Source organism: Actinomyces israelii, from assembly GCF_030253495.1.
In the GTDB taxonomy this organism is placed as follows: Bacteria; Actinomycetota; Actinomycetes; order Actinomycetales; family Actinomycetaceae; genus Actinomyces; species Actinomyces israelii.
Genome location: NZ_CP124548.1, coordinates 2,691,587 through 3,145,179 on the forward strand (window position 1 = coordinate 2,691,587; position 453,593 = coordinate 3,145,179).

At 71.3% G+C, this 453,593-nt stretch carries 403 protein-coding genes, 1 tRNA gene and 7 pseudogenes (2 of these 411 running past the window's edge); 141 read left to right on the plus strand and 270 right to left on the minus strand.

Features of this window, described 5'->3' with window-relative positions:
* Window positions 1-633, minus strand: the 5' portion of a protein-coding gene (locus tag AIF0345_RS11165) for a hypothetical protein (protein ID WP_285296193.1). The gene continues 294 nt to the left of window position 1, outside the view; 633 of the gene's 927 nt are visible here — the first part of the coding sequence; the start codon lies at window positions 631-633; its stop codon lies beyond the left edge, outside the window.
* Entirely contained in the window at window positions 630-989 is a 360-nt protein-coding gene (locus AIF0345_RS11170; RefSeq protein ID WP_285296194.1) for a PadR family transcriptional regulator, read from the minus strand. The genes AIF0345_RS11165 and AIF0345_RS11170 overlap by 4 nt, the downstream gene beginning before the upstream one ends.
* Before the next feature lie 368 nt (window positions 990-1,357).
* Between AIF0345_RS11170 and pepN the strand changes: the two genes are divergently transcribed.
* Entirely contained in the window at window positions 1,358-3,955 is a 2,598-nt protein-coding gene (pepN, locus tag AIF0345_RS11175) for an aminopeptidase N (protein ID WP_285296195.1), read from the plus strand.
* 64 nt (window positions 3,956-4,019) lie between these two features.
* Here the strand turns inward: pepN and AIF0345_RS11180 are convergent, their stop codons facing one another.
* The gene (locus tag AIF0345_RS11180; RefSeq protein WP_268918320.1) at window positions 4,020-5,522 is read right to left on the minus strand and encodes a PTS transporter subunit EIIC; all 1,503 of its coding nucleotides are present in this window, start codon (window positions 5,520-5,522) and stop codon (window positions 4,020-4,022) included.
* Window positions 5,523-5,887: 365 nt separating this feature from the next.
* Between AIF0345_RS11180 and AIF0345_RS11185 the strand changes: the two genes are divergently transcribed.
* From AIF0345_RS11185 to AIF0345_RS11195, 3 genes are read left to right on the plus strand one after another with little or no spacing between them, the layout of a single operon-like run.
* Window positions 5,888-6,655 carry a GntR family transcriptional regulator gene (locus tag AIF0345_RS11185; protein ID WP_268918321.1) on the plus strand — a complete coding sequence of 256 codons (768 nt, stop codon included), beginning with the start codon at window positions 5,888-5,890 and terminating at the stop codon, window positions 6,653-6,655.
* Window positions 6,592-7,032, plus strand: coding sequence for a PTS glucose/sucrose transporter subunit IIB (locus AIF0345_RS11190; RefSeq protein WP_267489923.1), 441 nt, complete (start codon window positions 6,592-6,594; stop codon window positions 7,030-7,032). Before AIF0345_RS11185 ends, AIF0345_RS11190 begins: the two co-directional genes overlap by 64 nt.
* Window positions 7,029-7,490, plus strand: a complete 462-nt coding sequence (locus AIF0345_RS11195; RefSeq protein WP_043562210.1) for a PTS sugar transporter subunit IIA — start codon at window positions 7,029-7,031, stop codon at window positions 7,488-7,490. Before AIF0345_RS11190 ends, AIF0345_RS11195 begins: the two co-directional genes overlap by 4 nt.
* 24 nt (window positions 7,491-7,514) lie before the next feature.
* Here AIF0345_RS11195 and malQ read toward each other — a convergent pair whose 3' ends face one another.
* The gene (gene malQ, locus AIF0345_RS11200) at window positions 7,515-9,671 is read right to left on the minus strand and encodes a 4-alpha-glucanotransferase (protein WP_268918323.1); all 2,157 of its coding nucleotides are present in this window, start codon (window positions 9,669-9,671) and stop codon (window positions 7,515-7,517) included.
* Window positions 9,672-9,908: 237 nt separating this feature from the next.
* Complete coding sequence (locus tag AIF0345_RS11205) at window positions 9,909-10,187, minus strand: PTS glucose/sucrose transporter subunit IIB (protein WP_267489924.1); 279 nt, start codon at window positions 10,185-10,187, stop codon at window positions 9,909-9,911.
* Between the two features lie 221 nt (window positions 10,188-10,408).
* Between AIF0345_RS11205 and ptsP the strand changes: the two genes are divergently transcribed.
* The 5 genes from ptsP (at window position 10,409) to AIF0345_RS11230 (ending at window position 13,994) form a co-directional block, all read left to right on the plus strand.
* Complete coding sequence (gene ptsP, locus AIF0345_RS11210; RefSeq protein ID WP_285296196.1) at window positions 10,409-12,106, plus strand: phosphoenolpyruvate--protein phosphotransferase; 1,698 nt, start codon at window positions 10,409-10,411, stop codon at window positions 12,104-12,106.
* A complete protein-coding gene (locus tag AIF0345_RS11215) occupies window positions 12,103-13,095 on the plus strand; it encodes an acyl-CoA thioesterase (protein ID WP_043562214.1) in 993 nt (330 codons plus the stop codon). The genes ptsP and AIF0345_RS11215 overlap by 4 nt, the downstream gene beginning before the upstream one ends.
* 131 nt (window positions 13,096-13,226) lie before the next feature.
* Window positions 13,227-13,379: a hypothetical protein gene (locus AIF0345_RS11220; RefSeq protein ID WP_229118442.1), complete on the plus strand. Its 153-nt coding sequence runs from the start codon at window positions 13,227-13,229 to the stop codon at window positions 13,377-13,379.
* A gap of 16 nt (window positions 13,380-13,395) precedes the next feature.
* Window positions 13,396-13,890 (plus strand): response regulator transcription factor, encoded by a 495-nt coding sequence (locus AIF0345_RS11225; protein WP_268918324.1) that lies wholly within the window; start codon window positions 13,396-13,398, stop codon window positions 13,888-13,890.
* A gap of 8 nt (window positions 13,891-13,898) precedes the next feature.
* Entirely contained in the window at window positions 13,899-13,994 is a 96-nt protein-coding gene (locus tag AIF0345_RS11230) for a helix-turn-helix domain-containing protein (protein ID WP_268918325.1), read from the plus strand.
* 152 nt (window positions 13,995-14,146) lie between these two features.
* On the opposite strand, the gene AIF0345_RS11235 is transcribed toward AIF0345_RS11230, so the two are convergent.
* Window positions 14,147-14,503, minus strand: coding sequence for a hypothetical protein (locus tag AIF0345_RS11235; RefSeq protein WP_285296197.1), 357 nt, complete (start codon window positions 14,501-14,503; stop codon window positions 14,147-14,149).
* Window positions 14,504-14,585: 82 nt separating this feature from the next.
* On the opposite strand from AIF0345_RS11235, the pseudogene AIF0345_RS11240 reads away from it, so the two are divergent.
* Window positions 14,586-14,923 (plus strand): annotated as a pseudogene (locus tag AIF0345_RS11240) (ATP-binding cassette domain-containing protein); the annotation flags it as partial.
* A 250-nt stretch (window positions 14,924-15,173) separates the two neighbouring features.
* The gene (locus tag AIF0345_RS11245) at window positions 15,174-15,443 is read left to right on the plus strand and encodes a hypothetical protein (protein ID WP_229118448.1); all 270 of its coding nucleotides are present in this window, start codon (window positions 15,174-15,176) and stop codon (window positions 15,441-15,443) included.
* Between the two features lie 40 nt (window positions 15,444-15,483).
* Here the strand turns inward: AIF0345_RS11245 and AIF0345_RS11250 are convergent, their stop codons facing one another.
* The 6 genes from AIF0345_RS11250 to AIF0345_RS11270 form a co-directional block, all read right to left on the minus strand.
* Window positions 15,484-15,864, minus strand: coding sequence for a type II toxin-antitoxin system VapC family toxin (locus tag AIF0345_RS11250; protein WP_285296198.1), 381 nt, complete (start codon window positions 15,862-15,864; stop codon window positions 15,484-15,486).
* An 11-nt stretch (window positions 15,865-15,875) separates the two neighbouring features.
* Window positions 15,876-16,682 (minus strand): type II toxin-antitoxin system Phd/YefM family antitoxin, encoded by an 807-nt coding sequence (locus AIF0345_RS16545; protein WP_311136114.1) that lies wholly within the window; start codon window positions 16,680-16,682, stop codon window positions 15,876-15,878.
* Window positions 16,683-16,813: 131 nt separating this feature from the next.
* On the minus strand, window positions 16,814-18,496 hold the full coding sequence (ettA, locus tag AIF0345_RS11255) for an energy-dependent translational throttle protein EttA (RefSeq protein WP_268918327.1): 1,683 nt from the start codon (window positions 18,494-18,496) through the stop codon (window positions 16,814-16,816).
* 231 nt (window positions 18,497-18,727) lie between these two features.
* The gene (locus AIF0345_RS11260; RefSeq protein WP_285296199.1) at window positions 18,728-20,338 is read right to left on the minus strand and encodes a hypothetical protein; all 1,611 of its coding nucleotides are present in this window, start codon (window positions 20,336-20,338) and stop codon (window positions 18,728-18,730) included.
* Between the two features lie 581 nt (window positions 20,339-20,919).
* Entirely contained in the window at window positions 20,920-22,041 is a 1,122-nt protein-coding gene (prfB, locus tag AIF0345_RS11265) for a peptide chain release factor 2 (protein WP_285296200.1), read from the minus strand.
* Window positions 22,042-22,165: 124 nt separating this feature from the next.
* Complete coding sequence (locus tag AIF0345_RS11270) at window positions 22,166-23,077, minus strand: LysR family transcriptional regulator (protein ID WP_273167736.1); 912 nt, start codon at window positions 23,075-23,077, stop codon at window positions 22,166-22,168.
* A gap of 51 nt (window positions 23,078-23,128) precedes the next feature.
* On the opposite strand from AIF0345_RS11270, the gene AIF0345_RS11275 reads away from it, so the two are divergent.
* Window positions 23,129-23,518: a CBU_0592 family membrane protein gene (locus tag AIF0345_RS11275; RefSeq protein WP_412768288.1), complete on the plus strand. Its 390-nt coding sequence runs from the start codon at window positions 23,129-23,131 to the stop codon at window positions 23,516-23,518.
* Window positions 23,519-23,578: 60 nt separating this feature from the next.
* Here AIF0345_RS11275 and AIF0345_RS11280 read toward each other — a convergent pair whose 3' ends face one another.
* From AIF0345_RS11280 to AIF0345_RS11310, 7 genes are all read right to left on the minus strand, one after another.
* The gene (locus tag AIF0345_RS11280; protein ID WP_285297936.1) at window positions 23,579-24,073 is read right to left on the minus strand and encodes a glycosyltransferase; all 495 of its coding nucleotides are present in this window, start codon (window positions 24,071-24,073) and stop codon (window positions 23,579-23,581) included.
* A 23-nt stretch (window positions 24,074-24,096) separates the two neighbouring features.
* Entirely contained in the window at window positions 24,097-24,585 is a 489-nt protein-coding gene (locus tag AIF0345_RS11285) for a peptidase T4 (RefSeq protein ID WP_285296201.1), read from the minus strand.
* Window positions 24,582-24,956, minus strand: a complete 375-nt coding sequence (locus AIF0345_RS11290; protein ID WP_268918331.1) for a TadE/TadG family type IV pilus assembly protein — start codon at window positions 24,954-24,956, stop codon at window positions 24,582-24,584. Before AIF0345_RS11290 ends, AIF0345_RS11285 begins: the two co-directional genes overlap by 4 nt.
* A 106-nt stretch (window positions 24,957-25,062) precedes the next feature.
* Window positions 25,063-25,248 carry a hypothetical protein gene (locus AIF0345_RS11295; RefSeq protein ID WP_268918338.1) on the minus strand — a complete coding sequence of 62 codons (186 nt, stop codon included), beginning with the start codon at window positions 25,246-25,248 and terminating at the stop codon, window positions 25,063-25,065.
* Between the two features lie 129 nt (window positions 25,249-25,377).
* A complete protein-coding gene (locus AIF0345_RS11300) occupies window positions 25,378-26,307 on the minus strand; it encodes a type II secretion system F family protein (RefSeq protein WP_268918332.1) in 930 nt (309 codons plus the stop codon).
* On the minus strand, window positions 26,304-27,155 hold the full coding sequence (locus AIF0345_RS11305) for a type II secretion system F family protein (RefSeq protein WP_043563569.1): 852 nt from the start codon (window positions 27,153-27,155) through the stop codon (window positions 26,304-26,306). The genes AIF0345_RS11300 and AIF0345_RS11305 overlap by 4 nt, the downstream gene beginning before the upstream one ends.
* A complete protein-coding gene (locus tag AIF0345_RS11310; protein WP_285296202.1) occupies window positions 27,155-28,429 on the minus strand; it encodes a CpaF family protein in 1,275 nt (424 codons plus the stop codon). The genes AIF0345_RS11305 and AIF0345_RS11310 overlap by 1 nt, the downstream gene beginning before the upstream one ends.
* Before the next feature lie 279 nt (window positions 28,430-28,708).
* Here AIF0345_RS11310 and AIF0345_RS11315 point away from each other — a divergent pair, with 279 nt between their 5' ends.
* Window positions 28,709-29,959, plus strand: coding sequence for a phosphotransferase (locus tag AIF0345_RS11315; RefSeq protein WP_043563573.1), 1,251 nt, complete (start codon window positions 28,709-28,711; stop codon window positions 29,957-29,959).
* A gap of 61 nt (window positions 29,960-30,020) precedes the next feature.
* On the opposite strand, the gene AIF0345_RS11320 is transcribed toward AIF0345_RS11315, so the two are convergent.
* The 3 genes from AIF0345_RS11320 to AIF0345_RS11330 form a co-directional block, all read right to left on the minus strand.
* On the minus strand, window positions 30,021-31,052 hold the full coding sequence (locus AIF0345_RS11320; RefSeq protein ID WP_285296203.1) for a MerR family transcriptional regulator: 1,032 nt from the start codon (window positions 31,050-31,052) through the stop codon (window positions 30,021-30,023).
* A 63-nt stretch (window positions 31,053-31,115) separates the two neighbouring features.
* Window positions 31,116-34,472, minus strand: coding sequence for an ATP-dependent DNA helicase (locus tag AIF0345_RS11325; protein ID WP_285296204.1), 3,357 nt, complete (start codon window positions 34,470-34,472; stop codon window positions 31,116-31,118).
* Window positions 34,469-37,852, minus strand: coding sequence for a PD-(D/E)XK nuclease family protein (locus AIF0345_RS11330; protein WP_285296205.1), 3,384 nt, complete (start codon window positions 37,850-37,852; stop codon window positions 34,469-34,471). The genes AIF0345_RS11325 and AIF0345_RS11330 overlap by 4 nt, the downstream gene beginning before the upstream one ends.
* 210 nt (window positions 37,853-38,062) lie before the next feature.
* On the opposite strand from AIF0345_RS11330, the gene AIF0345_RS11335 reads away from it, so the two are divergent.
* A complete protein-coding gene (locus tag AIF0345_RS11335) occupies window positions 38,063-38,278 on the plus strand; it encodes a DUF3107 domain-containing protein (protein WP_043563579.1) in 216 nt (71 codons plus the stop codon).
* A 19-nt stretch (window positions 38,279-38,297) separates the two neighbouring features.
* On the opposite strand, the gene AIF0345_RS11340 is transcribed toward AIF0345_RS11335, so the two are convergent.
* Window positions 38,298-40,580, minus strand: coding sequence for an RNA ligase (locus AIF0345_RS11340; RefSeq protein WP_285296206.1), 2,283 nt, complete (start codon window positions 40,578-40,580; stop codon window positions 38,298-38,300).
* Window positions 40,581-40,683: 103 nt separating this feature from the next.
* Window positions 40,684-41,331: a ferritin-like fold-containing protein gene (locus tag AIF0345_RS11345; protein WP_043563582.1), complete on the minus strand. Its 648-nt coding sequence runs from the start codon at window positions 41,329-41,331 to the stop codon at window positions 40,684-40,686.
* Between the two features lie 366 nt (window positions 41,332-41,697).
* On the opposite strand from AIF0345_RS11345, the gene AIF0345_RS11350 reads away from it, so the two are divergent.
* Window positions 41,698-43,386 (plus strand): DEAD/DEAH box helicase, encoded by a 1,689-nt coding sequence (locus AIF0345_RS11350; protein ID WP_404975928.1) that lies wholly within the window; start codon window positions 41,698-41,700, stop codon window positions 43,384-43,386.
* 818 nt (window positions 43,387-44,204) lie between these two features.
* Here AIF0345_RS11350 and AIF0345_RS11355 read toward each other — a convergent pair.
* Both AIF0345_RS11355 and AIF0345_RS11360 read right to left on the minus strand, forming a co-directional pair.
* Window positions 44,205-44,843, minus strand: a complete 639-nt coding sequence (locus AIF0345_RS11355) for a MarC family protein (protein ID WP_043561035.1) — start codon at window positions 44,841-44,843, stop codon at window positions 44,205-44,207.
* Between the two features lie 42 nt (window positions 44,844-44,885).
* Window positions 44,886-45,731 carry a PHP domain-containing protein gene (locus AIF0345_RS11360; RefSeq protein WP_268918361.1) on the minus strand — a complete coding sequence of 282 codons (846 nt, stop codon included), beginning with the start codon at window positions 45,729-45,731 and terminating at the stop codon, window positions 44,886-44,888.
* 63 nt (window positions 45,732-45,794) lie between these two features.
* On the opposite strand from AIF0345_RS11360, the gene AIF0345_RS11365 reads away from it, so the two are divergent.
* The 4 genes from AIF0345_RS11365 to AIF0345_RS11380 all read left to right on the plus strand — a co-directional run bounded on the left by AIF0345_RS11365 (window position 45,795) and on the right by AIF0345_RS11380 (window position 49,967).
* Complete coding sequence (locus tag AIF0345_RS11365; protein WP_285296207.1) at window positions 45,795-46,907, plus strand: Gfo/Idh/MocA family protein; 1,113 nt, start codon at window positions 45,795-45,797, stop codon at window positions 46,905-46,907.
* 63 nt (window positions 46,908-46,970) lie between these two features.
* Window positions 46,971-48,578 (plus strand): aminopeptidase P family protein, encoded by a 1,608-nt coding sequence (locus tag AIF0345_RS11370; protein ID WP_285296208.1) that lies wholly within the window; start codon window positions 46,971-46,973, stop codon window positions 48,576-48,578.
* A 73-nt stretch (window positions 48,579-48,651) separates the two neighbouring features.
* Complete coding sequence (locus AIF0345_RS11375; RefSeq protein ID WP_043561044.1) at window positions 48,652-49,041, plus strand: ArsR/SmtB family transcription factor; 390 nt, start codon at window positions 48,652-48,654, stop codon at window positions 49,039-49,041.
* A complete protein-coding gene (locus AIF0345_RS11380) occupies window positions 49,038-49,967 on the plus strand; it encodes a cation diffusion facilitator family transporter (RefSeq protein WP_285296209.1) in 930 nt (309 codons plus the stop codon). Before AIF0345_RS11375 ends, AIF0345_RS11380 begins: the two co-directional genes overlap by 4 nt.
* A 14-nt stretch (window positions 49,968-49,981) precedes the next feature.
* Here the strand turns inward: AIF0345_RS11380 and AIF0345_RS11385 are convergent, their stop codons facing one another.
* Window positions 49,982-50,839, minus strand: coding sequence for a sugar phosphate isomerase/epimerase family protein (locus tag AIF0345_RS11385; RefSeq protein ID WP_043561057.1), 858 nt, complete (start codon window positions 50,837-50,839; stop codon window positions 49,982-49,984).
* Window positions 50,836-51,612 carry a general stress protein gene (locus AIF0345_RS11390; protein WP_052374739.1) on the minus strand — a complete coding sequence of 259 codons (777 nt, stop codon included), beginning with the start codon at window positions 51,610-51,612 and terminating at the stop codon, window positions 50,836-50,838. Before AIF0345_RS11390 ends, AIF0345_RS11385 begins: the two co-directional genes overlap by 4 nt.
* 78 nt (window positions 51,613-51,690) lie before the next feature.
* Here AIF0345_RS11390 and AIF0345_RS11395 point away from each other — a divergent pair, with 78 nt between their 5' ends.
* Window positions 51,691-52,983, plus strand: a complete 1,293-nt coding sequence (locus tag AIF0345_RS11395; protein WP_285296210.1) for a magnesium transporter MgtE N-terminal domain-containing protein — start codon at window positions 51,691-51,693, stop codon at window positions 52,981-52,983.
* Window positions 52,976-53,560: a DUF1003 domain-containing protein gene (locus AIF0345_RS11400; protein WP_285296211.1), complete on the plus strand. Its 585-nt coding sequence runs from the start codon at window positions 52,976-52,978 to the stop codon at window positions 53,558-53,560. Before AIF0345_RS11395 ends, AIF0345_RS11400 begins: the two co-directional genes overlap by 8 nt.
* On the opposite strand, the gene AIF0345_RS11405 is transcribed toward AIF0345_RS11400, so the two are convergent.
* On the minus strand, window positions 53,548-55,440 hold the full coding sequence (locus tag AIF0345_RS11405; protein ID WP_285296212.1) for an acyltransferase family protein: 1,893 nt from the start codon (window positions 55,438-55,440) through the stop codon (window positions 53,548-53,550). The two genes, AIF0345_RS11400 and AIF0345_RS11405, sit on opposite strands and share 13 nt — an antisense overlap.
* A 164-nt stretch (window positions 55,441-55,604) precedes the next feature.
* On the opposite strand from AIF0345_RS11405, the gene AIF0345_RS11410 reads away from it, so the two are divergent.
* Entirely contained in the window at window positions 55,605-56,750 is a 1,146-nt protein-coding gene (locus AIF0345_RS11410) for an Mrp/NBP35 family ATP-binding protein (RefSeq protein ID WP_285296213.1), read from the plus strand.
* A 17-nt stretch (window positions 56,751-56,767) separates the two neighbouring features.
* On the opposite strand, the gene AIF0345_RS11415 is transcribed toward AIF0345_RS11410, so the two are convergent.
* Window positions 56,768-57,553 carry a twin-arginine translocase TatA/TatE family subunit gene (locus AIF0345_RS11415; RefSeq protein ID WP_285296214.1) on the minus strand — a complete coding sequence of 262 codons (786 nt, stop codon included), beginning with the start codon at window positions 57,551-57,553 and terminating at the stop codon, window positions 56,768-56,770.
* 231 nt (window positions 57,554-57,784) lie between these two features.
* Between AIF0345_RS11415 and AIF0345_RS11420 the strand changes: the two genes are divergently transcribed.
* Window positions 57,785-58,420 carry an O-methyltransferase gene (locus AIF0345_RS11420; protein ID WP_043561069.1) on the plus strand — a complete coding sequence of 212 codons (636 nt, stop codon included), beginning with the start codon at window positions 57,785-57,787 and terminating at the stop codon, window positions 58,418-58,420.
* A 131-nt stretch (window positions 58,421-58,551) separates the two neighbouring features.
* Here AIF0345_RS11420 and AIF0345_RS11425 read toward each other — a convergent pair whose 3' ends face one another.
* The 4 genes from AIF0345_RS11425 to dapE form a co-directional block, all read right to left on the minus strand.
* Window positions 58,552-58,719 (minus strand): DUF3117 domain-containing protein, encoded by a 168-nt coding sequence (locus AIF0345_RS11425; protein WP_084682413.1) that lies wholly within the window; start codon window positions 58,717-58,719, stop codon window positions 58,552-58,554.
* Window positions 58,720-58,861: 142 nt separating this feature from the next.
* A complete protein-coding gene (locus AIF0345_RS11430) occupies window positions 58,862-59,632 on the minus strand; it encodes an LOG family protein (RefSeq protein ID WP_043561072.1) in 771 nt (256 codons plus the stop codon).
* 52 nt (window positions 59,633-59,684) lie between these two features.
* Window positions 59,685-60,704 carry a hypothetical protein gene (locus AIF0345_RS11435; protein WP_285296215.1) on the minus strand — a complete coding sequence of 340 codons (1,020 nt, stop codon included), beginning with the start codon at window positions 60,702-60,704 and terminating at the stop codon, window positions 59,685-59,687.
* Entirely contained in the window at window positions 60,701-61,933 is a 1,233-nt protein-coding gene (dapE, locus tag AIF0345_RS11440) for a succinyl-diaminopimelate desuccinylase (RefSeq protein ID WP_285296216.1), read from the minus strand. The genes AIF0345_RS11435 and dapE overlap by 4 nt, the downstream gene beginning before the upstream one ends.
* Before the next feature lie 307 nt (window positions 61,934-62,240).
* On the opposite strand from dapE, the gene AIF0345_RS11445 reads away from it, so the two are divergent.
* Window positions 62,241-63,962, plus strand: coding sequence for a phospho-sugar mutase (locus tag AIF0345_RS11445; RefSeq protein WP_285296217.1), 1,722 nt, complete (start codon window positions 62,241-62,243; stop codon window positions 63,960-63,962).
* On the opposite strand, the gene AIF0345_RS11450 is transcribed toward AIF0345_RS11445, so the two are convergent.
* The 10 genes and pseudogenes from AIF0345_RS11450 to AIF0345_RS11495 all read right to left on the minus strand — a co-directional run bounded on the left by AIF0345_RS11450 (window position 63,928) and on the right by AIF0345_RS11495 (window position 72,494).
* Complete coding sequence (locus AIF0345_RS11450; protein ID WP_268918347.1) at window positions 63,928-64,809, minus strand: metal ABC transporter permease; 882 nt, start codon at window positions 64,807-64,809, stop codon at window positions 63,928-63,930. The genes AIF0345_RS11445 and AIF0345_RS11450 overlap by 35 nt on opposite strands.
* Window positions 64,806-65,801: a metal ABC transporter permease gene (locus AIF0345_RS11455; RefSeq protein ID WP_285296218.1), complete on the minus strand. Its 996-nt coding sequence runs from the start codon at window positions 65,799-65,801 to the stop codon at window positions 64,806-64,808. Before AIF0345_RS11455 ends, AIF0345_RS11450 begins: the two co-directional genes overlap by 4 nt.
* Complete coding sequence (locus AIF0345_RS11460; RefSeq protein WP_285296219.1) at window positions 65,798-66,646, minus strand: metal ABC transporter ATP-binding protein; 849 nt, start codon at window positions 66,644-66,646, stop codon at window positions 65,798-65,800. Before AIF0345_RS11460 ends, AIF0345_RS11455 begins: the two co-directional genes overlap by 4 nt.
* Complete coding sequence (locus AIF0345_RS11465; RefSeq protein WP_285296220.1) at window positions 66,643-67,848, minus strand: metal ABC transporter substrate-binding protein; 1,206 nt, start codon at window positions 67,846-67,848, stop codon at window positions 66,643-66,645. The genes AIF0345_RS11460 and AIF0345_RS11465 overlap by 4 nt, the downstream gene beginning before the upstream one ends.
* A 75-nt stretch (window positions 67,849-67,923) precedes the next feature.
* Window positions 67,924-68,577 (minus strand): deoxyribose-phosphate aldolase, encoded by a 654-nt coding sequence (gene deoC / locus AIF0345_RS11470; protein WP_285296221.1) that lies wholly within the window; start codon window positions 68,575-68,577, stop codon window positions 67,924-67,926.
* The gene (locus AIF0345_RS11475; protein ID WP_268918342.1) at window positions 68,574-69,434 is read right to left on the minus strand and encodes a hypothetical protein; all 861 of its coding nucleotides are present in this window, start codon (window positions 69,432-69,434) and stop codon (window positions 68,574-68,576) included. Before AIF0345_RS11475 ends, deoC begins: the two co-directional genes overlap by 4 nt.
* A gap of 146 nt (window positions 69,435-69,580) precedes the next feature.
* Window positions 69,581-69,901, minus strand: a pseudogene (locus AIF0345_RS11480) (thymidine phosphorylase); the annotation flags it as partial.
* Window positions 69,814-70,271 (minus strand): annotated as a pseudogene (locus tag AIF0345_RS11485) (cytidine deaminase). The pseudogenes AIF0345_RS11480 and AIF0345_RS11485, both read right to left, overlap by 88 nt.
* Before the next feature lie 116 nt (window positions 70,272-70,387).
* Complete coding sequence (locus AIF0345_RS11490; RefSeq protein WP_285296222.1) at window positions 70,388-71,566, minus strand: mannose-1-phosphate guanylyltransferase; 1,179 nt, start codon at window positions 71,564-71,566, stop codon at window positions 70,388-70,390.
* 316 nt (window positions 71,567-71,882) lie between these two features.
* Window positions 71,883-72,494 (minus strand): 2'-5' RNA ligase family protein, encoded by a 612-nt coding sequence (locus AIF0345_RS11495; protein WP_268918340.1) that lies wholly within the window; start codon window positions 72,492-72,494, stop codon window positions 71,883-71,885.
* Window positions 72,495-72,690: 196 nt separating this feature from the next.
* Between AIF0345_RS11495 and galK the strand changes: the two genes are divergently transcribed.
* From galK to AIF0345_RS11520, 5 genes are all read left to right on the plus strand, one after another.
* Entirely contained in the window at window positions 72,691-73,992 is a 1,302-nt protein-coding gene (gene galK, locus AIF0345_RS11500; RefSeq protein ID WP_285296223.1) for a galactokinase, read from the plus strand.
* A gap of 210 nt (window positions 73,993-74,202) precedes the next feature.
* A complete protein-coding gene (locus AIF0345_RS11505; RefSeq protein WP_268916990.1) occupies window positions 74,203-75,258 on the plus strand; it encodes an efflux RND transporter periplasmic adaptor subunit in 1,056 nt (351 codons plus the stop codon).
* The gene (locus AIF0345_RS11510) at window positions 75,255-76,061 is read left to right on the plus strand and encodes an ABC transporter ATP-binding protein (protein WP_285296224.1); all 807 of its coding nucleotides are present in this window, start codon (window positions 75,255-75,257) and stop codon (window positions 76,059-76,061) included. Before AIF0345_RS11505 ends, AIF0345_RS11510 begins: the two co-directional genes overlap by 4 nt.
* Complete coding sequence (locus tag AIF0345_RS11515; protein ID WP_285296225.1) at window positions 76,058-77,518, plus strand: ABC transporter permease; 1,461 nt, start codon at window positions 76,058-76,060, stop codon at window positions 77,516-77,518. Before AIF0345_RS11510 ends, AIF0345_RS11515 begins: the two co-directional genes overlap by 4 nt.
* Before the next feature lie 93 nt (window positions 77,519-77,611).
* A complete protein-coding gene (locus AIF0345_RS11520; protein ID WP_268916987.1) occupies window positions 77,612-78,460 on the plus strand; it encodes an exodeoxyribonuclease III in 849 nt (282 codons plus the stop codon).
* A 767-nt stretch (window positions 78,461-79,227) separates the two neighbouring features.
* Here AIF0345_RS11520 and AIF0345_RS11525 read toward each other — a convergent pair.
* The 6 genes from AIF0345_RS11525 to AIF0345_RS11550 all read right to left on the minus strand — a co-directional run bounded on the left by AIF0345_RS11525 (window position 79,228) and on the right by AIF0345_RS11550 (window position 86,469).
* Window positions 79,228-80,385: a hypothetical protein gene (locus AIF0345_RS11525; RefSeq protein ID WP_285296226.1), complete on the minus strand. Its 1,158-nt coding sequence runs from the start codon at window positions 80,383-80,385 to the stop codon at window positions 79,228-79,230.
* Window positions 80,386-80,501: 116 nt separating this feature from the next.
* Window positions 80,502-81,659 carry a hypothetical protein gene (locus AIF0345_RS11530; RefSeq protein ID WP_268916985.1) on the minus strand — a complete coding sequence of 386 codons (1,158 nt, stop codon included), beginning with the start codon at window positions 81,657-81,659 and terminating at the stop codon, window positions 80,502-80,504.
* A 104-nt stretch (window positions 81,660-81,763) separates the two neighbouring features.
* Complete coding sequence (locus AIF0345_RS11535; protein ID WP_285296227.1) at window positions 81,764-82,987, minus strand: hypothetical protein; 1,224 nt, start codon at window positions 82,985-82,987, stop codon at window positions 81,764-81,766.
* 16 nt (window positions 82,988-83,003) lie between these two features.
* Window positions 83,004-83,903: a bifunctional methylenetetrahydrofolate dehydrogenase/methenyltetrahydrofolate cyclohydrolase gene (locus AIF0345_RS11540; protein WP_285296228.1), complete on the minus strand. Its 900-nt coding sequence runs from the start codon at window positions 83,901-83,903 to the stop codon at window positions 83,004-83,006.
* Window positions 83,900-85,216, minus strand: coding sequence for a serine hydroxymethyltransferase (glyA, locus tag AIF0345_RS11545; protein WP_285296229.1), 1,317 nt, complete (start codon window positions 85,214-85,216; stop codon window positions 83,900-83,902). The genes AIF0345_RS11540 and glyA overlap by 4 nt, the downstream gene beginning before the upstream one ends.
* A gap of 137 nt (window positions 85,217-85,353) precedes the next feature.
* Window positions 85,354-86,469 (minus strand): GTP-binding protein, encoded by a 1,116-nt coding sequence (locus AIF0345_RS11550; RefSeq protein ID WP_285296230.1) that lies wholly within the window; start codon window positions 86,467-86,469, stop codon window positions 85,354-85,356.
* A gap of 49 nt (window positions 86,470-86,518) precedes the next feature.
* Between AIF0345_RS11550 and rpmB the strand changes: the two genes are divergently transcribed.
* From rpmB to AIF0345_RS11580, 6 genes are all read left to right on the plus strand, one after another.
* Window positions 86,519-86,755 carry a 50S ribosomal protein L28 gene (gene rpmB, locus AIF0345_RS11555; protein ID WP_043561118.1) on the plus strand — a complete coding sequence of 79 codons (237 nt, stop codon included), beginning with the start codon at window positions 86,519-86,521 and terminating at the stop codon, window positions 86,753-86,755.
* Entirely contained in the window at window positions 86,755-86,925 is a 171-nt protein-coding gene (rpmG, locus tag AIF0345_RS11560) for a 50S ribosomal protein L33 (protein WP_043561122.1), read from the plus strand. The genes rpmB and rpmG overlap by 1 nt, the downstream gene beginning before the upstream one ends.
* Entirely contained in the window at window positions 86,925-87,230 is a 306-nt protein-coding gene (gene rpsN, locus AIF0345_RS11565) for a 30S ribosomal protein S14 (protein WP_268916980.1), read from the plus strand. The genes rpmG and rpsN overlap by 1 nt, the downstream gene beginning before the upstream one ends.
* A gap of 16 nt (window positions 87,231-87,246) precedes the next feature.
* Window positions 87,247-87,498, plus strand: coding sequence for a type B 50S ribosomal protein L31 (locus AIF0345_RS11570; protein ID WP_268916979.1), 252 nt, complete (start codon window positions 87,247-87,249; stop codon window positions 87,496-87,498).
* Between the two features lie 74 nt (window positions 87,499-87,572).
* Window positions 87,573-87,695, plus strand: a complete 123-nt coding sequence (gene ykgO / locus AIF0345_RS11575) for a type B 50S ribosomal protein L36 (RefSeq protein ID WP_043561131.1) — start codon at window positions 87,573-87,575, stop codon at window positions 87,693-87,695.
* Window positions 87,696-87,757: 62 nt separating this feature from the next.
* Window positions 87,758-88,870 carry a hypothetical protein gene (locus tag AIF0345_RS11580; RefSeq protein ID WP_285296231.1) on the plus strand — a complete coding sequence of 371 codons (1,113 nt, stop codon included), beginning with the start codon at window positions 87,758-87,760 and terminating at the stop codon, window positions 88,868-88,870.
* A 33-nt stretch (window positions 88,871-88,903) separates the two neighbouring features.
* Here AIF0345_RS11580 and AIF0345_RS11585 read toward each other — a convergent pair whose 3' ends face one another.
* Window positions 88,904-89,293: an acylphosphatase gene (locus tag AIF0345_RS11585; protein WP_084682416.1), complete on the minus strand. Its 390-nt coding sequence runs from the start codon at window positions 89,291-89,293 to the stop codon at window positions 88,904-88,906.
* Between the two features lie 209 nt (window positions 89,294-89,502).
* Here AIF0345_RS11585 and AIF0345_RS11590 point away from each other — a divergent pair, with 209 nt between their 5' ends.
* From AIF0345_RS11590 to purU, 4 genes are all read left to right on the plus strand, one after another.
* A complete protein-coding gene (locus AIF0345_RS11590) occupies window positions 89,503-89,934 on the plus strand; it encodes a hypothetical protein (RefSeq protein ID WP_268916977.1) in 432 nt (143 codons plus the stop codon).
* 17 nt (window positions 89,935-89,951) lie between these two features.
* Entirely contained in the window at window positions 89,952-91,187 is a 1,236-nt protein-coding gene (locus tag AIF0345_RS11595; RefSeq protein WP_268916976.1) for a glutathionylspermidine synthase family protein, read from the plus strand.
* Window positions 91,188-91,292: 105 nt separating this feature from the next.
* A complete protein-coding gene (locus tag AIF0345_RS11600) occupies window positions 91,293-92,546 on the plus strand; it encodes an APC family permease (protein ID WP_268916975.1) in 1,254 nt (417 codons plus the stop codon).
* Window positions 92,547-92,556: 10 nt separating this feature from the next.
* Window positions 92,557-93,456, plus strand: coding sequence for a formyltetrahydrofolate deformylase (gene purU, locus AIF0345_RS11605; RefSeq protein WP_268916974.1), 900 nt, complete (start codon window positions 92,557-92,559; stop codon window positions 93,454-93,456).
* Window positions 93,457-93,632: 176 nt separating this feature from the next.
* On the opposite strand, the gene AIF0345_RS11610 is transcribed toward purU, so the two are convergent.
* Window positions 93,633-93,983, minus strand: coding sequence for a phosphotransferase (locus AIF0345_RS11610; protein ID WP_268916973.1), 351 nt, complete (start codon window positions 93,981-93,983; stop codon window positions 93,633-93,635).
* A 1,941-nt stretch (window positions 93,984-95,924) separates the two neighbouring features.
* On the opposite strand from AIF0345_RS11610, the gene AIF0345_RS11615 reads away from it, so the two are divergent.
* From AIF0345_RS11615 to AIF0345_RS11635, 5 genes are all read left to right on the plus strand, one after another.
* On the plus strand, window positions 95,925-96,314 hold the full coding sequence (locus AIF0345_RS11615) for an Imm1 family immunity protein (RefSeq protein WP_285296232.1): 390 nt from the start codon (window positions 95,925-95,927) through the stop codon (window positions 96,312-96,314).
* Window positions 96,315-96,825: 511 nt separating this feature from the next.
* Window positions 96,826-97,716, plus strand: coding sequence for a hypothetical protein (locus tag AIF0345_RS11620; RefSeq protein WP_285296233.1), 891 nt, complete (start codon window positions 96,826-96,828; stop codon window positions 97,714-97,716).
* Between the two features lie 1,619 nt (window positions 97,717-99,335).
* On the plus strand, window positions 99,336-99,575 hold the full coding sequence (locus tag AIF0345_RS11625) for a hypothetical protein (RefSeq protein WP_285296234.1): 240 nt from the start codon (window positions 99,336-99,338) through the stop codon (window positions 99,573-99,575).
* Window positions 99,576-99,584: 9 nt separating this feature from the next.
* Window positions 99,585-100,652, plus strand: coding sequence for an IS630 family transposase (locus AIF0345_RS11630; protein WP_285296235.1), 1,068 nt, complete (start codon window positions 99,585-99,587; stop codon window positions 100,650-100,652).
* Window positions 100,653-101,522: 870 nt separating this feature from the next.
* The gene (locus tag AIF0345_RS11635; RefSeq protein ID WP_285296236.1) at window positions 101,523-102,080 is read left to right on the plus strand and encodes a mycothiol transferase; all 558 of its coding nucleotides are present in this window, start codon (window positions 101,523-101,525) and stop codon (window positions 102,078-102,080) included.
* A gap of 609 nt (window positions 102,081-102,689) precedes the next feature.
* Here AIF0345_RS11635 and AIF0345_RS11640 read toward each other — a convergent pair.
* The 8 genes from AIF0345_RS11640 to nucS all read right to left on the minus strand — a co-directional run bounded on the left by AIF0345_RS11640 (window position 102,690) and on the right by nucS (window position 111,479).
* A complete protein-coding gene (locus AIF0345_RS11640) occupies window positions 102,690-103,931 on the minus strand; it encodes an N-acetylglucosamine-6-phosphate deacetylase (RefSeq protein WP_285296237.1) in 1,242 nt (413 codons plus the stop codon).
* Window positions 103,928-104,890 carry a hypothetical protein gene (locus AIF0345_RS11645; protein ID WP_285296238.1) on the minus strand — a complete coding sequence of 321 codons (963 nt, stop codon included), beginning with the start codon at window positions 104,888-104,890 and terminating at the stop codon, window positions 103,928-103,930. Before AIF0345_RS11645 ends, AIF0345_RS11640 begins: the two co-directional genes overlap by 4 nt.
* An 8-nt stretch (window positions 104,891-104,898) precedes the next feature.
* Window positions 104,899-105,945, minus strand: a complete 1,047-nt coding sequence (locus AIF0345_RS11650; protein WP_285297938.1) for an ABC transporter ATP-binding protein — start codon at window positions 105,943-105,945, stop codon at window positions 104,899-104,901.
* A 329-nt stretch (window positions 105,946-106,274) separates the two neighbouring features.
* Window positions 106,275-107,519 (minus strand): DNA glycosylase AlkZ-like family protein, encoded by a 1,245-nt coding sequence (locus AIF0345_RS11655; protein WP_285296239.1) that lies wholly within the window; start codon window positions 107,517-107,519, stop codon window positions 106,275-106,277.
* 61 nt (window positions 107,520-107,580) lie between these two features.
* Window positions 107,581-108,402 (minus strand): ABC transporter ATP-binding protein, encoded by an 822-nt coding sequence (locus AIF0345_RS11660; RefSeq protein ID WP_268916963.1) that lies wholly within the window; start codon window positions 108,400-108,402, stop codon window positions 107,581-107,583.
* The gene (locus AIF0345_RS11665; protein ID WP_285296240.1) at window positions 108,399-109,502 is read right to left on the minus strand and encodes a FecCD family ABC transporter permease; all 1,104 of its coding nucleotides are present in this window, start codon (window positions 109,500-109,502) and stop codon (window positions 108,399-108,401) included. Before AIF0345_RS11665 ends, AIF0345_RS11660 begins: the two co-directional genes overlap by 4 nt.
* Window positions 109,486-110,619 (minus strand): ABC transporter substrate-binding protein, encoded by a 1,134-nt coding sequence (locus AIF0345_RS11670; protein ID WP_285296241.1) that lies wholly within the window; start codon window positions 110,617-110,619, stop codon window positions 109,486-109,488. Before AIF0345_RS11670 ends, AIF0345_RS11665 begins: the two co-directional genes overlap by 17 nt.
* A gap of 164 nt (window positions 110,620-110,783) precedes the next feature.
* Window positions 110,784-111,479 carry an endonuclease NucS gene (gene nucS, locus AIF0345_RS11675; RefSeq protein ID WP_043560382.1) on the minus strand — a complete coding sequence of 232 codons (696 nt, stop codon included), beginning with the start codon at window positions 111,477-111,479 and terminating at the stop codon, window positions 110,784-110,786.
* A gap of 84 nt (window positions 111,480-111,563) precedes the next feature.
* Here nucS and AIF0345_RS11680 point away from each other — a divergent pair, with 84 nt between their 5' ends.
* A complete protein-coding gene (locus AIF0345_RS11680) occupies window positions 111,564-112,331 on the plus strand; it encodes a class I SAM-dependent methyltransferase (protein ID WP_285296242.1) in 768 nt (255 codons plus the stop codon).
* 166 nt (window positions 112,332-112,497) lie between these two features.
* Window positions 112,498-113,826: a heparan-alpha-glucosaminide N-acetyltransferase domain-containing protein gene (locus AIF0345_RS11685; RefSeq protein ID WP_285297939.1), complete on the plus strand. Its 1,329-nt coding sequence runs from the start codon at window positions 112,498-112,500 to the stop codon at window positions 113,824-113,826.
* Window positions 113,827-113,930: 104 nt separating this feature from the next.
* Here AIF0345_RS11685 and AIF0345_RS11690 read toward each other — a convergent pair whose 3' ends face one another.
* From AIF0345_RS11690 to AIF0345_RS11755, 14 genes are all read right to left on the minus strand, one after another.
* Window positions 113,931-114,338 carry a DUF2550 family protein gene (locus tag AIF0345_RS11690; RefSeq protein WP_043560385.1) on the minus strand — a complete coding sequence of 136 codons (408 nt, stop codon included), beginning with the start codon at window positions 114,336-114,338 and terminating at the stop codon, window positions 113,931-113,933.
* An 11-nt stretch (window positions 114,339-114,349) separates the two neighbouring features.
* Window positions 114,350-114,688, minus strand: a complete 339-nt coding sequence (locus AIF0345_RS11695) for a F0F1 ATP synthase subunit epsilon (RefSeq protein WP_043560386.1) — start codon at window positions 114,686-114,688, stop codon at window positions 114,350-114,352.
* Window position 114,689: 1 nt separating this feature from the next.
* The gene (gene atpD, locus AIF0345_RS11700; protein ID WP_043560390.1) at window positions 114,690-116,129 is read right to left on the minus strand and encodes a F0F1 ATP synthase subunit beta; all 1,440 of its coding nucleotides are present in this window, start codon (window positions 116,127-116,129) and stop codon (window positions 114,690-114,692) included.
* Window positions 116,130-116,179: 50 nt separating this feature from the next.
* On the minus strand, window positions 116,180-117,124 hold the full coding sequence (locus tag AIF0345_RS11705) for a F0F1 ATP synthase subunit gamma (protein ID WP_268916957.1): 945 nt from the start codon (window positions 117,122-117,124) through the stop codon (window positions 116,180-116,182).
* 1 nt (window position 117,125) lies between these two features.
* Window positions 117,126-118,757, minus strand: a complete 1,632-nt coding sequence (gene atpA / locus AIF0345_RS11710; RefSeq protein ID WP_043560394.1) for a F0F1 ATP synthase subunit alpha — start codon at window positions 118,755-118,757, stop codon at window positions 117,126-117,128.
* Between the two features lie 31 nt (window positions 118,758-118,788).
* On the minus strand, window positions 118,789-119,634 hold the full coding sequence (locus AIF0345_RS11715) for a F0F1 ATP synthase subunit delta (protein ID WP_043560395.1): 846 nt from the start codon (window positions 119,632-119,634) through the stop codon (window positions 118,789-118,791).
* Window positions 119,631-120,239 carry a F0F1 ATP synthase subunit B gene (locus tag AIF0345_RS11720; RefSeq protein ID WP_268916956.1) on the minus strand — a complete coding sequence of 203 codons (609 nt, stop codon included), beginning with the start codon at window positions 120,237-120,239 and terminating at the stop codon, window positions 119,631-119,633. The genes AIF0345_RS11715 and AIF0345_RS11720 overlap by 4 nt, the downstream gene beginning before the upstream one ends.
* A 16-nt stretch (window positions 120,240-120,255) precedes the next feature.
* Window positions 120,256-120,468 carry an ATP synthase F0 subunit C gene (atpE, locus tag AIF0345_RS11725; protein WP_043560398.1) on the minus strand — a complete coding sequence of 71 codons (213 nt, stop codon included), beginning with the start codon at window positions 120,466-120,468 and terminating at the stop codon, window positions 120,256-120,258.
* 60 nt (window positions 120,469-120,528) lie between these two features.
* Window positions 120,529-121,347, minus strand: a complete 819-nt coding sequence (gene atpB, locus AIF0345_RS11730) for a F0F1 ATP synthase subunit A (protein ID WP_043560401.1) — start codon at window positions 121,345-121,347, stop codon at window positions 120,529-120,531.
* 86 nt (window positions 121,348-121,433) lie between these two features.
* Window positions 121,434-121,868 carry a hypothetical protein gene (locus tag AIF0345_RS11735; protein ID WP_268916955.1) on the minus strand — a complete coding sequence of 145 codons (435 nt, stop codon included), beginning with the start codon at window positions 121,866-121,868 and terminating at the stop codon, window positions 121,434-121,436.
* Window positions 121,865-123,001, minus strand: coding sequence for an MraY family glycosyltransferase (locus tag AIF0345_RS11740; protein WP_043560402.1), 1,137 nt, complete (start codon window positions 122,999-123,001; stop codon window positions 121,865-121,867). Before AIF0345_RS11740 ends, AIF0345_RS11735 begins: the two co-directional genes overlap by 4 nt.
* Window positions 122,998-123,732 (minus strand): L-threonylcarbamoyladenylate synthase, encoded by a 735-nt coding sequence (locus AIF0345_RS11745; RefSeq protein ID WP_404975930.1) that lies wholly within the window; start codon window positions 123,730-123,732, stop codon window positions 122,998-123,000. Before AIF0345_RS11745 ends, AIF0345_RS11740 begins: the two co-directional genes overlap by 4 nt.
* A 109-nt stretch (window positions 123,733-123,841) precedes the next feature.
* Window positions 123,842-124,540, minus strand: a complete 699-nt coding sequence (locus AIF0345_RS11750) for a response regulator (protein WP_285296243.1) — start codon at window positions 124,538-124,540, stop codon at window positions 123,842-123,844.
* Window positions 124,533-125,714, minus strand: coding sequence for a sensor histidine kinase (locus AIF0345_RS11755; RefSeq protein WP_404975931.1), 1,182 nt, complete (start codon window positions 125,712-125,714; stop codon window positions 124,533-124,535). The genes AIF0345_RS11750 and AIF0345_RS11755 overlap by 8 nt, the downstream gene beginning before the upstream one ends.
* Window positions 125,715-126,096: 382 nt before the next feature.
* On the opposite strand from AIF0345_RS11755, the gene AIF0345_RS11760 reads away from it, so the two are divergent.
* Window positions 126,097-128,226 (plus strand): PspC domain-containing protein, encoded by a 2,130-nt coding sequence (locus AIF0345_RS11760; RefSeq protein WP_285296245.1) that lies wholly within the window; start codon window positions 126,097-126,099, stop codon window positions 128,224-128,226.
* 23 nt (window positions 128,227-128,249) lie between these two features.
* The gene (locus AIF0345_RS11765) at window positions 128,250-128,624 is read left to right on the plus strand and encodes a hypothetical protein (RefSeq protein ID WP_285296246.1); all 375 of its coding nucleotides are present in this window, start codon (window positions 128,250-128,252) and stop codon (window positions 128,622-128,624) included.
* Window positions 128,625-128,710: 86 nt separating this feature from the next.
* Here the strand turns inward: AIF0345_RS11765 and AIF0345_RS11770 are convergent, their stop codons facing one another.
* The 5 genes from AIF0345_RS11770 to AIF0345_RS11790 form a co-directional block, all read right to left on the minus strand.
* Complete coding sequence (locus tag AIF0345_RS11770) at window positions 128,711-129,295, minus strand: DJ-1 family glyoxalase III (protein WP_273166084.1); 585 nt, start codon at window positions 129,293-129,295, stop codon at window positions 128,711-128,713.
* Window positions 129,296-129,451: 156 nt separating this feature from the next.
* A complete protein-coding gene (locus tag AIF0345_RS11775; RefSeq protein ID WP_285296247.1) occupies window positions 129,452-130,951 on the minus strand; it encodes an alpha-amylase in 1,500 nt (499 codons plus the stop codon).
* Between the two features lie 62 nt (window positions 130,952-131,013).
* The gene (locus AIF0345_RS11780; protein ID WP_285296248.1) at window positions 131,014-131,844 is read right to left on the minus strand and encodes an alpha/beta hydrolase family protein; all 831 of its coding nucleotides are present in this window, start codon (window positions 131,842-131,844) and stop codon (window positions 131,014-131,016) included.
* Between the two features lie 679 nt (window positions 131,845-132,523).
* On the minus strand, window positions 132,524-133,108 hold the full coding sequence (locus AIF0345_RS11785) for a methylated-DNA--[protein]-cysteine S-methyltransferase (protein ID WP_285296249.1): 585 nt from the start codon (window positions 133,106-133,108) through the stop codon (window positions 132,524-132,526).
* Between the two features lie 53 nt (window positions 133,109-133,161).
* Complete coding sequence (locus AIF0345_RS11790; RefSeq protein ID WP_285296250.1) at window positions 133,162-133,692, minus strand: hypothetical protein; 531 nt, start codon at window positions 133,690-133,692, stop codon at window positions 133,162-133,164.
* A gap of 146 nt (window positions 133,693-133,838) precedes the next feature.
* Here AIF0345_RS11790 and AIF0345_RS11795 point away from each other — a divergent pair, with 146 nt between their 5' ends.
* Complete coding sequence (locus AIF0345_RS11795; protein WP_285296251.1) at window positions 133,839-134,405, plus strand: NAD(P)H-dependent oxidoreductase; 567 nt, start codon at window positions 133,839-133,841, stop codon at window positions 134,403-134,405.
* A 57-nt stretch (window positions 134,406-134,462) separates the two neighbouring features.
* On the opposite strand, the gene AIF0345_RS11800 is transcribed toward AIF0345_RS11795, so the two are convergent.
* The 6 genes from AIF0345_RS11800 to AIF0345_RS11825 all read right to left on the minus strand — a co-directional run bounded on the left by AIF0345_RS11800 (window position 134,463) and on the right by AIF0345_RS11825 (window position 141,824).
* The gene (locus tag AIF0345_RS11800; RefSeq protein WP_285296252.1) at window positions 134,463-135,233 is read right to left on the minus strand and encodes a carboxymuconolactone decarboxylase family protein; all 771 of its coding nucleotides are present in this window, start codon (window positions 135,231-135,233) and stop codon (window positions 134,463-134,465) included.
* Window positions 135,234-135,405: 172 nt separating this feature from the next.
* Window positions 135,406-136,212, minus strand: a complete 807-nt coding sequence (locus tag AIF0345_RS11805) for an alpha/beta hydrolase family protein (protein ID WP_052374695.1) — start codon at window positions 136,210-136,212, stop codon at window positions 135,406-135,408.
* A gap of 76 nt (window positions 136,213-136,288) precedes the next feature.
* Complete coding sequence (locus AIF0345_RS11810) at window positions 136,289-137,065, minus strand: SDR family NAD(P)-dependent oxidoreductase (RefSeq protein ID WP_285296253.1); 777 nt, start codon at window positions 137,063-137,065, stop codon at window positions 136,289-136,291.
* 215 nt (window positions 137,066-137,280) lie between these two features.
* Window positions 137,281-139,674, minus strand: coding sequence for a glycoside hydrolase family 3 N-terminal domain-containing protein (locus tag AIF0345_RS11815; RefSeq protein ID WP_285297941.1), 2,394 nt, complete (start codon window positions 139,672-139,674; stop codon window positions 137,281-137,283).
* Between the two features lie 192 nt (window positions 139,675-139,866).
* Window positions 139,867-140,685 carry a nucleotidyltransferase domain-containing protein gene (locus AIF0345_RS11820; protein WP_268916946.1) on the minus strand — a complete coding sequence of 273 codons (819 nt, stop codon included), beginning with the start codon at window positions 140,683-140,685 and terminating at the stop codon, window positions 139,867-139,869.
* Window positions 140,682-141,824 (minus strand): LacI family DNA-binding transcriptional regulator, encoded by a 1,143-nt coding sequence (locus AIF0345_RS11825; protein WP_268916945.1) that lies wholly within the window; start codon window positions 141,822-141,824, stop codon window positions 140,682-140,684. The genes AIF0345_RS11820 and AIF0345_RS11825 overlap by 4 nt, the downstream gene beginning before the upstream one ends.
* Window positions 141,825-142,081: 257 nt before the next feature.
* Here AIF0345_RS11825 and AIF0345_RS11830 point away from each other — a divergent pair, with 257 nt between their 5' ends.
* The 4 genes from AIF0345_RS11830 to AIF0345_RS11845 all read left to right on the plus strand — a co-directional run bounded on the left by AIF0345_RS11830 (window position 142,082) and on the right by AIF0345_RS11845 (window position 146,773).
* Complete coding sequence (locus tag AIF0345_RS11830; RefSeq protein ID WP_268916944.1) at window positions 142,082-143,590, plus strand: sugar ABC transporter ATP-binding protein; 1,509 nt, start codon at window positions 142,082-142,084, stop codon at window positions 143,588-143,590.
* Complete coding sequence (locus AIF0345_RS11835; RefSeq protein WP_268916943.1) at window positions 143,587-144,579, plus strand: ABC transporter permease; 993 nt, start codon at window positions 143,587-143,589, stop codon at window positions 144,577-144,579. The genes AIF0345_RS11830 and AIF0345_RS11835 overlap by 4 nt, the downstream gene beginning before the upstream one ends.
* A gap of 69 nt (window positions 144,580-144,648) precedes the next feature.
* Entirely contained in the window at window positions 144,649-145,737 is a 1,089-nt protein-coding gene (locus tag AIF0345_RS11840) for a substrate-binding domain-containing protein (RefSeq protein WP_285296254.1), read from the plus strand.
* 193 nt (window positions 145,738-145,930) lie between these two features.
* Window positions 145,931-146,773 (plus strand): oxidoreductase, encoded by an 843-nt coding sequence (locus AIF0345_RS11845; RefSeq protein WP_285296255.1) that lies wholly within the window; start codon window positions 145,931-145,933, stop codon window positions 146,771-146,773.
* A gap of 42 nt (window positions 146,774-146,815) precedes the next feature.
* Here the strand turns inward: AIF0345_RS11845 and AIF0345_RS11850 are convergent, their stop codons facing one another.
* From AIF0345_RS11850 to AIF0345_RS11860, 3 genes are all read right to left on the minus strand, one after another.
* Window positions 146,816-147,643 (minus strand): GNAT family N-acetyltransferase, encoded by an 828-nt coding sequence (locus AIF0345_RS11850; RefSeq protein ID WP_285296256.1) that lies wholly within the window; start codon window positions 147,641-147,643, stop codon window positions 146,816-146,818.
* 614 nt (window positions 147,644-148,257) lie between these two features.
* Complete coding sequence (locus tag AIF0345_RS11855; protein ID WP_285296257.1) at window positions 148,258-149,685, minus strand: DHA2 family efflux MFS transporter permease subunit; 1,428 nt, start codon at window positions 149,683-149,685, stop codon at window positions 148,258-148,260.
* A 110-nt stretch (window positions 149,686-149,795) separates the two neighbouring features.
* Window positions 149,796-150,755 carry an NAD-dependent epimerase/dehydratase family protein gene (locus AIF0345_RS11860; protein ID WP_285296258.1) on the minus strand — a complete coding sequence of 320 codons (960 nt, stop codon included), beginning with the start codon at window positions 150,753-150,755 and terminating at the stop codon, window positions 149,796-149,798.
* A 345-nt stretch (window positions 150,756-151,100) separates the two neighbouring features.
* Here AIF0345_RS11860 and AIF0345_RS16715 point away from each other — a divergent pair.
* Window positions 151,101-151,493: pseudogene (locus AIF0345_RS16715) on the plus strand (aldo/keto reductase); the annotation flags it as partial.
* Window positions 151,494-151,519: 26 nt separating this feature from the next.
* Window positions 151,520-151,705 carry a hypothetical protein gene (locus tag AIF0345_RS11865; protein ID WP_229118360.1) on the plus strand — a complete coding sequence of 62 codons (186 nt, stop codon included), beginning with the start codon at window positions 151,520-151,522 and terminating at the stop codon, window positions 151,703-151,705.
* Between the two features lie 379 nt (window positions 151,706-152,084).
* Here the strand turns inward: AIF0345_RS11865 and AIF0345_RS11870 are convergent, their stop codons facing one another.
* From AIF0345_RS11870 to AIF0345_RS11885, 4 genes are all read right to left on the minus strand, one after another.
* Entirely contained in the window at window positions 152,085-152,360 is a 276-nt protein-coding gene (locus tag AIF0345_RS11870) for a type II toxin-antitoxin system RelE/ParE family toxin (protein ID WP_268916936.1), read from the minus strand.
* Window positions 152,360-152,635, minus strand: a complete 276-nt coding sequence (locus AIF0345_RS11875) for a type II toxin-antitoxin system RelB/DinJ family antitoxin (protein WP_043560438.1) — start codon at window positions 152,633-152,635, stop codon at window positions 152,360-152,362. Before AIF0345_RS11875 ends, AIF0345_RS11870 begins: the two co-directional genes overlap by 1 nt.
* Window positions 152,636-152,811: 176 nt before the next feature.
* Complete coding sequence (locus tag AIF0345_RS11880; RefSeq protein WP_285296259.1) at window positions 152,812-153,831, minus strand: aldo/keto reductase; 1,020 nt, start codon at window positions 153,829-153,831, stop codon at window positions 152,812-152,814.
* Window positions 153,832-154,036: 205 nt separating this feature from the next.
* Window positions 154,037-155,299 carry an ATP-binding protein gene (locus AIF0345_RS11885; RefSeq protein ID WP_268916934.1) on the minus strand — a complete coding sequence of 421 codons (1,263 nt, stop codon included), beginning with the start codon at window positions 155,297-155,299 and terminating at the stop codon, window positions 154,037-154,039.
* Window positions 155,300-155,549: 250 nt separating this feature from the next.
* Between AIF0345_RS11885 and AIF0345_RS11890 the strand changes: the two genes are divergently transcribed.
* Together AIF0345_RS11890 and AIF0345_RS11895 are read left to right on the plus strand one after the other, a co-directional pair.
* On the plus strand, window positions 155,550-155,789 hold the full coding sequence (locus tag AIF0345_RS11890) for an AbrB/MazE/SpoVT family DNA-binding domain-containing protein (RefSeq protein ID WP_043560442.1): 240 nt from the start codon (window positions 155,550-155,552) through the stop codon (window positions 155,787-155,789).
* Window positions 155,786-156,205, plus strand: coding sequence for a type II toxin-antitoxin system VapC family toxin (locus AIF0345_RS11895; RefSeq protein WP_268916933.1), 420 nt, complete (start codon window positions 155,786-155,788; stop codon window positions 156,203-156,205). Before AIF0345_RS11890 ends, AIF0345_RS11895 begins: the two co-directional genes overlap by 4 nt.
* Window positions 156,206-156,255: 50 nt before the next feature.
* Here AIF0345_RS11895 and AIF0345_RS11900 read toward each other — a convergent pair whose 3' ends face one another.
* On the minus strand, window positions 156,256-156,924 hold the full coding sequence (locus AIF0345_RS11900; RefSeq protein ID WP_268916932.1) for a response regulator transcription factor: 669 nt from the start codon (window positions 156,922-156,924) through the stop codon (window positions 156,256-156,258).
* On the minus strand, window positions 156,921-158,063 hold the full coding sequence (locus AIF0345_RS11905; RefSeq protein WP_285296260.1) for a sensor histidine kinase: 1,143 nt from the start codon (window positions 158,061-158,063) through the stop codon (window positions 156,921-156,923). Before AIF0345_RS11905 ends, AIF0345_RS11900 begins: the two co-directional genes overlap by 4 nt.
* A gap of 211 nt (window positions 158,064-158,274) precedes the next feature.
* On the opposite strand from AIF0345_RS11905, the gene AIF0345_RS11910 reads away from it, so the two are divergent.
* The 4 genes from AIF0345_RS11910 (at window position 158,275) to AIF0345_RS11925 (ending at window position 163,578) form a co-directional block, all read left to right on the plus strand.
* Complete coding sequence (locus AIF0345_RS11910; RefSeq protein ID WP_285296261.1) at window positions 158,275-159,237, plus strand: ABC transporter ATP-binding protein; 963 nt, start codon at window positions 158,275-158,277, stop codon at window positions 159,235-159,237.
* A 1-nt stretch (window position 159,238) separates the two neighbouring features.
* Window positions 159,239-160,381: an ABC transporter permease gene (locus AIF0345_RS11915; protein WP_285296262.1), complete on the plus strand. Its 1,143-nt coding sequence runs from the start codon at window positions 159,239-159,241 to the stop codon at window positions 160,379-160,381.
* Entirely contained in the window at window positions 160,368-161,537 is a 1,170-nt protein-coding gene (locus tag AIF0345_RS11920) for an ABC transporter permease (protein WP_285296263.1), read from the plus strand. The genes AIF0345_RS11915 and AIF0345_RS11920 overlap by 14 nt, the downstream gene beginning before the upstream one ends.
* A 1,036-nt stretch (window positions 161,538-162,573) precedes the next feature.
* A complete protein-coding gene (locus tag AIF0345_RS11925; protein ID WP_285296264.1) occupies window positions 162,574-163,578 on the plus strand; it encodes an alpha/beta hydrolase in 1,005 nt (334 codons plus the stop codon).
* Between the two features lie 96 nt (window positions 163,579-163,674).
* Here the strand turns inward: AIF0345_RS11925 and AIF0345_RS11930 are convergent, their stop codons facing one another.
* The 7 genes and pseudogenes from AIF0345_RS11930 to AIF0345_RS11955 form a co-directional block, all read right to left on the minus strand.
* Entirely contained in the window at window positions 163,675-164,151 is a 477-nt protein-coding gene (locus tag AIF0345_RS11930; RefSeq protein WP_285296265.1) for a pre-mRNA-splicing factor, read from the minus strand.
* Between the two features lie 437 nt (window positions 164,152-164,588).
* Window positions 164,589-164,735, minus strand: coding sequence for a hypothetical protein (locus tag AIF0345_RS11935; RefSeq protein ID WP_268916925.1), 147 nt, complete (start codon window positions 164,733-164,735; stop codon window positions 164,589-164,591).
* Between the two features lie 129 nt (window positions 164,736-164,864).
* Window positions 164,865-165,656 carry an SHOCT domain-containing protein gene (locus tag AIF0345_RS11940; protein WP_285296266.1) on the minus strand — a complete coding sequence of 264 codons (792 nt, stop codon included), beginning with the start codon at window positions 165,654-165,656 and terminating at the stop codon, window positions 164,865-164,867.
* A gap of 54 nt (window positions 165,657-165,710) precedes the next feature.
* Window positions 165,711-165,839: pseudogene (locus AIF0345_RS16720) on the minus strand (DUF2510 domain-containing protein); the annotation flags it as partial.
* 252 nt (window positions 165,840-166,091) lie between these two features.
* Window positions 166,092-167,249, minus strand: coding sequence for a DUF2974 domain-containing protein (locus AIF0345_RS11945; protein WP_285296268.1), 1,158 nt, complete (start codon window positions 167,247-167,249; stop codon window positions 166,092-166,094).
* Window positions 167,250-167,332: 83 nt separating this feature from the next.
* A complete protein-coding gene (gene guaA / locus AIF0345_RS11950) occupies window positions 167,333-168,940 on the minus strand; it encodes a glutamine-hydrolyzing GMP synthase (RefSeq protein ID WP_449701832.1) in 1,608 nt (535 codons plus the stop codon).
* A gap of 227 nt (window positions 168,941-169,167) precedes the next feature.
* The gene (locus AIF0345_RS11955; RefSeq protein ID WP_043560621.1) at window positions 169,168-169,620 is read right to left on the minus strand and encodes an HXXEE domain-containing protein; all 453 of its coding nucleotides are present in this window, start codon (window positions 169,618-169,620) and stop codon (window positions 169,168-169,170) included.
* Window positions 169,621-169,676: 56 nt separating this feature from the next.
* On the opposite strand from AIF0345_RS11955, the gene AIF0345_RS11960 reads away from it, so the two are divergent.
* A complete protein-coding gene (locus tag AIF0345_RS11960) occupies window positions 169,677-169,862 on the plus strand; it encodes a hypothetical protein (RefSeq protein ID WP_285296270.1) in 186 nt (61 codons plus the stop codon).
* A 2-nt stretch (window positions 169,863-169,864) separates the two neighbouring features.
* Here the strand turns inward: AIF0345_RS11960 and AIF0345_RS16725 are convergent.
* Window positions 169,865-170,185 (minus strand): annotated as a pseudogene (locus AIF0345_RS16725) (HXXEE domain-containing protein); the annotation flags it as partial.
* A gap of 332 nt (window positions 170,186-170,517) precedes the next feature.
* On the opposite strand from AIF0345_RS16725, the gene AIF0345_RS11965 reads away from it, so the two are divergent.
* A complete protein-coding gene (locus tag AIF0345_RS11965; RefSeq protein ID WP_268916921.1) occupies window positions 170,518-170,775 on the plus strand; it encodes a mandelate racemase in 258 nt (85 codons plus the stop codon).
* Between the two features lie 228 nt (window positions 170,776-171,003).
* On the opposite strand, the gene AIF0345_RS11970 is transcribed toward AIF0345_RS11965, so the two are convergent.
* Complete coding sequence (locus tag AIF0345_RS11970; RefSeq protein WP_285296271.1) at window positions 171,004-172,386, minus strand: MFS transporter; 1,383 nt, start codon at window positions 172,384-172,386, stop codon at window positions 171,004-171,006.
* A gap of 196 nt (window positions 172,387-172,582) precedes the next feature.
* On the opposite strand from AIF0345_RS11970, the gene AIF0345_RS11975 reads away from it, so the two are divergent.
* The 4 genes from AIF0345_RS11975 (at window position 172,583) to iolE (ending at window position 177,834) form a co-directional block, all read left to right on the plus strand.
* Window positions 172,583-173,611 carry a LacI family DNA-binding transcriptional regulator gene (locus AIF0345_RS11975; protein ID WP_043560459.1) on the plus strand — a complete coding sequence of 343 codons (1,029 nt, stop codon included), beginning with the start codon at window positions 172,583-172,585 and terminating at the stop codon, window positions 173,609-173,611.
* Window positions 173,612-173,877: 266 nt separating this feature from the next.
* The gene (locus AIF0345_RS11980; RefSeq protein ID WP_043560462.1) at window positions 173,878-175,074 is read left to right on the plus strand and encodes a Gfo/Idh/MocA family protein; all 1,197 of its coding nucleotides are present in this window, start codon (window positions 173,878-173,880) and stop codon (window positions 175,072-175,074) included.
* A gap of 52 nt (window positions 175,075-175,126) precedes the next feature.
* On the plus strand, window positions 175,127-176,791 hold the full coding sequence (locus AIF0345_RS11985) for an MFS transporter (RefSeq protein WP_268916917.1): 1,665 nt from the start codon (window positions 175,127-175,129) through the stop codon (window positions 176,789-176,791).
* Between the two features lie 116 nt (window positions 176,792-176,907).
* Window positions 176,908-177,834, plus strand: coding sequence for a myo-inosose-2 dehydratase (gene iolE, locus AIF0345_RS11990; protein ID WP_273168461.1), 927 nt, complete (start codon window positions 176,908-176,910; stop codon window positions 177,832-177,834).
* Between the two features lie 105 nt (window positions 177,835-177,939).
* Here iolE and AIF0345_RS11995 read toward each other — a convergent pair whose 3' ends face one another.
* On the minus strand, window positions 177,940-179,097 hold the full coding sequence (locus AIF0345_RS11995) for a zinc-binding dehydrogenase (protein ID WP_268916915.1): 1,158 nt from the start codon (window positions 179,095-179,097) through the stop codon (window positions 177,940-177,942).
* Window positions 179,098-179,472: 375 nt separating this feature from the next.
* Here AIF0345_RS11995 and AIF0345_RS12000 point away from each other — a divergent pair, with 375 nt between their 5' ends.
* Complete coding sequence (locus AIF0345_RS12000) at window positions 179,473-181,101, plus strand: MFS transporter (RefSeq protein WP_285296273.1); 1,629 nt, start codon at window positions 179,473-179,475, stop codon at window positions 181,099-181,101.
* 181 nt (window positions 181,102-181,282) lie between these two features.
* Window positions 181,283-182,314, plus strand: a complete 1,032-nt coding sequence (locus AIF0345_RS12005) for a LacI family DNA-binding transcriptional regulator (RefSeq protein ID WP_285296275.1) — start codon at window positions 181,283-181,285, stop codon at window positions 182,312-182,314.
* A gap of 133 nt (window positions 182,315-182,447) precedes the next feature.
* Here the strand turns inward: AIF0345_RS12005 and AIF0345_RS12010 are convergent, their stop codons facing one another.
* From AIF0345_RS12010 to iolC, 10 genes are all read right to left on the minus strand, one after another.
* On the minus strand, window positions 182,448-183,311 hold the full coding sequence (locus tag AIF0345_RS12010; protein ID WP_043560478.1) for a sugar phosphate isomerase/epimerase family protein: 864 nt from the start codon (window positions 183,309-183,311) through the stop codon (window positions 182,448-182,450).
* A gap of 76 nt (window positions 183,312-183,387) precedes the next feature.
* Window positions 183,388-184,398 carry a Gfo/Idh/MocA family oxidoreductase gene (locus AIF0345_RS12015; RefSeq protein ID WP_285296277.1) on the minus strand — a complete coding sequence of 337 codons (1,011 nt, stop codon included), beginning with the start codon at window positions 184,396-184,398 and terminating at the stop codon, window positions 183,388-183,390.
* A gap of 291 nt (window positions 184,399-184,689) precedes the next feature.
* Window positions 184,690-186,306, minus strand: a complete 1,617-nt coding sequence (locus AIF0345_RS12020; protein WP_268916910.1) for an MFS transporter — start codon at window positions 186,304-186,306, stop codon at window positions 184,690-184,692.
* 144 nt (window positions 186,307-186,450) lie between these two features.
* A complete protein-coding gene (locus tag AIF0345_RS12025; RefSeq protein WP_268916909.1) occupies window positions 186,451-187,323 on the minus strand; it encodes a sugar phosphate isomerase/epimerase family protein in 873 nt (290 codons plus the stop codon).
* Window positions 187,324-187,500: 177 nt separating this feature from the next.
* Window positions 187,501-188,508, minus strand: coding sequence for a Gfo/Idh/MocA family protein (locus AIF0345_RS12030; RefSeq protein WP_268916908.1), 1,008 nt, complete (start codon window positions 188,506-188,508; stop codon window positions 187,501-187,503).
* Window positions 188,509-188,557: 49 nt separating this feature from the next.
* On the minus strand, window positions 188,558-189,496 hold the full coding sequence (locus AIF0345_RS12035; protein WP_268916907.1) for a sugar phosphate isomerase/epimerase family protein: 939 nt from the start codon (window positions 189,494-189,496) through the stop codon (window positions 188,558-188,560).
* A 249-nt stretch (window positions 189,497-189,745) separates the two neighbouring features.
* Window positions 189,746-191,653: a 3D-(3,5/4)-trihydroxycyclohexane-1,2-dione acylhydrolase (decyclizing) gene (iolD, locus tag AIF0345_RS12040; RefSeq protein ID WP_285296279.1), complete on the minus strand. Its 1,908-nt coding sequence runs from the start codon at window positions 191,651-191,653 to the stop codon at window positions 189,746-189,748.
* A 53-nt stretch (window positions 191,654-191,706) separates the two neighbouring features.
* Complete coding sequence (gene iolB / locus AIF0345_RS12045; protein WP_285296280.1) at window positions 191,707-192,576, minus strand: 5-deoxy-glucuronate isomerase; 870 nt, start codon at window positions 192,574-192,576, stop codon at window positions 191,707-191,709.
* Window positions 192,573-193,451, minus strand: coding sequence for a Cgl0159 family (beta/alpha)8-fold protein (locus AIF0345_RS12050; RefSeq protein ID WP_268916904.1), 879 nt, complete (start codon window positions 193,449-193,451; stop codon window positions 192,573-192,575). The genes iolB and AIF0345_RS12050 overlap by 4 nt, the downstream gene beginning before the upstream one ends.
* Before the next feature lies 1 nt (window position 193,452).
* Window positions 193,453-194,445, minus strand: a complete 993-nt coding sequence (gene iolC, locus AIF0345_RS12055; protein WP_043560498.1) for a 5-dehydro-2-deoxygluconokinase — start codon at window positions 194,443-194,445, stop codon at window positions 193,453-193,455.
* A 239-nt stretch (window positions 194,446-194,684) separates the two neighbouring features.
* Here iolC and AIF0345_RS12060 point away from each other — a divergent pair, with 239 nt between their 5' ends.
* From AIF0345_RS12060 to iolG, 3 genes are all read left to right on the plus strand, one after another.
* Window positions 194,685-195,431: a GntR family transcriptional regulator gene (locus tag AIF0345_RS12060; RefSeq protein WP_043560500.1), complete on the plus strand. Its 747-nt coding sequence runs from the start codon at window positions 194,685-194,687 to the stop codon at window positions 195,429-195,431.
* A 245-nt stretch (window positions 195,432-195,676) separates the two neighbouring features.
* On the plus strand, window positions 195,677-196,753 hold the full coding sequence (locus AIF0345_RS12065) for a transaldolase family protein (RefSeq protein WP_285296283.1): 1,077 nt from the start codon (window positions 195,677-195,679) through the stop codon (window positions 196,751-196,753).
* A gap of 171 nt (window positions 196,754-196,924) precedes the next feature.
* Window positions 196,925-197,914 (plus strand): inositol 2-dehydrogenase, encoded by a 990-nt coding sequence (gene iolG / locus AIF0345_RS12070; RefSeq protein ID WP_285296284.1) that lies wholly within the window; start codon window positions 196,925-196,927, stop codon window positions 197,912-197,914.
* 168 nt (window positions 197,915-198,082) lie between these two features.
* Here the strand turns inward: iolG and AIF0345_RS12075 are convergent, their stop codons facing one another.
* The 3 genes from AIF0345_RS12075 to AIF0345_RS12085 form a co-directional block, all read right to left on the minus strand.
* Window positions 198,083-198,538 carry a hypothetical protein gene (locus AIF0345_RS12075; protein ID WP_285296286.1) on the minus strand — a complete coding sequence of 152 codons (456 nt, stop codon included), beginning with the start codon at window positions 198,536-198,538 and terminating at the stop codon, window positions 198,083-198,085.
* A 233-nt stretch (window positions 198,539-198,771) separates the two neighbouring features.
* On the minus strand, window positions 198,772-199,893 hold the full coding sequence (locus AIF0345_RS12080) for a LacI family DNA-binding transcriptional regulator (protein WP_285296288.1): 1,122 nt from the start codon (window positions 199,891-199,893) through the stop codon (window positions 198,772-198,774).
* A 282-nt stretch (window positions 199,894-200,175) separates the two neighbouring features.
* On the minus strand, window positions 200,176-200,664 hold the full coding sequence (locus AIF0345_RS12085) for a peptidase inhibitor family I36 protein (protein WP_268916899.1): 489 nt from the start codon (window positions 200,662-200,664) through the stop codon (window positions 200,176-200,178).
* An 833-nt stretch (window positions 200,665-201,497) separates the two neighbouring features.
* Between AIF0345_RS12085 and AIF0345_RS12090 the strand changes: the two genes are divergently transcribed.
* The 3 genes from AIF0345_RS12090 to AIF0345_RS12100 all read left to right on the plus strand — a co-directional run bounded on the left by AIF0345_RS12090 (window position 201,498) and on the right by AIF0345_RS12100 (window position 204,909).
* Window positions 201,498-202,703, plus strand: a complete 1,206-nt coding sequence (locus AIF0345_RS12090) for a Gfo/Idh/MocA family protein (protein WP_285296289.1) — start codon at window positions 201,498-201,500, stop codon at window positions 202,701-202,703.
* A 58-nt stretch (window positions 202,704-202,761) separates the two neighbouring features.
* Window positions 202,762-203,760 (plus strand): sugar phosphate isomerase/epimerase family protein, encoded by a 999-nt coding sequence (locus tag AIF0345_RS12095; protein WP_285296290.1) that lies wholly within the window; start codon window positions 202,762-202,764, stop codon window positions 203,758-203,760.
* Window positions 203,761-203,949: 189 nt separating this feature from the next.
* A complete protein-coding gene (locus AIF0345_RS12100; RefSeq protein WP_285296291.1) occupies window positions 203,950-204,909 on the plus strand; it encodes a sulfite exporter TauE/SafE family protein in 960 nt (319 codons plus the stop codon).
* 593 nt (window positions 204,910-205,502) lie between these two features.
* Here AIF0345_RS12100 and AIF0345_RS16730 read toward each other — a convergent pair.
* Window positions 205,503-205,751 (minus strand): annotated as a pseudogene (locus AIF0345_RS16730) (SPASM domain-containing protein); the annotation flags it as partial.
* 116 nt (window positions 205,752-205,867) lie between these two features.
* On the opposite strand from AIF0345_RS16730, the gene AIF0345_RS12105 reads away from it, so the two are divergent.
* Window positions 205,868-206,059 (plus strand): hypothetical protein, encoded by a 192-nt coding sequence (locus AIF0345_RS12105; protein WP_268916896.1) that lies wholly within the window; start codon window positions 205,868-205,870, stop codon window positions 206,057-206,059.
* On the opposite strand, the gene AIF0345_RS12110 is transcribed toward AIF0345_RS12105, so the two are convergent.
* Both AIF0345_RS12110 and AIF0345_RS16735 read right to left on the minus strand, forming a co-directional pair.
* Window positions 206,051-207,172 (minus strand): MFS transporter, encoded by a 1,122-nt coding sequence (locus AIF0345_RS12110; protein ID WP_285296292.1) that lies wholly within the window; start codon window positions 207,170-207,172, stop codon window positions 206,051-206,053. The two genes, AIF0345_RS12105 and AIF0345_RS12110, sit on opposite strands and share 9 nt — an antisense overlap.
* A gap of 133 nt (window positions 207,173-207,305) precedes the next feature.
* A complete protein-coding gene (locus AIF0345_RS16735; protein ID WP_353962070.1) occupies window positions 207,306-208,094 on the minus strand; it encodes a radical SAM protein in 789 nt (262 codons plus the stop codon).
* A gap of 893 nt (window positions 208,095-208,987) precedes the next feature.
* Here AIF0345_RS16735 and pta point away from each other — a divergent pair.
* The 3 genes from pta (at window position 208,988) to AIF0345_RS12125 (ending at window position 213,384) form a co-directional block, all read left to right on the plus strand.
* Window positions 208,988-211,048, plus strand: a complete 2,061-nt coding sequence (gene pta, locus AIF0345_RS12115; protein ID WP_268918441.1) for a phosphate acetyltransferase — start codon at window positions 208,988-208,990, stop codon at window positions 211,046-211,048.
* A 133-nt stretch (window positions 211,049-211,181) separates the two neighbouring features.
* Window positions 211,182-212,366, plus strand: coding sequence for an acetate/propionate family kinase (locus AIF0345_RS12120; protein WP_268918442.1), 1,185 nt, complete (start codon window positions 211,182-211,184; stop codon window positions 212,364-212,366).
* Window positions 212,367-212,490: 124 nt separating this feature from the next.
* Window positions 212,491-213,384 carry an aldo/keto reductase gene (locus AIF0345_RS12125; RefSeq protein WP_285296293.1) on the plus strand — a complete coding sequence of 298 codons (894 nt, stop codon included), beginning with the start codon at window positions 212,491-212,493 and terminating at the stop codon, window positions 213,382-213,384.
* 111 nt (window positions 213,385-213,495) lie between these two features.
* On the opposite strand, the gene AIF0345_RS12130 is transcribed toward AIF0345_RS12125, so the two are convergent.
* Both AIF0345_RS12130 and AIF0345_RS12135 read right to left on the minus strand, forming a co-directional pair.
* Complete coding sequence (locus AIF0345_RS12130) at window positions 213,496-214,020, minus strand: ribonuclease H family protein (RefSeq protein WP_285296294.1); 525 nt, start codon at window positions 214,018-214,020, stop codon at window positions 213,496-213,498.
* A gap of 48 nt (window positions 214,021-214,068) precedes the next feature.
* Window positions 214,069-214,713: a MarC family protein gene (locus AIF0345_RS12135; protein ID WP_285296295.1), complete on the minus strand. Its 645-nt coding sequence runs from the start codon at window positions 214,711-214,713 to the stop codon at window positions 214,069-214,071.
* A 162-nt stretch (window positions 214,714-214,875) separates the two neighbouring features.
* Between AIF0345_RS12135 and AIF0345_RS12140 the strand changes: the two genes are divergently transcribed.
* Entirely contained in the window at window positions 214,876-216,621 is a 1,746-nt protein-coding gene (locus AIF0345_RS12140) for a sodium:solute symporter family protein (RefSeq protein WP_043560533.1), read from the plus strand.
* Window positions 216,622-216,633: 12 nt separating this feature from the next.
* The gene (locus AIF0345_RS12145) at window positions 216,634-216,915 is read left to right on the plus strand and encodes a hypothetical protein (protein WP_043560535.1); all 282 of its coding nucleotides are present in this window, start codon (window positions 216,634-216,636) and stop codon (window positions 216,913-216,915) included.
* 117 nt (window positions 216,916-217,032) lie between these two features.
* On the opposite strand, the gene AIF0345_RS12150 is transcribed toward AIF0345_RS12145, so the two are convergent.
* The 3 genes from AIF0345_RS12150 to AIF0345_RS12160 form a co-directional block, all read right to left on the minus strand.
* Window positions 217,033-217,299, minus strand: coding sequence for an HPr family phosphocarrier protein (locus AIF0345_RS12150; RefSeq protein WP_043560536.1), 267 nt, complete (start codon window positions 217,297-217,299; stop codon window positions 217,033-217,035).
* A 149-nt stretch (window positions 217,300-217,448) separates the two neighbouring features.
* A complete protein-coding gene (locus AIF0345_RS12155) occupies window positions 217,449-217,646 on the minus strand; it encodes a hypothetical protein (protein WP_285296296.1) in 198 nt (65 codons plus the stop codon).
* 42 nt (window positions 217,647-217,688) lie between these two features.
* The gene (locus AIF0345_RS12160) at window positions 217,689-218,063 is read right to left on the minus strand and encodes an alpha/beta fold hydrolase (RefSeq protein ID WP_285296297.1); all 375 of its coding nucleotides are present in this window, start codon (window positions 218,061-218,063) and stop codon (window positions 217,689-217,691) included.
* 39 nt (window positions 218,064-218,102) lie between these two features.
* Between AIF0345_RS12160 and AIF0345_RS12165 the strand changes: the two genes are divergently transcribed.
* The 3 genes from AIF0345_RS12165 (at window position 218,103) to AIF0345_RS12175 (ending at window position 219,271) form a co-directional block, all read left to right on the plus strand.
* Entirely contained in the window at window positions 218,103-218,270 is a 168-nt protein-coding gene (locus AIF0345_RS12165) for a hypothetical protein (protein WP_285296298.1), read from the plus strand.
* A 495-nt stretch (window positions 218,271-218,765) separates the two neighbouring features.
* Entirely contained in the window at window positions 218,766-219,008 is a 243-nt protein-coding gene (locus AIF0345_RS12170) for a type II toxin-antitoxin system Phd/YefM family antitoxin (RefSeq protein WP_043560538.1), read from the plus strand.
* A complete protein-coding gene (locus AIF0345_RS12175; protein ID WP_043560541.1) occupies window positions 219,005-219,271 on the plus strand; it encodes a Txe/YoeB family addiction module toxin in 267 nt (88 codons plus the stop codon). Before AIF0345_RS12170 ends, AIF0345_RS12175 begins: the two co-directional genes overlap by 4 nt.
* Before the next feature lie 314 nt (window positions 219,272-219,585).
* On the opposite strand, the gene AIF0345_RS12180 is transcribed toward AIF0345_RS12175, so the two are convergent.
* The 5 genes from AIF0345_RS12180 to AIF0345_RS12200 all read right to left on the minus strand — a co-directional run bounded on the left by AIF0345_RS12180 (window position 219,586) and on the right by AIF0345_RS12200 (window position 226,619).
* A complete protein-coding gene (locus AIF0345_RS12180; protein WP_268918447.1) occupies window positions 219,586-221,022 on the minus strand; it encodes an ABC transporter substrate-binding protein in 1,437 nt (478 codons plus the stop codon).
* An 8-nt stretch (window positions 221,023-221,030) separates the two neighbouring features.
* A complete protein-coding gene (locus tag AIF0345_RS12185; protein WP_285296302.1) occupies window positions 221,031-221,981 on the minus strand; it encodes a carbohydrate ABC transporter permease in 951 nt (316 codons plus the stop codon).
* Window positions 221,982-221,998: 17 nt separating this feature from the next.
* Window positions 221,999-222,898 carry a carbohydrate ABC transporter permease gene (locus tag AIF0345_RS12190; protein WP_268918449.1) on the minus strand — a complete coding sequence of 300 codons (900 nt, stop codon included), beginning with the start codon at window positions 222,896-222,898 and terminating at the stop codon, window positions 221,999-222,001.
* 157 nt (window positions 222,899-223,055) lie between these two features.
* Entirely contained in the window at window positions 223,056-225,305 is a 2,250-nt protein-coding gene (locus AIF0345_RS12195) for an alpha-galactosidase (RefSeq protein WP_268918450.1), read from the minus strand.
* A gap of 189 nt (window positions 225,306-225,494) precedes the next feature.
* Complete coding sequence (locus AIF0345_RS12200) at window positions 225,495-226,619, minus strand: GuaB3 family IMP dehydrogenase-related protein (protein WP_268918451.1); 1,125 nt, start codon at window positions 226,617-226,619, stop codon at window positions 225,495-225,497.
* 65 nt (window positions 226,620-226,684) lie between these two features.
* On the opposite strand from AIF0345_RS12200, the gene AIF0345_RS12205 reads away from it, so the two are divergent.
* The gene (locus AIF0345_RS12205) at window positions 226,685-227,461 is read left to right on the plus strand and encodes an exonuclease domain-containing protein (RefSeq protein WP_268918452.1); all 777 of its coding nucleotides are present in this window, start codon (window positions 226,685-226,687) and stop codon (window positions 227,459-227,461) included.
* A gap of 59 nt (window positions 227,462-227,520) precedes the next feature.
* Here the strand turns inward: AIF0345_RS12205 and guaB are convergent, their stop codons facing one another.
* Complete coding sequence (gene guaB, locus AIF0345_RS12210) at window positions 227,521-229,056, minus strand: IMP dehydrogenase (protein ID WP_268918453.1); 1,536 nt, start codon at window positions 229,054-229,056, stop codon at window positions 227,521-227,523.
* 247 nt (window positions 229,057-229,303) lie between these two features.
* Here guaB and AIF0345_RS12215 point away from each other — a divergent pair, with 247 nt between their 5' ends.
* Window positions 229,304-229,603 carry a WhiB family transcriptional regulator gene (locus tag AIF0345_RS12215; RefSeq protein ID WP_268918454.1) on the plus strand — a complete coding sequence of 100 codons (300 nt, stop codon included), beginning with the start codon at window positions 229,304-229,306 and terminating at the stop codon, window positions 229,601-229,603.
* A 186-nt stretch (window positions 229,604-229,789) separates the two neighbouring features.
* On the opposite strand, the gene groES is transcribed toward AIF0345_RS12215, so the two are convergent.
* A complete protein-coding gene (gene groES, locus AIF0345_RS12220; RefSeq protein WP_043560555.1) occupies window positions 229,790-230,086 on the minus strand; it encodes a co-chaperone GroES in 297 nt (98 codons plus the stop codon).
* A 265-nt stretch (window positions 230,087-230,351) separates the two neighbouring features.
* A complete protein-coding gene (locus tag AIF0345_RS12225; protein ID WP_285296304.1) occupies window positions 230,352-231,074 on the minus strand; it encodes a SanA/YdcF family protein in 723 nt (240 codons plus the stop codon).
* Between the two features lie 229 nt (window positions 231,075-231,303).
* On the opposite strand from AIF0345_RS12225, the gene AIF0345_RS12230 reads away from it, so the two are divergent.
* The 3 genes from AIF0345_RS12230 (at window position 231,304) to AIF0345_RS12240 (ending at window position 234,760) form a co-directional block, all read left to right on the plus strand.
* Window positions 231,304-232,617 carry a class I SAM-dependent methyltransferase gene (locus AIF0345_RS12230; RefSeq protein WP_268918456.1) on the plus strand — a complete coding sequence of 438 codons (1,314 nt, stop codon included), beginning with the start codon at window positions 231,304-231,306 and terminating at the stop codon, window positions 232,615-232,617.
* A gap of 66 nt (window positions 232,618-232,683) precedes the next feature.
* Window positions 232,684-233,868 (plus strand): glutamate--cysteine ligase, encoded by a 1,185-nt coding sequence (locus AIF0345_RS12235; RefSeq protein WP_043560561.1) that lies wholly within the window; start codon window positions 232,684-232,686, stop codon window positions 233,866-233,868.
* A gap of 259 nt (window positions 233,869-234,127) precedes the next feature.
* Window positions 234,128-234,760, plus strand: a complete 633-nt coding sequence (locus AIF0345_RS12240; protein ID WP_285296306.1) for a hypothetical protein — start codon at window positions 234,128-234,130, stop codon at window positions 234,758-234,760.
* Window positions 234,761-234,910: 150 nt separating this feature from the next.
* On the opposite strand, the gene tsaD is transcribed toward AIF0345_RS12240, so the two are convergent.
* Window positions 234,911-235,957, minus strand: a complete 1,047-nt coding sequence (tsaD, locus tag AIF0345_RS12245; protein ID WP_285296307.1) for a tRNA (adenosine(37)-N6)-threonylcarbamoyltransferase complex transferase subunit TsaD — start codon at window positions 235,955-235,957, stop codon at window positions 234,911-234,913.
* A 905-nt stretch (window positions 235,958-236,862) separates the two neighbouring features.
* On the opposite strand from tsaD, the gene AIF0345_RS12250 reads away from it, so the two are divergent.
* On the plus strand, window positions 236,863-237,783 hold the full coding sequence (locus tag AIF0345_RS12250) for an ABC transporter ATP-binding protein (RefSeq protein ID WP_285296308.1): 921 nt from the start codon (window positions 236,863-236,865) through the stop codon (window positions 237,781-237,783).
* Window positions 237,784-238,181: 398 nt separating this feature from the next.
* On the opposite strand, the gene AIF0345_RS12255 is transcribed toward AIF0345_RS12250, so the two are convergent.
* From AIF0345_RS12255 to AIF0345_RS12265, 3 genes are read right to left on the minus strand one after another with little or no spacing between them, the layout of a single operon-like run.
* Window positions 238,182-239,357: a sensor histidine kinase gene (locus tag AIF0345_RS12255; RefSeq protein ID WP_285296309.1), complete on the minus strand. Its 1,176-nt coding sequence runs from the start codon at window positions 239,355-239,357 to the stop codon at window positions 238,182-238,184.
* Between the two features lie 38 nt (window positions 239,358-239,395).
* A complete protein-coding gene (locus AIF0345_RS12260; protein WP_052375279.1) occupies window positions 239,396-240,067 on the minus strand; it encodes a response regulator transcription factor in 672 nt (223 codons plus the stop codon).
* Window positions 240,064-241,038 (minus strand): sensor histidine kinase, encoded by a 975-nt coding sequence (locus tag AIF0345_RS12265; RefSeq protein WP_285296310.1) that lies wholly within the window; start codon window positions 241,036-241,038, stop codon window positions 240,064-240,066. Before AIF0345_RS12265 ends, AIF0345_RS12260 begins: the two co-directional genes overlap by 4 nt.
* 521 nt (window positions 241,039-241,559) lie before the next feature.
* Between AIF0345_RS12265 and AIF0345_RS12270 the strand changes: the two genes are divergently transcribed.
* Entirely contained in the window at window positions 241,560-242,303 is a 744-nt protein-coding gene (locus AIF0345_RS12270) for an ABC transporter permease (RefSeq protein ID WP_285296311.1), read from the plus strand.
* 72 nt (window positions 242,304-242,375) lie between these two features.
* Here AIF0345_RS12270 and AIF0345_RS12275 read toward each other — a convergent pair whose 3' ends face one another.
* On the minus strand, window positions 242,376-246,119 hold the full coding sequence (locus AIF0345_RS12275) for an ABC transporter ATP-binding protein (RefSeq protein ID WP_285296312.1): 3,744 nt from the start codon (window positions 246,117-246,119) through the stop codon (window positions 242,376-242,378).
* A 120-nt stretch (window positions 246,120-246,239) separates the two neighbouring features.
* On the opposite strand from AIF0345_RS12275, the gene AIF0345_RS12280 reads away from it, so the two are divergent.
* A complete protein-coding gene (locus tag AIF0345_RS12280) occupies window positions 246,240-247,016 on the plus strand; it encodes a TetR/AcrR family transcriptional regulator (protein WP_268918680.1) in 777 nt (258 codons plus the stop codon).
* Here the strand turns inward: AIF0345_RS12280 and AIF0345_RS12285 are convergent.
* The 10 genes from AIF0345_RS12285 to AIF0345_RS12330 form a co-directional block, all read right to left on the minus strand.
* Window positions 247,003-248,406: a L,D-transpeptidase family protein gene (locus tag AIF0345_RS12285; protein ID WP_043558594.1), complete on the minus strand. Its 1,404-nt coding sequence runs from the start codon at window positions 248,404-248,406 to the stop codon at window positions 247,003-247,005. The two genes, AIF0345_RS12280 and AIF0345_RS12285, sit on opposite strands and share 14 nt — an antisense overlap.
* Window positions 248,407-248,642: 236 nt before the next feature.
* Window positions 248,643-249,416, minus strand: coding sequence for a succinate dehydrogenase/fumarate reductase iron-sulfur subunit (locus tag AIF0345_RS12290; protein WP_268918679.1), 774 nt, complete (start codon window positions 249,414-249,416; stop codon window positions 248,643-248,645).
* Window positions 249,413-251,413: a fumarate reductase/succinate dehydrogenase flavoprotein subunit gene (locus tag AIF0345_RS12295; RefSeq protein ID WP_043558597.1), complete on the minus strand. Its 2,001-nt coding sequence runs from the start codon at window positions 251,411-251,413 to the stop codon at window positions 249,413-249,415. The genes AIF0345_RS12290 and AIF0345_RS12295 overlap by 4 nt, the downstream gene beginning before the upstream one ends.
* Before the next feature lie 12 nt (window positions 251,414-251,425).
* Entirely contained in the window at window positions 251,426-252,202 is a 777-nt protein-coding gene (locus AIF0345_RS12300; RefSeq protein WP_043558599.1) for a succinate dehydrogenase cytochrome b subunit, read from the minus strand.
* A 180-nt stretch (window positions 252,203-252,382) separates the two neighbouring features.
* Window positions 252,383-253,024, minus strand: coding sequence for a GNAT family N-acetyltransferase (locus AIF0345_RS12305; protein WP_285296314.1), 642 nt, complete (start codon window positions 253,022-253,024; stop codon window positions 252,383-252,385).
* Window positions 253,025-253,131: 107 nt separating this feature from the next.
* On the minus strand, window positions 253,132-253,836 hold the full coding sequence (gene tsaB, locus AIF0345_RS12310; RefSeq protein ID WP_285296316.1) for a tRNA (adenosine(37)-N6)-threonylcarbamoyltransferase complex dimerization subunit type 1 TsaB: 705 nt from the start codon (window positions 253,834-253,836) through the stop codon (window positions 253,132-253,134).
* Between the two features lie 77 nt (window positions 253,837-253,913).
* Window positions 253,914-254,855, minus strand: a complete 942-nt coding sequence (locus tag AIF0345_RS12315) for a hypothetical protein (RefSeq protein ID WP_285296318.1) — start codon at window positions 254,853-254,855, stop codon at window positions 253,914-253,916.
* Window positions 254,852-255,424: a tRNA (adenosine(37)-N6)-threonylcarbamoyltransferase complex ATPase subunit type 1 TsaE gene (gene tsaE, locus AIF0345_RS12320; RefSeq protein WP_285296320.1), complete on the minus strand. Its 573-nt coding sequence runs from the start codon at window positions 255,422-255,424 to the stop codon at window positions 254,852-254,854. The genes AIF0345_RS12315 and tsaE overlap by 4 nt, the downstream gene beginning before the upstream one ends.
* Window positions 255,421-256,833 (minus strand): alanine racemase, encoded by a 1,413-nt coding sequence (gene alr, locus AIF0345_RS12325; protein ID WP_285296321.1) that lies wholly within the window; start codon window positions 256,831-256,833, stop codon window positions 255,421-255,423. The genes tsaE and alr overlap by 4 nt, the downstream gene beginning before the upstream one ends.
* The gene (locus AIF0345_RS12330; RefSeq protein ID WP_285296322.1) at window positions 256,821-258,497 is read right to left on the minus strand and encodes a bifunctional ADP-dependent NAD(P)H-hydrate dehydratase/NAD(P)H-hydrate epimerase; all 1,677 of its coding nucleotides are present in this window, start codon (window positions 258,495-258,497) and stop codon (window positions 256,821-256,823) included. The genes alr and AIF0345_RS12330 overlap by 13 nt, the downstream gene beginning before the upstream one ends.
* 152 nt (window positions 258,498-258,649) lie before the next feature.
* Here AIF0345_RS12330 and AIF0345_RS12335 point away from each other — a divergent pair, with 152 nt between their 5' ends.
* Window positions 258,650-259,099: a holo-ACP synthase gene (locus AIF0345_RS12335; protein WP_285296323.1), complete on the plus strand. Its 450-nt coding sequence runs from the start codon at window positions 258,650-258,652 to the stop codon at window positions 259,097-259,099.
* Here the strand turns inward: AIF0345_RS12335 and glmS are convergent.
* Complete coding sequence (glmS, locus tag AIF0345_RS12340; RefSeq protein ID WP_268918747.1) at window positions 259,086-260,981, minus strand: glutamine--fructose-6-phosphate transaminase (isomerizing); 1,896 nt, start codon at window positions 260,979-260,981, stop codon at window positions 259,086-259,088. The genes AIF0345_RS12335 and glmS overlap by 14 nt on opposite strands.
* A gap of 114 nt (window positions 260,982-261,095) precedes the next feature.
* On the opposite strand from glmS, the gene coaA reads away from it, so the two are divergent.
* The 4 genes from coaA (at window position 261,096) to AIF0345_RS12360 (ending at window position 268,720) form a co-directional block, all read left to right on the plus strand.
* Window positions 261,096-262,091 carry a type I pantothenate kinase gene (gene coaA / locus AIF0345_RS12345; protein WP_229118281.1) on the plus strand — a complete coding sequence of 332 codons (996 nt, stop codon included), beginning with the start codon at window positions 261,096-261,098 and terminating at the stop codon, window positions 262,089-262,091.
* Window positions 262,092-262,302: 211 nt separating this feature from the next.
* Window positions 262,303-263,793 (plus strand): dihydrolipoyl dehydrogenase family protein, encoded by a 1,491-nt coding sequence (locus AIF0345_RS12350; RefSeq protein ID WP_285296325.1) that lies wholly within the window; start codon window positions 262,303-262,305, stop codon window positions 263,791-263,793.
* A 263-nt stretch (window positions 263,794-264,056) separates the two neighbouring features.
* Window positions 264,057-265,418 (plus strand): phosphoglucosamine mutase, encoded by a 1,362-nt coding sequence (glmM, locus tag AIF0345_RS12355; RefSeq protein WP_268918749.1) that lies wholly within the window; start codon window positions 264,057-264,059, stop codon window positions 265,416-265,418.
* A complete protein-coding gene (locus AIF0345_RS12360; protein WP_285296327.1) occupies window positions 265,415-268,720 on the plus strand; it encodes an ATP-binding protein in 3,306 nt (1,101 codons plus the stop codon). Before glmM ends, AIF0345_RS12360 begins: the two co-directional genes overlap by 4 nt.
* A gap of 22 nt (window positions 268,721-268,742) precedes the next feature.
* On the opposite strand, the gene AIF0345_RS12365 is transcribed toward AIF0345_RS12360, so the two are convergent.
* The 7 genes from AIF0345_RS12365 to AIF0345_RS12395 all read right to left on the minus strand — a co-directional run bounded on the left by AIF0345_RS12365 (window position 268,743) and on the right by AIF0345_RS12395 (window position 276,227).
* Complete coding sequence (locus AIF0345_RS12365) at window positions 268,743-269,576, minus strand: ABC transporter permease (protein WP_043558612.1); 834 nt, start codon at window positions 269,574-269,576, stop codon at window positions 268,743-268,745.
* Window positions 269,573-270,676 (minus strand): ATP-binding cassette domain-containing protein, encoded by a 1,104-nt coding sequence (locus AIF0345_RS12370; protein ID WP_285296328.1) that lies wholly within the window; start codon window positions 270,674-270,676, stop codon window positions 269,573-269,575. Before AIF0345_RS12370 ends, AIF0345_RS12365 begins: the two co-directional genes overlap by 4 nt.
* A gap of 68 nt (window positions 270,677-270,744) precedes the next feature.
* Window positions 270,745-272,196 carry an NAD(P)(+) transhydrogenase (Re/Si-specific) subunit beta gene (locus tag AIF0345_RS12375; RefSeq protein WP_404976013.1) on the minus strand — a complete coding sequence of 484 codons (1,452 nt, stop codon included), beginning with the start codon at window positions 272,194-272,196 and terminating at the stop codon, window positions 270,745-270,747.
* Window positions 272,197-272,230: 34 nt separating this feature from the next.
* On the minus strand, window positions 272,231-273,787 hold the full coding sequence (locus AIF0345_RS12380) for a Re/Si-specific NAD(P)(+) transhydrogenase subunit alpha (RefSeq protein ID WP_285296330.1): 1,557 nt from the start codon (window positions 273,785-273,787) through the stop codon (window positions 272,231-272,233).
* A gap of 229 nt (window positions 273,788-274,016) precedes the next feature.
* Entirely contained in the window at window positions 274,017-274,511 is a 495-nt protein-coding gene (gene rpsI, locus AIF0345_RS12385; RefSeq protein ID WP_043558616.1) for a 30S ribosomal protein S9, read from the minus strand.
* 43 nt (window positions 274,512-274,554) lie between these two features.
* Window positions 274,555-274,998, minus strand: coding sequence for a 50S ribosomal protein L13 (gene rplM, locus AIF0345_RS12390; protein WP_043558619.1), 444 nt, complete (start codon window positions 274,996-274,998; stop codon window positions 274,555-274,557).
* Window positions 274,999-275,270: 272 nt separating this feature from the next.
* A complete protein-coding gene (locus AIF0345_RS12395) occupies window positions 275,271-276,227 on the minus strand; it encodes a tRNA pseudouridine synthase A (RefSeq protein ID WP_052374470.1) in 957 nt (318 codons plus the stop codon).
* Window positions 276,228-276,451: 224 nt separating this feature from the next.
* Here AIF0345_RS12395 and AIF0345_RS12400 point away from each other — a divergent pair, with 224 nt between their 5' ends.
* Window positions 276,452-277,219 carry an ROK family protein gene (locus AIF0345_RS12400; protein ID WP_043558942.1) on the plus strand — a complete coding sequence of 256 codons (768 nt, stop codon included), beginning with the start codon at window positions 276,452-276,454 and terminating at the stop codon, window positions 277,217-277,219.
* Window positions 277,220-277,303: 84 nt separating this feature from the next.
* Here the strand turns inward: AIF0345_RS12400 and AIF0345_RS12405 are convergent, their stop codons facing one another.
* The 10 genes from AIF0345_RS12405 to secY all read right to left on the minus strand — a co-directional run bounded on the left by AIF0345_RS12405 (window position 277,304) and on the right by secY (window position 285,143).
* Window positions 277,304-278,662 (minus strand): hypothetical protein, encoded by a 1,359-nt coding sequence (locus AIF0345_RS12405; RefSeq protein WP_285296331.1) that lies wholly within the window; start codon window positions 278,660-278,662, stop codon window positions 277,304-277,306.
* A gap of 268 nt (window positions 278,663-278,930) precedes the next feature.
* The gene (rplQ, locus tag AIF0345_RS12410) at window positions 278,931-279,491 is read right to left on the minus strand and encodes a 50S ribosomal protein L17 (protein WP_285296332.1); all 561 of its coding nucleotides are present in this window, start codon (window positions 279,489-279,491) and stop codon (window positions 278,931-278,933) included.
* 30 nt (window positions 279,492-279,521) lie between these two features.
* Complete coding sequence (locus AIF0345_RS12415) at window positions 279,522-280,523, minus strand: DNA-directed RNA polymerase subunit alpha (RefSeq protein ID WP_043558628.1); 1,002 nt, start codon at window positions 280,521-280,523, stop codon at window positions 279,522-279,524.
* Between the two features lie 168 nt (window positions 280,524-280,691).
* Window positions 280,692-281,093 carry a 30S ribosomal protein S11 gene (rpsK, locus tag AIF0345_RS12420; RefSeq protein ID WP_043558631.1) on the minus strand — a complete coding sequence of 134 codons (402 nt, stop codon included), beginning with the start codon at window positions 281,091-281,093 and terminating at the stop codon, window positions 280,692-280,694.
* A gap of 69 nt (window positions 281,094-281,162) precedes the next feature.
* Window positions 281,163-281,537, minus strand: a complete 375-nt coding sequence (gene rpsM, locus AIF0345_RS12425; RefSeq protein WP_285296333.1) for a 30S ribosomal protein S13 — start codon at window positions 281,535-281,537, stop codon at window positions 281,163-281,165.
* A 179-nt stretch (window positions 281,538-281,716) separates the two neighbouring features.
* Complete coding sequence (gene rpmJ, locus AIF0345_RS12430; RefSeq protein WP_008729428.1) at window positions 281,717-281,830, minus strand: 50S ribosomal protein L36; 114 nt, start codon at window positions 281,828-281,830, stop codon at window positions 281,717-281,719.
* 35 nt (window positions 281,831-281,865) lie between these two features.
* The gene (gene infA, locus AIF0345_RS12435; protein WP_003781847.1) at window positions 281,866-282,087 is read right to left on the minus strand and encodes a translation initiation factor IF-1; all 222 of its coding nucleotides are present in this window, start codon (window positions 282,085-282,087) and stop codon (window positions 281,866-281,868) included.
* 250 nt (window positions 282,088-282,337) lie between these two features.
* Window positions 282,338-283,219, minus strand: a complete 882-nt coding sequence (map, locus tag AIF0345_RS12440) for a type I methionyl aminopeptidase (protein ID WP_285296334.1) — start codon at window positions 283,217-283,219, stop codon at window positions 282,338-282,340.
* Window positions 283,220-283,248: 29 nt separating this feature from the next.
* Window positions 283,249-283,818 carry an adenylate kinase gene (locus tag AIF0345_RS12445; protein WP_285297943.1) on the minus strand — a complete coding sequence of 190 codons (570 nt, stop codon included), beginning with the start codon at window positions 283,816-283,818 and terminating at the stop codon, window positions 283,249-283,251.
* 5 nt (window positions 283,819-283,823) lie between these two features.
* On the minus strand, window positions 283,824-285,143 hold the full coding sequence (gene secY, locus AIF0345_RS12450; RefSeq protein ID WP_268916385.1) for a preprotein translocase subunit SecY: 1,320 nt from the start codon (window positions 285,141-285,143) through the stop codon (window positions 283,824-283,826).
* Window positions 285,144-286,445: 1,302 nt separating this feature from the next.
* Between secY and AIF0345_RS12455 the strand changes: the two genes are divergently transcribed.
* On the plus strand, window positions 286,446-286,571 hold the full coding sequence (locus tag AIF0345_RS12455; RefSeq protein ID WP_268916386.1) for a hypothetical protein: 126 nt from the start codon (window positions 286,446-286,448) through the stop codon (window positions 286,569-286,571).
* A gap of 161 nt (window positions 286,572-286,732) precedes the next feature.
* Here the strand turns inward: AIF0345_RS12455 and rplO are convergent, their stop codons facing one another.
* From rplO to rplJ, 36 genes are all read right to left on the minus strand, one after another.
* Entirely contained in the window at window positions 286,733-287,215 is a 483-nt protein-coding gene (gene rplO, locus AIF0345_RS12460) for a 50S ribosomal protein L15 (protein WP_268916387.1), read from the minus strand.
* Window position 287,216: 1 nt separating this feature from the next.
* Complete coding sequence (rpmD, locus tag AIF0345_RS12465) at window positions 287,217-287,408, minus strand: 50S ribosomal protein L30 (protein WP_043558651.1); 192 nt, start codon at window positions 287,406-287,408, stop codon at window positions 287,217-287,219.
* Window positions 287,408-288,109 carry a 30S ribosomal protein S5 gene (gene rpsE, locus AIF0345_RS12470; protein ID WP_043558654.1) on the minus strand — a complete coding sequence of 234 codons (702 nt, stop codon included), beginning with the start codon at window positions 288,107-288,109 and terminating at the stop codon, window positions 287,408-287,410. Before rpsE ends, rpmD begins: the two co-directional genes overlap by 1 nt.
* Window positions 288,110-288,140: 31 nt before the next feature.
* Window positions 288,141-288,518: a 50S ribosomal protein L18 gene (gene rplR / locus AIF0345_RS12475; RefSeq protein ID WP_043558944.1), complete on the minus strand. Its 378-nt coding sequence runs from the start codon at window positions 288,516-288,518 to the stop codon at window positions 288,141-288,143.
* Between the two features lie 2 nt (window positions 288,519-288,520).
* A complete protein-coding gene (gene rplF, locus AIF0345_RS12480; protein WP_043558656.1) occupies window positions 288,521-289,060 on the minus strand; it encodes a 50S ribosomal protein L6 in 540 nt (179 codons plus the stop codon).
* Window positions 289,061-289,081: 21 nt separating this feature from the next.
* Window positions 289,082-289,480 carry a 30S ribosomal protein S8 gene (rpsH, locus tag AIF0345_RS12485; RefSeq protein WP_043558658.1) on the minus strand — a complete coding sequence of 133 codons (399 nt, stop codon included), beginning with the start codon at window positions 289,478-289,480 and terminating at the stop codon, window positions 289,082-289,084.
* Between the two features lie 58 nt (window positions 289,481-289,538).
* Window positions 289,539-289,724, minus strand: a complete 186-nt coding sequence (locus AIF0345_RS12490; protein WP_043558661.1) for a type Z 30S ribosomal protein S14 — start codon at window positions 289,722-289,724, stop codon at window positions 289,539-289,541.
* 1 nt (window position 289,725) lies between these two features.
* Window positions 289,726-290,292 carry a 50S ribosomal protein L5 gene (gene rplE / locus AIF0345_RS12495; protein ID WP_268916388.1) on the minus strand — a complete coding sequence of 189 codons (567 nt, stop codon included), beginning with the start codon at window positions 290,290-290,292 and terminating at the stop codon, window positions 289,726-289,728.
* A gap of 2 nt (window positions 290,293-290,294) precedes the next feature.
* A complete protein-coding gene (gene rplX / locus AIF0345_RS12500; RefSeq protein ID WP_043558667.1) occupies window positions 290,295-290,639 on the minus strand; it encodes a 50S ribosomal protein L24 in 345 nt (114 codons plus the stop codon).
* Window positions 290,640-290,641: 2 nt separating this feature from the next.
* Window positions 290,642-291,010, minus strand: a complete 369-nt coding sequence (rplN, locus tag AIF0345_RS12505) for a 50S ribosomal protein L14 (protein ID WP_043558669.1) — start codon at window positions 291,008-291,010, stop codon at window positions 290,642-290,644.
* Between the two features lie 451 nt (window positions 291,011-291,461).
* Window positions 291,462-291,761 (minus strand): 30S ribosomal protein S17, encoded by a 300-nt coding sequence (gene rpsQ, locus AIF0345_RS12510; protein WP_268916389.1) that lies wholly within the window; start codon window positions 291,759-291,761, stop codon window positions 291,462-291,464.
* A complete protein-coding gene (gene rpmC, locus AIF0345_RS12515; protein ID WP_026406680.1) occupies window positions 291,758-292,003 on the minus strand; it encodes a 50S ribosomal protein L29 in 246 nt (81 codons plus the stop codon). Before rpmC ends, rpsQ begins: the two co-directional genes overlap by 4 nt.
* Complete coding sequence (gene rplP / locus AIF0345_RS12520) at window positions 292,003-292,422, minus strand: 50S ribosomal protein L16 (protein ID WP_043558676.1); 420 nt, start codon at window positions 292,420-292,422, stop codon at window positions 292,003-292,005. Before rplP ends, rpmC begins: the two co-directional genes overlap by 1 nt.
* A 3-nt stretch (window positions 292,423-292,425) precedes the next feature.
* Window positions 292,426-293,238, minus strand: a complete 813-nt coding sequence (rpsC, locus tag AIF0345_RS12525) for a 30S ribosomal protein S3 (RefSeq protein WP_043558678.1) — start codon at window positions 293,236-293,238, stop codon at window positions 292,426-292,428.
* Window positions 293,238-293,615 (minus strand): 50S ribosomal protein L22, encoded by a 378-nt coding sequence (gene rplV, locus AIF0345_RS12530; RefSeq protein WP_043558681.1) that lies wholly within the window; start codon window positions 293,613-293,615, stop codon window positions 293,238-293,240. Before rplV ends, rpsC begins: the two co-directional genes overlap by 1 nt.
* Window positions 293,616-293,644: 29 nt before the next feature.
* A complete protein-coding gene (rpsS, locus tag AIF0345_RS12535) occupies window positions 293,645-293,923 on the minus strand; it encodes a 30S ribosomal protein S19 (protein WP_009748893.1) in 279 nt (92 codons plus the stop codon).
* Between the two features lie 12 nt (window positions 293,924-293,935).
* Entirely contained in the window at window positions 293,936-294,772 is an 837-nt protein-coding gene (gene rplB / locus AIF0345_RS12540; RefSeq protein ID WP_043558687.1) for a 50S ribosomal protein L2, read from the minus strand.
* Between the two features lie 21 nt (window positions 294,773-294,793).
* Window positions 294,794-295,099: a 50S ribosomal protein L23 gene (rplW, locus tag AIF0345_RS12545; RefSeq protein ID WP_043558689.1), complete on the minus strand. Its 306-nt coding sequence runs from the start codon at window positions 295,097-295,099 to the stop codon at window positions 294,794-294,796.
* Window positions 295,096-295,752, minus strand: a complete 657-nt coding sequence (gene rplD / locus AIF0345_RS12550) for a 50S ribosomal protein L4 (protein WP_043558691.1) — start codon at window positions 295,750-295,752, stop codon at window positions 295,096-295,098. Before rplD ends, rplW begins: the two co-directional genes overlap by 4 nt.
* Before the next feature lie 5 nt (window positions 295,753-295,757).
* A complete protein-coding gene (gene rplC, locus AIF0345_RS12555) occupies window positions 295,758-296,426 on the minus strand; it encodes a 50S ribosomal protein L3 (RefSeq protein ID WP_052374472.1) in 669 nt (222 codons plus the stop codon).
* Window positions 296,427-296,437: 11 nt separating this feature from the next.
* On the minus strand, window positions 296,438-296,746 hold the full coding sequence (gene rpsJ, locus AIF0345_RS12560; protein ID WP_003786051.1) for a 30S ribosomal protein S10: 309 nt from the start codon (window positions 296,744-296,746) through the stop codon (window positions 296,438-296,440).
* A gap of 205 nt (window positions 296,747-296,951) precedes the next feature.
* Window positions 296,952-297,977, minus strand: coding sequence for a class C sortase (locus AIF0345_RS12565; protein ID WP_268916390.1), 1,026 nt, complete (start codon window positions 297,975-297,977; stop codon window positions 296,952-296,954).
* A 152-nt stretch (window positions 297,978-298,129) separates the two neighbouring features.
* Entirely contained in the window at window positions 298,130-299,710 is a 1,581-nt protein-coding gene (locus tag AIF0345_RS12570; protein WP_268916391.1) for a SpaH/EbpB family LPXTG-anchored major pilin, read from the minus strand.
* A gap of 135 nt (window positions 299,711-299,845) precedes the next feature.
* On the minus strand, window positions 299,846-303,040 hold the full coding sequence (locus tag AIF0345_RS12575) for a CshA/CshB family fibrillar adhesin-related protein (protein WP_404975933.1): 3,195 nt from the start codon (window positions 303,038-303,040) through the stop codon (window positions 299,846-299,848).
* Window positions 303,041-303,789: 749 nt separating this feature from the next.
* Complete coding sequence (tuf, locus tag AIF0345_RS12580) at window positions 303,790-304,980, minus strand: elongation factor Tu (RefSeq protein WP_043558695.1); 1,191 nt, start codon at window positions 304,978-304,980, stop codon at window positions 303,790-303,792.
* Window positions 304,981-305,167: 187 nt separating this feature from the next.
* Window positions 305,168-307,300, minus strand: a complete 2,133-nt coding sequence (fusA, locus tag AIF0345_RS12585; protein WP_043558697.1) for an elongation factor G — start codon at window positions 307,298-307,300, stop codon at window positions 305,168-305,170.
* Window positions 307,301-307,385: 85 nt separating this feature from the next.
* Complete coding sequence (rpsG, locus tag AIF0345_RS12590; protein WP_008729401.1) at window positions 307,386-307,856, minus strand: 30S ribosomal protein S7; 471 nt, start codon at window positions 307,854-307,856, stop codon at window positions 307,386-307,388.
* Window positions 307,856-308,230 (minus strand): 30S ribosomal protein S12, encoded by a 375-nt coding sequence (gene rpsL, locus AIF0345_RS12595; RefSeq protein WP_043558700.1) that lies wholly within the window; start codon window positions 308,228-308,230, stop codon window positions 307,856-307,858. Before rpsL ends, rpsG begins: the two co-directional genes overlap by 1 nt.
* A 1,336-nt stretch (window positions 308,231-309,566) precedes the next feature.
* Entirely contained in the window at window positions 309,567-311,198 is a 1,632-nt protein-coding gene (locus AIF0345_RS12600; protein ID WP_268916392.1) for a hypothetical protein, read from the minus strand.
* Between the two features lie 119 nt (window positions 311,199-311,317).
* Window positions 311,318-311,515, minus strand: a complete 198-nt coding sequence (locus tag AIF0345_RS12605; protein WP_268916393.1) for a DUF6636 domain-containing protein — start codon at window positions 311,513-311,515, stop codon at window positions 311,318-311,320.
* Between the two features lie 236 nt (window positions 311,516-311,751).
* Window positions 311,752-312,120: a variant leucine-rich repeat-containing protein gene (locus AIF0345_RS16845; RefSeq protein WP_449701833.1), complete on the minus strand. Its 369-nt coding sequence runs from the start codon at window positions 312,118-312,120 to the stop codon at window positions 311,752-311,754.
* A 308-nt stretch (window positions 312,121-312,428) separates the two neighbouring features.
* Complete coding sequence (locus AIF0345_RS12610) at window positions 312,429-313,157, minus strand: hypothetical protein (protein WP_268916394.1); 729 nt, start codon at window positions 313,155-313,157, stop codon at window positions 312,429-312,431.
* A gap of 735 nt (window positions 313,158-313,892) precedes the next feature.
* Window positions 313,893-317,855: a DNA-directed RNA polymerase subunit beta' gene (locus AIF0345_RS12615; protein ID WP_268916395.1), complete on the minus strand. Its 3,963-nt coding sequence runs from the start codon at window positions 317,853-317,855 to the stop codon at window positions 313,893-313,895.
* Window positions 317,856-317,994: 139 nt separating this feature from the next.
* Window positions 317,995-321,516, minus strand: a complete 3,522-nt coding sequence (rpoB, locus tag AIF0345_RS12620) for a DNA-directed RNA polymerase subunit beta (RefSeq protein ID WP_285296335.1) — start codon at window positions 321,514-321,516, stop codon at window positions 317,995-317,997.
* A gap of 723 nt (window positions 321,517-322,239) precedes the next feature.
* Complete coding sequence (gene rplL / locus AIF0345_RS12625; RefSeq protein ID WP_043558715.1) at window positions 322,240-322,629, minus strand: 50S ribosomal protein L7/L12; 390 nt, start codon at window positions 322,627-322,629, stop codon at window positions 322,240-322,242.
* A 90-nt stretch (window positions 322,630-322,719) separates the two neighbouring features.
* Window positions 322,720-323,241 (minus strand): 50S ribosomal protein L10, encoded by a 522-nt coding sequence (rplJ, locus tag AIF0345_RS12630; protein ID WP_043558717.1) that lies wholly within the window; start codon window positions 323,239-323,241, stop codon window positions 322,720-322,722.
* 693 nt (window positions 323,242-323,934) lie between these two features.
* Here rplJ and AIF0345_RS12635 point away from each other — a divergent pair.
* From AIF0345_RS12635 to AIF0345_RS12730, 20 genes are all read left to right on the plus strand, one after another.
* Window positions 323,935-324,333 carry a DUF192 domain-containing protein gene (locus AIF0345_RS12635; RefSeq protein WP_268916397.1) on the plus strand — a complete coding sequence of 133 codons (399 nt, stop codon included), beginning with the start codon at window positions 323,935-323,937 and terminating at the stop codon, window positions 324,331-324,333.
* 9 nt (window positions 324,334-324,342) lie between these two features.
* Window positions 324,343-325,095, plus strand: coding sequence for a prepilin peptidase (locus AIF0345_RS12640; protein ID WP_268916398.1), 753 nt, complete (start codon window positions 324,343-324,345; stop codon window positions 325,093-325,095).
* Window positions 325,096-325,994: 899 nt separating this feature from the next.
* Complete coding sequence (locus tag AIF0345_RS12645) at window positions 325,995-326,807, plus strand: hypothetical protein (protein ID WP_285296336.1); 813 nt, start codon at window positions 325,995-325,997, stop codon at window positions 326,805-326,807.
* On the plus strand, window positions 326,804-327,520 hold the full coding sequence (gene cpaB, locus AIF0345_RS12650; protein ID WP_285296337.1) for a Flp pilus assembly protein CpaB: 717 nt from the start codon (window positions 326,804-326,806) through the stop codon (window positions 327,518-327,520). The genes AIF0345_RS12645 and cpaB overlap by 4 nt, the downstream gene beginning before the upstream one ends.
* On the plus strand, window positions 327,520-329,076 hold the full coding sequence (locus AIF0345_RS12655; RefSeq protein ID WP_285297944.1) for an AAA family ATPase: 1,557 nt from the start codon (window positions 327,520-327,522) through the stop codon (window positions 329,074-329,076). Before cpaB ends, AIF0345_RS12655 begins: the two co-directional genes overlap by 1 nt.
* Complete coding sequence (locus AIF0345_RS12660) at window positions 329,073-329,489, plus strand: TadE/TadG family type IV pilus assembly protein (RefSeq protein ID WP_268916402.1); 417 nt, start codon at window positions 329,073-329,075, stop codon at window positions 329,487-329,489. The genes AIF0345_RS12655 and AIF0345_RS12660 overlap by 4 nt, the downstream gene beginning before the upstream one ends.
* A gap of 1 nt (window position 329,490) precedes the next feature.
* The gene (locus AIF0345_RS12665) at window positions 329,491-330,801 is read left to right on the plus strand and encodes a CpaF family protein (RefSeq protein WP_285296338.1); all 1,311 of its coding nucleotides are present in this window, start codon (window positions 329,491-329,493) and stop codon (window positions 330,799-330,801) included.
* Window positions 330,798-331,724, plus strand: a complete 927-nt coding sequence (locus AIF0345_RS12670) for a type II secretion system F family protein (RefSeq protein WP_285296339.1) — start codon at window positions 330,798-330,800, stop codon at window positions 331,722-331,724. Before AIF0345_RS12665 ends, AIF0345_RS12670 begins: the two co-directional genes overlap by 4 nt.
* Before the next feature lie 2 nt (window positions 331,725-331,726).
* The gene (locus AIF0345_RS12675) at window positions 331,727-332,620 is read left to right on the plus strand and encodes a type II secretion system F family protein (RefSeq protein ID WP_285296340.1); all 894 of its coding nucleotides are present in this window, start codon (window positions 331,727-331,729) and stop codon (window positions 332,618-332,620) included.
* Between the two features lie 197 nt (window positions 332,621-332,817).
* Entirely contained in the window at window positions 332,818-333,873 is a 1,056-nt protein-coding gene (locus AIF0345_RS12680) for a sensor histidine kinase (RefSeq protein ID WP_285296341.1), read from the plus strand.
* 18 nt (window positions 333,874-333,891) lie between these two features.
* Window positions 333,892-334,503, plus strand: a complete 612-nt coding sequence (locus AIF0345_RS12685; protein ID WP_285296342.1) for a response regulator transcription factor — start codon at window positions 333,892-333,894, stop codon at window positions 334,501-334,503.
* 116 nt (window positions 334,504-334,619) lie between these two features.
* Window positions 334,620-334,850 (plus strand): Flp family type IVb pilin, encoded by a 231-nt coding sequence (locus tag AIF0345_RS12690; RefSeq protein WP_268916408.1) that lies wholly within the window; start codon window positions 334,620-334,622, stop codon window positions 334,848-334,850.
* Window positions 334,851-335,148: 298 nt separating this feature from the next.
* Window positions 335,149-336,765, plus strand: a complete 1,617-nt coding sequence (locus AIF0345_RS12695) for an OmpA family protein (protein WP_311136089.1) — start codon at window positions 335,149-335,151, stop codon at window positions 336,763-336,765.
* Between the two features lie 8 nt (window positions 336,766-336,773).
* Window positions 336,774-337,451: a hypothetical protein gene (locus AIF0345_RS12700; RefSeq protein ID WP_285296344.1), complete on the plus strand. Its 678-nt coding sequence runs from the start codon at window positions 336,774-336,776 to the stop codon at window positions 337,449-337,451.
* A 478-nt stretch (window positions 337,452-337,929) separates the two neighbouring features.
* The gene (locus AIF0345_RS12705; RefSeq protein ID WP_268916411.1) at window positions 337,930-338,436 is read left to right on the plus strand and encodes a hypothetical protein; all 507 of its coding nucleotides are present in this window, start codon (window positions 337,930-337,932) and stop codon (window positions 338,434-338,436) included.
* Window positions 338,437-338,602: 166 nt separating this feature from the next.
* Window positions 338,603-339,862: a hypothetical protein gene (locus AIF0345_RS12710; RefSeq protein WP_268916412.1), complete on the plus strand. Its 1,260-nt coding sequence runs from the start codon at window positions 338,603-338,605 to the stop codon at window positions 339,860-339,862.
* A 54-nt stretch (window positions 339,863-339,916) separates the two neighbouring features.
* Window positions 339,917-340,663 carry a hypothetical protein gene (locus tag AIF0345_RS12715; protein WP_268916413.1) on the plus strand — a complete coding sequence of 249 codons (747 nt, stop codon included), beginning with the start codon at window positions 339,917-339,919 and terminating at the stop codon, window positions 340,661-340,663.
* On the plus strand, window positions 340,660-341,265 hold the full coding sequence (locus AIF0345_RS12720) for a hypothetical protein (RefSeq protein ID WP_268916414.1): 606 nt from the start codon (window positions 340,660-340,662) through the stop codon (window positions 341,263-341,265). Before AIF0345_RS12715 ends, AIF0345_RS12720 begins: the two co-directional genes overlap by 4 nt.
* Window positions 341,262-341,783 (plus strand): hypothetical protein, encoded by a 522-nt coding sequence (locus tag AIF0345_RS12725; protein WP_268916415.1) that lies wholly within the window; start codon window positions 341,262-341,264, stop codon window positions 341,781-341,783. Before AIF0345_RS12720 ends, AIF0345_RS12725 begins: the two co-directional genes overlap by 4 nt.
* Before the next feature lie 84 nt (window positions 341,784-341,867).
* Window positions 341,868-342,023 carry a hypothetical protein gene (locus tag AIF0345_RS12730; protein WP_285296345.1) on the plus strand — a complete coding sequence of 52 codons (156 nt, stop codon included), beginning with the start codon at window positions 341,868-341,870 and terminating at the stop codon, window positions 342,021-342,023.
* 29 nt (window positions 342,024-342,052) lie between these two features.
* Here AIF0345_RS12730 and AIF0345_RS12735 read toward each other — a convergent pair whose 3' ends face one another.
* The 3 genes from AIF0345_RS12735 to AIF0345_RS12745 form a co-directional block, all read right to left on the minus strand.
* The gene (locus tag AIF0345_RS12735; protein ID WP_285296346.1) at window positions 342,053-343,639 is read right to left on the minus strand and encodes an OmpA family protein; all 1,587 of its coding nucleotides are present in this window, start codon (window positions 343,637-343,639) and stop codon (window positions 342,053-342,055) included.
* Window positions 343,640-343,761: 122 nt separating this feature from the next.
* Window positions 343,762-346,224 (minus strand): serine/threonine-protein kinase, encoded by a 2,463-nt coding sequence (locus AIF0345_RS12740; RefSeq protein WP_285296347.1) that lies wholly within the window; start codon window positions 346,222-346,224, stop codon window positions 343,762-343,764.
* An 817-nt stretch (window positions 346,225-347,041) separates the two neighbouring features.
* Complete coding sequence (locus tag AIF0345_RS12745) at window positions 347,042-347,659, minus strand: OmpA family protein (protein WP_285296348.1); 618 nt, start codon at window positions 347,657-347,659, stop codon at window positions 347,042-347,044.
* Between the two features lie 657 nt (window positions 347,660-348,316).
* Here AIF0345_RS12745 and AIF0345_RS12750 point away from each other — a divergent pair.
* Window positions 348,317-348,895 (plus strand): OmpA family protein, encoded by a 579-nt coding sequence (locus AIF0345_RS12750; protein WP_285296349.1) that lies wholly within the window; start codon window positions 348,317-348,319, stop codon window positions 348,893-348,895.
* Window positions 348,896-349,050: 155 nt separating this feature from the next.
* On the opposite strand, the gene rplA is transcribed toward AIF0345_RS12750, so the two are convergent.
* The 5 genes from rplA to AIF0345_RS12775 form a co-directional block, all read right to left on the minus strand.
* Window positions 349,051-349,749, minus strand: a complete 699-nt coding sequence (gene rplA / locus AIF0345_RS12755; RefSeq protein WP_043558750.1) for a 50S ribosomal protein L1 — start codon at window positions 349,747-349,749, stop codon at window positions 349,051-349,053.
* Window positions 349,750-349,833: 84 nt separating this feature from the next.
* Entirely contained in the window at window positions 349,834-350,265 is a 432-nt protein-coding gene (gene rplK, locus AIF0345_RS12760; protein ID WP_043558753.1) for a 50S ribosomal protein L11, read from the minus strand.
* Window positions 350,266-350,488: 223 nt separating this feature from the next.
* A complete protein-coding gene (nusG, locus tag AIF0345_RS12765) occupies window positions 350,489-351,349 on the minus strand; it encodes a transcription termination/antitermination protein NusG (protein WP_285296350.1) in 861 nt (286 codons plus the stop codon).
* A gap of 47 nt (window positions 351,350-351,396) precedes the next feature.
* The gene (secE, locus tag AIF0345_RS12770) at window positions 351,397-351,681 is read right to left on the minus strand and encodes a preprotein translocase subunit SecE (protein ID WP_043558760.1); all 285 of its coding nucleotides are present in this window, start codon (window positions 351,679-351,681) and stop codon (window positions 351,397-351,399) included.
* 92 nt (window positions 351,682-351,773) lie between these two features.
* A tRNA-Trp gene (locus AIF0345_RS12775) sits at window positions 351,774-351,846 on the minus strand.
* Window positions 351,847-352,022: 176 nt separating this feature from the next.
* On the opposite strand from AIF0345_RS12775, the gene AIF0345_RS12780 reads away from it, so the two are divergent.
* A complete protein-coding gene (locus AIF0345_RS12780) occupies window positions 352,023-353,237 on the plus strand; it encodes a pyridoxal phosphate-dependent aminotransferase (protein WP_285296351.1) in 1,215 nt (404 codons plus the stop codon).
* 132 nt (window positions 353,238-353,369) lie between these two features.
* Here AIF0345_RS12780 and AIF0345_RS12785 read toward each other — a convergent pair whose 3' ends face one another.
* Both AIF0345_RS12785 and AIF0345_RS12790 read right to left on the minus strand, forming a co-directional pair.
* Window positions 353,370-354,845: an alanine/glycine:cation symporter family protein gene (locus tag AIF0345_RS12785; RefSeq protein WP_285296352.1), complete on the minus strand. Its 1,476-nt coding sequence runs from the start codon at window positions 354,843-354,845 to the stop codon at window positions 353,370-353,372.
* 133 nt (window positions 354,846-354,978) lie between these two features.
* On the minus strand, window positions 354,979-356,226 hold the full coding sequence (locus tag AIF0345_RS12790; RefSeq protein WP_043558766.1) for a phosphotransferase: 1,248 nt from the start codon (window positions 356,224-356,226) through the stop codon (window positions 354,979-354,981).
* Window positions 356,227-356,450: 224 nt separating this feature from the next.
* Here AIF0345_RS12790 and AIF0345_RS12795 point away from each other — a divergent pair, with 224 nt between their 5' ends.
* Window positions 356,451-357,476, plus strand: a complete 1,026-nt coding sequence (locus AIF0345_RS12795) for an adenosine deaminase (RefSeq protein ID WP_268916423.1) — start codon at window positions 356,451-356,453, stop codon at window positions 357,474-357,476.
* Between the two features lie 51 nt (window positions 357,477-357,527).
* Here the strand turns inward: AIF0345_RS12795 and AIF0345_RS12800 are convergent, their stop codons facing one another.
* From AIF0345_RS12800 to AIF0345_RS12820, 5 genes are all read right to left on the minus strand, one after another.
* Entirely contained in the window at window positions 357,528-358,322 is a 795-nt protein-coding gene (locus AIF0345_RS12800; RefSeq protein ID WP_285296353.1) for a glycerophosphodiester phosphodiesterase family protein, read from the minus strand.
* 53 nt (window positions 358,323-358,375) lie between these two features.
* Entirely contained in the window at window positions 358,376-359,746 is a 1,371-nt protein-coding gene (locus AIF0345_RS12805; protein ID WP_285296354.1) for an MFS transporter, read from the minus strand.
* A gap of 205 nt (window positions 359,747-359,951) precedes the next feature.
* The gene (locus tag AIF0345_RS12810) at window positions 359,952-361,229 is read right to left on the minus strand and encodes a UDP-N-acetylmuramate dehydrogenase (RefSeq protein ID WP_268916426.1); all 1,278 of its coding nucleotides are present in this window, start codon (window positions 361,227-361,229) and stop codon (window positions 359,952-359,954) included.
* Window positions 361,230-361,336: 107 nt separating this feature from the next.
* On the minus strand, window positions 361,337-361,435 hold the full coding sequence (locus AIF0345_RS12815; protein WP_003792170.1) for a 30S ribosomal protein bS22: 99 nt from the start codon (window positions 361,433-361,435) through the stop codon (window positions 361,337-361,339).
* A 180-nt stretch (window positions 361,436-361,615) separates the two neighbouring features.
* The gene (locus tag AIF0345_RS12820; RefSeq protein ID WP_043558775.1) at window positions 361,616-361,858 is read right to left on the minus strand and encodes a helix-turn-helix domain-containing protein; all 243 of its coding nucleotides are present in this window, start codon (window positions 361,856-361,858) and stop codon (window positions 361,616-361,618) included.
* A gap of 242 nt (window positions 361,859-362,100) precedes the next feature.
* Between AIF0345_RS12820 and AIF0345_RS12825 the strand changes: the two genes are divergently transcribed.
* Both AIF0345_RS12825 and AIF0345_RS12830 read left to right on the plus strand, forming a co-directional pair.
* Window positions 362,101-363,675 (plus strand): TrkH family potassium uptake protein, encoded by a 1,575-nt coding sequence (locus AIF0345_RS12825; protein ID WP_268916427.1) that lies wholly within the window; start codon window positions 362,101-362,103, stop codon window positions 363,673-363,675.
* Window positions 363,676-363,682: 7 nt separating this feature from the next.
* Window positions 363,683-364,141: a hypothetical protein gene (locus tag AIF0345_RS12830; protein ID WP_285296355.1), complete on the plus strand. Its 459-nt coding sequence runs from the start codon at window positions 363,683-363,685 to the stop codon at window positions 364,139-364,141.
* A gap of 12 nt (window positions 364,142-364,153) precedes the next feature.
* On the opposite strand, the gene AIF0345_RS12835 is transcribed toward AIF0345_RS12830, so the two are convergent.
* The gene (locus tag AIF0345_RS12835; RefSeq protein ID WP_268916428.1) at window positions 364,154-364,837 is read right to left on the minus strand and encodes a TetR/AcrR family transcriptional regulator; all 684 of its coding nucleotides are present in this window, start codon (window positions 364,835-364,837) and stop codon (window positions 364,154-364,156) included.
* Between the two features lie 140 nt (window positions 364,838-364,977).
* On the opposite strand from AIF0345_RS12835, the gene AIF0345_RS12840 reads away from it, so the two are divergent.
* Together AIF0345_RS12840 and AIF0345_RS12845 are read left to right on the plus strand one after the other, a co-directional pair.
* Window positions 364,978-366,570, plus strand: coding sequence for an MFS transporter (locus AIF0345_RS12840; RefSeq protein WP_285296356.1), 1,593 nt, complete (start codon window positions 364,978-364,980; stop codon window positions 366,568-366,570).
* Window positions 366,571-367,175: 605 nt separating this feature from the next.
* The gene (locus AIF0345_RS12845; RefSeq protein ID WP_043558791.1) at window positions 367,176-367,844 is read left to right on the plus strand and encodes a potassium channel family protein; all 669 of its coding nucleotides are present in this window, start codon (window positions 367,176-367,178) and stop codon (window positions 367,842-367,844) included.
* Between the two features lie 18 nt (window positions 367,845-367,862).
* Here the strand turns inward: AIF0345_RS12845 and AIF0345_RS12850 are convergent, their stop codons facing one another.
* From AIF0345_RS12850 to arfA, 6 genes are all read right to left on the minus strand, one after another.
* Window positions 367,863-368,870, minus strand: a complete 1,008-nt coding sequence (locus tag AIF0345_RS12850) for a LacI family DNA-binding transcriptional regulator (protein ID WP_285296357.1) — start codon at window positions 368,868-368,870, stop codon at window positions 367,863-367,865.
* A 60-nt stretch (window positions 368,871-368,930) separates the two neighbouring features.
* A complete protein-coding gene (locus tag AIF0345_RS12855; protein WP_285296358.1) occupies window positions 368,931-369,911 on the minus strand; it encodes an aldose epimerase family protein in 981 nt (326 codons plus the stop codon).
* 349 nt (window positions 369,912-370,260) lie between these two features.
* Window positions 370,261-371,184 carry a carbohydrate ABC transporter permease gene (locus AIF0345_RS12860; RefSeq protein ID WP_052374491.1) on the minus strand — a complete coding sequence of 308 codons (924 nt, stop codon included), beginning with the start codon at window positions 371,182-371,184 and terminating at the stop codon, window positions 370,261-370,263.
* Window positions 371,174-372,106: a carbohydrate ABC transporter permease gene (locus AIF0345_RS12865; protein WP_084682296.1), complete on the minus strand. Its 933-nt coding sequence runs from the start codon at window positions 372,104-372,106 to the stop codon at window positions 371,174-371,176. Before AIF0345_RS12865 ends, AIF0345_RS12860 begins: the two co-directional genes overlap by 11 nt.
* A gap of 17 nt (window positions 372,107-372,123) precedes the next feature.
* Entirely contained in the window at window positions 372,124-373,479 is a 1,356-nt protein-coding gene (locus tag AIF0345_RS12870) for an extracellular solute-binding protein (protein WP_285296359.1), read from the minus strand.
* A gap of 59 nt (window positions 373,480-373,538) precedes the next feature.
* Window positions 373,539-375,074, minus strand: coding sequence for an arabinosylfuranosidase ArfA (arfA, locus tag AIF0345_RS12875; RefSeq protein WP_285296360.1), 1,536 nt, complete (start codon window positions 375,072-375,074; stop codon window positions 373,539-373,541).
* 187 nt (window positions 375,075-375,261) lie between these two features.
* On the opposite strand from arfA, the gene AIF0345_RS12880 reads away from it, so the two are divergent.
* From AIF0345_RS12880 to AIF0345_RS12890, 3 genes are read left to right on the plus strand one after another with little or no spacing between them, the layout of a single operon-like run.
* A complete protein-coding gene (locus AIF0345_RS12880; RefSeq protein ID WP_285296361.1) occupies window positions 375,262-376,287 on the plus strand; it encodes a LacI family DNA-binding transcriptional regulator in 1,026 nt (341 codons plus the stop codon).
* Window positions 376,272-377,294, plus strand: coding sequence for a LacI family DNA-binding transcriptional regulator (locus AIF0345_RS12885; RefSeq protein WP_052374492.1), 1,023 nt, complete (start codon window positions 376,272-376,274; stop codon window positions 377,292-377,294). Before AIF0345_RS12880 ends, AIF0345_RS12885 begins: the two co-directional genes overlap by 16 nt.
* A gap of 57 nt (window positions 377,295-377,351) precedes the next feature.
* Entirely contained in the window at window positions 377,352-379,364 is a 2,013-nt protein-coding gene (locus AIF0345_RS12890; protein ID WP_285296362.1) for a glycoside hydrolase family 2 protein, read from the plus strand.
* Window positions 379,365-379,409: 45 nt separating this feature from the next.
* On the opposite strand, the gene araA is transcribed toward AIF0345_RS12890, so the two are convergent.
* Window positions 379,410-380,927, minus strand: coding sequence for an L-arabinose isomerase (gene araA / locus AIF0345_RS12895; protein ID WP_285296363.1), 1,518 nt, complete (start codon window positions 380,925-380,927; stop codon window positions 379,410-379,412).
* A gap of 750 nt (window positions 380,928-381,677) precedes the next feature.
* On the opposite strand from araA, the gene AIF0345_RS12900 reads away from it, so the two are divergent.
* The 3 genes from AIF0345_RS12900 to AIF0345_RS12910 all read left to right on the plus strand — a co-directional run bounded on the left by AIF0345_RS12900 (window position 381,678) and on the right by AIF0345_RS12910 (window position 385,919).
* Window positions 381,678-383,117, plus strand: a complete 1,440-nt coding sequence (locus tag AIF0345_RS12900) for an MFS transporter (protein ID WP_285296364.1) — start codon at window positions 381,678-381,680, stop codon at window positions 383,115-383,117.
* 119 nt (window positions 383,118-383,236) lie between these two features.
* The gene (locus AIF0345_RS12905) at window positions 383,237-384,313 is read left to right on the plus strand and encodes a nucleoside hydrolase (protein WP_285296365.1); all 1,077 of its coding nucleotides are present in this window, start codon (window positions 383,237-383,239) and stop codon (window positions 384,311-384,313) included.
* 10 nt (window positions 384,314-384,323) lie between these two features.
* Entirely contained in the window at window positions 384,324-385,919 is a 1,596-nt protein-coding gene (locus tag AIF0345_RS12910; RefSeq protein ID WP_285296366.1) for a carboxylesterase/lipase family protein, read from the plus strand.
* A 149-nt stretch (window positions 385,920-386,068) separates the two neighbouring features.
* Here the strand turns inward: AIF0345_RS12910 and AIF0345_RS12915 are convergent, their stop codons facing one another.
* The 12 genes from AIF0345_RS12915 to xylA all read right to left on the minus strand — a co-directional run bounded on the left by AIF0345_RS12915 (window position 386,069) and on the right by xylA (window position 400,505).
* Window positions 386,069-387,064: a transketolase family protein gene (locus tag AIF0345_RS12915; RefSeq protein WP_285296367.1), complete on the minus strand. Its 996-nt coding sequence runs from the start codon at window positions 387,062-387,064 to the stop codon at window positions 386,069-386,071.
* On the minus strand, window positions 387,061-387,939 hold the full coding sequence (locus tag AIF0345_RS12920) for a transketolase (RefSeq protein ID WP_285296368.1): 879 nt from the start codon (window positions 387,937-387,939) through the stop codon (window positions 387,061-387,063). Before AIF0345_RS12920 ends, AIF0345_RS12915 begins: the two co-directional genes overlap by 4 nt.
* Window positions 387,940-387,964: 25 nt before the next feature.
* The gene (locus AIF0345_RS12925) at window positions 387,965-388,948 is read right to left on the minus strand and encodes a sugar phosphate isomerase/epimerase family protein (RefSeq protein ID WP_285296369.1); all 984 of its coding nucleotides are present in this window, start codon (window positions 388,946-388,948) and stop codon (window positions 387,965-387,967) included.
* 67 nt (window positions 388,949-389,015) lie between these two features.
* A complete protein-coding gene (locus AIF0345_RS12930; protein ID WP_285296370.1) occupies window positions 389,016-390,473 on the minus strand; it encodes an FGGY-family carbohydrate kinase in 1,458 nt (485 codons plus the stop codon).
* Window positions 390,470-390,700: a hypothetical protein gene (locus AIF0345_RS12935; RefSeq protein ID WP_285296371.1), complete on the minus strand. Its 231-nt coding sequence runs from the start codon at window positions 390,698-390,700 to the stop codon at window positions 390,470-390,472. Before AIF0345_RS12935 ends, AIF0345_RS12930 begins: the two co-directional genes overlap by 4 nt.
* 94 nt (window positions 390,701-390,794) lie before the next feature.
* Entirely contained in the window at window positions 390,795-391,688 is an 894-nt protein-coding gene (locus tag AIF0345_RS12940; RefSeq protein ID WP_285296372.1) for a carbohydrate ABC transporter permease, read from the minus strand.
* Between the two features lies 1 nt (window position 391,689).
* A complete protein-coding gene (locus AIF0345_RS12945) occupies window positions 391,690-392,610 on the minus strand; it encodes a carbohydrate ABC transporter permease (RefSeq protein WP_285296373.1) in 921 nt (306 codons plus the stop codon).
* 54 nt (window positions 392,611-392,664) lie between these two features.
* Window positions 392,665-393,927, minus strand: a complete 1,263-nt coding sequence (locus tag AIF0345_RS12950; protein ID WP_285296374.1) for an ABC transporter substrate-binding protein — start codon at window positions 393,925-393,927, stop codon at window positions 392,665-392,667.
* A gap of 409 nt (window positions 393,928-394,336) precedes the next feature.
* Window positions 394,337-395,347, minus strand: coding sequence for a LacI family DNA-binding transcriptional regulator (locus tag AIF0345_RS12955; protein ID WP_268916448.1), 1,011 nt, complete (start codon window positions 395,345-395,347; stop codon window positions 394,337-394,339).
* Between the two features lie 139 nt (window positions 395,348-395,486).
* Complete coding sequence (locus tag AIF0345_RS12960; RefSeq protein ID WP_285296375.1) at window positions 395,487-396,446, minus strand: sugar-binding transcriptional regulator; 960 nt, start codon at window positions 396,444-396,446, stop codon at window positions 395,487-395,489.
* Window positions 396,447-397,659: 1,213 nt separating this feature from the next.
* Window positions 397,660-399,123 (minus strand): xylulokinase, encoded by a 1,464-nt coding sequence (gene xylB, locus AIF0345_RS12965; protein ID WP_285296376.1) that lies wholly within the window; start codon window positions 399,121-399,123, stop codon window positions 397,660-397,662.
* A gap of 200 nt (window positions 399,124-399,323) precedes the next feature.
* Window positions 399,324-400,505: a xylose isomerase gene (xylA, locus tag AIF0345_RS12970; RefSeq protein WP_285296377.1), complete on the minus strand. Its 1,182-nt coding sequence runs from the start codon at window positions 400,503-400,505 to the stop codon at window positions 399,324-399,326.
* 154 nt (window positions 400,506-400,659) lie between these two features.
* On the opposite strand from xylA, the gene AIF0345_RS12975 reads away from it, so the two are divergent.
* Window positions 400,660-401,925, plus strand: coding sequence for an ROK family protein (locus AIF0345_RS12975; RefSeq protein WP_285296378.1), 1,266 nt, complete (start codon window positions 400,660-400,662; stop codon window positions 401,923-401,925).
* Between the two features lie 48 nt (window positions 401,926-401,973).
* Here AIF0345_RS12975 and AIF0345_RS12980 read toward each other — a convergent pair whose 3' ends face one another.
* The 9 genes from AIF0345_RS12980 to AIF0345_RS13020 form a co-directional block, all read right to left on the minus strand.
* Window positions 401,974-403,104: a sugar kinase gene (locus tag AIF0345_RS12980; protein WP_285296379.1), complete on the minus strand. Its 1,131-nt coding sequence runs from the start codon at window positions 403,102-403,104 to the stop codon at window positions 401,974-401,976.
* Window positions 403,101-403,781: a bifunctional 4-hydroxy-2-oxoglutarate aldolase/2-dehydro-3-deoxy-phosphogluconate aldolase gene (eda, locus tag AIF0345_RS12985; protein ID WP_285296380.1), complete on the minus strand. Its 681-nt coding sequence runs from the start codon at window positions 403,779-403,781 to the stop codon at window positions 403,101-403,103. The genes AIF0345_RS12980 and eda overlap by 4 nt, the downstream gene beginning before the upstream one ends.
* 25 nt (window positions 403,782-403,806) lie before the next feature.
* Window positions 403,807-404,886: a mannonate dehydratase gene (locus AIF0345_RS12990; protein WP_268916455.1), complete on the minus strand. Its 1,080-nt coding sequence runs from the start codon at window positions 404,884-404,886 to the stop codon at window positions 403,807-403,809.
* On the minus strand, window positions 404,883-406,484 hold the full coding sequence (locus AIF0345_RS12995) for a mannitol dehydrogenase family protein (protein WP_285296381.1): 1,602 nt from the start codon (window positions 406,482-406,484) through the stop codon (window positions 404,883-404,885). Before AIF0345_RS12995 ends, AIF0345_RS12990 begins: the two co-directional genes overlap by 4 nt.
* Window positions 406,485-406,694: 210 nt before the next feature.
* The gene (locus AIF0345_RS13000) at window positions 406,695-407,561 is read right to left on the minus strand and encodes a sugar phosphate isomerase/epimerase family protein (protein ID WP_268916457.1); all 867 of its coding nucleotides are present in this window, start codon (window positions 407,559-407,561) and stop codon (window positions 406,695-406,697) included.
* 1 nt (window position 407,562) lies between these two features.
* Window positions 407,563-408,726: a Gfo/Idh/MocA family protein gene (locus tag AIF0345_RS13005; RefSeq protein WP_285296382.1), complete on the minus strand. Its 1,164-nt coding sequence runs from the start codon at window positions 408,724-408,726 to the stop codon at window positions 407,563-407,565.
* Window positions 408,727-408,746: 20 nt separating this feature from the next.
* Window positions 408,747-409,775, minus strand: a complete 1,029-nt coding sequence (locus AIF0345_RS13010; protein WP_285296383.1) for a Gfo/Idh/MocA family protein — start codon at window positions 409,773-409,775, stop codon at window positions 408,747-408,749.
* Window positions 409,776-409,782: 7 nt separating this feature from the next.
* Window positions 409,783-410,652, minus strand: a complete 870-nt coding sequence (locus tag AIF0345_RS13015) for a sugar phosphate isomerase/epimerase family protein (protein WP_285296384.1) — start codon at window positions 410,650-410,652, stop codon at window positions 409,783-409,785.
* A 61-nt stretch (window positions 410,653-410,713) separates the two neighbouring features.
* The gene (locus AIF0345_RS13020) at window positions 410,714-412,177 is read right to left on the minus strand and encodes an MFS transporter (protein WP_268916460.1); all 1,464 of its coding nucleotides are present in this window, start codon (window positions 412,175-412,177) and stop codon (window positions 410,714-410,716) included.
* A gap of 321 nt (window positions 412,178-412,498) precedes the next feature.
* Here AIF0345_RS13020 and uidA point away from each other — a divergent pair, with 321 nt between their 5' ends.
* The 3 genes from uidA to uxaC are packed head-to-tail and all read left to right on the plus strand — an operon-like array spanning window position 412,499 to window position 416,861.
* On the plus strand, window positions 412,499-414,283 hold the full coding sequence (uidA, locus tag AIF0345_RS13025) for a beta-glucuronidase (protein WP_043558848.1): 1,785 nt from the start codon (window positions 412,499-412,501) through the stop codon (window positions 414,281-414,283).
* Window positions 414,284-414,339: 56 nt separating this feature from the next.
* Window positions 414,340-415,440 carry a LacI family DNA-binding transcriptional regulator gene (locus tag AIF0345_RS13030; protein ID WP_285296385.1) on the plus strand — a complete coding sequence of 367 codons (1,101 nt, stop codon included), beginning with the start codon at window positions 414,340-414,342 and terminating at the stop codon, window positions 415,438-415,440.
* On the plus strand, window positions 415,437-416,861 hold the full coding sequence (uxaC, locus tag AIF0345_RS13035; RefSeq protein ID WP_285296386.1) for a glucuronate isomerase: 1,425 nt from the start codon (window positions 415,437-415,439) through the stop codon (window positions 416,859-416,861). Before AIF0345_RS13030 ends, uxaC begins: the two co-directional genes overlap by 4 nt.
* Window positions 416,862-416,932: 71 nt before the next feature.
* On the opposite strand, the gene AIF0345_RS13040 is transcribed toward uxaC, so the two are convergent.
* The 4 genes from AIF0345_RS13040 to AIF0345_RS13055 form a co-directional block, all read right to left on the minus strand.
* On the minus strand, window positions 416,933-417,991 hold the full coding sequence (locus AIF0345_RS13040; protein WP_285296387.1) for a LacI family DNA-binding transcriptional regulator: 1,059 nt from the start codon (window positions 417,989-417,991) through the stop codon (window positions 416,933-416,935).
* A gap of 96 nt (window positions 417,992-418,087) precedes the next feature.
* Window positions 418,088-418,924 (minus strand): carbohydrate ABC transporter permease, encoded by an 837-nt coding sequence (locus AIF0345_RS13045; protein WP_285297945.1) that lies wholly within the window; start codon window positions 418,922-418,924, stop codon window positions 418,088-418,090.
* 5 nt (window positions 418,925-418,929) lie between these two features.
* Window positions 418,930-419,868, minus strand: a complete 939-nt coding sequence (locus AIF0345_RS13050; protein WP_285296388.1) for a carbohydrate ABC transporter permease — start codon at window positions 419,866-419,868, stop codon at window positions 418,930-418,932.
* A gap of 50 nt (window positions 419,869-419,918) precedes the next feature.
* Window positions 419,919-421,193, minus strand: coding sequence for an ABC transporter substrate-binding protein (locus tag AIF0345_RS13055; protein WP_285296389.1), 1,275 nt, complete (start codon window positions 421,191-421,193; stop codon window positions 419,919-419,921).
* A gap of 257 nt (window positions 421,194-421,450) precedes the next feature.
* On the opposite strand from AIF0345_RS13055, the gene AIF0345_RS13060 reads away from it, so the two are divergent.
* Window positions 421,451-423,553 (plus strand): glycoside hydrolase family 36 protein, encoded by a 2,103-nt coding sequence (locus AIF0345_RS13060; protein WP_285296390.1) that lies wholly within the window; start codon window positions 421,451-421,453, stop codon window positions 423,551-423,553.
* A gap of 259 nt (window positions 423,554-423,812) precedes the next feature.
* Here the strand turns inward: AIF0345_RS13060 and AIF0345_RS13065 are convergent, their stop codons facing one another.
* Genes AIF0345_RS13065 through AIF0345_RS13080 form a run of 4 tightly spaced genes read right to left on the minus strand, consistent with a single transcriptional unit; the run spans window position 423,813 to window position 428,898 of the window.
* Window positions 423,813-425,822, minus strand: a complete 2,010-nt coding sequence (locus tag AIF0345_RS13065; RefSeq protein WP_285296391.1) for a glycoside hydrolase family 31 protein — start codon at window positions 425,820-425,822, stop codon at window positions 423,813-423,815.
* Window positions 425,823-425,861: 39 nt separating this feature from the next.
* On the minus strand, window positions 425,862-426,692 hold the full coding sequence (locus AIF0345_RS13070; RefSeq protein WP_285296392.1) for a carbohydrate ABC transporter permease: 831 nt from the start codon (window positions 426,690-426,692) through the stop codon (window positions 425,862-425,864).
* Window positions 426,689-427,660, minus strand: a complete 972-nt coding sequence (locus AIF0345_RS13075) for a carbohydrate ABC transporter permease (RefSeq protein ID WP_043558867.1) — start codon at window positions 427,658-427,660, stop codon at window positions 426,689-426,691. Before AIF0345_RS13075 ends, AIF0345_RS13070 begins: the two co-directional genes overlap by 4 nt.
* A complete protein-coding gene (locus AIF0345_RS13080; protein WP_268916471.1) occupies window positions 427,657-428,898 on the minus strand; it encodes a sugar ABC transporter substrate-binding protein in 1,242 nt (413 codons plus the stop codon). The genes AIF0345_RS13075 and AIF0345_RS13080 overlap by 4 nt, the downstream gene beginning before the upstream one ends.
* A gap of 219 nt (window positions 428,899-429,117) precedes the next feature.
* Between AIF0345_RS13080 and AIF0345_RS13085 the strand changes: the two genes are divergently transcribed.
* On the plus strand, window positions 429,118-430,140 hold the full coding sequence (locus AIF0345_RS13085; RefSeq protein WP_285296393.1) for a LacI family DNA-binding transcriptional regulator: 1,023 nt from the start codon (window positions 429,118-429,120) through the stop codon (window positions 430,138-430,140).
* A 56-nt stretch (window positions 430,141-430,196) separates the two neighbouring features.
* Here AIF0345_RS13085 and yicI read toward each other — a convergent pair whose 3' ends face one another.
* The 5 genes from yicI to AIF0345_RS13110 form a co-directional block, all read right to left on the minus strand.
* Window positions 430,197-432,569, minus strand: coding sequence for an alpha-xylosidase (gene yicI / locus AIF0345_RS13090; protein ID WP_285296394.1), 2,373 nt, complete (start codon window positions 432,567-432,569; stop codon window positions 430,197-430,199).
* 47 nt (window positions 432,570-432,616) lie between these two features.
* On the minus strand, window positions 432,617-433,537 hold the full coding sequence (locus tag AIF0345_RS13095; protein WP_285296395.1) for a carbohydrate ABC transporter permease: 921 nt from the start codon (window positions 433,535-433,537) through the stop codon (window positions 432,617-432,619).
* A gap of 2 nt (window positions 433,538-433,539) precedes the next feature.
* Entirely contained in the window at window positions 433,540-434,490 is a 951-nt protein-coding gene (locus tag AIF0345_RS13100; protein WP_285296396.1) for a carbohydrate ABC transporter permease, read from the minus strand.
* A 97-nt stretch (window positions 434,491-434,587) separates the two neighbouring features.
* Complete coding sequence (locus tag AIF0345_RS13105) at window positions 434,588-435,892, minus strand: ABC transporter substrate-binding protein (protein WP_268916476.1); 1,305 nt, start codon at window positions 435,890-435,892, stop codon at window positions 434,588-434,590.
* Window positions 435,893-436,000: 108 nt separating this feature from the next.
* Entirely contained in the window at window positions 436,001-437,011 is a 1,011-nt protein-coding gene (locus AIF0345_RS13110) for a LacI family DNA-binding transcriptional regulator (protein ID WP_268916493.1), read from the minus strand.
* Window positions 437,012-437,424: 413 nt separating this feature from the next.
* On the opposite strand from AIF0345_RS13110, the gene tkt reads away from it, so the two are divergent.
* Window positions 437,425-439,545 carry a transketolase gene (tkt, locus tag AIF0345_RS13115; protein ID WP_285296397.1) on the plus strand — a complete coding sequence of 707 codons (2,121 nt, stop codon included), beginning with the start codon at window positions 437,425-437,427 and terminating at the stop codon, window positions 439,543-439,545.
* Between the two features lie 83 nt (window positions 439,546-439,628).
* On the opposite strand, the gene AIF0345_RS13120 is transcribed toward tkt, so the two are convergent.
* The 5 genes from AIF0345_RS13120 to AIF0345_RS13140 all read right to left on the minus strand — a co-directional run bounded on the left by AIF0345_RS13120 (window position 439,629) and on the right by AIF0345_RS13140 (window position 445,301).
* Window positions 439,629-440,381 carry an iron ABC transporter ATP-binding protein gene (locus tag AIF0345_RS13120; RefSeq protein WP_043558875.1) on the minus strand — a complete coding sequence of 251 codons (753 nt, stop codon included), beginning with the start codon at window positions 440,379-440,381 and terminating at the stop codon, window positions 439,629-439,631.
* The gene (locus AIF0345_RS13125) at window positions 440,378-441,394 is read right to left on the minus strand and encodes an iron chelate uptake ABC transporter family permease subunit (protein ID WP_043558878.1); all 1,017 of its coding nucleotides are present in this window, start codon (window positions 441,392-441,394) and stop codon (window positions 440,378-440,380) included. The genes AIF0345_RS13120 and AIF0345_RS13125 overlap by 4 nt, the downstream gene beginning before the upstream one ends.
* Window positions 441,391-442,395 (minus strand): ABC transporter permease, encoded by a 1,005-nt coding sequence (locus tag AIF0345_RS13130; RefSeq protein WP_268916478.1) that lies wholly within the window; start codon window positions 442,393-442,395, stop codon window positions 441,391-441,393. The genes AIF0345_RS13125 and AIF0345_RS13130 overlap by 4 nt, the downstream gene beginning before the upstream one ends.
* 62 nt (window positions 442,396-442,457) lie before the next feature.
* A complete protein-coding gene (locus AIF0345_RS13135; protein WP_285296398.1) occupies window positions 442,458-443,468 on the minus strand; it encodes a siderophore ABC transporter substrate-binding protein in 1,011 nt (336 codons plus the stop codon).
* 162 nt (window positions 443,469-443,630) lie between these two features.
* Window positions 443,631-445,301, minus strand: coding sequence for a xylulokinase (locus AIF0345_RS13140; protein ID WP_268916480.1), 1,671 nt, complete (start codon window positions 445,299-445,301; stop codon window positions 443,631-443,633).
* 297 nt (window positions 445,302-445,598) lie between these two features.
* Here AIF0345_RS13140 and AIF0345_RS13145 point away from each other — a divergent pair, with 297 nt between their 5' ends.
* Entirely contained in the window at window positions 445,599-446,381 is a 783-nt protein-coding gene (locus AIF0345_RS13145) for an L-ribulose-5-phosphate 4-epimerase (RefSeq protein WP_404975937.1), read from the plus strand.
* Between the two features lie 79 nt (window positions 446,382-446,460).
* Here the strand turns inward: AIF0345_RS13145 and AIF0345_RS13150 are convergent, their stop codons facing one another.
* The 6 genes from AIF0345_RS13150 to AIF0345_RS13175 form a co-directional block, all read right to left on the minus strand.
* Entirely contained in the window at window positions 446,461-447,423 is a 963-nt protein-coding gene (locus tag AIF0345_RS13150) for a variant leucine-rich repeat-containing protein (protein WP_285296400.1), read from the minus strand.
* Between the two features lie 694 nt (window positions 447,424-448,117).
* Window positions 448,118-449,509, minus strand: coding sequence for an MFS transporter (locus tag AIF0345_RS13155; protein WP_052374515.1), 1,392 nt, complete (start codon window positions 449,507-449,509; stop codon window positions 448,118-448,120).
* Window positions 449,510-449,556: 47 nt separating this feature from the next.
* Window positions 449,557-450,504 (minus strand): sugar kinase, encoded by a 948-nt coding sequence (locus AIF0345_RS13160; protein WP_043558893.1) that lies wholly within the window; start codon window positions 450,502-450,504, stop codon window positions 449,557-449,559.
* A 94-nt stretch (window positions 450,505-450,598) separates the two neighbouring features.
* Entirely contained in the window at window positions 450,599-451,513 is a 915-nt protein-coding gene (locus AIF0345_RS13165) for an L-ribulose-5-phosphate 3-epimerase (protein WP_285296401.1), read from the minus strand.
* Window positions 451,510-452,163, minus strand: a complete 654-nt coding sequence (locus tag AIF0345_RS13170) for a 3-dehydro-L-gulonate-6-phosphate decarboxylase (protein WP_043558895.1) — start codon at window positions 452,161-452,163, stop codon at window positions 451,510-451,512. Before AIF0345_RS13170 ends, AIF0345_RS13165 begins: the two co-directional genes overlap by 4 nt.
* 16 nt (window positions 452,164-452,179) lie before the next feature.
* Window positions 452,180-453,172 carry a phosphotriesterase family protein gene (locus tag AIF0345_RS13175; RefSeq protein WP_268916484.1) on the minus strand — a complete coding sequence of 331 codons (993 nt, stop codon included), beginning with the start codon at window positions 453,170-453,172 and terminating at the stop codon, window positions 452,180-452,182.
* A 221-nt stretch (window positions 453,173-453,393) separates the two neighbouring features.
* On the opposite strand from AIF0345_RS13175, the gene AIF0345_RS13180 reads away from it, so the two are divergent.
* Window positions 453,394-453,593 carry the beginning of a sugar-binding transcriptional regulator gene (locus AIF0345_RS13180; protein ID WP_052374519.1) on the plus strand. It continues 757 nt past the right edge of the window, so the window shows 200 of its 957 coding nt (coding positions 1-200); it begins with the start codon at window positions 453,394-453,396; its stop codon lies beyond the right edge, outside the window.

Here is a 453,593-nt window from a genome sequence, read left to right on the forward strand (position 1 = left end):
GGCGGCGGCCCGCCCCCTGCCGTTCGTCGGGCCCACCGCCGGGTCACCGCCGCTGCGCCCCGCCCGCGGTGCGCCCGCAGCGGCGACGCCCAGGGCGAGCAGGGCGGGAGCCGCGCTCAGGGCCGCGGTCTGGGCGGGGCCGAGGTTCAGGTCGTCGTCGAGGTCGTCGGGGTGGGCCAGGCCCGCCCGCACGGCCAGCGCCCCGAGGTTGAGGTCCCAGCCGATCCCGTAGGCGCGGGGCACCAGGACGGGGTCGGCGGGCGAGAAGCTCCGGGCGGCGCGCTCGGACAGCCCTCGCGGGCTGAGGGCGACGGGCACGCCGAGCACACGGCGCACCGGACGACACGGCCTCCCGGAGGGCTCGTCGGCCTGGTCGCCGGCGGCGCCGATGAGGGCGTCGGCGTAGTGGTCGGCGGGGCCGTGGGCGGCCAGAGCCGCCTCCTGCCCCTGAGCGGCCGCGGCCTCGTGCAGGGAGGCGGCGAGCTCGGCCAGGTCCTCCTCGAGGGCGGGCGCGGCATCCCCGAGGCGGGCGCGAACCCGAGCGACGTAGTCGGCCAGCGGGTCCGCCGCCTCGGCGCCAGGAGCGCCTGCACGGGATGCCCGCTGGTGCTGGTTGCGCAGTGCGGCAGTCATGACTGCACGTCCTTTCCGGCGGGGTCCTTCAGGACGTCCGCCATGTCCGAGACCAGGGCCCGCCAGGTGGCGCGCTGCTCGCTGAGGCGGCCGGCGCCGTCGGGCGTGAGGCGGTAGTAGCGGCGGGGAGGGCCGGCGGGCGACTCCCGCCAGGCCGTCTCGACGATCCCCTGCCGGCGCAGGCGGGACAGGAGCGGGTAGATGGTGCCCTGAGGCGCGGCGAGGGCGGGGCGGGCGGCGAGCCGACCGACGAGGGCGCCCCCGTAGACGCCGTCGGGCTCGGAGCGGGCGATGAGCGCCAGGACGGCGAGCTCCAGGGCTCCCTTGCGGAGCTGGGACTCCCGAGGACGCGCCATAGTCGATCTCCTTACCTTGCGACACCCGCTAGTGTGCATTACAAGCCATGCGGCGTCAACGCGTCGATGGTGGCCCCGTGAGGCGTGGGCGGGCCGCGGCGGGGCGGGCCGCGCGCCCCCAGCAGAGAACCGTGCGACCGCCGGCCCCGACGGACCGATCTCGAGCCGGAACCGGACCGATCTCGACGGAGGGGACGGGCACCGTGGGGCCCATCGGCCGGCGGGACCCCGTCCCGCCGCACCCACCGCGAGTCGCCGCCGCGCGAGATGAGAGGATGGCGCCCGATGTCCGCCGCGCCGTCATCATCAGCGCCACCGCGGACCGGCGGCCCCGCCGCCCGCCCGTTCCACCACATCAAGGAGCACTTATGCCCGGTCAGAACCTGACCCGCGAGGAGGCGAGCGCCCGCGCCGGCCTCGTCACCGCCACGAGCTACGACATCGCCCTGGATCTCAGCGGCGCCGCCGACCCGGCGCAGGAGACCTTCCGATCCACGACGACGGCGCGCTTCTCGGCCGCCTCGACCGGCCCCGGCGCAGTCACCTTCATCGACCTGATCGCCCCGCGGGTGCGCTCGATCGTCCTCAACGGCCGTGAGCTCGACCCGGCCGAGGCCTACGTCGACTCCCGCATCGTGCTGGCCGACCTGGCCGCCGACAACGAGCTCACCGTCGTCGCCGACTGCGCCTACATGCACACCGGGGAGGGACTGCACCGCTTCACCGACCCGGCGGACTGCGAGACCTACCTGTACACCCAGTTCGAGGTGCCCGACGCCCGCCGCGTCTTCGCCGTCTTCGAGCAGCCCGACATCAAGGCCTCCTTCGCCTTCACGGTGAGCGTGCCCGAGGGCTGGACCGTCCTGTCCAACTCCCCCACTCCCGAGCCGAGGGCCGTCGGCGGCGCGAGCGTCTTCGACTTCGCCCCCACCGAGCCGATCAGCTCCTACATCACGGCGATCGTCGCCGGCCCCTACCGGGGCGCCACCGACGAGTACCGGGCGGCCGACGGGCGCGTCGTCCCGCTGGGCGTCTACTGCCGCGCCTCGCTGGCCGCCCACATGGACGCGGGCGAGATCCTGGAGATGACCCGCAAGGGCTTCGCCTACTACGAGGAGCTCTTCGGCACCCCCTACGCCTTCGCCAAGTACGACCAGGTCTTCGTACCGGAGTTCAACGCGGGAGCCATGGAGAACGCCGGGTGCGTCACCCACCGCGACGACTACGTCTTCCGCTCCCGGCCCGTCGAGGCGCGCGTGGAACGCCGGGCCGTCACCATCCTCCACGAGCTCGCCCACATGTGGTTCGGAGACATGGTGACCATGAAGTGGTGGAACGACCTGTGGCTCAATGAGTCCTTCGCCGAGTACACCTCCACGCTCGCCGTGGCCGAGACCACGCGCTTCACCGACGCCTGGACCACCTTCCAGACCATTGAGAAGGGCTGGGCCTACAACCAGGACCAGCTCTCCTCCACCCACCCGGTGGCCGCCGAGATCAACGACCTGCACGACGTGGAGGTGAACTTCGACGGCATCACCTACGCCAAGGGCGCCTCCGTCCTGGCGGCCCTGGTGGGCTACGTGGGCCGGGAGAGCTTCTTCAAGGGCATTAAGAGCTACCTGGCCGCCCACGCCTACGCCAACGCCACCCTGGCCGACCTGCTGGCCGAGCTGGAGGCCACCAGCGGCCGCGACCTGGGCGCGTGGACGCGGGTGTGGCTCCAGGAGGCGGGCGTGACCACGCTGCGCATGGCCGTGGAGACCGACGCCGACGGCGTCATCACCTCCGCCGCCGTCCTCCAGGAGATCCCCGCCGGTTCGCTGGCCACCCTGCGCCCGCACCGCGTGGCCATCGGCTCCTACACGCTGACCGGCCGGGGCGAGCGGGCCCGCCTGGAGCGCACCGGCCGCGTCGAGCTCGACGTCGACGGGGCGAGCACGCCGGTGCCCGGGCTCGTCGGGACGCGCCGCGCCGACGTCCTCGTCCTCAACGACGACGACCTCACCTACGCCAAGGTGCGCCTGGACGAGGACTCGCTGGCCACGGGCCTGGAGAGGGTGGACGCCTTCGCCGAGTCGCTGCCCCGCTCGGTGCTGCTGGCCTCCGCGTGGGACCTGGTGCGCGACGGCGAGCTGCCGGCGTCCCGCTTCCTGGCTGCGGCGCTCGCCGCGCTGCGAGTGGAGACCCACTCCTCGGTCGTCCAGGGCCTGCTGAGCCGGGTCACCACCTGCCTGAGCCACTACCTGCCCCAGGCGGACCGCGCGCCGGCCGCCTCGGCGACGGCGGAGACGCTGCTCGCCCTCGCCCGCGCCGCCGAGGCCGGCGGCGACGCCCAGCTCCAGCTGGTGCGCGCCGTCGCCGAGCACGCCGTGACCGAGGAGCAGACCGCGGCGGTGGCCGCCTGGCTCGACGGCTCGGAGCCTCTCGAGGGGCTCGTCGTCGACCAGGACCTGCGCTGGGAGCTGCTCATCGGCCTGGTGGCCGCGGGCCGGGCGGGCGAGGCCGAGATCGCCGCCGAGGAGGGCCGGGACCGGACGACGACGGGCCGCGAGCGCGCCGCCCAGGCGCGGGCCTGCGTCCCGACGCCCGAGGCCAAGGCCGCCGCCTGGCGCAGGCTCGTGGAGGACTCCTCCATGCCCAACGAGACCCAGGTCAAGATGCTGCGCGGATTCCGCAGCGTCGAGCGCAACCCGGAGCTGCTCGCGCCCTTCGTCCAGGAGTACGTCCGCCAGGCGGACGCCATCTGGGACACGCGCACCTTCCACATGGCCGACAACCTGCTCACCGCGCTGTGGTCCCCGGCCACGGTCGGCCTGGAGGGAGCGGACCCGATCGGCGCCCTGGAGGGCTGGCTGGCCTCCCACCGGGAGGCGCCCGCGGCCCTCCGCCGGATCATCTCGGAGAACCTCGACAACACCCGCCGGGTGGCCGGTGCGCAGGCCTGCGAGACCGCCGCGCACTGAGGACCCGCACCCCCGCCCGCCGGGGCCCGGCGCTCCACGAGCGCCGGGCCCCGGCGCGTGCGCGCTACTTCTTCGCGGCCCCTGCGCTCCCGGCGCTCTTCTCACTCTCCGCGGCCTGGGCGCCCGGCGCCTCCTTGGCGCCGGCCCTGCCGGGCCTCCCGGCGACGGCGGCCTGGGCGTCCTTGAAGGCGTCGGCGTCGTCGTCCTCGCGGCCGGGCGTCCTGAAGCCGAACCGCGTAATGAGGAAGCGGAACAGGAAGTAGTAGATGACGGCGTATACCAGGCCGATCAGGACCAGCAGGACCGGGCCGGCGAGGGCGCCGCCGGACAGCTCGGCGGACTTGCCGAAGTTGATGAGGTAGTCGATGCCGCCGGCGGAGAAGGAGAAGCCGTCCTTGATGCCCAGGGCGTTGACCAGGGCCAGCGCGGTGCCCGTGAGCACCGCGTGGACCAGGTAGAGCGGGAAGGCGACGTAGGCGAAGGCGTACTCCAGGGGCTCGGTGATGCCGGTGAGGAAGGCCGTCAGCGCCACCGAGATCATGAGGGCGCCGGTGGCCCTGCGCCTGGAGGGCCTGGCCGTGCGCCACATGGCCAGGGCGGCCGCGGGCAGGGCGAACATCATGATCGGGAAGAAGCCCGTCATGAAGGTCCCGGTCCAGGTGTTGGTCCCCTCCACGCCGGAGAAGAAGCAGGTCAGGTCGCCGTGGGCGGTCTGACCGGTGGCGGTGGTGCAGTCGCCGAGCTGGAACCACGGGATGGAGTTGACCAGGTGGTGCAGGCCGAGGGGGATGAGCAGGCGGTTGACGGTGCCGAAGACGAAGGCGGCCAGGGCGGCGCCGGCGCCGCCCTGGGTGCCGGCGCGCATGAGCCAGCCGCCGACCTGCTCGTTGATGAGCCAGTTGAAGGCGGGGTAGAGGGCACCCATGACAATGGCGATGCCGACGGCGGCCACCGAGGTCACGATCGGCACGAAGCGGCGGCCGCCGAAGAAGGCCAGCCAGTCGGGCAGCTTGATCCGGTAGAACCGCTGCCACAGCAGCGCAGCGGTCAGGCCGATAATGATGCCGCCGAGCACGCCGTAGTTGATGGGGGTCTGGGTGGGCAGCTCGCAGACGCTCACGCCCTGGTTCCAGGGGCCGACCTGGGCGATGGCGTCCGACGCCGGGTCGAAGCCGTGGAGGCAGTCGAGCTGCTCCTGGGTGGGGGCGGGCGGCTTGCCCATGACCAGGGGCGCCATGACCCACAGGACGCCCTGGTACACCAGGTAGCCGAACAGTCCCGCCACTGCGGTGGACCCGTCGGACCTCCGGGCGAAGCCGACGGCCACGCCCACCGCGAAGATGAGGGCGAGGTTGCTGAAGACGGCGTTGCCGGCGGCCAGGAGCACGTCGGCGACCGGCTGCACCCAGCTCAGGTGCCCGGCGACGCCGTCCGCGCCGAGCATGTCGGCCTGCCCGAGGCGCAGCAGGAGGCCGGCGGCGGGCAGCGTCGCAATGGGCAGCATGAGGGAGCGCCCGAGCCGCTGGGCGGCTGCGAAGGCACCGCCCGACTTCTTCTTGTCAGACACGATGATCTCCAGTCTCGGGATGGCGGGGCGGCTGTGCCCCGCAGGGGGATCCGTCGCTCGCGGAAGCGACGCGGCCAGTCGCGCTCAGGCCGAACACGTCTGGACCAGTGGGTCCAGCAAAGTCCCGCGGGCGCCGGAAGTCAAGCGACGATCAAGCCAAAATTCGGGGAGCAGCTACGAGACCATCCACCACTGTGGAGCAGCACCGGTCCGCACCAGCTGCGGAGCCGTCCGCGAAACGGGCGGAAGGCGCCCCCGCGAAACACCACCGGGCCGCTGCCGAGAGGGCACAATGGCCCGTGTCCGGCGCCCACTGGCGGGCCGCCCGACTCCGCCCGGTTCCCGATCGACCTGTAAGTACCGCCATGCCCACCACGCCCAACGAGCCCGGCTCACCGACCCCCGCGAAGTACGTCGTCGTGCGCGACCATCTTCTCGAGCTCATCGCCCAGGGCCTCGCTCCGGGGGCCTCTGTGCCCTCCGAGCGCGAGCTGTGCGAGAGCTTCGGCGTGTCCCGCATGACCGTGCGCCAGGCGATCGACACCCTCGTCGTCGACGGCGTGCTGGAGCGCCAGCAGGGGCGCGGCACCTTCGTCGCGCCGCCCAAGCTCGACCTGCAGGTGCGGCTGACCTCCTTCTCCGAGGAGATGAGGCGGCGCGGCATGGAGCCGGGCGCCGTCTTCCTGACCGCCGAGACGGCCCCCGCCGACGCCGCCGTCGCCGAGGCGCTGGAGATCGGCGCCGGGGACGAGGTCCACCATCTGCATCGCCTGCTGACCGCGGACTCCGTCCCCATGGCGATCGAGGAGAGCTGGGTCCCGGCCGGCCTCCTGCCGGACCTGCTCGAGGGGCCCCTGCCCTTCTCCGTCTACGCCGAGCTGACCGAGCGGGGACTGGCCCCGCAGTGGGGCGAGGACGTGATCGAGGGACGGGCCGCCACCGCCGACGAGGCGGTCCTGCTCGGCGTGGCCGAGCGGGCCCCGTCCCTGGACATCACCCGGCGGACCTTCCACGACCATCTCGCCGTGGACTACTCGCGCACCCTGTACCGGGCCGACCGCTACACGCTGTGGGTGCCGGTCGCGGCGCCCGGTCCGCGCCGTCGTCGCCCCCGTCCCGCCCGGGACGCCTGAGACCGGGCCGGGATGGACATGCCGCCGAAGTCGAGTACGATAACCAGTGGTATGGACCACCGGCACGGGGTCCTGCCGGGCGACGGCGCCCGCCGGTCACCGCCCTCACCGCTGCCCGGCTGCGGCCGGCCGATCCAGGAGGACACATGTCCCAGGCCCAGAGCATCGTCGACGCCCTCGGGGGGCTCGACAACATTGTCGAGATCGAGCCCTGCATCACCCGTCTGCGGTGCGAGCTGGACGACGCCTCGATCGTCGACGAGGCCGGCCTCAGGGCCGCCGGCGCCCACGGCGTGCTCGCGCTCGGCAACAACGTCCAGGTCGTCGTCGGCCCCAACGCGGACGCCATCGCCGAGGACATCGAGGACCTGCGGTGATCCTGACCGTCCGGGCGCCCCTGTCCGGGACGGTCGTCGCCATCGAGGACGTTCCCGACCCGGTCTTCTCGGGCAGGCTCGTCGGGCCGGGCCTGGCCATCGACCCCGACCGCGAGGCGGGCGCCCCCGTCACCGCGGTCGCGCCGATCTCGGGCACCCTGTCCAAGATCCACCCGCACGCCTACGTCGTCGTCGCCCCCGGGGGGCGCGGCGTGCTCGTCCACCTCGGTCTGGACACGGTCCAGCTGGGCGGGAGGGGCTTCACGCTCCACGCCGCCGAGGGCGACCCGGTCGCCGTGGGCGACCCGGTCGTGACCTGGTCGCCCGCGGATGTCGAGGCCGGCGGACGCAGCCCGATCGTCCCGGTGGTCGCCCTCGACGCCGAGGAGGGGGCGCTCACGACGGCCCGCGCCGGCCAGACCCTGGCCAGCGGCGCCGTGGCCTGCACCTGGTCCTGACGGCGCCCCGGCCGGACCCGCGGGTCAGCGCCTCATCTCGTCGCGGACGGCCGCCAGCAGGCTGGCGAGCCGCATGTTGCCCGGCAGGTCCTCGAGCAGGACGGGGCTGCCCGAGCCGTCGGCGAGCGGGATCCTCCAGTTCGGGTACTCCTGGTCGGTGCCCGGCTGGTTCTGGGCGCGCCGCTCGCCGACGCCGTCGACGAGGGCCACGCCGACCAGCGCGGAGGGCGTGCGCACCACGTAGCGGTGCAGGGCCTCGACGATCTCGCGCTCGGAGGGGTCGTCGCCCAGCAGCCCGTGCTCGCGCAGCCGCGTGAGCATCCTCTCGCGCTCCAGGCGGGCCTCGGCGCGGACCTGCTCGGCGGGCTCGGTGAGCAGCCCCAGCCTCTCGCGCAGGGCCACGTGCTCATCAGCGAGGTAACCGGCGGTGGGGGGCAGGTCGTGGGTGTTGACGGTGGACAGGGCCAGGCGCCGGTAGGCGGCGGGCTGCAGCGGCCAGCCGTCGTGCTGCTTCTCGAACCACAGCACCGAGGTGCCGAGCACACCGCGGCTGGCGAGGTAGTCGCGCGCCCAGGGCTCGACGGTGCCCAGGTCCTCGCCGATGATGACGGCGCCGGCGCGGTGGGCCTCGAGCAGGGCGACGCCGACCATGGCCTCGTGGTCGTAGCGGACGTAGGCGCCCTGATCCGCCCCCATGCCCTGGGGGATCCACCACAGGCGGAACAGCCCGACGACGTGGTCCACGCGCAGCGCGCCGGCGTGGCGCAGCACCGTGCGCACCATGTCGCGCAGCGGCGCATAGGCGGTCTGCGCCAGGTGGGCGGGGCTCCACGGCGGCTGGGACCAGTTCTGGCCGAGCTGGTTGTACATGTCCGGCGGGGCGCCGACCTCGATGCCCGGGGCGAAGGAGTCCGGGTCGCTCCACACGTCGGCCCCGTAGGGGTGGACGCCGACGGCCAGGTCGTCCATGACCCCCAGGCTCATGCCCGAGGCCTTGGCCTCGGCCTGTGCACGGCCCAGCTGCTCGTCGACGATCCACTGCAGCCACGCGTAGAAGTCGATGCGCTCGGTCAGGGTGCGGGCCTCGTTGGCGACGAAGGCGCTCGAGGCGTCCCTGAGGGTCTCGGGCCAGTCCTTGAGCTCGCCGTACTTCTCGGTCAGGGCGCACCACAGGGCGAACCGCTCCAGGCCCCTGCCCCGCTCGGCGCGGAAGCGCTCGAAGTCGCGCTGGCGGGACCGGGAGCGGCCGGCGGCGAAGATGACCTCGAGGGCCTCGCGCTTGGCCTTCCAGACGGCGTCGCGATCAATGGGATCCGCGCTGAGGTTGGCCGGCGAGACCTCCTCGAAGGCCCACTGGACCAGGGAGCGGCGGGGCCCGGACAGGCGGGCGACCTCCCCGATCGCCTCGGGGCGGATGTAGATGGGGTTGACGAAGCGCCTGGTCACCGGCAGGTAGGGCGACGGCGTCATGCGGCCGGCGGGCTCCGCGGCGTGCAGCGGGTTGATCAGGAGGAAGTCGGCGCCCTCGTCCCCCAGGAAGCTCACCAGCTCGGTGAGGTCGTCGGCGTCGCCGATCCCCCATGAGCCCTGGGAGCGCACGGAGTACAGCTGCGCCATGGCGCCCCAGCCCCGCAGGCCCAGGGCCGCCGGCAGCTCCAGGCGGTCCGGGGTGACGGCCAGGGGCGCCCGGGCCGAGAACGCCTCGCGGGCCGGGCAGGCGTCGATGTCGGCGACAAGGGTGTGCCATCCCAGGGGGAGGTCGGCCGGCAGGGCGAAGCAGGCCCTGCCGGTCAGGGCGCCGTCGACGTCGTGCGGCAGCGTCCACTCGTCGGTCTGGGACAGCTGGCGCCTGCCGCCGCCCTCCAGCTCCACGCGCACCCGCACCGCGGCGCCGTCGGGCAGGTGGACGGGCACGGAGGTCGAGGCGCCGGACCGGGAGACGACGACCCGGGGCAGCGTGAGCCTCCAGGGGGTGAGCTCGACATCCTTCAGGGAGGCCTCGACGTCCTCGTCGGTGCCGGCCTTGACGCCCAGGGCCGCCAGGACGGCGACGAGCGTGGCGCGGGAGGGCGCGGCGAGATTGCCGCGATAGTCCCAGTACTCGGTGGAGACTCCGTGTGCTTCGGCGAGCTGCTTCAGGCGTTCGCCCGCGGGCTCGGATGCGGCGATGGACTCGGTCATGGCGTGGATTCAGCCTCGTTGGTCGGTCGCGTGGGTGCGAGGGTGGCCCCTGTCGGGATGGTGCGGCGGATGACGCCCCGCCCGACCGTTCCAGTGCGGCTGTGCGACAGAACGATCGGGCGGCGGCTATCCGTTGCAGCAAGCGTTTCACAGGTGCCCGCGCAATGCCAGTCCCGGTTGGTCCCGGCGTGCACGCGGCGCCCGCTGCCGCGCCGGGAGGCCGGAGGACGGCGCGGCTCAGCCCAGCGCGGCGATCTCGCCCGCGAGGTTGTCCGCCGTCGGCCCGACGACGACCTGGACGACGCGGCCGGAGCGGACGACGCCGAAGGCCCCCGCGGCGCGCAGGGCGTCCTCGTCCACCTTCTCCTGATCCACGACCTCGACGCGCAGCCGCGTGATGCAGGGCTCAAGATCCGAGATGTTCTCCCGACCCCCCAGGCCGGCGACAATCTTCTCAGCGGTACTCATGTGTGCTCCCTCGTGAGTCTCGGTGCGGCGGCGCCCGGGGCGCCGCACGACGGCTCGTCATCTCCGTGCTCGCAATCACCTTATCCTAGGCGGGCCTCCTCCCGCCCGTTCGGCGTCCCGGGGCGCGTCGAGCCGGTCCGCACCGGGACGTCGCCGGGGCGACAGCCTGTCAATCGATATTCATCCGACGGCAGAAACGAGACATCCGGCGCCTTCCCGGGGCACAATGGGCCGTGATATTCGCCTCCATCGCTGTTGAGGAGCACCGCATGGCCCCGTCCGACGCAACACCCACCTCCCTGACTGGCATTGGCGTGAGCCCCGGGCTCATCGCCGGCCCTGTCGCCCGCATGGCGCCGGGTATCACCGAGCCCGAGATCGCCACCCTCGATTCCAGCCGAGACCCCGAGAAGGAGTGCGACCGCATCGCAGAGGCCGCCCAGAAGGTCAAGAAGAGCCTCGAGCTCTCCGCCGCCGAGGCCAAGGGCGACGGACGCACCCTGCTGGAGACCACGGCCCAGATGGCCGCCGACCCGACCCTGACCACCTCCGCCCAGGCCAAGGTGCGCGAGCGCAAGCTCGTCCCCGAGCGCGCCGTGTGGGAGGCCGCCGGCACCCTGGCCGGCATGCTGGAGTCGCTCGGCGGCTACATGGCCGAGCGCACCCGGGATGTGGGGGACGTGCGCGACCGCATCGTCGCCGTCCTGACCGACTCCCCCATGCCGGGAATCCCGCGCATGCCCGAGCCCTTCGTCCTGGTCGCCGAGGACCTCGCCCCCGCCGACACGGCGCTGCTCGACCCCGAGAAGGTCGTCGCCTTCATCACCTCCGAGGGCGGCCCCACCTCCCACACCGCGATCCTGGCCCGCGCGCTGGGCATCCCGGCGATCGTCGGCACGGGCACGGAGGTCACCGACCAGCTCCACGACGGCGACATCGTCCTGGTGGACGGCACCAAGGGCGCCGTGACCCTCAACCCGACCGAGGAGGCCCTGCGCCGGGCACGCGAGCTGGCCAGCCGGGTGCGAGTCTTCAACGGCGACGGCGCCACGAAGGACGGCCACGAGGTCCAGCTGCTCGCCAACGTCGGCGACGCCGCCGGAGCGCGCAGCGCCGCGGAGGCGGGCGCCATGGGGGTGGGCCTGTTCCGCACCGAGTTCTGCTTCCTCGACCAGCCCGAGGAGCCCACCGTCGAGGCGCAGGTGGAGGCCTACCGCGGCGTGCTCGAGGCCTTCCCGGGCAAGAAGGTCGTCGTGCGCACCCTCGACGCCGGCGCCGACAAGCCGCTGCCCTTCCTCACCGACGCCACCGAGGCCAACCCGGCGCTCGGCGTGCGCGCCTACCGCACCGCGCGGCGCGACCCGGAGGTCCTGGAGCACCAGCTCGAGGCCCTCGCCAAGGCCGAGGCCGGCACCGAGGCGAAGGTGTGGGTCATGGCCCCCATGATCTCCACCGCCGACGAGGCCAAGGCGTTCACCGACAAGGCGCGCTCCTACGGGCTCACGATCGCCGGCATGATGATCGAGGTCCCCTCCGCCGCCATTATGGCGGACAAGCTCTTCGAGCACGCCGACTTCGCCTCCATCGGCACCAACGACCTCACCCAGTACGTCATGGCGGCCGACCGGCTCCTGTCCTCCCTGGCGGACCTGTCGACGGGCTGGCAGCCCGCCGTCCTGCGGCTGATCAAGTCCGCCTGCGACGGCGCCGCCCCCCACGGCCGCCCGGTGGGCGTGTGCGGCGAGGCCGCCGCCGACCCGGCCCTGGCCGTGGTCCTGGTGGGCCTGGGAGTCAAGAGCCTGTCGATGACGGCCCGCGCCCTGGCCGACGTCGACGCCGTGCTCAAGTCCGTCGACTTCGCCGACTGCCAGCGCCTGGCGGGCCTGGCGACCAGCGCGCGCAACGCCGACGACGCCCGCGCCGCCGTGCGCGCCGAGCTGCCGATCCTGGAGGAGCTCGGCCTGTGACGGCGCCGTACCCGGTCCCCGTCGCCACCGAGGAGCCGCTGGGCTCGGTGACCCGGGTCCTCGCCCTGGACGAGGCGACCGGCGACGGGGACGGGTACGGGGACGGTCGGCCGATCGTCGAGGACGTGTTCACGGGCACCTCCCTGCCCCAGCTCTCGGGGCGCATCTACGGCGGCCAGGTGGTGGCGCAGGGGATGCTCGCCGGAGCCGCCACCCTGATCGACGACGGCGGTAGCGGCAGCAGCGAGCGCCTGCCGCACTCGGTGCACGCGTACTTCATGCGCGGAGGCAGGCCCGACAAGCCGGTGAGCTTCGCCGTCGAGCGGCTCCACGACGGGCGCTCCTTCTCGCAGCGGCGCACCACGGCCTCCCAGGACGGGGTGCAGATCCTGACCATGATCTCCTCCTTCCAGGAGGTCCAGGACGGCGCCGACCTCCATATCGAGGCCCCGGAGGTGCCGCGCCCCGAGGAGCTGAGGAGCGCGCTGGAGATCTTCAGGACCGTCGACCACCCGGTGGCGAGGTTCCTGGGACGCACGGCGGCCTTCGACCTGCGTCACGTCGAGGGCAATGTCTACCTGGGGCCCGGCGAGGAGCCCAGCAGCGTCCAGCACCTGTGGGCGCGCTCGCGCGGGCGGCTGCCGGCCGAGGCCTCCCAGACGGTGCACCGGGCGCTGCTGACCTACATGTGCGACCAGGTGATGCTGGAGCCGGCCCTGCGCAGCCAGGGGCTGACCTGGCGCAGCCGGGGCATGAGCCTGGCGACCCTCGACCACACCCAGTGGTTCCACCGGGACGTGGACGTGTGCGACTGGATGCTCTTCGTCCAGGACTCCCCCAGCTCGCAGGGCGGGCGGTCGATGGTCCGCGCCGAGGTCTTCGACTCCTCCGGGCGGCTGGTCTCCTCCATCGCCCAAGAGGGCATGATCCGCACACCGACGCCGACGGCCCACGGAAGCGGCCGGTGGGAGGTCCGCCTCGAGGGCTGAAGGCCCGCAGGCGCCGCAGGCGGAGGGCGGGGCGCCTCACCACGTGCGCGGGGACCGAGCAGGCCGGGTGAAGGCCTGCGGGCGGCGGGCGGGGCCGCTCGCACCGGGTCCGGAGACGGAAGGCTGCGCCCATGAGTGCCGTCGATGTCCTGCTGGTCGAGAACGAGACAGACCTCGCCGCCACCCGGGGCTGCCTGTCCGCCTTCGGCCTGCGCGTGACGCACTGCCCGGACGCCGAGTCGGCGCTGCGCCCGCGCACGCGCGCCCGGCGTCGTCCTGCTTGACGTCAACCTGCCCGGCATGAGCGGCTCCGAGCTGTGCCGCCGGCTGCGCGGCGACTCGCGGGTGCCGGTCGTCGTCTCGGCTCGCAGCTCCGACGTCGACCAGGTGCGGGGCCTGTCGCTGGGCGCCGGCGACTTCATCACCAAGCCCTTCTCCCTGGCCGTCCTGCTGGCCAAGGTCCGCCGCGCCCTGGAGCGCGGCGCCGGCGACGCACCCGCTGCTGCGGGCGGTGGGGCCGGATCCCCGGGGCCTGGAGGGGAGGACGACTTCGACGACGGCCGCCTGCGGGTGGAGCCGCCCACCGGCCGCACCTACCTGAACGGCCGCGAGCTTCATCCGACTGCGGACCGGGTCCTGCGGCACCTGGTGGCCAACCGCGGCGCGGTGTGCACCAAGGAGGACGCTATCCGCGCGGTGCGGGGCGACGAGAGCCCGGCCCTGCTCAGCAGGCGCGGCCCCCGCACGCCATCCGCGCGGTGCGGGGCGACGAGCTCACCGGCTCCGGCACACTGACCGCGCACGTGCGCCGCCTGCGCGCCCGCATCGAGGACGCGCCCGGCTCCCCCGCCCACATCCGCACGGTGCAGGGGCGCGGCCACCTGTTCGAGGCGCCGTAATGCGCGGCCTGCGCGCTCCCCTGCGCGCTCCCCTGGTCCTGCTGACCATCGCCTTCGCAGGAGGCCTGGCCGTGCTGGCCCTGCTCGCTGTGCGCGAGCCGCCGGCCGCGGACGCCGCCGGGCCCAATGACGCCGTCCAGCGCCTGTCCGCCTCATGGCCCCGCCCCGAGAAGGCGGGTCCGGAAGACGTGGCCGACCGGCTGCGTGTGGTGGACGCCGCGGACGCCCCGGTACCGCTGGACGGTGAGGCCGGCGCAGGCGCCGCGGACGCGCCCGGGCCGGCCGGGCGGGCCGCGCAGACCGAGCCGCTGGCCGGGACGGCGGAGCGGACGGGCGGCCCGGCGGCCGGGCTCCGGGACATGCAGTGGACCGGCGAGCACCGTCCCCTGGCCGCGCCCGTCGTCGTAGGCGGGCGGGTCGTGGCGTGGGCCCTCCTCGACGACGGGCGCACCGCCGCCGTCCGAGGCCCGCCGCGCCACCGCCGTCGTCACCACCAACAGGCTCTCCAAGTCCTTCTCGGTGGGCGGAGCCCAGCAGCACGTGCTGCGCAACCTGGACCTGGAGATCGCCGCCGGCTCCTTCACCGTCATCATGGGCCCCTCGGGCGCCGGCAAGCCCACCCTCCTGTACGCCCTGTCCGGGCTGGACCGGCCCGCCCTGGGCACAATGAGGCTGGACGGCACGGACCTGACCGCTCTGGATGAGGACACCCTGGCCCGCTTCCGCCGCAGCCACTGCGGCTCCGTCTTCCAGCAGGCGCACCTGCTGGACTGCCTCACCGTCCTGGAGAACCACCTGGCCGTGGGCCTGCCGACCGGCCGGGACCGCGGCGCCGTCGTCGAGCACGCGCGCTCGCCGCTGGAGCGCGTCGACCTGCCCGAGCGGGACTGGGCAAGGCGCCCGCCACGCTGTCGGGCGGCGAGGCCCAGCGCGTGGCCATCGCCCGGGCCCCGGTGAACCGGCCCGCCGTCGTCTTCGCCGACGAGCCCGACGGCCGGCCGGGCCCCGAGCACTCCGCTGCCGTCCTGGACCTGCTCAGCGGCGTGCACGCGGACAGGCAGACCATTGTCATGGTGACCCACGACGTGCGCTCCGCCGCCCGCGGCAACCGCGTGCTCTACCTGCGCGACGGCCGCATCTGCGCCGAGTGCTCCCCAACCGGCGAGCCCCCTCCCGCCGTTGGCCCGCCGCACCCTCCGCAAGCACCCGGGCCTGGTGGGGGCCGTGACGGTCCTGCCCCTCATCGCCGGCCTGCTCATCAGCACCAGGCTGATCGTGATGACCCAGCACGGCGCCTACCTGGACCGCAAGGCCGCCGAGTGTGACTCGCCCGACGCCGTCGCCCTCATGCCGCAGGGCGAGCAGGCCGACGCCGTCGCGGACGCCCTGCGGTCCGGGTTCCTCTTCTACGACATCGACTCCGCACCCCGGCGACAGATGCCGCACTGATAACGAGCCCGCTGATCGGGAGCCCGACGGGAATCGACAATCAGGACGGGGCGATCACGTTCAGGCCGCAGCACTGAGCGGCTCGGCGCATCTCGCGGCCGTAGGTCAGAAGAATGTCCGCACTGACGGCCCTCGCGACCGCAAGATGGATGGCATCGGCGGCGCGCAGCCCCATCGATCCGGAGAAGGCGCTGAGAAGATGCTCCCTGGAGACGTCAATGAGCTCGACCCCGGAGAGCAGGACCGCCGCCGTCCTCTCATCAAGCTCGCGGCGACGGCGGGCAGCGCAGTGAAGCTCGGTATGGAGCAGGAAGGACGCGCACAGGACCATACCGCCTGCAACGGCGCTGTTGAGCCACTGCGACAGCGGCCTCGACTCTTTCTCCTTAATGAGCAGCTTGAGCGCAGCCGAGGTGCCCAAGTAGCAGATCCTCATCGCTCACCGCGAAGATCATCCAGCACATCACGCGACGCGATCCCGGTGGCGCGCCTCAGTGCAGCGAAGTCCACACGGACAGACCGGGTGACGGCTCCGCTCCGCCGGAGAAGAGCGAGAGGCTCCTCGGGCACGGGAGCGAGCAGGGCCACAGGTCTCCCATTGTTGGTGATCTCAAAAGTCTCCCCCGCTTGAACGCGGCGCAGAATCTCCGCACTGTTATTGCGCAGCTCGCGGTGCGGAATCGTGGGCACACGCATCACCTCGTAGCAAGTGTAGCACGGACGCTTGAGCCGCCCCGGAGCAGCATCCACCGCAGGAATCCGGGCACGGCCCTCCCGCCTCGCCGCCGCCTCTCTCCTGTACACGCCCACTGCGCGCACCCGGGCGCCGGCCAGTCGAGAGGGGGCACTGCGAGCCCGCATGAGAGCCCGCGTATCCAGCACCAGCAGGTAGCCGCTCATGCCCCCGCACAGCTCCTCCTCGGGCAGCTTCATCGAAAGAAGGAGCCGGGCAGCTGATGACCGCCGAATCCGAGCTCGTGCTCGCCGTCGTCGGCCGAGACCAGCCGCGCGATTGTCCGCCGCCCCGGGCGATGCCGACCGCGGCACCGCGCCCCGCCCCCGGCACTGCGAGTACAGGTCGCAAGGTGGCGGAATGCTGCGGCGGCTCATGGGCAGAGGCCGGAGCCGGGTGTCCGTCAGAATGACATTGGAGCCCTCGGACGCCGTTCCCCTCGAAGCCGCCCTTGCAATGACGCGGTTCCCCGACAGCACCTCAGCAGCCCGGACGGCCAATGTCATTCTGACGGACACCCGCGCACCTCGGCCAAGGCCGCAAGCGGCCTCGCCTCGGCTCAATCGCGTGTGTTCAGCCTGCGGCCCGCAACACGCTCAATCACCTCGGCCAAGGCCGCAAGCGGCCTCGCCTCGGCTCAATCGCGTGTGAGCTTGCGGTAGGTGACGCGGTGGGGGCGGGCGGCCTCGGCGCCCAGGCGCTTGACCTTGTTCTCCTCGTAGGAGGCGAAGTTGCCCTCGAACCAGTACCAGCTGGCCGGGTTGTCATCCGTGCCCTCCCAGGCGAGGATGTGGGTGGCCACGCGGTCCAGGAACCAGCGGTCGTGGGTAATGACGACGGCGCAGCCGGGGAACTGCAGCAGGGCGTTCTCCAGGGAGCCGAGGGTCTCGACGTCGAGGTCGTTGGTGGGCTCGTCCAGCAGGATGAGGTTGCCGCCCTGCTTGAGGGTCAGGGCCAGGTTGAGGCGGTTGCGCTCGCCGCCGGACAGGACCCCGGCGGGCTTCTGCTGGTCGGCGCCCTTGAAGCCGAAGGAGGCGACGTAGGCGCGCGAGGGCATCTCCACGTTGCCGACCTGGATGTAGTCCAGGCCGTCGGAGACGACCTCCCACAGGGTCTTCTTGGGGTCGATCCCGGCGCGGGACTGGTCCACATAGGACAGCTTGACGGTCTGGCCGACCTTGAGACTGCCGCCGTCGAGCTCCTCCAGGCCGACGATCGTCTTGAACAGGGTCGTCTTGCCGACGCCGTTGGGTCCGACGATACCGACAATGCCGTTGCGCGGCAGGGTGAAGGACAGTCCGTCGATGAGCGTGCGCCCGTCGAAGCCCTTGCTGAGGCTCGTGGCCTCCAGGACCTGGCTGCCGAGCCTGGGGCCCGGCGGGATCTGGATCTCCTCGAAGTCGAGCTTGCGGGTGCGCTCGGCCTCTGCGGCCATCTCCTCGTAGCGGGCCAGACGGGCCTTGGACTTGGCCTGGCGCCCCCGGGCCGAGGACCGCACCCACTCCAACTCATCCTTGAGGCGCTTGGCGAGCTTGGCGTCCTTCTTGCCCTGGACCTCCAGGCGCTTCTCCTTGGTCTCCAGGTAGGTGGAGTAGTTGCCCTCGTAGGGGTAGAGGTGACCGCGATCGACCTCGGCGATCCACTGGGCGACGTGGTCGAGGAAGTAGCGGTCGTGGGTGACGGCAATAACGGCACCCGCGTAGGTCGACAGGTGCTGCTCCAGCCACAGGACGGACTCGGCGTCGAGATGGTTGGTGGGCTCGTCCAGCAGGAGCAGGTCGGGAGCCTCCAGGAGCAGCTTGCACAGGGCCACCCGACGGCGCTCGCCGCCGGAGAGGTGCGCGACATCGGCGTCGGCCGGGGGACAGCGCAGGGCGTCCATGGCCTGCTCCAGCTGGGAGTCCAGGTCCCAGGCGTTCGCGGCGTCGATGTCGGTCTGGAGCGCGCCCATCTCCTCCATGAGGGCGTCGAAGTCGGCGTCCGGGTCGGCCATGGCGGCGGAGATCTCGTTGTAGCGGTCGAGCTTGCCCTTGATCTCGGCCACGCCCTCCTCGACGTTGCCGAGCACGGTCTTGTCCTCGTTGAGCGGGGGCTCCTGGAGGAGGATGCCGACGCTGTAGCCCGGGCTCAGGCGGGCCTCGCCGTTGGAGGGCTGGTCGATACCGGCCATGATCTTGAGGATGGAGGACTTGCCGGCGCCGTTGGGGCCGACCATGCCGATCTTGGCGCCCGGCAGGAACGCCATGGTGACGTCGTCGAGGATGACCTTGTCGCCGTGCGCCTTGCGCGCCTTGATCATCTGGTAGATGTACTCAGCCACTGCTTCGCCGTGCCTTTCGTCAGGGGGTGAGTGGTGGATGCCTGCGCAGCGGCACCGCCGATGCCGTATCCGGCTGCCCGGTCGGTTTCGCGCGCACTGCCGCCAAGCCTAAGGGAGCGGGCGGGCGATGGCGACGGGCGCGGGCGTGAGGCCGTGCACGCGGGGCGCCCCTCCGCAGCCGCCTCCCAGTGAGCGGCGACCGGGCTGCCGCATCGCCTCGATTCCCCGGCGCTACCTTCGGGTGTCGAGGGCCTCAAGCATGAGCGGGTCCGACATCCTCTCCTCATCGGGCAGGTGCATGGCGGTGGCGAGCAGGTCCGCGACCCGCCTCGCGCCCTCGCGGTCGCCACCGCTGAAGGTGACGGACAGGTCCTCCCGCCTGGAGATGACGTCGAGACCGGGAGCGCCCCTGCCCTCGGCCTTGAATCGGACGTAGCGTACATCGCCGAGCGGGAAGGCGCGCTCTATCGCGCCGTCGTTCAGCAAGCTCCTCCGGGAGGCGTGGAAGACCCGCGCCGACGTCACCCCCAGGACACCAGAGTCAGTGGTCGATGAGATGGCGATCAGGTTCTCGTCCCGCTCGAGAACCCACCGCAGGATCTTCAGCTCGTCGTCCACCTCTTCCTGGTCGCCGGTCCTGACCGGAGGGTCGGGCAGGGGTACGTCGTCGGCCTTTTCACCGGCGAGCCCGACGACGTACCCCGACAGGTCCTTGAGGCGTCCGACCTCGCTGTCGTCGCTCCACCCGGTCGCCGTCATGACGCGCCCGGCCAGGCCCGTCAGGATATTGCCTCCGTCGCCGCCCCCGCGAAGCCCCTCGGGACGGGACATCAGGCTCCGGTACGACAGCTCTGAGGTCAGGCCGACACGGCGCTCCAGGCGGTCAAGAAGGGTCGAGGCGAGCTCGGAGGCCTGATCATGCTCGCTGTGAGTGTTCTTCACCTTCGTCATGACCCTGCGCGCCCCTTCCGGAGTCCTGTCCTCGTTCTGGGCCACATACGAGCACCTGAGCGCATCGGCCATGTACCTCACGTCCCTGACCACCACGAGACCGCACGCGTCCTCGCGGACCCTGGCCTCATTCTCAAGCAGGTACGACTTGGCCGACTGCTGATCAGCCTCGATCTTTCCGAGGTGCGCCCCGACAGCGTCGACGCACAGCCCCCACTGCTCCCGAAGACCGACGGTCATGCGCTCGAGCTGGTCGAACATAATGCGGTCGACGGATCGACGGGACTGCACCTCCGCCACAATGTTGCGGACCTCGTGGCACATGCTGCGGAGGTTGCTCATGCGTCTTCTGCGCAGCTCCTCGGAGACCTCCTGGGTGACGGCGATGTTCTCATTGAGACGCTTCGAGATGGACATGAGCTGGTACTGAACCGCCATCAGCGCCACCGCAGGCCCGACTTGAGGCAATAGGCTGGCCGCCTGCGAGCCCGCCGCGGGCACCCACCGCACCTGCGAGACGATCTTCCCGCTGTTGTTGACAAGCGTCCCGGTGTTAACGCCGCCCGAGACCATCGGCCTCACAAGGCCGCTATTAAGCAGTTTGACCGTGTCCTGTGTGAACCGGACCAGCCCCCGAGCGTTGACAGCACTCTGCAAGCCCTGGGCCGCAATATTCGCCCCTCCCGACGCAAGGGCGATGGCGTCTGTCAGCCCGGACCAGCGCCTCATGTCCTTGCGCGTCAGTGGACAGATCCCGAGATCGGTCAGCTCCCCCACCGGATGGTCTCCGAGGAGGAGCGCTATACCGGGCTCGATCTCAACCAGGGTCGTCGCCCCCTCCGTATTCTCGGGCTCCGCCTCGACAGCACCCACATCCCGGCCCTCTGACATCGCGTGTCCTCCTTGAACGCACGCCCGCCGGAACCTGGATCGCCTCTTCGCGCCTCCCGTCGGCGAGCCAGGCAATACTACCGCCGTCCGCCGCCCCGGCACCGTCGCGTCGCAGCCCGCCGCCCCGCCCGACGCGCCGCCAGGTGGGGCGGGCCTGTCGCTCCGCGTCGGCCCTGCGGCCCGCGACGCGGGCGCAACCGAGGAGGGGCGGATGTGCCGAGCGGTCCCCGGAAGGAGGCCCGTGCCGGCCGCGGAGCCGCCCGATCGCCCTCCTCCGCACTCGACGTGCCGGCTCAAGCGGCGGCTCCCGAAAACAAGATCGGAAACAAGGTCTACCGCGGAAGCTCCGAGCTGATGGACGTCGGGTGCGGCATGACATACAACCTGATTGTCTCAGGGAGGCTCCGGGAAGAAGTGTGGGGCTTCGCCGACGTCGGCGCCGCCCCCCTTGTGCGAACGGCAGGATTTTCTGGGCCGGTTCGGGCTGTGGGCGGACCATCAGGACAAGGTGGACTATTTCAAAGACCACGTATACGAATGATCGTCCCGGCCCCGGTCTTTTCCGCCGTCGAGCCCGCCACTCAGCCCCGGGCGCTCTCCTGCTGCCTGCGCCAGCGGATGCCGGCGTCGATGAAGCCGTCGATATCGCCGTCGAACACGGCGTCGGGGTTGCCGACCTCGTAACTCGTGCGCAGGTCCTTGACCATCTGGTAGGGGTTGAGGACGTAGGAGCGCATCTGGTCGCCCCAGGAGGCCTTGACGTCCCCGGCCAGCTCCTTCTTCCTGGCGTCCTCCTCCTGCTGCTTGAGCAGCAGCAGGCGCGACTGGAGCACGCGCATGGCGGCGGCGCGGTTCTGGATCTGGGACTTCTCGTCCTGCATGGACACCACCAGGCCCGTGGGCAGGTGGGTGATGCGCACGGCGGAGTCGGTCGTGTTGACGCTCTGCCCGCCCGGGCCGGAGGAGCGGAAGACGTCGACGCGGATGTCGGTCTCGGGCACGTCGATGTGGTCGGTGGACTCGATGAGCGGGATGACCTCGACGGCGGCGAAGGAGGTCTGGCGGCGGCCCTGGTTGTCGAAGGGGCTGATGCGCACCAGGCGGTGGGTGCCGCCCTCCACCGAGAGCGTCCCGTAGGCGTAGGGGGCGTGAACCTCGAAGGTCACGGACTTCAGCCCCGCCTCCTCGGCGTAGGAGGTGTTGAGGACCTTGACGGCGTAGTCGTGACGCTCGGCCCAGCGGGTGTACATGCGCAGGAGCATCTCGGCGAAGTCGGCGGCGTCCACTCCACCGGCCCCGGAGCGGATGGTCACGACGGCGTCGCGCGGGTCGTACTCCCCGCTCAGCAGGGTGCGGATCTCCAGGTCGGACAGGTCCTTGGAGACGGCCGCGAGGTCGGACTCGGCCTCGGCGAGCAGCGCGTCGGCGTCCTCGCCACTCTCCTCGCCGGCCATCTCGACCATGGCCTCGAGGTCGTCGATGCGCGAGCCGAGCTCCTCCACGCGCCCCAGGTCGGCCTGGGCGTGGGACAGGGCCGAGGTGACCGCCTGGGCGGCCTCCGGGTCGTCCCACAGGTCCGGGGCGGCGGCCTTCTCGGACAGGGAGGCGATGCGCGCGCGCAGCGCCTCGGGATCCGTCACCGCCGCGATGGAGGCGTAGGTGTGTCGGAATCGTTCGATCTCTGCTGGGAAGTCGGTGGCCACGAGGCGAGTCTACGGCAGAGGTGCCGGGGCTCCCGGCGGAGGCGGCGGGTCGGGGCCCGACCGCGCCGGCGGCGGGTGGCCGGGCGGGTCTGCACGCCGAGCGGGTGGGCCCGCCGGCCGCCCATCAGCCCAGCTCGAGGGCCTGGGCGTGTGACAGCAGCGCCTCCAGGACCGCACGCGCGGCGCTGGTCGGTTCGGTGCGGGTCACGCGATGGCGCACGACGAGCTGGCGGGTGCCCAGGCCGGGCAGGCTGGAGACGACGACGCCGTCGGGGACGAAGCCGGAGTGCACTGCGAGCTCGGGCAGGAGGGCGTACCCCAGGCCCTGGCTGACCATGGCCAGGACGACGTCGTAGTCGTAGACCACGTGTCGGGTGGTCAGGGGTGTGCCGAGCTGGCGTGAGAGGCGGGCCAGCGCGAAGGCGCCGGCGGTCGAGGGGTCCAGGTCGATCCAGGTGGCGCGCACCAGGTCGGCCAGCGTGCTCGGGGTCGCCTGCCCGGGCGGGACGACCACCAGCCACGACTCGTCCAGCAGGGGGACGTCGTTCATGGCGCGCGGCGGCGCGGGCAGGGTGTGGGAGTCGCGCTCGAGCAGGGCGAGGTCGAGCGTGCCCTGCCGCAGCCGCGCCAGGGCCGCGCGCTCCTCGATCTCCTCGATCACCAACTCGATGCCGGGCAGCGAGTCCTCCAGCGTGAGCAGCAGCGGCAGGATGAGCGCGCGGATCGCCGTGGCGAAGGTGCCGATGCGCACGGTGCCGGTGGGCGTGTCGCCGTCGATGAGCGCGAGCTCGCGCCGGGCGGTGGTCAGCTCGGACTCGATGCGCTCGGCGGCCTCCGCCAGGACCCGGCCGGAGTCGGTCAGGACCGCCCCCGCGGGCGTGCGATCGAGCACACGCACACCCGCCTCCTTCTCAAGCAGGCGGATCTGCTGGCTGATGGCCGACGGGCTGAGGTGGAGCAGATCCGCAGCCGCCACAACGCCTCCTGCGCGGTGCACGGCGAGGAGGACGGCGATGCGGTGGGCGGAGATGTTCATGACCCCGACCATAGTTCAGAGCACCTACACGACCCATGCAGATTCATGTGATTGATCTTCAGCAACCGGGGGCTCACCATCTTCCTCGTGAACGACATGGCGAGCATCTTCATCACCGTCGGCGGCTGGATCGGCGCCGCCGAGCTCCTCTTGGCGTACGCCCTGATCTCCAAGGGCCGGATCGCGGGGGACTCCCTGCGCTACCAGGCACTCAACCTGACCGGCAGCGTGCTGCTGGTCATCAACTGCGGGTACACCGGCGCCTGGCCCAGCGTCATCGCGAACAGCTTCTACGTGCTGGTCGGGATCAACATCCTCATGACGGTCAAGCGCGCCTACATCGCCCAGCTCGCCCACAACCAGCGCGCGGTGCTCGGGTCGCGCCTGCGCCGCCGCCGGATCGCCGCCGCGGCCTCCGGCGTCGCCGCCGTGAAGGGCTGATGAGGCGCCACCCGCACCGGCATGCGGGCCCGACCGCGGGCACGCGGCTCGCGGCGGGCTTCACGGCGCCGTCGTCAGCCGCGCAGAGCCGGTGGCGGTAATGGTGAATCCCCGGGAGGGGATCGCGCCCCACGGCAGAAAGGGCGGGCGCGACCTGGCGGCGAGCGTGACGACGGCGGTGGCGCCGTCGGGACTGGAGGCCTGGACCACCTGCGCCGACTCCGGGCGCTCGGGCTGGGCCGCAAGGTCCTCCAGCGCCGCGGCGCGCACGCCCGCGTCCGTCAGCCGCCCCGGCGCCCCGCCGGCCTGGAGTCCCTCGAAGTAGCCGTCCTCATCCACGTGGTCGGCGGCGGCCGCGGCCGCCGAGTCGGCCAGGGAGGTCAGGGTCTTCAGGTCCAGGTAGACGGCGGTGGCGCTGGCCGCCACCAGGACGAGCGCGACCACCACCGCTATCGTCCCGACGCCCAGCAGCAGGATCTGCCCGTCCTCACCACGCCCCGGGCGACCCCCGAGGCGCCGCGGCCCGCGTGCCGCCCGGAGCGCGACGCGGCGCATCGCCCGGGCCATCGCTCGGAGCATCACTCGGCCCCCGCCAGGGTCACGGCGCGCTCGGCGTCGAGCACGACGACGTCGCGCCCCACGCCGGTCGCCGCCAGGACCGGCAGGTCGACCCCGGCCTCGACGCGCACGACGCCCGCGCCGCACCCGGCGTCCGCGCACCTCAGGCTCAGGGCGCTCGCGGGGTCGGAGTCGACGTGCTGGTCGGACAGGGCCAGCCCGGCCGCGACGCGCGCGTGCGCCAGAGCGCCCTCCCCCTTCTCCACCTCCAGGACGCGGCCGGCGGCGTCGGCGGCCGAGGCGACGGCGAAGGATGTCGCCTGCACCCGCGCCAGGGTCACCAGCAGGTAGAGGACCGGGACGACCAGGAGCAGGGTCCAGCCGATGAACTCAACGGACGCGTTGCCGGCCTCGCGGCGCACGAGCGCGCGCACCGCCGCCGTAGCGCCGGAGGCGCAGGGGAGCCCCTCGCGCCTGCCGCCCCGCGGCGCGCGCCGCCGGCCGCTCACGGCCCCTCCCGGGACCCGGCCACGAGCGCGGCCTCATCGACGGCGTGGCCGGTCACCCGCAGCCTGCCGGCGGGTCCGAGAAGCCCGAGGACCGGCAGGGGCGCCGTCACCTCGGCCCTCACCACCGGCGTGCCGCCGACCACGGTCCGCGACACGGTCACGTTCTCGACGTAGCCGTCCGCCAGGGCGGCGTCGGCCAGCATGTCCACGCGCGCGGCGGCCTCGGCCTCGGTGCCGCCGACCAGGGCGGCCCGGCGGGCGCCCTCTCCGGCGGCGTCGATCAGGACGTTGCGCACGTGCAGGCCCAGGGCGAGCTGGAGGAGCGCGGCGCACACGGCGATCACGAGGACGCTCACCAGCGCGAAGTCCACGACAGCAGAGCCGGCCTCCCCCGCGCGCGGGCCGGAGGCGGGCAGGACGGGGCCTCTCTGCGAAGCCGAGCCGGCCTCGCCCGACCGCGGGCCGGGACTCCCGCGCTCAGATGGCGCCGGTGACCCTGGCGATCGCATCGTTGAACACCTGGGTCAGCGCCGGCCCGGCCACGGCCCACAGGGTGACGACCAGGCCCGCGGTCATGAGGGTGACCAGCACCCAGCCGGGGACGTCTCCGCGCTCCTGGTGCAGGCGGGCCCGCAGGGAGGCCGGGCGAGGGCTCGAGCGCATGCGGCGAGCGACGGCGGGAACGGGGCGGATCATCTGTCTGTCCTTTCACTGGTGACGGGTCGGAACGGATCAAGGGGCCGGGCCGGCCGGGCCGGCGAGGCGGGGTCGGGATCTGCACGATCGGCGGCCTCACAGCCCCAGGCGCAGGACGAACAGGCCGGGGAACAGGGCGAAGACGACCGTGATCGGCAGGACGAGGAAGACCACCGGCACCATCTGCGCGATCTCGCGCCTGCCACCCTCCTCCATGAGGGCGCGCCGGGAGGCCTCGCGCACGTCGGCGGCCTGGGCGCGCATGACGTCGGCCAGCGGCGTGCCCCGTTCGAGGGCGACGGAGATGGCCTCCGACAGGCGCGTCACGTGCAGGGAGGCCACGCGGCTCTCCAGCCGGTTCAGGGCGGTGGTCAGCACCGTGCCGCTGCGCACGTCGGCCAGCGTCAGGGCGAGCTCGTCGATCAGCTCGCCCGAGCCGATCTCGACGACGCGCTCAATGGCGGCCACGGGCCCCTGCCCGGCGCTGACGACGAGGGCGAGCAGCTCCACGATGTCGGGCAGCTGGGCCTCGATGCGCCGGCGGCGGCGCTCGACCTCCTGACCGAGCCACCAGTCCCGGCAGGCCGCGCCGCCGACCAGGGCGATGAGCGCGGCAAGGACCAGCAGCGGCACGCTCACGCGGCGCACCATCGAGATGAGCAGGCCGGCCCCGATCGTGGCGGCGAATGCGGAGACGGCCCACAGGAGCTGCTGGAGCCGGAGCTCCTCGTAGGTCAGGGCGTTGCCCGCCCGGGACAGCCGGCGCCTCACGGACTCCGCCGACGAGCCCAGCCGCTCGAGCACGTAACCCGCCGAGGCGACGGCCGCCAGGAGCACCGAGGAGATCGTGCGCCCGTCGGCGTCCGGAGCCTGCGCGCCCAGCAGGCCCGAGGTCGTGGGGGCGGCGTGGACGTAGGGGGCGAGCCGGTCGAGCAGAGTGGGCCGACGGCGCCGCAGCGCCGAGACGACCAGAAGCAGGCCGCACGCCGCCATGAGTCCGGCGAAGGCCCCCAGGTGGACTCTCATCGCAGCACCCGCTTCTCCTCGGGCAGGCGCCCCAGCCGCAGCATGAGCCGGTAGGCCAGGATGCTGGCCACGGCCCCGATGGCCAGCACGAGCGCACCCGACGAGGTCGCGTAGGCCACGGCCGCCTGCGGGCGGGTCGCCAGGAGGGCCAGGACGAGCCAGGGCGCCGCCACGGCCACCCTGGCCCCGTTGACGGTCCAGGACTGTCGGGCCTCGAGCTCGCCGCGAGTGCGCAGGTCCTCGCGCAGCATGCACGACAGGGCGCGCAGCAGGGTCCCCAGCTCGGTGCCGCCGACCTCGTGAGCCAGGCGGAGGGCCTCCACGATCCGGTCGGCGACGGGGTCGGCGAAGCGCGCCTTGAGCCGGTCCAGGCACACCGAGAAGCGCGCCGTGGCCGCGTAGTCGACCGCGAAGGCGCGGAACTGCTCGCGCACGGCCTCCGGACCGCGCTCTCCGAGACTGGCCAGGGCCTCGGGCAGGCTCATGCCCGCGCGCACCCCGGACACCAGGGTGTCGACCGCCTCGGGCCACACCTCCCGCAGGCGGGTGCGCCGGGCGCGGGCCCGGCCGGAGACGACGGTGTAGGGCGCGCAGGCGGCTATGGCGCCGAAGGCCACGGCGATGGGCCAGGCGCGCGAGGCGCCGAGGAAGCCCAGTGCGGCGACGGCCCCCAGCACCACGCTGCCGGCGACGAACACGGCCGGGCTGGTGCGCCCGACGCCGGCCTGGACCAGGATGTCGGCGAGGCGCCGCTGGCGCTCGGAGCGCCAGCGAGGCGGCTCAGTCGTCAGGGCGAGCCACACGAGCACCATGCCGATCCCGCCCATGAGTCCTGCGATCGCGCCCATCAGGCCCGCTCCCTGATGCGGCGCCCGCCCGTCTCCGGGGCGAGCAGCCCGGCCAGGTCGTGGCCGGCGCGGGCGTACCGGTCCGGGGAGGGCGGGGCGCCGGGGCCGCGCACGAGCCTGCCCCCGGCGTCGCGGCGGAAGACATCAGACATCTCGATGGTGCCGTTGGCGCCGTGGGCACCGCTCTCGACCCGTCCCGACAGGGCCGCGATCTCGCGCACGTATCGGCGCCCCTTGGCATCCAGGTCGAGGTGGACGACGAGGTCCACGGCGCTGGCGACCGTGGGCACCACGAAGGCCGCCGACACGTTCTCCCCCGCCAGCAGCGGGAGCGTGCAGATCTTGATCACCGCCTCGCGCGCGGAGCTGGCGTGCAGGGTGCTCATGGCGGGCAGGCCGGAGTTCATGGCGATGAGCAGGTCGAGGGCCTCGGCCTCACGGACCTCGCCGATCAGGAGGCGGTCCGGCCGCATGCGCAGCGCCTCCTTGACCAGGCGGCGCAGGCTGATCTCGCCGATCCCCTCGAGGTTGGCGGCCCGGGTCTGCATGGCGACGCAGTCGCGGTTGCGCAGGGCGAGCTCGAAGACCTCCTCGCAGGTGATGACGCGCTGACCGGCGGGGATGGCTCCGGCCAGGGCGCGGACCATGGTGGTCTTGCCGGCCTGGGTGGCGCCCGAGACGAGGATATTGAGGCCGGCCTGCACGGAGGCGTCCAGGAACGCCGCGGCGCGCGGCGTCAGGGGGCCCAGGCGCACCAGGTCGGCTGTGCGGGAGGCGCGCGAGGAGTGCTTGCGGATGTTGACGGCCCAGTGGCGGGCCGTAATGGGCGGGATGACCACGTGCAGGCGCTCGCCGTGCGGCATCTGGGCGTCCACGAAGGGGCTGGACAGGTCCAGGCGGCGCCCCGAGACCCGCAGCATGCGCTCGACCAGCACCCGCAGGTCCTCCTCCTCCAGGATCGTCGTGGTCAGCTCGGGCCGCCCGGAGCGCGCCACGAAGACCCGGCCGGGGGCGTTGCACCAGACCTCCTCGATCGTGTCGTCGTCGAGATAGCGCTGAAGCGGGCCGAGCCCCGCCAGGGCGTCGACCACCCGGGCCTGGACCGCCTCGGGGTCGCGCAGGGGCGGGACGAGCCCGGCATCGGCGCGGGTGATGTAGTCGGCGGACGCCTCGGCGACGAGGGTCTCCAGCGCCGAGGCGTCCGCAAGCGGGTCAATGCCTCGACGGCGGACGAGCTCACGGATCTCGTCGTGGAGCAGCACCGCTGCATCCATGGTGGGCCTCGCTGTGGGTCGACAATGGGCGGGATGTGTTCGAAGAGACGACTGCTGCGCAATCGGGGTGGGCCGGTGGACAGGGCACCGCGCGACAGTGAGCGGCACCACGTCTTATGAGGTTAGATCACTTTCGCGCCTCAACGCCACCCTTTGGGAGACCTGTGGATAACTCCGGCTGCGCCCGTATCGCGCACGCGCGCCCTCATGGGAACCTCAACCCGTTCCAATAGGGCGCGGCAGTACCCCGACAACCCGCCACTCGCCTACGGTTGAGCCATGTCGCAGCCGCCCACCGGACCGTCCGACCACGCCGCACCGTCGAGCGCGGAGGATGCCCTCACCGCCGCTCCCGACGCTGCGCCACCGGCGCCGTCCGCCTCGGTCACCTCCCTGGCGTCCCGCCGCAGACGCTCTCCCCTGGCGCTGGCCGCCCTGGCCGGCGTCGCCGTGCCCGGGCTGGACCCGGCGCGACTGGCCCTGCCCCAGGAGGAGTCCGACTCCCTGCACGTCGTCGGCGTGATCGACACCAAAGGCCGCCACTGGGAGGTCCTGGAGGCCCACGACGACAACACGGGGGCGAACCTGGACGCCGAGGCCGAGGTGCTGCGGCGCATCGGCAGGATCGTCGATGACGGCCGCCTGACCTTCAACGTGCCGCGGGTGGCCGGGACCCTGCGCAGCGAGGAGGCGCACATCCAGGTCCGCACCCACCTGGAGGGCCGCCCCGTGGACATCTCCGCGCTGCACCCCGGCCCCGGCCTGTCGGCCGGCCTCGGCAGGGCCCTGGGCGAGCTGCACGAGCTGCCCACCTCCGTGATCTCCGAGGCGGGCATGCCGGTCTACGACTCCCAGGAGGTCCGCGACCGCTGGCTGAGCCTCATGGACGACGCCGCCGGGACCGGGAAGGTGCCCCCGGCGCTGCTGTCCCGGTGGGAGTCGGCCCTGGAGGACTCCACGCTGTGGAGGTTCCGCCCGGTGGTGGTCCACGGGGACCTCGACGCGGAGAACGTCCTGACGGCGGGCGGCGCGGTCGTCGCCATGCGCGGGCTCAGCCAGGCGCACGTCGGCGACCCGGCGGAGGACATGGCCTGGATCTACGCCACGGTCCCGGTGGACTGCCTGGACTCCATCGAGGGCGCCTACGACCTGGCGCGCAGCGAGGGGGTCGACAAGCACCTGCGGGACCGCGCCGAGCTGGTCAGCGAGCTGAGCCTGGCCCGGTGGCTCCTGCACGGCGTGCGCGCCGACCGGGACGGGATCGTCCGGGACGCGGTGAACATGCTCGCCGACCTGGCCGACCAGGTCGGCGACGAGCCGCTCGTCGAGCCGCGCGAGCCCCGCCTGGCCCCGGTGCCCGGCGAGCGGCGGGCCGCCGAGCCGGACGAGGTCACCCACGAGGTCACCATGGTCCCGGTCGACCCCGATGACGATAACGGCGGCTACGACGACTACGAGGAGCCGGACACCGCGCCGGTCAGGCCCCTGCGCCTGGCGCACAGCTCGGGCTCCTCCCCCGAGGGGGCCTGAGCCCGGCCGCGGGCCCCGTCACCCAGGTCACTGATTGCCCCAGAGGGGCCCGAGGCCCACGTCAGACCGGTGTCGGGCCGGAGGCGGCGTCCGGCCCAGTGGCCGGCCCAGCGTCCGGCCCAGCGTCCGGCCCAGTGGCCGGCTCCGGGGCCGGCCCGGCGTCAGACCCGGTCGAATCGATGGGGAAGCAGACCTGGGTGCGCCACGCGGCCGGATCCGATTCGTGGAAGGGGCCGACGAGGTAGCGCTCAAAAGCGGGCCCCGAGACCGTCATCCCACGCTCCCCGATCTCCCGCAGGAGCGTCGTGTAGGTCTGCGACAGCCCCTTGTAGGGGCCGACGTGCTCGGCGGCGATGACGCTCTGGTCCGCAACAGTGCGGCAGGTCAGCGGGGCGCTGACCTCCACGGGCGCGTCGACGACCTCCCAGACCTCGATGTCGACGTCGTGCTCGACGTGCCCCTCCTCGAAGAAGGTGGCCCCGCAGGGCTGCCCGGTCAGCCGGGCGCCGCCGGTGGCGAGCGCCTGGCTGACCTGGGGCTCGAACTCGTCGAACAGGGCGCCCTCGTGGTCGTAGGTGGGGATGATCTCCCGTCGGGCGATCACAGTGTGGGCGGGGATGGTCAGGGTCGTGATGCGGACGGGCTCAGGGTTCGCAGGGTTCGCAGGGTTCGCAGGGTTCGCAGGGTTCGCAGGGTTCGCAGGGTTCATGGCACTCATGGTCGGGTCCTCTCGGTGGTCGAGCAGTGCGAGCGTGCGCTCGCGCTGCAGCTCCAGCGCGGTCGCCTCATCCTCCAGACGGGCCAGGTGCTCGACGAGCACCCGGCGCCAGGTCTCCTCGTCGTCACCCAGGTGGGCGGGCAGCGCCCGGGAGATCTCCTCCAGACCCAGGCCCGCCTCGCGGAGACGACGCAGCATGACGGCCGGTTCGAGCTCAGCGCGGGAGTAGTACCGGTAGCCGTTGAAGGGATCAACGCCACCGGGGCGCAGAAGACCGAGCCGGTCATAGTGCCTCAGCATCCGGGCGCTCAGACGCGTCATGCGGGAGAACTGGCCGATGGTCCACCTGGGGCGGACGGGACTCGTGCGGGGCATGTCGTCACCCTCCCTGTTGCCACTATGTCAAGGTCAAAGTCGGTGCCAAGGTCACGATCGGAGTCACGCCCGCACCTGCAGGGCGGCCTCGATCTTCGCCAGGGGCAGCAGGTCCGCGGCGGCCAGCTCGTCGACGAGCCCGCCGTCACGATTGACGTAGACGTAGGCGGCGCGCACCGCGCCCGTCTCCACGCCCCGGGAGGCGGACAGGGCGTGGACGTAGACGCTGAGCTGGTCCACGGGCACCCGCCGGCTCCCGGTCTTCCAGTCGACGATGAGCCAGGTGCCGGCCGGGCCGCGGAAGACCGCGTCGAGACGGCAGCGCAGGGTGACGGGCTCCAGCGCCAGCTCGAGCTCGACCTCGGTGTCCTCCAGGACGTGGCCCTCCAGCAGGGGCAGGTCCTCGACGGTCTTGAGCCAGCGCTCGAGCTTCGTGCGGTCGCCCGGCGCCAGAGCGTCGGGGACCCCGGCCTGCTCCAGGGTCAGCAGCTGGCGCTGCCCGCCCAGCCGCAGGGCGACGGCGTCGTGGAAGACGGTGCCCAGCCGCCCCGCCGCCTCAGGCTTGGGCGGCAGGGGGCGGCGCAGCTCGAGGGCGAAGCGGTCCCGGTCGGCGCGCAGGGCGTCGATCCTCGTGGCCGCCAGGTGGTCGGGCAGCCGCACCGAGGGCGCCCGGTCGCGCCGGCGGTCCCGCTCGGCCAGCAGGAGCCGGGCCTCGGCCGTCCACCGGGCGACGGTCGCGTCCTTGCTCGTGTCCGGCGCCGCCCCGGTCCCGGCCGCCGCGGCGACCTCGCGGGCGGCGCGCCGTCGGGCCTCACGGTGCGCGCCGCGGACGCCAGCGGGCTCGGGGGGCGGCCAGGTGCCGGTCGCGCTGCGGTCGGCCAGGGGGTTGAGCTGATCCGCGTCGTAGGCCTGCCACCCCGGCCCGTAGGGGGCCACCAGGCCCCGTCGCACGAGCTCGTCGAGGTAGCGGGCCATGGGCCGCGGCTTGGCGGCCGCCTTGGCCAGGTGCGAGCCGGTCAGCAGCAGCTCGTGGCGGGCGCGGGTGAAGGCGACGTAGGCCAGGCGCCGCTCCTCGGCCAGCGCGTGGCGGCCCAGGGCGAGGGCGTACTCGCCCCAGGCCTCCTTGAGCGCCTGGGCGTCCCACCCGGCCATGTCCCACATGCCCAGGGTGAAGGGCGGGAGGGTGGCGGCGTCGGCCCGCATCGGGTGCGGGAGCTCCTCGGTGCGGGTCATCCACCCCTTGTCCGCCACGACGCGGTCCTCGCGCGGCTGCTGACGGTAGGAGGGGAAGACCTGCTCGACCAGGCCGGCCACGGCGACCGCGTCCCACTCCAGCCCCTTGGCGGCGTGGATGGTCAGCAGCTGGACGGCGCCCGGCTCGGGCTCGACGCGGGGGGCCTCCATGCCGTTCTCGCGGTCCTCGGCGGCCTCCAGCCAGTCGAGGAAGCCGACGAGGGTGGGCGAGTCCATCTCCGCGGTGAACTGCTCGGCCGCCTCGCGGAACCGGTCGATGGCGCGGCGCCCCAGGGGGTTGCCCACGCGGGCGGCCAGCTCGACGTCGAGCCCGAGCGCCTGCTCGGCCAGCACGACGAGGTCGGGCAGGGCGAGGGCCAGCCCGGCGCGTACGCGGCGAAGGCTGCGGGCCAGGCCGACCGCCGCGCGCCGCCCGGCCTGGCTGAGTCCGGCGGCGCCGCGCCCGCCGTCGTCGGGCCCGTCCCCCGACCCGGTGAGGGGGGCCCGGCCGGACTCCTCCCAGCGGGCCAGGGCCTCGATCGCCTCGGACAGCAGCGGCGCGTCCGCCTGCTCCCGGTCCGGATCGCTCGCGCTGTCCTCGTCGCCCCGGGCCGCCTCGCCGGCCCGCCGGCGCGGGGAGCGGGCCAACCCCCCGGCCAGGTCCCCGGCCAGCCCCGCCAGGGCGCGCAGGTCGGCGGCGCCGATGCCCGCACCGGTGAGCAGCCGCATCAGCCGGTCCCCGCGCTCGGGGTCGGCGGCCACGGTCAGGGCGGCGCGCACGTCGGCGACCTCCGGCACGCTCAGCATGCCGCCGACCCCGATGATCTCGTAGGGCACGCCGAGGTCCTCCAGGGCCTCGGCAATGGGCAGCAGCTGGGCGCGGGTGCGGCACAGGACCGCCATCTCGGCGCTCGGGGCCCACCGCTCCCTCATGAAGGCGGCCACGGTGCGCGCCTCGGCGAGCGGGTCCTGCACGAAGGCGCCGACGACGGCGCCCTCGGCCGGGTCCGCGGACTCGGGCCGCTCGTGGAGCTCCTCGACCGGGATGCGGGCGACCTCGGCGTCCCCCGGCTGCGGGGCGCGGTGGCGCAGCGGGGAGGACGTCGTGTTGGCGGCGCGCAGGATCGCCCGGTCGTTGCGCCAGGCGGTGGACAGGGGCAGGACGGGGGCCCGGCCCCTGCCTGCGCCATCCGCACCTCCCGCCCCGTCGGGGTTGAAGTGCTCGTGGAAGGTGTCCAGCGCGCCGGCGCTGGCGCCCCGCCAGCCGTAGATCGCCTGGTTCGGGTCCCCGACGGCGGTCACGCCGCTTCCGGCGAACAGCGCGGCCAGGAGGCGGATCTGGGCCACGGAGGTGTCCTGGAACTCGTCCAGGAGGACGGCCGGGTACTGGGCGCGCAGCGACTGGGCGACCTCGGGGACCTCCTCGGCGATGCGGCAGCCCAGGGCGATCTGGTCGCCGAAGTCGAGCAGGGCGTGCCGCCGCTTGTGGTCGCGGTAGGCGGCCACCGCCTCCAGCATGCCCAGGCGGGTGGTCAGGGCCTCGGGCACGCCCCTCACGAGGCTCTTGCAGCCGCGCACGGCCCCGATGCCCTCCATGAGGGCGGCGAGCTCGCCGAGCTGCTCGGCGGCCTCGTCCACGGCCAGCAGGTTCTCGCTCAGGGCCCCGTCCAGCGCCAGGAGGGCCGAGGCGGCGGCGCCGGGACGGTCCAGCGGGAGGGGCTCGGTGCGCTCCTCGACGATCCGGGTGGCGATCTGCCAGGCGCGCGCCTCGGTGATGAGGGTGGAGTCCGGGTCGACGCCGATGCGCAGGCCGTGGTCGCGCACCAGGGAGGCCGCGAAGGAGTTGTAGGTGGCGATCGTGGCCCCCGCGTCCTCCGCCCCCTCGTCGAGCTCGACCAGGCCGGAGCCGGCCAGCTGCGCCAGCCGCACCGCCACCCGCTGGTCCAGCTCGGCGGTGGCCTTGCGGGTGAAGGTCAGGCCCAGCACCTGGTCGGGGCGGACCTCGCCGCGGGCGACGAGGTGGACGACGCGCTGACTCATGGTGGCGGTCTTGCCGCTGCCCGCCCCGGCGACGACGAGCAGCGGGGCGAGCGGGTGGGCGATGACGCGGGCCTGCTCGGGCGTGGGACGCGGCACGCCGAGGATCTCGGCGAGGCGCTCGGGGCTGGGGGGCGGGGCCGGGCTCATGCGACGGCCCTGCGCCCCTCGGGCTGGATCGGGCAGGAGTCCCTGACGGGGCAGGTCTGGCACTGCTCCCCGCTGCGAGCGGTCAGGGTGGCGCCCGACGCCGCGAGCGCCGCCTCGCGCAGCAGGGCGCGGGCCCAGTCCTCCCCGGTATCCGGGTCGGGGCTGGGGTCCAGCGCCGCCCCTGGGGGCGCCAGGACCGGGACGCCCTGGTTCTTCCTGGGGGGCTCCTTGCCGAGCAGGACGAGCGCGGCGCCGTCCACCTCGTAGCCGCGGGCCTGGAGGGCCAGGCGGTAGGCGGCGAGCTGGGGGTGGCGGGCCGGGGCGGAGTAGGCGCGCCGGCCGGTCTTGATGTCGATGACGCGCACCCGCCCGCCGCCGGTCCCGCCATCCGGCGTGTCGAGTTGCTCCAGGCGGTCGATGCGCCCGGCCACGAGGACGGGCAGGGCCGGGCCCCGGCTGTCGGGGTCGGGGATGTCGAGCTCGGCGCGCACGCCCGCCTCGGCCCGGGCGCCGGCGGGCGCCTGGCTCAGGTAGGCGTCCAGGCGCTCGATCATGGCGCGGGTGCGCGCCGCGCGCACCGACCCGAACCAGGTGCCGGGGTAGGCGAGCTCGGGCAGGCGCTCCTCGAAGCGCGCCATGAGGTCCGGGCCCCTCAGGCCGCGCTCCTGCGCCTCCTGGGCCAGGGAGTGGACGAACTCGCCGAGCCGCTGGGCCTCCGACGGCGGCCTCCTGCCGCCGTGGCGGGTGAGGAACCAGCGCAGCGGGCACTGCGTGAGGGCCTCGACGTCGGAGGGGCTCACCCGCACCCGCCGCCCCGGCCAGCCCAGGGGCGTGCAGGAGGTGGGGCCGGCCAGCCCCTGCCAGGTGCGCGGGTCCGCGCCGGGGACGCCCCGGCGGGCCAGCTCGGCCAGGAGCCTGGCGGCCTGGCGGGCGCGCTCGCGTCCGACGTCGTCGGCGGCGGGCAGGTTCCCGGCCAGGGCCGCGCGTCGTAGCTCGCCGACCAGGCCCCGCAGGGTCAGGTCGCCGACGTCGGGGGCGATGAGGGGGGCTCCGTCGGCGTCGGTGACGGTCGCGCCCGCGGCGCGGGCGATCTCGGTGAAGAAGGAGGAGGGCGTGCTGTCCTCGTCCGCCACGGCGGTAACCAGGAGCCGGCGGGTGGCGCGGGTCAGCGCAGCCAGGAGCATGCGCCGCTCGTCCCCGCGCACCTGGGCGCGGGCGGCGGCGGGGTCGGCGCCCGCGCTCGGGCGCCCGTCGGCGCCGCGCGCCAGGCGCCCCATGACGGCCTCGACGAGCAGGCCCGAGCGCGTCATGGTGTCGCGCAGCCGCAGGTCCGGCCAGGCGTCGCGCCCCAGTCCCATGACGGCCACGACCTCCCACTGCCCCCCGGCGGCGGAGGCGGGGGTGAGCACGGCGACGCCGCCGGGGCGGGACCCGTGAGGGGCCACGGAGTCCGAGGGCAGGACCTCGGCGTCGAGCTCGGCCAGGAAGGCGCCGGCCCGGCCCCCCGGGTGGCGCTCGGCCCACACCTCGGCGCGCTTGAACAGGGCGGTGACCGTGTCCAGGTCCCGCTCGGCGGCCTCTGCCAGGAGCGGGTCCGCGCCGCCCGGCGGGCCCAGGGCGGTCGAGCGCCACTGCTCGGCGCACCCCGAGGCGTCCCAGATCCTCCACAGGAGCGTCTCGGCGTCGACGCGGTGCTCGTCCTCGCCGGCTGCGCAGGCCTCCCGCGCCGCCGAGGCGATGCGCGCCGCGGCCGCCAGGCGCGCGGCCTGGTCCGCCAGGGGCTCGCCGGCGAGCTCCTCCGCCAGCGCCGCGGCAGCCTCGGGGGAGGCCAGCGCTCCCAGCAGGTTCTCGTCGGGGCGGGCCTCGGTGGGCCGGTCCCGGCGCAGACGGCGGCGCAGGCGCCGCAGGTCCAGCACGCTCAGGCCGACCAGGGGGCTGGTGAGCAGGTCGAGGGCGCTGGAGCGCTCGGGGGGCGCCTGCGCACCGCCGAGGCGCCGCTCGAGGGCGGCCCGCGCGGTCGCCAGGATAGCCCCGGCGGCGGGCTCGGCGCGCAGCAGCACCGCCGGCGTCGTGGTCGCCAGGGGCACGCCGCGGCGGCGCAGCTCGCGGGCCACGGCCCGGGCGCGGCCGGCCGAGCGGACGACGACGGCCATCGCGTCCCAGGCGGTGGCGCGGCGGACATGCTCGCTGCGCAGCATCCGGGCGACGTGGGCGGCCTCCTGGGAGGCAGAGGAGGCCACGACGGCCTCCACACCGGCGGGCTGCGGGCCGTCGCCCGCCGGCCCCTGCTCCTCGGCTCGCCCGGCGTCCTGCGGCGTGGCCAGGAGCGCGCCGCGGTGGGAGGCGGTGCCGGTCACCGGGACCCGCCCGGCCTGGTCGCGCCACACGGCGAGCAGGGCGGGCCCGCCCCGGTGGACGGTGTCCAGGGTGAGGCGCTCGGCGGCCAGGGTCGAGCGGTCCTCGGCCTCCACGAGCAGGCTCGGGCAGCCGCCGCGGAAGGTCTCGACGGCGACGTCGGGGTCCCCCAGCACGACGATGCGGGCGCGGCGCCCGGCGGCGTCGGGGCGGGCCAGGGCGGCCAGGAGGCGGGCCGTGGCGGCGGTGCAGTCCTGGTAGTCGTCCACCACGACCAGGTCGGGCACCGGGGGCGCCTCGAGGACGTCCTGGGCGTCCCACGCCCCCAGGGCCTCCGCGGCGCGGTCCTGGATGCGGGCGGTGTCCAGCTTGCGGGTCTCGGCGCGCCGCTCGGCGGTGGGCCGGCCCTGGGCGTCCCAGCTGCGCAGGAGGGCGGAGGCCGGGCCCCACACCGGGACCCGCAGCTCGCGGCCCAGGGCGGCGAGGCGGTCGGCGTCGACCTTCAGCTCCCCGGCGCGCGCCAGGAGGCTGCGCAGCTCGGTGCGGAAGGCCCGGGAGGCGACGGCCTCGGGCGGCAGGCCGGGCCACTGCCCGGGGTCGATGAGGGCCGCGAGCGCCGCGTCCTCCTCGGCCCCGGCGAGCAGGACCGGGGCCGGCAGCGGGTCGCGGCGGCGCGTGAGGAAGGTGGCGAGCACCGTGAAGGCGTACCCGGCCGGCGTGCGCACCCTGACCGCGCCGCCGGCGCTGTGCTCGCGCGCCAGGTGGGCGGCGCGCCGGCGCAGGGCGTCGGCGCGGGCGCGGGTCGGGGCGAGCAGGAGGGCGTCGCGCCCCCGGGCGAGGGCGTCGGAGAGCAGGTGCAGCGCCAGGCCGGTCTTGCCGGTGCCGGGGGCGCCGAGGACCACGAGGTCCGCGCCCGCCGCGGCCCGCTCCAGCACCGCGCGCCCGGAGGCGTCCGGGGCGGGCAGGGGTGCGGGCGCGGGGGCGGGGAGGAGCCGGACCCTGGCCGGGGCGCCGTCGTCGTGCATGGGCCCAATGACACCACGCGGGTGCGACACGCGACGGCACCGGTGACCGGATTGCGCCCCGGCCCCGTCCGCGCGGCGCGAAACCCCGCGGCAGGACCGCCCCCGCCGCCCCGGGCCGAATCATCTAGGATCGCCCTGGGATCGCGGCCGGGACCGATCGGCCACGGATCAGCCAGATCAGCCACAGCCGGCAGGAACGAAGGAGCCACCATGCAGGTCACCATCGGCATCAAGCACGCCGCCCGCGAGCTCACCCTCGACACCACCGCCTCGCAGGAGGACGTGCTCGCCGCGGTCTCGGGCGCCGCCGGCGAGGACATCACCCTGAGTGACGACAAGGGCCGCAAGATCTTCGTCCCCGCCGGCTCGCTCGCCTACGTCGAGGTCGGGGAGGCCTCCCCGCGCCGCGTCGGCTTCGGCGTGTGAGCGCCGTCCGCGACCGCCGCTACCGCGCCCCTCCCCGCAGGGCGGCGACCAGCGCCGGGATGTCGACCACCGGTTCGACGAGGCCATCGACCATGAAGCCCTTGACGAAGCGGGGGCCCTCAGCGGCCTCACGGTCGAGACAGGCGCGCATGAGCCCGGCACCCGGCCCCGCCGCACGCACCGGCCTGCCCGCCAGGTGGCGGGCGAGCTGGGAGCGGAAGGCCTTGACCTCGCCGTAGGCCCGGGTCTTGTACTTGGTCATGGTGCCGCCCGCGTAGATGATGACGAAGCCCTCCTCCCCGCGCTCCTCGGCCGCGCGGGCCCGGGCGGCCAGGGCCGCCGGCGCGTCGTCGTCGGCCTCGCCGACGGCCTCGGACAGGACCTCGACGGCCGGGGAGACGAGGCCGAAGTCCTCGGCCACGCTGCGCCGCACCTCGTCGACCAGCTCCATGTCCTCCCGGTTGCGGATGGCGTCGAGCAGCACGACCTTGTCGTCGCCCTCGTCGACGATGTGGGGGTCGCGGCGGCTGATGACCTCGAAGGTCAGCGAGACGCCCGCGGCAGCGATGAGGGCGGCCAGCTCGTCGGCCCGGTCCCCCAGGTGGGCCGCCAGGAGGGACTCGGCGTGCTCGGAGTAGGCCGTGACGCCGGACTTGGAGAAGACCCGCAGCCGCCCGTCGACGACCGAGACGATGGCGAGGTAGCCGTTCCACTTGCGGCGCACGCTCAGGGGCCGCCCGGCGCCGGCGCGCACGACCTCCCCGAGGTCGGCCGGGCCCGGGGGCTGGCCGATGTTGAAGAACTTGTCGTAGCCGCGGGCGACGACCTCGGCGTCGGAGGCGCGCAGGAACAGGCCGCGGGCCTTGCAGCTGGTCTGGTCCCACAGGCCCTTGACGAAAGCCCTGCGGGAGAAGTTGCAGGCGATGATGCCCGGCATCCCCTCCACCTCGCGCACGCGGACCTCGGGGTGGGCGCTCATGCGCGCCACCAGGCTGGTCGGGTCGGCGGCCGCGCCGGTGAGGACCGGGGCGTCCTGCGTGAAGGCGTGGAGGGTGCGTGTGCCGTCGGCGTCGATCTGCAGGACGGCCAGGTGTCCGCCGTGCTCGACCCGGTGCTCCAGGGTGTAGACGTTGGGCGCGGCCAGTGCGGGCCCCGGCTCCTCGCGGCGGGCGCCGTTGCGGTGCCCGTGGACCTGGAGGATCCGCGGGTGGGACAGGCGGGCCTCGACGGCGCGCTCGTAGCCGGAACGCCCCTGGAAGGTGGTCGACCGCGCCGAGGACCCGAGCAGGAGCTGGAGCATGGGGACCTCGGTGAGGTCCCAGGTCAGCAGGCCGTCCTCGCCCTCGGCGGTGATCCGGTCGATGGTGGCCGGGTCCAGGCCCGCGTGGGTGACCAGGACGTGCTCGCCGGCGAAGCGCAGGCCGGCCAGGGGGACCATGCGGGCCAGGAGCGCCTCGATGTCGCCGTCGCGCCGCCCCGAGGCCAGGATCTGGCGGCGGGACTCGCGCGTGTCCGGCCAGCTGCCGCCGCGCACGTCGGAGCAGATCATGCGCAGGTGCTCGTCGTGGTTGCCCTCGACGAGGATGATGTTGTCCGGCACCCGGCCGTCCTCCACGATGAGGTCCATGACGCCCGCGGCGTCGGGGCCGCGGTCGAACAGGTCGCCGACGAGGACGAACAGGGTGGCGGGGTCCCAGCCGCCGAAGTGCTTCTTGGCCTTGGCCAGCGCCCCGGCACAGCTCTGCACGTCGCCGATGATGACGAGCCGCTCGTAGTGCTCGGCGGCGTCGGTCTCGGCGATGGTGTTGAGGCGGCGCACGTCCTCCAGGCCCACCACGGGCTCGACGACGGAGGCGGCCCCCGCCCGCACCCGGGCCGCGATGTCCGCCACGACCTGGGGCTCGACGTATCCGAGCGTGCCGCGGCGGGTCTCGTTGCGCTCGATCAGCTCGGCGTCGGTCAGGTCCCCCTGGACGTCGACGACGTAGACCCTGTAGCCGCAGCGCCGTGCCAGGGAGGCGAACTCGCGGTAGCTCTTGCGCGCCGGGTTGGTGCAGTCCAGCACGATGGTGCCGCCCAGCCGGACCCGGGAGGCGACAGCGGCCTTGAAGGCCGACACGACCTGCCTCTCCGCGCCGAAGGCCATGGACAGGGTGGGCTCGCCGTCCAGGTCCGTGAAGGGCGTGGAGTACAGGCGTCGAAAGTCGTCCAGGCCGATAGCGAGGTCGCTGAGCCGATGGCGACGGATCAGGGTCGACTTGCCCGCGCCGGGTGCCCCGCGCAGGATGAACATGGTACGCATGCGCGCACCTCCTCTCGCCTGTCAGTGAGCAGCACGCCGTACGGCGGCGGGGAGCAACGCTACCCCAGCCACGGCGGGAGCGCGTGAGGGAGCGCCGGCCGCCTCAGGCGCGCAGGCCCAGGCCGCGCATGCGGCTGGTCGCCCCCCGGGAGAGGACCTCGTGCAGGCCGGCCGCGTCGGCCCCGCCGCCCAGGAGCTCGGGGTGGACCGACAGCATCCGCTGAAGGGTGCCGATCTCCTCCCCCACGACCCGCCGCCCCCACAGGCCCAGCCGGGCGGCGAGCTGGGGGTCGTCGGCGACGTCGTCGAGAAGCTCGGCGGCTGCCGTGGCGCCGAAGCGGTCGGCCCGGAGCACGGCGCGCACCGATCCGCGCAGCGGCTCATCCAGGCCGTCGACCAGCGCCCCGCAGAAGTCCAGGAGCAGGCCGAAGGCGAGGTAGGTCTTGATCAGACGCTCGGCCCAGTCCGACGGCCGCAGGCGCTCGTCGAGGTCCCCCAGGGACCCGATGAAGCGCTCGGTGCCGGCACTGACGTCCGCCCCGGCCCGGCGGCCGAGCTCGCTCACGGTGTCGAAGGCGGCCACGCGCTCGGCGCTCATGTGCAGCAGCTCCGCCCGCGGCCCCATCGAGGGGGCCTTGTCGGCGTCCTTGGCGTAGCGCGTGCAGGCGCTGGCGCACACGAAGGCGACCATGCCCAGGACGGACTGCACGTGGGCGGGCGAGGACAGGGAGGGGGGACTCGGGGTGCTCATGGGGGCAAGCGTAAGCCGTGGGCGCGGAACCGCGCGGGCTGTGGGTGCGATGACCCCACGGCGGGCCTGAGCACGTGAGTTCGCCCACCACGCCGTCGGTCGGATCCCGATCGCGGCGGCGCCCGGCGCCCCGAGCGGCTAGCCTGACAGGGTCCACGGTTGCCCGGTCGTCCCGCAGCCCTGGTCCCGCAGGCCGTCCGGCCCCGAACGGGACATGATTCACGATCGGCTGCCACACTGCGACCGCGAAGCGCCGGCGCACCGGGCCGGCCCGCCGGGCGCCCGGCGCCCAGCCGCGCGTGCGCCCGGCGGGCTCAGCCGCACCGGTGCGCGCGGGCGGCACGCGGTCCGACCGGAAGGAACGTCGTGACCGACGACAACACCGACGCCCCGGGCGCGCCCGGGGAACCCGCTGCGCGGCAGGCCCGGAAGGGCGGCGCCCCCGAGGCCCCCGAGGCCTCCGGCATCCTGCGCACCGCCGGCGCCCACGCCCCCGCCCTGGACGAGGCCACCCCCGACATCACGGACGAGGGCGATGACGCCGATCTGACGAGGAGGACCTTCGCCGACCTCGGGGTGGAGCCCGAGCTCTGCCAGGCCCTGGCCGAGCACGGCATCACCCGCCCCTTCCCCATCCAGGCGCTGGCGCTGCCCGTGGCGCTGGAAGGCCAGGACATTATCGGCCAGGCCAAGACCGGCACCGGCAAGACGCTCGGCTTCGCCCTTCCCCTGCTCATGGACACCCTGGGCCCGGGCGAGGAGGGCTGGGAGGAGGACCCGGCGTCGGGATCCCCGCAGGCGCTCATCGTCCTGCCCACCCGGGAACTGGCCAAGCAGGTCGCCGAGGAGCTGTCCATGGCGGCGGCCAGGCGCACGGTGCGCATCGTGCAGGTCTACGGCGGACGCGCCTACGAGCCGCAGATCGAGGCTCTTCAGCGGGGCGCCGAGGTCGTCGTGGGCACGCCGGGCCGCCTCATCGACCTCATGGACCGCGGCGTGCTGGACCTGACCCACGTGACCACGGTCGTCCTGGACGAGGCCGACGAGATGCTCGACCTGGGCTTCCTGCCCGACGTGGAGAAGATCCTGGCCCGCACGCGCACCGACCGCCAGACCATGCTGTTCAGCGCCACCATGCCCGGCGCCGTCGTGGCCCTGGCGCGCCGCTACATGACCAAGCCGACCCACATCCGCGCCCAGGACCCCGGCGACGAGGGTATGACGGTCGCGACCGTCCAGCAGGTCGTCTACCGCACCCACGCCCTGAACAAGGTCGAGGTCGTCGCCCGGATCCTCCAGGCCACCGGGCGCGGGCGCACCATTATCTTCGCGCGCACCAAGCGCACCTGCGCGCGCGTCGCCGAGGACCTGGCCTCCCGCGGCTTCGCCACGGCGGCCCTGCACGGCGACCTGGGCCAGGGCGCCCGCGAGCAGGCCCTGCGCGCCTTCCGCAACGGCAAGGTCGATGTGCTGGTGGCCACCGACGTGGCGGCGCGCGGCATCGACGTGGACGACGTCACCCACGTCATCAACTACCAGTGCCCCGAGGACGAGAAGATCTACGTCCACCGCATCGGCCGCACCGGACGGGCCGGGCACTCGGGCACCGCGGTCACCTTCGTGGACTGGGACGACGCCCCTCGGTGGCGGATGATCGCCAGGGCCCTGGGCCTGCCCGTCCAGGAGCCGGTGGAGACCTACCACACCAGCGACCACCTCTACACCGACCTGCGCATCGCCCGCGACGTGACGGGCACCCTGCCGCGCTGCAGGCGCACCCTGGCGGGGCTGGACGCCGAGAAGATCGAGGACCTGGGCGAGACCGGCAGGCACGAGCGCGGCCGGGGCTCGCGGGGCGGCCGGGGCTTGCGCGGCGGGCACGGAGGGCGGGGCTCCCGCTCGGGCGGGCGCGACGGGCACCGGCACGGTGACCGGCACAGCGACCGGTCCTCCGAGGCGTCCCGCGATCGCCACGGCGAGGCGCCGCCGGACAGGCGCACCCGCACCCGCAAGCGGACTCGCGGCGGCAAGCCCATCCCCCCTGCCGAGGACTGACCGGCCCCGGAGGTCCTGAGGGTCCCGGAGGCCCGAGATGAGTGATTCCCAAGGGGGAGCGGCAAGACGATGCCCGGTCCGCCGGCCTGCCGCCCGGCTGCTCGGCGTCTCGCAGTCCCGACGCCGTCCCTGGGTCCCTGGCCGAGTTCGGCCCGCTCCGGCCCGAGGTCGGTCTGGTTGGCCGGCCCGGCGGCCCGCCGGGCGCTGCCGCGCCCCGCGAAGTGATCACCCCACGCGCTCTCAGCCCTCCGCGCCGCCCGGCCCGCACAGCAGAACCGCGGAACCACGCCGACCTCCACCACACCCGAGACCGGCGACCGACCTAAAAGTGCGTGGGACGACCACCTCCCCCGCCCCGACTTGTCCCGCACCGTCTTGGAGCCGGCCGGTCAGCCAGCCATCGGGACGACCGGCCCCGGACCAGCAGGCACCGCCACCAGGCACTGCGAGAGCCGGCCCCGCACCGGAACGTCAACGCACCCTCCCAGCATGACCCCCTCCCCCCAATCCTCCTGGGAGACAGAGCCCAGAAGGACGGGAGAAAAGCACGACCACACGACAAAGATACGTCCGTACGTCCACGTCGGGCCGCACGCCCCCTGTCGAGATAGACATTGTCGTACGAGATAGACGGTGACACCGCCGACCTCGTACGACAATGTCTATCTCGACGCCGGAGGCCACCGCCGCGCGCCCCGACCGACACGACCCAGCGCGCCACACGACCCAGCGGACGTCACCGGCAGACAGGACGAGCTCGACCGGCAAGCACGGCAGAGCCACAGGACACCACCCACCACCAGCCCCGAATCACTCACCTAGAGGGTCGAGAGGGCCGTGCGGACGTAGGCCAGGACGCCCTCGGCGATCATCTCCACGGCGATCGCCGCGAGCAGGAGGCCGAAGATCCGGGTCAGGACGCGGATCGCGGAGTCCCCCAGGAAGCGGTGCAGCGCCACAGAGAAGCGCAGGGTGAGCCAGATGACCACGTGCGTGGCGATCATGGCCGCGGTCACGGACGCCCACCCCACGACCGGGCTCGCAGCGGACTCGACCGACACCATGGCCGAGACGATGGCTCCGGGCCCGGCCAGCAGAGGCGTGCCCAGGGGCACCAGGGCCGCGTTGGTGCTCACGGCGTCCGGGTCGGGGCTCTCGTCGGCCTTGTCGGTGAGCAGCTCGAGGGCGACCAGCAGCAGGAGCAGCCCGCCGGAGGTCTGCAGCGCCGGCACGGAGATGCCGAGGAACTTCAGGATGTAGCGCCCGAAGATCGCGAAGACCAGGATCACCGACAGGGAGACGAGGGTCGCTTCGCGGGCGGAGCGCTTGCGCTCCTCGGTGTTCTGGCGGCTGGTCAGCGACAGGAAGATTGGGATGGCCCCGAGCGGGTCCTGGATGACGAGCACCGTCGTGAAGGACGTGGCGAACAGGTTGAGGCTGAAGATCGAGTCGAGCATGGGCGGGGGCGGGCTTGTCTGTCTGGCTGAGAACGAGGCGGGTCAGGCGGTGATGAGGGGCAGCGCGCCCTCGGCGACAATGCGGTCGAGCAGCTCGGGGGGCATGAGGTTCTCCCCCAGGCGGTTGGGCTTGCCGGCACCATGGTAGTCGGAGGCCCCGGATGCACCCAGGCCGAGGCGGCGGGCCAGGGCGCGGGCCGCCTCGCGGCCGGCGGCGTCGTGGTCGCGGTGGTCGACCTCGAGCGCGGCCAGGCCGGCGTCGGCCATGGCGGCGAAGGTCTCGTCGGGCACGAGGCGGCGCTGCCTCCGGGCGGCCCGCGGGTGGGCGGCGACGGGCACGCCCCCGGCGGCGCGCACGAGCTCGCAGGCCCGGACGGGCTCCAGCGCCCAGTGGTGGACGTAGTAGGGCGAGCCGGTGGCCAGCGGTCCGGCGAAGGCGGCCGAGCGGTCCGGGAAGCAGCCGGCGGCCACGAGCGCGTCGGCGATGTGCGGGCGCCCGATGGTGGCCGTCCGCGCGCTGTGCTCGACGACGTCCTGCCAGGTGATCGGGTAGTCGGCCGCGAGGCGCTCAACCATGCGCCGGGCCCGGCCGTCGCGCGAGCTGCGGGCGCGGGCGAAGGCCTCGCGCAGGGCGGCGTCCTCGGGGTCGAAGAGGTAGGCCAGCAGGTGGAGGGTGACGCCGTCGGCGGCGCAGGAGATCTCCGTGCCGCGCAGCAGGGCCACCCCGGTGGCGGGGACGGCGGCGGCGGCCTGGGCCCACCCGGCGGTCGTGTCGTGGTCGGTCAGCCCGACGACGTCGAGCCCGGCGCGCGCGGCGGCGGCCATGAGCTCGGCGGGGGTGTCGGTCCCGTCCGAGCAGGCCGAGTGGGTGTGGGGATCGATGCGCACGGGCGCCAGTGTAGGGACCCGGCGCCCCTGCCGCGCACGGGCGCACCGTGGGACAATGCCGTCATGAGCGCCGTCAGCCCCGCCTCCTCCGCCCGGCCCGCCTCCCCCGCCGAGCGCGACGACAAGACGCCGGCGATCCGCTTCGGGGTGGTGGGGGCCGGCTTCATCGCCCGCTGGTTCCTCCAGGCGGCCGCCGCCGTCCCGCAGGCCCGGGTCGTGGCCGTGGCCTCGGCCCACCCTGAGCGCGCGGCCGCCTTCGCCGCCGAGCACGGCATCGGCGCCTCCTACGCGACGGTGGAGGAGATGCTCGCGGCCGGCCGCCCCGGCGGCGCCGACCCCTTCGACGTCGTCTACATCGGCTCCCCGAACTCCCTGCACGCCCCCCAGGCCGTCGCCGCCCTGGAGGCGGGCTTCCACGTCCTGGTGGAGAAGCCCTTCGCGCTCGACGCCGACCAGGCCGAGGCGATGGTCGCGGCCGCCGGGCGTCACGACCGCTTCCTCATGGAGGGGTGGCTGACCGCCTTCGAGCCGGGTACGGCGGCGCTGCGCCGGGCGCTGCCCGCCCTGCTGGACGACGGGCCCGGCCCGCACCGCGCGGTGCTGGTCAAGGAGCAGTACTCCAGCCGCATGGACCGCCTGCGCGCGGGCGGGCTCCCGCCGGCCTTCGACCCGGCGCTGGGGGGAGGCAGCCTCATGGACCTGGGCATCTACCCGGTCTCGCTGGCGATCCACCTGTTCGGGCCCCCGAGCCGCGTCACCGCCGCGGGCAGGACCCTCGGCTCGGGGGCCGACTCCCACGGCGTCGTCGTGCTCGACTACGACCGGCTCGCCGGCGCCTGCGGCGGGACCGGGCGGCCCGCGGACCTGCAGGTCGTGTGCCTGCACTCCAAGACCTCGCCCGCCGGCGCCGGCGCCCGCACCAACCGCATCGCCTCCGACCGCCGGGTCCTCGCCTTCGACGACTGCCAGTGGCCCCGCGCCATCGAGCTGAGGGGGCCGGACGGGGAGAGGGACCTGTCGGTGCCCGACGACGGCGCCCCCGTGCTCGCCCGGGAGCTGGCGGAGGTCTGCCGCCTGGTGGCGGCCGGGGCGCGCGAGTCCGACCTCCACCCGCTGGCGGCCTCGGTCGCCGCGGCCGACGTGCTGGCGAGGGCCCGCCGCGGCTCGGGCTCCTGACGGCCCCGAGGCCCGGGCCGCTCCCGGTTCGGCCCGGGCGCCGCCCGGTGGGAGGATGCGGGCATGACCGACACGAGTGAGACCAACCGCCCCTCCCCCGCCGACGCCGCGCCCGGCGCCGAGGCCCCGCAGCCCTCCGACCAGCCCCTGTCCCAGCGGGTCAACAACCGCTCCCGCCAGCCGACCAACAAGGCCTTCCGGGACTTCATCGGCTCGGGCTGGGGGCCGCGCCCCGACGCCTTGCCTGCCCTGTCCGAGGCCGCGCCGTGGGCCGCCAGGCGGCAGGCGGCGCTGGGCGCCCGCTTCCCCGGCGAGCGCCTGGTCCTGCCCGCCGGGACCCTGGTGACGCGCAACAACGACTGCGACTACCGCTTCCGCCCCCACTCGGCCTTCGCCCACATGGCGGGCACGGGGACCGACTTCGAGCCCGACGCCGTCCTGGTCCTGGAGCCGCTGACCGTGCCGGGCCAGCGGCTCGCCGCCGGCGAGCCGACGCACGAGTCGGTGCTCTACTTCCGGCCGCGCGCCTCCCGCACGAGCGAGGAGTTCTACGCCAACGCGCGCTACGGCGAGCTGTGGGTGGGGGTGCGCCCCTCCATCGAGGAGGTCGAGGCCGCCACCGGGATCCGCTGCGCCCACATCGACACCCTCGGGGACGCCCTGGCCAAGGACGCGGGTGCGGACGGTGTCCGGCTGCGGGTGATCGCCGAGGCCGACACGGCGGTCACCGCGCTGGTGGACCAGGTGCGCCGCAGCGCCGGCCTGGCCGCCGGCCAGGAGGCCCAGGGCCTCGACGACGCGCTGGCGGAGGCGGCCAGCGAGCTGCGCCTGGTCAAGGACGACTGGGAGGTCGACCAGCTGCAGAAGGCGGTGAACGCCACCAAGGCCGGCTTCGACGACCTCATCCGCTCCATCCCCCGCGCGAAGGGCCACTGGCGCGGCGAGCGCGTGCTCGAGGGCGCCTTCGGGGCCAGGGCCCGCGAGGAGGGCAACGGCCTGGGCTACGACACGATCGCGGCCGCCGGGGACCACGCCAACACCCTGCACTGGATCAACAACGACGGGCCCGTCCAGCCCGGCCAGCTGGTGCTGGTGGACGCCGGCGTGGAGGTCGACTCCCTCTACACGGCCGACGTGACCCGCACGATCCCGGTGGACGGGCGATTCACCGCCCCGCAGCGCCGCGTCTACGAGGCGGTGCTCGAGGCCGCCGACGCCGCCTTCGCCCGCGCGGGCGAGCCCGGCTGCCGCTTCAAGGACCTGCACGCGGCCGCCATGGAGGTCCTCGCCCATCGCCTGGAGGAGTGGGGCCTGCTCCCCGACGGCGTCACGGCGGCCGACTCCCTGGGCCCGGACGGCCAGTACCACCGGCGCTGGATGGTGCACGGCACCAGCCACCACCTGGGCCTGGACGTGCACGACTGCGCCCAGGCGCGCCGCGAGATGGCCATGGACGCCGAGCTCGTCACGGGCATGGTCTTCACCATCGAGCCGGGCCTGTACTTCCGCTCCGACGACCTGCGGGTCCCCGCCGAGCTGCGCGGCATGGGAGTGCGCATCGAGGATGACGTCGTCATGCGCGGTCCCGGCCGCCCCGAGTACCTGACTGCCGCGATCCCGCGGCGCCCCGACGACGTCGAGGCCTGGGTGAGCGGCCTGATCGAGTCCTGAGCGGCCCGCCCCGCCGCCGCAGGGATCTGACACCTCTTGACAACATTTCGGCACCCACCGATACCATCGGTGGGTGCCGATCATTCATGAGCTTCTGCCCACCGACATCACCGACGACACCTCCGCCGTCCACGACGCCACCGCCCTGGCGGCGGTCCTGTCCGTCCTGGCGGACCCCACGCGGCTGGCCATCCTGTCCCACCTGCGCGGCGGCGAGCACCGCGTCGGCGAGCTCGCCGAGCACCTGGGCCTGGCGCAGTCCACGGTCTCCCAGCACCTGGCCATCCTGCGCGGCACCGGGCTCATCTCCACCCACGCCCACGGCCGCGCCCGCGTGAGCGTCCTGGAGCACGCCGACGAGCTCATCGCCGTCCTGGTCGCCGCCGGGGCCCTGGCCCGCTCGGCCGCCGCCGTCGCCGGAGCCGCCGCCGAGGAGCCCGAGAGAGCCGAGGAATCCGCATGAGCCCCGCCGACCGCGCGCACCCCTCCCACTCGCACGACCACACCGCCGGGGCCTCGCGTCGCCGCCTGGCCATCGTCCTCGCCATGGTCGCCGCGGTCCTGGTCGCCGAGGTCGTCACCGGCCTGCTCACCGGCTCCCTGGCCCTGCTCGCCGACGCCGGCCACATGCTCACCGACTCCATGGGCCTGGTCGTCGCGCTGGCGGCCGCCCACCTGGCCGTCCGCGCCCCCACGGACCGCTCGACCTGGGGCATGCGGCGCGCCGAGGTCATCGGCGCCGCCCTCCAGGCCGGCATGCTCGCCGTCGTCGGAGTCGTCGTCGGCGTGCGCGCGGTCCTCGACCTCCTCGCGCCGGGGGACATCGAGGCCGACGGCATGCTCGTCATGGGCGTGATCGGCCTGGTCGCCAACGTCGTCTCCATGCTCGTCCTGGCCGGCGGGCGCGGCTCCAGCCTCAACGCGCGCGCCGCCTTCCTGGAGGTCGCCAACGACGCGCTCGGCTCGGTGGGAGTCATCGTGGCCGCCGGCGTCGTGGCGCTCACCGGGTGGACCCGGGCCGACGCCGTCGCCTCGCTCGTCATCGTCGCCCTCATCTTCCCGCGGGCGGTCGCCCTGCTGCGCGCGGCCGGACGCGTCCTGATGGACTTCACGCCCGAGACCCTCGACCTGGCCGAGGTGCGCCGCCACATCCTGACCATCGACCACGTCGAGGACGTCCACGACCTGCACGCCTGGACGGTCGCCTCCGACCTGCCGGTGCTGACCGCCCACGTCGTCGTGCGCGACGAGTGCCTGCGCGACGGGCACACCGCCGCGATCCTGGACTCGCTCCAGACGTGCGTCGCCGGCCACTTCCCGGTGCCCATCCGGCACGCGACCTTCCAGCTCGAGCCCGCCGCGCACCGCGAGCACGAGCACACCTGCTGAGGACGGGCGGCGCCTCAGGTCGTGCGGTAGCGCCTGCGCTTGGGGGCGGGGACGTGGACGTTCTCGGTGCGCCCCTCCCCCTCGAGGTGCTCGCGGGCGAAGGCCAGGGCGCTGGCCAGGCCCTCGCGGCGCTCGGCGGCCGACATGGAGCCCGTCTTGACCTCGACGACGACCTGGCCGCCGCGCTCCTCGAAGCCGGTGGCCACCAGGTGGGCCAGGACCCCGGCGCAGTCCTGGTTGCCCTGCCCGGGCAGGAGGTGGTCGTCGCGGAAGCCCGGCACCCCGTCGGTCAGGTGGAGGTGGCGCAGGGTCGGGCCGAGCGCACGGGCCATGGCCAGGGCGTCCGAGCCCGAGGTCGCCGCGTGGGAGATGTCCAGGGTGACGGAGTGGTAGCCCTGGCCCACCGGGTCCCAGGTCGGGGAGTAGGCCTGGAACTCCCGCGTGGAGCGGGCGTCGCGGGGGCGCCAGGTGAACATGTTCTCCACGCACAGGTGCATGCCGGTGGTCGTCTCGCGCAGCGCCACCCCGGCCACGAAGCTGCGGGCGTAGCGGGTCTGCCAGAAGAAGGGCGGGTGAAGGACGACGTTGGGCGCCCCCAGGGCGAAGGCGAGCTCGATGGAGCGGTCGACCTTGTCCCAGGGGTCGGGCCCGAAGACCCCGCGGGTGAGCAGCAGCGTGGGGGCGTGCACGGCCAGGACCGGCTGCTCGTAGCGCTCGACCAGCGCCGACAGGAGCCGGAAGTCCTGGGTCGTGCGCTCGGACCACACCATGACCTCGACGCCGTCGTAGCCGAGCCCGGCCGCGAGCGCGAAGGTGTTCTCCACGCCCGCAGGCATGAGGCAGGCATTGGACAGGCCGACCGGGATGCTCATGCCTCGCCGTCTCCGGAGCGGTCCCCGGGCGCCTTGCGCAGGTAGGGGTCGATCTCCCCGCGCTCCCCCGGCGCGGCCCCGGCGTCGCGGCCGCCGTCGTCGGAGCCCTCGGAGCTCCCGGAGCCGCCGGAGTAGTCGGAGGGGTCGACGCCCTCGGGCACGCGCACGCCGTAGCGCGGGCGCTCGTCGGGCCGCGACCCGAAGGCCGTCGAGCCGCCGCGCGCCTGCGCCCGGGCCGCACGGCGCTCCTCGGCGCGGCGGGCCGCGTCGCCGCCCCGCGACAGGTTGCCGGGCACGCCGGCGAGGGCCTGGGCCGCCTCAGCGGCCCGGTCCGAGGCGATGATCGAGTAGCGCGAGGCCACGACCTGGCTGACCGAGGTGAAGTCGCGCCGGCCGCGGGTGAGCGCGTAGGAGCCCACCTGGAACACGATCCCCCACACCACGCCCAGGAGCACCGCCGTCACCATGCTCACGCCGCCGGCCGCCTCGGAGCCGACCAGAGCCATCATGGCGCCGAAGAACAGGCCGATCCACAGGCCAGACCCGGCTCCGGAGGCCACGGCGCGCCCCCAGCTCATGCGCCCGGTGATCCGTTCCACCTGCCGCAGGTCGGTGCCGATAATGGTGAGGAACTGGACTGGGAAGCCGTCGTCGGACAGGGAGTCGACGGCGTGCTGGGCCTCGGCGTAGCTGGCGAAGGAGGCGACCTCCTCGCCCCGGGGCATGCCGCCGCCCCGGGGCGAGAACGCGGGTCGCGAGGAGAACTGACTCATGGCCCCATCGTCCCACGCCGCGCCCGGCTCAGGACCCCGATACCGGCCCGTCATGCCCAGGGCGCATAGTCTGTGCCCGTGGAGAGCACCAGGACGCGCACCGTCTCACGGGTTTTTGTCGCCCGCCTCGTAGGAACGACCGTCTTCGACCCCCTCGGCGACCCGGTGGGCAAGGTCCACGACGTCGTCGTCCTCATCCAGATGCGCGGCGAGCCGCGGGCGGTGGGCCTGGTCATCGAGGTGCCCGGACGCCGCCGCGTGTTCCTGCCGCTGTCGCGGGTCACCGCCATCGAGCCGGGAGCGGTCATCACCACGGGGCTGGTCAACATCCGCCGTTTCGAGCAGCGCCACGTCGAGACGCTCGTCGTCGGCGAGCTGCTCGACCGCGTGGTCACCATGCGCGACGGCGCCGGGCCGGTCACCGTCCGCGACGTCGCCATCGAGCGCGACCGCGGCATGGACTGGAAGGTGACGCGGCTGTTCGTCCAGCGCGGCGCCTCCGGGCCGCTGGGCCTGCGCCGCGGCGAGACCTTCATGGTGCGCCCCGAGGAGGTCGCCGGCCTGGCCGGCAGCGCCGACCAGCAGGGGGCGACCGCGCTGCTGGCCACCATGGAGGACCTCAAGCCCGCCGACCTGGCCGACGTCCTGTCGGACCTGCCCCTGCCCCGCCAGATCGAGGTGGCCGCCGAGCTGTCCGACGAGCGCCTGGCCGACGCCGTCGAGGAGCTGTCCACCGACGACGCCGTCGCCCTGCTGTCGGGCCTGGAGGCGGCCCGCGCCGCCGACGTCCTGGACGCCATGCAGCCCGACGACGCCGCCGACCTGGTCTCCGAGCTGCCCCTGCCCAAGGCGGCCGAGCTGCTCGGGCTCATGCAGCCCGAGGAGGCCGAGGACGTGCGCCGCCTCATGCGCTACGACGAGTACACCGCCGGCGGCCTGATGACCACCGAGCCGATCATCCTGCCCCCGGAGGCCAATGTGGCCACCTTCCTGGCGCAGGCGCGCAAGGCCGAGGTCCCGCCGGCGCTCGCGGCGATCGCCTTCGTGTGCCGTCCCCCGCTGGAGTCCCCCACGGGCCGGTTCCTGGGGATGGTCCACTTCCAGCGGGCCCTGCGCGAGCGCCCGCAGCGCCTGCTCGGCTCGGTCCTGGACAAGGGCCTGGACCCCATCCACGCCGACGACTCGATCGGCACGGTGACCCGGCTGCTGGCCACCTACAACCTGACCGCCCTGCCGATCCTGGATGAGGCCGGGCGGCTGCTCGGCGCCGTGAGCGTCGACGACGTCCTGGACCATCTCATGCCCGACGACTGGCGGGAGGCCGACGACGCCGTCACCGACGAGATGATCGAGAGGAACGCCAATGCCTGACCAGCTCGACCAGCCGCTGACCCGGCCCCGCTCGCGGTGGATGCCCTGGCTCCGCCCGGCGCACGCCTCCCGCTCCGACGGCTTCGGGCGCTTCGCCGAGGCGACGGCCCGGTTCATGGGCTCGCCGAAGTTCGTCCTCTACATGACGGTGTTCGTGGTGGCGTGGATCGCGGCGAACATGCTCCTGGCGAAGATCAGCGAGGACGCCGCCTGGGACCCCTACCCCTTCATCCTGCTCAACCTGGCCTTCTCCACCCAGGCGTCCTACTCCGCCCCGCTGATCCTGCTGGCGCAGAACCGGCAGGACGACCGTGACCGGGTCACCGCCGAGCAGGACCGCCAGCGCGCCCAGCGCAACCTGGAGGACACCGAGTTCCTCACCCGGGAGATCGCCTCCCTGCGCCTGGCCATGAACGACGTCGCCACCCGCGACTTCGTGCGCTCCGAGCTGCGCGACATGCTCTCCGAGATCCTCGCCGAGGAGCGCCGCACCCGCGAGGAGATCGCCTGCGAGATGGAGCCGGCCGAGGAGCAGGACGCGCACAGGCCGCCGTCTCAGGCGCCTCAGGACGGCTGACGCCTCAGGGTCGCGATCGCGTTGGCGACCGTCTGCGCGTAGAGGTCGCCGCCCTCCGGCAGGGGGTGGATCTGGTCGTCGTAGAGCAGCTCTGGGTGGGCGGCCGCGGCGGCCTCCCAGTCCGCCACCGCCACCTGGTCGGGGTGGGCGGCGGCGAAGGAGCGGATGGTCTCGTCGGCCTCGGGGATCCAGGTCGTGCGCGCCGGGCCGTACCCGGTGACCAGGACGAGGCTGCGGCTGGGCCCCAGGTAGTCCAGGATCGAGTCCAGCTCGCCGGTGTCCACGGGGCCGTTGGTGGCCAGGGAGACGACGACGCAGGGCCTGGCACCGGCGGCGTCGGCCGTCTCGAGCACGGACTGGGCGGCGTAGATGGAGCGCGAGACCTCGGCGTCGACGACGACGCCCGGCAGGCTCGTCTCCAGGCTCGGGGCCGCCGCCACCGTCACGGAGTCGCCGACGACGGTGACCTCCGCCCCGGTGAAGGGGCTCGCGGTCGCCTCGGCGGTGGGGGTGGCCGTCTGCGTGCCCGAGTCGGACGGCGGTGGAGGGACCGCGGACGAGACGGTGAGGTACTCGCCGCCGGCCGCGATCGCCTGCTGCGCCGCGGTCTGGTTGGGCTGGGAGGCGAAGCCGAGGCTGATGAGCAGGGCGAGGGCGGTCAGCCCGCCTCCCACCGGCACGGCCTGGTGCGGGCGCAGCCGGACGAGCTGCCGCAGCCAGCCGACGAGGCCGTTGCGCCGCACGGGCGTCTCAATGTAGACGTAGGACAGCTCGGTGAGCCACAGCGTCAGCCCCAGGACCCCCAGGGCGGTCACCCAGGGGCTGACGGTCGCCGGAACGGCGTAGAAGGCCAGGACCCCCAGGGGCCAGTGCCACAGGTAGAGCCCGTAGGAGCGGGAGCCCACCCACCGCAGCGGCCGGGTGTCCAGCAGGCGCAGCAGCCACCGCGCCGGCCCGGCGGCGAGGGCGACCTCCCCGGTGAGGGCCTGGACGACGGCCAGGGTGCACGCGGAGGCGGCGATGAGGGCCGGCACTGGCCCGAGGTCGCCGGGCTGCCCCGTCGCCCCCTCGCTGGCGACGCGGGCCAGAACGAGCAGGCCGGCCAGGCCCACCCACCCCAGCGCTCCGCGCAGCCGGCGCAGCCGCGCAGGCTGGGGGCTCAGCGTCAGGCCCTCCGTCGCGCGCCCGTGCCACAGGGCCAGCGCGGCACCCATCATGAGGCCGAAGGCGTGGGTGTCGGTCCCCATGTAGACGCGCGTGGAGGACGCCCCGTCCCGCATGAGGCGCAGGGCCCAGGCGGCCGAGACCACCGCGAGCCCCAGGGCGAGGACGGCGCCGAGCCTGGTCCGCCTGCGCGACGCGCCCCGCGACAGGAAGGCGATGATGACCAGCGGCCACACCAGGTAGAACTGCTCCTCCACCGCCAGCGACCACACGTTGGTCAGCAGGAGGGGCTGGGTCTGGTCGAAGTAGGACGACCCGCCGGCGATCTCCACCCAGTTGTAGACCAGCAGGATGGAGCCGAGGACCTGGCGCCGCACGGCCAGCAGGACGTCGCCGCCCAGGCAGGCGGCCATGGCCACGACCGCGGCGACCGCGGCGACGAGGGCGGGCACGATCCGGCGCAGGCGCCTGGTCCAGAAGCGCCTGAGGTCAATGACTCCCGTGCGACGCCTCTCAACGACCAGGAGGCTGGTGATGAGGAACCCCGAGATGACGAAGAAGGCGTCGACTCCCACCATCCCGCCGGGCAGGACCCCGGGCACGAGGTGGTAGACGAGGACGAGGGCGACTGCGACGGCACGCAGCCCGTCGAGGCCGCCGATGCGGCCCCGGCGAGGGGTAGACGATGAATTGGCGGAGCGCTGAGTCGAGGTCATGCGCTTCTCTTTCCGGCTCGCAGGAGGAACGACGTCCGCGCGTGGTGGCGGCCCGTCCAGGTTACGACGCCTTTACCATCGCACATCCCTAAAACACGGGGAGGAGCGTCTCAACGTGCTGTGCACCACGACAGCCCGCGCGCGCTCCCACATAGGATGGCGCTATGTCCGCACCCACCGAAGACGCAGTTCGTGAGGCTCTGGGCCGAGTCATCGATCCCGAGCTCCGCCGTTCGATCACCGATCTCGGCATGGTCGAATCGATTGAGATCAGCGAGACGGGCGCCGTGACCGTCGGCGTCCTGCTCACCGTGGCCGGCTGCCCGCTCAAGGACACGATCACCGCGGACGCGCGTCGTGAGGTCGGCGGGGTCGAGGGCGTCACCGAGGTGCAGGTGCGCCTGGGCGTCATGAGCGACGAGCAGAGGGCCGGGCTGCGCACCCGGCTGCGCGGGGGCGCGGCCGAGCCGGTCATCCCCTTCACCCAGCCGGGCAGCCTCACGCGCGTGTACGCGGTGACCTCCGGCAAGGGCGGGGTCGGCAAGTCCTCGGTGACCGCCAACCTCGCGGCGGCCATCGCGACCCAGGGCCTGAACGTGGGGGTCGTCGACGCCGACATCTACGGCTTCTCCATCCCCCGCATGCTGGGCGTGGACCGGGTCCCCACCCAGCTGGACGGCATGATCGTCCCGCCGGTGGCCCACGGGGTGAAGGTCATCTCCATCGGGATGTTCGTGGAGTCCAAGCAGCCGGTCGTCTGGCGGGGCCCCATGCTGCACCGGGCGGTCCAGCAGTTCCTCTCCGACGTCTTCTGGGGCGACCTGGACGTCCTCCTGCTCGACCTGCCCCCCGGCACTGGGGACGTGACGATCTCGGTGGCCCAGCTGCTGCCCAACGCCGAGATCCTGGTGGTCACCACGCCGCAGACCGCGGCCGCCGAGGTCGCCGAGCGCACCGGGCTCATCGCCGCCCAGACCAAGCAGAAGGTCGTCGGCGTCATCGAGAACATGTCCTACATGCCGCAGCCCGACGGCTCGCGCCTGGAGATCTTCGGCTCCGGCGGGGGGAGGACGGTCAGCGACTCGCTGACCCGGACCCTGGGCTACGACGTGCCGCTCCTGGCCCAGCTCCCCCTGGACATCCGCCTGCGGGAGGGCTCGGACGGCGGCGTGCCCGCCGCCGTCGCCGAGGACGGCAGGCCCGCGGCCGACGCGCCCGCCGCCCTGGAGCTGGCGAGCGTGGCGCGCAGGCTCGCCCACCGCTCCCGCGGGCTGGCCGGCCGGAGGCTGAGCCTGAAGGTCGCCACCTGAGCGCTCGGCCCTGAGCCTCAGCCGTCGACGACGGCGGCCGCGGCCTCGGCCCGGGTGCGGGCGGCGGCGTTGGCCGCGCGCACGATCTCGCGCGGGGAGATGGGGCGCACCCGGGGCGCCGCCTCGCTCGTGCTCTCCTCGACCAGGCTCGAGGGCACCGGCTCCGGGGCGACGGGCTCAGCGGGCTCGGGCTCCTCGGGCGCAGCGTCCGGCCCGGCCTCGCCCGACAACGGCGCGTCCGGCTCCTCGTCGTCGGCAGTGGCGGCGTCGGCGTCGGGTGCGACGGCCTCCCGGGCTCCGTCCTCGGCGGGCGACGCGGCGGCCTCGGCCTCCGACCCGGCAGCGGCCTCGGCCGGGCCCTGCGCCTCGGTCTCAGCCGCGTCCTGCTCCGCACTCTCCTTGCGGGCCCGGCGCGTCTGCTCGGCCTTGTCGTCGATCATCCGGGTCAGGGACTTCGTCGAGCCGGTCCTGACAATGCCGTCCGCCGTCTCCTCGGCCGTCTTGGCCACCGACTGGAACGGAGTCGCCAGGTCCTTGCGGATGGCGTCGAGGTCCTCGCCCAGGGCGTCGCGCACGATCTTGCGCGGGTCATAGTTGCGGGGGTCCAGGTCGGACAGGTCGAGGTCCGTCAGCTCGGGACCGACCTCCTCGGCGATCTGCTCCTTGGCGTCGTCCAGGAACACCCTCAGACGGCGCACGGCCTGGGTCAGCTTGCGAGTGTACTCGGGCAGGCGCTGGGGACCCACGACGATGACCGCCACCAGGATGATGACGAGGAACTCGGGACCTGAGATGCCTAGCACGCCGATAGTATAGGGACCCACGACGGCAGCCAACGACAGGGACGCACGACGGACGATGCGGGCACCGGGCGCTGCGCGGGCGCAGCGCCCGGTGCCCGCATCGCCAGGGGCGATGTCGGCGATGGGCCCGCGACCTGGAACAATGAGAGCGCCCGCGCCCGTCCCGCCCCGGGCCCGCACGGGCAGACCCGGTCCTACGCGACCGCCAGTCGCAGCACGGAAGGTGGAACGGTGAGCGCCGACAAGACCTTGAGCTGGTCCTACACCGAGGAGTTCCCTCATGAGGACGAGCCAACCGCGGAGGCCAGGCTGCGCGGCATCGAGCTCGGCATCGCGCCCGTCTCCCCGGCGACGGGCGCCGCCCTGCGGATGCTCGCCGCAGCCGTGGGCGCCAAGTCCGTGGCCGAGATAGGCACCGGCACCGGCGTGTCGGGCCTGTGCCTGCTCGGCGGGATGGGGGTGGACGGCGTGCTGACGACCATCGACCTTGAGCCCGAGCTCCAGCGCGAGGCGCGCAGGACCTTCGAGGCCGCGGGGTACCCGGGGGCGCGCACGCGAATCATCCGGGGCAGGGCCTCCGACGTCATGCCCCGCATGGCGGCCCGCTCCTACGACATGGTCGTCCTCGACGTCGATCCGGAGGAGTCCGCCAAGCTGGCGGGGGCGGCGCTGCGCATGCTGCGCGTCGGCGGGGTCCTGGCCATCACTCGCGCCCTGTGGAACGACCACGTCGCCGACCCGGCCCGCCGCGACCCCACCACCGTCGCCGCGCGGGAGCTCGGGAAGACGCTGCGCAACCACGACAGCGTGCTCGTCTCGCTGCTGCCAGTGGGCGACGGGCTGCTCGTCGCCGTGCGCCAGGCCTGAGGCGGCTCATCGCAGAGGACTCGGGAAGGGCTCGGGGAGGGCTCGGGGAGGACACAGCACAAGGACCGGGCCTCGCGGACCCGGTCCTCGCCCTGGCTGCGGCCGCTGCCGCCTGCAGCGCGGGCCGAGAATCAGTACTTCACGGAGGCCAGCGCCTCCTGGAGCTCCTTGATCTCATCGGGTGTGATCTCGACGACCAGTCGGCCCCCGCCCTCCAGCGGTACGCGCATAATGATCGAGCGGCCTTCCTTGACGACCTCGAGAGGCCCGTCGCCGGTCCTGGGCTTCATGGCAGCCATGAGCTCCCCTTTCAGTGCTGTATCGCGGATCCATCACCGCACTGCCCAGGTCATTCTACGGCACGGCGGCGCCGCTACTGAGGGAAACGTGGTTAAGTCCACGAATGCTAAACTATGCTCGGTGCTTTTCGCGCAGGCGGGCTCATCCCAGGCCCCGCGGCCCCCTGGCGGCCTCCTCGGCCCGCAGCCGCCGCGCGCCGTCGACGACGTAGTCGATGGCCTCCTGCGCCGTATCGACCACGGGGAGCAGATCGACGTCGCCGGGCGAGATCGTGCCGGTCTCGACCAGGGTGCCGCGGATCCAGTCCACCAGCCCCCTCCAGTAGCCCGAGCCGACCAGCACGATCGGGAAGGTGGACACCTTGCCGGTCTGGACGAGGGTGACGGCCTCGAAGAGCTCGTCGAGCGTGCCCATGCCCCCGGGCATGACGACGAAGCCGTCGGAGTACTTCAGGAACATCGTCTTGCGGGCGAAGAAGTAGCGGAAGTTGATGCCCAGGTCGACGTAGTCGTTCATCTCCTGCTCCAGGGGCAGCTCGATGCCGAGCCCCACCGAGACGCCGCCGGCCTCGTGGGCGCCCTTGTTGGCGGCCTCCATCATCCCCGGACCCCCGCCGGTGATGACGCTGTAGCCGCTGTCCGCCAGCCCCGCCCCGATCCGCTCGGCCAGGGCGTAGGCCGGGTCGCCGGCCGCGGTGCGCGCCGAGCCGAAGACGCTGATCGCCGGCCCCAGCTCGGCCAGGGCGCCGAAGCCCTCGACGAACTCGGACTGGATGCGCAGGACGCGCCAGGGGTCGGAGTGCAGCCAGTCGGTGTCGCCGCGGCGGTCCAGCAGACGCGCATCGGTGGTCCGGGCGGGGATCTGGGTCCCGCGCAGCAGCACGGGCCCCTTGCGGTAGGTCTCGCGTGTCATGGGAGCATGATTCCCCACCGCCGGGCGCACGGTGTCAACATCGTGAGGACTGTCAGCATCCGCCGGCGCCGGCGAGCGCGCCCCTGACCCAGGCCGGGGCGTCCCAGCCCTCAAGGAGCCCGACGGCGAAGGGCCGGGTGATTCCGCCGGCCACCGGCAGCGCGACCAGGAGGGTCCAGCCTCCCGCGGCCGGTTCGCCGCAGGAGGCCAGGTGCCGGTGCAGAGGGCCCATGAGGCGCCGCTCGCACGGCTCGGTCAGGTGGGTGTCGACCAGGAGCGTCTGGCCGTCCTCGGCGCCATCGACCACCCGGGCCAGGCACCGCGCGGCGTCGGCGAGCGCCTGCGCCCCCTCGCGGGGCAGGGCCATGACCGTGACCTCCCGGGCGTCGTCGTTCTCGGCCGGCCAGACCAGGGCGGCGGCGGCCGCCCTGCCGCCCCGCATGCGCACGCGCGAGCGCGCGGGCTCATAGCACCCGGGGGCTCCCCAGGCCAGGTCCTCGGCGAAGAGCCCGGCGAGCTCCTCGGCGGGAGCCGCGGGGGCCCAGCGCGCGTGCTGGGCCGCATAGTGCCCGGCCCACAGGTGGACGACGGCGGCCGCGTCCCCGCGCTCCACGGCCCTGGGGCGCCGGGCGCCCCCGTAGCCGTCGTGCGCGTCCCACCGCGCGGCCCACGAGCGCAGGGCGGGGCCCACGCGCAGGCGCCACGGCGGCAGGACCTGCTCGACGACGCCGCCGGCGACGGCAGCGGCGCGGCGGAGCAGCCGGTCCTCCTCGGTGATCCTGAGCCGCAGGGGCCGGGAGGACACGGCCGCCTGGGCCGCCACGAGGGCATCCGCGACCCGGCGGGCCGCGGCATCGTCCAGCGCCGGGGCGACGCCCAGGACGAGTGTGCGCGAACCGGGGTGGAACGGGTTGTCGACACCGCGGCAGTGCCCCAGGACGCGCCCCCGGCCGCCTTCGTCCTCGGCCACCAGGGATGGGCGGCCGCCGCCGGCCGCCCAGCGGTCCGCCAGCAGGTCGGCTCCCGCCCACGCCCGCGCGGCGTCCCCGGGCGCGGCCGGCCGGACCCTCACGCGAGCCACGCGCGCAGGACGCCAGCGACGGCCTCGATCTGGGCGACGGGGCAGTGCTCGTCGTCGGTGTGGCACAGCATCGGGTCGCCCGGGCCGAGGTTGACGGCGGGGACGCCGGCCGCGGAGAAGCGGGCGACGTCCGTCCACCCGTACTTGGGGCCGATCCCTCCCCCACGCTCGCGCACCAGGGCGATGAGCTCGCGCGCCATCGGGGAGCCGAGCCCGGGCCGGGCGGCCGGGCACAGGTCGTCGACCTCGACGGCGACCGGCCCGGTGCCGGCGTCGATGACCGGGTCGGCCTCGCCGCCATCGGCGTCGAGCCCCGCCAGAATGCGCCTGGCGCGGGCCAGGGCCGCCTCGGCCGCCAGGTCGGGGGCGAAGCGGTAGTTGACCGTGACGCGGCAGCGGTCGGGGACCGTGTTGGCCGGGTTGGCCGGGTTGGCCGGGTTGGCCGGGTTGGCCGCCGCACCGCCCTCGATGCGGACGACGCTGAAGGACTCCCGGTAGGCCAGGCCCTCGACCTCGACGGTGCGCAGGGGCGCCGCCTTGACCCGCTCGACGAGAGCGGAGGCGGCGTGGATCGCGTTGGCGCCCCTCCAGGCGCGCCCCGAGTGCGCGGCCCGCCCGGGCACGTCCAGGATGAGGCGCAGGGTGCCGTTGCAGCCGCCCTCGATGCCCGCGCCGGTGGGCTCGCCGAGCACCGCCAGGTCCGCCTCGAACCAGTCGGGGTGGGCCGCGAGCGCCCGGCCGAGCCCGTTGCGCTCGGCGACGACCTCCTCGTTGTCGTAGAAGACCCAGGTGACGTCGCGGCGCGGCGCGGCCAGGGTCGCGGCCAGGTGCAGGCCGACGGCGACCCCGCCCTTCATGTCGACGCTGCCGCGGCCCCACACGACCGTCTGCCCGTCGCGCTCCTCCAGGCGGCCCGGGACGTTGCCGGTGCGCCGCGAGACCGGGACGGTGTCGAGGTGGCCGGCGACGACGACCCGCTCGGGGCGCCCCAGGCGGGTGCGGGCGACCACCGTGTCTCCGTGCCGCAGGACCTGCAGGTGCGGCCTCGCCGCCAGGGCGGCCTGGACGGCGCCGGCCAGCGGGGCCTCGGAGCCGGACGCGCTCGGCACGTCCACCAGGGCCAGGGCGAGGGCGCCGAGGTCGCCGGCCGGGTCGGGCAGCGCGACCGGCCCGACGGCGGGGCCGCCGGGCGGCCGGCCCGGGAGGGATGCGTCAGTCATGGGCCCAGGGTACGGTGAGGCGGTACGGCCCCCCTTCGACGCCGCCCGGATCCCGCGCGAGGACAACCCGGAGCGCGCCCGGCCGGTCGCCGCCGGCTGGCGGATCGTCCCGACGTCCCACCGGGCGCCCGGCTTCGAGCTCGAGCCCGAGCGGCACGCGCTCCCCCTCCCCGCCGCCCCCGTGCGGGCCCCGCGAATTCTTGAGCGCGCCGGAGGTCGACCGCCTCACATTCTTGTGTTAGGCACCACTGGTGAGGGCCGTCATTGTCCCGGTTCGAGGCAGGCGGCTCACGGTAGCGTCGCAACCATGACCCCTCCGGATCGCTCTCTCGACACCGTCGCCGTGACTGCCTGGATCAACGAGGACCCCGACTCCGCCACCCGTGAGGAGCTCACCGCCCTGCTGGCCGCTCACCAGGACGGTGACGCCGAGGCCACCGCCGCCCTCGCCGACGCGTTCTCGCACGCCCTGCGCTTCGGCACCGCCGGCCTGCGCGGACGGCTGGGGGCCGGCCCCAACCGGATGAACCGTGTGGTCGTCATCCGCGCCGCCGCCGGCCTGGCCGCCTACCTGCGCGAGGCCCTCGGGGAGCGCTTCACCGTCGTCATCGGCTACGACGCGCGCCACAACTCCGAGGTCTTCGCCCGAGACACGGCCTCCGTGGTCACCGGCGCCGGCGGCTGCGCCCTCCTGTTCGACTCCCCCTGCCCCACCCCCGTCCTCGCCTTCGCCCTGCGGCGCCTCGGGGCCGACGCCGCGGTCATGGTGACCGCCTCCCACAACCCGCCCCGGGACAACGGGTACAAGGTCTACCTGGGCGGGAGGGCCGTGACCGGCCCGGGCCAGGGCGCGCAGATCGCCCCGCCCTACGACGCCGAGATCGCCGAGCGGATCGCCGCGGTCGGCGCCCTGGCCGAGGTGCCGATGCCCGACTCCGGCTGGCGGACCCTGGGGTCCGAGATGGTCGAGGAGTACACCGGGCGCGCGGCGAAGTCGGCGCGCATGCGCGCCGTCGCGCCCCTGAGGGTCGTCCTGACCGCCCTGCACGGAGTGGGAGGACCGGTGTGCCGCGACGCCCTGAGCCGTGTGGGCCTGGACGTCGTCGTCGTGCCCGAGCAGTTCGAGGCGGACCCCGACTTCCCCACCGTCGCCCTCCCCAACCCCGAGGAGGACGGGACCCTCGAGATGGCCCTCGCGCTGGCCCGCCGGGTCGGCGCCGACCTCGTGATAGCCAACGACCCCGACGCCGACCGCTGCTGCGCGGCGATCCCGGACGAGCACACCACGGGCCGCTGGCGCCGGCTCACCGGCGACGAGGTCGGGGCGGTCCTGGGCGAGCAGGCCGCCGAGCTCGCCGCCTTCACGGGCACCGGCATCCTGGCCAACTCGATCGTCTCCTCCCGCATGCTGCGCAGGATCGCGCAGGCCCACGGGCTGGGGCACCGCAACGCCCTGACCGGCTTCAAGTGGATCTGCCGGGTGCCCGGGCTGGTCTTCGGCTACGAGGAGGCGCTGGGCTACTGCGTGGACCCCGCCGCGGTGCGCGACAAGGACGGCATCTCGGCGGCCGTGCGCCTGGCGGTGCTGGCCAGCGTGCTCAAGCAGCAGGGCCGATCGATCGCCGACCTGCTCGACCGGCTGGCGCGCGAGCACGGCCTGCACGCCACCAGCCCCCTGAGCGTGCGGGTGGAGGACCCGGACCTCATCTCCGCCGCCATGGAGCGCCTGCGCGCCGGCGGCGCGCCCGCCTCACTGGCCGGCTCCCCCGTGGTCGACGTCTTCGACCTGATGGACGGGGCCTCGGACGGCAACGGCGGGAGGCTCCCGCCGGCCGACGGCCTGATCTTCAAGACGGCGGCCGACGACCGCGTCGTCGTGCGCCCCTCGGGCACGGAGCCGAGGCTCAAGTGCTACTGCGAGGTCGTCGTGCCGGTCGCCGTCGAGGACCCGGTCGAGGTGGCCCGCCGCACCGCGGCCGACCGCCTGGAGTCGATCAAGGCCGACCTGCACGGGGTGCTCGGCCTGTGAGCGCCAGCCGGCGCGCGGCCGCGGCCAGCAGGTAGACCGCGCCCGCCGTCGCGGCGATGACGCCGCCCACCGACAGGCTCAGGGCCACCCCCAGCCACATCCCCGCCACGCAGGTGGCGGCTCCCAGCAGCGCCGACCCGACCACCAGCGAGCGCATGGAGGAGCACCAGGGGGCGATCGCGGCGGCCGGCGCCGCGACCAGGGCAATGGGCAGGATCGTGCCGACGGCGGGGACCAGCGCCGCAATGGTCAGGCAGATCAGGATCATCAGGACCGCCTCGACGGGCCCGGGCCGCAGCCCGGCGGCCCGGTAGCCGACCGGGTCGAAGCCGTAGAAGGCCAGGAAGCGCCCCGCCACCGCCAGGACCGCCAGCGCCCCGACCAGGACCGCGGCGGTCACGGCGACGTCGGCGGTGCCGATGTTGAGCACCGAGCCGGTCAGGAACCCGTCGACCTTCAGCGGCAGCGGGGCGAACCACTTGGCCAGGAAGTACCCCAGGGCGAAGCCGAAGGTCAGCACGATCCCGGCGGCCGACTGGGAGGTCAGTCCCGGGATGGTCGACAGCCAGCGCATGAGGGCGATCATGGGCAGGCACATGAGCACGGCGCCGACGAACAGGGCGGCGGTCAGCAGGTCGTAGTCGGCCCGCTGACCGGCCAGGGAGCGGCTCAGCGCCGCGGCCACGACCACGCCCGCGACCGCGCCGGGGAAGGTGGAGTGGGTCAGGGACTCGGTGAAGAAGATCCGGCGGTGCACCAGCGCCAGGGCCCCGACGATGCCGGCCAACGCCCCCATGAGGACGACCTCGACCAGGGGCAGGGCCACCACGCTCCAGCTCACGCTCATGCCGCCGCCTCCTCCTCGGCGTGCCGCTCACCGGGGCGCGCGCCGCCGCGCTCCGGGGCCGGGACCCGGCTCCGACCCGGGCGGCGGTGGCGGATGCGGCTGCGCAGCCAGGCGCGCGCCGCGGCCACCAGGAACAGGGCGGTCGTGGTCAGGGCCACCGCCGCCTGCGGCGAGACGGGGTGGGGCATCGGCGCGATCGCGATCGCCAGCCCGAGCCAGCCGCCGCCGATGCCGACTCCGAGGGCGACGGCCACCATGGTGGCGACCCGCCCGGCCAGCACGCGCCCGGTCGCACCGGGGATGACGAGGTAGCCGATGACCAGGAGCGTGCCCACGGCCGTGGACGCCGAGACGACGACCGCGGCGACCGCCATGTTGAGGACCAGGTCGAGCACGAGCAGGCGCATGCCGCCGGCCCGGGCCCCCACGGGGTCGAAGGCGTAGGCGACCTGCTCCTTCCAGGTGACGGCCACGGCCACCAGGGCGATCAGGCACATGAGGAGGGCCTGGGCCAGGCGCAGGTCGGTGACCTCCAGGAGGCGCCCGAACATGAGCGCCTCGAGCTGGCCCGAGAAGTCCCCCTTGGCCAGGGACAGGACGATGCCGATGGAGAAGAAGCTGGTGAGCACCACCGCCGTGCCCGCCTCGGAGGCGGAGCGGCGGGTCGCGCGGTTGGTCACCCAGGTCAGGACGGCGGCGGCGAGCACGGCCACCGCGCCGGCCGCCGGGACGATCCGGTCGATGCCGCCGTAGACGGCGCCCGCCACAATGCCGGGGAAGACGGCGTGGACCATCGCCTCGGCGGTGAACTCGGTGGTGCGCAGGTTGACCAGGGTGCCGACGACGGCGCACACGCCGCCGAGCAGCACGATCATGAGCAGCGGCCTGAACAGGTAGGGCGCGGAGGCGAACGGGGCCACGCCCGGTATGTGAGCGCCCAGGTGCCGCAGGTTCTCAACGAGGTCGGCGAAGGCCCTGACTGCCGCGCTCACCGCTCCTCGCCCCCTCTGTCCGCCGCGCCCCGCTTCTCCAGCGCCGCCGGGTCGAGCTCGACGAGGCGGTCCGAGCCCGATCCGCCGTAGGCCTGCTCGATGAGGGCGGGCACCAGGACCTCCTCGCGGGGCCCGAAGGCGATCTGCCGCCCGGCCAGCAGGGCGGCCTTCTCGCAGGTCTGCCGGGCCAGGACCAGGTCGTGGGTGGAGACGACCACGCCGATGCCGTGCTCCTTGAGTCGCGCAATGATGTCGAGCAGGGCGTTGCGGTTGGGCTGGTCGAGGCCGTTGAAGGGCTCGTCCAGGAGGATCAGGCGCGGCTCGGCCGCAATGCAGCGGGCCACGAGCACGCGCTGGCGCTGACCGCCCGACAGCGTGCCGAAGTGCCGGGAGGCCAGCTCGCTGAGCCCCACGCTGTCCAGGGCCTCCCGGCAGCGGCGGCGCTCGGCGCGGCCGGGGCGGCGCAGGAGTCCCAGCCGCGAGTAGGTGCCCATGAGGACGACGTCGAGGACGGTGACCGGGAAGCTCGGGTCGAGGTCGGCGACCTGGGGGACGTAGCCGATCGAGCCGCGCGGCGCGCGTCCGGGGGCGGCGCCGTTGACGCGCAGGCTGCCGGCGATGATGCGGACCATGCCGAGCAGGCCGCGCAGGAGCGTCGTCTTGCCCGACCCGTTGGGGCCGATGAGGGCGAGGGCCTCACCGGGCAGGACCGTGCCGGTGACCCCGGTCAGGACGGGGCTCGAGGTGTAGGCGAAGGCCGCGTCGTCGAGGACGACGACCGGCTCGGCCGGCGCCTCACGGGAGGTGCCGGCCGAGCCGCGCGACCGGGAGTCGGCTGAGGTCACTTGACCTCCGTCTGCGTGGGCGTCCAGTCCTTCAGCGAGTCCGGGATGTCCTTGACGGTGCCGTCCCAGGCCTTGGTGAGGTTGGTGACGTTGTGGAGGATCGAGCCGATGTAGGTCTCGCCGTCGGAGCCGGCGACGCCCAGCGAGTCCCCGTACAGGGCCTCCTCCCCGATAATGGCCTTGACGCCGGCCTCCGCGGCGACCTTCTCCACGGACTTGGGGTTGTTGGAGTTCTCGGCGAAGATCGCCACGGCCCCCGAGGCCTTGACGGCCTTGGCGGTCTCGGTGATCTTGTCGGCGGTGGCGTCCTGCTGCGCGTTGAAGTCGGACAGGGCGGCGCCCTTGAAGGTCACGCCGTACTCCGCCGAGAAGTAGCCGAAGGCGTCGTGGCTGGTGAACAGGACGCGCTTGCCGGAGGGGACGGTCTCCAGGCTGGCGCGGGCCCAGTCGTCGAGGTCGGTCAGGAGCTTGATGTAGCTGTCGGTGTGGGACCTCAGGAGGTCGGCGGACTCCGGGGAGGCCTTCTCCAGGGCGGCACCGATGTTCTTGACCTGGGTAATGGCGTTCTTGGGCGAGGTCCACACGTGGGGGTCGAAGCGGAACTCGGGCTCGCTCTCCCCGTCCTCGGGCGGGAAGGGCCACTTGGCGACCTCCACCTTGTCCGAGCCGCGGTCCACGGTGTAGGGCAGGTCCTTCTCCTTGGCGAGCTGGGCGTCGAGGTCATCGACATCGGCGGCGCCGTAGACCCCGGAGGTCACGACCATGGTGCCCTTGAAGCCGGTGGAGGTGACGGCGTCGTCCAGGAAGTGCTCCAGGTCGACCCCGGAGACGAAGAAGAGGTCGGCCTCGGACAGCGCCTTGGACTGCTCCGCGGTCATGTCGTGCTCGTGGGCGGAGGCGTTGGGGGCCAGCAGGCAGGTCAGGGTCAGGTGGGTCTTGGCGCTGGCGGTGTCGGCGCCGAAGTGCTCGGTGGTGCCGTCGGTGCCGGTGCGGTCGAAGGACAGGCCGTCGTCCTGGCCACCGGAGGCGAGCTGGGTGATGTAGTCGCAGATCTGGGTGGTGGAGGCGACCGCCTTGATGGCGGAGTCGTCACCGCCCGACGACGTGGACCCGCAGGCGGTCAGGGGAAGGACCGCCGTGGCAAGGGCGAGGGAGGCGAGGGTGGCTGCCGTGCGGCGTCCGCAAGTGAATATGGGTCTCATGAGACGGGAGATTATTTCGTAAATCCGAAACTTTCAAGATGAGGGTCGCCTAAACCTTGTGCGTCCGTGCGAGGCTCACTCGGGCAGGCCCTCGAGGATGGCGAGCGAGGCGGACACCCCCAGGCGGCTGGCACCGGCGGCGACCATGTCGAGCGCGTCGGCCGCCGTGCGGATGCCGCCGGAGGCCTTGACGCCGAGCCGGTCGCCGACGGTGGCGCGCATGAGCTCCACGGCGTGGACGGTGGCGCCCCCTGCCGGGTGGAAGCCGGTGGAGGTCTTGACGAAGTCGGCGCCGGCGGCGCCGGCGGCCCGGCAGCAGGCGACGATCTCGGCGTCGGTCAGGACGGCGGACTCGACAATGACCTTGAGCAGGGCGCCCTCGCAGGCCCGCCTCACGGCGCGGATGTCGGCCTCGACACCGTCGGCGTCCCCCTCCTTGACCAGCCCGAGGTTGACCACCATGTCGATCTCGTCCGCACCCTTGGCCACGGCGTCGGCCGCCTCGGCGGCCTTGACGGCGCTGGCGTGAGCGCCGGAGGGGAAGCCGCAGACGGTGGCGAGGGCCAGGCCCGCCGGGACCCGGACGGGCAGCCGGCTCGGGGAGACGCACACCGCGCAGACGCCCAGCCGATCGGCCTGGGCGATGAGGTCGGCGACCTGGGCGCCGGTGGCCTCGGGGGCCAGGAGGGTGTGGTCGATGATCGCGGCGATCTCGGCGCGGGTGGTCATGGTCGTCCTCTCGGTGCGGGTATCGGGGTGATGAGGGCCAGGATGCGCGGCCAGTACCCGAGCTCGCGGGGGCCCGGGGCGGCGGGGTCGCGCGGGGCGAGCAGGTCCAGGACGCGCACGGAGCCCGACGACGGCTCGTAGACGTGAACGCGCCCCGGACCGGGGTCGTCCTGGCCGGCGAGCCGCCACGGGAGGGCCAGCACGTAGTGGCGGGGCAGCACAGGATGCGCAGCAAGCGGGGGAAGCGCAGTCAGCCCTGCTGCGGCCCTGCGCAGCGCGCGCACCGGCCCTGCGCCGCCCGGGCGGGGGCGCACCAGGGGGCCGCCCACGAGCATGACCGCGGGCAGCCCGGCGTCCAGCGCCCGGCGTATGCGCTCGGCGTCGTCCGGCCAGCGGGGACCGCCCTCGCGGACCCAGCGGACCCGGTAGGCGGCCCCGACGGAGCCGGCGGGGACGGCGCGGCCGGGCTCCTCGCCCAGGGCGCGCGCCACGGCCCACGGCGTCGACCCCAGGCGGCGGGTCCACGGCAGCGGGCCGAGCGGCCCGCCCGAGCGGCGGTTCATGCGCGCCTGGAGGCGGCGCTGCTCGGCGTGCAGGGCCCGCGTCAGGCGCAGGCCGGGAAGCGACCCGGTCGGGCCGGAGAGGCCGGTCGGGCCGGAGGCGGAACCGTCCGCCGCGCCTGTCGTGCCGAGGAGCAGCCGGGCGGCCAGGACGACGGTGGCGCCGCAGGTGGTGGAGTCTCCCTGGGTGAGGGTGACGGCGTCGCCGGGCGTCGCGAAGGCGCCCACGCGCAGCCGCGAGCTCGACACGCGCGCTCTGAGCCCGCCCGCGGGCGGGCCGGCATGGCGGTCATTCACGACAGCAGGTTAGCGGCGCGCCGTGACCGTGCGGGGGCTGTGGCCGATCGGGCGGGTCGGGCGCTCCCCTACCAGCCCCGCGGCCCCCTTCGCCGAGATCGGTCGAGTTCCGCGTCGAGATCGGTCCGGTTCCGGCGAAGAAGCGGCGGCAGGGTGGTCTTGTCCCCCACCCCGCCGGTGGAGTGCTTGTCGGCGGTGGGGCGGCCCAGCCGGGAGAAGTCCATGCGCTCGCCGCTGCGGATCATGGCGCCGGTCCACCGGGCCGTCTCGGCGCGGTCCATCCCGCCCAGGTAGATCGCCATGGCCAGCGCGCTCACCTGCTCGTCGGCGACGACGCCGCGCGTGTAGGCGTCGATGACCCAGTCGATCTGGGGGCCGCTCAGGCGGGCCCCGTCGCGCTTGGCGGCGATGATCTCGACGGCGTCGAAGGGCTCGGGAGCCCGCGGGCGGCGCCCGGGCGGGGCCAGCCGGCCCGCGGGGAGACGACGGCGGCGATGTCGGCGTCGGTGAAGCGCCCGGGCAGGACCTCGTCAATGGTCATGATCCCGCCCGGCACGGCCAGCACCATGCCGGGCGCGGCGTGCTCGGCCAGCAGCTGGCGGCACCGCCCGCAGGGGGCGCAGGGCTCGCCGCGCCCGTCCACACACACGAGGGCCACCAGCCGCCCTCCCCCGGTGCGGACCAGCTCGCTCACCAGGCCGCACTCGGCGCACAGGGTCACGCCGTGGCTCGCGTTCTCCACATTTCCACATTGCATCCCGGCACAAGCCTGCCGTCCTCGACCAGCGCGGCCGCCCCCACCCGGAAGCGGGAGCAGGGGGCGTAGGCGCGCTCCATGGCCCGGGCGGCCAGGGCGCGCAGCCGCTGCCAGACAGCGTCGTCCGGCGCGGGGGCAGTCGGGGCGACGCCGGCAGCCGGTGCGGCAGAGCCTGCTGAACCCGCCGGGTGCGCGCTCACAGGAGCTCCTCGCGCCCCTCGGCCCGCAGCCGGTCCACGACGCCCTTGACCGCCTGGGCCCGTTCGGGTGTCGTGATGAGCAGGGCGTCGGGGGTGTCGACGACGACGGCGCCCGGCACGCCCAGCAGCACGGTCCTGCGGCCGGTGGTCGAGGCCACGAGCGCGCCGGGCGAGTCCGCGGCCTCGACGTCGGCCGCCGGGCCGCCGGCCGCGGAGTCGTCCAGCACGGCGACGCCGTCGGCCGGGCCCCAGGTGCGCGCGGGCACGATCGCGGACAGGGAGTCGAAGCCGCCGACGTCGTCCCAGCCCATGGCCGCGGGCACCATGGCCACTCCCCCGGCGGCGGCCACGGGCTCGGCGATGGCGTGGTCGATGGCGACGGCCTCCAGGCCCGGCCAGCGCGCGGCGAGGACCTCCTCGCGCGCGGGCGCGTCCCAGGCGGCGGCGATCGCCTCGATGCCCGCGGCGAGCCGGGGCCGCTGGGCGGCGAGGTGGTCCAGCAGGACGCCCGCGCGGGCCGCGAACATGCCGGCGTTCCACCGGTAGTCGCCCGTGGCCAGGTACTGCGCCGCGGTGTGGGCGTCGGGCTTCTCGGTGAAGCCGAGGACGCGGCGCCCGTCCGGGGCCCCGGGCACGCCGATGGCATCGCCGCAGTGGATGTAGCCGAAGGCAGTGGAGGGGCCGGTCGCCTCGATGCCGATGGTCGCCACCCATCCCGCGCGCGCAAGGGCGGCGGCCTGGCGGACGGCGCCGGTGAAGGAGGCCTCGTCGGCGATGGTGTGGTCGGCGGCGAAGGAGCCGACGACGGCGTCGCGGCCGTGGCGCGCGGCAATGACGGCGGCGGCCAGGCCGATGGCCGCCATGGAGTCCCGGGGCAGGGGCTCGGCCAGGATGTTGTCCCGCCCCACGCCGGGCAGCTGGTCGGCGACGGCGGCCACGTGCGCGACGCCGGTGACGATCGTCGTCGTGGCGGCCACGGGCGCCAGGCGCGCCACAGTGCCCTGGATGAGGGTGCGACCGGTGCCGGTCAGGTCGAGGAGGAACTTGGGGCGGCGGCGCCTGGACAGCGGCCACAGCCGGGTGCCGGCGCCGCCGGCGGGAATGATCGCGTGAATCGGCCTGTCGGCGCTCGCATACGAGCCCCCGGCCGGGTCCTGGGCGGCGTTGTCGGTCACGGCCCCAGGCTAGATGATTGACTCCCGAAGAGCGCAGGGCGGGTCGGGTGGCGGGGGTGTCCAGGCGTCCGGCTCCGCGCCCCCTATGGCGGCCCTCTCGCCGGGATCGGTTCAGCCCCGCACCGAGACCGGTCCGAAGCGCCTGCTCGGGCATCTGCCGGTACGCGGCCGCCTTTTTCTACCGCGCGGCACCGTTCGGCCCCGGGACCGGTCATCCAGGTTCCGGGGAGCCCGGGAGAAGCGGAACGCGAACGTACCTTCCCATCGTCAACGTACCTCTCACGCGACGAGCTTCCGTTGACGGCGCCATCTGCCGTCAACCGCCGTTGTCGCCTACCTGGGGCGCGGCCCGGCCGCCCGATCCCGCCCCGGCGTCTGCGGGCCCGCCGGCGAGCGCCGGCGCGATCAGCGTCTGCCAGGAGCCGTCCTCGGCCAGGCGGTGCAGGCTGATCCGCTCGACCACGAAGCGCGCGTCGATGTCGGCGCCCGCGCGGGCCGCCGCGTCCAGGGAGTCGTCGGAGACCTCATGGGCCAGGGTGATGTGCGGGTGGAAGGGGAAGCGCAGGGCCGTGGCCAGCGGCCCGCCCTGCCGGCGCAGCATCTGCTGGAGGACGTCGCACTGGGGCCCGCCGTCCTGGAGCGCGACGTAGACGACGGGACTGACCGGGCGGAAGGTGCCGACCCCGCGGGCGCGCAGCACGAACGGCGCCGTGCGCCCGGCCACCCGCTCGACGTGCGCCGCGATGGCGGGCACGTCGCCCCGCTCCACGACGGTGGGGGGCAGAAGCGTGACATGGGGCGCGATCACATGGGCCAGAGGGTCGCCCGCCCCGGCGCGCACGATGCGGACCTGTGCCGCCCAGGGCTCGGGCAGGGGGATGGTCAGCCCGACGACGCACTGGGAGGGGGCGGGCACGGGCAGGTCCATGTCACCTCCGTCAGGCCGGGGATGTGTCAGATCGTCTGAGGGGACACTACCGCACGCGACGGCGCCGCCCCAGGCCTCGCGGCGCCCGCTCGCTCTCGGCTTGGGGCGCACGGCTCGGCGCGCGCCGGTGGCGCCCTCTGGCAGAATTGTGAGCAGTATCCGCCCCTCCGTCGAGCCGCAGCCCCAGGAGCCTGTTATGAACGACACCCCGACCCCCGCCGTCGCTGGCGCCGCGCCCGTCTTCTCCCCGGCCCTGAGCCTGCGGGAGGGCGCCGCTGCCGCCGCCGCCCTGCTGCGCGAGGCCCTCGGCGGGGAGCCCGACGGCGTGTGGTACGCGCCGGGACGCGTCAACATCATTGGCGAGCACACGGACTACAACGGCGGGCTCGCCCTGCCCATCGCCCTGCCCCACCGCGCCTTCCTGGCGCTACGGCGCCGCGAGGACCGGACGGTGCGGCTCGTGTCCTCCCAGGCGCGTCAGAGCATCGACGTCCTGGACCTGGACACCGTCGGCTCCAAGGGCACGCCCGGCGAGGTGCACGGCTGGAGCGCCTACATCGCCGGCGTGGCCTGGGCTCTGGAGCGCGACGGGCTGGGCCCGCTGTCGGGCTTCGACGCCGCTCTGGTCTCCTGCGTGCCCCTGGGCGGGGGCCTGTCCTCCTCGGCGGCCCTGGAGTGCGCCGCGGCGGTGGCGCTGGACGCGGTCGACGGCCTCGCCCTGGCGGGCCCGGCGGATGTGCCCGACGACGCCGGCCGCGCGCGCCTGGTGACGGCCTGCGTGCGGGCGGAGAACGAGGTGGCGGGCGCCCCCACCGGCGGCATGGACCAGTCCGCGTCCCTGCGCTGCCGCGCCGGTCACGCCCTGCGGCTGGACTGCCGCACCGGCGGGGTCGAGCAGGTCCCCTTCGACCTGGCTGGCGCCGGGCTGGCGCTGCTGGTCATCGACACCAGGGCCAAGCACTCCCTGGTGGACGGGCAGTACGGCGCACGGCGGGCCGCCTGCGAGAGGGCCGCCCGCCTTCTCGGCGTCGAGCTGCTGGCCGACGTCCCGCCCGACGAGCTCGATGCGCACCTGGGCCGTCTGGCGGGCTGCGGCGAGGCGGACGCCGACGAGCTGGTCAGGCGCACCCGGCACGTCGTGACCGAGATCGACCGGACGCGCCGCCTCGTGGCGCTGCTCGAGGACGACCGCCCGCTTGCCGGCGCGAAGCTGGAGGAGGCCGGGGCCCTGATGAACGCCAGCCACGACTCGCTGCGCGACGACTACGAGTGCACCTGCCCCGAGCTGGACGCGGCCGTGGAGGCGGCCCGCGCGGCGGGCGCCCACGGGGCCCGGATGACCGGCGGGGGCTTCGGCGGCTCCGCGATCGCCCTGGTCGACGCCGGCTCCGCCGACGCCGTCGCCCGCGCCGTCGTCCGCACCTACGCCGAGGCGGGCTTCGCGGCCCCGGCCTTCCTGAACGCGCTCCCCTCCGCTCCGGCCGGCCGTCTGGCGTGAGGCCGACCCGGGCCCGTCGTCATCCCCCCGAAGGCTGATTCCCGCTCGGGCGTCCTCCTTTGGTCACAGGGGCGGTTCCTCCTTCAGGAGGAACCGCCCCTGCCCTCGAGGGCCATAGGCTTGCATTAATTCCCTTACACGGCACAGCAGTCGTCTGATTGCGCCGCGTTCCCAGGAGCCCGCCAGGCCGGGGCACAACCGGAGACTCACATGAAGAAATACGTCCTACCCACCGTCAAGGTTCTCATCGCCGTCGTCATCGCGATCGCGCTGGCGAAGATCGCCTTCTTCCCCGAGCAGAAGGGCCAGAACCGCGCGGACATCGCCTCCGGGCTCGAGCTGACGGCGCGGACGACGACCGCCACGGTCGGCGACATCGCCAGCACGGTGGAGGTCAAGGGCCAGATCGTCCAGGACAAGGCCGTCGAGGCGAAGGCCACCCTGAGCGGCGTCGTCGATTCTCTCGCCGTGGTCAAGGACGCCATGGTCACCCAGGGCGAGCCCCTGCTCTACCTGAAGAAGACCGAGCCGCAGGCGCCCACGACCGGCACCGATGCCGACGGCAACCCGACCAGCACGCCCACGGCCGACAAGGTCACCTGGGGAACCGTGTACGCCCCGGTGGGCGGCAAGGTGTCCTTCAACGTCATTGAGAACCAGGAGACGACCGTCGGCATGGTCGTGGCCACCATCACCCCGCAGACCTACTCCGCCACCGGCAATATCACGGCCTCCCAGCAGTACCGGCTCACCAACGCCCCGGCCGCGGCGACCATCTCGGTGGCGGAGGGCCCGGCGCCCTTCTCCTGCTCGGATCTGAGCATCGGCACGAAGGCGAGCACGTCCACCACCACCGGCCAGGACGGCAGCACCACGACGACCACCGGGGAGGGCACCAAGGTCGAGGTCCGCTGCTCCGTGCCGTCCGACCAGAAGGTTTTCGCGGGCCTCAAGGTCACCATCGGCATTGACGCGGGCTCGGCCACCGGGGCGGTCCTGGTCCCTGTGACCGCGGTGGAGGGGTCCGTGACGACGGGGAACGTCTGGGTCGTCACCGATCCCGACAACCCGAAGGGCGCCGAGAAGCGCGAGGTCTCCCTGGGCATCAACGACGGCACCAGCATCCAGGTCACCGACGGCCTGGCCGAGGGCGAGACGATCCTCCAGTACGTGCCCGGCAAGGACATCGTCCGCAACGGCCCGCCCAACACGTGCGAGGCCGACAACTCCGCCTGCTACGACGAGAACGGCCAGGAGATCCTGTGAGCCCCGACCCGCTGATCAGGCTGCGGGGCATCACGCGCACCTTCACGGTCCCCGACTCCCCGCCGCTGACGATCCTCACCGGCCTCGACCTGGACGTCCACCCCGGCGAGCACGTGGCCATTGTCGGCCGCTCCGGGACCGGCAAGTCGACCCTGCTCAACACCCTCGGGCTGATCGACACCCCGACATCCGGCACCTACCACCTCACGGGCATCGACACGGCCAGGCTCAGCGAGGGCCGCCGCGCCCACCTGCGCGGCGAGACCTTCGGATTCGTCTTCCAGTCCTTCAACCTCATCAGCGGGCTGACGACCACGGAGAACGTGGCGGCCCCGCTCCTGTACGACCACGGCACGGCCTTCTGGAGGCGCGTCTCCCGCGCGAAGGAGCTCCTGGACGCCGTCGGGCTGGCGAGCAAGACGGGCCTGGCCATCGGACGGCTGTCGGGGGGCGAGCAGCAGCGGGTCGCCATCGCCCGGGCGCTGGCCCGGCGCCCCCGCGTCATCCTGGCCGACGAGCCGACCGGCGCCCTCGACGTCGACACCGGGGCCACCGTCATGGACCTGCTGGAGAAGCAGTGCCACGACACCGGTGCGGCACTCATCCTCATCACTCACGACCTGGCCGTTGCCGGGCGGGCGCACACCCAGTACCGCCTCGAGCACGGGGTCCTGACCCCGATCTCGGTGACCCGCAGGCAGGTGGGCTCCCTGGAGGAGTTCGGCGAGATCCAGCTCGGCCCGCCCGACGGCGCCGGCCGGGGCGCCGACGTCAACGCAGCGGCAGTGGGAGGCGCCAGATGAAGCTCTTCGCGGGGGCCGGCGGCCTGGCGACGGGATTCGTCGGTGCCATCATTGAGGCGTGGGCGCAGCTGCGCATCGGCAAGCTCCGGGTGCTGCTCTCGCTGGTGGGGGTCGCGGTGGCCGTGGCCGCCATGGCCTTCGTCATCGCCGTGGGACAGATCTCGGTGTCCGCCATCAACTCTCAGATCGAGCAGTACGGAGGACGCTCCGGCACGGTCACCATCAACGTCTCCCCCACCGGGAAGGACGTGACGGCCTCGGGCCAGGGCGACTCAGCCGGCTCTGACGGTTCTGAGGACGCCGGCTCCGGGGAGTCCGGCTCCGGGGCCTCGGGCGCCGCGCAGGCCGGCTCCGGGCAGAGCTCCGGCGGCTCCGGGCAGACGGGCTCCGGGGCGGATGGCGCGGCGCCGTCGAAGACGACGTCGGCGGCGACCTCCGACAGGGTCAGCACCGCGCTGGCGTCCTTCGTCTCCCGGTACGAGGCGAGCTCGTGGGCGACCAGCTACACCACGAAGGTGCGCTTCGCCTTCCCCGACGGGCCTCGCCAGGTGGCCACCCAGGCGGTGAGCCTGGGGTACGGGACGCTGCACCACACGCCGGTGGCCCAGGGCCGCTGGTTCAGCGGCGACGACGCTGACGACCTCTCCCCGACGCTGGTCGTCTCCCAGGGCTTCCTCGAGGACCTCGGCGTCTCCGAGCTCACGGAGCCGATCACCATCACCTCCTACACCCCCGTGCGCACCACCTTCACCATTGTGGGGGTGCTCAAGCCCGACGAGAACGCGAGCTCGCCCTACTGCACCACCACCAACGCCGACGGCGATGACATCCCCTGCCCGCAGCCGCTGTCGGCATTCGTGCTGGCGGACTCCTACGAGCAGCAGCTGTCCGAGCAGACCGAGCGCCCCATACCGACGCTCGAGATCTGGGCCGGGAAGGACGAGGCCAAGCAGGTCAAGGAGCTCGCCAAGCGGAACCTGGACGCCCAGTTCGGGAAGGGGTCCACTCAGGTGAGCGACAACCTGGCGATCTCCAACGCGGGCGTGAGCGCGGACGCCTTCACCACGGTGGTGACCGGCGCGGGCGTCTTCATTATGATTCTGGGCGCCCTGAGCCTGGTGAACATCTCGCTGGTCACGGTCCGTCAGCGCATCCACGAGATCGGGGTGAGGCGCTCCTTCGGGGCGACGAGTCGACGGATCTTCTTCTCCATTATGCTGGAGTCGGTGGTGGCGACCGTGGTGGCCGGCGTCGTCGGCGTCGGCATGGCGATCGTGGCGCTCAGAATGGTGCCGCTCAGCTCCGTGCTGGGGATCCCGACGGCGTCCAATCCGCCCTTCCCCATGGTGGCGGCCATTATCGGGCTGCTGGCGGCAACCGGGGTCGGGGCCCTGTCCGGCATCATCCCGGCGATCGTGGCCGTGCGCATCCGCCCCATCGACGCCATCCGCTACTGAATCCGCTACTGAATCCGCTGCTGAGCCGCAGACGTCGGGGGAAAGCGAGTGTCCCGGCCAGGGTGCCATTGTGACTGGCCGTACCCTGGCCCCATGCGCATCGCCACTGTCAACGTCAACGGCATTCGGGCCGCGGCCCGCAAGGGTATTTCGGGGTGGCTGAAGGCCAGCGCGCCCGATATCCTCCTGCTCCAGGAGGTCCGCGCGGACGAGGGGACGGCGTCCGGCCTCCTGCCCGGATACCGCTGCGAGGTCTGGCCGTGTCGCATCCGGGGGCGAGCAGGGGTCGCCGTCGCCGTGCGCGAGGACAGCGGGGTCGTTGTGGGGCAGGTTCGGCGCGGCGTTGCGGCGCCGGACGCCGTCGAGCCCGACGTCGACTCGGGCCGGTGGCTGGAGGTGGACCTCGCCGTGGAGGGCGCCCCGTGCTCCGAGGGCGCGGGCCGACACACGTTCACCGTGGTGTCGGCCTACCTGCACTCGGGCCAGCTGGGCACCGAGAAGATGGACCAGAAGTACGCCCACCTGGAGCTCGTGGACGCGCGCATGGCCGAGCTGTTGGCCTCCAGCGAGTCCGGCGGCCCCCAGGTCGTCATGGCCGGGGACCTCAATGTGGTCCGCTCCGAGCAGGACATTAAGAACTGGAAGCCGAACCACAACAAGACCGCCGGGGTCATGGACGAGGAGATCGCCCATCTGGAGGGCTGGTTCGCCGCCGGCTGGATCGATGTGGCCCGCTGGCTGGCACCGCGCGAGCAGGGGCCCTACACGTGGTGGTCCCAGCGCGGCAAGGCCTTCGACAACAATGCGGGATGGCGCCTCGACTACCAGGTGACCACGCCGCGCCTGGCCGAGCGGGCCTCCTCCTTCACCGTGGACCGCGCCGACTCCTACGCCTCCAGATGGTCCGACCACGCCCCCCTGGTCATTGACTACGCCTTCTAAGGGACTCGCCAGTAGGGGCGCCCCCTCGCCGAGATCGGTAGTACTCCGGCTCGAGACCGGTCGAAACCCGCGCCGAGATCGGTCCGCCCCCGGCCGCGCGGACCCGCCGGGCCAGCAGGACGGGCTCAGCCCGACGTCAACGGAAGACCTTTCACGTTCCGGCCGGGCGGACGCCGCGGCACGTCCCTCTTACCCGCGTGGCAGCGGACGCGGGCCGGACCGGCCATGCGATGCGACAATGGGAGGGCCGGGCCGCATAGGTGTCCGTCAGAATGACATTGACCGTCCGCCCCTCCGGGACGCGAGCGGAGAACCGCGTGATTGCAGGCATCTCTTCAAGAGGTACAGCGCCTTGAGCCTCCAATGTCATTCTGACGGACACCCGCCTCCCGAGCCCCTGCCCCACGCACGGGTGCCGGGGCCGATCGGGCGGCCGTGCGGATGAGAACGTCGACCTCGGGGATGCGCGTTCCTGAGTGACTGACTCCGACGGTGCGCGGGCCGGGCGGGCGGCGCGCCCAACGTCAACGTCAGTCCGTCACGTGAACGTACCTTCCTCCCGTCCTTCTGGGAGTGGGGCTCAGCAGGATGGGAGAAACACGCCGGGAAGGTGCGTTCACGTTCCGGCGCGTCCCGAGCAGGCGCCTGAGGCGACCCCGCGCGCGCCTCCCGCCCGCTCCGCCGCCCACTTCACCGAGGCCGGTGGTATTCCGGCTCGGCAGAGGAGAGCCGCCGGCCCGGCAGGTGCACCCGTCAGAATCAGCCATCTAGCACGTGGGGTATGACGCCGAGTTGTAGATCTCAAAACCGCCATCCTCTTTGCCGTGAAGCGCGATCCAACGGTGAACGTAATCAGATGCCCCTAATTCACCCCTAGCCCCGCCGAGCGCACATATCATATCGCCGGTCTGGTAATCATTACTTTCGACGAATACGTAGGCGTGCCCCTGGGATCTGAGCTCGCTTTTACGGCCGTCGCTGAAGTACACAGTTCCTACGCCCTTGCCATCAGGGGAGTTCGAGGAGGACAGAAGCACACACTCCTGGACTGAGCTTCCCGCTTCGAAATAAGTTTGGCGCAGGGCCTCTTTTTCCTGGAGGGCACTCGTAAGACCCGGTGACATCCATTGCGAGGCAGCACTGTCATCATGATTGGCGATAGCATCATAGGCTGCCTGGACGTCCTCGACCCTGGGCATGCGGACCTTCTTGTCCCCGCCTACCGTGTAGACGACATCGGAGATCGTGTACCCGCGCGCCCCGCCCGCCCACGTGTAGAGGACCCTCGCGCTCCCGGAGTGGCGGGCGGCGTGGTAGCTCTCGTCGCCGTAGACGCCGATCTGGCTGATCGACAGCAGGAGGTCGCCGGTGGCCGCATTCGCGGACACCGCATCAATGGTGAGGTCATCGATATGGCCCTCAAGATCGCCCCGGAGCGCCCGCGGGTCAATGGACGCCACCAGGGAGAGGCTCGAGTCGTAGACGGCGATCGCGTCATCGGCGTAGGCGCCGCCGTAGGCGCAGCTAATGGTCGCAACGGCAACCGGCCGCCCATCGATGACGCTCGACGTCACCTCCTTGATCGTTGTTGCGGCCAGCGGCAGGTAGCTCCGATCGCCCGGTGGGGACTCAGCCTTGCCGCTGCTGAAGGTGACGGTCCCGATGGCGCCCTGGGTGGCGTCGCCGGGGTTCGTCCTGAGCGCGCAGATCTCGGGCACCTCAAGGGTCGCGTCGGACAGGTCCGCCTGGGTGGGGGCCGGCATGAACATGGCCGTGGGCGAGCCCGCCCGCGAGGAGCCTCCGTCAGCAGACGCCGCATAGCCGTAGGCGCTCACGCCCGGGCAGCCCGGCAGCAGGAAGACAGTGGCCGCAGCAGTCAGCAGAGCAGACAGCCGCAACCGGAAAGGAGCAGTGGGGAGTCTCACAGGCACAGTCTACGCCCCACGAGCCCGCCCCCGGCAGAGCTCGCCCCCCCCAGACGCACGGACCGATGTCGATGGGGGAGAGCCGCGGGCCCGGTCCGCAGCCCCGTCAGAACCAATTAGTAGTACGTGGGGATGTCGATCGAGTTGTGGACCTCGAAGCTGCCGTCCTCCTTGCCGCGGACATCGAGCCAGCGGTACACCGTGCCGGGATTGCCCTCCCCGTTTCCGGCCAGCGCACACATCATGTCACCGGCCTGGTAATCGTTGTCCCTGACGACGTGAAATCCGAATAGCCATGTACTGAACGCGGCCTTACGGCCGTCGCTGAAGTACACGGCGCCGCCGCCCTGGGCGTCCGGGGTGCTGGTAGAGGACAGGAGCACGCACTCTATGGAGGGGGCGGCGCCTCCGCCCGAGAAATGCGTCTGCCGCAGGCTGCTATCCCCCTGAAGGGCGCTCATGAACTCCGGCGTGGCCGACTTGGAGGCCGTATCGTCATCATGAGTGGCAACAGCGGTATAGAAGGCCTGGACGTCCTCGACCCTGGGCATGCGGACCTTCTTGTCGCCGATCGTGTAGACGACATCGGAGGGAGTGTACCCATGAGCACCGCTCGCCCACGTGTAGAAGATATTGGCGCTCCCGGAGTGGGCGGCGAAATGACTCGGCTGATCGCCGTACATGCCGATCTGGCTGATGGACAGCACGAGGTCGCCGGTCACTGCATTCGCGGACACCGCGTCAATGGTGAGGTCATCGATATGGCCCTCAAGATCGCCCCGGAGCGTCCGCGGGTCAATGGCCGCCACCAGGGAGAGGCTCGAGTCGTAGACGACGATCGCGTCATCAGCATAAGGGGTTCCGTAGGCGCAGGTGATGGTCGCAACGGCAACCGGCCGCCCGTCGATGACGCTCGAGGTCACCTCCTTGAGACTCGTCACGGCCGCCTCGATCGCCTCCGACCCCGGCGCCGGAGTCGCCTTGCCGCCGCTGAAGGTCACCATCCCGGTCGCGCCCTGGGCGGCGTCGCTCGCACTCTTCTTCGTCAGCGCGCAGATCTCGGGCACCTCAAGGGTCGCGTCGGACAGGTCCGCCTGGGTGGGGGCCGGCATGAACATGGCCGTGGGCGAGCCCGCCCGCGAGGAGCCTCCGTCAGCAGACGCCGCATAGCCGTAGGCGCTCACGCCCGGGCAGCCCGGCAGCAGGAAGACAGTGGCCGCAGCAGTCAGCAGAGCAGACAGCCGCAACCGGAAAGGAGCAGTGGGGAGTCTCACAGGCACAGTCTACGCCCCACGAGCCCGCCCCCGGCAGAGCCCGCCCCCCCCAGACGCACGGACTCACGGCCCATCAGGCCCGCCGGGCCCGGATGCACCGGTGGTCAGTCGCCTGCTGGCCCTGGGGTGTAGGCCTCGACGCTGCCGTCCTCCTTGCCGCGGAGCATGAGCCAGTGGGAGAACTCGTCGGACCGACTGCCCGCTCCGCCCAGTCCGCAGATTATGTCGCCGGCTTCGTACTGGTAAGAATTACCTTTGACGATCGTGGAGGGCGCACTGGGCTCGACGACGGCGCTGCCACCGCCGTCAAAGAACGCCTCGGGCTTGCGGCCGATCACGCTAATGGGCGGCAGAAGCCTGCACTCCCCGACAGTGGAGCCCTTCGGGAAATATGATTCTCGGACGGTGAGGCCGCTGTACGGCGCGTTATTATCGAGGGCGCTGATGAGCGCCGGTGCGGCCCACTGCGCGGCGGTGCCATCATCGTGAGCAATGACGGCATCGACGAAGGCCTGGACGTCCTCCGTCCTGGATATGCGGACCTTCTTGTCCCCGCCTACCGTGTAGACGGCGTCGGAGATCGTGTACCCGCGCGCCCTGCCCGCCCACATGTAGAGGACCTTCGCGCTCCCGGAGTGGGGAGAAGCGTGGGAGCCCTCGTCGCCGTAGACGCCGATCCGGCTCATGGACAGCACGAGGTCGCCGGTGGCGGCATTCGCGGACACCGCGTCAATGGTGACGTCATCGACTCGTCCCTCAATGTCCGCGTGGAACACCCTGGGCTCAATGGTGGCGACCAGGGAGAGGTCGGAGTCGTAGGCGACGATCGCGTCGTCGACATAAGCACCGCCGTAGTTGCAGGAGATGGTCGCAATGGCGACCGGACGCCCGTCGAGAACGCTCGACGTCACATTCTTGATCGTCGTCCTGGCCGACTGCCTGTGCTCCGGAAGACTCGGTGGAGGAGCGGCCTCGCCTCCGCTGAAGGTGACGGTCCCGGTCGCACCCTGGGTGGCCTCACTCGGGAGCTTCTCGAGCGCGCAGATCTCGGGCACCTCAAGGGTCGCGTCGGACAGGTCCGCCTGGGTGGGGGCCGGCATGAACATGGCCGTGGGCGAGCCCGCCCGCGAGGAGCCGCCGGCCGCCGCGCTCGGGGAGGCACTGCCCGGGGCGGCCGGGGACGCACTGCCCACCGCGCTCGGGGAGAGGGCCCGGCCTGGGGCCGCCGCATGGCCGTGGGTGCCCGCGCCCAGCACCAGGAGCACGGCGGCGAGAACGGCCGGCAGCGCGGGGAACCGCCGTCGGCAGGCAGCAGTGGGAGACCTCACAGGCACAGCCTATGCCTCAACCCGCCCGGCGCTCGGCCGCCTCCACCACGTTGGCCAGCAGCAGGGCGCGCGTCATGGGCCCCACTCCCCCGGGGTTCGGGGAGAGCCAGGCCGCGACCTCATCGACGCCGTCGGCGACGTCCCCGGCGATGCGGCCCTTGCCGGTGACCGGGTCCACCACCCGCGCGACCCCGACGTCCAGGACGACGGCGCCGGGCGCCACCATCTCGGGGCGCACGATCCCGGCCGATCCGGCCGCGGAGATGACAATGCCGGCGCGCCGCACGTGCGCGGCCAGGTCGCGGGTGCCGGTGTGGCAGACCTCGACGGTGGCGTTGACGTCCTTGCGCCCCAGCAGCAGGCCGATGGACCTGCCCACGGTGACGCCGCGCCCGATGACGCACACGTCGGCCCCCGCCAGGTCGATGCCGTGGCGGGTCATGAGCTCGATGCAGGCCCGGGGCGTGCACGGCAGCGGCGAGGCGATGGGCCCGGAGCTGCGCAGGACGAGGCGGCCCAGGTTGGTGGGGTGCAGGCCGTCGGCGTCCTTGTCGGGGTCGACGCGCTCCAGGACGGCGTTGGCGTCGATGCCGCTGGGCAGGGGCAGCTGGACGATGTAGCCGGTGCAGGCGTCATCGGCGTTGAGATGGTCGACAGCGGCCTCCACCTCGGCCTGTGCGGCGGTGGCGGGCAGGTCGATGCGGATGGAGTCGATGCCGACCTCTGCGCAGTCGGCGTGCTTGCCGGCGACGTACCTGAGCGACCCGGGGTCCTCGCCCACGAGCACCGTGCCGAGCCCCGGGGTGAGGCCGCGCTCGCGCAGGGCGGCCACGCGCCGCGCCAGCTCGGCCTTGATGGCGGCGGCGGTGGCCTTGCCGTCCAGGACCCGGGCCGGACCGTCCCAGGGCGCTCTCACTGGACCAGGCCCGGGTAGAGGGGGAAGGCGCCGGTGAGCGCGCGCACGCGGCCGCGCAGGCCGGCCAGGAGCTCGGCGTCGGCCCTGCCCGCGGCCCCGGCGACCAGGGCGGTGGCGATAATGTCGGCGACCTCGGTGAACTCCTCGGCGCCGAAGCCGCGGGTGGCCAGCGCCGGCGTGCCGATGCGCAGGCCGGAGGTGACGCGCGGCGGGCGCGGGTCGAAGGGGACGGCGTTGCGGTTGACGGTGATGCCGGCGTCGTGGAGGAGGTCCTCGGCCTGCTGGCCGTCCAGGGAGGACTCGCGCAGATCGACCAGGACCAGGTGGACGTCGGTTCCGCCGGTCACCAGCCGGATGCCGGCGGCGCGCGCGTCGTCGGCCCGCAGCCGTTCGGCGAGGATGGCGGCGCCCTCGATGGTGCGGACCTGGCGGTCCTTGAACTCCTGGGTGCCGGCGATCTTCATGGCCACGGCCTTGGCGGCGACCACGTGCATGAGGGGCCCGCCCTGCTGGCCGGGGAAGACGGCGGAGCTGAGCCTCCGCCCCCACTGCTCGGCGCGGTTGGACAGGAGCATGCCGGACCGGGGGCCTCCGAGGGTCTTGTGGACGGTGGTGGACACGACGTCGGAGGCGGGCAGGGGGCTGGGGTGCAGCCCGGCGGCGACGAGCCCGGCGAAGTGGGCCATGTCGGTCCACAGGGCGGCGCCGACCTCGTCGGCGATGGCGCGGAAGGCCTCGAAGTCGAGGTGGCGGGGGTAGGCGGACCAGCCGGCGATAATGACCCGGGGCCGCTCGCGCAGGGCGGCCTCGCGCACCCGGTCCATCTCGATGCGCATGGTGGTCTCGTCCACGCCGTAGGCGGTGGCGCGGTAGTTCTTGCCGGAGAAGTTGATCCTCATGCCGTGGGTGAGGTGGCCGCCGTGGGCGAGCGACAGGCCCAGGATGGTGTCCCCGGGGTCAGCCAGGGCGTGGAGGACGGCGGCGTTGGCCTGCGCGCCGGAGTGCGGCTGGACGTTGGCCCACTCGGCGCCGAAGACGGCCCTGGCGCGCTCGATGGCGAGGTTCTCGGCGATGTCCACGACCTCGCAGCCGCCGTAGTAGCGGCGGCCCGGGTAGCCCTCGGCGTACTTGTTGGTCAGGACCGAGCTCTGGGCCTGGAGGACGGCGCGGGGCACGAAGTTCTCCGAGGCGATCATCTCCAGGGTGTCGCGCTGACGGGCGAGCTCGCCGGCGAGGACCTCGGCGATGTCGGGATCGAGCTCGGCCAGGGGCAGGTCGTTCAGGGCTGCTGCGGGCTTGTGGGGCTCTGTCATGGTTCTCCTCGATCTGCGCGGGCGGAGGCCGGCCGACGCTCCCCGGTGATGGCCACCTTGTCGCCAGTCGCGCACGGCACGGTCAGTCTAGCGCCCCGCCGGGTCCGGCACGGGACCGCACTCGGGGCGCGGGCGGGTCAGCCCCGGCCGAACCAGTCCTCCAGGCCGTCGGGCGCGCCGGCCCAGGCGAGGGCCTCTGCGAGCTCGTCGGGGCGCAGGAGGATCGCGGCGAAGGCGGCGCGCACGCGCTCGCACTCCTGGTCGTCGGCGACGCCGGTGACCACGAGGTGGCACCGGGGCCCGCCCGACTCGTCCGACTCGTCCGGCCAGAGCCCGGCGTCCCCCACGCTGACCACTCCCCCGACGACCTCCCAGGTGCACACGCGCCCGGGGCGGCTCGGCAGCCAGAAGCAGCCGCGCGCCAGCAGGCCGCGCCCGGCCAGGTCCTCGACCAGCTCGCGCAGCCGCCCGGGGTGGAATGGCATCTTGCTGGACAGGTCCAGGGTGCGCACCCCGTGCTCGGCCGGACCGCCCCAGGCCCGGGTCGTGACGGGGTGGACGCGGGCGACGGCGGCGACGGCGTCGTGGCGCAGGGCGAGCAGCTCGCCCAGGAGCGGGGCGTCCAGGCCGGGCAGCAGGAGGGTGTCGTGGGGTCGCAGGTGCTCCACCAGGTCGCGGCCGACCGGGTCCCGCCCGAGCGCGACGACGACGTCGGCGTAGCCGAGGGCGACCATGTGCAGCTCGCCCGCGCACTGGCCCTCGACGGCGGCGACGGAGCCGGGCGGCGCCTGGTGCGTGAGCAGGTCGCGGGCGGCGGTGTCGACGTCGATGACGTGGGCCAGGCCCGCGAGCGCCGCGCCGGGGATCCGGGCGAGGTCGTCGGCCAGGCGCGGGGCGAGGTGGATGAGCTCGACGCCGGGCGGCAGCAGGACGACGGTGGCGCCGTCGGGCTCCAGGCGGGCCCTGTCCTCGACGACGGCGAGCAGCACCTCTCGCAGGGAGCAGGTCCAGCAGTCCGTGGTGCGCGCGACATCGAGGGCGGGCGCCGCCTCGGCGTCCCCGAACGGAACGTGCGCGGCGGTCAGGCGGATGAAGCCGTCCTCGAATCCGGGGACCTCCCGTCCGCCGGCGGCGGGGGCGCCGTCGTCGTGGAGCGAGGCGGTCAGGACGAGGGCGTCCTCGCCGTGGAGGGCGAGGGTGGTCAGGTCCACCAGCAGCGGGTCGACGGCGCTGACGAGTGCGAGGCAGTGCACGGCACCTCCCAATTGACTGTACTGAGAATCGTTTGCATATAGTGGACCCATGAGCCGCTATTGCCAAGTCACGGGAGCCCGGCCGATCACCGGCCACTCGATCTCCCACTCCCACCGCCGCACCAAGCGCCGGTGGCTGCCCAACCTCCAGCGCAAGCGCTACTGGGTGCCGTCCCTGGGCCGCACCGTGCGCCTGACCGTGAGCGCCAGGGGCATCAAGATCATTGACAGGAAGGGCATCGACGTCGTCGTGGCGCAGATGCGCGCGAGGGGGGAGAAGGTCTGATGGCCACCAGAGCAAAGGACCTGCGACCCATTATCAAGATGGTGTCCACCGCCGGCACCGGCTACACCTACGTGACCCGCAAGAGCCGCCGCAACACCCCGGACCGCCTGGTCCTGCGCAAGTTCGACCCGGTCGTGCGCCGGCACGTGGAGTTCAAGGAGTCCCGCTGATGGCCAAGAAGTCCAAGATCGCGGCCGAGAAGCGCCGTCGCCGGGTCGTGGCGCGCTACGCCGAGCGCCGCGCCGAGCTGAAGAGGGCCGGCGTGAACCCGGCGCTCACCGACGCCGAGCGCCAGGCCGCCATGACGGCCCTGCACGCCCTGCCCCGCGACGCCTCCCCCACCCGCCTGCGCAACCGCGACGGCGTCGACGGGCGCCCGCGCGGCTTCCTGCGCAAGGCAGGGGTCTCGCGCATCCGCTTCCGCGAGATGGCGCTGCGCGGCGAGCTGCCCGGCATCTCGAAGTCGTCCTGGTGAGGAGTGAGCCGGCACCATGCGCCCCGGAATCCACCCCGACTACCACCCGATCGTCTTCCGCGACAAGAGCGCGGACTTCGCCTTCCTGACCCGCTCCACCATGACCTCGACCCAGACCATCGAGTGGGAGGACGGCAACATCTACCCCGTCGTCGACGTCGACGTCTCCAGCGCCTCGCACCCCTTCTGGACCGGCAGGGGCCGGATCCTGGACACCGCCGGGCGCGTGGAGAAGTTCGAGCGCCGCTACGGCAGGCGCCGGCGCTGAGGCGCGGGCCCCGCCGCCCCTCCTACCCACCTGCACCTGCCCGCACCCGAGATCCGCACCCGAGAAAGGACGTCATGAAGGTCCGCGCCTCCATCCGCTCGCTGGCCAGGCAGCCCGGCAGCAAGGTCGTGCGCCGCCGCGGCCACACCTATGTCATCAACAAGAAGAACCCCCGCCTCAAGGCCCGCCAGGGCTGAGCGCCCGCCCTCCCCGCGCGGCCAGCCGCCGTGCGGGGAGGATCTGGACGTAGACTGCGCATGTGACTTCCCCCACCTCCTCCCGACGGCGGCCGGCCGCGCTGCTGACCGCCCTGGCCACCGCCCTCCTCCTGCCCGCCTGCCACCTGGGCGCCAGCGGATCCCCCCATGCGACGAGCACGCCCTCCCAGCCGCCGGCTCCGAGCCTCGACGACCTGTCGAACGCGACCCTCGAGGTCCCCGAGATCTGCGCGCTCAGCAAGAGCACGGACGAGGCCGTCCGGGGCGCGACCGGAACCGTGACCCTCACCGACGGCAGGGCCACTCCGCAGCCGGGCTCCAAGGCGATCGACGCCGCCGTGACGAGCCTCAAGGACGTGACGGCGGGCGCGATCGACGGGCGCCCGGTGGCCGTTACGACCATCACCTGCGCCTACGGCACCCCCTACGCCGACGACGTGATCGTCGTCTACGACTCCGACCTCTCCCTGGTCACCGCCATCGAGCCCCGGACGCTCCGCACGGACGTCCAGGGCCATATCGACGACATCACCATTGACGCCGTCTCCACGGACTCCGACGACGGGGACCTCGTGCTGTCCATCAGCCAGATCGGCGTCTACGGCGACGAGCCGTTCCACGCCGCCGTCCACTCCGGCAGCGCGTCGGCCACCTACACATGGGCGGGCGAGGCGCAGGGGTACGCGGTCTCCGACGTCCTCTACACCATTGGCGACAAGAAGGTCCGCATGCCCGAGAAGGACGATGTCCAGGCCTTCGTCGATGCCGTGACCGCCCACGATGACGACAGGGCCGCGCAGTGGGCCACGAGGGACTTCATAAGCGCCCTCGACAGGCACGCGCCGCTCACCACCACGAGCGTGCGCGACTCGTACATCCCGAGGGGCTCCGCCGTCGGGGAGTGCGCGCTCCTGCCCTCCGTCAGCAAGCCGGACGGGCACGGCATCAGCCATGTGTCCCTGAAGAACGGCGGCCAGACCTGGCTCCGCCCCGGCGCGGAGCCGCAGGTCGTCAAGGGCGCCTACTACCAGGCCGGCGACGTCCTGTGCACGGTGGACGGCCCGTCCGGCCCGTCCGGGAGCAGCTGGCTCATGCTCCGAGGCAAGGAGGACGGCGGCGTCGAGGTCTACACCGCGGGGCCCGAGGGCGACTGAGCCCGGCCCGGGCACGGCCCTCGCGCGCCGGGCTCAGTTGCCCGGCTGGAAGCTGCTCGCGGACAGGCTGCCCGGCGGCAGCTCGGTGAGGCGGACGTCGTCGACCCGCGCCCACCGGGGCCCGCGGTACAGCCAGGCGACCAGCTGCGAGACCGCGTCGGCCGGCCCCTGGACAAGGACCTTGACATCGCCGTCGGGCAGGTTGCTCACCCGCCCGACCAGGCCCAGGCTCTGCGCCTCCTCGGTGCAGTACCAGCGGAAGCCCACGCCCTGGACCTGCCCGGAGACGAGCGCGCGGACAGTGCGCACGCGGGCGCCGTCGTCGGGGCGGGCGGCGTCCGCGGCCGCCGATGCGTCCGGGCCGCCGGTGGCGGAGGGGGCGGGAGACGATCTGGAGCCGCGCAGGCGGGAGAAGAAGCTCATGCCCCGATTCTCGCAGGCCGCCGCCGTCGGCGTCGGGGAGTCGGGCGGCGAGGTCGCGCCCCGCCGAGCGGGGCCGGTCGGGGCGCTGGGGGGTCATGGGGAGCGCTGCCGTTGTCGACGGCGGTGGCGCCACCTAGGCTGGGAGCCGTGCTCACCGGCGTCGGGGCGCCCCGGCCGCGACGCGGCACGAGGCGCGGGAGGGAGAAGTGATGCACGCGAGGAACCGAGGCCAGCGGGTCGTGGTCTCCGCCGTGACCGCGGCGGCTGCGGCGCTGTGGCTGGGCGGACTGGCCGGCTGCTCCTCCACGAGCGGCAATACCGACGCCGACTACGTCAAGGTCTGCAAGGACCCCAGCACGGGAAAGCGCGTCGACGACGAGAGGTGCTCCGACGACACCGACTCGTCGGGCTCCTACCGCTCCTACCCGCACTGGGTCTACGTACCGACCTCGCGCGGCCGGTCGGTGAGCGCCCCGAGAGTCGGCGAGAAGGTGCCCTCCGGCTACAGCGACTCCAAGCCGCCGTCGAGCAGCAAGGTCACCACCTCGGGACGCTCGGGCGGCTCCTACTCGCGCGGCTCGGGCACCAGCCACGGGGGCTTCGGCTCCGGCTCGGGGTCCGGGCACGGATCGGGGTCCTGACGGTGCAGCGCATCCCCATGTCCCCGCGCCCGGGCTGGCGGGACACCGTCGCGCGCCAGGGCCTCGTCTTCTGCGACACCACCGATCCCCGCACGGGCATCACCACCAGCTACTGGAACGAGCAGGCCTGCTACGAGCTCACCATGACCGAGGTGGACCTCCTGGAGATGGCCAGCGAGAACCTCCACCTCATGGCGCGGGACGCGGCGGGGTTCCTCGCCGAGGAGTCCCTCAAGCCCGGCTCGCCCTTCAACCTGGGCATCCCGCCCGAGGCGATCGAGTACGCCAGGGCCTCCCTGGAGCGCGACGACCCCTCCTTCTACTCGCGCTTCGACCTCATCTACTCCGGCAATGACGGCCGCCCGCCGCGGATGCTGGAGTACAACGCCGACACCCCCACCGGCCTGCTCGAGGCCGCCCTCATCCAGTGGTACTGGCACGAGGATGTCCACCTCAAGGCGGGGCTGACGGGCTTCGACCAGTGGAACGGCATGCACGAGGAGCTCATCGCCCAGTGGAGGCGCATCGACGACCACCTGGGCCGCCGCCACGGCGTGCGCCCCCACATGTACCACTTCGCCTACACCGACGCCGACGACTCCGGCGAGGACCTCATGACCACGGGCTACATTATGGACACCGCCGTGCAGGCGGGCCTGACGACCACGCTGGTGGAGATGAGGCAGATCGGCTTCGACCGGGACAATGCGCGCTTCACCGACGGGGAGAACCTCCATCTGGAGGCGATCTTCAAGCTCTACCCGTGGGAGGAGATGATGTTCGAGGAGTTCGGCCCGATCATCTCCTCCCTCAAGCCGGACTACTGGTTCCAGCCCGCCTGGACGATGTTCCTGTCCACCAAGGCGCTGTCCGCGGCGCTGTGGCACCTCTACCCGAACCACGCCAACCTCATCCCCACCTACATGTACCCCGACGACGCGCGCGCCAGGCACGACACCATGGGCATGCCCGAGTACGTCATCAAGCCGCTGCACGCCCGCGAGGGCGCGAACATCGAGCTGCACGGCGAGGGCAGGCACATCGTCCAGCCCGGGGGCTGGGGCGTGGAGGGGTACGTCATCCAGGAGTTCTGCCGGCTGCCCGACTTCCCCGGCTCCGACCACCCGCACAACCGCCCGGTGCTGGGGACCTGGATGGTGGGCGAGGAGTGCTACGGCCTGGGCATCCGCGAGTCCGACGGGCCCATCACGGACTACTACTGCCGCTTCGTGCCCAACCGGGTCCGCACCTGAGGAGCCCCGCTGGACCCCGCGCCGTCGTCGCCCGCACCACCCCCTCTGAGCATCCCCCAGGGCACCGCCCTGGCCCTGTCCGCCACCGCGCCGTGGTACTCGATCATGGTCACCGCGCCGCTGATCGCCGCGCTGGTCGGCTCAGGCACAGCCGTCGTCTACGTCCTGGCGGCCGTGCCCGCGGCCCTCGTGGCCCGGGGCATGAGCGCCAACGACCGGCGCGACCCCGACAAGGGCAGCGTCTACACCTGGGTGCGGCGGCGCCTGCCCCGCACCGGGTGGTTCGCCGGGTTCTGCCTGGCCTCCACGGGTGTTATCGCCACCTCCGGCATGGCCTACGTGGCCGCCGACCTCCTGGCCCGGTCCGCCCCGACGCCGGTGAAGGCGGCCCTGGCGGCGGCGCTCACCGTCGTCGCCGCTCTCATCGACCTGTACGGGCTGCACGTCATGGCGGTGCTGCAGTACCTGGCGGTGATCGCCGGGACCGGCGCGACGGTCGTGTGCGTCGTGCTCGTGGCAGGGGGCGCGGTCCGCCTCGCGCCGGTGACCGGGTCGCCCCTGGACTGGTTCCGCGCGGTCCTGCTCGCCGTCTTCGCCTACTGGGGCTTCGACGCGATCTTCGCGCTGACCGAGCAGACCGAGGCGGGCGCGCCCCGGCAGGTGACGGCCCTGACCATGGCCGCCCTGGTGACCTTCTGCGTGGTCGGCGGGACGGCCTACAGCGCCGTCGACCCGGCTCCCGTGACCACCAACCCGGTCGTCAGGGCCGCCGTGGTCTCCTCGGCGGTCATGAGCCTGGGCTCCACGCTCATCCCCACGGCCCGCGGGATCGAGGCGATGGCCGACGCCGGCGAGGTCCCGGCCTGGGCGAGGACGCTGAGGAGCGCGTCCCGGTCGACGACGGCGGTCACAGTCGCATCAGTGGCCTGGACCGGCCTGCTGTTCGTCTCCAAGGGGCTCTTCGACGACACCATCGAGGCCCTCAGCGTGCTCGTGGGGCTCTACTTCACGACCAGCTCGCTCATCGCGGCGCTCCACGGGAGGTCCGGGCGCGAGCGGGCCGGCCAGGCGGTCTCTGTGGCCCTCATGGCCGTCATCACCGCCGCCGTGGCGATCCAGATGCTCGACCCGGCCTACGGGGAGACGGCCGTGGGAGGCGTCGGAGGTGTCGGGCTGATCGTCGTCGGCCTGTGCCTGACCGGCGGGGCGGGAGCGCTGCGCTACGCCCCGGGGCGGGGAGCCGGGCGGAGCGCTCGACGAAGCGCCCGGACGCCGGGGCCCGGGCCGGCGGATGGCCCCAGTCGCTCCTTCGTGGCCGGGCTCCGAACGATCCGCGTCCGGCCGGAGGACGGCGTCTAGGCTGCGTGCCATGAGCACACCCGCCACGCCGTCCGCCTCGTCAGCGGTCTCCCCCGCCGCCCCGGATCCCGCCCACCTCGTCCTGTCGCTGTCCTGCCCCGACCGGCCCGGCATCGTCCATGCCGTCTCCGGGGCGCTGGCGCGCCGCGGCGGGAACATCACCGAGTCGAAGCAGTTCGGCGACGAGGACTCCGGCCTGTTCTTCATGCGCGTCCAGGCCATGACCACGGTGCCCCGCGAGGAGCTGGAGAAGGACATCGCCGAGCTCGCCGAGACCTACACGATGACCTGGAGCCTCGACGAGGTCGGCCGGCCCCTGCGCACCCTGATCATGGTGAGCAGGGAGGGGCACTGCCTGACCGATCTCCTGTTCCGGGCCCGCAGCCAGGGCCTGCCGATCGATGTCGTCGGCGTGGTGGGCAACCACGAGGACCTGCAGCCCGTCGCGGAGTTCTACGGGGCGCCCTTCGCCTGTGTGCCCGTCACGCGGGACACGAAGGAGGCGGCCGAGGCCGAGCTGCTGCGGCTGGTCGGCGAGCTCGACGTCGAGCTGGTGGTCCTGGCCCGCTACATGCAGATCCTGTCCCCCGCCCTGTGCGAGAGGCTGCACGGGGCCGTCATCAACATCCACCACTCCTTCCTGCCGAGCTTCAAGGGCGCCAACCCCTACCGCCAGGCGCACCAGCGCGGCGTCAAGCTCATCGGCGCCACGGCCCACTACGTGACGGCGGACCTGGACGAGGGCCCCATCATCGAGCAGGACGTCGCCCGCGCCACCCATGAGGACACGGTCGCCTCCCTGCGCGCCAAGGGGCAGGACGTCGAGCGCCGCGTGCTCGCCCAGGCGGTGCGATGGCACGCCGAGCACCGTGTGCTGCTCAACGGCCAGCGCACCGTCGTCTTCGCCTGAGCGGCGGCAGCGCCCTGGTGAATGCCGCCGCGTTCGCGCGCAGGTAGCCGACGCCGCAGGTATGCCGGGTCGTGGCCACCGTCGAGGTGCCACTGGAAGGCCGTGTCGCCCTTCGCCGTCTCCGCCCGCATGTAGTCGATCGACCAGGTCGAGCAGCCGCCGGCACTGTGCCTTGATCACCCTGACCCGGTCCACCTCACCGCACTGGTCGCAGAACAGCCGGGCCCGCCGAGCCTGCTCGGCCGGCGAGACGACGCCGACCGTACCGTCCGGGGCGGTGAGCGGGGCGAACCGGTAGATCGCGTAGGCGACGTCGCGGATGCGGGGTCCGGGCGCACGGTGTCGAAGTCGATCAGGCCGACCAGGCGACCTCCATCGAAAATGCAGCTGTACGGCGCGAGTTCCCCGTGGCAGATGACCTCGTACGGCTCGACCGCCTCCAGCAGCCGGCCGTCGACCACCTCGGTCGGTCTGCCATCGGGGTCCTCGGGAATCTCGTTCGCATTCCCTCCCCGATCTTCCGACATCCTACGTGACCGGGCATCCTCGGGTTCACAGCCTCAACAGCGCCACCGAGTCAATTATCGTTGACGGCCTTGCTCCTTGCGGCGGTGCGCCATCGGCGTGCACCCTACTCGTTCCTTGAGGGTGGCGCCCACGGCTGGGCCGGGCACCCGCCCAGCGCACCTTGGTCCTCCCCACCCGGAGGGCGAGTGCCGTAGCTCTCCAGGTGGTCGGCGGGACTGGGCGGAGGCGTACCGGGGTGCCGCGGCTCGGGGGCGAGGAGGATCGTCCCCCCTCTGTCGTGTACGGGCACCCGTGGGCCGCCATATCGATGGCCTCGTGCTTCTCGCTCATCCCTGCACCCTCGCGAGGAACGCCACTGCTTTTCTCAGGCAGCTCGCCCCGCCACTCCGGGCGCTGCGGACTGCCAGGCGTGCAGCCTCACGGTCTCAGCCGACTCGCTGCGGAAACCCTCCTCACCCCTGGGCGGTGGAATGATCCCTGCACTACCTGCCCACCCGGCTCACCACTCCTCTGGGACGGCAGACTACTGACAAGCGGCGACCGACGCGATCGTCCGGTCCCTTCACCCGCGATCTCACGCACAACCTGCTCCCCGAGCTCATCCGAGTACCACGCTCTCGACACACTCCCACCCTGTCCCGCCACCAGAACACCGGGCCCCCACTGTCCGAGAAACACCACTCACTCCAATGTGCCGCTGTCTGAAAGTGTCTCGATCAGGCTGTTACGCCTGGCTGGGCCGGGAGCCATCAAGAACCGTGCGACGCAGGAAAGAGCTCAGCGCCTTGGTCGAGTGGGTCCTCAACGGCTCCTGCGCCACCCTGCGGGTACCGAAGGGTCCACGCCGCCGGGGTTCGCAGAGGCTGTTGAGGCGCCTCCCCAGGGGGCGGTGCGCTCCCGCCCGTGCGCTCGGGGCCCGTCAGGCCGCGGCCACGCCGAGAGGTCCCGGCGCCACCGCCCCCCCGGGCCGCTGGGCCCGGGCTCGCGTCCCGACCTGGTCCGGGCGCGGGCTCCCGCCGCCGGCCAGCCGGGGGAGCAGGTGGGTGGGCGGCATCCACCTGTACACCCGCACCCGGGGAGGTGCTCGATCTGCCTGGCGACCGCCCCCGGGCTGCTGCACGAGGAAAGCGGTCGGGTGCGCCACTGGGGCGACCGCGCGCGGCACCGGCCCCTGGTGTGCGAGGCGATCGATATGGCGGCCCGCAGGTGCCCGTACACAAGAAGAGAGACGATTTTCCACTCGGACCGGGGGTGCCAGTACGCCTCCGAGCAGCTCTCCCAGCGTCTGGGGAGATATGAGATCATCGCTTCCACGGGCATGACCGGGGCGCGCTGGGCGGGCGCCCGGGCGCGACCCTGAAGGAACGAGAGGGCCTACCAGATGGTGTATCCCGCAAGAAGCAAGGCCGTCCGGGATGCTGCCTCCCAGGTCGAGCCCGGTACACACGATCAGAGACAGCTCCACTCCGCCCCGGGGCACAGGACGCAGGGCGAGGCCGACCAGGACCACCGAGCATCAGGACAAGCAGCCCGAGACACCACTTTCAGAGCTGTCCGAGACACGCCCGGCAGCCCAGGACTAGCCGACCTAGCGATGCTCCGAAGTGAACCTGGGCTTGGTCCAGCTGGCCCAAATTCCCCGACTTTAGCGCGACTAGATGTGGATGGACATGATTCAGTCTATGGGATTAGCGGGCACGGCCAAGATGTTTCACTACGTGTGAATGCAATTTCAAGAACGCATGCAGAAACAGACGCACTCCAGCAAATTGTAAAATTGTAAATGAAGGAGGTGCCCAAGGTGCTGACGCGACGCCATACGTCGACTATCCCGACGGGCTTTGTCGACCATGTGGTAATTTTGGGGGAATGGCCTCAATGAAGAATCAGACGGGAATCAATAGGCTGAACACAGTCTGGCCAAACGGAGCGGAGCAGAAATGAATGTGTCACTTAGCGTTGTCGCCTGGGACACGAATGGAGAGCAGAAGACAGCATCCGACGAGACTGTCGAGTTCGCGGTAGACCGGATCCGGCGACTTGATGGAGCGGCACGCACCGTGGTCATGATTGAGGCGGAAAATATTCAGATTGGCGTTGGCGGAGGGAACGGTGGGCGCGTTATCGCCTACTACACGCGAGACAATTGGAACTTTTTCAATCTGGTCGGTGATCCGAACGAGAAGGGCGCGGCCTGGCTTGTCACAGGAGGTCAGCCCGGAGACTTTGATCGCAGAAATATTGTCGACATACCCGCTGCCGCATCCGCTGTGCACGAGTTGATCGATAACGGAAACCCGATGCATTACCTATGGGAGAAGCAAGACTGAGCAGCCAATCAGGGGTACTTGCTTCCTGATCCACCGTCAGCCTCGGTGTGGTGGTCCTGGTCGTCTACACCACCACCAACCAACCCGTCCTCGTCCACAACACCACTATAGGCGCCCCGGGCCCCAGCTCATGCGGCCCAAACAAAGCAAATTTTATCGCCGATAGTAACGGTACCGCGATTCCCACAAGCCGCACAAGATTAGAAGATGGCTTACAACAGGTTTGCCCCCCGCCAACACCGATCAGAAGTCCTGGCGCAAGATACACCCTTCCCGACGGAAGCAGGGCCTGAGTGATGGATACTGATGCCACCCACCCGGAACGCGTAATTTTCGAGAACAATAACGGACAGCCCGTCAATCCGTTTACGGGAAAACCTCCTGTGAAACCGCGCGGATTTAGTGGAGAAAGACAGGCGTGGAGGAGTGCGTCTCGGTCGCAAATTCACATTGAACTGAATCCCTAGAATTGCGGCCAGAAAAGTATCGCGCGAACGAAGTGAAGGGTGCCATGAGGAAGAACGATTACATTCAATGGCTGAGGTCCGTGCCTCCACTGAGGGTTGAGAACGTGGAGGGCGTGTCGGAGTATATTTTTTGGACAGGGGGCAACGAATGGCATTTCTTATCGGAGGCTCCGAGTCGGATCGTAGACGGTGAAGGCCGAATCGTTTTGGGGAGCGCCGACTTGTGGGATCATGACGCCTGTGCGAAAGTTTTTGAGCGCCTCATAGGCTTAGACGTCATCGAAATAGGCTGCTCAGACATTTCTCCCGAAGGCGACATGCGCCTTGAGTTCTCAAACAAAATGAGGTTAGAAAATTTTGACACCTATTTCGCTGATTCTTGGGCGTTGGTAGTGGACGGAAAAGAAGTTCCGGAGGCGTCTCCCGTCGGTCTCGACGTGCACGACCCGCGGCCGGACTGCGGAGTCTCACCGGTGAAGATGCCTACCGACATTTGGGCGCCCTTTGGCTCAGCGTCTCGGGATGTCGGGAGGGGTCCGTTCTCTCGGGTTGCCATCGAAGAGGTAAGAAATCGGCCTGCGAGGACGGCCTGTAATACGTACGGCACACCTTCAAGATTCGCGCACGACATCGAGGATCCTTATTTGCCGCATTACCTGGAGTGGGTCTCAGAGCCTTGGACACTTAGTTCGACAACGCCGTGGCGACTATTTGATGAGAGAGGTTTCCCTGTCGCGTCTTCTGATTGGCGCTCTGGCGAGGTCAAGGACAGAGTTGTTGGCCTCGCGCCGACGCAATTTAATACCTTGGACGATAGGATGCTAGATCTCGCCGTTTTGTTCCACAACGGATGGAAGCTGGAACTTTTTACCGACGGCTGCTCTTCGACTTGGAATCTGACGACACCAGTCTCGAAACTGTCGGGACTTCCCTGAGTGTATCACGAGAAGTGGACTCGCATGGGGGCAATCCTGGTCTTCTCCGGAAACTCGACTTATGCCAAGGAAAGAGATGTGACCGGAATTAAATAAAACGGCATTCTGGGGCAGCCGCTGCGGGACTCCTGGTTGGTGTTTGCGGGGTATCGCGTATATGCTCGTGCGAATCGATATGACGGGTGAGGGGCGGGACGTCCTCATCGGCGGAGGAGGCGTTCGGACGCCTGTAAGCCAGTGGCGACTGGGAGTGGGGGCGGCTGAGTGGGCTGCCGGGCGTGTCTCGGACAGCTCTGAAAGTGGTGTCTCGGGCTGCTTGTCCTGATGCTCGGTGGTCCTGGTCGGCCTCGCCCTGCGTCCTGTGCCCCGGGGCGGAGTGGAGCTGTCTCTGATCGTGTGTACCGGGCTCGACCTGGGAGGCAGCATCCCGGACGGCCTTGCTTCTTGCGGGATACACCATCTGGTAGGCCCTCTCGTTCCTTCAGGGTCGCGCCCGGGCGCCCGCCCAGCGCGCCCCGGTCATGCCCGTGGAAGCGATGATCTCATATCTCCCCAGACGCTGGGAGAGCTGCTCGGAGGCGTACTGGCACCCCCGGTCCGAGTGGAAAATCGTCTCTCTTCTTGTGTACGGGCACCTGCGGGCCGCCATATCGATCGCCTCGCACACCAGGGGCCGGTGCCGCGCGCGGTCGCCCCAGTGGCGCACCCGACCGCTTTCCTCGTGCAGCAGCCCGGGGGCGGTCGCCAGGCAGATCGAGCACCTCCCCGGGTGCGGGTGTACAGGTGGATGCCGCCCACCCACCTGCTCCCCCGGCTGGCCGGCGGCGGGAGCCCGCGCCCGGACCAGGTCGGGACGCGAGCCCGGGCCCAGCGGCCCGGGGGGGCGGTGGCGCCGGGACCTCTCGGCGTGGCCGCGGCCTGACGGGCCCCGAGCGCACGGGCGGGAGCGCACCGCCCCCTGGGGAGGCGCCTCAACAGCCTCTGCGAACCCCGGCGGCGTGGACCCTTCGGTACCCGCAGGGTGGCGCAGGAGCCGTTGAGGACCCACTCGACCAAGGCGCCAAGCCCCCTTACCCGCGTCGTGCGGACCCTGACGGCCGCCCCCCCGCTCGCCCAGGCGCAGCACCCCGACCCGGACCTGGATACTCTCAGACAAGCGGCACACCAATGACGACCAGCCAGCCGCCTGCCCACCGCAGTGGACACAGCGCCTACCCGGCGCCTACCGGGACCCTCCGGGCGAAGGAAGGAAACCACTTCCCCCCAGGACCCGCCCCCCATCCTGGCCCTTCCCAGCCAGGCGCGCAGCCACCTGCCCCCAGCCGACCGCCCCGCACCGACCTCGGAGCCCACGGACTCCGGGCGGACCCTTCCAACCATCCCCTGACCCAGCCCCCACCACCTCAAGGAACCAGCCCACAGGACCCCGCCACCCCCACGACAGTCCAGCCCCCTCACCCACGACACCAAGGACCACCCGCCCCCCGAGCCCACTACCGAGCCCCTGTGCCGACACAACCAGATCCCACCCCCATCTCTCAAAACAGCACTCTTCCCACCACTGCCCAAGAAACACCAGGCACCTCAATCGTCTGCTGGGTCGTTGCGGGGATGACTGCGTGATCCTTTGCCTCCGATGGCTGCCGGGGCGTCATCTCCTGCGGTGCGGCGCCGTCGCCTCCTGGGACCCCGCCACCGGGCAGACGGTGCCCGCCACCGTCGAGCAGGTCTTCGTCCACCACGACGTACCCACCCTGCGCCTCACCACCACCAGCGGTATGGCTGGAATTAAACAAAATGACATTCTGGGACAGCCGCTGCGAGATTCCTGGTTGGCGTCTGCGGAGCACCTCGTATAAGATAGTCTCATGCAGATCGACATGACGAACGAGGAACGGGACATCCTTATCAGGTGGAAGAAGCGCTCGGACACCTACAGGCTTGTGAGAATGAAGGCGGAGGCGATTCTGTACGCCTGGCGCGGCGTCGGCCTGGATATTATCGCGGAGATGGTCGAGCGGGCCGAGGGGACGGTACGTGAGTGGCTGTCGGAATGGCGGCAGACCAGGCTGGGCTCCGTGGTAACCGGTCACGCCGGCAACGAGAACGCGGCAAAGCTCAAGCGGGCGCAGAAGAAGGAGCTGGAGGAGATTCTCAGTAGACCGCCGTCGGAGGCAGGCGTCAAGGCCGGCTTCTGGGACGTCCCGGCCCTTAAGGACGTCGTGTCCATCAAGTTCGGCGTCGAGTACAGGTCCGAGTCCTCCTACCGGCTGCTCATGCGCTTTCTGGGCATGAGCTTCAAGCTCCCCGACCCGTTCGACAAGCGCCGCGACGAGAAGGCCATCACCAGGCGGATGGCCGAGATCCGGGACCAGGTCGCCGATCTGCTGAAAGAAGGCTGGGAGGTCTACACCGTCGACGAGGTCCGCGTCGAGCACGAGGCCGAGACCCGGCGCATGTGGCTTCCCAAGGGAAAGAGAACAAAGCTGTACGTGGACCGCAAGAAGGCGAGCCAGTCGTTCTTCGGGGCGCTGAGCCTGACGACCAAGAAAATGAGGATCTACCCGATTCAGGGAAACCAGAACGCCGAGCAGATCACCCTCATGATGGGTCGCCTGGCGCGCGAGACCGATGAGGGGAAGAAGATCGCGGTGGTCCTGGACAACGCCAGGTTCCACCACGCCAAGGCCTTGAACGATCTTTATGCACCTGGTCAGGCTCTGGAGCGCATCACGCCCATCTACATGCCCCCCTACGCCCCCGACCACAATCCCACAGAACACGTGTGGAACGCCGCCAAGAACAATATCGCCAACCTCCAGCGCGACACCCCGGAGAACACCTTCGCGGCCTTCACCGCCTACATCACCAACCGCACCTTCGACTACGACTTCGAGCACCTCCCAATCACACCGCCACGCACCGATCTTGTTTAATTCCAGCCAGAGTTCGCGTGTTGCACAAGGTCTCAATTCAGATGTCGCTCTAATAAGAGAGGCCTCGAATGCGGGGTGCAGGATATGCCTCAGGCAGAGCAGCCTTTAGCTGATGATCGCATGTAACTCTATTGACGTTGTCGGCTGCTCGCCTCACTGGCTTGAATAGTAGATCACGCACGACATACATTTTAAGGACCTGAAAATTTGGGAGAAGACACGATGTCCACCGTTCTGCCGCGCTTGAGTATCAGAGCCTTCGCCAAGACCCCCGCGGTTCTCGACTATCTGCTTTTCTCCGCGGGCGTGGGATTCATTCAAGTCGGCATCTCGCTCGACCGGGGTGACGACCATCATCTTTCCCGTATTTGCGCGAAGCAACTTGCAACGAGACGCATACAGCTCGACGTCGACGACATAGAACGGCTGGAGTGGCACGGACCACCAGAACCATTCGAACCACTACGTGTGAGACTGGACTCCTTGCGCGACGGAGGGCTCATCAGACTCGTCATGCATGGACAGCCTCTGTTCCTGAGTGTTGAAGCCCGCACATGCACCATCTCCAGATCGCTATACGATCAACGCCGAACAAAAGTGTAGTCATTTACAGAACTCACGAGATATGGCGGTGAGGGCCGCGAAGGTGTTCTTCGGGGCGAGCGCGCGGGGCTGCCGGGCGTCTGGTGTGTCGTCGGGACGGGGCAGGTGCTGGGCTACTCCTACGACACGGCCGAGCATCTGAGTCAGGTGGTGGCCGACGGGGACCTGGTGGCCCGCATCGAGCGGGACCTCGCGGCGCAGACGGTGCGCGCGCACGGCCCGGGCGGGACCCTACCCGCACCAGCACAAGCGGCATACGGTGAGGGCATGAGCGATAACACCGGCCGCCCCGCAGACTCCACCCCCTACGCGGACCTCCTGACCGCCTCTTTGGACCGCTCCCGCGAGCGCTTCGACCGCGCCCTGGACGGCGTCACCCTCGAGCAGGCCAACACGCGCCCCGCCCCGGAGACGGCGCCGCGCATCGACTCCCTGACCTGGCTCGCCTGGCACGCGGCCCGGGAGATCGACCTGCAGGTCTCGGCCCTTGCCGGCGTCGAGCCGCTGTGGACCTCGACCGGCTTCAAGGAGCGCTTCGCCCTGCCGCTGCCCGACAACACCGAGGACTGGCGCCACACGCCCGAGCAGGCCGCCCTGGTGCGCGTGAGCAGCCTTGCCGTCCTCACCGACTACCTCGACGCCGCCTACGCGCTCATCCGCGACTACCTGACCAGTCTGAAGCCGGCGGCCCTCGCCGAGATCATCGACCGCTCCTGGCAGCCGCCGGTCACCCGCGGCTCGCGCCTGGCCTCGATCATCGACGACGCCGCCCAGCACTCCGGCCAGGCCGTCTACTCCCGCCGCCTGCTCGGTCTGGAGGGCTGAGGCGCCCCGCGGCACCCGCACCGCCATCCCATCTGTGCCGCTATCCGCCCATACAGGGACGGCAGAGATGCGGAGGGGAGCGCACCGTCATGGACATATGGACATCACGACCCCTGCTCTCCCGTCCCGATCTACCAGCAGACCCGCAACGGCGTCGTCGAGGGCTTCCGCCCGACTCGAGCCGCGCCCCGGCGGCTGCCTCGTCTCCGTGCGCGCCCTCGCATCGGCCTTCGCCGTCACCCCGGCCACCATCCATCACCAGGACCTACGACCTTCTGCGCGCCGAGGGCCTGGTGGTCACCGGCGCCAAGTGACGGCAGCCCGACTGACGTGGCCTGCAATCCGCGCGGAAGGCGGGGGCGGCGGGGCCCGGGGGCGCCGTCTGATTCAAGGTTGCGCAGGATGATCGCTCTCCCAGCCAGCGGTGCGCCCGGTCGCGGACCGCTGCTTCGCCCTGTCGGACACGGCGGGCCACCCGGAGGCCGACTTCGAGGAGACTTCGAGGAGCTGATCGCCCGCCTGCGCGTCGTCACAGGGGGCTGAGGCGCAGCCGCCTCCTACGAGCCGGAACCGGACCGATCTCGACGCGGAATACGACCGATCTCGGCGTCAGAGGGAGGAGGCCACGGCCTCGCCGCGGCGCAGGACGCGCACGGGCGCGAGCTCGGCGTCGGCGACCACCAGGTCCGCCCACCTGCCGGGCTCCAGGGCCCCGATCGAGCGGTCGCCCAGGATCTCGGCGCCCTGGCAGGACGCGGCGTAGACGGCATCGACCAGGTCGACCCCGCCGCGCCAGGTGGTGCGCACGACGTCGATGAGGTGCGCGGTGCCCCCGGCGATCGCGCCGCCGTCCCTCAGGCGGGCCACCCCGTCGGCCACCGTGACCGCGGCGGGCCCGAGCACGTAGTCGCCGTCGGGCATGCCGGCGGCCGCCATGGCGTCGGTCACCAGGACCACGCTCTCCCGCCCGAGGGTCTCGAACACGTCGAGGACGATCGCCGGGGCCAGGTGGACGCCGTCGCCGATCATCTCCACGACGCACTCGCCCCGCCGGGCGGCGGCGAGGAGCTCGGGGACGGGCCCGGGGGCGCGATGGTGCATGGGCCGCATGCCGTTGAACAGGTGGGTGGCGGTAGGGCGGGCCGAGCGCACCGGCCTGCCGGCCCGCAGGCGCGCCGCGATGCGGGCCGAGGCGTCGGCCAGGCCGGCGCGCACGGGGGCCGCCTCGGAGTCGGTGTGCCCGAAGGAGGGCAGGGCGCCGCCGTCGACCAGCGCGGCCACGACGCCGCCGTCGCCGGTGATGCCGGGCTTCTCCGGGGCGATCGTCATGGTGACGACGTGCCCGCGGCCGAGCTCGATGAGCTCGCGGGTCAGCGCCGCGTCGGGGTCGATGATGTAGGTGGGGTCCTGGGCCCCGCAGCGCTCGACCGAGACGAAGGGGCCCTCGAAGTGGATGCCGGCGAGCTCGCCCGCGTCGCACAGGTCGGCCAGGACGCGCGTGCGGGCCCTCAGGACGTCGGCGGCCGCGGTCACGCAGGAGGCGACCAGGCTCGTGGTGCCGTGGCGGCGGTGCTCCAGGACGGAGACCATGGCCTGGTCAGCGCTCTCGGCGTTGGGGAAGGACTCCCCGCCGCCGCCGTGGCAGTGGACGTCGACGAGGCCGGGCAGCAGGTATCCGCCCTCGGGGGCGACGACGGCGCCGGCCAGCAGGTCGTCCCAGCCGGCCCGCCCGGCCTCGGCCGCGGCCCCCACCCACGCAATGTGCCTCTCGGCGACGACGACCAGGCCGTCCTCGATAATGGTGAAGGGGGTGACGACTCGCCCGCGCAGGGCCTCGGCAACACTGCTCATGCCCCGCAGTGTAGCCCCAGACATCTGACATCCGCCGAGGTCCCCGACCTCGACGGCCTCGGCTCACGGCCGCTTGGCTCGGCTTCTCGCGGCCCCCCCGGCGCGCACGACAGCCGGCCGGCGCCGGCCCGGGACGGCTGGGACGGCACGCTCATCAGCTCCTCCGCCTCCACAGCCGCAGGCCGCCCAGGGTGCAGATCCCGGTCACGGGCAGGGCCAGGAGCAGCCGCAGCCACTCGACGCGGCTCACCCCGGTGCCCGTGTAGACGCCGATCATGACGTCGAGCCACTGCTTGAGCGGGTTCCACTCCAGGATCTTCTAGAGGACCTCGGGCAGGGCGTCCAGGGGAGCGGCCCCGCCCGAGCCGAAGAACATGATGAAGGAAGACCGCGGCGGACAGGGCCTGGGTGGTGCGGGTGGAGACGCGCAGCGTCCCGATGAGGAAGCCCAGCGCCGACAGCCACAGGACCGAGCCGAGCAGGAGCAGGAGGTAGACGGGGCTCCACAGGCTCGCCCGCAGGCCGTCGTGCAGCCCGACCACCAGGATGATGATCGTCGAGGCGCCGGCCGCCAGGACCAGGGTGGAGGCCAGGACGGCCGCGGCGAACAGCCGGCTCGGCAGAGGCACGACGGCGTAGCGGCGGTCCACGCCGTGGCTGCGCAGCTCGGCGAGGTAGATCGGCAGGCCCATGAGCAGGAGGTTGGCCACCACGGTGAGGACAAGAGCGGAGAACATGGCGTCGATGAAGTGCACTCCGGGGCCGATCTCGGTGGAGCCGTGGGGGATGCCGATGAAGACGTACATGATCACCGGGAACGCCAGGGAGAAGAACACCGCGACGGGCTCGCGCAGGAGCAGGACGAGCTCCTGACGCGCCCACACGGGCAGGATCCGCCACCAGGGCGCGGGGCGGGCGCGATCGGATACCGCCGTCCGCGTCCGCTCGTTCCGGTTCATGGAGCGGCTCATCGTGCCGCCCTCCCCTCTGCACTGGTCGCGGCGGCCCCAGCGGTACCGACCGCACTGGCCGCGCCGACCGTCACCGCGTAGGTGAAGACGTCCTCCAGGCGGATCGGTCCGCGCAGCACGTCCTGGCACCCCAGCCCGCCGCGCTCGCGGGCCGCCTCGACCCGCTCGCCGACCCGCACGACCTTGTCCCTGGAGCCCACCAGGAGGCGGGTGTCCCCGGTTCCAATGAGTTCGACGTCGTGGCGCCGCGCCCAGGCGTCGACGTCGGGGGCGACCCCGATGAGGCGCAGTCTCCACCGGCCGCCGGCGAGTCCCAGCACATCCTCGACCGGTCCCTGGAGCACGAGCCGGCCCCGGTTGAGCACCAGCAGCCTGTCGGCGTAGGCCTCCGCCTCGCTCAGGTCGTGCGTCGAGGCCAGGACCGCGACGCCCTCATGGCGTCGGCGCCGGAGGAACTCCCACAGCTCGGCGCGCGCGACCGGGTCGATCCCGCTGGTCGGCTCATCGAGGACCAGGGCGCGGGGACGCCCGATGCAGGCCAGGACGACGTCCAGCCGCCTGGCCCATCCGCCCGACAGGGAGCCGACCGGAGAGTCCACGTAGGCATCCAGACCGAGCTGTGCGACGATCTCGGCCACCGGCCCGGGGTCGTCGTACAGGCACGCGGCGGCACTGATGGCCTCCTTGACCTTGAGCCGCTGGGGCAGGCCCGCCTCCTGGAGCTGGACGCCGATGACCATCCGCTGCTCCCCCGACGGCCGCACCCGCCGGCCGGCGACGCGGACCTCGCCCGCGGTGGGCGAGCGCAGGCCGGAGACCATCTCCATGGCGGTGGTCTTGCCCGAGCCGTTGGGGCCCACGAGGACGACGATCTCGCCGGGGGCCACCGAGAAGGACACGTCGTCCAGGGCGGGCGCCTCTGCGCCCGGGTACCGCTTGGACGCCCCCTCCCACTCCATCACACGCCGCGCGGCGGAGGCGACGTCACCGATTCTGCTGCCGCCCGTCGACGGCGCTCCCCGCTCTCGATCCCGCTTCAGCATGTCGTCCACAGCCTCACCCTTTCGCAGAAACAAACCAGTTTGTATAACAAACTGCCGGAGCAAGAGCACCTCTTCTGATTTGGGTTGCAAACTCATTCGCAGAAGAGACCGAGGCGGTCCGTACAGCCGAGGCGGTCCGCGCATCTGGGTCACTCCGGCCGCGCACGCGCGAGCACGACCCGAGCTCCCCGACGCCGTTGGTGACGGAACGTGGTCCGGTCTCGCAGGGGCTCGTGCCGGGCGCACCGGGGCAGCACGGAGTATCAGCAGACTATGGCGGGCGGGAGGCCTCGTGCCGGTCATGCCGGGGGTGCGCCCCTGCTGCGCTCCTACTGCGCCAGGCGCTTCTCGACGGTCCTCACCGCCCGGGCCACGTCGCGCTCGGCCCGGGCCGAGGGCGCGGTCCCGCCCAGCCACAGCAGGCCCTCCCCCACGGGCCGCACGCCCACCACGCGTCCCCGGTCGACCAGGAGAGGGCGGAACATGCCGTTGGAGGCCGGGCAGATGAGCCGCTCGCCGGAGGCGCCGGTCAGGCAGCTGCGGTCCTTGTAGCCCACGTGGAGCTCGTCGAAGGACGGGAGGAAGCGGGCTGCCAGGGCCTGTCTGCGGCCGGCGTCGAGCAGATCGGGCAGATCGGCGCGCATGTAGAGCGCGCTCGTGCGCGGCGCCGGCTCCCCCGCGCCCAGGACGCGCAGCCGTCCCCGCAGGCCGCCCTCGGTGACGGCGCGCACCAGGGGCACCCGGGCCGCCTCGGCATCGGCGTCGTAGCCCTCCCCGCCGGTCTCCTCCAGGGCGTCCTCCAGCGCCCGGGCGGCCTCCCGCTTGGGCAGGGTGGTCCAGCGGGCCAGGTTGTCGGCGCTGACGGGCCCGTGGCTGGTGGCGTAGCGGCGGGCGATCTCGGCCAGGGCCGCCGCGTGGCCCGGGCGGCCCCGCCCGACCCCGGGCCCGGCCGGCCCGCTGTCGGCGTCGGGCAGGGGGCCGGCGTCGACCACCAGGTGCTCGTTGCCGCGGTGCGGCCCCTGGACCAGGACCCCGTCGCGCTGCAGGCGCACAAGAAGATGGCGGCGCCGGTAGGCCGAGACGTTCTCGCCGCGGAAGGCCTCCATGAGCCCGGCCTCCTGCCAGGCAGCCAGCAGCTCGGCCCGCGGCAGCGGCCCGCGCCGCCCGATCACGCTCAGGGCGACCTCGGCGGCGCGCCCGCACAGGGCCTCGTCGACGCCGTGCTCGGCCTCACTGCGCCGCGTCCAGGCGTCCATGCGGTGCATGAGGGCCACGCGCAGCCAGTGGTGGTCCGCGGCGGCGGTGATGTGGACGGTGCCGCGCATGGGCCAGGAGCGCACCAGGTCGCCGCGCGCGAAGGCAGCCCCCACGTCACTGCCCACGGCGCCGCGGGCGCGCACGATCAGGGCGTGCGGCACCGCGGAGACCTGCTGGCCCTGGACGGCGAGCTGACGGCGCACGGCCTCCACGGGCGTCGGCGCGGCGGTGGCCCCGACCAGCCCGTGGGCGACGATCCGCAGCAGCGAGGCCTCCCGGGGCAGGGGGACACCGGACCTCGCGGGTCTCTGGCTCATGGACGGCTCCTTGCGGCGGGGACCGCCCCACCCTACAGGCCGACCCGAGGCCGGACGCCCTTCACAGCTCGTCGAGCACCGGACGGCACATGACGGACTCGCGACCGGCCTTGTCGACACTGCGCACCAGCTGGATCCTCATTCCGTAGACCTCGGAGAGGTTGGCCTCCGTGAGGACCTCATGACCGGCCCCGTAGGCGAGGAACCCCCCATCGCGCATAAGCGCCGCTTTCGACGGGAAGTAGAGAGCCTGATCAGGGCTGTGCGTGATCATAATGACCGCCTTGCCCTGCTGGACAGCGAGCCGGTGCGCCATCGTGATCACCATCGTGGAGTTCCTGTAGTCCAGGTGACTCGTCGGCTCATCCATCATGACCAGCTCGGTGCCCTGGGCCAGGGCCCGGGCGATAAGAACCATCTGCCGCTCACCCCCCGACAGGCGCGTGTAGGCCTCGGCCGCCAAGGGGGACAGGCCGACGGCATCAAGAGCCTCGGCGCAGATGGCCCGGTCCTCGCGACTCGGGTTCCCAAGGGGCCCGAGATGCGGAGTGCGCCCCATGGCGACCACGTCCTCGACGGTGAAGGGGAAGGGCGCGGAGTGGTCCTGAAAGACCATGGCGGCTCTGCGCGCAAGATCCCGCGGGCTCATCGCGGACACGTCCCGGCCGAGGAGCCGGATGCGGCCGGCGCCTGGTCTCGCCTGGCCGAGCAGGAGGCGCATCAGGGTGGACTTCCCGCAGCCGTTCGCGCCCAGCACCATGAGGACCTCGCCCGCGGCGAGCTCGAAGCTCACGTCTTTCAGGACGAGGCGCCCGGGCACGTACCCGAAGGCCACATGCTCGACGCTGACCACCGGGGCGCCGGCGGAGGAGGCGCTGCTCACTGGACCCATTCCGCTTTCGTGCGGCGCAGCAGGAGCGCGAAGAAGGGGGCGCCGATCAGCGCGATGGGGATCGACAGCGGCAGAGAGGTCTCGGAGGCCGAGCGGGTGAGATCGTCAATGAGCAAGAGGAAGGTGCTGCCGAGGACGGCCGCCGTCGGCAGGAGCTTCCGATGGTCCGGACCGACGAGCATCCGCGCCATATGGGGGATGACGAGCCCGATCCACCCGATCGCCCCGCACTGGGACACGGCGGTGGCGGTCATGGCCGTCGCGCAGACGATCGCGATGGTCTTGAGCCGCTGCGTGTTGACGCCCAGGGAGCGCGCCTCGTCGTCGCCCATGGTGAGCAGGTTGAGTCGCCACGCAGCGGCCATGAGCCCTGCCGCTCCAATGAGGATGACCGGCGCCGCGAAGGCCAGGTTCTCCCAGTGCATTCCGACCAGCGACCCCATGAGCCAGAATGTGATGGCGGGGAGGTCGTCATAGGGGTCCGCGAGGTACTTGGTGATGGAGACCCCCGCGTTGAACAGGGAGGCGACGACGACCCCCGCCAGGATCAGCATGACGTTGGGGATAGTACCGCGGACCCGGGCGAGCCAGTAGGCGATGGCGACTCCTCCCAGACCGAAGGAGAAGGCGAGAACCTGTACCAGTGGCGAGTGCGCGTCACGCGTCAGGATCCCCACGGCGGCGCCGAAGGAGGCGGCCGCGGAGACCCCCAGGATGTCCGGGGAGACCAGGGGGTTGCGGAAGACCCCCTGGTAGGCCGCGCCCGAGCAGGACAGCGCCGCTCCGACGAGCACCGCCATGAGGACTCTTGGCCAGCGGATCGTCCAGACGACCTTGGCGTCGAGCGCGCCCCAGGTCTGCTCGACCGGAAGGACCTTGGAGGCCAGGATGCGCACAGCCTCCCAGGGAGACATCGAGTAACGGCCGATCACGAAGGACGCGAGGATGGAGGCGAGCAGCACCGCGATGCAGGACGCCAGGACAACGCTGAAAGGAAGGGTGCGGCTCCGGCGCCCGGCCCGGCCCGGCGCCTGCCCGCGGCGACCGGCGCGGTCGACGCCGGCTCCCGCCCGATCAGCGCTTGAAGACATCCTCGACCGTCGCGCCATCGGCAAGGGTGAACAGGGTGCGCATGTCGTCGTCGGTCAGCTCGAAGCCGAAGTAGGTGGAGTAGAAGTTCCGGGCAGCCGTCTCCATGTCGATGTCGGCGAAGAGCTCGGGCTGGATCGCCTTGGCGAAGAACTGCATGGCGAGGTACTCCTCGGGGCCGTTGTAGGCCCAGGCCATGGCGCCGCGGGGGATGACGAAGATCTTGTTGCTCTTCACGGCCTGCAGGTCGGAGAAGACCTGGTCCTTCTGGATCATGGTGCGGATCTCCGGAGAGTCCACCAGAAGGATGCTCGGGTCCCACTCCAGGAGCTGCTCCGGCTCAATAGCGGTCTGCCCCGACGGGCCCTTCGACTCACCCGTGACACCTTCCGCGGCGTTAACGCCCCCGGCCATGGTGATGAGCTGCTGGCCAATGGCCGAGCCGTTGTTGGCCTGGAGGGTCTCCCCGTTACCGGAGAGCTGGACGACGGTTGGCTTCTTGTCCTCGGGCAGGTCCTTGGTCTTGGCCTCGATGCCGGCGCGGATGTCGTCGAACTCGGTTCCGTAGCTGGTCGCGCTCTCCATCTGGGCGCCGCCGATGGCCTCGCCGTAGTGGACCTGGTTGTCGCGTACGCGGTTGAGGAAGTCCTCGTCCTCGACGGCGACGCCGCCGATGCAGGCGATGCCGAGCTCCTCGAGCTGCTTGCGGGTGTCCTCGCCGTACCGGGAGGCGTAGGCGACCAGGTCGGGCTCGGCGTTGAGCAGCTCCTCGACATTCGTGGTGTTGTTCGAGAAGACGACGGGCAGGTCGGCGAGCTGCGGGTACTTGGACTGGATCCACGCGTTCTTCCCGGTCGAGTCCTCAATGGCGACGAGCTTGTCGACGCCGCCGAGCAGGAGCACCGCGGTGGTCTGAGCGGGAGCCGTTGTAGCGATGCGCTGGGCCTCCCACGGCACCGTGATAGTGCCGAGGGAGTCCTCGATCGTGCGGGTTGAGGGGTGGCTGGCAGTACTGTCGGCGCTCGCGACATCACCGGGGCTGCTCGTGCCGCAGCCGGAAAGAACAAGGGACCCGATGGCCAGGACGACGGCGGCCAAGCGCAGCGCGGGAGAACGCATGGTGATCCTCCTGGGAAGAACGGTTGAAGATCAAGCCAATGGTAACGGGAGAATCATCAGGAATGATGGCTTTTCACCCTTGCGATCCCACCGAGTTCTCGGCCCATTACGACGATCCCGCCGCCCGGGGCTGAATACTCGTCGGACAACCGGCCCAGCAGGGATCAGAAGAGGCGGGAGCCGGGGTCGTCCATGCCGCGCATGGCGTCGTAGTCCAGCACCACGCAGCGGATGCCGCGGTCCTCGGCCAGCACCCGGGCCTGCGGCTTGATGGTCTGGGCGGCGAACACCCCGCTCACCGGCGCCAGGACCGGGTCGCGGTTGAGCAGCTCGAGGTAGCGGCTCAGCTGCTCGACGCCGTCGATGCCGCCCACGCGCTTGAGCTCGACGGCCACCGAGCCGCCGTCGGCGTCCCTGGCCATTATGTCCACCGGGCCGATGGCGGTGGGGTACTCGCGTCGCACGAGCCGCCAGCCGGGCCCCAGGACCTCGATCTGCTCGGCGAGGAGCTCCTGGAGGTGGGCCTCGACGCCGTCCTTGGTCAGGCCCGGGTCCACGCCGAGGTCCGCGCTGGTGTCCGAGAGGACCTCGAAGACGCGGATGATGAGCCGGTCGTCGGTCTTGGCGGCGCGCACCTCCCAGCGGGAGACGACGCCGGCCTCGCGGTCCTCCTCATCGGGCTCCGCCTCGCTGAGCCGGGCGGGCGGGCTCATCCAGTTCAGCGGCTTGTAGGAGCCGCCGTCGGAGTGGACCAGGACCGACCCGTCCGCCTTGACCATAATGAGGCGGGTGGCCCGGGGCAGGTGGGCGTCCAGGCGCCCGGAGTAGTCGACGGAGCAGCTGGCAATGACGACACGCACGCGACCACCCTAGCCGGTAGTCTCGGAGCCCGACGACACGCCGGCCGCCGAGCTTCCCGCGGCGGCGGGCAGCAAGGAGCACCCATGAGCCGGACCGCCGACATCTACTCCGTCGCCGCCGACATCTACCCGACGGTGGCGGCTCCCCAGACCGAGGCCATGGGGGCCGCCCTCGCGGAGCTGCTCGCCGGACCGCGCCCCGGCCCGCTCGACGGCGCGCCCGGGGCCGCGGCAGACTCCCCCGTCCTCGACCTCGGCTCGGGAACCGGCGGCGCCCTGCCCTACCTGGCGCGGCTCGGGAGCGGACCGCTCTACGCCGTCGAGCCGAGCGCGGCCATGCGGGCGGGGCTCATGGCGACCGTCTGCGCCGTGCCCGGGCTGGCGGAGCGCACAACCGTCCTGGGCGGCGCCCTGGACGACGTCGAGCCCCTCCTGCCCGACCGCCTGGGCGCTGTGACCGCCCTCAACATGCTCGGGCACCTCGACGAGGCCGCCGAGGACCGCTTCTGGGGGCTCGTGCGCGAGCGCCTGGTGCCGGGCGGCGCCGTCGTCATCGCCCTTCAGGGGCCGCTGGAGCCCGTGCCCGTGCCCTGGACCGACTTCGGGACGACGGCGGTCGGCGATCTGCGCTACCGCACCGAGGGCCGGGCCGACCCGGAGGGCGGAGCGATGGCCTGGACCATGCGCTGGACGATCTCGACCGCCGACGGCGCCGTCCTGGAGACGCGCACCGCCCACCTGTCCTGGCGGGTCCTCACGCCGGACCACTTGCGCGAGCGGGCCGCCGGCGCGCTGTGCGAGCCGGGCCCCGCCAGGGACGACCTGCTCCTCCACTCCTTCCGGCGGCTGTGAGACGGGCCGCGTCCGACCTCCCGGGGCGGCCGGCGATGGCGCAAACCCCTCGGGCATGCTCATCATATCCCCCGTGACTTCTGCGACTTCCGATACCACCCCGCCGCCGTCGCACTCGGAGGCGGTGCGCTAAGGGTGGCCCCTGCCCCGGCGCCGCGGCGCCTACCTGACCGGGACCGCCGGGCCCGACCGCCTCGGCGGGCTCGACGCCGCCCGCGGGCTGGCGCTGCTCGGGATGATGGCGGCGCACGTGGGTTTCACGACCTGCGGGCTGACGTCCCTGTCCGGCGTGCTCAATCAGGCGCACGGCCGCTCCGCGGTCCTCTTCGCCGTCATCGCCGGGTTCTCGCTGGGCATCATGTCCGGGCGCACGCGCCCCCACACCGGCGAGGCCCTGGTGCGCACCCGCCTGCGGATCCTCGTGCGCTGCGCACTGCTGCTGGTGCTGGGCACGTGCCTGGCGGTGCTCGGCCCGCCGGTAGGAGTCATCCTGGGCTACTACGCCGCCTGGCTCGCCCTGGCCCTGCCCTTCCTCGCGTGGCGCCCCCGGAGCCTGTTCGTCCTGGCGGCCGTCACCGCGGCAGTCGGCCCTGTGATCAAGATCGGCCTTCCCGTCGTGCTGGACTCTCTGGGGATGACCGCCCAGCCGTTCCTGACGGACGGCAATATCGCCGTCATCTCCTTCCTCATCACCGGGCTGTACCCCGGCGCGCTGTGGATGGCCTACATCTTCCTGGGGCTGGGCCTGTCCCGCCTGGACTGGTCGCGCTCGCGCAACCTGTGGCGCCTGGCCGCGGTCGGCGTGCTGTGCGCCGTCGTCGGCTACGGCGGCGGCTGGGCCGCCAGCAGCGTTGCGGCCCCGGACGGCCCCGATCCCTATCACCTGGTCTCCCCCGCCGAACCCGCCCAGTGCTCCACCGGGCCGGGCCGCCTCGATCCGGCGGTCGGCCGCAGTGGGCGGGCCGGCTCGTCGGTCGGGCCCGACGCCGCCGGGTTCGGCGCGGGCACGACGCCGGAGCCGGCGGCGGGGCCGACGCCCTCCGCCGACCCGATCGAGACCGCGCCCGGGGACGGCGAAGGCATCGACGCCGGCGGCGGGAAGGGGGCCATCGGCGCGTCCGCATCCTTCTCCCTCGAGTCCCTGGCCACCGCGGGCCCGCACACGGACACGCCCTTCGAGGCGGCGGGCTCCGGCGGCACGGCCATGGTCGCCTTCGCTCTTCTTCAGCTTCTCTCCCGCCGTCTGCGCCGGCTGATCGCCCCGCTGGCGGCCGTGGGGTCGATGTCGCTGACCGTCTACTGCGGGCACGTGCTCGCCGCCTGGGCGCTCCTCATCTGGACCGATGCCCTGAGCTCGAAGAGCAACCTGGCCTGGGGCGCCATGTCGATCGGGTTCGTCGCCTTCGCCATGGCCTGGTTCGCCGTCTTCGCCCGCGGTCCGCTGGAGCACCTCGTCCACGTCATCTCCGTGCGCGCGACCCGCGCCCGGCCGTGACACGGACCGGCCGACCGCCGACCGCCCCGAAACCAGTCAGCTCCGCCCCGCTCTCAGCGGCCCGTAGTCGCACGGGCCGCCACACCGTCGGTGCCGAGGCGGGCTCAGAGGAACCTCGGCTGTGTCGGGGCGGCGGCCTCGAGCCAGGCCACCATCGCCGAGTGCGAGTCCTCGATCATGGCCAGATCGAAGTGCTCGCCGCGGTAGGTGCACTCGACATCGACGACGCGCCCGCCCGCTCCCCGGTGGCGGACCCTGCCGAGCTCGATGTCGGCGCGCTCGAAATGGTAGCGGGGCCGCACCGACAGCGAGATCAGTCGCGTCCAGTCCACCGAGTCCCCGCCGAAGGTGGCGATGCCGCTGGTCCAGCGGGTGCGCCCGGGCCGTCGCAGGGCGCACTCGAAGGAGCCCACGCGCCCGGCCAGGTAGCGCAGGCGGACAATGAAGACCCCGGTCAGGACGAGCACGACGAGCGCCGCCGCGCCCACCGCCGTCCAGACCGAATGTCCCATGGATGCTCTCCTCAGTCCTCGATATCCGGGATATCGGGAACACCTATGTCCTCGGCCGGCGCGTCGTCGGCCCCGGTGTCCCTCGCCTCCTCCCCGGCGACATCGGCCGCCACGGTGACGGTGTCGTGGTCCACCGAGCAGAAACCGCCGGCAACCGGGACCTCGACGGGCCCGTCGTCCAGGGAGGTGATTCGCACAGTACCACGACCCACGATCGCCAGGATCGGCTGACGCCCCGGCAGGACCCCGAGCTCGCCGTCCACCAGCGGAACCGTGACCTGCCTGGCCTGCCCGCTCCAGGCCTCCCCGCCGAAGCGGGAGACGACCTCCACACTCAGCGGCCCAGCCATGTCAGGCCGCCGTGCTCTCGGCCGCGCGACGCTCCAGGTCGTCGATGCCGCCGATATTGAAGAAGACCTGCTCGGGCAGGTGGTCGTAGTCGCCGTCCGCGATGCGCTTGAACGCCTCGACCGTCTCGGCCACGGGCACCGTCGAGCCGGGCACGCCGGTGAACTTCTCCGCCATGTACATGTTCTGGGAGAGGAACTGCTCGATGCGCCGCGCCCGGCCGACGGTGACCTTGTCCTCCTCGGAGAGCTCGTCGATGCCCAGGATCGCGATAATGTCCTGGAGCTCCTTGTTCTTCTGGAGGATCGACTTCACGCGGGTGGCGACCTCGTAGTGCTCCCGACCCACGTACTGCGGGGCCAGCAGGCGCGAGGTGGAGGCCAGCGGGTCCACGGCGGGGTAGATGCCGCGCGCGGCCACCTCGCGGGACAACTCGGTGGTGGCGTCCAGGTGGGCGAAGGTCGTGGCCGGGGCCGGGTCGGTGTAGTCGTCGGCGGGCACGTAGATGGCCTGCAGGGAGGTGATGGAGTGGCCGCCGGCCGAGGTGATGCGCTCCTGGAGCAGGCCCATCTCGTCGGCCAGGTTGGGCTGGTAGCCCACGGCCGAGGGCATGCGGCCCAGCAGCGTGGAGACCTCCGAGCCGGCCTGGGTGAAGCGGAAGATGTTGTCGATGAACAGCAGCACGTCCTGGTGCTGGACGTCGCGGAAGTACTCGGCCATGGTCAGGGCGGACAGGGCCACCCTCAGGCGCGTGCCCGGCGGCTCGTCCATCTGGCCGAACACCAGGGCGGTCTTGTCGAAGACGCCGGCCTCGCCCATCTCCACAATGAGGTCGTTGCCCTCGCGGGTACGCTCGCCCACGCCGGCGAAGACGGACACGCCGTCGTGGTCGAGGGCCACGCGCTGGATCATCTCCTGGATGAGGACCGTCTTGCCCACGCCGGCGCCCCCGAACAGGCCGATCTTGCCGCCCTGGACGTAGGGGGTGAGCAGGTCGATGACCTTGATGCCGGTCTCGAACATCTGCTCCTTGGACTCCAGCTGGTCGAAGGCCGGGGGCTGACGGTGGATGGGCCAGCGCTCGGAGATCTCCAGGTGCTCGCCGGGGCCGAGGTTGAGGATCTCGCCGGTGACGTTGAAGACGTGGCCCTTGGTGATGTCGCCGACGGGCACCGAGATGGGGGCGCCGGTGTCGCGCACCACCGAGCCGCGCACGAGGCCGTCGGTGGGCTTCAGGGAGATCGTGCGCACGACGTTGTCGCCCAGGTGCTGGGCGACCTCGAGGGTGATCTCGTGCGGCTCCTCGCCCTCGCCGGTCGCCTGGATGGTCACCTTGAGGGCGTTGTACATCGCCGGAATCGCGTCCGGCGGGAACTCGACGTCGACGACAGCGCCGATGATCCGGGTGACGCGCCCGGTACCGGGAGTGGTGGTGTCAGCCATGATGCGTTCTTCCGTGTCCGTTCTGCCAGAGCTGGGGTCTGTGGTCCCGCCTACTCGGCTCCCAGGGCGTCGGCACCCGAGACGATCTCCGTAATCTCCTGGGTGATGTCGCCCTGGCGCGCCGCGTTGGCCAGGCGGGTGTAGGTGTTGATGAGGTCCTCGGCGTTGTCCGTGGCGGTGTGCATGGCCTGCTGGCGGCTGGCGAGCTCGGAGGCGGCCGCCTGGAGCAGGGCGTTACGGATGCGCGAGCGGACGTAGCGGGTGAGCAGGCCGTCGAGGACCTCGGAGGTGGAGGGCTCGAAGTCGTACAGGGGCTCGGCCCCCGTCGCCTCGGGGTGGACCCGCGGCTGTGTGGCGGCGATGTCCTCCCGGTTGAGCTCGCCGGGCCCATCGACGTCGACGACGGTCAGCGGCAGCATGCGGCGCACCTCGGGGACCTGGGCGACCATGGAGACGTAGCGGGTGAAGACGATGTGCACCGAGGCCACCCCTCCGGCCGAGGCCGAGGTGAGGAAGTAGTCCAGGAGCACGGTCGCGACCTCGTCGATGGCGGCGTCGGAGGGGCGGTCGGACTCGCCGATCCAGGAGTACTCCACCGTCCGCTCGCGGAAGGTGAAGTAGGAGTGGGCGCGCCGCCCGAAGGTGAAGATCACCGGCTCCTTGCCGTTCTCAATGAGCTGGTCGATGAGCCGCTCGGACTCGCGCAGGATCGTCGCCGAGTAGGCGCCGGCCATGCCGCGGTCGGAGGTGACGACCAGGACGGCGACCCGGTTGGTGTCCCTGCGCTCCTGGACGACCGGGTGGTCCAGGTGCGTGTAGGTGCCCACGGCGGCCACGGCCTCGGACAGGGCGTGGTCGTAGGGACTCGCCTCCTGCGCGTTGCGGCGTGCGGCACCGATCCGGGAGGAGGCGATGAGCTCCATGGCCCGGAACACCTTCTGGAGGGTCTGGGTGGATCGGATGCGCTGCTTGTAGACGCGCTGGTTGCCTGCCACGTCAGCCCCTCTTGAGGACGATCTGCTCGGTCGTGTGCTCCGCGGGGACCTCCTCCTCCGCGGCGGCGACCTCGCCGGACAGCATCTTGCCCCCGGCCAGGTAGGTGCTGCGGAAGGACTCCACCGCGGCGCGCAGCGCCTTCTCGGTCTCCTCGTCGAGGACGCCGCTGTCCCGGATGGCGCCCAGGATCTCGGTGTTGCGGCGCAGGTGGTCCAGGAGGGCGGCCTCGAAGGGCAGGACGTCGGCGACGTCGAGGTCGTCGAGGTAGCCATTGGTCCCGGTCCACACGCTGGCGACCTGCTCCTCGACCGGATAGGGCGTGAACTGCGGCTGCTTGAGCAGCTCCATGAGGCGCGCGCCGCGGGTCAGCTGCTGGCGGGTGGCGGCGTCCAGGTCGGAGGCGAACATGGCGAAGGCCTGCATGGAGCGGTACTGCGCCAGGGTGATCTTGAGCGTGCCGGCGACCTTCTTCATGGCCTTGACCTGGGCGGCGCCGCCGACGCGGGACACCGAGATGCCGACATCGACGGCCGGCCGCTGGTCGGAGTTGAACAGGTCGGACTGGAGGAAGATCTGCCCGTCGGTGATGGAGATGACGTTGGTGGGGATGTAGGCGGAGACGTCGTTGGCCTTCGTCTCGATGATCGGCAGGCCGGTCATCGACCCGGCGCCCAGGTCGTCGGACACCTTGGCGCAGCGCTCCAGGAGGCGGGAGTGCAGGTAGAAGACGTCGCCCGGATAGGCCTCGCGGCCCGGCGGCCGGCGCAGGAGCAGGGAGACGGCGCGGTAGGCCTCGGCCTGCTTGGACAGGTCGTCGAAGATGATGAGCACGTGCTTGCCGGAGTACATCCAGTGCTGCCCGATGGCGCTGCCGGTGTACGGGGACAGGTACTTGAACCCGGCGGGGTCGGAGGCCGGGGAGGCGACGATCGTGGTGTACTCCAGGGCGCCGCGCTCCTCCAGGACGGAGCGCACCGAGGCGATGGTCGAGCCCTTCTGGCCGGTGGCCACGTAGATGCAGCGCACCTGCTGGGCGGGGTCGCCGGTCTCCCACACGGCCCTCTGGTTGAGGATCGTGTCCAGCGCGATGGCGGTCTTGCCGGTCTTGCGGTCACCGATAATGAGCTGGCGCTGGCCGCGGCCGATGGGGATCATGGAGTCGATGGCTTTCAGCCCGGTCTGCAGCGGCTCGTGGACCGACTTGCGGGACATGACGCCGGGCGCCTGGAGCTCCAGGGCGCGCCGCCCCTCGGTGCGGATCTCGCCCAGGCCGTCGATGGGGCGGCCCAGGGGGTCGACGACGCGGCCGAGGTAGCCGTCCCCGACGGGCACGGACAGGACCTCCCCGGTGCGCCGCACGGTCTGGCCCTCGTCGATGCCCGCGAAGTCTCCCAGGACGACGACGCCGATCTCGCGCTCGTCGAGGTTCATCGCCAGGCCGGCCGTGCCGTCCTCGAAGGCGAGGAGCTCGTTGGCCATGACACCGGGCAGCCCCTCGACGTGGGCGATGCCGTCGGCGGCGAAGACGACGTAACCGACCTCCTCCGCCGCGACCTGCGCGGGCTTGTAGGACGCGACGAACTCGTCCAGGGCCGAACGGACGTCCTCCGGCCTGATGGTCAGCTCTACCATCTGTCGTCTCCTTGCTGTGTGCTCAGTGTGCTCAGGAAGTCTGTGGATGGGCTCGGCCCGTGAGCCGGGTGCGCAGTGCGGCGACGTTGCTGCGGACGGTGGAGTCCATGACGAGGTCGCGCACGGAGACCCTGACCCCGCCGATGACCGAGGGGTCCACCGTCGTGTTGAGCTCGATGTCGGTGCCGATGCGGCCGGCGAGGATGGCGCGCAGGCGCGCCTCCTGGGCCCTCGTCATCGGAATGGCGGTGACGACGTCGGCAATGGTGCGGTTCTGCAGGTCGGCGGCCAGCTCGGTGACCCGGCGCAGGTTGTAGGGCACTCCGCCGACGGCGATCTCCGGCTGGTGCCGCACGCACCAGACGACCAGGCTCATCGCCGGCCCGGAGATGCGCGAGGCGAACAGGCGGCGGGCCAGGCGGACGCGCTCCTCCTTGCTGATGCGCCGCGAGGGCTCGAGGGCGACGCGGATCTCCCGGCTGTCGGCCAGGACCCGCCGGACGGCGAAGAGCTCCTGCTCGACGTCCTCAAGGGTGCCGCCGGCGCGCGCTCCGGCGAGGATGGCCTGGACGCCCAGGTCGTGCAGGGCGGTGATGAGGTCGACGGGCCGCGACCAGCGCCCGCGGACGAGGGCCTGGATGAGGGCGACGACGCGCTCGTCCATCCGTCCCGCGAACAGGCGGGCCGCCAGCACCGCCTTGTCGTCGGGCTCGCGACCGGGGTCGGTCAGCGGTCCGCGCAGCGGGTTGGCGGCGACCTCGTGCGCAAGGGTCAGGATCTCCTCGCCGAGCTCCTGACCCTGCACGCCCGCCGAGGCCAGGACGGGAGCCCAGGCCTCGGCAGCGGAGGCGCGGCTGGCGGCGGTCCCGGTTCTCACCGGACCGCCCCGTCCCCGGTGGTGGCGCGCCGCTCACCGGCGGGCGCCGCCTCGAGCTCGTCGAGGAAGCGGTCGATGACCCGCGCGGACAGCTCGGTGTCCTTCAGGTGCTCGCCGACGATCCTCTCGGCCAGGGAGGAGGCCAGGAGCCCGACGTCGGTGCGCAGGCTGATCTGGGCGGCCTGCTTGTCCGCCTGGATCTGGCGCTCGGCGGCGTCCATGGCCTTGCCGGCCTCGCCCTGGGCGGCCTCGCGTGCGGTGGCGATGATCTCCTTGGCCTCGGCCTGGGCGTCCTCGCGGATCTTGGCGGCCTCGCGGCGGGCGTCCTCGAGCAGGCGGGAGGCCCTGAGCTCGGCGTCGGCATGGTCCCCCTTGGCCTTCTCGGCGAACTCAAGGCCCTCCTGGATGCGGCGGGTGCGCTCGTCGAGGACCGTGGTGAAGCGGGGCAGGGCGTACCTGATGAGCACGATCGCGATAATGAGGAAGGCGACCGTGCCCCACAGCAGGTCGGGGGGCTCGGGCAGCAGCAGGTTGTGGCTGCCCTCGCCGCCCGCCGCGGGAGCGGCGACCAGCGCCGGATGCAGTGGAGTGAGTACGGGGGTCATACAGGACCGCCCGCGCTCAGGAGGTGAAGGCGAAGCCCGCGGCGAAGCCGAGCAGACCGAGGGCCTCGATAAGGGCGGCGCCGATGAACATGTTCGTGCGCAGGGCGCCGGCGACCTCGGGCTGGCGGGCGGTGCCCTCCTGGGTCTTGGCCACGACCAGGCCGATGCCGATGCCGGGGCCGAGGGTGGCCAGGCCGTAACCAATGGTCGCAATGCTTCCACTTACCATAGTTGGTTCTCTCCTTGGGGATCGGGTGTCCGGGCGGGCCCGGGGGCTTGTTCTCGGGGTCTAGTGCGTATTGATCGAGGACTCGATGTAGACGGCGGTGAGCAGGGCGAAGATGTAGGCCTGGAGGGAGGCGACGAAGACCTCGAACAGGACGAAGGCCAGGGCGACCCCGAAGGTCACCACGCCCAGGCCCTTGAGGGCGCCGGCGGCGGTGAAGAACAGGGCGCTCGTGGCGGCGTAGCACAGGGCGAGCAGGAAGTGCCCGGAGACCATGTTGGCCAGGAGCCGGATGGTCAGGGTCACCGGACGCATAATGAGGTTGGACAGGAACTCGATGGGGATGATGAGGATCCACAGGACCTTCGGCACCCCCGAGGGCAGCACGGCGCTGCGCAGGAACCCGCCGATGCCGTGGTTCTTGATGCCGGCGTAGAAGAAGGCGATGTAGGCCACCGCGGCGAAGATGATCGGCATGCCGATCACACTGGTGGCGGCGATGTTGAGGCCGGGGATGACGCCGGAGATATTGAGGAAGAGCACCCCCAGGAAGATCGTGGTGATAATGGGCACGTAGGGCTGGGCCCGACGCTTGCCGATAATCTCCTCGGCGATATTGACGCGGGCGAAGTCGAGGAGCATCTCGCACACGTTCTGGAAGCGGCCCGGCACGACCCTGGCGCGGGCGGCGCCCACGGCGAAGAAGAGCACGAGGACGCCAGTCATAATGAGCCGCACCATCATAATGCGGTTGACGGCGAACGGTGTCCCCGCGAGCAGGAAGGCCGTCGGGAAGAAGTCGTTCAGGGACGGCGGCTCGAAACCGCCCTCAGCGGGCAGGGCGACCGCCGCCAGTCCGGCGGCCAGAGTCGCGCTCGTCATTGCCAGGCCTCCTTCGGGACGAGTCGGGGCGTCGTAGGCAGCTCCGCCTGGAACGGGCACCGAACTGCGGGACGCCGAGCAACACCTTACTCGCCCTGCGTCTCAGATTCGACCGTTAGAGCCCGTCCATTGGCCAGAGAGACGATTTCAGTGGCGGTGACGCCCACCAGCACCGCCGCCAGCGTGACCAGGAACCACGCCGGAGACATGGCGGACCTGTGCGGCCCAGCCAGCACCACCACGCCAACCATGACCACGACCTTGCCGGCGAAGGACGCCATGACGCCACTGGAGGCGAGCAGCGGGAAACGGTCCCAGGGCACGGCCAGGGCGGCGGCCGTGATCGCGGTCAGGAGCGCGCCCGCGCCCGCGCCCCAGGCGGCACCGTTCCAGGCCCGCCCGCCCGCCAGGAGCCCGGCGAGCAGGCCGATGGCCGCCAGCGCCCCGCCGACCGCTCCCGTGCGAGCGGCGGCGCGCCGGAAGACCTCCTGGTGCGTGCGCGCAGTACTCACCGGACTCATCGACGAGGTCCTCTCCTGACGTGCCGGGCGCCCAGGCGCCGCGCCCAGGACTGGCGCAGGCCCGGCATCATGTCGGCGGTGATCACCAGCGCCACGACCACGCCGACGCCGGCGCCCGCCAGGACGGCGGGCAGCGGGAAGAAGGCCATGGCGGCGCAGGAGAAGGAGATGAGGGCCGCCCACACGTACATCACCAGCACGGCCCGACGGTGCGAGTGGCCGGCGGCCAGCAGCCGGTGGTGCATGTGCATGCGGTCGGGATGGAAGGGGCTGTGCCCGGCCCAGGTGCGCCGCGTGATCGCCATCACCATGTCGGTCAGGGGCAGCAGCAGCACCGCCAGGGGGATGAGCACCGGCAGGAACACGGGCACGGCCGTCGTGCCCTCGATGGACAGCGGATCGATCTGGCCGGTGACGATAATGGTCCCGGCCGCCGAGATCAGCCCCAGCTGCATGGAGCCGGAGTCGCCCATGAAGATGGTGGCCGGGTGGAAGTTGTGGGGCAGGAAGCCCACGCAGATCCCGATCAGGGCGGCGATCACGGTGGCGGCCAGGGACGTGTAGGAGGCGGGCTGGGTGGTGCGGGTGAGCACGTAGACGTAGAGGAAGAAGGCGCTGGCGCCGATGCCGATGATGCCGGCCGCCAGGCCGTCGAGCCCGTCGACGAAGTTGACCGCGTTGATGACCGCCAGCACCACCACGATGGTGGAGACCAGGCTCAGCCGCGAGGACCCCAGGGTGACCCCGCCCACCGGGAAGGTGATGAGCTGGACCCCCCGCCAGGCCATGACGCCGGCCGCCAGGATCTGCCCGGAGAGCTTGGCCCACCAGTCCAGCTCCCACAGGTCGTCGACGACCCCCAGCAGGCACACCATGCCCGCCCCCAGCACGACCGCCCACGCGGAGGAGTCGATGACTCCGGCCAGGTAGGGCACCTGGGAGGCCACCGTCACGGCGGAGGCGAAGCCCGCGAACATGGCCACGCCCCCGAGCCGGGGGATCGGGGTGGAGTGGACGTCGCGGGCGCGCACCGGGGTCAGGGCGTTGGACACCAGCGCGACGTGCCGCACGATCGGGACGGCCATGTAGGTGACCGCCGCCGCGACCAGGAGGACCAGCAGGTAGACCCTCATGCCCCGTCCTCCCCGTCCGCCGCACCGGCCGGCGCCGCCGCCCCCGCGGCGCGCAGCACGGCGGCCAGGGCGGCGCGCGAGAGGACCCCGTCGCGCAGCACCACCGGCGCCTCGGCGCGGTCGGCGGCCAGCGACACGATCGTGGAGGGCACGGGTCCGGGCGTGGGGCCGCCGTCGAGCACGACGATGTCCCCCGGGCCGTCGCCGCCGGAGGGGAAGGCGGCGCGGGCGGAGGCGGCGTCGGTGGCCGGGGGCCGGCCGGTGCGGTTGGCGCTGGTGACGGCCATGGGCCCGGTGGCCCGCAGCAGCGCCAGGGTCAGCGGGTGGTCGGGCATGCGCACCGCGATGGTGCCGCCGGTCTCGCCCAGGTCCCAGCTCAGGCGGGGGGCCGCGTCCAGCACCAGGGTGAGCGCTCCGGGCCAGCAGGCCTCGATCAGGGCGCGGGCGGCGGGCGGGGTGCCGGCGACGACGCCGTCGAGCTGGTCGGCGCCGGCGACCAGGACCGGCGGGGGCATCCGGCGCCCGCGCCCCTTGGCCGCCAGGAGCCGGGCGACGGCGCCGGCGTCGCGGGCCAGGGCGCCGATGCCGTAGACGGTGTCGGTGGGCAGGACGAGCAGGCCGCCGCTGCGCACGTGCGCGGTGGTGCGCTCCACCGCCGGGGGCGGCGCCGGGCGCCGGCGCGTCCGGGCCGCCTGCGTTGCGCGGGTATCGTGATCTGGCTGCTCCGTCACGGCGGCCATCCTCCCACGGATCTGCCGAGCGGGGCCCGGCGGGACGCGAGGACGGCGTTGCGCCCGCGTCTAGGTGGCGGGCGCAACGGCTGCCGCATTGCCGCCGGGGTCACACGAGGTGGCGGGCGGCGGCCCAGCGGGTGAGCTCGTTGCGGTTGGACAGCTGCAGCTTGCGCAGCACCGCCGAGACGTGGGTCTCCACCGTCTTGATGCTAATGAACAGCTCGGAGGCGCACTCCCGGTAGGTGTAGCCGCGGGCGATGAGCCGCATGACCTCCCGCTCCCGGGCCGACAGGCGGTCGAACTCGCAGTCCGCCACGGCCACCTCTCCGGCTCCCGCGCCGAAGGCGTCGAGCACGAAGCCGGCCAGGCGCGGGGAGAAGGCGGCGTCCCCGGCGGCCACGCGCCGCACCGCCTGGGCCAGGTCGGCCGCCGAGATCGCCTTGGTGACGTAGCCGCGCGCCCCGGCGCGGATGACGCCGACGACGTCGTCGGCCGCGTCGGACACGCTCAGGGCCAGGAAGCGCGTGGCCGGCACGTCCTGGCAGGAGACCACCACCTCGGCCCCTCCCCCGCCGTCGCCGCCCGGCAGGTGCACGTCGAGCAGGACGACGTCGGGGGCCAGCGCGTGCACGGCGGCGACGGCGCCCTCGACGTCGTCGGCCTCCCCGACGACGTCGAGGTCGGCGGCGTGGGCGGAGAGCTCGGAGCGCACCCCGGCGCGCACCAGGGCGTGGTCGTCGACGACCAGGACGCGCAGGGGCGCGGAGGGGGCGGTGGGATCGGCGGGCCTGGCGGGCTCAGTCATGATGCTCCTTGGGAGGGGTGGGAAGGGAGAGGCTGACCTCGGTGCCCTGGGCGAGGCGGCGCACGGCGCCGGTGCCGCCGTGGCGGTCCATGCGGGCGATAATGGACTCGCGCACGCCGTGGCGGTCGGGGGCCACGGCGTCGAGGTCGAAGCCGGGGCCGCGGTCGCGCACGAAGACCTCCATCCGCCTGTCGCTGAGCTCGGCGTAGACGGACACCGGCGGGGCGCCGTGGCGCACGGCGTTGGACAGGGCCTCGCGCGCGGCGGCGACGATGACCTCGGTGGCGCGGTCCGGGACGCGGTCGCCCACCACCACCAGCTCGACCTCCACGCCGTAGCGGTCCTCAACCTCCCCGACCAGGTCGCGCATGGCGTCGGCCACCGAGGTGCCCGCCTCGGGCCGGTCGGTGTAGAGCCAGGCGCGCAGCTCGCGCTCCTGGGAGCGGGCGAGGCGGGCGACGGCGGCGGGCTCGTCGGCGCGCTTGCGGATGAGAGTGAGGGTCTGGAGGACCGAGTCGTGCAGGTGGGCGGCGATGTCGGCGCGCTCAGCCTCGCGGACCTCGGCGGCGCGGGTATCGGCCAGGGCCCGGTTGGTGCGCAGCCACAGCGGGGCCAGGACGAGCCCGATGCCCACCACCAGGGCGGCGCCGGTCAGGGCGCCCGCGAGCAGGTCGGCCGGAGCGGTGCCGCGGCTCATCCACATGAGGATACCGACGGCCGCCAGGGCGACGCCCCCGGCCATGCGCAGGCGGGCGCCGATATCGCGTCCGGGCCCGGTGACGGCATCGACCTGGGACCATGCGAGCGCGGCCCCGGCCCCGGTGACGGCCAGCGGCCCGGCCCAGCTGATGGAGGACTCGACCCAGCCCACGGAGGAGAAGACCCCAGCGCGCCACAGGGCGAGCAGAGCGGCGGCGAGCAGGAGGGCCCCTCCGCCGAGGACGGAGCGCAGACGGCCGGAGACCGAGAAGAGCTCGGCCGGACGGTGGGCGAGCCGGGCGCGGCCGGCGGGCACGGCACCGGCCGCCTCGGCCCACGGGTCGCCGGTCGGGACGGTGAGCCACAGCAGCACGTACAGCAGGGGGCCGGCGCCTCCCGCCAGGGCCGTCACGACGGCGATGACCCGCACGACCGCCACGGGCGCGCCGAGGTGGATGGCGACACCGGCGCACACGCCCGCCAGGACGCGGGCGGGTCGCTGCCGCGAGGGCCCGCCCGCGGGGGGCGCCCCGAACCGGGCGGGGGCCGAGGAGGCCGGATGACGGGGAGGACGCCGCAGCGGCAGCGGCCGCGGAGCGGCGTCGCTGAAGCGCAGAGACGACAGGGACGACAGAAGGGTCGGGAGCCAAGGCGGCGGGGGGCCGGCAACGGGCTGCGCTGACGGCCGGCCTGCAGGCTGTTCCCGGGCTGTGGTCGTCATGGTCCTATCGTGGCACGCCAGGCGGGGCCCCGAGTCCGCCGCGGGGAGGAATCAGGGCGGAGGCGAGCGGAATCGGGGGACGTCTCAGGGTCTTTCCCGATCGTCAGGGGCCGGGTCCGACGGCGACCATGGAGCCATGAGCAACTCCGACATCCCCCCTGACGACCCTCATGACGACTCCGGGACGGCACCGCCCGACAACGATCCGTCCCAGTCGACTCCCGCGACTCCCGCCGCGCCCGGCACCGGCGGCCCGACTCCCCGGCCCGCACAAGACCCGACACCCGGCGGCACCCCCGAGGGCGGAGCGGGCCCTGCCGGGGCTCCTCCCGGCGGCTACGCCGCGGGCGCCGGCCAGTGGGCCTACCCGCCGCCGCGGCGCGGGGCGGCCTCCGGCTTCTTCGACTCCATCCGGCGCTCCGGCCTGGTGCGCACCGATCAGCGGTGGCTCGGCGGAGTCGCGGGCGGGGTGGCGCGGCGCCTCGGCGTGGACGTCACGCTCGTGCGCTGCATCTGGTTCGTCCTGTCGGTCTTCACCGGCCTCGGCCTGGTTCTCTACGGCCTGGCCTGGGCGCTCCTGCCGGAGGAGTCCGACGGGCGGGTCCACCTCCAGCAGGCCCTGGCGGGCGACATGAGCGCCGGCCTGGCCGGGTCAGTCGTCGTCTTCCTGGCCGGCCTGGCCTCCGTGGACCACGGCTCGGCCCTCTTCTGGTTCCCGGGCGGCTGGCACTACTTCTTCGGGCCCGCGCCGATCATCGGGGTCGTCCTCTGGCCGCTGTTCTGGACTGGCCTGTTCGTCGGGGCGATCATCTGGCTCGTCCGGTCGCTGCGCTCGCGGCCGACGTACGGCCCGCAGCCGCATCCCGGCCGGCTCGGCCGACCGGGCCCCGCGGCCGGACCCGGCCCGGCGCATCCGGGCCGGCAGCAGGCCGCGTGGGCGGAGGGGGCGCACGCTGCACGGGCAGCGCACACCACGCCTGCGGGAGCGCCCCCTGCGGGAATGGGGCCGGGGACGCCTCTCCGGCCCGGCTACGGCCCCCGGCCCGTGCCGTCTCCGCGCCCGCACGTCCCCGGCCCCGGCCGGACGGTGAGCCTCCTGGTGATCGGGCTGGCCCTCATCGGCCTGGCGCTCGCGGGCCTGGGACGCACGACCGGCACCATCAGCGCCTTCCAGGCGGTCTTCTTCACGAGCGGCGGCCTGATCGCGCTGCTGGGCGGCGGCGTCGTGGTCTCGGCGCTGCGGGGCCGGCGCGGCGGCTGGATGACCGGTATCGGCTGGCCGGCCCTCTTCGCGACCCTGCCCCTGGTCTTCCTCGGGTCCCTCATGCCCCCGCAGGCCATGAACGGCCCCACTCCCAAGCACCCCGTCACCATTGCGCTCACCGACGCCGATCTCAATCCCGGTACGACGGCCTACCCGGTCGCCTCCGACGGCACCATCGATCTGGGCGCCTACGCGGCCGGCTCGGTGACCCTCGACCTGCGTCAGGTCACGCGGGAGGCGAGCAGCGATGGGACCGCCGTCCACCTGACCGTCGGCGCCGGGCGCGTCCTGGTCAAGACCCGCGAGGGCCAGCCGGTCCACGTGGACGGACGGGCCGGTCTCGGAGTGCTCACGACCGATCTGGCCTCGATGTGGGACGCGGACGGCACCGCCGCGGACGCCGACCGCTGGAACGCCGGGCCCCGCCACTGGCGGCCCGGCCCCGACAGGGGCTACACGGTCACCGGGGAGGAGCTGTCCTCGTCCCGTTCGTGGTGGCGCCTGAGCGACGAGCGCGCCGGAGTCACCTCGCCGGCCGCCCAGGACGGCCGCGGGCGGATCGACGTCGACGCCGAGATCGGCACCGGCGCGATCCAGATCGAGGAGTCCTCCTCCCAGACGCGCTGGAGCGGCTCGACGGAGACCTCCACATGGGTCGTGGACTCCTGGACCGACGACAACGGCTACCACGACGAGCTGCCTGTGGCCGGCATGACTCACCCGGCCGTCAGCTCGGACACCGCCGACAGCTGCCTCGACCAGGTTCTTGACAATAACGACGATAACGACGATGACGACAATGACGGCGATGACGACCGCCCTTGGGCGAGCTGGCGAGACCTCTCGGAGCTGTCCGGCCGGCAGCGCTCCGCCTACGAGGGCTGCCTGACCACCGCGTGGGACCGGGAGGAGAGGGCCCGCGGCTCGGCGCCCACAGCGACGCCGTCCCCCACGACGTCGGCCCGGCCCACCGATGCGCCCTCACCCACCCCGACGCACTGACCCGCCATCTGAAGGAGAGAACCATGAGCACCGACAGCATCAACAGCACCGAGGGCGCGAGCAGCCTGAACAGCCCTGGCAGCCCTGACAGCCCTGACAGGGCCCCCGCGGGCCTCACCGACCGATCCCCCGAGGCGCCGTCCGACCCGGACGCGGTCTGGACGGCCGGCTCCCTGGGGCGCGGACCGCAGCCGCACGACAAGCGCAGGCCGATCCGCAGGAGCACGCTGACCTGGGGCCTGATCCTGACGGCGCTGGGCGGGCTGCTCATCGCCTTCGGAGTGGGTCTGCACATCGATCTGGTCACCACGGGGATCGTGCTGCTGGCCGGCACCGGCGTCCTCGTCCTGGTGGCGGCGCTGCTCCCCCACTCGCGAGGCCGCTCCACGCGCTCTTGAGCCCGGCGGGGGCGAGCAGGACAGGGGCCGGACCCGCTGGCGGGTCCGGCCCCTGACGCTGCGCCCAGCGCCGGTTCGGGCCGCGCTCAGCGCCGGTAGACGATACCCTTCCTGACCGCCTCGACGGCGGCGTCGTCGAGCAGGAGGCGGACGATCTTCAGGCCCAGGTCGATGGCGGTGCCCATGCCGCGGCTGGTGAGCAGGTTGTCGTCGATCACGACACTGTCCTCGCTGGTCTCGGCGCCGTTGTCCTCCAGGACGCGGAGGAAGGCCGGGTTGGCCGTGGCGCGGCGGCCGGCCAGCAGTCCCAGCTCGGCGGGGATGGAGGGGGCGGCGCAGATGGCGGCCAGGGGCAGGCCGGCCTCCAGGCGGCGGGTCACCTCGTCGGTCACGGCCCGGGTGCTCTTGAGGTTGGGGGTGCCGGGGACGCCGCCGGGCAGGAAGACGAGGGCGTAGTCGGTCAGGTCGACGTCGGCCAGGAGGGCGTCGCAGCGGAAGGTGACGCGGTGGGAGCTGGTGACCGACAGGTCGTCTCCCACGGCGAGCATGTCGACGGCGATCCCGGCGCGGTAGAGCACGTCGACGACGGCCAGGGCCTCGACCTCCTCCAGCCCGTTGGCGATGAGCACAGCGACCCTGGCGTCGGTGGCCAGCTTGTCCGGTGTGGGCACGGTTCCTCCTCAATTCAATGCGGATGACGGATGGCGATGAGTAGCGGTGGACGATCATGTGCACGGCGGGCGCGCCGCTCGTCCCCGACCATAGTCCCGGCCGGAGGCGATCGGGAAGGCCCGGCGCCGGTGTCCCCGGCCGCTCCGGGGCCGCCCTCAGCGCTGCCTCAGTAGGCGGTACTCGGCGTCGTCGAGAAGCGGCCGGGCCGACTCGGGGGCGTACACGCTCAGCCCGCCGTCGGACACGGCCAGCTCCACCGCCCCGTCCTCGCCGACGGTGACCGGCTCGTGGCCGCCCAGGACGCAGACCCACCGCCGTCCCGCATGGCGGGCGCCGACGTCGAGCCGCTTGGAGCCCGCCCGGCGGTCGGACAGCACCACCGCCAGGCCCGAGCCGGGGTGGGCGGCATCTCCCTCGCGCGCGAAGCCGACGACGTCCGGCTCGTCGAGGGCGTCGTGCTGGGGGCCGTGCGCGAGCGCGCGGCGCATGGTCATCAGCAGCGGCAGCTCGGTGACGGCCGGCAGGTCGCCTGTCTCGGGGGTGCCGAACAGGTCGCCCCAGAAGACGCAGGGGGTTCCCGCCTCGCGCAGGAGGATCAGTGCGTAGGCGGAGGGCTTGAACCACGGCAGGACGGTGGAGGCCAGCGACTGGCCGGGCTGGGTGTCGTGGTTCTCCACGAAGGTGACGGCGCGGGCGGGGTCGGCCCCCACCAGGGTGCCCTCGAAGAGGCGGGACAGGTCCATGTCGCCGTTGGAGGTCGAGGCCGCGTGGAGGCGGAAGTGGAGGGGCACGTCGAACAGGCTCGTGGAGGGGACGGCCTCCAGGTAGCGCTCCAGCTCGGCGACGTCACGCGACCAGTACTCGCCGACGGCGGGCAGGTCGCGCCCGGTGGCCCGGCGCAGCCCGGGCAGCCACCGGGCGAAGAAGTCCGCGCCCACGTGCTTGAGGGCGTCCAGGCGCAGCCCGTCCACGCCGGTGGCCTCCACGTACCACCGGCCCCACCGGTCCAGCTCGGCGGCGACCCGGGGGTCGGTGGCGTGGACGTCGGCGCCCATGAGGTAGTCGTAGTTGCCGAGCTCGTCGGTGACGTGGTCGTTCCACTGCTTGCCCTCGAAGAGCCACACCCCGGCCAGGTGGCGGGACTCGTCCCAGTCGGTGCCGTGGAAGCAGGTCCAGTCCCAGGTGAAGTCCGAGTGGGCCCCGGCGCGCCCGGGGAAGGTGAAGCGGGTCCAGGCGGTGATCTCCTCGGCCGGCCCGATGGGGCGGCGCCGGTCCGCGGGGTCCATGGGGGTGGCGCGCACGACCTCGGTGGAGTCGGCCCCCATGCGGTGGTTGAGGACGATGTCGGCCACGACCGCGATGCCGGCGGCGTGGAGAGCCCCGACGGCGGCGAGGTAGTCGTCCTTCGTGCCGTACTTGGTGGCCACGGAGCCCTTCTGGTCGAACTCGCCCAGGTCGTAGGTGTCGTAGACGCCGTAGCCGACGTCCTCGGCCCCGGCCCGGCCCTTGTAGGCGGGCGGGAGCCAGGCGGAGGTGACGCCGCAGTCGGCCAGCAGGGAGGCGTTGTCGGCCAGGAGCCTCCAGTGGGCGCAGTCGGCGGGCAGGTCCCAGGCGAAGGCCTGGAGCAGCAGGGGGTTGATCGGTTCGTCGCTCACGTGCAGCCACGGTGCCAGGCGAGCCCGGGAGCCGCCTGGGAGCCGGCGGGACCGCCGCGGGCTCAGGCGCCCTCCAGAATCTCGCACCAGGTCAGGAAGGACTCGGTGCGCGCGACGGCGTCGGCCAGCCGCTCGTCGCCGAAGCCGTGGGCGGCGCCGGGCACCCGCACGAGGCGGGCGTCCGGCAGCAGGCGCGCCGCGTCCTCGGAGACCGAGATGGGCACGTCGGCGTCCCGCTCGCCGTGGACCAGCAGCACCGGGATGCGCAGCCGCGCCAGCTCGGCGTCGACGTCCAGACCCCGGGCGTCGGCGGCGTAGCGGCTCCCGAGGGCGATGTCGCGCCCCTCGACGCGGTGGGTGAAGGTCCGCGGCGCGGCGGAGGCGGGGCCGAAGCGGGCGCGCATCGACTCCGGCAGGCGCAGCGCCGGGTACCACAGGACGAGGGCGCCGACCTGCGTCGGCCGTCGGGAGGCCGTCAGCGCCGCGACGAGCCCGCCCTGGCTGCGTCCGAACAGTGCCGTCCGGCCGGTGTCGACGAAGGGCCAGGCGCCCGCCGCGTCCAGCACCGCCTCCAGGTCGGCGATCTCGGTGAGCACCGACATGCCGGTCGTGGGCCCGGCGGTGGGCGCCCCGCCGCCGCGGAAGGAGGGGACGACGGCCACCGCCCCGGCGGCCGCGAACCGCTGGGCGATGCCGGCCACGCGCAGCCCGGACTCCCCCAGGCCGTGGCAGCACACCACCAGCGGCGCGCGCACCCTCCCGGCGGCGGCCGCGCGGGGCACGTAGACCAGTGAGTGAACCAGCGGGCCGGGCGAGTCCGCTGAGTCCATGCCGCCCGCATCGGTGCCGCCGGCCACCGGGGTGCTGAGCTCGCGCGTAAGGACGTCGCTCATCGTCGCGGCTCCGTCCCGCTCGGCGCCACCCGCGTCCCTGTACATGCGCTGCTCCCTTCTGCGCCCGACGACGGCAGCAGGCCGTCGACGGACCGCAACAGCCTACGGGAGGGCGCCGCGGCCCGCTCGGTACGTGCAGAACGCGCATACCGTCGGAGTCGGACCGGTGCGGGCCGGGATGACGGCCCTGTCCATCACGCAGGCGCGCCCAGTCGGGTGCCCAACGGCCCAGTCCCGGAGGGGCGCACATGGGAGCGGGGCGACCGGACGAGAAGGGCATCGGTTTTCGTTGAGATTCCGGGGTTCTGCCTGGATCGTCAAGACGAGTTGACGGATGGCGGAGAACCGCGGAATCATGCGGAAAACCGGCACCCATTCCGGCAGAGCCCTCCTCTCCCATGTGCAACCCCCTCCGCAGACCCGCGCGCCCCGGGGACCGAACATCCAGATGTCACTCGGGTCAATGACCATGGGATCAAGTCCCCGACGGCCCGCCGGACGCCTGCCGCCTCGTCGCGATCGTCAGTGCCGCCGAGGGGCCGGAAGCCGGTCGGGCGGGTCGGCGGGGCCGGTGCACCCGGAGCAGAAGTATCGGTCACAACCCGATCGCGCCAGGGCCGAGACCGCCGGAACCGCTGCGCGCCGCAGCCCGCTCGGCACGCGCACGCCGCGCGCGGGCTCACAGCCCGGGCAGGCCGTCCTGCGGGGCGCCGAGGTCGGGCAGGCGGGCGCCCTCCAGGCGCAGCATCCGCATCTTGCGGTCGGTGCCGCCCGCGTAGCCGGTCAGGGACCCGTCGGCGCCCACCACTCGGTGGCAGGGGACGATGACGCTGATCGGGTTGCGCCCCACGGCTCCCCCGACGGCGCGGGCCGAGCAGCGGTGGCCGATCTCGGCCTCGACGGCGTCGGCGATCTGCCCGTAGGTGCGGGTCTCCCCGCGCGGGATGGCGCGCAGGCGGACCCACACGCGCTGCTGGAAGCCGGTGCCCCGGGGGGCGAGCGCGGGCGGCTCCCCCGGGTCCTCCCCGGCGAAGTACAGGTCGAGCCAGGCCCGGGTCCGCCCGAGGACCGCCGGCTCGCCGCCTCCTGGATCGACGGCGGCACCGGCGCCGTCCAGCCCGGCCCGGTCGTGGCGCTGGCCGTCGAACCAGGCCCCGACGAGCGCCCCGTCGTCGGGCAGGCCCTCGCCGAGCTCGGCGGCCAGGGTCATGGGCCCCAGCGGCGAGTCGTAGGCGAGCATGGCGGTATGGCGGACATGACGCATGAGGGCAGTCTCTCAGAAAGGCTCTCTCAAGGGCCCTGCGCCGCGGCGGCCTCTTACCGGCGGCGCGTGGCGGGCGCGGCCCGCAGGACCAGGATGCGCTGGGAGAGGCGGCGCGCCGGCGCCAGCCCCAGCAGCGGCCTCAGCCAGGGGCGCATGCGCCCGATGACATCGGTGAGGAGGACGTCGTAGAGCAGCGCGGACCCGGGGGCGGCCGTCCGGCGGAGCTCCTCGGCGCCCGAGCACCCGTAGGTGAAGCGCGCGCCGGTGGCGACGACCGAGCGCTCCCGGCCGTATCTCTGGAACAGGCGCGGCATGACCTCGACCAGGACCGTCGCCCCGGGGAGGCTCCCGGCGATAATGCCCATGAGCCCGCGCACCTGGTCCTCGGTGAGGTACATGGTCAGGCCCTCGACGACCACCAGGACGTCACCGGCCGCCTCCACCTGCTCGGGCCAGTCCGGATCGAGGGCGGAGGCGGCGATCAGGTGCCGGCGCTCGCCCTCCCCCAGCAGCAGGGTCTGGCTGGCGCCGGCCAGGTCCACCCCCTCGCGCGCGCCCGCCGCCAATGCACTCACAGCAGTCATGGGGTCATGATGGTGCGCCCGCGGCGGGCCGCCAGGACCGTCAGCACGAGCCCGACCGAGCCTGGTTCTGCCAGGGCCTGTTCCGCGGGCGCCGGCGGCCCTTAGCCTCGGGGCTGTTCGCAGACCCGACGTGAAGGAGATCTCGCATGGCCCGCACCACCACCGTCTTCCTGTTCCACCCCCACCTGGACGCCTCCCGGGTCAATGCCCGCCTCGCGCAGGCGGCCCGCGGCGCCGGGACGCCCGAGCGCCCGGTCCAGGTGCGCGACCTGTACGCGCTCTACCCGGACTTCCGCATCGACGTCGCCGCCGAGCACTCCGCGATGGAGGGCTCCGACCGCATCGTCCTGCAGTTCCCCATGTACTGGTACTCCTCGCCGGCCCTGGTCAAGCAGTGGGAGGACGACGTCCTCACCTACGGCTGGGCCTACGGGCCGGCGGGCACCGCCCTGCACGGCAAGGAGCTGGCGCTGGCGGTCTCCCCCGGCGGGCCGGCCGCCGGCTACACGCACGCCGGCTCGGTCCACTACGAGCTGCACGAGCTGCTGCGCCCCTTCCAGGCGACGAGCGACCTGATCGGCACCCGCTTCGCCGTGCCCTTCCTCACCCCCGGCGCAATGAGCCTGACCGATGAGGAGCTCGCCGAGCGGGCGCGGGACTACGCCGCCTGGCTCGCCGCCCCCGACCACCCGCAGCTCGGCGCCTTCGAGTAAGCAGAGCGGCGGGCCCGGGCGGCGAGACCGAGGCCCGGGCGCGGTGCCTCGGCGGCCTCAGCGGTAGGCCTCCGAGGAGGCGCTCTCGTCGTAGCCCGCCACGAGGACCAGGCCCGACAGGGCGTAGGGGCCGCCGATGTAGGGCAGGACCTGCACCAGCGCCGCGGCGACCTTCTGCCTGGTGTTGCCGGCCCTGATGGCCCCCGCGACATGGGGCCGCAGCTGGGCGGCCGCCCCGAGGGCGGCGACGGCGACCAGGCTGACGAGCTCGCGCGTAGCGACGTCCAGGCCGTCGCGGGTCTCCATGTCGCCGAAGGCGCCCGAGGTCAGCAGGTGCGGGACGACCCTGTCGAAGGGCTCGGGCAGCGCCGAGAAGACCGCCTTGACCTCGTCGCCGTACAGCGGGGCCTGGATGGCGGCGCCCGCGGCCTCCCGCTGCTCGTGGGCGACGGTGGCGGCGTCGGGCAGGGGCAGGCCCACGCCCGCGGCCGTGAGGACCTCGTTGGCGGTGGCGGCGGCGTTGAGGGCCTTGGGGTAGCCGATGTAGGGCGCGCACTGGTAGATCGCCTCGCGCATCTCCAGCGGCGCGACGCCGACGTTCAGGGCCGCCCTCACGTGCGCGGCGAGCTGCGGGAGCGTCTGCATGGCGGCCAGCACGGTCACGGTGAGCAGCTCGCGCTCGCCGTCGGTGAGGACCCCGGTGGCGAAGACCTCGCCGAAGATCTGGTTCTGGAGGATCTCGTAGAGCTCGGGGTCAGTGGGGTGGGGCTCCGGCTCGGCGCCGAACAGTCGGGCGAAGGTCTGGCACGCCTCGGGGGTCAGGGCCATGGTGGATCTCTCCTCAGGTTCTGGGCTCACTGGACTCACGGGGAGCCGCGGAGCCTTCCGGCCGGCTCTCCCGAGCTGTCACAAAGCATGGCACCCGTGCCGCGCCCCCGACAGGCCCTGGGAGAGCCTGACTGGAGCGCCGGACTCACCGGGGCTCACGGGCCGCCGGGGCTCACAGCACGCCGACCCGGCGCAGGTGGTCGTCGGTGACCGCGAGCGCCGCCTCCAGCTCCTCCCGCTGGAAGCCGTGGCCGGCGCCGGGGATGGGCGCGAAGCGCGCGTGCGGGAGGACCTGCGCGGCGCGGCGCCCGTAGGAGACCGGGACGAGGCTGTCGGCGGTGCCGTGGACGATGAGGGCGGGACCCGTGTAGCCCGCGAGCTCGGCGTAGATGTCGAGGTCCCACACGTCGGCGGCATAGCGGCGCCCGAGCGTCTGCCCCATCCAGGAGAAGGTCTCGCCGACCTTGTCGAGGGAGCCGAGCCCGCGGTGCAGGTCGTCGACGATGCTCAGGGCCGGGTGCCAGGCGACGACGGCGGCGAACAGCCTGGGGCGCCGCGCCGCGGTGAGCAGGGCGACGGCGCCGCCCTGGGACTGGCCGAGCAGGACGAGGCGCTCGGCGTCGATGGCGGCCCATGGCCCCTGCCCCGAGGCCGCCCCGGCCCGGGCCGCGTCGACGACGGCGTCGAGATCGGCGACCTCGGTCAGGAGGGACACGCCGGTCATGTCCCCGCCCGGCCAGCGGCCGCGGAAGGTGAAGCGGAAGGTTGCCAGGCCCACCTGGTTGAGATGGTCGGCGACGTCGTTGGTGGCGGCCAGGGAGGCGGCGACGCCGTCGCAGCAGATGGCCAGGGGCACCCGCCCGTCTGCGTGGCCCGCGGGCGGGTCCGGGGGAGGGCCGGAGGGAAGGCCGAGGACTCCGTCCAGCGGCTCCCCCGCGTCCAGGACCTGGAGCCTGTGGCTGCGTGCGCGAGATGTCATGTGCTCAGTGTCGCCCACGCGCGACGGCAGGGCGCCGCCGGCGCACCGGCGTGGCGGCCCTGCTGCCGCGCGGGCCTCACACGAGGGTCGCTCCGCCGTCGACGAGGATGAGCTGTCCCTGGACGTAGCTGGAGGCGTCGGAGGAGAGGTAGAGGATCGTCCCGTTGAGCTCGCCCCGCCCGCCCGGGCGGCCGGCCGGGTTCAGGGCGTTGTAGGCGGCCAGGAACTCCTCGCTCTTGAACAGGGTGTCCGCGGTCATCTCGGACTCGAACAGGCCCGGGCCGATGGCGTTGACGGTGATGCCGTAGCGGGCGTAGGAGCAGGCCATGCCCCGGGTCAGTCCCAGGACCGCGGCCTTGGAGGCGTTGTAGGCGTGGCGGATGAACACGTCCTGCTTGTCGGCGATCACGGCGTTGACCGAGGCGATGTTGACGATCTTGCCGTAGCCGCGCTCGCGCATGCGGGGCACGACGTACTTGCTGACGTGGAAGACGCCCTTGACGTTGGTGTCGAAGGAGCGGTCCCACTCGGCGTCGGTGAGCGTGTCGACGCCGCCGCGCACGGCCACCCCCGCGTTGTTCAGGAGGATGTCGATGCGCCCGTAGGCGTCAATGGCCTCCTGGACGGCGGCCCGGCAGCTGTCCTCGTCGGTGACGTCGCAGCGCACGGCGACGGCGCGGCGCCCGGTGGCCTCGATCTCCTCCTTCAGGGCCTCCAGGCGCTCCTGGCGCCGGGCGAGCAGCGCGACGTCGGCGCCGTGCTCGGCGTAGGCGCGGGCGGCGTCGGCGCCGAGCCCCGAGCTCGCCCCGACGACGACGGCGACCTTTCCGCTGAGGTCAAAACTGCTGCTCATGACGGTGTCCTCTCTGAAGCCCTCTGGGAGCTCTTCACTTGCCCTTCGCACGTTCGCCGCGCGTCCTGCGCGGGGCCGCGCCGGCGTGCGCCGCCCCGCGCGGGCCCACGAGAACCATGCCGGGCCCGCCGGGGCTTCTCAAGGGACCAAGAACCTCCCCTCGCGGCGGGATCGCCCGCCCAGCGCCCGGCGGGGCATCGTCGTCCGGCCCCGGCTCAGCGCCCGGCGAGCGCCCAGACCATGCGCACCACGCGCGCGGCCTGCTCCTCCAGCTCGGAGCGGGTCAGTGAGACCCGCGCGTTCTCGCCGGCCAGGGCCGCCAGGACGTCCTGGCGGTCGGCCTCGCAGCCGGGCATGAACAGCTCGTTGCCGGCCTTGACGGTGGCGGCGGCCGTGGCGCGCGGGTGCTTCAGGTCCGTGCGGGCCATGCCGTCCACGACCCAGTCGGTCATGACCAGGCCCTCGAAGCCCCACTCCCGGCGCAGGACGGTCTCCAGCAGCTCGGCCGACTCGGAGGTGTGCACGCCGTTGAGGAGGTTGTAGGAGGTCATGACGGCGTGGGGCCGGGCCTGACGGACCACGATCTCGAAGCTGCGCAGGTACAGGTCGCGGGCGGCCCGCTTGGAGACGTGGCTGCACGAGTTCAGGCGGTTCGTCTCCTGGTTGTTGAGGGCGAAGTGCTTGACGGTCACCCCGCGCCCCGGGTGCCTCTGGACGCCGCGGGTGATGCCGGCGGCCACGCGCCCGGCCAGCAGCGGGTCCTCCGAGAGGTACTCGAAATTGCGCCCGCACAGGATGGAGCGCTGCAGGTTGAAGGCCGGGGCGAGCCACAGGTGCGCTCCGAAGCGGTCCATCTCCGCGCCCACGAGGTCGCCGAGGGCCTCGGCCAGGTCGGGGTTCCAGGACTGGGCGACGGCGGTGCCGATGGGGATGGCGGTGGCGTACTGCTCAATGGTGCGCTCGGGCGTGCGCGGCCGATCGGGAGTCCCCATCATGGCCCCGAGCATCTTCTGCGCCTCGTCGTCCATGAGCTCGGCGAAGTCCGCCGGCAGGGCGGAGTCCAGCGCGAAGGCGCCCTCGTCGTCGATGCCGACCCGCGGCGCGATGCGCAGGCCCGCCGGGCCGTCGGACATGACGAGGCTGGGCAGGCCCTCGAGGCGGGTGGTGGTCTGCCCGGCGGCGCCCACCAGGGTCTGGGCGGCCGCCCCGATAATGGACTGGGACTCGGCCCCGTCCCGGTAGTCGCCGAGCACCACGTAGGACAGCTCGTCGTCGGACAGCCCCTCGACGAAGCCCAGGGCCTCGGCCAGGTCGACCGGCTCGCAGCGGTCGGCCCGGCGCAGGGCGGCGGGCTCGACCGCCAGGCGCGGGACGCCGCCCGGCACCTCGACGGCGGCGGGGTCGGCCGGCCTCCAGTCGGTGAAGCCCGCCTCGCCCAGGACGTCGTGCAGCTCGCGCACGACGGTGGTGCGGGCCAGGCCGATGACGGCGGCGGGGGCGGTGTCGCGGCTGGAGACGCCCACGCGCACCACGTAGTCGCCGGCCTCCAGGACGGTGGCGGCGCGCGCCTCGTCGTAGGAGGCCAGGTCGGCCAGGTCGATGGAGACGACGACGTCCTGGTGCTCGCCGGGGGCGAGCTCGGCGGACTTGCTGAAGCCCGCGAGCGCCTGGTAGGGCTGGTCGAGGCCGCCGGGCGGGACGGAGACGTAGACCTGGACGACCTCTCTGCCCGCGCGCTCGCCGGTGTTGGTCACTCGGACCCGCACGCTCGCCCGGGAGCCGTCCAGGTCGACGGCCGGCTCGCCGAGCGCGAAGCCCGTGTAGCCCAGGCCGAAGCCGAAGGGGAACAGCGGGGCCGTCCCGGTGGAGTCGAAGTAGCGGTAGCCGACGTAGACGCCCTCCCGGTAGTGGGTGTCGTCGGGGTCGCCGAAGTCGCCGACCGCGGGGTAGTCCCCCCAGGCGGCCCAGGTGGTGGACAGCCGGCCGGAGGGGTAGGCCGCCCCAAGCAGGACGTCGGCGAAGGAGTCGCCGACGGCGGCGCCCAGCTGGGAGAGCAGGAGGATGTTCCTCACGTCCTTCACCGGTGTCAGGTCCACCACGCCGCCGACGTTGAGGACCAGGAGGAACCGCTCGTAGCGCTCGTCCAGGGCGAGGATGTCGCGGACCTCGGCGTCGGTCAGGAGCACGTCGCCGTGCTCGGGGCGCCGGTCGTTGCCCTCCCCGGAGACGCGGGCGAGCACGTAGACGGCGGCGGTCTCGCCCCCGACGCCCTCGGCGTCGAGCGGCAGGTCGTGCTCGGGCTCGGGCATGACGGCGCCCATGCCGTAGACGAGGGCGGGCACGCCGGCGGCACTGGCGCGGGCCTTGATGTCGGCGATGAAGCCGGCGTGGGCGCGCTCGCGGACGGCGTCGTAGGCGTCCAGCCACGCCTTGGTGGTCAGGGTGAAGCCGGCCTTCTCCAGGCCCTCCTCGATGGTGACGACGTGGCGGGAGTTGACGTCGCCGGACCCGGTGCCGCCCTTGACGGTGCGGCGGGCGCCGGAGCCGTAGAGGGCGAGCCGGCCCGCCCCGGGCAGGGGGAAGGAGCCGTCGGAGCGGAGCAGCACCATGGACTCGGGTGCGCTGGCGCGCACGGTGGCGAGGTGGTCGATCTCATACTGGTTGAGCGGCACGTGGAGCTCCTTTGCTGTGCTTGCTGCGGATTGTCGTGGGCAGCAGCGGGTTGTCGCGACCGCCTGGGCCGCGTGGATCTGCCGACGCCCCAAGCATCGCGTAATTTTTCCGTCCGGTCAATATCGCGATCATCCCCGCACGATAGCGAGAAAGACCTCGTTGAGGCGCCCCCAGGGCACCTTGGGCCCGGGCGCGAGGGCGCCGACGGCGTCCTCCAGCTCGGCGAGGGCGCCCGCGACCCAGGCGTCGAAGGCCGGGACGCGCGGGCGCTCGTCGCTCTCGCCCGAGGCGGTCTTGGCCGCCAGGAGCTCCTCGACGAGACCGCTCATGGAGTCCTCGAGCTCGGCGCCCACCAGGTCGCCGAAGAGCATGGGAGCGGGGGCGCGCTCGGCCACGACCCAGCGGGCGGCCAGGAGCGCGCGCATGGTGTACAGGTACTTCTTGAGGCGGATCGTGCCCGCGGTGCACGCGGCCATCTGCCCCCTGGCCATGCTCAGGTAGTGGCGGGCGGAGGCGACCGGCGAGAAGCAGTCGGCGGCCAGGTCCCTCACGGCGGTGAAGGCGGGGTCCTCGGCGTAGACGATCGGGGAGGCGAGCCACTCGAAGAACGACGGGTTGGCGCCGCGCGCCAGGCGCAGGGACTTGTCGAGGTCCCAGCCGCTGATGTCGAGGACCTCGTCGAGCCGCCACTCCAGGACGTCGCGCGCGCCCTCCAGACGCAGGTAGTGCTCGAGGGGGCGGACGTAGACGAAGCGGACGTCGAAGTCGGAGTCGGGCGACTCGAACCCCCAGGCCCGGCTGCCGGACTCCACGGCGAGCAGGACGCGCGCCCCCTCGGCCTCCTCGAGGCGGCGCAGCTCGTGGGAGACGGCACGGGCGACGACGGCGGCACCGGCGGCGCGCAGGTCGACGGGCCGCGGGTCGGTGGACGGCACGGGGCGGCTCATGGTTCTGACCGGGTCGGGTCCGGGCCGGCGGATGCGCGCGCCGTCGGCCCGCTCCCGCCCCGGGCCGGCTCCCGGGCCGGCCACCGGATTTCCCCGCTTCCGCGCACGATGAGCTCGGTCGGCACGACGAGGCGCTCGGGGGCGAGCGGGCCCTGGAGCCTGCGGAAGAGCCGCTCGGCGGCGAGCCGGCCCATCCGGCGCGGGTCCTGGCGCACGACCGTCAGGGCCGGGTCGAGGAGGTCGGCCAGGGGGATGTCGTCGAAGCCGACGTGGGCTACCGCGTGCTGGACCCCGGCCCGCCACAGCGCGTGCAGGGCCCCCTCGGTGACGAGGTTCTGGGCGCTGAAGACCGCCGTGGGAGGATCGGCGGAGCGGAGCATGAGGCTCAGGGCCTTCTCGGCGGCGGCCGCGCCGGTGAGCCCCGTCGCCGAGACGACGTCGTCCCGGGACAGCCCGCCCTCGCCCAGCGCGTCGAGGAACCCCCGGCGGCGCTCGGCCGCCGTGGGCACCGTGAGCGGCTCGGTGAGCAGGGCGAGGCGCCGGTGGCCGTGGGCGAGCATGTGCCGGGTCGCGCGCGCGGCCGCCTCCCGGGTGTCGCTCGTGACGCAGTCGGCCTCCACGCCCCGCGGCACGCGGTCCACGAAGACGACCGGCACGCCGAGGTCGAGGATCGAGCCGAGGGCGCTCCCGCCGGAGGACACCGTGTCCACAATGATCCCGTCCACGTGGCGTCTCATGGAGTCCTTGACCGCCCGGGCCTCCCGCTCGGGGTCCTCGTCGAGGCTGGAGGCGATCACCGCCACGTCGCGCTCCCGGGCCACGTCCTCGACGCCGCGGTGCACCTCGCCGGCGAAGGGGTTGGCGACGCTGCTGACCAGCAGCGCGATCGTGTGCGTCGCGCCTCCGGGGCGCCGCAGGCTGCCCGCCCGCAGGTCGACGTGGTAGTCCAGCTCGCGGACCGCCGCCCACACCCGCTGCGAGGTGCTCTCGGAGACCAGCGGCTCGCCGTTGACGACGCGCGAGACCGTCTTGGTGCCCACGCCCGCCAGCGCCGCGACCTCCTTCATCGTCGGACGGCGCCTCGGCTCATCGGCCCGCGGCGTCGGCGGCGTCAGTGGCGTCAGCGGCGTCGCTGCCATCTCGGCCCCCTCGGATCTCGTTCAGACCCTTGACTCTAGCAGCGATCGATTCTATCGTTTTCATCACCGCCAACGATGACATCGTTGTCACCCTTGTGATTCAGCGGTTCTTCAACGGAGAGGAGCGTGCCGCACCCCCGCCGTCGGGCCCGGCGCCGCAAGCCCGCCCGACGGCCCCATATCCCACCCGGACCCGCCCCCCGTGACGGGTCCGCGCAATTCCGGCAATTCCGGCAATTCCATGCAATGGAGCAGACATGACAGTTCAACCGCGCCTGCACATGGAGGACATCGCCAAGTCCTTCCCAGGCGTGCAGGCTCTCAAAGGAGTCTCCCTGGACCTCCGACCAGGGGAGGTCCACGCCCTCGTCGGCGAGAACGGCGCCGGGAAGTCGACGCTGGTCAAGATCATCACCGGCATCCACCCCACCTTCTCCGGCGTCTACGAGTACGAGGGCGCGCCCGCACGGTTCCGTTCCATCCGCGACGCCCAGGAGGCGGGCATCTCGATCGTCCATCAGGAGCTCAACATGATGGCCGATCTGACGGTCGCGCAGAACATCTTCATAGGCCGGGAGTCCCCCTCGCTGAGGATCTCCGACCGCGACCTGAACCGCCGCGCCCAGGCGCTCATCGACGACTACGAGATCGGCGTCGACCCGCGCACGCCCCTGCGGGACCTGACGGTCAGCAAGGCCCAGATCGTGGAGATCGCCCGGGCGCTGTCCTTCCGGGAGACCAAGGTGCTCATCCTCGACGAGCCGACCGCGGCCCTGTCGGAGGCCGAGAGCGCCGAGCTCCTCGAGCGCGTGCGCGGCCTGCGGCAGCGGGGCGTGTCCATCGTCTACGTCTCCCACCGCATGCACGAGATCATGGACGTCTCCGACCGGATCACCGTGCTGCGGGACGGAACCCACGTGGGCACGCTGGAGACGGCCTCGACCACCATGGACGAGATCATCGAGCTCATGGTCGGGCGGCAGGTCGTCAACGCCCCCAAGAGCGCCTCGGCCGTTCCCGCCGACGCCGCCGTCGTCCTGGAGGCCGACCGCCTGAGCTCGGCCGACGTCACCGACGTCTCCTTCGAGCTGCGCGCCGGGGAGATCCTCGGATTCGCAGGGCTCGTGGGCGCCGGGCGCACCGAGACCATGCGGATCCTCGCCGGCGCCGACCCGGCGACGGGCGGACGCATCACCGTCAAGGGCGAGCGGGTCGCCTTCCACCACCCGCGGGACGCCGTCAGGGCCGGCATCGCCTACCTGTCGGAGGACCGCAAGCGCTACGGGCTCGCCGTCGGCCTGTCGGTCGCCGACAACACGGCCCTGCCCTCCTACGACCGGCTCAGCTGGGGGCCGGTCGTCCTCGGCAGGCAGGTGGCCGAGGCCACCAGGCGCTACGTGGACAGGCTGCGCATCAAGACGCCCTCGATCCGCCAGCTCGTCCGCAACCTGTCCGGGGGCAACCAGCAGAAGGTCGTGCTCGCCAAGTGGCTGCTGCACGACGTCGACATCTTCATCTTCGACGAGCCCACGCGCGGGATCGACATCGGGGCGCGCTCGGAGATCTACGGGCTCATGCGCAGCCTGGTGGCCGAGGGCAAGTCGATCATCCTCGTGTCCTCCGACCTGGACGAGGTCCTCCACCTGTCCGACCGCGTCGTCGTCATGTGCGAAGGACGTAAGACCGGCGAGCTCGACATCTCGCAGGCCACACAGATCAAGATCATGGAGCTGGCGACAGCTCAGGAAGCACGTGAAGCAGCATGAAGACCAACCTCCTGAAGAATCCCCTCGGCAAGAAGCTCTCCCCCCAGGCCACCCAGCAGCTGATGGCCCTGGCCGCCCTGGTCATCCTCTACGTGTACTTCGCCATCTTCGGCACCCGCTTCCTGTCCCCCGGCACCTTCGTGTCGATCCTCGACTCCTCCTACTACATCGGCTACCTCGCCATCGGGATGACCTTCGTCATCATCACCTCCGGCATCGACCTGTCCGCCGGAACCGTCATGGTCGGCGCGGCGCTGGTCGGCGGCGTCGCCTACAACGTGTGGCACCTGCCGATCCTCGTCTGCCTGCTGGTCGTCGTGGGGACCGGCCTCCTGTTCGGGGTCGGCAACGGAGTCCTCGTCGGCTTCTTCCGGCTGCCCCCGTTCATCGCCACCCTGGGCATGCAGTTCATCTCCCTGGGCCTGTGCGCCGTCGCCGCGAAGGTCCAGACCCAGACCTACCCGAGCCTGACCTCCTCCGACGGGTGGTTCAAGACCGTCCTGTACAAGGCCGGCACCTTCCCCGTCGGGGCGCTCTGGCTCGCCGGGTTCTTCGCCATCGCCTGGTTCATCCTCAACCGCACCAAGCTCGGCCGGTACGCCTACGCCATGGGCTCCAACGAGGAGGCCGTCGAGCTGTCCGGGGTCATCGTCTCCCGCTGGAAGTTCTGGGTCTACGTCCTCAACGGGTTCTTCTGCGGGCTCGCCGGGGCCATCTACGCGGCGACCTTCTCCGCGATCACCCCGCAGACCGGCAACGGCCAGGAGATGTACGCGATCGCCGCCTGCGTCATCGGCGGGACGTCGCTGGCCGGAGGCGTCGGCTCCCTGTGGGGGACGATCATCGGCGTCTTCGTCATCAGCGTCCTGAAGACCGGCCTGCTCTCCATGGGCCTGCCGGTCCAGTGGCAGCAGTTCCTCATCGGGACCGTCGTCATCCTCGCGGTCCTGCTCGACGTCATCCGCAGCAGGCGGGCCCGCCGCTCATGACCGTCCGGACGGGGCCGGCCCGCGCCCCCCTCCCACCCCACCCGTGGATCTCGAAAGGATCTCCAGCCCATGGCCCCCATCACCCGCAGAACGGCGCTCGCCACCCTGGGCGCCGCATGCTCTGTGACGCTGCTGTCCGCGTGCGCGGGCGACGACGCCACGACCGTCATCATCATCTCCAAGAGCTATCAGAACCAGTTCTACCAGGCGGCCTTCAAGGGCGCCCGGGAGGCCGCGGAGTCCCTCGGCGTCAAGCTCGTGACCAACGGGCCCGACGCGGAGAGCAACGTGTCCCAGCAGGTCGAGCAGCTCGCCGCCGCCGTCAACCAGCGCCCCTCGGCCATCGCCCTGGCGGCCTGCCAGCCCGACGCCGTCCAGGACGCCCTCGTGGCCGCCAAGCGGCAGGGCACCCCCGTGATCGGCTTCGACTCCGGCATTCCCGACGACGCCTCGGGGGCCGTCCTGGCGACCGCGACCACCGACAACGCCCTGGCGGGAGGGAATGTGGCCAGCAACCTCGCGGCCAGCGAGGCCTTCCGCAGGGCCGTCGCCGCGGGCACCGCCGCCTCCCCCGCCGTCGTCGGCGTCCTGGCCCAGGACTCCACCTCGGGCTCGATCATCCAGCGGGTCGACGGCTTCATCGACACGCTGGTGAACGAGCTGGGCAAGCTCGACGGGCTCGCGGGCGCCATCGACGTCTCGGGTCAGCAGCACTGGACCCGGGCCTCGGACAAGCCCGCCAGGGTGAAGATCGTCGTCACGGTCCCGCCCACCACGAGCCAGGCCGACATCCAGTCGGCGGCGACCTCGATCCTCGGCACCCAGGGCCTGGTCGCCCTGTTCGCCGGCAACCAGGACACCGTCAACGGGGTCATCTCCGCCACCAGCGACGCGACCGCGCTGGACCGCGAGACCGGCGAGTACAAGGACCTCCTCGTCGTCGGCTTCGACGCCGGCAAGTCCCAGAAGGATGCGGTGCGCTCCGGCGCCTTCCTCGGGTCGGTCACCCAGGACCCCTACCAGATGGGCTACCAGGCGGTGCAGATCGCCGCGAGGGCGGCCGCCGGCGAGACGGTCGGGGACGTGGACACCGGCTCGCACTGGTACGACGCGAGCAACATCGACGACGCCGACCTGTCGATCCTGCTCTACGACTGAGCGGGGCGGCGTCGGGCGGCCGGGTGCGCCCGCGGCCGGGTGCGCCCGCGGCCGGCTTGCGGGGCGGCGTCGGGCGCACCCTATGCGCCCGGCGTGCCCGCGCCCCCGGCGCTGCTCCCGCCCGCGGCAGGGCGCAGCGGCTACCGTGCTGCTCGAACGAGCACACGAGCACGAGCAGGACACGGAGGATCCCATGGCTGGGAGAACGGGAAGGACGGGCAGGGTCGTCCTCATCACCGGCGCGAGCAGCGGCATCGGCTTCCAGGCGGCCGGGGCCCTGGCCAGGGCCGGGCACACGGTCTACGCCGGGGCGCGGCGCGTGGAGCGGATGCGGCCGCTGCGGGCCCTGGGCGTCACCCCCGTCGCGCTCGACGTCACCGACCAGGACGCCTGCACCGGTGTCGTCGAGACGATCATGGCCGAGCAGGGGCACATCGACGTCCTGGTCAACAACGCCGGCTACGGCTCCTTCGGGGCGGTCGAGGACGTGGACCTGACCGAGGCGCGCCGCCAGATCGAGGTCAACGTCCTGGGTCTGGCCGCCCTGACCAGGGCGGTCCTGCCGCACATGCGCGCCCGCCGCTCGGGCACGATCATCAACATGAGCTCCATGGGCGGCCGTCTCGTAACCTTCATGGGCGGCTGGTACCACGCCACGAAGTACGCCGTCGAGGCCCTGTCCGACGCCCTGCGCATGGAGGTCGCGGACTTCGGCATCGACGTGGTCCTCATCGAGCCCGGTGGCATCAGGACCGACTGGGGCACCATTGCCGCCGACCACCTGGAGAGCTCCGCCCGGGGCGGCGCCTATGAGAAGGCGGCCGGCAGGGTGGCCGCGAACATGCGCAGGCTGTACGCGAGCAGGCGGATGAGCGACCCGCAGGTGGTGGTGCGGGCCATCCGCGGGGCCGTCGAGGCCAGGCGCCCCCGGTCCCGCTACCTCGTCGGCCTGGGGGCCAAGCCGCTCGTGGCCGCCCACGCGCTGCTGCCCGCCCGCCTGTTCGACCGGATCATGCGGGGCGCGGCAGCGGGCTGAGGGGCCGCGTGGCTCCCGCCGCGGCTCACGGGCCTACCGGACCTACAGGATCAGCCGCATCTGGCGCCAGACGGCGCCGCCGTGGGTGGACTCCCGCGAGACGCCCTCGTCGCGGAAGCCGAGGTGGGCGTAGAAGCCGACGAGGGCGTCCTTGGCGGTGAGCACGACCCCGCGGCGGCCGCTGGAGCGGGCGTCCTCGACAGCGTGCCGCACAAGCGCGCCGGCCAGGCCCCGGCCCCGGCGGTCGGGAGCGGTTGCAACGCTGAAGATCATCTGCCAGGCGCCGTCGGGCTCGTGCAGCTCGGCGCAGGAGAACATCTCGTCGGCCAGGTCGGGCAGGTCGGTGCACATGCCGTTGACGCAGGCGACCAGCCGCTCGGGGCCGTCGGTGTCGGGGCTGTCCTCGACGGCGAGCCAGACGTGGTCGGGGTAGGCGGCCAGGCGCGCGGCGATCGTCTCGCGGTCGGCGGCCTCGGCGGGCGGGAAGCAGAGGGCCTCCAGCTCGGCGACGGCGTCGAGGTCGGCGGGCGAGGCCGTGCGGATTCTCGGGCGGATTCTCATGCGCCCATTGTGCGTATGGCGCCGGCCGCATCGCGCGTGTACCACATGCCGATACCTGCCAGGCAGACGGCCGTGGCCACCACGGCGAGCACGCCGGGCAGGGCGGTCGCCCAGCAGGCGACGACGGCGCCAGCCCCACGGCCAGCGGCGGCGCCCGGTCAGGAGCGCCAGGAAGCCCCAGGAGGCCACCAGGCAGATCATAATCCCGCCGGCCAGCAGGGCGGCGGCCGTCGCCGTGAGCGGCTCGCGGGGCTCATCGACAATGATCTCGGCGCTCACCGCCAAGGTGATGAGCCCAATGACCAGCACCTGCTGGCCGTTCGTGGCCGGCCTGCCCGTAGACGTCGTGGGCGAGGATCATGGCGCTGCGGCCCACCTGGACGAGCACCAGGGGAACCACGCCGGACAGGACCCGCAGCAGCAAGGGGCGGGTGAATCGCAGTCACGGCCCCAGGCAAGGTCGGGGGAAGGACGAGGCCGCCTCGATCTGCCGACTGCCGAGCTCGATCTCAACGGGCGCCCAGCTCATGACCAGTCTGCAACGCGGCCGATACCGGAGCGCACCCTCCCCATCGGCGTGGATGACCTAGTGGATGACTTAGATGAGTGATTCCCAGGCCTGACGCCCGGGGCCTGACGCCCGCCATGCGCTGCGGCCCTATCAAAAAGGTGGCTCCTACGCACTTTTAAGGTGTTCGGCAGCCTTGAGCGCGGCGGGGATCGGCGTGATTCTGCGGTTCTGCAGCGAAGGCGGGGCGAGCGCCGGTGTTAAAAGTGCGTAGGAGCCACCTTTTTCCCGTCGAGGTCGGCCTCCTGGGGCCCCGGAGAGCCCCGGAGGGCTGGTGGTGGCCCGGCGACGGGCGCTCGCATCTCGACGAAGAAGGCAGTGGGGCTGCGAGAACCGGGCGAGGAACCCGCCCCTGTCAGCCGCCCGCCCCGGCGCCGCCGCCCGCCGCCGGGCGACGGCCGACGAAGACGCTCACCGCGGCGGCGAGGGCGATGACGGACAGGGCGAGGAGCACGACAAAGCCCGTGCGCGTGCCGGCGCGGGTCGCGGCGACAAGGTCGTCGGGGCCCGCGCTCTGGGCGGCGTTGACGACGGTGGTGGCCACGGCCGTCCCGACGGCGCCGCCGAGCTGCTGAATGGTGTTGAAGGCGGCGTTGCCGTCGGCCTGGAGGCGGTCGGGCAGGCCGCGCAGGCCGTTGGTCATCGAGTTGGAGACCGACAGCCCCTGGCAGATCGGCATGATGACGTAGATGAGGGCGAGCCAGGCGGCGGGCACGGTCACGCCAACGGCGGCGAACAGGGCCATGGCGAGCACGCCGCAGGCGGCGCCGACCAGGATGGGGCGGGCCGGGCCCAGGAGGTCGAGGACGCGGCCGCCGAAGGGGGTCAGGCATGCGCCCAGGATGCAGCCGGGCAGCAGGAGGCAGCCGGCGGCGAATGAGCCCATGGAGGCGCTGACCTGCGCATAGTAGGGGATGAGGTAGCCCAGGGCGAGCACGATCGCCTGGATGAGGACGACGTAGGTGACGCTGAGGGCGTAGGTGCGGTCGGTGAAGATGCGGATGCGGACGAGAGGGCGCTCGGAGCGGGACGACAGGACGCAGAATGCCGCGATGAGGACGAGCGCGAGGGCGAGCAGCCCCAGGACCCGGGGGCTGGTCCACCCCGTCTCGCCGGCCGCGTTCGTGGCCAGGACGAGGGCGGTGAAGCCGGCGGCCATGACGAGGAACTGCAGGGGGCTGAAGGTGGCGTCGGCCTGCGGCCGGGTGGCCTGCCGGATGGCGAGGACGCCCAGGACGCCGGCGACGGCGAGGAAGGGCAGCAGGACGAGGAAGATCGGCCGCCAGCCGAAGGCGCCGATGAGGTAGCCGCCGAGTGAGGGCCCGACGGCGGGCGCGATGGCGGTGATGAGGGTGGCGACGCCCATCATGGTGCCCAGCCTCTCGAAGGGGACCTGTTCGAGGACCATGTTGAACATCAGGGGCAGGGCGATGCCGGTGCCGACGCCCTGGATGAGGCGGCCGAGGATGAGCACGGTGAAGTGTGGGGCGGCGGCGCACATGACCGTGCCGGCCAGGAAGGCCGCCATGGCGAGGGCGAAGAGGGCCCTGGTGCGGAAGCGCCGGTTGAGGAAGGAGGAGATCGGCATGATCGCCGCCAGGACCAGGAGGTAGCCGGTGGTGATCCACTGGACGGTGGAGGTGGAGACGGCGAACTCCTCCATGAGGGCCGGGAAGGCGATGTTCATGGCGGTCTCGACGACGACGCCGGCGAAGGACATGATGCCGACGGCGACAACGGCGAGGACGAGGCGGGCGTCGAGCCTGCGTTCGAAGGTGGGCACGAGACTGATTGTATGAGGCGATTAATTCTCCGGCGCGTGACGTCTCATGCAGGACCTGCACCGTCGCGGCGCCCCGTCAGCGGTCTCCCGCTGCGGATGCGCTCTCGGTCTCAGCGCCGCGGGAGGACGACGATCCCCCGCTCGACATAGCTGCGCACGGCCGCCTCGACGGTCTCGACGGTCGTGTAGCGGGGCCGGTGGCCCAGGAGCCGCCTGGCCTTCTCGTTGGAGAAGTGGCCGGAGCGGGCCAGGTGGAGGTAGGTGGACTTAACGGCGTCCTCGCCCAGGCCGCACTCGCCTGCCCACCGTTCCCAGCCGAGGAAGCCGATCCGGGGCTCGGCGCCGAGCACCCGGGCGACCGCCAGCGCGCAGCCGTAGGTGGTCAGCCCCTCGTCGGCGACGGCGTGGAAGCACTCCCCCAGGGCCGCCTCGCGATGGACGACGGCGTCCCGGAAGACCTGGGCGACGTCGTAGCCGTGGACGTGGTGGAGGATCTCCTGGCCGAAGTTCGGCAGGACGACCTCGCCGCCGTCGGCGATCGTCTGAAAGACGCGGTGGTCGGTGTTGCCCAGGGGGCTGATGATGTCCCAGCCGGGGCCAGAGATCTGGCCGGGCATGACGACGGTGGCGGGGAGGGTGTCGCGCTGCCAGGCCCGGCGGAGGAGCTCCTCGATGGCGGTCTTGTCGCGGCCGTACTGGTCGAGGGCGCGGCGGGGGTGGTCCTCGGTGACGGGGTTGATCTCTGTGCGGCCGTCCGCCCAGATGGAGGAGGCGACGAGGTAGTGCCGCAGCGGCCCGCCGGCGAGGGCGTCGATCATGGCGCGCACCTGCTCGGGGGTGAAGGCGACGAGGTCGATGACGACATCGGCGCCGACGTCGGCGATGGCGCGGGCGAAGCCGGCCTGGGAGCGGTCCAGGAAGAGGCGCTGCGCGGCGTCCCAGGCCGGGTGGTGCTCGTAGGGCCGGGAGGCGCCACGGGTGACGGCGGTGACCTCGTAGCCGGCCTCGGCGAGCTGGGGGACGAGGTAGGTGCCGATGTGCCCGGTGGCCCCGATGACGACTGCCTTCATGGCTATGGTCCCTTCTCGACGCGCCGGCTGCTCCCGCCCGGCGCCGCCCCGCCGCGCTGCGGAACTGTCTTCGAGGCTCATGCTAGCAATGGCGGCGCTCCGGGTAAGCCCCTGGGCCTGCGCCGTTCACCGAGCGCGCACCCACTCGAAGACGTCGGCTGCCTCCGGGCGGCCGTCGGCTCGGGCCAGCAGGTGGAAGGTCGCGTGGGCCATGGCGTCGCGGATGGGCACCACGGTGCGGTCGAGCGCCGGCGCCGCGTGGGAGGGCGCGTCGGTGACGAAGTAGGGCAGCGACGAGCTCGCCAGCTGCTCGAAGGACCGCGCGGTCCTCCTGGACGAGGAACTGTGAGCGCGGGAAGTGCCGGTCCCACAGCTCGCGCCAGAACCCGATGCCCTTCAGGAGAAGGAAGGTCTCGCCGTCGAGCTCGGCCGCGCTCCCGCTCGGCCGGCCCGCGAGCGCGTGCCCGGGAGGTCGCCGTCGGCCGGGTCGTCGCCGACAGCCAGGTCGCGCGCGAGGATCTCTTCATCACCTCCAAGCTCTTCCTGCAGAGCTCCCCCTACGCCCAGTACGGCAAGGACATCGACGCCACCCTGGAGTGCCTGGGCACGGACTACGTCGACCTGCTGCTCCTCCACCAGCCCTACGGCGAGTACGTCTCCGGCCGGAGGGCCATGGGGGAGGCGGTCGAGGCGGGCAGGGTCCGCTCGATCGGCCTGTCCAGCTTCTCCGCCACTCTGGTCCGCGAGATCCTCGACTGGGCCGCATGGGCCCGCCCCACGGCTACGGGCCGATCCTTTACGAGGAGCTCGCACGCCCCTGGACGAGTGATTCCAAGGGGCGCGGCAGCGATGCCCAGTCCGTCGGCGTGCCAGGCCACTCGGCGCCTCGCAGTCCCGACGCCGTCCCCGGGGCCCTGGGCGGTCCGGTCCGGCCCGAGACGCCGGCCTGACGGCCCGCCGGGCGCCGCCGCGCCCCGCAAAGTGATCACCCCACGCACCTTTAGCCCTCCACGCCGCCCGGCCCGCGCCGCAGAACCACGGAATCACGCCGATTCTCACCGTGTCCGGGGCTGTTGGCCGGCTTAAAAGTGCGTGGGATGATCACTTCTCCCACCCCGGAGCCAGTCATCGGGATAATCGGGTGCCGTTCCAGCAGGCCGCGGCTGCCGGGTCCTGCCGACCGGTGTCGAGCCGGAACGTCAACGTACCTTCCCAACACCAACGTACCTTTCTCCCATCCTTCTGAGCTTTACCCCCAGAAGGATGGGAGAAAGGTACGTTCACGTTGGGCCGCACGCCCCGCCCGGCGAGCTCCGCACCCCGGCGCGATCACAGGCCCAGGTCGGCGTGACTTCCAGTCTCCACCAGGACCAGGACCAGCTCCGTCTCCCTGATCTGGTAGATCAGCACCCAGTCGGGCCGGATGTGGCAGTCCCTCAGTCCAGCCCGGTCGGCCGTGAGCGCATGATCCCGATAACGGACAGGCAGCGTCTCGCGATGTCGAAGCATCTCAACCACCGCGAAGAAGGCATCCATGTCGAGGCCGCATCTTCTAGCCCGCTTGAGGTCCTTCCTGCATTTACTCGAGATGACGATGTCGAGCACTAAAGGTCCAGGTCATCGCGCAAGTCTGCGACGCTCCCGTAGCGTCTGGCGGTGCCCGCGGAGATCTCTGCGTCAATCTCGTCGTAGGCCTGCCGGGCCTCGGCACTCATGACATATGGACGGGACGTGTCGAAGGGGAAGCCCTTGAACTCATTGAACGCGCGCACGAACATGCGCACCGCATTTGACGGGGTCGTCCCCATCTGATGAGTGAGCTCAACAAATAAACGCTTGTCGTCGTCGTCGATCTTGACATTGAGGGTCTTAGTCGCCATCAGGTCTCCCGCCCCACACCTCACTGCATCAGCATGCTCATCGTATCATGGTGTAACACGATGTGGTACGGGCTCGTGGGGCCCGGCACCGCCCGGCCCGGGACGCCGCCTCACCAGGACGTCAGCGGCCCTGGACCAGGTCCTGGGGGGGGTGAAGCGGCGCCCCGCCGGCCCCCTCAGCGGGACGTCGTGCGCACCGTCGTCCCGGCGAGGGCCTTCTCCCCGGGGCGGGCGAGCGGGCCGACGAGCTCGTGGGGCACGTAGGGCTCCTCCAGGTAGGCGACGTCCTCGGCGGTGAGGGTCAGCTCCAGGGCGCGCACGGCGTCGTCGACGCGCCTCGGCCGCGAGCAGCCGACGATGGGGGCGGCCACGCCCCTGGCCCAGTGCCAGGCCAGCGCGACGTCGGCCATGGGCGCGCCGTGCCTGGCGGCGACCTCGGCGACGCGCTCGATGACGGGCATGTCGATCTCGCGGTCGCGGTCGTACTTGGCGCGCATGGTGCCGTCCGTCGTCGAGCGCACCGACGGCGAGTCCCAGGTGGGGCGGGTCAGGTGCCCGGAGGCGAGCGGGCTGTAGGGGGTCAGGGACATGCCGTACTGCTCGACCACGGGGATCATCTCCCGCTCGTCCTCGCGGTAGAGGAGGTTGTAGTGGTTCTGCATGCTGGCGAAGCGGGTCCAGCCGTGGGCGTCCGCCACCACCTGCAGGTTGTGCAGCTGGTAGGCGTACATGGCGGAGGCGCCCAGGGCCCGCACGCGGCCGTCGCGCACGAGGCGGTCCAGGGCCTCCATGGTCTCCTCCACGGGGGTGGAGTAGTCGAAGCGGTGGATAATGTACAGGTCGAGGTAGTCGGTACCCAGGCGCCGGAGCGTGCCCGCGATCTCCCGCTCAATGGCCTCGGCGCCCAGGTGGCCCTCGTTGAAGTAGACCTTGGAGGCCAGCACCACGTCCTGGCGCGCGACGCCGAGGTTCCTCAGGGACTGCCCGATGTACTCCTCGCTGGTGCCGTGGGCGTAGACGTTGGCGGTGTCGATGAAGGTGACGCCGAGCTCGAGCGCGCGGGCGATGACGGCCTGGGTGGAGGGCTGGTCGATGACCCACTGGTGGAAGTCCGGGAAGACCTGGCCGAAGCTCATGCCTCCGATGCACAGCCGCGGGATCGTAATGCCTGTGGTGCCGAGTGTCGTGTACTGCATGGCGCCAGTATGGGTGCCCGGCGCCGCCCCCGGGCAGGCCCTGCCAGAACCACCCTGGGGGCCGCCCAGCGTGCGGTCCGACGCCGGCGCCCAGCCTCAGCGGCTCCCTTTCGCCGCGAGGAGGCGCACCGCCCGGCCGGGCCCCCGCCCTGAGCCTCCGCCAGCCCGCGCCACGACCTGGGACCAGGCGGCCGTCTCGGCCCGCTCACGGCCCCAGCGCCTTGAGCGGGAAGGTGACGACGCCGTCAGGGAGCGTCATCACGGGTCCGTCGGCGGTAATGACGGCGGTGTACGCCGGAGGAGGGGTCCGTGCGGTGTCGATATCGGCCACGAAGGCAGCGAGCGAGGTCTGCGCCGCCGGGATCTGGCGCTGCCCCAGCTTGGCCTCGAAGGCGGCCCAGCGCCCGTCGTCCAGTTCCACGATGGCGTCCGCCTCCTTCCCCGCCTTGTCCCGGTAGTGGTAGAGGCGTCCGCCGCACATCTCGGAGAAGATCCGCAGGTGCTGCACCGCCTGGGACTTAAACCAGAGCCCGGCGGTCTCCAGGTCCTGTAGGAGGCGCTCCGAGGATGTCGCCGTCACCGCCGCGGCGAGCGCAGGGTCGACGAAGTGCAGCTTCGACGACGTGCGCACCGCGTAACGGGACCGCAGGTGCGGCGCCCAGGCCGGCTGCTCCTCGATGACGAAGAGGCGCCTGAGGGCGCCCACGTAGGCGATGGCGGTCTCCGCGCTCAGGGACTGCCCGGCCGCGTCCCTGGCGATGGCGCGGAAAGACGCCTCTGTCGCGACATGCCGGGCGAGAGAGCGCATGAGGGCGCGCAGGCGCACAGGATCCCGCCGCGGTTCACCGTCCAGGCGACCGACGTCGATACTGACAATGTCCTCGACGTAGTCGCGCAGGCGGCGCTGCGCCTGAGGGGTCGTCAGGTCGAGGCCCCCCGGCCACCCTCCGTGCACCAGGTCGTCCAGGGCCTCGCGTACACCGGTGCCGGAGTTAAGCACCGGCGCCGGCGCCTCGCCGTTGAACAAGCCCGCCAAGGAGACGCTGCCATCCCCGCGACCGCGCTCGAACAGGGTCATGGGCCGCATTCGGATCCGTGAGATCCGGTGTGCTCCGGAGTGCCGCGCGGCATCCTCGGCGGGGACGGATGATCCCGTGAGGATGAACTGTCCCGGGTGGCGACGGGAGTCGATCTCCCTGCGCACGAGGTTCCACAGTGAGGGCTCGATCTGCCACTCGTCAAGAAGACGCGGCACGTCGCCGGCCAGGAGGAGCGAGGGATCGACGTCCAGGGCGGCCCGCAGCTGCGGCAGCCCGGAGTCCAGCGCGATCTCGGAGGAGGCGTGTCGGCGTCCGGTCATGGTCTTGCCGCAGGCGCGGACGCCCTCGATGAGGACACCCCCCGAGTAACCGAGGATGTCGTCAACAAGCCGATCCACGACTCTCGGCAGATAGCCCTCCTGCTCCACGGTTCCCTCCCCGCACCCTTGCCGCGCAATGTCAATCCGGCATGTGGCGTCGCCCCAATCCGTCATGTGACGTCATTGTAGCCGGTCATGTGGCGTCGACCCAACCGGTCATGTGGCATCTCCTGGGCGCCGCACCCCCTTGCCAGGAGCGGGGCCCGCCGCATTGTCCACCGTCTCCGCTGCGGCCTCGGCGAGCCCGAGAGCAGGTGCGGGACGCAGTCGGATGGGAAATGGCTGGTACCCTGTTCCCATGCAGGTCACGATCGATTCCGGAGGGCGGATCCTTCTTCCGAAGAGCCTGCGGGACTCCCTGGGGCTTCTGCCCGGCACGAAGGCGGATATCTCGCTCTACGGCAACGGCGTGCAGGTGACCCCGGGGGGACGCACCGCTCGGCTGGAGGCGGACGAGGACGGGCATCTCGTAGCCAGGTCGCACACCGTCGTCACCGACGATATGGTGCTCGCGCTCATGGACACCGGGCGCCGATGACGGATCGGCCTCGGCTCGCGGTCGACACGAGCGTCGCAGTCCCTCTGCTCGTCGCCTCCCACCAGGCCCATGGGGCCGTGCACTCCTGGGCGAGAGGACGCGAGCTCAGTCTCAGCGGGCACGCGCTGGCGGAGACCTACGCGGTGCTGACCCGGCTGCCCGGCGACGCACGTGTGAGTCCCGCGGATGCGGCTCTGCTCATTGATGACTGGTTCCCTGAGACACTGAGACTCCCGACGGAGTCGGTCGCTGACGTGCATCGGCGTCTGGCACGTCTCGGCATCAGCGGTGGTGCCGTCTACGACGCCCTGGTCGCTCTGGCCGCACTCGACAACGGCGCGGTGCTCGCCACCAGGGACGCGCGCGCCAGGGCGACGTACGAGACGGTCGGCGTCGGCACCGAGATCCTCCGCTGACTCCTCCGACCGACCGAAGAATCCCGGCTCAGTCAGCCGGCCTGGGCGGCCTATGCGGAGCGGTAGTACAGCACCGCGACCTGGGTGCGGTTCCTCAGCCCCAGCTTGGCCAGGATCGAGCTGATGTGGTTGCGCACCGTCCCCACGCTCATGAAGAGCCGGTCCGCCACCTCCGCGTTGTCCAGCCCCTGGGCCACGGCCTCGACCACCTCGTACTCGCGGTCGGTCAGGGGCGGGAAGGCGGCGCTGCGCTGATAGAGGCCCGACGACGGCGCCCCCTGCCGCCCCTCCCGGGCGCCCCGCCCCTGGTGACCGGGCCCCATGGTCGCGCGCTCGAGCACCTCCCCCTCCAGCACGCACACGCCCGCCATGACGGACCGCAGGGCCGGCGCGATCTGGGCGACGTCCTGCTTGACGAGGTAGCCGCGGGACCCCATCCTCAGGGCCCGCACGATGTACTCGTCGTCGGAGAAGGTGGTCAGGAAGACGATGCGCGCCCGCCCGTCGCGCGCAAGGATCCGCTCGGCCGCACTGAGCCCGTCGCCGCCCGGCATCTGGATGTCCATGAGCAGGATGTCGGGGCGCAGCTCCCGGTACCTCTCCACCGCCTCGGGGCCCGATCCGCCCAGGCCCACGACGTCGACGTCCGGCTCCGTCGACAGGATGGTGGCGAGCGACTGGGCGACCAGGGCGTCGTCGTCAACAACAAGGAGCCTCATACTCCGTCCTCCCCGCCTTTCGGGATCATGGCGAAGACCGTGAACCTCGGCCTCGGGGTGACCCGCACCGTCCCGCCCAGCGCCTCGACCCGGTCCGTCATGGAGCGCAGCCCGAGGCCGCCGCCCGACGCCGGGTCGTCCCGTTGCGGGGCGGCTCCGTCATTGTCGATCCTGACCTGCCAGAACGCAGGGTAGTCGGCGACCACCACGCGCGCCGAACCGGCCCGGCCGTGCCGGGCGGCATTGGTGAGCGCCTCGCGCACCACCGCGGCGATGCAGCGCGAGACCGCGGCCGGCGGCTCGGCGTCCAGGGAGCAGTCGATCGACACCCGGCCGATCCCGCAGCGGGAGCCCAGCAGGCCGAGGGCGGTGGCGAGCTCCTCGCCCTCGTCGGACAGGGCGTGGACGCTGCGGCGCATGGAGTCGAGAGCCTCGTCCAGCCCCGAGTCGAGCGCCGCCAGCTCGGACACGACGCCGGGCTCGTCGCGGTAGCCGATCCGAAGGGCCTTGACCGCCAGGAGGAGGCGGGTGAGGAGGTGCCCGACGCCGTCGTGGATCTCCCGGGCGATCCTCGTGCGCTCGGCGAGGGCCGCGGCGCGCATCTCATGGTCCTGCGCCTGGAGGAGCCTGGCATTGGACTCCTGCAGGGCGAGGACCTTCTCGCGCAGGTCGTCCCGCACCGCATGGAGGCCCTGGCGCGCCGACTCGTCCTGCCAGGTGCGCAGCGCCAGCAGAGCCGCAAGGGCCCCGACCGCCACGGCGAGGACGAGAGCCGGTTCCTGCGATGCCCGCCGCATGACGGCGAGCAGCAGCGGGGTGCAGCACAGCAGGGAGATACCCCGATTCCGCCCGAGGCCGAGCGCGGCAATGCGCACGAGGTCGTAGACGACCAGCGGCGCGCTCGGAACCGACGCCGTCGTCGAACAGCCCAGGAGGAGATAGGCGCCGGGAATGACGATCAGCGCGCGCCGCCAGTCCGCCACCGCGCACAGCCCGCTCGTGATGACGGCCAGGAGCAGCCATATCACTGCGGCGGGTTCCGCCGCGTCAGCGGTACCAGCAGCCCGCGTCGCTCCGGAGAACAGCGCCAGCAGGCCGCAGGCGCCGAGGACCACACTCTTGTCGGCCAGTACCCTCACACCACGATTATCAGCGACCGATCGGCCGCGCATGTGCCCGGCGGGCCGGTATCCGCGCCGCCGCACAGTGCTCATGACAGAAGTCATGGCCCGGTGCCCGGGCCATGACAACAGGCGCTTCTCCGGCCGACCACCGCCACGAGAGCATCACGGCGACGGCCCGCGCGAGCGCCGGGCCTGCAAGAGACCGAGCAAGGAAGCAGGAGCCGATATGGGCGGTGAGACGGTACCCGAGCGCAGCGAGGCTGTACTGGTCGAGTCCCTGGTCAAGCGCTACGGGGAGCTGGTCGCGGTGGACGGCCTGTCGCTGCGGATCGGCCGGGGGGAGGTGCTCGGCCTGCTGGGCCCCAACGGCTCGGGCAAGACGACGACCATCAACTGCCTGCTGCAGCTGCTGACCTACGACCGGGGCGAGATCAGCGTCTTCGGGGAGCGCATGACGGCGACCTCCTACGACCTCAAGCGCCGGATCGGCGTCGTGCCGCAGGACGTTGCCGTCTTCGACGAGCTCACCGTGGCCCAGAACGTGGATGCCTTCTGCGCCCTGTACGTGCGCGACCGCGCCCGGCGGCGGCGCCTGGTGGAGGAGGCGATCGCCTTCGTCGAGCTGGAGAGGTTCACGGGCTTCAGGCCCGCCAAGCTCTCGGGCGGCCTGCTGCGCCGACTCAATATCGCCTGCGGCATCGTCCACGCCCCGGAGCTCATCATCCTCGACGAGCCCACGGTCGCCGTGGACCCCCAGAGCCGCAACGCGATCCTGGAGGGCATCAGGCGCCTCAACGAGCGGGGCGCCACGATCGTCTACACCAGCCACTACATGGAGGAGGTCGAGCAGCTGTGCCACCGGATCGTCATTATGGACGCCGGACGGCAGGTCGCCTCCGGCACGGCCGATGAGCTCAAGGCCATGATCGGCACCGGTGAGCGCATCCGGGCCGAGATCATCGCCCCCGTACCCCTGGGCGAGCGGGCCCTGGAGCACGTGCGCACCGCCTCCTACCAGGCCCCCGAGCTGGTGGTCGAGTGCTCCCCGGGGGCTCACAACCTCTCCGACGTGCTGGGGGCGCTGACCCGGGCCGGGGTCACCTGCGGGCGGATCACCTCCGAGCCCCCCACGCTCAACGATGTCTTCCTGGAGATCACCGGGCGGGCCCTGCGGGACGAGGCGGCCTGACATGCGCTCCGTCCTCACCTATCAGGTGCTCCGGCTCCTGCGCGACAGGATCCTGCTGGCGTGGGTCGTGGCCTTCCCCGTCATCCTGTCGTGCCTCTTCATGGCCATGTTCTCCAACCTGGACGAGACCTACCAGGCCACCCCCCTGAACCTGGGCGTGGTGCAGGACGACGCCTACCGCGCCGCCACCGGCCTGGACGCCACGATCAGGACGATCTCCCAGGAGGGCGAGCGCCACCTGCTCAACCCCACCCCCTACGCCACCGCGGACCAGACCCAGGAGGCCGCCCGGAAGGGGGACACCGTCGGCTACCTCGACGTGGAGGACGGCAACCCCGTCCTGCACGTAACCCAGGAGGCCAACAACGGCAGCAAGGGCAACACGGTCCTGGTGCTGCGCGCGGTCCTGGACTCCTACACCCAGACCCGGGCCGAGTACGAGGCCCTGGCCGCGGCCGGGGCGCAGGCCGGGCCGCCGGACACCGACAGCGTCCTCACCCAGCGGGCGCAGGTGACCCCGTCGACCGTCAAGCCGCAGACCCGCTACTACTTCTCACTGATGGCCTTCGCCTGCGGCATGGGCACCGCCGTGGCCATGACCGCGGTCCAGGGGGTCACGGCCACCTCCTCCCACCTGGGGACGCGCCTGACCCTGGCGGGCCTGCCCCGGTGGAAGGTCCTGGTCGGCACACTGGCCGCCGCGTGGGTCTGCGTCCTGGTCTGCCTGCTCGTCGCCTTCGCCTTCATACGGCTGGTGGTCGGCGTGGACTTCGGGCCCCACATGCTGCTGTGCCTGGTGGCCATCGGGGTCTCCAGCCTCCTGTCCTGCGCGGCCGGGGCGATGCTGGGGACCTCCCGCCGGATGAACACGGGCATCGTCTCCGGTATCTCCTGCCTGCTGTCCCTGTTCACCGGCCTGTACGGGTCCGGGACCCAGAAGCTGGCCGACGCCGTCGAGTACCACGTCCCCCTACTGGCGCAGGCCAACCCGCTGTGGCAGTCCGCCCACAGCTTCTACGGGCTGCTCTACTACGACAGCCTCGCCCCCTTCGCCCGCAGCTGTGCCGTGATGGTGGGCATGACCTGCCTGTTCCTGGGCCTGGCCCTGGTCCGTATGAGGAGGATGAGCCATGAGCACCTTTAGGACGTCACTGCGGATCGTGGCGGCGCACCGGGTCATTATCCTGGTGTACCTGCTGACGCTGTCCATGTTCGGCCTGCTCATGGGGCTGTCCGTCACGGACGCGGCCGACGTGCACGCCACCGTGGCGGTGGTCGACCGTGACGGCTCGGAGGTCTCCCGGGGCGTGACCCGCTACCTGGGGTCTGTCGGTGAGGCCCGGCCCCTGGAGGACTCCCGGCAGGCGATGCAGGACGCCACCGCCCAGAACCGCATCTCCTACATCCTCGTTATCCCCGCCGGCTATGGGCAGGCCCTCCAGGCCTCCGCCCGCCAGGGCGGCGAGCCGCCGGCGCTGGAGACCGTCGTCAACTACGAGTCAGCGGCCGGCTCGTTCATGGACGTGCGCACCACCTCCTACCTGGAGCAGGTGCGCACCTACATGGGGGCCGTCACCGACGACCCCGCCCGGGCCGTCGCCCTGGCCGACGCCGCCATGGAGCACACCGCGGCCGCCGAGCTGATACCCCAGGAGTCCACTCCCCTGCCGCACAGCCTCCTGGTGTACGCCCAGTTCTCCCTCTACCCGCTCACGGCCTTCGCTATTGTGTCCGTCTCCACGCTCATGGCGTCGCTGGGGCGCCGGGCCGTGCGCTCACGGCTGTCCGCCGCACCCGTCAGCGGCTGGGAGCGCGGCCGGGGGCTCATGGGGTCCTGCTTGGTGGTGGGCCTGGTGGGGTGGGCCTGGATCCTCTGCCTGGGGGTGGCGGTCTTCGGCCGGGGGCACCTGGTCTCCGCGGCCCCGCTGCTGGGGGCGGTCGGGGCCGCGCTGGGCGCCTACACGCTGGTGCCGGTCTCGCTGGGCTTCCTCCTGGGCCAGCTGGGGCTGGGAGAGAACGCGGCGAACGTCATCGCGAACATCGGGGGCCTGGCCCTGTCCTTCCTGGGTGGGGCGTGGATCTCGGCCGATATCATGCCCGCCGCCCTGGTCGCCGTCGCCAGGTTCACCCCCACGTACTGGGCCAACAGGGCAATGACCGGCGCCTCCGAGGTGACCTCCGTCTCCGCCGACACCGTGCTGCCGCTGCTGGCCGACTGCGGGGTGTGCGCCCTGTTCGCCGTGGCCATCTTCAGCGTGGGGCTGGCGGTGGGACGCACCCGGGCGCGCTCGTCGCTGTGAGCGGGGCTGCGGGGCCAGCCAGCGGCAGCCGGCCCCGCAGCCCCCTCGCCAAGATCGGTCCAGTTCCGCACCGAGGCCGATTCGAGGCACTGCCGTCCCGCGGGAAAGTGAGGCTCTCACGCGCTTTCAGCACCGCACTCCGTTCCACCGCACTCGGACCCCCCGGACCGATCTCGAGCCGGAACGTGATGCCTCAGTGCATCTGAGACACTTCGAGGGTCTTGGACGTGGTGATCCGGCGGGGATGGCCCCGGGACTGAGGGCCACGGGTGCCGGGGCGGTGGCTGCTGCACATTCGCGTGCGCTCCGCGCTGGCAGAAACCCCGGAATCATGCAGAAAAGAAGTTTCAACGGCGGCCACGATCCCGCTCCCATGTGCGCAGACCCCCCTCAGCGCACACGGGAGCCCGACGATCGAACACGACAACCAACGGGAAAGCGCACGATCCTGCGGGAAAACTGCCTCCGCCCCGCAGCGGCGCTCCTCTCCCATGTGCAACACCGGAGAAAACCACCCCTATCCCCCACGCTCACGCCTCGACACGGCCTCTGGGCGGGAACACCAGGGACCCTCTCAAGACCGGACGCCATACGAATCCGGCACGCAGTCCTGATGAGCCCGACCCCACCATCACAGCGCAGTCGGCGAACCGCAGCACCCGCCATTGCCTGCCGACCTCCAACACCCCACACCCCCGCAACCGACCCACCACGCACAGGGCGCCGCCTCAGACGTAGAGGACAAACGCTGCCTCACTGTCTCAGATGCACTGACACACCACAATCTCGAGCCGGAACCGCACTGATCTCGGCGAATCCCGCACGATGGCTGCATCCCGCGCAGGTCGGCCTATGACCTCACGAACCGGAAGAGGCGGGAAACCCCTGACCTGAGGCAGATGACGCGGAGCCGAGAAAGTGTCACACATCATATTGTGTCACCTACGGCATTATGGTCGTTTTGTCCATACAGTGCCTCCGGGCCGCCACTCTCAATGCATCCGGACGGCCCCGACGAAGCGGAGGAGGCATGATCATGACAACTCGGGGCAGGACCTTGAAGACTGTTGCCGGCGCAATGGCGGGCGCCGGTCTGGTAGCGGGAGCCTTCAGCGCCTTCTCCCGCCTGCGCTACCGGCGCTCGGCACTGGCGACCCTGTCGGAGTACGGCACCCGGACGATGAGGCTGATGAGTCCCCGCATCTCGTTCACCGACCGGATCGCGCGAATGGCGAGCCGCCCAGAGCCCCGTCGGGACATGGCCTTCCCCATCTGGTCGCGGCTCTTCTACGACGTCGAGCGGCGCGAGGGCGGCGGCATGCCCGTCTACTACGCCCGCCCGCACTCGCCGTCGGACACCGTGGTCATCTACATCCACGGCGGCGGCTACATCGCCACGGCGTCCCTGGGCCAGGCCCTGCTCATCGACGACCTCGCCCGCGCCACGGGCGCCGAGCTCGTCGTACCGCTCTACCCGCTGGCGCCGCACCACACGTGGGAGGAGGCGCACCGGCTCGTACTGGACCTGTACCTGCGCACCGTCGCGGAGAATCCCGGCAGGCGGATCGTTCTCATGGGCGACAGCGCGGGCGGGGGCCTGGCTCTGGTCATCGCCCTGTCGCTCGCGGAGCGGGGCGCCAACCAGCCCGATGAGCTGGTCCTGCTGTCCCCCTGGGTGGATGTCACCCACGCGAACCCCGACATCGCCGACTACGTCGACGTCGACCCGCTCATGGCCCCCGAGCCGCTCACGATCATGGGCAAGACGTGGGCAGGCGACACACCCACGACCGACTGGCACCTGTCCCCCATCAACGGGAACCTGTCAGCGCTGCACCGGGTCACCACCTTCGTGGGCAACCGGGAGCTCTTCCTCCCGGACAACGCGCTCCTCCACGACAGGCTCGTGAAGGCCGGCGTCACCTCCACGCTGCACGTCGGAGAGAACCTCAACCACGTCTACCCGATGTTCCCCTCCCCCGAGGGACGCCGGGCCCGGCGCGAGATCGCCCGGATCGTCTCCGGCCGGGCCTCTGCCTGAGCCCCTCCCCCTTCGCCGAGATCGGTCGTACTCCGCACCGAGACCGGTTCACCTCCGCGTCGGTCGCGGCTCCGGAGCCGGGCATGAGCATGAGGTTCAAGCGCTCAGCTCTTTACGGGGACCAGTATCCGGCCCCCAGGCCAGCACCGCGATACCCACGACCCCGAAAAGCGCAAGAAGCGCGCAGGGGACTGTCGCCTCAAGAGCGTAGTCCGCGGCGATATGCGAGGCACGAGCAATCAGCCACATGCCCCACAGGGCGCCCCCGCCCCCGGCCCCAGCCGCGAGCGAGAACGCGCTGACCGCGCATCTCAGGGCCCTGCGCAATGGAGCCCGCCTCACCACGACCTGCACGACGGGAAGAAGCAGCCACACCGTGAGCGAGACGGAGCAGAGGAGGATCACGTGCCGCACGGGGCTGTGCACAAGGTCGCGCAGCAGCGAACCGAACCCGAGGACGACGCAGACGAGCCACACCGCCCCGCAGTACAAAACCAAGCGCGTGTCGGACCACTCCCACCGGGTGTGTTCGCGGGACCAGCGCGACACGTCATCGAAGAACCCGTGGACCATGAGACCGCCTCAGCACTCGTGCCGGGTCTGCACCCACCTGGTGCAGCAGTACTGCGTCCCGACGCAGCAATACGCGGCGAGACACGTTCCAAGCGCCCAACTATTCCAGGAGAGGCCCGAACCGACCCCGTCGTAGAAAGCAGTGCGAGAACGATAGCGAGAGAGACAAAATCCTGCTGCGCGCCCCCTGAACAGGGTGGCACGCACGCCAGGGCAGCACGTGAACCATCTCCTCTATCGTAACAATGCTGCAAGGCGAGTGTAATATGCATCTCACACACGGGCAAGCGGGTCCAGGTCCACGCTGCTCAGGGAGATGCCGCGGTCGTGGAAAGGCCCGCGGAGCGCACGAGCCCCTCCCCCGGCTCTGTGCGGGTCCTCGGCACCGCATCAACGGCGAGGCGGTGCCGCTTCCTCACCCCCGGCAGGGGACACCATCACCCGGCACCGGCAACCAGGCGCGCGTCCCGGTCGACGAGGACTCCGCCCCCTACTCCGTCGAAGACTCCGGGGCCGACGACGGCGGCCTCGCCGGTCCCGCTAGTCTCACCGGGCCGCGCACCCGCCAGCCCGACGGCGTTCACGACCCGGCACACGGGCAGGTCAGGCGGCCAGCGAGACGGGCCTCGGTCCAGCCGCACCGCACCTTGCCACCCACCCCTGTCGCATCAACGCCGAACGCGTCAGTCTTACTGAGGCTCCTGGGCGAATCGTCAGAGACTTTCCAACAGCTTTGCCTTTGCGGCAGCGAACTCAGCATCATCCAGGATGCCTTCAGCATGCAGGCCGGCAAGCTCGCGCAGCCGATCGGAAATAGTTGGGGCAGAACCGGCGCTGGGGCCAGATGATCCCGTAGAACCGGTCGCTCCCGACGGAAGCGCCGGGACGGACTCTACGGACGCACCGGCCTCAATCACGCCGAGGACGGAGTTTCCGGCGCGCTCTAACTCGCGTCCTACACCCTCATGCTCCTTCTTGACGATACGGAGCGTCCCCACTTGATTAGTCAGCGTGTGGATCTCCCGGTCAGTCGTGATGGTAAGCGTGGATTTGCCGGCCATCGACTTGGCGACATGAGCGACTCCGGTGATAGCCAATCCGGGAGCAGACGCCTTCATAATACCGGCACCTCCCTTAGCAATAGCCGTGACCGCCTGAACCGCAGCTCCCTGCATCACAGTGCCGGCGACCCCCGCGCCCGCCGTCTCCGGCCCGGGGGGCACAAACGTGATGGAGAGGAGCTTCTCATACGGGGCCGCTTTCATCGCATACGTCGGGCTCGAAGAGTCACTCGGACCGACGACACGGACGTAACCGCCCTGGAAGATTTCCACCTTAGACATGCCGAAAGTGCCGCTCGTGACGAGCGCACCCGCCGCACGCTCCAGCTCAGCACGCCGGCGCTGTCGCTCTTCCTTTTCCGCCTTCCGATCCGCGACCGCCTTCATGACGGACGACCCGAGCCTGTCGAACACGCTCGGCTTCACCGGAGTCTGGGCGCTCATCACAGCCGTTTGATCCTGCATCTGCCCGACTGGCACCACATCCGCCTGCGGCTGACGGCTGCCCCACACTTCCTCTGTCCATGCCCGGCCATTCCACCAGCGCCGACAGCCGTTCCCATCGTTGTACCAGCCTGCGGGAGCAGACATGTTCAACACCTCCATGGCGTGCCTAATAAGTCTCATGTTACCCACGAATCAACGCGAAATATTGTGAGAAAGTAGGCAAAACCAGCTGATTCCAAACCGGAAAGACGGCGTCGGCGCAGCCGCAGGCCGAGTGCCCGTCAACAGGCGCACGCGCCCACAATCGCCTCTGCCAACCTGACGAGGACGAGCGCGACCGCTCGCGCGCAGGGGAAGCAGGCGCAGAGGCGCCGCGCGCCGGATCGCGTCATCTCTCCGGGCGGGCCCCCTTCTCGGGCCGCTCACGGAGCCTCAGGACCCCTCGACGGCCGCCGGGGTCTTCGGCCGCGCCTGCTGGAGGTCCTCGACGAGCAGTCCCGGGACGACTCGCACCCCGAGCGGCACCAGCGCCATGAGGGTCTGGGTGATGAAGGACCGCGTCTCGGCGTCGAGGCTCGCGAAGGCGCGGGCGCGCACCGGTATGCTGTGGCGCCAGTCGGCCCGCAGCTCGCGAGTCGTCGCCACGTCCCCGAGGTCGATCACCGAGTAGAGGGTGTCGATGAAGCGCCCGCGCTCCTCGGCCGTGAGGCCGCCGAGCCAGGCGCTGATGGTGCGGTTGAGGTAGCGGGCGTCCGGCGCCAGGCCGTCGAGGGACACCAGGTCGCAGTCCTCCACCACCCAGGAGAACGGGTCGTGCTGCCAGATCATGGCGCGGCTGCTGCGCACCACCCGGTAGCTCTCCTGCTGCTCCAGCAGCATCCCGACCACCGAGGACTGGGGGATCGTCTTGTCGACCCTGGGCTCCACCCTGCGGTAGTCCTCGGTGGCGAGGAAGTCCGCGAGGAACCCGGGCCCGTCGTGGGAGTAGATCCGCCCCACGCGGTCGCCCACGCCCCCCGGGGCCGTCGCCGCCGCGTAGACGGCGAGGTTGCCGCCCTTGGAGTGCCCGCCGACGAGCAGGTCGCCGTCGACCCGTGCGGCAACGGCGCCGAGGTAGCGCGCAGCCTCGGTCTGGGAGGGCACGGGGCATCGGTAGGCGAGGTTGAAGTCCTCCTTCCAGCCCACGAGGGAGGCGTCCGTGCCCCGGAAGGCGACGTAGGACAGGTCCTCGGCGAGCCGGAGCGTCATGGCCGCGAACTGCTTCTCGGCCCGGGGGTCGGTGACGTCCACATAGCCCATGACCCGCACGTCCCGGAAACGGGGGCTGGCGGCCATGGCGGCGAGCAGGTCCAGGCCGGCCTTCTCGCTCCACATGCCGGCGTAGTAGGCGTCGAAGTGCTCGGCGCGGTACAGGTCCGCCAGGCGCACCCCCTCCCAGCCGCGGGCCGGAGCGAGGTCCGGGTCGTCGGCCGGGAGGCGCGTATAGGCCGCCCAGGACAGGACGAGGCTGTCAACGGCGCAGAACCCGCGCTCGTCGAAGCGCTCCAGCTGGCGCCGGGCGTAGTCGAGCATGTTCCTCATGCGACTCATGTGCTCCTCCTCCGCTCAGGTCCCAGGCCCCTCGCGCCGCCGTCGGCTCGGGCCGACGGCGGCCGTCCCGGCCGCTCACCCCGCTACTCCCACTCGATGGTGCCCGGGGGCTTGGATGTGCAGTCCAGGACCACCCGGTTGACCTCGGGCACGGAGTTGGTGATGCGCGTGGAGATGCGGGCGAGGACGTCGTAGGGCAGGCGCGTCCAGTCCGCCGTCATGGCGTCCTCGCTGCTGACCGGCCGCAGCACGACCGGGTGGCCGTAGGTGCGTCCGTCCCCCTGGACGCCCACGCTCCGCACCCCGGCCAGCAGCACCACCGGGCACTGCCAGATCTCGCCGTCGAGCCCGGCGCCGGCGAGCTCCTCGCGCGCAATCGCGTCGGCCGCCCGCAGGACGCGCAGGTTCTCGGCCGTCACCTCCCCAATGACCCGGATGCCCAGGCCCGGCCCGGGGAAGGGCTGACGGGCCACGATCTTCTCGGGCACCCCCAGCTCGCGTCCGATGGCGCGCACCTCGTCCTTGAACAGGGTGCGCAACGGCTCGATGAGAGAGAAGTCCAGGTCCTCCGGCAGCCCGCCCACATTGTGGTGGCTCTTGATATTGGCGGCGCCCTCGCCGCCGCCGGACTCGACGACGTCGGGGTACAGGGTGCCCTGGACCAGGAAGCGGATCTGGCCGCCGGCCTCCCCCACCTCCTCGACGACGCGCCGCTGGGCGGCCTCGAAGGAGCGGATGAACTCCCGGCCGATGATCTTGCGCTTGGCCTCCGGATCGGTCACGCCCGCCAGCGCCGCAAGGAAGCGTTCGGACTCGTCGACAGTGATGACGCGGATGCCCATGCCCTCGGCGTAGTCGTGCTCGACCTGGGCCCGCTCGCCGGCGCGCAGCAGCCCGTGGTCCACGAAGATGCAGGTCAGCCGGTCGCCGACGGCCCGGTGGACCAGGGCCGCGGCCACGGAGGAGTCCACGCCCCCGCTCAGGCCGCAGATGACGTGGGCGTCCCCCACCCGCTCGCGGATGGCGGCCACCTGCTCGTCGATAATGCTGCCCGCCGTCCAGGTGGCCGGGATGCCGGCGCCCACCTGCAGGAAGTTCTCCAGGGAGCGCTGACCCTGCTCGGTGTGGAGGACCTCGGGGTGCCACTGCAGGCCGAACAGGCGACGCGAGCGGTCCTCAAAGGCAGCCACCGGCGTCTCGGCCGTCGAGGCGGTGACGGCGAAGCTCGGCGGGGCGGCCTGGACGGCGTCACCGTGGCTCATCCACACGATCTGCTCGGCCGGGGCGTTCGCGAACAGGCAGGAGTCGGGGCTGGCCTCGGCCCGGGTGCGCCCGTACTCCCGGGTGCCGGTGCGCCCCACGGCCCCACCCAGGGCTCGGGCCATGACCTGGAAGCCGTAGCAGATGCCCAGCACCGGCACGCCCGCCTCGAACAGGGCCGGATCGATGCCGGGCGCGCCCTCGGCGTAGACCGACGACGGCCCCCCGGACAGGATGATCGCGGACGGCCTTCTGGCGAGCATGTCCGCCACGGGCATGGTGTGCGGCACGATCTCGGAGTAGACGGAGGCCTCGCGCACGCGGCGGGCGATGAGCTGGGCGTACTGGGCGCCGAAATCGACGACGAGGACCGGGCCGGCGGGTCCGTCCTCGCGCGCCTCGGGGTCGGCGGCGCTGGGGGGGATGGTCACGCGCCCAGCATAATGCGCGGCGCACCGGCCCCCGGGACGCCAGCACCCGCGGCACCCGAGCGAGGAAGCGAGGCAGAACGTCAGCGCCACCCTTCCCCCGCCCTCTGCTCCCCTCGGATGAGGAGAGAAAGAAAAGAGACGTCCACGCCCCGAGGCATCATTCACGGCGTTACCACCGTTGACATCCGGAGCGCCGCTGGCCTGCCCGCCGCCTCAGAACCAGTCGCCTAAGCTCGAGCCCAGATGGCGCACAGGGTCAGGGCGGCCCCGGGCAGGCCGGGCACCAGGGAGGTGGCCAGCCCCGGCATGACCGAGCGGGTGCGCACCGAGACGGCGATGTGCATGGCGAATGCCGCGGCCCCTCCCAGGCACAGCCCGGTGGCGAGCACCCGGGTGGCCCGCCCGGAGCGGCGGGCGCAGGCCCACAGGGCGCCTGCGCCGAGCGTCTGAGCCCCGACGACGGCCAGGCGCCGGGAGGCGCGCGCGTCGGCCAGCGGGTTGCCCGTGCCCGAGGGGCCCCGGACGTGGGCGTCCAGGCGGGGCCACCCCGTCGAGCCGACGCGCTCGAGCCAGGCCTCGATCGGGTAGACGACCTCCTCGGTCTGGTGGACCGCCAGCAGCCCCAGGGTCAGCGCCCAGACCTGGTCGGGGCTCAGGGCGTGGCGCGCGGAGCCGCTCACCCGGACCACCCGGCCCGGGCTCTTCGGCCGGGGCGGAGGAGACGCCGGTCGGAGCGGTGCGGCTCTCGCGCGCCGCGGCGCAGGCGCCCAGGGCGTGGGAGAGCACCAGCCAGGAGCCGACGACGAGCACACCCCGGGGCAGGCTGGAGCGGTCGGGCACACCGGCGCGCCGCAGCCGCGAGCGCGCCCACCACCACACCGGCAGCACCACGGTCGGCGAGGTTGCCGCGCCCGAGGCGTAGCCGCGGGTGAGCAGGGCGGCCGCCATGTGCCCGTAGGCGTGCAGGCCGAAGAGCCGCTGGGCGTCCTGGTAGAACCAGCCCCGCCCGGCGGTGCGCACGCCGTCCAGGGCGGCGGCCCCGAAGAGCAGCCCCATGACGGGCACCGCCACCTGGACGTGCCTGCGCGAGACGGTCAGCGCTCCCAGGCGCGGGCCGGCCAGCCGCCGCAACGGGGCGGGCAGGCGGGCCAGGGTGCCGGCCATCGTCGCGGACATGGTCGCCAGCTCCTCGCCGTCGTTGGCGGCGAAGGACACCAGCAGCGAGGCGGGGACCAGGACCCGCATGGGGCCGCTCAGCGAGCCGCCCGGAGCAACATTCCCAGCACCACTCACAGCAGCAACCCTTCAAAGCCCTCGGGAGCAACATGGTGACGGTACTCTCCCCGCGGCACCGGCGACAAGCCCCGACAGGCGCTTTCGCCCGTCATCCCGCTCCGTCTCGGCAGGAACGCGGCGGGTGACGCGACTATCACCCTTTTGTCTGTACAAAAAGGCGGTCACGCTCCTACTCTCACTGCACCGGCCGAACCACGGCCGCACCGGCCCGCAGGGCCGGGCACACCGCCGTGCGGGGCCGTCCCGTCTCGGTTCCGCACAGGAACCGAAAGGACACAATCATGACCGCTCCCGTCATCGACACCGTCGCCGTCACCACCCCGGAGTCCACCGCCTCCTCGAGGACCGAGGCCAAGGCCGCCGACCTGCTGACCTTCAAGATCGGCATGGGCATCGTGGCCGCCGTCGTGTTCGTCATGGCCGTCGTCGGCGCCGTGGCCGGCTCCTCCGCGCTGCTGATCGCCTCGGGCCTCATCGGCGCCGCGAGCGCGCTGACCGGCGTCTACACCGGCGTGAACCTCATCGACCGAGCCGCCTGAGCAGCCGCTCGCAGACCCCGGAGGGACGCCGGCCCGTACCGGTCCTTCCCGAGCTGCGCGGGCGACGTGGACCGCGCAGCAGGTCGCCCAGGGCGACCCGCAACCTCATCACCACCTGAGAGCGCCACCCCGGCGGGGGCGGCGCTCGCGTCATGTCCGGGCCGCTCCCGCACCAAGCGCCCCGAACCGATCTCGACGCGGAATACGACGATCTGGACGCCGGCCCCGTCACCGCAGCGCGGCCAGCGCGCGCGGCAGCGCCAGCAGCGCCAGCAGCATGGCGGCAACCTGGCAGGTCAGCACCACCGCGACCGCGGCCCCGGCCGAGACGAGCAGCAGGGCCGTCGGGCCGAGCACAGAGACGATCTGGACCAGCGGGCGGATGGCCGCGCCGGCGCGGCGCTGGGAGCGCAGCAGCCACGGCGGCACCATCGGGTCGATGCTGCCGGTGCACGCGGGCACGACGGCGACGTACTGGCCGCCCACGAGCAGCACCGCGACGACGACCAGCACCGCCAGCGCCTCACCGCCGCGGAGTCCGCCCAGCAGCACCAGCAGCACGACGGCGCAGGCCGAGGCGCCTGTACCGCCGAGCACCCATGCGAGCGGGTACCGCTCGGAGCGTCTGCACGCCCCCGCCACCGCCAGGGCCGCCCACAGCAGGCCGACCACGACCGCCGGCCACACCGGCAGCGTCCGCCCGCCGGCCTCACCGAGCGCCCACGGCGTCAGGCACAGCGCCGCCAGTCCAAGCGGCAGGGCCTGCACCGCCTCGAGCACGAGCCCGGCGAGCACAGTGCGGCGCACCTGGGCGATGCGCAGGTCATCGACCGCCAGGGGGTGCTGCTCCCCCTGCATGCCGGCGTCCAGCCGCACCCAGTCGATGGCGACCGAGGCCTCCAGCGCCCCGTGCATCCGCCTGAGCGACGCGTAGGCGGCCTCCAGCCCGCCGCGGGCCGCGTACCAGTGCGGCGTCTCCGGCAGGGACATGGCGAGGACGCACCCGGCCAGCGCCAGCGCGGCCGCCACCATCCAGGCGCACGCCCGCGCCTGGCCGGGCATGGCCGCCCCGCCGCCCGCGCCCACGACCAGGGCCAGCCCAGCCCCGGCAGGCGCCAGCGCGCGCACGCGCGGCACGAGACGGCGGTGCCCGCGCACGGAGAGCTCGTGGGCGAGCTTGGGCACGACGATGGCGTACCCGCCGACCCCGAGCCCCGCGACCGCCCCCGCCGCCGCGCCCGTCCAGGCCCCGGGCAGGGCGCCGGCGATTGCGCCGAGAGCCACGAGGAAGCCGGAGGCGAGGACGGCGGGGCGGCGCCCCACGACGTGCGAGACCAGGTCGAGCACCGGGGCGCCCAGCAGGGAGCCGAGCGGGACGGAGGCGAGCAGCAGCATCAGGAGCGCGCTCTGGGCCGCCGCCCCGCCCGCCGGCGCGACCGTGCCGCCCGGCACGCCCCACCCGTGCGCCGCGCCCGACAGCGCGGCCCGCGCGGCGCCGTCGTCGGCCAGGCAGACCCCCAGCGCCCCCCAGACGGCCCCGGTGGCCGCTCCGACGCAGGCGAGGTGGGCGCCCAGAAGCCGCTGCATCGGGGAGCGGGTCGCGGTCGTCATCGGTCACCCTCCTGTGCTGGCCGTGCGCGGCGGCCCGCGCCGCAAGTCGCCGCGCCGTCCCTCCGGACCCGGCGGCCCACCCGGGACCTCAGGACCATAGGATGCCTTTGTGCGGACAATAATGTCCACTTCTGCGACCCCCGTCGCGGCCCCTATCCTGGCCCGCGACACGTCGGCTCACCCCCGAGGAGGAAGTGTGCCCGCAGCGCCCCCGCCGGCTCCAGGCCCGCGCACCGGCCCCGCCACCCAGCAGGACGTCGCGCTCGCGGCGGGGGTCTCGCGCGGCCTCGTCTCGCTGGCGCTCAAGGGCGAGGGGCGCATGTCCGACGAGACCCGGCGGCGCATCCTGCGCACGGCGCGCACCCTCGGGTACCGGACCAACACGGCCGCGGCCGAGCTGGCGGCCCGGCGCTCGTCGCGCCTGGCCGTCATCGTCCCCTACCTGGACAACCCCTTCTTCGACGTCCTCCTGCGCTGCCTGCGGCGCCACGCCGCCGACGCCGGTCACGTCCTGGTGGCCTTCGTCTCCGACCTGGAGGACTCCCTGGAGCACACGACGGTCGACGACGTGCTGTCCATGCGGCCGGCCGGGCTCCTCCTGCCCGGCACCTCCATGAGCGAGGACGAGCTCGCCGCCCTGGCCGGACAGGTCCCCCTGTGCGTCATCGACCGCGACCTGGAGACCGGGATCGTCCCCGTGGTTCGCCTGGACGAGGCCGACGCCGCCCGGCGCATCGCCGCGCACCTGGCCGCCCAGGGCCTGACGAACCTGGCCTTCTTCTCCCCGGCTCCCGGCCTGCAGGAGCTGCTGCTGGATGAGCGCCGCGGGGCCTGCCGCGCCGCCGCCGGGGCCGCGGGCCTGGCCTTCACCGAGGTCACGTGCGACGACGGCGCGAGCGCCGCGCTGGCCCGCGCCCGCGCCGAGCTCGGCGCCCCCCTGGGTGCGGTGGCCTACAACGACGTGCTCGGCATCGACGTGCTCGCGGCCACGCTCGCGGCGCACCTGGAGCCGGGGCGGGACGTCGCGCTCGTCTCCTACGACAACTCCCAGCTGGCCGCGCGCAGACAGTTCTCCCTGACCAGCATCGACCAGTCCCCGGACCGGCTGGCGCGCGCCGCCATCACCGCCCTGCTCTCACCGGCGCGCACCCCGGCCGCCCGCGTCACGGTGCAGGGATCGCTGGTGGCGCGCGCCTCGAGCCTGCACGGCCCCGCGCGGCCGTGAGCCGCGCCGGCGCCCCACTGCGTCGAGATAGACATTTTCGTATGAGGTAGACGGTGACACCGCCGATCTCGTACGAAAATGTCTATCTCGACGCCGGGGCACGGCGGGCGCCCACGGGCGCCGCACCTGCACGGCAACAGGTTCCGTGCACCACAGGGGTCTTGCGCACCCGGTCACGGCCCGCTATCTTTGTCCTTACATATTGCTGACGCGCGTTAGCAACCTTCCTCACATTGGCCGACGACGGCCGTCAGGAGAAAGAGTCAATGAGCACCAAGAAGCAGATCGGCATCGGCGTCATCTCCCTGGGATGGATGGGCCGGCTCCACGCCCGCAGCTACCGCTCCGTCTCGGAGCGCTTCCCGGAGCTCGGCGCCCGGGCCCGGCTGGTGGCCGCAGCCGACCCCGTCGAGGAGGCCCAGCGCGCCGCCGTCGAGGACCTCGGCTTCGAGCGCGCCTACGCCGACTACCGCGAGCTCCTCGCCGACCCGCAGGTGGAGGCCGTCTCCATCTGCTCCCCGAACTACCTGCACGAGGAGATCGCCCTGGCCGCCGTCGAGGCCGGCAAGCCCTTCTGGATCGAGAAGCCCATGGGAGTCTCGGCCGAGCAGGCCCGGCACGTGGCCCGCGCCGCCGCGGACGCGGGCCTGGTCACCGCCGTCGGCTTCAACTACCGGCACGCCCCGGCCATCGAGTACATGCGCCACCTGGTCCGCTCCGGCGAGCTCGGCCGGATCACCAATGTGCGCGTGTGGTTCATCGCCGACTACAACTCCTCCCCGCGCGGCCCCCTGACCTGGCGCGCCTCGCGCGAGAAGGCGGGCGCCGGCGTCGTGCCCGACCTCATGAGCCACGGCGCCGACCTGGCCCAGTACGTCGTCGGCCGCATCGCCTCGGTCACCGCCGTCACCGACACCTTCATCACCGAGCGCCCCATCCCCACCAAGATGGGCATCGGCCACTCCGGCTTCGAGATCGGCGACGAGGTCGGCCCGGTGGAGAACGAGGACTACGTCGGCATGCTCGTGCGCTTCGACGGCGGGGTCATCGGCACCATGGAGTCCTCGCGCGTCAGCGTGGGGCCGCGCGCCGAGTACGTCGTCGAGGTCTACGGCACCAGCGGCTCGGCGCGGTGGAACTTCGAGCGGCTCAACGAGCTTCAGGTGTGCACCACCGTCGACGGCGGTCCCACCCATGGCTACACCCGCGCCATGGCGGGTCCCGCCTGGGGCGACTGGAGCCGCTACCAGCCGGCCATCGGCACCTCGATGGGATTCGACGACCTGAAGTCCGTCGAGGCCGCCCAGTTCCTGCGCTCGTTCCTCACCGGGACCCAGGTGGCGCCGTCCGCCGCCGACGCCTGGTGCGCCGCCGAGGTCGACGAGGCCGTCGTCGCCTCGGCCGCCGACGCCCGCTGGCACGACGTGGCGCGCGTGGACCTGCCCACCACATTCGACGCCTGAGCCGGGCCGCCGTTCGAGACCCAAGACCCCCAGCCTCCAAGGAGACAACCGCATGAGCACAACTGCGCAGACGATCCCCCTGAAGGGGATCACCCCGGAGGCCATGACGAAGGCCGTCGCGGATACTCCACCATCGGGCAAGCACCGCGGGATCCTCGCCATCGCCGGCGTGGCCACCCTCGGCTCGCTGCTCTTCGGCTACGACACCGGCGTCATCTCCGGCGCCCTGCCCTACATGTACATGCCCTTCGGCGCCAAGGGGCTCCAGCTGACCAGCCTCGAGGAGGGCGCTATCGGCGGGACCCTGCTCATCGGCGCCGCGCTGGGCGCGCTCATCGGCGGGCGCCTGTCCGACCGCTACGGGCGCCGGCACAACATCACCATGCTGGCCATCCTCTTCCTCCTGGGAGCCCTGGGCACCACCTTCGCTCCCAGCGTGTGGGTGATGTACCCCTTCCGCGTCATCCTCGGCTTCGCCGTGGGCGGCGCCAGCGCGACCGTCCCCGTCTACCTGGCCGAGACGGCGCCCAAGCGCATCCGCGGCTCGATCGTCGCCATCGACCAGCTCATGATCGTCACCGGCCAGCTGCTCGCCTTCGCCATGAACGCGGCCATCAGCACCGCCCAGGGAGGCCCGAAGGTCACCATCTCCTCCCTGCCCGCGCAGAGCTACGGGCTGGAGACCGGGCTGCAGCCCTTCGACAACATCTCCAGGCTGCAGGCCTCCAAGGGCGGCCCGCTCAGCTCCGCCGCCTACCACCAGTTCCTCGACCAGATCGTCATCTCCGGCGGCAACGGCGAGACCTGGCGCTACATGCTCGTCCTGTGCTCCGTCCCCGCCGTCGCCCTGTGGATCGGTATCCGGCTCATGCCCGAGTCCTCGCGCTGGTACGTGGCCAAGGAGCGCCTCTACGACGCCATCGGCGCCCTCAAGCGCGTGCGCAACCCCCTCAAGGACGGCCCCCTGGAGGACGAGCTCATCGAGATGGCCGAGGCGCGCCAGCGCGAGCTCGCCGAGGAGGCCCGGCGCCGGGGCCTGGGGTACGTCTGGAGCACCCCGTGGCTGCGCAGGCTGCTGGGCGTGGGCATCTTCCTGGCCATCGTCAACCAGACCACGGGCGTCAACACCGTCATGTACTACGCGCCCAAGGTCCTGGAGTACGCCGGCATGTCCACCTCGTCGTCCATCACCGCGCAGGTCGCCAACGGCGTCATGAGCGTCATCGGGTCGGCCATCGGCATCTGGCTCATCATGCGCTTCCGGCGCCGTCAGATCCTCATCGCCGACGTCACCGGGGTGGGCGTGTGCCTGCTCGGCATCGCCGCGACCTTCCAGCTGGCCATCGCCCCGCACATGGAGGCGGGCACCGCCCCGCCGTCGTGGGCCGCCTTCCTCATCCTGGGCCTCATGGCAGTCTTCATGCTCATCGTCCAGTCCTCCAACGGCACCGTGGTGTGGACCATGATGGGCGAGATCTTCCCCGCCAACGTCCGCGGCGTTATGAACGGCACCGCCATCTTCTGCATGTGGGTGGCCAACGCCGCCATCACATGGACCTTCCCTCCCATGATGGAGAGGCTCGGCGGCGGGCTGACCTACACCATCTACGGAGCGCTCAACCTCGCCATCGCCGTCGTCCTCCTCAAGATCATGCCCGAGACCTCCGGACGCTCCCTGGAGCAGATCGAGCAGGATATGGAGGCCCGCTACTCCTGACACTGGACCCGCATTAGTCCTGACAATTACGATTGCACCCAACGGGCCCGGCGGCCCGCTCCCCCACCGGAGGGGCCGCCCGCCCCGCGGACCCGAGACTTCAAAGGAGAAAGCTCATGACATTCCGGCTCGACCCCGCCACCGCCATCACCGACCCGAACGGCATCACCTGGGGCATGCACCCCATCACCTGGCGCAACGACGACATCCCCGAGGTCGGCGCCTTCAACACCCTGGAGGACATGCTCCTGGACCTGGCCGACGTCGGCTTCCGCGGCACCGAGTGCGCCGGCTTCTTCCCGCCCAAGGAGGTCGTCAAGGAGCGCATCGACGCCCGCGGCATCAAGATCGTCGCCCAGTGGTTCTCCGCCTTCATCGTGCGCGACGGCGTGGAGGCGGTCGTTCCCGACTTCACCGCCACCTGCGAGTACCTGGAGTACCTGGGCGCCACCCGTATCGTCGTCTCGGAGCAGACCGGCAGTGTCCAGGGCGTGCGCGACGTGTGCATCTTCACCAACAAGCCGGTTCTGAGCGGCCAGGAGTGGCCCCTCCTGGCCGAGGGCCTGAACCGCCTGGGAGACATCGCCCACGACCACGGCCTCGAGCTCGTCTACCACCACCACCTGGGCACGGTTATCCAGACCAAGGAGGAGACGATCCGCCTCATGGAGCTGACCGACCCGGCCAGGGTCTCCCTCCTGTTCGACACCGGGCACGCCTTCGTCGGCGACGGCGACGTCATGGGGCTGCTGGAGGCGACGGTCGACCGCGTCAAGCACGTCCACTTCAAGGACGTGCGCCCGGACAAGATGAAGGAGTCCCGCGAGGCGGAGCGCTCCTTCCTCGACTCCTTCCTGGCCGGCATGTTCACCGTGCCGGGCGACGGCATGATCGACTTCACCGAGCCCTACAGGTTCCTGGTCGACCACGGCTACAAGGACTGGATCCTGGTGGAGGCCGAGCAGGACCCGGCCATCGCCAACCCGCACGAGTACGCCACCAAGGCCCGCGCCTACATCGAGGGCACCCTGTTCAAGGCCTGATGCCCGGCCCGGCTGCTCCGAGCCCCGGTCCCAGCGCGGCGGCGCCCCCTCCGGGTCTGGAGGGGGCGCCGCCGTCGTGCTCGGGTGCGGCAGGGAGGGGCGCGGTCACAGGCTCATGTCGACCACGGCGCGCCCCTGGATCTGGCGGTTGCGCAGCGCCTCGTAGCCCACGCCCGCCTCCTGGAGCGGGAAGCGGCGCGAGACGACGTCGGCGTAGTTGATGACGCCGCGCGCGGCCAGGTCGACGACGGCGGGCAGGTCCTGGCGGGTCCGGGCGCCGTAGGAGCCGAGGATCGACTGGCTGCGGCGCACCGTGCGGTTGATCTCCACCTCGGCGGTCTGGACGCCCGCGCCCAGGCCGATCGGCACCATGCGGCCGCCGTCGGCCAGCACGTTCAGGGCGGTGGTCCAGGTGGCCGGGATGCCCAGGGCCTCGAAGGCGACGTCCACGCCCTTGCCGCCGGTCAGCCCGAGGACCTCCTCTCGGGCGTCGTGGGTCACGGAGTTGACGACGGCGGTGGCGCCGTAGCCGGGCATGGGGGCGAGCTTGTCGTCATCGACGTCGATGGCGATGACCTGGCTCGCCCCGAAGGCGCGGGCGATCTGGACGATGTTGGTGCCCACGCCGCCGGTGGCGACGACGGCGACCGTCTCGCCGAAGCGCAGGTCGGCGCCGCGGCGCACGGCGCCGTAGCCGGTCATGGCCGCGCAGCCCAGGATGGCGGCGGGCACGAGGTCGATGGACTCGGGCGCGGGCGCCACGGAGGTGGAGGGGATGACGGCGTACTCGGCCAGGCCGCCCATGGAGTACATGTAGACCGGCTCGCCCTCGGGGGTGGCCAGGCGAGTGGTGCCGTCGTAGAGGACGCCCTTGAGCCGGTTGAGGTCGAAGAAGGGGCCGCACAGCTCGTCGTGGCCGGCGGCGCAGGCGTCGCACTGGCCGCAGGGCATGAGGAAGCCGCCGGCGACGTTCTGGCCGACCTCGAGGCCGGTGTGCTCGTTGCCGGGGCCCAGCTCGACAATGGTCCCGGTGACCTCGTGGCCGAGCACGGCGGGCAGGGGGAAGGCGATGGCGCCGCCGATGACGTGCAGGTCGGAGTGGCACAGGCCGCAGGCGGCGACCTTGATGAGCACCTCGCCGGCCTTGGGGCGGGGGGTGCGCAGGGTCTCCACCTCAAGACCCTTGTCGTGGTCGCGCAGCACGGCGGCGCGCATGGTCTCGGGGATCGTCGGACTGGTTCGGACTGCTTCGTTGCTGGTCATGTCGCTGTCACTCTCTGGCGGGGTTGGACGGCGGTGGACATCGACCGCCGACAGCGCAAGCCTAGCGCAGAATGGCTTATTTGTCCTTACAAATTGTCCTCATATTCGAGTGGCGGGGACCTTGGCGGCCCGCGCCCCCGCCGCCGCGGCCGCCGGGGAGCGAGGGCGGACCCGCGGTGCGGGGCGCGGACCGGGCGCCTCACGGCCGAGGACGGCGAGCCCAGGACCCCGAGCAGCGGCCACCACGTGAACGAGAATTTGTCACAACAAAGACTTGACTTCATCGTTCACGCGCGTGAACAATGGGGCGGCGCACACCTCCGTGCGACAGTCCGCCGATCAGAGTCGATCGGCGCAAGCAGAAGGATCCGTCCCATGACCCAGACCCCCACCGAGCTCACCAGGGCGGAGATCGACGCCCTAGTCGACAGGACTCCCCCATCGGGCAAGCGTCGCTCCGTCGGCTTCGTGGCGCTCGTCGCCACGCTCGGCTCGCTCCTCTTCGGCTACGACACCGGAGTCATCTCCGGCGCCCTGCCCTACATGCACATGCCCGTCGGCGCGGGCGGGCTCCACCTGGACGCCGTCCGCGAGGGCCTCGTCACCGCCACCCTGCTCCTGGGGTGCGCCTGCGGGGCCTTCTTCGGCGGGAGGCTCTCGGACCAGTACGGCCGCCGCCACAACATCCTCCTCCTCGCCTTCGTCTTCTTCCTGGGCGCCATGGGCTGCACCTTCTCCCCCAACATCTGGGCCCTCTACCCCGCGCGCTTCATCCTGGGGCTGGCCGTGGGCGGGGCCTCCGCGACGGTGCCCGTCTACCTGGCGGAGACCGCGCCCAAGTCCATCCGCGGCACCCTGGTGGGGATCGACCAGCTCATGATCGTCACCGGCCAGTTCCTGGCCTTCGCCATGAACGCCGGCATCGCCCGGATCACCGGCGGCCCCGAGGCCACCGTCACCGCCGCGGACCCGGGCACCACGATCACCGTGGGCGGCGTCGAGACCGCCGTGGAGGTCGGCCGGACCTACTCCTGGGACGCGCTCAAGGCCGTCTCCGACGCCATCACCGTGGACGGCGGGAACGGTCAGACCTGGCGCTACATGCTCGTGCTGTGCTCCATCCCCGCCGTCGCCCTGTGGATCGGCATGCGCATGATGCCGGAGTCCTCCCGCTGGCACGCCGCCAACTTCCGCTACGCCAAGGCCATCGCCGAGCTCAAGCGGGTGCGCAGGCCCGCCGACGACGTCGCCGGGGAGATCGACGAGATGATCGAGATCAACCGCCGCGAGGCCACTGCGGAGCACTGGAGCCTGGCCCGCTGCTTCGCCACCCGCTGGACCCGCAGGGTCCTGATCATCGGAGTCATGGTGGGCGTGTTCAACCAGACCACGGGCGTGAACACGATGATGTACTACGCCCCCAAGATCCTCCAGAACGCCGGCTTCGGCACCCAGGCGGCCATCACCCTGACCGTGCTCACCGGGATCGCCTCAGTCATCGGCTCCTCCCTGGGGCTGTGGCTCCTGCTCAGGCTCCCGCGCCGGAAGGTCCTCATCGGCGGGACCATCGGCCTGACCGTCATGCTGTGGGTCATGACCGCCGTCTTCCTGTTCGGCATCAACCCGCACCTGGACGCCGAGGGCAACGTGCTGGGCACCATGCCGGCGATGGTGCCCTACCTGGTGGTGGTGGTCATCATCATCTACCTGCTCTTCATGCAGGGCGGCAACGCCCCGGGCACCTGGGTCATCATGTCCGAGCTCTTCCCCGCCCGTATGCGCGGCGCCGCCATGGGCTTCGCCGTCCTGTGCCTGTGGATCGCCAACGCCATCATCACCTTCCTCTTCCCCGTCATGATGGACTACCTGGGGCCCGTGGCCACCTACCTCGTCTTCTCCATCGTCAACGTCATCGCGGTGATCTACATGATCCGCCGCGTCCCCGAGACCAAGTACTCCTCGCTGGAGGAGCTCGAGGAGACCTTCCAGGCCCAGTACGGCTGAGCCCACCGGCTCGACCGAGCCCCCTGATCCTCCCTCCCCCTTCGCCGAGATTGGTCGTATTCCGCGTCGAGATCGGTTCGCGGACCGATCTCGGCCAGCGGGGGCAGGCCCGGCCCGCGCCCCTCAGGACGCATCGGCTAGAGTCCGAGGGTCCGCACGCGAGAGCAGAAGAGGGGGCGCCATGCCGACCAACGGTCACGACGTCACGCAGTCCGACGTCGCCGAGGCCGCCGGGGTGTCGCGCAGCCTGGTCTCCCTCGCGCTGAGCGGCTCCCCGAAGGTCGCCGAGGAGACCCGCGTCCATATCGCCCGCATCGCGAGCGCCCTCGGCTACCGGGTCAATGCGGCGGCCTCCGCCCTGGCGCGCCGGCGCTCGACGACCATCGGCCTGGTCCTGCCCAACCTCCGCAACGCCTTCTTCGAGCAGGTCTCCCGGGCTCTCGACGACGCCGCCGCGGAGCAGGGCCTGACAGTCTTCGTCGCCGTGGGCGCGCAGGACCAGGAGCGGCTCCGGCGCGCCATCGACAGCCTGCTGGGCGTGCGGGTCCTCGGCCTGGTCCTCGTCTCCCCGTGGCTGACCGACGCGCAGATCGTCGCGATCGGCGAGGAGGCCCCGACCTGCGTCATCGGCCGCCGGCCGCCGGGCGGCCACGTCGACTCCGTCCACATCGACGAGGACCAGGCCGCCCGCCTCGTGGTCTCCCACCTCGCGTCCCGGGGCGCGACCACCATTGGCTACGCCGCCCCGAGGGTGGTCGACGACGCCTCCCGGTTCCAGCGGGAGAGGGCGCTGGTGCAGGCCGCCGCGGAGGCGGGCCTGCCCCTCGTCACCGAGGAGGGGGACGACAACGGGGCGGGTCGGGCCATCCGCCGGCTCCTGGCGGAGGCGCCCGGCGTGGGCCTGGTGGCCCACAACGACATGCTCGCCATTGACGCCGTCGCCGTCCTGCGCGACGGCGGCGAGGAGGGCTCGCGCCGCGCCCCCCTCGTGTCCTACGACAACACCTACCTCGCTCGGCGCGACGAGTTCGCCCTGACCAGCATCGAGCAGCCCGAGCGGTTCCTGGCGCGCCAGGCCCTGCGCCTGGTCGCCGAGCGCGTCGCCGCCCTGGTGGACGACCCCGGCGCCCCCCTGCCCGCCCGGGACGTTGAGGCAGAGGGGCGCCTGGTCGTGCGGGGATCGTCCGCGGCCACCACCGAACGCCTCAGGTGATCGACTCCGACGGGGCCGGTCCTGCCTGGTTCTCAGGGTCGGCCCGTGGCTCTCTTCGCCGAGATCGGTGAATAGAGAGCTGCGGGGCGGCGGGCGGGGAGCACTCCCACCCACCGCTCCGGCATCAATCATCTCAGGCGGTGAGGATCCTCATCTCGTTGAGCAGCGTCTGCGCGACGAGGTGGAAGTCGAGCTCGGCGGAGCGGTCGTGGAAGATCTCCGAGCAGTACCAGCCGTCGTAGCCGGTGGCCTTGACCGCATCGACCCACTCCTGCAGGGGGATGGAGCCGCCGCCGGTCCACACGTTGCGCGAGACGCCCTGGTCGGGGACCTCACCGGCGGGGACCGGCAGGCCGTCGCAGACGTGGACGGCGCTGATGAGGTCCTTGTCGAGCCTGGCGACCTCTTCCGGCGTGGAGCCGGTGACCCAGAAGTGCCAGAAGTCCACGACGATCCTCGCGTTGGGGCGGTTGATCATGTCGAGGATGCGGAGCGCCTGGTCCACGTGGTGGACGGGCGCCCAGCCCAGCGGTTCGAGGAAGAGGTCGAGCCCGTGGTCCGCGGCGATGTCCGCGGCCAGGGCGACGTTCTTGGCGGTGCCCTCCATGACCTCCTTGTCGCTGCGGCCGAGCAGACCGCGGAAGCGCGGGTCGTCGTCGGCAAGGCGCCCGGCCCTGAAGTCCTGGACGACAGTGACGTCGACGGGCCCGGTGCACATCTGCATGCAGGGCGCTCCGACGATCTGGCCGACGCGGGCCAGCTTCTCGGCCTCGGCGCGGAAGGCCTCCGGCTCATCCTCCTGGAGCGCGCCGATGCCTGAGACCTCGATGCCCTCCAGGTGCGGGAGCAGGGAGGCGGGGGTGTAGCCGGCGTCGAGGTAGCGCCACAGCTTGGGGCTCTGCAGCTCGATGCCCTCGAATCCGACGTCCTTGGCGACGGTGATGTCGTTGAGGGCGGTGCCGTGGAAGGTGGAGGTGACGTTCATGGACAGCTTCATCGGTGTTCTCCTTGGATCGTGTGCGTTCGAACTGGTGGTGCGGGTGTGCGGAGGGGATGGCGGGAGCGCGGCGCCGTCACAGGCCCTGCGGGACGGCGACGGGGGCGCCGGTGCGCAGGGACTGCGTCGCCGCCTCTGCGATGACCTGGGCGCGCAGGCCGTCGGAGATCGGGGCGGGGACGGGGGCGCCGCGCTCGAGGGCGTCGACGAAGGCGTCCAGGCTCTTGCGGTAGGTGCCGCGGATGCGCTCGAACCAGCCGGCGTCGAGCCCGTTGGTGCGTATCTCGCCCGGCCCGTAGTGGTTGACGAAGCCCGTGCGATGACGGGCGGCCTCCACCATGCGCTCGGAGCCGTTGACCTCGATGCGCTCGTCGTAGCCGTAGCCGATGCGGCGCTGGGAGTCGATCTGGACCAGGGCGCCGTTGGTCATCCTGAGCACGGCGATGGAGGTGTCGACGTCCCCGACCTGCGCGACGGCGGGGTCCACGAGCGCCGCCCCGGTCACGTGGACCTCGACGGGTTCCAGGCCGGTGATCCAGCGCAGCAGGTCGAAGAAGTGGACGGTCTGGTCGCGCATCTGCCCGCCCGAGACCTTCAGGTAGGAGACCGGCGGGAGCGAGGGGCCGCGGGTGGTCATGGAGACCAGCTCGACCTCCCCGACCTCCCCGGCGCGCACGGCGTCGTGGACGGCGGCGTAGGCCGGGTCCCAGCGGCGGTTGAAGTCCATCATGACGGGGATGCCGGCCGCCTCGACCGCGGCGGCGGCGTCCCGGGCGACGTCGAGGGACAGGTCGATCGGCTTCTCGCAGAAGACGGCCTTGCCGGCGGCGGCCGCGCGCTTGAGCAGGTCGGCGTGGGTGTTGGTCGAGGAGGCGACGACGACGGCGTCGATCGCCGGGTCGCCGAAGATCTCGTCGAGGTCGTCGCCGGCCTCGACGCCGTGGGCCTCGGCCAGCGCGACGGCTCGGGAGGCGTCGACGTCGAAGACGCGGGCGAAGTCGACACCGGGTTGGGCGGCGAGGTTCCCGGCATGGACGCGACCGATGAATCCGGCGCCCAGGAGGGCGAAGGTCTGCGTATTCGGCATAGGAGATCCTTTCGGACCCGCTCCGGGGCTCGTCGGCGGGGCGGGACAGCAATGGCGGGCCGTGCGGCAGCGCTGATGCACGGCTGGAATCATGCGGTTCACACGCGTGAATTCATGGCTCCATAATGCCTGTTCCGCGTCCTTTCGTCAAGGTTCTCGGCACTCTGATCCAAAACAGGCGCCGCCTCCGGCCATCGGTCGGGGCATGGCTGCGGGCCGGGGGCGACGACATCGGTGATGTCGTCGCCCCCGGCCCGCACGCCGTCCTTCAGCAGGACTCGCAGCGCGCGATCAGCTGTACTCCTTCTCGAACCGCTCCTCGAGCTCCTCCAGGGAGTGGTACTTCGTCTCGGGGACGAACTTCATGTAGAAGATGAGCGAGAGGACGTTGATGAGGCAGAAGATGAGGTAGGTCAACGCCCCTCCTAGGTTCTTCATCATGATGGGGAAGACGAAGGCCACAATCCCATTGGCAATCCACAGGGTGGCGACCGCCAGCCCCATGGCCGTGCCGCGGACCTTCGACGGGAAGATCTCGGCGACCAGCACCCAGGTGACGGTGCCGGACTGCTTGGCGAAGACGAAGACAGAGACAATAAGCAGCACCAGGTACGGAGCGAAGCTCGGGGCGCCCGAGATATTGCCGTCGGCGTCCTGATAGGGCTGGATGAGGAAGAAGAACACCGCGGACAGCAGTCCCAGCGAGATCACGATCGAGGACTCCTGGTAGATGCCCACGTGACGGCGCGCGAACCGGGTGACCAGCCACAGGCCCGTCGCGGACCCGATGAAGGAGATGCCGCCGGAGACCACATTGAGGGAGATCGCGTCGCTCATGGGCAGCCCCGCGGCGGAGAGAACCTTGGGGGTGTAGTACATGGCCGTGTTGATGCCGGTGAACTGGTCGGCCAGACCCAGGATAATGCCGATAATGAGCAGGTGCCTGGTCCACCTGACTCCGATGATCTGTCCCAGCCCCCACTTCTCCTGGTTGGCCTCCTTGCGCTGAACCTCGATCATCTCATCGAGCTCCTCGGCGATGGGACCGTCCTTGGCCTCGTCGCGCACGCGCTTGAGAGAGCCAATGGCCTCGGGAATCCTGAGGTTGGCGACGTACCAGCGGGAGGACTCGGGCATGAGGCGGATGCCGATCCACAGGGCGATGGCCGGGATCGAGGCGAGCACAAGCATGTAGCGCCATGTCGTCCCATTGCCGGACGCGACCATGACATTGGCGAGGTTCTGGACCGACTCCCAGGAGACCGTCTCACCGGCACGGGCGACGACCTGACCCGAGCTGTTGACGACATCATTGGAGACCGTCACCTCAGGCCCGCCGTGAATCTGAGTCAGGACCGCATTCATGGAGAAGGCGAGGAACTGGCCGAAGACGATCATCATCTGGTCCACGGCCACGAGTGTGCCGCGAATGCGCTTGGGGGCGGTCTCCCCCAGGAAGACCGGCACCGTGGCGCTGGCGCCGCCGACGGCGAAGCCCAGCACGACCCGGAAGAAGTAGAGGATCCAGATGTTCGGCGAGAAGGTGCACCCCAGGGCGCCGAAGAAGAAGACCGCCGCCAGGAGCGTGATGTTGTGCCGACGTCCGTACTTGTCGGACAGCTTGCCGCCGACGGACGCGCCGATCGCGGCACCCAGGCACAGGAAGGTCCCCACAAGGCCCTCTTCGACTGTGTTGATATTGAGGCCGTCGGCGCTGTGAGGCAGATACATGTAGGGCAGCGCCGCCGAGATGACGCCGGTGTCGTAGCCGAAGAGCAGCGAGCCGAGCGTCGCCACCAGGGCGATGAGCCCCAGTGAGCGCTTCTTGCCGGACGGAGGGGTCTTGTCGACCAGCTCCTGGATCTTGTCGCGGCTCAGGTCACTGGCCGCGAGGGGGGATGAGGACATGTGGTCTCCTTGGGGTGCCTGCCGCCCTTGGCAGGCTCGAGGGCTGCGCCGCACGGGTTTCCGGCCTCCGCGCAGCTGCGGACGGGACGGAGGAGTCGTGCGTCCCTCCCTCGCGGCGCGGGAGGGAGGGACGACGCGTGGCTGTCAGGCGCCGAGCTCGGCGGTGAGCCGCTCGAGAGCGGCCTTGTTGTACTCGTCAGCGTACTCGTGCCACCCGAAGATGCACACGGAGACGACGCCGTCGAAGTGAACCTCCCGCAGGGTCGAGAAGACCTCGTCCCAGGGGACCTCGCCCTGCCCGATGGCGTTGTGCTGGTGGACGGTGACGTCGGCGCCGGGCGGGTTGATGATGTAGCGGTTGCCGTCGTTGATCCGGTGGTTGAAGCCGTCGGAGACGTGCACCTCGCGGAGCTTGCCGACGGCGGCGGCGGTGCGGATCATGCGACCGGCGTCGCCGGCGCCGTCGGACAGGTGGAAGGTGTGCGGGCAGCAGTACTCGTACCCCAGCCAGTCCTTGTCCACGGAGCGCACGAGCTCCAGGGCGCGGTCGTGCAGCTCGACGAAGTCGTAGGGGTGGGCCTCCATATTGAGGCGGATGCCGTACTTCTCGAAGTCCGGGATCAGCTCCTCGATCGACCGGTACCACTGCTGCTCGGAGCGGCTTGCGCGGTTGCGGTCGCCGGAGAACTCCGAGACGATGTCGCGCACGTCGAGGGCGTCGGCCAGCTCGAGCAGGCGCCGCCAGTTGCGCACCTGGGCCTGGCGCTCGGCCTCGTCCGGGGAGGACCAGTTGAACACCGGGTTGAGGGTGCGCACCTCGACCCCGCTCTCCCTCTCGGCCCTCTTGAGGTCCTCGATGAAGGCGCGGTCGGCCTTGGGGTAGTGGTGCCACAGGTGGAACTCGTTGTTGGGCGAGAGCTCCACGTACCGGAAGCCGAGCTCGGCCGCCTTGTGCAGCGTGTCCGCCGTGGACATGGTCATGTAGTACATGTTGGGGTCGAGAGCGATGTCGACCATGGGGTCTCCTCTCAGGACGCCGACGGCGTCGGCGGGGTTGTGTCCGTGAGCAGGCCGGGGCTCACCGCCCCGGGTCCGGGCCCGGCGGCCCGGCACCCCCGCGCCGGCTGCTCGTCCGGCGCGAGGGCGGTGCCAGCGGCTGCCGGCGGGCGACAGGTGCCGCCCCGCAGTCGGCCCTCAGGCGTAGAAGGCGGGCTTGTCGATCATGGTCACGGCGACCTCGCGGCCGTCGCCGTCGAGGGACTCCAATCCGGCGTCGACCACGCAGGTGGCGGCATAGCCGTCCCAGGCGGTGGAGCCGGTGTGCTCGTCGCGCTCGACGGCCCGGATCCACTGCTGGAACTCCTGGTTGAAGGCCGCCTGGAAGCGGTCGATGTGCGACTGGCACATGGCGTTGCGGTCGCCCGACAGGTCGCGCACGTGCACCTTCTCCTGGTCGCCCAGGCGGACCGTGCCGGTCTCCATGACCAGCTCGCACTCGATGGAGTAGCCGAACTGGATGTTGACGTTGACCTCGTCGTCGATCAGGACGCCGGAGGACGTCCTGGCCACCAGGACGAGCGGGTCCCGGAGGTGGCCGAAGCGGTGGGAGGTGGAGCGCGGGGCGTCCACGCGCACGGAGACGATCTCCTCGCCCAGCAGGAACCGGCAGATGTCGATCTCGTGGATGGCGGTGTCGTCGATCATGTTGCGCGTCGTGTAGCTCTCCGGCACCGAGGGGTTGCGGTGACGGCAGTGGACGAGCGTGGCGTAGCCGTGGTCGCCGGAGTCGAGGACCGCCTTCATCTCGTTGTAGGAGGCGTCGAAGCGGCGCATGAAGCCGACGGTGACCAGCTTCTTGCCGGCCTTCTGCTCGGCCTCCATGATCTTGATGCAGTCCTCGGCCGTGGTGGCCAGCGGCTTCTCGCACAATACGTACTTGCCCGCCTCGATGACCCTGATGACGTCGGGGGCGTGGACCTTGCCGAAGGTCGCGATGACGACGGCGTCGACGTCGGGGTCGTTGATGAGCTCCTCGGAGGAGTCGTAGGCCCTGGCCCCGTAGGGCTCGGCGGCCGAGACGGCGGCGTCGTGGTTGATGTCGGCGACGGCGACGATCCGGCCGCCCGACAGGTCGTTGGTGATGCGGGCGAGGTGGGCGCGGCCCATGCCGCCGGCGCCGATGAGTCCAATGCGAACGGTCATGTGTGTATCTCTCTTCCGTGAGTGATCGCCGGAGTGGTCGCGGCGGCGGTCAGGCCAGCCCCAGGCCGCACTCGGCCAGGTAGGTGCGCATGTTGATGGCGTTCTGCTTGGGGAAGGACGGGTCGCAGGGGTAGCAGTCCTGCTCGCAGATCGCATAGAGGGGCTTGTCGAGCTCGGCCAGGGCGTCGACGAAGGCGTGCATCTCGGGCAGGCCGGCCGGCGGGCAGACCGAGGCGCCCTTGGTGACGGCCTCGCCGAAGGGCCAGTCCTTCTCGTGGGCCTCGCGGGTGATGTCCTCGTCGAAGGCCTTGATGTGGACGTAGGTGATGCGCTCGGGGTACTTCCTGCACAGCTCGATCGGGTCGCCGCCCCCGTAGACCACGTGCCCGGAGTCCAGGCAGAGGTTGACGTAGGCGGGGTCGGTGGCGTCGAAGATGCGGGCGATCTCCTCGGGCGTCTCGATGTGGGAGTCGCCGTGCGGGTGCAGGACCATCTTCAGGCCGTAGTCATCCAGGAGCATCTGCCCCAGGGCGTTGGCGTGCTCGACGTAGAGCTTCCAGGCGTCGTCGCTGAGCACGCGGTCGTCGGTCCACTCCCAGGTCTTGTCGTCGCGGTAGAGCGGGGGCAGGTGGACGATGTACTCGGCACCGACGGCGGCATGGGTCTCGGCGATGGCGCGGAAGGTCCTCAGCGTGGTCTCCCAGGCCTCCTGCTTGTGCAGGACGCCCCAGCCGGTGCCGGCGACGACGCGCATGCCGAACTCGTCGCACCACTTCTGGAGCTCCTTGGGGTCGGTCGGGAAGTACCCGAATGGCCCGGTCTCGATCACCTCGAAGCCGGCCTCGGCCATCTCCTGCCAGGCCTGGCGGGGGGCCATCTGCTTGGGGTCGTCCGGGAACCACACGCCCCACTGGTCGGGGCACACGCCGATGGTCAGCTTGGAGTACTTCGGGTTGGTCGTGTTGACAGCCTTTGATGGCTCAGACATCGTTGTCGCTCCTCATCGGGGTAACATCCGAATCGTTTCGGACATGACTCAGGATAACGAATTCGACCCCGACACGCTAGATCTTTGTACTGACAAATTTGTCCGGCTTTCGCCCCGGCCGTCTCCGCCCGGCCCGGGAGCCGCACGCCGCCGCGGGCCGCCCCCCCCCCACGGCCCCGACGGCGGGTCCCACGCGTGCGCGGGGCCCGCCGTCGTCGTCCCGCAGGGCCTCCACGAGGCCGCAGGGTCTCACAGGTAGTGGCGCTGGGGCCTGCGGTCCTGGAGGTACTGCTCGTAGGCCCTCTGCGTGGACTCCAGGCGGGAGACGCCCGAGACCGCCACGTCCCACCAGGAGGACCCCGGCGGGTTGGGGCCGTACAGGTCGGTCTCGATGTGGATCATTGCGGCCTCGTCGCCGGCGTGGGCCTCGGCGTAGGCCTTCTTGAAGTCCTCGATGCTGGAGACCCGGTAGACCTTCAGCCCCCAGGACTCGGCGTTGGCGGCGATGTCCACGCCCTTGACGTTCTCGGTGTCCTCCAGGTGGGAGCCGGCGCCGCGCTGACGGTACTTGGTGCCGAAGCGCTGCGAGCCGTGGGACTCCGAGAGCGCCCCGATGGAGCAGAAGCCGTAGTTCTGCAGGAGCACGTAGATGACCTTGATGTTCTCCTGGACGACCGTGGCCAGCTCCATGGGGAGCATCTGGTAGGTCCCGTCGCCCACGATGGAGACGACCTCGGACTCGGGGCGGGCGAGCTTGCAGCCCAGGCCCGCCGGGATCTCGTAGCCCATGCAGGAGAAGGCGTACTCCACGTGGTACTGCACGGGCGTCCTGGCCTGCCACAGGGCCTGCAGGTCGCCGGGCATGGAGCCCGCGGCGTTGATGACGATGTCCTCGTCCCCCATGAGCTCGTTGAGCGCGCCGAAGACCTCCGTCTGGGCGGGCAGCGGCCCGTGGCCCAGGTGGTAGCAGCGCTCGGTCCTGGCGAGCCAGGACTCGCGCTCGGCGGCGATCTCGCGGGAGTAGTCCTCGCTGACACGGTAGCCCTCCAGGGCCGCGGTCAGCGCGGTCAGGGCCTCGCGGGCGTCGGCCACGACCATCTCGGCGCTCTGCTTGGCGGCGTCGAAGGGCGTGACGTTGATGTTGACGAAGCGCACCCCCGGGTCCTTGAACTGGGTCTTGGAGGCGGTGGTGAAGTCCGAGTACCGGGTGCCGACGCCGATGACCAGGTCGGCCCTGTCGGCGATGTGGTTGCCCGAGTCCCCGCCGGTGGAGCCCACTCCCCCGATGGCGCAGGGGTGGTCGTAGCTGATGGCGCCCTTGCCGGCCTGGGTGTCGGCCACCGGGATGCCGGTGGCGGTGGCGAAGGCGCGCAGCTGCTCGGAGGCCTCGGAGTAGATGGTCCCGCCCCCGGAGATGACCATGGGGCGCCTGGCCGCCCTGATGAGGGCGACGGCGCGCTCCAGGGCGGCGGGCTCGGGCACGGGCCGGCGCACGTGCCACACGCGCTTGCGGAACAGCTCGACGGGCCAGTCGTGGGCCTCGGCCTGGACGTCCTGGGGCATGGCCAGGACGACGGCGCCGGTCTCGGCCGGGTCGGTGAGCACCCGCATGGCGTTCAGCAGCGAGGGGATGAGCTGCTCGGGGCGGTTGATCCGGTCGAAGAAGCGGGCCACGGGCCGGAAGCAGTCGTTGACCGTGACGTCGAGGCTGGTCGGGTCCTCGAGCTGCTGGAGGACCGGGTCGGGGACCCGGGTGGCGAACTGGTCGGAGGGGAGGATCAGCACCGGGACGCGGTTCGTGGTGGCCAGGGCCGCGCCGGTGATCATATTGAGCGAGCCGGGGCCGATGGAGGCGGTGATCATGTAGGTCGACATCCGGTTGCGGACCTTGGCGAAGGCCGAGGCGGCGTGGACGGCGCCCTGCTCGTTGCGGGGCATGATGTAGGGCATCTCGCCCTCGCCCTCGACGGGGGCGACCTCGTTCTGCAGCAGCGCCTGACCGATGCCGGCGACGTTGCCGTGCCCGAAGATGCCCAGGGCGCCCTCGATGAGGCGGTGCTCGACGCCGTCGCGCTCGGAGTACTGGTTGGTCAGGAAGCGGATGGTCGCCTGGGCGACCGTCAGGCGGATGGTGCCCTCGTAGGCTTCGTTGCTCACGATATGTGCTCTTCTCTGGTGGGGTTGGCGGTGAGTGGTTGGCGGACGGGTCGTCAGCGGGTCATCGGCAGGCGGGGGTCGACCTCCTGGCTCTCCCAGGTGCCGCGGACCCAGTGGTGGGCGGGGTCGTCGGGGGCGAGCCACACGAGGTCCTCGTCGGGGCCGGCCATGACGTTGAGGTAGTACATGTCGTAGCCGGGGGCGGCCACGCACGGGCCGTGGTAGCCGTGGGGCACGAGCGCCACGTCGCCGTCGTGGATCTCCACGCACAGGTCGATCGGCTTGTCGGGGCTGGAGGCGTAGGTGCGGTGGAGGCCGAAGCCGGGGTCCCCGGCGGGCGAGGGGGCGATCTCGAAGTAGTAGATCTCCTCGAGCTCGCGCTCGTCGGCGCCCTTGCGGTCGTGCTTGTGGGCCGGGTAGGAGGACCAGTTGCCGCCGGGGGTGAGCACCTCGCAGCACAGCAGGTGGGAGGTCTCGACGCCGTTGTTCAGGGCGTAGTTGTTGACCTGGCGCGAGCAGTCCCCGGCCCCGCGCAGGTCGGTGCGCACCTGGTCGCGCCCCAGGTGGCGCACCGGCAGGTCGCGCACGGCGATCGCTGCGGGCAGGGCGAAGCGCCCGCCCGCCGCCGAGGTGAGGGTGAAGGGGGTGCGGCGCGGCACGTAGAGGGAGTCGGTGATCTCCTCGAACACGCCGGAGCGCCCGGCGAGCTCGTAGGTCTCGCCGCCCGTCTCCACGGCGGCGGCGCCCGCCAGCGGCAGGACGAGGAGCTCGTAGTCGCCGGTCTCCAGGGCGAGGGTCTCCCCCGCCTCCAGGACCGCCACGCGCAGGCCGGAGTAGGTCCATCCGGCGTCGGCGGCGGAGATGTCGACGGTGAGGGAGTCGTGGCCGGTCGAGCCGGCGGGGACGTGGATGTCGAGTGTCATGAGAGCAGTCCTACGGTGTTGTCGACGGCGCCGGCGACGTCGTCGTCGGGCGGGAAGAGCAGGGAGCGGCCGATGACCAGTCCCTTGACGGTGGGCAGGGCCAGCGCCCTGGCCCAGGAGGCGCGGGCGGCCTCCGGGTCCTCGCTCACCGCGCCGCCCAGGATAAGGGCGGGCAGCGTGGAGGCCTCCGTGACGCGCTCCATGTCGGCCACGGCGGGCAGCTTGAGCCAGGTGCGGGCGCTGGTGCGCCCCAGGCCGGAGGCGATGGCCATGGAGGCGATGACGGCGTCCGGGCTGAGGTCGTTGACCACCCTGCCGTCGCTCCACCGCGAGATGAAGGGCTCGACCATGGCCATGACGCCCCGCTCGGCGAGGTCGTCGACGGCGCGGGCGCAGGCGGCGAGCGTGTCCGCGGTCCTGGGGTCCTCGTAGTTGACGCGCAGCAGCATCTTGCCGCCGTCGAGGCCGGCGTCTGCGACCCCGCGGGCGTCGTAGCCGGTGAAGCGGTCGTCCATCTCGAAGGCCGCGCCGGCCAGCCCGCCGCGGTTCATGGAGCCGTAGACGAGCTTGCCGTCCAGGGCGCCGAGCAGGGCGAGGTCCTCGATCATGTCCGCGGTGCCCAGGAAGCCGTTGACGCCGGGCCGGTCCAGGGCGGTCACGCAGCGGGCCAGCACGTCCTCGCGCGAGGCCATGGCCATGGGGGCGCCGCCGGCCGCGAGCGCGCCGCGGGCGGGGTGGTCGCAGGCGATGATCATGAGCTTGCCGTCGCCCTCGGGGAGGGTCCCGCGGGGGCGGTCGGCCAGCGTCCGGGCGATGCGCTCGGGAGCGTGGGCGCGGATGTCCACGATCCTGTCGGTCAGCGGGGTGGGGGGCATGTCACAGGTCCTTGAGGTTCGGGGCGCACTGGTCGCGGTGGGCGCGCATGACGTTGAGCAGCTCGGGCTCGGCGGGCATCGCGGTGGAGCACTCGATGCGCTCGCAGACGATGGCTCCGGCGGTCGAGGCCGCGAAGATCGTCTTCTCCAGCGACCAGCCCGACAGCAGCCCGTGGCAGACGGCACCGCCGAAGGCGTCGCCGGCGCCCAGGCCGTTCTTGGTGGTGGCCGGGGTCACGGGCATCTCGATGCGCTCGTCGCGGGTCTTGGCGAGGGTTCCGAGCGGGCCCTGCTTGACAATGGCCAGTTCGACGCCGGCGTCGAGCAGGGCGTCGGCGGCGCGCTCGGGCTCGGTCTCGCCGACGGCGACGCGGCACTCCTCGCGGTTGCCGATGGCCACGGTCGTCCTGGGCAGGACGGCGGAGACGGCCTCGTGGGCGGTGGCCTCATCGGGCCAGAACATGGCCCGGTAGTCCAGGTCGATAATGGTGTGCGTCTTGCGCCCGCGGGCCTCCAGGGCGGCGTTGTGGGCGGAGCGGGAGGGCTCCTTGCTCAGCCCGGTGGCGGAGACCCAGAAGATCCGCGCATCGCGCACCGCGCCCAGGGGGACGTCCTCCTCGGTCAGCTCCAGGTCGGGGGCGGAGGGCTCGCGGTAGAAGTAGAGGGGGAAGTCGTCGGGCGGGAAGATCTCGCAGAAGGTGACGGGCGTGTTGAACTCCGGCTTGGTGACGACGTAGTCGTCGTAGACGCCCAGGCGGCGCATCTCGGCGCACACGAACCGCCCGAAGGGGTCGTCGCCGACGCCGGTGACGACGGCCGAGCGGTGGCGGTAGCGGGAGGCGGCAACGGCGACGTTGGTCGGGCTGCCCCCCAGGAACTTGCCGAAGGACTCCACGTCCTCCAGTCCCACCCCGATCTGGAGCGGGTAGATGTCGACGCCGCAGCGTCCAATGGTGAGAACATCGAGTGGCGGGGCTTGAAGAGGGGCGGTCATAATGGTCCCTTCCACATCATCGGGGCGGGTGTGTCGCGGGGCTCGTGGCGAGCCGATGCCCACAGCCTGCCGCACCGACGCGTCCCCGTCAAGAGGTTTGTCCGAACAAATCCGGGTTGGATCTCGGCAGCCGGGCTCGACACCGGGCCGGCAGCCGGACACAACCGAACACGCCCGATGACGACGCGGCGGCTCACTGTCTGTATTATGAGTTGGCCCATTGACTTCAGGGAACTCCCATGCCCATCACACCGTTCCAGCCCAACATCGCCATCGATCGTACGAGCGATGTTCCGCTCTACAGCCAGATCGCAGAGGCGCTCGCCGCCCTCATCCTCGACGGCACCCTGGCACCCGGCACCCGCATCGAGGACGAGGTCTCCATGGCACGGCGCCTGGAGGTCTCGCGCCCCACCACCAGACAGGCGCTTCAGCGCCTCGTCGACCGCGGTCTCATCTCGCGACGGCGCGGAGCAGGGACGGTCGTGACCTCCCCGCACGTGCGCAGGCCGATGGAGCTGTCGAGTCTTCTGGCGGACCTGACCAAGAACGGGCACGCGGTATCCACATCCATCACCGAGTACTCCATGCACCCGGCCGACGAGGAGGAGGCGGAGCACCTCGGCATCGAGCCGGGCACGAACGTGACGAGGATCAAGCGTGTGCGCAGCGCCGACGGCGAGCCGATCGCCCTGATGGAGAACCTCCTGCCGGCGGCGATCGCCCCCTCCCACGAGGAGCTGGAGCAGGACGGGCTCTACAACCTGCTGCGCACCCAGGGCGTGGTGCCCTCCACCGCCACGCAGTCCATCGGCGCCCGCAACGCGACGCCCGCCGAGGCCGAGGCGCTCGACGAGAAGCGCCGCGCGGCCCTGCTGACGGTCACCCGCACGGCTTACGACTCCTCGGGCACCGTCATCGAGTACGGCACGCACGTCTACCGCGCCTCGCGCTACTCCTTCGAGACGACCCTCTTCAACGCCTAGCCGCGCGGGCCTGCACCTCCCGCCCCACTCCCTTGCCGAGATCGGTTCACTTCCGCACCGAGATCGGTTCGGCTCGCTGACGCCCGCAGCGAGCAGGCCGCCCGTCGCTCCGACCGAACCGCCAACCACCCCGATTTGTATGGACAAATTCTTGACATCTGCGCCGTGTGCCACTTGAATGGGGCGCAAGAGCCGCAACCGGCGACGACGCCTCCCGCGGCCGATCACCCCCATGGAGTATGCCGATGAGCAATGACTACACACCCGGCCCCCTTCTTGAGGCCTCTCGCACCACGCCGACCGCCCTGTGGAACGACTCCGCGGATCCCGATGAGCTCTGCCAGTCGATCTCCTTCGGCGGCGTCGGCGCGACCTGCAACCCGACCATCGCCTACACCTGCATCAACCTGAAGAAGGACCGCTGGCTGCCCCGCATCGCCGAGCTGGCCGAGGAGATGCCCGAGGCGACCGAGTCCGAGATCGGCTGGCAGGTCGTTCGCGAGCTGAGCATGGAGGCCGCCAAGCTGCTCGAGCCCGCCTTCGAGGAGCACAGGGGCCGCAACGGGCGCCTGTCCATGCAGACCGACCCGCGTCTGGCTCGCAGCGCCAAGGCCCTGGCGGACCAGGCCGAGGAGTTCTCCAAGCTGACGAAGAACATCATCGTCAAGATCCCGGCCACCTCCGTGGGCGTCAGGGCCATCGAGGACGCCACCTACCGGGGCGTGTCCGTCAACGTGACGGTCTCCTTCTCAGTGCCGCAGGCCGTCGCCACGGGCGAGGCCATCGAGCGCGGCCTCAAGCGCCGCGAGGCCGAGGGCAAGGACATCTCCACCATGGGCCCGGTGGTCACCCTCATGGTCGGCCGCCTGGACGACTGGATCAAGATCGTCGCCAAGCGCGACAACCTCTTCCTCGACCCGGGCCACCTGGAGTGGGCCGGCGTGGCCGCCTTCAAGCGCGCCTACCAGGAGTTCCAGTCCCGCGGCCTGCGCGCACGCCCGCTGTCGGCCGCCTTCCGCAACGTCATGCACTGGTCCGAGCTCGTCGGCGGGGACGTGGTCATCTCCCCGCCCTTCAAGTGGCAGAGGCTCATCAACGACTCCGGCTACAAGGTCGAGCCCCGCATGGACGTTCCGGTCGCGCCGGAGATCATGAAGACGCTCAAGTCCATCCCCGAGTTCGTGCGCGCCTACGAGCCCGACGGCATGACTCCCGAGGAGTTCGACACCTACGGGGCGACCGTGCGCACCCTGCGCGGCTTCCTCCAGGCCGACGCCGACCTGGACGCGCTGGTCCGCGACGTCATCATGCCCCAGCCGTGAGCCCGAGGCCATGATCTCCCGACGTCGGTCGGGGAGTCCCGGCCGCTGCGCCGTGCCCGCCCCGGCCGACGTCGGGATTTCCCGGGCCCAGTGCTGACGCGCGTCACCATCCGCATCCACCACCGCCAACCACTAGAACACCAGCACCGCTCACTACAAGGAAGTCCTGACATGCTGAACATCGCCGTCATCGGCGCCGGCCGCATCGGCCACGTCCACGCCAAGACCATCGCCGCCCACCCGGACGCCGCCCTCGCTCTCGTGTGCGACCCCATCGACGACGCCGCCCAGAAGCTCGCCGACCAGTACGGGGCCCGGGCGTGCAAGGAGGCCGAGGAGGTCTTCGCCGACCCGCAGGTCGACGCCGTCATCATCGGCTCCCCCACTCCCCTGCACATCCCCCACCTGCTGGCCGCCGCCAGGGCGGGCAAGGCCGTGCTGTGCGAGAAGCCGATCGCCCTGGACATGAAGGACGTCGAGGCCGTCAAGTCCGAGCTCGACGCCGTCGCCACCCCCGTCATGTTCGGCTTCAACCGCCGCTTCGACCCGTCCTTCGCGGCGGTGCACGCGGCCGTGAGGGACGGGCGCGTCGGCGACCTGGAGCAGCTGACGATCATCAGCCGCGACCCGGCCGCCCCGCCAGTGGAGTACATCAAGGTCTCCGGCGGCATCTTCCGCGACATGACGATCCACGACTTCGACACCGCCCGCTTCTTCCTGGGCGAGATCACCGAGGTCTACGCCGCCGGCCAGAACCTGGACCCGGCGATCAAGGAGACCGGGGACTTCGACGCCGCCGTCGTCACCCTCAAGGCGGCCTCCGGCGCGGTGGCGACCATTATCAACAACCGCCACTGCGCCTCGGGCTACGACCAGCGGCTGGAGGCCTCGGGCCGCGGCGGGGCGCTCTTCGCCGAGAACATCCGCGCCACCACGGTGCGCCTGTCCAACGCCGAGGTCACCGACGCCCAGGAGCCGTACCTCGACTTCTTCCTCGAGCGCTACGCCGACGCCTACCGCCTGGAGCTGTCCGCCTTCATCGAGGCCGTCGAGAAGGGCTCCCCGACGCCCACGACCATTGACGACGCCGTCAGGGCCCTCGCCCTGGCCGAGGCGGCCACCGAGTCGGCCCGCACCGGCAAGCCGGTGAGCGTCGCCTGACGGACCGGCCGGCCCGCCACACGCACGGCTCGGCCGCGAGGAGGCGCTGCGCCTTCTCGCGGCCGAGCCGTCTTGGGCTCGAGACGGGTGCGGCGTCATGCCGGCCCCCGGTGCGGCCGGCCGCCGGGTGCGGCGGGCGGCCACGGCGGGCAGGCCCTTCCGTCCCGGTCAGGGCGCGGTGGCTCGGCGCAGGCCGATCAACCAGGCCACCGCCGCCCATGCGGCGAGCACGGCCCATGAGGCCCCGGAGGCCGGGGTCGTCCTGTCGGCCGAGTTGACGGCGGGCAGGGCGGAGAAGGGCCAGGGCGCCGCGAGCGCCTGGGCTGGGCCGTGAAGCCGGCCTGCGAGGAGCCCGCCGACGTGTCCGGCCGCGAGGAGGGCGAAGACGGCGGTGAGCGCGGCCGGGGTCGAGCGCGCCGCCGCGCAGGCTCCCGCGCACACCAGGCCGAGGAGGGCGCAGGACACGGCGGCGGCCGCCAGCTCGGCGCGACTCGCCTGCGCCAGCACCCGGCCCCGGTCGATCACCACATAGCGGTCCGCCACCTGGGACAGCTCGGCCAGCAGGTGGGAGGAGACGAGCACGGCGCCGCCTCCCGACACCCGCTCGCGCAGAAGCGTGCGCACCCAGACCCGCCTCCTCCAGGCACTCACCGACCGCCTCCCGCGACAGGCCGCTCCCAACGGCGAGCACCATGAGGTTCTCCCACCCGCTCAGCCCCGGCAGCATCCCCACAGGCCCCAGCACCGCCCCCACCCGCCGGGCGGGATCACTCCAGGCGCCCAACGGCCGCCCATCAACCAGCGCACGCCCGCCATCCGGCCGGCACAGACCCAGCAGAGCTTCCGCACAACCGGCCTCAGGAGCTCGGCGCCGAGGAGCCCCGCACGAGCAGGTGGGGGCGCACGGAGTAGACGGCGCCGCCCCCGGGCAGCCGATCGACGACGACGCCCGCGGGCAGGCCGCCCGGCAGCCCCTGGTCGGGGTCCGCCTCGGGGCCCCCGCCGCCGCTCGGTCGGGAGACCGTGCCCGCCGGGTCCGCCGAGCCCGCCATACTCTCCATGCCCGCCACGGCCCGACGCACCGCGACGTCGGCGATCACGGGGGCGTCCTGGCGTACCGTCGTCAGGTCGAGGGCGGACAGGCCGGAGAAGGGGATGCCGTCGTAGCCGGTGACGGCTACGTCCTCGGGAACCCGCAGGCCCCGGCGCCGCAGCTCCAGGACGGCGCCGAGGGCGCAGCGGTCGTTGAAGCAGACCAGCGCCTGCGGCAGCACGCCCCGGGCGGCCAGAGCCGAGGCCGCGCGCGTGCCGGACTCCTCGTCGTCGCCGCCCGCCACAACGGACGCCGGTAGGCCTCGCTCGGCGAGGACCTCGGTGAAGACCCGGCGCCGCACCGGGGCCGCGGAGGCGCCCCCGCCGTCGACGTGGACGAGGCGGCGCCTGCCCGTGGACAGCAGGTGCTCCACGAGCGCGCGCACCCCGACGTCGTCCTGGGAGCGCACGACGTCGACGCCGGGGACCCCGGTGTCGTGGCACAGGAGGACCACGGGCATGACGGCGGCCGCCTCCCGCAGCAGCGCGTCCTCGACGGCGGAGTCGACCAGCACGAGCGACTCGCAGCGCTCCCGCAGGAGCCCGCGCACGCCCTCGGTCTCGTCCCGGCTGCCGGTGACGGCCGACAGGGCGATGTCGCGCCCGCGCCGCTCGCAGGCGGCGTAGAGGGCGTCGACGAGCTCGACCTGGAAGGCCTGGCCGGCCACGAAGGAGACGCCGATCAGGCCGGTGCTCGCCCGGCGCAGGAGGCGCGCCTTCGGGTCGGCCTCGTAGCCGAGCTGGTGGGCGATGTCGCGGATCTCCTGCCGGGTGGAGGACGCGACCCCGGGGGCGTTGTTGAGGGCGGCGGAGACGGTGGACACCGATCTGCCGGCGCGCCTAGCGACGGTGGAGATGGTGACCCGACGACGGCGCGGTGCGGGCATGCGGCCCCTTTCCCTGTCGTGAACCCGTCAGGGCCGTGCGACGGGCGCGGCCCGCTGCGCAGCGTACCCGGTGCCCGGGGCGCACCGCCCGCCGGGAACGCCGCTGGGCCGGTTGCGGCGGGGCGGGGCGCGCCCGCGGCGTTGAGCATGTCCTGATAGCACACTCCGAGATCGACCAGGAAGACGCCTGGGCGGCCGAGCCGCTGAGGCTCTTCTCACCGGGGGATCCTGCGGATTACGAAGAGGACGAGGACCGCGGGTTGAAGCTGTCCGCTGTCGGAGCTATCCGCCAATGAGGTGGGAGGCGTTGTCGTTCTTCAAGGTGTCGCCGAGGTTGGCGGAGGAGTGGGCGGGAATGACCTGGGCGGTCCCCCTGTAGCCGGAGTTGAAGTAGACCGTCACGGGCTGATCGGTGCGGTTGATGACCGAGGCCGCCTCATTCTTGATGCACTCGCCCTGGCCCTGACCTGGGCCCTTGAAGTCATAGCAGCCGGGCTGAGATGTCCCGTAGTCCTCAACGGAGAAGGGGAAGTCCGATACCGACCCCTCATAATTGCTGTTGTAGTAGAAGCAGACCTCGCCGTCCTCGCACACGCCGTTGCGCTCCGCAGGAGGATCCGGAGGAAGCGTCGGATCCGGAGCCGGCGTCGGCGTCGGATCCGGAGGCCAGTAGAAGGCCTGTGCGGCAGGAGCGTGAGCGGACAGAGCGCCGGCAGCGAGAGCGAGGACGGCTGCGGCGCCGGCGGCGTAAGGGGCGAGCTTGTTGACCATGATAAGAATCCTTTCTGCGAGCGTCCCGCCTGCGCGGGCACTGGTCTGCCTGCGGAGCGCCCCGGGCCCGGGGCGCTCCGCAGCATGTTCTTTCACGTCGACGTCGCTGTCGGGTACCCGACGGCAAAAGGCTAAGGGTGAGAGGAGCAGCCCACCAGAGGAAGACCTGTCCTTGACGCAATACCATTTTTCCGCTAAAGGCCGAGTCCAATCGACACGGGCTCCGCCGGAGACCAGTATCCGAAATCCTCGTCAACGACTGGGCGATCGGCCCCAGAAGGCCGTCCACCTCCGTCCGGCTCGCGCCCATAGGCCGGCTCTCCCGGCCATCGCCCCCTCGACCGCGGCACCTGGGCTGCGGCCCGCACGCGAACCAATGAGCCGGATACCGGATGTCCGCCGGAATGACATTAGGGAGATCCGGTATCGCGCACCCTGGAGGGATCCCTGCAAACACGCGGTTCTTCGCCAGCACCTCGGCGGCCCGAACGGCCAATGTCATTCTGACGGACAGCAGCCCCGCAGGCCGGGGGAGCCGAACGTCTTCTCGACATCAGTCGACCAGAACCCACCCCGCACCCGCCCCGTGTCGAGATTGGTCCGTCGGACCGATCTCGACACGGAATACGACCGGTCTCGACGAAGGAGGCGAGAGGGCCGAGGCGACGCGGGCCCGGGGAGGGAGAGTGGGGCGGTTTGTCCTGACGAATCGGCAAGATCGACACCGCAGACTGTTGACAACCCCCGCCCCCGCGCCCATACTGGTGCCACATGTTCACGCGCGTGAATCACTGCGAGGCGCGCGCTCACCAGTCAACGAGGACAGAACACCCATGAGCAGCAGCACCCCCCTGTCAGTCGCCGTCATCGGCGCCGGCATGGCCGGCACCACCCACGCCAACGCCTGGCGCCAGGTGGGCACCGTCTTCGACCTGGGCCTGCCCGAGGTCCGCCTGGCCGCCATCGCCGACGCCTACGAGCCCTTCGCCACGGACGCCGCCGAGCGCTACGGCTACGAGAGAGCCGTCACCGACTGGCGCGACGTGGCCGACGACCCCAGCATCGACATCGTCTCCATCGTGGTGGGCAACGCCCTGCACCGCGAGATCGCCGAGGCCATGATCCGCGCGGGCAAGCACGTCCTGTGCGAGAAGCCCCTGGCGGACACCCTGGAGAACGCCCGCGCCATGGCCGAGACCGAGAAGGAGGCCGGCGTCGTCACCGCCGTCGGCTTCACCTACCGCCGCAACGCCGCCGTCGCCAAGCTCGCCGAGCTGATCGCCTCCGGACACCTGGGCGAGATCAACCACTTCGACGGCCGCTACTGGTGCGACTACGGCGTGGACCCGACCGCCCCCATGGCCTGGCGCTACAAGGGCCCCATGGGCTCGGGCGCGCTCGGCGACGTCGGCAGCCACCTCATCGACACCGCCGAGACGATCCTCGGCCCCATCGTCTCGGTCTCCGGCGCCGCCATGATGACCTCCATCACCGAGCGCCCGGTCGCCACCGGGCACGTCACCCGCGGCACCGCCCTGGACACCGCCAACGCCATCTACGAGCCTGTGGAGAACGACGACGTCGCCACCTTCACCGCCCGTTTCGCCAGCGGCGCCGTCGGCACCTTCTCCTGCTCCCGCGTGGCCTGGGGCCTGCCGAACTCGCTCATGGTCGACGTCCTGGGCACCAGGGGCCGGGCCTCGTGGGACCTGGCGCGCTGCGGCGAGATCAAGATCGACGACGCGAGCTCCCCCGCCGACCTCGGCGGCGCCCGCCGCGTCCTGGTGAACCCCGGCTTCCCCTACTTCGCCCGGGGCTCCTCCATGGCCTTCGGCGGGGTGGGCCTGACACAGATCGAGCAGTTCACCTACCAGGCCCACGCCTTCCTCCAGCAGGTCGCCGGCGTGACCGGCGAGGCGGCCCTGCCGCCCTGCGCCACCTTCGCTGACGGCTACCGCGAGATGCTCATCGCCGACGCCGTGGCCCGCTCGGCAGCCGCCGGCGGGGCCGCCATCGACGTCTCCGGGCTCGGCAAGTGAGCCTCGACCGACCACGCACGAACACCTCTCACAGAATCTCACAGTAAGGAGCCCACTCATGGCACTCACCTACGGCGCCTACACCGCCTGCCTCCAGGACCGCTCCCTGCCCGAGGCCCTCGACGTCCTCAAGGACGCGGGGCTGACCGGCGCGGAGGTCAACGTCGGGGGATTCATCCCCTCCCCGCACTGCCCCGTCGACGCCCTGCTGGCCTCGGCCACCGCCCGCGAGGACTACCTGGGCATCTTCAAGGAGCGGGGCGTGGTCCTGTCGGGCCTCAACACCTCGGGCAACCCCACCTCGCCCCTGCCCAACGAGGGCCTCAAGCACGCCGAGGACATCCGCAGCGCCATCCGCCTGGCGGGCCTGCTGGGGGTGGGCGAGATCGTCACCATGTCCGGCACCCCGGGCACCGACCCCACGGCGAAGTACCCCACCTGGGTGGTCAACCCGTGGAACGGCATCGACATGGAGATCCTCGACTACCAGTGGAGCGTCGTCGTGCCCTTCTTCAAGGAGATCGACGCCCTGGCCCGCGACAACGACGTGCAGGTCTGCCTGGAGCTGCACCCGCGCAACCTGGTCTTCAACGTCCCCTCCTTTGAGCGGCTCGTCGAGGCCACCGGCGCCACCAACATCAAGGTCAACATGGACCCCTCCCACCTGTTCTGGCAGCAGATGGAGCCGATCGAGGCCACCAGGCGCCTCGGGGGCCTCGTGGGGCACGTCCACGCCAAGGACACCAAGATCCTCCCCGGCGCGGCCTACCGCGGCGTGCTGGACACCGACTTCGGGCACGTCCCGGCCGAGGCCGAGGGCAAGGTCCCGGTGGCCTACGGCTACTGGTGCAACTCGTGGCCGAAGGACCCGGCCTGGCGCTTCGTCGCCTTCGGCCTGGGGCACGACGCCGACTACTGGGCCGAGTTCCTGCGGGCCATCGCCCGGGTCAACCCGGAGATGAACGTCAACATCGAGCACGAGGACGCCGAGTACGGCAATGTCGAGGGGCTCCAGATCTCCGCCAAGAACCTGCTCGCGGCCGCCGCACTGGCGTGAGTCTCGCGTGAGGGGCGGCGGATCCGCCACCTGAGTGAGCCCTCCTCCACGAGGAGTGAGCACCCGAGTGGGCCGACGGCGCCGCGCGCGGCGCCGTCGGCCCACTCGCGCGGCACGGATCGCGCGGCACGAATCCGACCGCGGAAGAAATACCCACTTTTGTCCGAACAAAAGAATAGGATCTCAGGCATGACTCCCGCCGCGTCGACGACGACGCTCCTCCCGCTCGCCGCCCAGGGCCCCGGCCCCCTGGCCGCACTCGGCGCTGCCCCGGCCGAGGCCGTCCGCCTGGCCGGCGGGTTCACCGGCCTGGCCTCCCTGACCCTGGGCAGCTGGCTGCTCCTGATCGCCGCGGCCTGCCTGACCGGCCTGGCCAAGACCGTGCTGCCCGGGGCCGCCACGATCGCCGTCGCCCTGTTCGCCGCGGTCCTGCCGGCCAAGGAGTCCACGGGAGTCATGCTCGTCCTCCTGCTGGTCGGGGACGTGCTCGCGGTGTGGTCCTACCGGCGCGATGCCGACGTGACCATGCTGCGCAGGCTGATCCCCGCCGTCGCCGTGGGGGTCCTCGCCGGCGCCGTCTTCCTGCGCCTGGCCTCCGACACCGGGACACGGCGGGTTATCGGCGTCGTGCTCCTGCTCCTGATCGCCGCGACCCTGTGGGGGCGGCGCCGCAGCGCGCGCCCGGCGCCCGGCGCGGCCGCCGCCGCGGGCCCTGAGGGCCCTGCGGGCGGGCCCTCCCCCGCGCCCTCGCCCCGTCCGGCGGACGACGCCGTCGGCTCCCGCTCCGGAGCCGGCTCCAGCCCGCCGGCCCGGATCCTGTACGGGGCCCTCGCCGGGTTCACCACCATGGTGGCCAACGCCGGCGGCCCCGTCACGAGCATGTACTTCCTCGCCTGCCGCTACCCCGTCAAGGCCTTCCTGGGGACCACCGCCTGGTTCTTCTTCCTCGTCAACCTCGCCAAGCTCCCCTTCTCCCTGAGCCTGGGCATTATCCGCCCCGAGCACCTCGCCCTCGACGCTGTCCTGGCGCCCGTGGTCGTCGTCCTCGCCCTGGCGGGCCGGCGCCTGGCCGACCGCATGGACCAGAGGGTCTTCGAGCCCATTGTCATCGCGCTGACGATCCTGTCGGCCCTGCCCCTGCTGCAGTGAGGAAGAGCTGAACCACGACGCCGACCAACCACGCTGGGCGCGCCGCAGGTGCCCGCCCCGCAGCGCCCATTCACATCCACTGAAGTTCTCTCATCAGGGTGGTGCGAGGCGCCTGGTGTTTCTCAGACAGTGGTGGGAAGAATCCGTATTCGAGAAACACCGGGCACCTCACAGATGGCCCACCACCGCAAGAAGCAAGACCGCCCGGGATACCGCCCCCAGGCCGAGCCCGATACACGATCGCAAACGACCCCGCCCCGGGACACAGGACACGGGGCGAGGCCGACCAGGAGCACCGAACAACAAGACGAACAGCCCGAAACACACTCTCAAAACTGTCCAAGACGCGCCCGGCAGTCCAGCTCACCTCCTCCGGAGCAACCTCGCGCACCGCCCAGCACCGGCCAAGGATACCCTCCTGCCGGCACCGCCTCCTTCAACCCGTTTCCGGCACCACCGGTAGCGGACGGGGGCATACCGGGACGGGGCTAGAAGTCCACCCCGGGCACCGACGCGCCCCCGGCGCAGCGACATAAGGACCCGCCCCATTGGTGCGGGCCCCTGAGCCCGGCCAGCCAGGCCCTCACCCCTGGTCAAGTACCTGACACAGGATCCCCTAAAGCATCGCCAGCCAACGCCATAGCGCGACATCCCCCACAGGAGTTCAGCAATTCGCACCCTGCGCAGCTTCCAGTAATATTGCCGCGGTCCCGTATGCGTTTCATGACTACCGAATCGAGCCAAATATCCTCCAATGATTGCTCACGAAGACTCCCAGCCGCCATCGGAAGAGTCGCACAGGGAGCAACCATACCATCAACAGTAATCCTACAAAGGACGCGGCCAGCGCCACATCCAGTATATTTCGCCTTATCCTCAGGAGCCGAATACGGCTGGAACTAAATAAAATCGTTGCCTGGGGTGGCGCTCTCGGGTCGCCCGGCACTAGAATTATCTCATGCAGATCGACATGACGAACGAAGAACGGGATATCCCCACCAGGTGGAAGAAGCGTTCGGACACCTACAGGCTTGTGAGAATGAAGGCGGAGCGATTCTGTACAAGACGCTCCGCAAACGCCAACCAGAACTCCCGCAGCAGCTACCCCAGCATGCCGCTCTGTTTAATTCCAGCCAGAACTTCATTTTGATCCACTCTTCACGTTAAAAAAATGTGAGTACCCAGCAAACAGGGCACCAGACAGTCCCAGAATAAAGCAGGCCATCCAAAGTTGAGAATCTAGCTGACGGGCGATCGCTCCCCCTCCCAGCGCGGGGCCAATAACTGAGGCTAAGGAAAATGACGCAGCCATATATCCCATCCACCTGCCACGCTCACTGGGCGAAGTCAGCTGCGCAATCATCGCGGGAGCAGTTGTCGCAACCATAGCCTCGCCTGTTGACCAGACTGCTGTTTGAAGAACGAACCCGGTTACAGATGCGAGCAGTGGCGTAACCGCAAAACCGGCCCCAAGAACAAGACACCCAATAGCCAGAGAGTACTGCATACCCATATACTTGATGAGTTTTATGCTCACAGGCTGAAAAAGCAGCACTACGGCGCCGTTGGCTGCGGACACTATTCCCCAGTCGATTGAATTTAGACCTCGGGAAGTTATCGTCATCGGAAGCGCAGTCCATGCCTGAGTTTGAATAAACCACATGAAGAATAGCAAAATTATTAAATGAATTAAGGTCTCAGAACGACATTGAGGTTCTTCCGAGGCCCCTGTTGCGGAACTTGTTTTTATAGAAGTTTTTCTAAATCCTACAGACAAAACAGAAAAAGCTAAAAAACATGTTACCGAATCGATCGCAAACAGGAGCGAGAATGACCGAGACACAATGACTCCTCCGGCAAGCGAAGCAATGAGGAATCCTGCATTATTGGCCCAGTAGAGAAGGCCATAAGAAAGGGGTCCCGTTACACTGTCCGTCAAATCGCCCACAAGAGCATTTACTGCGGGTCGCGACATTCCTGCCGAAAAACCAATGATAAATAAAAGGATGAGGATCACGGGCAGAGCACGTGCGAGCGGTATGGCGGCAGTAAAGCAGCCGCTCGCTAAGAGATTTATGAGAATGACCGGCTTACGCCCCAACTTATCTGAAAGATGACCGCCTCCTACGCACGCTAAAAGTGCTCCAGCACCATAAGCCCCCACCGTCTGCCCTATTCTGTTCACAGGAATCTGCATTTGCTCCAGATATAGCGGTATAAATGGCAAAAAAGTGCCCAAAGAGTTCGCAAGCGTGGCGAACACCAGATAGTAGACTGGACGCGGGAGCCGCGCCAGGGAAGAAGTACTTTTAGGCGTCTTCATGATTGCGAGCAAGCATCCGGTGACCAGCAGCGACTATCAGAGGACATAAAACTATCCGTAAGTGCATATGCGGTTACACGACAGCCTCCGCACTTATCCCTGATTTTGCAGGAGCCGCATGCCCCAAAAGCCTGCTACGGTCTCGAAGGCGCATGAGTTCCGGTGAAGTATTCCACATCTCTCGAAGCGACTTCACCCGAATATTTCCTAACGCATGTGGAAGCACCACGCAGGGGAAAACTTCCCCTGTTGGACTGATAGCGCCCTGCGACTGGCCTGCTTGGCATCCACGGAACTGAGGCTTCAGAACTAAATTCGGCGCGACAAGTACAAGTTGTGCAAGGTGCTCCGTCATTCTAATCTCGAGGAATTTTAAGCGCATTTCATTCCACCACAACAGAACGTCTCGCCATTGTTCAGGGAGAAGATCCATTGATCGGTCGCCTCGGCCGGCCGGCACGAGCTGGGAAAGGTTAAACCCATCGACTCCTGCCGAACGACAGAACTCGAATACTTGACCCATCTCGTTTACGTTTCCTCGGCGATCGGCAAAACACGCCCTGGTCTTTATATTAACAGATCGGCTGTTCTCTATCGCTCTATGCGCGCGATTAAAAAGGCCCTCCCTTTTCCTAATTCTATCGTGTGCTTCCGCTAGGCCATCCAAGGAAACCTGAACTCGGGAGATCCCGGCGCTCGCCAAGTTACGTGCTCTACGAGCAGTCAAAGCCCATCCACCCGTTCCCACCCCAACAGTCAGCCCAACTGATGCCGCATGTTCTACAATGAACTCAAGGTCTCTTACCAAGAGCGGCTCCCCGCCGCTGAGCGCCAGATCCAGAAGCCCGTCGCGCGCGCTCAGCTATGCCCTTAAGAATTTCTTGCCTGGAGAGTTCACCGGGACTGCGACGAGCAGAAGAAGCACAGCAATGAATACACCGGGCATTGCAGGCGTTCGTAAGTGACCACACAAGATGGAGAGGCATCTTTTCGGACAAGCGACTCCTGCAACGACCCATTGCAATCTTGACTCCCATCGACGCCCGCCCGCGAACAGCATTTAAACTTCTAATCTGACAACGCCTTGAGTGTATCACACATCTACCCGCCCAACAAGGCCCGAGCAAGCCCGATCAAGCGACTAAGATCAGATTTAATTAATAAAATCGTTTAACTTCCACGGGTGATGAATTACAGCAGGCGTGTTCTACGCATCCCTGGTCACGAGGGCCCGCGCCACCGGCATCCATCTGCCAGCCGTTTTGGATCACGCCACCGGCGCAGTCATCGCACATCGGGCGGTGGATCCAGGAGCAACAAGCCCCCGTCCCGAGGCATCGCAGCGCTCGTGGAACGAGTATTCAGATCTGGGCGGCACGATGGTCACCGACGATGCCGCGCACACCCGGCGGGCCGCCGCCGAGACGATCAGAGCCGCAGGCGGCCACCGGGTCCGACTGTCAAGGCCAGTGCCACCCATCCCGTCCTGCCGGCCGCGCTCAAGGCCCTGCCGTGGAAGGACGTCCCATCTACCGCCGCAGTGGAGCCCCTCACGTGCAGCACAGGCGGCGCACGGTCAAACCGCCGTACGGAGCTCACGCGCGCCCCGGCCTGTGCGGGTTCCCACAGCCGCAGAACGAGATCGGCCGGGCCTTTGGTCACATGCACCCGCCACTTGGGGGCACAATCGGACTGAGCATCGCCGGAGGAGCCGGCAGCACCACTCGACGTCGAGACGCGAAAAGGACCTACACCGTGGCGCGCAGCATCTACATCGCCTCACCCAGTGCCGGCACCGGCAAATCGACCGTGGCCCTGGGCCTGGTCGCCACCCTGACCAAGGTCGTGGCCAGGGTCGGCGTCTTCCGCCCCTTTGTCGACTCGCGCGACCGCGGCGCCGACCCCTTCCTGGCCCTGCTCCTGGCGCGCTCCGGCTCGAGCGCCTCGGCCGCCGACTGCATCGGCGTGACCTGGGACGAGTACCACGCCGCGCCCGAGGAGTCCCTGTCCCGCATCGTCTCCTCCTACCGCGCGCTCGCCCGCGACCACGACGTCGTCATCATTGACGGCTCGGACTTCACCGACGTCGCGGGCACCCCCGAGCTCGCCCTCAACGCGCGCGTCGCCGCCAACCTCGGCGTCCCGGTCCTCCTGGTGGTCTCCGGGCAGGGCTCCCCCGAGGACGTGCGCGGCAGCGTCGAGGTCTCGATCGCCGAGATCGCCGAGAACCACGCCCGCACGGTCGCCGTCGTCGCCAACAAGTGCCCGGCCGCCACCCGCGGGACCGTCTCGGCCGCCATCACCGGCGTCGAGGGGGTCGCGACGACGACCCTGCCAGAGATCCCGCTGCTGACCGCGCCGAGCGTGCACGAGGTCCTCGAGGCCCTCGACGGCGAGCTCATCTCCGGCGACGCCGCGCTCCTGGAGCGCGAGGCCGAGTCCGTGCTCGTGGCCGCCATGGACGTCTCCCACGTCCTGGAGCGCCTGGTCGAGGGCCAGCTCGTCATCGTCCCCGCTGACCGCTCCGCCGCGCTGATCTCGCTGGCGGCCGCCCAGGCCTCCTCCTCGTTCCCCAGCATGTCGGGCCTCGTCCTCAACGGCGGCTTCCCGGTCGCCCCGCACGCGCTGCGGCTCATCCAGGGCCTGGACATGCCCCTGCCGGTCTTCACCTCCCCGCTCGACACCTTCGCGGCGGCCTCGACGGCGGGCTCCCTGACCGGCGAGCTGGCGCACGGCTCGGAGCGCAAGGTCGACGTGGCCGTGACGACCTTCGAGCAGGAGGCCGACGTCGAGGCCCTTCTGGCGGCCCTGGAGGTCGAGCCCAGCGACGTGGTCACGCCCATCATGTTCCAGGCCGAGCTGGTCGAGCGGGCCCGCTCCGACCGCAGGACGATCGTCCTGCCCGAGCCCGACGACGACCGCATCCTGCGCGCGGCCGACGCGATCCTGCGCCGCGGCATCTCCGAGGTCGTCCTGCTGGGCGACGAGACGGCCGTGCGCGCCCGCGCCGCCGAGCTGGGGCTGGACATCGCCGCGGCCCGCGTCGCCTCCACCTCCGACCCCGAGCTGAGCGAGAAGTACGCCGCCGAGTTCGCGCGCCTGCGCGCCAAGAAGGGCGTGACTCTGGAGCAGGCCCGCGAGACCATCCAGGACGTGTCCTACTTCGGCACCATGATGGTGCACATGGGCGACGCCGACGGCATGGTCTCCGGGGCGGCCCACACCACGGCCCACACGATCGTGCCCTCCTTCCAGATCATCAAGACCAAGCCGGGCACCTCGATCGTCTCCTCGGTCTTCCTCATGCTGCTGGAGGACCGGGTCCTGGTCTACGGCGACTGCGCCGTCAACCCCGACCCGACCGCCGAGCAGCTCGCCGACATCGCCATCTCCAGCGCCGCCACCGCCAGGCAGTTCGGCGTGGACCCGCGCGTGGCCATGCTGTCCTTCTCCACAGGCACCTCCGGCAAGGGCGCGGACGTGGACAAGGTCCGCGAGGCCACCGAGATGGTGCGCGCCAAGGCCCCCGGGCTCGCCGTGGAGGGCCCCATCCAGTACGACGCCGCCGTCGACCCCGTGGTCGCCGCCAAGAAGGCGCCGGGCTCGGCGGTGGCGGGGCGGGCCAACGTCCTGATCTTCCCCGACCTGTCGTCCGGCAACATCGGCTACAAGGCGGTTCAGCGCTCCAGTGGCGCCATCGCCATCGGCCCGGTGCTCCAGGGCCTGAACAAGCCGGTCAACGACCTGTCCCGCGGCGCCCTGGTGGAGGACATTATCAACACCGTCGCCATCACCGCCGTCCAGGCGCAGGGCTGACCCGGCCTCCCGATCCGCGGCGGGATAGCCTTTCCCGCAGATCCTTCCGGGGCCGTGCCCGCGCCGCCGCGCCCGCCCCCGCCCAGTCCGTGCCCGCCCAGCGGGCCCCGTCGAACAGCCAGAAAGGCCCACTGTGACCACCCGGACCGTCCTCGTCATCAACTCCGGCTCCTCCTCCATCAAGTACCAGCTGATCGATCCCGACTCCGGGGAGTCGCTCGCCTCCGGGATCGTCGAGCGCATCGGTGACACGACCGGCTCCATCACCCACAAGCGCGCCGGGGAGAGGACGGATATCACCGAGCCGGTCCCGGACCACGGCTTCGGCCTGTCCGAGGTCCTGCGCCTGTTCGAGGAGAAGGGGCCCAGCCTGGCGGAGGCCAATATCGTGGCCGTGGGCCACCGCGTCGTCCAGGGCGGCCACTACTTCTCCGGGCCCGCCCTCATCGACGACGACGTCGTGGCCAGGATCGAGGAGCTCGTGCCGCTCGGCCCGCTCCACAACCCGGCCCACCTCAAGGGCATCGAGGTGGGGCGCGAGCTCCTGGCGGACGTGCCCCACGTGGCCGTCTTCGACACCGCCTTCTTCCAGAACCTGCCCGAGGAGGCGGCCCGCTACGGCCTGAACCGCAAGGTGGCCGACACCTACTCCATCCGCCGCTACGGCGCCCACGGCACCAGCCACCACTTCGTCTCCGGCGAGATCTCCAAGCGCCTGGGGCGCGACGACCTCAAGCAGATCGTCCTGCACCTGGGCAATGGCGCATCGGTGTCCGCCGTCGTGAACGGCCGGGCCGTGGAGACCTCCATGGGCCTGACCCCTCTGGAGGGCCTGGTCATGGGCGGGCGCACCGGCGACATCGACCCGGCCGCCGTCTTCCACCTGGTGCGCGTGGCCGGCATGTCCATCGACGAGATCGACCACCTGTTCAACCGCGAGTCCGGGATGAAGGGCCTGACCGGTCAGCAGGACATGCGCGAGGTGTGGAGGCTCGTCGATGCCGGCGACCAGAACGCCCGGGACGCCATCGACGTCTACGTCCACCGCCTGCTGAAGTACGTGGGCGCCTACATCGCCGTCATGGGCGGGGTGGACGCCATCACCTTCACCGCCGGCATCGGGGAGAACGACTCGCGCGTGCGGGCCGAGCTGTGCCGGCGCCTGGACTACCTGGGGGTGCGCATCGACGCCGAGGCCAACGACGTGCGCGCCTCCGAGCCGGTGACGATCTCCACGCCCGAGTCCTCCGTGGTGATCACGGTCTTCCCCACCAACGAGGAGCTGGCCATCGCCCGCCAGGCGGTCACGCTCATCTGACCCCTCCACATCCTCATGTCCTTGACGGGCTCGGGCCACCGACCAGGCGAACAGCCTCTCCTGGAGCCCGACAGGGTCTGCCAGGACCTGTTCGGCGACTGCCGGCCTGCCTAGGCTGGCTCTCATGAGCGCACCACTGCTGACCCTCAACAACAACGTCGAGCTGCCGACTATTGGTCTCGGCGTCTTCCAGTCCCCCTCGGCGGAGACCGCCGGGGCGGTCGAGACCGCATTGCGCGTCGGCTACCGCCACGTCGACACGGCCGCCGCCTACGGCAATGAGCGCGAGGTCGGCGAGGGCATCCGCCGCTCCGGCGTACCCCGCGAGGACGTCTTCCTCGAGACGAAGATCTGGGCCTCCGACTACGGTCACGACGAGACGCTCCACGCCTTCGACAAGGCGACCGCCAAGCTCGGCTTCGACACCATTGACCTGCTCATTCTCCACCAGCCGATGCCCGCGTACTTCGACCGCACGGTCGCCGCCTACCGCGCTCTTGAGGAGCTGTACGGCGCCGGGCGGGTCCGGGCCATCGGCGTCTCCAACTTCACCGAGGACCTCCTCGACCGCCTCGCGGAGCGGACCAGCGTGGTCCCGGCCGTCAATCAGGTCGAGCTACACCCCTACTTCTCCCAGCCGGCGCTGCAGGCCCATCACCGCGCCCACGGAATCCTCACCCAGGCATGGAGCCCGATCGGCGGCATCACCTTCTACCCCGGCTGGGGCGGCGAGGGCCGCCGCTCCGTCATGGACGACCCGACCCTGCAGGCGATCGCCGCGGACACCGGCAAGTCAGCGGCTCAGGTGATGCTGCGCTGGCACCTTCAGCAGGGACGCTCAGCCATCCCCAAATCGACCAACCCGGAGCGCATCGCCCAGAATTTCGACGTCTTCGACTTCGCCCTCTCGCCGGAGCAGCTCACGGCTATCGATGGTTTGGACCGCGGCGTGCGCAACGGTCCGGACCCGACCGCGGCCAATGACGGATTTATGGCCCTCACGATTCCGGAGGCCTGAGCCCGATGAACCGGAAGAGGCGAGAAGAAGGGCAGCCGGAGCACACCCGAGTGCTCTGAGACCGCCGCCGACACGGATCCGCTTCCGCCGGCGGGACGCCGGGCCCTGGCATCAGAAGAGCGTGCCGCGCTCCGGTGCCGAGGCCTCCGATGCCCGCGCTCCGGCTCCTCCCTCCCGCGTCCACCCCGGCCCCGCGGGCACGGCGCGGCCCTGCTGGTGGGCGGTGGCCGCGGCGCGGGCGCGCGAGTCGGCGGCCTCGTTCAGGGGGTGGCCGACGTGGCCGCGCACCCACTCGAAGCGCACGGCGCGCCCGGCCAGGGCGGCGTCGAGCGCCTTCATGAGGTCGTCGTTGAGGACCGGCTTGCCGTCGGCCTTGCGCCAGCCGCGCCGCTTCCAGCCCTTCATCCACTTCGTCAGGGAGTTGATGACGTACTGGGAGTCGGCCTGGATCAGCAGGTCCTCGCCGGTGTGGGCGGTGGCGCGCAGGAGCTCGAGGACGGCCGTGAGCTCGCCGCGGTTGTTGGTCGACTCCGGCCAGCCGCCCGCGGCCCAGCAGCCGTCGTCCACGTACCAGGCCCAGCCGGCGGGTCCGGGGTTGCCGAGCGCGGAGCCGTCCGCGGCAGCGATGATCGTCATGGCGGCCACTCTACCGGGCGGCCGGACCGCGTTCGGGCGCCCGCGCGCTCAGCCCGCCAGGCCGGGCAGGAGGTTCTTCAGGCCGATGGTCAGCATGCCGACGGCGATCGCCGCCAGGATCATGCCCATGAGACGGGTCATAATGGTGCGCAGCGTGATGGACATGTAGTGGCCGATGGTGGCGGAGAAGTGGAGCACGAGGCCCAGGAGCGCCAGAACGGTGAACAGCGCGAGCGCCACCGTGAGCTTGCCGCTGACGTTCTGCCCCTGGGCGACCATGACGATAATGGTCGTGATCGTGCCGGGCCCGACGAGGATCGGGAAGGTCATGGGGTAGAAGGAGATGTCGTTGGCGGCCGCGTAGTCGGCGGCCTGGGCCTTCTCGGCCTTGCTGCCCTCGTGGGCGCTCGCGCCGCGCCCGCTCAGCATGCCCAGGGAGATGGTGAGCAGGACGAGTCCTCCGGCGATCCGGAAGTCGTCCACGGTGATGCCGAAGAAGTTCAGGAGAGTGGTTCCGGCCGCCGCCACGACCGCGCACATGACGGCGCTGAAGGCGACGGTGCGCCAGGCGGTCCGGCGCTGCTGAGCAGCCTCCTGGCCGGTCGTCAGGCCCAGGAACAGGGGCAGGTTGACGAAGGGATTCATAATGGCGAAGAAGGCGCCGAGGGCCTTCACAAGCAGGGCTGTGTCCATGACAGCATCATGCCTCGCCGACTCCGATCATGGTGGCGGAGCACGGCTCCTGTTCCGCGTCCGACACGCTCCCGCCGAAGCGGCGACGCGTCTCACGTCCGAGACGTAGAGTAGGCGGGGCCGGGCAATGTCGCCCGTCACGATCCGACCTCGAGGACCCCTATGACCTTCATCCCCGCCTTCCTCGCAAGCTCCTCCGGCTCCACGCTCATTGACGCGCGCTGGTACGACTACTTCCCGATCGTCGTCTACTTCGCCTTCGTCATCGGGGTGGGATTCATGGCCAGACGCAAGGCCGCCTCCTCCGACGAGTTCCTCACCTCCGGGCGCTCGCTGCCCGCCTGGGTCACCGGCATCGCCTTCGTGTCGGCCAACCTGGGCGCCGTGGAGATCATGGGCATGTCCGCCAACGGGGCCCAGTACGGCCTGCCGACCTTCCACTACTTCTGGATCGGCGCGATCCCGGCCATGATCTTCCTCGGCTTGGTCATGATGCCCTTCTACTACGGCTCGAAGGTCCGCTCCGTCCCGGAGTTCATGTTCCGCCGCTACGGGACCGCGGCGCACCTGATCAACGCACTGTCCTTCGCCCTGGCGCAGCTGCTCATCGCGGGCGTCAACCTCTACCTGCTGGGCTCGATCGTCCAGCGCCTGCTGGGATGGCCCCTGTGGGTGGCGCTCATCGTCGCCGCTATTATCGTCTTCTCCTACATCACCCTCGGCGGGCTGTCCGCAGCCATCTACAACGAGGTCCTCCAGTTCTTCGTCATCGTCGCCGCCCTGCTTCCCCTGACCCTCGTCGGCCTGCACCGGGTCGGGGGCTGGAGCGGCCTGACGGCGAAGATCGCCGACGACGCCGTCGCGCACGGCGCGGACGCCTACGCCAACCCCGACGCCCAGCTGCACTCCTGGCCCGGCGTGCTGCTGTCGGGGTTCGACTCCTCGGCGCTGTCCGTCGTCGGCATCGTCTTCGGCCTGGGCTTCGTGCTGTCCTTCGGCTACTGGACGACCAACTTCGTCGAGGTCCAGCGCGCCATGGCGGCCGACTCCATCTCCTCGGCGCGCTCGGCGCCCATTGTGGGAACCTTCGCCAAGATGTTCGTGCCCTTCCTCGTCATTATCCCCGGCATGGTGGCCGCGGTGCTCGTGAGCGAGATCCACGGCCTCAAGCTCGCCACACTGGCCGGGACCGCAGCGGAGACCGGAGACGTCAAGTACAACGACGCCGTCCTGCTGCTCATGCGCGACGTCCTGCCCAACGGCCTGCTGGGCCTGGCGATCACCGGCCTGCTGGCCTCCTTCATGGCCGGCATGGCGGCCAATATCTCGGCCTTCAACACGGTCTTCACGGTCGACCTCTACCAGCGCTACATCAACAAGGACGCCGACGACGCCCGCTACCTGCGCATGGGGCACATCGCCACCGGCGTGGCGACCGTCGTCGCGATCTTCACAGCGCTGATCGCCTCGACCTACTCCAACCTCATGGACTACCTCCAGCAGCTCTTCTCCATGTTCAACGCGCCCCTGTTCGCCACCTTCATTATCGGCATGTTCTGGAAGCGCGCGACGAACCACGGCGGCTGGGCGGGCCTGACGGCCGGGACGCTGGCGGCGCTGGCCGTCAACATCCTCAACTGGAACCACATCGTCACCTTCCCCGGGCAGGGGGCCGCCTTCCTCGCGGCGGGCATCGCCTTCGCCGTCGACATCGTGGTGACCATCGCGGTCTCCCTCGGCACGGCGCCGCGCCCGGACGACCAGCTCAAGGGCTTCGTCTACTCGCTGACGCCCGCGTCAGACCGGCGCGACCCCGCCGCCGCCGAGCTCGCCTGGTTCCGCCGCCCCGTGCCGCTGGCGATCCTGTCCGGCGGCCTCGTCGTCCTGCTCAACCTCATCTTCCACTGATCGGAGCCACTCATGAATGCACGCACTCGCTCCCTGGCGGACATCCGCATCGTCATCGGCGCCGTCCTGAGCATTATCGGCCTGTTCCTGCTGATCTGCTCGGCGTTCCTCAACGGCCCCGAGGAGATGGCCAAGACCGGGGACGTCAACGCCAACCTGTGGTCGGGGCTGGGCCTGGTCGTCATCGCCGTCCTCATGATCCTGTGGTGGGTGGCGGACCCGGGCGGGGAGTCCGGCGACGAGAACATCACCGGCATGCCGGAGGAGGAGATCGAGCAGAGCCGCTCGCGCTGATCTCGTCGCGGTCCGGGCTGCCGGGGTGCGGCGGGCCCGCTTCCCGGCGGACGACGCGGTCGGGGGCTCCCACCAGGTGGTGGGAGCCCCCGACCGCGTTTGATCGGTCGAGTCGACTCAGGCGTCGAGGTCCGTCTCGAGCAGGGCCTTGAGCTCACCGAGCGCGGCATCGGCGCCATCGGCGTCGGAGGCCAGGGTGACGACGTCGCCGAAACCGGCGCCGAGCGTCATAACTCCCAGGATGGAGGAGGCGTCAACGGGAGCACCACCCTCCTTGGCAATGGTGACGGGAACGCCCTTCTCGGCGACGGCCTTGACGAAGGTGGCGGCGGGACGAGCGTGAAGGCCGACCTTGGAGGCGATGGTGGCGGTGACCTGGGCCATGGAGTTGCTCCTTACGGGGATGGGGCCGACGGCGATGGGGCGGCATCTGCACCTGCGCGCCGATGCGAGGACCAGCCGACGGCTGATTGCGCCTTCACACTACCCGACTTCGGCGGCCGGTGGCGCCTTACGGACGCACAAAGGTTCATTCACGAGGACTCGGCGTCTGCCTGATCCGTCAAGGGGCTCGGTGTGGGCCGACTGGCGTCGAAGCTCTCCGCTCCCGCTGTGATCATGAGCTCCATGGGGTCTGTTCCCGACAGCCTCTCGCCGCCGATGCGCTCCAGCGCCCTGTTCCGCCAGCTCTTGGGAAGAGCCGGCGCCGAGGCCGTCACCGTCCAGGCCATGACTTCCGCAGGCGGGTAGGCGAAAGTCCGGTTCGAGCAGGATCAGGGAGCGCACGCGGTCGGGATGGAGCCAGCGTAGACGGCGGCGGTGGCGCCGCCGAAGGAGTGTCCGACCAGGTGAGGGCCCTCGGGGGCGAGGGCGGAGATCACCTCGTCGATCCAGGCGGCCTGGTCCTCCACGGACGTCAGGGGCGCGGGCTGGACGGACATGCCGGCGTCTCCGAGCGCGTCGAGGGCGATGACGCGTCGGGACCGGGCCAGCTTCGGAACGTTCGCCGCCCACATGGGCGCTCCCGAGGTCCTCCCGGGCAGAGGAACCACGGGAGGCGAGTCCTGCTCCCCGCCGCCCGCCCAGGTGTAGGCGCGCACCGTTCCGAAGCTGGTGGCGACGTCCTCCGTCTCGCTGGGAGCGGGCACGGTCTCCACTACTTCAGCTCCAAGCAGGAGCTGGTGCACGTGGGCTGCCGCGCCATCGTGGAGACAGCGGCAGACGCCCACCAGGAGCGCACCGGGTCTCTCGCTCCCGTGGAGGCCCTGGCCGAGCTGCTCACCGCGTCCATCGCCCGCAGCGAGGTCTCCTCGCTGCGGGCGGCGGAGGACCGCTCCGCGGCGGGCGCCTGCTGAAGCGCGCCGTACGGCTCAGGAATAGTCCGCGTCCACCGTCCGCACCGCGGCGGCGGCCGGCACTCCCCGTTCCTGGTGCCCGCAGCGTGCGGAGGATATCGTGCGGATCGGTGTGGTCTCCGGCCCGTCCGCGCTCAGGAGCGCGCCGTGCAGGCCGCAAGTGGTCGGGGGCGGTGGAGAGCGCAGCCGAGGAAGGGCTCGGGCAGATGCGCACGACCTCGGCCATGCCGCACCGGCCAGGGCTTTCTTCTCTTTTCTCTTTCTCGGTCACGACGACGACCGCGGTCCTCGTGTCCGAGGAGGACTGGGAGGCGATCCAGGAGACTCGACGTCGGCCTGCGCCCAGTACTGCTTGAGCACGGGGTTGAGCGGCCCGGGGCGCAGCGGCGCCCGGCGAGCGCCTCGAACCGATCTCGGCGCGGAACCCGACCGATCTCGACGAAGGAGCTTGCCGATACGTACGCATAGTCGTACGCTACGGGAGGGGGATGCGTCATGAGTACTATCAATGCCACAGCAGCCAGGTCCAATCTGTATCGACTCATCGATCAGGTCGCCGAGGAGTCCCGTCCTGTCAGAATCACCGGGCGGCGGTCGACCGCGGTCCTCGTGTCCGAGGAGGACTGGGAGGCGATCCAGGAGACTCTGCATCTCCAGGCGGTACCCGGGCTGGTTGACTCTGTTCGGCGGGCCCGTGAGGAGGGTGTCGAGGCCGCATCGGAAGAGCTCGACTGGTGAGTGCCTGGACTCTGCGCTACTCGCGTCAGGCGCAGAAGGATGCGCGTAGGCTCGCCGCCTCGAACCTCAGGAATCGTGCGCAGCGTCTTCTCGACATCGTCGCGGACGATCCCTTCGCCCGCCCGCCGGCCTACGAGCGTCTGGTGGGCGACCTGGCGGGCTGCTACTCCCGTCGGATCAACATCCAGCATCGACTCGTCTACGAGGTGTTCCCGGAGGAGCGGATAGTCCTGGTCCTGCGGATGTGGACGCACTATGAATGACACGGGTCGATGACGGAGACTTCTCGGGGGACGGCTCCTCATATGAGTGCGGCCTGTGCCCGTCTTGGGAGCTGCCCCCGAGGCGGGCGCAGGCCGCGGCGCGTGCTCTACCGGTCGTGGAGTGCACGGTCACGCACAGCCCGGTGCAGCCCCGTGCAGGACGGACGGCGGGCCGGGATCTCGGACCGATCTCGGCGCGGAACTGGACCGATCTCGACGCGGAACTGGACCGATCTCGGCGAAGGGGAACCGCGGGCCCGGCGCCCCTGCGGAGCTCCGTGCGAGACGGACGACGCTCCAGGGCGCCTCAGTCCTCAGCCCTTGTCGTGCGTCGTGGAGGTCTCGAACAGGAGGTTGATCTGCTCGTTGGCCCTGGTGAGCGTGGAGGCGGGCTTCCGCTCCGCCCACAGGGCGTCCGTGGCGGGCTTCATAATTGCCGCGACGTCAGCGCCGAAGTAGGTCAGCGGGAAGTAGAAGGTCGTCCCCCTGTCCACGTGGTCGGTGAAGGGCGCCGTCGGCAGCCCCGTCCTCTCGAACACCTCGACCGCCTTGCGCGTGGAGGAGGCGATGGCCGGGAAGACGACGCCGTAGGAGGCCACGATGTCCTGCGCCTCGGCCGTGCCCAGGAAGGCCACCCACTTGGAGGCGTTCTCAATGTTGCCCGACTGCTTGGCGATGGAGTCGCCCAGACCGTTGAACAGGGAGACGGACTTGCCGTTGGGGCCGACCGGGTTCGCGGCGATTCCGACATTGACCTCCAGGTTCGCGTAGGTGTTGAACATCCACGAGCCGTTGATGCACATGGCGATGGACCCCGAGCCCAGCTGGACATCGGTGCCCGAGGTGGTGGAGAAGGCGCCGCGAGGAGGCATGTAGCCCTTGTCCACCAGGCCGAAGTACCAGTCCATGGTCTTCTGGAAGACCGGATCGTCGTAGCGGTAGCGGTCTCCCCAGGTCTCCTTGTTCGTGTAGTACCAATCGCCCACCGAACCGGTGAAGGGGCTCCACTGGGTCTGTCCGTCAGCCGAGCCCGCGTCCTTGATGCTCAGGCCGTAAACGGCGATCCGGCTCTTGTCGAATCCGTCCTCGTCCCCGCGCACGCCGTTCTTGTCAACGGTCAGGCGGGCGAGGATCCTCTCGAAGGTGCCGCCGTCGTCGGGGTTCCAGGTCCAGGCAGCCAGGTCCTTCTCGCTCAGACCGGCGTCGGCGAGCATGTCCTTGTTGTAGAAGACCGCCTCGGTGTCCCAGTCCTTGGGGCAGCCGTACTGGCGGCCGTCCTCGCCCTTCCACAGGTCGATGAGCCCCTCCTGGAAGGCGGACTCGTCCACGCCCGACCAGGCGGCCTGCTCGTCCAGAGGAAGCAGGACGTCCAGGTCCACGAACTGGGCGAACTTGGAGATGTGGTCGGTGAAGACGTCCGGGCCGGTGCCGGCGATGAATCCCGCCGTCAGCTTGGTCCAGTAGTCGTCCCAGGCGATCTGGGTGATATTGACGTGGATGCCGGTGGCCTCCTCGAAGGCCGCCGCGCACGCCTCGTAGGCGGGGAGCTGGCTGGCGTCCCACAGCCAGTACTCCACGGCGCCGGAGGAGCCTGACTTCCGGGAGCCCCCGGAGCACGCCGCCAGGGCGAGGGCCGCGGCGCCCGAGGCCAGGCCGCCGAGGAATCCGCGACGGGACAGTGAGGGGCGGGCAGGGGCGAAATTCTTAGTGAGATTCTGAGTAAGATTCTGAGTGAGATTCGTAGCCGTCATCTGGTGCCTCACTTAATGCCGGTAAAGCCGATGGAGTTGACAATGCGCTTGGCGAAGGCCGCGAACAGCAGGAGCATTGGGAGGGCGGCCACGAGCGTGGCGGCCATGAGCCCGGACCAGTCGGGCCCGGTCTGCGGGGCCTGGGACTTGAAGACCGCCAGGGCCACCGTGAGCACCCGGGAGGAGTCGGTGTAGGAGACCAGGAGGGGCCAGAAGTAGTCGTTCCAGGCCGTGATGTAGGTCAGGATCGCCAGGGTGGAGATGGGCGCCCTGGCCATGGGCAGGATCAGCTGGAAGAACACGCGGACCTTCGAAGCGCCGTCGAGCAGGGCCGCCTCCTCCAGCTCGCGGGGGATGTTCATGAAGAACTGCTTGAGGAAGAACACGGCGAAGGGCGTCATGAGCATGGTCGGCAGGGCCACGCCCAGGAGGCTGTCGACGAGGTGGAGCTGCTTGACCAGGACGAAGTTGGGCAGGAGCGTGAAGATCGAGGGGACCATGAGGGCGGCCAGGAAGATCCCGAAGACCGTGTCGCGCCCCTTCCAGCGCAGGCGGGAGAAGGAGTAGGCCGCCATGGCGGAGAAGAAGACCTGCCCCGCCGTCACCAGGGTGGCCACGACGACCGAGTTGCGCAGGTAGAGCCAGAAGCTGATGGCGGCGCCAGAGCCGCCGTCGGCGAGGGCGGCCTCGGTGGACTGCGCGCCGAAGACGCGGGCGAAGCCGCGCAGGTTGGTATCCACGGGCAGGATGCTCGTGGGGTCGGCGGTGATGCCCGCGTTGGAGGACAGGGCGGTGCGCAGCACCCAGTAGAAGGGCAGCAGGGTGAAAAGCATAATGAGGACCATTGCGGCCCAGGCCAGGATCCGGCCCGTGGTGAGGCGGGTCCTGGGGGGGACGGTGGCGGAGGGGCCGGGGCCGACGTCGGTGCGCGAGCTCGCGGTTGCGGTTGCAGCAGTCATGGGTGGCTTCCTTAGTCTCAGTCCAGGTCCGTCTGGCCCGCACGGGTCATGCGGTACTGGAGGGCGGTGATGGCGGCGAGGATGATGAGCAGGCCCACCGCCATGGCCGAGGCGTAGCCGAACTGGAAGCGCCCGAAGGCCATGTCGTAGATGTAGTACTGCAGGACGCGCGTGGCGTTGACGGGGCCTCCCTGGGTGGTCACCGAGACGGTGTCGAAGACCTGGAAGGAGCCGATCATCGTCATAATGAGGACCAGTGCGAGGATGGGGCGCAGCAGGGGGACGGTGATCCTCCAGAACATGCGCCACTCGCTGGCGCCGTCCACCTTGCCGGCCTCGTAGACGGTGTTCGGGATGGACTGCAGGCCCGCGAAGATGAGCAGGGCCGTGTAGCCCGCGTGCCGCCACACGTTGATGACGGCGATGGTGGGAATGGCCAGGGCGGAGGAGAAGAAGTCCACGCGCGAGCCGGTGACGGCCTCAATGACCTGGTTGGTGATGCCCAGCGTGTTGTCCAGGATCCACAGCCACAGCATGGCGGCGACCACGTTGGACACCAGGTAGGGGGTCAGCACGATCGAGCGGACGAAGGTGGACTGGGTCAGGCGCTGCATGAGGACGGCGATGGCCAGGGCGAGGATCGTCTGCAGCCCGATATTGATGACGACGTACTCCAGGGTCACCCACACGGCGTTCCAGAAGGTGTCGTCGCGGACCATGCGCTTGTAGTTGTCCAGGCCCGCGAACCTCTCGGGGGTCAGGAGGTTGTACTCGGTGAAAGACAGCCAGATGCCCCGGATGAGGGGCCAGATGTAGAAGGCGATGAGGCCGACCGCCGCGGGCACGATGAAGGTCAGGCCGAGGACCCGGTCGTCCTTCGGCCGCCGGCGTAAGGCCGCCGGAGTGGTTGCGGACATGTATGGTTCTCCGTTCGTCGTTGATGGAGGTGATGGAGGCGGGGGAAGAGGCCGGGCGGATGGGATGAGCCGCCGAGGCGAGCCGGCTCCGCCCCGAGGGTGCGCGGGGGCGGACAGGCGCGCGGGCGCGACCGGGAGCGGGCTCGGCGTCGTCGACTCAGGTCTTGTCGACCGCGGTGGCGCGCACCAGCAGCATGTGGTCGGGATGGATGACGGGCAGGCTGAGTCCCGTGGCCGTCAGGTAGGAGCCGGGCAGGGTGACTCCCTCGGGCCGGAGCCAGGCGGCCCGGTGGTGGAGGCCCTCGTAGGCGGGGACCGCCAGCCGCACGTGGTAGGTGCGCCCGGGGTCCAGTCCGGGCAGCGGCCGGGGCGCCCCGGGCCAGGTGGTGGCCTGGGCGAGTCCGGCGAGCTGATAGAGCGCGTCGGTCCGGTCGGGGGCGACGACGCCCTGGATGCGCACGGCGTCGTCCTCATCGACGTCGGCGTGCACGACCTCGCCGCCGTGCAGCAGGGGGCGCAGCTTCTTGTGGAGGGCGATGACGTCGGCCAGGGCGCGCCGGTCCCCCTCGGTGGCGGACAGCAGGTCCCACTCGACCCCCATGTGCCCCCACAGCGCCTGGCCGGCGCGGAAGGACAGGTCGAGGCCGCGCAGGGTCGTGTGGTCCCTTCCGGCGCCGACGTGGGTGCCGACGAGCTCGGGCGGCAGCAGCAGCATGGTGGCGCGGTTGATGTCCGCCCGGTCGTGGGCGTCGTTGCAGTCCGAGGCCCACACGCGCTGGGCCCGCTCCATGATCCCCAGGTCGATGCGTCCGCCGCCGCCGCAGCACGACTCGATCTCCAGGGCCGGGAAGCGCTCGTGCAGGGCGTCCAGGAGCCGGTAGAGGGCCAGGGTCTGGTCGTGGACGGCCGGCGCCCCGCGGCGCGCGCCCGTCCGGGAGCCCGCCCCGGTGCCGGCCGCCATGTGGCCCGCGGCCAGGACGGTGGAGTTGTGGTCCCACTTGATGTAGGCCAGGTCCAGGCTCTCCACGAGGCCGCTGATCGCCTCGTACAGGTAGTCCCACGCCCCGGGGGCGGCCAGGTCCAGGACGCGCTGGCCGCGGTGCTCGACCGCCCCGCCGGCGCCGTCGGACAGGATCCAGTCCGGGTGGGCGCGGGCGAGGTCGGAGTCGCGGTTGACCATCTCCGGCTCGACCCACAGGCCCAGCTCCATGCCCAGGTCGCGCACGTGCGCGGCCAGGGGCTCCAGCCCGGCCGGCCAGACCTCGGGCGAGACCCGCCAGTCGCCCAGGCCCGAGGTGTCATCGCGCCGGGACCCGAACCACCCGTCGTCGACGACGAAGCGCTCGATGCCGATGGCGGCCGCCTCGTCCGCGAGCGCCGTCAGGGTCTCCGGGTCCTGGTCGAAGTAGACGGCCTCCCAGGTGTTGAGCAGGACCGGGCGCGGCCGCGAGGGGCGGGCCGGCAGGGCGCGCAGGTGGGCGTGGCAGCGGGATGCCAGGGCGTCCAGGCCCTCGCCCCAGGAGCCGACGAGCCAGGGCGTGGTGTAGGACTGGCCAGCGCTCAGGACGACCTCTCCGGGGTGGAGGAGCTCGCCCGCGCCCAGCAGCCGGTAGCCCTGGGGCGGGTGGGCGGCCAGGGCACGGGTGTTGCCGGACCAGGCCAGGTGCACGCCGTGGACGCGGCCGCGGCGCCAGCCGAAGCCGGGGGTCCCCGCGGCCAGCCAGGTGGCGGCGTCGTGCCCGGGGCGGCCCTCCCAGGCCTCGCGCAACCGGGTGCCCGGGGCGAAGGGCGTGCGCACGAGGCGGCGCTCGAAGCCGTGGTGGCCGGTCATGTCGACCAGCTCGGCGGCGTCGGAGGGCACCGGCAGCAGCGGGGTGACCTCGTCGACCTCCAGCGGGGAGGACCCCTCCTCCGCGACGTCGGTCACCCGTGCGCGCAGCCGCACCAGGCCGGAGGGCTCCAGGCGGATCTCGGTGACGACCTCGATGCCGTGGACGGCGTCGGTGCCGCGCGAGACGACGACGTCGGCCTCACCGCCCGGGGCGTCGTCGACGGCGACCGAGTGGGCGACGGCGTCGATGTGGGCGGAGAAGGCGGAGCCGTCCTGGCGGTGGACCAGGAGCGCCGGCCGGGCGGACCAGCCCAGGTGCGGCAGGGGCAGCACCGGCAGGTCGGGAGTGGTCCAGGTGCGGTTGGTGCCGGTGCTCATCGTCTGGGCGGCCCTCAGGTCGTCCAGGGCGGAGGCGCCGGTCTCGCCGAGGTCCCCGCCCCAGTGGCGCACCACGGGGAAGCGATCGTCCATGAGGTCGAGGACCAGGGAGGTGCCGCCCCGGCGCAGGTGGCGGGGCGAGGCCGGGGCGGCGGTGGGGACCATGGGGGCGATGGGGGCGATGCGCGGGTCGGTCATCACGCTCCTCCTTGAACGTCGGGCCCATCCGGTGCCGGACGGCCCGGATGAGTGCGGGGGCGCCGCAGTGGTGCGGCGGGTTCAGGAGGCAGGCTACCTCATTTTTTCGAGATAAAAAATACCTTGGCGCAGCCTTCCCGGGGCTCCCCGGCTCACTCTCCCACGGCGCCCGGCGCGCCCCGGCCTGGGTCAGCTCGGGTCGTAGGGGGCCAGGACGACCTCGACCCGCTGGAGCTCCTTGACGTCGGAGTACCCGGTGGTGGCCAGGGTGCGGCGCAGCGCCCCCATAATGTTGAGGGTGCCGTCGGCGCGGTCGGAGGGGCCGTTGAGGATCTCGTCCATGGTGCCGACGGTGCCCACGCGGCTGCGGTAGCCGCGCGGCAGGCGCTCGTGGCGGGCCTCGGCGCCCCAGTGGTAGCCGCCTCCGGGGGCCTCGGCCGCGCGGGCGAGGGCGGCGCCGAGCATGACGGCGTCGGCCCCGCAGGCGATGGCCTTGACGACGTCCCCGGAGTTGCCCACCGAGCCGTCGGCGACGACGTGGACGTAGCGGCCCCCGGACTCGTCCAGGTAGTCGCGCCGGGCGGCGGCGACGTCGGCCACGGCGGTGGCCATGGGCACGTGGAGGCCCAGGACCTGCCGCACGGAGGAGGAGGCGCCTCCGCCCTGGCCGACGAGCACCGCGGCGGCGCCGGTGCGCATGAGGTGGAGGGCGGCGGTGTAGGTGGTCACCCCGCCGACGACGACGGGCACGTCGAGCTCGTAGATGAACCGCCTGAGGTCGAGGGGCTCGGTATTGCCCGAGACGTGCTCGGCGGAGACCACCGAGCCGCGGATGACGAGCAGGTCCGCCCCGGCCTCCACCGCGGTGCGCCAGTGCCGCTGGGTCTGGGCGGGGCTCAGGCGCCCGGCGACGACGACGCCCGCCTCGCGGATCCGGGTGAGGCGCTCGGTGATGAGCTCGGGGCGCACGGGGGCGCGGTAGACCTCCTGGAGGACGCGGGTGGCCTCGGCGGGGGCGGCGGTGCGGATGCGGTCCAGGGCACCGGCGGGGTCCTCGTAGCGGGTCCACAGCCCCTCCAGGTCGAGCACGCCGATGCCGCCGAGGCGGCCCACCAGGATCGCCGTGTCGGGGCTCATCACCGAGTCCATGGGCGAGGCCATGACGGGCAGGTCCACGTGGTAGGCGTCGAGCTGCCAGCCCACGCGGACGTCGCGCACGTCCCGGGTGCGGCGAGCCGGGACCACCGCGATATCGTCGAAGGAGTAGGCCTGCCGGGCGCGCTTGGAGCGCCCAATCTCGATCTCACCGCTCACGGCGGCATCGTATCGGCCGGTGCGCGCCACGGTTCGTGTCACACCCCGGTGGCAGACTCCCCGCCATGGACCAACAGTACGGACACCCCCTCCCCTCCCCCGCCCCGGCCGGCACCGGCGACTCGTGGATCCGCGGCCCGCTGCTCGGCTTCGACACCGAGACCACGGGCGTGGACCCGCGCAGGAACCGGCTCGTGACGGCCGCCCTCGTCGCGCGCGGGCCGCTGACCGCCGGCACGCGCACGCAGCAGGTGCGCACCTGGATGGCCGACCCGGGCGTGGAGATCCCCGCCGCCGCCGCGGCGGTCCACGGCGTGACCACCGAGCGCGCCCGCGCCGAGGGGCGGGCCGCGCCCGAGGTGCTCGAGGAGGTGGCCGACGCGCTGGCCGCCGCCATGGACGCGGGCACGCCGGTCGTGGCCTTCAACGGCTCCTTCGACCTGACGCTCATGGAGTCCGAGCTGGCCCGGCACTCTCTGCCCACCGTGCGCGAGCGCCTGGGCGGGGACCTGGGCCCGGTGGTCGACCCGCTCGTGCTGGACCGCCGGGTCGACCGCTACCGCCGCGGCAAGCGGCGCCTGGGCGACCTGTGCGAGGTCTACGGCGTGAGCGTGGACGAGTCGCTGCACACGGCCGAGGTGGATGTCATCGCCACGCTCGACGTCCTGGAGGCCATGGTGCGCGCCTACCCCGAGCTGGCCCGCCTGAGCCTCGGCGAGCTCGTCCCCTTCCAGGCGTCCGCCCACCGGATGTGGGCCGAGTCCTTCAACGCGTGGCTGGCCCGCAAGAGCCCCGGCCGCCCGGGCGCCGACCCCGGCTGGCCCCTGCCCTCCGGGCTGTGAGGCCCGGGCGGGTCCCGAGCCGCGCCCCGGTGCGCCGGCCGGCGGGCCGCGGGCGCCGTTCAGGCGCTGTCGCGACCGGCGTAGTTGGGGGCCTCGACGGTCATCCTGACGTCGTGGGGGTGGGACTCCTTCAGGCCCGCGCTCGTAATGCGCACGAACCGTCCCCGCTCCTTGAGCTGGCCGACGGTGCGGGCGCCCACGTAGAACATCGACTGGCGCAGACCCCCCACCAGCTGGTAGACGACGGCGGCCAGCGACCCGGAGTAGGGCACCTGCCCCTCGATGCCCTCCGGGACGATCTTGTCCTCACCGGTGACGTCGGCCTGGAAGTAGCGGTCCTTGGAGTAGGAGGTGCGGCCGCGCGAGCTCATGGCGCCCAGCGACCCCATGCCGCGGTAGCGCTTCCACTGCTTGCCGTTGACGAAGACCAGGTCGCCGGGGGACTCGGTGCAGCCCGCCAGCAGGGAGCCGAGCATGACGGTGTCGGCCCCGGCGACCAGCGCCTTGGCGATGTCGCCGGAGTACTGCAGGCCGCCGTCGGCGATGAGCGGCACCCCGGCCGGCGTGCAGGCGCGGGCGGCCTCGTAGACGGCGGTGACCTGCGGGACGCCCACGCCCGCCACCACCCGGGTGGTGCAGATCGACCCCGGGCCCACCCCCACCTTGACGGCGTCGACGCCCGCGTCGATGAGGGCCTGGGCGCCCTCGCGGGTGGCGACGTTGCCGCCGATGATCTGCACGCCCGCGAAGGCGGGGTCCCGCTTGAGCCGGGCGATCATCTCCAGGGCGAGGGCGGCGCCGCCGTTGGCCGTGTCGACCACGATGACGTCCACGCCCGCCTCGGCGAGCGCCCCGGCCCGCTCCCAGGTGTCGCCCCAGTAGCCGACGGCCGCCCCGACGACGAGACGGCCCTCCTCGTCCTTGGTGGCCCGGGGGTACTGCTCGGTCTTGACGAAGTCCTTGACGGTGATCAGACCGGTCAGGCGCCCGGCGTCGTCGATGAGGGGGAGCTTCTCGATGCGGTGCTCGGCCAGCAGCGCCTTGGCGTCCTCGCGCGAGATCCCCATGGGTCCGGTGATGAGGCGCTCGCGCGGCGTCATGCACTCGCGCACGGTCAGCGCCCCCCACTTCTCGGGGGGCACGAAGCGCAGGTCGCGGTTGGTGATAATGCCCAGCAGGTTGCCGTCGGAGTCGACCACCGGCAGGCCCGAGACCTTGTAGTGGCCGCACAGATCGTCGAGCTGGGCGATGGTGGCGTCCGGGCCGACGGTGACCGGGTCGGAGACCATGCCCGACTCCGAGCGCTTGACCAGGCGCACCTGCTGGGCCTGGTCCTCAATGGACAGGTTGCGGTGGAGCACGCCCATGCCGCCCTGGCGGGCCATGGCGATCGCCATCTGGGACTCGGTGACGGTGTCCATCGCGGCGCTCAGCAGGGGTGTGGCCAGGGAGATCCCCGCGGTCAGCCGCGAGGCCGTATCAACATCGGAGGGGATGACGTCGGTCAGTCCGGGCAGCAGGAGAACGTCGTCGTAGGTCAGTCCGGTGGGGGCAAACAGGTCGGGGGCGGTGATCGAGTCGCTCACGACTCGCATGGTATGGCCGCGTGCGCGCGGGCGCACATCGCGGCGACGTTGCAGATGCGCGAAGACGCCCAACTGTGTCCAACGTGCGTCAGATTGGAGCCCGCCCCCCGCGTCCGCCCCGCTCACCGAGATCGTCCGAATCTCAGAAAAAACACCCTCCGCAAGTGCTTGATCTCGCCGCCGCGATGTACCTAATGTTGTACCGGGCACAACGTGTTCAAGTGCGATCCGTGCATCCGCGCGAGGAAGGGGCGTGATGGCAGGAAATGCACGTCTTCCCAGGCCCATCACAACGCTGTGGGAGTGGCAGTACCAGGGCGCCTGCATCGGCATGGACTCCATGCGGTTCTTCCACCCTGAGGGCGAGCGCGGCAGCTCGCGCCGCAAACGCGACAACGACGCCAAGGCGGTGTGCCGCACCTGCCCCGTGATCGTCGACTGCCGCAACCACGCCCTGGCCACCCATGAGCCCTACGGCGTATGGGGCGGCATGACCGAGGAGGAGCGCCGCGCCTGGATAGACCGGGAGGAGCGCGGGCGCGAGACACCGGCCTGAACCCGGGTCCCCCGCTCAGGACCCTGCGGCCCCGCGCCTCCCCCGGCGGCCCTCATCGGCCGCGCCCCGCCACGGCGATCACGATAACCACGACAACGGTGCAGGGCCGCCCCCTGGCGACGACGCGTCCCGGCCGGCCCATCGGGCCGGCCGGGACGCGTCAGCGAGCCTGCTCCGAGGCAGGGGTCACTTGGTGACGACGGCGAGGACGTCGCGCGCGGAGAGGATGAGGTAGTCCTCGCCCGCGTACTTGACCTCGGTGCCGCCGTACTTGGAGTAGATGACGAGGTCGCCCTCGGCGACGTCGACGGGGATGCGCTTGCCGGAGTCGTCGACGCGGCCGGGGCCCACGGCCACGACCTTGCCCTCCTGCGGCTTCTCCTTGGCGGTGTCCGGGATGACCAGGCCGGACGCGGTGGTCTGCTCGGCCTCGACCGTCTGCACGACGATCCGGTCCTCGAGCGGCTTGATGGAGATCGACATGTCGTCCTCCCCTTCTCGCTTCTTCAGTATGCGGATAGTGTCTGGGTCCGCGTCCCGACGGTGCCGGTCCGCCGTCGCGGGGGTCGGTCCGTCAGCGCCGAGGGCGCGCGCCGCGGGGCCGCACGGGCCCCGCGTCCGACACGGAATGTACGCGCGCGATTAGCACTCAGTCAACGCGAGTGCCAGAAAGGCGGGTCGGGTTCGCCCTGGGCGTGCAGGACGTCCCCCCTCACCCGGCCGGACCGCCGCAGGCCGGCGCCGGCGGTCACGTCCCGCGGTGGGCCCGCGTCCACGCCAGAGCCTCGTCCACGGTGGTCTCCCGCCTGCCCAGGATGGGGTCGCGTCTCGTGATCACGTCCCAGGCGGCCTTGATGGCGGCCGGGCGCTCACGCAGCCAGCTGCGCGCCCACGTGCCGCGGTCGACGGCGGCCTGGGTGTCGCCCACACCGCGGGCGTCGAGGCCCGCCGAGCGGCACACCGCCACCGCCCGGCTCACATGGAAGCTCTGTGAGACCAGGAGCGCCTGATCGACCCCGAAGATCCTGCGGGCGCGCACACAGGTGTCGTAGGTGTCGAACCCGGCGTAGTCCAGCGCGATCGCCTCGGAGGGGATGCCCAGGCCCACCAGGTAGTCGCGCATAGCGGTGGGCTCGTCGTAGTCGACCCGGCTGTTGTCCCCCGAGACCAGGATGGCGTCCACCCGCCCCGCCCGGTACAGGCCGGCGGCGGTCTCCAGCCGGTACTTCAGCCACGGCGAGGGCTCGCCGGGGGCCCAGACCGACGCGCCCAGGACAATGGCCACGGGCGCCTCCGCCGTGTCCCCGTCCTCGCCGTAGTCGCTCACCCGGCCTGCGCTCGCCGCCAGGATCCAGGCATTGGGCACCACGAGGACGACGACGGCCAGGGCCGCGGTGATCCACGCCGCCCGGACCGCCCAGGTCCGGCGCCTGCTCCGCGCACCCGTGCTCCTGCTCGTACCCGTACCCATGAGGGCCTCCCTTCTCACCGCCGCAGCGCACCCAGGCGGGCACCCGGCGGCGGTCGACTCATCACGGTAATCCTGCGGCGGGCGCACCACGAGGGGGAGACCTCTCCACCCGGAACCGGGGGGCTCGACCGGGACCGCACCGGCCCCGCCGCTCGGGCGCACCCGGATCGTTGCCATCGCCACGCGGCGGGTCACCCCACACCGGTCCAATGCGTGCCATGATCGCTCGATGGACGCCTCGCACCTCGCTCCTCTGCTCACGCCCGAGGGCTGGGCGCTGCTCGCAGACCTCCCGCCCTACGACGAGTCCACCGCGCTGTCGGTGGGGCAGGCCCTGCGCGACCAGGGGCACCCGCCGGCGCTCGTGTCGGCCGCGCTGACCCAGCAGCGGCTGCGCGGCCGCGCCGAGGCGAAGTTCGGCCCGTTCACCTCCAGGATGCTCTTCACGCCCGACGGGCTGGAGCAGGCCACCCGGCTGGCCGTCTCGGCCCACCACGCCGCCCGGTACGCCCGCGCCGGGCTCCGGCGCGTGGCCGACCTGGGCTGCGGCATCGGCGGGGACGCGATGGCGCTGGCGGGCCTGGGCCTGAAGGTGCTCGCCGTCGAACGCGACGAGGCGACGGCCGCGCTGGCGACGGTCAACCTCATGGCCTTCCCCGATGCCGAGGTGCTGTGCGCCGACGCGCTCGAGCTCGACCTGGCGGCGCACGGCGTCGACGCCGTCTTCGCCGACCCGGCGCGCCGGGCCGACGGGCGCCGCATCTCCGATCCCGAGCAGTGGTCGCCGGCGCTCGGCCGGGTCCTGGCTCTGCGCGAGGACGTCGAGGCGCTCGGCGTCAAGGCCGCCCCCGGCATCGACCACGCCGCGCTGCCCGCCGACGCCCACGTGCAGTGGGTCAGCGTGGGCGGCGACGTCGTGGAGGCCGGCATCTGGTGCGGCCCGCTCGCCGCCGAGGGCCCGGGCCGCTCGGCTCTCGTCCTGCCCGCTGACGGCGACCCGCAGGGCGTCCGGGACCTGCAGGGCGGCCCGGCCGCGCGGACCCTGCGCGACCCCGACTGCGACGACCCCTCCACGCCACCCGTCCAGCTCGCGCCGCTGGCCGAGATCGGAGACCTGAGAACCTACATCCACGAGCCCGACGGCGCCGCGATCCGCGCCGGGCTCGTGGCCCACCTGGCGCAGAGGCTCGACGCGGCGCCGATGGGCGAGCGCATCGCCTACCTCAGCGGCGACCGGCTCCCCGAGACCGCGCTGGCGCCGTTCGTGCGCTCGTGGCGGGTGCGCGAGGCGCTGCCCCTGAGCCTGAAGGTGCTCAGGGCCCGCGTCCGCGAGCGCGGCATCGGCAGCCTGGAGATCCACAAGCGCGGCCTGCCGGTCGCGCCCGAGGCCGTGCGCACCGCCGTCCGCCCCAGCGGCGAGGCCCACGAGACCTGGATCATGACCCGTCTGGGCCCCCGTGAGGACCGCACGCGCGGAGTGGTCGTCGTCGCCGAGCCCTGTCCGGCGACTCCGCCCGCCGAGGACCCCGCTCCCGCCTCCTGAGGCGCCCCGCCCCGGCAGGCGTCCGACCACCGCCCCGGCCCGCCCCGACACCGTTGAGGAGTCTCCATGGCCCCGCCCGCACGCCTTGTCCACCGCCAACCCCTGCCCTTCGCCCGCTCCGAGCGCTCCACGCTCGGCGTGGAGTGGGAGCTCCAGCTCATCGACCGCGACAGCCTCGACCTGCGCCAGTGCGCCGCCGAGATCCTCCAGGCGGCGGGGCCCGACGAGCACATCCACGGCGAGATGATGCTCAACACCGTCGAGCTGGTCTCAGGGGCCAGGCGCACCGTGGCCGAGTGCGTCGAGGACATCGCCCTGGCCTTCGACCGGCTCCTGCCGATCACCGAGCCCCTGCGCGTGGACCTGGCCAGCGCCGGCACGCACCCCTTCGCCGACCCCCTGGTGCAGAAGGTGACCGACGCCGAGCGCTACGCGCGGCTGGTGGACCGCACGCGCCTGTGGGGCCACCAGATGCTCATCTTCGGCACCCACGTGCACGTCGGCCTGGAGGACCGCGCCAAGGCGCTGCCGATCCTGCGGGCGCTGCTGACCCGCACGGCCCACCTGCAGTGCCTGAGCGCGTCCTCGCCGTTCTGGGCCGGCCTGGACACCGGCTACGCCGACAACCGGGCAATGATGTTCCAGCAGCTGCCCACGGCCGGGGCGCCCCACCAACTGGACACCTGGGACGAGCTCGAGGCCTACGCCGGGGACATGATCCACACCGGCGTCATCGAGGACTTCACCGAGGTCCGCTGGGACGTGAGGCCCTCGCCTCGCCTGGGCACGGTCGAGGTGCGGGCCTGCGACGCCGCCACCAACCTCACCGAGCTGGCGGGCATTGCGGCGCTCACCCAGTGCCTGGTGGAGAGCTTCTCGCGGGCCGTGGACCGCGGCGAGGAGCTGGACGTCATGCCGGCGTGGTACGTCGATGAGAACAAGTGGCGCTCGGCCCGCTACGGCATGGACGCCATCCTCATCACCGACTCGCTCGGCAACGAGGAGCTGGTGACCGACACGGTGGAGCGGATGCTGACCGAGCTGGCGCCCGTGGCCGCGGACCTGGGGTGCGAGGCCGAGCTGGACGGGGTGCGGGCCACCCTGGAGGCGGGCGCCTCCTACCAGCGCCAGCTGGCGGCCGTGCGCGCCGAAGGCGGCAACGAGGCGGCGGTGCGGCTCCTGCTGGCCGAGCTGCGGGCCGGGCGCCCGCTGCGGCCCGAGGAGGCTGCCTCGCCGGCCGCCCCGGCCTGAGGCCGAGGGCCCGGCCGAGCCGCCCCGAGCCGCCCCCCTTCGTCGAGATCGGTCGTATTCCGCGCCGAGATCGGTTCACGGAGTCCGGCGGGGCGCCCACCGCTGCCACCGACCCGGCCCGGCGGTCCCACCGCCGACGTCGGCTCCGCTCGCGCGCCCGGGTGCCCGACCGGCGTCGTCGCACCCGGGCAGGCGCCGCGATCCCGGGCGGGGAGGCCGGCCCATCGCCGCGGCGCCGCGATCCCGCTACCGTGTCTCCATGACGGCCTCCATAACGCCTCTCCCCGCTCCGCCCCCCGGGCCGCCCCCGGCTGGGAGCATTGTCCTGCGCTCGCAGTCCACCCGGCGCTCGAGCACCGCAATCGTCCTGATGCTCCTGCTGAGCCTGGGAACTATGGCGCTCGCCATGCTGCTGTTCTTCGGCCGCATGGGCATCGTCCTGGTCCTCATCGCGACTCCGCTGTTCGCCCTCCCCATCGGCATAGGCGCCTGGGCGATAGGCCGTCACCGTGGCACATGCACCATCGTCAGCGCTCACGGGCTCACCCTGCGGGCGCCGGGTGCGCAGGCTCGGACCATTGCCTGGCAGGAGGCCCACGGCCGCATCCTGGTCAAGGTCGTCACGCAGCACACGCCCGCCCTGGTCGGCTCGGCCTCCATGGGATTCGTGTGCGTCGCCTTCGACGGGGGCGAGACGCCCCTGCCCGGCACCATGATCCACGCCGGCAACGCCCACACCGCCTTCCAGCAGAGCCATCGGACCGCCCTGAGGATCCTGGCCTACGACCCCTGGCGCCAGGGCGAGCCCCTGACCGCGTCCGAGTCGACCTACGCCCCGTGGGGGCCCGGCCTCTACCGGCCCCACCCCTACACGTTCCAGCCCTTCCAGTGAGGTCCTGTCCAGGGCGGCCGCGCGGGGCGATGGCCCGGGCGCATTCGCCGCGCGCCCCCGTGAACCGATCTCGAGCCGGAAGTGAACCGATCTCGGTGCGGAACTGGACCAATCTCGGCGAGGAGGGCGGGCGGAGGCTCCCGGCGGCAGTCAGGAAGCGACGCTGATGTCCAGGGGCATTCCCGAGTCGGGGGCGAAGTCCATGGGGCTGGGCGCCACGCCCGCGCGCACCGCGGCGGCGCCCAGGGCGGCGATCTGGGCGCCGTTGTCGGTGCAGTAGCGCAGGGGCGGCAGGCGCAGGGCGATTCCGGCTGCCTCGCAGCGCTCGGCGGCCAGATCGCGCAGCCGGGAGTTGGCGGAGTAGCCGCCGCCGACCACGAGCGTGTCGCAGCCCGAGTCCAGGCAGGCCTGGACGGCCTTGGCGGTCAGGGAGTCGTTGACGGCCTCGGAGAAGGCGGCGCACACATCGGCGGCCGGAACCTCCCGGCCTGCGTCCTGGAGCGTCTCCACGTAGCGGGCCACCGCGGTCTTCAGGCCGGAGAAGGAGAAGTCGTAGCGGTGGCGCTCCTTGTCCTTGCCCGCCGCCAGGCCGCGGGGGAAGCGGATGGCCTCCCGGTTGCCCTCCTGGGAGAGGCGGTCGACGTGCGGGCCGCCGGGGTAGGGCAGGCCGAGCAGCCGTCCCACCTTGTCGAAGGCCTCGCCGGCGGCGTCGTCGAGGGTGCCGCCGAGCTCGACGACATCGGTGGCGACGTCCCCGATGCGCAGCAGGTTGGAGTGTCCGCCGGAGACGATGAGGCCGATGAACCGGTCGGGCAGGGGGCCGTCCACCAGCTCATCGACGGCCAGGTGCCCGATGACGTGGTTGACGCCGTAGACCGGCCTGCCCAGGGAGGCGGCCAGGGCCTTGGCGGCGCTGATGCCCACGGTGAGCGAGCCTATGAGGCCGGGGCCGGCGCTCACGGCGACGGCGTCGATCTCGCCCAGGTCAACTCCAGCAGCCTCCAGGGCGGCGTCGAGGGTGGGGATGAAGGCCTCCAGGTGGGCGCGCGAGGCGATCTCGGGAATGATGCCGCCGAAGCGGGCGTACTCGTCCATGGAGGTGGCGACGGCGTCGCCGAGGAGCTCGCGGCCGCGCACAAGGGCCACGCCGGTCTCATCGCAGGTGGACTCGATGCCCAGAATCAGAGGTTCGCTCACAAGCGCTCAGCCTAGCCTCGGGGTTTCGTCGGTTGGTGGCGGGACCGTGGTGAAAGCACTCGTCCCGCCTGGGATAATGCGGTTTGCCGAGGATCGCATGACCCGGGAGGGGAGCCCCTTCACGGTGAAGCCTACAGGCAGGGGCGCGAGGCCGTGCCCGGTGCCGGAAGCCGAGACGGGGCGGATTGCGGCGGTTTCGTTCGCTCACGGGCCACATACGATTTCGCGCACCTGCCTCGGTACGGGATCGGACCGATCTCGGCGAGGGCGCGGCGCATCGGGTGAACGCACTGCGAGCAGCGCCCGGCCACGAGCCTCGTCGTCTGACCGTCTGCGGCCCTTCCTCTGCAGAGACTCCCGGGCCGCCCGGGCCCAAGGGAGGGCCACGGATGCGCCGAAGGGAGGAAACAGGCGAACCTCGCGCAGGAAGCGGCAGCTCCTCCGCCTCAGAGACTCTTCTCCTGCCCGGCAACAAGGCGACGCTTGTGAATCCACTGCGCTCAGGACAGGAGAGACCGTGATCGAGACCGCACGACCGCGTTGTCGACTCCGGCGCGGCACCATTGCGCGCGCGGCTACAGGATTATCAATGCCGCGGTCGGCGCCGTGCACCAGACGTTCAGCCCGGAGGCCCCTGGCCCTCGACCGGGCTGAGCGGGCCGTCACCGGCCGGGCACGAGTTCTACGGCTGCACGAAAACACCTCAGAGCGCCTCGCCGCCGCTATCAGGCTCTCGACCGCCAGTGGCGCAGGGAACCGGCACAGATCCGCCGGGCAGCCGTCAACGGCCGGCTCGCGCGCCAGCACAGGGGCCTGACCGCAAATCCCGGGGACGCACACCTCGGCGATGCGCCCCTGAGCTCCGGCCGGGCCGGCACCAAGCATCTCTCTGACAGGGGAAGAAAATGAACGACGTCAAGGCGCCAGTGGTGGTGCGCAGCGTACGCCAATCCTACGGGGGCCGTGAGGTGCTCCACGGGATCGACCTGAGTGTCGAGCACAATTCCTTTCACTGCATCATCGGCCCCAACGGGGCGGGCAAGACCACCCTGATCGAGATCATCCACGGCGTACGCAGGCCCCGCACCGGCACCATCAGGCTCCTGGGCCGCCCCCCACTGCCACGAGACCCCGCCCTCCTGGCACGAATCGGCGTCCAGTCCCAGGCCGCCGCATTCTTCTCACACGCCACGGCCTGGGAGCACCTGAGCACCATCGCGTCCCTTTTCGGAGCCTCGCAAGCCCGCGCCGAACAACTTATGGAAATTATGGGCCTGGGTCGGGTACGAAGCTCGCGCGTCGAGCACCTCTCCGGCGGCGAACGCCAGAAACTCGCCATCGCCTCAGCCGTCATCCATCATCCTGAGGTCCTCTTCCTGGACGAACCCACCGCAGCACTGGACGCCACTGCCCGGCACGATCTGGCCGAGCTGCTCACAACCATGTGGGAAGAAGGCACCACCATCATCTGCACCACCTGTTGCCCCAGCGAGGCTGAACATCTGTGCGACACGGTCTCCATCCTCGAAGCAGGCCGTCTGCTCACCACTGCCTCGCCAACAACTCTCACCGCCGGCACAGTCCCGAGCGCAATCCTCCTCCCACCCGATGCCGCCGACTACCTCGACACCATCACCGCCCTGCCCGGGATACACCACGCTCGAACAGCGCCCAACGGCATACTCATCCAGGTCCACAACCGCGACCAGGCCCTCGCCGCTCTCAAGCAGGCCGGCATCTCCACCGCCAGGGCTCAGATCCACGTCCCCACCCTCGAAGACGCCTACATCAAGATCACCCGAGATGAGCGACCGGACCGCCAGTGATATTCGGGCCGCGATTTATTGTAAGGCGGGGCGGACAGGAGGACAAACAAATCACGCGCGGTCAGCGGCAGAGAATATGGAAAAGACAGCCGCCTCGACTATGAGTTATTGAGACGTCATCGAAATCGGGAGAACCAAGGCTCTCGCGAGAGACGCGGGGAGCGGCGCCCTGCCCGGCAGTCATAACGGCAGGCGCAGCAATACCGAGAAGCGAAACAACCAGGGCGGAACAGGCCAGAAAGCGCATGAGCGACTCCTTTGTCAGCGACGTGTCAGCGAGCAGATTGCTCAGGCACTGACATTTTGCTTCCGCAGCCCGAAGCGCTCATCCGCGCAAGGTCTCAGTCACGATCCTTCTTTCGTCGGACTCTTACGGCCCCGTGATCCGCCCAAAGCGGTCATGGTGTGTCTCCGGGGTTGAGGGGCAGGGTCAGGGCGAGGACCCACTGGTGGCCCGTATCAGTATGCGTCAGACGCCCGCCCAGCAAAGAGGCCCGCTCCTGCATGCCCAGCAGACCGTAACCGGAGGACACGACGGCATCGTCGGGCCGACGCCCATCAGCAACCGGATTGACCACGAGCAGACCGACCTCGCCGTCAGCGACCTCAATACGAATAGTGCACTGCGCATCGGCGGCGGCGTACTTGACCATATTGGCCACCGACTCCTCCAGACAACGAACAAGAGTCGTGGCGACCACCGACGGCAGATCGTCAAGATCACCATCGCACGTCACCGAGGCCCTCAGCCCGGCCCCCTCCAGCGCACGACGAGCACCAGCAAAAGCCTCAGCCGCGCTCAAGGAGGACAACGGCACAAGATCCGGCACCTCACGACCCTCCTGACGCAGCACACGCAGCATCGCACGCAGATCCCGCACGGACGAGCACCCCGCCGCAATGATCTCATCAAGAGCCTGCGCGACCCGCTCGTCGGGCGGCCCGAGGGCCCGAGCCTGCCGAGCCCATAGAACGATCTGGGTATTGGTACGGGCAAGGGTGTCGTGAAGCTCGCGAGCGATAAGAGCGCGCTGAGCGCGCAGAGCCTCAGCACCAGCCGCCTCAGCGCGCCTCACCCGCTCACGGGACCGCCGCAGCGCCAGCCCCCAGCTCACGAAGGCGCCGAGCAGGAGCATGGTGGCAAGGGCCTTGGCAATATCCGGATGGCCGGCGAGAGCCTCCAGGAGAAGCTCGAGAGGAAAGGAAAGCCCCAGGACCCAGGCCTGATGAGAACGGGCAGCGGAGACCAGCAGGGCCAGGGCCATGATCCCGGCCAGACTGATCACGGTGAACTTCCCCCAGGGGAACGCTGAGATAACTCCGACTGTCAATGCGGAGGTGACCGCCCAGGGAAAGCGGTCAATGAGCAGGATGAAGATCCCCGACAGCAGAGCGGCAGAAGCGACTCTGACGCTGGGACCGAATAGATACAATTCCAGCAGGGCGATCGCCTCGAGTGCGACGACTACCGCCCAGCGGAGCACACGCCTGCCTCTCAAGGTGCGCAAACTGAAGTACCGGGAACTGTGACGGAAGAACTGCGCGATCCGTGGAACAAAGATAGCCGGGAGCACTGGGAGGACTCTAATTCGGGAGACTACGGCAAGATGCATCAGCGCCCGGCCAGGCCGCGACGGTGGGCCTCGACGACGACCTCCAGGCGACTGGAAACCCCCATCTTGCGCATAATTGATGAGACATGAGACTTCACGGTCGTCTCTGCGACGCCGAGGCGGTGAGCGATCTGCTGATTGGAACGCGCCTGGCACAGGAAGGCGAGAACCTCCCGCTCGCGCCCGGACAGGTCCAAGTCGTTCGCGGCGTCTACGGTGGGGCTCTGTCCGTGCACATAGCGGTCCAAGATGCGACTGGTCGGCCCAGGCGACAGAACCTTGCCGCCGGAGTGAACGGTGCGGATCGCCGCGGCGATCTCGGTCGGCGGAGTCGTTTTGAGGAGGAATCCGGAGGCACCGGCAGCCAGGCCACCATCGAGAAAGGTGTCCTCGTCGAAGGTCGTCAGCAGTAGCACTCGTGAGGTCGGGCTCGCAGCCAAGACTCGGGAAGTCGCGGCGACACCGTCGAGGACAGGCATCTGGACATCCATGAGGACCACATCAACCGTCCGCTCATGGACCAGGTCCACCGCCTCGGCTCCGTTGGCCGCCGTCGCGAGGAGCTCAATGCCCGGCTCGGCGCTGATCACGCTGCTGAGGGAACTTCTCACAATGGGGTCGTCGTCAACGATGATAATACGAGTGTCACGGGCCATGGAGGTGGCGGTCATGGTGTGTCTCCGGGGTTGAGGGGCAGGGTCAGGGCGAGGACCCACTGGTGGCCCGTATCAGTATGCGTCAGACGCCCGCCCAGCAAAGAGGCCCGCTCCTGCATGCCCAGCAGACCGTAACCGGAGGACACGACGGCATCGTCGGGCCGACGCCCATCAGCAACCGGATTGACCACGAGCAGACCGACCTCGCCGTCAGCGACCTCAATACGAATAGTGCACTGCGCATCGGCGGCGGCGTACTTGACCATATTGGCCACCGACTCCTCCAGACAACGAACAAGAGTCGTGGCGACCACCGACGGCAGATCGTCAAGATCACCATCGCACGTCACCGAGGCCCTCAGCCCGGCCCCCTCCAGCGCACGACGAGCACCAGCAAAAGCCTCAGCCGCGCTCAAGGAGGACAACGGCACAAGATCCGGCACCTCACGACCCTCCTGACGCAGCACACGCAGCATCGCACGCAGATCCCGCACGGACGAGCACCCCGCCGCAATGATCTCATCAAGAGCCTGCGCGACCCGCTCGTCGGGCGGCCCGAGGGCCCGAGCCTGCCGAGCCCATAGAACGATCTGGGTATTGGTACGGGCAAGGGTGTCGTGAAGCTCGCGAGCGATAAGAGCGCGCTGAGCGCGCAGAGCCTCAGCACCAGCCGCCTCAGCGCGCCTCACCCGCTCACGGGACCGCCGCAGCGCCAGACCCGAGCTCAAGCCCGCCCCGAGCAGAATAAAACTGAAGGCCTGGGCGTCCTCGACGACGTGACCGCGCATGACCGCAATGAGCTCTCCGGCGGGGAAGCACATTGCGAGCAGCACCGACTGCTGGCTGCGCCCCTCGACGACGAGGAGCGGAAAAACGAGGAGAGCGGTAAGCAAAGTCGCAGTAATATAGCCGGCGGCCAAGAACTGCAGAACCCCCAGCGAGAGCAACCCGGTGACCGTCCAGGGGAAGCGGTCGACGAGCAGCACAGACACACACGACACCGCGGAGGCCGCGGTGGGAAGGTCTGCGCCGTTAACGGCCAGGTCAGCGCAGGCAGCGGCCAAGATCAGACCCGCCATCGCCCAGCGGAGCACCCGCTGGACCGCCGAGGCGTCTGGCGCGCAGAGGAGGACGCGCCACCAGTCGCGTCGGGTCCGCGCAGCACACGACACAGGGATCACCACTGGCATGAGGCAAGCCTATGCCCACGATCACTACAGGTCCATGGGCTCACCTGGGCTGGGGGACGGGCGAAGCGCACAATCACCGTCCTCTCCTACCAAAACAGGAGCAGCGACCGGCAAAAGGCAGGATCCGCCAACGCGATGCTCGAACAGATGCTTGCCGTATCAGCAGCGAGCCGCGGCTCGCCGAGCCGCCCCGGGCAGCGGTCCGCGGGATCGATCGAACCACGCCGCAGCCCGGCGCTCGGGTGCCGAGCCTCGATCAGGCCCCCGCGTCCACGGCCCCGTCCTCGACCACATCGAACTCGCTGGAAAGGAACACGATGAGCTCCTTCAAGGCGCTGACCGCGTCTCTGGCGCGCGTCTCCTTGCGCGATCCCGCCACACTGCTCTTCTTCCTCATCTTCCCCCCGACCCTTCTCGTCGTGCTGGCGAACGCGGCGAGCTGCTGTCCGGGAGCCGATGGACACGGGATCGTTAACTCCATCGGCCCCAACGTGATGGGCTTCGGTGTCGCCCTCATCGGCATGTTCGCCGGGATGACGAACATGGCGGGGTGGCGGGAGAAGGATGCGATCCGGATCCTGCGGTGCGCCCCGATGAGCGTGCCGGCCATCCGCGCCTCCGCGCTGACGGTTGCGCTCCTCTTCTCCGTCATTCTGTCGGTCATCATCATGATGGTGGGTGTCGTTCCCGCTGTGGGGATGAGTCTGACCCCGTGGGCGCCGCTCGTCATGGTACCCGTCTTCCTGGGGACCCTTGTCTTCTACTCCTTAGGAGTTCTAGTCGGAGCAGCCGCGCCGACTGCGCCGGCAGGTTTCCCGGTCATGGTGGGAGTCACCACGACCATGAGTATCGCCTCAGGGGCAGTGGTCCCCCTCGAGACGCTCCCGCAGTGGGTGCAGGCGCTGAGCGACTTTACTCCGATGACCTACCTGCTGGAGGGCCTGCGGTGGCCGCTAACCGGCGTCAACGGCCCCGATGAGGCACTGACCGGCTGGGCCGTGACGGCGGCGGTCGGTCCCGTCTTCTTCTGGGCCACTTCCGGGCTCATGCGCTGGAGGTGAGGAACGGCTCGTCTCTCGCACAAACCCGCTCGCGCAGACCGGCCCCTGCATGCACGCGCTCCCCAGGCCGTCTCACACGAGGACCCAGCCGCGGGCACGGGTCCGCTGCTCCCAGAAGTCCCGGTAGGGGCCCGGCGCGCCCACGAGCTCCTCGTGCCGGCCGCGCTGGACGACATGACCGCCGTCGTCGAGGACGATCACCTGGTCCGCCGCAGCGATCGTCTCCAGCTTGTGGGCGATGACGATGAGCGTCGAGGTGCGCCGCAGCTCCTCCATGGCGGCCACGATATTGGCCTCGTTCTCCGCGTCCAGGGCGCTGGTGGCCTCGTCGAGCAGGACGATCGGCGCGCGCTTGAGCAGGGCCCGGGCGATGGAGACGCGCTGGCGCTCCCCGCCGGACAGGGCGCGCCCGCCCTCCCCCACGCGGGTGTCCCACCCGTGCGGCAGGCGGTCGATGATCTCGGTGACGCCGGCGAGGTCAGCGGCCCGGCGCACCTGCTCGTCGGCGGCCCTCGGGTCCCCGACGCGGATATTGGCGGCCAGGGTGTCGTCGAAGAGGTAGACGTCCTGGAAGACCATGGACAGCTGCTCCATGAGCTGGGCGGTCGGCATGTCGCGCACGTCGGTGCCGCCCACGCGCACGCTCCCGGAGTCGGCGTCCCAGAAGCGGGCGACCAGCCGGGCGATCGTCGTCTTGCCGCTGCCGGAGGGGCCCACGATCGCGCACATGCCGTGCGCGGGCACGCTCAGCGACACGCCGTCCAGCACTCTCTCACCCGTCCGGTAGCCGAAGACGACGTCGTCGAGCTCGACGGCCCCGGGCTCGGCCGGCTCGGAGCGGGCCTCCGGCTCGGCCATGAGCTCGGCGTCCATGACGGCGTCGAGATGGTTCATCATCTGCCGGCGCTCCTCCATGGCCATGACGGAGGCGCCGACGTTGTCGAGCATGGTGGTGAAGCGCAGGCACATGCCGATGGTGGCGACCGCGGGGAGCGGCCCCATGGAGCCGCCGACGGCGAGCGCGGCCGTCAGGACGATCATGGCGATGACAACGGCCTGGGTGAGTGCGCCGTTGACGATATTGCCCCCGGTCTCCCACCACAGGGCGCGCCTGGAGGCGCGGGCCCCGTCGTCGAAGGCGGCTCTCAGGCGCGAGTAGCTCGCGGTGGCTCGGCAGGCGCGCAGGGCGCCCTGGCAGCGGGCGACCTCGACCACGCGGACGGCGAGCTCGCGCTCGGCGGGCTCGGAGATCGACTTGCCGTGGTTCAGTAGGCGGCGCGAGCCGCGGATGAGCCCGGCGAACAGCGGGGCGGCGAGCGTGAGCAGGAGGCCCAGGCGCCAGTCCCACGCCCATGAGCCGACGCCGATGACCGCGCAGGCCGCGATCGTGGAGGCGAGCGTGTACATGAAGTGGGCGGCGGACTCGCCCAGGGCCACCATCTCCTGGCTGACGGCCCGCGACAGGGTGCCGGCGGTCTCGGAGGTGAACCAGCGCAGGGGCAGGCGCACGATCCGGTCGCCGATCGCGTGGTGGACGTCGTGCATGAAGCCGAGCGCCCCGGACATGCCCCGGCGCTGCCCCTGGAACTCCGTGACGCCGGCACCGATGACGCAGACGGCCAGGGCCACGAGCCAGCCGCGGAAGGACAGACCCCAGCAGGGCTCGCCGGTGGCCAGGGCGACGCAGGCGGGCAGCAGCGCCAGCAGGGCGAGGCCCGACACTGCGCCGTTGACGACCGCCAGGATGATGCAGATCCTCGTCTGCCGCCACGAGGCCTCGGCCATGAGCCGGTGGAAGCGGGCCAGCAGGGAGCGCGGGGCCTCGCGGGGGGCCTGGGGCCCGGGTGCCGGACGGGGTGCCGGGGGCTCGCCGGTGTCGTTCTGCGCGGAGCCCGGGCCGCCGGCGGCCTCAGCTGTCTCAGCGGTCTCGGCGGTCTCGGCGGTCTCGGCGGCCCCAGCGGAGTCCGCGGCGCTGCGCGCCTTGGCGGCACCGGGCGCGCCACCGCTCGCGGCGGAGCCCGGGGCCTCCTCGGCCAGCTCGCCGGACTGGCGCAGCAGGGCGCGGTAGTGGGGCTCCTCCAGCAGGTCGGAGTGGGCGCCGACGGCGACCACGCGCCCGGCCTCCATGACGACGATGCGGTGGGCGCCGCGCACCGCGGCCGGGCGGTGGGCGATGACCAGGACCGTGCGGTCCCGCACCAGGGCGCTCAGCGCCTCCTGGATCTCGGCCTCGGACTCGGGGTCGGCCATGGCGGTGGCCTCGTCGAGGAGAAGGACGGGGGTGTCCAGCAGGACGGCGCGGGCGATGGCGATGCGCTGCTCCTGGCCGCCGGACAGGGCCGTGTCCCGGCCCAGGACGGTGTCGTAGCCAGCGGGCAGGGCCATGATCTCCTCGTCAATGCGGGCGACCCGGGCGGCGGCGCGCACCTGGTCCAGGTCGGCGTCGGGCCGTCCGAGCGCGATGTTCTCCCGGACCGTGGCGCCGAGGAGCTGGGCGTCCTGGAGGACGAAGGAGACGGTGGAGTAGAGGGTCTCCTCGTCCATGTCGCGCAGGTCCACCCCGCCGATGCGCACGGTGCCGGAGTCGGGGTCGGCGAAGCGGGCGATGAGGGTGGCCAGCGTCGACTTGCCCGAGCCGGAGGGGCCCAGGAGCGCCGTGACGGTGCCGGGCTCCAGGGTCAGGGAGACGTCGTCGACGGCGAGGGTGTCCCCGTAGGAGAAGGAGACGCGGTCGATCGCCACGCGCGCCCCCTCGGGGCGCCGGGGCTGGTCGGTGGCGGGCAGGACGGGGGTGTCGAGGACCTCGCACAGGCGCAGCGCGGCCGCGCCGGCCAGCTGGTAGGACCAGGAGATCGACGCGATGGTGATGAGCGCCCCGGGCAGGACCAGGGCGATGAGGGTCGTGGCCAGGACCTGGGGCAGGGTGACGACCCCCGCGCCCATCAGCAGCGCCCCGCCGCCGAGGTTGACCAGGAGCAGGACGGGGATCGAGACCCATGAGAAGGACAGGCAGGTGATGGTCACCAGGGGCATGGCCCAGGCTCGGTAGAAGGCGGAGAACTCGTCGGAGGCGTTCAGGTAGGCGGCGTGGGCGCGCCCGACGCGCCCGAAGGCCTTGACCACGCCGATCCCGGAGACGAACTCGACCATGGTGGAGGACACGGCGGCCAGCTTGCGGTCCATCTCGACGGTCTTCTCCTTCATGCCGCGCATGGACACGGAGTAGGTCAGCACGTACAGCACCACGGGCACCAGCGTCAGCAGGGCCAGGCGCCAGTCGATCCAGAAGGCGCAGGCGAGCAGTGCCAGCGGGGTGACGACGGCGTTGAGCTGCTCGACGGGCCCGTGGGCGATGACAGTGTGGACGGTGGTGGTGTCGTCCTGGACGGCCTTGCGGATGCGCCCGGAGGTGGACTCGGTGAACCAGGACAGCGGGGCGCGGGAGATGCGCGCAACGATGTCGCGGCGCAGCCGGTCCCGCAGGGCGAGGTCGGCCACATGGGTGATGAGCAGCGCCACGAAGTACAGGAACAGGCGCGTGGAGTAGGCGCTCACGAGCATGATGACGACACCGCGCACCCGCTGCCCGTCCGGGGCGGCGCCGGCGTTGTAGGCGTCCAGGAGGACACCGCCGAGCCGGACCAGCGCGACATAGGGCGCCACGGCCAGGACCGCCGAGACCAGGACGAGAACCTGCCCCGCCCGCAGCCGGGCGCGCACAGGGGCGCCGAGGCGCCTGATGGCGGCCTGCCCCTCGCGAGAGCGCCTCTCGCGGGCGTCCCTGGTGTCGGCCTCCGGCACCGCTTGCTTGCTCATCGAGTGCCTCGATCCAATGGTCAACCTAATACTGAAGTACTTTCAGACCTGACGAAGGGCGACCTTACTCCCAGCGCCGTCCCGCGGGCAACCGCCGTCACCACCCACTACGGTGACCCCATGACACGACTGGGGAAGCCCACCGGACCGAAGCCCGGATTCTCACGCGCGGACGTGGTCGAGGCTGCCCTCGCCCTCGGGGTGGCCGACTTCACCCTGACCGCGGTGGCCGGCCGCCTGGGGGTGGCGGTCTCCGGGCTGTACCGCACGATCGCCTCGCGTGAGGACCTTCTGGCGGCCTGCCTGGAGCAGATCGCGGCTCAGGCCGACTTCGCCCACCAGGGCACCACCTGGCAGGACGAGGTACGCGCCAGCGCCGAAAGCATGTGGGAGCTGCTCGAACAGCACCCGGGACTGGCCGGCGTCCTCATAGGCGTGCCCTGGGCCCACCAGCTCTTCGCCGGCCCCTTCGCCGAGGCCCACCAGACCCTGGTCGACCGCGGCCTGGACCCCGAGGACGCCGGCATCGTCCTCGACTTCGTGGGCGACACCGTCATCACCATGCACGCGCAGATCGAGGTCATGCGCTCCCCCGCCGACCAGACCGTATTCCCGTCTCCACCCGGGGCGGCGGACGGGGCGGACGGCAAGGCCTCCGAGACCCTGGAGGATCGGAAGACCCGCCCGACGGGACTGGAGGAGGCGAGCCGTTTCGCCGCCGCCTCCGGCCGCTCCCGCGCCATACCCGCAGTGCTGACCCCCAATGAGAGCTGGATCGAACGGGGCGGGCTGGACCGGAAGATCGAGATCATTATCCGCGGCGTTGAGGCCTCCGTCCCGGGCCTGGAGGAGCCGAGCAGCGCCCGCGGCAGCCGGCGAGTGCTCAGTAGTGGGTGACCACCGTGGTCCCGACGTCGATCCAGTCGTAGATCCAGTGCGCGTCCTCCACGGGGATGTTGACGCAGCCGTGCGAGGACTCGTCGGTGCCGATGCCGAACTCGCCGGCCCACGGCGCGCCGTGCAGGGCGTAGTCCTTGTGCCAGTATGCGATCCAGGGGACGTCCTTCTCGCAGTAGGGCCACTCGGGGGTGCAGCCCATGTCCTGCTTCTCGCGCTTGAGGTAGACGCGGTACGTGCCGGTGATGGTCTCGTGCCCGACGCCGCCGTGGTTAATGAGGATCGGCCCGTGGACCTGCGTGGTCCCCTCATAGGCCGTCAGGGTGGAGTCGGTCAGGTTCACATCGACCCACTTCTCGCCCGGGGCCGCCTGGTAGGCGAAGCGCTCGGGGCCGGCCGGCACCACCCGCTGCTCCGTGCTCGCGGGGTCCTCCTCGACCGTCAGCGAGCCGGAGTAGGCCGTCCCCGCCTCCAGCGCCTCCACAATGGCGCTGGTCGCGGCATCACGGTCGGTGACGATCCTTCCGGGCTTGGGAGGGCGGGCCGGCTCCAGAACGGTGCCGGCGTCGTCGACATTGTCAATGCCGTTGATCGGCGCCCGCTCGGCCGAGGCGGCGACCCCGTCGACCCACTCCGCGACCCTCTCCCGCGACAGGCCCGGCTCCAGCCGCCCGGCCGCCGCGGAGGACTTCACCCAGGAGGCGCGCACGGAGACCTCGGCGCTCGCCGTCGTCTTGTCGGCGCTCAGGGCGACCTGCGGAGCGATGAGTCTGTTCGCGGCCTCGGCGGCGGCCTCGGCGTCCGCCAGGGACACCGCGGGGTCCATGTCCTCGGCGGGCAGGTCGATCGCCTGGTCGCTCAGGCTGGTGGCGGCCGCCTCCAGGGCGCCGGTGAGCGCGCCGCGATCCACTCCGCGCCCCGGAGCACCGGCGACCGCCTCGAAGGCGGAGCCGTCCTCCGTCAGGCGCATGGAGGCGTCGACCGGGGCGCCGCCGGTCTGGGAGTCGATGCGGCGCCCCAGCTCTTCGACGGCGTCCCGGTCGACGGCGGTTCGCACCGGGACCGAGCGGCCTCTCACCAGCGACAGGGCACTGCCCCTCCAGGTCCCCGAGCCCGCCATGGCGGCGTCGGCGGTCGCGGCTGCGTCGATGACCCCTCCGGCCTCAGCCAGGGAGACGCTGGTCGTATGGCCCTCGCTGACAACGGTGAGCGTCACTGCGAGTGCCTTGTCGCTCAGAAGGTCGACGACCTGGTCTCGGCTCATCCCCCCGACCTCGTGCCCGGCCACGGTGACGCCGCCCAGCACCGTGTCGCGCTGGGCGTGGACCTGTGCGACCCACGCCCCCACGGCCGCCAGCGCAATGATCACCAGCCCGGACGCCAGAAGCACCGGCCGGCGCCATCTGCTCCGCGCCGCTCGCCTCTTGTGTCGGGCTCTGTGCCGGGGCCCGCGCCGGAACGGGCGGGCGGACCCGCCATCAGCGCCACGCGTACTCATCAGACCTCCGGCGCGTGATTGTATCGCAGCCCGCGTCCCCGGTCACGGCCGCCCGGGGCCCCTGGCGCGGGGCCGCCCCTCCCGGCGGCGGACCCCCCGCGCCGGTGGCGCGAGCCGGGGAGAATCGCTCAGGCGTGCGCCTTCTGCCCCTTCCACAGGGCGTGGCCCAGGTCGCGGTTGAGCCGGGTGATGACCTCCAGCGGCACCGACTTGGGGCACACCGCGGCGCACTCGCCGATGTTCGTGCAGCCGCCGAAGCCCTCGGCGTCGTGCTGTCCCAGCATGCTGACCACGCGGGCGAGGCGCTCTGGCTGACCCTGCGGCAGCAGGCCCAGGTGCGAGATCTTCGCGCCGGTGAACAGCATGGCCGAGGCGTTCGGGCAGGCCGCCACGCAGGCGCCGCAGCCGATGCAGGCGGCGGCCTCGAAGGCGGCGTCGGCCTTCTCCTTGCGCACGGGCACCGAGTGGGCCTCGGGGGCCGCCCCGGTGTTGACCGAGATGTAGCCGCCGGCCTGGACGATGCGGTCCAGGGCGGAGCGGTCGACGATGAGGTCCTTGAGGATCGGGAAGCCCGCCGAGCGCCAGGGCTCGATGGTGATGGTGTCGCCGTCCTTGAAGGAGGGGTCCTCGGCCAGGTGGCGCATGTGCAGCTGGCAGGTCGTCGAGCGGATCGGGCCGTGGGCCTGGCCGTTGATGACCACGCCGCACTGGCCGCAGATGCCCTCGCGGCAGTCCGAGTCGAAGGCGACCGGCTCCCTGCCCTCGGCGAAGAGCTGCTCGTTGAGCAGGTCCAGGACCTCCAGGAAGCTCATGTGCTCCTCGATGCCGGACATCGGGTACTCCTCGAAGTGCCCCTCGGAGCTCTGGTTCTGCTGCCGCCAGATCTTAAGCTTGATGTTCACTTGTAACTCCGCTGCTTGAGCTCGATGTCCTTGTAGATGAGGTCCTCCTTGTGGAGGATCGGCGGCCGGCCCTCGCCGCCCCACTCCCACGCGCCGACGTAGAGGAACTCGTCGTCGTGGCGCAGTGCCTCGCCCTCAGGAGTCTGGGACTCAGCCCGGAAGTGGCCGCCGCAGGACTCGCGGCGGTGCAGGGCGTCGATGCACATGAGCTCGGCCAGCTCGAAGAAGTCGAGCAGGCGGCCCGCCTTCTCCAGGGCCTGGTTGAGCTCGTCGGCCCTGCCCGTGATGCGGGCGTCGCGCCAGAACTCCTCCTTCAGGGCCCGGATCTGCCCGATGGCCTCGCGCAGGCCTGCGTCCCGGCGCTCCATGCCGCAGTACTCCCACATAATGCGCCCCAGCGCCATGTGGAAGTCGTCCACGCTGCGGGTGCCGCGCAGGGCCATGAGCCGGGCGATGCGCTCCTCGACGCTCCGCCTGGCCTCGGCGATCTCCGGGGCGTTCGGGTCCACCTTGCCCAGGCGCAGCATGTCCGCCAGGTAGTCGTTCATGGTGTCCGGCAGGACGAAGTAGCCGTCGGCCAGGCCCTGCATGAGGGCGGAGGCGCCCAGGCGGTTCGCCCCGTGGTCGGAGAAGTTGGCCTCGCCGCCCACGTACAGCCCGGGGATGTTGGACTCCAGGTCGTAGTCGACCCACAGCCCGCCCATCGTGTAGTGGACCGCCGGGTAGATGCGCATCGGCACCTCGTAGGGGTCGTCGCCGGTGATGCGCTGGTACATCTCGAACAGGTTCCCGTAGCGGGCCGAGACGGCGTCCCGGCCCAGGCGCCCGATGGCCTCGGAGAAGTCGAGGTAGACGCCGCGGCGCATCATGCGCTCGTTGCCGCTCGCGTCGCGCTCCTTGATGGCCGGGCCCACGCCGCGGCCCTCGTCGCACATGTTCTTCGCCTGGCGCGAGGCGATGTCGCGCGGGACCAGGTTGCCGAAGGCGGGGTAGATCCGCTCCAGGTAGTAGTCGCGGTCCTCCTCGGGGATCTCGCGCGGGTCCTTGTCGCAGTCCTCGGCCCGCTTGGGCACCCAGATGCGGCCGTCGTTGCGCAGCGACTCGCTCATGAGGGTGAGCTTGGACTGGAAGTCGCCGGACTGCGGGATGCAGGTGGGGTGGATCTGCGTGTAGCAGGGGTTGGCGAAGTAGGCGCCCTTGCGGTGCGCGCGCCAGATGGCTGTGGCGTTGCAGCCCATGGCATTGGTGGACAGGAAGAAGACGTTGCCGTAGCCGCCGGTGGCCAGCACGACGGCGTCGGCGGTGAAGGTCTCGATCTCGCCGGTGACCATGTCGCGGGTGACGATGCCGCGGGCCCGGCCGTCGATGACGATGAGCTCGACCATCTCGTGGCGGCGGTACTCCTTGACGGTGCCGGCGTGCACCTGGCGCTCCAGGGCCTGGTAGGCGCCGATGAGGAGCTGCTGGCCGGTCTGGCCGCGGGCGTAGAAGGTGCGCGAGACCTGGACGCCGCCGAAGGAGCGGTTGTCCAGCAGGCCGCCGTACTCGCGGGCGAAGGGCACGCCCTGGGCCACGCACTGGTCAATGATGTTGGCGCTCACCTCGGCCAGGCGGTAGACGTTGTCCTCGCGGGCGCGGTAGTCGCCGCCCTTGACCGTGTCGTAGAAGAGACGGTAGGTGGAGTCGCCGTCGTTGCGGTAGTTCTTGGCGGCGTTGATGCCGCCCTGGGCGGCGATGGAGTGCGCGCGGCGGGCGGAGTCCTGGTAGAAGAAGCACTTGACGTTGTAGCCCTGCTCCCCCAGGGAAGCGGCCGCGGCGCCGCCGGCCAGGCCGGAGCCGACGACGATAATGTCGAGCTTGCGGCGGTTGGCGGGGTTGACCAGCTGGGCCTCGAACTTGCGCTGCTCCCAGCGCTTGTCGATGGGGACGGAGTGGGGCGCCTTGGTGTCGGCGATCTTGTCGCCCTCGATGTACAGGCCCTCGATGAGTTCAGTCATGGTCGTTCGCTCTCAGTGGGAAAGGACGATGCCGGCCTCGGCGGCCTTGATCGTGTACTCGGCGGCGCTCATGGGCTCCGGCACCCAGCCGAAGAGGATCGCCGTGGGCACGCACATGAAGGCGACGAACAGGCCGAAGGCGACGACGAAGGCAATGAGGCGGACGAAGGGGACGGTGTTGCCGCGGGTGGCGCCCAGGGTCTGGAGGGCCGACCACACGCCGTGCCACACGTGCAGGCACAGGGCCGCGAGCGCGACGAGGTAGATGAGGTAGACCCACCACAGCTGGAAGCCGTACCACATGTTCATATAGGCGCGGCCGTGCTCGTAGCGGCCGCCGGGGGTGATCGTCAGGGTGGTGAACTGCAGGATGTGCCAGATGATGAACAGCAGCAGGATGACGCCGCCCCATCGCATGGTGCGCATGGCGTAGCGCGAGGCGAAGTACTCGGCGCCGGGCTTCTTGACCGCGTACCTGTCGGTGCCGCGCGCCCTCTTGTTGCGGGCCCACAGGTGGAAGGCGCTGCCGGCGTGGACCAGGAGGCAGGCCACGAGGGCGGCGCGCAGGATCCACAGGACGCCGGAGGGGGGCAGGATCGGCACGAGCAGCCGGCGCAGGAAGTAGGCGTAGTGGTCGTAGGCGATCTCGCCCTCGAAGTAGTGGGTGTTGCCGTAGGCGTGGAAGAGGACGAAGACGAGGAAGAACAGGCCCGACCAGGCCATCAGGCGTTTCATGAAGACCGTCGTCGTGTAGGCGGTCCTCTTGGAGGGAACAGACGTTTTGACCACGAGGACAGGTTAACGAAAGTCCGCGGGCGACGGACCCGCATCCTGCGGGCCTCCCGGACCCCTTGATGACGAAGCGCGCGATCGCGCCGAAAGAACCGGTTCTCCCGTGCTCGCCGAGAGGAAGCCGGGTCACGGTTCCGCAGCGCTGGAGGGCCGTGGACTGACCTATTTCGTGACGCGCTAGTCAGACAAATGAGGAGGGCGCCCGACGACGGCGCGGTCGGCTCGTCCGGCGGCCCCGGAGTCGGCCGCCGCCTCGGCCCCCACGGCCCCCACAGCGCCGGCGCGGCCCGCAGAGCTCGCGGAGTCTGCGCCCGCGCCGTGTCGCACACCGGTGTCCGCGCGCATGACGAGCGCGTCCTCGACCGGTGCGAGGTAGTAGCGCCGCCGTCTGCCGATGGGGGCGAAGCCCAGACGGCGGTAGAGCGCCTGGGCGCCCGCGTTCGAGGCGCGCACCTCCAGCAGGACGGCGGTGCAGCCCGCCCGTCGGGCGCGCCGCAGGAGGTGGGCGATCATGGCGGTGGCGACGCCCCGCCTGCGCGCGGCGGGGAGGGTCGCCACGGTCAGCAGGTCGGCGTCGCCGTCGCCGTCGCCGAACCAGAGCCCGGCATAGCCCAGGAGCTCCCCGCCGCCGGCACCGTCTGCACCGCCCGGTGCGGTGCGCGCACCCCCACCGACCCGCTCGACGACGACGTAGCACCGGTCGGCGGCCGGCCCGGAGGCGGCCGCCAGCTCGGCGTGCAGCAGCGCCGGGCTCCAGGCCTCCGCGCCGAACAGGAGGGCCTCTGCGCGGGCGACGGCCCCCAGGTCGTGCCGCCCCATGGGCCTCAGGAGCGCTCCGTCGGGCGGGGCACCCTCCCCCGCCCGGCCTGGCTCCCAAGAACTCCGCTGCGGCGGGCCCGGCGGGCTCTGCGCAGCCACCGGACCCGTCACCGGACCCGCTTGGGCGCGGTGGGCGGCTGCACGTCGGCGTGGCGCAGGTACAGCGGCTCGGCGGGGAGCACCGCTCCCGGTCCGGCGGCCGCGAGCCGGGCCAGGGCGATGCGGCACTGGGCGCGGGCGTCGCCGGAGACGGGCGCGAGAACGGGGCGCCCCGCCGCGATCTGCGGGTACAGCGCCGCGCCGGAGCCGGCCACGGCGTCGACGCCGTCCAGATCGGCGGCCGCGTCGGGGGCCAGCACTGCCGGCTCGTCCATGCGTTCGACGTCGTCGGCGCCCCGGGCGCGGTAGCGGGCGGCATAGACCTCGCGGCGGCGGGCGTCGGTGACCACGAGGACGGCGGCGCTCCCGTCCGCAAACCGGTCGAGAGCGGCCCGCGCGACCGCGTCCAGGCTGGGCACGCCGTGGACGGGGATGCCGCGGGCGCGCCCGAGCGCGCGGGCGGTCACCAGGCCGGCGCGCAGCCCGGTGAAGGGCGCCGGCCCGGTGGCGGCCACGACGGCGTCGAGCCCGCGGTCGGCGACCCCCGGATCTCTCAGAGCCTCGGCGAGCATGACCCCCAGGGACTCCGCGTGGCGCCGGGAGTCGGGCTGCTCGGCGCAGCTGAGCGTCTTCAGGGTCACCCGGCTTCCGAGGTCCGCGTCCGCGACGAGGAGCCGGCTGCCGAAGGAGGAGTCGATGGAGACAATGCGCACGGCCACAGCCTAAATGATTGACTCCGAGGCGGGCGGACCGGGCGACCCGGGCCCCAGTCCGCCGGCTCACGGGGCTCTCACGGGGCCCGGTCGGCGTCCTCGGCGGCCCTCGAGTCGGGGCTCTCGCGCAGGGGGGCCATGACGCGCCGCTCGTGCACGAAGGTGGTGGTGACGATGACCGCGCCGATGGCGAGGACGCCCACGCCCGTGTAGACGATGGCCAGGTCCAGCGTGTGCGAGCCCTTCCGGGTATCGGTCTTGTCTGTGTCGACGATGCCGTGCGCCCGGTCGTGGAGGACCTGGGCGTAGGCCGACAGGCCGACCGGCCCTGCCAGGCCGGTCGCGGCCTGCTCGTCCAGCGCGGTGACGACGTCGTCGGTCAGGGCGTACCAGGCGTCGCTCGCGGCGGGGTCCGCGATGTCCGCGTAGGTGTCAACACCGTCGTCGGCGCCGCCCCCGTCGGCGTCATCCTGCGCCGTGGCCGCCGGGTCCTCCGCGGAGTCCGTCGTCGTCCCCGGCGAGGGCCGCGGTGAGGGCGTGGGCGACGCCGCCGCGGCGGCGGAGGGAGGAGCCGGCTCCCGCAGGACGATGGCCCGCTCGGGCAGCGCCGTCAGGGCGGCCGCGAGCTCGGGGTCGCGCTGCACCATCGCGGACGGCTCGGAGCCGTCGGCCTCGACGACGAGCACGCCGACCGGGCCCTCTGCGGTGGAGATGACGGCGGCCCAGGTGTTCGTCGGATCGGTGGGGTCCTCCAGGTCGGTGGCGTCGAGCACGCCGTCCGACCAGGTCTCGACGTTGACGGGGCTGCCCGCGGAGGCGTCCCGGGCGACCTCCTGGTGGATCATGTCCTGACCCCGGCGGTTGATCCACTCCTGGACCTGGGGGGCCGTCATGCCCGGCGCAGCCGGCTCGGGGGACGGCGGGGAGGTCTGGGCGAGCGCCTGGGGGCCCGCCAGGAGCGCAGCCAGCAGCAGGAGAGCGCCCAGACCGGGAAGCGCGCGCACGAATGGCCCCCTCATGCCTTCAGACGGCTCAGATCGACGTCGGCCCACCGGGGGCCGGTCGCGGCGACGGTCACGGTGCGCCGGGAGTCGTCCGCCTCGGCCAGGTCGGCGACGGCGGTGGAGCCGGGGCGGGCCGCGGGGGCGCCGTCCCCGCTCAGGCCGCCGCGGGGCCGGTCAACGGTGATCTCCAGGCGGTTCTCAGACAGCGCCTCGACCTTGCCGCGCCCCCACTCGACCAGGGTCACGGACTCGTCCATGGAGGAGTCCAGGTCGAGGGCGTCGACCTCCTCCAGGGAGCCCAGGCGGTAGGCGTCCACGTGGATGAGGTCCGGGCCGCCCGCCGGCGCCGGGTGGACGCGGGCGATCGTGAAGGTCGGGGACGACACGCGCCCGCGCACCCCCATGGCGGCGCCCACGCCCTGGGCGAGGGTGGTCTTGCCCGCCCCCAGCGCCCCGGAGAGCACGACGAGGTCGCCGGCCCTCAGCAGGGCGGCCAGGCGAGCCCCCAGGTCCCTGGTGGCATCGGCGTCGGCGGTCTCGATGACCACCTCGCGGCCCCGTTCGTGCGGGGCCCGGCCGCTCATCGCCCCTCCTGGTGCTCGGCCCCGCCCTCGACCGCGGCGACTGGAGCCGACAGCGCGCCCCGGACGGGTCCGGCGTCCCCGGAGCCGTCCAGCCCGCCGCCGCGGGCCACGCGGGGCACGCGGGCGCCCAGGCGGGTGACGATCTCGTAGCCAATGGTGCCGCACGCCTGCGCCCAGTCCTGGGCGGTCGGGGTGGCGGGGTCGGCGCCGGCCGCCGTCGGATCGCCCCACAGCACGGCGAGGTCGCCCGCCGCGGCCGGCGCCCCGCCGCCGTCGTCGGGCCCCAGGTCGATGACGACCTGGTCCATGCACACCCTGCCGACCACGCTCGTGCGCACGCCGTTGACGGCGACGGGGCCGGCCGAGGAGGCGGTGCGCGGCAGGCCGTCGGCGTAGCCGAGCGGGACGAGGCCCAGCCACCGGTCGGTGGGCGCCGTCCACGTGCCGCCGTAGGAGACGGCCCGGCCCGCGGGCACGCGCTTGACCTGCGTCAGGGGCGCCTCCAGCCGCATGACGGGGCGCAGCCCCAGCTCGTCCACGGTGGCGACGCCCGGGTCGGGCGACAGCCCGTACAGGCCGATGCCCGCGCGCACCAGGTCCAGGCGGGCGGCGGGGTGCCACAGGAGCCCGCCGGTGGCCGCCAGGTGACGCACGCGCGGGCTCAGTCCGGCCTCGCGCACGACCTGCTCGGCGGCGCGGAAGCGGGACAGGTGCTCCTCGGTGGAGCCGGAGGCGGGCTCGTCGGCGCGCGAGAGGTGGGACCACAGGCCGACCACCTCGACGTCGCCCGCCTCCTGGGCCCCGCGCGCGGCGTCGGCCAGCGCTGGCAGCCCGGAGGCGACGGCGCCGGCCCGGGACATGCCGGTGTCGACCTTGAGATGGATGCGGGCGGGCGTCGCACCGGGGCGGGCGGCGCGGCCTGCGGCTCCGGCCGCGGCCACCGCCGCGAGCTGGCCGGTGGTGGACGCCGACAGGTCGAGGTCCGCCTCCAGGGCGGCGCGAAGCGGGGAGCCGGGGACGGCGGCCCGCTCGGGAGAGAGTACCGGGGCGAGCCAGCACAGCAGGCGCGGGTGCCCGGGGTCGGGGTCGCGTCCCGGGAGCGGGCGGGCGACGCCGGAGGCGTCGAGCAGGCCGCGCAGGTGGAGCGCCTCGGCGAGCTGGGCGACGCCGAGCCAGGTGGCGCCCGCCCGCAGGCAGGTCAGGGCCACCGGCCCCAGGCCGTGCCCGTAGGCGTCGGCCTTGACCACGGCCATCCAGGGCACGCCGGCGACGTCGGCCAGGACGCGGGCGTTGTGGGCCAGCGCGTCCAGGTCGATGACGGCCCGCGACGTAGCGGCGGGCCCGGCGGGTCCTGCGAGCTCTGCGGGGGCGGCGGGCGGGGCGGGTGCTGAGCGGGTCACGAGGCCCATCCTCCCACCGCGGCGCAGGCATGGGGCAGGTGGTCGGCCAGGTCGAGGGCGGCCAGCGGGCGGCCGGGCGGGGCGTCGCGCAGGCCCGAGGCGAGCTCGGCGGCCACGGCGTGGAGGCGCACGGCCAGCGCAGCGCACTGGGGGACGTCGACGGCGGGGCCGCCGCGCTCGGCGTCGCACTGCGCGGCCGCCAGCACGGTGCCGAGGACCCCCGCCAGCGCGTCGCCGCTGCCGGCGGTGGCCAGCCACCCGGGCCCGGCGTCCACGGACAGCAGGCGCGGGCGCGCGGAGCCGGCGGGCGCGGAGGGGGCGTCAGGCGCAGCGATGAGCGTCGGCGCACCCTTGAGCAGGACGGTGCCCCCGGTCAGCCGGGCCAGCTCGAGGGCGCACGCGGCCGGCGCCGCCTCGACCCGGGCGCGGCTGGTCGGCCCGCCCAGCGTCGTCAGGAGGGCGGCGGCCTCCCCCGCGTGCGGTGTCAGGACGTGCGCGGGGGCGCAGCGCATCCCGCCCCGCAGGCGCTCGGCGAGCAGCAGGAGGGCGCCGGCGTCGAAGACGGCGGGCAGGGGCCCGCGGGCCGGGTCCGCGGGCGCCGCCGGGTCCGGCCCGCCGTCGTCATCCAGCGCCCTGACCACCACGGCGTCGAGCTCGGCGCCGCGCACGACGTCGGCCGGGTCGGTGCCCGGCCCGATGACGAGGGCCTGGCAGCGGCCGGGCGCGGGGACGACCTCGGGGCGGCGGGCCAGGACGAGGTCCTCCACGCGGTGCGGCGCGCTCAGGCGGACCATCCCGGCCCCGCAGCGCGCGGCCGCCGAGGCGGTCAGGACCGCGGCCCCGGGGTAGGTCCGGCTGCCGGCCCACAGGCCGACCACGCCGCGGGTGTACTTGTGGTCGGCGTCGCCGGGGACGCGCAGGAGGCGCCCGAGGTCGGCGTCGGCGGGCCGCGAGGCGACGACGGCGCCGGGGTCCGCGGGGACGGGCAGGCCGAGGTCGGCCACCTCGACGCGCCCGCAGGCGCCGGCCGCGGGCGGCAGGATGTGGGCGCCCTTGAGGCAGGTGAAGGTGACCGACAGGTCCGCTGCCAGGACGGGGCCTGCCACGGTCCCGTCGTCCACGCCGGCGCCCGAGGGCAGGTCGACCGCCATGACCCGGAAGGGCCGCGCCCCCCGCCGCCCCGCCGCGGCCAGGGGCGCCACCAGGGCGGCCGCGCGGGCGCGCAGGGGGCCGGTCGCGCCGATGCCGGTCAGGCCGTCGATGACGAGGGCGGTCCCGCCGGCGGCGGCGCGCTCGCAGGCCGCCGCGGGCTCCGGGGCGGGGCGCACCCCGGCGCGCTCCGCCTCCCGCAGCGCGCCCGCGTGGGGGTGATCGGTGGCCAGCGCCGCGGTGACGGCGCAGCCGCGCCGGGCCAGCAGGGCACCCGCCAGCAGGGCGTCGCCGCCGTTGTGCCCGCCGCCGACCAGGAGGAGGACGTCGCGGCCGGTCGCGCGGCCCGCAGCGCCGCGCAGCTCGCGCGCGGCCGCGAGCGCGAGGGCGCGGGCGGCCAGGTGCATGTAGCGGTCCGTCGAGGCGGTCAGGCCGCGCTCGGCCCGGGCGACGGCCTCGGCGCGGTAGGCGGTGGCCGGCGAGAGGGTCGGGGAGGTGGGAGGCGCGGTGCTCACTGTGCTCACGGCCCCAATAGTGTCACCGGGCGGCGCCTGCGCGCGGCCTCACGCGCCCGGTCCGGCCGCGGGCCGGCGATCTCGTGGCCTGCGGCGCGGAGCCGGACCGGCCTCGGCGCGGGTTCCGACCGGTCTCGGCGCGGGAGGGCACACTGGCGGGTGTGATTCTGGGAATCGGCACGGACCTGGTCGCCGTCGGGAGGCTGGAGGCCCGCCTCGTATCCGTCCCGGCACTGGCCGGGCGCCTCTTCACCCCCCAAGAGCGCGCCGCCTGCGCCGGGCGCGCCACCTGCCTGGCGGGCCGGTTCGCGGCCAAGGAGGCGGTGGTCAAGGCGCTCGGCTCGGCCCTGGCGGAGGCGGGCCGGGGCGCGCCGAGCGGCTGGCGCTACACCGACGTCGAGGTCGTCTCCGCCCCCGGCGCCCCGCCGCGGCTGGCCCTGCACGGGGTCGCGCGGGCCACCGCGGCCGGGCTGGGGGTCGCCGGCTGGCGCCTGTCCCTGACGCACGACGACGGCCGGGCCCTCGCCTTCGTCATCGCCGAGGGCGGTGGCGAGGGCCCTGACGCCCCGGGGAGCCGCGCCGCGCCGGGCGCCCCCGTCACTCCACGGTGACGGACTTGGCCAGGTTGCGCGGCTGGTCGACGTCCAGGCCCTTGGCCTTGGCCAGGGCGGCCGCGAAGATCTGCAGCGGGACGACCGTGAGCAGCGGCCACATGAGCGTCGGCGTGGCCGGGACGCGGATGACGTGGTCGGCGAAGGGCGTGACCGCCTCGTCGCCCTCCTCGGCGATGACAATGGTGCGGGCGCCGCGGGCGCGGACCTCCTGGATGTTGGAGATGACCTTGTCGTGCAGGACGGGGCGGCGCGGCGTGGGCACGATGACGAAGACCGGCAGGCCGTCCTCCACCAGGGCGATGGGGCCGTGCTTGAGCTCGCCGGCGGCGAAGCCCTCGGCGTGGACGTAGGCGAGCTCCTTGAGCTTGAGCGCCCCCTCCAGGGCGACGGGGAAGCCGACGTGCCTCCCCAGGAAGAGGAAGGAGGCCCGGTCCGCCAGCATTGCGCCGAGCTCTTGGACGTCCTCCTCCTGCTCGTTCAGGAGCCGCTGGATCCTGGCGGGCATCCGCTCGAGCTGGGCCAGGTAGTCGGCGACCTCGTCGTGCCACTTGTTGCCGCGCAGCTGGGCCAGGTAGAGGCCCAGCAGGTAGCAGGCGGTGATCTGGGCGAGGAAGGCCTTGGTGGAGGCCACGGCGACCTCCGGCCCGGCGTGGGTGTACAGGACGGCGTCGGCCTCGCGGGCGATGGTCGAGCCGTAGGTGTTGACGATCGCCAGGACGCGCGAGCCCTGCTCGCGGGCGTGGCGCACCGCCTGGATGGTGTCCATGGTCTCCCCGGACTGGGAGATGGCCACGGTGAGGGTCTTCTCGCTCACGATGGGGTCGCGGTAGCGGAACTCGTGGGCGAGCTCGATCTCGACGGGAATGCGGCACCAGTGCTCGATGGCGTACTTGGCGACGTGCCCGGCGTAGGCGGCGGTGCCGCAGGCGACGACGATAATCTTGTCCACGCTGCGCAGCACGGAGGCCTCGATGCGCATCTCGTCCAGGATGAGGTCGCCCGCCTCGTTCACGCGTCCGCGCAGGGTGTCGGCCACGGCGGTGGGCTGGTCGTGGATCTCCTTGTCCATGAAGGTCTCGTAGCCGCCCTTGACGGCGGCCGAGGCGTCCCAGGAGACCTCCCAGGCGGCGGGCTCGACGGCGGTCCCGTCGGCGTCCCACACGCGGACCTCGTCGGCGGTCAGCAGCAGGACCTGGTCGTCGTCGACCTCGGCGGCGCGCCTGGTGAAGGCGACGAAGGCGGCCACGTCGCTGCCCAGGAAGTTCTCGCCCTCGCCCAGGCCGATGACCAGGGGGCTGGAGCGGCGGGCGGCGACGATGGCGCCGGGGGCCAGAGATGTGACGGCCAGGAGCGCGAAGGCGCCCTCCAGGCGGGAGGTGACCGCGCGCATGGACTCCACGAGCAGGGCGGCGACGCCGGCCTCCTCCAGGGCCTCGCCGGCGGCGTCGAGGCGGGCGGCCAGGTCGAGGTCGAGCAGGTGGGCGACGACCTCGGTGTCGGTGGCCGACAGCAGCTCGCGGCCGGCTGCCTCCACCTCGGCGCGCAGGGAGCGGAAGTTCTCAATGATGCCGTTGTGGACGACGGCGACGCTGCCGGCCCGGTGCGGGTGGGCGTTGACCGTCGTCGGGCCGCCGTGGGTCGCCCAGCGCGTGTGGCCGATGCCGCAGACCGCGGGGGGAGGCGGGGCGGCCGCCAGCGCCCCGCGCAGGTTGTCGAGCTTGCCCGCGGCCTTGACGACGTCGAGCCCGCCGGGGCCCACGAGGGCGACGCCGGCGGAGTCGTAGCCGCGGTACTCCAGGCGCCCCAGGCCGTCCATGAGGACGGCCAGGGAGCGCTCGGACGGGGTCGGGGGGCCGACATGGCCGACAATTCCACACATGGGGATGATGGAATCACGCCCGCCCCTACGAGACAACGGGTCATCCTCCGTATCACGTGAGACCTGCGGCATTCCGGGGCGCACGGTGCTCGCGCCTGAGCGGCGCCCGTGCGGATGCGTCAGACTTGGGCGGTGAGCTCCGCGCCGTCCCCCTACATCGAGTTCAGCCGCAACCAGTGGCGCGCACTCGCCTCGACCACTCCCCTGCCCCTGACCCAGGCCGACGTCGAGAAGCTGCGGGGCCTGGGGGACCCGATCGACCTGGCGGAGGTCGACGTCGTCTACCGGCCGTTGACGGCGCTGCTGGAGGACTACATCGCCACCTCCCGCGAGCGGGCCCGGCGCATCTCGGACTTCCTGGGGGTGGGCCCGCACCCGACGCCCTTCGTCATCGCCGTGGCCGGCTCGGTGGCGGTGGGCAAGTCGACGACGGCCCGCCTCATCGCCCACCTGCTGGCCCGCTTCCCCCAGACCCCGCAGGTCACGCTGGTGACCACCGACGGCTTCCTGCTGCCCAACGCGGTGCTGGAGGAGCGCGGGCTCAGCGCCCGCAAGGGCTTCCCGGAGTCCTACGACCGGCGGGCCCTGCTCGACTTCGTCGCGGCGGTCAAGTCGGGGGCCGAGCGGGTCGAGGCGCCGGTGTACTCGCACACCGTCTACGACATCGTGCCCGGGGGCTCCGTCGTGGTCGAGCGGCCCGACGTCCTGGTGCTGGAGGGGCTCAACGTCCTCCAGCCGGCGCCGCGCCCCCGCCGGGTCGACCGCGGATCCGGCCCGGCGGAGCGCGAGGCGGACGCCCCGGCGCTGGCCGTCAGCGATTTCATCGACTTCTCCATCTACGTGGACGCCGACCCCGAGGATATCCGCCGCTGGTACCTCGACCGGTTCCTCACGCTCAAGCGCACGGCCTTCAGAGAACCGGGCTCCTATTTCCAGCGCTATGCCACTATCCGCGACGACATCGCCGTGGCCGCGGCCAACGAGGTCTGGGAGAGCATCAACCTGGTCAATCTGCGCGAGAACATCGCTCCGACCCGGGGGCGGGCCACCCTGGTGCTGCACAAGGACTCCCAGCACCATATGCACCGGGTTCTGCTGCGTAAGATCTGAGTCCTGCCCGAATACTGTCTGGGTGCCGCCGGGTCGGCGCCGCCCCGGCGGCACCGCGCATTCCCCCGCCCCCCTCGGAACCACTGCCCATTTCCGCCCCACGGCCGAGTCCGCGCTCAAGAGCGCCCCATGTTGAAACCGACCAAGTTCCACGACATAACAACGGCACGGCTCAGCCTGAAAACCGCTTGCGTGTGACAGTATCGGCGCCATGAGCAGCACCGCCGATATCAGCAGCAATAACCCGGGTGATAACACGTCCTCCGGCCCCCGGCCGGCCGGCGCCCACGACGGCCGCAACGTTTACGACGTCGTGGTCATCGGCGCGGGCCCGGCCGGGGAGAACGTCGCCCAGTACGCCACCCAGGGAAGCGGACTGAGCGCCGTGCTCATTGAGGGCGGGCTGGTGGGCGGGGAGTGCTCGTACTACGCCTGCATGCCGAGCAAGGCCCTGCTCCGCCCCCTGGAGGTGGCCGCCGCCAGCGCCCACCTCACGGGCCTGGAGGCCGCCAGGATCTCGGTGCCCGGGCTGCTCGAGCGCCGTGACACGTGGGTGTCCCGCTACGACGACGCCGGGCAGGTGTTCTGGGCGGCCAGCGCGGGCATCGACGTGATACGCGGCTGGGCGCGCCTGGACGGGGAGCGCCGGGTGGTGGTGAGCACGCCCGAGGGCCTGCGCCTGCTGGAGGCCCGCCACGCCGTCGTCCTGGCCACCGGCTCGCACCCCGTCATCCCCCCCGAGCTGCAGGGCGTGCACGCGTGGGGGTCCCGCGACGTGACGGCCGTTCAGGAGGTGCCCAGCCGGTTCGTCATCGTCGGCGGCGGCGTGGTGGCCTGCGAGGCCGCGACCTGGATGTCCGCTCTGGGCAGCACGGTGACCATGCTGGTGCGGGGGCCGCGCCTGCTGAGCAGGGCCGAGCTCTTCGCCTCGAAGATCGTCACCGAGGCCCTGACCGAGCGCGGCATCAGGGTGGTCGCCGGGGCCCGGGTGTCCTCCTGCGAGCGGATCCAGGCCACCGACCGCGGCCTGGGCCGCCTCCACGGCGGCGCGGTTCGCGTGGCCTGCGGCCAGGAGGTCTTCGACGCCGACGAGGTCCTGGTCTCCACTGGGCGCAGGCCCGCCCTGAGCGGAGTCGGCCTGGACACGGTGGGGTTGAGCCCCGACGACGTCGTCGCCGGCATGCTCCCGGAGTGGCTCTACGCGGTGGGGGACGCCAGCGGCCAGGCGACGCTGACCCACATGGGCAAGTACCAGGCCCGGATCGTGGGCGAGCGGATCGGGGCGCGCGCCGCCGGGTGGGCGCCCGAGCCGGTGCCCACCGACGTCCCGATCCCCCAGGTGGTCTTCACCGACCCGCAGGTGGCCTCCAGCGGGCTGACGCAGGCGCAGGCGCGCGACGCGGGCATGAACATCGTCACCGCGCGCGTCGCCTACACCTCCGCCGCCGGCGCCGCCCTGCTGCGCGACGACGCCCAGGGGGAGGCGGGCCTCGTGGTGGACCGCGCCAGCCGCACCGTCGTGGGCGCCACCTTCGTGGGGCCGGAGGCCGGAGAGCTCGTCCACGCCGCCACCATCGCCATCACGGCCAAGGTCCCGATCCCGCTGCTGCGCCACGCCGTGCCGGCCTACCCCACCGCCAGCGAGATCTGGCTGCGCCTCATCGAGTCCCTGCCCGCCGACATTCTCCACCCCGGCCAGTAGCGCCGGCCGGAGCCCCGGGCGCGGGGCGGTCGGCCCGCGGGCGCGTGCGGCGCGCCGGTCGCCCGGCGGGCGCTCACACGCACCACTCGCACCGCTTCGGCCCCAGGGGCATCGTGCGTCTCCTGCAGTCGCCGCTTCCGCGTCTCAGTACCCATCTGCACCCATCTGCACCCATCTGCACCCATCAGTGTCCGTCGGCACCCGCGCGCACGTGGAAGGATGTGGGGTGTTCGCGACACCTATCGCACAGGAGGAATCCGCTCATGACACGACTCTTCGGCACTGACGGCGTGCGAGGCCTGGCCAACGACCTGCTCACCCCGGCCCTGGCCGTCCAGCTCGGAGAGGCCGCGGCCCGCGTCCTGACCCGGGACACCCCGGCCTCCAAGCGCTCCCGCTCCGGGCGTCCGCGCGCCATCGTCGGCCGCGACACGCGCGCCAGCGGCGAGTTCCTCGACCACGCCATCAGCGCGGGCCTGGCCTCCTCGGGGGTCGACGTCACCCGTGTCGGCGTCCTGCCCACCCCGGCCATCGCCCACCTGACCGCCACGCAGGACATCGACCTGGGCGTCATGATCTCCGCCTCCCACAACCCCTTCCAGGACAACGGCATCAAGTTCTTCGCCCGCGGCGGCTACAAGCTCGAGGACGCCGTCGAGGACGAGATCGAGTCCCTGCTGGGCAAGGTCGAGGACCTGCCGACCGGCGCCGGCGTGGGCCGCGTCGTCAAGGGCGAGACGGTCGCCGACCGGAACTACATCAACCACCTCGTGGACTCCGTGGCCACCGACCTGTCGGGGCTGCGCATCGTCGTGGACGCCTCCAACGGCGCCGCCAGCAATGTCGGTCCCGCCGCCCTGCGCGCCGCCGGGGCCGAGGTCATCGCCATCAACGCCTCCCCGGACGGCCTCAACATCAACGCCGACTGCGGCTCCACCCACCCCGAGCAGCTCCAGAGCTACGTGCGCTCCGTGGGCGCCGACATGGGCGTGGCCTACGACGGCGACGCCGACCGCTGCCTGGCCGTCGACACCGAGGGCAACCTCGTCGACGGCGACCAGATCATGGGCATGCTCGCCGTGGGCATGAAGGCCGACGGCACGCTCGGCTCCGACACGCTCGTGGTGACCGTCATGAGCAACCTCGGCCTCCTCCTGGCCATGCGAGAGCACGGCATCCGCATCATCCAGACTGGCGTGGGCGACCGCTACGTGCTGGAGAAGATGCTTCAGGGAGGCTTCACCCTGGGCGGCGAGCAGTCCGGCCACGTCATCGACACCATCCACGCCACCACCGGGGACGGGGTGCTCACCTCCCTGCGGGTCGCCGCCCGCCTCAAGCGCACCGGCAGGACCCTGGCCGAGCTGGCGAGCATTGTCACGCGCCTGCCCCAGACCCTCATCAACGTCAAGGGCGTCGACAAGGCCGCCGCGGGCACCAACCGGGCCGTCCAGGACGCCGTCGCTGACGCCGAGGCCGGGCTCGGCGAGACCGGGCGCGTCCTGCTGCGCCCCAGCGGCACCGAGCCGCTCGTGCGCGTCATGGTGGAGGCCGCCACCCAGGACGAGGCGGACTCCGTGGCCCGCTCCCTGGCCGAGGTCGTGAAGGCCAACCTCGCCCTGTGAGCCCCGCGCGCCCCGGGGCCGGCGGCGGCTCCGGGCCCCGGGAGCCCTCCGCCTACCCGCTGTCCCTGCTGGGGGCCGAGCCGGCCTGGCGCGGCAGGGCGCTCAGCGGCCGTCCCCTCGGTCTCCTCGCCGCCCTGGCGGACTGCGAGGAGGCCCGTATGGGCGACGGCGCGATCATTGAGGCCCTGTGGCCCGAGGACGCCCCGGCGCGCCCGCTGCGGGCCCTGCACGTCGTCGTCTCCCGCGTGCGCGCCCTGGTGGGGGACGGCGTGGTCGAGCGCGTCGACGGCGGCTACCGGCTGGCCCTCGCCGCCGCGGACGTCGATGCCCGCGACCTGGCTGCCCGGGCCGAGGCGGCCCGCGCCTGCGCCGCGGCGGGCCGGTGGTCCCGGGTCCTGGAGCTGACGGACGGCCTGCCCCGCCCGCCCGAGGGCGGGGCCGTAGCCGCCCCGGCCCAGGGCCCTCCCCGCCGGCCGACGACGCGAGCGGGCTCGCGGCGCGCCGGCGGCGCCCTCCCGCCGGGCCCCCTGGCCCGGCTCCGCGAGCGCGCCGCCGCCCACGCCGCGGCCGCAGGGCGCGCACGCGCCCTCGCCCTGGAGGCCACCGGCGAGCACTGGCGGGCGGCGCCCCTGCTGCGCGCCGCCGTCGAGGACGATCCCGGAGACGAGACCGTCCTGGCCGCGCTCATGCGCGCCGAGGCCTGGACGCGCTCGCCCGCGGCCGCCCTGGAGATCTACGAGGGCTACCGCCTGCGTCTGCGCGAGCGGGGGGCCGTGCCCGGTCCGGCGGTGCGCGCCGCCCACGAGGCGGCCCTGGCCGCGGAGAACCCGGTGCGCCGTGGGCTGGAGCCCGCGCCCGACCACTTCCTGGGCCGCGAGGACGACGTCGCGGCCGTCGGCAAGGCCCTGAGCACCCGCCGCCTGGTCACCATCACCGGGCCGGGCGGCGTCGGGAAGACCACGCTCGCCCAGGCCGTGGCGGCCCGCAGCCGCCGCCCCGCCGTGTACGTCGTCGCCCTGGCCGACGTCGCCCCTGGGGCCGACCTGGTGCGGGTCCTGCTCGACGCGCTGGGGAGCCCGCCGGTCGCCGACGCCGAGGCGCGCAGGTCGCTGACCGCCGCCCTGGCCGCCCCGGGGACGCTCCTCGTCCTGGACAACTGCGAGCACCTGGCGGAGGAGGTGACCGGCCTCATCGGCCCGCTCCTGGCGGCCTGCGCGGACCTGCGGGTGCTGGCCACCTCGCGCCGTCGGCTGGACCTGGGGGCCGAGCGCGTCCACCGCCTGGAGCCCCTGGATGCCGCCTCCAGCGCCGGTCTCTTCCGGGCCCGCGCCCTGGCCGCCCGGCCCGACCAGATGATCGACGAGGCGGACCTCGAGGGGCTCCTGGGCCGCCTGGAGGGTATCCCCCTGGCCATCGAGCTGGCGGCCGCCCGGACCCGTACCCTGTCCGTGGGCCAGATCGCGGCCCGGCTGCCCGGGCGCCCGGGGCTGCTGGCGGGTGCGCGCGACGCTCCGGCGCGCCAGCGCACCCTGAGAGCCGTCATCGCCTGGTCCTGGGACCTGCTCGACGATTCCGAGCGACGCGGCCTGGCGAGCCTGGCGCTGCTGCCCGACGGCTTCACCCTCGCCGCCGCCGAGGCCCTCGTCGGGCCCGGGGCCGCCGACATTCTCGACGCCCTGGCGGGCCACTGCCTGCTCAATGTGCGCGACCGCGGCATCCCCCGCTTTCACATGCTCGTCACCGTCAGGGACTTCGCCCTGGCCCGGCTGGCCGGCTCCGGCGGCGAGGCGGCCGCCCGGCGCCGCCTGCACGACTGGGTGGTCGCAGTGTGCTCCGAGGTCCGCCTGCCCTTGGGGGCACGCAGCTTCGGCGACATCGACAGCCCGCAGGCCGAGCGGCAGAACCGCGTCTTCCAGCAGCTGATCGACGACGAGGCCGTCGTGGTCCAGGAGCTCGAGCACGTGCTGCAGCAGGTGGCGGCCGGCGGACCCGGCCGGGACGACGACTCGGACGCCGCCTGCCTCATCGGCGCCGCCCTCATGCGGCTGTGGAGCGTCACCTGGAGCTATGACCGCCTGGCCGACTACGCGCCGCGCCTGGTCGAGCTGGCCGCGCTGCCGGCCCGGAGCCTGCGAGGCAACGAGGCCCGGCTCAGCCTCCTGGCCCTGCACGCCGGCCTCTCCGGGCTACTCGGCCCTCTGCCCGAGCAGGCCGGTGAGAGCCTGCCCCGCTCCTTCGACGGCGAGGGGCCGATGGCGCGGGTCCGGCGCTTCCTGCGCTCCCCGGCCCGGCAGTGGCCGGACCTGGTCCACGACGCCGATCCGTGGGTGGCCTGGATCGCCGGCCGCTGCCTGTCCGCCCAGCTGGAGAACGAGGGCAGGCCGCAGGCCGCCCTGGATGTCGTCGAGACGCTCCGCGGCCGGCTGCGGGGAGCGGACCTGGCCGGGATCTACCTGCTCGAGCTGAGCGCCAGCCGCCTCCAGGTGCTCATGACACTGGGCAGGTACGGGCAGGTGGCCGACGAGTGCACCCGGGCGCTGGCGCTGGTGGACCGCCTGCTGCCGGCCTGGGGCGCCTCCTACCGGGAGGCACTACAGCTGGAGAGGGCCTACTGCCAGGTCTGTGCCAGCCCTCATGCGGACCTGGCCGCCGGCCTCCTGGCCTCGACCGACCTCACCGGCCTGCCCGGCACCCTGCGCTTCGTGGCCCGGTCCGTCAGCGGCGAGCTGGAGCTGGTTCAGGGGCGCACCCGCGAGGCCGCCCTCATCCAGCGCGAGAGCATGCGCTACGCCGGGAGGTGGCGCACCATTATGGGCGCGGGGTCCCCGTGGGAGCTCTACATCCTGGGCATGTGCCTGGTCACCGACGTCGAGCTCGATCGGGACGACGCGGCGGAGCTCGACGCCTCCGGCATCCGCGCCCGGGCAGTGCCCCTCCTGCGCGACATGCTGGCCGATCCCGCCCCCCGGCAGCGCGACGTGCCCGCCGTCATGGCCTTCGCCGCGGCCGTGGGGCTGTCAGTCATGGCGGGCGCCGGGCAGGAGGAGGGCCCGGCGGGCTGGGACGGCAGCCGGGGTGCGGACCGGAGGGCCGCCGGCGCCGAGCTGGTGGCCACCGCCCTGGCCGTGGGCACCAACCAGACCTGCCGCCTGCTCTCCCACGGCTACCTGCGCACCCGCGCCCGGGCGCTGGACGACCGGGCAATGGCCGTGGCCGAGGAGCGGGCGCGGCACCTGGACCGCGCCCGGCTGCTCACCCGCGCGGCCGGCCTCGCCCGCCGTCTGGCGGACGAGGCCGGCTGAGCGGGCCCGCGAGGACCCCGGATCAGGCATTGCGCCGCTGGTAGCGGGCGATCGTCCACGGGGCCATGACCGCCAGGACCAGGAGCGAGCCGATGATGGCCGAGCGCACGTCGGCCGCCGATCCCGTCCCGTCCAGCAGGTAGCGGCAGCCGCCCACAATGTGCGAGACCGGGTTGTTGCGGGTGAAGGCCTTGAGCCAGCCCGGCAGCGTCGAGGTGGGCACCATGGCGTTGGACAGGAAGGTCAGGGGGAACAGGACGATCACCGCGAAGGAGGTGACCGCCTGCGACGAGGAGAAGAGCGTCCCCAGGAACAGGAACCCCCAGGCGATGGCCCAGGCGCAGCCGCCGGCCAGGACGACGGCGCCGGCGGCTCCCGACCAGCCGTTGACCGGGCGGTAGCCCATGACCGCGCCGGTGGCGATCGTCAGCGAGGTGCAGATGAGGTAGCGCAGCACGTCGGCCACCATGGGGCCCAGAACCGGGGCGATGCGCGACATCGGCATGGTGCGGAAGCGGTCGAAGACCCCCTTGTCCATGTCCTCGCGCAGGTCCACGCCCACGCTCTGGCTGGTGGTGAGCGCGTTGATGATCACCAGGCCGGAGACGATCGTGGGCAGGTAGGCCTTGACGTCCCCGGCGATGGCCCCGCCGAAGAGCTGACCGAACATGACGGTGAAGATCACCGGCTGGATGAGGATGTCGTAGGACTCCCCGGGGTTGCGCACCATGGTGATCAGGGAGCGCCAGGCCATGGCGGCGGTGTCCGGGACCAGTCGCGCCTCGCTGAAGCGGGAGGCGGCGGGGCGGTAGGCGGTTGTGGGGGCGGTTGCGGTCGTAGAGGCGGTGGAGGTCATGACTGCTCCCGGTTCTCGGAGGGGCGGGCGGATGAGGGGCGCGGCAGGGGGCGCGTGGCGGACGATGACGGCGCGGGGACCGAGGGCCCGGCCGGCGCCGGGGGCTTCTCCTCGGAGTGATCCCGGGGCCCGCCGGTCAGGGCCATGAAGACCGAGTCCATGCTGGGGCGGTCCACCGAGACGGTCCTGGGCGGCAGGCCGGCGTCGCGCAGGGCCACGAGCACCTCGGTGGCCACGGCCGCCTCGCTCAGGGGTGTCTGGAGGCGGGCTCCCTGGTCGATGATCGCGGGGGCGCGGCCGGTCACCCGCTCGATGATCGCGGCGGTGGCGGCCCGGTCGCCGGGCGCGGTCGGGGTCAGGACGAGGGCGCTGCTGCCCACCCGGTCCTTGAGCTCGTCGGCCGTGCCCTCGGCGATGAGCCGGCCGTCGTCGATAATGCCGATGCGGTGGGCCAGCCGGTCGGCCTCCTCCAGGTACTGGGTGGTCAGCAGGATGGTGGAGCCGCCGGCCACCAGGGAGCGGATGACGTCCCACATCTGCTCGCGGGTGCGCGGGTCCAACCCGGTGGTGGGCTCGTCGAGGAAGACCAGCGGGGGTGCGGCGATGAGCGAGACGGCCAGGTCGAGCCTGCGTCGCATGCCGCCGGAGTAGCCGCTGACCCGCTTGCCGCCGGCCCCGGTCAGGGCGAAGGAGGCCAGCAGCTCATCGGCCCGCTCGCGCGCCCGGCGCCGGCCCAGCCCCAACAGGCGGCCGAAGAGCCGGAGGTTCTCAACCCCGGTGAGTATCTCGTCGACGCTGGCGTACTGGCCGGTCACCCCGATGACGCTGCGCACGGCGTGGCGCTCGGCCACGACGTCGTGCCCCAGGACCCGGGCGCTGCCGCCGCTGGGCGCCAGCAGCGTGGTGATCATGCGCAGGGCCGTGGACTTGCCGGCGCCGTTGGGGCCGAGCAGGCCGTAGACGATGCCGGTGGGGATCGTCAGGTCCAGGGAGTCGACGGCTGTGAAGGAGCCGAAGGTGCGGGTCAGGCCGTCGGTCTCGACGGCCGGCGGCGAGGACGCCCGGGAAGGCGATGTCTGCGTTGCTGTCTGAGCTGTCATACCCACGAGGGTGGGCCCCCGCGGTTTCAGACCGCCTTCGCCCCGGCTTCACGGGTGCCCCCGCCCGCTCACTCCAGGGCCCGGATGATCGCCTCCACCGTCTCCTTGGCGTCGCCGAAGAGCATGGAGGTGTTCTCCTTGAGGAACAGCGGATTCTGCACGCCCGCGTAGCCGGTGGCCATGGAGCGCTTGAACACCACGACCTGTGCGGCCTCCCACACGCGCAGCACCGGCATGCCGGCGATCGGCGAGCCGGGCTCCTCGGCCGCGGGGTTGACGGTGTCGTTGGCGCCGATGACCAGGACGATGTCGACCCTGCCGAAGTCGTCATTGATCTCGTCCATCTCCAGGACGATGTCGTAGGGGACCTTCGCCTCGGCCAGGAGCACGTTCATGTGCCCGGGAAGGCGCCCGGCGACGGGGTGGATGCCGAAGGCGACCTCGATCCCCTCGCCCCGCAGCATCTCGGCGAGCGTGGCGACGGGGTACTGCGCCTGGGCCACCGCCATCCCGTACCCGGGGGTGACGACGACGCGCCGTGCCGCCTGCAGGTCGTGGGCCACGCGGGAGGGGTCGGTCCGGTGGACCGCGCCCTGCTGCCCGTCACCCCGGGCTGGGGCGCCGGAGTCGGTTCCGAAGCCGCCCAGCAGCACGGAGACGAAGGAGCGGTTCATGGCCCGGCACATGAGGTAGGACAGGTAGGCGCCCGAGGAGCCCACCAGCGCGCCGGTGATAATGAGCAGGTCATTGTTGACCATGAAGCCGGTGAAGGCCGAGGCCCATCCCGAGTAGGAGTTCATAATGGACACCACCACCGGCATGTCGCCGCCGCCGATGGCGACCACCAGGTGGATTCCCAGCAGGAGGGCGAGCGCCGTCATGACCGCCAGGCACGTCCAGGCGGCCCTCGAGCCCTGCGGCAGGACCACGAAGGCGACCATGAGCCCCAGGCACGCCACCAGCACGAGCAGGTTGAGCAGGTTGCGCCCCGGCAGCGTCAGCGGTCGCCCCGGGATGCGACCGGCGAGCTTGAGGGCGGCGAGCACCGAGCCGGTGAAGGTCACCGCCCCCACGAAGACGCCCAGGAACACCTCCCCCAGGTGGAAGGCGCCCAGCGACTCGGCCAGAGGGTCGGGCTGGACGTAGGAGCTGTACCCGACGAGCACGGCGGCCAGCCCCACCAGGCCGTTGAGGACGGCGATGAGCTGGGGCATGCCGGTCATGGCGACCCGTCCGGCGAGCGCCAGCCCGATGACCGCGCCCAGGCCCAGCGCCAGGGCGATGAGGAGGGCGGTGACGACGACGCCCTGCCCGGGCCCGGTGGCCAGGGTCAGTCCGGCCACGGCGGCGACGGCGACCGCCATGCCGAACGCGCCGGCGACGTTGCCGGCCACGGCCGTCTCGTGCCGGGACAGTCCGGCGGCCGCGAGGATGAACAGGATGGCGGCGGCCACGTAGGCCAGGGCGATCGGGGAGGCGAGGCCCGTGGCGGACACGGTCGGCTCAGCCGGCGCGGTCAGTGCGGCCGGCGCGGTCAGCGCAGTCAGCACGGTCTCAGCCCTTCCTGAACATGGCGAGCATGCGGTGCGTGACCGCGAAGCCGCCGAAGACGTTGATGGTGGCCAGCACGGTCGCCGCGAAGGCGACGGCGGCGATGCGCGGGTCCGCGTTGCCGATCTGCGAGATCGCGCCGAGCAGGATGATGCCCGAGATGGCGTTGGTCACCGACATCAGCGGCGTGTGCAGGGCGGGGGTGACGTTCGAGATGACGTGGAAGCCCAGGATGATCGACAGCGCGAGCACGATGTAGTGGCTGGTGGCCGCCGCCGGGGTGATGAGGACGAGGGCGGCGGCCAGGGCGACGACGAGTCCGAGCACGATCCGGCGTCGGCGGGAGCGGGGCCGGTCCTGCGCGACCGGCGCCTCCGCCGCGTCGGGTCCGCCGGGCTGCTCGGCCTCGGCGGGCCCGCCGGCGGCGCTCGGAGCGGCCGACACGCTCACGGGCGGCGGCGGCCACAGGATCTCGCCGTCATGGCAGACGGTGATGGTGCGGACCACCTCGTCGTCCAGGTCCAGCGCGAGCGCCCCGTCCCCGGCCGGGGTCATCAGGTCCAGCAGGTTGACGAGGTTCTGGCTGTAGAGCAGGGAGGACTGCAGCGGCAGGCGGGAGGCCAGGTCGGTGAGGCCGACGACGGCGACGCCGCCCCCGGTGGTGACCACCCGGCCGGGGACCGTCAGCTCGGTGTTGCCGCCCGTGCCCGCGGCCATGTCGATGACGACAGAGCCCGGCCGCATGCCCTCGACCGCCTCCCGGTCGAGCAGCAGCGGGGCCCGGCGCCCGGGGATGGCGGCCGTGGTGATGACCACGTCGGCCTGCGCGGCCTCGTCGGCGTACAGGGCGGCAGCGGCGGCGGCCTGGTCGGCGGCCATCTCGGTGGCGTACCCGTCCCGGGACTCCTCCTGCGCGGCGGGCAGGGGGACGAAGCTCGCGCCCATGGACTCCACCTGCTCGGCGACCTCGGGGCGCACGTCGGTGCCGCGCACGACGGCGCCCAGCGAACGGGCGGCGCCGATCCCGGCCAGCCCCGCCACGCCGGCGCCGATGACGTAGACGCGCGCGGGCTCGAACTTGCCCGCCGCCGTCACCTGCCCTCCCAGGGGGCGGCCCAGGTGCGCCGCGGCCTCGATGACGGCGCGGTAGCCGGCCAGGTTCGCCTGGGAGGAGAGCACGTCCATGGCCTGGGCCCGGGACAGGCGCGGCACGGCGTCCACCGCGAGCGCGGTGAGGTCGCGCGCCCTCAGGTTCTCCAGCAGCCCGGGGCGACGGGCCGGGTCCAGCCTGCTGATGAGTATCGCGCCGCGGCGCATGAGGCCCAGCTCCCGGCTCGACGGCGTGTGGGCGGCCAGGACCACCTCGCACCCCCACGCCGCCTCCGCATCGACCAGGTCCGCGCCCGCCTCCCGGTAGTCGTCGTCGGGGATGTGGGCGACGGTCCCGGCGCCGCGCTCGACACGGACCGTGTACCCCAGGGAGACCAGCTTCTCCACCGACTGCGGCGTGGCGGCGATGGGCGCCTGCTCCGGCTGCTCGTGAGGGACTCCTATGTCCATGACCTCTCCTCGTGGCCGCAGGTGGAAGGGGCCGCGGCAAGGGCGGCGGCCCCGCCACGGGTGGATGAGGAGAACTTTAAGGGGCGTGTCAATACATGCCGGTAATATCCGTGATAGGGACGTGATGACCCGGGCGGGGCCATGAGGGGACGACGGCGCCCCGCCCGCCCGTCGCGCTGACGGGAAGGCGGGGCGCCGCTGTCGCGCGGCCGGGCGTCTCCGGCGCGGATCAGCGCTTGGAGTACTGCGGGGCGCGGCGGGCCTTGTGCAGACCGGCCTTCTTGCGCTCGACGACGCGGGCGTCGCGGGTCAGGAAGCCCGCCTTCTTCAGGGTGGCGCGGTTGGCGTCGCGGTCGATCTCGTTCAGGGCGCGGGCGATGCCCAGGCGCAGGGCGCCGGCCTGCCCGGAGACGCCGCCGCCGTTGATGCGGGCGATGACGTCGAAACGGCCCTCGAGGTCGAGCACGGTGAAGGGGGCCCGCACGAGCTGCTGGTGCAGCTTGTTGGGGAAGTAGTCCTCCAGGCTGCGGCCGTTCAGGGTCCACTGGCCGGTGCCGGGGATGAGGCGGACGCGGGCGACGGCCTCCTTGCGGCGGCCCAGGCCGGCGCCGGGAGCGGTGATGGACTGGCCACGGCCCTCGGATGAGCCGGTGGTCTCGGTGGTGTAGCTGGAGGGGGCGTTCTCCTCGTCCAGCGCGTCGATGTCAACAGTGGTCTCAGCCACAATGTGTCCTTTGCTTGTCGCGGGGTGCCGGGCGCCGGGGCGCTTACTGGGCGACCTGGGTGATCTCGAAGGGCTGCGGGTTCTGCGAGGCGTGCGGGTGCTCCGCACCCGCGTAGACCCTGAGCTTCTTGAGCTGGGCACGGCCGAGCCTGGTGTGGGGCACCATGCCCTTGACGGCCTTCTCGACGGCGCGCTCCGGGCGGGTCGCCAGCAGGTCGCGGTAGGAGATCGCCTTGAGGCCGCCAGGATAGCCCGAGTGGCGGTAGGCGAGCTTCCGGTCGGCCTTGCCGTTGGTCAGGACGACCTTGTCGGCGTTGACAATGATGACGTAGTCGCCGCAGTCCTCATTGGGGGCGAACTGGGGCTTGTGCTTCCCACGGAGCAGGGTCGCGGCCTGAGCCGCGAGGCGGCCGAGGACGACGTCGGTGGCGTCAATGACGTACCAGTTCTTCTCGACGTCGCCAGGCTTCGGTGTGTACGTGCGCACGGGCGTTGCCTTCGTTTCTCTTTGGCGAGTGGACGCGCCGGAACCAGCGCTGAAGCATCACTGGACGACGAGACCACCATGGTCAGGTGAGTGGTCGGCGCACCGGCGACCCGGGCGAGTGGGACGACACCACGGATGCGATCGCGTGCTGCACGACGCCCTCATACGATACCGGCGGCGCCGGATGGGGGTCAAAGGAACCGCTCGTTACCGCACGTGAATCCCGCCACGCGCCCGCAACGGCCCGTCGGCAGCCCCGCGAGACGGCCTCCTCAGCAGCAGCGGCCCCTTCCCCCGCGTGCGGGACCGCGCAGGGTCCGCGCGCGCTCGGCCTGCGCCGCCAGCTCGTCGTCGGCGGGGTAGTCCACGGCCTCCAGGGTGAGCCCGTGGGCCGGGGCGAGCGGCGCGGCGTCCCGGCGCGAGCGCGCCGCCAGCAGCGCTGCGGGCCATGCCGGGGGCCTGCGGCCCCGCCCGACCGCGATGCCGGCCCCGACCAGGGATCGCACCATGGAGTGGCAGAAGGCGTCGGCCTCCACCGTCAGGGCGACCAGTCCGGCGTCACCGCCCGGGTCCCCGGTGGCCGCCCGCCGCCACTCCAGGCGGCGCAGGGTGCGGATGGTCGTGGCGCCGGCGCGCGGCCTGCAGTAGGACAGGAAGTCGTGCTCTCCCAGCAGCGGCGCGGCCGATGCCGCCATGGCGTCGACGTCGAGGCGCCCGGCCTCCCACAGGACCTGCCCGCGGCGGGCGGGATCGCGCGGCGAACCGGCGTCGGCGATCCGGTAGACGTAGCGGCGGCCGACGGCGGAGAACCGGGCGTCGAAGGCGGCGGGCACCACGCGGGCGCCGGTGACCGCGATGTCAGAGGCGCCGCGCGGCGTGCCGGGCAGGCCGCGGGCCTCGCGCGCCAGGACCCCGGCCAGGCGGGCGAGCAGGGCGGTCCCGGGGGGCCGGTCGGAGCGCCCCGGCAGCCCCGCCCAGGCCTCCCGGCTCACGTCCAGGTGCGCCACCTGGGCGGCGGCGTGCACGCCGGCGTCGGTGCGGCCCGCCACCGTCAGCCTGACGGGCGAGCGCAGGACCGTGCGCAGGGCGTCGGTCAGGACGCCCTCGACGGTGCGCAGGCCCGGTTGCGCGGCCCAGCCGCTGAAGGCGGCGCCGTCGTAGGCCAGGTCCAGGCGCAGGCGGAGGACTCGCGGGTCCCGCTCCCCCGCAGTGCGAAGGGTCTCGGTCATAGGGGCCATTCGATCACGTCCGGACGATTGAGTCCGGGGGTGGCGTGCGAAGAGGCGTCCTTCGCTCGGCTCCACAGCCCCCGCCCTCTTCTTCTTGTCGAGATCTACCGGTCTTGGCGAAGGGGGCCGCGGGCCCGCCCGACGCGCTCCGCGCTGTCGGAACCGGGCATCTGGCGCGCCCGCGGGCGGCGCGCGCGGGCGGTCGACGCGGTAGCGTCGTGCCCGTGACCACGATCTCCACGCTCTCCGTCGACTGCGGCGGCGGCGGCATCAAGGCCTCGGTGCTCGACGCCGCCGGCGCCATCGTCTCCCGCGCCGTGCGCACCCCCACCCCCTACCCGCTGCCCCCGGCCAAGCTGGTCGAGACGATCGCGGGCCTGGCCGAGCAGCTGCCCCAGGCCGACCGGGTGACGGTCGGCATGCCGGGCATGATCCGCCACGGCGTCGTCATCGCCACGCCCCACTACATCACCAGGGACGGCCCCCGGTCCCGGGTCCTGCCCGAGCTGGTCGAGCAGTGGGCCCGCTTCGACATGGGCGAGGCGATCGCCGCCCGCCTCGGGATCCCCTCCCTCATACTCAACGACGCCGAGGTGGCGGGGTGCGGGGTCGTCACGGGCCGCGGGCACGAGATGATCGTGACGCTGGGGACGGGGCTGGGCAACGCGGTCTTCGACAACGGGATCCTCGCCCCGCACGTCGAGGTCTCCCAGGGGCCGGTGCGCTGGGGCCTGACCTATGACGACTACATCGGCGAGCACGAGCGCCTGCGCCTGGGCGACGCGCACTGGTCGCGCCGGGTGCGGCGGGTGGTCGATGCGCTGCGGCCCATGTACCTGTGGGACCGCCTGTACCTCGGCGGTGGCAACTCCCGCCGCATCACCGCCTTCCAGCTCAGCAGGATCGGCGACGACGTCGTCGTGGTCCCCAACGAGGCCGGCATGACCGGTGGCGCCCGATGCTGGGAGATGGCTCGCGCGGCCCGCTCCTGAGGCCCGCACACACGCACCGGTCCCCCGGCTCAGCCGAGCCGGGGGACCGGTGGTTATTCAGATGCGCTGCGGGGCGCCTCGCCCTCAGGCGCGGCGGCGCGACAGCTTCAGGCCGAGACCACCGGCGGCCAGGGCCGCGACGGCGGCCAGGCCGGTCGCGCCGGCGGCGGCACCGGTGTGGGCCAGCGCGGGCTTCTTGGGCTCGGTAGCCGGAGCGGCGACCGCGTCGGTCGTGGCGGCAACGGGCTCACCGGCGGCCGGCGCAGCGGGCTGCTCCGGGGCTGCGGGCTTCTCCGCGCCACCCTGGCCCTGGCCGTTGTCACCGGGCTTCTCCGCGCCGTCGTCGGGCTCGATCGGAACCTCGGGCAGGACGGGGTTGGCGGGGATCTCCACGTCTCCACCGCCCTTCCTCTCGTTACCGCCGGCGTCGTTGGAGCCGCCGTGGTTGGAGGGGTTGGTGGGCGTCACGGACGGGGTCGCAGTCGGCTCGGCGGTCGGAGCGGGCTCCGTGGGGACGACCGAGGGAGTCGGGGTCGGCTCGTCGTTGGTTCCGTCGCCGTCGCCCTGGCCGACGGTGCGGGCCTTCGCCGTGGCGGTCAGGTTCTCGCCGTTGACCGTGGCCGTGTTGTCCTTGGTGTCGGAGTCCGTGCTGGAGGTCGAGGTGTAGAAGACTCGGCAGACGGTCTCGCTGTTGTCAACCGACCAGGAGACCGTGTGGTTGTCCTTGTCGTTCTTGACGTCGGTCACCCTCCACTTCTGGGACCAGTCGGAGTTCGTGCACTCGACCTTGCTGTAGGTGCCCTCGGGGTCGACGACGGTGTAGGAGGTGGAGCCGTAGACGTTGACCGTCCAGGTCCAGGTGTAGGTGCCGTCCTTCAGGTCGCTCATCCAGCCGATCTTGGCGTTCTTCTTGCGGGCCTGCTCGGGGATCACGCCGTCGCAGTGGTCGGTGTCGCAGGTGCCGTCGCCGTCGCTGTCACCGGGGACGACCTTGAAGGTCTTGCCGTTGGCAACGACCGTCGACTCCTTCTTGCCGATGAGGTCGGGGGTGATCTGGCCGCGGGCCGACAGGGTGCCGACGACGTGGTCCCACTGCTCGACGGTGTCGTTGAGAGTGCAGGTCAGGTGCTGGGAGTTGATGACCGCGGTGCAGTCGCCGAGGGTGACCGACGGGTCGTCCTTCTTGACGAGCTTGAAGTCAACGCCGCTGGCCCACTGCAGCCCCTCGCCGAGGTCGAGGGTCAGGGTCTGCCCGGCCTTCGGGTGGTCGGCGTTCCAGTCAGCGGTGATGCTGAGCTGGGCCCAGCTCTCGGCGTTGTTCGACTTGGTGACGACATTGGTGACGTTCACGGGTCCCGGGTCGTCGGCCTGGGCCACGGGCACGGCCAGTGCGGCCCAGCCCAGGGTCGTGGCGAGACCGGTGGCGGCGAACACGCCAACCACACGCCGCGTCAGGGATCGCGTGGTCGGCCTGCTGGCAGATGTTCTTGCTAGAGGCATGGGAACTCCATCGGGGTAGATCGCAACTTGAGTTACCGGATCAGCCTAGCGCGATCGTGACCAAAGTGAAACCTCATAAGGGAAGAACATCGAAATCAAGCGTGAGTCTTGTCACGACAAATATGTGATTATGAGACGTCTACGACAGCCGTGGGGTCCGGTCGCCAGTCGGCGACCGGACCCCACGGCGCGGAGAGCGTGCGCACAGGCCTCAGGCGCCGGGCGCCTCGTCGCCCTTGTCGGCGGCATCGGCGGCACCGTCGGCACCGGCGGAGGGCGCCTGCACGGAGGCCTCCTCCGTCTGGTCGGCACCCTCCCCGGCCTGCTCGGTCCCCTCGGCGCGGTCGGTCGCGGCCTTGGCAGCGGCCCGCTTGGCGGTCTCGACGGCGTCGGCCACAGCCTCCTTCTTGGCCACGGGCTCCAGGACCAGCGAGATCACGGCCATGGGAGCGTTGTCGCCCCTGCGCGGCCTGGTCTTGATAATGCGGGTGTAGCCGCCGTTGCGCCCCTCGAACTGGGGGGCGAGCTCCTCGAAGAGGCGGTAGACGGCGTACTTGTCCGTGATCTTCTTCATCACAGTGCGGCGGGCGTGCAGGTCGCCGCGCTTGCCCTTGGTGATGAGCTTCTCGGCGTAGGGGCGCAGGCGCCGGGCGCGGGCCTCCGTCGTCGTGATCGACTCGTGGATGATGAGCTGGGTGGCGAGGTTGGCCAGCATGTGGCGCTCGTGCTGGGCGCTTCCACCCAGGCGGGGACCCTTGGTTGGGCGAGGCATGGTTGTCTCCTAGTGAAATGACGGGCGGGCTCAGGCGTGCTGCTCGTCGCTGAACGTGGGGCTGGTGTAGTCGTCCTCGGAGGCGTAGTCGGCCGGGGAGCCCTTGAGGGACAGGCCCAGCTCGGCCAGCTTCTCCTTGATCTCGGAGATCGACTTGGCACCGAAGTTGCGGATGTCGAGCAGGTCCGCCTCGCTGCGTGCGACGAGCTCGCCGACGGTGTGGATGCCCTCGCGCTTGAGGGCGTTGGAGGAGCGCGCCTGCAGGTCCAGCTCGTCGATCATGAGGGCGAGGTCCTGCTGGAGCGCCTGGTCCATGGGCGAGGGGCCGACCTCGATGCCCTCGGCCTCGACGTTGAGCTCGCGGGCCAGCCCGAAGAGCTCGACCAGCGTCTTGCCGGCCGAGGCCAGCGCGTCGCGGGGCGTCATGGAGGCCTTGGTCTCGACATCGACGATGAGGCGGTCGAAGTCGGTGCGCTGCTCGACTCTGGTGGCCTCGACGGCGTAGGAGACCTTCTTGACCGGCGAGTAGATCGAGTCCACGGGGATGCGGGAGATCTCCGCGTTGGGGTCCTTGTTCTGGTTGGCCGACACGTAGCCGCGGCCGCGCTCGACGGTCAGCTCGATCTCGAGCTTGCCCTTCTCGTTGAGGGTGGCGATGACCAGCTCGGGGTTGTGGATCTCGACGCCGGCGGGCGGGGTGATGTCACCGGCGGTGACGGCTCCCGGCCCGGACTTGCGCAGGTACATCACGACCGGCTCGTCGTTCTCGCTGGAGAGCACGATCTCCTTGATGTTGAGGATGATCTGCGTGACATCCTCCTTGACTCCGGCGATCGTGCGGAACTCGTGCGGGACTCCGTCGATGCGCACGGAGGTGACGGCCGCGCCCGGGATGGACGACAGCAGCGTGCGGCGCAGTGAGTTGCCGAGCGTGTATCCGAAACCGGGCTCGAGGGGCTCGATGACGAACCGCGAGCGGCGGCTGTCCTCGACGACCTCCTCGGAGAGCGCGGGTCGCTGTGCAATGAGCACTGGGTTTCCTTTCGTCGCGGCGCCCGCTATATGACGCCGTTCCTCATGGTGCGGCTGCCGTCGGGGGACGCTCCCGACGGCGGCCGGCCCACCCCGGCGGGATGGACCCGTTCAGCCGTCGGCGCCCCCGGCCCTCCACCGGGCGGGGACGCCGAGGGCCGTGGAGCCTCAGACGCGGCGGCGCTTCGGGGGGCGGCAGCCGTTGTGGGCCTGGGGTGTCACGTCCGTGATGGAGCCGACCTCGAGGCCGGCGGCCTGGAGGGAGCGGATCGCGGTCTCGCGGCCAGAGCCGGGCCCCTTGACGAAGACGTCGACCTTCTTCATGCCGTGCTCCTGCGCCCGGCGGGCGGCGGCCTCGGCGGCGAGCTGGGCGGCGTAGGGGGTCGACTTGCGGGAGCCCTTGAAGCCGACCTGGCCGGAGGAGGCCCAGGCGATGACGGCGCCGTGGGGGTCGGTCAGGGACACGATCGTGTTGTTGAAGGTCGACTTGATGTAGGCGTGGCCGTGCGTGACGTTCTTGCGGTCCTTGCGGCGCGGCTTGCGCACGGTGGAGCGGGTCTTGGGGGGCATTCTTCCTTCTTCTTCGATGAGGTCGTTCCACGGCGGGCCGGGCCCGCGCCGTGGGCTGCTGCTTACCTGTTACTTGGCCTTCTTCTTGCCGGCCACGGTCCGCTTGGGGCCCTTGCGGGTGCGCGCGTTGGTCTTGGTGCGCTGGCCGCGCACCGGCAGGTGGCGGCGGTGGCGCAGACCCTGGTAGCAGCCGATCTCGATCTTGCGGCGGATGTCGGCCTGGACCGCGCGGCGCAGGTCGCCCTCCACCCGGTAGCTGGCCTCGATGTGGTTGCGCAGGGCGACCAGCTCGTCCTCGGCGAGGTCCTTGACGCGGGTGTCCGGGTTGACCCCGGTGGCCGCGAGGGTCTCGCCCGCACGTGTGCGCCCGATCCCGAAGATGTAGGTGAGAGCGACCTCGACTCGCTTGTCGCGAGGCAGGTCGACACCGGAAATACGTGCCACTGCGGTGGTTCTCCTGTGTGCTCCCGGAGGTCGTCACCCGCCCCTCCGTCATCTCATCGACGGCCCCGGCCTCCGGGAACCGGGGGTTGCGGACCGGCGCGAGCCGGCGGCCGCTGGAGCGGGCGCTGATTGTGGGCCACCGACCGGCGCTGATCGCCGCAGTGGCCGCGCGCGAGGGCTCAGCCCTGGCGCTGCTTGTGCCGCGGGTTGGAGCAGATGACCATGACGCGGCCGTGGCGACGGATCACCTTGCAGCTGTCACAGATCTTCTTCACGCTCGGCTTGACCTTCATAATGTTCCTCCGTCGTCCCCGTGCGGGGAGGACTGTCACTTGTACCGATAGACGATGCGGCCGCGGGAGAGGTCATAGGGGCTCAGCTCCACGACCACGCGGTCCTCGGGGAGGATGCGGATGTAGTGCTGCCGCATCTTGCCGGAGATGTGCGCGAGCACGACGTGCCCGTTGCTCAGCTCCACCCGGAACATCGCGTTCGGAAGGGCCTCGACGACCGAACCCTCGACCTCGATGACGCCGTCCTTCTTAGCCATGTTCCTCCGCCGGTGCTTTCTCGCTCGAGTTCCTCCGACGACGACGCCGTCGGACGACGCGCCCTCGGGCCCACCGCCTCGCCTGCACCCTTGCGGGCTCCCCACGCGGCCTGCAAACGCGAGCGCGCCGGGCCACCTGGCGCACCGACTGCCAAGAATACGACAGGCCGCCCGCCAACCACCATGCGAGATCAGGCGCAACCGCGGTGTTTCCGGACACACCGGGACGGGGTGGGCCGGGGCTGCGGCCTCAGCGCAGCGGGCGCGGCTCGATGCCGTAGGGGTCCAGCCCCTCCACCCCGCCGTCGGAGGCGGTCAGGACCCACACGCCCCCGGGCACCAGCGCCACCGTGTGCTCCCACTGGGCGGCACGCGACCCGTCGGCGGTCACCGCCGTCCACCCGTCGTCGAGCTCCTCGACCTCGGGCTCGCCGGCGGTGAGCATGGGCTCGACTGCGAGCACCATGCCCGGCCGCAGGCGGGCCCCGCGGCGCCTGACCGAGTAGTTCAGGACGTCGGGCGCCATGTGCATGGCGGTGCCGATCCCGTGGCCGACGTAGTCCTCGAGGATGCCCAGGCAGATGCCGTGGTCGCGGCACGCCTCGGCGACGACGTCCTCGACGGCGTCGCCGACGGCGTTGATGCGCCCCGCGCGCCCGGAGGCGTCCCCGGCCAGCGCGCGGGCGAGCGCCGCGATGGCCGCCCACAGGGCCCGGCGGGTCGTGGTGTCCAGGACCCGGTCGGCGTCGCCGGCGTAGCGCCCGCCGACGACGGTGGTGAAGGCGGCGTCGCCGTGCCACTGGGTGCCGGACTCGTCGAGCACGTAGGCGCCGCAGTCGAAGGTCACCAGGTCGCCCTCGCGCAGCACCCGCTCCCCCGGGATGCCGTGCACGACCTCCTCGTTGACCGAGATGCACACGGTGGCCGGGTAGTCGTAGTAGCCCAGGAAGTTGGAGTGGGCGCCGGAGCGCTCGATCGTGGCCGCGCACACGGCGTCGAGCTCGCCGGTGGTCACCCCCGGGCGCACCGCCTCGCGCAGAGCGGCATGGACATCAGCGACGACGAGGCCCGCGCGTCGCATGTGACGCACCTGGTCGGGCGTCTTGATCTCAATGCGGTTGCGCAGTCTCACGCTTCCTCCTGCGTGTGGTGGCCGACCGGTCAGGCGGCCGCGCGGGAGGCGAGCGCGGCCATAATGCGCTCGGTGACCTCGTCGACGTCGCCGGTGCCGTCGACCCGCACGAGCAGGCCGCGGCCCTCGTACAGCGCGGCCAGCGGCTCGGTGGCCTCGGCATAGACCTCGAGACGACGGCGGATGACCGACTCAGTGTCGTCGGCGCGGTTCTGCTCGGTGGCCCGCTTGAGGAGGCGGTCGACGACGACCTCGGCGTCCGCGGTGATCTCCAGGACGACGTCCAGGGCGAGACCGCTGTCGGCAAGCATGGCGTCGAGCTCGTGGACCTGCGCCTGCGTGCGGGGGTAGCCGTCCAGCAGGAAGCCCTGCGCGGCGTCGGCCTCGGCCAGGCGGTCGGCGACCATCGCGTTGGTCACGGAGTCGGGCACGTACTCGCCCCTGTCCATGTACTGCCTGGCGCGACCGCCGAGCTCGGTCCCCCTGGAGACGTTGGCGCGGAAGATGTCGCCGGTGGAGATGGCCGGGATGGACAGGCGCTCGCAGATGCGGGCGGCCTGGGTGCCCTTGCCCGCCCCGGGGGGGCCGAGGAGGACCATGCGTGTCATGAGAGGAACCCTTCGTAGTGGCGCTGCTGGAGCTGGGAGTTGATCTCCTTGACCGTCTGGAGACCGACCCCGACCATAATAAGGATGGTCGTGCCGCCGAAGGGCAGGTTCTGGGACAGCCCGAGCCAGATGACCGCGAGGGTGGGCAGCAGGGCCAGGACGACGAGGTAGACGGATCCCGCCACCGTCACGCGGTTGATGACGTACCGCAGATAGCGCGCCGTCGGCTCGCCGGCGCGGATGCCGGGGATGAACCCGCCGTACTTCTTCATATTGTCCGCGATCTCCTCGGGGTTGAAGGTGATCGCCGTGTAGAAGAAGGTGAAGAAGAGGATGAGGACGCCGTAGCCGACGAGGTAGAAGGTGTCCGTCTGCCTGAGGTTGCTCCCGATCCACTGGACCCATGAGCTCCTCGGGTCGCCGAACTGGGAGACGAGCTGGGGCATGGACAGGATCGAGGAGGCGAAGATGACCGGGATGACGCCCGCGGTGTTGATCTTGACGGGGATGTAGGTGGTCGAGCCGCCGTACTGGCGCCGGCCGACCATGCGCTTGGCGTACTGGACGGGGATGCGGCGCGTGGCCTGCTCGATGAAGACCACCGCGACGGTGGCCGCCAGGATGATGGCGACCACGATGAGGAAGTTGGAGATCCCGCCGCCCTTGGCGCTGCCCCGCGCGATGGCCAGCAGGTTCTGGGGCATGCGCGCCACGATCGAGGTGAAGATGAGCAGCGACATGCCGTTGCCGATGCCGCGCTCGGTGATGAGCTCGCCGAGCCACATGATCAGGCCGGTGCCGGCGGTCATGGTGACGACCATGAGCGCCAGCCTGAGGGTGTTGCCGTGGGCGGTGTGGGGGATGACCGGCACGCTGCAGTTGCCGAAGAGCCTGCCGGCCGCGGCCGTGGCGACAATGGTGGAGGACTGCAGCAGGCCCAGGCCGATGGTGAGGTAGCGCGTGTACTCGGTGAGCTTGGCGGTGCCCGCCTGCCCCTCCTTGTAAAGCTCCTCGAAGCGGGGGATGACGACGCGCAGCAGCTGGATGATGATCGACGCCGTGATGTAGGGCATGATGCCCAGCGCGAAGACGCTCAGTTGCAGCAGGGCACCGCCGGAGAAGATGTCGATGAGGCTCAGCAGGCCGGCCGCCCCCTGCTGCTGGCTCTCCCCGATGCACTGCTGAACATTGGTCAGGTCCACGCCCGGCGTCGGCATGACCGACCCCAGGCGGAACAGGGCCATAATGCCGAGGGTGAAGAGGAGCTTCGCCCTGAGGTCCGGCGTCCTGAACGCCTGCATGAACGCGCTGAGCACTCGGTCTCCTCTGGTTGCGGAAAGATGTCAGGGCGCCGATCCGCCCGCCGCGGGCGCTGGCGCTCCGGCGCCGGGAGAGCACCGCACGCCACCCTACCCTGCCTCCGGCCAGTGTCACCGGGTCGCGGCGCGGCCGCAACGGGGTATCGGTCACGCCGCCGGGGCCGCGCTGCGAGAGAGCGGGAACGGGCGCGCACCGGCCCCCTTCGGCGAGATCGGTCGTATTCCGGCTCGAGATCGGTTCACTTCCGCGCCGAGATCGGTCGAGTTCCGGCTCGAGATCGGTTCCGAGTACCAGGAGCCCCAAAAACCTCTTCAGTCACACCCGTCCCGTTATGGATTACGGGCCGCTCAGCTCACCGCGGCCGATCGCAGCCCGGCCCCAGAACCGGATGTCCGTCAGAATGACATTAGAGCTCCTGGGCGCCGTCCCGCTCGACGACCGCCCCTGCAATGACGCGGCTCCCCACCGGTGCTCCGAGAGCCCGGGCGGCCAATGTCATTCTGGCGGACACCCGCCCGCCCCGGAGCCGGCCATCGAGACGGCTGACTCCGGGGCAACGAGGATGACCGGCAGGCTCCGCGAACCGATCTCGACGCGGAAGCGAACCGATCTCGGCGGAAGGGGCAGCACGGCGCCTCCCGACCCGGGTCCCGGAACGCCACCGACGACCCCCGCCCCCTCCGGCGAACAGCTCCCGACGCCGCCGCGTCGAGAAGCCGGAGCCAGAACCGGAACCTAGACGATTGATTCCGGGGCGGGACCGAGCCGAGCGCCCGCCCCAACGTCAACGGAGGTTCATCGCATGAACGTACCTTTCTCGCATCCTACTGGGGGGTAGAGCTCAGTAGGATGCGAGAAAGGTACGTTGACGTTGGGAAGGTACGTTCACGTTCGCCGGCGCACCCCGGGCGGACGCCCAGACGACGGGCCCCGCACCGCTCTGCGCCGCCTCGCGCCGTCTGCGGCGGCTCCTCAGGCCGGCAGACCTCCGCGTCGAGATCGACCAGATCCCCCACGAAGTCGTACCCTCACCCACCGGGTCGCACCTCAGGGGACGCGGCCGTGCCTTTAACGTACGACCGCTCCCCCTGAGGTACGACCGCGAAGGATGCGACCGGGCGACCCGCCCTGTTAGAACCAATCATCTAAGCCCTGTTGCGAAAGTGCGGAGGTGGTCGGCGCGGGCTGGTGAGCCGTAAAAAGCGGTCGCGCACGTGGAGGCGGACCCCGCAGGAGCGGTCGCCGCCTCCCCGCATGAAGCTGCGGCGAACCAGGCATCAGCAAGCAAGGGAACGACCATGGGCGGCGTCATTCGGGAGGCCATCGAGCAGCGTGCGAAGACCCTCATGGACGACCCCTCCTGGATCGACGAGGTGGAAGACCTTCAGCGTCGGCTGGAGCCTCTTCTGCCTCCGAGGCGCTGAGCGTTCGGCACATGCCGAACGCGAGGCCCTGTACCCGCCAGGATCGAGTGCGCAAGGCTCTGCCCCGCGTCGTTGACGGCAAGGGCCCCGTCCTGCGGCTGAGCGGCAGGACGGGGCTCCTGGGCATGCACGGGGAGGTACCCCGCGCACGTGACGAGATATCAGCGAGCGGTGAGTGAGCCTCCGGCCGCCTCGATCTTCTCCTTGGCGGAGGCGGACCAGGCGTCGACGACGACGTCGAGCTTGACCTCCACATCGCCCGAGCCCAGGACCTTGACCAGGTGGCGCCCGCGCACGGCGCCCTTGGCGACGAGGTCCTCGACGGTGACCGCGCCGCCGTCGGGGAAGAGCTCGACGATGCGGCCGACGTTGACGGGCTGGTACTCGACGCGGTTGGGGTTCCTGAAGCCGCGCAGCTTGGGCAGCCGCATGTGCAGCGGCATCTGACCGCCCTCGAAGCCGGGACGGACCCGGCGACGGGCCTTGGTCCCCTTGGTTCCGCGGCCGGCAGTCTTGCCCTTGGAGCCCTCACCGCGGCCCACGCGGGTCTTGGCCTTCTTGGATCCGGGGGCGGGGCGGAGGTGGTGCAGCCTGATGATCTGCCCCTCCTCGGCCTGCCCCCCGGTCTTCTTGGTGTCAGCCATCTCAGGCCTCCTCAACGGTGACGAGGTGCGCCACCCTGGCGATCATGCCGCGGACGGACGCGTTGTCCTCGCGGACGACGGACTGGCGGATCTTGCGCAGGCCGAGGGACTTCAGCGTCTCGCGCTGACGACGCGTGCCGCCGATGCCCGAGCGGACCTGGGTCACCTTGACCTGCTTGGTGGTAGTGGCCATTACGCACCCACTCCTTCAGCGGCCTTGGCGGCCTCCTTCTTCTCGGCCTCGGCGCGCTTGTGGGCCTCGCCCTCGGCGCGGGCCCGCAGCATGGACTGCGGGGCGACGTCCTCCAGGGGCAGCCCTCGGCGAGCCGCGACGGACTCCGGCTGCTCGAGCTTGGTCAGCGCGTCCACCGTCGCGTGGACGATGTTGATCGCGTTGGAGGAGCCGAGCGACTTGGACAGGACGTCGTGGACACCGGCGCAGTCCAGCACGGCGCGCACCGGACCGCCGGCGATCACGCCGGTACCGGGCGAGGCCGGGCGCAGGAGGACGACTCCGGCGGAGTCCTCGCCCTGGACCAGGTGCGGGATGGTGCGGCGGATCATCGGGACGTGGAAGAAGTTCTTCTTCGCGATCTCGACGGCCTTGGCGATGGCGGAGGGGACCTCCTTCGCCTTGCCGTATCCCACGCCCACGGTGCCCTCGCCGTCGCCGACGACGACCAGCGCCGTGAAGGTGAAGCGACGGCCGCCCTTGACGACCTTGGACACGCGGTTGATGGTGACGACGCGCTCAATGTACTTGTCGTCGTTGCCGCGGTCGCGGCGGTCGCGACGCTCGTTGCGGTCGCGACGGCCGCGGCCCTCGCCGCGCTCGTTGTCGCGCTGGCCCGAGCCGCCGGACGACGCGGACCTGTCTCGCTGCGGTGCAGCCATCAGATACTCCTTTGCTTTCTCGTCGTCTTGCTCACAGCGTCAGGCCGGCCTCGCGGGCGCCCTCGGCGACGGCCGCCACGCGACCGTGGTACTTGTTGCCGCCGCGGTCGAAGACGACCGCCTCGATGCCGAGCGCTCTGGCGCGCTCGGCCACGAGCTCGCCGACCCTGCGGGCGGCGCCGACCTTGTGGCCCGGGACCCCCTTGACGGCCTCCTCCAGGGTCGAGGCGGAGCACAGCGTGTGACCGATGGTGTCGTCCACGACCTGGGCCACCATGTGGCGGTTGGAGCGGCTGACGACCAGGCGCGGGCGCTCCGGGGTGCCGTTGACGCGCTTGCGCACGCGCTGGTGGCGGAGCTTGCGGGCCACAGCCTTGGAGTTCCTGGTCCTCTTGATCGAGTAAGCCATGGTCACTTACCAGCCTTTCCGACCTTGCGGCGCACGTTCTCGCCGGCGTAGCGCACGCCCTTGCCCTTGTAGGGCTCCGGCGGGCGGATCTTGCGGATGTTCGCGGCGACCTCGCCGACCCGCTCCTTGGAGATGCCCGAGACGATGATCTTCAGGTTCCCCTCGACCTTCAGGTCGATGCCCTCGGGGGGCTCGACCGTCACGGTGTGGGAGAAGCCCACCGAGAGCTCGACGCCGGTGCCCTTCTGGACGGCGCGGTAACCGGTGCCGACGATCTCGAGCTGCTTGGAGTAGCCCTCGGTGACGCCGATGACCATGTTGTTGATGAGCGTGCGGGACAGGCCGTGCAACGAGCGGGACTCGCGCTCGTCATTGGGGCGGGTCACCAGGATGGTGCCGTCCTCCTGGCGGGTGACGCTCAGCGGCTGGGCGATTGTGCGCGACAGGGTGCCCTTGGGGCCCTTGACCGTCACCTCGTTGCCCTCGATAGTGACGTCCACTCCGGCGGGAACCGGAACGGGAAGTCGTCCAATGCGAGACATGGTTCTCCTCCGTTCCTTATCTCACCAGACGTAGGCGAGCACTTCGCCGCCCACGCCTCTGGACTCGGCCTGCTTGTCGGTCAGCAGACCGGAGGAGGTGGACAGGATCGCCACCCCCAGGCCGCCGAGGACCTTGGGCAGGTTCGTGGACTTGGCGTAGACGCGCAGGCCGGGCTTGGAGATGCGCTTGAGGCCCTGGATGGCCCGCTGGCGGTTGGCTCCGTACTTCAGGCTCAGCGTGAGCGTCTTGCCCACCGTCGCGTCGGTGACCTCGTAGCCGGCGATGTAGCCCTCGGCCTTGAGCATCCGCGCGATGTTCACCTTGAGCTTGCTCGACGGCATCGAGACGGTGTCGTGGTAGGCGTTGTTTGCATTACGCAGACGAGTCAGCATGTCTGCGATCGGGTCTGTCATAGTCATGAGTGGGCCTCGGCCCTTCCTCGTCGTGGTTTCCTCATCGGACCTGCGACGTAAGTTCTTACCAGCTGGACTTGCTCACGCCGGGGAGCTGGCCGCTGAGGGCCATCTCGCGCAGGCAGATACGGCACAGGCCGAACTTGCGGTACACCGAGTGCGGCCGGCCGCAGCGCTGGCAGCGGGTGTAGGCGCGGACGCGGAACTTGGGCTTGCGGTTGGCCTTCTCGATCAGAGCGGTCTTCGCCATGTCACTTCTCCTTGAGGGGGAAGCCGAGCTGCTTGAGCAGCGAGCGGGCCTCCTCGTCGGTCTTGGCCGTGGTCACCACGGTGATGTCCATGCCGCGGACGCGGTCGATCTTGTCCTGGTCGATCTCATGGAAGACGGCCTGCTCGGTCAGACCGAAGGTGTAGTTGCCGTTGCCGTCGAACTGCTTCGGGGACAGGCCGCGGAAGTCGCGGATGCGGGGAAGCGCGATCGAGATGAGGCGGTCGAGGAACTCCCACATGCGGTCGCCGCGCAGCGTGGCGTGCGCGCCGATCGGCTGGCCCTCGCGCAGCTTGAACTGGGCGATGGACTTGCGGGCCCTGGTCACCTGGGGCTTCTGCCCCGTGATGGCGGCCAGGTCGCGCACGGCGCCCTCGATCATCTTGGAGTCGTGGGCGGCCTCGCCCACGCCCATGTTGACCACGACCTTGACGATGCGCCCGACCTCCATCACGTTGCCGTGCTTGAACTCCTTGCGGAGGGCCGGGTGCACCTCCTCAATGTACTTCGTCTTCAGGCGGGGGGTGATCTTGTCAGCCTTGTCAGTCATGATCACAGGTCCTCCCCGGACTTCTTGGCGTAGCGCACGCGAACCAGGCGCTTGCGGCCGTCGGGGCGCACGCCCTCCTCGACGCGGAAGCCGACGCGGGTGCGCTTCTTGGTCTTGGGGTCGATGGGCATGACGTTGGAGATGTGGATCGGGGCCTCCACGGTCTCGATGCCGCCGGTGCGAGCGCCCTGGGCGTTCTGCCCGGCCTTGACGTGCTTGGTCACGCGCTGAACGCCCTCGACGACGACACGGTCGACGGCGGGCATCACCTTGAGCACGCGCCCCGTCTTGCCCTTGTCCTTGCCGGCGATGACGATGACCTGGTCACCCTTCTTAATGCGCGCCATATTCAGATCACCTCCAGGGCGAGCGAGACAATGCGCATGAACTTCTTCTCGCGAAGCTCACGGCCGACGGGGCCGAAAATGCGCGTGCCGCGCGGCTCCACGTCGTTCTTGAGGAGGACGGCGGCGTTGTCATCGAAACGGATGTACGAGCCGTCCGGGCGCCGGCGCTCCTTGCGCGTGCGCACGATGACGGCCTTGACGACATCGCCCTTCTTGACATTGCCGCCGGGGATGGCGTCCTTCACGGTGGCGACGATCGTGTCACCGATACCCGCATAGCGCCGACCCGAGCCGCCGAGCACACGGATGCAAAGGATCTCCTTGGCACCGGTGTTGTCGGCGACCTTCAGTCGCGACTCCTGCTGGATCATTGAGTGTTCTCCTGTCGTCGAGCCGGTTCTCGACCCTCCCGAGGGCGAGCGAGCCTGGCCGAACGTTCCTTCTTCTCTTGCGTGCTGCTCTGCCCGCCGGGGGCGGGTGGAGTCCGCGGCTCGCTCTTCCGCCAGACACAGGCGCACGAGGCACGAGGTCTCCGGCGGACGCGCCGAGGGCGCACGCAACTCCGTCACTCTAGTGCAGGCCGCAAGTGAGGCGGTACCGCGCAGCCTTCCGCCCGCCTGTGCCTTTGCTCACCGGCGCCGCCCGCTCCCGTTTCGGCTCTACGACGACGGCGCCGTCGTCGGCCGATCGCCGCCGCCCGCGCGGCCACCGGGATGGTGGGCGGGGACGCGAGCGGCGATTGACGGACGCCGCAGCGCCCGGGCGGGGTGCTGCGGCGTCGCGCGCGGTCGCCGGCCTCGGTGGGCCGGACTCAGCAAGAGGTCACTTGGCCTTCTCAATGATCTCGACCAGGCGCCAGTGCTTGGTGGCGCTCAGCGGGCGGGTCTCCATAATCCGGACAAGGTCGCCGGGGTGAGCCTCATTGTGCTCGTCGTGGACCTTGACCTTCTTGGAACGACGGAGGACCTTGCCGTACAGGGAGTGCTTGTAGCGCTCCTCGACCTCGACGACGACGGTCTTGTCCATCTTGTCGGACACGACGTAGCCGCGGCGGACCTTGCGCTGGTTGCGCTCCTTGGGCTCGGTGGGCTCGGTGGCGCTGTTGTTACTCTGCTCGCTCACTTGGACTCCTGGCTGCTGGGAGCGGTACGGATGCCGAGCTCGCGCTCGCGCACGATCGTGTGGATACGGGCGATGTCGCGACGCACGGCCTTAAGACGGCCGTGGTCCTCGAGCTGTCCGGTCGCGGCGGCGAACCGGAGGTTGAACAGCTCAGCCTTGGCCTTGGAGAGCTCCTCGGCGAGGCGCTCGTTGTCCATGGCGTCCAGGTCGGTCGGGGTCAGATCCTTCGAGCCGATGGCCATCAGACGTCACCACCCTCACGAGTCACGAAACGGGTCTTCATCGGAAGCTTGTGCTGGGCGCGGCGCATGGCCTCGCGGGCGAGCGCCTCATCGACACCGCCGAGCTCGAACATGACGCGTCCGGGCTTGACGTTGGCGATCCACCACTCGGGGGCGCCCTTGCCGGAGCCCATGCGGGTCTCGGCGGGCTTCTTGGTCAGCGGGCGGTCCGGGAAGATGTTGATCCACACCTTGCCGCCGCGCTTGATGTGACGGGTCATGGCAATACGGGCCGCCTCGATCTGGCGGTTGGTGACGTAGGCGTGCTCCAGGGCCTGGATGCCGTACTCACCGAAGGCGATCCGATTGCCGCCCTTGGACATGCCCGTGCGGTGCGGGCGGTGCTGCTTGCGGAACTTGGTCCGGCGAGGGATGAGCACGGCTCAGGCCTCCGTTCCCTGGTCTGCTGCGGCAGCGTTCTTCTCGGCGGCCGGCGCCTGCTCGGCCTGCTGCTGCTCACTCTGGCGCGGAGCGCGATCGCCGCGGCGGCCGCGGCGATCGCCTCGGCCGCCACGACCGCGCGGACCGGACTCGGCCTGCTGGCGAGCGAACTCGCGCTCGGTCATGTCGCCCTTGTAGATCCACACCTTGACGCCGAGACGTCCGAAGGTGGTCTTGGCCTCGTAGAAGCCGTAGTCGATATTGGCCCGCAGGGTGTGCAGCGGCACACGGCCCTCGCGGTAGAACTCCGAGCGGCTCATCTCGGCCCCGCCCAGGCGGCCGGAGCACTGCACCCGCACGCCCTTGGCGCCGGCGCGCATGGCCGACTGCATGCCCTTGCGCATGGCGCGGCGGAAGGAGACGCGGCTGGCGAGCTGCTCGGCGATGCCCTGGGCCACCAGCTGGGCGTCCAGGTCGGGGCTCTTGACCTCCAGGATGTTGAGCTGGACCTGCTTGCCGGTCAGCTTCTCAAGCTGGCCGCGCAGACGCTCGGCCTCGGCGCCGCGGCGGCCGATGACAATGCCGGGGCGGGCGGTGTGCAGGTCGACGCGGACGCGGTCGCGGGTGCGCTCGATGTCGACCTTGGAGATGCCGGCGCGCTCCATGCCGTCCGCCATGAGACGACGGATCTTGACGTCCTCGTCCACGAAGTCGCGATAGCGCTGGCCGGACTTCGTGGAGTCGGCGAACCAGCGCGAGCGGTGGTCCGTGGTGATGCCCAGGCGGAACCCGGTCGGGTTGACCTTCTGCCCCATTACCGGGCTCCTTCCTTCGTTGCGGCGTCGGAGGCGTCCCCGACGATGACGGTGATGTGGCTGGTCCGCTTCAGGATCCGTCCGGCGCGCCCCTGAGCGCGCGGGCGGAACCGCTTGAGGGTCGGGCCCTCGTCGGCGTACACCTCGGTGATGAACAGGTCGTTCTCGTCGAAGCGCTCGCCGTCGCGCTCGGCCTTGAACCGGGCGTTGGCGATGGCGGACTCGATGACCTTGCGCACCGGCACCGCGGCGGCCTGCGGGGCGAACCGCAGCACGTTCACGGCCTCGACCGCCCGCTTGCCGCGGACGACGTTGACGATCCGGCGCGCCTTCATCGGCGTGCAGCGCACGTACTTGGCCTGCGCCTTGGCTTCCATGTTCTCTGCCTCTCTATCTTCCACCGGCGTCAGCGACGCGACTTGCGGTCGTCCTTGACGTGCCCGCGGAAGGTGCGGGTCGGAGCGAACTCGCCGAGCTTGTGGCCCACCATGGACTCGGTGATGAAGACCGGGACGTGCTTGCGGCCGTCGTGGACGGCGAAGGTGTGTCCGAGGAAGTCCGGCGTGATGACCGAACGGCGGGACCAGGTCTTGATGACGTTCTTGGTGCCCTTCTCGTTCTGGGCGTCCACCTTCTTCTGGAGGTGGTCGTCGACGAAGGGACCCTTCTTCAGGCTGCGCGGCATATCAGGCTCCTATCAGCGCTTCTTGCCGGTCCGACGACGACGCACGATGAGGCGGTCGCTGGACTTCTTGGGACGACGGGTACGGCCCTCGGGCTTGCCCCATGGGGAGACGGGGTGGCGGCCGCCGGAGGTGCGGCCCTCACCACCGCCGTGCGGGTGGTCCACGGGGTTCATGACGACGCCGCGGACGGTCGGGCGCACGCCCTTCCAGCGCATGCGGCCGGCCTTGCCCCAGCTGATGTTGGACTGCTCGGCGTTGCCGACCTCGCCGACGGTGGCGCGGCAGGCGGCCTCGACGTTGCGGATCTCGCCGGAGGGCATGCGCAGCTGCGCGTACTTGCCCTCCTTGGCGACCAGCTGCACCGAGGCGCCGGCGCTCCGGGCGATCTTGGCCCCGCCGCCGGGGCGCAGCTCGACGGCGTGGACCACGGTGCCGGTGGGGATGTTGCGCAGCGGCAGGTTGTTGCCGGGCTTGATGTCCGCGTTCGGCCCCGCCTCGACCCGGTCGCCCTGGCCGAGCCGGTTGGGCGCGATGATGTAGCGCTTCTCGCCGTCGGCGTAGTGCAGCAGGGCGATGCGGGCGGTGCGGTTGGGGTCGTACTCGATGTGCGCGACCTTGGCCGGCACGCCGTCCTTGTCCGCGCGACGGAAGTCGATCAGGCGGTAGGCGCGCTTGTGGCCGCCGCCCTTGTGGCGGGTGGTGATGCGGCCGTAGCTGTTGCGGCCGCCGGTCTTGCTCAGCGGGCGCACCAGGGACTTCTCGGGCTTGGAGCGCGTGATCTCAGCGAAGTCGGCCACGGAGCCGCCGCGGCGACCCGGGGTCGTCGGCTTGTACTTACGGATTCCCATGTCGATCCTCTACCTTCCGGGTCACTTCGTCACGTCGCCGAAGATGTCGATGGTGCCCTCGCTCAGCGTGACGATGGCGCGCTTGGTGTCCTTCGACTTGCCCATGCCCGTGCGGGTACGACGGGTCTTGCCCCGCCGGTTCTGGGTGTTGACGGAGGCGACCTTGACGTCGAAGATGGCCTCGACGGCCAGCTTGATCTCGGTCTTGTTGGAACCCGGCGTCACGAGGAACGTGTACTGGCCACGGTCCATGCAGGCGTAGGACTTCTCGGAGACGACCGGGGCGACAATGACGTCGCGGGGGTTCTTGGACTTCTCGAGGCTCACTTGGACTCCTCCTCGCCCCTGCCCAGGAAGCGGTCCAAGGCGTCGGCAGTGAAGATGACGTCTTCGCTGTTGAGGACGTCGTAGGTGTTGAGCTGGTCGGCCCAGGTCACGTGGACGTCGGGCAGGTTGCGCAGGCTGAGAGTGGACAGGGTGTCCTCGCGGCCCACGACGACGAGCGCCTTGCGGTCGGTCAGGTTGCGCAGCCCGGCCAGCGCCTGCTTGGTGGAGGGCCTGTCGGCCACGAGGAACTCGGTGATGACGTGGATGCGGCCGTGGCGGGCGCGGTCGGACAGCGCCGAGCGCAGGGCGGCGGCCTTCATCTTCTTGGGAGTCCGCTGGCTGTAGTCGCGCGGCTGGGGGCCGTGGACGACGCCGCCGCCGGCGAACTGGGGGGCGCGGATGGAGCCCTGGCGGGCGCGGCCGGTGCCCTTCTGCCGGTAGGGCTTGCGGCCGCCGCCGCGGACCATGCCGCGGGTCCGGGTGGCGTGGGTACCCTGGCGGGCCGCGGCGAGCTGGGCCACGACGACCTGATGCATGAGCGGGATATTGGGCTCGACGTCGAAGACCTCGGCGGGCAGCTCGACGGTGCCGGTCCTGCGCCCCTCGGAGTCGACGATCTCGACGGAGAGCGTCTCTGTGCGGTTCTCGGGCATGAGTCTCAGGCTCCCTTCACGGCGGTACGGACGAGGACGACCGCGCCCTTGGGACCGGGGACGGCCCCGCCCACGATGAGCACGCCCTTGTCGACATCGACGCCGCGGACCTTGAGGTTCTGGACGGTGGTGGTGGCGTGGCCCATGCGGCCGGCCATGCGCAGGCCCTTGAAGATGCGGCCGGGGGTGGCGCAGGCGCCGACCGAGCCGGGCTTGCGGTGGTTGCGGTGCGCGCCGTGGGAGGCGCCCACGCCCTTGAAGCCGTGGCGCTTCATGACGCCCGCGAAGCCCTTGCCCTTGGATGTACCGGTGACATCGACCCGCTGGCCGACCTCGAAGGTGTCCGCGGCCAGCTCCTGGCCGAGGGCGAACTCGCCGGTCAGGCAGGTGCGGACCTCGGCGACGTGGCGGCGGGGGGCGACCCCGGCCTTGTCGAAGTGGCCCTTGAGGGGCTTGGTGACCTTGCGCTCGTCGATCTCGCCGAAGGCGAGCTGAACGGCCTCGTACCCGTCGGTCTCGAGGGTGCGGATCTGGGTCACGACATTGGTGTCGACGCGCACGACCGTGACGGGGCGAAGGCGTCCGCCCTCGTCCCAGATCTGCGTCATGCCGAGCTTGGTGCCGAGCAGCGCCTTTGCGGGCGCGGCGGCAGCCGGCTGGTTAAGCGTAGTCATGGCCTCTTACCTCAGAGCTTGATCTCGATGTTGACGTCGGCCGGCAGGTCGAGACGCATGAGCGAGTCAACGGCCTTGGGCGTCGGGTCGACGATGTCGATCAGCCGCTTGTGCGTGCGCATCTCGAAGTGCTCGCGGCTGTCCTTGTACTTGTGCGGCGACCGGATGACGCAGAACACGTTCTTCTCGGTCGGCAGCGGCACGGGGCCCACGACCGTCGCACCAGCGCGGGTCACGACGTCGACGATCTTGCGCGCCGAGGAGTCGATGACCTCGTGGTCGTAGGACTTGAGCCGGATGCGGATCTTCTGTCCCGCCATGGCGCCCAACCTCTCTTGCTTTCGGTGACCGGTCCACGCGCTCGGGCGTGTCGCGAGGCGACGCGCAGGAGACATCCGCTGTGAAGAAGAGGTGGCCGGTCTGGACACACGGAAACCCGGTGGCGACCGGGTCCGTCAGACTGGTTCCCGGGGCGGACCCGGGAGGCGACCGGGCGGTGCTCCAGCACCGCTCGGCTTGACAACGTTAGCAGCGCCGCCCCTGGCCGTGGAAGCGGGCGGGCGGGTCGGCGCCTGTGAGACCGCCCACCCGGTCCACGCGCTCGGGCGTGTCGCGCCCGGCCCTCCGGCGGCGCGGGGCCCGGTGCGCTCCCGCCGCCGGCCGGGCGGGGCAGCCGGCCCGCCACACGTAGATCCCGTCCAGAACCACGCCGGCGCCCAGGGCGAGGGCCCACCACGGGAACCTGGGCACGTCCGGGCGCTCGCCGGCGACGTCGTCGTCCGGCGTGGGGATCCTCTCCCCCGTGACCAGGATGCGGTGGGTGTTGACCCCCAGCGGCGTGCAGGTCACCAGGGTCATGAGATCGCGGTCGGGGTCGGCCCGCAGCTCCTCGGTCTGCTCGGGCTCGACGACCTTGGTCTCCACCACGCGGTAGGTCAGCACCTCGCCGAAGACCTCGGCGGTGAAGGTGTCCCCCACCCCGACCCTGTCGAGGTTGGTGAACATGGTGGCGTTGGCCAGGCCGCGGTGCCCGGTGATCACCGAGCGCGCGCCGGTCCCGCCCACGGGCAGCGAGGTCCCCTCCAGGTGCCCCAGGCCCTCCAGGAGGGTCTGGTCGGAGGTGCCGTGGTAGACGGGCAGGTCCAGGTCGATCGACGGGATGCGCAGGCGGGCCATGAGGCCGACGCCGTTGGCGTTCAGGATGGCGTTGTAGTCCAGGCCGTCGCCGCCGGCGCTCCCCGCCCCGGTGGGGACGTGCGTGTTGGCCTCCAGGACCGCGCCTACCGACAGGGCGTCGTTGTAGGCGTGGGCCTGCGCGATCTGGGTGGCGGCGTCGGGGTCCGCGTTGTCCACGCCGCTGGAGTAGTCGGCCACGACCTTGGACTGGTTGTACTGGGACGCCCAGCTCGCCGCCGTCGGGTAGGCCAGGGCCAGCATGCCGATCAGGGCGAGCAGGGCGGGGACGAGGGAGTAGCGCGAGAGCCGCCAGCGGCGCCTGCGCCTGTCGGCGGCGTGGGCGGAGCGGTGACGGCGGGGGCTTGCAGGGTTCATGGTCGGCGGGTCTCCTGACGACGGGCGCGAGCGTGGCGGGGAGACGCAGAGATCTCCCCGCCACGCGATGTCGGTGCAGAATCTGCGCAGAGCGCCTGCTGGCGCCGGCCGGGCCACCAGCGGGTGATCGCAGCCGGCGCCGACGAGGGGGGTCAGTCCCTCTCGCGCATCTTGCGGGAGCGGGCCACGAGGGCCGCGCCGGCGGCGAGGGCGACAAGGCCGGCGCCGAGCGCCATCAGGAGCAGGCGCCCGTTGGCGCCCGTGAGCGGGAGCCGGGGCACGTCCTGCTTGGTGTTGGGCACTGTCAGGTCGTAGGAGCCGGTCGCGGTAAGGCCGGCCTTGACGGTGACGGGCCTGTCGGCGCTGGCGGGCAGCACGTAGCCGGCGGGAGCGGCCGTCTCGACCAGCACGTAGCAGCGCTGGGTGCGGTCCGGGACGACGGAGGTCTCGCCGGGCGCGCCCGTCTTCTTGTCCACGAACAGGCCCGCGATGGACACCACGCCGTCGTCGCCGGAGGTGAACTCGGTGGCGCCGTCGACCGAGATGGGCGCGCCGTCCTTGACCGCGTTGTCGCACGAGGCCGCGTAGGGGTCGGCCGCGTTGTAGACCTGGAAGGTCGCGCCCTTGAGGGCCTTGGCATTGTCGGCGTCGGTCTTGGAGACCTTGACGTCGCCCCAGCTGGTGACGACCTTGTTGGTGGGCGTGCCCGGCTCATCCGGAGGAGTGACGGGCGGGTTGTCCGGCGGACTGTCCTGAGGGACGACGTCGACGTACAGGGTCGCGGTGTTCTCAATGGTGCCGCCGGCGGGCACGGAGACGACCTTGGCGGTGAAGACGACCTCAATGGTCGAGCTCGGCTTGGTCTTCAGGAAGGCCAGCCCCGCCTTGGTGAAGCCGACCGAGACGGTCTGCCCGGGGGTGACCGTGTAGTAGGAGGAGTCCACGTCCTGGCCGTCGATCCTGACCGAGGCGACGTCGCCGCTCGACAGGTTGGAGTCCAGCGGGTCGGAGATCACGAAGTGCTTGAAGGAGTCCGTGGCGGCGATGCTCGGGATCGTCGCGGTGACCGGGAAGGTGACCTGGCTGTCGGTCTTCAGGCCGTTGGCGGCGACGTTGACGTCCTTGGCCGGGGCGAGCACGACGGTGTTCTTCGGGTAGACGTTGACGTCGTAGAGCCACTCGCCGTTGCCGTTGGCCGCGTTCGTGGCGTTGTTCGGGAAGGGCACCGTCACGACGAAGGGCGCGGCCTTGGTCTTGACGGTGCTGGGGGCACTGGTCTCGCACACGAGGTAGGCCGCCACCGGCAGGCTGCCGATGGTCGTGTCGCCCTGGGCGTTGGTCGGGGCGCCGGCGGCGCCGCCGTCGAAGGTGTGGCCGCCGAACGAGGGGCTCGCGTAGTCGGCGCCGCAGGCGTCGGCCGGGACCGCGAGGTTCTTGAGCCCATCCCAGGCGGCCTGGGTGGTCAGGTCCAGGTCGGTGATCCTGTACGCGGTGAAGACGACGTCGGCGACGCCCGCACCGCCCGTCCCCGTCTGGCCGTCGGGGGTGCCGTCGGCGCTCTGGGAGCCGGACTCGTGCTTGTGGATGATGAGCGAGCCGGTTCGGCCCGTATCGATGTTGCCGAGGTCGGCAGCGTGGGCGAGCGTCGCCCCGCCCAGGCCGACACTGGCCAGAGCGAGTGCTCCGACGGCGGCGGCGACCCTGCGCCCGAGAGCGCGAGTAGTCCTACTCATGGATGTGGTTGTCCTTTCATCGTGCGCGACCATGCACGGCACGGTCGCGCGGATGCCGGGATGGGAATTGCGGTTGCGGGACACAGGGCGGGGCCGGCCACGGGCGGAGGCCCCCGCCCACTCGGCTGAGTGTCCTCAGTGAACGGTCTGCGAGCGGCGCCTCCTCACGATTGCGGCGATCATGGCGAGGGCGCAGAGCACCGCACCGCCGATGAGGAACAGGTGCGCGCCGAGTCCGCCGGTCAGCGGCAGGAGGGGCACGCCGGCTTTGGAGTTCTTGAAGACCTCGTCGAAGGACCGGGCGAGGTCGTCCGGGGAGATGGTGAACTCGTGCACGGTCCTGTCCAGCGTGTAGCCGGCCGGAGCCTCCCTCTCCGTCAGGGAGTACGCCTGGTCGCTCCAGGCCAGTCCGCGGACCTCGAAGGCGCCGGGAGAGGGATCCTGGTCCTTGTACTCGCCCGCCTCACAGGGGGCCTGGCCGCAGTCGGTGATCACCGTGTCGGCCGGTACGCCCGGGCCGGCGAGGGTCCAGGTCGATCCCGACAGCGGCTCGGCGCTGTCCGCGTCGGCCTTCCGCCAGCTGATGGAGCCCACGAGCCGCTTGTCCACGAAGGCGCCGGCGTCCACCGTCTGGCCGACGTCGTCGGCGCTGACGGTGACCGTGTGCACGGTGGTGTCCAGCTCGTAGCCGGTGGGCGCGCTCCTCTCGGTGAGCGTGTACGTGCCGGGGGCGACGTCGTTGAGCAGGAACTTGCCCGCGGCGGGGTCCTTGTCCACGCCGGCGCACTCGGCGGCCGAGTCGGCCGTGCAGTCGGTGACCTCGGCCGCGCTGCCGCCCGGGTCCACCGGCCGCCAGGTCCATACCGAGCCGCCCAGCAACGGGCCGTCGTCGGCGTCGTCGAGCTTGGTCCAGGACACGGAGGGGAGGCGCTTGTTGATTACGCCGTTGTCGGTGACGCCGTTGACGGGCACCAGCGTCCCCTCCAGGGCCGAGCCCTTGATCTGCGTGAAGGCGAACTCGCCGGTGGCGGCGGTGTAGCCCGGCGGCGCGATGGTCTCCGAGATCGTGTAGGTGCCCCACTTCAGACCGGTGAGGCTGAGCTCGCCCGGGTCGGGGTCCTGGTCCTCGTAGGCGCCCGTGCCGCACGTGCCCACGCAGTCGGCCACGCGGGTGCCCTGGGGGACCTCCGGCCCCGACAGGGCCCACTCCGACCCACCGACGGGGGTCGCGCCGTCGGCGTCGAGCTTTTTCCAGGTCAGGGACCCCGGCTTGGTCGCGTTGGCGATGTCGCAGGTGACGCGGTCCTGGTTGTTGACCGTCAGCGTCGCCTTGCCGTCGGTGGTACCGCCGACGGCGGAGGAGTAGCTCTCCCCGCTGGTGCCCGGGGTCTCCCGGCAGGTCCACTGGCCGGGCTCGTAGCCCGCGGCCTCCGGGTTGTCGGAGGACTCGGACAGGCTCACCTCGCCCTGGGGAATGGACTGGGGGTCGCCCGTGGTGCCCTGGCCGGAGCGGGTGACGTCGCCGGACCGCCCCTGAACGGTCCACTGGTCGGCGGACAGGCCGGGAACCTCGTCGGAGGCGTAGCCGTTGTCCACGGTCTTGTTGAGCTGGAGGGTAGGGATGCGGATGGAGACCTTGTAGTCCTCCACCTCGCCGGTGGCGGTGATGCCTGTCGGCTTCTGGTCGTTGCCGTCGTTGTCCTTGGTCATGCGCACGCGCATGTAGCTGTCCGGCTTGGAGCCGGCCTCGCCATCCACGCTGCGCACGGTGTTCGTGACGTCCTGGGGGACCTTCCAGGTCAGCGTCGCGGTATTGCCGCCGCAGGGCACCTCGTCGCTCTTCTCGGTGTCGTCGAAGACGCCGTTGTTGTTCCAGTCGATCCAGCCGGCGATCTTCCCGCCTCCCTCACAGGTGACGGCCTCCGTATGGGTGGCGCCGGGCGCGGTGCGTATGCCGCCGTTCCATGAGGTGGTGTCGATGGCGTCCTCGTCGTCGAAGATGCCGTTGTCGTCATCACCGCGGGCATCGGCGCTGAACATCTGACGGCCCTCGGCGTCGATGCGCTCGCCGAGGCGGGGGGCGCTCTGGTCCAGGTACATGGTGGCCTGGGGCTGCACCCCGAAGGCATCGGTGGTCGAGGAGACCTCGCCGCCCTGCCACTTGGGCTGGAAGAGCGCGCCGGAGTAGCCGTAGGACTCGGGGGCGTCGCCGAAGTCGGTGGCGACGATCAGGCCCAGCGCCACCGCCGAGTAGCCGGAGCCCTGCATGGTGATGGTGGCCTTGGTGGCGCCCTCCATGAACATGACGGCGTCGGGCCCGCCCAGTCCGTTGGGGCGGGAGTAGCTGCCTCCGCTCTGGTAGACGCACTCCTCATCGCTGGGCATGAGGCGCAGGGTCTGACCGCCGTCGGAGACCTCGGCGTCGGTGGTCACCTGCTTGCCGGTGTTCTTGGAGATGCACGGATCGGAGCGCATGGTGTCCAGGACGCGCCAGGTCACGGACTGGTCGGTGCTGGCCTGGATCCACTCATCGGTCCACTCGGTCGTCGCCCAGGACTTGATCCCGTAGCGCCGCGAGGAGGCCTCCGCGTCGGCGAAGACGAGTCCCGCGACGGGGACGGACGTGACGCTTCCGTCCGGGGCGTGGAGCTCGGCCGCGCAGGAGTAGTCCACGCTCACGCGGGCGGCGTAGCCGGTCGGCTCAGTGCTGGCCCCCGGCGTCCCCCACTTCTTCCCGTCCCAGGTGTTGGCGCCGTTGTAGGCGTATCCGTTGGCCAGACCGATCGCCATCTGATTCTTGTTGACGTAGTCGGCGGGGTAGGTCAGGCCGCTGTGCCAGACCTCGCTGCCGTCGCTCCACTGGCCGGGGCCACCGACGTTGTAGAGGTTGTCGAGGGCGTCGCCGGCCCAGGCGCCGGGGATGGTGGCCACCAGCGGGCCCTTGGACTGCGCGTCGGTCAGGTCGGGCGAGTGGCCGAGGTGCTGGAGATTGGACAGGGTGCAGGTCGTCACAAGACTTCCGGCGTCGCCCAGGTCCCGCTCATTGACGAAGTCCTTGGTCTGGCCGTAGTCGAGAACGGGGACGTTCGGCTTCGCCTGGTCCTTGAACTGGGTGTCGTAGTCGCCCCACTGAAGCCACTGAATGGTGTCGACGTAGCGGCCCGAGCCTCCGGTGGCGAAGACCGCGGGAAGGCTGCCGCCGGCCGCGGGGGCAGCGGAGGCCGCTGTGGGAACAGCAGTCGAGCCGAGTGCGAGGGCCGCGCCGGCGCTGCACACGGCGACAAGACTCACGACACGGCGGCACAGGCGCGCCGAGCGGGAACGGATCACTGAAGAACTCCAATGCAATCTGAAGGCGTGGGTCTGCCTGACAACTGATCTTCTAGGAACACGAAGAACTCTATGTCCCATTTATAGGAGTTCTTAAACGATAGGATATCGATAAAGCATCGATTCGCTTACGATGCGGGCCGAAACCGGGATGATCGGACCCGGAAGCGCAGCGGAGCGCCTTCCGCTCTCCGCCGCCATGGCGCAGAGGGCCTGTGAAACTCGGCCAAATGCTATGCGACGATCCTCCGCTATTAGTCTCGGAAAGATCTCGTTAGGAGCGCGATTCCGCAACGCCGGCCACCGAGATCGGTCGGGTTCCGCGTCGAGATCGGTTCCGGCTCAGGGGCGCCTCCCGGCACCGGCTCGCTGCGGTCCCACGCGCCGTCGGGACGGCGCTCGCGCCCTGCTCGGCCGCGCGGTGCGTACACAGACGGCGCGTACGCGGGCAGGACGCTGGAGCGTGATCAATCGCCTCGATCAGGTTCGCCTCCGCCATCCGGCTCCGAGAACCAGCCACCTTGCGCGCCCCATCTTCTCCGAGCCCTGTTCCAGGAGGCGCACGCATCCCGGCCGCCAGCGGTCACGGCTGCCGGCCTGGACCGATCTCGACGCGGAACTCGACCGATCTCGAGCCGGAAGTGAACCGATCTCGACGAAGAACGAGCGCTCCCCCTGCGCCGAGATACTCGGCGCAGGGGGAGCGCTGGAGTCAGCCGTTTCGGGAACGGCCGGCGCCGGTCAGAGCGTCACTTGACGATCTTGGTGACGCGGCCGGAGCCGACGGTGCGACCGCCCTCGCGGATGGCGAAGCCGAGGCCCTCCTCCATGGCGATCGGCTGGATGAGCTCGACGCTCATCTCGGTGGTGTCGCCGGGCATGACCATCTCGGTGCCCTCGGGCAGGGTGATGACGCCGGTGACGTCCGTGGTCCGGAAGTAGAACTGCGGACGGTAGTTCGAGTAGAAGGGGTTGTGACGGCCGCCCTCGTCCTTGGTCAGGATGTAGACGTGGCCCTCGAACTGGGTGTGCGGGGTGATGGAGCCGGGCTTGACGACGACCTGGCCGCGCTCGACGTCCTCGCGACGGGTGCCGCGCAGGAGCAGACCGCAGTTCTCACCGGCCCAGGCCTCGTCCATGGACTTGTGGAACATCTCGATGCCGGTGACCGTGGTCTTCTGGGCCTCGCGGATGCCCAGGATCTCGACCTCGGAGTTGAGCGGGAGCTTGCCGCGCTCCACACGACCGGTGACGACGGTGCCGCGGCCGGTGATGGTGAAGACGTCCTCGATGGGCATGAGGAAGGGCTTGTCCATGTCGCGGACCGGGGTCGGGATGTAGTCGTCGACCGCGTCCATGAGCTCCTTGATCTTCGGAGTCCACTCGGGGTCGCCCTCGAGGGCCTTGAAGGCGGAGACGCGGATGACGGGGGCGTTGTCGCCGTCGTACTCCTGGGAGGACAGCAGCTCGCGGACCTCCATCTCGACCAGCTCGAGGAGCTCCTCGTCGTCGACCATGTCGCACTTGTTGAGGGCGACCAGCAGGACCGGCACGCCAACCTGACGGGCGAGCAGGACGTGCTCGCGGGTCTGGGCCATGGGGCCGTCGGTGGCGGCGACCACCAGGATGGCGCCGTCCATCTGGGCCGCGCCGGTGATCATGTTCTTGATGTAGTCGGCGTGGCCGGGGGCGTCGACGTGGGCGTAGTGACGCTTCTCGGTCTCGTACTCGACGTGCGCGATGTTGATCGTGATACCGCGCTGGCGCTCCTCGGGGGCCTTGTCGATCTCGTCGAAGGGGGTGAAGGGGTTGAGGTCCGGGTACTCGTCGTGCAGGACCTTGGAGATCGCAGCGGTCAGCGTCGTCTTGCCGTGGTCGACGTGACCGATCGTTCCGATGTTGACGTGCGGCTTGGTCCGCTCGAACTTGGCCTTGGCCACTGGTGTCCTCCTGGGACTCGGGTAGTTGCTCTTCGTCGTGATTCGACTAACCCTATGCTAGCCGTGACGACGCTGAGAGTCTCTACTGATGGATTGTTGGAAATCTTACTGAAAGGGGGCGCCTCGGGCGCAATCGCCGAGGCGGCCCGGGGGCCGGAGGCGAATACCCGGCCCCCGGGACGCGTGATCACTCGCCCCTGGCCTTGGCGATGATCTCGTCGGCGACGGTCCTGGGAACCTCGGCGTAGGAGTCGAAGCTCATCGAGTACACGGCGCGCCCCTGCGTCTTGGAGCGCAGGTCGCCGACGTAGCCGAACATCTCGCTCAGCGGCACGGCGGCCTTGATGACCTTGACCCCGACGGCGTCCTCCATGGCCTGGATCATGCCGCGACGGGAGTTCAGATCGCCGATGACGTCGCCCATGTACTCCTCGGGCGTGCGGACCTCGACGGCCATGACCGGCTCGAGGAGGACCGGGGAGGCCTTCCGCGAGCCCTCCTTGAACGCCATGGAGCCGGCGATCTTGAAGGCCATCTCGGAGGAGTCGACCTCGTGGTAGGCGCCGTCGACGAGGGTCGCCTTGACGTCCACCACGGGGTAGCCGGCCAGCACGCCGGTGAGCATGGCGTCCCGGACGCCCGCGTCGACGCTGGGGATGTACTCGCGGGGCACACGGCCGCCGGTGACGGCGCTGACGAACTCGTAGTGGGCGACCTCACCGTTCTCATCGGCCTCGGGCACCAGCGGCTCGAAGGACATCTGCACCTTGGCGTACTGCCCGGAGCCGCCCGTCTGCTTCTTGTGGGTGTACTCGACCTTGTCGACCTTCTTGCGAATGGTCTCGCGGTAGGCGACCATCGGGTTGCCGACATTGGCCTCGACCTTGAACTCGCGGCGCATGCGGTCCACGAAGACGTCCAGGTGGAGCTCGCCCATGCCGCCGATGACGGTCTGGCCGGTCTCCTCGTCGAGCCTGACGGTGAAGGTCGGGTCCTCCTCGGAGAGCTTCTGGATCGCAGTGCTCAGCTTCTCCTGGTCGCTCTTGGTCTTGGGCTCGATGGCCACGTGGATGACCGGGTCCGGGAAGGTCATGGACTCCAGGATGACCGGGGCCCCCTGGGCGCACAGGGTGTCGCCGGTGGTGACGTCCTTGAGGCCGATGAAGGCGTAGATGTGGCCGGCGTGGGCCTGCTCGACCGGGTTCTCCTTGTTGGAGTGCATCTGGAAGAGCTTGCCGATGCGCTCCTTCTTGCCCTTGGTGGCGTTGGAGACGACGTCGCCCTGGGAGACCTTGCCGGAGTACACGCGCACGTAGACCAGCTTGCCGTAGAAGGGGTGCGTGGCGACCTTGAAGGCGAGCGCCGCGAAGGGCTCATTCTCGTCGGCCGCGCGGGTGAGCACCTCCTCCTCGTTGCCGGGCCGGTGGCCCTCGACGTCGGGAACGTCCAGCGGGGAGGGCAGGTAGTCCAGGACGGCGTCGAGCACGGGCTGGACGCCCTTGTTCTTGAAGGCCGAGCCGGCCATGACCGGGAAGGCCCCGCCGGCGATGGTGAGCTTGCGGACGCCGGCCTTGATCTCGGCGACGGTGAGCTCCTCGCCCTCCAGGTACTTCTCCATGAGCTCGTCGTCGGCCTCGGCGACCGCCTCGACGAGCTCGCCGTGCAGCTCCTCGGCCTTGGCGACCAGGTCGGCGGGGATGTCCTCGTAGACGACGACGGCGCCGCGGGTCGCCTTGCCGTCGGCGTCCTTCTCGGGAAAGCGCACGGCGCGCATCTCCACGACGTCGACCACGCCGGAGAACTCGGACTCGGCGCCGATCGGGAAGTTCAGCACGATCGGCTTGGCGTGAAGACGGTCGCGGATCGTCTGGACGGAGAACTCGAAGTCGGCGCCCAGCTTGTCCATCTTGTTGATGAAGCAGATGCGCGGGACGCCGTACTTGTCGGCCTGCCGCCACACCGTCTCGGACTGGGGCTCGACGCCCTCCTTGCCGTCGAAGACGGCGACCGCGCCGTCGAGCACGCGCAGGGAGCGCTCGACCTCGACCGTGAAGTCGACGTGGCCGGGGGTGTCGATAATGTTGATCTGGTTGTTCTTCCAGAAGCAGGTGGTGGCCGCGGAGGTGATGGTGATGCCGCGCTCCTGCTCCTGCTCCATCCAGTCCATGGTCGAGGCGCCGTCGTGCGTCTCGCCGATCTTGTAGTTGATGCCCGTGTAGAACAGGATGCGCTCTGTCACGGTCGTCTTGCCGGCATCGATGTGGGCCATGATGCCGATGTTGCGGACCTTCTTCAGGTCGGTCAGCACGTCGAGTGCCACTAGTGAAGTCCTTCGTTGTTCGGTCGGTTCAAAGTGATGACGTCGGCCGGCCTCCGCCGGGGCGGGCCCGGTCGACGCGCCGCCGTCACCAGCGGTAGTGGGCGAAGGCCCTGTTGGACTCGGCCATCCGGTGCATGTCCTCGCGGCGCTTGACCGCAGCGCCCAGACCGTTGGAGGCGTCCAGGATCTCGTTCATGAGGCGCTCGGTCATGGTGTTCTCGCGGCGCTGGCGGGAGAAGTCCACGAGCCAGCGCAGCGCGAGGGTGGTGGCGCGGTTGGGGCGGACCTCGACCGGCACCTGGTAGGTCGCGCCGCCGACGCGGCGGGAGCGGACCTCCAGTGCCGGGCGGATGTTGTCCAGGGCGCGCTTGAGGACGGAGACCGGGTCCTGGTCCGTCTTGGATCGCACACCCTCCAGGGCGCCGTAGACGATGCGCTCGGCGGTGGACTTCTTGCCGTCCAGCAGGACGCGGTTGACCAGCTGGGTGACGACCGGGGAGCCGTAGACGGGGTCGACGGCGAGCGGGCGCCGGGGGGCGGGGCCCTTACGAGGCATTACTTCTTCTCCTTCTTGGCGCCGTACTTCGAGCGTGCCTGCTGGCGGCCCTTGACGCCCTGGGTGTCGAGGGAGCCGCGCACGATGTGGTAGCGGACACCGGGAAGGTCCTTCACACGGCCACCGCGCACCAGCACGATGGAGTGCTCCTGGAGGTTGTGGCCCTCGCCGGGGATGTAGGCCGTGACCTCGATGCCGGTCGACAGGCGCACGCGGGCGACCTTGCGGAGGGCTGAGTTCGGCTTCTTGGGGGTGGTGGTGTACACGCGGGTGCACACGCCACGGCGCTGCGGGCTGGACTTGAGCGCGGGCGTCTTCGACGCCGAGCGCTTGGTCGAGCGGCCCTTGCGGACCAGCTGCTGAATGGTAGGCACTACTCGATCTCCATAGTGAAGTGCATCTGGACATTTCGCTGCCCGCCCACCGGCCCCGCTCCCCCATCGGGCGCGCACGCCTCCACGGAGCTGGGCCGGCCCGCCGCCGTCGGCCTGCCGACGCGCTGCGTCCGGAGCCCCCGCGGAGGGGCCCGTCGGTTCCCGCCGCGGCAGACCCGCGTGGCACCGGCGTCGGGGCCCGCCCGACGGGTGCTGGGAACGGAATGGAGAACGGCGACCCGCGTGCGGGCACCGCGGGCCAGGATACGTGCTCGACGACGGCGCCCACCATCCCAGGGCGGCCCACGGTTTCGTGGTTCTCACCACTGAAGAGCCCATGAGGCGCCTATGACCCGACTCCTGACGGCTGGCGCGCCAGCGGGGTGGGGAGCTGGGAGAGGATCTGGAGCGAGGTTCGGTGGGCCGGGGCCGGGCGAGCCTGTGGCTGTTGACGCTGATGATGATCTCTTGGAGAGGCTTGAGCGTGCGCACGAGCTTCTTGATCGACACCCCAGCATCGCCGAGTAACTTCCCATCCACCGCGGTGGACGCAAGCGCGCGCCCGAGCGTCCACTACCGGGACCCTCGAGGAAGGAAGCCGCTTCTCCCCCAGGAGCCCGCCTCCCCACTTTCGGCCTCTCGCAGCCAGGCGCGCAGCCTCCTGCGCCCAGCCGCCCGCTCCGCACCCACCTCCACCTCAACGGACTCCGGGTGATCCTTCTCCATCTCTTGACCCGGCTTCCCACCGCCCCGAGGAGCCGGCCCACAGGACCTCGCCACCTCGGCTATCGTCCGGTCCCTTCACCCGCCACATCAAGCACGACCCGCTCCCCGAGCTCACCGCTGTAGCTCGATGCCGACACAACCAGATTCCAGCCTCATCGCCCAAGAACAGCACTCTTTCCACCACTGCCCGAGAAACACCAGGCACCTCAGATCGCCGGGCCCCAAGAACAAAGACGCGCCGATAAGACGGAGCGGGAACGACCCGCCTCGGAAGCGCCGCACCGGCGACGCGCGCGCCGAAACCTCAGCCCCTCAACATAGGATCACCCGGATGCATCAGCACGGAGGCGAGGCGGGCAACCCTCCGCAGGTACCGGTCGAGCAGCGCAGACAGACAACGGGACCCCCTCACGAGAACAAAACTCATTGTTGCGAAATAACAGGAGCTGAAGCCCCACCAGACGCTGAACAGCATGCTATCGCCGTCGCCTCGGGCAGACAATACTAAAGAACTTATACAAGCGTTCCGCTTGACATTCATGCCGTTATCGTCTAGGCAACGAGCCCTCCGCCAGCTTGCAGACACCGCACACGGCCGTTCGCGCAGCCGTCAGTACACGCCCGTCGAGCCCGTAATGGTCACGTTGGGCTCGTCCTGGCCCTCGACCCACTCGATTTCTCCCTCGAACTTGAACTCGTTCCGCTCCGGCCTGGAAGACGAGTAGCTGAGGGAGGACGTGGTCGTCACGACGATCCTGTCGCTCGTGAAGTCCATCGTCGAGTCGATGGTGACGTCCGCGGCCTCCGTTGTGACCTCCATCTTCGCTATATAGCGCGACTGCAGGGCGTAAGGGCACTCGGAGCTCATGTTGCTCGGCGGGGTGGTGCAGTCCGTCGTCTTCTGCTTGACCTTGTCAAGCACGAGGTCCTTGAGCTCCTGGGTCGGTTCGGCGCCCACCGACAGCGTCTGGGTGGATGAGCCCGGCGAGCCGCCCGACGAGCCGGAGCCTTCCGGATACGCCTCAAGCGACGTCGTGTCCGGAGTCAGGTACTGCGCGCGGGACTCACTGGCCGAAATGCTGTAGACGCCGAAGTAGACGTACTGTTCCGTCTCATAGGGCCCGTGCACGCGGCCGCCGCCCTTGCTGAGCGGCACCTCCTGGCCTCCGATGGTCAAGGAGTCGAAGGACGAGGACAGCTCCACCTTGTTGACCAGGGCATTGTCCGCGTCATCCGTCATCTCCCAGCTGTCGAGCAGCCCGTACTCCTTGTCGCCCCTGCTCAAGGAGAATGTGTGCTCGAGCTTCTGCCCGTCGAGCCGGAACGTCGCGGTCACGCGGGCCGTGTCATCGTCTCCATCGACATCGGGCTTCTCGACGTTGATCGCCGTAATACGATCGGTGGCCGCGCCGAGAGCCTCATCGGTCAGGAGCAGACGCTTGCCGTCAGGCACCCCCGGATCGACCATTTTGCCGGCCTCCTGCGCGTGGCCGTCAGCGATGAGACGGAGGTAGGTCTCGACCTGCTTCTCCGGACCCCGATAGGAATTCAGGATGTTGACGGCGACCACTCCGGCGATGGCCAGGACCAGAACGAGCCCCAGTGCGCCGAAGCCGACCTTGAGCTGCTTCTTGACCGCCGGACTCATCGGCGCCGGATGAGGCGCCGGCGCCGGAAGCCCCATGGGAAAGGTCCCGGTCGCACCGGAGGCCGCCGAGGGAACCGGCGTGCCCGCCATCGGCACCGCCGAGAACGCCCCCGTCGCACCGGAGCCCACCGAGGGCGCGGGTGGCAGCGGAACCGGTCCGAGGGCCGCCGTCGCGTCGCCTGCCGGGCCCTCCGTGTCGGCTGGCGGCGGCGGAACAGGAGCCAGGGCCGGGTCGGGCCCGCTTCCCAGAGCCGCCGTCTTGGCAGGCGGCGGGGGAACCGGTCCGAGGGCCGCCGTCGCGTCGCCTGCCGGGCCCTCCGTGTCGGCTGGCGGCGGCGGAACGGGGCCCAGAGCCGACACCACGTCATCAGCGGATGGCTCCGGCTCCTCGGACGCCTCGGACTCCTCGGACGCCGACGGCGTCGATGCCGACTCGACCGTTGGAGGCGCACTGAGTTCGGAAACCGGCGTCTCAGCGTCGCCGGTGTCAGGCTCCGCAGAGGCATCGGCCAGCATCGCGTCACCAGCGGATGACTCAGACTCCGGCTCCTCGGACACGCCGTGATCGGACGGGACTGGGGTCTTGCCGCTCATGCTGAGACCTTCCTGGGAGAGGGTATGGGTGCATTGTGATCCACCACCCACCGGATGGCCAAATGCGTCCGCATCTCAAGCAGTGCACGCACGCAACGGCATCCGATGCGGCTGGGCTCTTAGAAAGTGGAGTAGCCTGCGCGCGCGATCTTGAAGCCGTGACCGTTCTGCTGGTTCCAGCACCTGACGCCGTCGTCGGCAGAGGTGCAGGCGAAGGCCCCGCTCTTGACGCTCTCCCCGTAGTCCAGGGTCATCGCCGTGCCGTCGGTCGCGAACTCCGAGCCGCAGGCCAGGGACGTGCTGTCCTGGACGGTCATGGAGAAGTAGACCTCATCGCAGTCTTCCAGCCCGGCGTCCCCGTAATCTCGCGCATAGATTGAGCAGGCGGCCCGGTTGTCGCCGATCTCGCAGGAGATGTTCTGCGAGGGCGACTGGAATCGGCTCGCCGAGACGGCGTTCGACGGAGCGGGTGAGACACTCGGCGTCGGCGTGGGCGACGTACGCGTATGCGAGCTGGTGGAATGCTCAAGCGACTGTCCGCAAGTGCGTATGACTACCGCGATACCGATGATCGCGATGGCGATGACCAGCCAGCGGCCCAGCTGAGCCTGGAGCCTACTCGACGAAGCGCTCGAGGGCTGACGCTAGTCGTCTGGCTGCTCGTGGTCTGCCGCTGGGCCTCGTCCCGCTGCTGTGCCTCGGCCTGTTGGCGAGCGCGCTCAGCGGCCAGGTGATCCTTCCACGTTTGGTCTGCCTTCGCCGTGGTCGATCGCATCCACTCCCGCAGGTCCTCCGGACAGGACGGATTCAGCACGAGAACCGGGTGGAGCTCCGGGTAGAGGTCCGCGATGTTGCCGAGCCGCTCCGGGGAAGTCGATGGATCGGCGGCCTCAGTCGCCTCTGGAATGTCCCGGACCTTCATCGGCGGACACCTTCCAGAGCGCAGCACCCCGGTGCATCAGGATCAAGACGCCGCCCCATGTGTGCCGCACACGCGGTGGAACCGCCCGCGACCGCCGGGAACGCACTGTGATGAGAGACCGGAACCATGAGGGAACTCCTGGTGATGGTGGAGCGAAACCGAGCAATGTGATCGCACCATCGTGCCCCCTCGACAGGACGATGACCAGTACAAGTTCTTATACATCCGCCAGGAGACACCCGTCCGAGGCCCGGGGAGGGGCGCTGCGGGCGGCAGGCACATGCCGGTCGCCCGCAGCGCCCTGCGAATCACCCGTTGCCATCACCGCCGTCGCCGTCGCCGGCATTGCCACCACTGTCGTTGTTACCGGCACCATCGCCGTCGCCGGCATCACCGCCGTTGTCGTTACCGGCGCCGTTGCCACCGCCGTCGTAGCCGCCGCTGCCGGCACCACCATCGTTGTTACCGCCGTCGCCGTCACCGGTGGTGCCGCTGCCGTCCTGTCCGGTGCCGCCCTGGCCGCCCTGGCCGCCCTGGCCGATGCCAGTGCCATCGGCGCCCTGAAGAATGCGAAGCAGGTCGTCGCGCCAGGGCACGTTGACGCCCATGCTCTTGAACTGGTCGAGAATGCCCGTGACCTGGCTGATATCGACCTTGCCCTTCATCTGCTGGGCCTCGGCGAGGGTCTGATCCTTCAGCTGGGTGCCGCCGAAGTAGGCCGCAGCGGCGGTGGAGCCCAGGGGCAGCACCAGGCTGCCGAGCAGCAGCATGATGGCCGCTGTCTTGGGCCGCGCCCGGGCGCAGGCGACGAGCGCCGCAACGAAGGCGAAGAAGGCCAGCAGCGCCCCCGCCCCGACGGCGATGGCCGCCGGCATGTTGACGATGTCCGACTTGCCGAGGACGATGTCGAAGACGCGGAGCGAAGTCAGGAACGTGTAGACCCCCCACCCCAGCAGGACCACCGAGGCCACGAGCAGGACGGTCCCGATCGGCAGGGCCGCCGTGCGCCGCCTGAGCGACCGGTTCGGCGGCAGCACCTCGGACTCCGGCTCGGGCTGCCGTCGCGACCTTCGCTCGGACCGGGGCTCCGGTGCCGGCTGCGTCGCGGGCTCGTTCCACTGCGCGGGAGCCCCGGGGGTCTGAACCGACGGCGCCGGAGCGTAGGCGGGCGCAACAGTCGTGGGCCGGCTGTCCGCCCACTCGTCTGCCCCGGTCGGCATGACAGAGGTCGCGGGCTGTTCCCCGGACCAGTCCCCCGCCCCGGTCGGCATGACAGAGGTCGCGGGCTGTTCCCCGGACCAGTCCCCCGCCCCGGTCGGCATGACAGAGGTCGCGGGCTGCCCGCCGGACCAGTCAGTCGGAAGGGCCTGGGTGGGCATTGAGTCGGCCGGATCCGGGGACGCGGACCCCTCGGGCACTCCATCGGTGCGCCGCAGGATGCTGGTGCGCTCCGCAGGGCGCGGTGCGCCGGACCTGGGGTCGTAAGAACGAGGTTCGGGCGGTGTGGAGACAGACAAGGTGAGCGCTCCTGTAGCGGGTAGGCGTGCTGTCGTCACGAGGCTACGCCCTTGACCCGCGGACGTCACCAGCCCGCGCCCCGGTGACCTTTCCCATGCGCCGTTCTTCAGGGCGTCGGCGTCCCCTTCGCTGAGATCGGTCGTACTCCGGCTCGAGACCGGTGGCGGCCTTTGCCGGCTCCGCCGAGCCCGTCTCCGACCGGGCCCGGAGCTGGGCCCCGGCCCGGTCGGACGGCTTGTGCGCGCAGAATGCGCTCAGAACTGGTAGTCCTCGCCCGCGGAGGAGAAACCGGTGCGGAAGTCGTCGGAGAAGTCCGCGCTGAAGCCGCCGCCGAAGGAGAAGTCGTCCAGCGCGACCGCCTCGCCGACGCCCAGCATGTTCTCGCCCGCACTGGCGCGGGCGAAGACCTCGGCCTTGACCTCCTCGGTGGGCTCCACCTCGATGTCGGAGTAGCGGGCCAGGCCCGTGCCGGCCGGGATGAGCTTACCGAGGATGACGTTCTCCTTCAGGCCCAGCAGCGGGTCCGACTTGCCGTTCATGGCGGCCTCGGTGAGCACGCGCGTGGTCTCCTGGAAGGAGGCGGCGCTCAGCCACGAGTCCGTGGCCAGGGACGCCTTGGTGATCCCCATGAGCTCGGTGCGCCCGGAGGCGGGCTTGCCGCCCTCGGCCACCACACGGCGGTTCTCGGCGCGGAAGTGCATGACGTCGACCAGGTCCCCCTGGAGGAGGTTGGTGCCCCCCGCCTCCAGCACGGTGACGCGGCGCAGCATCTGGCGCACGATCACCTCGATGTGCTTGGAGTGGATGTCCACGCCCTGGGAGCGGTAGACCTCCTGGACCTCGTCCACCAGGTGGCGCTGGGTGGCGCCCACCGACCGCAGGCGCAGCACCTTCTTGGGGTCCACCGGCCCCTCGGTCAGCGCGTCGCCCGGCTCCACGTGGGCGCCGTCGACGGCCAGCAGGCGCTGGCGGCGCGAGACCGGGACCACCAGGTCCTCCTCGCCGTCGTCGCGGGTGATGAGCAGGCGCTTGCCATCGGCGTCGTCCTCGATCTTGAGGGTGCCGGCGGCCTCGGCCACGGCGGCCTCGCCCTTGGGCGTGCGGGCCTCGAAGAGCTCCTGGACGCGGGGCAGGCCCTGGGTGATGTCCGCGGCGCCGGCCGCACCGCCGGTGTGGAAGGTGCGCATGGTCAGCTGCGTGCCGGGCTCGCCGATGGACTGGGCGGCGATAATGCCGACCGCCTCGCCGATGTCGACCCGCTTGCCGGTGGCCAGCGAGCGGCCGTAGCAGGCGGCGCAGGTGCCGACGGCGGAGTCGCAGGTCAGCACCGAGCGGCACACGACCTCCTCGATGCCGGCGTCGATCGCCCTGGTGATGGCGCCGTCGCCCAGGTCGGTCCCGGCGGGGATGACGACATTGCCCTGAGCGTCGACGGCGTCGCGGGCCAGCGTCGTGCCGTAGACGGTGGTCTCCAGGATGTCGGAGACCTCCCGGATGCGCTCGCCGTCCTCCTCCTTCCAGGTCACCAGGCGCTTGGTCAGGCCCTTGCGGGTGCCGCAGTCGTCCTCGCGGACGATGACGTCCTGGGAGACGTCCACCAGGCGCCGGGTGAGGTACCCGGAGTCGGCGGTGCGCAGCGCCGTGTCCGCCAGGCCCTTGCGGGCGCCGTGGGTGGCGATGAAGTACTCCAGGACGCTCAGGCCCTCGCGGTAGTTGGACTTGATCGGGCGCTCGATGAGGCGCTGCCTGGGGTCGGCCACAAGCCCGCGCATGCCGGCGAGCTGGCGGATCTGGTCCCAGTTGCCGCGGCCGCCGGAGGCCACCATCTGGAAGACGGTGTTGCGCTGGGGGAAGTTCTCGCGCATCGCCTCGGCGACCTCGGTGGTCGCCTTGGTCCAGATGTCGATCAGGGACTTGTAGCGGTCCTTGTCGGTCAGGGCGCCCATGCCGAACAGGCTCTCGATCTCGGCGGCCTCGGCCTCGTAGCGCGCGAGGATCTCGGGCTTGGAGGGCGGGGAGACGACGTCGGCGAAGGCGACGGTGATGCCCGACCAGGTCGACCAGTGGAAGCCGTTGGCCTTCAGGGCGTCCAGTGAGGAGGCCACCTCCACGCGCGAGTAGTTCTCCGCCAGGGCGTTGATAATGTCGCCGAGCCTCTTCTTGTCCACCGTGTAGTTCACGTAGGGGAAGGACTCGGGCAGCGCCGTGTTGAACAGGGCCCGACCCAGCGAGGTGCGCAGGGTGATCGCCTCGCCCTCGCTCCAGTCCTTGGGGGCCTGCCAGTCGGCGGGGGCGGTGATGCCCTCCTCGAAGCGGATGTCGCAGGCGGCGTTGACGTCGAGCTTGCCGAAGTCGTAGGCCATGACCGCCTCCGCGAAGGAGGAGAAGGACGGGACCACCGGCTCGCCGGAGCCGTCGACCTCCACCGGGACGTCCGGGTCAGGCTCCTGGGTGAGGTAGTAGGTGCCGATGATCATGTCCTGGCTGGGCATGGTCACCGGGCGGCCGTCGGAGGGCTTGAGGATGTTGTTGGAGGAGAGCATGAGGATGCGGGCCTCGGCCTGCGCCTCCGCCCCCAGCGGCAGGTGGACGGCCATCTGGTCGCCGTCGAAGTCGGCGTTGAAGGCGCCGCAGACCAGCGGGTGGAGCTGGATGGCCTTGCCCTCGATGAGCTGGGGCTCGAAGGCCTGGATGCCCAGGCGGTGAAGCGTGGGGGCGCGGTTGAGCAGCACAGGGTGCTCGCCGATGACCTCGGCCAGCACGTCCCACACCTTGGGGTTGGCGCGCTCGACCATGCGCTTGGCGGCCTTGACGTTCTGGGCCTCCTTGAGCTCGACCAGCCGCTTCATGACGAAGGGCTTGAACAGCTCCAGGGCCATCTGGCTGGGCAGTCCGCACTGGTGCAGCTTGAGCTGGGGGCCCACCACGATGACGGACCGGCCCGAGTAGTCCACGCGCTTGCCCAGCAGGTTCTGGCGGAAGCGGCCCTGCTTGCCCTTGAGCATGTCGGACAGGGACTTCAGCGGCCGGTTGCCCACGCCCGTGACCGGCCGGCCGCGCCGCCCGTTGTCGAACAGGGCGTCGACGGCGTCCTGGAGCATGCGCTTCTCGTTGTTGACAATGATGGTCGGGGCGCCCAGGTCCATCAGCCGCTTGAGGCGGTTGTTGCGGTTGATGACCCGACGGTAGAGGTCATTGAGGTCGCTCGTGGCGAAGCGGCCGCCGTCGAGCTGGACCATGGGGCGCAGGTCCGGCGGGATGACCGGGATGTTGTCCAGGACCATCGCCTCCGGTGCGGTCTTGGTCAGGCGGAAGGCGTTGATGACCTTCAGCCGCTTGATGGCCCGGGTCTTGCGCTGGCCGGTGCCGCCGGCCACGACCTCGGCCAGCGAGGCGGCCTCGGCCTCCAGGTCGAAGGTGCGCAGGCGCGCCTGGATGGCCTCGGCGCCCATGGCGCCCTTGAAGTAGATGCCGTAGTCGGCGACCATGTCGCGGTAGAGCACCTCGTCGCCCTCCAGGTCGCCGACCTTGAGGGACACGAAGCGGTCCCAGACCTTGTCCATGTGCTCCAGGGTCCGGGCGTTCTTGCGGCGCAGGGCCGTCATCTCGCGCTCGGCCGTCTTGCGGGCCTTGTCCCGCTGGGAGGCCTCGGCGCCCTCGGCCTCGAGCTGGGCCAGGTCGGCCTCCAGGCGCTGCTGGCGCGCCTCGACGTCGGCCAGACCGGCCTCCTCGATGTGCTTCTTCTTGACCTCGAGCTCATTGCGCAGGGACGGCAGGTCGTCGTGGCGGCCCTCCTCATCGACCTCGGTGACCATGTAGGCGGCGAAGTAGATGACCTTCTCCAGGTCCTTGGGCGCGAGGTTGAGCAGGTAGCCCAGGCGCGAGGGCACGCCCTTGAAGTACCAGATGTGGGTCACGGGCGCGGCCAGCTTGATGTGGGCCATGCGCTCGCGGCGCACCTTGGAGCGGGTGACCTCCACGCCGCAGCGCTCGCAGATGATGCCCTTGTAGCGCACGCGCTTGTACTTGCCGCAGGCGCACTCCCAGTCGCGGGTGGGTCCGAAGATCTTCTCGCAGAAGAGCCCGTCCTTCTCCGGCTTGAGGGTGCGGTAGTTGATGGTCTCGGGCTTCTTGACCTCGCCGTGCGACCAGGACTTGATGTCCTCCGCGGTGGCCAGGCCGAGCTGGATCCTGTCGAACACGTTGGCGTCGAGCACAGTTCCTACTTCCGATTAGGTGGTCAGCTCATGAATGTTGTGGGCGGGCGGCCGCGTCGCGTTCCACGACGGCACGGGGCCCGGTGGCGGTCCGGGAGGCGCGGGGCCGGTGCGCCCCCCGGAGCCGGCCTGCAGCGGGTCAGATCTCGTCGACCGAGGAGGCGGTCGAGCCGCCCGGGCGGCGGCCCAGGTCGAAGCCGAGCTCCTCGGAGGCGCGGCGGGTGTCGTCGTCGGTGTCGTCCAGTCCGATGACGTCGCCCTCGGCGTCAAGGGCCTCGACGTTCAGGCACAGCGACTGCATCTCCTTCATGAGCACCTTGAAGGACTCGGGGATGCCGGGCTCGGGGATGTCCTCGCCCTTGACAATGGCCTCGTAGACCTTGACGCGGCCGTTGACGTCGTCGGACTTGACCGTGAGCAGCTCCTGGAGGGCGTGGGCGGCGCCGTAGGCCTCCATGGCCCACACCTCCATCTCGCCGAAGCGCTGCCCGCCGAACTGCGCCTTGCCGCCCAGCGGCTGCTGGGTGATCATGGAGTACGGGCCGGTGGAGCGGGCGTGGATCTTGTCGTCCACGAGGTGGTGGAGCTTGAGGATGTACATGTAGCCGACCGAGACCGGGTACGGGAAGGGCTCTCCGGAGCGGCCGTCGAAGAGCTGGGCCTTGCCGTTGGGCTGGACGAGCTGGACGCCGTCGGGGCTGGGCAGGGTGGAGTCCAGCAGGCCCATGAGCTCGTCGTCGCGCACGCCGTCGAAGACGGGGGTGGCCACCGGCGTGCGCGGCTCGGCGACCACACCGGCCTCGGGCAGCCGGGCGGCCCACTCCTCGCCGGCCTCGCGGGCCGCCGAGGCGTCCCAGCCGCGCGAGGAGACCCAGCCCAGGTGGAGCTCCAGGACCTGGCCGACGTTCATGCGGCTGGGCACGCCCAGCGGGTTGAGGATGACGTCGACCGGGGTGCCGTCGGCCAGGAAGGGCATGTCCTCGACCGGGTTGATCTTGGAGATGACTCCCTTGTTGCCGTGGCGGCCGGAGAGCTTGTCGCCCACCGTGATCTTGCGGCGCTGGGCGATGTAGACCCGCACCATGCGGTTGACGCCGGCGGGCAGGTCGGCGTCCTCGGTGGAGGCGTCGAACTCGCGCACGCCGGTGACGATGCCGTACTCGCCGTGGGGCACGCGCAGGGATGTGTCGCGCACCTCCCGGGCCTTCTCCCCGAAGATGGCGCGCAGGAGGCGCTCCTCGCTTGTCAGCTCGGTCTCGCCCTTGGGGGTCACCTTGCCCACGAGGATGTCGCCGCTGCGGACCTCGGCGCCGATGCGGATAATGCCGCGCTCGTCGAGGTTGGCCAGGGTCTCCTCGCTGACGTTGGGGATGTCGCGGGTGATCTCCTCCGCCCCCAGCTTGGTGTCGCGGGCGTCGACCTCGTGCTCCTCGATGTGGATGGAGGTGAGCAGGTCGTCGGAGACCACGCGCTGGGACACGATGATCGCGTCCTCGTAGTTCAGGCCCTCCCAGGTCATGAAGGCGACCAGGAGGTTCTGGCCCAGGGCCAGGTCGCCGCCCTCGGTGGCGGGGCCGTCGGCCAGGACGGAGCCGACCTCGACCCGCTCGCCCTCGGTGGCCACGACCCGCTGGTTGTAGCAGTTGCCCTGGTTGGAGCGGCGGAACTTCGCGGCCTTATAGACCTTCTCGGTGCCGTCGTCGGCGGCCACGCGCACGAAGTCGGCGCACACCTCGGTGACGACGCCGGCCTTGTCGGCCACGAGCACGTCACCGGCGTCGACGGCGGTGCGCCGCTCCATCCCGGTGCCCACCAGCGGGGCGTCGGGGCGGATGAGCGGCACGGCCTGGCGCTGCATGTTCGCGCCCATGAGGGCGCGGTTGGCGTCGTCGTGCTCCAGGAAGGGGATGAGGGAGGTGCCCACCGACACCATCTGGCGCGGGGAGACGTCCATGAGGTCGACCTGGTCGGCCGCCACCAGAGCCGGCTCGCCGCCGGTGACCCGGCACAGGACGTGGTCCTCGGCGAAGTGGCCGTCGGCGGTCAGCTCGACGTTGGCCTGGGCGATGACGTGGCGGTCCTCGTCGTCGGCCGTCAGGTAGTGGGTCTCGTCGGTGACCTGGCCGTCGACGACGACGCGGTAGGGCGTCTCGATGAAGCCGAAGGGGCTGATGCGGGCGAAGGTCGCCAGCGAGCCGATGAGTCCGATGTTGGGGCCCTCGGGCGACTCGATGGGGCACATGCGCCCGTAGTGGGAGGCGTGGACGTCGCGGACCTCCATGGAGGCGCGCTCGCGCGACAGGCCGCCGGGGCCCAGCGCGCTCAGGCGGCGCTTGTGGGTCAGGCCGGCCAGCGGGTTGTTCTGGTCCATGAACTGGCTCAGCTGGGAGGTTCCGAAGAACTCCTTGATCGCGGCGGTCACGGGCCGGATGTTGATCAGGGTGTTCGGGGTGATGGCCTCGACGTCCTGGGTGGTCATGCGCTCGCGCACCTGGCGCTCCATGCGGCTCATGCCGGTGCGCACCTGGGACTGGATGAGCTCGCCCACGGCACGGATGCGGCGGTTGCCGAGGTGGTCGATGTCGTCGAACTCGACGACGATGTCGACGATCTCGCCGTCGCGCACGCCCTCGATCCTCTCGGCGCCGGCGTGCAGGGCCAGGAGGTACTTGATGGCGGCGGTGATGTCCTCGATGCGCAGGACGGAGTCGGTCAGGTCCCCGGCCAGGCCGAGCTTCTTGTTGATCTTGTAGCGGCCGACCTTGGCCAGGTCATAGCGCTTGGCGTTGAAGTAGAAGTTCTCCAGCAGGGTGCGGCCGGCCTCGACGCTCGGCGGCTCGCCGGGGCGGATCTTCTTGTAGATGTCCAGCAGGGCGTCGTCCTGGGTGGTGACCTTGCGGTCCTCGTCCAGGGCGGAGGTCAGGGCCGGGTAGTCCTTGAACTCCTTGCGGATCTCGGACTCGTCCAGGCCCAGGGCGAGCAGGAAGACGGTGATGTCCTGCTTGCGCTTGCGGTCCACTCGCACGGCCACGTGGTCGTTCTTGTCGATCTCGAACTCGAGCCAGGCTCCGCGCGAGGGGATGAACTTGACGTTGTAGACGTACTTGTCCGAGGCCTTCTCGGTGGTGCGCTCGAAGTACACGCCCGGGGAGCGCACGAGCTGGGAGACGACGACGCGCTCGGAGCCGTTGACGATGAAGGTGCCCTTGTCGGTCATGAGCGGGAAGTCGCCCATGAAGACGGTCTGGGACTTGATCTCGCCGGTGGAGAAGTTCTCGAAGTCGGCGACGACGTACAGGGGGGCGGAGTAGGTCAGGTCCTTCTCCTGGCACTCCTCGGCGGTGTACTTGGGCTCCTCGAAGCGGTGGTCGTGGAAGGACAGGGCCATGGTGGCGCCGAAGTCCTCGATCGGCGAGATCTCGTCGAAGATCTCCTCCAGACCGGAGGTCTCGGGCAGAGATGCCGGGCGTTTGGCGTTGGCAGCGTCCACGCGAGCACGCCACTTCTCGTTGCCGACGAGCCAGTCGAAGCTCTCGGTCTGAAGGGCCAGAAGGTTAGGAGCCTGCATGGGCTCGGCGATCTTCGCAAAATTGATACGACGCGACGCGGTGCGCGCGGCGATGTCAGCGGCGGTAGGTGCAGAGGTGCGCGAGGCAGCCAAAGGGGATCCTTCCCTCATCTCGGGGACCACTCGACGTCCGCGGCGGGTACGTGTCATAACGACTTTCCGTTGAGACTCCAGCGATAAACGCCGCAGACCTGACGGTGTGTAAATGCCAGTACACACAATGGACGCAAAGCGCTAGCGTACACGCCCGATACACCACGGGCCATGCCGGAAGGGACATTGGCCCTTGCGATTCGCGCCACAGTCGCGCATACTGCCCCGTTCCGCCCGCCCGGGCCCCGGCCGCCGTCGGCCGCGCCGGTCCGGTGGGTGCCGGTCGCGCCGACCGAGCTTCTGGGCCGGGCAGCCGGAGCGCGGCCGCCCGGTCCGCACTCGATCTCCAGCAGGACGAGGCTCAGCCGCGCAGCGCACAGGGGCGGGGCCGCCCCATGACAGTCGGCCCCTCCACCGCATCGCCCCGACTGCGCGGCGCACGGGACGAGCCGGGCCCCTTCCCATGCTGGAGCCGGTCTCTTCCAGGGCCGCGCTCCAACATCAACGGAGGCTCGTCGCGTGAACGTACGTTCACGTTCCCGGACCGGGCGGCCCGCCGAGCCCTGCCGGCCAAGCAGCAGGACCCGCCGTCGTCCTAGTCCCCCGGCATGCGAACCGGGCCCCGCCCGCGTGGTGCGGACGAGGCCCGGTCGGCGCCGACGCCCCTGCCGTCGGACGGCTCGAGCAGCAGCGGCCCGGGCCCGAACGGCTACGGGGACGGACTCACTTGAGGGAGACGGTGGCGCCGGCGCCCTCGAGCTGGGCCTTGGCCTTCTCGGCGGCCTCCTTGTTGGCGCCCTCCAGGACGGCCTTGGGGGCGGAGTCGACGAGCTCCTTGGCCTCCTTCAGGCCGAGGGAGGTCAGGGTGCGCACCTCCTTGATGACCTGGATCTTCTTGTCGCCGGCGGCCTCGAGGACGACGTCGAACTCGTCCTTCTCCTCCTCGGCGGCGGCCTCAGTGGCCCCACCCGGGGCGGCGGCGACGACGGCGGCCGCCGGAGCGGCGGCGGTGACGTCGAAGGTCTCCTCGAAGGCCTTGACGAACTCGGACAGCTCGAGAAGGGTGAGCTCCTTGAACTGCTCAATGAGCTCTTCGGTGGTCAGCTTCGCCATAGTGGGCGTTCCTTCCTGAAAACGGGCCCTGCACTGTCGTGTCGGCTCTTGTCAGCACAGGTTGTGTGGTTGGGGATGACGCGTGCGGCCTCAGGCCGCGGTCTCCTGCTTCTCGCGCAGGGCGTCGACAGTGCGGACCGCCTTGGAGGCGGGCGCAGCGAAGAGGTACGCGGCCTTGGACAGCGACGCCTTGACGGCGCCCGCAGCCTTGGCGAGCAGCACCTCACGGGACTCGAGCGACGCGAGCCTGTCGACCTCGGCGGCGTCCATGACGTTGCCGTCCATGATGCCGCCCTTGACGACGAGGTTCTTGTTCTCCTTGGCGAAGTCACGCAGTGCCTTGGCGGCCTCGACCGGCTCACCGGTGACGAAGGTCAGGGCCGTGGGGCCCGTGAACTCGTCCGCGATCGCCTCAAGGCCGACCTGCCGGGCGGCGATCGCAGCGAGCGTGTTCTTCACCACGGCGTACTCGGCGTTACCGGCCAGGGAACGGCGCAGCGTCCGGAGCTCGGCGACGGTCAGCCCGCGGTACTCGGTCAGCAGGACAGCGCCGCATGCGCGGAACCTGTCCGCCAGCTCGGCAACAGCCGCTTCCTTGTCAGGCCGTGCCATGGGCCCTCCTTCCGTGGTCTGCCGCAGGCGATCGGCACCCATCGGAAAAGCCCCGCGCCGGTGGGCACGGGGCTCGCACTCCGCATACGGAAATGGGCTCGTCTCTCACCTGCGCGGGCTCCGGCACCTCGAGACCCGCTGGCGGGTCTGCGGCGTCGGACTTGGCCCCACCGGGGTGGGAGACCTGCGGTCTTTGGCGGGGCTCAGGATACAGCGGGCCGGGGGCGGCGGCGCAAGCACGCCCCAGTCCCGCCGGCTGTGCGCTTAGTCACCCCTCCCCCTCACTCTCGCCGAGATCGGTTCACTTTCACACTGAAATCGACAAGCATCCGCTCCGACGACGACTCCTCCCACATCCCCGGCGACAAGATCCCCGACAGCTCGCCACCGCGAAGATTTCTCCGCGGGCACCGAGTCCGCCCCCTTTCCACAATCCGCAAGCGCGCCTCGCCATAAGGGCCGTTCCCACATTCCGCCCGCGGCCGGCACCCTTGGGGCTACGCGGCGACTCACCTTTCCCGGGCCTCCGGACGAATGCCGCCAACAGAAACCGCGTGTGCGCCGAATATCGGTCCCGGGCCGAGGCTGAGCCGATCTCGACGCGGAGGTCTACCGATCTCGGCGCCCCAGGGGCGCTGGGGCGATCGCCCCTGACCCCGCCGCGGCCCTCCTCCATACCATCCGGTTGTGAGTGTGACGGCACCAACGTGGTCAACCACGCCGGTCGAGGCGCTTCCCCGCCTCGTCGTCAACGGGGAGGACACCGGCGTGCCGCTGTGGACCGCGCGCACCCGCCACCAGCGCAGCAAGGGGCTGCTCGGCACCGACGGCATTGACGGCGCCCTGTGGATCCCCCGCTGCAACTGGGTGCACTGCATGAGCATGCGGCATACGATCGACGTCGTCTACGCGACCCGCTCCGGCAAGGTCCTGGTCGTCGCGCCCCTGCGGCCCGGCCGCATCGGGCTTCCGCGCCTGCGCGCCTCCGCCGTTGTCGAGATGGCGCGGGGTGAGGCGGCCCGGCTGGGCATCCGCCCGGGCGCCGTCCTGTCGGCTGCGCCCGTCGCCCGCACCACGGACACAACGGATTGAGAGGCCCCCATGTCAGCCATACCATCAGCGGGTCCCTGGATCCTGGCCGCCTGCTCGGCGGCGCTCGTGGCCGGCCCCGTCTCGGCGTGGACGCGCCGCTACATCCGCGAACCGCTCACCGACCACGACGGTGGGCGCGAGGACGCCCCGGAAGACTGCTCAGAAGGCCGGAGCCCGGAGCCGAGACCGCCGGCACACCCGGCCCTGCGGCACCCCGGCCTCCTGGCCGTCGCCCCGCAGGGCACGCTCGCGCTGGCGCTCTGCGGATTCTGCGCCTGGTGGGGCATGAGGCTGGGCGCCGTGGGCGCGGCGCTCGTGGCCGTTCCCGTCTACGCCCTGCTGGGCAGCGCCGCCAGCGTCGACGCCGTCGCCCACCTCCTGCCCAACCGGCTGCTGGGCGCGACGACGGTGTGGCTGACGGTCTGCGGCATTGCCGCCGTGATCGTGGAGCCCGAGCACATCCATGCGGTGCGCCGAGCGGTGCTGTGCGCGCTCGCGGCCGGAGGAGTCAGTCTGCTGCTCGCATTCATCCGCGCCGGCCTGGGCCTGGGGGACGTCAAGCTCTGCGCGCTCATAGGCCTGTGGCTGGGCTGGTACGGAGCGCCCATGCTCGCCGCCTCCCTGTGCCTGGGAACCATTCTCGGCGGCCTGGCCGCCCTCGCCCTGCTCATCACCCGTCGCGCTGGCCCGAAGGACCCCATGGCCTACGGCCCGTACCTCGTCGCGGGCGCCCTGCTGGGCTGGCCTCTGGCCATCACCTAGACGATTGAGCCCGGAGGCGGCCTGCGGCCTCTTCCTCGGCGAGATCGGTTCGAGATGCCCCGCCTGACGCTGCAGCCTGTCAAAAAGGTGGCTCCCACGCACTTTTAACACCGGCCCCCGCTCCGCTCTCAGCGCAGAACCGCGGAATCACGCCGATCCCCGCTGTGTCCGGGACCGGCGAGCGCCTTAAAAGTGCGTAAGAGCCACCTTTTCCGGTCGATGTCGGCCTCCTGGGGGTCCCGGAGAGTCCCGGGGACCGGCTGGGGCCCGCCGGCGGGCCCCGCCGAGCCCCCTCGGACCGAACTCGAGCCGGCATACGACCGATTTCAACGAGCAGGGCGGCAGGGGACCGCCGGGGCCGAGAGGGCGCCGGACGGACGCAGCATCCGGGCGCCCGATCTGAGCGCTCCGCAACGCGACGAGCCGCCATTGACGTCGGGCGCGCGTCCCGCCGGGCCGGCCCTTGGCCACCACCCAGACCCGCCCAACCAGTCGGTCGCATTTCGCTCACCGGACGCATCACCGAGCACTCGGTTTCCAGCAGTCCCGACACAAGCATGTTCGTAGCCGCATTTATTCTGAACTATAGAAAAATACCTCTAGCCCGCGTCGCGGGCCAAAACAGGAAGCGAACCGGGTGCGCGTCTCGCATGTCGAGCCCCACCCAACCGAGGTGCATGGAGGCGCCTACCAGCAGGACCATTGTTTACCGGTACGACAATACAGGCAAACGGTGCATCGTGATCGCATCGTAATGTTATAGTGCCGAATCGGTACCTCTCCGTATCGTCACGATCACCGTCCGAAACTCATACGTCGACTCCGCAGGAGTCCCATCTCCTCGGCGTCACCGGTACCGCGCTCCCGGCGCGGCAGCGACGAACAGAAAGCCCCTGCGAATGCTTGTGCTCACCGGCTCCCAGCCCCAGGCCGAGGCCGCCAGTGACCGGGACGTGCTTCAGGCCATCGAACTCCTCGAGGGCCTGGGACCCGCCCCCGTCCTCCTGCTGTGTCGCACCGGCAAGGACGAGCACGACGCCCGCCTGGTCCGCGCGGTCCTGAGCCGCAGCGCGCCGGGAGTGCTCCCGCTCGACGAGCCCGAGACCCGGTTCCGGGTGCTCGCCTACTGCCTGTGCCTGCTCAGCCGGCACGCGCTCGGCCAGGCCCCGGTCGTCGCCGACGCGCTGCGCACCGCGCTGCGCACCCGGGTCGTGCTCACATCCGTCAGCAGGCTCACCAGCCCCGCCCCCTCGGTCGGCCAGCACCTGCAGAGTATGCTGCCCGGGTCCCGCTTCGAGCTGGACCTGAACCGGGGGCGCGTGGTCAGGCTCGGCAGTCCCACGTGGACCGCGCCCGACAAGGGCCGTCTGGCCGTGTGGGCCGCCGACGACGAGTCGGGCCGGGTCACCGCGAACCTCGCCCGGCTGGGGCTCCACCGCGAGCCGCTCCTGCCAACGTCCCGGCGCTGGCCGACGAAGGCGTGGGCGGAGATGACGGTGCTCGACGCCGATCCCAGCCCGCTGGCCAACGAGGCGCTGGCCCGCGTCGCCCGGACCACCTGCCCCCGTTGCGGCCTGCTGGCCACCCCCGCGGGGTGCCTCATGTGCGGCACCTGGCCCTACGCGGACGCGCCCCGTCCCGCGCCGGCGTCCATCGCGCCCGGCTCCATGCCGCCCGCCTTCGCCCCCGACCCATCAAAGGAGACCCGATGAATCCGCGTCAACGGCGAGGGGTCCTGCTCATCCTCGTCACGATCCTCGGAGCCATCCTCACCTTCGTGGCGGTGTTCAACTACGTCCAGTCGGTCTCCTCGCAGGTCGGCCCCAAGACCACCGTGCTGGAGCTGTCGAAGGACGTGACCGAGCTGCAGGAGGTCACCGCCGAGGACGTCACCGCCGTTGAGGTGCCCGAGCGCTGGATCCCCGAGGACGCGGTCCACAGCCTGTCCGACTTCGAGGGCAAGGTGACGGCCTCCTCCTACAGTAAGGGCGCCGTCCTTCAGGCCAGCATGCTCCAGGACCCGCCGCAGCTGTCCGAGGGCTACCGCGAGGTGACGATCATGGTCGACGCCGAGACCGGCGTGGCGGGCAAGGTCGCGCCCGGCTCGCGCGTCGACGTCGTCTCCACCATGGAGGACCCCAACACCAAGCAGCAGACGGCGCAGGTCATTATCCAGAACGCGCTCATCACCGACGTCGGCGTCGCCACCAAGGTGGAGGATGAGAGCTCCTCGGGCGACTTCACGGAGTCGGAGGCTGTTCCCGTGACCTTCTCCCTCACCCCGGAGGACTCGCTCAAGCTCGCCTACGCCGAGAGCTTCTCCAAGAAGGTGCGCCTCCTGCTGCGCCGCGAGGGCGATGACGGCTCTGTGAGCAACCCCGAGTACTCGACGGGCGCCTCGGCCACCCCCGGAGGCAACCAGTGATGCAGTACCTGCTGACCAGCAATGAGCAGATCCGCCTCCAGGCGACTGCGGCCATCGCGGAGGCGGAGGGCCTCGGCGAGGTCGTGGCCACGGACTCCTTCGACCGTCTGCGCGAGGCGCTCAGCACCGGCGACGTCTCCTGCGTCCTCGTGGACGAGGCCCTCGCAGACGTCTCCGCCATGTCCGCGGTGCAGGAGATCTCACAGGCCCACCCACTCCTCCCGGTGGTCCTGCTCACCCGCGACCGAAGCGCCGAGGTCCTCACCGCCGCCATGGACGCGGGCGCGCGCACCGTGCTCTCGCTGCCGCTCTCCCTGGAGGAGCTGAGCAACCGCCTCCAGCCGGTGCTGGCGTGGTCGCAGGCGGTCCGCAGCGAGGCGGCCTCCCGGGACGGCCTCAGCACTCACCGCATCGGCACCGTGGTCGCCGTCGTCGGGGCCAAGGGCGGTGTCGGCGCCTCGACGGTGGCGCTCATGGCGGCCGCCCAGCTGGCCCGGCACGCCCGCACCTGCCTGGTGGACCTCGACGTGCGCGGGGGCGACCTCGCCGCCATGACGGGCCTGTCCGTACGGCGCTCGATCACGGACCTGGTGGACATCGCCGCGGAGGCGAGCGCCCGGGAGGTCTCGGAGGTCATGTACCCGCTGCCGGGCGGGATCGCCCTGCTGCCCGCGCCGGACCACGGCGAGATGGGCGAGGCCATGACGGAGGCGGCCACCCGCCAGATCATCTCCATGCTGCGCTACCAGTTCGACCACGTCGTGCTGGACTGCGGCAGCCGCCTGGACGACGTGCTGGCCATGGCGCTCGACTCCGCCGACCGGGTGCTCGTGGTGACCACCCCCGACACCCCGGCCGTGCGCTCCGTGCGGCGGCTGACGGAGGCGCTCAACCGACTCGACATCGCCCGCGGGCGCTCGATGGGGCTCATTGTGAACCGCAGCGGCCGCCAGCGCGAGATCCAACCCAAGGCGGCCGCGAGAATGGCGGGCGTCCCGCTGGCGACCAGTATCCCCGACATCACCGGACAGATAGAGATGGCAGTCAACTCGAACGCATTGCTCACAGCCAAGGTGCCGGTCCTGGCCAAGGCCGCCCGGTCCGTCGCCGCCGCGGCGCTGGCCGGTGAGGCCGGCGCCCTGGAACCGGCCTCGCCAGAGGAGGCGCAGCCGGATCAGCAACGTCCTCAGCGGCGCCAGAGCAGACGACGGCGAGGGCGAGGGCGCTCCGAGAAGGGCCAGGTCATGGTGGAGTTCCCCGTGGTCTTCGCCTTCGCCACGGCGGCGCTCCTGCTGTGCGTCCAGCTCCTCGGCTACGGGGTGTCCTACATGTACGCCAACCACGCCGCCGAGGAGGCGGCCCACGGCTACGGCGTCGGCATGAGCCCGGACGAGGTCTACCAGGAGGTCGCCGACCACCTGCCCGAGGCCTACAGCTCGGACATGACCATCACCCGGGGCGCCGGCGACAGTGTCACCGTCACCCTGCCGGTGCCCTCCGTCGTGCAGCTCCGCACCTCCGCCCACGCAGGAATCGTCCGGGAGACGCGATCATGACCACATCGACCATCTCGCCAGCGCCCTCGCGCTCCTCGCGACGCACCTGTCCGGGAAGGCTGCTGGGCAGGCTGTACCGCAGCGAGCGCGGCGTGCTCGACATCGAGCTCGTCCTGTTCGTCCCCCTCCTCGTCATTATCACGCTGTTCCTGATCCAGGGCTTCCTGGCCGTGTCCACCGTGACCTCCGTCAGCGCGGCCGCCCGCGACGGGGCCCGCGCCGCCATGCTCGGACGCTCGGCCACCGCCGCTGCGGAGAAGTCGCTGCCGGACTGGGTCGCTCTCGAGTCGGTCACCGACGGCTGCGGCCGCGAGCACTGCGTGCAGGTCACGGCCCGAGTCCCCATCGGGCTGCCGTCCATCACCACCAAGCACGTCACCGTGACCCGGACCGCCTACTTCCCGGAGGACTGAGATGGCGCTGCGAGAGCGCGTGGCGCCGCCCATCGGCGGCAGGCGGCAGGTGTCCGGCAGCAGAGAGGACCTTGTCGCCCAGTACCGGACTCGTCTGCTGGAGGAGGTCGACCTGGATGAGGTGGCCGGGCTCGAGCGGCCCCAGCAGCGCGCACGGCTGGAGCGGGTCCTGTCCCGGATCCTGTCACTCGAGGGGCCGGTCATGTCGCCCCGGGAAAGGACGTGGCTGGTCAAGCGCATTATTGACGACGCCGTCGGCCTCGGCGTCCTCGAGCCGCTTATCGCCGATCACAGCGTCACCGAGATCATGGTCAACGGGGCGGACGACGTCTTCGTGGAGCGATCCGGACGGATCGAGCGGGTCCCCACCCGCTTCACCTCCGAGGCCGAGCTCTACCAGGTCATCGACCGCATCGTCTCCTCGGTCAACCGCCGCGTGGACGAGTCCAGCCCCATGGTGGACGCCCGCCTGCCCGGCGGCGAGCGCGTCAACGTCATTATCCCGCCGCTCGCCCTCGATGGACCGACGATCACCATCCGCCGCTTTCCCGAGCCCTTCCGCCTCCCGGATCTTGTGGCGCGCCGCAGCCTGCCCCAGGAGGCCGCGAACCTGCTGGGCGCCCTGGTGGCGGCGAGATTCAATATCCTCGTCTCGGGCGGAACCGGCTCCGGCAAGACCACCTTCCTCAACGCCCTGTCCGGCACGATCCCGGACCGTGAGCGCATTGTCACCATTGAGGACGCCGCCGAGCTCTCCCTGCAGCAGCCGCACGTGGTGCGCCTGGAGGCCCGCCCCGCCAACACCGAGGGGCGCGGCCAGGTAACCATCCGCGACCTCGTGAGGAACTCGCTGCGCATGCGCCCGGACCGAATTATCGTCGGCGAGGTCCGCGGCGGCGAGACCCTGGACATGCTCCAGGCCATGAACACCGGCCACGAGGGCTCGCTCACCACGGTCCACGCGAACTCCGCGATCGACGCGCTCAGCCGGCTGGAGACTCTCTCGTCGATGTCCGATGTCACTCTTCCGGTCGAGACCGTGCGGGACCAGATCAACGGGGCCATTGACATTATTATCCAGCTGGAGCGCGATGCCACGGGCGCGCGCAGGGTGAGCACCATCGAGGCGCTCACGTCCCGGCGCCGTGAGGCCTATACGACCACGCCCCTGTTGCGCTACCGCCACGCGATGCGCCGCAGCAGCCAGGGGACGTTCGAGTTCCGCGGTATTCCAGAGCCCATGGCGCAGCGGGTACTCCGCCACAGCCAGTCGCTCCCGGACAGCCTCACAGTGATTGGAGCGGCGTCGTGAGCAGTATCGGACTCATCCTTCTCGCCACGACGGCGACGGTGCTCGCAGGCGGGGCGGCGACTCTCACCCTCGGATTCAACGCGAGCCGCGCCGCCGAGGTGGCCCAGGGCCTGGGCGTTCCCGGCGACGACGCTCGGATCGGCCCTGTTGCACGGCTCCTGGCCCTCATTGGGAGACTGCGCGTCAATCGGCCAGTGCGTAGGCGCCTGGCCAGTGCCGGGCTCAGCTGGGACGTCGCGACGACGGAACTGGCTCTTGCGGCGGCGGTTGTGCTCGTGTACCTGGGAACCAGGCCCCTTATCGGCAGGATCGCCGGAGGGATTCTGGCCGCGGCGGTTCCTTTTGTCTTCTTCAGGTGGTTGCGGCGCCGCGCCATCCGAAGAGCCGAGCGCTTCATCGCCCAGCTTCCGGAGGTGTCGCGGGTCCTGGCCAACGGAACATCCGCCGGCATGTCCATGGAGCGCGCTCTCGCTCTGGCCGCCAAGGAGATGCCCGCCCCGGCCAAGGAAGAGCTGGGGCGTGTTGTGTCCCAGCTGACGCTCGGGTGGGCGTTGGACGACGCACTGACCGACCTCTCCGAGCGAATGCCCTCCCGAGAGCTCAATGTGCTCGTGCGCACCATCGTCATCCAGGCCAAGGCCGGGGGCGCCCTGGTCTCCGCCCTGCAGGACATTGCTATAGCCCTGGAGGACCGCAAGCAGCTGCACCGTGAAGTGCACACGGCAATTCTTGCGTCAGCGTTCAGTGGATACATCGTGCCCGTTCTCGGCCTGACCTCTGTGGTGCTTCTCAATCTTATGAAGCCCGGCGTCCTTGACGACATGGTCGCATCATTCATTGGGCGCCTCATTCTTCTTGCGGCTCTTATCTGTTTCGGCCTGGGCATGCTGCTCATGCGGCTCGTCTCACGGGTGGAGGTCTGAGTATGCTGGCGCCGCTGATCGCCCTCCTCTCCACCCTTCTGGTCCTCATGGGGGCCAATGGCATTCGCATGATGCGGGACGACGGCACCAGCCAGATCCTCGGAAGTCCCACCGACGACACGCCGGGCACCGAGAGTCGAGGCCCCATGATCCGCCTCATTGACACTCTCGGAACGCGCGCGCAACGCGCCCTCCGCCGCATCTACGGACCCGTGCGACTGCACTCCCTGGATAGGTGGCTCAGGAGCGCCGGAAACCCTGAGGGGCTGACCCTTGATCTCTTCATTCAACGCGAGGCCGGCTTTATCGTTCTGAGCCTGATCCTGCTGGCCCTGTTCATCCTCGTCGGCCATCCGGTGTACGGGATAATTAGTGCCGCCATCTTCTCAGGATGGATGTATATATGGCTGCTCCAGGCCCTCCGCGCGCGGCAATCGGCGATCGACCGCGACATTCCTGACTTCCTTGATGTCCTCGCCGTTGTCGTCCGCTCGGGCCTGTCCTTCCGCGGAGCGCTCGAGCGCGTGTGCGAGAATTTCGGAGGACCCGTCTCCGAGGAGATGCTCACAACCCTGAACGAGATGCGCCTGGGCGTCTCCCGCAGAGACGCCTTCACCGCCGCAAAGGAGCGGTGCCGTTCGGAGAATGTGGACACATTCGTCAGCGCTCTTCTCCAGTCCGAGGAGCTGGGCACCCCGATCGGAGAGGCCCTGACCGCCATTGTCAAGGAGATCAGGCGTGAGCGCGCCCAGCAGGTGAAGCGCGCTGCAAGCAAGGCACAGCCCAAAGTCTCCCTTGTGGCTTCGACCACCATGGTACCTGGCGCTATCATCCTCATGACAGGCGGCATGCTGTACGCCAATCGTGATGTTTTTTCCCGCCTTTTCGGAGGTTGATTATGACAACACAAGTAGCGTCACACCCAATCCAGTCGGCATCGATACACGATCAGAGCCTGTTCAGCACTATAGGGCTTGTCTGTGACATCAGGATCGGCATTCTCCTCGCTGGAGAGCTCGGACTGCTCACGAGCAGATCATCCACAGTCCCCACGATAATATTGTTGATGGGCGCCGGAATGAGTTGGATCCCCATGTGGCTTGTCCGCAAGAATCCAGGACTTTTAATAAGAAAATGGACCTTCCCCTGCGCGGACCTGGCGATCACCATTGCGATCATTATCGCTTTGCCAACTCTATTCAATGACGCGATCTACCTGTCACTGGCCTACGTTCTCACCTCTGCCCTGCTTACTGGTCTTATTACAACCACGACCTGGGCCACGACATGGGCCGCAGGCGCTATCGTCCTCACCCTCACAAGATCCAGCAGCGCACCCATGGCCCCAAAAGCAATGATTGCAGCGGCGCTGGGCATATGCGCCGGAGTTGTCCTTGGCAATCGTTTACGCACGCAATTCGAGCGGGTCGGCCGCCTCTCCGCCGCCGCGACCGCTGCCCGAGCCGACGAACGCGCCCTGGCCGAGCGACTCACTATCGCCCGCGATCTGCACGACTCACTTGCCAAGAGCGTGCACGGAATCAGAATGCTCACCGAGACCCTTGACGCCTTGCTTCAGGCCGAGAATCATGAGTGCGCCCCCCTCAGTCACACGCTTTTCGAGTCTGCGGATGAGGCGAGCCGCGAGGCACGGCTCGTCCTGGACGGGCTCCGAGTGAGCGCCGAGAACAATACGATTGGCGCCTTGGCGGACGAGGTCAGCCGCTGGAGCAGCCGAACTGGAATTACGGCGACTTGTAACGACGCAGAGCCTGAACCGCGCTTGTTGTGCTCACCGGAAGCCATGTGGCAGCTCCAACGCATACTCGGAGAGGCGCTCACCAATATTGAAAAACATGCACATGCTCACACCGTGCGTTTCTCTGCCCGGGTGAAGAACAACGCATTGCTTGTGGAAGTGACCGACGACGGCGTCGGACTCAGGGGGGCGGACGCCGATTCTTCTCACTCTAAAGGCCACTATGGTCTAGCAGGCATGCAAGAACGTGCGCACGCGCTGGGCGCCGCCCTCACAATCGATTCGCAGCCCGAACCTAGCATCGGTCTGCGCACGCGCCTCCGGGTCCCTCTCCGCTGCCTCACAGCAAACATGACCAGCAGAACCGACGCGACTGACGGGGAGGAATAAGTGACAAAGGTTCTGGTGGTGGACGACAATGCAATTGTGCGGGCCGGCCTCCAAGCGGTTCTGGGAAGAGTGGACACGGTCACAGAGGTGCTGGAGGCCGAGAACGCATTTACCGCACTTGAGATGACGTCCGCCCACTCTCCGGACATTATTCTTCTGGACGTATCCATGCCGCCGGGCCGAAGCGGCCTGGATATACTGCCGGAACTCGTCGGCAGCGCCTCCGTTATTATGCTCACCTCCATGAAGGATCCCGCACTGATTCGGCACGCCTTGGACGCAGGGGCACGCGGGTACCTGGTGCACGGTCAGCTCGGCGTCAACGAGGTGGCAGGCGCGATCGAGACCTGCCGGCATGGCGGACTGGTACTGGGCCGAGAGGCGGCCGACGTCATGCTCCACCCTTCCGACGATAATCGCCCAAACCCCTTACGCGAGCGCCTGACCGACCGGGAGGCGGAGATCCTTGACCTCGCCGCCGATGGCCTGTCCAACGCGGAGATCGCCGGTCGACTGTTCCTGTCCGAGCGAACGGTCAAGAACTACCTCAACGCCGCCTACCCGAAGATCGACGTCCACAACCGCTCCGAGGCCGTGTCCGCCTGGTTGGGGCGCGGTCAGGGGCGCTGATCGGGGCACTCGCCCCTGCCGCTAGGGGCATCGTTCCCATATGTTTCACCTGTCAGGAGGACGAGCAAGCAGTTCGTCTTCAAGCAGTCATCTAGTTTTCATATGAGGAGTTCTCCATGAACAACACCTCTCTGCTCCGCCTGCAGATTCGTGTTCAGCAGGCATTCGCAGACTTGCGCGATGACGAGCGTGGTCAGGCCATGATCGAGTACGCCGGCATCGCTCTTATTGTCGCAATGCTCGTGGCCGTCGCCGGTGGCGCCCTGACATCGCAGGGGCGACAGATCGGCAACATTATTGCCGCCAAGATTATGGAGGCCGTCGGTAATCTCCACGTCGGCGATTGATTGCCACTAAGGTCATGGGACCCATCGGCAGTCTCCATGTCTGAATATTTACACATGGCAGGCCGCATCGATTCATGGCACTGGGTGCAGACGACACTCTCAGTCGCCTGCACCCAGTGCTGCATGTATATAATGGCGAATAAGCGCCGGCTATAGCCGAGAAATTTCGCATCGAATGACTATCAAGAGAGGAACTGCCATGCAACGTCGTTCGTTCGTGTCCGTCTCGGCACTGACCGCAGCAGGAGCGCTTCTGGCGGGGTGTCGTGGCGGGCTCGGGTCCGGCTCTGATGGTGGTGTGTCTGGGGACAGTGCGTCAGATGGTGCGTCGTCCGGCGGCGGCGCCTCGGACGGGGCATCGTCTGATGGTGGAGCGTCTGCTGCTCCGGCCGAGTTCCAGGAGCTGGAGGCCCACATTATGGGGCAGCGGGTCACTGCGCGCGTGTCTCCGCTGGTGCGCCTGGACGAGACCGCCACGGCCCTGGTCGTCGAGCTCACCCGAGCCGCGGACGACGCCGCGGTCAACGACGTCCAGGAATTCCAGCACTTTGACGACATTCTTATCGCCAGCAACTATCTGGGAACGCCTCCGCTGGGCACGGGCGCTGACGGGGTGCGGCTGATCGACACCGCCGGTGCGGGGCGAGTGTGGGTCGCAGGCTCGGCAACCGGAGGCGGCCTGAACCTCAAACCCGGTGAAACGGCCGCCTCCGCCGTCATCTTCGCACCGGTCGACATCGACCAGGTCACCGCGCTTATCCCCCAGACCGGCTTCGTCACGGTGAGCGTCATCGGCCGCGACCAGGCCGACACGGCCGGCATCAGCCCTGAGGTCCTGGCCGAGGCCGACAAGACCCTCAAGGACAAAAGCGGCCCCGGTGAGAAGGCCGCCGTGGTGGACCTGGAGCGCTACACCCGTGCCATTGACGACTCGGCCAGCACGCACACCACCGACAAGGACGTCACCGTCACCCTCGCCTCCGATGTCACCTTCGAGTCCGACTCCTACAACCTGACCGACAAGGCCGACTCCCAGCTCCAGACCGTGGCCGACCAGATCGCCCAGTACCCCGACGGCGGGAGCCTGGACATCGTCGGCCACACCGACGACGTCGCCGACGACGCCCACAACCAGACCCTCTCCGAGAACAGGGCCACCGCCGTCAAGGACCGCCTCACCCAGCTGACCGACCTGGGCAAGTGGCAGGTGTCCACCACCGGCAAGGGCGAGAGTGAGCCCGCGGTCAAGGACACCACCGACGAGGCCCGCGCCGCCAACAGACGCGTCGTCACCACCATCACCCCCACAGGCGGCACCCAGAACGGCGCCACGCCGTCGTCGACCCCCTCGGCCGCCCCGTCGTCGTCGAGCACACCGGACGGCAACCTGCCTGAGAGCACGGGCCCGACCGGAAAGGGCCCCGACGGCGTCACTGTCCCAGAACCCGATGGCAAGGGCCAGGTCACCTTCGCCCTCGACCACGCCACCCGCACCGGCGGCCTCCTGACCGCCCAGCTCACCGCCACCACCGGCCCCGGCGGCACCGGAAGCACCGGCCTGAACATGTGGCTGACCGACCCTCTGGGCCCCGCCATCACAGCAATCATCCAAAGCGCCCGCGGCGAGACCGGCGGAATGGGCGCCGTGGATAAGATCAGCGAAGGACTGACCCTCCTGGCCGACGGCCAACGCGTCTACCCCGCCGACTACCTCCCACCCGGCGGCGACTGGCACCGCCCCCTGACCGAGCTGAGCGCAGCAGAGTCCCTCAAGGAGGGCGCCACCACCACCATCTGCGTCGCCTGGCCCGACACCGGACAGGACACCCTCACCCTCGACCACGCCGCCCCACGCACACGGGGCATTAGCAGCTACGCCTACCGCCTCACCGACATCCCCGTCACCGAAAGCTGAACCTCACTATGGAACGTATTCTTCACAGGCTGCGTGCTTGCCGCCGATCGATCACCGGCAAGGAGCGGGGAAGCATTCTCCCCTATCTCACTCTTGCCGCAGGAGCTCTGGCGGTACTGGCACTCACCTTCATGGTAGGCCTCGGAAAAGTAACTCTTTTCCGGCGTGACGCCAGCGGTGCCGCAGATGCCGCCGCTCTCGCAGCAGCAGGCGCCTGGGCTGACTCCCTCGAGTCGGCATATAACAATGCCTACAGGGCTGGCGACTCCAACGGCCTATGGAGCGGAATCGGTCGTGGACTGGGATCCTACGCGGGCCTTGAGGCCAAGAACGCGGCTGACAAGTACGCCTCGCGCAACAACGCGACAGTCACGGCGTACTCCGTCGACCCGGCCCACAGAACCGTCACCGTCACAGTGGAGACAAATTCCTCGATTGAGGGAGTAGACAAAAAGATGACGGCAACGTCCACAGCCGAGATCGTCCTGGAGGACGGCGTCTGCCTCAACGGAGGCAAGGTCGGTTTCAAAATTGATGGCAGTTGCGTCGCCAAACGTCCCAAGGAGGCTTCCGCACCAACTCCTGCACCATCACAGCCTCGCAGAACGTCTTCCCCGGCGCCCTTCAAAGCGCCTGATGGAATGGCTGCGCACGCAAGTGTCACAACACGCCTCGTCGACCACTAACCTCTGGCAGCGCAGCGAGGCACCTGCACCACCGGTTGATGTAGTATGCGGCAGAGAAGTTTTTTCTTCAGCTCGCAAGTCGAACTCTCAGGGCACACCCCAGGGATAAACCATGCTATCGCTGCCGCCCGCCCCCGCCCCTACCCTGGCGCGGCGCCGAGAACATCCCGATAGAGCACGCTCATGAAAACCGAAACATCAACCCCTATAGTCCTGATGAGGAACGCATGGCCGCTTTATGCCGCCACCGCTAATAGAAAAAGGAAGAGTGAGAGGCATGAACCGACGGAGACTCGTAGCCAGCGCGGCTGTCGCCGGCGGCCTGGCGGCACTGGTCGCGTGCGGTCGCGGCTCGCGGGACGGTTCGGGAGGCGCGTCTCAGGGAGGTGGCACGGCGGCCCCGGCGGGAACGGGATCGGCGGCACCGACGTCGGACCCCACAGCGGTGCCGTCGAGGCGCAGCGCGGAGGACGTTCCCGTGGTGCCGGACTCGCCCTCGCGAGGACTGACCCCGACCACGCCCAGTGGCGACGAGACCACCGTTGAGGGCCTGACCGTCACCGCCCCGTCCGGGTCGGTTGTCGAGGGCAAGACGAACTCCGCCGGAAGGCCGGCGACCAAGATCGAGATGCCGGGGGCGGAGGACGGCATACCAAGCGTGCTGGTGAGCCGGGTCCCGTCCTTCGGACGCTCGCTGGTCGAGGAGACCTACGCCCAGGAGTCCCTGCTGGACGCCGAGAGCGAGAAGCACTCCTACGTCCGCCGGACCCAGGAGACCTGGCCCGGGGCGGAGGACGCCTACGTCATCACCTGGGTCGATAAGCTGGTGAAGGACGACGGCTCGCAGCAGCTCTTCGACTCTCTGGGCTTCTGGATCAGCGACGGCCCCGACAGCGGGTGGTCCCTCATTGCCACGGCACGCCAGGGCGAGATGGAGGGCTCCCCGTTGTGGGACACCGTGTTCTCGGCCCGCCTGACCGGCTGACGCCCACGCCCGCTGGACCCAGCCTGCCCGGTCCCATGTGTCCCGCTCCCCCGTGACGGCTCGACGCATGTGCCCTTAGACTCATCAGCGGATCACGATTCCGTCTCGACGCGGAACCACTGGACGCCCCTGTCGTCTGCTGTCGTCGAAAGGATGCACGCCCTCCATGCGCCCTCGCTCCCAGGCACTGCCACCCGCCCGTCCCAAGCCCGACCCGGCCTCCGGGGCGGGCACGCGGAGCACGCCCTCGGGCTCCCGGAGCACGGGCACGCTCCCGGCCACCCGCCGCGGGTTCCCAGCAGCGCCGGCCGGGCGCCGAAGGGGCGCCGCGCTGCTGGCGACGGCCCTGGCAGCAGGCGCGGTGGTGACGACGGCGCTGCCCGCGGGCGCGTCCACGACACCAGACCCCGCCCAGATCGCGACAACGACGCAGAAGCTCTCCGGCGGCTACTCCAGCGCGGACCAGGGAACCGCCACGGGCAACCCCGTGACCGACCAGGTGACCGCCATGCTCTCAGCCGGCGCCACCCGCCCGTGCTCCAACCAGCGCGCCTGCGACGCAGCCGGGCAGGTGAGCACCGCCCCGGCCGACAACATCGGCACCGGCCGCCTGCGCACCAACCGGCAGCAGGGTCATGCCGCGCTCGACCGAACGGTTGAGTCCGGCTCGCGCATCACCCTCGCAACGCCGTCCTTCGCATCGTTCGGCTCCGCCTCCGGCCAGGCCGCGCCCGGCGGCAGCGCGGCACCGACCGGCACCGCACCCGCCGGGACCCCCGGGCCCTCGGCCACGCCCACCGGCGCCGCGGCCGCACCCGCGTTCACCGTCAGCGACGCCGTCGGGTACCAGCGCACCACCGCCGCGGAGCCCGACGGAACGGGATCGGTCTCGCACACGCTGACCTACAAGGCCGAGGTGCCCGCCGCCCCGCAGGACAAGACCGACCCCTGGACATCATTCGGCACCACCGCGCCGGGCGAGGGCGAGCGCACCTGCATCGGCAGCCTGACCTTCAGCTACGACAGCGGCGGCGACCTGGACAGCATCGTCTTCACCCACGCGACCGAGGGCACCGCCCAGGACGGCATCCCCGGCGTCACCTCGGGAGCGGCGGTGACCACCATCGTCACCACCACCCTGGAGGTGCCGCTGCTCAGCGACACCGACCGGGAGGTCGCCACGTCCTACGCCCGCCATGCCGCCCTGTCGTCCGGCTCCCTGACCGTCCCCCTGACCGCGCTGGACCTCTCCGACAGCCCCGGGCAGGGGTTCGCGGACATCGTCTCCGCCCACGCCACCGCCACCCGGCAGATCCTGGAGGGAACGGCGATCAAGGACAAGGGCGGGCCGGACGCCCTCGCCCCGGCCTGGAGCACGAGCCAGCTGACGACGGGCTACAAGCAGCTGGCCCTCCAGGACCTCTGACCGACCTCTGACCGACCTCTGACCCGCAACGACCCATGTGAGGAGGGCGCACACGTGGCGACAGCACTGAGGACCGCGGCGACCGCCGTCGTGATCGCGGCCGCCCTGACCCAGGCGGCCTGCTCCGGCGGGAGCGGGGGCGCCTCCGCCTCCCCGTCGACGACGGCGGATGCCGAGGCGCCGCAGACCGCCGCGGCCCCCGCCTCCTCCCCCGCGCCGGCGGGCGCCGGCAGCACTCAGCCTGCACCCACCGGCTCAACCGGCCCGGCGGCGCCGCCGTCGTCGGACGCGACCGCCGCGGCCTCCCCGACGGCGACGGTGCCGCCGGGCTCGACCATGACCCTCCAGCCGGCCCCGGGTCTCATGGTGCAGGTGCCCGCCGACGCCCTCACCGCCGCGGCGACGACCTACGACGACGGCATGCACCAGACCTACTACGACTCCGCCGCGACGGCCGTGACGGTCGACGTCGAGTACTACTCCGGCGGCTCCAAGCCCGCCGGCGACATGCTCTCCGCAGAGCAGGAGGCCCTGAAGTCGCAGGGGGTCGAGGCGAGCGCCGGCTCCGCCGCGGTCGAGGGCGGCAGCAACGCGACTCGTCTGAGCTGGACGTCCTCCGCCGTCCCGCCCTGGTCCCAGGACCCGCACGCCGCCAAGGTGCAGGTCGCCTGTGCCGGCGTCATCGTCGACGGCGCCGGCGGGTACAGCTACGGCGTCTACGTCTTCGCCAGCTCCGAGCGGGCCGACAGCACGGCCCTGATGACGGCGGTTCTCGACTCGATCGCGGTGACCGCGCCATGAGGCGCCGCGCGCTGCTCGCCACCGGGGCAGGGGCCACGGCCCTCGCCCTGTCGGCCTGCGGGAGGTCGGAGGTCACCGCCCCCAACGACGGCATGGAGTCCGTCTCCGACGTGAGTCAGCCCTCGGCCCCCTCCCCCGGCCCGAGCGAGTTCCCGGAGGCGTGGACCGCCGTCAACTTCTCCGGCATCTCCTTCAGCATCCTCTCCACCCTGACCGGCCCCACGCCCCGCAACGACTGGGGCCTGTACGTCGCCTCCTACGACCTGAAGACCTCGGACAACGAGTTCGACCAGCGGGTCATGATCTCGGCCGTCGACAGCACCACGACCGCCGACGGCGTGAGGCAGACAGCAGACCTGGTCACCTCCGGACTCGTCCAGAGCTATGCGGAGATCGGCCGCATCTCCTGGCAGGAGGAGTCCCGTCCGGCGATTGAGCGCGTCGCCTTCTACTGGGGGCCCGACGGCGCCTGGTGCGGGTGGACCTGGATCATTGCCACGGAGGCCGGCACGGGCGTGCTGACCCTGCTCGGCACCTCCATCGACGACGGCCTGCGCAACGGCATCGAGGACACGCTCGACCTGACGAGGAGGGCCTCATGATGAGGGTACGACGGCGAACCGGGGTCCTGGCCGCTGTGGCGGCGGCGTCAGCAGCATCGACGGCATCGCTCGCCGCCTGCTCCTCCGCAGGTCCCGCCCCCGGCTGGGGCAAGGCTCAGGACGGCGGCCTCCGGCTCGCCGTCCCGTCCGGCTGGGACAAGACCGTCCCCCAGTCCAGTCTGTGGAGCACCCGCTGGACGGACCCGTCAGACGAGTCGGCCGTCCTCATGACGGCGCAGTCGGTGACCGCCGCGGACGTGTACCAGGCGCTCGACCTGGCGATGAACGCCGCGCGCGCCGTCACGCGCGGCTACCTCCCCGTCGGCTCGCGCACCGCGATCACCGACGGCAGCACCGTGGTGGCGCGGCAGGACTACCAGACGTCCTGGCCCCACGCGAGCCGCGGCGCGACCTGGGCGGTGGACAACGGCTCGCAGGTCTCGCTCATCGACCTGTCGGGCAAGAAGATCACCGACGAGCAGATCGAGACCGCGGGCCGCTGGATCGAGCTCACCTGACCGGCCGACGGCCAGCGCGTCTACCCCGCCGACTACGTCCCCACCGACAGCAAGGACCACAACCACAGCATCCTGACCGAACGAATGCCGGGAGAGGCTCTTGCGGAGGGCGCCAGCACCACCGTCTGCGTCGTCTGGCCCGACACCGGACAGGACACCCTCACCCTCGACCACGCCGGATACAACAGCAGCCCCTCATACGCCTTCCGCCTCACCGACATCCCCGTCACCGACAGCTGAAGCCAGCCGGTGGGGCTCAGCGGCGGGACTCAGCCGGCGACGACGGGCACGTCGGTCAGCCGCCAGGGGCAGGGCAGGGCGCCTCCGGCGGGGTGATCGACCATGACGGCGTCCTCCCCGGTGTCCGGCCAGGCGACGCACACCCGGCTCGTCTGGCCGTCGGCCAGGATCTCGGTGAGCTCGAGCTCGGTGAGCGCACGGTGCGCCGACGACCCGGGCAGGAGGTAGTCGACGGGGTAGATCCGGTCCGACCCCGACAGCAGGGTCAGCCCGTCGGAGGCGAGCAGGCTCGTGGCCCCGCCCGGCTCGCCGCGAACATTGTTGAGCACGCTGCCCGGGTCGGAGAGCCAGCCGGTGCCCAGGGGGGTCAGCGACCCGCTCTTGCCGCCGGTGACCTCGAGAACACCCAGCAGCAGGCTCCCCCGGCGCAGCACCTGGTCGAGCCGGACCGTGACCTGACCCAGCCCGAGGGCACCGCCCCCGATGGTGGCGCCGTCGGGGCCCTTGGCAGTGGGCCCGGTGGCCTCGGGGATCTCCGCCCCGCCCGCCGAGCGCACCAGGGAGCCGTCGGTCCCGTCCGTCGGGGCGATGACCACCTCGACGCGCCGATTGGCCTGGCGCCCCTCCTCGGTGTCGTTGGCGGCCTTGGGTACGGTCTCGCCCTTGCCGACGACGGTCTGCGTCCAGGCGCCCAGGTCGGTCAGCGTCCCGAGCCGGTCGGCCACGGCCTGCGCGCGCTGCTCGGACAGCGTCTGGTTGTGGGCGTCGTCGGCCACGTCGTCGGTGTGCCCGGTGATCGTCAGGCTCCCGCCGCTGTAGCCGCCGATCGTCTCGGCGACACCCTTCAGGGCGTCGTCGGCCTGGGCGCTGAGCTCGGCGGAGTCGGTGGCGAAGGTGACGTCGCTGGAGACGTCGACGGAGGTCTCGTCCCCGTCGGTCAGCCCGCTGGAGGAGCCGTCCAGGGCGACGGAGTAGCGCTCGATGGACACCGGGTCGCGCAGGGAGTCCTGGGGCTGCGCCTTCGAGAGGACCGAGCCGATGTCCAGCGCGGGCGCCCGGGCGTCGTCGGAGCCGACGACGGGCACCTCGATGAAGCCGCCGTGCGACAGGAAGACCGTCACCGCATCGACGTCGACCGGGCCGAAGGTCGGGTCGAGGTCCATCTCCTCACCCGGGCCGAGGGAGTCGAAGAGGGACTGCACGGTGGTAGTCGACCAGATGCGCGAGCCCTCGGGGTCGATCAGGCGCAGCGGCTTGTAGACGCCGACGGTGGAGACGAGCCCGCCCAGCACGACGGCGGCGGCGTCGAGCGTCGCGGCGGCCGCGTCCGCAGGCCGGGCGACGCTGAGGGGAAGCACCGTCAGGTCGGTCCCCTCGTGCGTGACCCGCACAAGCGGGCCGACGGTCGCATTGAGGGTCTCCCCGGCGGTGAGCGCCACCGCGGCGGCGGCGGTCGGCGTGGGCGAGGGGCCGGCGCCTGTCGCCGGGACGATGGGCGGCTCGTCCTTGCCGCAGGCGGCGAGTCCGCCGGCCACGGCCAGCGCGGGCAGCGAGAGCACGACCCGGCGCGAGAAACCGGAGCGCGTCGCGTGGGGATCGAAGCGGGGAGTACTCATTGGGTCACTTTCCTGAACGTGTTGTCACATGACCGTATCGCGTCGCGCGTCCGACGGCGATGGGCAGCGCTGCACCGCCGGCCCGCACGGCTCCCGCACCCGCCGGGCCGTGCCGTCGGGGCTCAGTCGGGCACGACGGCGTTGACAACCAGCTCGGCGTTGAAGCTCGACCCCCGGGCCACGAGTATGCGCGGCTGACCCGCCGCGTCCCCGGGGGCGTCGCCGGACGGCGGCAGCGCCCTGATGAGGACGCCCGCCGCCTGCCACAGCTGTTCGCCCGTCTTGAGATCGTAGGCGACCGCGTGGGCACCGGTGTCCTTGGAGCTGCTGCTGGGCCTGCCCATGGCGAGCAGGGCCGCGGAGTCCCCTCCGATGAGCCCCTTGGGCGTAATGACGCACTCCTCCCCGCCGGCGAGTGCGGGCGGGGTGAAGGTGACGTCCTTGTCGGAGCGGGTGGCCCGGCAGCCCACGGTGTCCACCGCGACGGGCACCGACGTGCCCGTCCCGACCATGGCGACCGTGCCGGGCGCGCCCTGGGTCTTGGACAGGTCGTCGGCGAAGTCCTTGGCATCGCGGTTCCCCGACGTCGCCCAGGCCGGCTCCCCCGAGGCGGAGCCGGGGATGTCGGCGATCTGCTTCCCCTTCGAGTCGTAGACGGTGGCGCCCGCGCTCCCCCGCACGACGAAGGCGTTGGTTCCCGCGTCGAGATTGATGCCGTCGACCTCGAAGGTCTTGTCGCCGGGCTCGGGGTCCCGGGCGCTGCCGTAGGCGTAGAAGTCGGGGACGCGATCGGTGCCCTGGGAGTAGAGGACGTCCCCGGTGGCGGCGGACAGCACGTACAGGCGCTTGGAGTGGTCCTCGTAGGCGAGGACGAAGCCGTTCCTGACGCGGGCCTTGGAGTAGTGGCCTTCAGAGCGCCAGGACTCCTTGCCGTTCTTATCGACGGCGACCAGGGAGCCCCCCTCAATGCTCATGCCATGGGCGTCACCGTCAATGAGAACAGCGCGTTCGCCGTCGGAGCCCATGAGGTGGTGGCCCGCCGGGCCAGGCACGTCGGTGGAGACGGACCCGTCGAGCGAGATCAGCGTCGGCTCGTCAGTGCCGTCGTCGCACGCCAGCCTCGTGTTGTCCCAGAAGCGGACCTTGTCGCAGTCCCCCGTCCACACCGGCGCCTGGTCCGCCGAGTCGAGGTTGTACAGCGACCAGTCCCCGGAGGACTTGACCGCCAGGGAGCCGCCCCCGGGCGAGGAGACGTAGTCGGACACGTCAGTGATGTGGCGCAGCTCGACCACCTTTGCCTTGCCCGGCAGTGAGGCGAGGGTCCCGGCCAGAGCACCCTGGTTGCGGTGGCGATGCCACAGGAGCAGGCCGCCGGCACCGAGAACCAGGGCGATGACGACGGCGGTGGCGATGCCCCCCACAATGAGTGCGCGGCGACGACGGCGGGGCGGCGGCGAGGCGGCGGCGACGAGCGTGGCGGCGGGCGGGCCGGCGGCGGGGCCCGTCGGGGGAGCCACCGCTGTCGCCCCGTTCGGCGAGGGGGGCGCGACCATGGTGGGCTGGTACCAGTTGGCGACCGTCGGGGGTGTCTGGCCCTTGGGACTGGCAGGGTTCGCAGCCGCATCGGATGCGGCGGGCTCCTCGTTCCACACGTACGGCGCGGCCGAGGGCGCCGACGGCGGCGGCTCCTGGATGCGCGCGGCCGCGGGCAGCCCCGCCAGGGCGGGGACGAGGGCAGCCAGGGTCTGGGCGGTCTCCGGCGCCCCGGGCCGGGCCTCCGGCCGCTTGGCGAGCATCCTGTCGATCATCGCCCACAGTGGGTCGGGCACGCCCTGCGGCCGTCCCGGCGCGCGCCGGGCGTGCTGGGCCAGGACCTGGGAGGGCGCGCCGACGAAGGGCGGCACACCGCACGCCGCCTCGTACAGGACGATGCCCAGGGAGTAGATGTCGGCCGCTGAGGTCGGGGCGTGGACGTCGAGGATCTCCGGCGCCATGTACAGCGGCGTGCCTATCGCGCCGGTGGCCCTGGAGGAGGCGACCGTGCTGCAGATGCGGGCGACGCCGAAGTCGGCCAGGCGCGGGGTCCATGCGGGGGCCTGGGCCGGACCCTGGGGCGAGGCGCTCATGGCGTCGATGAGGACGTTGGCCGGCTTGACGTCGCGGTGCACGATGCCGGCGGCGTGCACCACGGCCAGCCCCTCGGCCAGGAGCGCCCCGAGCCCGGCGACCTCGGCGGGCGGCAGGGTCCCCCACGACTCCAGGAGGCGGCGCAGGTCCCCGCCTCCGACGTGGTCCATGACGATCGCGGCCGTCTCCCCCTCGACCACCATGTCCTGCACGCCGACCACGTAGGGGGAGCGCACCCGCATCAAGGTGGCGCGCTCGCGCACGAAGCGCTCAATGACCCCGGGGTCCTGGAGAAGGTCTGCGCGCAGGAGCTTCACGGCGAGGTCGGTCGTGGCGTCGTTGACACGATGCCCGAGCCAGACCTCCCCCTGGGCGCCTGTGCCGATCAGGGAGATCAGGACGTAGGCGCTGCCGAGGCGACGCGGCTCGCCGGGGGCGGTCGGAATGGGAGCAGTCATGCAGGTTCCACTCGGGTCGAGGCTGGTCGAGTACAGGGCCAACCTACAGGGTCGTGACCCGCTCGTGATGCTCACGACCCAGGGCTCCCGCGAGCCGCGCAGCGGCCCGGCGTCCTCTCCCTTCGCCGAGATCGGTTCACTTCCGCGCCGAGAGCGGTCGGGCGCCCGCGCGGCCGTGCCCTCGTCCGCCTGGTCGCAGCTCAGGGGCCGCGGTCATACCTCTGATCCACGACCGCGACGGTTGAGGAACGACCGCGCGAGGTCGTGGAGGCGAGAGGGCGCTCGGGACCGGCTCACCCAGATGAGTGGTTCCGGGCCGGTGCCGGCGGGCGGCGTGGCAGGGGCCGGGCGGTCGGGCTGACGCCGTCGACCGAACGCAGCCACGCCGTCGTCCGTCCTCCGCGCCGCCCGGACGCTACACGAGCGCACCATCGCCGTGCCCTTCCCGCCCGAGCCGTCCTCCGCGCCGCCCGGACGCTACGCCCCTCCCCGCCCGCGCTCCAGCACGAAGAGCCTGCCGCGCAGCCCACCGAGCGGACCGGGCCGCACAGATGCCCGTTGTCCGTCAGAATGACATTGCCCCCTCCGAGGCCCGAAGCCCGAGCAGAGAACCGCGTGATTACAGGGATTCCTTCAACACATGTGGCGTCTTGAGCCTTCAATGTCATTCTGACGGACATCCGGACCACGAGCCAACGTAGGACCACATGCGAGAAGGCACGACCCGGCCAGCACTGCGGACCGATCTCGGTGCGGAAGTGAACCGATCTCAGCGAAAGGGGACGGGACGTCCGGGGGCCGGCAGGCAGCCCGGCCCTCAGACGCTCACGACGGGAATATCGGTGAGTCGGTAGGCGTGCATGGTGGACAGCAGGCTGCCGTCCTCTCCTCGCGCATTGGCCAGGAGGAACTCGCTGTCGTCGAACCAGGCCGACAGAACCGAGTTCTCGTCGGCTCCCAGGGCCGACCGTGACCGAGAGCCAGCTGAACAGGAGTCCTCCGGCGCGCACGACCTGCGGCGGGGGGGGATGGTGACCCGCTCGTCGGAGACGAAAGAGCCGGACGAGGTGCAGACGGCGGTGACGCCGCCGGGGCCGGCCCCGACGGGGCCCTTGGGCTCGGGCAGGGCGGTGCCGTCTGGTGCGCCCGACGACGACGGCGCGGCCGGCGGGGCCGACGACGGCGCGGCTGTGGGCGCGGCGCTGTTCCGGGTGCCGCTGGTGGGGGTGATGGTGATGACGACTCTGCGGTTGGCGGCGCGGGCCTGGTTGGTGGCGTCCTTGACGGCCGGCTCACTCCCGCCCTTGCCGGTGGCGGTGACTTGCCAGGGGGCGAGGTCGGCGAGCTGGGCGAGACGGTCCTTGACGGCGGCGGCGCGGTCCTCGGAGAGCTTCTGGTTGTGGGCGTCGTCGGCGACGTCGTCGGTGTGCCCCACGATGTCAAGGCTCCCGCCGTCGGGGTGCTCTCGGGCTTCTGCTTCGTCAGCTCCCTGCCCATGACGTCGAGGTCGATCCCGAGTCCGGCGGCCTCATCACGGCCGATGACGCGGACCGCGACGAAGCCCGCCTGGGGCACGAAGGCGGTCACGGTCTCGACGTCCATGGCCCCGAACGCGACGTAGGAGGTAGCCCGGCCTCACCGCGAGGAAGACTCCGGTCCCCGCGGTGGTGCCCCAGGACATGCGCATCGAGCCCCTGCCGGTCGAGCGGAGCGCTCGCACCGCTCAGTGCGGGAGCAGTGCCGGCGGCAGCACCGCCCGCATCGGCGTCGGGCGAGCCGGACGCCCCGGCCCGCAGGGGCCCGAGCGCTCGCACGCCGTCAGCACGGGCGCTCCCAGGACGGCCAGCACCGACCGGGTCGGGCAGACCGCCGCGAGCATCGCGGCGGGCGCCGACGGGCAGAAACAGGCAGGTCGCCAGACATATATGGACTCCTCCGAATACCGGGAACAGCAGTTCCCCGCCCGTCACCGTATGTGTTCGCCGTCGTGCCCGCGATGGGCAGGTACCCATCGCTCCCCATCCGCTCCCCGTCGCTCCCCGTGGAGCCATGGGGAGCCGGCAGCACCACGGGGACCATCTATTTCCTCCCCGTGGACAGCACGTTTTCTCCCCGTGCACGTCTTCCCATTCTCCCGAGTGCGAAGAATTCCTATGGTGGCGCCGTCTTTCGAGCCGGCGACCAGGGCGATCCCTCCGGAGCCGGCGGACGCCGACATCAAGCCCGTCGTGGAGACCGTGTCCCCCTCGCTCCAGCTCGTGCTGCGCACGGGGCCTCCGACGGGGCGGTCACCACCGAGTCCGGCAAGGGCAAGACGAGGGCCACTCTCAACAGCGCCGTCACCTTCGAGACGGACTCGGCGGCGCTGACGCCGCGCGCCACCGTGGTCCTCGACGGCATCGTGTCGGGCTGGGGCGGGACGCCGCCGGCCTCCATGGCGGTGGTCGGCCACGCCGACTCGGTGGCCGACGACGCCCACAACCAGACACTGTCCGAGCAGCGGGCCCGGGCCGTGGCGGACTACCTGGCCTCCAAGGAGCCCTCACTCAAGGTGGAGGCCTCGGGGAAGGGGGAGACCCAGCCGGTGGCCGGCGAGAGCAACGACAACGGCAGCGTCAACGAGGCGGGCAGAGCCGCCGATCGCCGCGTAGAGCTCACCTGGGACCAGTAGCGCGACGGCGTCGGGCGGGGGCCGGGTGAGGGCCCGGACCAGCCCCGCGGGAGGTTCCCCCCTCCTCCTTCGCCGAGATCGGTAGGCTCGAGATCGGTGAGCCTACCGATCTCGGCGCGGGAGTGAACCGATCTCGGCGAAGGAGGCTGCGGCGCTCAGGCCCCTCGGGCCTTGGTGACATCCATCGGGATGCCAGGGCCCATGGTGGTGGCCATGGTCGCCTTGAGGATGTAGCGGCCCTTGGAGGTCGACGGCTTCAGGCGCTGGACCTCGTCCAGGACGGCCTGGAGGTTCTCGGTCAGCTGCTCCTCGGTGAAGGAGGCCTTGCCGATCAGGAAGTTGAGGTTCGCGGCGCGGTCGACGCGGAACTCGATCCGGCCGCCCTTGATGTCGGTGACGGCCTTGGCCACGTCCATGGTCACGGTGCCGGTCTTGGGGTTGGGCATGAGGCCGCGGGGACCGAGGACGCGGCCCAGGCGGCCGACCTTGCCCATGAGGTCCGGGGTGGCGACGGCGGCGTCGAAGTCGGTGTAGCCGGCCGCGACCTTGGCGATGAGGTCGTCGCTGCCGACCTCGTCGGCGCCCGCGGCGATGGCCTGCTCGGCCCGCTCTCCCTGGGCGAAGACGACGACGCGGGCGGTCTTACCGGTACCGTGCGGCAGGGACACGGTGCCGCGCACCATCTGGTCCGCCTTGCGGGGGTCCACGCCCAGGCGCAGGACGACGTCCACGGTGGAGTCGAACTTCGTGATGGACGTGGCCTTGGCGAGCTTGACGGCCTCGGCCGGGGTGTAGAGGACTCCGGACTGAATCTTCTCAGCGGCGGCTCGGTAGGCCTTGCTGCGCTTGGTCATCTGCTTCTCCTTAGCAGTCGTGGTGAACGGGCCGCGCCGGCCCTTCCACAGGGTCTGATTGGGTGTGCCAGGTGCCGGCCGACATCAGGCCTCGACGGTGATGCCCATGGAGCGGGCGGTGCCGGCGATGATCTTGGAGGCGGCTTCGACGTCGTTGGCGTTGAGGTCGGCCATCTTGGACTCGGCGATCTCGCGCACCTGGGCGGCCGTGAGCGAGCCGACCTTGTCGGCGTGGGGGCTCGGGGAGCCCTTGGCGACGCCGGCGGCCTTCTTGATGAGCTCGGCGGCCGGCGGGGTCTTGGTCACGAAGGTGAAGGAGCGGTCCTCGTAGACCGTGATCTCCACCGGGATGACGTTGCCGCGCTGCGACTCGGTCGCGGCGTTGTAGGCCTTGCAGAACTCCATGATGTTGACGCCGTGCTGACCCAGCGCGGGGCCGATCGGCGGGGCGGGGTTGGCCTGACCGGCCTGGATCTGGAGCTTGATGAGCCCGGAGACCTTCTTCTTAGGAGCCATGCGAATGGATCTCTTTCTTGTCCGGAAGAGCTGCACGCCTGCCGTGCAGCGGAAATGCGCGCACGACGCATGCGCGCACACGAATGCTCATCCTATCCCGAGCCGGAGTCCACCAAGCACCCGGTGCACGGAATCACAAGGCCCGCCGCCTGTGAGACGCGCCGCCCGCCGTCGTCCTCACGGGGCCGACGGCGGGCGGCGCGGTGGCCGGGATGCGCCGGCCTCAGATCTTGGCGACCTGGGAGAAGGACAGCTCGGCCGGGGTGTCGCGACCGAACAGGGAGATGAGGACCTGGAGCTTCTGGGTCTCGGGGTGGATCTCGGCAATGGTGGCCGGGAGGGACTCGAAGGGGCCGTCGGTGACGATGACGGACTCGCCGGCCTCGAAGGCGACCTCGTAGACCTGACCGTCGGCGGCGACCTGGGAGCTCGCGCCCTCCCGGGGAGCGGCCTTGGCGGCGCTCTGCTTGGCGGCGATCTCCTCGGGGGTGGGGCCGAGCTGGGAGACGGCCTCCTCGAAGGTCAGCGGCACGGGGTTGTAGCGGTCGCCCACGAAGCCGGTGACGGCCGGGGTGTCCTTGATGGTGCGCCACACCTTGTCGGAGGTCTCCGGGTCGTCCAGGTCCATGCGCACGAAGACGTAGCCGGGAATGCGTACCCGGGAGACCTCCTTCTTCTTGCCCGCGTTCTTGATCTCGATGACCGTCTCCATGGGGACGACGGCGTCGAAGACGTAGTCCTCGACCTCGAAGTTCTCCGCGCGGGTCTTAATGTCCGTGGCCACGCGACGCTCGTAGCCGGAGTAGGTGTGCAGGACGTACCACTCGCCGGGCAGCGAGGACATCTGCCTGCGGAACTCCTCGACCGGGTCGACCTCGGGCTCGGGAGCCGACTCGGCCTTCCCGCCCTCCTGGCCGGCGGCCTCCTCGACCTCGGCCTCCACGGCCTCCTCGGCGCGCTCCGCGGCGGCCTCCTCGGCCTGGGAGTCGAGGGACTCCGGCTGCGCCTCATCCGCCTGGATGGCCTCGCCGTCGACGACGGGGGCGAGCTCCTCGGGAAGGATCTGCTCGGACTGCTCGGACACGATGTACCTGCTTTCCTCGGGCGGGTGGCTGAGGGCGACCGTCGGCTTCAGCGGGTCGGGAGCTGGGTGGGCTGAACGCCTCCGGAAGAGGCGGGGCGCGAGAAGGCCCACATCACCAGCCGGTCGAAGGCGTAGTCGAGGACCCCGGTGAAGGCCATGATCGCCACGATGAACACGACGACGACAATGAAGTAGGTCCACAGCTCATTGCTGGTGGGCCACACGACCTTGCGCAGCTCGTCAATCACCTGACGGAAGAACAGGGCGATACGACCCAGGGGGCCTCGCTTGGTGCCCTGCTTGCGCCTGGCGACGCTCGCGCTCTCGCTCATGCTCTGAGTCCTCGGGTTCGACGGTTCGATCATGCCCTGGCGGGCGAGAGGACGGAACCGACGGGATCTCCCGACAGATCCGCCGTTCTCAGCAGGGCAGGCGGGACTCGAACCCACAACCGCCGGTTTTGGAGACCGGTGCGCTACCAATTGCGCCACTGCCCTTCAGCGGTGACCAATCTTGTCACAGGTTCACCTGGATCGCTAAGCCCCGGGACGTGGACTGCGCCACGCGGCCCGTCCCCGCCCTGCCCCTTCGCCGAGATCGGTCCGGCTCCGGCTCGCGATCTGCTCATCTCATATGACGAGCACATGACGCCCGGTCGTGGGACCATGGGCCCATGAGCACGACACCCCGGAGCCGAGTCTCCGCGCGCCTAGCCGCCATCGCCCCCTCCGCCACCCTCGCCGTCGACGCCAAGGCCAAGGCCCTGAAGGCCGCCGGCCGCCCCGTCATCGGGTTCGGCGCCGGAGAGCCCGACTTCGCCACCCCCGACTACATCGTCAAGGCCGCCGTCGCCGCCGCCAAGGACCCCGCAAACCACAAGTACACGCCCGCCAAGGGCCTGCCCGCCCTGCGCGAGGCCATCGCCGCCAAGACCCTGCGCGACTCCGGCTACGAGGTCTCGCCCGACGACGTCATCGTCACCAACGGCGGCAAGCAGGCCGTCTTCGAGGCCTTCGCGGCGCTCGTGGACCCGGGCGACGAGGTCATCCTCCCCACCCCCTACTGGGTCACCTACCCCGAGTGCGTCCGCCTGTCCGGCGGCACCCCCGTCGAGGTCTTCGCCGGCGCCGACCAGGACTACAAGGTCACCGTCGCCCAGCTCGAGGCCGCCCGCACTCCGCGCACCAAGGCCGTCCTGGTCTGCTCCCCCTCCAACCCGACGGGCTCGGTCTACACACCCGAAGAGCTGACCGCCATCGGCCGGTGGGCGCTGGAGCACGGCGTGTGGGTCATCACTGACGAGATCTACGAGCACCTCCTGTACGAGGATGCCGTCAGCGCCCACATCGTCGCCCTCGTCCCCGAGCTGGCGGACCAGACCGTGGTCCTCAACGGCGTCGCCAAGACCTACGCCATGACCGGCTGGCGCGTGGGCTGGCTGATCGGCCCGTCCGACGTCGTCAAGGCCGCCACCAACCTGCAGTCCCACATGACGAGCAACGTCGCCAACGTCTCCCAGCGCGCGGCCCTGGCCGCCGTGTCCGGGGACCTGTCCGCCGTCGAGACCATGCGCGAGGCCTTCGACCGCCGTCGCCGCCTCATGGTCTCCATGCTCTCGGCCATCGACGGCCTGAGGGTCCCCACCCCCAGGGGCGCCTTCTACGCCTACCCCAGCGTGGAGGGCCTCATCGGGCGCACGCTGCGGGACCGCACCATCGACTCCTCCATCACGCTGGCCGACGCGATCCTCGAGCACGTCGAGGTCGCCGTCGTGCCCGGCGAGGCCTTCGGCCGCTCCGGCTTCCTGCGCCTGTCCTACGCCACCGGCGACGACGCCATCACCGAGGGCGTCGGCCGCGTCGCCGAGCTGCTCGCCGAGATCGAGTGAGCCACCGCGCCCGCCCGCGGCACTCGGCGCGACGCCGGCCGCGCCAGGATGCGACGACGGCGGGGCCGGTGCCCGGTCCGCAGGCCCCGGTCCCGCCGTCGTGCCGCGGGCGCCCCACTGCCGCGAGCGGGCTCAGCCCGCGTCGGCGTCGGCCCCCTGCGGGATGGAGCTGAAGTCGTCGCCGCGGCGCCGCAGGTGCGGGTCCTGCTCCAGGTAGGCCCTGGTCTCCCGGGCGATCAGCCCGGACAGGACCAGCAGGCCGATGAGGTTGGGGATGGCCATGAGGCCGTTGGCAATGTCGGCGAAGGTCCACACGTCCTTCAGGTCGGTGACGGTGCCCAGGAAGACGACGCAGGTGAAGATGAGCCGGTAGGGCAGCACGCCGTGCACGCCCGCAAGCCGCTCGACGCAGCGCTCGCCGTAGTAGGCCCAGCCCAGGATGGTCGAGGCGGCCAGGAACACGATGGCCACCGACACGATGTAGTGGCCCCACTCCCCCGGCAGGCCGTGGGTGAAGGCGTCCCCGGTCATGGTGGCCGGGTCCGAGTCCGTCCAGGTCCCGGTGGACAGGATCACCAGCCCTGTGCAGGTCACTACGATGATCGTGTCGATGAAGGTCTGGGTCATGGAGACCAGCCCTTGGCGAGCGGGGTGGCTGGTCTTGGCCGCGGCGGCCGCGATGGCGGCCGAGCCCATGCCGGACTCGTTGGAGAAGATGCCGCGCGCCGCCCCGTACTGCATGGCCATTATGAGGGTCGAGCCGGCGAACCCGCCGAGCGCGCCGTGCCCGGTGAAGGCCCCGGCGAGCACCAGGCCGAGCGCCGCGGGGATCCCCGAGACGTTGGCGACCAGGATGTACAGGCAGCCGCCGACGTAGAAGACGATCATCATGGGCACGAAGGCGCTGGTCACCGTGCCGATCGCCTCGATCCCGCCCAGGAGGACGGCGCCCACCGCAATCGCCAGGACAATGCCGACGACGGCGCCGTCCCAGCCGAAGGAGCTGCGCAGCTGGGCCGCCACGGCGTTGGACTGCGTCATCGAGCCGATGCCGAAGGAGGCCAGGATGGCCGCGCAGGCGAAGAAGACCGACAGCGCCATCCCCGGGCGCCCGGGCACGGCGCGCCCGAGGTAGTACTGGGGCCCGCCGGACTGCTGCCCGCGGGCGTCGGTGGTGCGGAACCGCACCGCGAGGAAGGCCTCGGAGTACTTCGAGGCCATGCCGAACAGCGCCGTGACCCACATCCAGAACAGGGCCCCGGGCCCGCCCAGGTGGATGGCGGTGGCCACGCCCACGATATTGCCCACGCCCACGGTGGCCGCCAGCGCCGTCGTCAGGGCCTGGTAGTGGGAGATGTCCCCCTCGGCGCTCGCGGCCTCACCGCCACCGTCGCGCTGGAGGAAGGCGAAGCGCAGCGCGGGGCCGAGCTTGCGCAGCTGGAGGCCGCGCAGCCGGACCGTCAGCACCACGCCGGTGCCCAGCAGGAGGGGGATGAGGAGCCATGGGCCCCACAGGAGGGTGTCGAAGGCGGCAAGGCCGTCGCTGAGGGCGCCGGCGGGCGCAGGGCCGGCACCGAGACGGGCCGTCGCAAGAGCGGTGTCGAACATGGGAGGCGCCTTTCCGTCTCCGGGATGGGGTGTACGTCGTCGCACCGTAGGCACAGGGCGTATGACGACAATGTGACATCCGCCATGTGGACGCGGGCGACCGTCGCGGAGCCGCAGGCGCCCGGTCTCGCGCTCAGTGCGCGCCGCGCCTGGCCTGGATCTCCCGGGCCTGGGCGAGCCAGGTCTCGGCGCGCGCGAGCCGCCCCTCGGCGTCGGGCCTCCACGGGCCGCCGTCCTCCCGGCGGGCGCCGGCGACCAGGGAGAGGACCACGCCCGCGCAGCGGGCCCGCAGGGAGACCGGGTCGGCCTGCTGCTCCGCCAGGCGCGTCCACACCTCCAGCACCGGACGCAGGTGCGGATAGGAGGCCGGGGCCAGGTGGTCCAGGACGCTGACGTGCCCGAGCAGGCAGGCGAGGTCGTCCACGCGGCGCCCGGGCCCCAGGGAGTCCACGTCGAGCAGGCTGGCCACACCCTCGCCCTCCATGAGCACGTTGGCCTCGTAGAAGTCCCCGTGCACGGGGACCACCGGGCCGGGGTCGCAGGCCGCCATGAGCTGCTCGACGCCGTCGGCGACGGCGCGCGCCCGCAGGGCGTGCTCGGGCAGCACCGTCGAGGCCGCGTGGGCGTAGTGGCGGGCGCGCTCGGACCAGGCCGGGTGAGGAGTGAGCTGCAGGGCGCTGGCGGGCAGCGCATCCAGCAGAGCGGTGAGGGAGGCGAAGACGCGCGCGGCGCGCCCCTTGTCCATGCCGCGGGACAGCAGGCCCGACAGGGCCACGCCGCGCCCGGTCGACAGCAGGACAAGGCCGTCCGGGTCATCGCGCAGGACGTCGGGCGCGGGCACGCCCGCGGCGCGCAGCATACGGTGCCGCTCCGCGAAGGCGGCGGACTGACCGGGCCGCAGCACCTTGGCGTAGGCGGTCGAGGAGTCCGGGTAGGTCACCCGCACCACGGCCCGCCGGGTGGGCCGGTAGGCGACCATGGTGGCCTTGATGGCCGTCCCCAGGCGCCGGGAGAGCAGGGAGGGCGTGCAGGCGACCGCGAGCGCCGGCAGCTCGGGATCGGCGGGGTGCCGCCAGACGTGGACGACCGGTCCGTCCCCTCCGCGCGGCGAGACCCGGGTCAGGCCCGCCGCCTGGGGGTTGGACAGCCGCGCCGTCGTCGCGCACAGGTACTCAGTGCTGCGCGACCCGTTCGGGGAGGCCACGACGGCGGTGTAGCCGACCGAGACCCCGGCGCCGGGGCGGTGGTGGACCGAGTGCACCTCCCAGCTCAGCAGCTGCTGGCCTGCCGGGGCCAGCGCCCCGGAAAGGACGGACGCGGCTCGCGGACCGGTCAGGAGGGCGACCTCCTCGGGCTCGCGGGCGGCCTGCGTGCTGCTCATAGGAGTAGTGTGCCTCACCGAGCGGCGCCAACCGTCCCACATGGGTGCGCTCTTCGGGCCTGGACGACTGAGTCCGGGTGCTCGTCTCCGTCCGGCCGGAGCGGCCGGACCGTCGCACGCCGCCGGCGCCGACCTCCGGCCCCGGCTTTCGCAACAGCGCCTGAGGTACGACCGCACCAGGAGCCGTTGGAAGACTCCCGCCGGACGCATGGCACAATCCGCCCATGCGCGACCTGTCCCTCCTGCCCAAGGCGCACCTGCACCTGCACTTCACGGGGGCGATGCGCCTGGAGACGCTGGTGGACCTGGCCCAGGCCTCGCATACGCGCCTGCCGTCGTCATTCATTGACGGCGACCCGCTGCACGTGCCGGCCGACCACCGCGGCTGGTTCCGCTTCCAGCGGGCCTACGACACCGCTCGCCAGCTGGTCACGGCCGAGGAGACCATGCGCAGGATCGTCATGGAGGCCGCTCTCGACGACGCAGCGGAGGGCTCGCGGCGCCTGGAGATCCAGGTGGACCCGACCTCCTACGCCCCTTTCGTGGGCGGCATCACACCAGCGCTGGAGATCATCCTGGACGCGGCGAGCCAGGCCACGATCCTGTCGGGGGTGGAGGTCGCCGTGGTGGTGGCGGCCTCCCGCATGCGCCATCCGCTGGACGCGCGCACGCTGGCCCGGCTGGCGTCCCGGTACGCGGGGGACGCGCCGGGCACCGTCGTCGGCTTCGGGCTGAGCAACGACGAGCGCGCCGGGCGGACCGGCTCGTGGGGGCCGGCCTTCGCCATCGCCCGGCGGGCGGGACTCGCCTCGCTGCCCCACGGCGGCGAGCTGCTGGGGCCCGAGCACGTGCGCGACGTGGTGACCGCCCTGGGGCCGACGCGCCTGGGCCATGGGGTGCGCGCGAGCGAGGACCCCGAGCTGCTGGACGCCGTGGTCGCCGCGGGCATCAGCCTGGAGGTGTGCCCCGCCTCGAACGTGTGCCTGGGGGTCTACCGCGCCGCCGACGACGTCCCACTGGCGATCCTGCTGGAGCACGGGGCGCAGGTGGCGCTCGGCGCCGACGACCCCCTCCTGTTCCACACACGCCTGACCGACCAGTACGAGATCGCGCGCCGGCTGGGCCTGGACGACGCCGCCCTGGCCGAGCTCGCCCGAGGAAGCATCCGGGCCTCACTGGCCGCGCAGTCCTCCAAGCGGGCCTGGCTCGCCGAGGTCGACGCCTGGCTGGCCGCGCCCGATCCGGTCTGAGCGGCGGTCGGGCCGGGCGATCAGTCGGGCCGGGCCCGGCGGGCCCCGCCGTCAGAGGGCCGGGCCCGCAGCGAGGAAGGGGTAGACGTCGGTGAACACGCCGGTGCACCCCCAGTTGAACAGCTGGTTGGCGCGGTCGGGCCGGTTGACGGTCCACACGTTGACGCCGTAGCCGGCCGCGCGGGCGGAGCGCACCATCGCCTCGGTCAGGCCGGCGTCCTCGGGGTGGATCGCGACGGCTCCGCACAGCTCGGCGACCGAGCGCCAGTCGGGGCGGATGGTCGCCGACTCGTACAGGACGGCGGTGGCGTACTGGGGGTGTCGCTGGTGGAAGGCCATGAGCAGGGGCTGGCTGAAGGAGGACACGAGGACCTGCCTGCCCGCGTCGAGCCGCCCCAGGGCCGCGGCGAGGGCGTCGACCAGCTCGATGCTGCGGGCCGCCCCCTGCTCGTTGGCCTTGAGCTCGATATTGGCGTTGAGGCCACGCTCGTTGACGAAGTCGAGGAAGGCCTCCAGCGTGGGCAGGCGCTCGCCGACGAAGTCGGGGCCGAACCAGCGCCCGGCGTCAATGTGCTCCAGGTCCGCGGCCCGCAGCCCGTAGATGCTGCCGCCGCGGTCGGTGGTCCGCTCCAGGGCGGTGTCGTGGATGAGCACGGGCGTGCCGTCGGCGAGCAGGTCGACGTCGGTCTCGATCCAGCTCGCCCCGGCGTCGGCGGCGGCTCGGAAGGCCGCCATGGTGTTCTCGGGCGCGGCCGAGGGCAGCCCGCGATGGGCGAGCACCGCGCGCTCAATACACGGGACGTTGCGGCCGGGGCGCGCCGGCGCCCAATCACGAGGAGCCGGCATGCGCCCCTCCTTTCCCTCCGTCGAGGTCGGTTCACTTCTGGCGCGAGATCGGTTCAGCTCCGCGCCGAGATCGGTCCCGCCTCCCGCTCGCCGCCGCCCGCGGCGAGCGGGAGGGCGGTCGCGCGGCGGTTGACGCGGTCCAGGATCACCGCGGTGACACAGCCGACCGCCGCAGCGGTCCCGGTGATCATGAAGATGATCCGGTACCCCGGAGCCGGGTCGCCGCCCGCACAGCCGTCAATGATACGGCCGTTGAGGTTGTAGCCCCACAGGATCGCGGCGTAGGCCAGCAGGGACCCCACGGCCATGGCGGAGCCGTCGATCTCCTCGGGCAGCTCGAGCTCGCCGATCGGCGCCAGGATGACGGACTTGCCGAGGAAGGTGGCCAGCGCCACCAGAATGAGCAGCCCGACGACCGGCACGATGAGGACCGGCCTGCTGGACTCGTCGCCGATCGGGAGCATGAGGATAATGGCGCACCCCACTGTGACAATGCCCAGCGCGACCATCATCATCCTGGTGGACGACCTGAAGACGTAGTCGGCCACGACTCCCGAGACGAGTCCGGCGACCATGGCGATCAGCCCCACATTGAAGATGCCGAAGGCCGCCGCCACGGTGGTGGAGGCGTTGAAGACCTGCTTCAGGAACGGGGCGGATATGTACATGAGGTTGATGTCGCACCAGTACACGGCCATTGCGGCGACACCGGCGAGCCAGATGCGGGGAAGGGCGAGCACGTGCAGCAGGCCCTTGAGCGCGGCCACCGAGTGCGAGACGTGCTCCTCGGTGGCGATCCTGGTGTCGGGGACGTAGCGCGCCACGGCAAGCATCATGGGCATCAGGAGCAGGGCGTAGATGATGGCGAAGGTGCGCATGACGGTCGTTGTCGCCGACTCGGGGAAGAGGACGAGAGCCACGATGACGATCCCGTTCAGGCCGAACTCGGCCAACCGGCGGACCGCCTCCAGCATGCCCATGGCCATGCCCTTGCCCTTGCGGTCCTGGTCCGCCGACAGGATGCACACGCCGTTGGCGACGGCGGGCCAGATGATCGCATCGACGACCGCCCAGGAGATCGCGATGGCCTCCATGACCCTGAAGGGCGGGATGAGCACGAACAGGATGAGATAGGTGAACAGCCTCCACACCATGCCGCACAGGATGATGGTGCGCACTCGGACGCGGTTGTTCACCCAGCCCGCGGGCACGTACAGGAACATGGCCAGTCCGAGGTAGGTCATGAGCTGGCCGAACTGGGTCTGGGTTATTCCCAGCGTCTCCTGCAGGGGGATCATCAAGGAGCTCTTGAAGGACTCGAAGCTGCTGTAGAGGACCTGCCCGGACAGGGCGACGACCAGGAAGGGGAGGAAGCGGCCCCGGCGCATGAACGCCGGGAGAAGGGACATGACGCGCGTACTCATCGGAGTATCTCCTCGGAAGAGACGGGGTAGTGGGACGGGGAGGGAGGCCCAGGGCCTGGCGACGGCGCTCGCGTCGTACCCGATCGCGGCCTTGTGAGCCTGCGGCGCGGGGCGGCCGAGTCGGTGGTGCAGAGAGGTTGCGGAGAGGGTGACGAGGGTCGCGCGGTGCTGCGCGGAGACGCGGAGACACGGTGGGCGGTCGGCCTCACCACCCCACGGCGACGGGCTCGGGCACGAGGGTGATTCCGAAGCGCTCGCGGACCCCGGCGATGACCGTATCGCGCAGGGCGACCACATCGGCCGCGGTGGCGCCGCCCCGGTTGGTCAGGGCGAGCACGTGCCTGGTCGACAGGCTCGCCCGCCCGTGCGCCCCGGGCGCGGCGAAGCCCTTGGGGAAGCCGGCGTGGTCGATGAGCCAGGCGGCCGAGGTCTTGACCAGCCCGTCGACGACGGGGGCGTCCTGGAGACCGGCGACGACCCGGGTGCGGTCGGTCACAGGGAACCGGGGGGCGCCCTCGGGCAGGGCCTCGGCCTCGGCCGCGGTGAGGATCGGGTTGGTGAAGAAGGAGCCGGCGGACCAGGTGTCGTGGTCGGCGGCGTCGAGCACCATGCCCTTGGAGCGTCGCAGCGCCAGGACCGCCTCGCGCACCTCGCGGGCATCGACGCGGGCGCCCATGTCGACGTCGAGCGCCCCGGCCAGCTGCCGGTAGGCGATGGGGGCGGACAGGGAGGCCTGGCGGACGTGGAAGGTCGCCGAGAGCACGACCCAGCGGCCCGTCGGGCCCCAGGTGCGGCCCGCCCCGACGTCCGGGTCGGTCAGGGACCGCTTGAGGGCGGAGTCCCGGTAGGTCAGGCGCAGCTCGGACAGGGGGATGTGGACCGTGCGCCCCGCGGCGCGGTCCCAGGCGCGCACGGAGGCGAGGAGCTCGGCGACCTCGGTGCCGTAGGCGCCGATGTTCTGCACGGGGGCGGCGCCGACGGTGCCGGGAATTCCCGACAGCGGGGCGAAGCCGCCCCAGTGGGAGGCGACCGCCCGGCGCACGAGGTCGTCCCAGGTGGCGCCCGCGGTGGCGGTGATCTGCACACCGCCGCAGGCGCTGTCGGACACAAGCTCGACCTCGGTGCGCGCGTCCCGTACGACGACGCCGTCGAAGCCGGCGTCGGCGGCCAGGATGTTGGACCCGCCGCCGATCACGAGCAGGGGGATGCCCTCGGCGTCGGCCCGCCTGACGACGTCGATGAGCTCGGCCTCGCCGGCAGCCTCGACGTAGCGGCCCACCGGTCCGCCCACGCGCAGGGTCGTCAGCTCGGCCAGGTCGGGCGCCGTCGTCGGCGTCCGCCCGCCCGGGACCCGGCCGAGCGCCTCCACGGGCGCGGGCCAGTCGGCGGGATCGGCGTGAACGGACAGGGGCATGGCGCACATCTCGTCCTCGGTGAGCGGCTCATGAGGGCCGGGGGGGCTGGGTGCGTCGGACTGGCTCATGACTGACTCCTGGGATCGGGCGGGCGGTGGCGGCCCCGGCTGGCCTTCGGGCACAAGAGCGCCCCGCGTGGCGCAGTGCGGAGCCTGCGATCACGACGGGGCGATCATCACTTCTTGTTGCGGCGCTGGTGGCGGGTCTTGCGGAGCAGCTTGCGGTGCTTCTTCTTGGCCATGCGCTTGCGGCGCTTCTTAATGACAGATCCCATGGGGACTCCTAGTTGTGGTGCATCCGGGGCTCGACCACGTGTCGGCATCAGCCGCCGACGCCGACCGGGGGCCGAGCGGGCATGAGCGAGCACGAGTAAGCGTAGCGGCCAGGAGGCGGGGCTGCCCGCAGACAGTCCGCGCTCCGACCACACTGGTGACTGGCGTGAGTCTAGCGGGTATCAGGAGCCCGTCGACTCCGACTCCTCGTGTCCCCAGTCACCCAGCCCGGCAGACAGGTACTGCCGGACGGCGCGCTCGGGCACGCGGAAGGATCGGCCGACCTGCATGGCCGGCAGGTCGCCGGAGTGGACCATGCGGTAGACCGTCATCTTGGAGACGCGCAGCATGCTGGCGACCTCAGCCACGGTGAGGAAGGAGGGGGCGCTCGAAGCGCCGGAGGGAGAAGGGATGCCCGGTGCCATGGGTCGTGAGTTTCCCGTCGTCGGATGTCGGTGGCGCAGCGGTCTTGCCTCCGCGGCGCGGGACCGCGCAGCCGCGGCCCCGTGCACAATATAACCTGAGCCTCTCGCGACGCATAGGTCATTTCCTCTCACAGGAGCCACACGCGTCGCATATCACATTTTGGTTACGACGACGCCCGGCTGCGGGCGCCGGGGCGTGGCGCGGTTTACCGCCGTCGGGCAGTGCGGACAAGAATAGCCCTGTGCCCCCCTCGCACCGCCACCTCGGACGCACCGGCTCCCCGCGCCCCCGCGGGGAGGAGGGCGCGCGCGCCTCCGCGCCCCGGCACTGGCACGCCCCGATGCCGGCCTTCGCCAGGTGGCGACGACGGCGCTCCGCCCTCCTGCCGGCCGCGATTCCCCCCTCCCCCGCCACCCCCCAGAGCCCCACCGGGCGCGAGTCCTCCGGTCTCCTGGCGCTCCTGGAGCGGTGGGACCTGCGCGCCCGCCTGGCCCGGGCCGCGCGCTTCACGCCCGCCCGCCTGGCCGTCGTCGTCTTCGCCGGCATTATCGCGGTGGTCACGGCTCTGCTCAGCCTGCCCGTGGCCACGGCGGACAACCACCGCGCCGACACGATCGACTCCCTGTTCACGGCGACCTCGGCGGTGTGCGTCACCGGCCTGACGACCGTCGACACCGCGACCTACTGGTCGCCCTTCGGCCAGGCGGTCATCATTATGGGCGCCGCCGTCGGCGGGCTGGGCATTATGACGCTCGCCTCGCTGCTGTCATTCGCCGTGTCACGCCACGTGGGCCTGACCCAGCGGATGCTCGCGGCCAGTGAGAACCAGTCCCGCCTGGGCGACGTCGCCGCCCTGCTGCGAGCGGTCATGTACACCGCCATCGGCGCGGAGAGCCTGCTCGCGCTCGTCCTGCTACCCCGTTTCCTGTCCCTGGGGCTCGACCTGGGGCACGCCTGCTGGTACGCGTTCTTCATGGCGCTGTCCATCTTCAACAACGCGGGCTTCGTCGTCATGCCCGGGGGCCTGGCGCCCTACGCGACGGACTGGTGGATGGGCCTGCCGATCGCGGTGGGCACCTTCGTGGGCGCCGTCGGATTCCCCGTGATCCTGGACGTCATGCGCCACCTGCGCCGCCCGCGCCAGTGGACGCTGCACACCAAGCTGACCCTGTCCACCTACTCCGCCCTGTCGGCCGTCTCCGCGCTGGCCATCGCCGCCTTCGAGTGGACAAACCCCCGTACCTACGGCGCGCTGCCGACCGGCGGCAAGCTCCTGACAGCGCTGATCAACGGCGTCAACGCGCGCTCGTCGGGGCTGACCACGATCGCGCCCGAGCACATGCGCGAGGCGACCTGGTTCCTCCAGGACGCCCTCATGTTCGTCGGCGGCGGGTCGGCCTCCACGGCCGGCGGCATCAAGGTGACGACCTTCGCGGTCCTGCTGCTGGCCATCGCCGCCGAGGCCCGGGGCGACCAGGACATCGAGGCCTTCGGGCGGCGCATCACGCTGTCGACGGTGCGCCTGAGCGTGGCCGTGGCCTTCATCGGGGCCTCCATCATCGGCACCGCGACGCTGCTCATGCTGGAGATGACCGACCTGACGCTGGACCGCGTCCTGTTCGAGGTGGTCAGCGCCTTCGCGACCGTCGGGCTGTCCACCGGGATCACGCCGATGCTGCCGACCAGTGCGAAGTACCTCATCGTGGTGCTCATGTTCGTCGGGCGCGTGGGCACCATGACAGCGGCGACGGCCCTGGCCATGCGCGAGCGCCGCCGCGTCATCCGCATGCCCGCCGAGCGCCCGCTCATCGGGTGAGGACGCCATGTGGTACGACGACATCCTGGAAGAGGTCTCCAGCCCGGAGACGCTGCGGCTGCGCTCGCTGTCCGTGCGCGCCATCACGCAGGGCATGTACGACGACGGCGCTCGACTGGCCATGCGCGCCAGGACCACCGCCATGGCGGGCCGCAGCCGGGCCGAGCAGGCGGACCTGCGCGTGGACCTGATCACCTACGGGCCGGCCCGCAGCCTCGTGTCCGCGGCCGTCAGGCACCTGCTGGCGCACCAGTACGAGGAGTGCCTGCACGCCGCGCAGCTCGCCGGCACCCTGTACGAGTTCGCCGACGCCTCCGACTACGACCTCAAGGAGTACTGGCAGGTCGTGGGCCAGGCCTACCGGGGTCTGGGCGACGAGCGCGAGATGGACAACGCCTTCATGCTGGCCAGGCTCTCGGACTCCGACCTCCAGCGCTCGCCGCGCCCCGACCCGCCCGAGCAGTGAGGCCGGCGGGGCTCAGGCGCCCAGGAGGCGCGCGACCGCGCGGGCCGTCGTCACCGCATCGGTTCGGCCGCGCTCGCCGGCAACGGTCCGCTCGATGACCAGCCCCACGGCGGCGTTGTGGACGACGGCGGCCGCCTCGTCGGGATCGACGCCCTGCGCGATGACGCCCCTGGACTGCCAGCGACGAACCACGTGGGCGATCTCGGCGCGCACGCGGGCGTAGCTGACCGCATACGCCTCCCGCAGGTCCGGGTGCCGCGCCAGCTCCGCCCACACGCCGATCATGAGATTGATCTGACCGGTCTCCGACGAGGACCCGGCCGCCCCGACGCCGTCGGCCTCGCCGGCCCCGGCGCCGTCGGCCCCCTCGACAGGGCCCGAGAAGGGCCGCCCGAAGACCCAGGAGTGCTCGACCGCGCGCACGAAGACGTCCTCAAGGCCCGGGAGCTCGTCAAGGTCGGCCAGCGCCGTGATCCACTCCACGACCGGGTCCATGGCCCTGACGATGACGGCGCGCACCAGCGAGCGCTTCCCCTCCGGGAAGTACCGGTAGACGGTGCTCGACGACATGCCCGCCTCGGCGACAATCTCGTCCATCGAGGCGCCGTCGAAGCCCTGTCGGGCGAAGCAGACCGCCGCCGCCGCCAGGATCCTTGCCGTCTGCTGGTCTCGGTACGACTGCGTGACACGGGGCATGGCACCAGGATACGGCGGCCCGGCGAATGCCGGACGTCACACCGCCACCACAAAACGAAACGACCGTTTTGACGTGGGCGACTCCGGGCACTACGGTCCGTACCGCAAACAGTAACGATCGTTTTGACATGGAGGTGCTCATGTCCTCTGCACCCGTCACAGCAGCCACCGCGCCCGACTCCGTACCGGCCGACGTCGGCGCGCCGCGCACGTCCCCGCCCCCGCGCTCCCGGGAGCGCGCCCTCGTCGCCGGCTCCCTGATCACCCAGCTCATGATCGTCCTCGACATGACGATCATCGCGGTCGCCCTGCCCCGCATGCAGGCCGATCTGGGGCTGACGTCCTCCCAGCGTCCGTGGGCCATCACCGCCTACACCCTCGCCAACGGCGGCCTCGTCCTGCTCGGCGGGCGCCTGACCACCGTCATCGGCATTCGGCGCTCCTACTGGCTGGGACAGGCCGGCTTCGCCACCGCGAGCCTCATCGCGGGCACGGCGTCCTCCTTCCCCGTGCTGGTGACCGCCCGCACCGCCCAAGGCGCGTTCGCCGCCCTGCTCGGCCCGACGACACTGTCACTGCTCAACTCCGCCTTCCCCGCGGGGCCCCGACGCAGGCGGGTCTTCGCCTTCTTCGGCGCCACGGGCGGCGTCGGGGCCGCGGCCGGGCTCCTGATCGGCGGGGCGCTCACGGACTGGCTCAGCTGGCGCTGGTCGCTCTACGTCAATGCGCCGATCGCCCTGATCGGCTTCCTCGTCGGCCTGCGCGGCCTGCCCGCCTCCAGCGTCCGCCGCGAGGGACCGGCCCTGCCCGACCTGCCCGGCCTCGTCCTGGGCTGCGCGGCCTGCTTCAGCGCGGTGTTCGGCCTGGACCGCGCCGAGCAGACCTCCTGGGGATCGGCCTCGACCATCGGCTGGCTCGCCGCCGCGGTCGTGCTGGCGATGCTGTTCCTGGTCAGGGAGCGCGCCGCCTCCGACCCAGCCCTGCCGCTGTGGATCATCTCCCGGCCCGCGCGCGCCGCCTCCTACGTCGGCGCGGCGACGGTCGGCGCGACCCAGATGGGCGGAGCGCTCTACCTGACCTACTACCTGCAGAACCACTTCGGCTACTCGCCCCTGCGGACCGGCGTCGCCTTCCTGCCCATGATCGGCGCCCTCGTGGTCACCGCGCCGCTGGCCGGGCAGCGCCTCCTCCACCGCCTGGGCACGCGCGGCACGCTGCCCCTGGGCATCGCGATCGAGGCGGCGGCCTTCGTCCTCCTGTCCCGGATCGGCCCCGGCTCGAGCTACGCCGGGGCGGTCGTCCCCGGGATCATGGTCCTCGGCGTGGGGATCGGCTTCGTCATGCCGGTCACGTTCAACTCGGGCACCCGGGGCGCCCCCGTCTCCCACATCGGCCTCGCCTCGGCGGTGATCACGGTCTCCCAGCAGATCGGCGCCTCGTTGAGCGTCGCCCTGCTGGCGACCTACGCGAGCAGGCACGTGAGCACCTACGTCGAGGACCACGCGGAGCAGACCAGGGCCCAGGCGATGAGCGCGCTGAGCCAGGCGCAGGCGACCCCGGACTCCGACGCCGGGCGGGCGATCGTCGCCAGGCTGACCGCCGAGCTGGCCGACCGTGCGCAGATCAGCGCCTACAGCGGCGGCTTCCTCCTCATGGCCTGCATCCTCGCCGCCGTGGCGGCGCTACTCATTGCGGCCGCCGTTCTGCGGGCCCGTCGCCACCGGGCCGCTTAGCCGACTGATTCCGACCACGGCGCATGCCGGGCCCGCCCCGCGCCCCTCCGCGCCGAGATCGGTCGTATTCCGGCTCGAGATCGGTCCAGTTCCGCACCGAGATCGGTTCGGAGCGCCGGCCCGACGCCCGCCGGCCCGACGCCGCGCCTCGGACAGTGATCGTCCGGCGCGTCTTCAGCGCCCCCGCGCCATCCGGCCCGCACCGCAAGACCTGGAATCGCGCCGATTCTCACGGTGTTCGGGGCAGTCGACCGTCTTGGAAGCACGCGGGAAGATCGCTTCCCCCACCCTGTAGCCAGTCGTCGAGATGACTAACGCCGGGGCGATCAGTAGACCCCGCGGACCGATCTCGACGCGAAAACGGACCGATCTCGAGCCGGAAATGAACCGATCTCGGTGAGGGGTAACGGGTGCGGGGGCGGGCGGGCGCGTGGAGCGCAGTATCCGGGCGCCCGCGTGGAGCGCGCCGGAACGTGAACGTACCTCCGCAGTCGACGTCGGGGCTCCCGGCCCGCCCGGTCCGCCCCGCCTCCGCGCCTGCACTACGGTGGGCACCGGGCCGCGGCGCTCCGCCCGGCCGTTCGCCGTACCGCGCAGGAGAACCCATGGCAGCCCCCGTCGACCGCACCGACTCGACCCTCGTCATCGGGCTGGGGCGCTTCGGATCCGCTGTAGCGGCGACCCTGGACCGGCTCGGCCGGGAGGTCCTCGCCGTGGAGTCCAACCCGACGATCGTGCGCCAGTGGACTGGCCGCATCCCCCTGGTGGAGGCCGACGCCACCGACATGGAGGCCCTGGAGCAGGTGGGCGCCACCGAGTTCGGCACCGCGGTCGTGGGGGTGGCCACCTCCTTGGAGGCGAGTGTCCTGATCACCGGCAACCTCGTGGACCTGGAGACACCGCAGATCTGGGCCAAGGCGATCTCGCGGGCGCACGGCCGCATCCTGCGCCGCATCGGCGCCCACCATGTGGTCTACCCCGAGTTCGACGCCGGCCAGCGCGCCGCCCACCTGGTCAGCGGCCGCATGCTGGACTACATCGAGATGGAGAAGGGCGGCTTCACCATCGTCAAGATGCGCCCGCCGGCCGAGCTGCACGGCTTCACCATCGGCGAGTCCAAGATCCGCTCGCGCTACGGCATCACGGTCTTCGGCCTCATGAGCCCCGGGGAGCCCTTCGAGTACGCGGCGGCCGAGACCCTGGTCAGCGCCGAGGACGTGCTCGTCGTCGGCGGGGACGCCACGCTGCTGGAGCGCTTCGCCAACCGGGCCTGAGCGAGTGAGGGCCGGCCCTCACTCGCTGGAGCGGCGCACCTGGAGGGTCGGCGCGATGGAGTGGGCCGTCCCCGCGGCACCGCCGATCGCCTCCAGCAGCACCTCCATACACAGCCGCCCGAGCTCGTCGAAGGGCTGGCGGACCGTGGTCAGCGGCGGCGAGAAGAAGGCCGCTCCGGCGACGTCGTCATAACCGGCCACGACCACGTCCGCGGGCACGCGGATCCCCCGGTCGCGCAGCGCGGCCAGCGCGCCCAGCGCCATGAGGTCGTTGGAGCAGAAGACGCCGTCGGGAAGTCCGCGCGCCACGAGCTCCGCACCGGCGACATAGCCCCGTTCGGGAGTCCAGTCCCCCTCGAGCAGGTCGCCCGACGGCACCCCGGCGTCCTCCACGGCGGCCCGCCACCCGCGGATGCGGGCGGCCGCGTCGAACCAGTCCGGTGGTCCGCACACGTGGGCCACGGACCGGCACCCGCCGCCCAGGAGGTGTCCGACCGCCATGCGCGCCCCGAGCTCCTGGTCGATGGAGACGACGTGGATCCGCCCACCGGCCGGGAAGCCGTCGGCCACCACCACCAGCGGGACCGCCCGGGCCGCCCGCTCGACCGCAGTCGCAATGTGCGCCCGGGGGGCCACGGCGATCATCCCGTCCACGCCTCGACCGACGAGGAAGTCGAGCGCCTCGGCGACCTCGTCGCCCGATCCCCGGGTCAGGGCGGCCACGACGGTGGCGTAGCCCTCCCGGCGGGCCGCGGCCTCAATGGCCGCCGCCGCCGAGGCCGGTCCGAAGTAGCGCGAGCCGGCGGTGACGACCCCGATGGTGCGCGTGGAGTCGGTCACCAGTGCCCGAGCCGCCATATTGCGGCGGTAGCCCAGCCGGGCGATGGCCGCCTGGACCTTCTCGCGCGTGGTCGGGCGCACCGAGTCGGGCGCATTGAGCACGCGGGAGACCGTCTGGTGACTCACTCCCGCCAGCCGCGCCACGTCCATCATCCCGGGTCGCCGCCCCGGCTCGCCGCCGGCCATGACTACCTCCTGCGCCTCGGGCGGCCGGTCAGCCGCGTCGCCGACCGCCGCGGAAGGGCCTCACTCCTCCTCGCGCAGCGAGTAGGCGAAGGAGTGGGACTGTCCGGCCTGAAGCTCGACCAGGTCGCGCCCGCTGTTGAAGGCGTCGGGAGGGCAGGTCATGGGCTCCACGGCGACGCCCCGGCGCCCCAGGTGCTCGGCGGTGTAGATCTGCACCCACGGCGCCTCGGCGCTCATGACCACGGTGCGGCCCGCCTCTCCACCGGTCAGACGGGCCTCCCAGGGGCCCTGGGGCAGGCCCGTGTAGGCGTTGTCGGTCGCGATCCGCCTCACCAGGCGGCCGGCGCGCCAGTCCCAGTCGGTACCGGTGATGTCGCGCTCGCCGGCCGGCGCCATGCGCCCATCGACGTCGAGGACCCGCGCGGCCGGCACCTGCAGGATGCACTCGTCCAGCGGGACGGACCGGGTCAGGTAGGGGTGGAAGGAGACGCCGTAGGGAGCCGGCGCGAGGCGGCCATCGGCCTCGGGGGCGCCGACGGCGCCCGGTGCCGGTGACGCACCCGCCCCGAGGCTGGTGGTGGTGGCCGTCACGGTCAGCCCGGTGCGCGCGTCCAGGGAGAAGCGCACGCCGACCCGCAGGCTCCAGGGGTAGGCGTACGAGCCCGGCAGCGTCAGCTCGAGCGCGACCGACGGCGCCGGGTTCGCCGGGCCGCCAGCGGCCCCGGCCCGGGTTCCTTCGCCCGTGGCGACGACGTCGAAGTCGGCCCAGCCCACCAGGCCGTGCAGGGCCGAGCCGGTCTCGGGCTCGTTGCGGGGCACCAGGTAGCTCGCGCCCCAGTAGGTGTAGCGCGCCCCGACGATCCGGTTGGGCCACGGCGCCAGGGTCTTGCCCTGCCAGGCCCCGGGCAGCGAGGCCTCGGCGTCGAAGGGGATGATGAGGTCGTCACCCGCCTTGCGCAGGTGGACAAGTGTGGCGCCGGCAGTGGCGATGCGGGCCGCGTAGTCGCCGGCGGTCAGGTCGATGAGCTCTCCATTGATCATGCGTGCCGTCCAAGGTGGTGGTCGAGGTAGCGGCGGGTGCGCTCCCGCGCAATACGGCCTACCGTACGGCACCGGGCCGGTGCGCGCTCGCCGTGGGACCGCCCGGCGCCGGCCGCCCCCTTCGCCGAGATCGGTCCGGTTCCGCACCGGGATCGGTCCATGGCTCCCGGCCGGCCCATGCCGCGCGCCCCAGGGCCCCGTCTCCCCGGAGTCGGTCCTCCAGGGTCCGCGCCCGAGGAGCGGACCTGCGACCTCGGGGCCCGACCGCGACCGGGTCCGACAGCGTGGAGCGGACCTGCGACCGCGCGGGCCGGGCGAGGGCCGGGCGAGGGCCGGCGGCCCCGCCGGCTCACTGGCCTCCCAGACCCGTCGTGGCGACGGCCTTGATGATCTGGCGCTGGAAGAGCATGAACAGGATCGTCAGGGGCAGGGCGGCGATCACGGCCGCGGCCATGGTCTGGGCGTAGATGACCCCGTAGGCGTTCTTCACCGTGGACAGCCCGACCGGCAGGGTCATCAGGTCGGGATTGTTGGTGATGATGAAGGGCCACATGAAGTTGTTCCACGCGCCGATGAACACGAAGATCGCCACCGCGGTGACGATGGGCCGGGAGGTCGGCAGGATGACGTTCCAGAACAGCCTCCAGTTTCCGGCGCCGTCCACGCGCGCCGCGTCCTCGATCTCCTGGGGCACCTGGTCGAAGTACTGCTTGAAGATGTAGACCATCATCGGCGCGATGGTCTGGGGCAGGATGATGCCGGCGAAGGTGTCGACGGCCCGCAGAAGGACCATCTCCTTGAACAGCGGGACAATGAGGATCTGGCCGGGCACCATGATGAGGGCGATGGTGGCGGCGAACAGGAGCCTGCGCCCCTTGAAGACCGTGCGGGAGAAGGCGTAGCCGGCCAGCGCGCAGATGACGACGGTCAGCGCCGTGACCAGGCAGGCCACCAGGAGCGTGTTCCACATCCAGGTGAAGACCTCGCCGCGGGAGAAGACGATCCGATAGTTCTCCAGGGTGAAGCCGCCGTCGGGCAGCCACCTCAGCGGAAGGGACTGCGCCTGCACCTCGGTCTTGAACGAGGTGTCCACCGCCCAGGCCAGCGGAAGCAGCCAGCCGAGGGCGAGCAGCGCGAGGATCGCGAAGGCGACCGCGCGCGCCGCCCGGCTGCGGCCCAGCAGAAGGCCGCGGGTGCGCCTGGTCTCCGCCCGGCGCTCGGCCCGCGAGCGGGTGCGATGGCTGCGGAGCTGGAGAAGGATGTCAGCGCTCATTGGACGTGTCCTTCCGGGTGCGGGCGATAAGTCGCGGGGCCACCGTGACGAGGATGATGACGGCGAAGAAGATGTAGGACATCGCCGAGGCGTAGCCCATCCGGTAGTTCGTGAATCCGGTGTCGTAGATGTACTGGAGGATCGGCCGGGTCGAGCCCTCGGGGCCGGAGCCTCCGGAGAAGGCGATGAACATCTGGTCGAAGATCTTCAGGGAGGCGATGACCTGGAGGGTGACCACCAGCACCGTGGTGCCGCGCAGCTGGGGCAGGGTCACCGACCACAGCTTGCGCCAGAAGCCGGCGCCGTCGACCTCGGCGGCCTCGTAGAGGAGGTCGGGAATCGCCTGCAGGCTCGACAGGTAGAGCAGGAAGTTGAATCCGACCGTCCACCACACGGTGAGGATGACGATGGACCACATGGCGACATCGACGTCGGTGAGCCACCCGACCGCGTCCAGCCCGAGCTGCTGGAGCCAGTAGTTGACGAAGCCGACGTCGGAGTTGAACAACCAGGTCCAGACCTGGACGACGACGGCGACGGGCAGCAGGTAGGGGGCGAAGAAGGCCAGGCGCCAGAACCACTGCCCGGGGATGCCGATGTAGACCAGCAGCGCCATGACCAGGGCCAGGAGCACCAGCGGGATCGTGCTCATCACGGTGAACAGGATCGTGTGCCACAGGGTGGTCCACATGGTGGCGTCGCCCATGGCCTCGGCGTAGTTGCCCAGGCCGATCCAGCCGCCGTTGCCCATGAGCGACTGCTCGGTGAAGGACAGCCACAGCCCGTAGGCGACGGGGATGACGAGGAAGATGAGGGCCACCAGGATGAAGGGCGCGAGGAAGGGCAGGCCCGAGCCGAGGCGCCTGACCGTCCGCGCGGAGGCGGCGTCGCGCTCGAGCCGAGCGGAGACACTGGTTGCCATGAGTGGGTTCCTCTCTGTCAGGCGGGCGGGTTCTGGGCCAGGGCGTGGTTGAGGCGGTCGATGAGGCCGTCCACGGCCTGCTCGGGCGTGATCGAGCCGGACAGCCAGCACGCCTGCATGACCTCCGAGACCCGGGACTGGAAGTCCGAGCCGGAGCCGGTGAACCAGGCGGCGGGCTCGAAGACGGCCTGGTCCATGACCTCGGCGTAGTGCGACTGCGGCTCCAGGGCCCGGTAGGCGGCGGACTCGGTGATCCTGAGGTTGGCCGGGGTGTGACCGCCGTCGGCCCACTCCAGGGAGCCGTTCAGCATGCCGGCGACGACCTCGTAGGCGGCCTCGCGCCTGTCCTCATCGACGCTCGCCTGGTGGGGGAGCACGAAGACGTGGCAGTCGCCGAAGGAGGCCGGGGTGCCGAAGACGGCGGGCACGGGCATGGCGTCGAAGGGGACGCCCGCCTTGAGGAAGGACTGCAGCTCCCAGTTGCCCATGAAGGTGATGCCTGTGCGCCCGGTGGAGAAGGAGGCGACGGCGCCCCCGTAGTCCAGGTCGGGCGCGGCGATCTCGCCGTCGAGCATGTCCTTCACCAGCTGCGCGACCCCGATGGCGGCGTCGCGGTCGATCTGCGCCGGCTGCCCCGGGGTGAGCGTGCAGGTGGCCCCCGTCTGGGCGTACAGGCCCCAGAACATGCGGCAGACCTGCGCCCCGTCGCCGGTGTAGCCGTAGGACATGCCCTGGCCGCCGGTGACCCCGGCCAGAGCGCGCCCCGCGTCCAGAAAGGCCTCGGGCGAGCCCAGGCCGGTCAGCCTGCCCCTGGCGTCGAGCAGGCCCGCCCTGCCGCACAGGTCGGTGTTGTAGAACAGCAGGAATGCGTGGAAGTCCAGCGGGATGGCCATGAGGCGGCCGTCGACCAGGCACTTGTCCCACAGCAGGTCGGGGAACATGTCCCGGGTGACGCCGTGGTCCGCCAGGCGGTCGGTGTCCCAGGTGTCGAGCAGCCCGCCGGGGGCGTAGCCGACGACCCGGGTGGCGTGCATGACGGCCAGGTCGGGTGAGCGCCCGCCGACCGAGGACATGGCGAGCTTGGTGTAGTAGGGCCCGCCCCAGGTCAGGACGACGGGGTCGATCTCGATGTCGGGGCTCTGCCGGCCGACGGCGTCCATCATCGACTGGAAGACGCCGCCGTCGCCGCCGGTGAACAGGTGCCACAGCTGGATCCGGGTCCGGCCGCCGGCCGACGCCGGGGAGCAGCCGCCCAGAAGCGGGGCGCAGGCGAGCGAGGCGCCCCCCAGGAGCGCCCCGGCCAGCAGACTGCGCCTGCTGGGACCGTCGGGCAGCCCTCCTGACGGCGGCAGTGCCCACTTCCTTCGTTTCATCACTGACCTCCTTGTCAACGATCTGCACCAATGGGGAGGGCGCCCGGCCGCGAAGCGGGTCAGGCGAGCTCGACCGCGAGCCAGCCGGCCGGCGGCAGGACGGTGGTGAGCGTGGAGCCGGCTAGCTCGACCGGGTGCGCCACCGGGACGACGACGTCGGGCGCGTCCGCGGTGTTGACGGCGTCGAGGTCGTCCGGAGCGAGGATCTGCGCCGCGACGACCCGGCTCGCCCCCAGGCCCCCGAGAGCGGCGCTCACCTCCACGGGCTCGGTCAGGGACCGGTTCAGGGCGAGCAGGCAGCCGCGGCCGGCGCCCGCGCCGTCGGCGTCCCAGGTGGCGACGGCGTCGAGCTGGTCGACCTCGCCGTAGCGCTCGGTACGGGTGGGGGGGCTGGCGACGACGGCGTCGTAGGCGGTGCCGCGGGCGATGCGCGAGGCGATGGCGAAGGGGTGGAAGATGGTCTGGCGCCAGGCCCTCCCGCCGTGCGCGGCGGGCTCGGTCATAATGGGCCCGATGACGTTGACCAGCTGGGCCAGGCTCGCGGCCCTGACCCGGTCGGCGTGCCGCAGCAGGCAGATGAGCAGCCCGCCGACGACGAGGGCGTCGGCTCCGGTGTAGACGTCCTCGATGCGCGGTGCGGCCTCGGGCCAGTCGTCGGGCGCGAAGCCGTGCTCGACGGCGTTCCAGGCCGACAGGCGCCACACGTTCCACTCATCGACGCTGATCTTGATCCTCTTGGCGGAGCGGTGCTTGGCGCCGACGGCGTCGGCGGTGGCGATGACCCCGTCGATGAAGCGGTCGAGGTCCACGCCGGCGGCCAGGAAGCTGGCGCGGTCCTGGGCGTCGGGGTCGACGTAGCGGTGGAGGCTGATGTAGTCGACCTCGTCGTAGGCCAGGTCGAGGACGGTGCGCTCCCAGTCCCCGAAGGTCGGCATCTCCCAGGCGGAGGACCCGCAGGCGACCAGCTCGAGCCCCTGGTTGACCATGCGCATGGCGCGGGCCGTCGACAGGGCGAGGTGGGCGTAGTCCTCGGCGTTCTTGTGCCCGACCTGCCAGGGACCGTCCATCTCGTTGCCCAGGCACCACATGCGCACGTCGTAGGGCTCGGCGCGTCCGTTGGCGCGGCGCAGGTTGGCGCAGGCGGTGTCGGCGCGGCCGTTGACGTAGTCCAGCAGGTCCACCGCCTCGCTCTCGCCGCGGGTGCCGAGGTTGACGGCCAGCATGGGCTCGATGCCGGTCTTGGCGCACCAGTCCATGAACTGGTCGGTGCCGAAGGCGTTGGTCTCGGTGGTGTGCCAGGCGAGATCGAGACGGCGCGGCCGCTCGACCGCGGGGCCGACGCCGTCCTCCCACCGGTAGCTGGACACGAAGTTCCCGCCGGGGTAGCGCACAGTGGTCACGCCGAGCTCCCTGACCAGCTCCATGACGTCGCGGCGCAGGCCGGCCTCGTCCGCGCTCGGGTGGTCGGGCTCGTAGATGCCCGTATAGACGCAGCGACCCATGTGCTCCACGAAGGAGCCGTACACGCGGGGGTGGATCCGGCCGATGGGGCGGTCGGGATCAATGGAGATGCGGGCCTTGCGCGAAGGCGTCATGGGGTCCTCCTGTGGGTGGCGGCCGTTCCGTCAGGAGCAATGCTCACCCATCTGATTCATCGTTGTCAACACCTGAAGTCCTGGTCATATACAATACATTGCCGCCATTGCAGGCGTAAGTGAGAATCCCGTCCATAAGACATCGTTGAATATGCCCTCCGGCATGCCCCCCGTTAGGATTCGTCACATGACCAGCACGCTGACCGACGTCGCAGCACGCGCCGGCGTGTCGCCGAAGACGGTCTCCAGGGTCGTCAACGACGAGCCCGGCGTGTCACCCGCGACTCGGGCCCGCGTCGCCGCCGCCCTGAAGGAGACCGGCTACTCCCCCGACCCCGCGGCACGCTCCCTGCGCACCGGCCGCTCGGGCGTCATCGGCCTGGCTGTGCCCGAGCTCGGGCAGCCCTTCTTCGCCGAGATCGCGGACCGGATCGCGGCCTGCGCGCGACGGCGCGGCCTCGCCGTCGTCATGGGCGTGACCGGGGAGCGGGGCGAGGGCGAGGCGGACTTCTTCGCGCGCAGCACCGCCCTGGACGGCGTGATCCTGTACTGGCAGGGCCTGTCCCCCCGGGCGCTCGCCCAGGAGGCGAAGCGCTGCCCGCTGGTCCTCCTCGGCGAGAACGAGCACGCCGAGGCCGACCGCGTCACCATGGACAACGAGCGCGGCATCGACCTGGCGCTGGCGCACCTGACGGCCCTGGGCCGCGAGCGCATCGCCGTCATCGGGGTTCCCGACCCGGCGCTCCGCAGCCACGCCGCCGGCAGGGCCCGCGCCGCGGCCTTCCGCACCGCCGCCGGGCGGCAGGGCGTCGCCGTCGACGAGCGCCTTCTCATCGCCTCGGCGGAGTGGCGACGTCCGGACGGCGCGGCGGCCGTCAAGCGCCTGCTGGCCTCGGGCCTCCCCTTCGACGCCCTAATCGCCTTCAACGACGGCCTCGCGCTGGGCGCGCTGCGCGCCCTGGCGGGCGCCGGGGTGCGCGTGCCGGACGACGTCGCCGTCACCGGCTTCGACAACCTGGAGGCCTCCCGCTACTCCGTCCCCTCCCTGACGACCGTCTCCCCCCGCCTGAGCGCCTACGCCGACGACGCGGTGGACCTGCTGGCCGCGCGGATCGAGGACGCCGGCGCGCCGGTGCGGACCCTCGTCGAGGGCGTGGCCCTGCTGCCCCGCGACTCCACCATCGGAGGTGACGCGCCGTGGCGGCCCAGGTGACGATGCGGCAGGTCGCGGACCTGGCGGGCGTGTCGGCCAAGACGGTCTCCAACGTCATGCGCGGGACGGGCGGCGCCTCGCAGGCGACCCGCGAGCGCGTCCTGGCCGCGGTGCGGGAGCTCGGGTACCGGGTCAACCCGCGGGCCGCGGCCCTGCGCTCGGGCAGGCACGGGGCGATCGCGCTGGCCGTACCGACCCTGCAGCAGCCCACCTACGCGCTCCTGGCGGCCGAGCTCATGCGGGCGGCCGAGCCGGTCCCGGTCGTCCTCGAGCTGACCCGGGCGGAGCGGAGCACCGAGCTGGCCCTACTCCAGGGCTCGTGGCGCAGCCGGTGCGACGCCCTCGTGCTGGTCCCGCGCGGTACGGACCCGGCCGCGCGAGCGTACGAGGACGCCGACGACGCCGTCGTCCTCATCGCCGACGACGGCCCCGCGGGGCTGACCCGGATCACCTGCCCGCCGCGGGCGCAGGGCGATCTCGTCGCACGCCACCTGAGCGGCCTGGGGCGGCGCCGCGCCGCCGTCCTGGGCATCACCGACCCGGCGGACCGGTGGACCGAGGCCTGCGAGGCGTCCCTGCGGCGGGCGGGCCTGGAGGTCCCGCCGCAGGCGGTGATACGGCTGGCCGAGCCCGACGGCGTGCGCGGCGGCGTCGAGGCCGTCACGCGGCTCCTGCACCAGGGCTCGGACGTGGAGGCCGTCGTCTGCCACAATGACGCCATCGCCTCGGGAGCGCTGAGCACCCTGCTGCGGCGCGGGGCACGGGTGCCCGAGGACGTCGTCGTCATCGGCCGGGGGGACACGGAGACCGCCGCCTTCGCGACCCCGCCGCTGACCAGCGTCTCCTGCGCGGCCGAGGCCACCGCGGCCGCGGCCATGGCCCACTTCCGGGCGCGACTGACGGACCCGCTCCCCCGGCCGCGCACCATTGAGGTCGCCCCGGCCCTCACGGTCCGCCGCTCCTCATCGCCCACGCCTTCAGAGCCCTCAGGGTCCTCAGGGTCCTGAGGGCCGCCTCCGACCAGCACGCCGACACGACCCGTCATCCGACCGAAAGGACGCACCATGGCCGACACCGCCAGCTCCACGGACCGGTCCGCCGATCCCTCCGGGGGCCATCCCTTCCCCCAGCTGCGCCGCTCCCACTGGTGCAGCCTGGACGGCCCGTGGAGCTTCGCCTACGACGACGACGAGACCGGCCTGGAGCGGGACTGGCCCTCCTGCGGCGTCAACGAGCGCACCATCGCCGTGCCCTTCCCGCCCGAGAGCGAGCGCTCCGGAGTCGGGGACACCGGCTACCACCCCGTCGTGTGGTACTCGCGCACGCTCGCCGCCGCCGACCTGGTCCGCGCGGGCCGGCCGGCGCAGGGCGAGCGGGTGCTGCTGCACTTCGGCGCGGTGGACTACCGGGCGAGCGTGTGGATCGACGGCCAGCTGGTGGGCGAGCACGAGGGCGGGCACGTGCCCTTCGCCCTCGACATCACGCGCGCCCTGCCCGACGGCGGCGAGGACGCCCTGCTCGTCGTGCGGGCCGAGGATCGGCCGCTGGACGCCGGCCAGCCGCGCGGCAAGCAGGACTGGCAGCCCGAGCCGCACAACATCTGGTACTCGCGCACGACAGGCATCTGGCAGAGCGTCTGGCTGGAGGCGGTGCCGCGCACCGCGATCGCCGAGCTCGCCTGGACGCCGAGCAGGGCCTGCGACGCCGTCGAGCTCGCGGTGACCACGACGCGCCCGGTCCCGGCGGGCTCGCGGATCACCGCCCGGCTGACCATCGAGGGCCACCTGCTGGCCGAGGCGACGGCGAGGCTGCCGGAGACGACGACGGCGGGGCTGACCATCGACCTGCGCGAGCAGGTGCACGGCCAGCACTACGAGAAGCTCCTGTGGTCGCCCGAGCACCCCCGGCTCATCGGGGCCGAGGTCATGCTCGCCCCCGCCAAGGCCCCGCTCACCGGCGGGCGGGCCGCGACGGTCGCGCCGGGCTCGGTGCCCGACGTCGTCGCCTCCTACCTGGGGCTGCGCTCGGTGGGCACCCGGCACCGCCGCTTCCTGCTCAACGGCCGCCCCTACTACGTGCGCGCCGTCCTTGAGCAGGGCTTCTGGCCGGACTCGCACCTGGCGGCGCCCGACGACCAGGCCCGCCGCGACGAGGTCGCCCTGATCAAGCGGCTCGGCTTCAATGCGGCGCGCCTCCACCAGAAAATCGAGGACCCGCGCCTCCTGTACTGGGCGGACCGCCTGGGCCTGCTCCTGTGGGGCGAGATGCCGGCGTCCTACGAGTTCACGACGCAGTCGATCACCCGCCTGGTGGCGGAGTGGGGAGCGGCGGTGCGCCGCGACCGCTCCCACCCGAGCATCGTCACCTGGGTGCCGATCAACGAGAGCTGGGGCGTGCAGCACCTCGCCCACCGCCCCGAGCAGCGGGCCCTCAGCCGGGCGCTGGCCGACCTGACCCGCGCGATCGACCCGTCCCGCCCGGTGGTCTCCAACGACGGCTGGGAGCACACCTGCTCGGACATCATCTCGATCCACGACTACGACGCCGACGACCTGGCGGTGACGCTGCGCTACGCCGAGGAGGACAGGCTGGAGGCGCTCCTGGCCGGCCTGGGCCCGGCCGGGCGGAGCATCACGGTGCAGGGCCCGGTGGACCGCGAGGCGCCGGTGATGGTCACGGAGTTCGGCGGCATCCGCTACCTCCCCGACGGCGAGCGGACGGACGGCGGCGAGGGCGCTGCGGGCGCTACGAACGGCAGGGCCGCTGCAAGCAGTGCGGGCGCAGGGGGCGCCAGGAGCGCTGCGGGCGCCGAGGAAACCGGCACGAGCGAGGACTGGGAGGATGAGGAGGACGAGACCACCTGGGGCTACACGACCGCCGACGGGCCGGAGGACTTCGAGGCGCGGCTGCGCCGGACCTTCGGCGCGCTCCAGGCGAGCCCCCACCTGGCCGGCTTCTGCTACACCCAGCTGACCGACACCATGCAGGAGGCCAACGGCCTGGCCGACGCGTACCGCCGCCCCAAGATCAGCGCCAAGGTGATCCGCGAGATCGTCAGGACGCCGGTCACCTCCTGAGGGCGCGGGAGACGGCGCCTCGGAAGACGGCCCGCCGGCCCCGGATCAGGCGCCCTGGGCCAGGCGGTGGTAGACCTGGTTGAGGCGCAGGGCCTGGGCGAAGGCGCGCGCGGTGGTGGCGCCGTCGATGACGGCCAGCTCCAGGCCGGCGATCTCGGCCAGGTCGGCCCAGGCCTCCAGGTCGGAGGCGGTGTCCATGACGGTGTGGTGGGCGGCGCCGGCCAGCATCCAGCACTCGGCGGAGGTGGCGAGGTCCGGGGAGGGCTCCCACACGGCCCGGGCCACGGGCAGGTTGGGCAGCGGCTCGTCGGGGCCGACGATCTCGACGACGTTGGCGGTCAGGCGGAAGCGCTCGCGCAGATCGGACATGGCCACGACGACGGCGGGGCCGGGGTCGGCGTCGAAGACCAGGCGGACCGGGTCCTCGCGGCCCCCGATGCCCAGGGGGTGGATCTCCAGGCGCGGCCTGGCGGTGGTCAGGGTCGGGCAGATCTCGAGCATGTGGGCGCCCAGGATCTTCTCCCTGCCCGGGGTCATCTCGTAGCAGTAGTCCTCCATGAGGGAGGCGCCGCCGGCCAGCCCGTGGCCCATGACCTTGGCGGCGCGCACGAGGAGGGCGGTCTTCCAGTCGCCCTCGGCGCCGAAGCCGTAGCCGGCCGCCATGAGCCGCTGGACGGCCAGGCCCGGCAGCTGGCGCAGCCCGCCGAGGTCCTCGAAGGTGGTGGTGAAGGCGGTGGCGCCGTGGGCCTGAAGGAAGCGGCGCATGCCGGCCTCGATGCGGGCGCCGTAGCGCAGGGAGTCGTGGCGCTCCCCGCCGGGGGCCAGCTCGTCGGCGACGTCGTAGGCCTGGAGGTACTCCGCGACCAGGGCGTCGATGCGGGCCTCCTCGACGGAGTCGACGACGGCGACCAGGTCGTTGACGCCCCAGGTGTTGACCGAGGCGCCCAGGCGCAGCTCGGCCTCGGTCTTGTCCCCCTCGGTGACGGCGACGCCCCGCATGTTGTCGCCGAAGCGGACCAGGCGGGTGCGGTGCAGGGCGTCCCAGCCGGCGGCGGCGCGCGCCCACGTGCCGATCTTGTTCCGGGTGGCCGGGTGGGCGGCGTGGCCGACGACGACCTTGCGCCGCCGGCCGAGGCGGGTCAGGAGGTAGCCGAACTCGCGGTCGCCGTGGGCGGCCTGGTTGAGGTTCATGTAGTCCATGTCGATGGTGGACCACGGCAGCCGCTCGGAGTACTGGGTGTGGAGCTGGAGGAGCGGCTCGTCCAGGGCGTCGATGCCCGCGATCCACATCTTGGCCGGGGAGAAGGTGTGCATCCAGGCGATGACGCCGATGCAGGCGTCGTCGGCGTTGGCGGCCAGCATGGCGGCCCGGATGGCGTCGCGGTCCTTGAGGACCGGCTTCCACACGATCGGCACGGGGACGGCGTCGGCGTCGTCGAGCCAGGCGGCGACCTGCCGGGACTGGTCGGCGACCCGGGCGAGAGCCTCCTCGCCGTAGAGGTCCTGGGAGCCGGTGAGGAACCAGATCTCCTTGCCCTCGAAGGGGCTGGGCGCAGCGGTCATGTGCGGTCTCCTTGCAGCAGGGCGGATACTCCTATTGTGAACGTTCACATCGCAGAACGTCAACCTTTGCGTCGCGGCACCCGCCCGGAGAGCGCGACCGGCGTCCCTGCACACATCTGAAACCTCTACGAGACCCGCGACCGGGAGGCGTAGCGCAGGATCGGCACCGATCGCACGGATCAGTCCGAACAGACCAGGGTCTTCCCCTGAGCCGCCTCCGCAAGCACGGCTTCATCACCGCTGGGCACGGGACAAAGCAGGTGCTGTCCGCGACCGTCCCCGGCCCCCGGAGCCCGCCCCGCCCGGCCCGCTCCCTGAGGCGAACGCAGGTGGATCGCGGCGCCCGGCGGACTCTTCGGGCCGACTCCGGCACGGAGACGAACCGAGCTCGGCCAAGGGTCTGCGGACCCGGGCGACGGGGCGCGCCGCTTTCGTCGAGATCGGTCGATCTCCGGCTCGACGAAGGGGGTGGCGAGGACCAGGAGGCGGCGGTGGGGCACGCCCCGAGAGGCACCGTCGAGATTGGCGCGCTCGCCTCACCAGCCGCCTGAGAGAACCAGCGGACTGGACGTCCGGACACCCTGCTGACACCGCTCATCCAGGCGACGGCGCGGACACGACGGCCCCGCGAGCACCGAGGGCCACCGCAGCTCGCTTCATTGACACGAACAGTTCATTCGTTATTGAATAAAGATAATCATCCGGACGGTCGCCCTCCCGCCCCGCTCCGGCATCGGTCAAAGGAGTCCCATGTCCACCCCGTCCACCACCGCGCCCGATCCCCTGCTCGAGGAGCCATCACGTCCCGGCACGTCCGCGAAGTACCTCGGCGGCCGCCCCTACTACCAGTACCTCATCTCCTTCATCATCGCCTCGGTCTTCCTGTACTCCTGCTACGCGGCCATGGCCTTCATCCTGCTGCCCAACTCCGTGCAGACCATCGAGTTCCAGCACTACTTCACCGGCACGAGCGTCCAGGACGTCAACGCGGTCCAGGAGCTGACCAACCTCAAGCAGTCGATCGAGGCCGGCACGACCACCGCCACCGCCGACCAGCAGATCCTGCTCGACAAGCTCGCCGCCTATGACGCCGCGCGCGCCAAGTCGATCTCATACATGATGATGATCGGCTCACTGTTCACGCTCTTCGCCCAGCCGATCGTCGGGGTCATCTCCGACCGCTGGCGCTCGGCCCTCGGACGGCGCGCCTTCTGGATCGTGGCGGGCGCCATCGGCGGCGCCACCTTCATGGTGGGCCTGCGCTACTCCAGCTCGATCGCCCTGCTCACGGTCTTCTGGACCGTGGGCCAGGTCTCCCTCAACTTCATGCAGGCCCCCCTGTCGACCACCGTGGCCGACCGCGTGCCCGAGAACAGGGTCGGCATGGTCTCCGGACTGTCCGGCGTGGGCATGATGGGCGGCTTCACCGGCGGCAGCGTGGTGGCCGGGCTGCTCATGAACCGTCTGGGCCTGAACACCTACTTCGTCTTCGCCCTGGCCGTGGTCGTCGGAGCCCTCCTGTTCGTCACCCTCGCCAAGGACCGTTCCTCCAAGGACCTGGACGTCGCCCCCTTCGACTGGATCGGCTTCTTCAAGGGCTACGCCGTCCCCATGCGCGACCACGACTTCCGCTGGACCTGGGTCGCGCGCTTCTTCATGTTCTTCGGCTACACCGCCATCTCCAACTACGTGGTCTACATCCTCCAGTCCCACATGCAGCCGGCCCTGTCCGCGGCCGAGGCGAACACCACCTACGCGGGACTGTCCTCCGCGGCCCTGCCCGGCCAGCTGCTCATGATGCTCGTCGCCGGCAGGCTCTCCGACAGGGTCGGGCGCCGCAAGCCCTTCGTCATCGGCTCGTCGGCCTTCATCGCGGCGATCATGCTCATCCCGATCCTTGTGCCCACGCTCCCGGCCTTCTACGTGTTCTTCATCCTGCTGGCCGCCTCCTACGGCATGTACATGGCCGTGGACGTCGCCCTGTTCATCGACGTGCTGCCCGACAAGGAGGCCGCCGGCCGCGACCTGGGCGTGGCCAACGTCGCCTCCAACATCGGCCAGATGCTCGCCCCGGTCGCCGCCGGCCAGGTCGTCGCCCTCACCGCCGGCTACAGCTCGCTGTTCATCATGTCGATCATCGCCGTCGCCATTAGCGCCGTCGCAATCATCCCCGTCAAGAAGGTCAGGTAACCGCACGCCGTGCGGGGCGGGGCGCACCGTCGCACCGGCCCCGCACGGCATCGCCGCCCCACCCGCGCAACCCGCACAACCCGCACAACCCGCACAACCCGCACAATGAGGAGCCCAGCATGACCGCTGAACCAGCCGCACCGACAACACCGACAACACCGACAACACCGACAACGCCGACAGCATCCGCAGTCCCCACCGCCCCCAGGACCTGGGCCCATGGGAGCCGGCCCTGGCTGCCCGAGGCGGACCGCCTCGAGGGCGTCCGCCCCCGCACCCGGGTCATCGTCGACAACGACTTCGCGGGCGACCCCGACGACCTCTTCCAGCTCGCCCACCACCTGCTCGTCGAGGGCACGGAGGTGCGCGGCGTCGTCGTCTCCCGCCTGAGGGAGGACGACTCCTGGAACCGCACCGGCTCCTCGATCCGGGCCGGCCGCGAGCGGGTCGAGGGCCTGCTCGCGGCGATGGGTGTCACCGGCGTCGACCTGTACGACGGCGATGACCGCGGCTTCGACGCCCACGACGGCCCCACCGACGCCTCGCGCTTCATCGTCGCCGAGGCCATGCGCGACGACGACCGCCCCCTGTACCTGGTCGCGGGCGGGTCGCTCGGCGACGTCGCCCGCGCCTTCAGGTCCGAGCCGGCCATCGCCGAGCGCCTCACGCTCATCTGGATCGGGGGCTCGGAGCACGCGGGGCTCGCGTACGCGCCCGAGGGCGCCACGACCCTGGAGTACAACATGGCGCTCGACGTCGCCTCCGCCATGTACGTGTTCAACGAGACCGACGCCCGCATCTGGCAGATGCCCCGCGACGTCTACCGCTCGGCGGCCGTGTCCCTGCCCGTCATCCGCCGCGGCTGCGCGGCCGCCGGGGCGCTGGGGGGCTACCTCCTGGCCCAGCTGGGCGGGGTGCGCGCCATGGTCGCGGGCACGGGCGCGCACCCCGGCGCCACCTACGTGCTCGGGGACCAGCCGCTGGTGCTCCTGTCCTCGCTGCAGACCACCTTCGAGCCCGACGCCGCCTCCTCCTACTACGACGTCGTGCCCACGCCGCAGCTGGCCGAGGACGGTACCTACCGCTACCCGCAGGACACGCGCCCCATGCGCCGCTACCGGCGCATCGACAACAACCTGCTCTTCGACGACATGTTCGCCTCCTTCGCCGCCCTGGCCGACTGGCTCGAGGAGTGAGGCCGGGACCATGTACAACTCCGCTGTCGTGACCACTGTCCACGGGCCGGTGCGCGGCCGGGTTGCGGGCGGCGTCGCCTCCTTCAAGGGCATCCGCTACGGGGCGGACACGGCCGGCTACCGCTTCTGCCCGCCGCGCCCGCCCGCGCCGTGGACCGAGCCCGCAGGCGCCTTCGAGTTCGGCCCCACCGCGCCCCAGGACCACCCCGACACCGGCACCGACCGGGCGGCCGACCCCTTCCTGCAGATGATCGGACTGACCGACAGCCTGCCGGAGTCCGAGGACTGCCTGTTCGTCAACGTCTGGACGCCGGGCACGGCGGCCCGGGCGCGCGATGCGGGCCGGCTGGCGCCGGCCCGGCCTGTGCTCGTGTGGGTCCACTCCGGGGGCTACTCGGACAACTCGGGCTCCTCGCCGTCGATCGACGGCGCCCGCCTGGCGGCCGAGCACGACCTGGTCGTCGTGACCTTCAACCACCGCCTGAACGCCCTGGGCTACATGCAGGTGGTCGACCCTACCGCCGAGCCGGGCTCCCCCTACGCGGTCTCCGGGAACGTCGGCCAGCTCGACATTGTGGCCGCGCTGGAGTGGGTCCGGGACAATATTGCCGCCTTCGGCGGGGACCCGGGCAGCGTGACGCTGGCCGGCCAGTCCGGCGGGGCCATGAAGATCTCGCTGCTGCTGGCCATGCCCGCGGCCCAGCCGCTCTTCCACCGCGCGATCCTCCAGTCCGGCACAGCGGTGCGCGCCCTCGCCCCCGCCGAGGCGCTGGCCGCCGCGGGACGCCTGCGCGCGGCGGCCGGGCTCGCCGACGACGCCGGCCCCGAGGCCCTGGCGGGGCTGGCGCTGGCAGACCTCATGCGCGCCTACAAGGCGGTCGCGACGGGCATGACGGACTTCGGCCCGGTGGTCGACGGCCTGGTGGTGCCGCACCAGCCCTTCTCCGCCGCCTCTGTGGCCCTCAGCGGGGACAAGCCGCTCATCATGGGCGACATGGACACCGAGGCGGCGCTGTTCCTGTCCGGGCGGCGGGAGGCGCTGGAGGCCCTGGGCCGGGAGGGGGTCGTCGCCCGGCTGGCCCGCGCCGTCGGGGAGGACACGGCCGATCGCCTCGTGGGGGCGATCGAGGCGCACCGCCCCGGTATCGGCCCCTACGAGCTGGCGGTGCAGGTCGTCTCCGACGGCATCTTCGCCGGGCCCACACGTGCGGGCGCCGAGGCGCGCGCCACGGGGGCCCACGCGCCGACATGGCGCTACCGCAACCTGCTGCGCACAGCGGCCATGGACGGTGCGCTCATGAGCCCCCACGAGCTCGATGTCGCCCTGGCCTTCGGCAACATCGAGGCCGCGGCCGGGCTCAACGGCGGCACGCCCGAGACGCATGAGGTCTCGCGGGTCCTGAGGGCGACGTGGGCCGCCTTCGCGCGCAGCGGGGACCCAGCCAACGCGACGATCCCGACCTGGCCGGCCTACGACGGCGAGCGGAAGGTGCTCCTCATCTCCCCCACCCCGCGCGTGGCCGACGGCGACGTCGACGGCGCGGCCCTGGCCGTGGCCGGAGGGCTCTCGGACCGGATGATCGACTGGTTCGGCGTCTTCAGCTGATCGACGCGGCGCCGCTCCCGGTCCGGACCGATCTCGGCGCGGAAGTGAACCGATCTCGGCGGAAGGGGAGGCCGCCGAGAGCCGCGCAGAGGCCGAGCAGCGGGGGGCGGCGCCGGGACGCCGTCTCCCGCTGCTCGGGCGTCCTGGCGCTACGCCGCCGGAACGGCCATCAGCTCGCGGGCGGCGGCGATGATGCCGTCGGCGGAGATGCCCCAGTGGTCCATGAGCCAGGCCTCGGAGCCGGTGGGGGCGAACTCGTCGGGGACCCCGATCCTCCTGACCGGCACCGGGCACCGCTCCGTCACCAGCTCGGCGACGGCGCCGCCGAGGCCGCCCTTGACGGTGCCCTCCTCGACGGTGATGATGCGGCCGGTCTCGCGCGCGGCCGCGAGGACGGCGTCCTCGTCGAGCGGCTTGACCACGGGGACCGACAGGAGCCTGGCGCGCACGCCCTCGGCGGCGAGCCGGTCGGCGGCATCGACGGCCCGGTGCACCGTGACCCCGTTGGCGATGATCGTCAGGTCTGCACCCTCGCCGCCCTCGCCGCCCTCGCGCAGGACGGTGGCCCGGGGCGTGAAGACGTAGTCCTCGCCGTGGAGGGCCGGGACCTTCATACGCGAGATGCGGATGTAGGCGGGGCCGTCGAGCTCGGAGTACGCCCAGCGGACGGCGCCGGCGGTCTCGGCCGGGTCGGCGGGGACGATGACGGTCATCTCCGGGATGGAGCGCATGATCGACACGTCCTCCGCGCTGTGGTGGGTGGAGCCGAGCGGGCCGTACGCCAGGCCCGGGGACTGGGCGCACAGCAGCATGTGACGGTGGGAGTAGGCGGCGTCGATCTTGATCTGCTCGGTGGCGCGGGCGGACAGGAAGGAGCCGGCGCAGGAGACGACGGGGATCTTGCCGCCGTTCTCCAGGCCCGCGGCCACGCCGACCTGGTTCTGCTCGGCGATGCCGACGTTGATGAGGCGGCTTGGGAGCTCCTCGTGGAAGCCGCCCAGGTTGGACGAGCCGATGGAGTCGTTGGTGACGATGACGAGGCGCTCGTCGGCCCGGGCGATGTCGGTCAGGGTGGCCGCGTAGGCCCTGCGGCAGTCGTGCAGGGGGGTTTCCGGGGCGGTTCGGGTCGGGGTGCGCGTGCTCACTTGAGTGCCTCCAGCTCTGACAGGGCGCGGGTAGCCTCCTCCTCGGTGGGCAGCCGGTGGTGCCACGGGACCGAGTCGGACATGAAGGAGATCGGGTGGCCCTTGTGGGAGTGGGCGATAATGAACGTCGGTCTCCCGGAGGCGGCCGGGACGCGCGCGAAGGCGTCCAGGAGCGCCCCGTAGTCGTGGGCGTCGACGTGGGCGACCTCCCACCCGAAGGCGCGGGCCTTGTCGTCCAGGGGGGTGAGGTCGTTGGTGTCCTCGGTGGTGGCGCCCTGCTGGAGGTGGTTGCGGTCGGCGACCGCGCACAGGTTGTCCAGCCTGAACTGGGCGGCGAACATGAGGGCCTCCCAGTTGGAGCCCTCCTGGAGCTCGCCGTCGCCGGTCAGAACGAAGACGCGCCTGGGAGAGCCGTCGATCTTGGCCGCCAGGGCGTCGCCGACGGCGATGGGCAGGCCGTGCCCCAGCGGCCCGGTGTTGGCCTCGACGCCGCGCACCTTGGTGCGGGCGGGGTGGCCGTTGAGCATGGAGCCGGGCTGGACGAAGGTGTCGAGCTGCTCGACGGGGATGAGGCCGGCCGCGGCGAAGGTGGTGTACAGGGCGTTGGCGGCGTGCCCCTTGGACAGGATGACGCGGTCGCGGTCCGGGTCGTCGAGGTTGTCCGCGGTGATGTTGGCCTCGTGCAGATAGAGCGTGGCCAGCACGTCGATGATCGAGAGCTCGCCGCCGATGTGCCCCATGCCGGCGTTGACGACATTGGACAGGTCCTTGCGGCGGATGAGGCGGGCCCCCTCCTTGAGGTGGGCGATCACCTCCTGCCTGCCGGCCCCGGGCGGCGTGCGCCCGATGACGGGAAGGTCCACGTGGAAGCTCATAATGTGTCTCCGTATCTTGTGGGTCTCAGGCCATGCAGCCGAGCAGGGCGTCCTGGACGACGCGCTGGGCGGCCAGCGGGTCCTGGCGCCTCTGCGCCTCGGCGAGGGCCTCCTCGTCGAGGCGGTCCAGGGCCCGGTGCAGGGCCTTGAGGAAGCGGATGGAGGTCCTGGCGTTGTCGACGACGTCCTCGCGGAAGGGGAACTGGTCGAGCTGCCACACGCCCTCCCAGCCGTTGACGCGCAGGGTGTGGAAGAACTCGAGGGCCTCGGTCATGTGGACGGTGCCCACGACCATGTCGTCGTCCCAGCCGCGGTAGTTGTCGTTGACGTCCATGCCCCACAGCAGGCCGTGGTCGATGAGGAGCTGGGCGGCCTCGGCCGGGGACTCCCCGCCGAACAGGGCGTGGCCGAAGTCGAGCAGGACGCCGACGTTGTCCACGCCCATGGCCTGGATGCCGAGCACGGTCTTGGCCGCGGAGGACCAGAACATGTGGGTGCGGGGCTCGCGCGGCTTGTACTCGATGACGAGCTTCAGGTCCGGGTTGGCCCTGGCCAGGTCCCGCATGCCCTCGACGGCGAGGCGGCTGAGCTCCTTGTAGTCGACCTGGAAGGGGTAGTCGAAGCCGTCCTGGCCGGGCCAGATCTTGACGTAGCGGGCTCCGAGCTCGCGCACGGCGTCGGCGGCGCCCTGCATGATGGCGCGGGCCGACTCGCGCTTGGCGGGGTCGGGGTTGGTGAAGGCGCCCATCTGGTGCTCGCGCAGGTAGATGTCCGGGGTGACGCCGATGGCCTTCAGCCCGGTGCGCTCCAGAGCGGCCTTGACGTCGGTGGTGGTCAGCCCGCCGGTGAAGGGGTAGTTGAGGTCGACGTAGCTGATGTCGCCGACCTCGGCGGCCAGCTCGATCTGCTCGATGGTGGAGCGGGGGTCGCCGTAGCCGTCGACCGCGTAGCGGTCCACGTAGGTGGCGAAGTTCCACAGGCCGGCTCCGAAGACGGGTTCATCGGACATAGTGAGTCATCTCCATGTGCATATTGGTGGTGAGGGTGTGCGGAAGTGGACGGGTGGTTGGGGCCGTTTACCGGGGCGGGACGAGACGGGACCGGGCCAGGGCCCGGCCCCACCGGGAGCGTGCCGCCGCGCGCGCGGGCTCGTCGAGCGCGGGCCGGTAGCGTCGTCCGGCCCCGCCCTCCGGCGCGGGCAGGTCCCAGCCGAGACGGGTGAAGCCCATCAGGGCGGCCCCCAGGGCCGAGACCTCCGCGTTCGCCGACACGACGACGTCGCGGCCCAGCAGGTCCGCCTGGGTCTGCATGAGCAGGCGGGAGGCGGTGGCGCCGCCGTCGGCGTGCAGGACGGTCAGGTCGCCGGCCCCGAGGGCCTCGACGACGTCGGCGATCTGGTGGGCGACGGACTCCAGGGCCGCGCGGGCGAGGTGGCCCCGCTCGGTGGCTGCGGTCAGGCCCGCGACCAGGCCGACGGCCCGGCGGTCCCACCAGGGGGCGCCCAGGCCCGTGAAGGCCGGTACGAGGCTGATGCCGGCGGAGTCGGGGACGGTGGCCGCCAGCTCGTCGAGCGCGCGCCCGGGGGCGACGCCCAGGAGCCGGGCGGTCCAGTCCATGGCGGTGCCGGAGGCGACGATATTGCCCTCGTGGCCGTACACGGGCTCCTCGGTCAGCCACGCCAGCGTGGTGGACACGCCCGGGCGCACGGACCGGTCGGCCCCGGAGGGCACCATGACCGACGAGCCGGTCCCGTAGGTCGCCTTGCCCTCCGAGGCGGTGCGGCAGCCGTGCCCGAACAGCGCGGCGTGGGAGTCGCCCAGCACCCCGACGATCGGCACGCCGTCGGGCAGGGCGTCCAGGCCCGCAGTGGCGCCGAAGTCGGCGTTGGAGGCCACGATCCGCGGCAGGCGCGCGGCCGGGACGCCGAAGAGCGCGCACATCTGCTCCGACCACTGGAGCGTGGCGAGGTCCATCAGAAGGGTGCGCGAGGCGTTGCCCGCCTCGATGACGTAGGAGTCCTGGCCGCTCAGGCGGGCCACGAGCCAGGCGTCAATGGTGCCGATGCGCGCGTGCCGGGCGTCGTCGGGCATCGCGGCGCCGACCCGGTCGAGCAGGTAGCGCATCTTGGGGGCGGAGAACATGGGGTCCAGGCTCAGGCCCGTCGTGGCGGCGACGGAGAGCTCGCGCTCGGGCGAGCGCAGCCAGTCGCAGAACTCGGCCGTGCGCGAGTCCTGCCAGCCAAGCACGGGGCCGAGGGCCCGCCCGCTGCGGGCGTCCCAGCACACGACCGACTCGCGCTGGTTGGAGATGGTGATGCCCTCCGGCGCTCCCCCGACCCTGTCCAGGCAGGCCGCTATGGCCGCGCTCTGGGCGCGCCAGATGGCCTCGGCGTCCTGCTCGACCCAGCCGGGTTGCGGGTAGGACACGGGCACGGGCGCGCTTCCGGCGGCGAGGACCGTGCCGTCGTCGGCGACGGCGAGGGCCTTGGCGTTGGTGGTGCCCTCGTCGAGGGCGAGCACGTAGGGCGTGGTCATGACGCGGCCTCGGCATTCTCGGGCGACGTGGCGGTCTCGCCGAAGAAGCGCGCAGCGGCGACGGCGATCGCCGAGACTTCCACGGCCGTGATGCCGCCCTGAGGGCGCACACGGCGCGCTGCGCGTGTTCCCACTACGAGCGCCTCCCTGCTCTGAGTCGGTGCAGGCGCGACGGCTCGCGCCTGTTTGCATATCAATTCATTACTGAATGGATTGTTGACAATCATGCTCCCACGCGCTCCTCATGTCAAGAGCCTCGCCGATCCGGACCCGGCGGAGCTCGCAATCACGCCGTGCACCGAGCCCCCCCCCCCCGGCCCCTCAGCCCTTGACGGCTCCGGTGAAGGCGCCGGAGACGAAGTAGCGCTGGAACAGCAGGTAGACGAGGAGGACCGGAATCGCCGTCATGACGATGAAGGCGTTGAGCGGGCCGTAGTCGGTGCCGTGCTGGGCGGAGAAGCTCTGGACGGCGAGCGGGACGGTGGCCATCGTGCTCGACTGGAGGATGGTCGAGGCCATGGCGTACTCGTTCCAGGTGGCCACGAAGTCGAGGACGAAAAGAGCCGCCAGAGTCGGTTTGACCAGCGGGCAGCAGATCTGCCAGAAGATCCGGAAGGTGGAGGCGCCGTCGAGGCGGGCGGACTCCTCGATCTCGTCCGGGACGGCCCGGAAGGAGCCGTACATCATGAAGACCTGGTAGGGCACCCCGAAGGCGAGGTAGGGCAGGATGAGGCCCGCATAGGTGTCCAGCATGTCCGCCCTGAGAAGCAGCTGGAACATGGGTCCCAGGGCGATCTGGATCGGGACCATGGAGCCGACGGCGAAGAGGGCGACGACCCACTTGGCCATCGGCATACGGATGCGGGCCAGGGCGTAGGCCGCGAGCGCGGCGAGGAAGAGCCCGAGGGGCACCTTGATGACGGCGACGAGGAGGCTGTTGGAGCCCGTGATCCACAGGTCGCCGGTCCTGGCGGCGTCGATGTAGTTCTGCCACAGCCACTCTTCGGGCAGGCCGAGCGTCAAGCCGCCGGCCAGGTCCGCCTTGCTCTTGAAGGAGGTCAGGGCCATCACCGCGAAAGGCACGAGCCAGAGCAGGGCCGTGACGGCCAGGGCGGCCCACAGGCCGACGGCGGCCCAGTCGCGCCGAGGGCGGGGCCCCGGGCGGGAGGCGGCGCCCGCGCCCGATGGCGCGGCGCCGGCGGGAACGGCGGACATGTCAGTCGTCTCCCTTCAGGGACCAGGCCAGGTAGGGGACGACCAGGCACAGCGACAGGACGAGCAGCACGGTGGCGACGGCGCCGCCGGCTCCGAAGTTGTGGTTGGAGAAGGACTGCTGATAGGACCACAGGGCGAGCACCTGGCTCGACTGGGCGGGCCCTCCCCCGGTCATGCCGACGACGAGGTCGTAGACCTTGAGCGAGTTGATAATGGTGAGGATGACGACGACGATCGTCGTCGGGCGCAGCGCGGGCCAGGTGACATGGCGGAAGACCTGCCATCGCCCCGCGCCGTCGACCCTGGCGGCATCGACGAGCTCGGCGGGGACCGCCTGGAGGCCGGCGAGGAAGAGCACCATGTTGAAGCCGACGCCCTGCCAGACTGAGGCGATGAAGATGGAGTAGAGGGCCGTCTTCGGGTCGCCCAGCCACTCGTGGCCCAGGGCGTGGAGGCCGACGGCGTCGAGCCCCTGGTTGACGACCCCGAGGGTCGGGTTGTAGATCCACCGCCAGACCGCCGCCACGGTGATGGAGGCGAAGACGCTGGGGATGTAGAAGACCGAGCGGAAGACGTTGCGCCCCCAGATGCGCCGGTTGAGCGCGAGCGCCATGAGGAGGGAGAGCACCATGGGGATGGCGACGGAGAGGACCACCCAGATCATGGAGTTCCTCAGGGCCGTCCAGAAGACCGTGTCCCGGGTGAGCAGGTACCGGTAGTTCTTCAGGCCGGCGAACTTCTGGGCCTGGGAGGTGTACCCGGACCAGGAGAAGAGGGACAGGCGCACCGAGTCGATCATCGGGTACAGCAGGAAGACGCCGTACAGGACCAGCGCGGGGGCGAGGTAGGGAAGGGAGCGCAGCGCCCGGTGCCGCCCTCCGGCGCGCGCCCCGGCGGGCGCCGGAGATGCTGTTGCTGTCATGAGAAGACCTTTCGCTGAGCCGGCGGGGCGGAGGACCCGCCCCACCGGTGCCGATCAGGCGTTGGCGTCGATGAACTTCTGCATGGCGGGGCCGGCCTCGGAGGGCTGCATGTCGCCGATGAGGACGGCGTTCTGGATGCGCCAGTACTCGGTGGTCTCGTCGAGGTTGAGGGCCTGGTCGTAGTTGTTGTACATCCTCTCGGAGGACTTCAGGATCGGCGGCCACAGGGCGTCGAGCGGGTTGGCGTCGGAGACCTCGACGTCCTTGTTGACGCTCACGGCGGCCCAGGCTCCTCCGCCGCTCCGCATCTGGTCGGCGGAGGTGATGAAGTCGAGGAAGGAGGCGGCGAGGTCGGCCTTGTCGGTGTTGGCGTTGACGTAGAAGCCCTCGCCGAAGCCGTAGAGGCGGCCGGTGCCGGTGGGGAAGGGGAAGATGCCGACCCTGCTGACATCCATGCCGTTGTCCGCGCACTGGGCGTCGTACCAGGTGCCCTCAAGGGCCATGGCGGCCTGGCCGTTCCAGAACAGGAGGTTCGAGTCGTCGTTGGACATGGACATGTAGCCGGTGTTGATGTAGCTGTCCGCCCACTTCTTCAGGTCGGTGAAGGCCGCGGTGACACCGGGTTCGGTGTCCCAGCCCTTCTTGTCGGTGACGAGCGCCCGGGCGACGTCGGCGCCGCACCTGGTCTCGATGAGCGAGTCGAGCAGGCGCATGACGTGCCAGTTGACGGTGCCGCCGAACTCGATCGGGGTGATGCCGGCCGCCTTGAGCCTGTCGCACGCGGCGACGAGCCCGTCGTAGGTGCCGGGCACGGCGGTGATGCCGGCCCGCTCGAACAGGGTCTTGTTGTAGTAGAGGGCCTCGGCCTGCAGCGTCCAGGGCACGCCGTGGTAGCCGCCGTACTGGGTGATGCCGGCCAGCGAGGCGGGGGTGAAGCGGTCCTTCCATCCGTACCTGTCGTAGTACTCGGTCAGGTCCAGGCTCATCCCGGCCTCGACGAGGGAGCCGCCGAGGCCGGGGCCCTCCCAGTACCAGTAGATGTCGGGGCCGGCCTTGGTGCCCGACACCTGCCGCATGGACTCCTTGAGCTCATCGGTGGAGTGGGTCTGGTAGGTGACGGCGACCCCCTCGTTGGCGCCCTGGAAGGCCTCGACGAGACGGTCCATGTCCTTCTTCTGGGAGTCCTCGAGGGCGCCGACCCATACGGTGAGGGCGTTCTCGCCCCCTGACGAGGAACCGCCCTGACGGCCGCAGGCGCCGAGGGCGCCGGCGGCGAGAAGGGCGGAGCCGAGGGCGTGACGGCGGTTGAGCATCATGTCTTCTTCTCCGTTGCTGAGTCGATGCGGCTTCCTTGCCGCTTGGGACGGGAGGAACCGGTCGGCGGACGCCGGGACGGCGGATGCGGGTGCAGTCGTCAACGACGGAGGGGCGGGCGCGCGGAGCCGTGAGAGCGACCTCGAACCAGAGCGCGGCGCCAGGACGCCGGATCTCAAAGGTGTCCGCCATTGGACCTCCATGAAAACGAATGATCATTCCACCTTGAATGACTACCTGTTAAGGATAACACCTGGTGAGTCGCGTTCCAAGTCCGCCTGCCCGCGTCGGGAGCATCTCGACGTCCGCCCTGCCGAGAACCGGACGTGATCCTGCATCGATCACGCCATTGCCGAGCCCCCGCCGCATCCGACTCCGGGACCGCGCCCGCTTCGAAGCGGCGACGAGGACTCAGGCCAGGAGAGAAGACGCTGCGCCGCCCGCGGTGGACTCGCGCACCACGAGCTCGGGCCTCACCCGCGGGCGGAGGACCTCCCGGCCCCCGGCGCGGGCGACGGCGGCCACGAGCCCGGCCTCGCCCACCGCCTCGAAGTCGACCCGCGCGGTCGTGAGCGCCGGGATGAGGAAGCGGGCGTCGGGCATGTCATCGAAGCCGGCGATGATGTAGTCCTCGGGCGCCCGCCGCCCGCGCCGGGCCATACCGGTCATGAATCCGAGAGCAATCTCGTCATTGCCGGCGAAGACGGCGGAGAAGTCGTCAAGCGGAGCCCGAAGGGCGCACTGCGCCCCGGATCGCGCGTCCCACTCCTCGGCCTCCAGGGCCGCCAGGGGCATCGCGCCGGCGGCCGCCAGGGCGTCGCGATAGCCGCGCAGGCGCGCACGCGCCTGCTGCCTGTCCAGGGGGCCGGCGACGTGGAGGATCCGGCGGTGCCCCAGGGCCAGGAGGTGCTCGACGACCATCCGGGCGCCGTCACAGGAGTAGCCGCCCACGGCGTCGGAGGCGTCGTCGTCGAGCTCGGCAATGGTGACGACGGCGGTGGCGGAGCCGACGTGCTCGGCAACGGCGGCCAGGCTCGGGTAGGGCGAGGCGAGGACGAGGGCGTCGACCCGCATGGACAGGAAGCCGTCGACCTCGCCGAGGACCTGCGCCATGAGCTCCTCCGAGTCGGCGGGGTCCTGCGCCATATGCGTAGTCATGACCGTCTGTCCGAGCTCGCGGGCGGCCCGGTAGAGCCCGGTCATAATGGATGTGTTCCCGTAGTTGAGCGGCCCGAGGAGTACGACGCCGATCATGTTGGTCTGCGTGGCGCGCAGCTGGACGGGCAGCCGGTTGCGCACATAGCCGAGCTCGTTGACCGCGGCCTCGACGCGTTCGCGCGCCTCGTCCGAGACATAGCCGTCGTTGAAGTAGCGCGAGACGGTCTGGGCGGAGACGCCGGCCAGACGACCGACGTCGGTCATACTCGGGCGTCTGCCCGCACCGCGTGGCATCCCTCGCTCCTGTCCCGCCCCCGGCGGCCATCCCGGTAGCGCGCCCGAGGACTCGTCAAGCGGCTACGACGCCATGCTACCGAGCGGAGGGGCGTCGGGCGGCCACGGCTCAGCCGTCGATCAGCGCCCGGGCGCTGTGGACGTCGGTGATCAGGACATTGACCCACTGCCCCAGGAGGGCGCCGCGAATGGCCGCGTGCTTGCGGCCGCCGCCCGCCGCCGCTACGCGCCGGGGAATGGCGCGCAGCTGCTCGGCGCTCGCGCCCACCAGGCGCTCATCATAGCCGCTGGCCACGGGCCGGCCCTCGGCGTTGAAGAAGCGCAGGCACACGTCGCCCACCGCACCCGCCTCGCTGAGCTCCGCCGCGTCCGCCTCGGTGATCATATTGCCCGACTCGCGCAGCAGCACGGAGGGCTCCAGGCTGCCGATGCCCATCAGCGACATGGTGACAGTCGGGAGCAGGTCCAGGACGTGCCGCACCGAGGCGTCGTCGGCGAGCTGCTCGGCGGCGCCGGCGGAGCCGAGGACCGCCGGGGAGGGGAAGAAGACCGCCTCGGCGCCTGTGGCGCGCGCGAGCAGGTCGATCAGACGGGTCGCCTTGACCTGCACCCTGGGGTTGCCGACCCCGCCGAAGAGCTGGATGACCTTGTGCGCCACCGGCGTGCGGAAGGGGGGAAGCTGCTGCATCGCGGCCAGCCAGGTGGCGCTCCACGACGACAGGCCGATAATGTCCCCGCCCGTCAGGGTGGTCTCGAGATAGGTCGACGAGGCGGAGGCCAGGGCGGCCTCGATCTCCGCCTCCTCCCGGCCGGAGTCGACGACGACGCACTCGGCCAGCCCGTAGCGCTGCTCGAGCGCCTCCTCCAGATCGGTGTAGGTGCCCTCGGGCGCGGAGACCACGGTGCGCACGACGCCCTCCTTGGCCGCCCGCTTCAGAAGACGGGAGACTCGCGGCTGGGAGACATGGAGCTCGGAGGCGATATCGGTCTGGCGCATGCCGAGCTCGTGGTACATCCGCGCGATCCTGACCATGAGTCGCAGCTGCGTCGTGTCAGCACGGGTCGGCATGGGCGAAGGTCCTTCCGGGCGGGTCATCTGACGACCCGCATGTGTCAGGGGTCGCGTGCAAGCCTAGATGATTGACTCCACGGGGCGCGGTGCGGTGTCGGTCGATGTCGGCCCCCGGGGTCCCGGGGAGCCGGCAAAGGCCCGGCTGCGGGCGCCCGCGAGTCCCCTTGAACCGATCTCGGCGCGGCACCGAACTGATCCCACCGAGCCGATCCCGGCGAAAGGGGGTGGGCGGGGTCGGGCGGGCTCAGTCGTAGACTGCGTGCGCCACCGCGTCCCCGAGACCGCCCGGCCCCGGCAAGACCACAGGCGCCGCAAGCCTTGAAGGGCTTGTGGAGGACCACGACGCGAGCGGCGCCGCCCGCGTCCCGGCAGGGGGCCGCCGTCACCAGATACGGGTGTGCCTGCAGCGGCCGTCCCCGCCGCGGATCGCCGCGTAACCGGCGACCTGCGTCGTGCGCGGAAGGCGATACGGCGTGGACCGCTCTGTCCGCAGTCGTGGACGCGGTCGCGTCGCACGGTGTGGCCGCCGACCAGCTCCTTTGGACCAGCCGATCCGCCGGGCGGAGAAGACGGCTCAAGCCGGTACTGGCAGCCGGGCTTGTCCAGGCGCTCGGTCGCCCGGCTCGCCCCGGAGGAGCTCTCCTTGCCCAGGGATGTCGATGTGGTGGGGCGCCGGATAGAACACCGAGCGGCACGCGTCGACCTCGACCAGGCTCTCACTCGGGTCCGTGCCCTGGAAGCCGGCCCCACCGTCGTCGTGTCCTCGCCGACCTGTGCGTACCAGACGTACCGGATCCGCCCCGGGCCGCGCGCGGGCTCGTGAGCCCGGTCCGCTGGTCGACATTCTCGGTGCGCAGCGCAGGAGCGCTCTCTTCCGCTCGGCTTGTGACGCGAGTGGAAGGTCACGAGGCACCAGGCGAGGGCCGGGGCCGCGTACCAGGTCGAGGGGCCGCTGCGAGGCCCTGGCCTCGGTGAATAGCCGGCGTCGGCGAGCGTGCCGCCGACCATCTGCCGGCGGGAGATGACGATGAAACTTATCGTCCGCCGTGGCCGTGCGTGGCTCCACCGCGGCCCCGGGGCGGGTGCGGGGCCGGGTCGGGCGCCTGCTCGCGCAGCTCCCGGGGCGCGGCGGGCAGGACGGTCTGTGCGCTCTGCGTCCTACCTCCGAGTCGTGGCGGAGGCCGCCGGCGCGGCGGCCCCGGCCGCGGGCTCAGGCCCCCTGGCTGCGGGCGACGAGGGCGGCCGCGGCGTCATAGGCGGCCCGGACCTCGGGTGCGGGCTCGGCGGTCAGGTGCTCGACGCCGGCGATCTCCCAGGCCGGCGGCTCCTCTCCTCCGGCCAGGACCCAGGCGGCCTGCCGGGCGGCCCCGATGGCGACGTACTCGTCGGCCGGCGGCACGTCCACGGGCACGCCCAGGACCGCCGGGGCCAGCTTCCTGGCGCTGACCCACTTCACCCCGCCGCCCACGAGGCTCACCGCCTCGATCGCGACGCCCTGGGCGCGCACGGCGTCCAGGCAGGCGCCCATGAGACACAGCAGGCCCTCCACGCTCGCGCGCGCGTAGTTCGCCGGGGTCAGGCTCGCCAGAGTCATGCCGGTCAGGACTCCCCGGGCCTCGGGCAGGTTCGGGGTGCGCTCGCCCTCGAGGTAGGGCACGTGCACCAGGCCGGCGGCCCCGGGAGCGGCGGACAGGGCCAGCGCGTCGAACTCGTCGTAGGCCACGCCCAGGACCCGCTTGGCGGCGTCGAGGACGCGGGCGCCGTTGAGGGTGCAGGCCAGCGGCAGGAAGGCGCCGGTCGCGTCGGCGAAGCCGGTGACCAGGCCGCTCGCGTCGTGGGTGGGTGTGGCCGACACGGCGGCGACGACGCCGGAGGTGCCCAGGGACACGCTCGTCTGGCCGGGGCGCAGGCCCAGGCCCAGGGCGGCGCCGGCGTTGTCCCCGCAGCCGGGGCCGAGGGCCAGGTGGCTCAGGCCGCGCCCGTCGACGTCGTCCCCGCCCCGGGCGGCGGCCTCGCGGGGGCCGATGACGCGCGGCAGGACGATGCGCTCGGCCTCCTCCTGGCTCACGCGCAGGGCCCGGGCCAGCAGGTCGCGCCGGTAGGTGTTCGTCACGGCGTCGAAGTAGCCGGTGCCCGAGGCGTCGGAGCGGTCGGTGGTGAGGGTCTCCAGGGACGCCGCCCCGGACAGCCTCCAGGTCAGCCAGTCGTGCGGCAGGCAGACGGCGGCGATGCGCCGGGCGTTCTCCGGCTCGTGGTCCGCCAGCCAGCGCAACTTGGTAATGGTCAGGGAGGCCACCGGGACGCTGCCGACGGCGTCGGCCCAGGCGGCGCGGCCGGCCGCCTCGTCGCCCTCGCCCAGCTCGGCGATGAGGTCGCGGGCGGCGGCGGCCGAGCGGGTGTCGTTCCACAGCAGGGCGGGGCGGATGACGCGCCCGTCGGCGTCGAGGACGACCATGCCGTGCTGCTGGCCGCCGACGCTCAGGGCGGCGACGTCGTCGAGGCCGCCGACGGCCTCGATCGCCTCCCCCAGGGCGCGCCACCACTGATCGGGGTGGACCTCGGTGCCCTCGGGGTGGGGGGCCCTGGCCTCGCGGACGAGGACGCCGGTGGCGGCGTCGCGGACGACGATCTTGCAGGACTGCGTCGAGGAGTCGACGCCGGCGACGAGGGTCATAGTGTTCCTTCCGCAGTGAAGGGCGAGGGCGGGCGGTGGTCGGGTCGGAGGGGTTCGGACGGTGGAGGCGGCGGGCGCCCCGTGCCGCCGCCCGGCCCGCGCAGCGGGCGTCCGTCGGGGGGGCGGCGAGGGCGGGCGGACGGGCCCCGGCCGGGGGCGGCGACGCCGGTGGGCGCGGCCGCCCCGGCCGGGGCGGGTCGTCAGCCGATGAGGTGCTGGACGGCCTTCTCGTAGAGGTCGACGTAATGGTAGTCGCGGGCGGCGGCTGCGGCGGTGTCGAAGTCCTCGTAGGCGGAGCGGTCGGCCAGGAGGTCCTCCACGGTCTCGCCCTGGGCGAGGGTGGGCTCGCCGAGCTCGTAGACGCCCGAGCGCCTGAGCGCCTCCTGGACCTCGGGGTCGGCGCGGAAGGCCCTGGCCTTGTCCGCCAGCTGGAGGTACATCTCCATGTTCGCGGCGGCCGACTCCCACACGCCATCCACGCCGTCGGTGCGCGAGGGCTTGTAGTCGAAGTGGATGGGGCCCTCGTAGCGGGGGCCACCGCCGGGGAAGCCGTTGACGAGCAGGTCGACGGTGAAGAAGGCCGACAGCAGGTCGCCGTGGCCGAAGACGAGGTCCTGGTCGTACTTCAGGCCCTTCTGGCCGTTGAGGTCGATGTGGAAGAGCTTGCCGGCGTTGAGCGCCTGCGCCAGGGCGTGGGTGTAGTTGAGGTTCGCCATCTGCTCGTGGCCGACCTCGGGGTTCAGTCCCACGACGTCGCCGTTGTCGAGCTCGGCGATGAGGGCCAGGGCGTGCCCGACGGTGGGCAGGAAGATGTCGCCGCGGGGCTCGTTGGGCTTGGGCTCCAGGCCGATCCTGAGGTCGTAGCCCTTGTCCTTGATGTATCCGGCGACGGCGTCCAGGCCCTCCTTGTAGCGGTCGAAGACGGCGTTGAGGTCCTTGGAGGAGTCGTACTCGGCGCCCTCGCGGCCGCCCCACATGACGAAGGTCGTGGCGCCCAGCTCGGCGGCCAGGTCCACGTTGCGCAGGATCTTGCGCAGGCCGAAGCGGCGGATGGAGCGGTCGTTGTTGGTCAGGCCGCCGTCCTTGAAGACGGGGTGGGTGAAGGTGTTGGTGGTGACCATCTCGATGGTCAGGCCGGTGGCGTCGACCGCGTCCTTGAGTCTGGCGACGATCCTGTCGCGCTCGGCGTCGGCGGCGTCGAAGGGGAAGACGTCGTTGTCGTGGAAGGTGATGCCCCAGGCGCCGAGCTCGGCGAGCCTCTCGGCGTACTCCCAGGGGCGCAGGGCGGCGCGGGTCGGCTCGCCGAAGGGGTCGGCGGCGAGCCAGCCGACCGTCCACAGGCCGAATGAGAACTTGTCTTCCTTGGTGGGCTTGCGAACCATGCGCTCCTCCTTGAGCCAAAATTTGTTTGTCGGCAAAACTATACTGTTCCGGCCAGTACCGGGTCAAGGGGCGACCGCGGCGCCCCTGCGGCGCCGTCGCGAGAGCAGCTCCTCTGCAGGGGTGGCCGACGAGGCCATCGGGTAGGGTCAGGACGTGGCACGAAGCACAAAGACGGCGCCGTCCCCGAAGTCCCGCTGCACTCCCGACAACAACGGCTCATCCGGAGCCCCCTCGGCCCGCCAGTCCAGCCTGCGCACCTCGAACCTGGCTCTGCTCGCCAGCCGGGTCTTCGCCTCCCCCGGCCCCGTCTCGCGCGCCGCCGTCGCCACCGCAACCGGAATGACCCGCTCGACGGCCTCACGGCTGGCCGACGAGCTCGTCGCCACGGGCATCCTGGCCGAGCTGGCCCCGACTCCCACGGCCGGCCCGGGCCGTCCGGCAGTGCCGCTGACCCCGGCGTCGGGGACGTTCATCGCCATCGGCCTGGAGGTCAATGTCTCGCGCATGGCCGTGCGCGCCATCGACCTGTCGGGGGATGTGCTCGCCGAGCGCCTCGTCGTCGACGACTTCTCCTCGTCCGACGCCCACGAGGTCCTGGGGCGCCTGGCCTCCCTGCTCGAGCCACTGACTGCTCTCGGCCCCGTCAGATCGGCGCGCATGGTTGGCGCCGCGCTGGCGCTGCCGGGGCTGGTGAGCGACGGCGTCCTCCTGCGCGCCCCCAACCTCGGCTGGGCCGGCATCCGTCCCGCAGAGATCCTGGCCCCCACCCTGGAGCGCCTCGGCACGAGCCTCGTCGTCGGCAATGAGGCCGATCTGGCCGCGCTCACCGCCGCCAGGCTGCGCCCCGGCGCCCCCGGGGAGCACCGCGACTTCATCTACCTGTCCGGGGAGGATGGCATCGGCGCCGGGATCGTGCGCGACGGCGAGGCCTGGCTGGGCGCCAATGGCTTCGCCGGGGAGATCGGCCACATCCAGGTGGATCCGCAGGGACCCGAGTGCGGCTGCGGGAACCACGGCTGCCTGGAGCGCTTCGCGGGGCGGCGCTCGATCCTCGCCGCCGCCGGCCTGCCCCCCTCAGCAGGCCCCGAGGACCTGCGGAGGGCCTACGACGACGACGCCTCGCCCCACCACCAGCAGGCTCGAGACGCCGTCGCGGCTGCGGCCCGCGCGCTGGGCATCGCCCTGAGCGCCGCCATCAACATCCTCGGCATCCCGGCCGTCGTCCTCGGCGGCCACCTCGCCCCGCTGACCGGGCTCCTCGCCCCGTCCCTCCAGGAGAGCCTCGACCACCGCGTGCTGGCCTCGCGCTGGTCAGCCCCACAGATCCTGCCGGCCCCCGAGGACGAGACCCCGGGGGCGACAGGGGCGGCCTGGTCCCTGCTCGAGGGAGTGATCGCGGCCCCGGCCGCCTGGGCCTGAGGCCCCGCGTGCCGGCTGCCGGCACCCGCCGGCACCGGCTGCCACTGGTCAGCGCTGGACGCGGGCGTTGCCGCCGGCGGCGAGGCGCTGGACCTCGGCGAGGGTGGCCATGGTGGTGTCGCCGGGGGTGGTCATGGCCAGGGCGCCGTGCGCGGCCCCGTACTCCACGGCGGTGGCCAGGTCGCCGAGCTCCATGAGCCCGTAGATCAGGCCCGAGGCGAAGGAGTCGCCCCCGCCGACCCGGTCGAGGATCTCCAGGCCGGGGCGCTGGACTGAGCGCACGAACCCGGTCCGGGGCGACCAGGCGATGGCCGCCCAGTCGTTGACGGTGGCCGTGCGCACCTGGCGCAGGGTGGTGGCGACGACCCCGAAGCCGTCGAACTCGGCGACCGCCCGCTCGATCATGGCCTCGAAGGCGCCGGCGTCCAGCCTGGACAGGCCCTCGTCCACGCCGTCGACCTCGAAGCCCAGGCAGGCGGTGAAGTCCTCCTCGTTGCCGATCATGACGTCCACGTAGCGGGCCAGGCGCCGGTTGACCTCGCGCGCCCGCTCGATCCCCCCGACGCCCTTCCACAGGCTGGGCCGGTAGTTCAGGTCGTAGGACACCACCGTGCCCGCCCGGTGGGCGGCGTCCATAGCCGCCTCGGCCACCTCGGCCGCCTCCGGCGACAGGGCCGCGAAGATGCCGCCGGTGTGCAGCCAGCGTACGCCCAGCCGCCCGAAGAGGCGGTCCCAGTCCACGTCCTGGGGCCGCAGCCGGCTGACGGCGGTGTGCCCGCGGTCCGAGACCCCCACCGCGCCGCGCACCCCGTAGCCGCGCTCGGTGAAGTTCAGCCCGTTGCGCGCGCTGCGGCCGATACCGTCGTAGGGCGCCCACACGATCCGCGGGTCCACACCGCCGGCCAGGATGAGGCTCTCAATGAGACGGCCCACCTCGTTGTCGGCCAGGGCGGTGACCACCCCCGCCCGCATGCCGAAGCACCTCGACAGGCCGCGGGCGACGTTGTACTCCCCGCCCCCCTCCCAGACCTCGAAGCGCCGGGCCGTGCGAATGCGCCCCTCCCCCGGGTCCAGGCGCAGCATGACCTCCCCCAGGCAGACCACGTCGTAGCGGCACTGCGCGGCGGGCCGCACCGCGACCAGCCCCCCACCAGAAGCAGGACCAGCAGCAGCGCTCATCGGCCGGCCTCCTTCGCGATCGCCACGGCCCGGGCGCACAGGCGGGAGACCTCATCCCACCGGGCGGCGGCCACAAGGTCCCTGCTCACCATCCACGACCCGCCGCACGCCGCGACCTGGGGAACGGCCAGGTACTCGGCCAGGTTGCCCGCGCTCACGCCCCCGGTCGGCACGAACCGCACCCGGGGGAAGGCCGCCGACAGGGCCCTGACGGCCGACGGGCCGCCCAGAGCGGAGGCCGGGAAGAACTTGACCGTCCTGATTCCCAGCTCCAGGGCCGCCATAATCCACGACGCGTCCGCGCACCCCGGCAGCACCGGCACCCCCGCGTCCTGCGCGCAGCGCACGACCTCGACCGACAGGCCCGGAGACACCAGGTACCGGGCGCCCGCATCGATGGCGGCCTCGGCCTGAGCCGCGTCGAGCACCGTCCCGGCCCCCACCACCAGACCCTCGACCTCGCCCATGACACGGATCGCCTCCACCGCGGCAGCGGTACGGAAGGCCACCTCGGCCGTCGCAATGCCGCCGGCCACCAGGGCCCGGCCGGCACCCACCCCCTGCGCGGCGGAATCGACCACCACTACCGGCACCACCGGGTTGGCGGCCAGAAGCTGATCGAGCTGATCGAGCACGGTCTCGGCGCCCTCAGTGATCCGGCTCGTCATGCTCGTCATGACTGATACTCCTCCCCGAGCGCGCTCAGGCGCGCATCTTGAGCTTGGCGGTGGCCTCGAAGAGGCCGTTGAGGTAGGTGGCGCCCAGCGCCCGGTCGTAGAGCGGATATCCCGGACGGCCCGTCTCCCCCCAGATCATGCGACCGTGGTCGGGACGGACGTAGGCGTCCGGCACGGTGTCGTGGAGGGCCTCGATAATGGCGGCCATGTCCAGGTCGCCGGCGGCGGAGAGGTGCGGCGCCTCCTGGAAGTGCCTGTCCCCGAGGTGCTTCACGTTGCGCACGTGAGCGGCTGCGATCCGGCCCCGTTCCCCGAACTCGCGGAAGATCGCGGGAACGTCATTGTCCGGGTCGGAGCCGAGCGACCCGGAGCACGGGCACAGAGAGTTGGCCTCGGAGTCGACCATGCGCACAATGCGGTCGAGGTCGTCTCGCGTGTTGCAGATGCGGGGCAGGCCGAACAGGTCCCAGGCGGGGTCGTCGGGGTGGACGGCCATCCGGATGCCGACCCTCTCGCAGGTTGGGATGATGCCCTGGAGGAAGTAGCGGTAGTTGTCCCGCATCTGCTCGCGCGAGACGCCCTCGTAGAGGGAGAGAACCTCGTCGAGCCGGCTCAGGCGCTCCGGCTCCCAGCCGGGCAGGGTGAGCCCGCCCGAGTCACGGGCGGTGCGCTCGACGATCTCGCGCGGCGTCATGCCCTCGACCTCGGCGTGGTCGTAGTACAGGCAGGTGGAGCCGTCCTCGTTCACGTGGGCGAGCTCGGTGCGCAGCCAGTCGAAAACGGGCATGAAGTTGTAGATGACGACCTCGATGCCGAAGGCCGCCAGGTTCTCCAGGGTTGCGCAGTAGGCGGCGATGTACTCGTCGCGGCTGGGAAGGCCCAGCTTAATGTCCTCGTGGACGTTGACGGACTCGATGACTCGGCACTCCAGGCCGCCTGCCCTCACCCGGGCGATCAGCTTCTCGATCTCGCCTCTCTCCCAGACCTCGCCGGCGGCGTACTGGTCGAGGACGCCCATAATGCCGGTCATGCCGGGAATCTGGCGGATGTACTGCAGGGGGATGGGGTCGTAGGCCTCCCCGTACCAGCGGAAGGTCATGTTCATTGCGGAAGCGTCTCCTTGTCGAGGGTGGCGCGCACGGCGCCGGGGCCGGAGATGAGGCGGGAGAAGAGGGCCTCGACGCTCCCGGCCACGGGCGTGGCGGTGAGGTCGAGCGCGAAGAACTCGGGGTCGGACAGGATGGGCGCGAGCGCGCGCCGGGCATCGACCGGCTCGCCGAGCCGGATCCCGGCGACGTGGGCGTGGAGCTCGTCGTACAGCGGGTCCGAGGAGGGCTCGAAGGGGGCGCCGTCGTCGGCGATGCCCGTGAGATAGCGGCACCACAGGGCGATGACCAGGGGGATCGACCGCAGCCCGCCCATGTCCAGGCCGCGGTCGCGGTACCGCAGGAGGGTCTGGCCGAAGCGGATCGGCATCTTCTGAGAGGTGTCCATGGCGATGCGGGCGGGGTCGTCCGGCAGGTAGGAGTTGGTGAAGCGGGTCTGAAGGACCTCGGTCAGGAAGCTCTCGGGAGACACGACGCCGGGGTCCGAGACGACGGGGAGGCCCTCCTCCCAGCCGAGGCGGTGGACGAGGGCGGCCAGGGCCGGGTCGCGCATCTCCGCGTCAATGGTCGGCATGCGCAGGAGGCAGCCGGCGATGGCGAGCGCCGTGTGGAGCGGGTTGAGGCAGGTGGCGACCTTCATGCTCTCGAACCTGTCGCACACCTCGCGGGCGACGATCTGCGCGCCGGCCTCCTCCAGGGGCGGGCGCTCACCGGCGAAGGCGTCCTCGATAATGAGGTACTCGGTCGGCTCGGTGTTGACGAATCCGGCCAGCGGGGTGCGATCGGGCGCCTGCAGACCCATGTCGGTGAAGCCGAGTCCTGTGAGCGCCTCGGCGACGGCCTCGCTGGGGCGGGGGGTGATCTTGTCGATGACGGAGATCGGGAAGGCGACCCTGGACGGATCCTCGATCCAGGCGGGGAATCCCCCGTCGGCACTTCCGGCCCGCGCCCAGCCGCGGGCGATCGTGGTGACGGAGTCGCGGAGCTTGTCGCCGTTGTGGCTGAAGTTGTCGCAGCTCAGGAGGGTGATCGGGGCGCCGCCGGCCTCGTAGCGGGCCAGGAGGAAGGAGGCGACCAGGGCCATGGTGTGCCCCTGGCGGGCTCGGGGGCCGGAGGCGGCCGTGACGGCCTCCTGGAGGTCGCCGGCGGAGTCGGCGACGGCGTAGCCCTTCTCGGTAATGGTGAGGGACACGAGGCTGACGCCGGGGTCGGCGGCCAGCGCGAGGAAGCGGGCGCGGTCGTCGGGACGGCTCACGGCCAGGCCCTCGCTCACGCCGGCGACCGCTCGCAGGTCGCGGCTGCCATCGGGTCTGAGGGTCACCGACAGCGTGAGCAGGTCGTGCGCGGCGAGCTGGACGTCGAGGCCGGTGGGCCGCCGGGGGGCCACGACTGCGATCGGCCAGTGCCGGCCGGAGGCGAGCAGGTCCTCGGCGATCCGGGCCAGGAAGACGCGGAAGATGTTGCCCGGCCCGATGTGCAGCCAGCGGGGCCGCTCGCGGCCGGAGGCCTGCATGGCGGCGACGTCGAAGGCGGGCGTGACGACGCCGGCCGCCTCGAGGGCCTCCCCGTCGCGGAGCCCGTCAATGGTGAGTCTCATGCGCAACCAGTCCTCATTGATGGTTCGTAGTGGTTCCAGGTGACCCTTCTGAGCGGTCCGGGGCTCGTCAGGGCCGGGGCCGCCCCGCGGGGCGCCGTCGAGCCGCCCTGCGGGGACGGCTCAAGTCTCCCGCCGCCGCGGCCCGGGCCCCCGGTGTTGACAGAAGTTGCCACACCCCACCACTCCGCCCGGCAGCCGCCCGGCAGCCTCTCAGTAGCCGATGGATCGCAGGTAGGCCCGGGAGTCGGCCAGGCAGTCGAAGGGGTCCCTCCCGTAGGTCAGGTCCTGCTCGATGAGGAGGTACTCGGCCCCGGCGGCCGCGGCGGCGGGCAGGAGCACGGGCCAGTTCATATTGCCCTGCCCGACCTCCGCGAACTCGATGATGTTGACGAACCTGTCGTAGCCCTGCGCGACCCTGCCGGCGTCGAAGAGCTCGAGGGCCTCGTGCGGCAGGGCGGTGACCCGGTAGTCCTTGACGTGGATGAGTCTGCAGACCCCGGTGTAGGCGGCGAGCATGTCCAGCGGGGCCATGCCGCCGCGCTGGACCCAGTGCAGGTCCACCTCGAAGTGCAGGTCCGGGGCGACGCGGCGGACGATGTCGAAGATGCGCTCGCCGTCGAAGGCGTGCAGGTCCACGTGGTGGTTGTGGTAGCACAGGGTGATGCCCTCTGCCTTCAGACGGACGGCGTACTCGTCGGCCTCGCCCGCCCAGGCCTCGACGGCCTCCTTGGAGACCATGGCGGAGAAGTCCATCATGCCGATGCGCGCGAAGCGGCACCTCAGGCGCCGGCAGTCGGCGACGAGCTTGTCGAAGCCGGTGTCGAGGGTGTCCATGTCTCGGCCCTCGACGTGCCGCAGGCCCGTGGACAGGGCGGCGACCTCGATGCCGAGCTCGTCCGCCCCCCGCTCCAGGTCGGCGGCGACAGCCTCGGTCATGGGGATCTGGGAGACCTCGACGGCGTGCAGGTCGAGGTCGGCCAGACGCTCCAGGACCGGCCACATGCCCTCGGCGGCCACCTGGTCCTTGAGCATCATCATCTGGGCGCCGAGGACCGGCGCGGCGGGGACGGCGGTCATCTCAGGCGCGCTCCTCGAAAAGGCCCTCGGCGGCGATGCGCCTGTTGAGCTCGGTCAGGTAGGCGTCCTCGTCGAGGTCCGCGATGGGCACCTCCCTGCCCGTCCAGCTGGACAGGTGGATGGCGTTGGCCAGGCGCACGCCGTGGATGCCGTCGCCCCCGGGCGCCAGCAGCTCCTCCTCGCCGCGCACGGCGGCGGCGAAGTTGCGCAGGACCTCGCAGTGCTGCTCGCCCCACACGGAGCGGTACTCCCTGGTCTCCACGCTCATGAGGTCGGCGGGGTCGAAGCCGCCCTTGAACATCTCCCGGACCTGCTCGACGCTCATCCGCTCGGAGATGGCGCGCTCGTCGTCCTTGAGGCGGGTGATGGTGACGACGGCGGAGTCGTCGACGACGACCTTGCCCCTGTCGCACAGGATCTCCAGGCGGTCGGTGCCGGCGAGGTCGTGCGTGGAGGTGATGAAGGAGCCGGTGGCGCCGCCGCCGAAGTCGACCAGGGCACTGACCTCGTCCTCCACGGCGATGTCGCGGCGGAAGCCGAACTGGCACTTGGCGAACACGGACAACGGCACTCCGCACACCCACTGCCACAGGTCGAGCTGGTGGGGGGCCTGGTTGACCAGGACGCCGCCGCCCTCCCCGCCCCAGGTGGCGCGCCAGTCGGACTGCTCGTAGTAGCCCTGGGGCCGCCACCAGGTGGTGATGGTCCAGGTGGTGTGGCGCAGCGCCCCGAGCTCGCCGGAGGCCAGCAGGGCCCGCAGGTCCTTGTACAGGGGGTTGGTGCGCTGGTTGAAGAAGACGCCGAAGACGAGGTCGGGCCTGGCGGCGGCGACATCGATGAGCTCGCGGGCCTGCCGGGTGTACACGCCGACGGGCTTCTCCACCAGAGCGTGCACCCCGTGCTCGAGGGCGTGGATGCCGACCTCGGGGTGGAGGTAGTGGGGGACGGTGGTGACGACGGCGTCGACGTCGCCGGAGGCGATCATCTCCCTGTAGTCGGTGTAGAAGGGCGCGTCGAGGGCGTCGGCCGCCTCCTTCTTCTCCGGCAGGATGTCGCACACGGCGCCGATGCTCAGGCCGGGCACGCGCCCGGCGGAGATGAACCGGGCGTACATGCCGCCCTCGGTGCCCAGGCCGATAATGCCGAGGCGGACGATGTCAGTCATGGATGGGGCTCCTTGGTGTCTCATTCATCGCAGGTGGTCGGGGGCAGGCCGGCGGCCCTGTAGACGGCCTTGGCCATGAGCAGGCACGCCATGGCCTGGGCCGGGCCGATCCAGAAGGGCTCGGGGTCGTCGAGCCGGCTGTAGAAGTCGCGGATGAGCAGCTCGTGGCTCACCCCCCAGTAGGAGCGGCCCCGAGAGCCGGCCGTGCGCTCCTCGTGGCGCTCGACGCGCCCGTCGGCCCAGCGGACCTCCAGGCCGTCGCGCAGGACGACGCAGGCCCGCTCGCAGTCGAGCTCGAGCTCGACGGGCCGGTGGGCCGAGAGGTTGATGGTGCCGTAGAAGCAGGTGGTGGCGCCATCGGCGTGCGTGAAGCGCGCGCAGGCGGTGTCCTCCACCTCGGAGACGGCGCCGAACTTGTCCGTCGAGACGCTGCCCTGAACCTCGACGACGTCGCCCAGCAGCCACTGGATGAGGTCGAGGGTGTGGGGCGCCTGGTTCATGAGCAGCCCCCCGCCGGCGCGCTCCCACAGACCGCGCCAGGGCTTGGCGGGGTAGTAGCCGGGGGAGCGGCTCCAGGCGACTGTGGCGTAGGCGCCGCGGACCGCACCGAGCGCCCCGGAGTCGAGCAGGCGCCGCAGCTCGACGGAGGAGACGTTGTAGCGGTTCTGCAGGCAGACGGCGATCTTGGGGGCGTCCGGGCCCAGACGGTCCTGGAGGCGGGCGACGGCGTCGACCAGGCGCCGGGCCTGACGGGTCGTGTGGGCGACGGGCTTCTCCTGGATGACGCCCGCGCCCGCCCCCAGGGCCGCGAGCGCGACGTCGACGTGGGCGTCGTGGGGTGTGGTCACGTGCACGACGTCGGGGCGGACGGCCTCGAGCAGCTCGCCGACGGCGGCGAAGCCGGGCGCGCCGGTGCGCTCGACGGCCGCCGCGAGCGCGCCCGGGTCGGTGTCGCACACCCCGACGAGCTCGACGGCGTCGATCGCCTCGATGGCCTGGAGGTGCACCGCGGCCACGTCCCCGCAGCCGACGATCGCCGCCGTGGTCATGGTCGTCTCAGTCCGTCTCGACGCCGGCCCGGGCCAGGAGCGTCTGGAGGGCGGCGTGGGCGCGCGTGAAGCTCTCGGGGCCGGACAGGGCGCCGTAGGCGTCGAAGCGGCCCAGGTGCGGCTCGAGGGAGAGGAAGCCCGCGTAGCCGCAGTCCTTGAGGGCGGCGATGAGCTCGGGCCACTGGCCGTCGCCCTCGCCGCAGGGGGTGACCTCGCCGATGTCGTCGGCGTCGACGGGGAACCTGGCGTCCTTGCAGTGGATGTAGTCGGTGTAGCGGTGCACGAGCGGCCACGCCTCGTCCATGGGGCGCACCCCGCACTGGACGTAGTTGGCGGGGTCGAAGACGGCCCGGTAGGAGGGCGAGTCGACGGCGGCGAGCAGGTCGGCGACGCGGCCGGGGACGTCGCCGTAGATCTCCTTCTCGTTCTCGTGCAGGAGGGTTGCGCCGCCGTCCCGGGCGATCTCGACCATGGCGCGGGTGCGCGCAATGACCTCGTCGCGGTGGCGGGCGGGGTCCTCGCCGGCGGGGATGAAGAAGGAGAAGACGCGGATGCGGGGGGTGGCGAGGAAGCGGGCGACCTCAACGGCGCGGCGGGTGCGCTCCAGGTGGGGGGCGAAGGGGTCGGTGATGCGGATCTTGCCCAGGTCCGAGCCCACGCAGGACAGGGCGATGCCGGCGGCGTCGAGCGCGTCCCTGATCCGCCTCAGCTCGGCGTCGGTGAGGTCGAGGATCTTGGTCAGCTGCACGCTGCGCAGCTCGATGTGCCTGATGCCGAGCTCGGCGAGCAGGGCGACCTGCTCGCCGAGGTCGGGACTGATCTCGTCGGCGAATCCCGTCATCGTCCAGGCGGGCGTCATGGGGCTCACGGGTGTCATGAGGTCTGCTTCCTTTCTCCATCCTTATTCCCGGTCTTCTCGCCTTCTCCCCGCGGCCGTCTCACTCCTCGCGCGCGACGGCGCGGCGGGCGACGAGCACGGCGTTGTTGGCGTCGACGACCTTCTTCTTGAGCGGGTAGAGGACCACCAGGGCGAGACCGACGAGGACGTAGCCGATCCCGGGCACGAGGTTGGCGAGCATGTAGACGCCATCGACAACAGGGGCTGCCTGGGCCTCACCGGCCTTGGCGGCCGCGGCGTCGAAGCCGACCCAGCCCAGCGCCCATCCGGTCAGGCCTCCCGCCAGGGCCTGGCCGAGCTTGCGCGACCAGGAGTAGACGGCGTACACGGTGCCGTCGTCGCGCTGACCGCTCTTGACCTCGTGGGAGTCGATGACGTCGGTGATGAAGGCCCACACGAGGTAGTTGAAGACCGCGGTCAGGAGGGCCACGACCGCGTAGAGGATGATCCACACGGTCGCGCTGCGGGTGTGCAGGAAGTAGACGCCGATGAGCACGCCGCCGCCCAGGAGCATGGAGACCGCGCCGACCTCGGCCTTTCCGAAGCGCCTGGACAGCCACGGGGCGATGACGATCAGGGCGAGCGAGGGGAGCAGACCGGCGAAGGCCGCCGGGGACTGGAGCCTGCCGTTGCCGAAGTAGGACAGGAAGAGGTAGCTCAGCATCCCGTTGAGGAACATCAGCGAGACGAGCAGCAGCAGGGCGGAGGCGATGAGGCCCAGCAGGGCGCGGTTGGAGAAGACCGCCTTGAGCATGGAGCCGACGCTCAGCCCACCCTGCGATGCGGGCCTCGACACGGCGGCGACGCGCTCCTCCACGCAGAAGTAGCACACCGCGTAGCAGACGACGGCCAGGACGGAGCAGATGACGGCGCCGAGGGTCATAGCGGGGCCGTCGAGGACGGAGACGCCGTCGGCATTCGTCCGGTAGACGATAATGGGCAGGACCGTCATGATCATAATGTTCGCCAGCGTGGCGCCCGTGGAGCGGAAGACGGAGAGCTCGGCGCGGTGGTCGGGGTTCGGGGAGACGACCGAGGACATGGAGCCGTAGGGGATGTTGATGGCCGTGTAGCACACGGAGCCCCACAGGAAGTAGGTGGCGACCATCCACGTCAGCTTCAGGCCGTAGCTTCCGAAGCCCGAGACGAAGGACATGTACATGAGGGCCGAGGCGACGGCGACGGGAATAGCGATGTACCTGATCCAGCGGCGGAACTTGTCGCCGGGCCCGGCGCCCGGCAGGCGGTCCACAATGATGCCCATGCCGACGTCGGTGAATCCGTCGACGACGCGGGCGCACAGCAGCAGGGTTCCCACGTGCGCCGGGCTGATGCCGACCACATTCGTGTAGAACACCATGAAGAAGGTGGACTGGAGGGTGAAGGTGAAGTCATTTCCGAAATCACCGAACATGTAGCCGATCTTGTCTCTCAGGCCGAAGGGGCGCCTCTCCGCCGCCTCGGTCACTGGCGCCGGCGCCGATATCTGGCTCGTCATGGGCATGGGATGGTGTCTCCTGTCGTATCGCACCGTTGCGTGCAGGAAGATCCGCGTCCGGAGCGGGACCGGGTCCTGGGTGAGCCGCGGGTGCGGAGGGCATCCGCGGGGATCACGCTCTAGGGTGGCGCGGGCCCGGCCCCACGCGGCGAAGTTGCCAGTAGTTGCAGGGCGCCGGCGCACTCCCGCGCGCAGTCGCTCGGAGCTCGGCGGCGCGCCGGAGTGCGCAACTTACGGCAACTTTCCCGCGTGCGCCCGCTGGGCATGTGCAATGGTGAGCGCGTCCATCCACGCCGGACGCGCTGAGCACCAGGTGAAGGAGCCTCCATGCTGCCCCTCCGACAGTCCGTCTCCCGGGATATCCGCAGTCTCGACGGCGTGTGGCGCTTCCAGCTCGACGCCGGCGAGGACGCCGGCCTCGAGGAGCGCTGGTTCGATGCCCCTCTGAGCGCGCCGCGCCCCATGCCGGTGCCCGCCTCGTACAACGACGTGACCACCGACGTCGAGGTCCACGACCACGTCGGCCTGGCCTGGTACGAGCGCGACGTCGTCGTCCCCGGACGACTCGGCGACGACCGCCTGCTCCTGCGCTTCGGCTCGGTCACCCACCGCGCCCGGGTGTGGGTCGACGGCACCGAGGTCGCGACCCACACGGGCGGCTACCTCCCCTTCGAGGCCGACATCACCGACCTCGTGGAGGCGGGCGGGACCTTCCGCCTGACCGTCGCCGTCGACAACCGCCTGACCTGGCAGACCCTGCCGCCGGGCTACCTCACCGAGGACAGCCGGGGGCGCAGGGTGCAGAGGTACTACCACGACTTCTTCAACTACGCCGGCATCCACCGCAGCGTCAGCCTCTACACGCGCCCGGCCGTGGCCGTCAGCGACGTGACCGTGACCACCGGCTACGAGGGGACGACCGGCCGCGTCTCCTACGCCGTCGCCGCCGAGGGCGCCTCCGAGGTCTCCGTGGTGGTCCTGGACGCCGAGGGCCGCGAGGTCGGTCGCGCCCGGGGAGCCCGCGGCGAGGTCGCCATCCCCGACGTCACCCTGTGGAGGCCGGGCAGGGGTTACCTGTACACCCTCGAGGTGCACGCCGACGCCGACGTCTACCCCCAGCGCTTCGGCGTGCGCACCGTGGAGGTCAGGGACTCCCAGCTCCTCATCAACGGCGAGCCCTTCTACTTCCGCGGCTACGGACGCCACGAGGACAACCTCATCCGCGGCAAGGGGCACGACGACGTCCTCATGGTCCACGACTTCGAGCTCATGGAGTGGCAGGGGGCCAACTCCTTCCGCACCTCGCACTACCCCTACGCCGAGGAGGTCATGGACCACGCCGACGAGCGCGGTCTCGTCGTCATCGACGAGACCGCCGCCGTGGGGCTCAACGTCGGTATCGCGGCGGGGATCCTGGGCGGCCAGTCGCAGCCGACCTTCTGCCCCGAACGGGCCGACGAGGCCACCCGCGAGGCGCACGCCGCCCAGATCCGCGAGCTCATCGCCCGCGACAGGAACCGCCCCAGCGTGGTCCTGTGGTCCATCGCCAACGAGCCGGAGACCCACACCGAGGCCTCCCGCACCTACTTCGAGCCGCTCGTCCGAGTGGCGCGCGAGGCCGATCCGACCCGGCCGGTCGGCTACGCCAACGTCATGCTCTCCACCCCCGACAAGGAGCGGATCATCGACCTGTTCGACGTCGTCATGCTCAACCGCTACTACGGCTGGTACGTGGATAACGGCAACCTCGACGACGCCGAGGCCCATCTGCGCGCCGAGATCGACGGGTGGCTCGCGCTGGCGCCGGGCAAGCCGATCCTGTTCACCGAGTACGGCCCGGACACCATGCCGGGGATCAGGGACGTCTTCCGCCGCCCCTGGAGCGAGGACTTCCAGGTCGACATGCTCTCCATGCACCACCGGGTCTTCGACGACTACGACGAGATCATCGGCGAGCAGATGTGGAACTTCGCCGACTTCCAGACCGCCACGGGTATTGTCCGCGTAGCCGGGAACAAGAAGGGGATGTTCACCAGGGCCCGCGACCCCAAGCAGAACGCCTTCGTCGTGCGCGAGCGCTGGCTGGCCATGCGCGAGCGCCTGGGCTTCTGAGTCCGGTGGCGACGACGGCCCCGGGCCTCGGCGAAAGGGGGAGAGGAAGGACGGCGATGACCCGCACCGACGCCGGCAGGGCGTCCGGCTCCTCGCCCGGGCGCCGCAAGGCGATCACTATCTACGACATCGCCAAGAGGGCGGGAGTCGCTCCCTCGACCGTCTCCCGGGCCCTGTCCCGTCCGGGCCGGGTCTCCAACGAGACCTCCCAGCGCATCCACGACGCCGCCGACGAGCTGGGGTACAAGCGCGCCTCCCCGCACCGCCTCGCGCACACGGCGGACGACACCTGCGTCATCGCCCTGGTGATCGCCGACGTCGGCAACCCCTACTTCAGCGAGCTCATGATCGGGCTGCAGGAGTCGGCCCGCACCAACGGATACACCGTCCTGCTCATTGACTCGCGCGAGGACGCCGTGGAGGAGAGGGCCGCCATTGAGCGCGTCCTCCACCTGGTCGACGGGATCGTCCTGTCGGCGTCCCGGATGACGAACTCGATGATCCAGCAGTTCAACCGCGCCGCACCGGTCGTCTCCCTGAACCGGCAGGTCCCGGGAATCACCTCGATCCTGCCCGACGCGACCCGGGGCATGCGCACCGCCGTGGAGTACCTGGCCGGCTACGGGCACGCCGAGATCACCTACCTCGCGGGGCCGTCGGGGTCGTGGGCGAACGGGGCCCGCTGGGAGGGGCTGGTCCTCGCCTGCCAGGACCTCGGCCTGCGCGCCCACCGGGCGGGCCCCTGCCCGCCGACCGTCGGCGGCGGCGTGCGCGCCGTCGACGCCTGGGAGAGGCGCCCGACGACGGCGGTCATCGGCTACAACGACATTCTCGCGGTCGGCTTCATGAAGTCCGCCATCGCCCGGGGCATACGCGTACCGGAGGACCTGTCCGTCATCGGGATCGACAACGCCGGCCTGTCGGCTCTCACCGAGCCGGGACTGACCTCCCTGGCCACACGATCGCGACAGCTGGGCGCGGCGGCCGCCGGGGCGATCGTCGGCCATCTGCGCCACCGCTCCCGGCCCCAGCCCCTGGTCACCACCCTGGAGATGTCCTTGCAGGTGCGCGCGAGCGTCGGTCCCGCCGCTGCACGCATCCCCGCCCGGCGCCCGCCCGCCACCCCGCACCACACGCAAAGGAGCACCCGCCGATGACCCCGCAGCCCCTCGTCCTGTCCGCCGATCGGCTGCTGCCGGCGGATCCCACGACGCGCGGCATCGCCCGCGATCTTCTCGCCGAGGTGGAGGACGCCCCGATCGTCTCCCCCCACGGGCACGTCCCGCCGGAGTGGCTGGCCGACGACGTCGTCTTCTCCGACCCGACGAGTCTCCTGCTGACCCCCGACCACTACGCCAACCGCCTTCTGCACTCCCTCGCCGGCGTCGAGCTCGAGCGGCTGGGGGTGCCGGTGGGGACCGAGCGCACCGCCGACCAGTCGCGCGCGGCCTTCCGCCTTCTGTGCGAGAGCTGGCACCTGCTGGCCGGCACGCCCGTGCAGGCGTGGTTCGCCGAGGAGCTCCACGGCGTCTTCGGCGTGCGCGTGCAGCCCTGCGCGCGCACGGCCGACGACATCTACGACCAGATCGACGCCGCTCTTCACACCCCGGAGTTCTCCGTGCGCGCCCTGTACGAGCGCTTCGATATCGCCGTCCTGGCGACGACGGACGACCCGTGCTCCGACCTGGCCGCGCACCGCACGCTCGCGCAGGACCCGCGGTGGACCGGGCGCGTGGTGCCGACCTTCCGCCCCGACGCCTACCTCGAACCGGCGCGCGCGGGGTGGCGGGAGCTCACCGAGCGGCTCGGAGAGGCCGCCGGCCTCGACGTGTCCACCTACGCCGGGCACGTCGAGGCGATGCGGGCGCGGCGCGCCTTCTTCAAGGCCAATGGCGCGGTCTCCTCCGACCACTCGCACGCCGACCCGGGGACCGAGCGGCTGACCGGGACTGAGGCGGAGACCCTCTACGCCCGCGCCCTGGCGGGCACGCTCGATGGGCGCGACAGCGACCGGCTGCGCCGCCACATGATCAATGACCAGGCCCGCCTCGCAGTCGACGACGGCCTGGTGATGACCCTGCACCCCGCTGTCCTGCGCAACCACGACACCGGCGCCTTCCGCCGCTACGGCGCCGACGTCGGCGGCGACATCCCGATGGCCGTGGAGTTCACGCGCAGCCTGCGCCCGCTTCTGGACGCCTACGGCAATGCCGAGGGCTTCCACCTCATCCCCTTCACCATGGACGAGACGGTCTACTCGCGCGAGCTCGCGCCACTCGCCGGCTGGTACCGGGGGGTGTACGTGGGCGTGCCGTGGTGGTTCATCGACGAGCCTGACGCCATGCTCCGCTTCCGTGCGGCGACGACGGGTTTCGCAACCCTCTACAAGACCTCGGGATTCATCGACGACACCCGCGCCTTCTGCTCCATCCCCGCGCGCCACGGCATCGCCCGGCGCTGCGACTCGTCCTTCCTGGCCCGGCTCGTGGTCGAGCACCGGATCACCATGGACGACGCCGTCCGGATCTCCCGCGACCTCGTCGGCCCCATCCCCCGGCGGGCCTTCAAGCTCGACTGAGCCGCCGAGGCGCGCCGGGGCCGGAAGCCAGAAACGCACCGATGACGCAGGACGCCGGCCGGGGTCCTGCCTCACGCCCGCGCGGCCCGGACGAGCCCTCGGCGCGGGTGCGGCACCGTCGTCGACTCCCCCCGGATGAACTCGGAGGCGATGACGACGGGCGAGGGCGCGGCACCGGCCCGGTCCGGGAGGTCCAGCAGAAGCTCCACCGCGGCCCTCCCGGCGGCCGTGAAGTCCTGGCGCAGCGTCGTCAGGGTGGGGGTCACCACGTCCGCCAGCGGGATCCCGTCGAAGCCGGTCACCGAGACGTCCTCCGGAACGGACAGGCCGGCCTCGTGAACGGCCCGGACCGCCCCGAGGGCGAGCTCGTCGTTCGGGCAGACCACCGCGGTGACCAGCTCCCCGTACTCCTCCAGCAGCCTCCGGCAGGCCCGGTAGCCCGAGCGCGGCTCCCACGACTCGCAGCGAACGATCGGATACAGGGGCAGGCGGGCGTCCCGCAGCGCGTCGAGGGCCCCGACGGACCTGCGCTCCGGAGGAGCGTTGTTCGGCTGCGCCACGACGAAGACGGAGGTGTGCCCCAGCTCGACGAGGTGCTTGGTCACCTCGTAGGCGCCCCCGTACTCGTCAATGGCCACGTACGGCTTGCCCGAGGACTCTCCGGACTGCGGCGGCCCCACGTCGACCACGGGGAGGTAGTCGGGAATCCGGGAGATCGCGCTGTGCGCCAGGGCGTCGTAGTCCACGACCACGACGCCGGCGGGCTGGTGCGAGGCCGTCGATGCCACCGCGTGCTCCACGGCCTTCTCGTCGTCCCGGTCGAGCACGCAGATGAGGGAGGACATTCCCGCCCTCCGAGCCCGCTGCTCGGCGCCGCTGATCGTCTGCGCGTACCCGTAGGGCAGCGTCTCGGAGGTAATGATCGCCAGGGTCTCGGGCCGCCCGGACACCAGCTGGCGCGCCGCGGAGTTCCCGAAGTAGCCCAGCTCGCGCATGACCGCCTCCACGCGGGCGCGAGTCTTGTCGCTGACCTTCTGCGAGCGGCTCAGGACGCGGGAGACCGTCACCGTCGAGACGCCCGCCTCGTTTGCGACGTCGGCGATCGTGGGCCGCTTCGGGGTGGGCTTCACGGCTCCAGAGTATCGACCGGCAGACCGACCCGGACGTCCGCAGCGCCCGCGCGCCGCGGCGCCCGCGTTCTTGTCGGGTCCGGGACCCGCCGGTCCTCACCCCTTGACCGCGCCGCTCATCATTCCGGCCATGAAGAACCTCTGCAGGAACAGGAAGACGAGCGCCACCGGCAGGACCGCAATGACGGAGGCCGCCATGAGCCCTCCCCAGTCGATGGAGTTCGCCCCCTTGAACAGCATGATCGCGGGCGTGATCGTGCGGAAGCGGTCCTGAGAGATGAAGATGTAGCCGAACATGAACTCGTTCCACGCGTTGATGAAGGCGTAGAGGCCGACCGAGACGATGCTGGGCCGCATCATGGGGAGGGTCACTCTGCGCATCGTCTGCAGCCTCCCGCACCCGTCGATCTCCGCGGCCTCCTCCAGGGAGACCGGTATCGCGTCGAAGGCGCTGGAGAGCATGAAGGTGCACATCGGGATCACGAAGGTCGTGTACGCGAGGACCAGGGACAGCGGGGACTCGAGCAGCCCGAGATTCTTCATCGTGATGTAGAGCGGGACGAGCAGAAGAACGCCCGGGATCATCTGCGAGACCAGCATGAAGAAGCTGGCGCATCGGACGGACCGTCTTCGGAAGAACCTGCTGAAGACGTAGCCCGCGAAGATCGCAATGACCAGCGCGAGCAGGCAGGCGGCGGCCGAGACGACGAGGCTGTTGCGGATGTACCGCAGGAAGCCGTGGTCGAGCAGGACGCTCCGGAAGCTTCCCAGGGTCGGGTGGTCGATCGTCAGGCGGGGGACGCGGGCGAGGATCTCCTCGCGCGGCTTCAATGCGGACAGCGCCATCCACACGAACGGGAAGATGCTGTAGATGACGAGGAGGGTCAGGAGGACGTAGGCGACCGCGTCGCCGAGGACCCGCTGCTTCTTCATGTCGATCAACCCACGATCTCCTCACTGAGGCTCCGGCGCATTCTGTAGTAGACGACGAATATGAGGCTCGTCGCCGCCAGCATGATTGTGGACAGCGCGGAGGCCATACCGACGTTGAAGTCCTGCATCGAATATCGGTAGATGAGGAGCGGAAGAGTCATGGTGGCGTAGTTGGGCCCGCCCTGAGTCATGACCCAGATGAAGTCGAAGTTCACCGCCGTCCAGATCAGGTGCATGAACACGATAATGAGCGAGGGTGAGCGCAGCTGGGGGAAGCTCACCGCCCAGAAGGACCTCCAGGCCGAGGCCCCGTCGATCTGCGCGGCCTCCTTGAGCTCGGGCGGGATCGCCTGAAGCGCAGCGAGGAAGGTGATCGTGTAGTAGGGGAAGCTCCGCCAGATGTTGACGAAGATGACGGCGGGCATCGCCCAGGCCGAGTCCCCGAGGAAGTTGACGGGCGAGTCGGTCGCGCCCGCCCGCACCAGGACGGCGTTGACGATCCCGAAGTCCGGGTTGAGCATCCACTCCCACGTCATTCCCGCCACGATAATCGGCACCAGCCAGGGGATGAAGGTCAGCGTCCTGAATACTCCCCCGCCCCGAAGGCGCCGGTTGAGGAGGACCGCGGAGCCCAGACCGAGGACATACTCGCCGACGACGGATCCGGTCGTCCAGACGAGCGAGTTCCTGACAGCCCCCGAGAAATGGGGGTCGGCGAGGACGTCCGAGTAGTTCTCGGTGCCGGCGAGCCCCGAGACCGACGGATTGACGAGGTTCGAGTGCGAGAACCCGTCGACAAGGACCTTGAGGAGCGGGTAGCCGATGAGGAGGACGAGGAAGGCCCAGGTCGGCAGGAGGGCCGTGGTCACGAATCTTCTGCTCGCCCTGCTCCGGGGGCTCCTACGGCCGGCCTTCCCCCGCCCCTCCGCCTCCTGCTGGGACATGCCTTCTCCTTCCCCCGTGCTGACGGCGCCGGACAACTTCCCCGAGGACGTCAGGCGTGTGCGTCACCGGACTGCTGCAGCGAGGTGTTGATCGCCTCTGACAACCAGGTGGCCGCCTCCGCGGAGGACGTCCCCTCCTGAAGAACCATGGCCAGGGCGTCAATCATGTTCTGCGTGACTCCGGACAATGCGATCGGCGGGTAGGTGACGCCGGTGTCGAGGAGCGCGGAGAAGTCTCTGCTCCACTTCGTGTCGGTGGATACGCCCGACAGGGCGGAGCGGTCGGCGAAGCCCGCCGTCTGCCACTCGGTGGAGGCGAACGCCCGGGCCAGCTGCGTCGCGCCGTCGAGCGCCCTGGACGACGACATGACCATGAGGGGCTTGGCCTCGATGTAGGTGGCGGGCCGACCGTCCGCGGGATGCGGAATCGGATGGACCGACACGTCCTCCATGGTGCTCGGGTTGGAGGACTCGCGCTCGGCGAGCCAGTTGCCGGTGACGTACGTGGCGGTCAGGCCCGTCGCGAAGTTCTCATCGGTCTCCTCCCAGCCGTAGGTGGACGAGTTGGGCGAGGCGGCGCCGGACTTGACGAGCGAGGCGTAGAAGTCGAAGACCTTGACGGCCCCGGCGAGCTCGTCGGGGTTGTCGCCCCAGGTGTTGCGGTAGCCGCCGCCCTCCTGCTCGGCGGCGACGGCCAGGCCGTACTGGGCCAGGTACACGAGGAGCTCCTGGGGGGCGCGCACCCCGGTGCCCGCCACCCCGTAGAAGGACGATCCTGTGGCCTGCTCGACCTTCGTGCCGGCCCCGACCACCGCGTCCCACGTCCTGGGGACCGCGACCCCGGCCCGAGCCAGCAGGTCATCATGAACGAGGTAGGCGCGCGCGGTGGTCTCGTAGGGGAAGCCGATGATCTTCCCGTCCACGGTCATCGCGGACTTGACTGTGTCACCGACCTTGTCCCTGTCCTCCCAGGAGTCCCAGGCGGAGGTGAGGTCCGCGAGGATCCCGAGCCTGTGGAGCTCGCCGACGTACTCGGGAAGCCCCCAGACGGCGTCCGGAAGGTTGCCGCCGGCGGCCGAGGCGATGAGCTTGTCGTGAAGCATGTCGTAGGTGAAGTTCGTCTGATTGACCGTGAAGCCGGTTGACTCCTCGAACTTCTTGATCTGCTCCTGGCCGGCCTTCGCCGTATCGGCGCCCTCGGTCCAGGCGGTCCACAGCTCGACGGTCCTCGAGTCGCCCTTCGATCTTCCGGCGCCGCAGGCGGCGAGGAGGGCGGGGGCGGCTACCGCGCCGCCGGCCAGTTTCAGGACAGTCCTTCGCTTCATGGGAAGCCTCCGCATGCTCGTCATTGAACAAGGCGCGCACCACAGGTGGCCGGCGCAAGCCGGGCGGGCCGACGCATCCGACCATATGATGAACGTCGATCATTTATACGGCACATCCACACTCCTCGTCAAGTCCGTGCGACAACGATTACCTCCCTCTTGCGCCCAAGACCACGAGAGGACATGATGAACTACGTTTATCATTCCCTGCCACGGCCCGTCAGGCGCTGCGGCGCCGCTCACAAGGAGGTTGAGAGATGACCCGGTTCTCCTGGGGAGAGCCCCCCGCAGGGCTCTTCTTCGACTATGGGGACGACCGCCCGGTCCGTGTCAGCAGCTCACCGCTCCCCCAGTCCGACCAGGAGCCCGCGCCCCGGGCGATGGTCGAGATCCTCGCCGTCGGGGAGGGGCGGGCGCTGACGAGCACCCGGTCGGACCGGGGGGCGCTCTCGGAGCGGCTCCGCTTCGTCTCCAGGGGGGAGCGGGACTCCCGGGGCGTCCGCGCTCTGGAGATCGTCCAGCGAGACCCCCTGTCGGGTGCGCTCGTGACCACGACATTCACCCGCCATGGAGACCTCGACGCCTGGCGCGTCAGCACCGGGATCCGGAATGAGGGAGGCGCGCCCATCGTCCTGCAGATGCTGTCCTCCGTGGCCCTCAGCGGCCTGACCGGCTTTCTCGGCCCCGCACGCACGACCGAGATCTGGACCGCACGCAGCGAGTGGTGCGGGGAGAGCCGCTGGGCCGCGGCGCCGCTCCAGGGCGCCGGCGCGCTCGCCGACGCCCACCCCCGCGCGCACGGCCAGGCCCACCGGGGCGCGTACTCCTTGCAGGGAAGCTCGACGTGGTCCTCCGGGGACCACGTCCCGGTCGCGGCGCTGGTCAACACGGACACGGGTCACGCCGTCGTGTGGCAGATGGAGGTCAACGGCCCCTGGCGCTGGGAGATCGACCCGCAGCTCGAGCGGCCCGACTGGTTCACCCTGGTGCTCCAGGGTCCGGACGACCTTCACCACTCCTGGCTGAAGGCGCTCGCACCGGGCCAGGGCTTCGAGAGCGTCCCGGTCTCGCTCGCGTTCAGCGACGACGGGCTCGACGCCGCCGTCGGCGAGCTCACGCACCACCGGCGGGCCTCGCGCATCCCGGTGGCGGCCGACTCCGGTCGCCCGCTCATCTTCAACGACTACATGAACACGCTCATGGGCGACCCGACGGCGGACAGGCTCCTGCCGCTCATCGACGCGGCGGCCGAGGCCGGAGCGCAGTACTTCTGCATCGACGCCGGCTGGTACGACGACGGGGGCCACTGGTGGGACAGCGTCGGCGAGTGGCGCCCGTCGACCACGCGCTTCGGCGACGGGGGGCTGGCCGGCGTCCTGGAGCACATCCGCGGCCGCGGCCTCACGCCCGGCCTCTGGATCGAGCCCGAGGTGGTCGGCGTGAGGTCCCCGCTCGCACGGACCCTCCCCGAGGACGCGTTCATGCACCGGGCCGGAGCGCGCATTATCGAGCACGGACGCCACCTCCTCGACCTCCGCTCCGCGAGCGCGCGGGACTATCTCACGCAGACCTTCGACCGGCTGATCAACGGCTACGGCGTGTGCTACATCAAGTGGGACTACAACGTGACCCCGGGGACCGGGCCGGACACGGGGGCGAGCAGCACCGGCGAGGCGCTGCTGGACCACGCCCGCGCCCACCTGGCGTGGTTCGAGCAGCTGCGCCGGGCCCACCCGCGGGTGATCTTCGAGTCCTGCGCCTCCGGAGCCCAGCGCATGGACCAGGCGGTCCTCTCCCGCTACGACCTCCAGTCGACCAGCGACCAGCGGGACTACCGGCTCTACCCGACGATCGCCGCCGCCGCCCCCATGGCCATGGCTCCCGAGCAGGCCGGGAACTGGTCCTACCCGCAGCCCGGCATGACCCTGGAGCAGATCGCCTTCACCATGGTGACGGGCCTGTCGGGCCGGCTCTACCTGTCCGGCCACCTCGATCGGCTCAGCGGCGAGCAGATGGCCCTCGTACGCGAGGGGACGGGCCTGTACCCCGGCCTCATGGCGCACCAGTCGGCCTCGGTCCCGCTGTGGCCCCTCGGGCTGCCTGCCTGGGACGCCCCCGTCGTCGTCCTCGCCACCGAGTCCGACGCCGAGACCGTGCTGTACGTCTGGAAGCGGAGCCCGGCCCTCGCGGGTACGACGATCCCCCTGCGCGGGCACGTCGACGAGGACCTCGAGGCCCGGGTGGCCTACCCGACGTCGTTGGAGCCCTGGCGCGTCACGTGGCTGCCGCGGGCGGGGTGCCTCGACATCGACTTCGAGCCCGCCGGGGAGAGCGCGCGAGTCATCCGCCTGCGCAGGTGACTCGGCGCCCAGCTCACGGTCTTCTCCGGTGCTGCACGTGGGAGGGCGGGGCCTCTGCGGGGCAGGAACCGGTTTCCCGCAGGATCATGCGTTTTCCCGTCGGTCGTCGTGTTCGGTTGCCGGGCTCCCATGTGCGCTGAGGGGGGTCTGCGCACGTGGGAGCCGGATCCTGGTCGCCACCGAAACCATTCTTCCGCATGGTTCCGGGGTTTCCGCCGACGCGGAGCGCGCGCGAATGTGCAACGTCACCTCCCCGGGCTCAGACGCCGATGCGGGCGCCCTCCCGGCGGAAGACCGGGATGTACTCGTACGGCGCCTCGGCCCGGATCCGCTCCCCGCCGTCGAAGGTCTGCTCCGAGTGGATCTCCGTCCACCGGGCGCCCGCCGGCAGGTAGACCTCGCGGCTGGTGACGCCCGGCTCGGTCACCGGCGCGATGAGCAGGTCCGGCCCCAGCAGGAACTCGTCGTCGACCTCCCAGGCGGCGGGGTCGTCGGGGAACTGCAGGAAGAGCGCGCGCATGGCCGGGACCCCCTTCTCGGAGGCCTGCCTCATGACCTCGCCGATATAGGGGCGCAGGCGCTCGCGCAGCTCCATGTGGGCCCGGGAGATCTCCAGGCAGCGCTCCCCGTAGCTCCACACCTCGTTGGGGCCGCCGCTCACGGGCGAGCCGAGCTCGCCGCGGGGCTCGCGGTGCCCGTGGAGCCTGAACAGCGGGCAGAACGCGCCGAAGGCGAACCAGCGCGCGTACAGCTCCCGGTACGCCTCGTCCGTCGGGTCGCCGCCGTGGAAGCCGCCGATGTCGGTGGTCCACCAGGGGATGCCGGAGATCCCGATGCTCATGCCCGCGCGCACCTGCCGGGCCAGGGAGTCCCAGGTCGGCGGGATGTCCCCGGACCACACGGCGGCCCCGTACTTGGCCTGCCCCGCCCACGCCGAGCGGCACAGCAGCACGGTGTCGGGGGCGCCGGCGTCCCGGCTGCCCTCCCAGAAGGTCCGGGCGTTGTCGCGAGGGTAGACATTCGCCACGGCCGCACCCGGCCCGGCGTGGAAGGACAGGTTCTTCGGGTGCCCGGGGTTGAGCTCCGGCTCGCAGGCGTCCAGCCACCACACCCGCACCCCCAGGTCGAAGTAGTTGCGCTTGACGGTCTCCCAGATGAATGCGCGGGCGCGGGGATTGGTCGGGTCGTAGAAGGCGACCGGCAGGGAGCGCGGCATCTTCTTGTCGTGGATGTCCTGGTGGAGCTCCACGCCCTGGTCGGTGCCCACCAGGAGGCCCCGCCGGACCATCTCGTCGTAGTTCTCCGACAGGGGCGAGATGGTCGGCCAGACGGAGACCATGAGCCTGACGCCGAGCTCGTCGAGCTCGCGCACCATCGCCTCGGGGTCCGGGTACTCCTCGGGGTCGAACCGGTAGTCGCCCATGGCGGTCCAGTGGAAGAAGTCGGTGACGATCACCGACAGGGGCAGCTCCCGACGGCGGTACTCCCGGGCGACGTCGAGCAGCTCGGCCTGGCTCAGGTACCGCAGCTTGCACTGCCAGAACCCCGTGGCCCACTCGGGAAGCACCGGAGAGTGACCTACCGCGTCGGCGTAGCGCTCCATGATGTCGGCCGGCGTCGGCCCGGCCGTCACCCAGTAGTCGAGTCCGGGCGCGGCGTCGGCGACCCACCGGGTGGCGTTCTCGGCGAGCTCCACGCGTCCGACCGCCGGGCTGTTCCACAGGAAGCCGTAGCCGCGGCTGGACAGGTAGAAGGGGATCGTCACCTCGGCGTTGCGCTGGACGAGGTCGAGCACGACCCCCTTGTGGTTGAGGCGCCCGTGCGTGTGCTGTCCCAGCCCGAAGATCCTCTCCCCGGGGTAGGCGCGGAACCGCTGGTGGATCTCGTACAGGCCCGAGCGCTGCCCGTAGAAGACGTGCGAGCCCGGCCACCAGAAGTGCTCCCGCTCCTCGGCCAGGAGCTCGCGGCCGTCGCCGGTGCGCAGGAAGCGGAGCATGACCGCCGGCTTGCCGTCCCCGGCGTCCAGGCGGGCCTCGACGGTGAGGTCGCCGACGACGAGGCGGACGGCCTGACCGTCCTGTTCGTCCCGGCTCGCGGGCGGGCAGTCGCGCGGCCCGGGCGGGGTCTCCAGAGCACCGGCGTCCGCGGACGGGATGGCGTGCTGCGCGCAGCGCACCCGCACCGAGTCGCGACCCCACTGCTCGACGCGCATCACCTCGTGCGCGTACCGGACCTCGAATCCGTGATCAATAGTGACGTATTCCAGCATATGATCTCCTTTACCTGATCAATAGGACGAGCGTGCGTCTCAGGACTTCACGGCGCCGCCGGTCGCTCCCGCGGCGACGTACTTCTGGGCCACCACCAGCAGGATCGCGGCGGGCAGGGACGCCATGGTCGCCGTCGCCATGACGGAGCCCCAGTCGGCCACGAATCCCCCGATGTACTGGTAGATGCCCAGGGTCACCGGCCTGGCGGCCGAGCTCGAGTCCAGGGTGAGCGCGAACAGGAAGTCGCTCCAGGCGAACAGGAAGCTGAAGAGCGAGGCGGTGACGAGCGCGTTCCGGCTCAGCGGCAGGACGATGGAGAAGAAGACGCGCAGGCGGCCCGCGCCGTCCACCCTGGCCGCCTCCAGGATGGAGACCGGGATGGCCGACATGAAGGCGCGGATAATGAGGATGGAGAAGGGGACCCCCAGGGCGGAGTCGGCCAGGATCAGCCCGGGAACGGTATTGAGGATCCCGAGGGTGTTGTAGGCGCTGTACAGCGCGTTGGCAATGATGATCCCGGGAATCATCTGGCTCAGCAGCAGGATGAACAGGATGGCCCCGGAGCGCCGCACCCGGTGAAGGGACAGGGCGTAGGCGGCCGGTGTGGCCACGCACAGGCACACCGCCACGGCCCCCAGGGAGACCACCAGGCTCGTGGCGAGGTTCCCGCCCTGGCCGGCGATGGCCTGCCGGTACCCGTCCAGGCCGGGACTCATGGGAAGGATCTGCAGGTCGGCGGTGGACACGCCCGGCTGGAGGGAGGCGTTGACCATCCAGTACACGGGGAAGAGCATGATCGTCAGGAACGCCAGCCCCAGGACCGTGTTCACGACGGCGCGGCGGGAGCGGCGGGGGCGCGGGGCCGTCATGATTCCTCCCCGGAGCGGCTGAGCCTGAGGTAGACGACGGCGAAGGCCACCGACACGAGCACCAGGACGTTTCCGAGCGCCGCCCCCTGACCGAACTCGAAGTTGGTGAAGGACAGCTTGTAGGACTGCGTCGCCAGGGTCTGGGTGGCGTTCGACGGCCCGCCGCCGGTGAGCCCCAGAATGATGTCGAGGACCTTGAGGGTGTAGACCACCCCGAGGACCAGCACCACCGAGACGACGGGCCTGAGCATCGGCCAGGTCACGTACCGGAAGGCCTTCCATCCCACGGCCCCGTCCAGGGAGGCGGCCTCGTAGAGCTCATCGGGGATGTCCTGGAGCCCGCTGTACAGAATGGTCATGTTGAAGGGAATGCCGAGCCAGATATTGACGATGATGACCGCGACCAGCGCCACGCTCGTGCTGGTCAGCCACGGCACGGCGGGAAGGCTCAGGGCGTGGAGGAGCTGGTTGACGACGCCGCTGTCCTTGTCCAGCATCCACTTCCAGATGGCGCTGGAGACGATCATCGGCAGCAGCCAGGGCAGCAGAATGAGTGAGCGCATCACGCCGTTAAGGGGGAAGCGCCGCTTGAAGAAGACGGCGAGCGCCAGCCCGATGGTGAACTGGCCGGCGATCGAGCCCACGGTGAACAGGAAGGTGTTGAGCATCGCCGTGGAGAACACCGAGGAGGTCAGCACCGAGGCGTAGTTGCTGAGGCCCACCCACGGGGCCTCACCGGTGTAGAAGGTGGAGGTGGTGTACTCCTGGAAGCTCATTGTCACGTTCTTGACAACGGGGTACCCGAAGAACAGCGCCATGAAGGTCAGGGCCGGCAGGAGGAAGGCCCACTTGCCGAGCTCCTCCCGGCGCCGCACCGACTTGCGCGCCGCCGACCGCCCCGCCGCGGGCGTGTGCTCCTCTCTCGGGCCGCGCTGGGCGGGCCCCGCCAGGTCTGCGGCCGCCGTCATGACAGGTAGTCCGCCTTGGCCGTCTCAAGGGCGGCCTGGGCGGAGGCCTTGCCGGTCAGGGCGGACTGGATGGCGTTGTAGAGGGCCTCGGCGGTCTTGGGCCAGGCCTCCCCCAGCTGCGCGGTGCGGGCCCGGCCGTTGTTGACCGACTCGACCAGCGAGGCCATCTGCGGGAGCTCCTTGAGGTAGTCCTCATCGACCTGGGAGCTGGTGGGGATCGTGTACCGCTCCGTGTTGAGGCTCAGCTGCCGGGAGGCGGAGAGCAGCTCGGACAGGAGCTCGGCCGCCTTGGCCTGGCGGTCCTTGCTGCCGGTCTGGGGGACCGTCCACACCTCGCCCCCCAGAGGGGCGACCAGGGTGCCGCCGGCCTTGGGCACCGGGATCTCGGCAACGGCCCAGTTGATGTCGGACTTGTCGAAGGTGATGGTCTGCCACGGCCCGTTGATGACCATGGCGGCCTTGCCGGAGGTGAACTGCTCCCCGACGTCGCCCTGGCCCCAGTTCAGGACGCCGGAGGAGGCCGATCCCTCCTTGACCAGGTCGACCCACAGCTGCAGGGCCCCGGCGGCGGCGGCCGAGGCGATGTCGGTCTCCTCCGCGCCGTTGGACCAGAAGAAGGGCAGGAACTGCCAGGAGCCCTCGTAGGAGGCGGCGGCGCAGAACGCAATGCCGTAGGTGTCGCCGCTGGTGAGGGTCTTCGCAGCGGCCCTGAGCTCGTCCCACGTGGTGGGGACGGACACTCCGGCGGCGGAGAGCTTGTCCTTGTTGTAGTACAGGCCGATGGTGTTCGCGCACGGCCCCATACCGTAGAGCCTGTCCTGGTAGGTGCCGGCGCTGACGAAGCCCTGGTTGAACCCCTCTGCGCCGATCCCGAAGTCCGCCAGCGGGGCCAGCGCCCCGGTCGCGGCGATCTGCTGGAGGTCCGGGTTGTCGAGCATGAGCAGGTCGGGCAGGGTCTTGGAGGAGCTCATCTGGAGGACCTTCTGGATCAGGCCGGTACCGTTAACGCTCTCACGCTCGACGGTGACGCCCACCTTGGAGGCGCACTCCTCGAGGACCCTCTGGAAGATACCGTTGTCGGGTTCGTCCGCGTAGTAGTCGAGGATCTTGATGGTTGAGGAGTCCCCTGACCCACCGCTCTTGCCGCACGCGGCCAGCGGCAGCGCCGCTGCCGCGAGCGCCGCGCCCTGCAGGATGCGGCGGCGGTTGATCATGAGCCTGTGCTGGATCGTGGACATGTCAGCTCCATTCCTCCGCCGGCAGCGATCAGACCGAGCGATACGTATGCGCACACGTATGCGATCGGCGCTCACGCCTTGGGCGGTGACGTGACGGGATCTCGGGCGCACGCCTCGTCGCTGCGCCTCGGGGCCCGAATGTATCGTGATAAACCTAATGGCGCAAGGCGCGGCCCTGAGCGCGGGCCTGCCCGTCAACACACCTGGAGGTCGCCCACCATGCCTTCCTCGCCCACCAGCCGCGATGTCGCACACGCCGCCGGCGTCTCGCAGTCCACGGTCTCCTACGTACTCAGTGGTAAAAGATTTGTTGCACCGGAGACAAGAAAGCGGGTCCGCGAGGCGATGGCCGCACTCGGGTATCGTCCGCACGCGAGCGCGCGCGCCCTGAAGAGCAGCCGCAGCAGGATCCTCGGACTCATCGCGCCCTACCACGAGCACACCGATGCTCCCGGGCAGTACCGCTACATCGTCTCGCTCGCGGCCGCGTGCCGGCGCCACGGCTACGAGCTGCTGGTCATCAGCGGCGAGGAGGGCGTGGAGGGCATGCACCGACTGACCGAGTCCGCGCTGTGCGACGGCATCCTCGTCATGGACGTCCGCGACCGCGACCTCCGGGTCGAAGCCGCGCGCAAGTCGCAGATCCCGTCGGTGTTCATCGGCCTCAGCCACGACGCGGACGACGTCATCGCCACCGACACCGACTTCGAGGCCATAGGCTCCGGCTGCGCCCAGAGACTTCACGACGCCGGTCACCGACGGGCCCTGGTCATCAACCCGGCCTCCGAGCACGTCAGGCCCATGGGCTTCATCCACCGCTTCGCCCGGGCGCTCAACGAGCGCGCCTCCGCGCTGGGGCTGACGCTTCAGCCCGTGGAGGTCGCCCGCGACTTCAGCTCGATGCAGGCGGCGCTGACCGCCCACCTCGCCGGCGACAGCCCCGCGGACGCCTTCATCGCCGCGCCCGCCACCTCGATAGACGACGCCATCAATGTGCTCGCGGCCAGCGGCCTCGTCCCAGGGGCCGACGTCTCGATCATCGGGGCCGGGGGCTCGGGCGACTCGCCGCACACCAGCGTGGACTACACCCACTACGACCCCGACGTCTCCAGGGTCGCCGAGACCGCCGTCGGACTGCTCGTCGACCAGCTCGACGGCCTGCTCCCGCTCTCCGGCAGGGAGCCCGAGCGCATCGCCCCGATCTTCCACCCGGGCGCATCCATGAAGAGCCCCGCGCGGTGAGCCCTGCGGGCGGGCGCTCGGGCCCGCCCCCTGGGACGGGCCCGACGGGCGGGCGCTCAGTCGAGCCGGAGCTCGACGGTCTCGGCGCCCCCGGACGCCTCGACGCGCCGGCCGTCCGCCTCCAGGGCCCAGGGGCCCCGGGCGCCGCCGGCCGAGGCCGTGAGCGCTCCGCCGCGGCGGACCACCCGGAAGGCGACGGCCGCGCAGCCGTCGTGCGCGGGCACCACGACCTCGCGCTCCTCGCCGTCGGCCAGGGCGAAGCAGCGCAGCGTCACCCCGTCGGCCCAGTCGGCCTCGGGCCGGTCGAGCCGGGAGGAGACCGGCAGGACGCTGCCGGGCCGCACGTAGAGCGGAAGCGTGTCGGCGCCGTGGCGCTCGTGCACCCACCGGGGCCCGGCCACTCTCGTCCCGTCCCACCAGGAGGTCCAGGTGCCCTCGGGCAGGTAGACATCCGCCTCGCCGCCGGCATCCATGACGGGCGCCACGAGGAGGGCGTCGCCGAGCATGTACTGGGTGTCGACGTCCCAGGCCCCGCGGTCGCCCGGGAACTCCAGGAGCATGGAGCGCATGACCGGGGTGCCGTCGTCGTGGGCCTCGCCCGCCAGGCGGTACAGGTAGGGCATGAGGGACAGGCGCAGGGCGATGAAGCGGCGGGCGACCTCGACGGCCTCCTCGTCAAAGGCCCAGGGCACGCGCACCGAGCCCGACCCGTGGAGGCGGGCGTGCGAGGACAGCAGCCCGAAGGCCAGCCACCGCTTGAAGACCGTCGGGTCCGGGGTGCCCTCGAAGCCGCCGATGTCGTGGCTCCAGTAGCCGAAGCCGCAGGAGCCCAGCGACAGCCCGCCGCGCAGGGTCTCGGCCATGGAGGCGTAGGTGGACTCGCTGTCCCCGCCCCAGTGCACCGGGTACTGCTGGCCGCCGGCGGTGGCGGAGCGGGCGAAGAGGACGGCCCGCCCCTCGCCGCGCCTGCGGCGGAGCAGCTCGAAGACGGTGCGGTTGTACAGGTGCGTGTAGTAGTTGTGCATCTTCTCCGGGTCGGAGCCGTCGTGCCAGGCGATGCCCCGCACGGGGATCCGCTCCCCGAAGTCGGTCTTGAAGCAGTCCACGCCCATGTCGACCAGCGCCTCCAGCTTGGAGCTGTACCAGGCGGCGGCCTCGGGGTTGGTGAAGTCGACCAGCGCCATGCCGGCCTGCCACAGGTCGGTCTGCCACACCCCGCCGTCGTCGGTCCGCACGAGGTAGCCGCCGTCGAGCCCCTCGTCGAAGAGGGCCGAGCGCTGGGCGATGTACGGGTTGACCCACACGCACACGCGCAGGCCCCTGGCCCTGAGGCGGGCGAGCATGCCGGCGGGGTCGGGGAAGGTGTCCGGGTCCCACACGAAGTCGCACCAGTGGAGGGCGCGCATCCAGAAGCAGTCGAAGTGGAAGACGCTCAGCGGCAGGCCGCGCTCGGCCATGCCGTCCACGAAGGAGGCGACGGTGGACTCGTCGTAGTCGGTGGTGAAGGATGTCGTCAGCCACAGGCCGAAGGACCAGGTGGGGAGCATGGGCGGGCGGCCGGTCAGGGCCGTGTAGCGGCGCAGCACGTCCTTGGGCGCGGGCCCGTCGATGACGTAGTAGGCCAGGCGCTCGCCCTCGACGGAGAACTGGGTGCGGGCGACGGCCTCGGAGCCGACCTCGAAGGAGACGCCGCCGGGGTGATCGACGAGGACGCCGTAGCCGGCGCTGGTGAGGTAGAAGGGCACGTTCTTGTAGGCCTGCTCGGAGGCGGTGCCGCCGTCCTCGTTCCAGATCTCGACGCTCTGCCCGTTCCTGGTCAGCGGGCCGAAGCGCTCCCCCAGGCCGTAGACGCGCTCGCCCGGGCGCAGGGACAGCTGCTCGCGCATGTAGGCGGTGCCGTCGGGGCCGGTGACGTGGGCGACGGCGCGCGGCGGGCTGGCGGTCAGGCGCCGCCCGTCGGAGCTGAACTCGGCGGTCCACTCCGCCCCCTCGTGCACGGTGACGGCCAGGGAGCCCGCTCGCAGGGTGACGGCCCGGCCGCCGGCTCCGCTGGCCCGGCCGGCCCCGCCGGTCTCTATGGTCTCGACGACGCCGGTGAAGCCGGCCTCGCCGGCCCCGCCGGCCCCGCCGGCCTCTATGGTCTCGACGACGCCGGTGAAGCCGGCCTCGCCGGCGACCTCGAAGCGGGGGCCGCGGTCGGGGGCGCCGCGGTGGTGGACGAGCTCGACCCTGATGACGCCGTCGGCGACGGCCCTGAACGAGGCGCTCAGGAGGCCGACATTGAGGGTGTCCCCGCGGGTAGCGACGGGGCGGACGGGGGCGTGGGCGACGACGGCGCCGTCGTCCTCGACGGCGAGGTCGCGAAGGCCGCGCGCCTTGCGGACCGCGTATCCGGCGCGGTCCATCCAGTAGCCGTTGGTGAACTTCATGGCGGGCTCCTTGGCAGGGGTGGTCGGCGGGCAGGCGTCCCGGCGTCCTACTTCACGGCTCCGGCGGTGACGCCCCGGGTGAGGGTCCGCTGGAAGAACAGGAAGAAGAGGAAGGTCGGGACGAGGGAGACCAGGGCGCCGGCGTTGAGGGTGGGCACGTCGAGCATGCGGTCCCCCTGGAGGCTCGACAGCGCGATGGGCACCGTCTGGTGGTCGTTGCTGGTGAGCATGACCAGCGGGATGAAGAACTCGTTCCAGGTCCAGATGAAGAAGAAGATCATGAGGACGGACAGGGTGGGGCGCACGATCGGGTAGACGACCTTCCACAGGATCTGCCAGCGGCCGGCGCCGTCGAGCTCGGCGGCCTCCAGGAGGGCGCGCGGGAAGGTGCCGAGCACGGAGGACAGCAGGTAGGTGCCGAAGGCCGACTGGATGACCGTGAAGATGATGACGATCGACCAGGGGCTGTCCGCCAGCCCGGACCTCTGGGCCATGGTGAACAGGGGGTAGATGAGGGCCTCCTGCGGAAGCATGTTGGCGATCATGAACACGGCGATGACCCAGGCGCGCCCGCGCACCCTCCCGACGCCGATGGCGTAGGCGTTCAGCAGGGACAGGAGAGCCCCGGCCACGGCCACCACGGCGGAGGTCCACACGGAGTTCCACAGCTTGACCGGGAAGTTGACGCGGTTCCAGAAGTAGACCAGGCCCTCGGTGTAGAGCTCCCGGGGCCAGGACAGCGGGCTGCCGGCGGAGTAGTCCTCGGGGGACTTGAAGGCGTTCATGACCATGAGGAGGAAGGGGGCGATCATGAGCAGGGCGGCGGCGCCGACGAGGACGAGGACGATCCAGCGGGCGGCGCCGCGGTGGAAGCGGTCGCCCCCAGGCCGCCCGGCGGCCCGGGCGGGCGGCGCGGAGGCGGGGGCGTCGGCGGCCGCAGGGGCGGGCGCAGCGGGCATGGTTGACATGGTCAGCGTCCTTCCTCGTCGCGGCGGGCGGAGCGGTTCTGGAGGACCTGGATGATCCCGGCGACGGCGATAATGACAACGGTCAGGACGGTGGAGATCGCGGCTCCGTAGCCGACCTTCGACTTGTCGAAGAAGTTGAGGTAGGAGTAGTAGCTCGGCACGAGCGTGGAGCTCTCGGGGCCGCCCCGGGTGAGCACGTAGATGGGGGCGAAGACCTTGAGGGCGGCGATGGTGCAGGTGAGCACGATGACGAATGTCTCGGGCTTGATCTGGGGGACGGTGATGGCGCGGAAGCGGGTGAACCAGCCTGCGCCGTCGAGCTCGGCGGCCTCGTAGAGCTCGGGGTCCACGCGCTGGAGGGCGGACATGAAGATGACCGTCGGGTAGCCGATCTGGATCCAGATCAGGACGAGCATGACCGAGGGCAGGGCGGTGGATGTCGAGCCGAGCCAGTTGGGCGGGTCGGCGAGGCCCGCGCCCCGCAGGATGACGTTGACGGCGCCGGTCTGGGAGTTGAGGATCCAGTTCCACACGATGCCGGCCACGGACACGGGCAGGATCTGGGGCAGGTAGTACATGGCCCGCAGGGCGGAGGCGGTGCGCGTGCCGATGTGCTTGCCGACGTAGTCGAAGAGGACGGCCGCCAGGAGGAGGCCGATGAGGGTCGGGACGACGACCATGGCGACGATCATGGACAGCGAGTTGCGGAAGGAGGCCCAGAAGCTCGCGTCGCCCATGAGCTCGGCGTAGTTCCCCGCCCCGATGAATCGCATCGGCGCCATCCCGCCCTTCCACTTGTGCAGGGAGTACCAGATGTTGAGCGCCAGCGGCACGAGGATGATGACGGTGAAGGAGACGAGGCCGGGAAGCAGGTAGGGCAGGTAGGCCGGGCTGCGGCGGCGCGGGCGCCTCGGTGGGGCCGGCGGGGGTGCTGGGGTGGCGGATGCGGTCATAATGAGCTCTTTTCGCTAAGGGGCCGACGGCGGCGCCGGGGCCCGCCGCCGTCGGGGCGGGAGGGCCCGGCGGTGCGCGGGCACCGGCGTCGGCGGATCAGTGGTCGACGCCGAGCTCGGCCCTGCCCGCCTCGTAGGCGGTCTTGAGGTCGGCCAGGACCTGGTCGCCGGTCTTGGAGCCGTTGATGAGGGACTGCATGGCGGAGGTGATCTGGTCGTAGAAGCCCGCGACCGGCCAGTCGGGGTAGAAGGCGAGCCCGTCCTCGGCGTTGATCGCGGCGAAGTTCTCCGTCATGGTGCGCGTCTTGGCGTCCTCGATGGCCGCGGGGTCGCCGCTCACGGGCAGGCCGCCCTTCTGGCCGAGGACCCCCTGGACCTCCTGCGACATGGTGATGTCGATGAAGTCGTAGGCGAGATCCTTGTTCCTGGCGTTGGCGGGCACGACCCACAGGTTGCCGGAGGAGCCGAGGTGGAGGCCGGCGCCCGGGAACAGGAACTGGTCCCAGCCGGCGCTCATGTCGGCCACCAGGCGGCCGAACCACCACGACCCCGAGACGAGCATCGGGTAGGAGCCGGCGATGAAGGCGGCGCCCGCGTCCTCGGCGGTGAGCCCGGCCGAGTCCGGGGCGACGTAGCCCCTCCTGATCCACTCCACGAGCGTGTCGGTGCCCGTCTTGACCGGGCCCGCGCTCCAGTCGACGTCGCCCTTGAAGAGCTGGTAGGCGTCCACGAAGGAGCGGTCGGCGTGGGCGAGGATGAGCTGGTACCACAGCTGCCCCATGGGGTACTCCGAGCCGGCCTCGGCCAGCGGGACCTGTCCGGCGGCGACGAAGGCGTCGCACACGGACTCGAGCTCGGCCAGGGTCGTCGGCACGCTCAGGCCCCGGGCGGCGAACATGTCCTTGTTGTAGTAGACGAAGACGTACTCGCCGTAGTTGGGGACGCCGTACCAGTCGCCGTCGCCCATGAGGCCGTCCTCGGTGTAGCGGGCGGTGGTCTGGAGGGAGGCGGTGAGCGCCTTGTCCCAGCCGCGCTTGGAGGCCTCCTCGGTCAGGGGCTCGAGAAGGCCCTGGGAGGCGAGCTGGCCCGAGGTGGAGTTGCCCTTGTTGTACTCCATAATGTCCGGCACGTCGTCGCCTGTGAGGACGATCTTGGCGTTCTTCTGGAGCTGCTCGAAGGTCTGCGCCTCGTTCTCGACGGTGACCTCGGGGTGCTTCTCCTTGAAGATCTCGATGGCGCGAGCCCAGGCCTGGCCCATGGCCGAGTCGTCGGCCTCGTAGTCCCAGATGGTGAAGGTGTCCGAGCCCTTGCCGGAGGAGCCGCAGCCGGCGAGCCCGAGACCGAGCAGGCCCGAGGCGGTGCCGGCGGCGAGGAGGGCGTTGAAGTCCCTGCGATTGATCATGGTGGTGCACCTCTTCATTGAGATTCCGGGATTGTGTTGAGGAATGGGGCCCGGCGGGAGGCGGCGGGCGGGGCCGCGCCGCCCGCGGGCGGCCGCCGGCGCAGCGGCTCAGGGCGCGGGGCCGAGGCTCTCGCCGGCGATCACCGTGCAGGCGACGAGCCGGTGGTAGTCGGCGGGTTCCAGGCGGTCGTTCAGCAGCGCGATGAGGGCCCGGGCCGCTGAGCGGCCCATCTGCTCGCCGGGCGCGTGGGTGGTGGTCAGGGCGGGGGAGGTCATGGCCCCGAGGGTGGGCGAGGAGACGACGCCGACCACGGACACGTCCCGGGGCACCTCCAGGCCCAGGGCGCGCAGGCCCGGCAGCAGGCCGAGCGCGGCCATGTCGTTCATGACGACGACGCCGGTGGGCGGCGCCGGGCGGTCGAGGAGCCGTCGGGCCATGGCCTGCCCCGCCTGGGGGCCAGCCTCGCAGGCGACGGCGAGGGGCTCCAGGCCGCGGGCCCGCACGGCCCGTTCGTAGCCGAGGCGTCCGCGCACCGCGGGGCCGTAGCCGGCGGCGGCCTGGGCCGCCGGGCGGCCGACGAAGGCGATCCGGCGGTGCCCGAGGCGGTGCAGCGCCTCGACGGCGTCGTCGACGGTGCGCTCGAAGTCGATGTCGATGTGGGCGATGCCGGCGGGCCTGGCGGTGCGCCCCACCATGACGAATGGGAGGCGGGCCCGGCTCAGCGCGGCGACGCGGCGGTCGGCCATCTCGACCTCGACGAGGAGGACGCCGTCGGCCTTGCCCTGGCGGACGAGGCCGACGAGGCCCTCGCCGGCGCGCTCCTCCTCCAGGGGCCACACGGCCAGGGCGTAGCCCTCCTCGGCGGCTCCCTTCTGGGCGCCGCGGACGATCTCGAAGACGGTCTCCCCCATGGCCGTGTCGAAGCGGGGGAAGGTCATGGCCAGGGTGCGGGAGCGGCGGCTGGCCAGGCCGCGGGCCATGGCGTTGGGCTGGTAGTGGAGCTCGTCCATGGCGGCGCGGATCCGCGCGGCGGTCTGCGGGGCGACGGGCCGGGCGCCGGACAGGGCGTAGGAGACGGTGGACACGGCGACGTTGGCCCTGCGGGCGACGTCCTGCATGGTTGCCACGTGCGCACCTCCTTGTGCCGGGAGCCGGGGACGATCCTCGTCGAAGCGTTTCGATCAGTGTGCGCCGCCTTCCGATAACGGATCAACAAATCTGGTCGAAGATCGAACGTGTTCGACTCGGACTCGCATCCCATGGAGTCACAGCATCGTCACCTTTTGTTCATCCACTGTATTTTGATAGGTTTGCCGGACCCTGGCCGGGTGCCGCCCCGGGTTCGCCCGCACTGAGGGCGCCGCGGCGATGGAATCACGAGGCGCACATCTGTCCACCCGCCCGGTTGTTCGCTCTTGAGGAGCCGGGGGACGATTCCAGGGAACCGGTGGGAGGATTCCCCGGAGACCAGTCGCCGGGCGCACGCCCGTCACCGATACCCACACACGAACGCGTACGAAGGAACCTGTTAATGACTACGGAGCCTACAGACCCCACAGAGCCCACAGAGCCCGCAGAGCCCCTCCGGCTCTCGGACCTCGATCTCAGGGCGATCAGCATCGCCAAGGCGCTGGCCGCCGACGCCGTCGAGAAGGCCGGGTCCGGGCACCCCGGCACCGCCATCTCCCTGGCCCCCGTGGCCTACCTGCTCTACCAGCACGAGATGGCCTGCGACCCGTCCGACGCCCGGTGGCTGGGGCGCGACCGCTTCATCCTGTCGGCGGGGCACGCCTCGGTCCTCCAGTACATCCAGCTGATCATGGCGGGCTACGGCCTGGAGATCTCCGACCTTCAGGCGCTGCGCACCGCCGGGTCGCTGACGCCGGGTCACCCCGAGCTCGGCCACACGGTGGGGGTGGAGACGACCACCGGCCCGCTGGGTGCCGGGTTCTCCAACGCGGTGGGCATGGCCATGGCCGCCCGCTACGAGCACGGCCTGCTGGACGCCGCCGCCCCGGAGGGCGAGTCGATTTTCGACCACGTCGTCTACACGCTCATGGGGGACGGCTGCATGCAGGAGGGCGTCGTCGCCGAGGCCGCCTCCCTGGCCGGCGCCCAGCAGCTGGGCAACCTCATCGCCATCTACGACGACAACGACATCACCATCGAGGGCAGCACGGACCTGGCCTTCACCGAGGACGTCACCGCTCGCTTCACCGCCTACGGCTGGCAGGTCATCGAGGTGGACTGGAGGGGCGACGGGGAGTACCACGAGGACCTGGCCGCCCTGCACGAGGCACTGGTGGCGGCGCGCGCCGAGACCAGCCGGCCGTCCCTGATCCGGTTGCACACGATCATCGCCTGGCCCGCCCCCACCATGCAGGGCCAGGCCTCCACCCACGGCGCGAAGCTCGGCGCCGCCGAGGTCGCCGGGCTCAAGAGAGTCCTCGGCCTGGACCCCGAGGCCTCCTTCCAGACCGGCGGCGTCCTGGAGCGCACCCGCGCCCACGCCGCCGAGCGGGCCGCCGCCGCGCGCGCCGACTGGGACGCCCGCTACGAGGCGTGGAGGGCCGCCAACCCCTCGGGCGCGGCGTTGCTGGACCGCCTGCGCTCCGGCGAGCCGCCCGCGGAGCTGGAGGCCGCCCTGCCGACCTGGGAGACCGGGAAGTCGGTCGCCACCCGCAACGCCTCCGGAGCGGTGCTCACCGCCCTGGCGCCCGTCGTCCCCGAGCTGTGGGGCGGCTCGGCCGACCTGGGCGGCTCCAACAAGACCACCATGGTCGGCGAGCCCTCCTTCCTGCCGGCGTCCCTGGCGCAGAAGGAGGGGGACGGCCCCTACGGGCGCACGATCCACTTCGGGGTTCGCGAGCACGCCATGGGCGGCATCCTCAACGGCATCGTCCTGGACGGTCTGACCCGCGCCTACGGGGGCACCTTCCTGGTCTTCGCCGACTACATGCGGCCCACCGCTCGCCTGGCGGCGCTCATGCGGATCCCCAGCATCTTCGTGTGGTCCCACGACTCCATCGGCGTGGGCGAGGACGGCCCCACCCACCAGCCCGTCGAGCACCTCGCCTCCCTGCGGGCCATCCCGGGCTTCGACGTCGTCCGCCCCGCCGACGCCAATGAGACCGCCGCCGCGTGGGCGGAGATCCTCAGGCGCCGTCACGAGCCCGCCGGCCTGATCCTGTCGCGCCAGAACCTCCCCGTGCTGGCCTCGGCCGAGGCCGCCGCCGAAGGCGTGCGCCGCGGCGCCTACGTCCTGGCCGAGGCCGCCGACTCCCGGGGCGGCGCCGTCGCCCCGGCCGTGACCATTATCGCCACCGGATCGGAGGTGTCGGTCGCCGCCGACGCCCGCCGCATCCTCCAGGCCGCCGGCACCCCCACCCGCGTGGTCTCCGCCCCCTGCCTGGAGTGGTTCGACGCCCAGGACGAGGACTACCGCGCCCAGGTCCTGCCCGAGGACTGCGTGAGGGTCGCCGTGGAGGCGGGCGTCGCCATGGGCTGGCGCGAGCGCGTCGGCGACGGCGGCGCGATCGTCTCCATCGACCGCTTCGGCGCCTCCGCCCCGGCCGCGGAGATGTTCGCCGACTACGGCTTCACCGGCGACAACGTCGCCTCCGTGGCGCGCGAGGCCCTCGCGCGGGCCTGAGACCCGGCGGGGGCCGGCTCGCCACCCGGCTCCCGCCGTCGTCGAGCGGGGCGAGTGCGTCACGCCGTGCCGGCCAGTCCTCTTCAGAAGCAGGCGATGAGGCCCTTGGGCCCCTCGATGACCTCGATGTCGGTGCCGAAGATGGAGCTGAGGATCTCGCCGCGCATGATCTCGGCCGGGGTGCCGAACTCGACGATCCGGCCGTCCTTGACGGCGCAGATCCGGTCGGCGTAGCGGGCCGCGACATTGATGTCGTGCAGGACGATGATCACCGTGCGCCCGAACTCCCGGGCGGCGCGCTCGACGTGGTTCATCATCTCCACCGAGTGGGCGATGTCCAGGTTGTTGAGGGGCTCGTCGAGCAGGACGTAGTCCGTCTCCTGGCACAGGACCATGGCCACGTATGCGCGCTGGCGCTGACCGCCCGAGAGCTCGTCCAGGTGGCGCCCCTCGAGCTCGCCGAGCCCGAGGAAGTCCACGTATCGGGAGATGATCTCCTCGTCCTCGGAGGTCAGCCTCCCCCGGGAGTAGGGGAAGCGGCCGAAGCCGATGAGCTGGCGCACGGTGAGCCGGGTGATGAAGTGGTTCTCCTGCCGCAGGATCGACAGCACCTTGGCCAGGTCCGCGGACCTGGTCGAGGCCACGTCCATCTCGGCCACGCGGATCGTGCCCTCGCTGATGCCGAGCAGCCTGCCGATCATCATGAGCAGCGTGGACTTGCCCGCCCCGTTGGGGCCGATGAGCGCAGTCACCCCGCCGGCGGGGATGTCCAGCTCGACGGGGCCGATGGAGACCTCCGAGCTGTAGACCTTGGTGACCCGACGCAGCTCGATCACAGCCGCCCCTTTCTGAGAATGACGACGAGGAACGCGCAGCCGCCCACCAGCTCGATAATGATCGAGACGACGCCCTGGGCGTCGAAGACGTGGTACATGAGGAAGTAGGCCCCGGTGAGCACGAGCAGGGCGAGACTGACCGCCATGGGCAGGATGTAGCGGTGGTCGTAGGTGCCGCACAGCTGGTAGGTCAGAGTCGCGACGAGGAACCCGAGAAAGGTCATGGGCCCCACCAGCGCGGTCGACGTCGCCATGAGCACCGACACGAGCACCAGCACCGCGATCGAGGTCCGCGTGTGACTCAGCCCCAGGCTCGTCGTCGTGTCCCTCCCCAGCGACAGGACGTTGAGCCTGCGGGAGGCGACGAGCAGCGCCGCGGAGGCGATAAGCACCAGTGGCAGCGCCACCGGGTAGTACTCGGAGTCCGCGTTGTTCACCGAGCCGAACAGGCGGGCGGTGAGGACGTCGAACTCGCTGGGGGTCAGCATGCGCTGCATGAAGGTCGAGACGCTGCCCAGCCCCGCGCCGATAATGATCCCGATGAGCAGCATGGCGTGCATGCTGCCCGCGCGCTCGGTCAGCAGCCAGGAGTACAGCAGCAGCGACAGCCCGATCATGAGCACCAGCTGGATGACGAACATCTGCAGGTTGCGGGCCGCGTTGAGCCCGGCGACGCCGAAGAAGAACACGGTGGAGGTGTGGATGGCCCGGTACAGGGACTCGAATCCCATAATGGACGGGGTGATAATGCGGTTGCCGGTCACCGTCTGGAAGGCGACCGTGGCCATGGCCTGGCACACCGCCACGACCCCCATGGCGATGAGGGCGTACATGCGGCGGTGGGCGATGAGCCAGAAGCTGCGCGTGCCCAGCGGGGCGGGGTTCTTCCAGATGAGCAGCCCGGCGGCGAGCAGGAGGGCCAGCGCCGTCAGGCCCAGGTAGGTGATCCACCACCGGCGCCGGGCGCGGGCGCTCGGAAAGGCGCCGGAGCGGCGCACGGTCTGCGCGCTCATGACGACCTCCCGAGCCGGCGGATAATGAGGGCGACGAACACGGCCGCGCCGACAATGCCCAGCACCACCGAGACGGGGATCTCGAAGGGGGAGATGATCGTGCGGGCGAGCAGGTCGCAGGCGGTGACCAGGCCGATCCCCACCAGGCAGACCCACGGCAGGTTGGAGCGCAGGTCGTCCCCGCGCCGCATGGAGACCAGGTTGGGGACGATGAGGCCGAGGAACGGCAGCGACCCGACGACGACGGTGACAATGCCGGTGGCCAGGGCGATCAGGCCCGTCCCGACCAGGACGGTGCGCCGGTAGTCGACCCCGATGTTCGTGGCGATGTCCTGGCCCAGGCCGGCCGCCGTGAGCCGGTCCGCGTAGTGGAAGACGGCGGCGGCCACCAGCAGCACGAGCCACAGGACCTCGTACTGGCCCCGGTAGACCGAGGTGAAGCTGCCCTGGAACCACACGCCCAGCGACTGGAGCATATTGGTCTTGAGGGCGAAGAAGGTCGACAGGGCGCTGACCACGGAGCCGAGCATGATGCCGACGATGGGCACCAGCAGGGAGGAGCGCAGCGAGACGCGCCGCAGGAACAGGAAGAAGACCATGGTTCCTGCGAAGGCCATGACGACGGCGCCGACCATGCGCATGAGCACGCTGGCCCGCGGGGCGACGGCCATGACCAGGAGCAGCCCGAGCCCCGCCCACTCGGTGGTTCCGGTGGTGGTGGGCTCCACGAAGCGGTTCTGGGTGATGAGCTGCATGACGAGGCCGGACATGGACATGGCGGCGCCCGCCAGGACCAGGGCGATGGTGCGCGGCACGCGGACGTTGAGGAACATCTCGCCGCCGTCGCTGCGGGAGAAGATGGAGTACTCGCCGGTGAGGAGGCTCACGACGAGCAGGGCTGCGACGATCGCCAGCCCCGCGAGCAGCCCGCCGGTGAGCAGTGGGCCGCGGGTGCAGGTGGCGGGCGGCGTCGTGGGGCTTTCTTTCTGGATCTCAGTCATGGGGTCGGCCGTCCTGCAGGGCCTCGGAGCCGCGCAGGACGGCGGGAGCGCACGTCTGCGGGTCAGCCCTTGGACTTGGCGGCCTCGAAGGCGTCGGCCATCGAGTTGAGGATCTCCGTGTAGGTGATGATCGACTCGTTGGTGTAGGTGTCCTTGGGGGCGTAGATGACCTGTCCCTTGGTCACGGCGGGGACGTTCTGGAGGGCGCTGTTGCCCGCGATGACGTCCTCGGCGGGCGTGTAGTCGTCCTTGTCGGCGCTGATAGCGCCATCGCGGTCGAGGACCAGGATCCACTCGGGGCTGGAGTCGGCGATCTTCTCCACCGAGATGTCGTCGCCCTTGTGGTTGTCCGTGCCCTCGACATCATCCAGGGCGGGCGTGAGGCCGAGCAGGTCGTACAGCGGCCCCCAGGTGCGCCCGATCTTCGGCGCGACGTAGCCGATCTTGCCGCCGGAGACGTCGACGGCCATGACCTTGGAGCTGCCGTCGTAGGCGTTCTTGGCCCGCTCCAGGGCGCCATTGAAGTCGGAGACGAGCTGGTCGGCCTCACTCTCCTTGCCGAAGACCTGACCCAGTGCGGTGACCTGGCGGCTGAGCTCGGAGTCGAGGGGCTGCCCCTCGCGCGGCTCGAGGTCGAGCAGCGGGACGCCCGGGTTCAGCTCGGCCATCTGGTCGTCGTACTGGGAGAAGCGCTGGCCGGAGATAATGAGGTCGGGACTGGCCGCAACAAGCTTCTCCAGGTCGGGCTCCTTGTGGTTCTTCAGGTCGACGACGTCATCGCCGCTGTAAGCGGTCACGGTCGAGGGCATGAGGCCCTTGGGAACGGCGACCAGCGGCACCTCCCACTGCGCCAGGACCTCGAAGGTGCGGTTGTCGGCGGAGGCGGCGCGCTGGACGGGCAGGGTGATATCGACGGTGCCGCGGTTGTCCTCAATGGTGACCGTGGAGCCCTGCGAGGCGGAGTCGCCGGAGCCCGTCGAGCTGTTGTCGGCGGGCCTGCCGCAGGCGCCCAGAGCGAGCCCGACTGCGGTGACAAGGACCATGCTGTGACGGCGGGAGATCTTGCGAGACATGTCTTCCTTATTTAGGTGAGGATTGACTCGCCATTTAGGTGAGGATTGACTCGCCTAAAAACCTAAGGGAAACCTCATCTAAAGGGCAAGCCCCGTCAAAGCCCGTTGTTTCGTGGCAACTGTCACTGCTCGCGTCGTCGGCCCGTCGCCGCCCCGCCGCCGTCAGAAGAGCTCGGCCGCCGCGGCCTGGACGGGCAGGGTCCGCGTGAAGGCCGCCAGGTAGCGGGCGTACTCCTCGACCTGCCCGGGCTCGGGCGTGACCGTGGTGACCTCCATGTCGCGGAAGACGACGTCGGCGAGGTAGTCCTCCAGTGCCGGGCCGCCGGGGCCGGCCGCCCACAGCCTGTAGCCGGCGAGCAGGGCCATGCCCCACGCCCCGCCCTGGGAGGCGGTGGCGCCCACCGACACGGGCGTGTCGAAGGCGGCGGCCAGGACCCGCTGGGGGATCTCGGGAGTGGTGAAGATGCCCCCGTGGGCGAACATGGAGTCGATCGGCGCCTCCGCGCCGGCCCGCAGCACCCTCAGGCCGTGGGCCATGGAGGCGAAGGCCGCGAACAGGTGCGCGCGCATGAGGGTCGCCAGCGACAGGGTCCCCTCGGGGCGCCGCATCACCAGGGGCCGCCCCTCGGCCAGGCCCACCAGGTGCTCGCCGGACAGGAAGTTGAAGGCCAGCACCCCGGGACTGTCCGTGCTATCCGTGCTGGCCGTGCCGGTCCCGCCGGACGCACCGGCGTCGGCCGCGGCGCCCAGCAGGACCTCGAACAGCCTGCCCCGCTCCACCGGGGCGCCGATGGCTGCGGCGAACTGGCCGAAGACCCCCACCCAGGCGTTGAGGTCGCTCGTGCAGTTGTTGGAGTGGACCATGGCCACCGGCGCCCCCGACGGCGTGGCCACCAGGTCGATCTGCTCCACCATGGTCCGCAGCGGCCGCTCCAGGACGATCATGGCGAAGGCGCTGGTGCCGGCCGAGACGCTGCCGGTGCGCGGGCGCACCGAGTTGGTGGCGACCATGCCGGTGCCGGCGTCGCCCTCGGGCGGGCACAGCGGCGTCCCGGGACGCAGCGCGCCGGTGGGATCGAGCAGGAGGGCGCCGTCGGCGGTCAGCGTCCCGGCGTCCTGGCCGGCCACGGCGACCCGCGGCAGGATGTCGGCCAGGGACCAGGGCGCGTCCACGCGCCGGTCGAAGGCCGCGATCATCTCGGCGTCGAAGGAGCGGCCGTCGGGCCCGATCGGGAAGACGCCCGAGGCCTCCCCTGCGCCCAGGACGTGGCGGCCGGTCAGGCGGTGGTGGACGTATCCGGCGAGCGTGGTGATGCGGGCGATGCGCGCCACGTGCTCCTCGCCGCGGGCGATGGCGTGGTGGAGGTGGGCGATGGACCAGCGCTGGGGGATGTTGAGGCCGAAGAGCCCGGACAGGGCGGCCGCGGACTCCTGGGTGAAGGTGTTGCGCCAGGTGCGGAAGGGGGTGAGGAGCTCGCCGTCGGCGTCCAGGGGGAGGTACCCGTGCATCATGCCGGAGATGCCGATGGCGCCGACGGCGGTGAGCACGGCGCAGTACCGGTCGCGGTAGTCCCGGGCAAGCTCGGCGTAGGCGGCCTGCAGGCCCGCGACGACGTCGTCAATGGCGTAGGTCCACACCCCGTCCACGAGCTCGTTAGCCCACTCGAAGCCGCCGGAGGCGATGACGGCGTGCGACCGGTCGATCAGGACGGCCTTGATGCGCGTGGAGCCGAGCTCGATGCCGAGGGCGGTCCGGCCCGGGTCCGGGGCGATTGCGGCGGGCGGGGCCGCGGGGGTCTCAGTGGTCGCGGGGGTCTCGGCAGAGGTGGTCATCCGAATCATGCTCCATTGGTCGGCGGGGCGATGCGCCCGCGCCCCGGTCAGCGGCTGCCGGGCGTACGACGATGGCGCTCATTGGCGATGCTACCGGTGAGCAGCCGTTCATGTGAACGCTCACATCTATACTTGACGGCGCCGCCTCGGGGCGGTCCGGCCGCATCCGCCGCGCTGCCGCAATGCCGAGACGCACGTCGGTTCACCACGGCCGATGCGACGGGGCGCCGGGACCGGCACAGTAGGCGTATCAGTCGAGCCCGCCCGGCGGGCACGACCAGTGAAGAATGAAAGAGGATGGTGTCTGAATTGCCTGAGTCGCCCAAGCCGATTGTCCTGTCCGAGCTGGATGCCGAGGTGCGCGGGGCGGTGGCCGCGACCCGCGAGAAGGTGGCGGCGCTGCACGCCGAGCTGCCCCGCTGGGGCCTGGTGGTGTGGACCGCCGGCAATGTCTCCGAGCGCGTCGTCCTGACCCGCGACGGCGAGACCGTCAAGACCGATCTGTTCGTCATCAAGCCCTCGGGCGTCTCCTACGACGAGCTGACCGCCGAGACCATGGTGGTGTGCACCCTGGACGGTGCCAAGATCAACGACGGCACGCCGGCGTCGCTCGCGCCGTCGTCGGACACCGCCGCCCACGCCTACGTCTACCGGCACATGGAGCAGGTCGGCGGCGTCGTCCACACCCACTCCACCTACGCCACCGCCTGGGCGGCGCGCCGCGAGCCCATCCCCTGCGCCCTGACCATGATGGGCGACGAGTTCGGGGGGCCCATCCCCGTGGGGCCTTTCGCCCTCATCGGCGATGACTCCATCGGGCGCGGCATTGTGGAGACCCTGTCCGGCTCGAAGTCACCGGCCGTGCTCATGGCCAACCACGGGCCCTTCACCATTGGGCGCGACGCCCGCGCCGCCGTCAAGGCCGCCGTCATGTGCGAGGAGGTCGCCCGCACCGTCCACATCGCCCGCGCCGGCGGCGAGATCACGCTGATCGACCAGGACCTGGTCGACCGGCTCAACGACCGCTACCAGAACGTCTACGGCCAGCACGGCCAGCACGGCCAGCACGACCAGCACTGAGGACCGGCCGAGCCGCCGGCACCGGTAGCCGGGGCGAGCCGGGACCGCCGCCGGCGACTGAGGCGGACCGGCGCCGCCGTCAGTAGCGGGAGCCGTAGGTTGACCTGCAGGAGCCCCCGTGGGTCATGGAGTAGTCGCGTCCTCCGCAGCTCTTGCCGAAGGACTCTTCCGAGCTCCCGGAGGGGGACAGGTAGTAGAGGCTGTCGCAGTCGCCCATGTCGCCCTTGGAGCACGAGTCCCTCAGGCCGCTGTTCGACGAACTGTAGGTCGAGTAGGGCGTGGGGCTGGGCGAGGAGTAGCGGGAACCGTAGGTCGACCTGCAGTCGCCCCCGTGGGTCATGGAGTGATCGCGTCCTCCGCAGCTCCTGCCGAAGGACTCTTCCGAGCTCCCGGACCTGGCGGCGTAGTAGAGGCTATCGCAGTCGGCCATGTCCCCACTTCTACATGATGTTTGCAGAGTGCTGGTCCCGGAGTCGGACGACTGTCTGCTATAGGTGGCTAATACAACGCTTCCAATGGCCAGGACGATAACGGAGAAGAAAATCACAATGCCCACTACGGCAGCCGTGTTGGAGCTCTTGGTGCCTGTCGGTGGGACGGGCGCGAGCGGGGCGGCGCTGTAGGCGGCCGACGGCGCGGACAGCGGGGCGGCGCTGTAGGCGGCCGACGGCGCGGACAGCGGGGCGGCGCTGTAGGCGGCCGACGGCACCGACGGCACTGACGGCACTGACGGCGCGGACAGCGGCATGGCTCCGCTGCCTCCTCCGACGAGCGGAGGAGGCAGGGCGGCCTCCCCCGTCTGCCGGTTCTCGAGCTGCGCGGCGTACATCGAGGCGGTCTGCTGCTCCGACGCCGTCAGGGCCACTTGGACATCCGGGCCTCCGACCTGTCGGAGCCACTGCCGCAGGTCCGGGTAAAGAGACGGGTTGGCCGCCAGAGACGGCCACAGGTCGGGGCGCTCGGCGGCAATCTGCGCCATGTCCTGCGCGCTCGTGCCGGGATCGGCGGCCTGCGCGGGGGTGAAGGCCGAGGAGTCAGTCATCGTCTACCTCCATGGGATGACGAGGTGGGGGCGGAGCGGGTGGGCCGCAACCTGAGGGCAGGCTAAAGCGCTCCGGCGCGCCGGACCAGGTACAAGTTCTGATACACCGCCCGCATCGCCCTGGTGGCCGGACCAACCTGACGCACGCCACCAAGTTGCGAGGTCAGCATACGCCCAGCCAACGACCTCAGCCCGCCCCTCCCTCGCCGAGATCGGTTCAGTTCCGGCTCGAGATCGGTTCAAAGCGCCCGCCGGACGTCGACGGACCCCGGAAAAGTGACGCTTCCACGCACTTTCATCCCCTCCTTTTCCCTCGCCCTCTCCGACCCGCGGCGAGGAACCGTGGAAGCACATCAGCTCCTGCCACGACCATGACCGCAGAACATCTTGAATACGTCGAACGGAAACATCGCGAAAAGGCGCCCGAGAAAACGGTTTCGAGCGCTCCTCGGCCACGGTCCCGGACGGCCATACGGCGACTGGAGGACCCATCGTCCGCTTCAACGGGTACCGCGGTCATACGACTTCCCCGGCCCGTGCTCGCGCTCTTACAACGGGGTCTACAAGGAGTCTCGTTGCCCAAGAATACGGCTCGGCCCCGGAGCGCGCGCTCCGGGGCCGAGCGATAGTCCCGAGTCCGGACTGAACCGATCTCGATGCGGAAGTGAACCGATCTCGGCGAAGGAGGGACCGATCAGATGTCCTCCAGGGAGGCCCCCTTCGTCTCACGGGCGAAGAGGTAGATAATGCCGCCCGCGAAGAGCAGGACCGCGAAGACGATGAAGGGCAGGAAGACCACCTCGGCGCTCAGCTTGCTGTTTCCAATGAGCGCCCCCACGAAGTACGGCCCGACGACCTTGGCGATCGCACCAATACCGTAGCCCAGCCCCAGGCCGGTGGAGCGGGCCTCGGTGGGGAACTGCTCGCCGCCGAAGGCGTTGAGGATGCCGAAGGCGCCGTCGCCGAAGGTCATGACGATGAAGATGCCCGCGAAGAACACGTAGCCGGCGCTGCCGATCTCGTCCCCGTGGACCATCCGGGTCGAGAAGGCTGCGATGAGGGCGCCGATGGCACCGATCATGCCGCAGCCGAACATAGTCCAGCGCCGTCCGATCCGGTCAGAGATCCAGGCCGACCCCAGGCGCCCGAGCAGGTCGCCGAACGAGACGAACATGAACAGGGTCGCAACCGTGCTGGCGCCGAACTTGAAGGACTGGCCGAGCAGCGTCTGCCCCCAGGACTGGACGGTGAAGGAACCCATAATGAAGGAGAAGGAGCCCAGCGCCACGACGAGCAGCTGGCGGGGGTACTTGGTGAAGATGACCGAGTAGGACGCGGAGGTCTTCTCCGGGATCGGGGGCAGGTCGGCGACCTGCTCCACGGGAATCTCCATGGCCCAGGCGTAGGCCGCCCTGGCCTCCTCCTCGCGCCCCTTGGACTGGAGGAAGCGCGGGGACTCGGGAATGACGCGGGCCCAGGCCAGCAGCACAATGGGCACGCAGCCGACGGCGATGAGGCCGCGCCACCCCAGAGGACCGCCGAGGTACTTGGTGACCAGACCGCCGAGGAAGATGCCCGCGGGGATGAAGACGCTCGTGAGGCCCGCCAGGAGGCCGCGCTGCTTGGCGGGCACGAACTCCTGGACGAAGGGCACCGAGGTGATGTTGAGCCCGCCGACACCGAAGCCGACACCGGTGCGCAGGATGGCCAGCAGGATCCAGCCGTTGACCGGGGTGAAGGCGGAGGCGGCGGTGAAGACGACGAGGACGACAATGCACCAGATGAAGGCGTGCTTGCGGCCGAAGACGTCGGCCAGCCGGCCCCAGGTGATGGAGCCGAGAACCGTGCCCAGGCCCGCACCGGCGAGGATGATGCCGGACTGGAAGCCGCTGAGGTTCCAGCCCGGGGCCTCGAGCAGCAGGTTGACAATGAAGCCGATGAGGAACAGGTCGAAGAACTCCGACACGTTGCCCACAATGGCCATCCCGATGAGGGACTTCTGGTGCCCGGTGAGGCGGTGGTTGTCAATCTGCTCCGGGGCCGTGCGCCCCTGTGGTGCTGCGTGCACCGATGTTGCTGAACTCATGTGAGGACCAATCGTGAATGATAAGAGGGGTGGAGTACCGGGGCGGGTCAGCGCACGATGTCCGAGCCGTGGAGAGCCAGGAGCTCGCCGGGGCGCACGTGCGTGAGGTCGCCGTGGTGGGTCAGGGCGAGCTGGGCCACCTTGGTGCCCATCTCGATGCCGCGCTCGACATCGCCGTCGAGCCACCCGTGGAGCGTGCCCGCGACGAAGGAGTCGCCGGCTCCGGGCCGGTCGATGACCGGGACGGACTTGATCTCGAAGACGCGGTCAGTTCGCGCCGTGGACAGGTAGGTGCCCGCGCGCCCGTCGGTGGACACGACCGTGGGCGCACCCATCTCCTCGCGCAGGTTGTGGCACACGTCCACGCCCTCGCCCTCGATGCCGAAGACGATACGGGCGTCCGAGCGCGAGCAGAACAGGATGGCCGCCCGCCGCGCAATGGGCTCCAGCACCTTGCGGGCCTGCTCGCCGCTCCACAGCAGGGAGCGGAAGTTGACGTCGAGGGCGACGTCAACGCCCCGCTCGCACGCGGCGTCGGCGAAGTAGCGCACCACCGCGGCGGTCTCGGGAGTGAGGGCCGCCGTGATGCCGGTGAGGAAGACGACCCGGGTGTCGAGCAGGGAGTCCCAGTCGAAGTCCTCGGGCGTGATGGAGCGGAAGGGCGTGTACTGGCGGTCGTAGGTGACCTTGCCGGGCAGCGGGAACTCTCCCGGCTCCAGGAAGTAGAGGGCCACGCGGCCCTCATCGGTGAGCACCACGTGGCGCATGTCCACGCCGACGGCCGAGTACTCCAGGGCGATGCGGTCGGCCAGCTCGCCCTTGGGGAGCTTGGTCGCCCAGGCCGTGGAGCGGCCGAGCTCGGACAGGAGGCCCGAGACATTCGCCTCGGAGCCCGCGGCGGTCATGCGAAGCGAGCGGGCGGTGGCCAGCCGGTCGCCGCGCTCGCACGTCAGCCGGATCTGTCCCTCGCCGATGGTTGTCAGATCGTACGTCATTGTTCGATTCCTTACTCTGGCGGCCCCGCGGGGCCGTCTCGCGGCGGGCCCGCGCGGGCCCGCCGTGGGGGTTTGTGGTGGATTTGTGTGCGGTTCAGGGGGCGAGGACCGGGATCCCGGCCGCCGCCGCCCTGGTCTCGATGAACTCCCGGGCGGTGACACACCTGGCGACCGAGTCGGACGCGTCGTCGTTCCACATCTCGATCATGAGGCGGCCCGCCCAGTGCTGGGCCCCCAGCAGCCCGAAGGAGCGGTCCCAGTCGACGACGCCGGCGCCCATCGCAACGCGGCGGGGCTCGCCGGGGCGCACGTCCTTGGCGTGCATGGCGACCATGTGGCCCTTCCCGGCCTCCAGCTCGACGGCGGGGTCGAGCCCCTGCTCGGCGATATTGCCGAGGTCGGGGTAGACCTGGAGGTAGGGCGAGCCGACGGCCCGCACGAACTCCATGGCCTTGCGGATCGAGGTGACGTCGGTTCCGTCGACGTTCTCAATGCCCATGACCACGCCGAGGCGGGCGGCCAGGGGGACTGCGTCGGCCAGGAGCTCGCCGTACCAGCGCTCGGCGTCGGGATTCGGGTCCTCGTAGTAGCAGTAGTACCCCGCGACCTGGAGGACCGGGGCGCCCAGGTCGTGGCACACCCGCAGGCCGCGGGCCATGACCTCGCGCGCCCGCCGCCGCACGGCGGGGTCGGCCGAGCCCGGGGCGATCCTGCGGTGGATGGACAGACAGATCCCGCCGATGCCGGCGCCGACGGCGTCGGCCGCGTGGCGCACCCGGTGGCAGGCGGCGGCGTCCCACTCAAGACGGGCCTCGCGCTGGGGCGACTCGTCGATGGAGATGTCGAGGAAGGAGAATCCCGCCTCGGGCACCTGGGCGAGGAAGGTCCTCCAGTCGTCGGCGGTGACGAGGCTCCCGCCGACCAGGGCCTTCTCGTAGATGCCCAGGCTGAGGCCGTCGGCCAGCTCGTCGGTGCGGCTGTCGCTCCTGCCAGTGCGACCCGCGCTCATGACCAGACCTCGTGGAGGGTCTCGCGCAGCGTCCTGGCCGCCGCGGCCGGGTCGTCGGCTTCCACGATGGCGCGCCCGGCGATGACGATGCCGACGCGGCGCCCGGCGAAGGCCGGCAGGTCCTCGGCGGAGACCCCGCCGGTGATGGTGACGGTCAGTCCCATGGCGGCGAGCTCATCGACGCGGTCCATGTCCTCGGCCTTCCAGGACAGGTCGCCGGCCGCCTCACGGTCACGGGACCGCTTGACGATGACGTGCTGGACGCCGGCCGCGCGCCAGGCGCGGGCCCGATCGGCGTCGTACCACTCGTCGGCCAGCTCGACCTGCACCTCGCCGCCGAACTCGTCGGCGACCTTGCAGACCTGCTCGATGGTGGCCATGGAGGCCCCGGCGACGCAGGAGACGAGGTCGGCGCCCGCCTCGAAGGCGAGCCGGGCGATCTTGGAGCCGGCCTCGGCGATGCGCACGTCGGCCAGGATCTGCTTGTCCGGGAACAGCGCGCGGACGGCCCGCACGGCGTGGTAGCCCTCGCACAGCACCAGGATGGTGCCGCACTCGATGACGTCCACGTGGGGGGCCGCCTTCTGCAGCGGCCCGAGTGCGCTGGGCAGGTCGAAGGTGTCCAGTGCGATCTGCAGCTTGGGTGCCATCTCGACGCGCCTCCGCTCAGCCCTGGAGGGGCTCGAAGGCGAAGAAAGTGGCCGCGTTGTTCACCAGGAGGTCCTGGACGTAGTCCGGGTCCACGCCCTCGTCGTCGATCAGGCGCGGGCAGAAGACGGCCGGGTCGTAGTCGATGCCGGAGACGGACCCGTAGACCTTCTGGTAGGAGGCCTTGCCCGAGTCCGTGCCCAGCAGGATCTGCTTGCCGTAGCCCTTCTCGCCGAGGACCTTGATGAGGTTGACGCGCGCGTGGTCGGGGACGTACTTGATGCGGTTGGTGCCGTCGAGCTCGACGTAGGCGCCGAGAGAGGTGATCTGCTCCTGGATCCACGGGTCCCAGTTGCGCTGGATGTGGCCAATGGCGATCTTCTCCGGTGCCACGCCCTGCTCGATGAGGAAGCGGGCCTGCTCGGGGCCGCAGGTGCCGGCGGTGACGTGGGTGTTGATGGGGGCGCCGGTCTCCTTGGAGGCGATGGCGACGGCCTTGCCGGTCTTGACCTCCCAGTTGGTGATCCTGCCGTAGGCGGTGGCCCACTTGATGCAGCCGGCCTTGATGTCGGTGCGCTTGACGAGCGGGCCCATGTAGTCGTTGGCATCGACGCCCTCGACGACGTCGGCGATGAGCAGGTCGGCGATCTCGGTGACGGTGTACTGGTTGACCCAGGACTGGCGCCACTCCAGGTAGACCTTCTGCTGGTGGAAGCCGGTGGCCTGGATGACCTGGAGACCGGGGACGCGGTCGACGACCCTGCGCAGCTTGAGGACGCCGCGCCCCGAGGAGGCGGGGCACATGTCGACGATGGTGGCGCTCGGCGCGAAGCGCTTGGAGGCCTCGACGAAGTAGGTGGCCTCCTGGGCCGCCTTGTCCTCGTCGATGAGGAGGTGGTCGGGGTCGATGTAGACCTCACCCGCGCCGACGCGGATGAGGTGGTCGTGAGCGTTGACGACGCCGAGGGTGGTGGGGGCGACGTCGCCGTGGATGGTGCGGACGATACCCATGGGGGTTCTCCTTTGAACGAGCGTTCTGCGAGTTGTCCGGGAGCGGCTCCCAGATCCGAGGACCTGCCTCCCGACGCATCCAACGTATGGGCGCGCCGTCGGGCCCCGAAACGCCCCAACGCACATCCGTGCCAATGTGACCTTGGCTCAACCAAGAGAAATCCTCGATTCTTCCAAGAAAACTGGGGGTACAGTCGAGGCTCATCCTCTACAATGAACACATGTGCGCCAACCTGACTCGTAATCGCGCGTCGCTGCTGCTTGAGGTCTCCCGCCTGTACTGGGAGGAGGATCTTGGCCAGGCGGACATCGCCCGCCGCACGGGCTACTCGCGCCCCACGGTCTCGCGCATGCTCACCGAGGCGCGCCGGGTCGGCATCGTGACCGTCACCGTGGCGCACCCCATCGAGCGTCTCATGGC

Excerpts from the sequence above, each read along its gene's own strand:
- AIF0345_RS11170 (WP_285296194.1), bottom strand. The coding sequence starts at position 989 with ATGGCGCGTCCTCGGGAGTCCCAGCTCCGCAAGGGAGCCCTGGAGCTC.
- pepN (WP_285296195.1), top strand. The coding sequence starts at position 1,358 with ATGCCCGGTCAGAACCTGACCCGCGAGGAGGCGAGCGCCCGCGCCGGC.
- AIF0345_RS11185 (WP_268918321.1), top strand. The coding sequence starts at position 5,888 with ATGCCCACCACGCCCAACGAGCCCGGCTCACCGACCCCCGCGAAGTAC.
- malQ (WP_268918323.1), bottom strand. The coding sequence starts at position 9,671 with ATGACCGAGTCCATCGCCGCATCCGAGCCCGCGGGCGAACGCCTGAAG.
- ptsP (WP_285296196.1), top strand. The coding sequence starts at position 10,409 with ATGGCCCCGTCCGACGCAACACCCACCTCCCTGACTGGCATTGGCGTG.
- AIF0345_RS11220 (WP_229118442.1), top strand. The coding sequence starts at position 13,227 with ATGAGTGCCGTCGATGTCCTGCTGGTCGAGAACGAGACAGACCTCGCC.
- AIF0345_RS11225 (WP_268918324.1), top strand. The coding sequence starts at position 13,396 with ATGAGCGGCTCCGAGCTGTGCCGCCGGCTGCGCGGCGACTCGCGGGTG.
- AIF0345_RS16545 (WP_311136114.1), bottom strand. The coding sequence starts at position 16,682 with ATGACATTGGCCGTCCGGGCTGCTGAGGTGCTGTCGGGGAACCGCGTC.
- AIF0345_RS11260 (WP_285296199.1), bottom strand. The coding sequence starts at position 20,338 with ATGTCAGAGGGCCGGGATGTGGGTGCTGTCGAGGCGGAGCCCGAGAAT.
- AIF0345_RS11270 (WP_273167736.1), bottom strand. The coding sequence starts at position 23,077 with ATGAACATCTCCGCCCACCGCATCGCCGTCCTCCTCGCCGTGCACCGC.
- AIF0345_RS11280 (WP_285297936.1), bottom strand. The coding sequence starts at position 24,073 with ATGCGCCGCGTCGCGCTCCGGGCGGCACGCGGGCCGCGGCGCCTCGGG.
- AIF0345_RS11295 (WP_268918338.1), bottom strand. The coding sequence starts at position 25,248 with ATGCGCTCGAGCCCTCGCCCGGCCTCCCTGCGGGCCCGCCTGCACCAG.
- AIF0345_RS11300 (WP_268918332.1), bottom strand. The coding sequence starts at position 26,307 with ATGAGAGTCCACCTGGGGGCCTTCGCCGGACTCATGGCGGCGTGCGGC.
- AIF0345_RS11305 (WP_043563569.1), bottom strand. The coding sequence starts at position 27,155 with ATGGGCGCGATCGCAGGACTCATGGGCGGGATCGGCATGGTGCTCGTG.
- AIF0345_RS11310 (WP_285296202.1), bottom strand. The coding sequence starts at position 28,429 with ATGGATGCAGCGGTGCTGCTCCACGACGAGATCCGTGAGCTCGTCCGC.
- AIF0345_RS11315 (WP_043563573.1), top strand. The coding sequence starts at position 28,709 with ATGTCGCAGCCGCCCACCGGACCGTCCGACCACGCCGCACCGTCGAGC.
- AIF0345_RS11320 (WP_285296203.1), bottom strand. The coding sequence starts at position 31,052 with ATGCCCCGCACGAGTCCCGTCCGCCCCAGGTGGACCATCGGCCAGTTC.
- AIF0345_RS11325 (WP_285296204.1), bottom strand. The coding sequence starts at position 34,472 with ATGAGCCCGGCCCCGCCCCCCAGCCCCGAGCGCCTCGCCGAGATCCTC.
- AIF0345_RS11330 (WP_285296205.1), bottom strand. The coding sequence starts at position 37,852 with ATGCACGACGACGGCGCCCCGGCCAGGGTCCGGCTCCTCCCCGCCCCC.
- AIF0345_RS11335 (WP_043563579.1), top strand. The coding sequence starts at position 38,063 with ATGCAGGTCACCATCGGCATCAAGCACGCCGCCCGCGAGCTCACCCTC.
- AIF0345_RS11340 (WP_285296206.1), bottom strand. The coding sequence starts at position 40,580 with ATGCGTACCATGTTCATCCTGCGCGGGGCACCCGGCGCGGGCAAGTCG.
- AIF0345_RS11345 (WP_043563582.1), bottom strand. The coding sequence starts at position 41,331 with ATGAGCACCCCGAGTCCCCCCTCCCTGTCCTCGCCCGCCCACGTGCAG.
- AIF0345_RS11355 (WP_043561035.1), bottom strand. The coding sequence starts at position 44,843 with ATGCTCGACTCGATCTTCAGCCTCAACCTGTTCGCCACGTCCTTCACG.
- AIF0345_RS11365 (WP_285296207.1), top strand. The coding sequence starts at position 45,795 with ATGAGCGCCGTCAGCCCCGCCTCCTCCGCCCGGCCCGCCTCCCCCGCC.
- AIF0345_RS11370 (WP_285296208.1), top strand. The coding sequence starts at position 46,971 with ATGACCGACACGAGTGAGACCAACCGCCCCTCCCCCGCCGACGCCGCG.
- AIF0345_RS11380 (WP_285296209.1), top strand. The coding sequence starts at position 49,038 with ATGAGCCCCGCCGACCGCGCGCACCCCTCCCACTCGCACGACCACACC.
- AIF0345_RS11385 (WP_043561057.1), bottom strand. The coding sequence starts at position 50,839 with ATGAGCATCCCGGTCGGCCTGTCCAATGCCTGCCTCATGCCTGCGGGC.
- AIF0345_RS11390 (WP_052374739.1), bottom strand. The coding sequence starts at position 51,612 with ATGAGTCAGTTCTCCTCGCGACCCGCGTTCTCGCCCCGGGGCGGCGGC.
- AIF0345_RS11400 (WP_285296211.1), top strand. The coding sequence starts at position 52,976 with ATGCCTGACCAGCTCGACCAGCCGCTGACCCGGCCCCGCTCGCGGTGG.
- AIF0345_RS11405 (WP_285296212.1), bottom strand. The coding sequence starts at position 55,440 with ATGACCTCGACTCAGCGCTCCGCCAATTCATCGTCTACCCCTCGCCGG.
- AIF0345_RS11410 (WP_285296213.1), top strand. The coding sequence starts at position 55,605 with ATGTCCGCACCCACCGAAGACGCAGTTCGTGAGGCTCTGGGCCGAGTC.
- AIF0345_RS11425 (WP_084682413.1), bottom strand. The coding sequence starts at position 58,719 with ATGGCTGCCATGAAGCCCAGGACCGGCGACGGGCCTCTCGAGGTCGTC.
- AIF0345_RS11430 (WP_043561072.1), bottom strand. The coding sequence starts at position 59,632 with ATGACACGCGAGACCTACCGCAAGGGGCCCGTGCTGCTGCGCGGGACC.
- dapE (WP_285296216.1), bottom strand. The coding sequence starts at position 61,933 with ATGACTGACGCATCCCTCCCGGGCCGGCCGCCCGGCGGCCCCGCCGTC.
- AIF0345_RS11445 (WP_285296217.1), top strand. The coding sequence starts at position 62,241 with ATGACCCCTCCGGATCGCTCTCTCGACACCGTCGCCGTGACTGCCTGG.
- AIF0345_RS11450 (WP_268918347.1), bottom strand. The coding sequence starts at position 64,809 with ATGAGCGTGAGCTGGAGCGTGGTGGCCCTGCCCCTGGTCGAGGTCGTC.
- AIF0345_RS11465 (WP_285296220.1), bottom strand. The coding sequence starts at position 67,848 with ATGAGACCCATATTCACTTGCGGACGCCGCACGGCAGCCACCCTCGCC.
- deoC (WP_285296221.1), bottom strand. The coding sequence starts at position 68,577 with ATGACCACCCGCGCCGAGATCGCCGCGATCATCGACCACACCCTCCTG.
- AIF0345_RS11495 (WP_268918340.1), bottom strand. The coding sequence starts at position 72,494 with ATGGACCTGCCCGTGCCCGCCCCCTCCCAGTGCGTCGTCGGGCTGACC.
- galK (WP_285296223.1), top strand. The coding sequence starts at position 72,691 with ATGAACGACACCCCGACCCCCGCCGTCGCTGGCGCCGCGCCCGTCTTC.
- AIF0345_RS11505 (WP_268916990.1), top strand. The coding sequence starts at position 74,203 with ATGAAGAAATACGTCCTACCCACCGTCAAGGTTCTCATCGCCGTCGTC.
- AIF0345_RS11515 (WP_285296225.1), top strand. The coding sequence starts at position 76,058 with ATGAAGCTCTTCGCGGGGGCCGGCGGCCTGGCGACGGGATTCGTCGGT.
- AIF0345_RS11520 (WP_268916987.1), top strand. The coding sequence starts at position 77,612 with ATGCGCATCGCCACTGTCAACGTCAACGGCATTCGGGCCGCGGCCCGC.
- glyA (WP_285296229.1), bottom strand. The coding sequence starts at position 85,216 with ATGACAGAGCCCCACAAGCCCGCAGCAGCCCTGAACGACCTGCCCCTG.
- rpmB (WP_043561118.1), top strand. The coding sequence starts at position 86,519 with ATGAGCCGCTATTGCCAAGTCACGGGAGCCCGGCCGATCACCGGCCAC.
- rpmG (WP_043561122.1), top strand. The coding sequence starts at position 86,755 with ATGGCCACCAGAGCAAAGGACCTGCGACCCATTATCAAGATGGTGTCC.
- rpsN (WP_268916980.1), top strand. The coding sequence starts at position 86,925 with ATGGCCAAGAAGTCCAAGATCGCGGCCGAGAAGCGCCGTCGCCGGGTC.
- AIF0345_RS11570 (WP_268916979.1), top strand. The coding sequence starts at position 87,247 with ATGCGCCCCGGAATCCACCCCGACTACCACCCGATCGTCTTCCGCGAC.
- ykgO (WP_043561131.1), top strand. The coding sequence starts at position 87,573 with ATGAAGGTCCGCGCCTCCATCCGCTCGCTGGCCAGGCAGCCCGGCAGC.
- AIF0345_RS11585 (WP_084682416.1), bottom strand. The coding sequence starts at position 89,293 with ATGAGCTTCTTCTCCCGCCTGCGCGGCTCCAGATCGTCTCCCGCCCCC.
- AIF0345_RS11590 (WP_268916977.1), top strand. The coding sequence starts at position 89,503 with ATGCACGCGAGGAACCGAGGCCAGCGGGTCGTGGTCTCCGCCGTGACC.
- AIF0345_RS11595 (WP_268916976.1), top strand. The coding sequence starts at position 89,952 with ATGTCCCCGCGCCCGGGCTGGCGGGACACCGTCGCGCGCCAGGGCCTC.
- AIF0345_RS11600 (WP_268916975.1), top strand. The coding sequence starts at position 91,293 with ATGGTCACCGCGCCGCTGATCGCCGCGCTGGTCGGCTCAGGCACAGCC.
- purU (WP_268916974.1), top strand. The coding sequence starts at position 92,557 with ATGAGCACACCCGCCACGCCGTCCGCCTCGTCAGCGGTCTCCCCCGCC.
- AIF0345_RS11610 (WP_268916973.1), bottom strand. The coding sequence starts at position 93,983 with ATGTCGGAAGATCGGGGAGGGAATGCGAACGAGATTCCCGAGGACCCC.
- AIF0345_RS11615 (WP_285296232.1), top strand. The coding sequence starts at position 95,925 with ATGAATGTGTCACTTAGCGTTGTCGCCTGGGACACGAATGGAGAGCAG.
- AIF0345_RS11620 (WP_285296233.1), top strand. The coding sequence starts at position 96,826 with ATGAGGAAGAACGATTACATTCAATGGCTGAGGTCCGTGCCTCCACTG.
- AIF0345_RS11630 (WP_285296235.1), top strand. The coding sequence starts at position 99,585 with ATGCAGATCGACATGACGAACGAGGAACGGGACATCCTTATCAGGTGG.
- AIF0345_RS11635 (WP_285296236.1), top strand. The coding sequence starts at position 101,523 with ATGAGCGATAACACCGGCCGCCCCGCAGACTCCACCCCCTACGCGGAC.
- AIF0345_RS11640 (WP_285296237.1), bottom strand. The coding sequence starts at position 103,931 with ATGAGCAGTGTTGCCGAGGCCCTGCGCGGGCGAGTCGTCACCCCCTTC.
- AIF0345_RS11645 (WP_285296238.1), bottom strand. The coding sequence starts at position 104,890 with ATGAACCGGAACGAGCGGACGCGGACGGCGGTATCCGATCGCGCCCGC.
- AIF0345_RS11650 (WP_285297938.1), bottom strand. The coding sequence starts at position 105,945 with ATGCTGAAGCGGGATCGAGAGCGGGGAGCGCCGTCGACGGGCGGCAGC.
- AIF0345_RS11655 (WP_285296239.1), bottom strand. The coding sequence starts at position 107,519 with ATGAGCCAGAGACCCGCGAGGTCCGGTGTCCCCCTGCCCCGGGAGGCC.
- AIF0345_RS11665 (WP_285296240.1), bottom strand. The coding sequence starts at position 109,502 with ATGTCTTCAAGCGCTGATCGGGCGGGAGCCGGCGTCGACCGCGCCGGT.
- AIF0345_RS11670 (WP_285296241.1), bottom strand. The coding sequence starts at position 110,619 with ATGCGTTCTCCCGCGCTGCGCTTGGCCGCCGTCGTCCTGGCCATCGGG.
- AIF0345_RS11680 (WP_285296242.1), top strand. The coding sequence starts at position 111,564 with ATGAGCCGGACCGCCGACATCTACTCCGTCGCCGCCGACATCTACCCG.
- AIF0345_RS11690 (WP_043560385.1), bottom strand. The coding sequence starts at position 114,338 with ATGGGACATTCGGTCTGGACGGCGGTGGGCGCGGCGGCGCTCGTCGTG.
- AIF0345_RS11695 (WP_043560386.1), bottom strand. The coding sequence starts at position 114,688 with ATGGCTGGGCCGCTGAGTGTGGAGGTCGTCTCCCGCTTCGGCGGGGAG.
- atpD (WP_043560390.1), bottom strand. The coding sequence starts at position 116,129 with ATGGCTGACACCACCACTCCCGGTACCGGGCGCGTCACCCGGATCATC.
- atpA (WP_043560394.1), bottom strand. The coding sequence starts at position 118,757 with ATGGTAGAGCTGACCATCAGGCCGGAGGACGTCCGTTCGGCCCTGGAC.
- AIF0345_RS11720 (WP_268916956.1), bottom strand. The coding sequence starts at position 120,239 with ATGACCCCCGTACTCACTCCACTGCATCCGGCGCTGGTCGCCGCTCCC.
- atpE (WP_043560398.1), bottom strand. The coding sequence starts at position 120,468 with ATGGTAAGTGGAAGCATTGCGACCATTGGTTACGGCCTGGCCACCCTC.
- atpB (WP_043560401.1), bottom strand. The coding sequence starts at position 121,347 with ATGACGAGCGCGACTCTGGCCGCCGGACTGGCGGCGGTCGCCCTGCCC.
- AIF0345_RS11735 (WP_268916955.1), bottom strand. The coding sequence starts at position 121,868 with ATGAGTCCGGTGAGTACTGCGCGCACGCACCAGGAGGTCTTCCGGCGC.
- AIF0345_RS11740 (WP_043560402.1), bottom strand. The coding sequence starts at position 123,001 with ATGAGGGTCTACCTGCTGGTCCTCCTGGTCGCGGCGGCGGTCACCTAC.
- AIF0345_RS11750 (WP_285296243.1), bottom strand. The coding sequence starts at position 124,540 with ATGACTGAGCCCGCCAGGCCCGCCGATCCCACCGCCCCCTCCGCGCCC.
- AIF0345_RS11760 (WP_285296245.1), top strand. The coding sequence starts at position 126,097 with ATGAGCAACTCCGACATCCCCCCTGACGACCCTCATGACGACTCCGGG.
- AIF0345_RS11765 (WP_285296246.1), top strand. The coding sequence starts at position 128,250 with ATGAGCACCGACAGCATCAACAGCACCGAGGGCGCGAGCAGCCTGAAC.
- AIF0345_RS11780 (WP_285296248.1), bottom strand. The coding sequence starts at position 131,844 with ATGAGCGACGTCCTTACGCGCGAGCTCAGCACCCCGGTGGCCGGCGGC.
- AIF0345_RS11785 (WP_285296249.1), bottom strand. The coding sequence starts at position 133,108 with ATGCGTCATGTCCGCCATACCGCCATGCTCGCCTACGACTCGCCGCTG.
- AIF0345_RS11790 (WP_285296250.1), bottom strand. The coding sequence starts at position 133,692 with ATGACTGCTGTGAGTGCATTGGCGGCGGGCGCGCGCGAGGGGGTGGAC.
- AIF0345_RS11795 (WP_285296251.1), top strand. The coding sequence starts at position 133,839 with ATGGCCCGCACCACCACCGTCTTCCTGTTCCACCCCCACCTGGACGCC.
- AIF0345_RS11800 (WP_285296252.1), bottom strand. The coding sequence starts at position 135,233 with ATGGCCCTGACCCCCGAGGCGTGCCAGACCTTCGCCCGACTGTTCGGC.
- AIF0345_RS11805 (WP_052374695.1), bottom strand. The coding sequence starts at position 136,212 with ATGACATCTCGCGCACGCAGCCACAGGCTCCAGGTCCTGGACGCGGGG.
- AIF0345_RS11810 (WP_285296253.1), bottom strand. The coding sequence starts at position 137,065 with ATGAGCAGCAGTTTTGACCTCAGCGGAAAGGTCGCCGTCGTCGTCGGG.
- AIF0345_RS11815 (WP_285297941.1), bottom strand. The coding sequence starts at position 139,674 with ATGGTGCTGCTCCGCTCCGACGGCTCCTTCCCCCTGCCCGGGGCGGGC.
- AIF0345_RS11820 (WP_268916946.1), bottom strand. The coding sequence starts at position 140,685 with ATGAGCCGCCCCGTGCCGTCCACCGACCCGCGGCCCGTCGACCTGCGC.
- AIF0345_RS11825 (WP_268916945.1), bottom strand. The coding sequence starts at position 141,824 with ATGGCAGCGACGCCGCTGACGCCACTGACGCCGCCGACGCCGCGGGCC.
- AIF0345_RS11830 (WP_268916944.1), top strand. The coding sequence starts at position 142,082 with ATGACAGTTCAACCGCGCCTGCACATGGAGGACATCGCCAAGTCCTTC.
- AIF0345_RS11835 (WP_268916943.1), top strand. The coding sequence starts at position 143,587 with ATGAAGACCAACCTCCTGAAGAATCCCCTCGGCAAGAAGCTCTCCCCC.
- AIF0345_RS11840 (WP_285296254.1), top strand. The coding sequence starts at position 144,649 with ATGGCCCCCATCACCCGCAGAACGGCGCTCGCCACCCTGGGCGCCGCA.
- AIF0345_RS11845 (WP_285296255.1), top strand. The coding sequence starts at position 145,931 with ATGGCTGGGAGAACGGGAAGGACGGGCAGGGTCGTCCTCATCACCGGC.
- AIF0345_RS11860 (WP_285296258.1), bottom strand. The coding sequence starts at position 150,755 with ATGAAGGCAGTCGTCATCGGGGCCACCGGGCACATCGGCACCTACCTC.
- AIF0345_RS11865 (WP_229118360.1), top strand. The coding sequence starts at position 151,520 with ATGGGCCCGCCCCACGGCTACGGGCCGATCCTTTACGAGGAGCTCGCA.
- AIF0345_RS11875 (WP_043560438.1), bottom strand. The coding sequence starts at position 152,635 with ATGGCGACTAAGACCCTCAATGTCAAGATCGACGACGACGACAAGCGT.
- AIF0345_RS11880 (WP_285296259.1), bottom strand. The coding sequence starts at position 153,831 with ATGCAGTACACGACACTCGGCACCACAGGCATTACGATCCCGCGGCTG.
- AIF0345_RS11890 (WP_043560442.1), top strand. The coding sequence starts at position 155,550 with ATGCAGGTCACGATCGATTCCGGAGGGCGGATCCTTCTTCCGAAGAGC.
- AIF0345_RS11895 (WP_268916933.1), top strand. The coding sequence starts at position 155,786 with ATGACGGATCGGCCTCGGCTCGCGGTCGACACGAGCGTCGCAGTCCCT.
- AIF0345_RS11900 (WP_268916932.1), bottom strand. The coding sequence starts at position 156,924 with ATGAGGCTCCTTGTTGTTGACGACGACGCCCTGGTCGCCCAGTCGCTC.
- AIF0345_RS11910 (WP_285296261.1), top strand. The coding sequence starts at position 158,275 with ATGGGCGGTGAGACGGTACCCGAGCGCAGCGAGGCTGTACTGGTCGAG.
- AIF0345_RS11915 (WP_285296262.1), top strand. The coding sequence starts at position 159,239 with ATGCGCTCCGTCCTCACCTATCAGGTGCTCCGGCTCCTGCGCGACAGG.
- AIF0345_RS11920 (WP_285296263.1), top strand. The coding sequence starts at position 160,368 with ATGAGCACCTTTAGGACGTCACTGCGGATCGTGGCGGCGCACCGGGTC.
- AIF0345_RS11925 (WP_285296264.1), top strand. The coding sequence starts at position 162,574 with ATGACAACTCGGGGCAGGACCTTGAAGACTGTTGCCGGCGCAATGGCG.
- AIF0345_RS11930 (WP_285296265.1), bottom strand. The coding sequence starts at position 164,151 with ATGGTCCACGGGTTCTTCGATGACGTGTCGCGCTGGTCCCGCGAACAC.
- AIF0345_RS11940 (WP_285296266.1), bottom strand. The coding sequence starts at position 165,656 with ATGAGCGCCCAGACTCCGGTGAAGCCGAGCGTGTTCGACAGGCTCGGG.
- AIF0345_RS11945 (WP_285296268.1), bottom strand. The coding sequence starts at position 167,249 with ATGAGTCGCATGAGGAACATGCTCGACTACGCCCGGCGCCAGCTGGAG.
- AIF0345_RS11965 (WP_268916921.1), top strand. The coding sequence starts at position 170,518 with ATGACCGCTCCCGTCATCGACACCGTCGCCGTCACCACCCCGGAGTCC.
- AIF0345_RS11970 (WP_285296271.1), bottom strand. The coding sequence starts at position 172,386 with ATGACGACCGCGACCCGCTCCCCGATGCAGCGGCTTCTGGGCGCCCAC.
- AIF0345_RS11980 (WP_043560462.1), top strand. The coding sequence starts at position 173,878 with ATGAGCACCAAGAAGCAGATCGGCATCGGCGTCATCTCCCTGGGATGG.
- AIF0345_RS11985 (WP_268916917.1), top strand. The coding sequence starts at position 175,127 with ATGAGCACAACTGCGCAGACGATCCCCCTGAAGGGGATCACCCCGGAG.
- iolE (WP_273168461.1), top strand. The coding sequence starts at position 176,908 with ATGACATTCCGGCTCGACCCCGCCACCGCCATCACCGACCCGAACGGC.
- AIF0345_RS11995 (WP_268916915.1), bottom strand. The coding sequence starts at position 179,097 with ATGACCAGCAACGAAGCAGTCCGAACCAGTCCGACGATCCCCGAGACC.
- AIF0345_RS12000 (WP_285296273.1), top strand. The coding sequence starts at position 179,473 with ATGACCCAGACCCCCACCGAGCTCACCAGGGCGGAGATCGACGCCCTA.
- AIF0345_RS12005 (WP_285296275.1), top strand. The coding sequence starts at position 181,283 with ATGCCGACCAACGGTCACGACGTCACGCAGTCCGACGTCGCCGAGGCC.
- AIF0345_RS12010 (WP_043560478.1), bottom strand. The coding sequence starts at position 183,311 with ATGAAGCTGTCCATGAACGTCACCTCCACCTTCCACGGCACCGCCCTC.
- AIF0345_RS12015 (WP_285296277.1), bottom strand. The coding sequence starts at position 184,398 with ATGCCGAATACGCAGACCTTCGCCCTCCTGGGCGCCGGATTCATCGGT.
- AIF0345_RS12020 (WP_268916910.1), bottom strand. The coding sequence starts at position 186,306 with ATGTCCTCATCCCCCCTCGCGGCCAGTGACCTGAGCCGCGACAAGATC.
- AIF0345_RS12025 (WP_268916909.1), bottom strand. The coding sequence starts at position 187,323 with ATGGTCGACATCGCTCTCGACCCCAACATGTACTACATGACCATGTCC.
- AIF0345_RS12030 (WP_268916908.1), bottom strand. The coding sequence starts at position 188,508 with ATGACCGTTCGCATTGGACTCATCGGCGCCGGCGGCATGGGCCGCGCC.
- AIF0345_RS12035 (WP_268916907.1), bottom strand. The coding sequence starts at position 189,496 with ATGTCTGAGCCATCAAAGGCTGTCAACACGACCAACCCGAAGTACTCC.
- iolB (WP_285296280.1), bottom strand. The coding sequence starts at position 192,576 with ATGACACTCGACATCCACGTCCCCGCCGGCTCGACCGGCCACGACTCC.
- AIF0345_RS12050 (WP_268916904.1), bottom strand. The coding sequence starts at position 193,451 with ATGCCCCCCACCCCGCTGACCGACAGGATCGTGGACATCCGCGCCCAC.
- iolC (WP_043560498.1), bottom strand. The coding sequence starts at position 194,445 with ATGACCGCCCCTCTTCAAGCCCCGCCACTCGATGTTCTCACCATTGGA.
- AIF0345_RS12060 (WP_043560500.1), top strand. The coding sequence starts at position 194,685 with ATGCCCATCACACCGTTCCAGCCCAACATCGCCATCGATCGTACGAGC.
- AIF0345_RS12065 (WP_285296283.1), top strand. The coding sequence starts at position 195,677 with ATGAGCAATGACTACACACCCGGCCCCCTTCTTGAGGCCTCTCGCACC.
- iolG (WP_285296284.1), top strand. The coding sequence starts at position 196,925 with ATGCTGAACATCGCCGTCATCGGCGCCGGCCGCATCGGCCACGTCCAC.
- AIF0345_RS12080 (WP_285296288.1), bottom strand. The coding sequence starts at position 199,893 with ATGCCCGCACCGCGCCGTCGTCGGGTCACCATCTCCACCGTCGCTAGG.
- AIF0345_RS12085 (WP_268916899.1), bottom strand. The coding sequence starts at position 200,664 with ATGGTCAACAAGCTCGCCCCTTACGCCGCCGGCGCCGCAGCCGTCCTC.
- AIF0345_RS12090 (WP_285296289.1), top strand. The coding sequence starts at position 201,498 with ATGAGCAGCAGCACCCCCCTGTCAGTCGCCGTCATCGGCGCCGGCATG.
- AIF0345_RS12095 (WP_285296290.1), top strand. The coding sequence starts at position 202,762 with ATGGCACTCACCTACGGCGCCTACACCGCCTGCCTCCAGGACCGCTCC.
- AIF0345_RS12100 (WP_285296291.1), top strand. The coding sequence starts at position 203,950 with ATGACTCCCGCCGCGTCGACGACGACGCTCCTCCCGCTCGCCGCCCAG.
- AIF0345_RS12105 (WP_268916896.1), top strand. The coding sequence starts at position 205,868 with ATGCAGATCGACATGACGAACGAAGAACGGGATATCCCCACCAGGTGG.
- AIF0345_RS12125 (WP_285296293.1), top strand. The coding sequence starts at position 212,491 with ATGAGCGCACCACTGCTGACCCTCAACAACAACGTCGAGCTGCCGACT.
- AIF0345_RS12130 (WP_285296294.1), bottom strand. The coding sequence starts at position 214,020 with ATGACGATCATCGCTGCCGCGGACGGCTCCGCGCTCGGCAACCCCGGA.
- AIF0345_RS12135 (WP_285296295.1), bottom strand. The coding sequence starts at position 214,713 with ATGGACACAGCCCTGCTTGTGAAGGCCCTCGGCGCCTTCTTCGCCATT.
- AIF0345_RS12140 (WP_043560533.1), top strand. The coding sequence starts at position 214,876 with ATGACCTTCATCCCCGCCTTCCTCGCAAGCTCCTCCGGCTCCACGCTC.
- AIF0345_RS12145 (WP_043560535.1), top strand. The coding sequence starts at position 216,634 with ATGAATGCACGCACTCGCTCCCTGGCGGACATCCGCATCGTCATCGGC.
- AIF0345_RS12150 (WP_043560536.1), bottom strand. The coding sequence starts at position 217,299 with ATGGCCCAGGTCACCGCCACCATCGCCTCCAAGGTCGGCCTTCACGCT.
- AIF0345_RS12155 (WP_285296296.1), bottom strand. The coding sequence starts at position 217,646 with ATGGCCTGGACGGTGACGGCCTCGGCGCCGGCTCTTCCCAAGAGCTGG.
- AIF0345_RS12170 (WP_043560538.1), top strand. The coding sequence starts at position 218,766 with ATGAGTACTATCAATGCCACAGCAGCCAGGTCCAATCTGTATCGACTC.
- AIF0345_RS12180 (WP_268918447.1), bottom strand. The coding sequence starts at position 221,022 with ATGACGGCTACGAATCTCACTCAGAATCTTACTCAGAATCTCACTAAG.
- AIF0345_RS12185 (WP_285296302.1), bottom strand. The coding sequence starts at position 221,981 with ATGACTGCTGCAACCGCAACCGCGAGCTCGCGCACCGACGTCGGCCCC.
- AIF0345_RS12190 (WP_268918449.1), bottom strand. The coding sequence starts at position 222,898 with ATGTCCGCAACCACTCCGGCGGCCTTACGCCGGCGGCCGAAGGACGAC.
- AIF0345_RS12195 (WP_268918450.1), bottom strand. The coding sequence starts at position 225,305 with ATGACCGACCCGCGCATCGCCCCCATCGCCCCCATGGTCCCCACCGCC.
- AIF0345_RS12205 (WP_268918452.1), top strand. The coding sequence starts at position 226,685 with ATGGACCAACAGTACGGACACCCCCTCCCCTCCCCCGCCCCGGCCGGC.
- guaB (WP_268918453.1), bottom strand. The coding sequence starts at position 229,056 with ATGCGAGTCGTGAGCGACTCGATCACCGCCCCCGACCTGTTTGCCCCC.
- AIF0345_RS12215 (WP_268918454.1), top strand. The coding sequence starts at position 229,304 with ATGGCAGGAAATGCACGTCTTCCCAGGCCCATCACAACGCTGTGGGAG.
- groES (WP_043560555.1), bottom strand. The coding sequence starts at position 230,086 with ATGTCGATCTCCATCAAGCCGCTCGAGGACCGGATCGTCGTGCAGACG.
- AIF0345_RS12225 (WP_285296304.1), bottom strand. The coding sequence starts at position 231,074 with ATGGGTACGGGTACGAGCAGGAGCACGGGTGCGCGGAGCAGGCGCCGG.
- AIF0345_RS12230 (WP_268918456.1), top strand. The coding sequence starts at position 231,304 with ATGGACGCCTCGCACCTCGCTCCTCTGCTCACGCCCGAGGGCTGGGCG.
- AIF0345_RS12235 (WP_043560561.1), top strand. The coding sequence starts at position 232,684 with ATGGCCCCGCCCGCACGCCTTGTCCACCGCCAACCCCTGCCCTTCGCC.
- AIF0345_RS12240 (WP_285296306.1), top strand. The coding sequence starts at position 234,128 with ATGACGGCCTCCATAACGCCTCTCCCCGCTCCGCCCCCCGGGCCGCCC.
- AIF0345_RS12250 (WP_285296308.1), top strand. The coding sequence starts at position 236,863 with ATGAACGACGTCAAGGCGCCAGTGGTGGTGCGCAGCGTACGCCAATCC.
- AIF0345_RS12260 (WP_052375279.1), bottom strand. The coding sequence starts at position 240,067 with ATGACCGCCACCTCCATGGCCCGTGACACTCGTATTATCATCGTTGAC.
- AIF0345_RS12270 (WP_285296311.1), top strand. The coding sequence starts at position 241,560 with ATGAGCTCCTTCAAGGCGCTGACCGCGTCTCTGGCGCGCGTCTCCTTG.
- AIF0345_RS12275 (WP_285296312.1), bottom strand. The coding sequence starts at position 246,119 with ATGAGCAAGCAAGCGGTGCCGGAGGCCGACACCAGGGACGCCCGCGAG.
- AIF0345_RS12280 (WP_268918680.1), top strand. The coding sequence starts at position 246,240 with ATGACACGACTGGGGAAGCCCACCGGACCGAAGCCCGGATTCTCACGC.
- AIF0345_RS12295 (WP_043558597.1), bottom strand. The coding sequence starts at position 251,413 with ATGACTGAACTCATCGAGGGCCTGTACATCGAGGGCGACAAGATCGCC.
- AIF0345_RS12305 (WP_285296314.1), bottom strand. The coding sequence starts at position 253,024 with ATGGGGCGGCACGACCTGGGGGCCGTCGCCCGCGCAGAGGCCCTCCTG.
- AIF0345_RS12315 (WP_285296318.1), bottom strand. The coding sequence starts at position 254,855 with ATGAGGGGGCCATTCGTGCGCGCGCTTCCCGGTCTGGGCGCTCTCCTG.
- tsaE (WP_285296320.1), bottom strand. The coding sequence starts at position 255,424 with ATGAGCGGCCGGGCCCCGCACGAACGGGGCCGCGAGGTGGTCATCGAG.
- alr (WP_285296321.1), bottom strand. The coding sequence starts at position 256,833 with ATGGGCCTCGTGACCCGCTCAGCACCCGCCCCGCCCGCCGCCCCCGCA.
- glmS (WP_268918747.1), bottom strand. The coding sequence starts at position 260,981 with ATGTGTGGAATTGTCGGCCATGTCGGCCCCCCGACCCCGTCCGAGCGC.
- coaA (WP_229118281.1), top strand. The coding sequence starts at position 261,096 with ATGCGTCAGACTTGGGCGGTGAGCTCCGCGCCGTCCCCCTACATCGAG.
- AIF0345_RS12350 (WP_285296325.1), top strand. The coding sequence starts at position 262,303 with ATGAGCAGCACCGCCGATATCAGCAGCAATAACCCGGGTGATAACACG.
- glmM (WP_268918749.1), top strand. The coding sequence starts at position 264,057 with ATGACACGACTCTTCGGCACTGACGGCGTGCGAGGCCTGGCCAACGAC.
- AIF0345_RS12365 (WP_043558612.1), bottom strand. The coding sequence starts at position 269,576 with ATGACCTCCACCGCCTCTACGACCGCAACCGCCCCCACAACCGCCTAC.
- AIF0345_RS12370 (WP_285296328.1), bottom strand. The coding sequence starts at position 270,676 with ATGACAGCTCAGACAGCAACGCAGACATCGCCTTCCCGGGCGTCCTCG.
- AIF0345_RS12380 (WP_285296330.1), bottom strand. The coding sequence starts at position 273,787 with ATGGACATAGGAGTCCCTCACGAGCAGCCGGAGCAGGCGCCCATCGCC.
- AIF0345_RS12395 (WP_052374470.1), bottom strand. The coding sequence starts at position 276,227 with ATGACCGAGACCCTTCGCACTGCGGGGGAGCGGGACCCGCGAGTCCTC.
- rplQ (WP_285296332.1), bottom strand. The coding sequence starts at position 279,491 with ATGCCTCGCCCAACCAAGGGTCCCCGCCTGGGTGGAAGCGCCCAGCAC.
- rpsK (WP_043558631.1), bottom strand. The coding sequence starts at position 281,093 with ATGCCCCCCAAGACCCGCTCCACCGTGCGCAAGCCGCGCCGCAAGGAC.
- rpmJ (WP_008729428.1), bottom strand. The coding sequence starts at position 281,830 with ATGAAGGTCAAGCCGAGCGTGAAGAAGATCTGTGACAGCTGCAAGGTG.
- infA (WP_003781847.1), bottom strand. The coding sequence starts at position 282,087 with ATGGCTAAGAAGGACGGCGTCATCGAGGTCGAGGGTTCGGTCGTCGAG.
- AIF0345_RS12445 (WP_285297943.1), bottom strand. The coding sequence starts at position 283,818 with ATGGTCCTCCTCGGCCCCCCCGGGGCGGGCAAGGGCACCCAGGCCGCC.
- AIF0345_RS12455 (WP_268916386.1), top strand. The coding sequence starts at position 286,446 with ATGGGCGGCGTCATTCGGGAGGCCATCGAGCAGCGTGCGAAGACCCTC.
- rplO (WP_268916387.1), bottom strand. The coding sequence starts at position 287,215 with ATGGCTGACACCAAGAAGACCGGGGGGCAGGCCGAGGAGGGGCAGATC.
- rpmD (WP_043558651.1), bottom strand. The coding sequence starts at position 287,408 with ATGGCCACTACCACCAAGCAGGTCAAGGTGACCCAGGTCCGCTCGGGC.
- rpsE (WP_043558654.1), bottom strand. The coding sequence starts at position 288,109 with ATGGCTGCACCGCAGCGAGACAGGTCCGCGTCGTCCGGCGGCTCGGGC.
- rplR (WP_043558944.1), bottom strand. The coding sequence starts at position 288,518 with ATGGCTTACTCGATCAAGAGGACCAGGAACTCCAAGGCTGTGGCCCGC.
- rplF (WP_043558656.1), bottom strand. The coding sequence starts at position 289,060 with ATGTCTCGCATTGGACGACTTCCCGTTCCGGTTCCCGCCGGAGTGGAC.
- rpsH (WP_043558658.1), bottom strand. The coding sequence starts at position 289,480 with ATGACTATGACAGACCCGATCGCAGACATGCTGACTCGTCTGCGTAAT.
- AIF0345_RS12490 (WP_043558661.1), bottom strand. The coding sequence starts at position 289,724 with ATGGCGAAGACCGCTCTGATCGAGAAGGCCAACCGCAAGCCCAAGTTC.
- rplE (WP_268916388.1), bottom strand. The coding sequence starts at position 290,292 with ATGACTGACAAGGCTGACAAGATCACCCCCCGCCTGAAGACGAAGTAC.
- rplX (WP_043558667.1), bottom strand. The coding sequence starts at position 290,639 with ATGGCGCGCATTAAGAAGGGTGACCAGGTCATCGTCATCGCCGGCAAG.
- rplN (WP_043558669.1), bottom strand. The coding sequence starts at position 291,010 with ATGATCCAGCAGGAGTCGCGACTGAAGGTCGCCGACAACACCGGTGCC.
- rpmC (WP_026406680.1), bottom strand. The coding sequence starts at position 292,003 with ATGGCCATCGGCTCGAAGGATCTGACCCCGACCGACCTGGACGCCATG.
- rpsC (WP_043558678.1), bottom strand. The coding sequence starts at position 293,238 with ATGGGGCAGAAGGTCAACCCGACCGGGTTCCGCCTGGGCATCACCACG.
- rplV (WP_043558681.1), bottom strand. The coding sequence starts at position 293,615 with ATGGAAGCCAAGGCGCAGGCCAAGTACGTGCGCTGCACGCCGATGAAG.
- rpsS (WP_009748893.1), bottom strand. The coding sequence starts at position 293,923 with ATGCCGCGCAGCCTGAAGAAGGGTCCCTTCGTCGACGACCACCTCCAG.
- rplB (WP_043558687.1), bottom strand. The coding sequence starts at position 294,772 with ATGGGAATCCGTAAGTACAAGCCGACGACCCCGGGTCGCCGCGGCGGC.
- rplD (WP_043558691.1), bottom strand. The coding sequence starts at position 295,752 with ATGCCCGAGAACCGCACAGAGACGCTCTCCGTCGAGATCGTCGACTCC.
- rplC (WP_052374472.1), bottom strand. The coding sequence starts at position 296,426 with ATGACTACGCTTAACCAGCCGGCTGCCGCCGCGCCCGCAAAGGCGCTG.
- rpsJ (WP_003786051.1), bottom strand. The coding sequence starts at position 296,746 with ATGGCGGGACAGAAGATCCGCATCCGGCTCAAGTCCTACGACCACGAG.
- AIF0345_RS12565 (WP_268916390.1), bottom strand. The coding sequence starts at position 297,977 with ATGAACCCTGCAAGCCCCCGCCGTCACCGCTCCGCCCACGCCGCCGAC.
- AIF0345_RS12570 (WP_268916391.1), bottom strand. The coding sequence starts at position 299,710 with ATGAGTAGGACTACTCGCGCTCTCGGGCGCAGGGTCGCCGCCGCCGTC.
- rpsG (WP_008729401.1), bottom strand. The coding sequence starts at position 307,856 with ATGCCTCGTAAGGGCCCCGCCCCCCGGCGCCCGCTCGCCGTCGACCCC.
- AIF0345_RS12600 (WP_268916392.1), bottom strand. The coding sequence starts at position 311,198 with ATGAGCGGCAAGACCCCAGTCCCGTCCGATCACGGCGTGTCCGAGGAG.
- AIF0345_RS12605 (WP_268916393.1), bottom strand. The coding sequence starts at position 311,515 with ATGACCGTCCAGGACAGCACGTCCCTGGCCTGCGGCTCGGAGTTCGCG.
- AIF0345_RS16845 (WP_449701833.1), bottom strand. The coding sequence starts at position 312,120 with ATGAAGGTCCGGGACATTCCAGAGGCGACTGAGGCCGCCGATCCATCG.
- rplL (WP_043558715.1), bottom strand. The coding sequence starts at position 322,629 with ATGGCGAAGCTGACCACCGAAGAGCTCATTGAGCAGTTCAAGGAGCTC.
- rplJ (WP_043558717.1), bottom strand. The coding sequence starts at position 323,241 with ATGGCACGGCCTGACAAGGAAGCGGCTGTTGCCGAGCTGGCGGACAGG.
- AIF0345_RS12640 (WP_268916398.1), top strand. The coding sequence starts at position 324,343 with ATGTCAGCCATACCATCAGCGGGTCCCTGGATCCTGGCCGCCTGCTCG.
- AIF0345_RS12645 (WP_285296336.1), top strand. The coding sequence starts at position 325,995 with ATGCTTGTGCTCACCGGCTCCCAGCCCCAGGCCGAGGCCGCCAGTGAC.
- cpaB (WP_285296337.1), top strand. The coding sequence starts at position 326,804 with ATGAATCCGCGTCAACGGCGAGGGGTCCTGCTCATCCTCGTCACGATC.
- AIF0345_RS12655 (WP_285297944.1), top strand. The coding sequence starts at position 327,520 with ATGCAGTACCTGCTGACCAGCAATGAGCAGATCCGCCTCCAGGCGACT.
- AIF0345_RS12660 (WP_268916402.1), top strand. The coding sequence starts at position 329,073 with ATGACCACATCGACCATCTCGCCAGCGCCCTCGCGCTCCTCGCGACGC.
- AIF0345_RS12665 (WP_285296338.1), top strand. The coding sequence starts at position 329,491 with ATGGCGCTGCGAGAGCGCGTGGCGCCGCCCATCGGCGGCAGGCGGCAG.
- AIF0345_RS12675 (WP_285296340.1), top strand. The coding sequence starts at position 331,727 with ATGCTGGCGCCGCTGATCGCCCTCCTCTCCACCCTTCTGGTCCTCATG.
- AIF0345_RS12680 (WP_285296341.1), top strand. The coding sequence starts at position 332,818 with ATGTGGCTTGTCCGCAAGAATCCAGGACTTTTAATAAGAAAATGGACC.
- AIF0345_RS12690 (WP_268916408.1), top strand. The coding sequence starts at position 334,620 with ATGAACAACACCTCTCTGCTCCGCCTGCAGATTCGTGTTCAGCAGGCA.
- AIF0345_RS12700 (WP_285296344.1), top strand. The coding sequence starts at position 336,774 with ATGGAACGTATTCTTCACAGGCTGCGTGCTTGCCGCCGATCGATCACC.
- AIF0345_RS12710 (WP_268916412.1), top strand. The coding sequence starts at position 338,603 with ATGCGCCCTCGCTCCCAGGCACTGCCACCCGCCCGTCCCAAGCCCGAC.
- AIF0345_RS12720 (WP_268916414.1), top strand. The coding sequence starts at position 340,660 with ATGAGGCGCCGCGCGCTGCTCGCCACCGGGGCAGGGGCCACGGCCCTC.
- AIF0345_RS12725 (WP_268916415.1), top strand. The coding sequence starts at position 341,262 with ATGATGAGGGTACGACGGCGAACCGGGGTCCTGGCCGCTGTGGCGGCG.
- AIF0345_RS12730 (WP_285296345.1), top strand. The coding sequence starts at position 341,868 with ATGCCGGGAGAGGCTCTTGCGGAGGGCGCCAGCACCACCGTCTGCGTC.
- AIF0345_RS12735 (WP_285296346.1), bottom strand. The coding sequence starts at position 343,639 with ATGAGTACTCCCCGCTTCGATCCCCACGCGACGCGCTCCGGTTTCTCG.
- AIF0345_RS12740 (WP_285296347.1), bottom strand. The coding sequence starts at position 346,224 with ATGACTGCTCCCATTCCGACCGCCCCCGGCGAGCCGCGTCGCCTCGGC.
- rplA (WP_043558750.1), bottom strand. The coding sequence starts at position 349,749 with ATGACCAAGCGCAGCAAGGCCTACCGAGCCGCCGCTGAGAAGATTCAG.
- rplK (WP_043558753.1), bottom strand. The coding sequence starts at position 350,265 with ATGGCTCCTAAGAAGAAGGTCTCCGGGCTCATCAAGCTCCAGATCCAG.
- secE (WP_043558760.1), bottom strand. The coding sequence starts at position 351,681 with ATGAGCGAGAGCGCGAGCGTCGCCAGGCGCAAGCAGGGCACCAAGCGA.
- AIF0345_RS12780 (WP_285296351.1), top strand. The coding sequence starts at position 352,023 with ATGAGCACGACACCCCGGAGCCGAGTCTCCGCGCGCCTAGCCGCCATC.
- AIF0345_RS12785 (WP_285296352.1), bottom strand. The coding sequence starts at position 354,845 with ATGTTCGACACCGCTCTTGCGACGGCCCGTCTCGGTGCCGGCCCTGCG.
- AIF0345_RS12790 (WP_043558766.1), bottom strand. The coding sequence starts at position 356,226 with ATGAGCAGCACGCAGGCCGCCCGCGAGCCCGAGGAGGTCGCCCTCCTG.
- AIF0345_RS12795 (WP_268916423.1), top strand. The coding sequence starts at position 356,451 with ATGCGCGACCTGTCCCTCCTGCCCAAGGCGCACCTGCACCTGCACTTC.
- AIF0345_RS12800 (WP_285296353.1), bottom strand. The coding sequence starts at position 358,322 with ATGCCGGCTCCTCGTGATTGGGCGCCGGCGCGCCCCGGCCGCAACGTC.
- AIF0345_RS12805 (WP_285296354.1), bottom strand. The coding sequence starts at position 359,746 with ATGAGTACGCGCGTCATGTCCCTTCTCCCGGCGTTCATGCGCCGGGGC.
- AIF0345_RS12810 (WP_268916426.1), bottom strand. The coding sequence starts at position 361,229 with ATGAGCCAGTCCGACGCACCCAGCCCCCCCGGCCCTCATGAGCCGCTC.
- AIF0345_RS12815 (WP_003792170.1), bottom strand. The coding sequence starts at position 361,435 with ATGGGATCTGTCATTAAGAAGCGCCGCAAGCGCATGGCCAAGAAGAAG.
- AIF0345_RS12820 (WP_043558775.1), bottom strand. The coding sequence starts at position 361,858 with ATGGCACCGGGCATCCCTTCTCCCTCCGGCGCTTCGAGCGCCCCCTCC.
- AIF0345_RS12830 (WP_285296355.1), top strand. The coding sequence starts at position 363,683 with ATGTGGTACGACGACATCCTGGAAGAGGTCTCCAGCCCGGAGACGCTG.
- AIF0345_RS12835 (WP_268916428.1), bottom strand. The coding sequence starts at position 364,837 with ATGCCCCGTGTCACGCAGTCGTACCGAGACCAGCAGACGGCAAGGATC.
- AIF0345_RS12840 (WP_285296356.1), top strand. The coding sequence starts at position 364,978 with ATGTCCTCTGCACCCGTCACAGCAGCCACCGCGCCCGACTCCGTACCG.
- AIF0345_RS12845 (WP_043558791.1), top strand. The coding sequence starts at position 367,176 with ATGGCAGCCCCCGTCGACCGCACCGACTCGACCCTCGTCATCGGGCTG.
- AIF0345_RS12850 (WP_285296357.1), bottom strand. The coding sequence starts at position 368,870 with ATGGCCGGCGGCGAGCCGGGGCGGCGACCCGGGATGATGGACGTGGCG.
- AIF0345_RS12855 (WP_285296358.1), bottom strand. The coding sequence starts at position 369,911 with ATGATCAATGGAGAGCTCATCGACCTGACCGCCGGCGACTACGCGGCC.
- AIF0345_RS12860 (WP_052374491.1), bottom strand. The coding sequence starts at position 371,184 with ATGAGCGCTGACATCCTTCTCCAGCTCCGCAGCCATCGCACCCGCTCG.
- AIF0345_RS12865 (WP_084682296.1), bottom strand. The coding sequence starts at position 372,106 with ATGGCAACCAGTGTCTCCGCTCGGCTCGAGCGCGACGCCGCCTCCGCG.
- AIF0345_RS12870 (WP_285296359.1), bottom strand. The coding sequence starts at position 373,479 with ATGAAACGAAGGAAGTGGGCACTGCCGCCGTCAGGAGGGCTGCCCGAC.
- arfA (WP_285296360.1), bottom strand. The coding sequence starts at position 375,074 with ATGACGCCTTCGCGCAAGGCCCGCATCTCCATTGATCCCGACCGCCCC.
- AIF0345_RS12880 (WP_285296361.1), top strand. The coding sequence starts at position 375,262 with ATGACCAGCACGCTGACCGACGTCGCAGCACGCGCCGGCGTGTCGCCG.
- AIF0345_RS12890 (WP_285296362.1), top strand. The coding sequence starts at position 377,352 with ATGGCCGACACCGCCAGCTCCACGGACCGGTCCGCCGATCCCTCCGGG.
- araA (WP_285296363.1), bottom strand. The coding sequence starts at position 380,927 with ATGACCGCTGCGCCCAGCCCCTTCGAGGGCAAGGAGATCTGGTTCCTC.
- AIF0345_RS12900 (WP_285296364.1), top strand. The coding sequence starts at position 381,678 with ATGTCCACCCCGTCCACCACCGCGCCCGATCCCCTGCTCGAGGAGCCA.
- AIF0345_RS12905 (WP_285296365.1), top strand. The coding sequence starts at position 383,237 with ATGACCGCTGAACCAGCCGCACCGACAACACCGACAACACCGACAACA.
- AIF0345_RS12910 (WP_285296366.1), top strand. The coding sequence starts at position 384,324 with ATGTACAACTCCGCTGTCGTGACCACTGTCCACGGGCCGGTGCGCGGC.
- AIF0345_RS12920 (WP_285296368.1), bottom strand. The coding sequence starts at position 387,939 with ATGAGCTTCCACGTGGACCTTCCCGTCATCGGGCGCACGCCGCCCGGG.
- AIF0345_RS12925 (WP_285296369.1), bottom strand. The coding sequence starts at position 388,948 with ATGTCCGATGAACCCGTCTTCGGAGCCGGCCTGTGGAACTTCGCCACC.
- AIF0345_RS12930 (WP_285296370.1), bottom strand. The coding sequence starts at position 390,473 with ATGACCACGCCCTACGTGCTCGCCCTCGACGAGGGCACCACCAACGCC.
- AIF0345_RS12935 (WP_285296371.1), bottom strand. The coding sequence starts at position 390,700 with ATGATTGTCAACAATCCATTCAGTAATGAATTGATATGCAAACAGGCG.
- AIF0345_RS12940 (WP_285296372.1), bottom strand. The coding sequence starts at position 391,688 with ATGTCCGCCGTTCCCGCCGGCGCCGCGCCATCGGGCGCGGGCGCCGCC.
- AIF0345_RS12945 (WP_285296373.1), bottom strand. The coding sequence starts at position 392,610 with ATGACAGCAACAGCATCTCCGGCGCCCGCCGGGGCGCGCGCCGGAGGG.
- AIF0345_RS12950 (WP_285296374.1), bottom strand. The coding sequence starts at position 393,927 with ATGATGCTCAACCGCCGTCACGCCCTCGGCTCCGCCCTTCTCGCCGCC.
- AIF0345_RS12955 (WP_268916448.1), bottom strand. The coding sequence starts at position 395,347 with ATGACCGACGTCGGTCGTCTGGCCGGCGTCTCCGCCCAGACCGTCTCG.
- AIF0345_RS12960 (WP_285296375.1), bottom strand. The coding sequence starts at position 396,446 with ATGCCGACCCGTGCTGACACGACGCAGCTGCGACTCATGGTCAGGATC.
- xylB (WP_285296376.1), bottom strand. The coding sequence starts at position 399,123 with ATGACCCTCGTCGCCGGCGTCGACTCCTCGACGCAGTCCTGCAAGATC.
- xylA (WP_285296377.1), bottom strand. The coding sequence starts at position 400,505 with ATGGTTCGCAAGCCCACCAAGGAAGACAAGTTCTCATTCGGCCTGTGG.
- AIF0345_RS12980 (WP_285296379.1), bottom strand. The coding sequence starts at position 403,104 with ATGAGCGCTGCTGCTGGTCCTGCTTCTGGTGGGGGGCTGGTCGCGGTG.
- eda (WP_285296380.1), bottom strand. The coding sequence starts at position 403,781 with ATGACGAGCATGACGAGCCGGATCACTGAGGGCGCCGAGACCGTGCTC.
- AIF0345_RS12990 (WP_268916455.1), bottom strand. The coding sequence starts at position 404,886 with ATGAACATGACCTTCCGCTGGTACGGGGAGGCCTACGACCCCATCCCC.
- AIF0345_RS12995 (WP_285296381.1), bottom strand. The coding sequence starts at position 406,484 with ATGAGACTCACCATTGACGGGCTCCGCGACGGGGAGGCCCTCGAGGCG.
- AIF0345_RS13000 (WP_268916457.1), bottom strand. The coding sequence starts at position 407,561 with ATGACCGCCGTCCCCGCCGCGCCGGTCCTCGGCGCCCAGATGATGATG.
- AIF0345_RS13005 (WP_285296382.1), bottom strand. The coding sequence starts at position 408,726 with ATGACTGACATCGTCCGCCTCGGCATTATCGGCCTGGGCACCGAGGGC.
- AIF0345_RS13010 (WP_285296383.1), bottom strand. The coding sequence starts at position 409,775 with ATGACCACGGCGGCGATCGTCGGCTGCGGGGACGTGGCCGCGGTGCAC.
- AIF0345_RS13015 (WP_285296384.1), bottom strand. The coding sequence starts at position 410,652 with ATGACACCCGTGAGCCCCATGACGCCCGCCTGGACGATGACGGGATTC.
- AIF0345_RS13020 (WP_268916460.1), bottom strand. The coding sequence starts at position 412,177 with ATGCCCATGACGAGCCAGATATCGGCGCCGGCGCCAGTGACCGAGGCG.
- uidA (WP_043558848.1), top strand. The coding sequence starts at position 412,499 with ATGCTGCCCCTCCGACAGTCCGTCTCCCGGGATATCCGCAGTCTCGAC.
- AIF0345_RS13030 (WP_285296385.1), top strand. The coding sequence starts at position 414,340 with ATGACCCGCACCGACGCCGGCAGGGCGTCCGGCTCCTCGCCCGGGCGC.
- uxaC (WP_285296386.1), top strand. The coding sequence starts at position 415,437 with ATGACCCCGCAGCCCCTCGTCCTGTCCGCCGATCGGCTGCTGCCGGCG.
- AIF0345_RS13045 (WP_285297945.1), bottom strand. The coding sequence starts at position 418,924 with ATGAAGAAGCAGCGGGTCCTCGGCGACGCGGTCGCCTACGTCCTCCTG.
- AIF0345_RS13050 (WP_285296388.1), bottom strand. The coding sequence starts at position 419,868 with ATGTCCCAGCAGGAGGCGGAGGGGCGGGGGAAGGCCGGCCGTAGGAGC.
- AIF0345_RS13055 (WP_285296389.1), bottom strand. The coding sequence starts at position 421,193 with ATGAAGCGAAGGACTGTCCTGAAACTGGCCGGCGGCGCGGTAGCCGCC.
- AIF0345_RS13060 (WP_285296390.1), top strand. The coding sequence starts at position 421,451 with ATGACCCGGTTCTCCTGGGGAGAGCCCCCCGCAGGGCTCTTCTTCGAC.
- AIF0345_RS13065 (WP_285296391.1), bottom strand. The coding sequence starts at position 425,822 with ATGCTGGAATACGTCACTATTGATCACGGATTCGAGGTCCGGTACGCG.
- AIF0345_RS13070 (WP_285296392.1), bottom strand. The coding sequence starts at position 426,692 with ATGACGGCCCCGCGCCCCCGCCGCTCCCGCCGCGCCGTCGTGAACACG.
- AIF0345_RS13075 (WP_043558867.1), bottom strand. The coding sequence starts at position 427,660 with ATGACGGCGGCCGCAGACCTGGCGGGGCCCGCCCAGCGCGGCCCGAGA.
- AIF0345_RS13080 (WP_268916471.1), bottom strand. The coding sequence starts at position 428,898 with ATGTCCACGATCCAGCACAGGCTCATGATCAACCGCCGCCGCATCCTG.
- AIF0345_RS13085 (WP_285296393.1), top strand. The coding sequence starts at position 429,118 with ATGCCTTCCTCGCCCACCAGCCGCGATGTCGCACACGCCGCCGGCGTC.
- yicI (WP_285296394.1), bottom strand. The coding sequence starts at position 432,569 with ATGAAGTTCACCAACGGCTACTGGATGGACCGCGCCGGATACGCGGTC.
- AIF0345_RS13095 (WP_285296395.1), bottom strand. The coding sequence starts at position 433,537 with ATGTCAACCATGCCCGCTGCGCCCGCCCCTGCGGCCGCCGACGCCCCC.
- AIF0345_RS13100 (WP_285296396.1), bottom strand. The coding sequence starts at position 434,490 with ATGACCGCATCCGCCACCCCAGCACCCCCGCCGGCCCCACCGAGGCGC.
- AIF0345_RS13105 (WP_268916476.1), bottom strand. The coding sequence starts at position 435,892 with ATGATCAATCGCAGGGACTTCAACGCCCTCCTCGCCGCCGGCACCGCC.
- AIF0345_RS13110 (WP_268916493.1), bottom strand. The coding sequence starts at position 437,011 with ATGCAGGACGTCGCCCGCAGGGCCAACGTCGCCGTGTCCACCGTCTCC.
- tkt (WP_285296397.1), top strand. The coding sequence starts at position 437,425 with ATGACTACGGAGCCTACAGACCCCACAGAGCCCACAGAGCCCGCAGAG.
- AIF0345_RS13125 (WP_043558878.1), bottom strand. The coding sequence starts at position 441,394 with ATGAGCGCGCAGACCGTGCGCCGCTCCGGCGCCTTTCCGAGCGCCCGC.
- AIF0345_RS13130 (WP_268916478.1), bottom strand. The coding sequence starts at position 442,395 with ATGACTGAGATCCAGAAAGAAAGCCCCACGACGCCGCCCGCCACCTGC.
- AIF0345_RS13135 (WP_285296398.1), bottom strand. The coding sequence starts at position 443,468 with ATGTCTCGCAAGATCTCCCGCCGTCACAGCATGGTCCTTGTCACCGCA.
- AIF0345_RS13140 (WP_268916480.1), bottom strand. The coding sequence starts at position 445,301 with ATGACCACCTCTGCCGAGACCCCCGCGACCACTGAGACCCCCGCGGCC.
- AIF0345_RS13145 (WP_404975937.1), top strand. The coding sequence starts at position 445,599 with ATGGTGTCTGAATTGCCTGAGTCGCCCAAGCCGATTGTCCTGTCCGAG.
- AIF0345_RS13150 (WP_285296400.1), bottom strand. The coding sequence starts at position 447,423 with ATGACTGACTCCTCGGCCTTCACCCCCGCGCAGGCCGCCGATCCCGGC.
- AIF0345_RS13155 (WP_052374515.1), bottom strand. The coding sequence starts at position 449,509 with ATGAGTTCAGCAACATCGGTGCACGCAGCACCACAGGGGCGCACGGCC.
- AIF0345_RS13160 (WP_043558893.1), bottom strand. The coding sequence starts at position 450,504 with ATGACGTACGATCTGACAACCATCGGCGAGGGACAGATCCGGCTGACG.
- AIF0345_RS13165 (WP_285296401.1), bottom strand. The coding sequence starts at position 451,513 with ATGAGCGCGGGTCGCACTGGCAGGAGCGACAGCCGCACCGACGAGCTG.
- AIF0345_RS13170 (WP_043558895.1), bottom strand. The coding sequence starts at position 452,163 with ATGGCACCCAAGCTGCAGATCGCACTGGACACCTTCGACCTGCCCAGC.
- AIF0345_RS13175 (WP_268916484.1), bottom strand. The coding sequence starts at position 453,172 with ATGGGTATCGTCCGCACCATCCACGGCGACGTCGCCCCCACCACCCTC.